The 461,373-nt window shown below is 56.3% G+C and carries 403 protein-coding genes, 8 tRNA genes and 2 pseudogenes (2 of these 413 running past the window's edge); 188 read left to right on the forward strand and 225 right to left on the reverse strand.

What is annotated here, in order from left to right; genetic code table 11:
- On the reverse strand, positions 1-42 hold the 5' portion of the coding sequence (locus tag E4T21_RS10120) for an FmdB family zinc ribbon protein (RefSeq protein WP_149284876.1). Its footprint begins 216 nt before the window's first position; only the first 42 of its 258 coding nucleotides appear in the window; its start codon is at positions 40-42; its stop codon lies off the left edge, out of view.
- A gap of 374 nt (positions 43-416) precedes the next feature.
- Between E4T21_RS10120 and E4T21_RS10125 the strand changes: the two genes are divergently transcribed.
- From E4T21_RS10125 to E4T21_RS10135, 3 genes are all read left to right on the forward strand, one after another.
- The gene (locus E4T21_RS10125; protein ID WP_149284877.1) at positions 417-1,364 is read left to right on the forward strand and encodes a D-2-hydroxyacid dehydrogenase; all 948 of its coding nucleotides are present in this window, start codon (positions 417-419) and stop codon (positions 1,362-1,364) included.
- A 324-nt stretch (positions 1,365-1,688) separates the two neighbouring features.
- On the forward strand, positions 1,689-2,597 hold the full coding sequence (locus E4T21_RS10130; RefSeq protein ID WP_149284878.1) for a ribokinase: 909 nt from the start codon (positions 1,689-1,691) through the stop codon (positions 2,595-2,597).
- 35 nt (positions 2,598-2,632) lie between these two features.
- Entirely contained in the window at positions 2,633-3,574 is a 942-nt protein-coding gene (locus E4T21_RS10135; protein WP_149284879.1) for a nucleoside hydrolase, read from the forward strand.
- Between the two features lie 128 nt (positions 3,575-3,702).
- Here the strand turns inward: E4T21_RS10135 and E4T21_RS10140 are convergent, their stop codons facing one another.
- Together E4T21_RS10140 and E4T21_RS10145 are read right to left on the reverse strand one after the other, a co-directional pair.
- On the reverse strand, positions 3,703-3,981 hold the full coding sequence (locus E4T21_RS10140; RefSeq protein WP_149284880.1) for an acylphosphatase: 279 nt from the start codon (positions 3,979-3,981) through the stop codon (positions 3,703-3,705).
- Complete coding sequence (locus tag E4T21_RS10145; RefSeq protein ID WP_149284881.1) at positions 3,978-4,982, reverse strand: YihY/virulence factor BrkB family protein; 1,005 nt, start codon at positions 4,980-4,982, stop codon at positions 3,978-3,980. The genes E4T21_RS10140 and E4T21_RS10145 overlap by 4 nt, the downstream gene beginning before the upstream one ends.
- A gap of 136 nt (positions 4,983-5,118) precedes the next feature.
- Here E4T21_RS10145 and E4T21_RS10150 point away from each other — a divergent pair, with 136 nt between their 5' ends.
- Entirely contained in the window at positions 5,119-6,222 is a 1,104-nt protein-coding gene (locus E4T21_RS10150; protein WP_149284882.1) for a bifunctional nicotinamide-nucleotide adenylyltransferase/Nudix hydroxylase, read from the forward strand.
- A 98-nt stretch (positions 6,223-6,320) separates the two neighbouring features.
- Here E4T21_RS10150 and E4T21_RS10155 read toward each other — a convergent pair whose 3' ends face one another.
- The 6 genes from E4T21_RS10155 to E4T21_RS10180 all read right to left on the reverse strand — a co-directional run bounded on the left by E4T21_RS10155 (position 6,321) and on the right by E4T21_RS10180 (position 13,515).
- The gene (locus tag E4T21_RS10155; RefSeq protein ID WP_149284883.1) at positions 6,321-7,238 is read right to left on the reverse strand and encodes a LysR substrate-binding domain-containing protein; all 918 of its coding nucleotides are present in this window, start codon (positions 7,236-7,238) and stop codon (positions 6,321-6,323) included.
- Between the two features lie 119 nt (positions 7,239-7,357).
- Positions 7,358-8,776: a cardiolipin synthase gene (gene cls, locus E4T21_RS10160; protein ID WP_149284884.1), complete on the reverse strand. Its 1,419-nt coding sequence runs from the start codon at positions 8,774-8,776 to the stop codon at positions 7,358-7,360.
- Positions 8,777-8,871: 95 nt separating this feature from the next.
- A complete protein-coding gene (locus E4T21_RS10165) occupies positions 8,872-10,377 on the reverse strand; it encodes a fumarate hydratase (protein ID WP_149284885.1) in 1,506 nt (501 codons plus the stop codon).
- 418 nt (positions 10,378-10,795) lie between these two features.
- Positions 10,796-12,826, reverse strand: a complete 2,031-nt coding sequence (gene uvrB / locus E4T21_RS10170; RefSeq protein WP_149287139.1) for an excinuclease ABC subunit UvrB — start codon at positions 12,824-12,826, stop codon at positions 10,796-10,798.
- A 37-nt stretch (positions 12,827-12,863) separates the two neighbouring features.
- Entirely contained in the window at positions 12,864-13,274 is a 411-nt protein-coding gene (locus E4T21_RS10175) for an OsmC family protein (RefSeq protein WP_149284886.1), read from the reverse strand.
- A 43-nt stretch (positions 13,275-13,317) separates the two neighbouring features.
- The gene (locus E4T21_RS10180; protein WP_149284887.1) at positions 13,318-13,515 is read right to left on the reverse strand and encodes a hypothetical protein; all 198 of its coding nucleotides are present in this window, start codon (positions 13,513-13,515) and stop codon (positions 13,318-13,320) included.
- A gap of 264 nt (positions 13,516-13,779) precedes the next feature.
- On the opposite strand from E4T21_RS10180, the gene ygfZ reads away from it, so the two are divergent.
- Positions 13,780-14,856: a CAF17-like 4Fe-4S cluster assembly/insertion protein YgfZ gene (gene ygfZ, locus E4T21_RS10185; RefSeq protein ID WP_149284888.1), complete on the forward strand. Its 1,077-nt coding sequence runs from the start codon at positions 13,780-13,782 to the stop codon at positions 14,854-14,856.
- Here ygfZ and E4T21_RS10190 read toward each other — a convergent pair.
- Positions 14,853-15,629 carry a TatD family hydrolase gene (locus E4T21_RS10190; RefSeq protein WP_149284889.1) on the reverse strand — a complete coding sequence of 259 codons (777 nt, stop codon included), beginning with the start codon at positions 15,627-15,629 and terminating at the stop codon, positions 14,853-14,855. The genes ygfZ and E4T21_RS10190 overlap by 4 nt on opposite strands.
- Positions 15,630-15,770: 141 nt before the next feature.
- Positions 15,771-17,360: a peptide chain release factor 3 gene (locus tag E4T21_RS10195; protein WP_149284890.1), complete on the reverse strand. Its 1,590-nt coding sequence runs from the start codon at positions 17,358-17,360 to the stop codon at positions 15,771-15,773.
- Between the two features lie 257 nt (positions 17,361-17,617).
- Here E4T21_RS10195 and E4T21_RS10200 point away from each other — a divergent pair, with 257 nt between their 5' ends.
- From E4T21_RS10200 to E4T21_RS10220, 5 genes are all read left to right on the forward strand, one after another.
- Complete coding sequence (locus E4T21_RS10200) at positions 17,618-18,022, forward strand: hypothetical protein (protein ID WP_149284891.1); 405 nt, start codon at positions 17,618-17,620, stop codon at positions 18,020-18,022.
- Positions 18,023-18,169 (forward strand): hypothetical protein, encoded by a 147-nt coding sequence (locus E4T21_RS10205; protein ID WP_187775146.1) that lies wholly within the window; start codon positions 18,023-18,025, stop codon positions 18,167-18,169.
- 202 nt (positions 18,170-18,371) lie between these two features.
- Positions 18,372-19,919, forward strand: a complete 1,548-nt coding sequence (locus E4T21_RS10210; protein ID WP_149284892.1) for an alkaline phosphatase D family protein — start codon at positions 18,372-18,374, stop codon at positions 19,917-19,919.
- A gap of 206 nt (positions 19,920-20,125) precedes the next feature.
- Complete coding sequence (locus tag E4T21_RS10215; protein WP_149284893.1) at positions 20,126-21,385, forward strand: ATP-binding protein; 1,260 nt, start codon at positions 20,126-20,128, stop codon at positions 21,383-21,385.
- Between the two features lie 41 nt (positions 21,386-21,426).
- Entirely contained in the window at positions 21,427-21,966 is a 540-nt protein-coding gene (locus tag E4T21_RS10220) for a response regulator transcription factor (protein ID WP_149284894.1), read from the forward strand.
- 74 nt (positions 21,967-22,040) lie between these two features.
- Here E4T21_RS10220 and E4T21_RS10225 read toward each other — a convergent pair whose 3' ends face one another.
- Positions 22,041-22,805, reverse strand: coding sequence for a 3-hydroxybutyrate dehydrogenase (locus tag E4T21_RS10225; RefSeq protein ID WP_149284895.1), 765 nt, complete (start codon positions 22,803-22,805; stop codon positions 22,041-22,043).
- Positions 22,806-22,996: 191 nt separating this feature from the next.
- Here E4T21_RS10225 and E4T21_RS10230 point away from each other — a divergent pair, with 191 nt between their 5' ends.
- The 3 genes from E4T21_RS10230 (at position 22,997) to E4T21_RS10240 (ending at position 25,239) form a co-directional block, all read left to right on the forward strand.
- Complete coding sequence (locus E4T21_RS10230; protein WP_149284896.1) at positions 22,997-23,821, forward strand: inositol monophosphatase family protein; 825 nt, start codon at positions 22,997-22,999, stop codon at positions 23,819-23,821.
- A gap of 134 nt (positions 23,822-23,955) precedes the next feature.
- Positions 23,956-24,225 carry a GrxA family glutaredoxin gene (locus E4T21_RS10235; RefSeq protein ID WP_149284897.1) on the forward strand — a complete coding sequence of 90 codons (270 nt, stop codon included), beginning with the start codon at positions 23,956-23,958 and terminating at the stop codon, positions 24,223-24,225.
- Positions 24,226-24,477: 252 nt separating this feature from the next.
- A complete protein-coding gene (locus tag E4T21_RS10240) occupies positions 24,478-25,239 on the forward strand; it encodes a VOC family protein (RefSeq protein WP_149284898.1) in 762 nt (253 codons plus the stop codon).
- A 287-nt stretch (positions 25,240-25,526) separates the two neighbouring features.
- Here E4T21_RS10240 and E4T21_RS10245 read toward each other — a convergent pair whose 3' ends face one another.
- Both E4T21_RS10245 and E4T21_RS10250 read right to left on the reverse strand, forming a co-directional pair.
- Positions 25,527-26,183: a CoA transferase subunit B gene (locus E4T21_RS10245; RefSeq protein ID WP_149284899.1), complete on the reverse strand. Its 657-nt coding sequence runs from the start codon at positions 26,181-26,183 to the stop codon at positions 25,527-25,529.
- Between the two features lie 57 nt (positions 26,184-26,240).
- Positions 26,241-26,942: a CoA transferase subunit A gene (locus tag E4T21_RS10250; protein ID WP_149284900.1), complete on the reverse strand. Its 702-nt coding sequence runs from the start codon at positions 26,940-26,942 to the stop codon at positions 26,241-26,243.
- 237 nt (positions 26,943-27,179) lie between these two features.
- On the opposite strand from E4T21_RS10250, the gene E4T21_RS10255 reads away from it, so the two are divergent.
- The 6 genes from E4T21_RS10255 to E4T21_RS10280 all read left to right on the forward strand — a co-directional run bounded on the left by E4T21_RS10255 (position 27,180) and on the right by E4T21_RS10280 (position 32,566).
- A complete protein-coding gene (locus tag E4T21_RS10255; protein WP_149284901.1) occupies positions 27,180-28,079 on the forward strand; it encodes a LysR family transcriptional regulator in 900 nt (299 codons plus the stop codon).
- A gap of 145 nt (positions 28,080-28,224) precedes the next feature.
- Positions 28,225-29,100 carry an acyltransferase gene (locus E4T21_RS10260; RefSeq protein ID WP_149284902.1) on the forward strand — a complete coding sequence of 292 codons (876 nt, stop codon included), beginning with the start codon at positions 28,225-28,227 and terminating at the stop codon, positions 29,098-29,100.
- Entirely contained in the window at positions 29,043-29,975 is a 933-nt protein-coding gene (locus E4T21_RS10265) for a LysM peptidoglycan-binding domain-containing protein (RefSeq protein WP_149284903.1), read from the forward strand. Before E4T21_RS10260 ends, E4T21_RS10265 begins: the two co-directional genes overlap by 58 nt.
- A gap of 167 nt (positions 29,976-30,142) precedes the next feature.
- Positions 30,143-31,303 carry a glycosyltransferase family 4 protein gene (locus E4T21_RS10270; protein WP_149284904.1) on the forward strand — a complete coding sequence of 387 codons (1,161 nt, stop codon included), beginning with the start codon at positions 30,143-30,145 and terminating at the stop codon, positions 31,301-31,303.
- The gene (locus tag E4T21_RS10275) at positions 31,275-31,850 is read left to right on the forward strand and encodes a phosphatase PAP2 family protein (RefSeq protein WP_149284905.1); all 576 of its coding nucleotides are present in this window, start codon (positions 31,275-31,277) and stop codon (positions 31,848-31,850) included. Before E4T21_RS10270 ends, E4T21_RS10275 begins: the two co-directional genes overlap by 29 nt.
- Positions 31,851-31,990: 140 nt before the next feature.
- The gene (locus E4T21_RS10280; RefSeq protein WP_149284906.1) at positions 31,991-32,566 is read left to right on the forward strand and encodes an alpha-ketoglutarate-dependent dioxygenase AlkB family protein; all 576 of its coding nucleotides are present in this window, start codon (positions 31,991-31,993) and stop codon (positions 32,564-32,566) included.
- 238 nt (positions 32,567-32,804) lie between these two features.
- Here the strand turns inward: E4T21_RS10280 and gcvT are convergent, their stop codons facing one another.
- Entirely contained in the window at positions 32,805-33,914 is a 1,110-nt protein-coding gene (gene gcvT, locus E4T21_RS10285) for a glycine cleavage system aminomethyltransferase GcvT (RefSeq protein WP_149284907.1), read from the reverse strand.
- A 68-nt stretch (positions 33,915-33,982) separates the two neighbouring features.
- Positions 33,983-35,374, reverse strand: a complete 1,392-nt coding sequence (locus E4T21_RS10290) for an alanine/glycine:cation symporter family protein (RefSeq protein WP_149284908.1) — start codon at positions 35,372-35,374, stop codon at positions 33,983-33,985.
- 540 nt (positions 35,375-35,914) lie between these two features.
- Between E4T21_RS10290 and gcvH the strand changes: the two genes are divergently transcribed.
- On the forward strand, positions 35,915-36,307 hold the full coding sequence (gene gcvH / locus E4T21_RS10295; protein WP_149284909.1) for a glycine cleavage system protein GcvH: 393 nt from the start codon (positions 35,915-35,917) through the stop codon (positions 36,305-36,307).
- Positions 36,308-36,410: 103 nt separating this feature from the next.
- Positions 36,411-39,305 (forward strand): aminomethyl-transferring glycine dehydrogenase, encoded by a 2,895-nt coding sequence (gene gcvP, locus E4T21_RS10300; protein ID WP_149284910.1) that lies wholly within the window; start codon positions 36,411-36,413, stop codon positions 39,303-39,305.
- Between the two features lie 142 nt (positions 39,306-39,447).
- Here gcvP and E4T21_RS10305 read toward each other — a convergent pair whose 3' ends face one another.
- On the reverse strand, positions 39,448-40,356 hold the full coding sequence (locus E4T21_RS10305; protein ID WP_149287140.1) for a LysR family transcriptional regulator: 909 nt from the start codon (positions 40,354-40,356) through the stop codon (positions 39,448-39,450).
- 145 nt (positions 40,357-40,501) lie between these two features.
- On the opposite strand from E4T21_RS10305, the gene E4T21_RS10310 reads away from it, so the two are divergent.
- Together E4T21_RS10310 and ppnN are read left to right on the forward strand one after the other, a co-directional pair.
- Positions 40,502-40,792, forward strand: coding sequence for a YfcL family protein (locus E4T21_RS10310; protein WP_149284911.1), 291 nt, complete (start codon positions 40,502-40,504; stop codon positions 40,790-40,792).
- 14 nt (positions 40,793-40,806) lie between these two features.
- The gene (ppnN, locus tag E4T21_RS10315) at positions 40,807-42,168 is read left to right on the forward strand and encodes a nucleotide 5'-monophosphate nucleosidase PpnN (protein ID WP_149284912.1); all 1,362 of its coding nucleotides are present in this window, start codon (positions 40,807-40,809) and stop codon (positions 42,166-42,168) included.
- A gap of 107 nt (positions 42,169-42,275) precedes the next feature.
- On the opposite strand, the gene E4T21_RS10320 is transcribed toward ppnN, so the two are convergent.
- The 15 genes from E4T21_RS10320 to E4T21_RS10390 form a co-directional block, all read right to left on the reverse strand.
- Positions 42,276-42,659, reverse strand: a complete 384-nt coding sequence (locus E4T21_RS10320; protein ID WP_149284913.1) for a hypothetical protein — start codon at positions 42,657-42,659, stop codon at positions 42,276-42,278.
- The gene (locus E4T21_RS10325) at positions 42,659-43,120 is read right to left on the reverse strand and encodes a flavodoxin (RefSeq protein WP_149284914.1); all 462 of its coding nucleotides are present in this window, start codon (positions 43,118-43,120) and stop codon (positions 42,659-42,661) included. The genes E4T21_RS10320 and E4T21_RS10325 overlap by 1 nt, the downstream gene beginning before the upstream one ends.
- A gap of 463 nt (positions 43,121-43,583) precedes the next feature.
- A complete protein-coding gene (gene ihfA, locus E4T21_RS10330; RefSeq protein ID WP_149287141.1) occupies positions 43,584-43,886 on the reverse strand; it encodes an integration host factor subunit alpha in 303 nt (100 codons plus the stop codon).
- A gap of 68 nt (positions 43,887-43,954) precedes the next feature.
- Positions 43,955-46,336, reverse strand: a complete 2,382-nt coding sequence (pheT, locus tag E4T21_RS10335; protein ID WP_149284915.1) for a phenylalanine--tRNA ligase subunit beta — start codon at positions 46,334-46,336, stop codon at positions 43,955-43,957.
- Between the two features lie 42 nt (positions 46,337-46,378).
- The gene (gene pheS, locus E4T21_RS10340; RefSeq protein WP_149284916.1) at positions 46,379-47,398 is read right to left on the reverse strand and encodes a phenylalanine--tRNA ligase subunit alpha; all 1,020 of its coding nucleotides are present in this window, start codon (positions 47,396-47,398) and stop codon (positions 46,379-46,381) included.
- 129 nt (positions 47,399-47,527) lie between these two features.
- Positions 47,528-47,881, reverse strand: coding sequence for a 50S ribosomal protein L20 (gene rplT, locus E4T21_RS10345; RefSeq protein WP_149284917.1), 354 nt, complete (start codon positions 47,879-47,881; stop codon positions 47,528-47,530).
- A gap of 36 nt (positions 47,882-47,917) precedes the next feature.
- Positions 47,918-48,112 (reverse strand): 50S ribosomal protein L35, encoded by a 195-nt coding sequence (gene rpmI / locus E4T21_RS10350; RefSeq protein ID WP_021817420.1) that lies wholly within the window; start codon positions 48,110-48,112, stop codon positions 47,918-47,920.
- 98 nt (positions 48,113-48,210) lie between these two features.
- Entirely contained in the window at positions 48,211-48,750 is a 540-nt protein-coding gene (gene infC, locus E4T21_RS10355) for a translation initiation factor IF-3 (protein WP_300309536.1), read from the reverse strand.
- A gap of 144 nt (positions 48,751-48,894) precedes the next feature.
- Entirely contained in the window at positions 48,895-50,793 is a 1,899-nt protein-coding gene (gene thrS / locus E4T21_RS10360; RefSeq protein WP_149284919.1) for a threonine--tRNA ligase, read from the reverse strand.
- A gap of 227 nt (positions 50,794-51,020) precedes the next feature.
- Entirely contained in the window at positions 51,021-51,821 is an 801-nt protein-coding gene (locus E4T21_RS10365; RefSeq protein ID WP_149284920.1) for an OmpA family protein, read from the reverse strand.
- Positions 51,822-52,174: 353 nt separating this feature from the next.
- Positions 52,175-52,642 carry a DUF2489 domain-containing protein gene (locus E4T21_RS10370; RefSeq protein WP_149284921.1) on the reverse strand — a complete coding sequence of 156 codons (468 nt, stop codon included), beginning with the start codon at positions 52,640-52,642 and terminating at the stop codon, positions 52,175-52,177.
- 107 nt (positions 52,643-52,749) lie between these two features.
- The gene (gene cyoE, locus E4T21_RS10375; protein ID WP_149284922.1) at positions 52,750-53,661 is read right to left on the reverse strand and encodes a heme o synthase; all 912 of its coding nucleotides are present in this window, start codon (positions 53,659-53,661) and stop codon (positions 52,750-52,752) included.
- Positions 53,654-54,781, reverse strand: coding sequence for a COX15/CtaA family protein (locus tag E4T21_RS10380; RefSeq protein WP_149284923.1), 1,128 nt, complete (start codon positions 54,779-54,781; stop codon positions 53,654-53,656). Before E4T21_RS10380 ends, cyoE begins: the two co-directional genes overlap by 8 nt.
- The gene (locus E4T21_RS10385) at positions 54,771-55,418 is read right to left on the reverse strand and encodes a hypothetical protein (protein WP_187775147.1); all 648 of its coding nucleotides are present in this window, start codon (positions 55,416-55,418) and stop codon (positions 54,771-54,773) included. Before E4T21_RS10385 ends, E4T21_RS10380 begins: the two co-directional genes overlap by 11 nt.
- 2 nt (positions 55,419-55,420) lie before the next feature.
- Entirely contained in the window at positions 55,421-56,185 is a 765-nt protein-coding gene (locus E4T21_RS10390; RefSeq protein WP_240349355.1) for an SURF1 family protein, read from the reverse strand.
- Between E4T21_RS10390 and E4T21_RS10395 the strand changes: the two genes are divergently transcribed.
- The gene (locus E4T21_RS10395) at positions 56,184-56,375 is read left to right on the forward strand and encodes a DUF2909 domain-containing protein (RefSeq protein WP_149284924.1); all 192 of its coding nucleotides are present in this window, start codon (positions 56,184-56,186) and stop codon (positions 56,373-56,375) included. The two genes, E4T21_RS10390 and E4T21_RS10395, sit on opposite strands and share 2 nt — an antisense overlap.
- An 84-nt stretch (positions 56,376-56,459) precedes the next feature.
- Here E4T21_RS10395 and E4T21_RS10400 read toward each other — a convergent pair whose 3' ends face one another.
- From E4T21_RS10400 to E4T21_RS10430, 7 genes are all read right to left on the reverse strand, one after another.
- Entirely contained in the window at positions 56,460-57,323 is an 864-nt protein-coding gene (locus E4T21_RS10400; RefSeq protein WP_149284925.1) for a cytochrome c oxidase subunit 3, read from the reverse strand.
- Positions 57,324-57,461: 138 nt separating this feature from the next.
- On the reverse strand, positions 57,462-58,019 hold the full coding sequence (locus E4T21_RS10405) for a cytochrome c oxidase assembly protein (RefSeq protein WP_149284926.1): 558 nt from the start codon (positions 58,017-58,019) through the stop codon (positions 57,462-57,464).
- A gap of 65 nt (positions 58,020-58,084) precedes the next feature.
- A complete protein-coding gene (gene ctaD / locus E4T21_RS10410; protein WP_205423490.1) occupies positions 58,085-59,722 on the reverse strand; it encodes a cytochrome c oxidase subunit I in 1,638 nt (545 codons plus the stop codon).
- 134 nt (positions 59,723-59,856) lie between these two features.
- Complete coding sequence (gene coxB, locus E4T21_RS10415) at positions 59,857-60,987, reverse strand: cytochrome c oxidase subunit II (RefSeq protein WP_149284927.1); 1,131 nt, start codon at positions 60,985-60,987, stop codon at positions 59,857-59,859.
- A gap of 27 nt (positions 60,988-61,014) precedes the next feature.
- Positions 61,015-61,188 carry a DUF2970 domain-containing protein gene (locus tag E4T21_RS10420; protein ID WP_149284928.1) on the reverse strand — a complete coding sequence of 58 codons (174 nt, stop codon included), beginning with the start codon at positions 61,186-61,188 and terminating at the stop codon, positions 61,015-61,017.
- A gap of 96 nt (positions 61,189-61,284) precedes the next feature.
- Positions 61,285-62,013, reverse strand: a complete 729-nt coding sequence (locus E4T21_RS10425) for an LrgB family protein (protein ID WP_149284929.1) — start codon at positions 62,011-62,013, stop codon at positions 61,285-61,287.
- Positions 62,013-62,390, reverse strand: a complete 378-nt coding sequence (locus E4T21_RS10430; RefSeq protein ID WP_149284930.1) for a CidA/LrgA family protein — start codon at positions 62,388-62,390, stop codon at positions 62,013-62,015. Before E4T21_RS10430 ends, E4T21_RS10425 begins: the two co-directional genes overlap by 1 nt.
- 208 nt (positions 62,391-62,598) lie before the next feature.
- Here E4T21_RS10430 and E4T21_RS10435 point away from each other — a divergent pair.
- Positions 62,599-62,675, forward strand: a tRNA-Pro gene (locus tag E4T21_RS10435).
- 60 nt (positions 62,676-62,735) lie between these two features.
- Here E4T21_RS10435 and E4T21_RS21725 read toward each other — a convergent pair.
- Positions 62,736-62,990: a hypothetical protein gene (locus E4T21_RS21725; protein ID WP_187775148.1), complete on the reverse strand. Its 255-nt coding sequence runs from the start codon at positions 62,988-62,990 to the stop codon at positions 62,736-62,738.
- Between the two features lie 108 nt (positions 62,991-63,098).
- Between E4T21_RS21725 and E4T21_RS10445 the strand changes: the two genes are divergently transcribed.
- Positions 63,099-63,497 carry a hypothetical protein gene (locus tag E4T21_RS10445; protein ID WP_187775149.1) on the forward strand — a complete coding sequence of 133 codons (399 nt, stop codon included), beginning with the start codon at positions 63,099-63,101 and terminating at the stop codon, positions 63,495-63,497.
- Between the two features lie 46 nt (positions 63,498-63,543).
- Positions 63,544-63,717, forward strand: coding sequence for a hypothetical protein (locus E4T21_RS10450; protein ID WP_187775150.1), 174 nt, complete (start codon positions 63,544-63,546; stop codon positions 63,715-63,717).
- A 138-nt stretch (positions 63,718-63,855) separates the two neighbouring features.
- On the opposite strand, the gene E4T21_RS10455 is transcribed toward E4T21_RS10450, so the two are convergent.
- The 3 genes from E4T21_RS10455 to E4T21_RS10465 form a co-directional block, all read right to left on the reverse strand.
- Positions 63,856-64,329 (reverse strand): DUF2569 family protein, encoded by a 474-nt coding sequence (locus E4T21_RS10455; RefSeq protein WP_187775151.1) that lies wholly within the window; start codon positions 64,327-64,329, stop codon positions 63,856-63,858.
- 374 nt (positions 64,330-64,703) lie between these two features.
- Positions 64,704-65,768, reverse strand: coding sequence for an endonuclease/exonuclease/phosphatase family protein (locus E4T21_RS10460; protein WP_149284933.1), 1,065 nt, complete (start codon positions 65,766-65,768; stop codon positions 64,704-64,706).
- Between the two features lie 327 nt (positions 65,769-66,095).
- Positions 66,096-67,346, reverse strand: a complete 1,251-nt coding sequence (locus E4T21_RS10465; protein ID WP_149284934.1) for a M20/M25/M40 family metallo-hydrolase — start codon at positions 67,344-67,346, stop codon at positions 66,096-66,098.
- Positions 67,347-67,653: 307 nt separating this feature from the next.
- On the opposite strand from E4T21_RS10465, the gene E4T21_RS10470 reads away from it, so the two are divergent.
- Together E4T21_RS10470 and E4T21_RS10475 are read left to right on the forward strand one after the other, a co-directional pair.
- Positions 67,654-69,462: a monovalent cation:proton antiporter-2 (CPA2) family protein gene (locus tag E4T21_RS10470; protein ID WP_187775152.1), complete on the forward strand. Its 1,809-nt coding sequence runs from the start codon at positions 67,654-67,656 to the stop codon at positions 69,460-69,462.
- A gap of 256 nt (positions 69,463-69,718) precedes the next feature.
- Positions 69,719-69,970 (forward strand): hypothetical protein, encoded by a 252-nt coding sequence (locus E4T21_RS10475; RefSeq protein ID WP_149284935.1) that lies wholly within the window; start codon positions 69,719-69,721, stop codon positions 69,968-69,970.
- 85 nt (positions 69,971-70,055) lie between these two features.
- On the opposite strand, the gene E4T21_RS10480 is transcribed toward E4T21_RS10475, so the two are convergent.
- Together E4T21_RS10480 and E4T21_RS10485 are read right to left on the reverse strand one after the other, a co-directional pair.
- Positions 70,056-70,538, reverse strand: a complete 483-nt coding sequence (locus E4T21_RS10480) for a DUF302 domain-containing protein (protein ID WP_240349356.1) — start codon at positions 70,536-70,538, stop codon at positions 70,056-70,058.
- Between the two features lie 176 nt (positions 70,539-70,714).
- A complete protein-coding gene (locus E4T21_RS10485) occupies positions 70,715-71,032 on the reverse strand; it encodes a glutaredoxin family protein (protein ID WP_187775153.1) in 318 nt (105 codons plus the stop codon).
- Between the two features lie 468 nt (positions 71,033-71,500).
- Between E4T21_RS10485 and E4T21_RS10490 the strand changes: the two genes are divergently transcribed.
- The 4 genes from E4T21_RS10490 to E4T21_RS10505 all read left to right on the forward strand — a co-directional run bounded on the left by E4T21_RS10490 (position 71,501) and on the right by E4T21_RS10505 (position 77,332).
- A complete protein-coding gene (locus E4T21_RS10490; protein ID WP_149284937.1) occupies positions 71,501-72,265 on the forward strand; it encodes a helix-turn-helix domain-containing protein in 765 nt (254 codons plus the stop codon).
- Positions 72,266-72,459: 194 nt separating this feature from the next.
- Positions 72,460-73,575 (forward strand): efflux RND transporter periplasmic adaptor subunit, encoded by a 1,116-nt coding sequence (locus E4T21_RS10495; RefSeq protein ID WP_149284938.1) that lies wholly within the window; start codon positions 72,460-72,462, stop codon positions 73,573-73,575.
- Positions 73,576-73,582: 7 nt separating this feature from the next.
- Entirely contained in the window at positions 73,583-76,702 is a 3,120-nt protein-coding gene (locus E4T21_RS10500; RefSeq protein WP_149284939.1) for an efflux RND transporter permease subunit, read from the forward strand.
- 3 nt (positions 76,703-76,705) lie between these two features.
- Complete coding sequence (locus tag E4T21_RS10505; RefSeq protein ID WP_149284940.1) at positions 76,706-77,332, forward strand: CerR family C-terminal domain-containing protein; 627 nt, start codon at positions 76,706-76,708, stop codon at positions 77,330-77,332.
- A gap of 68 nt (positions 77,333-77,400) precedes the next feature.
- Here the strand turns inward: E4T21_RS10505 and E4T21_RS10510 are convergent, their stop codons facing one another.
- The 7 genes from E4T21_RS10510 to E4T21_RS10540 form a co-directional block, all read right to left on the reverse strand.
- A complete protein-coding gene (locus E4T21_RS10510) occupies positions 77,401-78,993 on the reverse strand; it encodes a bifunctional aspartate transaminase/aspartate 4-decarboxylase (protein ID WP_149284941.1) in 1,593 nt (530 codons plus the stop codon).
- Between the two features lie 72 nt (positions 78,994-79,065).
- Entirely contained in the window at positions 79,066-80,751 is a 1,686-nt protein-coding gene (gene aspT, locus E4T21_RS10515) for an aspartate-alanine antiporter (RefSeq protein ID WP_149284942.1), read from the reverse strand.
- Between the two features lie 381 nt (positions 80,752-81,132).
- Entirely contained in the window at positions 81,133-81,354 is a 222-nt protein-coding gene (locus E4T21_RS10520) for a hypothetical protein (protein WP_149284943.1), read from the reverse strand.
- An 829-nt stretch (positions 81,355-82,183) separates the two neighbouring features.
- Positions 82,184-82,801 carry a hypothetical protein gene (locus tag E4T21_RS10525; RefSeq protein ID WP_149284944.1) on the reverse strand — a complete coding sequence of 206 codons (618 nt, stop codon included), beginning with the start codon at positions 82,799-82,801 and terminating at the stop codon, positions 82,184-82,186.
- Between the two features lie 324 nt (positions 82,802-83,125).
- The gene (locus tag E4T21_RS10530; protein WP_149284945.1) at positions 83,126-83,935 is read right to left on the reverse strand and encodes a hypothetical protein; all 810 of its coding nucleotides are present in this window, start codon (positions 83,933-83,935) and stop codon (positions 83,126-83,128) included.
- Positions 83,936-84,733: 798 nt separating this feature from the next.
- Positions 84,734-85,483, reverse strand: a complete 750-nt coding sequence (locus tag E4T21_RS10535) for a DUF2955 domain-containing protein (RefSeq protein WP_338036119.1) — start codon at positions 85,481-85,483, stop codon at positions 84,734-84,736.
- A gap of 118 nt (positions 85,484-85,601) precedes the next feature.
- Positions 85,602-86,663 (reverse strand): HlyD family secretion protein, encoded by a 1,062-nt coding sequence (locus E4T21_RS10540; protein WP_149284946.1) that lies wholly within the window; start codon positions 86,661-86,663, stop codon positions 85,602-85,604.
- Positions 86,664-86,863: 200 nt separating this feature from the next.
- On the opposite strand from E4T21_RS10540, the gene E4T21_RS10545 reads away from it, so the two are divergent.
- The gene (locus E4T21_RS10545) at positions 86,864-88,474 is read left to right on the forward strand and encodes an OpgD/OpgG family glucan biosynthesis protein (RefSeq protein WP_149284947.1); all 1,611 of its coding nucleotides are present in this window, start codon (positions 86,864-86,866) and stop codon (positions 88,472-88,474) included.
- A gap of 337 nt (positions 88,475-88,811) precedes the next feature.
- Entirely contained in the window at positions 88,812-89,021 is a 210-nt protein-coding gene (locus tag E4T21_RS10550) for a hypothetical protein (RefSeq protein WP_149284948.1), read from the forward strand.
- A 49-nt stretch (positions 89,022-89,070) separates the two neighbouring features.
- Here the strand turns inward: E4T21_RS10550 and E4T21_RS10555 are convergent, their stop codons facing one another.
- The gene (locus E4T21_RS10555) at positions 89,071-89,685 is read right to left on the reverse strand and encodes a DUF938 domain-containing protein (protein ID WP_149284949.1); all 615 of its coding nucleotides are present in this window, start codon (positions 89,683-89,685) and stop codon (positions 89,071-89,073) included.
- A gap of 70 nt (positions 89,686-89,755) precedes the next feature.
- Here E4T21_RS10555 and hutC point away from each other — a divergent pair, with 70 nt between their 5' ends.
- The 3 genes from hutC to map all read left to right on the forward strand — a co-directional run bounded on the left by hutC (position 89,756) and on the right by map (position 91,738).
- A complete protein-coding gene (gene hutC / locus E4T21_RS10560) occupies positions 89,756-90,469 on the forward strand; it encodes a histidine utilization repressor (RefSeq protein WP_149284950.1) in 714 nt (237 codons plus the stop codon).
- A gap of 278 nt (positions 90,470-90,747) precedes the next feature.
- Positions 90,748-90,957 carry a ParD-like family protein gene (locus E4T21_RS10565; RefSeq protein WP_149284951.1) on the forward strand — a complete coding sequence of 70 codons (210 nt, stop codon included), beginning with the start codon at positions 90,748-90,750 and terminating at the stop codon, positions 90,955-90,957.
- Positions 90,950-91,738 (forward strand): type I methionyl aminopeptidase, encoded by a 789-nt coding sequence (gene map / locus E4T21_RS10570; RefSeq protein WP_149284952.1) that lies wholly within the window; start codon positions 90,950-90,952, stop codon positions 91,736-91,738. Before E4T21_RS10565 ends, map begins: the two co-directional genes overlap by 8 nt.
- Before the next feature lie 138 nt (positions 91,739-91,876).
- On the opposite strand, the gene E4T21_RS10575 is transcribed toward map, so the two are convergent.
- Entirely contained in the window at positions 91,877-93,217 is a 1,341-nt protein-coding gene (locus E4T21_RS10575) for a YjiH family protein (protein ID WP_205423491.1), read from the reverse strand.
- 243 nt (positions 93,218-93,460) lie between these two features.
- Between E4T21_RS10575 and hutI the strand changes: the two genes are divergently transcribed.
- The 5 genes from hutI to E4T21_RS10600 all read left to right on the forward strand — a co-directional run bounded on the left by hutI (position 93,461) and on the right by E4T21_RS10600 (position 100,513).
- Positions 93,461-94,693: an imidazolonepropionase gene (gene hutI / locus E4T21_RS10580; RefSeq protein WP_149284953.1), complete on the forward strand. Its 1,233-nt coding sequence runs from the start codon at positions 93,461-93,463 to the stop codon at positions 94,691-94,693.
- Complete coding sequence (gene hutG / locus E4T21_RS10585; RefSeq protein ID WP_240349357.1) at positions 94,686-95,660, forward strand: formimidoylglutamase; 975 nt, start codon at positions 94,686-94,688, stop codon at positions 95,658-95,660. The genes hutI and hutG overlap by 8 nt, the downstream gene beginning before the upstream one ends.
- A gap of 76 nt (positions 95,661-95,736) precedes the next feature.
- Complete coding sequence (gene hutU / locus E4T21_RS10590; RefSeq protein WP_149284954.1) at positions 95,737-97,446, forward strand: urocanate hydratase; 1,710 nt, start codon at positions 95,737-95,739, stop codon at positions 97,444-97,446.
- Between the two features lie 74 nt (positions 97,447-97,520).
- The gene (hutH, locus tag E4T21_RS10595; protein ID WP_149284955.1) at positions 97,521-99,053 is read left to right on the forward strand and encodes a histidine ammonia-lyase; all 1,533 of its coding nucleotides are present in this window, start codon (positions 97,521-97,523) and stop codon (positions 99,051-99,053) included.
- A gap of 113 nt (positions 99,054-99,166) precedes the next feature.
- Positions 99,167-100,513, forward strand: coding sequence for a Na+/H+ antiporter family protein (locus E4T21_RS10600; protein ID WP_149284956.1), 1,347 nt, complete (start codon positions 99,167-99,169; stop codon positions 100,511-100,513).
- A 58-nt stretch (positions 100,514-100,571) separates the two neighbouring features.
- Here E4T21_RS10600 and E4T21_RS10605 read toward each other — a convergent pair whose 3' ends face one another.
- From E4T21_RS10605 to hrpB, 3 genes are all read right to left on the reverse strand, one after another.
- Positions 100,572-101,069 carry a YchJ family protein gene (locus tag E4T21_RS10605; protein WP_149284957.1) on the reverse strand — a complete coding sequence of 166 codons (498 nt, stop codon included), beginning with the start codon at positions 101,067-101,069 and terminating at the stop codon, positions 100,572-100,574.
- A gap of 21 nt (positions 101,070-101,090) precedes the next feature.
- Entirely contained in the window at positions 101,091-101,999 is a 909-nt protein-coding gene (locus E4T21_RS10610) for a glutaminase (protein ID WP_149284958.1), read from the reverse strand.
- A 92-nt stretch (positions 102,000-102,091) separates the two neighbouring features.
- Positions 102,092-104,665 (reverse strand): ATP-dependent helicase HrpB, encoded by a 2,574-nt coding sequence (hrpB, locus tag E4T21_RS10615; protein WP_240349358.1) that lies wholly within the window; start codon positions 104,663-104,665, stop codon positions 102,092-102,094.
- A 176-nt stretch (positions 104,666-104,841) separates the two neighbouring features.
- On the opposite strand from hrpB, the gene E4T21_RS10620 reads away from it, so the two are divergent.
- Positions 104,842-106,215: an NCS2 family permease gene (locus E4T21_RS10620; protein ID WP_149284960.1), complete on the forward strand. Its 1,374-nt coding sequence runs from the start codon at positions 104,842-104,844 to the stop codon at positions 106,213-106,215.
- A gap of 25 nt (positions 106,216-106,240) precedes the next feature.
- On the opposite strand, the gene E4T21_RS10625 is transcribed toward E4T21_RS10620, so the two are convergent.
- Entirely contained in the window at positions 106,241-106,924 is a 684-nt protein-coding gene (locus E4T21_RS10625) for a TetR/AcrR family transcriptional regulator (RefSeq protein WP_149284961.1), read from the reverse strand.
- Positions 106,925-107,142: 218 nt separating this feature from the next.
- Here E4T21_RS10625 and xdhA point away from each other — a divergent pair, with 218 nt between their 5' ends.
- From xdhA to guaD, 4 genes are all read left to right on the forward strand, one after another.
- Positions 107,143-108,633 (forward strand): xanthine dehydrogenase small subunit, encoded by a 1,491-nt coding sequence (gene xdhA, locus E4T21_RS10630; RefSeq protein ID WP_149284962.1) that lies wholly within the window; start codon positions 107,143-107,145, stop codon positions 108,631-108,633.
- Positions 108,617-111,049: a xanthine dehydrogenase molybdopterin binding subunit gene (gene xdhB, locus E4T21_RS10635; protein ID WP_149284963.1), complete on the forward strand. Its 2,433-nt coding sequence runs from the start codon at positions 108,617-108,619 to the stop codon at positions 111,047-111,049. The genes xdhA and xdhB overlap by 17 nt, the downstream gene beginning before the upstream one ends.
- The gene (gene xdhC, locus E4T21_RS10640) at positions 111,039-111,974 is read left to right on the forward strand and encodes a xanthine dehydrogenase accessory protein XdhC (protein ID WP_149284964.1); all 936 of its coding nucleotides are present in this window, start codon (positions 111,039-111,041) and stop codon (positions 111,972-111,974) included. Before xdhB ends, xdhC begins: the two co-directional genes overlap by 11 nt.
- A gap of 370 nt (positions 111,975-112,344) precedes the next feature.
- Entirely contained in the window at positions 112,345-113,640 is a 1,296-nt protein-coding gene (gene guaD / locus E4T21_RS10645) for a guanine deaminase (protein WP_240349381.1), read from the forward strand.
- Positions 113,641-113,857: 217 nt separating this feature from the next.
- Here the strand turns inward: guaD and E4T21_RS10650 are convergent, their stop codons facing one another.
- The 4 genes from E4T21_RS10650 to E4T21_RS10665 all read right to left on the reverse strand — a co-directional run bounded on the left by E4T21_RS10650 (position 113,858) and on the right by E4T21_RS10665 (position 118,118).
- Positions 113,858-114,598 (reverse strand): carbonic anhydrase, encoded by a 741-nt coding sequence (locus E4T21_RS10650; protein WP_205423492.1) that lies wholly within the window; start codon positions 114,596-114,598, stop codon positions 113,858-113,860.
- A 702-nt stretch (positions 114,599-115,300) separates the two neighbouring features.
- On the reverse strand, positions 115,301-115,813 hold the full coding sequence (locus tag E4T21_RS10655; protein ID WP_187775154.1) for a DUF2059 domain-containing protein: 513 nt from the start codon (positions 115,811-115,813) through the stop codon (positions 115,301-115,303).
- 635 nt (positions 115,814-116,448) lie between these two features.
- Positions 116,449-117,012: a DUF6990 domain-containing protein gene (locus tag E4T21_RS10660; RefSeq protein WP_149284968.1), complete on the reverse strand. Its 564-nt coding sequence runs from the start codon at positions 117,010-117,012 to the stop codon at positions 116,449-116,451.
- Positions 117,009-118,118, reverse strand: a complete 1,110-nt coding sequence (locus E4T21_RS10665; RefSeq protein WP_187775155.1) for a hypothetical protein — start codon at positions 118,116-118,118, stop codon at positions 117,009-117,011. Before E4T21_RS10665 ends, E4T21_RS10660 begins: the two co-directional genes overlap by 4 nt.
- A gap of 21 nt (positions 118,119-118,139) precedes the next feature.
- Between E4T21_RS10665 and E4T21_RS10670 the strand changes: the two genes are divergently transcribed.
- Positions 118,140-118,478, forward strand: coding sequence for a hypothetical protein (locus E4T21_RS10670; RefSeq protein WP_187775156.1), 339 nt, complete (start codon positions 118,140-118,142; stop codon positions 118,476-118,478).
- Positions 118,479-118,948: 470 nt separating this feature from the next.
- Here E4T21_RS10670 and E4T21_RS21665 read toward each other — a convergent pair whose 3' ends face one another.
- From E4T21_RS21665 to E4T21_RS10695, 4 genes are all read right to left on the reverse strand, one after another.
- Positions 118,949-119,152 carry a CPCC family cysteine-rich protein gene (locus E4T21_RS21665; protein WP_149284971.1) on the reverse strand — a complete coding sequence of 68 codons (204 nt, stop codon included), beginning with the start codon at positions 119,150-119,152 and terminating at the stop codon, positions 118,949-118,951.
- An 84-nt stretch (positions 119,153-119,236) separates the two neighbouring features.
- Positions 119,237-119,434 (reverse strand): DUF4926 domain-containing protein, encoded by a 198-nt coding sequence (locus E4T21_RS10685; RefSeq protein WP_149284972.1) that lies wholly within the window; start codon positions 119,432-119,434, stop codon positions 119,237-119,239.
- Entirely contained in the window at positions 119,431-130,944 is an 11,514-nt protein-coding gene (locus tag E4T21_RS10690) for a two-partner secretion domain-containing protein (RefSeq protein ID WP_149284973.1), read from the reverse strand. Before E4T21_RS10690 ends, E4T21_RS10685 begins: the two co-directional genes overlap by 4 nt.
- A 13-nt stretch (positions 130,945-130,957) precedes the next feature.
- Positions 130,958-132,742, reverse strand: a complete 1,785-nt coding sequence (locus E4T21_RS10695; RefSeq protein WP_149284974.1) for a ShlB/FhaC/HecB family hemolysin secretion/activation protein — start codon at positions 132,740-132,742, stop codon at positions 130,958-130,960.
- A 529-nt stretch (positions 132,743-133,271) separates the two neighbouring features.
- On the opposite strand from E4T21_RS10695, the gene trhO reads away from it, so the two are divergent.
- A complete protein-coding gene (gene trhO, locus E4T21_RS10700) occupies positions 133,272-134,279 on the forward strand; it encodes an oxygen-dependent tRNA uridine(34) hydroxylase TrhO (RefSeq protein ID WP_149284975.1) in 1,008 nt (335 codons plus the stop codon).
- Positions 134,280-134,351: 72 nt separating this feature from the next.
- Here the strand turns inward: trhO and E4T21_RS10705 are convergent, their stop codons facing one another.
- From E4T21_RS10705 to E4T21_RS10730, 6 genes are all read right to left on the reverse strand, one after another.
- A complete protein-coding gene (locus tag E4T21_RS10705; RefSeq protein ID WP_149284976.1) occupies positions 134,352-135,347 on the reverse strand; it encodes an adenosine deaminase in 996 nt (331 codons plus the stop codon).
- 70 nt (positions 135,348-135,417) lie between these two features.
- The gene (gene cydC, locus E4T21_RS10710) at positions 135,418-137,157 is read right to left on the reverse strand and encodes a thiol reductant ABC exporter subunit CydC (protein WP_149284977.1); all 1,740 of its coding nucleotides are present in this window, start codon (positions 137,155-137,157) and stop codon (positions 135,418-135,420) included.
- Positions 137,150-138,871, reverse strand: coding sequence for a thiol reductant ABC exporter subunit CydD (gene cydD, locus E4T21_RS10715; protein WP_240349359.1), 1,722 nt, complete (start codon positions 138,869-138,871; stop codon positions 137,150-137,152). The genes cydC and cydD overlap by 8 nt, the downstream gene beginning before the upstream one ends.
- A complete protein-coding gene (cydB, locus tag E4T21_RS10720) occupies positions 138,852-139,850 on the reverse strand; it encodes a cytochrome d ubiquinol oxidase subunit II (protein WP_149284978.1) in 999 nt (332 codons plus the stop codon). The genes cydD and cydB overlap by 20 nt, the downstream gene beginning before the upstream one ends.
- Positions 139,851-139,854: 4 nt before the next feature.
- Complete coding sequence (locus E4T21_RS10725) at positions 139,855-141,261, reverse strand: cytochrome ubiquinol oxidase subunit I (protein WP_149284979.1); 1,407 nt, start codon at positions 141,259-141,261, stop codon at positions 139,855-139,857.
- A gap of 280 nt (positions 141,262-141,541) precedes the next feature.
- Positions 141,542-142,525: a calcium/sodium antiporter gene (locus E4T21_RS10730; protein ID WP_149284980.1), complete on the reverse strand. Its 984-nt coding sequence runs from the start codon at positions 142,523-142,525 to the stop codon at positions 141,542-141,544.
- Between the two features lie 248 nt (positions 142,526-142,773).
- On the opposite strand from E4T21_RS10730, the gene E4T21_RS10735 reads away from it, so the two are divergent.
- From E4T21_RS10735 to E4T21_RS10770, 8 genes are all read left to right on the forward strand, one after another.
- On the forward strand, positions 142,774-144,150 hold the full coding sequence (locus E4T21_RS10735; protein ID WP_420827733.1) for a PqiA/YebS family transporter subunit: 1,377 nt from the start codon (positions 142,774-142,776) through the stop codon (positions 144,148-144,150).
- Positions 144,147-145,829, forward strand: a complete 1,683-nt coding sequence (pqiB, locus tag E4T21_RS10740; protein ID WP_149284981.1) for an intermembrane transport protein PqiB — start codon at positions 144,147-144,149, stop codon at positions 145,827-145,829. Before E4T21_RS10735 ends, pqiB begins: the two co-directional genes overlap by 4 nt.
- Positions 145,826-146,416, forward strand: coding sequence for a PqiC family protein (locus E4T21_RS10745; protein WP_149284982.1), 591 nt, complete (start codon positions 145,826-145,828; stop codon positions 146,414-146,416). Before pqiB ends, E4T21_RS10745 begins: the two co-directional genes overlap by 4 nt.
- Positions 146,417-146,937: 521 nt before the next feature.
- Positions 146,938-148,308, forward strand: a complete 1,371-nt coding sequence (locus tag E4T21_RS10750) for a DEAD/DEAH box helicase (RefSeq protein WP_149284983.1) — start codon at positions 146,938-146,940, stop codon at positions 148,306-148,308.
- 110 nt (positions 148,309-148,418) lie between these two features.
- On the forward strand, positions 148,419-148,919 hold the full coding sequence (locus E4T21_RS10755; protein WP_149284984.1) for a hypothetical protein: 501 nt from the start codon (positions 148,419-148,421) through the stop codon (positions 148,917-148,919).
- Between the two features lie 44 nt (positions 148,920-148,963).
- Positions 148,964-150,169, forward strand: coding sequence for an MFS transporter (locus E4T21_RS10760; protein WP_187774974.1), 1,206 nt, complete (start codon positions 148,964-148,966; stop codon positions 150,167-150,169).
- Positions 150,170-150,417: 248 nt separating this feature from the next.
- Positions 150,418-151,464: an asparaginase gene (locus E4T21_RS10765; protein WP_149284985.1), complete on the forward strand. Its 1,047-nt coding sequence runs from the start codon at positions 150,418-150,420 to the stop codon at positions 151,462-151,464.
- 4 nt (positions 151,465-151,468) lie between these two features.
- Entirely contained in the window at positions 151,469-151,879 is a 411-nt protein-coding gene (locus E4T21_RS10770; RefSeq protein ID WP_149284986.1) for an SRPBCC family protein, read from the forward strand.
- Positions 151,880-151,933: 54 nt separating this feature from the next.
- Here E4T21_RS10770 and E4T21_RS10775 read toward each other — a convergent pair whose 3' ends face one another.
- The gene (locus tag E4T21_RS10775) at positions 151,934-152,170 is read right to left on the reverse strand and encodes a DUF2789 domain-containing protein (protein ID WP_149284987.1); all 237 of its coding nucleotides are present in this window, start codon (positions 152,168-152,170) and stop codon (positions 151,934-151,936) included.
- A gap of 63 nt (positions 152,171-152,233) precedes the next feature.
- On the reverse strand, positions 152,234-153,544 hold the full coding sequence (gene trhP / locus E4T21_RS10780; RefSeq protein WP_149284988.1) for a prephenate-dependent tRNA uridine(34) hydroxylase TrhP: 1,311 nt from the start codon (positions 153,542-153,544) through the stop codon (positions 152,234-152,236).
- Positions 153,545-153,723: 179 nt separating this feature from the next.
- Between trhP and queC the strand changes: the two genes are divergently transcribed.
- The 4 genes from queC to E4T21_RS10800 are packed head-to-tail and all read left to right on the forward strand — an operon-like array spanning position 153,724 to position 156,281.
- On the forward strand, positions 153,724-154,434 hold the full coding sequence (queC, locus tag E4T21_RS10785) for a 7-cyano-7-deazaguanine synthase QueC (protein WP_240349097.1): 711 nt from the start codon (positions 153,724-153,726) through the stop codon (positions 154,432-154,434).
- A 5-nt stretch (positions 154,435-154,439) separates the two neighbouring features.
- Positions 154,440-155,141 carry a 7-carboxy-7-deazaguanine synthase gene (queE, locus tag E4T21_RS10790; protein ID WP_149284990.1) on the forward strand — a complete coding sequence of 234 codons (702 nt, stop codon included), beginning with the start codon at positions 154,440-154,442 and terminating at the stop codon, positions 155,139-155,141.
- Positions 155,141-155,974 (forward strand): 6-carboxytetrahydropterin synthase, encoded by an 834-nt coding sequence (locus E4T21_RS10795; RefSeq protein ID WP_149284991.1) that lies wholly within the window; start codon positions 155,141-155,143, stop codon positions 155,972-155,974. The genes queE and E4T21_RS10795 overlap by 1 nt, the downstream gene beginning before the upstream one ends.
- Before the next feature lie 16 nt (positions 155,975-155,990).
- Positions 155,991-156,281, forward strand: coding sequence for a YkgJ family cysteine cluster protein (locus tag E4T21_RS10800; protein ID WP_149284992.1), 291 nt, complete (start codon positions 155,991-155,993; stop codon positions 156,279-156,281).
- A 59-nt stretch (positions 156,282-156,340) separates the two neighbouring features.
- Here the strand turns inward: E4T21_RS10800 and E4T21_RS10805 are convergent, their stop codons facing one another.
- The 3 genes from E4T21_RS10805 to E4T21_RS10815 form a co-directional block, all read right to left on the reverse strand.
- On the reverse strand, positions 156,341-160,252 hold the full coding sequence (locus E4T21_RS10805; protein WP_149284993.1) for an ATP-binding protein: 3,912 nt from the start codon (positions 160,250-160,252) through the stop codon (positions 156,341-156,343).
- Positions 160,253-160,282: 30 nt separating this feature from the next.
- Positions 160,283-160,915, reverse strand: coding sequence for a MiaE family protein (locus E4T21_RS10810; protein ID WP_149284994.1), 633 nt, complete (start codon positions 160,913-160,915; stop codon positions 160,283-160,285).
- 124 nt (positions 160,916-161,039) lie between these two features.
- Entirely contained in the window at positions 161,040-161,516 is a 477-nt protein-coding gene (locus tag E4T21_RS10815) for a DUF1289 domain-containing protein (protein ID WP_149284995.1), read from the reverse strand.
- 279 nt (positions 161,517-161,795) lie between these two features.
- Between E4T21_RS10815 and acnB the strand changes: the two genes are divergently transcribed.
- Entirely contained in the window at positions 161,796-164,399 is a 2,604-nt protein-coding gene (gene acnB, locus E4T21_RS10820; RefSeq protein WP_149287151.1) for a bifunctional aconitate hydratase 2/2-methylisocitrate dehydratase, read from the forward strand.
- 204 nt (positions 164,400-164,603) lie between these two features.
- On the opposite strand, the gene msrQ is transcribed toward acnB, so the two are convergent.
- Both msrQ and msrP read right to left on the reverse strand, forming a co-directional pair.
- Positions 164,604-165,269 (reverse strand): protein-methionine-sulfoxide reductase heme-binding subunit MsrQ, encoded by a 666-nt coding sequence (gene msrQ / locus E4T21_RS10825; protein ID WP_205423378.1) that lies wholly within the window; start codon positions 165,267-165,269, stop codon positions 164,604-164,606.
- On the reverse strand, positions 165,269-166,204 hold the full coding sequence (gene msrP, locus E4T21_RS10830; RefSeq protein WP_149284996.1) for a protein-methionine-sulfoxide reductase catalytic subunit MsrP: 936 nt from the start codon (positions 166,202-166,204) through the stop codon (positions 165,269-165,271). The genes msrQ and msrP overlap by 1 nt, the downstream gene beginning before the upstream one ends.
- 425 nt (positions 166,205-166,629) lie before the next feature.
- Here msrP and E4T21_RS10835 point away from each other — a divergent pair, with 425 nt between their 5' ends.
- The gene (locus tag E4T21_RS10835; RefSeq protein WP_149284997.1) at positions 166,630-167,244 is read left to right on the forward strand and encodes a porin family protein; all 615 of its coding nucleotides are present in this window, start codon (positions 166,630-166,632) and stop codon (positions 167,242-167,244) included.
- Between the two features lie 104 nt (positions 167,245-167,348).
- On the opposite strand, the gene E4T21_RS10840 is transcribed toward E4T21_RS10835, so the two are convergent.
- Positions 167,349-168,299, reverse strand: coding sequence for an AraC family transcriptional regulator (locus E4T21_RS10840; RefSeq protein WP_240349098.1), 951 nt, complete (start codon positions 168,297-168,299; stop codon positions 167,349-167,351).
- 190 nt (positions 168,300-168,489) lie between these two features.
- On the opposite strand from E4T21_RS10840, the gene E4T21_RS10845 reads away from it, so the two are divergent.
- The 3 genes from E4T21_RS10845 to E4T21_RS10855 all read left to right on the forward strand — a co-directional run bounded on the left by E4T21_RS10845 (position 168,490) and on the right by E4T21_RS10855 (position 172,122).
- Positions 168,490-169,563, forward strand: a complete 1,074-nt coding sequence (locus tag E4T21_RS10845) for an NAD(P)-dependent alcohol dehydrogenase (protein ID WP_149284998.1) — start codon at positions 168,490-168,492, stop codon at positions 169,561-169,563.
- A gap of 135 nt (positions 169,564-169,698) precedes the next feature.
- On the forward strand, positions 169,699-170,184 hold the full coding sequence (gene rraA, locus E4T21_RS10850) for a ribonuclease E activity regulator RraA (RefSeq protein WP_149284999.1): 486 nt from the start codon (positions 169,699-169,701) through the stop codon (positions 170,182-170,184).
- A 63-nt stretch (positions 170,185-170,247) separates the two neighbouring features.
- Complete coding sequence (locus tag E4T21_RS10855) at positions 170,248-172,122, forward strand: glycerophosphodiester phosphodiesterase family protein (RefSeq protein WP_149285000.1); 1,875 nt, start codon at positions 170,248-170,250, stop codon at positions 172,120-172,122.
- 119 nt (positions 172,123-172,241) lie between these two features.
- Here the strand turns inward: E4T21_RS10855 and ggt are convergent, their stop codons facing one another.
- The 6 genes from ggt to ppsA all read right to left on the reverse strand — a co-directional run bounded on the left by ggt (position 172,242) and on the right by ppsA (position 178,894).
- Complete coding sequence (ggt, locus tag E4T21_RS10860; RefSeq protein WP_149285001.1) at positions 172,242-174,080, reverse strand: gamma-glutamyltransferase; 1,839 nt, start codon at positions 174,078-174,080, stop codon at positions 172,242-172,244.
- The gene (locus E4T21_RS10865) at positions 174,080-174,472 is read right to left on the reverse strand and encodes a hypothetical protein (protein WP_149285002.1); all 393 of its coding nucleotides are present in this window, start codon (positions 174,470-174,472) and stop codon (positions 174,080-174,082) included. Before E4T21_RS10865 ends, ggt begins: the two co-directional genes overlap by 1 nt.
- Before the next feature lie 177 nt (positions 174,473-174,649).
- On the reverse strand, positions 174,650-174,901 hold the full coding sequence (locus E4T21_RS10870) for a GlsB/YeaQ/YmgE family stress response membrane protein (RefSeq protein ID WP_149285003.1): 252 nt from the start codon (positions 174,899-174,901) through the stop codon (positions 174,650-174,652).
- A gap of 266 nt (positions 174,902-175,167) precedes the next feature.
- Complete coding sequence (locus tag E4T21_RS10875) at positions 175,168-175,791, reverse strand: anti-virulence regulator CigR family protein (protein ID WP_149285004.1); 624 nt, start codon at positions 175,789-175,791, stop codon at positions 175,168-175,170.
- An 82-nt stretch (positions 175,792-175,873) separates the two neighbouring features.
- A complete protein-coding gene (locus tag E4T21_RS10880; protein ID WP_149285005.1) occupies positions 175,874-176,278 on the reverse strand; it encodes a hypothetical protein in 405 nt (134 codons plus the stop codon).
- Between the two features lie 243 nt (positions 176,279-176,521).
- Entirely contained in the window at positions 176,522-178,894 is a 2,373-nt protein-coding gene (ppsA, locus tag E4T21_RS10885) for a phosphoenolpyruvate synthase (protein WP_149285006.1), read from the reverse strand.
- A gap of 295 nt (positions 178,895-179,189) precedes the next feature.
- Here ppsA and ppsR point away from each other — a divergent pair, with 295 nt between their 5' ends.
- The 5 genes from ppsR to E4T21_RS10910 all read left to right on the forward strand — a co-directional run bounded on the left by ppsR (position 179,190) and on the right by E4T21_RS10910 (position 185,140).
- Complete coding sequence (gene ppsR / locus E4T21_RS10890; protein WP_149285007.1) at positions 179,190-180,023, forward strand: posphoenolpyruvate synthetase regulatory kinase/phosphorylase PpsR; 834 nt, start codon at positions 179,190-179,192, stop codon at positions 180,021-180,023.
- A gap of 142 nt (positions 180,024-180,165) precedes the next feature.
- Positions 180,166-181,467: an imelysin family protein gene (locus tag E4T21_RS10895; protein ID WP_149285008.1), complete on the forward strand. Its 1,302-nt coding sequence runs from the start codon at positions 180,166-180,168 to the stop codon at positions 181,465-181,467.
- Positions 181,467-182,882: a di-heme oxidoreductase family protein gene (locus tag E4T21_RS10900; protein ID WP_205423379.1), complete on the forward strand. Its 1,416-nt coding sequence runs from the start codon at positions 181,467-181,469 to the stop codon at positions 182,880-182,882. Before E4T21_RS10895 ends, E4T21_RS10900 begins: the two co-directional genes overlap by 1 nt.
- 5 nt (positions 182,883-182,887) lie before the next feature.
- On the forward strand, positions 182,888-183,946 hold the full coding sequence (locus E4T21_RS10905; RefSeq protein WP_240349099.1) for an imelysin family protein: 1,059 nt from the start codon (positions 182,888-182,890) through the stop codon (positions 183,944-183,946).
- 15 nt (positions 183,947-183,961) lie between these two features.
- Positions 183,962-185,140 carry a DUF1513 domain-containing protein gene (locus tag E4T21_RS10910; protein WP_240349100.1) on the forward strand — a complete coding sequence of 393 codons (1,179 nt, stop codon included), beginning with the start codon at positions 183,962-183,964 and terminating at the stop codon, positions 185,138-185,140.
- A 25-nt stretch (positions 185,141-185,165) separates the two neighbouring features.
- Here E4T21_RS10910 and E4T21_RS10915 read toward each other — a convergent pair whose 3' ends face one another.
- The 5 genes from E4T21_RS10915 to E4T21_RS10935 all read right to left on the reverse strand — a co-directional run bounded on the left by E4T21_RS10915 (position 185,166) and on the right by E4T21_RS10935 (position 191,106).
- Positions 185,166-186,392, reverse strand: a complete 1,227-nt coding sequence (locus tag E4T21_RS10915; RefSeq protein ID WP_149285009.1) for a CaiB/BaiF CoA transferase family protein — start codon at positions 186,390-186,392, stop codon at positions 185,166-185,168.
- A 38-nt stretch (positions 186,393-186,430) separates the two neighbouring features.
- Positions 186,431-187,612, reverse strand: coding sequence for an acyl-CoA dehydrogenase (locus E4T21_RS10920; RefSeq protein ID WP_149285010.1), 1,182 nt, complete (start codon positions 187,610-187,612; stop codon positions 186,431-186,433).
- 94 nt (positions 187,613-187,706) lie between these two features.
- Positions 187,707-188,606 (reverse strand): 3-hydroxyisobutyrate dehydrogenase, encoded by a 900-nt coding sequence (gene mmsB, locus E4T21_RS10925; protein ID WP_149285011.1) that lies wholly within the window; start codon positions 188,604-188,606, stop codon positions 187,707-187,709.
- A gap of 175 nt (positions 188,607-188,781) precedes the next feature.
- Positions 188,782-189,909, reverse strand: a complete 1,128-nt coding sequence (locus tag E4T21_RS10930) for an enoyl-CoA hydratase/isomerase family protein (RefSeq protein WP_149285012.1) — start codon at positions 189,907-189,909, stop codon at positions 188,782-188,784.
- Positions 189,910-189,939: 30 nt separating this feature from the next.
- On the reverse strand, positions 189,940-191,106 hold the full coding sequence (locus E4T21_RS10935; RefSeq protein ID WP_149285013.1) for an acyl-CoA dehydrogenase family protein: 1,167 nt from the start codon (positions 191,104-191,106) through the stop codon (positions 189,940-189,942).
- A gap of 350 nt (positions 191,107-191,456) precedes the next feature.
- Between E4T21_RS10935 and E4T21_RS10940 the strand changes: the two genes are divergently transcribed.
- Positions 191,457-191,897 carry a MerR family transcriptional regulator gene (locus E4T21_RS10940; RefSeq protein ID WP_149285014.1) on the forward strand — a complete coding sequence of 147 codons (441 nt, stop codon included), beginning with the start codon at positions 191,457-191,459 and terminating at the stop codon, positions 191,895-191,897.
- Between the two features lie 129 nt (positions 191,898-192,026).
- Complete coding sequence (locus tag E4T21_RS10945; protein ID WP_149285015.1) at positions 192,027-193,718, forward strand: AMP-binding protein; 1,692 nt, start codon at positions 192,027-192,029, stop codon at positions 193,716-193,718.
- 506 nt (positions 193,719-194,224) lie between these two features.
- Here the strand turns inward: E4T21_RS10945 and E4T21_RS10950 are convergent.
- A complete protein-coding gene (locus tag E4T21_RS10950) occupies positions 194,225-194,803 on the reverse strand; it encodes a hypoxanthine-guanine phosphoribosyltransferase (RefSeq protein WP_149285016.1) in 579 nt (192 codons plus the stop codon).
- 174 nt (positions 194,804-194,977) lie between these two features.
- Positions 194,978-195,991: a beta-N-acetylhexosaminidase gene (gene nagZ / locus E4T21_RS10955; protein ID WP_149285017.1), complete on the reverse strand. Its 1,014-nt coding sequence runs from the start codon at positions 195,989-195,991 to the stop codon at positions 194,978-194,980.
- Positions 195,992-196,423: 432 nt separating this feature from the next.
- Between nagZ and E4T21_RS10960 the strand changes: the two genes are divergently transcribed.
- From E4T21_RS10960 to E4T21_RS10975, 4 genes are all read left to right on the forward strand, one after another.
- The gene (locus E4T21_RS10960) at positions 196,424-196,948 is read left to right on the forward strand and encodes a prepilin peptidase (protein ID WP_187774975.1); all 525 of its coding nucleotides are present in this window, start codon (positions 196,424-196,426) and stop codon (positions 196,946-196,948) included.
- Between the two features lie 43 nt (positions 196,949-196,991).
- On the forward strand, positions 196,992-197,615 hold the full coding sequence (gene coaE / locus E4T21_RS10965) for a dephospho-CoA kinase (protein ID WP_149285019.1): 624 nt from the start codon (positions 196,992-196,994) through the stop codon (positions 197,613-197,615).
- A 134-nt stretch (positions 197,616-197,749) separates the two neighbouring features.
- Positions 197,750-197,986: a DNA gyrase inhibitor YacG gene (yacG, locus tag E4T21_RS10970; RefSeq protein ID WP_149285020.1), complete on the forward strand. Its 237-nt coding sequence runs from the start codon at positions 197,750-197,752 to the stop codon at positions 197,984-197,986.
- 7 nt (positions 197,987-197,993) lie between these two features.
- Entirely contained in the window at positions 197,994-198,875 is an 882-nt protein-coding gene (locus E4T21_RS10975) for a DNA replication terminus site-binding protein (protein WP_240349101.1), read from the forward strand.
- A gap of 16 nt (positions 198,876-198,891) precedes the next feature.
- Here the strand turns inward: E4T21_RS10975 and E4T21_RS10980 are convergent, their stop codons facing one another.
- The 9 genes from E4T21_RS10980 to E4T21_RS11020 form a co-directional block, all read right to left on the reverse strand.
- The gene (locus E4T21_RS10980) at positions 198,892-199,200 is read right to left on the reverse strand and encodes a hypothetical protein (protein WP_149285022.1); all 309 of its coding nucleotides are present in this window, start codon (positions 199,198-199,200) and stop codon (positions 198,892-198,894) included.
- 252 nt (positions 199,201-199,452) lie between these two features.
- On the reverse strand, positions 199,453-199,830 hold the full coding sequence (locus E4T21_RS10985; RefSeq protein WP_149285023.1) for a histone-like nucleoid-structuring protein, MvaT/MvaU family: 378 nt from the start codon (positions 199,828-199,830) through the stop codon (positions 199,453-199,455).
- Positions 199,831-200,148: 318 nt separating this feature from the next.
- Entirely contained in the window at positions 200,149-201,825 is a 1,677-nt protein-coding gene (rpsA, locus tag E4T21_RS10990) for a 30S ribosomal protein S1 (RefSeq protein ID WP_149285024.1), read from the reverse strand.
- Positions 201,826-202,005: 180 nt separating this feature from the next.
- On the reverse strand, positions 202,006-202,704 hold the full coding sequence (cmk, locus tag E4T21_RS10995) for a (d)CMP kinase (protein WP_149285025.1): 699 nt from the start codon (positions 202,702-202,704) through the stop codon (positions 202,006-202,008).
- Positions 202,697-204,958: a bifunctional prephenate dehydrogenase/3-phosphoshikimate 1-carboxyvinyltransferase gene (locus E4T21_RS11000; protein ID WP_149287157.1), complete on the reverse strand. Its 2,262-nt coding sequence runs from the start codon at positions 204,956-204,958 to the stop codon at positions 202,697-202,699. Before E4T21_RS11000 ends, cmk begins: the two co-directional genes overlap by 8 nt.
- A gap of 65 nt (positions 204,959-205,023) precedes the next feature.
- On the reverse strand, positions 205,024-206,118 hold the full coding sequence (pheA, locus tag E4T21_RS11005; RefSeq protein ID WP_149285026.1) for a prephenate dehydratase: 1,095 nt from the start codon (positions 206,116-206,118) through the stop codon (positions 205,024-205,026).
- Between the two features lie 41 nt (positions 206,119-206,159).
- Positions 206,160-207,263: a 3-phosphoserine/phosphohydroxythreonine transaminase gene (serC, locus tag E4T21_RS11010; protein WP_149285027.1), complete on the reverse strand. Its 1,104-nt coding sequence runs from the start codon at positions 207,261-207,263 to the stop codon at positions 206,160-206,162.
- 156 nt (positions 207,264-207,419) lie between these two features.
- Positions 207,420-210,209: a DNA gyrase subunit A gene (gene gyrA / locus E4T21_RS11015; RefSeq protein WP_149285028.1), complete on the reverse strand. Its 2,790-nt coding sequence runs from the start codon at positions 210,207-210,209 to the stop codon at positions 207,420-207,422.
- Between the two features lie 204 nt (positions 210,210-210,413).
- Positions 210,414-210,833 carry an acyl-CoA thioesterase gene (locus tag E4T21_RS11020; RefSeq protein WP_149285029.1) on the reverse strand — a complete coding sequence of 140 codons (420 nt, stop codon included), beginning with the start codon at positions 210,831-210,833 and terminating at the stop codon, positions 210,414-210,416.
- A 239-nt stretch (positions 210,834-211,072) separates the two neighbouring features.
- Here E4T21_RS11020 and E4T21_RS11025 point away from each other — a divergent pair, with 239 nt between their 5' ends.
- Together E4T21_RS11025 and E4T21_RS11030 are read left to right on the forward strand one after the other, a co-directional pair.
- Positions 211,073-212,026, forward strand: coding sequence for a recombination-associated protein RdgC (locus E4T21_RS11025; protein WP_149285030.1), 954 nt, complete (start codon positions 211,073-211,075; stop codon positions 212,024-212,026).
- Positions 212,023-213,186: a 1-acyl-sn-glycerol-3-phosphate acyltransferase gene (locus E4T21_RS11030; RefSeq protein ID WP_149285031.1), complete on the forward strand. Its 1,164-nt coding sequence runs from the start codon at positions 212,023-212,025 to the stop codon at positions 213,184-213,186. Before E4T21_RS11025 ends, E4T21_RS11030 begins: the two co-directional genes overlap by 4 nt.
- A gap of 109 nt (positions 213,187-213,295) precedes the next feature.
- Here the strand turns inward: E4T21_RS11030 and pyrC are convergent, their stop codons facing one another.
- Positions 213,296-214,336, reverse strand: a complete 1,041-nt coding sequence (gene pyrC, locus E4T21_RS11035) for a dihydroorotase (RefSeq protein ID WP_149285032.1) — start codon at positions 214,334-214,336, stop codon at positions 213,296-213,298.
- 229 nt (positions 214,337-214,565) lie between these two features.
- Between pyrC and E4T21_RS11040 the strand changes: the two genes are divergently transcribed.
- Positions 214,566-215,012 (forward strand): hypothetical protein, encoded by a 447-nt coding sequence (locus E4T21_RS11040; RefSeq protein WP_149285033.1) that lies wholly within the window; start codon positions 214,566-214,568, stop codon positions 215,010-215,012.
- 34 nt (positions 215,013-215,046) lie between these two features.
- On the opposite strand, the gene E4T21_RS11045 is transcribed toward E4T21_RS11040, so the two are convergent.
- Both E4T21_RS11045 and E4T21_RS11050 read right to left on the reverse strand, forming a co-directional pair.
- A complete protein-coding gene (locus E4T21_RS11045; RefSeq protein WP_149285034.1) occupies positions 215,047-216,288 on the reverse strand; it encodes an NAD(P)/FAD-dependent oxidoreductase in 1,242 nt (413 codons plus the stop codon).
- Positions 216,289-216,441: 153 nt separating this feature from the next.
- Entirely contained in the window at positions 216,442-216,900 is a 459-nt protein-coding gene (locus E4T21_RS11050; RefSeq protein WP_240349102.1) for a tellurite resistance TerB family protein, read from the reverse strand.
- Between the two features lie 24 nt (positions 216,901-216,924).
- Here E4T21_RS11050 and E4T21_RS11055 point away from each other — a divergent pair, with 24 nt between their 5' ends.
- Entirely contained in the window at positions 216,925-217,392 is a 468-nt protein-coding gene (locus E4T21_RS11055; RefSeq protein WP_149285035.1) for a DUF3592 domain-containing protein, read from the forward strand.
- A 16-nt stretch (positions 217,393-217,408) separates the two neighbouring features.
- Here the strand turns inward: E4T21_RS11055 and E4T21_RS11060 are convergent, their stop codons facing one another.
- Positions 217,409-218,977 carry a DHA2 family efflux MFS transporter permease subunit gene (locus tag E4T21_RS11060; RefSeq protein ID WP_240349103.1) on the reverse strand — a complete coding sequence of 523 codons (1,569 nt, stop codon included), beginning with the start codon at positions 218,975-218,977 and terminating at the stop codon, positions 217,409-217,411.
- Entirely contained in the window at positions 218,974-220,107 is a 1,134-nt protein-coding gene (locus E4T21_RS11065) for an HlyD family secretion protein (protein ID WP_240349104.1), read from the reverse strand. The genes E4T21_RS11060 and E4T21_RS11065 overlap by 4 nt, the downstream gene beginning before the upstream one ends.
- A gap of 209 nt (positions 220,108-220,316) precedes the next feature.
- Here E4T21_RS11065 and E4T21_RS11070 point away from each other — a divergent pair, with 209 nt between their 5' ends.
- On the forward strand, positions 220,317-220,949 hold the full coding sequence (locus E4T21_RS11070) for a TetR/AcrR family transcriptional regulator (protein WP_149285037.1): 633 nt from the start codon (positions 220,317-220,319) through the stop codon (positions 220,947-220,949).
- A 229-nt stretch (positions 220,950-221,178) separates the two neighbouring features.
- Here the strand turns inward: E4T21_RS11070 and E4T21_RS11075 are convergent, their stop codons facing one another.
- Genes E4T21_RS11075 through E4T21_RS11085 form a run of 3 tightly spaced genes read right to left on the reverse strand, consistent with a single transcriptional unit; the run spans position 221,179 to position 224,168 of the window.
- Positions 221,179-222,483 carry an amidohydrolase gene (locus tag E4T21_RS11075; protein ID WP_149285038.1) on the reverse strand — a complete coding sequence of 435 codons (1,305 nt, stop codon included), beginning with the start codon at positions 222,481-222,483 and terminating at the stop codon, positions 221,179-221,181.
- Positions 222,484-222,511: 28 nt separating this feature from the next.
- The gene (locus E4T21_RS11080; protein ID WP_149285039.1) at positions 222,512-223,963 is read right to left on the reverse strand and encodes a sodium:solute symporter family protein; all 1,452 of its coding nucleotides are present in this window, start codon (positions 223,961-223,963) and stop codon (positions 222,512-222,514) included.
- A complete protein-coding gene (locus tag E4T21_RS11085) occupies positions 223,956-224,168 on the reverse strand; it encodes a DUF3311 domain-containing protein (protein ID WP_149285040.1) in 213 nt (70 codons plus the stop codon). The genes E4T21_RS11080 and E4T21_RS11085 overlap by 8 nt, the downstream gene beginning before the upstream one ends.
- Before the next feature lie 117 nt (positions 224,169-224,285).
- Between E4T21_RS11085 and E4T21_RS11090 the strand changes: the two genes are divergently transcribed.
- The 4 genes from E4T21_RS11090 (at position 224,286) to waaZ (ending at position 228,506) form a co-directional block, all read left to right on the forward strand.
- Positions 224,286-225,215 carry a LysR family transcriptional regulator gene (locus E4T21_RS11090; protein WP_149285041.1) on the forward strand — a complete coding sequence of 310 codons (930 nt, stop codon included), beginning with the start codon at positions 224,286-224,288 and terminating at the stop codon, positions 225,213-225,215.
- 118 nt (positions 225,216-225,333) lie between these two features.
- The gene (locus E4T21_RS11095) at positions 225,334-226,488 is read left to right on the forward strand and encodes a pyridoxal phosphate-dependent aminotransferase (RefSeq protein WP_149285042.1); all 1,155 of its coding nucleotides are present in this window, start codon (positions 225,334-225,336) and stop codon (positions 226,486-226,488) included.
- Between the two features lie 386 nt (positions 226,489-226,874).
- Positions 226,875-227,603: a hypothetical protein gene (locus tag E4T21_RS11100; protein ID WP_187774976.1), complete on the forward strand. Its 729-nt coding sequence runs from the start codon at positions 226,875-226,877 to the stop codon at positions 227,601-227,603.
- Between the two features lie 123 nt (positions 227,604-227,726).
- On the forward strand, positions 227,727-228,506 hold the full coding sequence (gene waaZ / locus E4T21_RS11105; RefSeq protein WP_149285043.1) for a 3-deoxy-D-manno-oct-2-ulosonate III transferase WaaZ: 780 nt from the start codon (positions 227,727-227,729) through the stop codon (positions 228,504-228,506).
- Positions 228,507-228,623: 117 nt separating this feature from the next.
- On the opposite strand, the gene E4T21_RS11110 is transcribed toward waaZ, so the two are convergent.
- A complete protein-coding gene (locus E4T21_RS11110; protein ID WP_149285044.1) occupies positions 228,624-229,961 on the reverse strand; it encodes a UDP-glucose dehydrogenase family protein in 1,338 nt (445 codons plus the stop codon).
- Between the two features lie 203 nt (positions 229,962-230,164).
- Between E4T21_RS11110 and E4T21_RS11115 the strand changes: the two genes are divergently transcribed.
- Positions 230,165-230,452, forward strand: coding sequence for a hypothetical protein (locus E4T21_RS11115; RefSeq protein WP_149285045.1), 288 nt, complete (start codon positions 230,165-230,167; stop codon positions 230,450-230,452).
- A 136-nt stretch (positions 230,453-230,588) separates the two neighbouring features.
- On the forward strand, positions 230,589-231,350 hold the full coding sequence (locus tag E4T21_RS11120) for a FadR/GntR family transcriptional regulator (protein ID WP_240349105.1): 762 nt from the start codon (positions 230,589-230,591) through the stop codon (positions 231,348-231,350).
- 103 nt (positions 231,351-231,453) lie between these two features.
- On the opposite strand, the gene araH is transcribed toward E4T21_RS11120, so the two are convergent.
- The 4 genes from araH to E4T21_RS11140 form a co-directional block, all read right to left on the reverse strand.
- Positions 231,454-232,461 carry an L-arabinose ABC transporter permease AraH gene (gene araH, locus E4T21_RS11125; protein ID WP_149287161.1) on the reverse strand — a complete coding sequence of 336 codons (1,008 nt, stop codon included), beginning with the start codon at positions 232,459-232,461 and terminating at the stop codon, positions 231,454-231,456.
- 92 nt (positions 232,462-232,553) lie between these two features.
- On the reverse strand, positions 232,554-234,080 hold the full coding sequence (araG, locus tag E4T21_RS11130; RefSeq protein WP_149285046.1) for an L-arabinose ABC transporter ATP-binding protein AraG: 1,527 nt from the start codon (positions 234,078-234,080) through the stop codon (positions 232,554-232,556).
- Complete coding sequence (locus tag E4T21_RS11135; RefSeq protein WP_149285047.1) at positions 234,064-235,059, reverse strand: arabinose ABC transporter substrate-binding protein; 996 nt, start codon at positions 235,057-235,059, stop codon at positions 234,064-234,066. Before E4T21_RS11135 ends, araG begins: the two co-directional genes overlap by 17 nt.
- A gap of 342 nt (positions 235,060-235,401) precedes the next feature.
- Positions 235,402-236,505, reverse strand: a complete 1,104-nt coding sequence (locus E4T21_RS11140; protein ID WP_240349106.1) for an aldose epimerase family protein — start codon at positions 236,503-236,505, stop codon at positions 235,402-235,404.
- A 200-nt stretch (positions 236,506-236,705) separates the two neighbouring features.
- On the opposite strand from E4T21_RS11140, the gene E4T21_RS11145 reads away from it, so the two are divergent.
- Entirely contained in the window at positions 236,706-237,671 is a 966-nt protein-coding gene (locus E4T21_RS11145; protein WP_240349107.1) for a LysR substrate-binding domain-containing protein, read from the forward strand.
- Positions 237,672-237,780: 109 nt separating this feature from the next.
- On the opposite strand, the gene E4T21_RS11150 is transcribed toward E4T21_RS11145, so the two are convergent.
- The 3 genes from E4T21_RS11150 to E4T21_RS11160 form a co-directional block, all read right to left on the reverse strand.
- Positions 237,781-238,707 (reverse strand): Gfo/Idh/MocA family protein, encoded by a 927-nt coding sequence (locus E4T21_RS11150; protein ID WP_149285048.1) that lies wholly within the window; start codon positions 238,705-238,707, stop codon positions 237,781-237,783.
- Positions 238,708-238,841: 134 nt separating this feature from the next.
- Positions 238,842-240,644, reverse strand: coding sequence for an IlvD/Edd family dehydratase (locus E4T21_RS11155; RefSeq protein WP_149285049.1), 1,803 nt, complete (start codon positions 240,642-240,644; stop codon positions 238,842-238,844).
- Between the two features lie 23 nt (positions 240,645-240,667).
- Positions 240,668-242,422 carry an IlvD/Edd family dehydratase gene (locus tag E4T21_RS11160; protein ID WP_149285050.1) on the reverse strand — a complete coding sequence of 585 codons (1,755 nt, stop codon included), beginning with the start codon at positions 242,420-242,422 and terminating at the stop codon, positions 240,668-240,670.
- Between the two features lie 205 nt (positions 242,423-242,627).
- Here E4T21_RS11160 and E4T21_RS11165 point away from each other — a divergent pair, with 205 nt between their 5' ends.
- The 5 genes from E4T21_RS11165 to E4T21_RS11185 all read left to right on the forward strand — a co-directional run bounded on the left by E4T21_RS11165 (position 242,628) and on the right by E4T21_RS11185 (position 248,927).
- Complete coding sequence (locus tag E4T21_RS11165) at positions 242,628-243,620, forward strand: TRAP transporter substrate-binding protein (RefSeq protein ID WP_149287164.1); 993 nt, start codon at positions 242,628-242,630, stop codon at positions 243,618-243,620.
- Positions 243,621-243,749: 129 nt separating this feature from the next.
- Positions 243,750-245,150, forward strand: coding sequence for an MFS transporter (locus E4T21_RS11170; RefSeq protein ID WP_149285051.1), 1,401 nt, complete (start codon positions 243,750-243,752; stop codon positions 245,148-245,150).
- Between the two features lie 32 nt (positions 245,151-245,182).
- Positions 245,183-246,154 carry a glycoside hydrolase family 43 protein gene (locus tag E4T21_RS11175; protein ID WP_149285052.1) on the forward strand — a complete coding sequence of 324 codons (972 nt, stop codon included), beginning with the start codon at positions 245,183-245,185 and terminating at the stop codon, positions 246,152-246,154.
- Positions 246,155-246,300: 146 nt separating this feature from the next.
- Complete coding sequence (gene araD1, locus E4T21_RS11180; protein ID WP_149285053.1) at positions 246,301-247,287, forward strand: AraD1 family protein; 987 nt, start codon at positions 246,301-246,303, stop codon at positions 247,285-247,287.
- Positions 247,288-247,349: 62 nt separating this feature from the next.
- Entirely contained in the window at positions 247,350-248,927 is a 1,578-nt protein-coding gene (locus tag E4T21_RS11185; RefSeq protein ID WP_149285054.1) for an aldehyde dehydrogenase (NADP(+)), read from the forward strand.
- Between the two features lie 149 nt (positions 248,928-249,076).
- On the opposite strand, the gene E4T21_RS11190 is transcribed toward E4T21_RS11185, so the two are convergent.
- The gene (locus E4T21_RS11190; protein ID WP_149285055.1) at positions 249,077-250,003 is read right to left on the reverse strand and encodes a LysR substrate-binding domain-containing protein; all 927 of its coding nucleotides are present in this window, start codon (positions 250,001-250,003) and stop codon (positions 249,077-249,079) included.
- 167 nt (positions 250,004-250,170) lie between these two features.
- On the opposite strand from E4T21_RS11190, the gene E4T21_RS11195 reads away from it, so the two are divergent.
- The 11 genes from E4T21_RS11195 to E4T21_RS11245 all read left to right on the forward strand — a co-directional run bounded on the left by E4T21_RS11195 (position 250,171) and on the right by E4T21_RS11245 (position 263,425).
- Positions 250,171-251,481 carry an L-fuconate dehydratase gene (locus E4T21_RS11195; protein ID WP_149285056.1) on the forward strand — a complete coding sequence of 437 codons (1,311 nt, stop codon included), beginning with the start codon at positions 250,171-250,173 and terminating at the stop codon, positions 251,479-251,481.
- Between the two features lie 149 nt (positions 251,482-251,630).
- The gene (locus tag E4T21_RS11200) at positions 251,631-252,716 is read left to right on the forward strand and encodes a TRAP transporter substrate-binding protein (protein WP_240349108.1); all 1,086 of its coding nucleotides are present in this window, start codon (positions 251,631-251,633) and stop codon (positions 252,714-252,716) included.
- 59 nt (positions 252,717-252,775) lie between these two features.
- Positions 252,776-253,330, forward strand: a complete 555-nt coding sequence (locus E4T21_RS11205) for a TRAP transporter small permease (protein WP_149285057.1) — start codon at positions 252,776-252,778, stop codon at positions 253,328-253,330.
- The gene (locus E4T21_RS11210) at positions 253,327-254,583 is read left to right on the forward strand and encodes a TRAP transporter large permease (RefSeq protein ID WP_149285058.1); all 1,257 of its coding nucleotides are present in this window, start codon (positions 253,327-253,329) and stop codon (positions 254,581-254,583) included. Before E4T21_RS11205 ends, E4T21_RS11210 begins: the two co-directional genes overlap by 4 nt.
- A 59-nt stretch (positions 254,584-254,642) precedes the next feature.
- On the forward strand, positions 254,643-256,070 hold the full coding sequence (locus E4T21_RS11215) for an FAD-binding oxidoreductase (protein ID WP_149285059.1): 1,428 nt from the start codon (positions 254,643-254,645) through the stop codon (positions 256,068-256,070).
- A gap of 40 nt (positions 256,071-256,110) precedes the next feature.
- Positions 256,111-257,256, forward strand: coding sequence for a fumarylacetoacetate hydrolase family protein (locus E4T21_RS11220; RefSeq protein ID WP_149285060.1), 1,146 nt, complete (start codon positions 256,111-256,113; stop codon positions 257,254-257,256).
- Positions 257,257-257,687: 431 nt separating this feature from the next.
- A complete protein-coding gene (locus E4T21_RS11225) occupies positions 257,688-258,437 on the forward strand; it encodes an SDR family oxidoreductase (protein ID WP_149285061.1) in 750 nt (249 codons plus the stop codon).
- Between the two features lie 175 nt (positions 258,438-258,612).
- The gene (locus E4T21_RS11230) at positions 258,613-259,476 is read left to right on the forward strand and encodes a fumarylacetoacetate hydrolase family protein (RefSeq protein WP_149285062.1); all 864 of its coding nucleotides are present in this window, start codon (positions 258,613-258,615) and stop codon (positions 259,474-259,476) included.
- Positions 259,473-260,513: a zinc-binding alcohol dehydrogenase family protein gene (locus E4T21_RS11235; RefSeq protein WP_338036096.1), complete on the forward strand. Its 1,041-nt coding sequence runs from the start codon at positions 259,473-259,475 to the stop codon at positions 260,511-260,513. Before E4T21_RS11230 ends, E4T21_RS11235 begins: the two co-directional genes overlap by 4 nt.
- Positions 260,514-260,618: 105 nt before the next feature.
- On the forward strand, positions 260,619-262,307 hold the full coding sequence (locus E4T21_RS11240) for a UxaA family hydrolase (RefSeq protein WP_149285063.1): 1,689 nt from the start codon (positions 260,619-260,621) through the stop codon (positions 262,305-262,307).
- Positions 262,304-263,425 (forward strand): mannitol dehydrogenase family protein, encoded by a 1,122-nt coding sequence (locus E4T21_RS11245; protein ID WP_149285064.1) that lies wholly within the window; start codon positions 262,304-262,306, stop codon positions 263,423-263,425. The genes E4T21_RS11240 and E4T21_RS11245 overlap by 4 nt, the downstream gene beginning before the upstream one ends.
- Before the next feature lie 79 nt (positions 263,426-263,504).
- Here the strand turns inward: E4T21_RS11245 and nanR are convergent, their stop codons facing one another.
- The 5 genes from nanR to E4T21_RS11270 form a co-directional block, all read right to left on the reverse strand.
- Positions 263,505-264,236: a transcriptional regulator NanR gene (nanR, locus tag E4T21_RS11250; RefSeq protein ID WP_149285065.1), complete on the reverse strand. Its 732-nt coding sequence runs from the start codon at positions 264,234-264,236 to the stop codon at positions 263,505-263,507.
- A gap of 116 nt (positions 264,237-264,352) precedes the next feature.
- Complete coding sequence (locus E4T21_RS11255; RefSeq protein WP_149285066.1) at positions 264,353-265,432, reverse strand: Ldh family oxidoreductase; 1,080 nt, start codon at positions 265,430-265,432, stop codon at positions 264,353-264,355.
- Positions 265,433-265,552: 120 nt separating this feature from the next.
- Positions 265,553-266,932, reverse strand: a complete 1,380-nt coding sequence (locus E4T21_RS11260) for a TRAP transporter large permease (RefSeq protein WP_149285067.1) — start codon at positions 266,930-266,932, stop codon at positions 265,553-265,555.
- A 23-nt stretch (positions 266,933-266,955) separates the two neighbouring features.
- On the reverse strand, positions 266,956-267,507 hold the full coding sequence (locus E4T21_RS11265; RefSeq protein ID WP_240349109.1) for a TRAP transporter small permease: 552 nt from the start codon (positions 267,505-267,507) through the stop codon (positions 266,956-266,958).
- A 71-nt stretch (positions 267,508-267,578) separates the two neighbouring features.
- Positions 267,579-268,592, reverse strand: coding sequence for a sialic acid TRAP transporter substrate-binding protein SiaP (locus E4T21_RS11270; RefSeq protein WP_205423381.1), 1,014 nt, complete (start codon positions 268,590-268,592; stop codon positions 267,579-267,581).
- A gap of 293 nt (positions 268,593-268,885) precedes the next feature.
- Between E4T21_RS11270 and E4T21_RS11275 the strand changes: the two genes are divergently transcribed.
- The 7 genes from E4T21_RS11275 to E4T21_RS11305 all read left to right on the forward strand — a co-directional run bounded on the left by E4T21_RS11275 (position 268,886) and on the right by E4T21_RS11305 (position 272,899).
- On the forward strand, positions 268,886-269,062 hold the full coding sequence (locus tag E4T21_RS11275) for a hypothetical protein (protein ID WP_187774977.1): 177 nt from the start codon (positions 268,886-268,888) through the stop codon (positions 269,060-269,062).
- A gap of 343 nt (positions 269,063-269,405) precedes the next feature.
- Positions 269,406-270,050 carry a response regulator gene (locus E4T21_RS11280; RefSeq protein ID WP_149285068.1) on the forward strand — a complete coding sequence of 215 codons (645 nt, stop codon included), beginning with the start codon at positions 269,406-269,408 and terminating at the stop codon, positions 270,048-270,050.
- Between the two features lie 10 nt (positions 270,051-270,060).
- Positions 270,061-271,875, forward strand: a complete 1,815-nt coding sequence (gene uvrC, locus E4T21_RS11285) for an excinuclease ABC subunit UvrC (protein ID WP_149285069.1) — start codon at positions 270,061-270,063, stop codon at positions 271,873-271,875.
- A 103-nt stretch (positions 271,876-271,978) separates the two neighbouring features.
- Positions 271,979-272,527 (forward strand): CDP-diacylglycerol--glycerol-3-phosphate 3-phosphatidyltransferase, encoded by a 549-nt coding sequence (gene pgsA, locus E4T21_RS11290; RefSeq protein ID WP_149285070.1) that lies wholly within the window; start codon positions 271,979-271,981, stop codon positions 272,525-272,527.
- A 61-nt stretch (positions 272,528-272,588) separates the two neighbouring features.
- Positions 272,589-272,663 (forward strand) — tRNA-Gly (locus tag E4T21_RS11295).
- 25 nt (positions 272,664-272,688) lie between these two features.
- A tRNA-Cys gene (locus E4T21_RS11300) sits at positions 272,689-272,762 on the forward strand.
- Positions 272,763-272,812: 50 nt separating this feature from the next.
- Positions 272,813-272,899, forward strand: a tRNA-Leu gene (locus E4T21_RS11305).
- Between the two features lie 270 nt (positions 272,900-273,169).
- On the opposite strand, the gene E4T21_RS11310 is transcribed toward E4T21_RS11305, so the two are convergent.
- Entirely contained in the window at positions 273,170-273,910 is a 741-nt protein-coding gene (locus E4T21_RS11310; protein ID WP_149285071.1) for an aspartate racemase/maleate isomerase family protein, read from the reverse strand.
- Positions 273,911-274,445: 535 nt separating this feature from the next.
- On the opposite strand from E4T21_RS11310, the gene E4T21_RS11315 reads away from it, so the two are divergent.
- Together E4T21_RS11315 and E4T21_RS11320 are read left to right on the forward strand one after the other, a co-directional pair.
- On the forward strand, positions 274,446-274,940 hold the full coding sequence (locus tag E4T21_RS11315; RefSeq protein ID WP_149285072.1) for a hypothetical protein: 495 nt from the start codon (positions 274,446-274,448) through the stop codon (positions 274,938-274,940).
- 1,087 nt (positions 274,941-276,027) lie between these two features.
- The gene (locus tag E4T21_RS11320) at positions 276,028-276,777 is read left to right on the forward strand and encodes a hypothetical protein (protein ID WP_149285073.1); all 750 of its coding nucleotides are present in this window, start codon (positions 276,028-276,030) and stop codon (positions 276,775-276,777) included.
- A gap of 283 nt (positions 276,778-277,060) precedes the next feature.
- On the opposite strand, the gene E4T21_RS11325 is transcribed toward E4T21_RS11320, so the two are convergent.
- Entirely contained in the window at positions 277,061-277,531 is a 471-nt protein-coding gene (locus E4T21_RS11325; protein WP_149285074.1) for an aminoacyl-tRNA deacylase, read from the reverse strand.
- 379 nt (positions 277,532-277,910) lie between these two features.
- Here E4T21_RS11325 and E4T21_RS11330 point away from each other — a divergent pair, with 379 nt between their 5' ends.
- From E4T21_RS11330 to E4T21_RS11340, 3 genes are all read left to right on the forward strand, one after another.
- On the forward strand, positions 277,911-278,912 hold the full coding sequence (locus tag E4T21_RS11330; protein ID WP_149285075.1) for a TerC family protein: 1,002 nt from the start codon (positions 277,911-277,913) through the stop codon (positions 278,910-278,912).
- Between the two features lie 167 nt (positions 278,913-279,079).
- Positions 279,080-279,400: a hypothetical protein gene (locus E4T21_RS11335; protein ID WP_149285076.1), complete on the forward strand. Its 321-nt coding sequence runs from the start codon at positions 279,080-279,082 to the stop codon at positions 279,398-279,400.
- 100 nt (positions 279,401-279,500) lie between these two features.
- The gene (locus E4T21_RS11340) at positions 279,501-280,127 is read left to right on the forward strand and encodes a LysE family translocator (protein ID WP_149285077.1); all 627 of its coding nucleotides are present in this window, start codon (positions 279,501-279,503) and stop codon (positions 280,125-280,127) included.
- 158 nt (positions 280,128-280,285) lie between these two features.
- On the opposite strand, the gene E4T21_RS11345 is transcribed toward E4T21_RS11340, so the two are convergent.
- Both E4T21_RS11345 and E4T21_RS11350 read right to left on the reverse strand, forming a co-directional pair.
- Entirely contained in the window at positions 280,286-281,230 is a 945-nt protein-coding gene (locus E4T21_RS11345; protein WP_149285078.1) for a helix-turn-helix domain-containing protein, read from the reverse strand.
- 666 nt (positions 281,231-281,896) lie between these two features.
- A complete protein-coding gene (locus tag E4T21_RS11350) occupies positions 281,897-282,916 on the reverse strand; it encodes a zinc ABC transporter substrate-binding protein (protein WP_149285079.1) in 1,020 nt (339 codons plus the stop codon).
- A 127-nt stretch (positions 282,917-283,043) separates the two neighbouring features.
- On the opposite strand from E4T21_RS11350, the gene E4T21_RS11355 reads away from it, so the two are divergent.
- The 5 genes from E4T21_RS11355 (at position 283,044) to nadB (ending at position 288,220) form a co-directional block, all read left to right on the forward strand.
- Positions 283,044-283,766 carry an ATP-binding cassette domain-containing protein gene (locus E4T21_RS11355; protein ID WP_149285080.1) on the forward strand — a complete coding sequence of 241 codons (723 nt, stop codon included), beginning with the start codon at positions 283,044-283,046 and terminating at the stop codon, positions 283,764-283,766.
- Complete coding sequence (locus E4T21_RS11360; RefSeq protein WP_149285081.1) at positions 283,763-284,575, forward strand: iron chelate uptake ABC transporter family permease subunit; 813 nt, start codon at positions 283,763-283,765, stop codon at positions 284,573-284,575. The genes E4T21_RS11355 and E4T21_RS11360 overlap by 4 nt, the downstream gene beginning before the upstream one ends.
- 155 nt (positions 284,576-284,730) lie before the next feature.
- Positions 284,731-285,015, forward strand: coding sequence for a hypothetical protein (locus E4T21_RS11365; RefSeq protein WP_187774978.1), 285 nt, complete (start codon positions 284,731-284,733; stop codon positions 285,013-285,015).
- 513 nt (positions 285,016-285,528) lie between these two features.
- Positions 285,529-286,674: an FUSC family protein gene (locus E4T21_RS11370; protein WP_149285083.1), complete on the forward strand. Its 1,146-nt coding sequence runs from the start codon at positions 285,529-285,531 to the stop codon at positions 286,672-286,674.
- Positions 286,655-288,220: an L-aspartate oxidase gene (gene nadB / locus E4T21_RS11375; protein WP_149285084.1), complete on the forward strand. Its 1,566-nt coding sequence runs from the start codon at positions 286,655-286,657 to the stop codon at positions 288,218-288,220. The genes E4T21_RS11370 and nadB overlap by 20 nt, the downstream gene beginning before the upstream one ends.
- A gap of 98 nt (positions 288,221-288,318) precedes the next feature.
- Here nadB and purU read toward each other — a convergent pair whose 3' ends face one another.
- Positions 288,319-289,173, reverse strand: coding sequence for a formyltetrahydrofolate deformylase (gene purU, locus E4T21_RS11380; RefSeq protein WP_149285085.1), 855 nt, complete (start codon positions 289,171-289,173; stop codon positions 288,319-288,321).
- 355 nt (positions 289,174-289,528) lie between these two features.
- On the opposite strand from purU, the gene E4T21_RS11385 reads away from it, so the two are divergent.
- Positions 289,529-291,112 (forward strand): ribonuclease J, encoded by a 1,584-nt coding sequence (locus E4T21_RS11385; protein WP_149285086.1) that lies wholly within the window; start codon positions 289,529-289,531, stop codon positions 291,110-291,112.
- Positions 291,113-291,263: 151 nt separating this feature from the next.
- Here E4T21_RS11385 and E4T21_RS11390 read toward each other — a convergent pair whose 3' ends face one another.
- The 7 genes from E4T21_RS11390 to mobA all read right to left on the reverse strand — a co-directional run bounded on the left by E4T21_RS11390 (position 291,264) and on the right by mobA (position 296,793).
- Positions 291,264-291,548 carry an H-NS family histone-like protein gene (locus E4T21_RS11390; RefSeq protein ID WP_149285087.1) on the reverse strand — a complete coding sequence of 95 codons (285 nt, stop codon included), beginning with the start codon at positions 291,546-291,548 and terminating at the stop codon, positions 291,264-291,266.
- A gap of 238 nt (positions 291,549-291,786) precedes the next feature.
- Complete coding sequence (gene moaA, locus E4T21_RS11395; protein WP_149285088.1) at positions 291,787-292,779, reverse strand: GTP 3',8-cyclase MoaA; 993 nt, start codon at positions 292,777-292,779, stop codon at positions 291,787-291,789.
- A complete protein-coding gene (gene moaE, locus E4T21_RS11400) occupies positions 292,776-293,246 on the reverse strand; it encodes a molybdopterin synthase catalytic subunit MoaE (RefSeq protein WP_149285089.1) in 471 nt (156 codons plus the stop codon). The genes moaA and moaE overlap by 4 nt, the downstream gene beginning before the upstream one ends.
- A 28-nt stretch (positions 293,247-293,274) precedes the next feature.
- Positions 293,275-294,120 carry a cyclic pyranopterin monophosphate synthase MoaC gene (gene moaC, locus E4T21_RS11405; protein WP_149285090.1) on the reverse strand — a complete coding sequence of 282 codons (846 nt, stop codon included), beginning with the start codon at positions 294,118-294,120 and terminating at the stop codon, positions 293,275-293,277.
- A 38-nt stretch (positions 294,121-294,158) separates the two neighbouring features.
- Positions 294,159-295,424, reverse strand: a complete 1,266-nt coding sequence (gene moeA, locus E4T21_RS11410) for a molybdopterin molybdotransferase MoeA (protein WP_149285091.1) — start codon at positions 295,422-295,424, stop codon at positions 294,159-294,161.
- On the reverse strand, positions 295,421-296,155 hold the full coding sequence (gene mobB, locus E4T21_RS11415; protein ID WP_149285092.1) for a molybdopterin-guanine dinucleotide biosynthesis protein B: 735 nt from the start codon (positions 296,153-296,155) through the stop codon (positions 295,421-295,423). Before mobB ends, moeA begins: the two co-directional genes overlap by 4 nt.
- Positions 296,152-296,793: a molybdenum cofactor guanylyltransferase MobA gene (mobA, locus tag E4T21_RS11420; RefSeq protein WP_420827705.1), complete on the reverse strand. Its 642-nt coding sequence runs from the start codon at positions 296,791-296,793 to the stop codon at positions 296,152-296,154. The genes mobB and mobA overlap by 4 nt, the downstream gene beginning before the upstream one ends.
- A gap of 241 nt (positions 296,794-297,034) precedes the next feature.
- On the opposite strand from mobA, the gene E4T21_RS11425 reads away from it, so the two are divergent.
- Positions 297,035-297,619, forward strand: a complete 585-nt coding sequence (locus E4T21_RS11425; protein WP_149285094.1) for a cupin domain-containing protein — start codon at positions 297,035-297,037, stop codon at positions 297,617-297,619.
- Between the two features lie 318 nt (positions 297,620-297,937).
- On the opposite strand, the gene E4T21_RS11430 is transcribed toward E4T21_RS11425, so the two are convergent.
- The 13 genes from E4T21_RS11430 to E4T21_RS11490 form a co-directional block, all read right to left on the reverse strand.
- Positions 297,938-299,152, reverse strand: a complete 1,215-nt coding sequence (locus E4T21_RS11430; RefSeq protein ID WP_149287169.1) for a uracil-xanthine permease family protein — start codon at positions 299,150-299,152, stop codon at positions 297,938-297,940.
- 308 nt (positions 299,153-299,460) lie between these two features.
- On the reverse strand, positions 299,461-301,200 hold the full coding sequence (locus tag E4T21_RS11435; RefSeq protein WP_149285095.1) for an ABC transporter substrate-binding protein: 1,740 nt from the start codon (positions 301,198-301,200) through the stop codon (positions 299,461-299,463).
- Between the two features lie 167 nt (positions 301,201-301,367).
- Positions 301,368-301,640, reverse strand: coding sequence for a DUF2160 domain-containing protein (locus tag E4T21_RS11440; RefSeq protein WP_149285096.1), 273 nt, complete (start codon positions 301,638-301,640; stop codon positions 301,368-301,370).
- A gap of 12 nt (positions 301,641-301,652) precedes the next feature.
- Complete coding sequence (locus E4T21_RS11445; RefSeq protein ID WP_149285097.1) at positions 301,653-302,450, reverse strand: carbohydrate ABC transporter permease; 798 nt, start codon at positions 302,448-302,450, stop codon at positions 301,653-301,655.
- Positions 302,443-303,330, reverse strand: a complete 888-nt coding sequence (locus E4T21_RS11450; RefSeq protein ID WP_149285098.1) for a carbohydrate ABC transporter permease — start codon at positions 303,328-303,330, stop codon at positions 302,443-302,445. Before E4T21_RS11450 ends, E4T21_RS11445 begins: the two co-directional genes overlap by 8 nt.
- Positions 303,327-304,493, reverse strand: a complete 1,167-nt coding sequence (locus E4T21_RS11455; protein ID WP_149285099.1) for an ABC transporter ATP-binding protein — start codon at positions 304,491-304,493, stop codon at positions 303,327-303,329. Before E4T21_RS11455 ends, E4T21_RS11450 begins: the two co-directional genes overlap by 4 nt.
- Complete coding sequence (locus E4T21_RS11460) at positions 304,494-305,606, reverse strand: ABC transporter ATP-binding protein (RefSeq protein ID WP_149285100.1); 1,113 nt, start codon at positions 305,604-305,606, stop codon at positions 304,494-304,496. It abuts the gene before it with no gap.
- Between the two features lie 369 nt (positions 305,607-305,975).
- Positions 305,976-306,605: a uracil phosphoribosyltransferase gene (gene upp, locus E4T21_RS11465; protein WP_149285101.1), complete on the reverse strand. Its 630-nt coding sequence runs from the start codon at positions 306,603-306,605 to the stop codon at positions 305,976-305,978.
- Between the two features lie 178 nt (positions 306,606-306,783).
- Positions 306,784-307,482 (reverse strand): uracil-DNA glycosylase, encoded by a 699-nt coding sequence (ung, locus tag E4T21_RS11470; protein WP_187775177.1) that lies wholly within the window; start codon positions 307,480-307,482, stop codon positions 306,784-306,786.
- A 5-nt stretch (positions 307,483-307,487) separates the two neighbouring features.
- Entirely contained in the window at positions 307,488-307,991 is a 504-nt protein-coding gene (gene gpt / locus E4T21_RS11475; RefSeq protein WP_149285103.1) for a xanthine phosphoribosyltransferase, read from the reverse strand.
- Positions 307,988-308,536 carry an adenine phosphoribosyltransferase gene (locus E4T21_RS11480; protein ID WP_149285104.1) on the reverse strand — a complete coding sequence of 183 codons (549 nt, stop codon included), beginning with the start codon at positions 308,534-308,536 and terminating at the stop codon, positions 307,988-307,990. Before E4T21_RS11480 ends, gpt begins: the two co-directional genes overlap by 4 nt.
- A 105-nt stretch (positions 308,537-308,641) precedes the next feature.
- Positions 308,642-309,973 (reverse strand): NCS2 family permease, encoded by a 1,332-nt coding sequence (locus E4T21_RS11485; protein WP_149285105.1) that lies wholly within the window; start codon positions 309,971-309,973, stop codon positions 308,642-308,644.
- Positions 309,974-310,076: 103 nt separating this feature from the next.
- Positions 310,077-310,706: a riboflavin synthase subunit alpha gene (locus tag E4T21_RS11490; RefSeq protein WP_149285106.1), complete on the reverse strand. Its 630-nt coding sequence runs from the start codon at positions 310,704-310,706 to the stop codon at positions 310,077-310,079.
- Positions 310,707-311,244: 538 nt separating this feature from the next.
- Here E4T21_RS11490 and E4T21_RS11495 point away from each other — a divergent pair.
- The 4 genes from E4T21_RS11495 to E4T21_RS11510 all read left to right on the forward strand — a co-directional run bounded on the left by E4T21_RS11495 (position 311,245) and on the right by E4T21_RS11510 (position 314,511).
- Positions 311,245-312,288, forward strand: a complete 1,044-nt coding sequence (locus E4T21_RS11495; RefSeq protein ID WP_149285107.1) for a methionine ABC transporter ATP-binding protein — start codon at positions 311,245-311,247, stop codon at positions 312,286-312,288.
- A complete protein-coding gene (locus E4T21_RS11500) occupies positions 312,269-312,922 on the forward strand; it encodes a methionine ABC transporter permease (protein ID WP_149285108.1) in 654 nt (217 codons plus the stop codon). Before E4T21_RS11495 ends, E4T21_RS11500 begins: the two co-directional genes overlap by 20 nt.
- 124 nt (positions 312,923-313,046) lie before the next feature.
- Positions 313,047-313,835 carry a MetQ/NlpA family ABC transporter substrate-binding protein gene (locus E4T21_RS11505; protein ID WP_149285109.1) on the forward strand — a complete coding sequence of 263 codons (789 nt, stop codon included), beginning with the start codon at positions 313,047-313,049 and terminating at the stop codon, positions 313,833-313,835.
- A 217-nt stretch (positions 313,836-314,052) separates the two neighbouring features.
- Positions 314,053-314,511, forward strand: a complete 459-nt coding sequence (locus tag E4T21_RS11510; protein ID WP_149285110.1) for a GAF domain-containing protein — start codon at positions 314,053-314,055, stop codon at positions 314,509-314,511.
- Positions 314,512-314,588: 77 nt separating this feature from the next.
- On the opposite strand, the gene E4T21_RS11515 is transcribed toward E4T21_RS11510, so the two are convergent.
- The 3 genes from E4T21_RS11515 to E4T21_RS11525 all read right to left on the reverse strand — a co-directional run bounded on the left by E4T21_RS11515 (position 314,589) and on the right by E4T21_RS11525 (position 314,894).
- Positions 314,589-314,665 (reverse strand) — tRNA-Val (locus tag E4T21_RS11515).
- Between the two features lie 44 nt (positions 314,666-314,709).
- Positions 314,710-314,786: transfer RNA gene (locus E4T21_RS11520), tRNA-Val, on the reverse strand.
- Positions 314,787-314,817: 31 nt separating this feature from the next.
- Positions 314,818-314,894, reverse strand: a tRNA-Val gene (locus E4T21_RS11525).
- 313 nt (positions 314,895-315,207) lie between these two features.
- Between E4T21_RS11525 and E4T21_RS11530 the strand changes: the two genes are divergently transcribed.
- The 3 genes from E4T21_RS11530 to E4T21_RS11540 all read left to right on the forward strand — a co-directional run bounded on the left by E4T21_RS11530 (position 315,208) and on the right by E4T21_RS11540 (position 319,494).
- The gene (locus E4T21_RS11530; protein ID WP_149285111.1) at positions 315,208-315,966 is read left to right on the forward strand and encodes a DeoR/GlpR family transcriptional regulator; all 759 of its coding nucleotides are present in this window, start codon (positions 315,208-315,210) and stop codon (positions 315,964-315,966) included.
- Between the two features lie 293 nt (positions 315,967-316,259).
- Positions 316,260-317,765: a glycerol kinase GlpK gene (glpK, locus tag E4T21_RS11535; protein ID WP_149285112.1), complete on the forward strand. Its 1,506-nt coding sequence runs from the start codon at positions 316,260-316,262 to the stop codon at positions 317,763-317,765.
- Between the two features lie 118 nt (positions 317,766-317,883).
- Positions 317,884-319,494, forward strand: a complete 1,611-nt coding sequence (locus E4T21_RS11540; protein ID WP_240349385.1) for a glycerol-3-phosphate dehydrogenase/oxidase — start codon at positions 317,884-317,886, stop codon at positions 319,492-319,494.
- Positions 319,495-319,714: 220 nt separating this feature from the next.
- Here E4T21_RS11540 and E4T21_RS11545 read toward each other — a convergent pair whose 3' ends face one another.
- Both E4T21_RS11545 and E4T21_RS11550 read right to left on the reverse strand, forming a co-directional pair.
- Complete coding sequence (locus E4T21_RS11545) at positions 319,715-321,217, reverse strand: aldehyde dehydrogenase (RefSeq protein WP_149285114.1); 1,503 nt, start codon at positions 321,215-321,217, stop codon at positions 319,715-319,717.
- 136 nt (positions 321,218-321,353) lie between these two features.
- Positions 321,354-322,760, reverse strand: a complete 1,407-nt coding sequence (locus E4T21_RS11550; protein WP_149285115.1) for an aspartate aminotransferase family protein — start codon at positions 322,758-322,760, stop codon at positions 321,354-321,356.
- Positions 322,761-323,331: 571 nt separating this feature from the next.
- Between E4T21_RS11550 and E4T21_RS11555 the strand changes: the two genes are divergently transcribed.
- Positions 323,332-323,778 carry a GNAT family N-acetyltransferase gene (locus E4T21_RS11555; protein WP_240349386.1) on the forward strand — a complete coding sequence of 149 codons (447 nt, stop codon included), beginning with the start codon at positions 323,332-323,334 and terminating at the stop codon, positions 323,776-323,778.
- A 77-nt stretch (positions 323,779-323,855) separates the two neighbouring features.
- On the opposite strand, the gene E4T21_RS11560 is transcribed toward E4T21_RS11555, so the two are convergent.
- Complete coding sequence (locus E4T21_RS11560; RefSeq protein ID WP_240349110.1) at positions 323,856-324,158, reverse strand: monooxygenase; 303 nt, start codon at positions 324,156-324,158, stop codon at positions 323,856-323,858.
- A 99-nt stretch (positions 324,159-324,257) separates the two neighbouring features.
- Complete coding sequence (locus E4T21_RS11565) at positions 324,258-324,737, reverse strand: GNAT family N-acetyltransferase (RefSeq protein WP_149285118.1); 480 nt, start codon at positions 324,735-324,737, stop codon at positions 324,258-324,260.
- Positions 324,738-324,828: 91 nt separating this feature from the next.
- On the opposite strand from E4T21_RS11565, the gene E4T21_RS11570 reads away from it, so the two are divergent.
- The 4 genes from E4T21_RS11570 (at position 324,829) to E4T21_RS11585 (ending at position 327,011) form a co-directional block, all read left to right on the forward strand.
- Positions 324,829-325,758 (forward strand): LysR family transcriptional regulator, encoded by a 930-nt coding sequence (locus tag E4T21_RS11570; protein WP_149285119.1) that lies wholly within the window; start codon positions 324,829-324,831, stop codon positions 325,756-325,758.
- 129 nt (positions 325,759-325,887) lie between these two features.
- Positions 325,888-326,205, forward strand: coding sequence for an NIPSNAP family protein (locus E4T21_RS11575; protein WP_149285120.1), 318 nt, complete (start codon positions 325,888-325,890; stop codon positions 326,203-326,205).
- Between the two features lie 45 nt (positions 326,206-326,250).
- Positions 326,251-326,637 carry a tautomerase family protein gene (locus E4T21_RS11580; protein WP_149285121.1) on the forward strand — a complete coding sequence of 129 codons (387 nt, stop codon included), beginning with the start codon at positions 326,251-326,253 and terminating at the stop codon, positions 326,635-326,637.
- 47 nt (positions 326,638-326,684) lie between these two features.
- Complete coding sequence (locus E4T21_RS11585; RefSeq protein ID WP_187774981.1) at positions 326,685-327,011, forward strand: carbon-nitrogen hydrolase family protein; 327 nt, start codon at positions 326,685-326,687, stop codon at positions 327,009-327,011.
- Positions 327,012-327,073: 62 nt separating this feature from the next.
- Here E4T21_RS11585 and E4T21_RS11590 read toward each other — a convergent pair whose 3' ends face one another.
- Positions 327,074-328,024, reverse strand: coding sequence for an AraC family transcriptional regulator (locus E4T21_RS11590; protein ID WP_240349111.1), 951 nt, complete (start codon positions 328,022-328,024; stop codon positions 327,074-327,076).
- 176 nt (positions 328,025-328,200) lie between these two features.
- On the opposite strand from E4T21_RS11590, the gene E4T21_RS11595 reads away from it, so the two are divergent.
- The gene (locus E4T21_RS11595) at positions 328,201-329,034 is read left to right on the forward strand and encodes an oxidoreductase (RefSeq protein WP_149285122.1); all 834 of its coding nucleotides are present in this window, start codon (positions 328,201-328,203) and stop codon (positions 329,032-329,034) included.
- 42 nt (positions 329,035-329,076) lie between these two features.
- Here the strand turns inward: E4T21_RS11595 and E4T21_RS11600 are convergent, their stop codons facing one another.
- On the reverse strand, positions 329,077-329,823 hold the full coding sequence (locus tag E4T21_RS11600; RefSeq protein WP_149285123.1) for a sulfite exporter TauE/SafE family protein: 747 nt from the start codon (positions 329,821-329,823) through the stop codon (positions 329,077-329,079).
- A 119-nt stretch (positions 329,824-329,942) separates the two neighbouring features.
- Between E4T21_RS11600 and E4T21_RS11605 the strand changes: the two genes are divergently transcribed.
- Positions 329,943-330,839, forward strand: a complete 897-nt coding sequence (locus E4T21_RS11605; protein ID WP_149285124.1) for a LysR family transcriptional regulator — start codon at positions 329,943-329,945, stop codon at positions 330,837-330,839.
- Between the two features lie 462 nt (positions 330,840-331,301).
- Here the strand turns inward: E4T21_RS11605 and E4T21_RS11610 are convergent, their stop codons facing one another.
- The 8 genes from E4T21_RS11610 to E4T21_RS11645 form a co-directional block, all read right to left on the reverse strand.
- The gene (locus E4T21_RS11610; protein ID WP_149285125.1) at positions 331,302-332,474 is read right to left on the reverse strand and encodes a T6SS immunity protein Tli4 family protein; all 1,173 of its coding nucleotides are present in this window, start codon (positions 332,472-332,474) and stop codon (positions 331,302-331,304) included.
- A complete protein-coding gene (locus tag E4T21_RS11615) occupies positions 332,471-334,036 on the reverse strand; it encodes an esterase/lipase family protein (RefSeq protein ID WP_149285126.1) in 1,566 nt (521 codons plus the stop codon). Before E4T21_RS11615 ends, E4T21_RS11610 begins: the two co-directional genes overlap by 4 nt.
- A 132-nt stretch (positions 334,037-334,168) precedes the next feature.
- On the reverse strand, positions 334,169-335,173 hold the full coding sequence (locus E4T21_RS11620; protein ID WP_149285127.1) for a hypothetical protein: 1,005 nt from the start codon (positions 335,171-335,173) through the stop codon (positions 334,169-334,171).
- Positions 335,174-335,203: 30 nt separating this feature from the next.
- Positions 335,204-336,214 carry a hypothetical protein gene (locus E4T21_RS11625; RefSeq protein ID WP_149285128.1) on the reverse strand — a complete coding sequence of 337 codons (1,011 nt, stop codon included), beginning with the start codon at positions 336,212-336,214 and terminating at the stop codon, positions 335,204-335,206.
- A complete protein-coding gene (locus E4T21_RS11630) occupies positions 336,198-339,227 on the reverse strand; it encodes a toxin VasX (protein ID WP_149285129.1) in 3,030 nt (1,009 codons plus the stop codon). The genes E4T21_RS11625 and E4T21_RS11630 overlap by 17 nt, the downstream gene beginning before the upstream one ends.
- Before the next feature lie 169 nt (positions 339,228-339,396).
- Complete coding sequence (locus tag E4T21_RS11635; protein ID WP_149285130.1) at positions 339,397-342,132, reverse strand: type VI secretion system Vgr family protein; 2,736 nt, start codon at positions 342,130-342,132, stop codon at positions 339,397-339,399.
- 44 nt (positions 342,133-342,176) lie between these two features.
- Positions 342,177-343,271, reverse strand: coding sequence for a hypothetical protein (locus tag E4T21_RS11640; protein WP_149285131.1), 1,095 nt, complete (start codon positions 343,269-343,271; stop codon positions 342,177-342,179).
- Positions 343,272-343,279: 8 nt separating this feature from the next.
- Positions 343,280-343,543 carry a PAAR domain-containing protein gene (locus tag E4T21_RS11645; protein ID WP_187774982.1) on the reverse strand — a complete coding sequence of 88 codons (264 nt, stop codon included), beginning with the start codon at positions 343,541-343,543 and terminating at the stop codon, positions 343,280-343,282.
- Between the two features lie 305 nt (positions 343,544-343,848).
- Here E4T21_RS11645 and E4T21_RS11650 point away from each other — a divergent pair, with 305 nt between their 5' ends.
- Positions 343,849-344,727: an IS1 family transposase gene (locus E4T21_RS11650; RefSeq protein WP_187774983.1), complete on the forward strand. Its 879-nt coding sequence runs from the start codon at positions 343,849-343,851 to the stop codon at positions 344,725-344,727.
- 288 nt (positions 344,728-345,015) lie between these two features.
- Here E4T21_RS11650 and E4T21_RS11655 read toward each other — a convergent pair whose 3' ends face one another.
- From E4T21_RS11655 to E4T21_RS11665, 3 genes are all read right to left on the reverse strand, one after another.
- Positions 345,016-345,465, reverse strand: coding sequence for a thiol-disulfide oxidoreductase DCC family protein (locus E4T21_RS11655; RefSeq protein ID WP_149285133.1), 450 nt, complete (start codon positions 345,463-345,465; stop codon positions 345,016-345,018).
- A 101-nt stretch (positions 345,466-345,566) separates the two neighbouring features.
- Positions 345,567-346,172 carry a hypothetical protein gene (locus E4T21_RS11660; RefSeq protein ID WP_149285134.1) on the reverse strand — a complete coding sequence of 202 codons (606 nt, stop codon included), beginning with the start codon at positions 346,170-346,172 and terminating at the stop codon, positions 345,567-345,569.
- A 402-nt stretch (positions 346,173-346,574) separates the two neighbouring features.
- Positions 346,575-347,108 carry a hypothetical protein gene (locus E4T21_RS11665; protein WP_149285135.1) on the reverse strand — a complete coding sequence of 178 codons (534 nt, stop codon included), beginning with the start codon at positions 347,106-347,108 and terminating at the stop codon, positions 346,575-346,577.
- Between the two features lie 603 nt (positions 347,109-347,711).
- Here E4T21_RS11665 and E4T21_RS11670 point away from each other — a divergent pair.
- Positions 347,712-347,945 carry a putative quinol monooxygenase gene (locus E4T21_RS11670; protein ID WP_338036120.1) on the forward strand — a complete coding sequence of 78 codons (234 nt, stop codon included), beginning with the start codon at positions 347,712-347,714 and terminating at the stop codon, positions 347,943-347,945.
- Between the two features lie 114 nt (positions 347,946-348,059).
- On the opposite strand, the gene zigA is transcribed toward E4T21_RS11670, so the two are convergent.
- Entirely contained in the window at positions 348,060-349,292 is a 1,233-nt protein-coding gene (gene zigA / locus E4T21_RS11675) for a zinc metallochaperone GTPase ZigA (RefSeq protein ID WP_149285136.1), read from the reverse strand.
- A gap of 184 nt (positions 349,293-349,476) precedes the next feature.
- Between zigA and E4T21_RS11680 the strand changes: the two genes are divergently transcribed.
- Complete coding sequence (locus E4T21_RS11680; protein WP_149285137.1) at positions 349,477-350,148, forward strand: DUF1826 domain-containing protein; 672 nt, start codon at positions 349,477-349,479, stop codon at positions 350,146-350,148.
- Between the two features lie 101 nt (positions 350,149-350,249).
- Entirely contained in the window at positions 350,250-350,645 is a 396-nt protein-coding gene (locus tag E4T21_RS11685; protein ID WP_149285138.1) for an SRPBCC family protein, read from the forward strand.
- 103 nt (positions 350,646-350,748) lie between these two features.
- Here the strand turns inward: E4T21_RS11685 and E4T21_RS11690 are convergent, their stop codons facing one another.
- Entirely contained in the window at positions 350,749-351,489 is a 741-nt protein-coding gene (locus tag E4T21_RS11690) for a gamma-glutamyl-gamma-aminobutyrate hydrolase family protein (RefSeq protein ID WP_149285139.1), read from the reverse strand.
- A gap of 298 nt (positions 351,490-351,787) precedes the next feature.
- Between E4T21_RS11690 and E4T21_RS11695 the strand changes: the two genes are divergently transcribed.
- The 3 genes from E4T21_RS11695 (at position 351,788) to E4T21_RS11705 (ending at position 355,488) form a co-directional block, all read left to right on the forward strand.
- Complete coding sequence (locus E4T21_RS11695) at positions 351,788-353,164, forward strand: glutamine synthetase family protein (protein ID WP_149285140.1); 1,377 nt, start codon at positions 351,788-351,790, stop codon at positions 353,162-353,164.
- A gap of 203 nt (positions 353,165-353,367) precedes the next feature.
- Positions 353,368-354,882, forward strand: a complete 1,515-nt coding sequence (locus tag E4T21_RS11700; RefSeq protein ID WP_149285141.1) for a Na+/H+ antiporter NhaC family protein — start codon at positions 353,368-353,370, stop codon at positions 354,880-354,882.
- A gap of 198 nt (positions 354,883-355,080) precedes the next feature.
- The gene (locus E4T21_RS11705; protein ID WP_149285142.1) at positions 355,081-355,488 is read left to right on the forward strand and encodes a VOC family protein; all 408 of its coding nucleotides are present in this window, start codon (positions 355,081-355,083) and stop codon (positions 355,486-355,488) included.
- A 40-nt stretch (positions 355,489-355,528) separates the two neighbouring features.
- Here the strand turns inward: E4T21_RS11705 and E4T21_RS11710 are convergent, their stop codons facing one another.
- The 23 genes from E4T21_RS11710 to hemA all read right to left on the reverse strand — a co-directional run bounded on the left by E4T21_RS11710 (position 355,529) and on the right by hemA (position 384,487).
- Entirely contained in the window at positions 355,529-356,623 is a 1,095-nt protein-coding gene (locus tag E4T21_RS11710) for a penicillin-binding transpeptidase domain-containing protein (protein ID WP_240349387.1), read from the reverse strand.
- Entirely contained in the window at positions 356,530-357,627 is a 1,098-nt protein-coding gene (locus E4T21_RS21450; protein WP_240349112.1) for a transglycosylase domain-containing protein, read from the reverse strand. Before E4T21_RS21450 ends, E4T21_RS11710 begins: the two co-directional genes overlap by 94 nt.
- Positions 357,584-362,632 carry an alpha-2-macroglobulin family protein gene (locus E4T21_RS11715; protein ID WP_149285144.1) on the reverse strand — a complete coding sequence of 1,683 codons (5,049 nt, stop codon included), beginning with the start codon at positions 362,630-362,632 and terminating at the stop codon, positions 357,584-357,586. Before E4T21_RS11715 ends, E4T21_RS21450 begins: the two co-directional genes overlap by 44 nt.
- 53 nt (positions 362,633-362,685) lie before the next feature.
- Positions 362,686-362,889 carry a glycine zipper 2TM domain-containing protein gene (locus tag E4T21_RS11720; protein ID WP_205423383.1) on the reverse strand — a complete coding sequence of 68 codons (204 nt, stop codon included), beginning with the start codon at positions 362,887-362,889 and terminating at the stop codon, positions 362,686-362,688.
- Positions 362,886-363,302 carry a hypothetical protein gene (locus tag E4T21_RS11725; protein WP_149285146.1) on the reverse strand — a complete coding sequence of 139 codons (417 nt, stop codon included), beginning with the start codon at positions 363,300-363,302 and terminating at the stop codon, positions 362,886-362,888. Before E4T21_RS11725 ends, E4T21_RS11720 begins: the two co-directional genes overlap by 4 nt.
- 246 nt (positions 363,303-363,548) lie before the next feature.
- Positions 363,549-364,973 (reverse strand): sigma-54 interaction domain-containing protein, encoded by a 1,425-nt coding sequence (locus E4T21_RS11730; RefSeq protein ID WP_240349113.1) that lies wholly within the window; start codon positions 364,971-364,973, stop codon positions 363,549-363,551.
- 36 nt (positions 364,974-365,009) lie between these two features.
- Entirely contained in the window at positions 365,010-366,602 is a 1,593-nt protein-coding gene (locus tag E4T21_RS11735) for a sodium:solute symporter family protein (RefSeq protein WP_149285147.1), read from the reverse strand.
- A 45-nt stretch (positions 366,603-366,647) separates the two neighbouring features.
- A complete protein-coding gene (locus tag E4T21_RS11740) occupies positions 366,648-366,833 on the reverse strand; it encodes a hypothetical protein (protein WP_149285148.1) in 186 nt (61 codons plus the stop codon).
- 59 nt (positions 366,834-366,892) lie between these two features.
- A complete protein-coding gene (locus E4T21_RS11745; protein WP_149285149.1) occupies positions 366,893-368,155 on the reverse strand; it encodes a peptidase in 1,263 nt (420 codons plus the stop codon).
- A 128-nt stretch (positions 368,156-368,283) separates the two neighbouring features.
- A complete protein-coding gene (locus E4T21_RS11750; RefSeq protein WP_240349114.1) occupies positions 368,284-369,555 on the reverse strand; it encodes a M20 family metallo-hydrolase in 1,272 nt (423 codons plus the stop codon).
- A gap of 378 nt (positions 369,556-369,933) precedes the next feature.
- Positions 369,934-371,268, reverse strand: a complete 1,335-nt coding sequence (locus E4T21_RS11755) for an NAD(P)/FAD-dependent oxidoreductase (protein WP_149285150.1) — start codon at positions 371,266-371,268, stop codon at positions 369,934-369,936.
- Positions 371,269-371,451: 183 nt separating this feature from the next.
- Positions 371,452-372,819, reverse strand: coding sequence for a glutamine synthetase family protein (locus E4T21_RS11760; RefSeq protein WP_149285151.1), 1,368 nt, complete (start codon positions 372,817-372,819; stop codon positions 371,452-371,454).
- Positions 372,820-372,936: 117 nt separating this feature from the next.
- Positions 372,937-374,007 carry an ABC transporter substrate-binding protein gene (locus E4T21_RS11765; protein ID WP_149285152.1) on the reverse strand — a complete coding sequence of 357 codons (1,071 nt, stop codon included), beginning with the start codon at positions 374,005-374,007 and terminating at the stop codon, positions 372,937-372,939.
- A gap of 84 nt (positions 374,008-374,091) precedes the next feature.
- Positions 374,092-374,889, reverse strand: a complete 798-nt coding sequence (locus E4T21_RS11770; protein WP_149285153.1) for an ABC transporter permease — start codon at positions 374,887-374,889, stop codon at positions 374,092-374,094.
- The gene (locus tag E4T21_RS11775) at positions 374,886-375,854 is read right to left on the reverse strand and encodes an ABC transporter permease (RefSeq protein WP_240349115.1); all 969 of its coding nucleotides are present in this window, start codon (positions 375,852-375,854) and stop codon (positions 374,886-374,888) included. The genes E4T21_RS11770 and E4T21_RS11775 overlap by 4 nt, the downstream gene beginning before the upstream one ends.
- Before the next feature lie 8 nt (positions 375,855-375,862).
- Positions 375,863-377,125, reverse strand: a complete 1,263-nt coding sequence (locus tag E4T21_RS11780) for an ABC transporter ATP-binding protein (RefSeq protein ID WP_240349116.1) — start codon at positions 377,123-377,125, stop codon at positions 375,863-375,865.
- Between the two features lie 29 nt (positions 377,126-377,154).
- Entirely contained in the window at positions 377,155-378,447 is a 1,293-nt protein-coding gene (locus E4T21_RS11785) for an NAD(P)/FAD-dependent oxidoreductase (RefSeq protein WP_149285154.1), read from the reverse strand.
- Positions 378,448-378,753: 306 nt separating this feature from the next.
- Positions 378,754-379,671, reverse strand: a complete 918-nt coding sequence (locus E4T21_RS11790) for a LysR family transcriptional regulator (protein WP_149285155.1) — start codon at positions 379,669-379,671, stop codon at positions 378,754-378,756.
- Positions 379,668-380,435, reverse strand: coding sequence for a HesA/MoeB/ThiF family protein (locus tag E4T21_RS11795; RefSeq protein ID WP_240349117.1), 768 nt, complete (start codon positions 380,433-380,435; stop codon positions 379,668-379,670). Before E4T21_RS11795 ends, E4T21_RS11790 begins: the two co-directional genes overlap by 4 nt.
- Positions 380,432-380,932 (reverse strand): Lrp/AsnC ligand binding domain-containing protein, encoded by a 501-nt coding sequence (locus tag E4T21_RS11800; protein WP_149285156.1) that lies wholly within the window; start codon positions 380,930-380,932, stop codon positions 380,432-380,434. The genes E4T21_RS11795 and E4T21_RS11800 overlap by 4 nt, the downstream gene beginning before the upstream one ends.
- Positions 380,933-381,164: 232 nt before the next feature.
- Positions 381,165-382,016, reverse strand: coding sequence for a peptide chain release factor N(5)-glutamine methyltransferase (gene prmC, locus E4T21_RS11805; RefSeq protein WP_149285157.1), 852 nt, complete (start codon positions 382,014-382,016; stop codon positions 381,165-381,167).
- On the reverse strand, positions 382,016-383,107 hold the full coding sequence (gene prfA / locus E4T21_RS11810) for a peptide chain release factor 1 (RefSeq protein WP_149285158.1): 1,092 nt from the start codon (positions 383,105-383,107) through the stop codon (positions 382,016-382,018). The genes prmC and prfA overlap by 1 nt, the downstream gene beginning before the upstream one ends.
- Positions 383,108-383,221: 114 nt before the next feature.
- The gene (gene hemA, locus E4T21_RS11815) at positions 383,222-384,487 is read right to left on the reverse strand and encodes a glutamyl-tRNA reductase (protein ID WP_149285159.1); all 1,266 of its coding nucleotides are present in this window, start codon (positions 384,485-384,487) and stop codon (positions 383,222-383,224) included.
- A 289-nt stretch (positions 384,488-384,776) separates the two neighbouring features.
- On the opposite strand from hemA, the gene E4T21_RS11820 reads away from it, so the two are divergent.
- From E4T21_RS11820 to E4T21_RS11890, 15 genes are all read left to right on the forward strand, one after another.
- Positions 384,777-386,531 carry a tetratricopeptide repeat protein gene (locus E4T21_RS11820; RefSeq protein ID WP_149285160.1) on the forward strand — a complete coding sequence of 585 codons (1,755 nt, stop codon included), beginning with the start codon at positions 384,777-384,779 and terminating at the stop codon, positions 386,529-386,531.
- Positions 386,532-386,641: 110 nt separating this feature from the next.
- A complete protein-coding gene (lolB, locus tag E4T21_RS11825; protein WP_149285161.1) occupies positions 386,642-387,262 on the forward strand; it encodes a lipoprotein insertase outer membrane protein LolB in 621 nt (206 codons plus the stop codon).
- Positions 387,263-387,317: 55 nt separating this feature from the next.
- Positions 387,318-388,199, forward strand: coding sequence for a 4-(cytidine 5'-diphospho)-2-C-methyl-D-erythritol kinase (gene ispE / locus E4T21_RS11830; protein WP_149287178.1), 882 nt, complete (start codon positions 387,318-387,320; stop codon positions 388,197-388,199).
- Positions 388,200-388,274: 75 nt separating this feature from the next.
- Positions 388,275-388,349, forward strand: a tRNA-Gln gene (locus tag E4T21_RS11835).
- A 58-nt stretch (positions 388,350-388,407) separates the two neighbouring features.
- Positions 388,408-389,349 carry a ribose-phosphate pyrophosphokinase gene (locus E4T21_RS11840; protein WP_149285162.1) on the forward strand — a complete coding sequence of 314 codons (942 nt, stop codon included), beginning with the start codon at positions 388,408-388,410 and terminating at the stop codon, positions 389,347-389,349.
- Positions 389,350-389,526: 177 nt separating this feature from the next.
- Positions 389,527-390,192, forward strand: a complete 666-nt coding sequence (locus E4T21_RS11845; RefSeq protein WP_149285163.1) for a 50S ribosomal protein L25/general stress protein Ctc — start codon at positions 389,527-389,529, stop codon at positions 390,190-390,192.
- 216 nt (positions 390,193-390,408) lie between these two features.
- Entirely contained in the window at positions 390,409-390,993 is a 585-nt protein-coding gene (gene pth / locus E4T21_RS11850; RefSeq protein ID WP_149285164.1) for an aminoacyl-tRNA hydrolase, read from the forward strand.
- Between the two features lie 88 nt (positions 390,994-391,081).
- The gene (ychF, locus tag E4T21_RS11855) at positions 391,082-392,173 is read left to right on the forward strand and encodes a redox-regulated ATPase YchF (protein WP_149285165.1); all 1,092 of its coding nucleotides are present in this window, start codon (positions 391,082-391,084) and stop codon (positions 392,171-392,173) included.
- Positions 392,174-392,415: 242 nt separating this feature from the next.
- A complete protein-coding gene (locus tag E4T21_RS11860; protein WP_240349118.1) occupies positions 392,416-393,159 on the forward strand; it encodes a DUF4336 domain-containing protein in 744 nt (247 codons plus the stop codon).
- A gap of 913 nt (positions 393,160-394,072) precedes the next feature.
- Positions 394,073-394,726, forward strand: coding sequence for a cytochrome P460 family protein (locus E4T21_RS11865; protein ID WP_149285166.1), 654 nt, complete (start codon positions 394,073-394,075; stop codon positions 394,724-394,726).
- Positions 394,727-394,874: 148 nt separating this feature from the next.
- Positions 394,875-395,951 carry a DUF4331 family protein gene (locus E4T21_RS11870; RefSeq protein WP_187774984.1) on the forward strand — a complete coding sequence of 359 codons (1,077 nt, stop codon included), beginning with the start codon at positions 394,875-394,877 and terminating at the stop codon, positions 395,949-395,951.
- A 146-nt stretch (positions 395,952-396,097) separates the two neighbouring features.
- On the forward strand, positions 396,098-397,021 hold the full coding sequence (locus E4T21_RS11875) for a DUF4198 domain-containing protein (RefSeq protein ID WP_149285168.1): 924 nt from the start codon (positions 396,098-396,100) through the stop codon (positions 397,019-397,021).
- Positions 397,022-397,147: 126 nt separating this feature from the next.
- Positions 397,148-397,702 carry a HupE/UreJ family protein gene (locus E4T21_RS11880; protein WP_187774985.1) on the forward strand — a complete coding sequence of 185 codons (555 nt, stop codon included), beginning with the start codon at positions 397,148-397,150 and terminating at the stop codon, positions 397,700-397,702.
- 258 nt (positions 397,703-397,960) lie between these two features.
- Complete coding sequence (locus tag E4T21_RS11885) at positions 397,961-399,181, forward strand: helix-turn-helix domain-containing protein (protein WP_149285170.1); 1,221 nt, start codon at positions 397,961-397,963, stop codon at positions 399,179-399,181.
- A gap of 37 nt (positions 399,182-399,218) precedes the next feature.
- Entirely contained in the window at positions 399,219-399,845 is a 627-nt protein-coding gene (locus E4T21_RS11890) for a Vgb family protein (protein WP_149285171.1), read from the forward strand.
- A gap of 193 nt (positions 399,846-400,038) precedes the next feature.
- On the opposite strand, the gene E4T21_RS11895 is transcribed toward E4T21_RS11890, so the two are convergent.
- Positions 400,039-401,037: an NAD-dependent epimerase gene (locus E4T21_RS11895; protein WP_149285172.1), complete on the reverse strand. Its 999-nt coding sequence runs from the start codon at positions 401,035-401,037 to the stop codon at positions 400,039-400,041.
- Positions 401,038-401,309: 272 nt separating this feature from the next.
- Between E4T21_RS11895 and E4T21_RS11900 the strand changes: the two genes are divergently transcribed.
- Positions 401,310-402,407: a glycosyltransferase gene (locus E4T21_RS11900; protein WP_149285173.1), complete on the forward strand. Its 1,098-nt coding sequence runs from the start codon at positions 401,310-401,312 to the stop codon at positions 402,405-402,407.
- A gap of 36 nt (positions 402,408-402,443) precedes the next feature.
- A complete protein-coding gene (locus E4T21_RS11905; RefSeq protein ID WP_149285174.1) occupies positions 402,444-403,151 on the forward strand; it encodes a lipopolysaccharide kinase InaA family protein in 708 nt (235 codons plus the stop codon).
- Between the two features lie 43 nt (positions 403,152-403,194).
- On the opposite strand, the gene E4T21_RS11910 is transcribed toward E4T21_RS11905, so the two are convergent.
- Positions 403,195-404,325 carry a glycosyltransferase gene (locus E4T21_RS11910; RefSeq protein ID WP_149285175.1) on the reverse strand — a complete coding sequence of 377 codons (1,131 nt, stop codon included), beginning with the start codon at positions 404,323-404,325 and terminating at the stop codon, positions 403,195-403,197.
- A gap of 33 nt (positions 404,326-404,358) precedes the next feature.
- Positions 404,359-405,507, reverse strand: a complete 1,149-nt coding sequence (locus E4T21_RS11915) for a glycosyltransferase (RefSeq protein WP_149285176.1) — start codon at positions 405,505-405,507, stop codon at positions 404,359-404,361.
- Between the two features lie 139 nt (positions 405,508-405,646).
- Between E4T21_RS11915 and E4T21_RS11920 the strand changes: the two genes are divergently transcribed.
- From E4T21_RS11920 to E4T21_RS11930, 3 genes are all read left to right on the forward strand, one after another.
- Complete coding sequence (locus tag E4T21_RS11920) at positions 405,647-406,843, forward strand: glycosyltransferase (protein ID WP_187774986.1); 1,197 nt, start codon at positions 405,647-405,649, stop codon at positions 406,841-406,843.
- Entirely contained in the window at positions 406,827-408,119 is a 1,293-nt protein-coding gene (locus tag E4T21_RS11925) for a PIG-L deacetylase family protein (protein WP_149285178.1), read from the forward strand. Before E4T21_RS11920 ends, E4T21_RS11925 begins: the two co-directional genes overlap by 17 nt.
- Positions 408,120-408,324: 205 nt before the next feature.
- Entirely contained in the window at positions 408,325-409,347 is a 1,023-nt protein-coding gene (locus E4T21_RS11930; protein ID WP_149285179.1) for a hypothetical protein, read from the forward strand.
- 53 nt (positions 409,348-409,400) lie between these two features.
- Here E4T21_RS11930 and E4T21_RS11935 read toward each other — a convergent pair whose 3' ends face one another.
- The 17 genes and pseudogenes from E4T21_RS11935 to E4T21_RS21670 form a co-directional block, all read right to left on the reverse strand.
- Positions 409,401-410,732, reverse strand: coding sequence for an O-antigen ligase family protein (locus E4T21_RS11935; RefSeq protein ID WP_240349119.1), 1,332 nt, complete (start codon positions 410,730-410,732; stop codon positions 409,401-409,403).
- Between the two features lie 178 nt (positions 410,733-410,910).
- Positions 410,911-411,924 (reverse strand): UDP-glucose 4-epimerase GalE, encoded by a 1,014-nt coding sequence (galE, locus tag E4T21_RS11940; protein ID WP_149285180.1) that lies wholly within the window; start codon positions 411,922-411,924, stop codon positions 410,911-410,913.
- A 16-nt stretch (positions 411,925-411,940) separates the two neighbouring features.
- Positions 411,941-413,326, reverse strand: coding sequence for an undecaprenyl-phosphate glucose phosphotransferase (locus E4T21_RS11945; RefSeq protein WP_149285181.1), 1,386 nt, complete (start codon positions 413,324-413,326; stop codon positions 411,941-411,943).
- A gap of 3 nt (positions 413,327-413,329) precedes the next feature.
- Entirely contained in the window at positions 413,330-414,331 is a 1,002-nt protein-coding gene (locus E4T21_RS11950) for a glycosyltransferase (protein WP_149285182.1), read from the reverse strand.
- 20 nt (positions 414,332-414,351) lie between these two features.
- On the reverse strand, positions 414,352-415,494 hold the full coding sequence (glf, locus tag E4T21_RS11955; protein WP_149285183.1) for a UDP-galactopyranose mutase: 1,143 nt from the start codon (positions 415,492-415,494) through the stop codon (positions 414,352-414,354).
- Complete coding sequence (locus tag E4T21_RS11960; RefSeq protein ID WP_149285184.1) at positions 415,491-416,396, reverse strand: glycosyltransferase family 2 protein; 906 nt, start codon at positions 416,394-416,396, stop codon at positions 415,491-415,493. The genes glf and E4T21_RS11960 overlap by 4 nt, the downstream gene beginning before the upstream one ends.
- A gap of 8 nt (positions 416,397-416,404) precedes the next feature.
- Positions 416,405-417,943, reverse strand: a complete 1,539-nt coding sequence (locus E4T21_RS11965) for a beta-1,6-N-acetylglucosaminyltransferase (protein WP_149285185.1) — start codon at positions 417,941-417,943, stop codon at positions 416,405-416,407.
- Positions 417,944-417,947: 4 nt separating this feature from the next.
- Positions 417,948-418,970: a glycosyltransferase family 2 protein gene (locus E4T21_RS11970; RefSeq protein WP_187774987.1), complete on the reverse strand. Its 1,023-nt coding sequence runs from the start codon at positions 418,968-418,970 to the stop codon at positions 417,948-417,950.
- 22 nt (positions 418,971-418,992) lie between these two features.
- The gene (locus tag E4T21_RS11975; protein WP_149285187.1) at positions 418,993-419,931 is read right to left on the reverse strand and encodes a hypothetical protein; all 939 of its coding nucleotides are present in this window, start codon (positions 419,929-419,931) and stop codon (positions 418,993-418,995) included.
- Positions 419,928-421,052: a polysaccharide pyruvyl transferase family protein gene (locus tag E4T21_RS11980; protein ID WP_149285188.1), complete on the reverse strand. Its 1,125-nt coding sequence runs from the start codon at positions 421,050-421,052 to the stop codon at positions 419,928-419,930. Before E4T21_RS11980 ends, E4T21_RS11975 begins: the two co-directional genes overlap by 4 nt.
- 118 nt (positions 421,053-421,170) lie before the next feature.
- A complete protein-coding gene (locus E4T21_RS11985) occupies positions 421,171-421,827 on the reverse strand; it encodes an ABC transporter ATP-binding protein (protein ID WP_149285189.1) in 657 nt (218 codons plus the stop codon).
- Entirely contained in the window at positions 421,824-423,323 is a 1,500-nt protein-coding gene (locus E4T21_RS11990) for an ABC transporter permease (protein ID WP_240349120.1), read from the reverse strand. The genes E4T21_RS11985 and E4T21_RS11990 overlap by 4 nt, the downstream gene beginning before the upstream one ends.
- A complete protein-coding gene (gene cysN / locus E4T21_RS11995; protein WP_149285190.1) occupies positions 423,320-425,236 on the reverse strand; it encodes a sulfate adenylyltransferase subunit CysN in 1,917 nt (638 codons plus the stop codon). Before cysN ends, E4T21_RS11990 begins: the two co-directional genes overlap by 4 nt.
- Before the next feature lie 70 nt (positions 425,237-425,306).
- Entirely contained in the window at positions 425,307-425,651 is a 345-nt protein-coding gene (locus tag E4T21_RS12000) for a four helix bundle protein (protein WP_149285191.1), read from the reverse strand.
- Between the two features lie 96 nt (positions 425,652-425,747).
- Complete coding sequence (cysD, locus tag E4T21_RS12005) at positions 425,748-426,662, reverse strand: sulfate adenylyltransferase subunit CysD (protein ID WP_149285192.1); 915 nt, start codon at positions 426,660-426,662, stop codon at positions 425,748-425,750.
- A gap of 121 nt (positions 426,663-426,783) precedes the next feature.
- Positions 426,784-428,550 (reverse strand): SLC13 family permease, encoded by a 1,767-nt coding sequence (locus tag E4T21_RS12010; RefSeq protein ID WP_149285193.1) that lies wholly within the window; start codon positions 428,548-428,550, stop codon positions 426,784-426,786.
- A gap of 999 nt (positions 428,551-429,549) precedes the next feature.
- Positions 429,550-429,612, reverse strand: a pseudogene (locus tag E4T21_RS21670) (type 4a pilus biogenesis protein PilA); the annotation flags it as partial.
- Positions 429,613-430,123: 511 nt separating this feature from the next.
- Here E4T21_RS21670 and E4T21_RS12020 point away from each other — a divergent pair.
- Together E4T21_RS12020 and E4T21_RS12025 are read left to right on the forward strand one after the other, a co-directional pair.
- Positions 430,124-431,290: pseudogene (locus E4T21_RS12020) on the forward strand (GspE/PulE family protein); the annotation flags it as partial.
- Positions 431,291-431,301: 11 nt separating this feature from the next.
- Positions 431,302-432,501 carry a type II secretion system F family protein gene (locus E4T21_RS12025; RefSeq protein WP_149285195.1) on the forward strand — a complete coding sequence of 400 codons (1,200 nt, stop codon included), beginning with the start codon at positions 431,302-431,304 and terminating at the stop codon, positions 432,499-432,501.
- Positions 432,502-432,690: 189 nt separating this feature from the next.
- Here the strand turns inward: E4T21_RS12025 and E4T21_RS12030 are convergent, their stop codons facing one another.
- Together E4T21_RS12030 and E4T21_RS12035 are read right to left on the reverse strand one after the other, a co-directional pair.
- Positions 432,691-433,209 (reverse strand): L,D-transpeptidase, encoded by a 519-nt coding sequence (locus tag E4T21_RS12030; protein WP_149285196.1) that lies wholly within the window; start codon positions 433,207-433,209, stop codon positions 432,691-432,693.
- The gene (locus E4T21_RS12035) at positions 433,209-433,898 is read right to left on the reverse strand and encodes a TetR/AcrR family transcriptional regulator (RefSeq protein ID WP_149285197.1); all 690 of its coding nucleotides are present in this window, start codon (positions 433,896-433,898) and stop codon (positions 433,209-433,211) included. The genes E4T21_RS12030 and E4T21_RS12035 overlap by 1 nt, the downstream gene beginning before the upstream one ends.
- Before the next feature lie 260 nt (positions 433,899-434,158).
- Here E4T21_RS12035 and lexA point away from each other — a divergent pair, with 260 nt between their 5' ends.
- Together lexA and dinB are read left to right on the forward strand one after the other, a co-directional pair.
- Positions 434,159-434,824, forward strand: coding sequence for a transcriptional repressor LexA (gene lexA / locus E4T21_RS12040; RefSeq protein ID WP_149285198.1), 666 nt, complete (start codon positions 434,159-434,161; stop codon positions 434,822-434,824).
- A 26-nt stretch (positions 434,825-434,850) separates the two neighbouring features.
- Positions 434,851-435,909: a DNA polymerase IV gene (dinB, locus tag E4T21_RS12045; protein ID WP_240349121.1), complete on the forward strand. Its 1,059-nt coding sequence runs from the start codon at positions 434,851-434,853 to the stop codon at positions 435,907-435,909.
- Positions 435,910-435,917: 8 nt separating this feature from the next.
- Here the strand turns inward: dinB and E4T21_RS12050 are convergent, their stop codons facing one another.
- A complete protein-coding gene (locus E4T21_RS12050; protein ID WP_149285199.1) occupies positions 435,918-436,352 on the reverse strand; it encodes a YgfX family protein in 435 nt (144 codons plus the stop codon).
- A 28-nt stretch (positions 436,353-436,380) separates the two neighbouring features.
- The gene (locus E4T21_RS12055) at positions 436,381-436,686 is read right to left on the reverse strand and encodes an FAD assembly factor SdhE (protein WP_420827706.1); all 306 of its coding nucleotides are present in this window, start codon (positions 436,684-436,686) and stop codon (positions 436,381-436,383) included.
- A 236-nt stretch (positions 436,687-436,922) separates the two neighbouring features.
- Between E4T21_RS12055 and E4T21_RS12060 the strand changes: the two genes are divergently transcribed.
- From E4T21_RS12060 to lapB, 3 genes are all read left to right on the forward strand, one after another.
- Positions 436,923-437,219 carry an integration host factor subunit beta gene (locus tag E4T21_RS12060; protein WP_149285201.1) on the forward strand — a complete coding sequence of 99 codons (297 nt, stop codon included), beginning with the start codon at positions 436,923-436,925 and terminating at the stop codon, positions 437,217-437,219.
- A gap of 108 nt (positions 437,220-437,327) precedes the next feature.
- Positions 437,328-437,633, forward strand: coding sequence for a lipopolysaccharide assembly protein LapA domain-containing protein (locus E4T21_RS12065; protein WP_149285202.1), 306 nt, complete (start codon positions 437,328-437,330; stop codon positions 437,631-437,633).
- Positions 437,634-438,818: a lipopolysaccharide assembly protein LapB gene (gene lapB, locus E4T21_RS12070; RefSeq protein ID WP_149285203.1), complete on the forward strand. Its 1,185-nt coding sequence runs from the start codon at positions 437,634-437,636 to the stop codon at positions 438,816-438,818.
- A gap of 2 nt (positions 438,819-438,820) precedes the next feature.
- Here the strand turns inward: lapB and pyrF are convergent, their stop codons facing one another.
- Positions 438,821-439,525, reverse strand: a complete 705-nt coding sequence (gene pyrF, locus E4T21_RS12075) for an orotidine-5'-phosphate decarboxylase (RefSeq protein ID WP_149285204.1) — start codon at positions 439,523-439,525, stop codon at positions 438,821-438,823.
- Positions 439,526-439,761: 236 nt separating this feature from the next.
- On the opposite strand from pyrF, the gene E4T21_RS12080 reads away from it, so the two are divergent.
- Complete coding sequence (locus tag E4T21_RS12080; protein WP_149285205.1) at positions 439,762-440,091, forward strand: ComEA family DNA-binding protein; 330 nt, start codon at positions 439,762-439,764, stop codon at positions 440,089-440,091.
- Positions 440,092-440,283: 192 nt separating this feature from the next.
- Here the strand turns inward: E4T21_RS12080 and E4T21_RS12085 are convergent, their stop codons facing one another.
- Entirely contained in the window at positions 440,284-441,045 is a 762-nt protein-coding gene (locus E4T21_RS12085) for an SDR family oxidoreductase (protein ID WP_149285207.1), read from the reverse strand.
- A gap of 366 nt (positions 441,046-441,411) precedes the next feature.
- On the opposite strand from E4T21_RS12085, the gene E4T21_RS12090 reads away from it, so the two are divergent.
- From E4T21_RS12090 to E4T21_RS12105, 4 genes are all read left to right on the forward strand, one after another.
- Positions 441,412-441,972: an FxsA family protein gene (locus E4T21_RS12090; protein ID WP_149285208.1), complete on the forward strand. Its 561-nt coding sequence runs from the start codon at positions 441,412-441,414 to the stop codon at positions 441,970-441,972.
- A 281-nt stretch (positions 441,973-442,253) separates the two neighbouring features.
- Positions 442,254-442,547 carry a co-chaperone GroES gene (locus E4T21_RS12095; RefSeq protein WP_149285210.1) on the forward strand — a complete coding sequence of 98 codons (294 nt, stop codon included), beginning with the start codon at positions 442,254-442,256 and terminating at the stop codon, positions 442,545-442,547.
- A gap of 92 nt (positions 442,548-442,639) precedes the next feature.
- Complete coding sequence (gene groL / locus E4T21_RS12100) at positions 442,640-444,283, forward strand: chaperonin GroEL (RefSeq protein ID WP_149285211.1); 1,644 nt, start codon at positions 442,640-442,642, stop codon at positions 444,281-444,283.
- Between the two features lie 579 nt (positions 444,284-444,862).
- Positions 444,863-445,606 carry an RNA methyltransferase gene (locus E4T21_RS12105; RefSeq protein ID WP_149285213.1) on the forward strand — a complete coding sequence of 248 codons (744 nt, stop codon included), beginning with the start codon at positions 444,863-444,865 and terminating at the stop codon, positions 445,604-445,606.
- A 111-nt stretch (positions 445,607-445,717) separates the two neighbouring features.
- Here the strand turns inward: E4T21_RS12105 and E4T21_RS12110 are convergent, their stop codons facing one another.
- The 4 genes from E4T21_RS12110 to dmeF form a co-directional block, all read right to left on the reverse strand.
- On the reverse strand, positions 445,718-447,073 hold the full coding sequence (locus E4T21_RS12110) for a Na+/H+ antiporter family protein (RefSeq protein WP_149285214.1): 1,356 nt from the start codon (positions 447,071-447,073) through the stop codon (positions 445,718-445,720).
- A 313-nt stretch (positions 447,074-447,386) separates the two neighbouring features.
- The gene (locus E4T21_RS12115; RefSeq protein WP_149285216.1) at positions 447,387-448,421 is read right to left on the reverse strand and encodes a histone deacetylase family protein; all 1,035 of its coding nucleotides are present in this window, start codon (positions 448,419-448,421) and stop codon (positions 447,387-447,389) included.
- A 154-nt stretch (positions 448,422-448,575) separates the two neighbouring features.
- Positions 448,576-448,767, reverse strand: coding sequence for a hypothetical protein (locus E4T21_RS12120; RefSeq protein ID WP_149285217.1), 192 nt, complete (start codon positions 448,765-448,767; stop codon positions 448,576-448,578).
- 114 nt (positions 448,768-448,881) lie between these two features.
- Entirely contained in the window at positions 448,882-449,862 is a 981-nt protein-coding gene (gene dmeF / locus E4T21_RS12125; RefSeq protein ID WP_149285219.1) for a CDF family Co(II)/Ni(II) efflux transporter DmeF, read from the reverse strand.
- 103 nt (positions 449,863-449,965) lie between these two features.
- Here dmeF and E4T21_RS12130 point away from each other — a divergent pair, with 103 nt between their 5' ends.
- The 9 genes from E4T21_RS12130 (at position 449,966) to E4T21_RS12170 (ending at position 459,803) form a co-directional block, all read left to right on the forward strand.
- Complete coding sequence (locus tag E4T21_RS12130; protein ID WP_149285221.1) at positions 449,966-450,664, forward strand: ABC transporter permease; 699 nt, start codon at positions 449,966-449,968, stop codon at positions 450,662-450,664.
- A complete protein-coding gene (locus tag E4T21_RS12135) occupies positions 450,661-451,386 on the forward strand; it encodes an ATP-binding cassette domain-containing protein (protein WP_187774988.1) in 726 nt (241 codons plus the stop codon). Before E4T21_RS12130 ends, E4T21_RS12135 begins: the two co-directional genes overlap by 4 nt.
- Before the next feature lie 81 nt (positions 451,387-451,467).
- Positions 451,468-452,319, forward strand: coding sequence for an ABC transporter substrate-binding protein (locus E4T21_RS12140; RefSeq protein ID WP_149285222.1), 852 nt, complete (start codon positions 451,468-451,470; stop codon positions 452,317-452,319).
- Positions 452,320-452,528: 209 nt separating this feature from the next.
- Positions 452,529-453,698, forward strand: a complete 1,170-nt coding sequence (locus tag E4T21_RS12145; protein WP_149285223.1) for an isovaleryl-CoA dehydrogenase — start codon at positions 452,529-452,531, stop codon at positions 453,696-453,698.
- A gap of 4 nt (positions 453,699-453,702) precedes the next feature.
- A complete protein-coding gene (locus E4T21_RS12150; RefSeq protein ID WP_149285224.1) occupies positions 453,703-455,310 on the forward strand; it encodes a carboxyl transferase domain-containing protein in 1,608 nt (535 codons plus the stop codon).
- A gap of 29 nt (positions 455,311-455,339) precedes the next feature.
- Positions 455,340-456,173 (forward strand): enoyl-CoA hydratase-related protein, encoded by an 834-nt coding sequence (locus tag E4T21_RS12155; RefSeq protein ID WP_149285226.1) that lies wholly within the window; start codon positions 455,340-455,342, stop codon positions 456,171-456,173.
- Between the two features lie 12 nt (positions 456,174-456,185).
- Positions 456,186-458,288 carry an acetyl/propionyl/methylcrotonyl-CoA carboxylase subunit alpha gene (locus tag E4T21_RS12160; protein ID WP_149285228.1) on the forward strand — a complete coding sequence of 701 codons (2,103 nt, stop codon included), beginning with the start codon at positions 456,186-456,188 and terminating at the stop codon, positions 458,286-458,288.
- A 30-nt stretch (positions 458,289-458,318) separates the two neighbouring features.
- On the forward strand, positions 458,319-459,230 hold the full coding sequence (locus E4T21_RS12165; RefSeq protein WP_149285230.1) for a hydroxymethylglutaryl-CoA lyase: 912 nt from the start codon (positions 458,319-458,321) through the stop codon (positions 459,228-459,230).
- Positions 459,231-459,413: 183 nt separating this feature from the next.
- Positions 459,414-459,803: an MliC family protein gene (locus tag E4T21_RS12170; protein WP_149285232.1), complete on the forward strand. Its 390-nt coding sequence runs from the start codon at positions 459,414-459,416 to the stop codon at positions 459,801-459,803.
- A gap of 95 nt (positions 459,804-459,898) precedes the next feature.
- On the opposite strand, the gene E4T21_RS12175 is transcribed toward E4T21_RS12170, so the two are convergent.
- A complete protein-coding gene (locus tag E4T21_RS12175) occupies positions 459,899-460,498 on the reverse strand; it encodes a LysE family translocator (RefSeq protein ID WP_149285234.1) in 600 nt (199 codons plus the stop codon).
- Positions 460,499-460,619: 121 nt separating this feature from the next.
- Between E4T21_RS12175 and E4T21_RS12180 the strand changes: the two genes are divergently transcribed.
- A protein-coding gene (locus E4T21_RS12180) for an aminotransferase-like domain-containing protein (protein ID WP_149285236.1) crosses the window boundary here: on the forward strand, positions 460,620-461,373 show its 5' portion. It continues 659 nt past the right edge of the window; only the first 754 of its 1,413 coding nucleotides appear in the window; its start codon is at positions 460,620-460,622; the stop codon falls past the right edge of the window.

Below are 461,373 nucleotides of genomic sequence, written 5' to 3' on the forward strand. Positions count from 1 at the left end.
ACGATGGCCACAAGCCTTGCACTGATATTCGTAGATGGGCATGGTAATCAATTCTCCAATTGCATCGAAGCCGGTGGCAGCGATGCCATCACACCGGGATTTTCTAGGGCAAGACAATCCAGACCTGAGCCGCTGACCTTATCAAGGTCATGTGTCTACCAAGGCTCTGTTTATCAAGGATTGTACCTGCTGAGGTGCGATATATGGCCAGGTTCCAAGGATTGCAAGACCGCTGCGCTTCCAAGGTTGAATGCCCGGCCACGAATGAAAAGGCCATAGTATAGCCTCTGGAGCACTGCAAGTCCCAGCCCTGCTGCATCATTCCATTACGCTGTATCGAACGATCATCGATAGGCAACAGATAACTCGACTATCACCACAGAACAACTGTCACCACAGAACAACCAGGAGTCACGATGAAAGCCGTCCTGCTCGACGCCGATAGTCTCGGCCCAGATATTGACCTGTCTCCCATTCGCCAGCGAGTCGATACATTGGAGGTCTATCCCACCAGCACCACCCAGCAAGCCAGGGAGCGGCTGGCAGATGCAGATGTCGTGCTGGTCAATAAGGTCGTTCTGGACGCTGAAACCCTGACATCACTGCCTTCATTGCGGCATATCTGCGTACTTGCGACCGGCACCAACAACATCGACATGACGTGTGCCGACAAATTGGGGATTCGTGTCGACAACGTCAATGCCTATGGCACGGCAAGCGTTGCCCAGCATACGCTGATGCTCATGCTGGCCCTGGCCAATCGCCTGCCGCTCTATCAGCGTGACGTAAGCGAAGGGCTATGGGGAAAAAGCCCCTTCTTCTGCCTGATGGATCACACCACCCTCCAACTGGAGGGCAAGCACCTGGTAGTGGTGGGACAAGGAACCCTGGGAGCCAAGGTGGCCCAGTTGGCCGAAGCTTTCGGCATGCGCGTCACTTTCGCTGCGCGCCCGGGCAATGAGAGCAATGACTCGCGCTCAGCCCTACACGAAGTATTACCCACTGCCGATGTGGTCAGTCTGCACTGCCCTTTGACCGAGCAGACACGTCATCTCATCAGCGCCGATGTCCTCCAGCGCTTCAAGGACGGCGCATTGCTGATCAACTGTGCCCGCGGGAGTGTGATTGATGAGCAAGCCGCCCTGGAAGCTCTGCGCCAGGGAAAACTGGGAGGGTTGGCCGTGGATGTACTGCCGCAGGAACCTCCTCGGGATGGTCACGCTTTGATCAGTGCCCTTTCCGAATCCCCTACCCTCAATCTGTTGGTGACGCCGCATAATGCCTGGATTACTCCAGAAGCACGTCAGAATATTGTGCACTTGACTGCACAAAATCTGGATCAAGCCCAAAGAGAGACGGCATGAAGACCGTCCGCTTGAGCATTTTCATCGACGATTTAAGGGAGTCACCGGAATAATGTGATGCTTAGAGAGGGATGGTGACTTTTATTAGAGGACTCATCCCCTATCGCATCCTGATGACAATTTGAATGTGGCAATGTGTCAGGAAATTCTAGCGCAAAAGAAGATAACGGTATAAATCTATTTAACCCGTTGAATTGAGATCAACGCCTTGCACCTGGTGCAGACACCTCCGATACTTTCGCGCTGGAACGATGCATTGAGGAAGCACTGAATTCATCAGTCGAGCTTCCCTGAGCCCTGCCTGGGTAACGGATTGGAATATCTATGTTGTACAACTACGGATCGATCAATATCGATCATGTCTATCGCGTCCCTCACCTGGTACGACCTGGTGAAACCCTGGCCAGTCATGCACACAGCGTCGGGCTTGGCGGTAAAGGTGCCAACCAGTCCTTGGCTCTCGCCCGTGCTGGCGGACAAGTCACACATTGGGGAAACCTCAATGTCCGGGACCGGTGGGCTCGCGATTTGCTTGCCGATGCTGGCGTCAAGGTTGGCCATGTCAATGAAATCGATGGCCCCTCAGGTCATGCCATTATCCAGGTAGATGACCAGGCTGAGAACAGCATCCTCCTGTTCCCTGGCGCCAATCACATCTATGGCAGGAATGACCTGAACAAATTGATCGCCGACACTGCGTCAGGCGACTGGCTACTGTTGCAGAATGAATGCAGTGGGCTGGCAGATGCCATTGAGCTAGCGCATGAAGCTGGTCTCAAGATCGCGTTCAACCCCGCTCCCATGAGCGATGCTGTCCGTGAATTGCCACTTCAATATTGCGACCTGTTGTTCGTCAACAAGGGCGAAGCTGCCTGGTTGGCCGGTGTCGCTGAGGATGTCTCTGCGCAGCAATTACTTGATGCCCTGGACGTTCAGTTGCCTGGCTGTCAGCTGGTACTAACCTTGGGAGGAGAAGGCGCTTGGTACCAACATGATGGACAGCGTCACTTCCAGCCTGCCCTTCCCGTCAAGGCCGTTGATACAACGGCGGCTGGCGACACCTTCATTGGCTATTACCTTGCAGCCATGCAAGAAGAAGCCGATATTCCCGCATGCCTGGCATTGGCTGCCACAGCAGCGGCTCTCGGCGTGCAACGCTCTGGCGCTGCCGACAGCATTCCATTTCGTGCTGAAGTCGATGATGCACTCAATGCAGACCGATTCGATGCTTGAGACGCTTGAATCTTGAGACCTCTGAAGGAGTTTCCGTGACCTATCCGATTATCTTCGACACAGATCCAGGCGTGGATGATGCCCAGGCGATTGCCATCGCCTTGCGTCACCCTGAGATAGAATTGCTCGGAATGACCACCACCTTTGGCAACGTGGACGTGGAAACCGCCACTCACAATGCCCTGTTGCTGGGCGAGCTGGCCGGCAAGCCGGTACCTGTCGCCCAGGGCGCAGCCTGTCCGATGGTCAAGCCTCGTCACCCAGCACCAAAGCATATTCATGGTGATAATGGGCTGGGCAATATCGATTTGCCTCCCGTTGCAGGACAAGCAGATCCACGTAACGCGGCCCAGTTCATCGTCGATACCGTCAACCAGCGCCCGGGAGATGTCAGCCTGGTTGCGGTGGGCCCCTTAGGTAACCTGGCTGCCGCGTTGCAGATCGATCCGAGCATCGTCACCAAGGTCAAACAGGTCGTGATCATGGGCGGTTCTATTCGTGAAGGCGGCAATGTCACCCCGGTAGCAGAAGCCAATATCTTCAACGATGCCCATGCTGCACAAAAAGTGCTGACGGCAGAATGGCCCCTGACGCTGGTAGGCCTGGATGTGACCCATCGCTGCGTGCTGACTCCGCAGCACATGGAACGCATCGAGACGGCCCAGGGCGAGCTCGGGAAAGTGCTGGCCGGTAGCTATGCGTTCTATCGGAATTTCTATCGCCAGGCACTGGGTATTGATGGCTGCTGCCCGCACGATAGCGTTGCCCTGGCATGGCTGGTGCGTCCAGACCTGTTCGAGACACAACGCGGTCATCTCAATGTGGTGACAGAAGGCAGTGCCGAAGGTCAGACCCTGTTTGCACCCAAGGGCCGCGCCTTTATCCAGGATCGCTGGTCACAGACACCGGAGGTGGATGTATGCCTTGGGGTCGACGGACAGGCTGTCAGCAACTGGATCACTGATACGTTGTCGTGATGTAAAGCCGGCCCGGAAAGCACAGATTCGAAAGGATCAAAGTCAAAGCAGGGAATACATGACGCCATGTATTCCCTGCTTCGTGTTTTCTAGGCGGCTACCAAAGAAAGTTAACCCGCATGAGAAAGTTACCCCGTATGGAAATGACGGGGCAGAGGCGTCGGCTGCACCACTTCCGTTTCAACATGCGTCACCTGAGCCCCTTGCGGTCCCTTCCATAACCAGCGCAGAACAGTATCAACCGCCTCGCTATCGCCACAGAGCAGGACCTCGACACGCCCATCGACGAGATTGACGGCGTGACCAGTAAGCCCGACAGCCAATGCCTGGCGTTGGGTAGATGCCCGATAGTAAACACCCTGTACCCTGCCAGCGACCAGAGCTCTTACGCAATACGTCGCACTCATTCCCGCCCTTCCTCTACCGCAACATCGTGCTCTTTTTCCTGCCTTTCCTTGTCATAGCGCTGCCGCTCATCTTCGGAAAGCTGCGCCCTGACACTCTCCTGGTCGAACAATTCCTGCTTGATCAGAACCGCACTGTTGCGAGGAATCAGCGGTTTGTGTCGGGCAACCAAGTGGCACTTGGTAAAGGCGGCACCAAACAGAAGTATCAGTGATGAATAGTAGACCCACAGCAGAACCATCACCACCGAGCCTGCGGCACCGTATGTGGATGCTGTCGCAGTATAGGCAAGGTACATGGCGATGACAGAACGCCCCAGAGAAAACAGCAAGGCTGTCACCACAGCGCCAACAATGACGTCTCTCCAGGACAGCACCACATCAGGCAACACCCTGAATATCGTGGCGAACAAAGCCACTACCACCGCCAGAGAAACAAGAAACTCAGCCCCCTGAGTCAGCAGTCCGACAAAAGGCAACATGTCATGAGCTGCCTTCAAGGCTGCACGAACGAAAATACCCAATCCCAGCGATACCAGCAGGATGAAACCTATGGCCAGTACCACCGTCAGCGACATCAGACGGCTCTTGATCAGGCGCAGGATGCTATTGCTCGTCGGGCGCGGCCGAACTCCCCAGATAGTGTTCAAAGAGAACTGCATCTGTCCGAATACCGTTGTTGCTCCTAGCGCCAGAGCAGCAAACCCCATCAAGGTAGGCATCAGCCCTGATTCCTGAATTCGAGACTGATTGACCGCTTCCTGTATTGCAGAGGCAGCACCATCTCCCATGGCTCCCTGCAGTTGGGCAAAGATCTGCCCCTGCGCCGCTTCTTCACCAAGCACAAATCCTATTACTGTTACGGCAATAATTACCGTAGGTGCCAATGAAAATAGCGTATAAAAGGCCAGAGAGCCGGCGTAACTGAATGCATTACGCTCCAGCCATAGTTGGACGGAATCACGCAACACGCTCCACCAGAACACAACGAAATCCTTTATCATGATGCTCCCCTGTACCTAGATAGTCACAGCATACCCAATTACGAGCCGCTGCGCCGGCAACTTGTTGTCATATCAGCGCATTGCACCAGGGCACTCCCCTCATCATAATGACTCCACTCATTAGTCTGGAGCGTGCATGATCTCATCCTCCGAGTCATCCCAAGCGAACAGCGACTTCGATTGCCTGGTCTTCATCGGACGCTTTCAGCCGCCTCATCTCGGTCACCTGGCAGTCATTCGGGCTGCGCTGAAACGCGCCCGTCAGGTGATCGTTCTGGTCGGTTCAGCCTGGCAGGCACGCTCTCTGCGTAATCCTTGGCGTTTTGACGAACGCCGCAGCATGTTGCGCAGTGCCTTCGATGATGATGAGAATGCTCGGCTCGAGATCGTGCCGTTGCTGGATGCACTGTATAACAATGATGTGTGGGTACATGACGTTCAACGCAAAGTACGAGACCTGGCCCAACCATCGCACGCACGCTTTCCCCGCATCGGACTGATCGGCGCCAGTCGTGGCCAGTCCAGCTATTACCTGTCCCTCTTTCCTCAGTGGGAATCGGTCAGCGTCCCCCTGGTCGAGGCAATTTCCGCAAGTGAAATCCGCCAACGCCTGTTCCGTTCCAAAGGCTCCGCGGTGGAATACCTGAGCACCAATGCGACTCATGACCTCCCCCCGGGAGTCGTCAAGGACATCCGCTCTTTCATGCTTGATCAGCCCTATCAACAGCTCATCGAAGAGCAGCAACTACTGGACCAGTATCGCTCGGCCTGGGCCCAGGCCCCCTACCCCCCCATCTTCGTCACTGTGTGCGCGGTGGTGGTGCAATCGGGGCATGTCCTGCTGGTCAGGCGCACCTCAGCACCAGGCAAAGGACTCTATGCTCTGCCAGGGGGATTCATCAATTCCCAGGAACGCTTGATGGATGCCTGCTTGCGTGAGCTGCGCGAGCGAATTCGCCTGAAGGTGCCCGAACCAGTATTGAAGGGATCACTGCGCGGGCAACGCCTGTTCGATGAGCCCCATCGCAGCTGGCGAGGCCGCACACTGGCGGAGGCCTTTTATTTCGCCCTCCGTCCAGACCAGCAGTTGCCCAAGTTGAAGCCTGTGAAAGGGGGCGATCACGCCCGCTGGGTGCCCTTGGCCGAACTAGAACCGGACAACCTGTTCGAAGACCACTTCTTCATCATCCAGAACTTCCTGGGACTTCCTGCCGATCATGGCACCTGGTCGGGAAGATAAACTTTCAGACAGGCCATCTCTTCAATAGACGACCGCTTTAACAGACTATCGCTTTAACAGACTATCGCTTTAACAGACTATCGCTTCAACAGACAGCCTCAGGCTTCGAGAAAGTCCCTGGGCAACTTCATCATCTGCCGCCAGAGTTTCTCTACGCCAGGCTTGTGTACCAGGGAACAGCGATAAAGGCGGATTTCCAGCGGCACATCCCAAGCTTCGTCTCCCGCACGCACCACGCGCCCTTCATTGAGTTCCTGGCGCATGCAGAAATCCGGTATCCAGGCCATCCCGACTCCCTGCAATACCATGGCCTTGAGCCCCTCGGCCATGGCGGTCTCATAGACAGTGCGCAAGCGCATGCGTAGTGGATCGTTCTTCAGCAGCATCCGCACACTGCGCCCAAGGAAAGCCCCCTGGGTGTAAGCCAGATAGGGAATGGAGTTGCTGTCATTGAGCGCGAAGCGTGGCTCGCCATTGTCATCCGGCACGCTCACCGGAATCATCTTTACCCGCCCAATGGAAAATGAAGGAAATGCTTCTGCATCCAGCTGCATGCTGGCATAGGGGTCATAATAGGCCAGCATCAGGTCACAATTGCCTTCGCGCAGCACATGAATGGCCTCCCCCACGTTCATGGCAATCAGGCGGGTCGGCAACTCCCCCAGACCTTTTTGCAACCGCGAAATCCACGGCGGAAAGAAGCTTAATGCCAGTGAATGGGCTGCCACGATATCCAGGGCTTCATTGGCCATGGACAGGCCACGCAGATGGCCCAGGGACTCATTGAGTTGCTCCACGATATTACGCGCCGTGACCAGGAACAATTGGCCTTGCGGCGTCAGGTCGATGGGCGTGGTTGAACGATCGACCAAGGTAACGCCAATGGCCTGTTCCAGTGATCGAATGCGGCGACTGAAGGCCGGCTGGGTCACGTGTCGCTGCCGTGCCGAGGCGGAAAAACTACGCGTATTGGACAGCGCAACGAAATCTTCCAGCCATTTTGTCTCGAGATTCACCACCGCTCCTGTTTACCAACGCCTTATCTTTGGGCGACCTCAATTTACCGCAAAGCGGCAGCAGTCCCAAACAACAATCAGTATCAGAACTTACAGCAAGGCGACCTGCCCCCCATACGTCATTGAATGGGAGACAGAAGATAGGCACCTCGGGACACTACCTTGCGCCATAACGACCGCGAACGTAGCTCTGCGAGGCTGACTTCGCGGCAGTTGGCAAAGTCAGCCTCCAGCATCGTCTGGACATCCTTGGCGAAATCACGATCTACCACCAATGCCGTGATCTCGAAGTTCAAGCGGAAGGACCGATTATCCAGGTTGACGGTACCGACACTGGCAGCCTCATCATCAATCAGCGTGACCTTCTGGTGCAGGAACCCAGGCTGATAACGATAGATACGCACGCCGGACCTGACCATATCCGGGAGGAAAGCGAAGGCCGACAGGAACACCAGCAAGTGGTCTGGCCGTTCCGGTATCATGATGCGCACGTCCACTCCGCGCATGGCAGCCAGCTTCAAGGCGCTCTGCACGCCCTCATCTGGCACGAAGTACGGACTGGTCACCCAGAAGCGTTTCCGCGCGCTATGAATGAGATGCTGGATCAGCAGACTTGCCGTCTCACGCCCATCTGCCGGGCCTGAGGGGATGATCACAACGCGACGATTGGCCTCCGGCCAGACCTGTGGCGCCCAGCATAGATTGAGCATCTTGCCCGTGGCCCAGTGCCAGTCTTCCCAGAAAGCTTCCTGCAGCCCCAGTACGCTTGGTCCTGCAAGCTTCATGTGGGTGTCGCGCCAAGGCCCATGGCGTGGATTGAGACCAAGATACTCGATGCCTACATTCAGGCCACCAAGCCAACCGAGGCGACCGTCCACGACCAGAATCTTGCGATGATTGCGGAAGTTGAGCTGAAAGCGCCGCTTCACGCCCTTGGATGAGTGAAAAGCACTCACCTCGACACCAGCTGCCCGCAGGTCCTTTAGAAAGCCCTCACGCAACTGATGGCTACCAATCTCGTCGTACAGGAAGTAGATACGCACCTGGCGCTGTGCAGCGGCAATCAACTGATACTTGAGCCGGCGCCCAAGAGAATCGTCTCTCACGATGAAGAACTGGATCAGAATATAGGAACGGGCTTCTTTGATACCGGCAAAAAGGCTATCGAAAGTGGCATCGCCATCGACCAGGAGCTCGCTATGATTGGCACCGGTCAATGGCATCATGGCCAACTGCTCTACGGCCCTTACATCAGCATCATTGGTCTGGATCTTATAGGCGTCGAAACGGTCCCGATAACGCTCCAGCACCTGGCGCAGAACCGTATCACGCTGGCCTCTGGCACTGACATAGCCATAGAAGCGGGGACGACCAAATACCCAATACGCCGGCAAGGCCAGGTAAGGGAACGTCACTAGCGAAATAATCCAGGCAATGGCCCCCTGCGATGTCCGGCTGGACATCAACGCCAATACCGCCGAGAAAGCCCCAGCGGTATGAATGAGAAAGACGGCCAATCCCAGCAGCCAGGTCGTCATCTGTAGCCTCCTTCCTTGTAGCCCCAGAGGATACTCTTAGAAACGATGACCCCGCCAGTTGGCGGGGTCATTTAATGTATCAGCGTAACGGAATATCAAGCCGTCTGGGCAATGATTTCCTTCCACTTGGCGGGGCCCGTCTGATGCACGGAAGTGCCCTGTGAATCCACAGCCACCGTTACCGGCATATCTTCCACTTCAAACTCGTAAATGGCTTCCATGCCCAGATCTTCAAAGCCAACCACACGGGATGCCTTGATTGCCTGAGACACCAGGTAGGCTGAGCCTCCCACTGCCATCAAGTATACCGCTTCATTGTCGCGGATCGCCTCGATCGCAGCCGATCCACGCTCGGCCTTGCCGACCATGCCCAACAGGCCGGTCTGTTCCAGCATGGTGCGGGTAAACTTGTCCATGCGCGTTGCCGTCGTCGGACCAGCGGGACCTACGACTTCATCACCAACAGGATCCACCGGACCGACGTAGTAGATGAAGCGCCCTTTCAGGTCCACCGGCAATGCTTCACCCTTGGCGAGCATGTCTACCATGCGCTTATGCGCCGCATCACGACCGGTCAACAGCTTGCCATTAAGAAGCAGCGTATCACCCGGTGCCCAGGTCTTGACCTCTTCAGGGGTGATCTCATCAAGATTGACGCGCTTGACATTAGCGCCAGCCTCACGCGTGATTTCCGGCCAGTCCTCCAGACGCGGCGGCTTGAGCGCAGCGGGCCCGGAACCATCCAGCGTGAAGTGGGCATGACGCGTCGCTGCGCAGTTGGGGATGATCGCCACCGGCTTGTTGGCCGCATGAGTGGGATAATCCTTGACCTTGATATCAAGCACTGTCGTCAAGCCACCCAGACCCTGGGCACCGATACCACTCTTGTTGACCTTGTCGAACAGTTCCAGGCGCAGTTCCTCGGAACGGTTAGCGGCGCCACGCGCTTGCAGGTCCTGGATATCGATCGGATCAAGCAAGGCTTCCTTGGCTAGCTCCATGGCCTTCTCAGCAGTACCGCCAATACCGATACCCAGCATGCCGGGCGGACACCAGCCTGCCCCCATCTTCGGCAACTGTTCCATTACCCAGTCAACCACTGAGTCGGAAGGATTGAGCATGGCAAACTTGGACTTGGCTTCGCTGCCACCACCCTTGGCCGCGACATGTACCTCGACAGTATCGCCCGGCACCAGCTTGTGGTGGATTACCGCAGGTGTATTGTCCTTGGTGTTCTGACGCTTGCCGTCCGGATCCGCCAGTACGGAAGCTCGCAGGACATTATCCGGGAAATTGTAGGCACGACGTACGCCTTCGTTGATCATGTCGTCGAGGCTCATGTCGGCCTCGAAGCGCACGTTCATGCCAACATGGACGAATACGGTGACGATACCTGTGTCCTGACAGATCGGACGGTGGCCGGTGGCACACATGCGAGAATTGATCAGGATCTGGGCAATGGCATCCTTGGCTGCGGGGTTCTGCTCCCGCTCATAGGCTGCTGCCATGGCATCGATGAAGTCTTTGGGATGATAGTAGGAAATGTACTGCAGGGCATCAGCGACGCTCGTGATGAGGTCGTCCTGGCGAATCACGGTCATGGATGACTCCTTGGGTGGGTCGTTATACCCGCTTCTCTTTACGGCCTGCAACTGACAACACGCCATGGCTTCGGCGATGCAGTGGACGATACCGCATCGCCACAGCCCAGCACTTCGTGCACATGTATTCGAAACAGCCTGGAAAACATGTCTCAAGCACATGGCTCTGCGGACAGCACACCGTGGGCGGGTTTAGGACATGCGCATTGGTAGCGACACATCCCACAAGCGGCCCATAGTGTACCTCAAGGAAACAGATCGCGGCAGCTCCGACACCATCCTGAACGTTCTCAGAAGCCCATTGGGATACTCAGCAACAAGAAGATAACGGTATAAACTGTTCGGCAAGGGCACCGTTTCATTGACAGGCTACTGCTATTCAACGGCGCCAAATACTTCGACAGGCTCAAGAGCCAGGTTATATCGCGCCAAGCGCCAGCTGACGTTCCTGGAGTTCGTGAAGACGGTCCCTCAGGCGTGCAGCTTCTTCGAACTCGAGGTTCTGGGCTGCTTGCAGCATGGCATCCTCCAGGCGACTCATCTCCTTGCGCAGCTCCTCTGGCGACAGGGATGCCGGATCATAGATGCCCTCTGGCTCGGCAACCTTGCGCTCCCCCTTGCGCCCACGGCTCTTGCGACTGCCAGGGGCAGCAGCCGCCTCGAGAATATCCGCCACGGAGCGAGTCACTGTACGCGGCGTGATGCCGTGTTCTTCGTTATGCGCTTTCTGCTTGGCCCGGCGGCGTTCTGTCTCGTCCATGGCCTTGCGCATGGAATCCGTGATGCGATCGCCATATAGAATCGCTTTACCATTGGCATTACGTGCCGCCCGACCGATCGTCTGGATCAGTGAACGTTCCGCACGCAAGAAACCTTCCTTGTCCGCATCGAGAATGGCCACCAGGGAAACTTCAGGAATATCCAGGCCCTCTCTGAGCAGGTTGATTCCCACCAGTACGTCGAACTTGCCCAGGCGCAGGTCACGGATGATTTCCACCCGCTCCACCGTATCGATATCAGAGTGCAGGTAGCGTACCTTGACATCGTGCTCGTCGAGGTACTCGGTAAGGTCCTCGGCCATGCGCTTGGTCAGGGTCGTCACCAACACCCGCTCTCCTACTACGGTGCGCAGGTGGATTTCCGAGAGCAGGTCATCAACTTGAGTCGAGGCCGGGCGCACCTCGATTTCTGGATCCAGCAATCCCGTAGGACGCACGACCTGTTCGACCACCTGACCGGCATGCTCGGCCTCATAGGGCCCCGGTGTGGCAGAAACGAAAATGGTCTGCGGGCAAATCCCTTCCCATTCCTCGAATGTCATCGGACGGTTATCCAGCGCCGAAGGCAGACGGAAGCCGTATTCCACCAGCGTTTCCTTGCGCGAACGGTCACCACGATACATGCCACCGACCTGCGGTACGCTGACATGGGACTCATCGATGAACAACAGAGCATCCGGCGGCAGGTAGTCAAAGAAGGTGGGCGGTGGTTCGCCGGGAGCACGCCCGGACAAGTAGCGTGAGTAATTCTCGACACCGTTGCAGTAACCCAGCTCATTCATCATCTCGATGTCGTAGAGCGTACGTTGCTCAAGGCGCTGGGCTTCCACCAGTCGATCTTCCTTGCGCAGGAACGCGAGCCGCTCCACCAGTTCCTCCTTGATCTGATCCACTGCGCCAAGGATGGTCTCCCGTGGTGTCACATAGTGGCTCTTCGGGTAGATGGTCATGCGAGGCACCCTGCCCTGCACTTCACCGGTCAGTGGATCGAACAGGCTGATCGTGTCGATTTCATCGTCGAACAATTCCACCCTTACCGCTTGATCCTCGGAGTCTGCCGGGAAAATGTCGATGACATCCCCTCTCACCCGATAGGTGCCGCGTTTGAAATCCATATCGTTGCGAGTGTATTGCAACTCGGCCAGACGCCGCAGGAAGCCTCGCTGGTCGATCAGTTCGCCACGAGTGAAGTGCAGACGCATCTTCAGGTACTGGTCCGGATCACCCAGGCCATAAATGGCCGACACCGAGACAACGATCAGTGCATCACGGCGTTCCAGCAATGCCTTGGTCGCAGACAGGCGCATCTGCTCGATATGATCATTGATGGAGGCATCCTTCTCGATGAAGGTATCCGACGACGCCACATAAGCCTCGGGCTGGTAGTAGTCGTAATAGGAAACGAAATACTCCACCGCATTGTCAGGGAAGAATGCCTTGAATTCGCCATAAAGCTGAGCAGCCAATGTCTTGTTATGTGCCATGACAATGGTTGGGCGCTGCAAACGCTCCACCACATTGGCCATGGTGAAGGTCTTGCCTGAGCCGGTAACACCGAGCAGGGTCTGGTGGGCCAGACCTGCCTCCAGCCCATTGACCAGCCCCTCGATAGCTGCCGGTTGGTCACCGGCAGGACGGAACTTGGAAGCGAGGCGAAACGGCTTGCTCATCATGGCTCCATGGAAATTGATCTTGGCAATACGAGTGTCAGGCGTCGACCACTGTGCGAGTGGTGATCTCCACACGGGAAGTCGTCATCAAGCGATGAATCGGGCATTTGTCGCTGATCTCTTCAAGTCTCGCCAACCTCTCTGGATCATCGACCCCATGAAATGTCATGGCCACATCCAGTCGGTAGACCCCTTTACGTTCATCGCGTTCATCACGCGTTACCACCACACTGACAGCATCCAGCGCCCAGCCCTTGCGCTGGGCATACATACGGGCAGTGATCGCCTTGCAGGCCCCCAGAGACACGTCGAAATAATCGTGTGGGTCCGGTGCGCTGCCACCACCGCCAAAGGCCTCGGGCACATCCACCAACAGTTCATCGAAACTGTGGATTTTAGCACTATGGCGCAACTTGCCATCACGCAGACTGCGAATACTGATCGTCATCCTGATGCCCTCTCGGTCGTGGCAACATGCACACAGCGGCTTTCTAGCTCACCTTGATCTTGAGCTTGAGCTGTTCAACAGCCTTGATCAACGCCTCACGACGCGCCCTCCCTTCCACTTCAGCGCCGTATCGACCTACTTCGACACTATCGACGCCATCCAGCATCATCAGAGCCGTGGTGATCCGGTTGATCTGATCAGTGCTTTCAACACCTTCAAATGTCAGTGATTGGTGAGACATCGATATACTCCTTGCATCCAGAACTTCTCCAGCAAACAAACAGCCAGGAATCGCACAGCTTAGCATGACCCGACAACCACAGAGCAGCAGCCCATCACGTCGAGACTTGTCCCATACTTGAAAAAGCCCGCTTGCGACTTCACATTCCTCACAGCAACCGCCTAGCAAAACACCTTTCAGCCCTGTGGGATAACATTCAGAATAGAATCATCCTCCAGGGCGATACACGCCAGGCTGGCAGGCAACCAGATATAGGAAAGGTCAATGACGGATTGGATCAGCGCCAATGGCGGACGGCTCCGCGCTCCCCATGATGTGGAGTTCGATACTGCGGACCCGGCACGTCAAGTACTCGAGAACACTGTCGCCATACCTCTGGTGCATCTGGGTGCCGTGGATGTCATCGGTGCCGATGCCGAACGTTTCCTGCAAGGGCAGACCAGTGCTCAACTGAGTCTCGTCGATGGTCATTTCGCACCCCTGACCGCCTTTTGCAGTCCCAAAGGCCGAGTGATGGCCAACGCTCAACTAATGCGTGTCGCACCGGAACACTACCGCTTGATTTTGCATAGCAGCCTTGTCGAACCGCTGACTCTGCAACTGAGCAAATTCGCAGCTTTCTATAAGGTCAGCCTGGAACCTCAGGAGAATATTGCACTGATCGGCCTGATTGGCCGCGAAGCTACCGCCCTGACGGAAGTCGATTGCGACCTGACACCGCCCAAGTTATGGCACCAGGCAACCTGTGGCGATACCAGTGTGCTGACTTATCCCGGTCCACAAACTCGCTACCTGATCACGCTCCCTACTCAGATGGCAGGTGAGTTCTTCCAGCGCCTGCTTAGCCAATGTGTAGCGGTAGGCAATGCGATATGGAAACTGGCCGATATTCAGGCAGGCCTGCACTTCATCAATGCTGATCAGCAAGATGCGTATCTGCCACAGATGCTCAACTGGGAAGCCTTGGCGGGAATCAGTTTCAAGAAGGGCTGCTATACCGGGCAAGAGGTGGTCGCTCGGGCGCATTTCCGCGGACAGGTGAAGAAACGCCTGTTCCGTGTGCAGATAGAAGGTGATGAATGCCCCGACAATGGTAGCGAGGTAGTCAATGAAAGCGGCAAACGCGTCGGGGAGATCATTGCCAGCCAGGTGGATGCCTATGGCCAGCCTGAAGGATTGGCGGTCCTGTCGACACAGGCCACGGAAGAGCCTCTCAGCCTGAATGGCCACCGAGTGCAACTGCTGAAATTGCCCTATGCGCTGGAACGGCTGGACCCAGAGGACCTGGCCGATTCTGCTGATACAACGACACAAGCGGATTCAAAGACGAAACAGGTTTAAATACCAAATAAGTGACGCGCCGTGGCCGAACTTGTTTTGGCCACGCTCTCCTGGCCCTGCCCACGCAGTTCAGCGACAACCCGGCACACCTCCGCCACCCGTGCAGGTTCGTTACGCTGGCCCTGGTAGCCACACAAGGGCATGTCCGGGCTATCGCTTTCCAGCACAAAGCCGTCATCAGGCAGGCGGGCCACCGCGCGCCTCAACCGCGCTGCCCGCGAATAGGTGACAGCGCCACCCAAGCCCACACGAAACCCCAGATCGATAAAGCGCTTTGCCTGTTCATATGAGCCGGTAAAGGCATGAATCAAGCCCCCGCGAGGCATGGCCAGATCTTTCAGTTGCTTGGCAACGTCATCATTGGCCCGAACACAGTGGATCACTACAGGAAGGTCTCGCTCCCGAGCCAACTTCAGCTGGGCAACGAACAATTGCCATTGGCTTTCCAGGGTCTCTGGAAAACGCGCGTCAATACCGCACTCTCCCAAGGCAACGATAGCGGCATGGCAATCCAGGTAACGAGCCAGCGCCAGCAGATCATTGTCGCCACCTTCAAGGCAATGCTCTTCCAGGAAGACCGGATGAAGACCAAGGCAGACACTCAGGCCCTGCGCGTTTCCCAGCGCCAGCAGCCCGTCCCAGCGAGAGCGTGTTGTCGCCGCGATAACGCAATGCCCCACTCCAGCCTGCCGCGCCCTCTGCAGCACCTCAGACCGGTCCTGGTCAAAGATCGGAAAATCCAGATGGCAATGGGCATCTATCAATTCGAGCATTGGTACCCTCCACTCTGCACAGGCGAGCCAGTGAAGAGACGGGGCGTATCCCGATAACAGGAGTGCCCCGCTTCACAGCTCAACCCCTCACCTGTGCAACAGGCCAAGCCTATGATGCCCAGCTTACGCCCAGCACCTGGTTCAATGCTCGCGAGTTTCGCGGAAACGCACGTCTGGCCAACGTTCCTGAGTCATCTGCAGGTTGACCCGGGTCGGGGCAATGTAAGTCAGGTAGCCACCACCATCGATAGCCAGGTTGGTACTGGCCTTGCGCTTGAACTCATCCAGCATCTTGGCATCATCACAGTAGATCCAGCGCGCAGTGTTGACATTGACACCTTCGTAGATGCAATCGACCTTGTACTCTTCCTTGAGCCGGTGCGCGACCACATCGAACTGCAGCGTACCTACAGCCCCAAGGATCAAGTCATTGTTATCCAGCGGCATGAACACCTGAGTGGCACCTTCCTCCGACAGCTGTTGAAGGCCCTTCTGCAACGCCTTCATCTTCAGTGGGTCCTTCAGGCGCACACGCTTGAACAGTTCAGGTGCAAAGTGCGGAATACCGGTGAAGCGCATGTCTTCACCCTGGGTGAACGTATCGCCGATCTGGATGGTGCCGTGGTTATGCAGACCGATGATGTCGCCCGGCCAGGCTTCTTCCACGTGAGAGCGATCAGCCGCCATGAACGTCAGTGCATCAGCGATCTTGACGTCCTTGCCGATACGCACGTGGCGCATTTTCATGTTCTTTTCGTACTTGCCGGAACATACGCGCAGGAAGGCAATGCGGTCACGGTGATTCGGATCCATATTGGCCTGGATCTTGAACACGAACCCCGTGAAGCGCCCATCCTCGGCTTCGACTTTGCGGGTGTCTGTCTCGCGAGGTTGCGGTGCCGGAGCATATTCGACGAAGCCGTCAAGCATCTCACGCACACCGAAGTTGCCCATGGCCGTACCGAAGTACACCGGTGTCAGTTCACCTCGGCGGAAAGCCTCGAGATCAAACTCGTGGGAAGCACCACGTACCAGCTCGACCTCCATGCGCAACTCTTCAGCCGCCTCTTCCCCTAGTATTTCGTCCACTTGGGGGTTATCCAGCCCTTCGATGCGCAGGTCGTCGGGAATTCGGTGGCCTTGCCCTTGGGTATAGAGATGAATGACATCATTGTAGAGATGGTAGACGCCCTTGAAGTGACGCCCCATGCCAATCGGCCATGTCATCGGTGCACACTGGATATTGAGCACCGTTTCGACCTCGTCCATCACCTCGATGGGATCGCGGATGTCACGGTCCATTTTGTTGACGAACGTCAGAATCGGCGTGGTGCGCAGGCGACAGACTTCCATCAGCTTGATGGTTCGATCCTCGACGCCCTTGGCACCATCGATCACCATCAGCGCTGAGTCCACCGCGGTCAGGGTGCGATAGGTGTCCTCGGAGAAATCTTCGTGTCCAGGAGTATCCAGCAGGTTGACGATGCGCCCGCTATAGGGAAACTGCATCACCGAGGTGGTCACGGAGATTCCCCGCTCCTGCTCCATCTTCATCCAGTCCGACGTGGCATGACGGTCATCACGCTTGCTCTTCACGGAACCGGCCAGCTTGATGGCATTTCCGAATAGCAGCATCTTCTCGGTAATGGTGGTCTTACCGGCATCGGGGTGCGAAATGATGGCAAAGGTTCTGCGAAGCCCCGACTGTTGGGCTTGCTTGGCGTCTGTCATGGAAACCTGGCTCTACTTTGTACTTGCCCTGCAGGTAAACTTCGCAGGTGAAGCTCGAGATACCTGGGCAAGAGGGGATGATAGTTGCGCAGATTGTACCGGCAAGGTTCGTACGGTGCCATGCCCCGCGCCCATGAGAAATAGAGCCTCTTCGCTTCCTGCGCTACACCAGGCCGCACCAAGAGCATATCATTCAGCCCGACCGGGCCTCATGATCACCTCATTTCCACAGGCCTGCTTCTGACTTCGGATATTGCATGACCAACAACAAGGACGAGCACCATCACGATCTGGATGCCCTCAAGAGGGAACTGTCTCAGATGGCCAAGGGAGCCGGTGAGCGCTCCGGATTGCTACACGGTAACGATACAAGTCGGTCTCGAGCCTTCACTCAACAGGAGCTGGAGGAAATCGCCGAACACATGGCAGCTGAGCGACGTGCCAAGTGGGCTGCCGTCTTTGCCAACTGGCTGGATATGGCCGACCGAACAGGCACTACGATAGGCGCGTTGTCCACTGTTGCCCTGTTCTTTGCTGACAAGGACGGTAATGCTCTTGTCGTCGCAACGAGCGCCAACCCTCTATGGGGAGTCGTGATTGGATTTTCGCTGGCATTTGGGGCATCCTACCTGAAAGCCCTACTGACATGGAGGGGCAAGTAAATGACGGTCTACATCGTTCTCGCAACACTGAGCATCATCACTATCGGCCTGGGCGTGGCTGCTGTGTGCCTGACCAGGGGCTATGAGCGTGATGTGCAGGAACTCGTCAAGTATGCGAAAGAGAAGGGACTGGTCCAGGATTCCTGACAACGCTTTCTTTGCAGCAGTTTCCTTGCCATGCTTTCCTCTCCCGTTCCACCCCATATATTTACCCCCGCCATTGTGCGGGGGTTAGCTTGTTCCCGGAAAGTCCATCTGACATCGTTCCGTCATCGAATGATGATCACGCTGTCATCTTTAGCGGAAAGACTAGTGCGTCCTGGATTGTGACCTGCATAAGGAAACCTTCATGCGCACCACCCGCCGCGAGTTTCTCGGCCTGGGCCTCAAGGCCAGCGCCGGTATAGGCCTGATCACTGCTGCCCCAGGCATCATCATGGCTGAAAGCCGTCGCCCCATGATCACTTCCGGAGTGATGAGCGGGGACTTATGGACCGACCGGGCCATGATCTGGTCCCGGGCAGACCGCCCATCCCGAATGATGATCGAAGTTGCCGATAACCCGGAATTCCGCAATGCTCGCCTGCTCCGAGGACCCAATGCACTCCCCGGCAGCGATCTTACCGCCAAGCTCGATATCACGGGCCTCAGCGGTGATGAGCTTCATTATCGCGTACGCTTCGTCGCTCTCGGCGATCACAAGGCCGTCAGTGAGCCCAGCGTAGGACGTCTACGTCTTCCTGGGACCAGCAAACGCAACGTGCGCTTTGTCTGGTCCGGAGACGTCGTTGGTCAAGGCTGGGGCATCGACACTTCCCGGGGTGGCATGAAGATCTTCGAGACCATGCGCCAACAGTCACCGGACTTCTTCATTCACTCAGGAGATTCGATCTACTCCGATGGTCCCCTCGAAGAAAACGTCACCCTGCCCAATGGCGAAACCTGGCACAACATCATCACCGAAGCCAAGAGCAAGGTTGCCGAAACCCTTGATGAATACCGTGGCAATCATGCCTATAACCTGATGGACGAAAACCTGCGCCGCTTCAATGCCGAAGTGCCCATGTTCGCCCAATGGGATGACCACGAAGTCACCAACAACTGGTATCCGGAAGAAATCCTTGCCGACGATCGCTACACCGAGAAGAACGTCTCTCTGCTCGCCGCTCGTGGCCGCCAGGCTTTCCTTGAATACATGCCCATTCGCCAATGGCCCGAATCCCCCGGTCGTATTCATCGAAATTTCAGCTATGGTCCGGACCTTGATGTATTCATGCTCGACATGCGCACATATCGAGGCCATAACACAGCCAACATGCAGAATGCTGATGACCCCAACGCCGCACTGCTTGGCAAGCAACAGATCGACGAACTGATCAGCGCTCTGGAAAAATCCCAGGCCACCTGGAAGATCATTGCCTCTGACATGCCCCTCGGCCTGGTCGTGAGCGACGGCGACAACTTCGAGGCGGTGGCCAACGCCGATGATGGTGCTCCAGCTGGCCGCGAACATGAAATCGCCCGATTGCTCAAGGCAGTGCATGACAAGGGGATCAGCAACCTCGTCTGGTTGACAGCAGACGTACACTACACAGCTGCCCATCATTACTCCCCGGAACGGGCCAGTTTCAAGGACTTCACCCCCTTCTGGGAGTTCGTCACAGGTCCTCTCCACGCAGGGACTTTTGGCCCCAATGAACTGGATGGCACCTTTGGCCCTGAAGTGGTGTTCTCGAAAGCCCCGGAGAATGGACAGGCCAACCTTGCCCCCAGCGAGGGCTACCAGTTCTTTGGCCAGGTCGACCTCGACAGTGAAAGCCGCGAGTTGACCGTCACCCTCAAGGATGTCGCGGGCAATACCCTGCACACCCAGGTGCTCAAGGCTGACCACGCCTGATTCACGTACGGCACATTTCTCGGCTCAAGCGCTACGCAAGCACCCCCGACCTTCGGTAGTCAGACGACTGCCAAGGGTCGGGGGTGTTCTGATAACTGCTGACATGAGCGACAATATGCCTCTCCGATATGCCTCTTTTGACACAGCAATCCAGCGGCGGTGTGAACGGCCATGCGTTATGATGCCCCCACTGCCGAGGAGAGATCATGCAACCCGCCCTGCCGCTTCCGCTTTCCACACCCAACCGCAACCTAGTACGCCTGACCTTTGTCCGAGGCATTACCTGGACGGGATTCCTGATCGCCATCATCGTCGGTATCGAGCTGCTTGACTTCAATCTCGACCTGCCGGCCGTCATCGCCGTCATCGTGGCGATGGGGATCATCAACATTGTCTCCTGGTGGCGCCTGAGCCGCCCCCGGGACGTCAGTCATCATGAATACCTTCTCCACCTGCTGCTGGATGTGATCGGGCTGACGCTGCTGTTCTACTTTACCGGGGGCGCCACCAACCCCTTCATTACCTACTACCTCGTCCCTGTCACCATTGCCGCCGCCACCCTGCCTTGGCTGCATGCCTGGATCCTTGCCCTGACCGCCATGGCGTCCTACAGCGCCTTGATGGAGATCTACCATCCAGTGCCCCAACTTGGTTCCCACTACGCCTCCAACATCAATCTCCATGTGCTTGGCATGTGGCTGAACTTCTTTCTTTCCGCCGGCCTGGTCACCTTCTTCATCTACAAGATGGCGCATGCCTTGCGCAGCAGGGACCAGGCACTGTCACGTACACGGGAAGCCGCCCTTCGCAATGAGCAGGTACTGGCAGTTGCCACACAGGCGGCAGGCACCGCCCATGAGCTGGGCACACCGTTATCGACCATGGCAGTCGTGCTGGCAGAGATGAAGCAGGAACTCGAACCCGATGATCCCTTGCTCGAGGACATCCAGCTCCTGCGCCAGCAGGTCGACACTTGCAAGGAACGTTTGCGCCATCTCGTCGATAGTGCCGATCGGCGGCGCATGGCGGAACCCGAAGTTCATGATGCAGAGGCGTGGCTCAAGGCAGTGATCAGCCGTTGGCTGGTATTACGTCCAGATGTGACCCATCGCTTCGAGGCAACCAAACGACGCGGACAACCCAAGCTCGTGGTCGATGCGACGCTCAACCAGGCATTGACCAACCTGCTCAACAATGCGGCTGACGCCAAGCCCGATCACATCGAAATTCGTCTGGACTGGACCACGGACCTGGTCATCATCGATATTCGCGACCATGGCCCAGGCATTCCCATGGCCATCGCTGACCAGCTCGGCGAAACCTTCGTTTCAACCAAGAGCAAAGGGCTTGGTATTGGTTTGTTCCTGACCCATGCCACCATCAATCGCTTTGGTGGTGGCGTCAGCCTGTACAACCACCCCGATGGGGGCACGCTCACTGAAGTCACCTTGCCCCGCTGTGGCTGAGAGCCTCATACCGGCTCCCTTGGAAAGACAGAGAGGACATCATGCAAGAATCAGCTCAACGGCTTTTGATCATCGATGATGATGATATGTTCTGCCATGTGCTGGAACGTGCCATGCAGCGCCGTGGCCATGAAGTAGAAGTGGCTCACGATGGCACCCAGGCCCTTGAAGCCGCTCGTCGCCATCAACCCACCATTGCCACCCTGGATCTCAAGCTGGAAAACGAGTCAGGGCTGAAACTGCTGCCGGAATTGCTCGAAGTGGTGCCGGATTGCCGCATTGTCGTGCTGACGGGCTACTCGAGTATTGCCACCGCCGTGGAGGCCATCAAGCTCGGTGCCGTCAACTATCTGTGCAAGCCGGTGGATGCCGACGAAGTCCTTGCTGCCCTCAGCAATACTGAAGCCAACCCGGAAACGGAGGTTGCCGACAATCCTCCCTCCATAAACCGCTTGACATGGGAACACATCCAGAAAGTCCTGCAGGAACATGATGGCAATATTTCAGCCACCGCACGGGCCCTGGGCATGCATCGACGTACTCTGCAGCGCAAACTGCAAAAGCGTCCCGTTCGCCGTTAATCAGGAAGGCTTAGAGACATGCTGGCAGACATCGGGAGCACCCGAGTTTGCCAGCATGTAGATCGTCACTATCATTACTGAGCAGTCCAGCCCAGATCGATATTCCAGCTGGCTCCCGTCACGGCACCGGCGGCATCCGACGCCAGATAGCCAACCATCCCGGCAACTTCAGCGGGATCGATCAAACGCTTCACTGCCGCATTCTTGAGCATGATCTGCTCAATGACCTGCTGCTCGGGCATGCCATGCAGCTTGGCCTGGTCCGCTATCTGGTTGTCCACCAGCGGCGTCTTGACATAGGCCGGGCAAATGGCATTGGCCGTGATGCCCTGAGGACCTCCTTCCAGCGCCGCCGTCTTGGTCAGGCCGATCATGCCATGCTTGGCACTGACATAAGCCGCCTTGCCCGGAGACGCGACCTGAGCATGCACGGAAGCAATATTGATGATACGGCCCCAGCCGTTTTCACGCATGGAGGGCCATACCGCCTGAGTCAGCAAAAATGGCGCCGTCAGCATCAGGTCAATGATCTGACGCCATTTGTCCTCCGGGAACTCCTCGATCGGCGCAACATGCTGAATGCCTGCATTGTTGACCAGGATATCGACACGACCGAAACGGCTCATGGCATCCTCGACAGCAGCACGACAGGCATCGGCATTGGTCAGGTCTGCACGATGGAACACAGCCCCAACCGCCTCTGCCACCACCTGGCCGTCCGGATTGAAATCCACGGCCAGCACTTGATGGCCCTGTTCACGTAGATGTGCCACAACGGCGGCTCCGATACCACTGCTGGTACCCGTGACGATGGCAACTCTGGGAGTGGTGGCTGACATGCTTATCTCCTTGGCAATGGGTGATCCTTGGCTATGGATGACTGCCGCGAATGACGGCATGAAGCCCCAGCATAGGCAATGCTGCGCCGCGGCACCAGAGGCCGAAAGGATGATCTTTTTATTGCGGCACAGCATCAAAACCCACAGGATGCTAGCATCTTTTTATCACCATCCTTTTTGCTGGAGTTTCCATGTCCCCTGAGCAATACCTCGACGTTGCACTCGATATCGCCCAAAGCGCAGGCCGCATGATTCTGGAAGCACGCGAATCGAATGCTCTCGAAAAAAGCCTGAAAAATGGCCAGGAACTGGTGACCACCACTGACGTGGCAGTGGATACCATGATCAGTCAGCGTCTTGAGGAGGCCTTTCCTGGCGAAAAGCGACTCAGCGAGGAGCTGTCGCCTGACCGTGACGCTCTTGAGCAGGAAGGCGCCCTGTGGGTCGTTGACCCCATCGATGGCACCGTGAACTTCGCCCACGGACTACGCCATGTCGCGGTCTCCATTGCCTACGCGCGAGATGGCGTCATTCAACTGGGTGTGGTTCATGCCCCCTTTCTCGAAGAAACCTTTACCGCCATCCGTGGCAAGGGAGCCTATCTCAACGGCAACGCACTTGCCGCCAGTTCGGCAAGAGAGCTGGATGCCAGCCTGATTGCCACCGGCTTTCCCTATCGCCGGGACAGCCGCATTCCATTGATGCGCCGCCTGACGGCAGTACTCAGCCATTGCCGCGATGTCCGTCGCAACGGCTCGGCAGCCCTTGACCTGTGTGATGTCGCCTGCGGTCGTATGGATGCCTATTACGAAAGTGTTTCTCCCTGGGACTTTGCAGCAGGACGACTGATCGCCCATGAAGCAGGGGCTCGCACAGGCCACCTGTATCGCTGCCCTGAAGGCATCCCTGAAGAACTCTATGGCGAGAATCTGCTGGTCAGTAGCCCCCACATCTACGATGACCTGCGTGAGCTGCTGCGCCGGGCCGATGCCGGTGAACTCAATGATGATCGATAGTCAGTACCCATCAGAGCATGCCAAGACGAACTATTGGCCTTGGCCCCAGGAATCGGTCAAAATGCTCTGATTCTGAATTCTTCCCTTTTCATGCATTCTTTTATCTATGCATCCTGGCATGCAAGGAGCCCTTAATGTTTGTTGTTATCTTCGGCCGTCCCGGTTGCCCTTTCTGCGTCCGCGCCAAGGATCTTGCCGAAAACCTGCAAGCGGCCGGCAGCATCGAAGGCTACCGCTACGTGGATATCCATGCTGAAGGTATTACCAAGGCCGATATGGAAAAGACCATCGGCAAACCGGTGACCACTGTGCCGCAAATTTTCGTCGGCCAGCAGCATATCGGTGGCTTCACCGAATTCGACCAGTATGTGCGTGACAACGAGCTGACCACCGCTACCGCCTGATCGAACGTTCCTTGTCGCACCATGCAAACGGCCGCCCTTTGGGGCGGCCGTTTTCTATTATGCGCATCAAGCCAGCGTCGGTATGCCGTTGAATGCACCTTGACCAGGGCGCCTATACTTCCTCCATCTATCCCCGACCACTTGCTTTCTCCCGACAAGAAGGCAGTACAAAGCCAGGAATAGAGAAAATCAGGACAAAAGCGCATACAAAGCGAGAAGCGATGCCAGGATGCTACCTAAGGATAACGGGTAATGAGTGAAGAACATCAGGTCGCCCAGCAGTTATGGTTGGACTATGTCCACCTGCACCCCGACATTGGAGCCCTGCGTCTCTGGCCAACCAACTCACCGGTGGAATACTTCACGCTTGTCACTCTCAGCCAATCCCCCTGGAGCATGGCCAGCATGCTGCCTCTGTTTACAGAAAGGGGATATCAGGACAGACACCGCTATGCCATGGCCGACTGCGGCTTGCTGGCGGCATTGCTTGCTCCACACGGCGATGGCCCTTGGCTGATTCTGGTTGAGTTGCAGGCCACCAGCCTTCCTCGCCAGGCGCGAGAGGCTTTGCTGAACCTGGTCCAGCAGGATGGTTCGGATACCATCACCTATCAACCTGGCGCCATGCGCCCCTGGCCCATGCCTGACTGGAATACCTATCAGTTGCTGGCCAGAGCCCATCCTCTTGCGGCCTGGCTATCCATCATCGGGCCACGAGTCCACCACGCGGGTTTCGATTGCCAGCGCTTGAGCCGCTCACTCAATGAGCTCGACATACTGCTGCAGGAACATGGCCTGACCGCCACCAGCCAAGTCGACAGCGTCTTTCCAGTCTCTGCTCTGATCGATCAACGTTTCTATCCTACCTGCTCACAGCTCTTGCCTTTTGCTGCTGGGGATGAACACCGGGTCCCTCTGGGTGGGCTGGCGCTGATCCAGAAGCAGCTCGGTGCAGGGCAGGAACGCAGTGCCGAGATTCTATTGCCGCCTCATGCACTGTGCGAAATCTTCTAGCTCTCCTCCCTCCTTTTATTTTCCCTCTGTCACCATTCATCCACAGTTTCTGTGGATAAGGCTGTGCATCATGCTATTGAAATAGACCGCGACAGGCATCGTCACTGGCTTCGTCTCAAGATGGTCATAAAATCGACAGGCCCGAGGGTGTTTGACCACCCCTGATGCATTACCCCCTGCAGTCAGCAGAACGGCCCGTAAATACGGGCCGTTCTGGTGACAGATGATGGCATGGACACACTCCGTCAGAAGAGCATGACGACTGCCTGGATTGCGCGAAGGGATTCTCAGAAAGCCATTTCCGGGACGTCATCGGGAACAATCAACTTTCCGGCCGTCTTTTCCTTGATTTCCTCGACACTGACACCCGGGGCCCGTTCCTTCAGAATGAAGGCGCCGTTGTCGATCTCAAGATATGCCAGGTCAGTCAGTACACGCTTGATACAGCCAGCACCTGTCAGAGGCAAGGAACACTGCTCCAGAAGCTTGGACTCGCCATCCTTGGAAGCATGAGTCATGGTGACAATGATGTTATCGGCACCTGCTACCAGATCCATGGCACCGCCCATGCCCTTGATCAGCTTCCCAGGGATCATCCAGGAGGCGATATTACCCTCAACATCCACTTCAAAGGCACCCAGCACGGTCAGATCGACATGGCCGCCGCGAATCATGGCAAAGGACTCTGCGGACGAAAAGATCGCCGCGCCAGCACGAGCAGTGACTGTCTGCTTGCCCGCATTGATCATGTCAGGGTCGACTTCATCCTCTGCAGGAAACTGCCCCATGCCAAGCAGGCCATTCTCCGATTGCAGCATGACATCCATGCCTTCGGGTATATAGTTGGCAACCAGGGTCGGGATGCCGATCCCCAAGTTCACATAGAAACCGTCTTCGAGCTCACGCGCCACACGCTGGGCCATTTGTTCACGAGTGAGAGCCATCTTGTTACCTCATTGATTATCCGTTGGAGACATTCGCTGATTCATGGGGTCGACGTTTCAGCTCTCGCGCACAGTGCGCTTCTCGATACGCTTCTCGAAGGTCCCCTGGATGATACGGTCAACATAGATGCCGGGGGTATGAATCTGAGCCGGATCAAGCTCACCTGGCTCGACAATCTCTTCGACCTCCACCACGGTGATACGACCGGCCGTCGCCGCCAGCGGATTAAAGTTCTGCGCAGTCTTGCGATAGATCACATTGCCGAAGTGATCCGCCTTCCAACCCTTCACGATCGCAAAGTCACCCTTGATCGCTTCTTCAAGGATGTAGTGACGGCCATCGAACTCACGCACTTCCTTGCCTTCACCGATAGGAGTGCCGTACCCGGTCGCCGTGTAGAACGCCGGAATGCCAGCCCCTCCAGCACGCATCTTCTCCGCCAGCGTTCCCTGGGGGGTCAACTGAACGTCAATCTCGCCGTCAAGCATCTGGCGTTCGAACAGTGCGTTCTCACCAACATAGGAGGCAATGATGCGACTGATCTGGCGATCCTCCAGCAGGATGCCCAAGCCAAAACCGTCAACACCGCAGTTATTAGAGACAACCGTCAGGTCATTGACCTGGCGACGCTTGATTTCAGCAATCAGGTTCTCCGGGATGCCACACAGGCCAAAACCTCCGGCAAGTACCGTCATGCCACTTTCAATGCCATCCATCGCTTCTTCGTAGGAATATACGCGTTTGTCGAATCCGGCCATGTGGCGCCTCTCATGTATAGTAGGGTGACGTTCGTGTTCCAACGTTCTATCTAGTATGGGTCGTGTGCTATCTAGTATGAATCGTTCACGCGCTAGCTTTATCTAACAAAGACCAGCCCTTTCGTTCATGGCTCCTGCGGAATAGGTCCAGTGTTGCCTGCCTTGATATATTTGTGAAGTTTGTTTTTCTTATCGATTATTCGTATTTTTCTATAAATTTGACCTTGGTCGCATTTCATGACGGTAAAGCAACTCCGAGCCTTCCTGGCAGTAGCCCGTACGCTTAGCTTTACGCAAGCATGCAGTGAATTGCATCTTTCCCAACCAGCACTCAGCCTGGCGATCAAGGGCCTGGAAGAAAGCCTAGGCGGTCGCCTACTGATTCGCACGACTCGACGCGTCAAGCTGACCCCCGAAGGCGACTCCCTGGTTCCCCTGGCCAAGCGCCTGCTAGCTGACTGGGATAATGCAGAGGAAATGCTCCGCCAGCGCTTTACCCTGCAGCTTGGACGCCTATCCCTGGCTGCCATGCCATCCTTTGCCGGCAACCTGTTACCTTCTGCACTCATGGCCTTTCGTCGTCAATATCCACGAATCAACATCACCGTGCATGACGTTATCAACGAGCAGGTCATTGATATGGTGCGACAGCGGAGGGTTGAACTGGGCATTGCCTTCGAACCCGAAGCAACGGACAACCTCGACTTCTCCCCTCTGTTCCATGACCGTTTTGTCGCCGTAGTGCCCCCTGATTCCCCCTTGGTTCAGCACGACAGTCTCGATTGGGACACCTTGATGGGCTGGGATTTTATCGCTCTCCAGCGGCCATCGATGGTACGTCGCCTGTTGGAGCAGCAACTTGGCCCTCGCCAGGGAGCCCTCCGCGTTGCCTTTGAAACTCACCAGTTGGCCAGTGTCGGGCGCATGGTTGCCAGCGGCCTGGGCGTCAGTGCCGTACCTTCTTTGTGTATCAACCAGATGCAGGAAATAGGCGCTGTTTGCCGTCCACTCACAGCTCCGGCAATCGAACGCGCTGTCGGTGTCATTACCTGGAATCGTCAGGAACTCTCCATCGCGGCCCAGGCCATGGTCGCCGTATTGACAGCCACTTTTGCCCCGCCGTCGGCTTCGGGGTGAATAATATGGAGGCCCCCGACAGACTGGGCAGACAACGCAAGATACATTAGCATTGCCCACCCCGAGTATTGCCCGTCTTGTAACAAGAACGCTCAACTAGTGAAACTTTCCTGCTTATCATGTGCATTTCATTGAGGAACCCGGCATGTCTACCATCAAGGGGCTGATCAGCATCCTGCTTCTGATGCTCAATACCTTGTTCTGGGCCGTGCCATTGGTCATTCTGACGCTGGTCAAGCTCGTCGTTCCCGGACGCCCCTTGCAGCGCAAGGTTCTCACTGGCTTGAATGCCATCGCCTTGAACTGGATCGGCTTCAATCTATGGTGGATGAAACACTGGGTGAAACCGGATGTACGTCTTCAGGTGCCTGAAGGGTTATCCCCTGATGACTGGTGGCTGGTGATCTCCAATCACAAGAGCTGGACCGATATCTTCATTCTGATGATGGCGATGCACCGCCGGATTCCCATGCCACGTTTCTTCATTAAACAGCAACTGATCTGGGTCCCCATCGTTGGCCTCGCCTGGTGGGCGCTGGAGTTTCCCTTCATGCGCCGCTATACGCGGGAACAGCTGGCCAAGGCTCCTACGCTTGCGCAACGGGACCGCAAGGCAACCGAGCGCATGTGCGAACGTGCCCGGGATGTGCCCATTGCCATCATCAATTTTGTCGAAGGTACCCGCTTCACCGAAGCCAAGAAAGTCGCCCGCCAGAGCCCTTTCCAGCACCTGCTACGTCCCAAGGCAGGTGGTTGTGCTCAGGTATTGGGGCTGCTTGGTAGCCGTCTCAGCGGTATCATTGACGTGACCATCGATTACCAGTCCCCCGAACCCAATTTCTGGGACTTCCTGTGCGGGCGTGAAAAGGCCATTCGTCTTGATGCGCGCTTGCTGGAAGTCGAAGACTGGATGCTCGATGGCCGCTATCATGACGACTCGACCTACAAGGAACGATTCCACTCATGGCTCAACGCCCTGTGGCAGGAAAAGGATGCCTCTCTAGACTCGCACCGCTGGTAATTGCACTCGTGCTGGCCGGCTGTGCTGGCCAGTCAACAGATGGCGGAAGCCCTTCCTCCGCTATCAGCAGTACCAGCAGCAGCATTGCCGGTCAATGGGTCACCGTACAGCGTGGTGATACCCTGGGCACCATCGCCTCCCGTGCCGGGGTCCCACTGGCTCGCCTGCAACGCTTCAACCCCGGTGTCGATTCACAGCGCATGGCCGTGGGCCAGCGCTTGCTGGTTCCCAGCCAACAGGAGCGAGCACCTTCTGGCGGGCCTTATCGCTACCAGATCCGCAGCGGCGATACTTTCAGCGCCATTGCTCGTCGATTTGGCAGCACAGCACAACGCATTCAGGCCGCCAACCCCGGCGTTTCAGCTACCAACCTGCGCGTTGGCCAACTGGTGCAAGTGCCGCTGTCGGGCAAAGCCGCCAGCACAGCAAGTCGCGCTTCGGCCGCCGCGTCCACATCATCAGCTTCCGCGCGCCTGCCGGATCCTGGCAGTGTGCCATCCAGTGCCCGCAACTGGTCCTGGCCACTGGATGAATATCGTATTGTCCGCCGCTATGGCCCCGACAGTCATGGCACCTTGCAGCCCATGCTGCTGGCGACCGATGCCGGAGCCCAGGCCAAGGCCGCAGCAGCTGGCCAGGTACGCTTTGCCGACAGCATGCGCCAGTTGGGTAACGTGGTCATCGTCCACCATTCAGACAACCTGCAGAGTGTCTACGCCTTATGCGATCGGCTCCTGGTCAAGAATGGCCAGAATGTCCAACCCGGCACTCCGTTATGTGTCGTTGGAAAGCACAGCAGCAGTGGACGTTACGACCTGTTGTTCGACATCCGCCACGGCGGCAAGCCGATCAACCCCACATCTGTGCTGAAATGATCAAAAATTCACTTTCATCGTCATAAATTGACTTTCCTCGTACTGAAAAGGCTGTAACGCGTCATCGCGTCACAGCCTTTTCATCATCATGTCCCCGAACTGTCATTTGATGACTTCAATCTTGTGTCGATAACAGCTCGAATAGCTTAATTGGCACGAGGAATTCCATGCGCATTTGTCTGGTCAGCGAAACCTGGTCTCCTGATATCAACGGTGTCGCCCACACGTTGGGCAATATCAGTCGAGAACTGAGAGCTCGTGGCGTCACGCTGCAACTGGTTCGTCCACGACCAGCCGACCCGCAGGCTCCCAGAGCCGAAGGCATGGAAAACGAGCTACAGGTACGTGGGATGTCCGTGCCGGGCTACAAGGAAGTGCGTATTGGCTGGCCTGCGGCGGGCAAGATCCGTCAGTTATGGAAACAACAGCGACCAGATGCCGTTTATGTCGCAACCGAAGGCCCATTGGGTTGGTCTGCCCTGCGTGCAGCAGAACGCATGTCGATTCCCGTAGTCAGCGGGTGGCACACCAACTTCGACCACTATTGCCAGGATTACGGCGTTCCCTGGATGGCCCCCGTGGTTCGCAGCCGTCTGCGCCATTTCCACAACCGCTGTGCTGCCACCCTGGTGCCCACGCATCAGCAGGCCCAGGAACTGAGCGCCCTCGGTTTCGAGCGAGTCAACGTGATGGCACGCGGTATCGATGGTCAGAACTTCGATCCCACCAAGCGCAATCAAGCACTGCGAGACCATTGGGGAGCCGGCCCTCATCAACCTGTTGCCTTGTATGTGGGACGCCTGGCACCAGAGAAGAACCTGGACCTGTTGCGCGATACGTTTCTCGACATGCTGGAAGCCCGCCCGGACATGCGCCTGGTCATCGTTGGCGATGGCCCGGGACGTGCAGGCCTGGAAAAAGCCCTGCCAGATGCCATCTTCACGGGTTTCATCAGTGCCGAGGAACTGCCCTCACACTACGCCAGTGCCGATATCTTCATCTTCCCTTCACTGTCCGAGACCTGGGGCAACGTCGTGCTGGAAGCCATGGCCAGCGGCCTGGCTGTCGTTGCCTTCCGTCACGCAGCTGGTGCTGAGTTGATCAGTCATGACGAGGATGGACTCCAGCTGGCAGCAAACGACCCTGCCGGTTTTCGTCTCGCTGCTGCCGAACTGTGTCAACAGCAGGCGCGCTATGCACGTCTAGGACGTGCCGCAAGAGAACGTGCCTTGTCTTACCGCTGGCCGGCCATTGCCGAGACCTTCCTCAACACTCACCTTAGCGCACGGGAGTCCCACAATGAGATCTCGAACCCCGCAGGTGTTTGACCGACTCGACATGATCGAATGGCATCTCTGCCAGCGCATGGCTGGATGGAGTATTCATCAACCCTGGCTGATGACGTTGAAGTTGGCCAGCAAGGCAGGAGACTGGCCTCTCTGGGTCGCCTTGATTCTGGCGCAGCCCGCCATTCATGGCCGCGACATCGGCTTGCGTCTGATGCTCGAATATGCCCTGACCGCTCTGGCAGCCATTGCTGTCTACAAGCTGGTCAAGACGCGCTTGTGCCGCGAACGCCCCTTCATCACCTTTGGCGGCAGCATTACCTGCAGCGAACCTGCTCGCGACCGGTACAGCTTTCCCAGCGGCCATACCATGCACGCCGTCATGTTCTGTGCACTGGTAGCCACCCATGCCCCAACCCTGCTGCCGTGGCTCGCTCCCATTGCAATACTGATCGCCATTTCAAGAGTCGGCCTGGGATTGCACTACATCAGTGACGTTCTTGCAGGAGCTCTGCTGGGTTACGGTTTTGCCCAGCTCAACCTGGCGTTGTCGCCCGTACAGGAAGTCATCAGCATCACAGCCCCTTGATGGATTCACTGCATCTCCTTCCGATGCCGTGAAAGATGGTGATGAAATAAAAGAAGGTGGTGAAACAAGCGCCAGCATAATGGCAATGTCTGCTCGTACACACGCTGGTCAGGACATTGACGCGCAAGTATGCTCGGAGGATGCATAGCTCGATCCTGACATCACCTCCTCTGACATATATCGGCAACTTTCTTCCCTCCGAGGAAGCTGACGACTTGCTTGCGACGCTAAGTCACCAGCTCGATTGGCAGCGCCCTAGTCTCAGACTGTACGGCAAGGAACACCCCATTCCGCGCCAGCAGGTATGGATGGGTGATTGCCACTACCGTTATTCTGGACAGATGTTCGCTCCAGAGCCCTGGCACCCTCGCGTGGAACAGATTCGTCAACGGCTGGAACAACAGTTGGCGCCCTATCGTTTCAACAGTGTCCTGCTCAATCGCTACTGCGACGGTAGTGAACGCATGGGCTGGCATAGTGATAACGAACCAGAGCTGGGAAATACCCCCTGCATAGCTTCCATCAGCCTAGGAAGTTGCCGCCCACTTCGCTGGCGCTGGAAAGATCGTTCCGAGCCTTCTTTCAATACCTGGCTGGAACATGGCAGCCTGCTGGTGATGGGGCCAGGGGTTCAAGAACGCCTGGAGCATGCCCTGCTGCCCCGCAAGATCGCTGGACAAAGAATCAACCTGACGTTTCGCTGGATCGAGCGGTAAGCGGTAAGCGGTAAGCGGTAAGCGGTAAGCGGTAAGCGGTAAGCGGTAAGCGGTAAGCGGTAAGCCAGCAGTATCCTGTCATGGCCTGACCCCATGCAATACATGGCACCTCACGAGAAAGCCCCTGCAGTTCGATCACTGCAGGGGCTTTCACTTGGTGCCTGAGCTCATTGCTTAAAGCTTACGGCTTACAGCTCGTAGCTCGTAGCTCGTAGCTCGTAGCTCGTAGCTCACAAATTTAACCCCGATAATATCCCGGTGTGATCACTGGCATCTTCGTGACTAGCATCGGCAGGCGCTTGCCACGCACTTCAGCGTATACGGTGGTACCGATTTCCGCATGGGAGAGATTGACATAGCCCATCGCCACCGGCTTGCCCACCGAAGGACCGAAGCCACCTGATGTCACCTGTCCCAGACGCTCGCCATCGTCACTATAGAGCTCAGCACCTTCACGTACCGGGGCACGACCTTCGCCAAGCAGGCCGACCCGCTTGCGCTGCTGGCTCTTGCTGGCAATCTGCTTCAGTATCACATCGGCACCAGGGAAACCGCCTTCTCGTTCGCCACCATTCCGGCGGGACTTGCCGACAGCCCAGATCAAGCCAGCCTCTGCAGGGGTCGTCGTCGTATCGATGTCATGACCATACAGACACAGACCCGCTTCCAGACGCAACGAATCGCGCGCTCCCAGACCAATGGCCTCGACCTCTTCCTGCGCCAGCAGCAAGCGGGCCAGCGCTTCCGTCTGTTCTGCCGCGACAGAAATCTCGAAGCCATCCTCACCGGTATAGCCACTGCGGCTCACCCATACCGGGATGCCATCAATGTCAAAGCGCCCATGTTGCATGAACACCAGCTTGCATGCCTCGGGACACAGACGCTCCATCACTTCGGCAGTCTTCGGTCCCTGGATGGCCAACAGACCCCGCTCCACGACGTCAATATCGTGATGAGGCAAGCCTACCCGCAAATGCGCCTCATCCTGCTCACGGCAAGCAGCGTTGACCACCATATAGACATGATCACCAGCATTGACGACCATCAGGTCATCGAGAATACCGCCCTGATCATTGGTAAACAGACCATAGCGCTGCATACCCTCCGGCAGGTCTACCAGGTCGGCACATACCAGACGTTCCAGTGCGGCCAGAGGCTCCTCCCCACGAATCAGAACTTGCGCCATGTGCGAGACGTCGAACAGACCACAGGCAGTCCGGGTGTGTTCATGTTCCTTCTTGACCCCCAACGGATACTGCACAGGCATGTCATATCCCGCAAAGGGCACCATCCTGGCACCCAGTTCCTGGTGCAGGGCGTGAAGCGGAGTCGTCTTGAGGTCACTCATGGCGTTTTCACTCATCGATTATGGAGTACTGCCCCACTGGGCAACCTGGATTGCCCTGTGGAGTTTGCTCAGGATTTGTCGTGGTTGAGATCTTCGCCCGGCAGAACGTCCTTGCCGTCGAAGTAGTCCTTGGTCAGCTTGAAGACCACCGGCGACAACAGTGCCAGGGCAATCAGGTTGGGAATGGCCATCATGGCGTTGAAGGTATCGGCCATCAGCCAGATGAATCCCAGTTTGGCAACGGCACCCAGCGGCACGGCCAGCACGAACAGGACGCGATAGATCATGATCGAGCGTGTGCCGAAAAGGTACTGGAAACACTTCTCACCGTAGAAGGACCAGCCCAGAATCGTGGTGAAGGCAAAGACGGCCAGCGCAATGGCAACGATATACTGACCGGCACCAGACAGCGCATTGTCGAACGACAGCGCCGTCAGAGACGCGCCTTCCTCGCCCGTTAGCCACACCGGAGCGGTCAGGATGACCAGAGCGGTAATAGAGCAGACCATGATGGTATCGATGAAAGTACCGAGCATGGCAATCAGGCCCTGACGCACTGGATTCTTGGTCTGGGCTGCCGCGTGGGCGATAGGAGCACTACCCAAGCCTGCTTCGTTAGAAAAGATGCCGCGAGCTACACCGAAACGAATGGCGGCCATGACTGCAGCACCAGCAAAACCCCCAGCAGCGGCATGCGGGTTGAAGGCATAGGTGAAGATGCTAGCGAAAGCAGCACCAATGTGCTCAGCGTTGATGGCCAGAACCACCAGGCCTGCTGCGATATAGGCGATACCCATGATCGGGACCAGCTTACCGGCCACCTTGGCGATACGCTTGATCCCGCCAAGAATTACCGCACCAGAAAGCACCATCAGGACCACACCAGTGAGCCAATGGGGAATGCTGAAGCTCGATGCCAAGGCATCTGCCACAGAGTTGGACTGTACGGTGTTGCCGATGCCAAAGGCCGCGATGGCACCAAAGAAGGCGAACAGGCCGCCCAACCAGGCCCACTTCTGACCCAGGCCATTCTTGATGTAGAACATCGGACCACCGATGTGGTAACCGTTCTCGTCGGTCTCGCGATAGCGCACTGCCAGAACGGCTTCGGAGAACTTGGTCGCCATGCCTACCAGTGCTGTGATCCACATCCAGAACACAGCGCCTGGCCCCCCCAGGGCAATAGCGGTGGCCACACCTGCGATGTTACCGGTACCGATAGTGGCAGACAGAGCCGTCATCAGGGCATTGAACGGAGACACTTCCCCATCTTCTGCCTTCGCCCCAGCCTTCCCATCCCGGCCCGCCCACATCAGCTTGAAGCCCATGCCGAGCTTACGAATCGGCAACAGCTTCAAGCCCAATTGCAGATAGATACCAACCCCGAGCAACAGGATCAGCATCAACGGCCCCCAGACCACACCATTGATGGCGGTGAAGATATTAGTAAGTGTTTCCACGGAAGTCTCCCTTGTATCAGGACTTGTTGTTATGCACTGCCGAAGGAGCCTTGACCTTAACGGACGAAAGTACGGCGGAAGAGGCTCCTGATGGCAATATCGACAATGCGGACCCGCATACCATAGCGGATACTGCCGGGACCGCACAGATTCTCCGGTCCACGCTGTAAATCCGCACGCGCTTCTGCCTCAATTTCAAAACTCACGCCCGTGTTTTCCTATTGGAAACTTCGTGCACCATAGAGCCATCGCAACCACTTGGCAATGCTTCTTTACGCTTCTCTGAACAGCAATATAGTCCAGCGATACGGCCACCAGAAACATGCTTTCCCGGCCTGCCATAAGCCGGTATACCTCTATCTGCCTGGATTCTTTCGCTCGACACTGGACGAAGGCCGCGAGTCGTTCCACTCTTGTCCATTGAAGAAGGACGCCGGCAGCCACTTTCTGCGCTCTTTCTTCATATCCAGACTCGCCAAACGCCGAATTTGGCGTTAGCATGCGCGAAACCGGTAAACCTTTTTCGTATAGGAAATCGTGATGAGCTCAATTCCCGCCAATCTTCGCTACGTTGATAGCCATGAGTGGATCCAGGACAACGGTGACGGCACCGTGACCATTGGCATCACTGATCACGCACAGGAATCTCTCGGCGACGTGGTGTTCGTCGAACTCCCCGAAGTCGGTAGCAGCCTGAACAAAGGCGACGAGTTCGGCGTCATTGAATCCGTCAAGGCTGCGTCTGATCTCTATGCTCCGCTGGACGGAGAGGTCGTCGAAGTCAATGAAGGCCTGGAAGACGCACCGGAAACTGTCAACGATTCTCCCTATGGAGACGGCTGGATTCTCAAGCTTCGTATCGAAGACTCCAGCGCTCTCGACGAGCTGCTCGATGCGGATGCCTATCAGGCTGTTGTCGATGCCGAAGGCTGATTGCCGCCAGCCTTGAAAAACCTTTGCGGGAAAGGGCCGGCCGTCATACCTCTCCGGCCCTTCTCTTGTCGCTCCTCCAACCTTCACGCTACCAGGGTGTTCCATGGCTTTTGATAAACGCCGCTTGGCCGAACTGGCCGATCATGATGCCTTCATTCGACGTCACAATGGACCGCACGCGGCCGATAAGGCCGCCATGCTGTCGGCCTTGGATCTCGGTAACGTGGAAGCGTTGATCGACAAGACTGTTCCTGCAAACATTCGTCTCGGTCGCGAGCTGGATCTTGATCCTCCCAAGGCCGAGGCAGAAGCGCTCGACTATCTTTACCGACTGGCACGCCAGAACCGTGTCGCCAAGAGCTATATCGGCCAGGGTTACTACGACACTCACCTGCCTGCCGTCATCCAGCGCAATGTGCTGGAAAACCCGGGCTGGTACACCGCATATACACCTTATCAGCCGGAAATCTCCCAAGGTCGCCTGGAAGGCTTGCTCAACTTCCAGCAGATGGTCATGGACCTGACGGGTATGGAGCTGGCCAACGCTTCCCTTCTCGACGAGGCCACCGCCGCAGCTGAGGCCATGGCGCTTTGCCAGCGCGCCAACAAGAAGAGCAAGAGTAACGCCTTCTTTGTCGCCGATGATGTCTTCCCGCAGACGCTTGACGTCATACGCACCCGTGCCGATGGTTTCGGTTTCGACGTCATCACCGGTCCGGCCGATACCTTGGCCGATCACGATGTCTTCGGCGCTCTGATTCAGTATCCGGGCAACGATGGCAAGGTCCACGACATTGCCAGATTGCTGGAAACTGCCAAGGCCAAGGGCATCATGACCGCCGTGGCAACCGATCTGATGGCGCTGGTTCTGCTCAAGGAGCCTGGTGCACTGGGAGCCGATATCGTACTCGGTTCTTCCCAGCGCTTCGGCGTGCCCATGGGCTTCGGTGGCCCACATGCCGCCTTCTTTGCTACTACGGACAAGCTCAAGCGTTCCATTCCAGGGCGTATCATCGGGGTTTCCAAGGATGCACGCGGCAATACTGCCCTGCGCATGGCCATGCAGACCCGCGAGCAGCATATCCGCCGCGAGAAGGCCACTTCCAATATCTGTACCGCCCAGGCACTGCTGGCCAACATCGCTGGCTTCTATGCGGTCTACCATGGCGCTGAAGGTCTGCGCACCATCGCCGGTCGTATTCATCGCCTGACCACCATCCTTGCTGAAGGGCTCAAGCAGAAAGGCGTACAACTCGCCAACGACAGCTGGTTCGATACTCTGCGTCTCACTGCTGTCGACGCTGGCAAGATTCACGGTCGGGCCATGACCCTCGAGCTCAATCTGCGTTACTTCGATAACGGTGATGTGGGCGTCAGCCTCGACGAAACCACTACCGCTCATGATCTCGACGCCCTGTTCGATGTGCTGCTGGGTGATGAACATGGGCTGGGAGTACGTGAGCTGGATGACGCAGTACTCGCTACCAAGGCTACCGGTGTTCCTGCAGGAAACGAGCGCGAAAGCGACTTCCTCGACCACCCGACCTTCAAGCGCTACCGCAGCGAAACGGAAATGCTGCGCTATCTCAAGCGCCTGGAAAACAAGGACCTGTCGCTGGCCAATGCCATGATCCCACTGGGTTCATGCACCATGAAGCTCAACGCGACGACTGAAATGATGCCGATCACCTGGCCGGAATTCGCGCGTATTCACCCCTTCGCGCCTTCCGATCAAGTTGCCGGATACCGTCAGATGATCGGCGAGCTGGCCGCGTTTCTGGTGGAAATCACTGGCTATGATCACATCTCCATGCAGCCAAACTCCGGTGCCCAGGGAGAATACGCCGGCCTGATGGCCATCCGTCGCTACCAGGCTGCCCAGGGACAAGGACACCGCAATGTGTGCCTGATTCCAAGCTCCGCCCATGGTACCAACCCGGCATCTGCCGCCATGTGCAGCATGAAAGTCGTCGTGGTTGAATGTGACGAAGCGGGCAACATCGATCTGACAGACCTGCGCAACAAGGCTGAGCAGCATGCCAACGACCTTTCCGCCATCATGCTGACCTACCCTTCCACCCATGGAGTCTTCGAGGAAGGGGTGCGCGAGGCTTGCGAGATCGTTCACTCCCACGGCGGCCAGGTGTATGTCGATGGCGCCAATATGAACGCTCAGGTCGGTATCGCCCGTCCTGGCGACTTTGGCGGTGATGTTTCCCACCTCAACCTGCACAAGACGTTCTGCATCCCGCATGGCGGCGGCGGTCCGGGCATGGGGCCGATTGGTGTCAAGGCCCACCTGGCGCCTTATGTCTCCAATCACGTGGTGACGCCGTTGGAAGGTGTTGAACCAGATTCCGGTGCGGTATCTGCTGCTGCCTTTGGCTCCGCCCTGATCCTGCCGATCTCCTGGGCGTACATCAAGATGATGGGCGCTCGCGGCCTGCGCGAAGCCACTGAACTGGCTATTCTGGGCGCCAATTACATTGCCAAGCGCCTGGAGCCTCATTACCCCGTGCTTTACAAGGGCTCCAACGGCACCGTGGCCCACGAATGCATCATCGATATCCGCCCGCTCAAGGCCGAGTCTGGCATCAGTGAAGAAGATATCGCCAAGCGCCTGATGGATTACGGCTTCCACGCGCCGACCATGTCCTTTCCCGTGCCGGGAACACTGATGATCGAGCCGACCGAATCTGAGTCGCTTTATGAGCTGGATCGTTTCTGTGATGCCATGATTGCCATCCGCAAGGAAGTAGCCAAAGTACAGAGCGGCGAGTGGCCTATTGAAGACAATCCTCTGGTCCATGCCCCTCATACCATGGCCGACCTGATGGATAGTGACTGGAACCGTGCCTATTCCCGGGAAACAGGGGCGTTCCCGTCAGAAGCAGTCAAGGCGGCCAAGTACTGGCCAGCAGTCAATCGCGTCGACAATGTACTGGGCGATCGTCAGTTGATCTGCACTTGCCCCAGCATTGACGAATACCGCGACTGATTGAACCTGCCTGCAGCGATGCGGCTAGCACGTTGAAACACGACACCCCGCCATGGCGGGGTGTCGTCGTCTTGCAGGCATCAACTTTAATGGCAACCTGACCGTGATGATATCCTGATCTTGGTATCTCCTGGTCTTGGTATCAACCCTCACTGACAGAATGGCCAAATCGCTCGAGGTATCGCTGTTCACAGAATGTCTCGAACAAACAGTGGTAACGGCTGGGTACGGTAACGCCACGGCGACTGATCAGATAGAACGTTTCCTCCACTGGCTGAGTCAGTGCGATTTCACGCACCTGACGCTGCCATGGCGACGTTTCCAGCACCATGCGCGATACCACGCTGAACCCTAACCCCCGTGCAACGGCATCCAGTACCAGGCCAACTTCATTGCTGAACCCTTGCTGTGGGAACAAGTTCATGCTGCGAAACTCTGCTGGAAAATTGGCACGTAACAAGATGCTCGCCTTGTCCAGACCATCGGAATAGTTGATGAACCCCAGACTGGCAAGATCCTGCAGTGTCGTCCCTGCGAAGTCAGCCGGCACAACCAGGCTGAGTGGCTCTTCATGCCAGGATGCACAATCGAGATCTGTGTGGCGCACGGCTTCGGAAACGATACCGATATCATGACGCCCGGCAAGGACGTCACTGATGATCTCGTGGTGAAATGCGAAATGGTAGGACACCGTCAGTCCGGGATTGAGCTGCTGCTGGCCAAGAATGAAGGGATACAACATAAGGCCGACACTTCCCGGTGAGGCGATACGGCATTCGCCGCTGTAGAGGCTGTCATCATCCAGGGAGTGACGGAACTGCTCGTGTTCGGCAAATAACCTGAGCGCATAGTCATAAGCCCTGCGCCCGGCCTCGGTCAGACCGATGCGCCGCCCATGACGTTCCAGCAGAGGCTTGCCCAGATATTGCTCGAGTTTACGCACATGTTGACTGACTCCAGGTTGGGTCATTTCGAGACGTTGCGCCGTCCGGGTAAAGCTTCCGGTCTCTACGAGAGTAATGAAGGTTCTGAAGTACTGGGCATTGAACATAGACAGGTCCAGGGCATCGAGCGTTCTTATCTTACCACTTTCCAGATGACTCCCCACCACAGCGCTGCTCACAAGGGTTCCACGTGATAGCATGGTGCCAGTAAAAAGCCTCTTCCATTGCTCACTCAGACAAGAGTCCACAACCATGCACGACCCCATCGCCGCCCGCGCCAACGCCATTCATGACGCCTTGATCGCCATGGAGAGAGAGGCCAGCGCCGAAGACCTGTTCCCGCTGGGTTATCTGATTCCGCAGATCCCCCTGGTGGTGGACCAACTCGACTACAGCCCCGAAGAGGTCGAGGGTGAAGAGTTCGATAGTGTTTTCCATGAATGGTTGAATAACACCTTTGCCCAGGACGGCATGAGCGATGCTGACCAAGCCGCTGTACGCCAGCTCTTCAACCAGGCCTGTGAACAGGCCAATCGAATCTGACAAGGAAGCTTCAGATGCCAGAGACCATTTCTGCCACGATTTCTCCCGAAGGCAGTCTCGAAATTCTCTCTCAACATGAGGTCAACCGGCTTCGCGACACCTCGCAAACCGGTCTCCATGAGCTGCTCAGACGATGTGCTCTGGCAGTGCTCAACAGTGGCAGCCCTATTGATGACGGCCTGGCACTTCTCGAGACATATCCGGACTTCGATATCGAGGTCCTGCAGCAGGACCGTGGCGTTCGTCTCAAGCTGGTCAATGCTCCGACTGACGCCTTTGTCGATGGCCGCATGATTCGCGGCATTCGCGAGCACCTGTCCTCGGTGCTGCGGGATATCGTCTACGTCTACAACGAAATCCAGACTCAAGCACGCTTCGACCTATCCACTGCAGAAGGCACCACCAACGCGGTTTTCCATATATTGCGCAAGGCAGGCACCTTGAAACCGGGGCTGGACCCCAGCCTTGTCGTGTGCTGGGGCGGTCACTCAATCTCGCGGGAGGAATACGAATACACCAAGGATGTGGGATACCATCTTGGCCTTCGCGATCTGGACATCTGCACGGGATGCGGGCCTGGCGCCATGAAAGGTCCCATGAAAGGGGCTAATGTCGCCCATGCCAAGCAGCGTCGTTACCCTGCCCGTTATCTGGGGGTTTCCGAACCAGGCATCATTGCGGCGGAGGCTCCCAACCCTATCGTCAATGAACTTGTGGTGATGCCGGATATCGAAAAGCGCCTCGAGGCTTTCGTGCGCTTGGGACATGGCATTATCGTCTTCCCTGGCGGCGTGGGGACAGCTGAAGAGATTCTCTATCTGCTCGGTATCCTGCTGCACCCAGACAATACCGACATGGCGCTTCCCGTCGTATTCTCCGGCCCTGCCAGCGCCAAGGAATACTTCCAGCGCATTGATGAATTCCTCGTCTATACCTTGGGCGAGTCGGTGCGCGACCTGTACACCATCGTAGTCGATGACCCGGTTCGCGTTGCTCGACTGATGCATGAGAAGATCGCAGAGGTCACTGAATACCGCCGTGCACGACAGGATGCCTTCCACTTCAACTGGCGCCTTACCATCGACCGCAACTTCCAGGAGCCTTTCGTCCCGACCCATGCCAATATGGCGAGCCTGGCTCTCAATCGCGACCTTCCCAAGCACGAGCTGGCAGCGAACCTGCGCCGCGCGTTTTCGGGTATCGTTGCCGGTAATGTCAAGGAACAGGGTATTCGGGCCATCGAAGCTCACGGCCCCTTCTGCCTGAGCGCCGAGCCTGATCTGATGGCCAGGCTGGATGACCTGCTAAGCTCCTTCGTGGCACAAGGACGAATGAAGCTGGCTGGCGAATACACGCCTTGCTATACACTGGGCTAGGATGCATCGAGCTCAAGGCTAAAATGAAGAACCCCTGCCAGATCTGGTAGGGGTTCTTCATATTCGACGCGCTCCGCCGGCGCTCGGCTGAGTACCACTCTGGACCATTACCGCCGTTTTCTGAGCAACAATGCAACAGCATGCAACAACAGCCCCGCCGTAGCCCCCTGGGACAAGGTCATCACACTAAGAACCGCACCTCCCGCAATCACCTTGTAGAGCATGACACCAGCGAGACCAACCACCATGCAACCTACAAGAGTCAGCAGCAGAGGTTTGAGGTGGGACCGCCCTTCTCCATCCAGCAACTTCCACTGCAACAGGCTCACCAATGCCAGAACGGCGATAACCACCCAGCCCAGAGTTTCCTGATTGGCGTGGCCTTCCTTGATATAACGCGGCAAGGTCAATGCCATCACCATCATCAGCCCCAGCATGATGCTGAGACGCACAGGACTGCCAATAGGCCGAGCGCTTTTATCCTTTGACATCACGCCACCTTCAGATTCTGGCTGGCAATCCAGGATTCGACCCAAGGCAAGGCAGCATCATCGGCCATGAAGGTTTCCATGGCATCGATTTCCAGGCGTTCGCCCAGACGCATGGCCCCTTGCTCCTGAAGCAATTCATCCAGGCGCCGCCCGGCACCACAGAATGTGTCGCCATAGGAGCTATCGCCCAGAGCAATCAGGCCATAACGCAGATTGGGCAACCCCGGACTCTTCTCCTGGAGCTCACGTACAAAAGGCACGATATTGCCCGGAAAATCTCCGCTGCCCGTGGTTGAAGTACAGAACAATGCCAGATCAGTATCTTCAACAATATCGACAAGTGTCGGTTGCTCAAGTACGGCGACTTCATAACCGGCATCTTCAAACAACGGCTTGACCTGCTCGGCAACATCAAGTGCACCGCCATACATGGTGCCAACAAGGATCTTGAGTGTAGGCATGCAATGCCCTTAATGACTGAGGGAACCTCTCATAAACTGCCTGCACAGGCCAATCACTGCGTGATGCGATGCATACGCCAGCCCGACCTCCCCTCACATAACCTATGCTCGGTTGACTCATGTTTCACGGTTCCTCGTTCCTTTCGAGGCCACCCTTTCAGGTGTTATCCGTTTCATTTCGAGTCTACGTTCGGGCCTTGTGCTTGCCCCTCTCGACGACTTATTGAGAAGTTCCTGAGATTGAACTTTAGTATTTCGCTCGGATTCTATCACGCAAGCGAGAACTCGCGTATTCGTGAGGAGATACACGTAATCCGGCATATACAAACGACATATACAAACGACAACGATAGAACGCACATGAACAATGGCACTGCCTCCATCATTGAAGAAGGAGACAGTACCCATCGATCACATGCATTCAGTCACACAAGGCCAATCGCCCCCGGAGACCTCCTGAAGATCACTCTTCCTCGTCGTCAGGATGCCCCACTTGACTCTTGAGTTTCTGCCCCGGTCGGAAAGTCACCACCCGCCGCGCGGAAATCGGAATCTCTTCGCCAGTCTTGGGGTTGCGTCCAGGACGCTCGCGCTTGTCTCGCAAGTCGAAGTTGCCGAAACCGGACAGCTTGACCTGTTCATTTTCGCGCAGGCAGGCACGGATTTCCTCGAAGAAAGCTTCCACCATGGACTTCGCTTCCCGCTTGGACAAACCGAGCTCCAAGTGCAGGCGCTCGGCCAGTTCTGCCTTGGTCAACGCTCCCATGTTTTCATCCTCATGGTGATGGTCGCGCCAACCGTCCGCTTTCCTGGCGGCATTCCGGCCCGCAGTGCTCAAGCACGCAGCTCCGCATTCAGTCGTTGCTGAGCTGTCGTTACGATGGCATCGACCAACTGATTGATTTCCTCGTCATTTAGCGTGCGCGAAGGATGTTGCCAGGTCAAGCCCAAAGCGACACTCTTATGCCCTTCGGTTACACCTTTACCCTGATATACATCGAAAAGGCCAACTTCAGTGAGCCATTCACCGGCTTCACCTCGCACGACATCACGCAGCGCTTCGATCGGCAGCGTTTCATCAATCACGAATGCCAGGTCTCGACGTACCTCAGGGAAACGTGACAATGGCTTAAAGGCCGGGATATGTCCTTGGCTCAGCGCATCCAGGCGCACCTCGAAGAGCATAGCGTCGGCCTTGAGACCCAGGGCCGCCTTGACCGCTGGGTGCAAGGTCCCGATCCATCCAGCTTCCTCGCCACAATGCAGAATACGTGCGCACTGGCCCGGATGCAGCGCCGGGTGTGAGCCAGGTTCAAAGCGCCAGGATTCCATATCTCCCGCCACTTCCAGCAGGCTTTCCAGATCGCCCTTGAGGTCAAAGAAGTCGACCTTGTCACGCCCCCCGCTCCAACCTTCGGGATAACGAGCACCACATACCAGAGCACCGAACATCGGCAACTGCTCGAGACTATCCAGCTCTCCCCGGAACACCAAGCCACTTTCAAACAGGCGAACGCGGGTCTGCTGGCGATTGAGGTTGTGCTCCAGTGCGCGCACCAGGCCCGGGAACAGACTGGCTCGCATCACCGACAGATCAGCCGAAATCGGGTTGGCCAATACCGGGGAGACGGCATCAGGCAGCAATGTACGCTGCAGCTCAGGAGCAACGAAACTGTAGGTGATCGCTTCCTGATACCCTCGGGCCACCATATGGCGACGCAAGCGAGACAACGGGCTTCTGCTTTCACCGTCGGCCTTGAGTGCCATGCGCATGGCAGGACGACGCACCGGCAGCTTGTTGTAGCCGTGAATACGCGCCACTTCCTCGATCAGGTCTTCTTCAATGGAAATGTCGAATCGCCAGCTCGGCACCTTGACCGTCCAGCCGTCCTCGATCGATTCCACTGCCATACCCAGACGCTCAAGGATTTCGGCGACCTCAGCGGCATCAAGCTGCTTGCTCAAGGCACTTGCCAGGCGCCCTGCGCGCAAGGTTACCTCGCGCGGTGCGGGCAAATGGACGTCACTGACCGCCTCATTGAGCGGCCCAGGCTGACCACCACAAATCGACAGCAGGAGTTCCGTGGCACGCTCTATGGCGGCATGCGTCAGCTCAGGGTCAACCCCTCTTTCGAATCGATGAGAGGCATCGGTGTGCAGACCATAGTTACGCGCCTGGCCAGCTACTGCCAATGGAGTGAAATAGGCCCCTTCCAGGAAGATATCGCGAGTCTCCGCGGAAACACCGGAATGCTCACCCCCCATGATGCCGGCCAAGGCCAAGGGGCCATTCTCATCGGCGATCACCAGGGTTGTCGGCTTCAGCTTGACGGTCTGGCCATCCAGCAGTACCAGCTCCTCTCCCTGGCGCGCCAGACGCACGATGACAGCACCATGCAAGTTGCTGCGGTCAAAGGCATGCAATGGCTGCCCCAGCTCGAGCATCACGTAGTTGGTGACGTCTACGACAGGATCGATACTACGCACTCCGCTACGACGCAGGCGCTCCACCATCCAGGTCGGCGTCTCAGCCGCAACATTGACGTTCTTGATCAGGCGCCCGATATAGCGCGGGCAGCGCTCGAAGTCCTCGACGCGCACCTCGAAGAGTTCGTCGTGAACAGCTGGTACTTCAACCGCCTTGGGGGGCGTCAAGGGCAAACGGTTGAGCACCCCGACTTCACGCGCCATCCCCTTGACGCTGAGGCAATCACCACGGTTCGGTGTCAGGTCCACCTCAATGGTGTGGTCATCCAGGTCCAGGTATTCGCGAATATCCGTACCCACCGGAGCATCATCTGGCAACACCAGGATGCCCTCAGACTTACCTTCTTCCAGCCCGATTTCCGAGGCAGAGCAGATCATGCCACGGGATTCGACACCGCGCAGCTTGGCCTTCTTGATCTTGAAATCACCTGGTAATACAGCACCTACCTGGGCAAAGGGAATTCGCTGGCCAACAGCCACATTGGGCGCTCCGCAAACCACCTGAACGCGCTCGCCACTGCCATCTTCAACCTGGCATACATTGAGCTTGTCTGCGTCCGGATGCTGGGACTTCTCGACCACTTCGGCAACCACGATCCCGGTGAATGCCTGGGCCACAGGCTCAACCGCATCGACTTCAAGACCAGCCATGGTGATCTGGTCAGCGATACCCTGGGTAGACAGCTGCGGAGAAACCCATTCACGCAGCCACTGTTCGGAAACTTTCATCTCGACTCCTTAATCCTGTTCTCGTACTCAGCGTTCGGCGTATCAGTGGAACTGACGCAGGAATCGCAGATCGTTGTCGAAGAACAGGCGCAGGTCGTTCACGCCGTATCGCAGCATGGCCAGACGCTCAGCCCCCATACCGAAGGCAAAGCCTGTGTATTTCTCGGCATCGATACCGCCATGGCGGAACACTTCCGGGTGGACCATGCCACACCCCATGACCTCGAGCCAGCCCGTGTGAGAACACACCCGGCAGCCATCACCAGAGCACATCACACATTCAATATCGACCTCAGCCGATGGCTCGGTGAACGGGAAGTAAGACGGACGGAAACGCACCGACAGATCATCGCGCTCAAAGAAGGCATGCAGGAAATCCTCAATGGTCCCCTTGAGATCAGCAAAGCTGATGCCCTCGTCAATGAGCAGCCCTTCCACCTGGTGGAACATGGGGGTATGGGTCAGATCCGAGTCACTGCGATAGACCCGCCCCGGGCAGACGATGCGGATCGGAGGTTCGCCATCTTTCATCGTACGCACCTGTACCGGCGAGGTATGCGTACGCAACAGACGAGTGGCATCGAAATAAAAGGTATCAGCCATCCCCCGTGCTGGGTGATGGGAAGGAATATTGAGTGCCTCGAAGTTATGGTAATCATCTTCGAGTTCCGGCCCTACAGCCACATCATAGCCAATGCGAGCGAAGAGCGATTCGATACGCTCCAGAGTACGAGTCACCGGGTGCAGGCCGCCGGTGGGCTGGCCTCGACCAGGCAAGGTGACGTCGACACGCTCTTCCGCCAGCCGGGCATCCAGTTCAGCCTTGGCCAATGCAGTGCGGCGACCTTCAAGCTCCGTGGCGAGCTCCTGCTTGGCCTGATTGATGCGCTCACCTGCAGCAGGGCGCTCCGCCGGAGGAAGCTTGCCAAGCCCCTTGAGCAGAGCAGTCAGCTCACCTTTCTTGCCCAGATAGCGCACTCGGATCTCGTCGAGCGCGGCCATGCCGTCGGCGGCCTGGATGGCCTCGCGAGCTTGTTGAACCAGTTCGGGAAGGTGGTCCATCCGTAGAGCTCCGATATCGTTGTCTTGCAATGGAAACAAAAAAACAGGGGAAGAGCGGCTGCTCTTCCCCTGGGCGATCATGGATGGATATCCCCGATGGCGGGAATATCATCCGCTAATCGGTCGCGCTTACTGGGCAGCCTTGGCCTTTTCCACGATAGCAGCAAAAGCCGCTTTCTCGTGAACAGCCAGGTCGGCCAGGACCTTACGGTCGATTTCGATACCCGCCTTCTTCAAGCCACCGACGAAACGGCTGTAGGACATACCGTTCAGACGGGCACCTGCGTTGATCCGCTGGATCCACAGGGCACGGAACTGGCGCTTGCGCTGGCGGCGGTCACGATAGGCATACTGACCGGCTTTGATGACGGCCTGCTTGGCGACGCGGAATACGCGTGAACGGGCACCGTAGTAACCCTTGGCCTGCTTCAAGATCTTCTTGTGACGACGACGGGCGACGACACCACGCTTGACACGAGTCATAGCACTCTCCTGACGTTAAATGAGTTTCACCAAGGATTAGATGTACGGCAACATGCGACGCACGAGAGCCTTGTCGGCATCGTGAATCTGCTGCATGCCACGCAGCTGACGCTTACGCTTGGTGGACTTCTTGGTCAGAATATGGCTACGGAAGGACTGCTTGTGCTTGAAGCCGTTGGCAGTCTTCTTGAAGCGCTTGGCAGCACCGCTATTACTTTTGATCTTCGGCATGAGGATGAACTCCGCTCGAGTTTTTTAGAAAATCCGGGGCCAATCGGCGATAGCGCCATAAGCAGCGCTATCGTCGATCCGTTTGACGGGCCGTCGGATCACTTCTTCTTGGGGGCAATGATCATGATCATCTGGCGCCCTTCCATCTTGGGGAAGGACTCCACGGTCCCGATGTCCTCGAGATCCGCGGCGATACGTTCCATCAGCTTGCGGCCGAGGTCCTGATGCGCCATTTCACGCCCACGGAAACGCAGGGTGACCTTGCCCTTGTCGCCACCTTCGAGGAAGCGAATCAGGTTTTTCAACTTGACCTGATAGTCTCCCTCGTCAGTGCCAGGACGGAATTTGACTTCCTTGACCTGGATTTGCTTCTGCTTCTTCTTTTGAGCCGCTTTCTGTTTCTTCTGCTCAAAGACGAACTTGCCGTAATCCATGATCTTGCAAACGATTGGATCGGCATTGGAAATCTGGACGAGATCCAACCCCTCGGCTTCGGCTCGCTCAAGGGCCTCGCTAGTATCAACGATGCCCAACTGTTCGCCGTCGGCCGCGATCAGGCGAACCTGATCCTCGGTGATGCGCTCGTTCATTGGCGGACGCTTGTCCTGAGGGCGTCCTCTGGGGTTGCTGCGCTTGATGGTTCCGTCTCCACTTTAGCCTTGGAAGATGTCGCACCGAAGAGCGATCGCATGATCACTCCTCGTCAGGAAATTACTGAACTCAATATACACTGAACTCGATATACACTGAACTCAATGTACGACAGATGTACAGTAAATCCCCTAGTACCGCTCGGCCTTGACTCTCTCGATGAAGGCATCCACGCTCATGGTGCCCAGATTTTCGCCGCTGCGCGTACGCACAGCCACCGAGTCGGCCTCGACTTCCTTATCTCCCACAACCAGGAGATAGGGGACCTTCTGCAAAGTATGCTCGCGGATTTTAAAGCCGATCTTCTCGTTCCTCAAGTCCGACTTGACGCGCAGGCCGATTTTTTGCAGTCGCGCCGTCAAATTCTCCGCATAGGACTTCTGTGCATCGGTGATGATCATGACGACAGCCTGCTCCGGCGACAGCCACAGCGGCATGGCCCCGGCATAGTGCTCGATCAGGATGCCGATGAAGCGCTCCATGGAACCGACGATGGCACGGTGCAGCATAACCGGAGGCTTACGCTCACCTTCTTCCGTCACATATTGAGCGCCAAGCCTGCTTGGCATCATGAAATCGACCTGCATGGTGCCTACTTGCCATTCACGCCCCAGACAGTCCTTCATATGGTATTCGATCTTGGGACCATAGAAAGCACCCTCGCCCGGTAGCTCCTGCCATTCGACATCACAGGCCTGCAGGGCGCTACGCAGAGCATTCTCGGCACGATCCCAGACATCATCTTCACCAATTCGCTTGTCTGGGCGCAAGGCAATCTTGATGGCGATATCTTCAAAACCAAAGTCGCTATAGACCTTAAGGGCCTGACGATGGAAGTTGGTGACTTCCGACTCGACTTGCTCCTCGGTACAAAAGACATGACCGTCGTCTTGGGTGAAGGCTCGTACACGCATGATGCCATGCAATGCGCCGGAAGGCTCATTGCGGTGACAGCCACCGAACTCACCAAAGCGCACCGGCAGTTCACGGTAGCTACGCAACCCTGAATTGAAGACCTGCACATGCCCTGGGCAGTTCATCGGTTTAAGGGCATATTCACGCTTTTCCGACTCAGTAAAGAACATGCCATCGGCATAGTTGTCCCAATGGCCGGACTTCTTCCACAAGGAGACATCCATGATTTGCGGACAGCGAATTTCCTGATAGCCACCGTCCTTATAAACGCCACGCATGTACTGCTCAACCACTTGCCATAACGTCCAGCCATTGGGGTGCCAAAACACCATGCCCGGCGCCTCTTCCTGCATATGGAACAGGTCTAGACGACGCGCCAGCTTGCGGTGATCACGCTTTTCGGCTTCTTCTATGCGCTTGATATAAGCCTTGAGCTGCTTCTTGTCACCCCAGGCAGTACCGTAAATACGGGTCAGCATGGCGTTGTCGGAATTACCACGCCAATAGGCACCCGCCAGCTTGGTCAACTTGAATGCCTTGAGATGACGGGTGTTGGGCACATGAGGCCCGCGACACATGTCGGTATATTCCTGGTGATGATAGAGACGAATCGTCTCTCCTGCAGGAATCTCGCGTACGATTTCCTGCTTGTAGGGTTCATCACGCTCGACAAACGTCTTCATGGCCTTGTCAGCATCCACGTACTCGCGAACGACGTCGTATTCCTCATCGATCAGCTGCTTCATGCGGCTTTCGATCTTTTCGAGGTCATCCGGCGTGATTGACTCGCCAAAGTCGATGTCATAATAGAAGCCATCATCGATAACCGGTCCGATGGCCATCTTGGCATTGGGATAGAGCTGCTTGACGGCATGACCGATCAAGTGAGCACAGGAATGTCGAATAATTTCCTGTCCTTCTTCGTCACGCGCCGTAATGATCGCCACCTCAGCGTCGTGATCGATCATGTCCGCGGCGTCTACCAATACGCCGTCGATCTTGCCGGCTACACAAGCCTTGGCAAGTCCTGGACCGATGCTTTCGGCCAGAGCCATAACGCTGACGGGTTCATCGAAAGTTCTCTGACTGCCATCAGGCAGTGTCACGATGGGCATGAAAATATCCTTTCTCGCACAGTGGTGATCCATACCAAGGATCACATGTCGCAGATTGAGTCGCGGGGGAAACAGCGCACTAGGGTAGCAGAACAGCCCCCACCGACGCCACGCTCAGCGATGGCGATATGCTCCATGCAGAGCAGGCAAAAAAACGAGGCGCCCGGAGGCGCCTCGTTGTCGTCACTATCCCGTCCTAGGACAGGATAATCATGCTCAGCAGAGGATTAACGCTGCTCGCCCAGCATGACGCGACGGTTTTCAGCACGACCCTGGTCGGTGTCGTTGGAAGCGACCGGGTTCTCTTCGCCGTAGCCAGCAGCACTCATGCGCTGCGGGTTAACACCCTGGCTAGCCAGGAAGTTGGCAACGGAGATAGCACGAGCTTCAGACAGCTTCTGGTTGTAAGAAGCAGCACCGGTAGAGTCGGTGTAACCTTCGATACGCACGTTGACGTTCGGGTTGTTGCGCAGCACTTCAGCCACATGCATCAGGTTCTGCTCGGCGGCAGGAGTCAGCTTGGCAGAGTCGAATTCGAAGTTGACACCACGCAGGGCGACATCATCTTCACAACCCAGAGAGTTGACCTTGACGCCAGCCGGAGTACCCGGGCACTGGTCCTGGAAGTCCGGCACGCCGTCACCGTCGGAATCCAGCGGGCAGCCTACCGCGTCAACGGCAACGCCAGCCGGGGTACCCGGACACTCGTCGATGTCATCAGTGACGCCATCGCCATCGGAGTCGAGCGGAGCAGCCGCCGGTTCTTCAGCGTTCGGCTCGGCACACAGCAGCGCGCCAGCAATAGTACCCAGAGTAGCACCAACAGCAGCACCCTTATCTTCGTCGCTGTCGCTGGCAGTACCGTAACCAATGCCACCGCCGATCAGACCACCGGCAACACCACACACCAGCGGATGGTTGTACCAGGCTTTCTGATCGTAGGAAGACTGGGCACCAGAAGTGGCACAGCCAGACAGGCCGACAACCAGAGCAGAGCCGAGCAACAAGCCAGTCGTTGATTTTTTCATGTAAGACTCCTTCTTTTTGACACTCTGTGCTGAATAACCGAAATCCGACTATTTCAGCGATCCAAAATTGTGCCGAATGGGAAACAGGATAGGTTCGCTGTTTCCTCGCTGGCAAGATAAAGTACGAAATGTCCCGTCCAGCCAGTCTGAATGACGCAAACATTTCACTACTTACCACCACCGAGCCCGCCATGACATATCCCTTGGGGGCCCAATCCCTTGCACTACGCAATGATGACGTATCACCTCTACACAATCAAACCCATATAAGCGAGAAAACGCATCTTGTCGGTAATGAATTGTGCAAACAGCTCTAATACATCATAAGCGAGTCGAACAGTGTTCGCGATAAGTTAGTTTAGACTCTCGGGGTAATTTGCGCGAAAGTCGAGTACCGACTGTGCAGCTTTGAGAACTTCATCCCGGCTTGAGTCCTCAACAGCGATTCGCTGCTTGTCTTCCTCAAAGCGCGCTTTCGGGGTTAAATCCTTGCGCGCCTGATGTGTATGAAGATGACGGGTCTGTTCATACACTTCTGCAAAGATGCGGAATTCCTGGCGATAAGGTAGTGATGGATCAAGCAGCTCCAGCAATACCTTGCAGCGCCAGGCCCCTTCGGTGATATCTACTTGCCCCTGAAGCAAAGCAGCAGCAACAAGCTCCAGGTTTTCCAGGCCATTTGCCCGTGCCATGCGTTCCTCCTCATGACGAAACGCCTCCCTCCTCTTCACTTCCTTCTGCAGCACCAGGGCATACCAGGCCAATGCCAGAATGATCACAACACCCAAAATCAGCAGGCTGAGGGCCAGAGTCGTCGACATGATGCTCCTCGCAATAGGCAAAAAGCGGCATTTTACACACCCACCCTGGCCTTCGGTAGGAACTGGACCGAACTCATTCTCATATAAGCATGAAACAACCTCGATATTCAGTTGATCGAACCGGACAAGGACAGGTAGTGATCCAGTAGAAGCAGGCCAAAGATAGCGAGGAGATAACGAATGGAAAACCAGAAGGCCAGCAATGGAGCCTTGTCATCCTTGCCCCGCCATACCCGCAGGTTCCAGGTCATGAAACGTATATTGAGGAGACAGGCACCAACAAGGTAGGGCCACCCTGCCATACCAATGGAAAAAGGCATCAAGGTTGCTGCCACTGTCAGCCAGCCATACAGCCATACCTGCAGCCGAGTGAATTCATCACCATGAGTCACAGGCAGCATGGGTACACCAGCGGCGGCATATTCATCACGCTTATGGATAGCCAGGGCCCAGAAGTGTGGTGGTGTCCAGGCAAAGATGATCAGCATCAACAATAGAGGCTCTGCTGCCAAGTGCCCGGTGACACTGGTCCAGCCAAGCAAGGGAGGCGCTGCTCCGGCAACGCCTCCAATGACGATGTTCTGAGGTGTGGCGCGCTTCAGGAAAATGGTGTAGACCAGCGCATATCCCATCAGCGATGCCAATGTCAGCCAGGCCGTCAATCCATTTACCAGAAGAGCCAGCAGCAGCACTCCTGCAACGGAAAGCAGCAGCGCCCAGAGCAATGCCAGCGAAGGCGGGAGACGGCCAGCCGCCAGCGGCCTTCCAGAGGTACGCAGCATAGCGGCATCGAGGCGTCGGTCGACGACATGATTGATTGCCGCTGCGCCCGCAGCCGCCAAGCCTATACCAGACAAGCCGAACACAACGGTATGCAGGGAAGGCAATGGCGCTGCGAGCAGCATTCCGACGAGAGCGCAGACCAGCATCACCGCTACCACACGCCATTTGCACAGCGCTATCAGGTCACGCCACAGTGCCTGTGAAGTTGCATCTCCTACCGCCCATGTATCACGCATATAACCAATCCTCCGGCCTGGCCAGGGACTGCCTGGGCGGCGCCACTTCAGTATAACGCCGCTTCCAGCACACCAAGACGAAGGAAAAGACCAGTAGTATCGCGCCTGCCGTATGCATCAGCGCCAAGCCCGGCGGTAGCCACAACACTACATTCGCCGCCCCCAGTCCTGCCTGCAACACGAGCGCCGCACCAAGACTTGCCAACCAAGGTCGTATCTCTGATTCCCGCCAATGACGCACGATGAGCACCATCAGCAGCACTGCCAATGCTGCAGCCCCCAGCCGATGGGCGAAATGAATGGTCGTGCGTGCCTCGGTATGCAGTTGGCCATACAGATAGTTCGGCCCTACGTTCTGGGTAAGATGAAAACCCTCGCCCCAGTCTGTTTCCGGCCACCACTGTGCGTTGCAGGTAGGCACGCCATAACATGCAATGCCCGCGTAGTTACTGGAAGTCCAGCCCCCCAGCGCCAACTGGAGCACCAGAACCGCTCCTGCCAGCTTCCACAGCAAGCCGATGCGGCGACGCGCCAAACGCCGCTGGCCACGACTCACCCCACGAAGGCGCAGATACAGCCACAGGAAGGCCGTCATCACAGCCAGGCCACCGAGCAAATGCAAAGTCACTACCTGGGGCCAAAGTTTCAGGGTAACGGTAAAGGCTCCGAATGCCCCCTGCACCATCATCAGCAGCAGCATCCCCACGATCAAACGCCATGGAAAACCACGCAGGTGACGCAGGCGCCAGCTCAACAGGACCAGGGCCACGACCAGTATCCCGAGTGTCATGGCAAGATAACGATGAATCATCTCCATCCATGCTTTGGAGGCTTCGAAGGCAACATCGGGACTATGTAGATTCGCCACATCTTGCCCTGGTACAACGAGCGCGCCATAACATCCGGGCCAATCCGGGCATCCCAGCCCTGCATCCAACAATCGTGTCCAGGCACCCGCCAAGATCACGATGGCAGCGAACAGTACCCCACACAGGCTCATCATCCTGAGCAGGCTCAAGCGGGACAGACTGGCTTTGCTATAGCTGCTCACCAATCCAATACGGTGCGAACGCCCAATATGATGACGAGAAGCATGTGCAGATCCGCCATTAGCTTTCATGGCCTACCTCCTCTGCATCCCGAGTCATACCGTTCTGCTCCACAGCCATACCACTCTGTTCCACGGCCATATCATCGGAATCATCATCACCAACCACTACGATCGGTTCACGCTCGTCCCTGACTTCGGCCCGCTCAGGCTCAGGATTCATCTTGAACAGCTTTTCAATATCATCGAGCACAAGCGCTGTCTCGATGCCGGCACCATATTGAAGCACGACCCTTCCTGCAGGATCGCTGATCCATGCAGTGCCTGGAGATGCCCAGGATGGAACGGCTCCCTGCCAATGAGTGGCGCTCTCGCCAGGAAGCACTGGGGCCTTTCCACCGATTCTCACCCGACTGAGACGATCGGCATCCTTGCCCAAGGCTCGGTGTAGACGCCACCACCGGTCAGCCTCCTGGTCACATGACTCAGAGCAGGCATACACCAGGACCCAATCCCGAACACCTTGCTTGGTGGCAGTATCGACAGGCCAGGTAGCCAATGCGGGCAAATCAGGGTCAAGGCGACCATGGGCAGTGCGTTCATCCGGGATGCCGACTCTCCAGGTCACCATTGCCCAGGCCACCAGCATAGGCAGCGCAAAAATGGCGAATAGTGCAATGAGCTTCGTCCTTGGGCCGATCCGAGTCATTCTCATGTCTCCGTCGTCTGCGATACTGCCTTGCACCCTTCTTTGCGGATGCGTCCACGCTTATCCATAAGCAAGCGCCGTGCACCAATGACCAACGCTACCAGGGCCACCAAGGTCAATCCCCACCACTGAAAAGCATAGGCAAGATGACGCTCAGGGGGCAGCACGCTTGCGACCCACCAGTAGGGTAGATTTCCCTTGCCTTTCTCCTGATGCACCCAACCCGCCCAGGAAAAAGGTTCTGCCCAGGCATCAGGCTCAATACGCTGCAGGCGCTTGCCTTCCATCACATCCCCGAACACGGGAGCCTGATGGCCCGCGGCCTGCCAGCGACCTTCAATGACCACTTCACTGCCTGGCGTGGAGACTGTCGGGTCCGTTCGAGAGACACCTGTTTCCAGGAAACCGCGATCGACAAGCCAGCGCTGACCGATCTCGTCTATAAAGGGAGTCAGAACAGCAACACCGAGATGACCGTCATGGGTCACATTGTCCAGGAACAAGGTCCGCTCGGCCTCGAACCGGCCTCGCAGAAGCAGCTTTGTACCATCGACCGGCTTCGCCTTGGGTGCCTCTATTCGGGGAGCTTCGGCCAATGCTTCCAGATATGCCTGCTTGTCGGCTGCCCGTTCCCACTGCCATATTCCTAGGTACACGCCCAGAACAGCGAGCGAGGCGCATAACACGCACCACAACACCAGACGCCTGCCTGGCACTTGCTTGCCTGTCTCTGGAGAACTTTTCGAATCGGAACGGAACCCCATCATGCTGATCAAGCTCCTGATTGCCGTCGTATTCATTGCCATGCTGGCCAGTCTTGCCGCAGGCGTTGGTTTTCTGCTCAAGGACGGCAGCAAATCACACCGCCTGCTGACATCCCTGAAGATTCGCGTCGCCCTGGCCAGCGTGCTGCTCATCCTTCTTTTTTATGGCTTCTATCTTGGCGAACTCGGTTGATATCTCCTATTTCTCTTAAGCCACAAGATGGCGTTATAGGGTGTAGTTACGGACATGGTTACGAGACTCGCTTACAAGGCATAGCTACAGGACATAGACGAAGAGGAAGAGCCCAATCCACACAGCATCGACAAAGTGCCAATACCAGGCAGCCGCCTCGAAACCAAAATGGTGTTCGGCACTGAAATGCCCGCGCAGCACTCGCATCAACATGGCGAAGAGGATGATGGTGCCAATGATCACATGCAGGCCATGGAAGCCTGTCAGCATGAAAAATGTCGAACCGTAGATACCCGCCTGAAGCGTCAGACCAAGATGGTGATAAGCTTCGTAATATTCGTACCCTTGCACGCTGACAAAAGTGGTCCCCAACAGCACGGTGATCAGCAACCAAAGCCTGGTTCTGGCGCGCGCCCCTTTCTTGAGTCCATCATGAGCGATGGTCAGGGTAATGCTGGAACTCACCAACAACACCGTATTGAGCAACGGCAGCTTCCAAGGGTCCAGAACATGTTCCGGCCCCTTGATGGAAGTATCGGGCGGGTTCAGCAGCGGCCAACTGGCAGTGAAGTCCGGCCACAGCAATGCTGCGACCCCCTTGGCTCCATCCCCATCCAGCCACGGCAGGGCCAGGTTTCGTACATAGAACAGCGCGCCAAAGAAAGCGGCAAAGAACATGACTTCGGAAAAGATGAACCAGCCCATGCCCCAACGATAGGAGCGATCCATCTGCGCATCGTTGCGTCCCGCCATGGATTCGCGGATCACGTCCCGAAACCAGAAGCCCATGACAGTCAGAATGGCCACCAGGCCAATCAGCATCACTGGAGTTCCCACCGGGCCATGCACCAGCCAGGTCCCGGTACCGGCCATCATGACGCCCAATGCCAGAGAGCCAAAGATCGGCCACTTACTGCTCGTCGGCACGTAGTAGCTGCCACCACTCATGGTTTACCTCCCGACATGCTGATCAGACTGCTGTATTTCCCAGTGCTTGGATTGCTAGTGCTTGGATTACTAGCTCTTTGATCCCAGGTTCCTTGACACTCAGTTTCTTCTTACCGTGCTGCCACAGGCGTGCCATGGCTAACCGGAGGAAGGTACCTCCATTTCCTGAGGATAGAGCGTGTACACCAAGGTCACCGTGCGAATATCTTCGGGCAACTGCTTATCCAGCTGAAACACCAGAGGAGCATCCATTTTCTCTCCCGGCCCCAGGCGCTGATTCTGGAAGCAGAAACAGGCCAGCTTGCGCAGATGCAGTGCGGCTTCCGACGGTGTCACGCTGGGCACTGCTCTGGCGACATCCACTTCCTTGCCAAGATTGGTGAAGGAGAAATGCACTTCCGTACTTTGTCCCGGGTGCACCCTCACCTGACGCGTCTGTGTTTCCAGACGCCAAGGCAGGCCAGCACTGGAACGGGTAACGAACTGCATGGTCACGGTGCGCGAACTGTCGACATCTCCGCTCACCAGGGCCTGCGCCTTGGCCGAAGTCTTGCCATTCAATCCGGTGACCTGACAGAAAACGTCGTACAGGGGAACCAGGGCAAAGGCGAAAGCGAACATGCCCGCCAGCACGACCAAGGTCTTGATGACCGTGCGATTGACGTTTCGCTGGGTATCCGGGCTCGGGGTTGCCATCGCGCTTTCCTCATTTCTCTTGGTCTTTTCCTTTTAATGCTTCAGTGCCTGTCTCCTTGACGCTCTCAATGGTCGGCCTCAGCCGGGCGATACTGAGGTGGCGTTTCAAAGGTATGCAACGGCGCGGGGCTCGGTACCGTCCACTCCAGGTCTTCGGCACCATCCCAGGCCTTGGCGGGAGCCTTTTCCCCTCCACGCACACACATGAACACGATCACCACAAACAACAGTTGTGACAGGCCGAACATGAAGGCGCCGATGCTGGACACCATGTTGAAGTCTGCAAACTGCAGGGAATAGTCGGGAATTCTGCGCGGCATGCCGGCCAGCCCAGAGAAGTGCATGGGAAAGAACGTCAGGTTCACCCCGATGACCGACAGCCAGAAGTGCCATTGGGATAGGCGCAGGTGGGGGTAATGCCCCGTCCACTTGGGTAACCAGTAGTACACGGCGGCCATGATCGAGAAAATTGCCCCTGGCACCAGCACATAGTGGAAGTGGGCCACGACGAAGTAAGTATCGTGATATTGGAAATCCGCTGGAGATATCGCCAGCATCAAGCCGGAAAAGCCACCGATGGTGAACAGGATGACAAAAGCAATGGCAAACAGCATTGCCGGTTCATAACTGATCGAGCCACGAAACAGCGTGGCCACCCAGTTGAACACTTTCACCCCTGTAGGCACTGCGATAAGCATCGTGCTGTACATGAAGAACAGCTCCGCCACCAACGGCAGCCCTACCACGAACATGTGATGGGCCCAGACCAGGAACGACAGGATGGCAATCGAGGCAGTGGCATACACCATGGAGGCGTACCCGAACAGTGGCTTGCGCGCGAAGGTGGGAATGATCACTGACACGATGCCGAAAGCCGGCAGGATCATGATGTACACCTCGGGATGACCGAAGAACCAGAACAGGTGCTGGAACATGACCGGATCACCACCGCCCCCCGCATTGAAGAAGCTGGTGCCGAAATTGATATCCATCAGCATCATGGTCACCACGCCAGCCAATACCGGCATCACCGCGATCAGCAAGAAGGCGGTGATCAACCAGGTCCAGACAAACAGCGTCATGTCCATCATGCGCATGCCGGGCGCACGCAGGTTGAGAATGGTCGCGATGATGTTGATCGCCCCAAGAATCGAGCTGATACCAGCGATATGCAACGACAGGATGAAAAAGGTCGTGGAAGGCGGGGCATAGGTCGTTGATAACGGTGCATAGAAGGTCCAGCCAAAGTTCGGCGCGCCACCCGGCATGAACAATGTACTGAGAAGCAATGTGAAAGCGACGGGCAACAGCCAGAAACTGAAGTTATTGAGCCGGGGCAGCGCCATGTCCGGCGCTCCAATCTGCAATGGCACCATCCAGTTGGCCAGGCCGACGAAAGCCGGCATCACTGCACCAAACACCATGATCAGACCATGCATGGTGGTCATCTGGTTGAAGAATTCCGGCTGTACCAGCTGCAATCCGGGCTGAAACAACTCCGCCCGAATGACCAGGGCGAAGACACCTCCAATGAGAAACATCAGCAACGAGAACAGTAGGTACAGCGTGCCAATTTCCTTGTGGTTGGTTGTCAGTACCCAGCGCAGCAGTCCTTTGGGTGAATGATGATGGTGGGTATCGGCACCGCCTGCCGCATCGGCAGTACCTTGTTGCACAGGATGCTTGGGAGGTAGTAACGCCATGGCGAAGATTCCCCTGTTGGCTACCCAATCATTGATAAGATGACCTTTTTACTGGGCCTAATCCCCTGACTTTCGAAGCCCAGATCCCTATGTACTGTTTTCTGTCCCGACTGTTTTCTGTCCGATTCCTGGCGTTACTCAGCCAGTTGTTCAGCAATTTCTGAAGGCTGTACGACATCCCCGGTTTCATTACCCCAGGCGTTGCGTTCATAGGTAATGACTGCCGCAAGCTCGACCGGGCTCAATGTGGTACGGAATCCGGGCATTGGCGTACCCGCTACGCCATTCAGAACGGTATCGAGATGATGCTCACGATCATCGAGCAGTGCCTGATTACCCGCCAACGCGGGGAATGTTGGCGGCAAGCCGGCACCATTGGGTTGGTGACAGGCAGCACAGATCGAGCCGTAGACCTGCTCGCCGCGCTCCATCAGCTCATCCAGCTTCCATTCACGATCGGCTCCTGCCGCTTCTTCGCTGGCAGCGGACTTGCGTTCGGCCAGCCAGGCATCAAACTCTTCCTCCTCCATCGCCTGCACCACCACTGGCATGAAACCATGGTCCTTGCCGCATAGTTCAGCGCACTGGCCACGATAGATGCCTGGCTCATTGATCCTGACCCAGTTTTCGTTGACGAACCCGGGAATGGCATCCTGTTTTACCGCCAACTCGGGGACCCACCATGAATGGATGACGTCATCGGATGTCATCAGCAGGCGGACTTTCTTGCCCACCGGCAATACCAGAGGTTGGTCGACCTCCAGCAGGTAGTTCTCTCCCCTTTCCTGCTCTCCGGAAATCTGTTCCCGAGGGGTAGCAAGACTGGAAATGAAATCCACATCCTCTCCCAGGTAGGAATACTGCCAACGCCATTGCTGACCGGTAATCATCACATCCAGATCAGCCTCGGAGGCGTCATACATTTTCTTGAGGGTGGCCGTGGCCGGCACCGCCATGCCGATCAGAATCAGCAATGGAATCGCGGTCCAGATAACCTCGACCGTAGTGTGTTCATGAAACTTGGCCGCCTGGGCCCCCTTGGAGCGGCGATAGCGAAACAATGAATAGAACATGGCGCCAAACACCACCACGCCTATCACGACACAGATCCAGAAGATGGTCATGTGCAAGGAGTGCACTTCTCGGCTGAGATCCGTCACACCTACTGGCATGTTCCAGTCCGCCGCGTGGAGCTTGCCGCCTAGGCTCAGCTCTCCACTCAATAACAGCGTTCCTGCAGTCATCCATACGTGCCACTTGCGCATCGATGCCTCCTGGAGCGTGCAGGGGCCCTACTTCGCCGCCTGCATAGCGATGAAGATCAAAACGACCACAAAGAGAATGCCCATAAGGATGCCCACCAGTACGAAACTGATGGGCTTACCAGAGGTGAAATCCTGTCGACGCCGAGACTCGCGTTGAACGCCAAAAAAAGCCGCGAGAACCGATTTGACAGTGTTCCACATGACCACCTCCGTTAGATCCCTTATGCCTGACCATAGTCCAGCCCGGCACAATGCGCTCGAAACATTAGACGAATGTCAGAGAGATCCAGCAAATGTTCAGAAGCCGAACAAGGTGATGATCAAGGGCAGAATGAAGGCAGTTATCAAGCCGGTAAGCCCCATGGCCAGGCCTGAGAATGCTCCTGCCATGGCGCCCAGTTTGGCAAAGGAATGAGCCGTCCCGAAGCCATGGGCAGCAAGGCCCATGGTAAACCCCTGGACCACCGGATCACGCACTCCCAACAGGCGAAAGATCATCGGCCCCAAGGCACATCCGATTGAACCGGTGATCAGAACCAGACCCGCGGCGAGAGATGGAATGCCGCCGATCTTTTCAGCGATACCCATGGCGATTGGCGATGTCACTGAACGCGGCGCAAGCGACATGACAGTCTCATGCCCTGCCCCCAGCAGCAACGCCAGTCCCAATGTCGAAGCCACCGCGGTGGTAATGCCTGCCAGGCACGCCACCACCAAGGGCCACAATAGTTGGCGTACGCGTTCCCGGTGATCATACAGCGGAATGGCCAAGGCCACTGTGGCAGGCCCCAACAGGAAGTGGATGAACTGTGCACCTTCAAAATAGGTGCCGTAGTCAATGCCGGACACCAGCAGAAAGGTGATGATCAACGCAATACTCAAGGTCACCGTGTGCAACAGTGGCGTCCCACCCAGCCACTTGTTGATGCGTGCAGCCAGGGCAAAGGCCAGCAACGTGACCAGCAAGGACAGCAGCGGATTTCCCGAAAGATAGACCCATAACTCATCAAGACCGGCGACGTGCATCACTGTCCCCCTTCGCGAGAGGTATCTTTGCCTGTCGCCCGAGACGCCAGGCGGGTCATCACCCAAGCCGTGACAGCCAAGGTCAGCGCCGTCGACAACACCAGAGTCGCCACGATGGGAAACCAGTCATCGGCAATCAACTGTCCGTGCACCATCAACCCCACCCCTGCAGGAACAAACAACAACGTCAGATATCGCAACAACCCTTCTCCAGCAATACGCAGGCTCGATGGAACCTTGCCGCGGATCATCAGCCCCGCCAACAGAATCACCATGCCAATGACAGGACCCGGAATCGGCAAGCTCAGCCCCCGCGCCAGCAACTCTCCCAGAAACTGGCAGGCCAGCAACATACTCATGCCTAGAATCAGCGGCACTTATCCACCCTCCTGATGCTCGAATATCAACCGCCTATCATAACCCGTCAGCCCTATCTATCCCCGTACCATCGTGAGACATGCAAGCGCTCAATTAGCTGGTTAATTTCCAACCAATTGAAATAAAAGCGCAAAAGGGGCTTTTCATTTGGAAATGAACGCGCTAGTATACGCCTCGTTCTCGGGGGCCAAGACCTCGAAAGCGAGTCGGAGCGTGGCGCAGCTTGGTAGCGCGTTGCAATGGGGTTGCAAAGGTCGCAGGTTCGAATCCTGTCGCTCCGACCACTAGAATCAGTAAGTTAGATGTTTTGAAGGTGAGAAAAAACTCTCACTAGTCCAGACTTTTCAAACATCTAGCATGACAAAGCCGACCTCCTTGGTCGGCTTTTCTTTGTCCCTGAAAAAATCTGAGGCAATATCGCCCCACTCTACTATGTCGACATGCTCGAGCATGGCATCAGTAAAGCAGACCTGCAGAAGACTGTCGGACACCCAGTAGCGACGGTTCCCCTGGTATTCATTGACAGCATTCATATAGGCGGATTCAAAGAATTCCTTGTAGCTACTGAAACCACCATAGAGTGAGAGCCCAGCACTCATATGGAATGATCACTTCCCTACCGAAGTTTCTCAACAAACCTGATAAGTGTAAGTTCTCAAGACTCTGATAAAATACCTGCCTCATAGCTAATCATCAGAGTCATATCGATGGGAAAAACTACACAGGGAATCAAACGCTCAACACTCATTCGCATTGCCCCTATTGCAGCAGCCATATGCTTATGGTCTCCATTTTCTCAGGCAACATGTTCTGAGGATAGGGAATCCGCCAAGATGATCATGGAAATGCGCCAGTCTGAACTATCCAAGCAGGAAGTTCAGGATCGAGTGGGAACTGCTTATTTTGCCTCTATGCCATCAGCTTCAGACATGGATGGACATCAAAAGTATTTGCAGATCCGGCGGGGAGCCTTGTGGTGGCTAATGATCACTGAGGCATACCTTTTGCCAACGAAAGAAAGCGAAGATGAAAAGAGAAGCCTTATCGAGGACTTCGCCGATGAATATGAACAACAGTGTATCGATAGCCAAGGCTTCGAGGATTGAGGTAAGGCTGGCATTTCCTGCTGTCAGTCTCTGACAAATATGCAGCATGACTGAAACCACAAAGGCATTTCATCGTTACGAAGAGGTCTTCTCTCACGCAGGCAAGCAGGTCTTCTACAGTGACCGGCATGACGTCTACGCGATCTTTGGTCTCTCTACAGGCATGAAGGACGTGAAGACGATAGATGAGGCAATCAAGCTGGTATACGAAGCCTGCTGACAGGCAATCTGATTGTCGAGTATTTAACACCACTTTCAGGCTTGATGAGAAAATTCTCCGAGTTAAGACTAGAAAATCGTTAATAATTCAATAACAGCGCCCAATGACCAGAACGACCAACGAGCGCTGGGATTCACGTCAGTGCTTCTTCCAGTAAGTGTTGGCTACACGCTTTGATTTCAGGAAGTAGATCGTCCACACCGTTGTCCAGAAGGTAGTGGCAAGAAGTCCTGGAATGAGATAGTTAAAGACTTGGGCATCGGGAATCGACCTCTGCATTACAGCACCTGCAGCGATTAGCAACACCGGCCCAGCAATCCACAATATCTTGATTGCATCGTTTCTAAGAGACATCTGCTCACCTTTGGAGAGTATGTAGGCTAGCCAGAACATCATGACCACGGACCCGATTCCTCCAACATACATAGCGAGCCTGTATGTTTCCCATCCGGCAAGGTCTGGAACGCCAGGCGTATTCTCAAGCTCATAGACAGCCGCAAAGACTCTGGCCAATCCGATGATGCATACAACAACTATGAAGAACCTCAGCCACCCTCCCACACCTTTTGGTGCCGTTGGATAAGGCATTGAAGAGTGAGACAGTGTAAGCACCGCGCACCAATTCGCCGGGAGTGAATTGGAACATCCTTCGGATGGCCCGAAGGGTAGCCGCCAGGGATGGCGGCGATACCAGTGATTCGCACGCGCAGGCATTTATGCAGTGTTTCCCAAGCGCAATATTGAAGGCACATACAACACCTTACTCATTCGGTAAGGTGTTGTATCCTTCACTGCATGATATTCGGCCGTCCCTTTTTGCATGAGCCAGCCCAGGAATATGGGCTAGCTCAGACCAGCTCAAGAGTGGTCGAGACTTCCATTGGATTCCTCGATCGACACACGACATGTTCGGGGCTCAGCGTGCTCGTCGAGAGTCTCCGGATCCCGTTCGCCAGAATCTGAAATCTGCGCTCTCCTCTTCTGGTTCAATCTTCCTGCTCCCTTTCCTTGCCTTCTCGAATGGTGGAGTGGGCTTCACGATGCTCATCACCATTTGCCTCGGGCGTCTCATGTTCGTCAGCGCGAGAAGGACGATAGCAAAGCGTGGTGAGAATCGGAAAATGGTCTGAACCAAATCCCGGCAAGCGCCGCATGTCGCGCAGCGTGAAATGTTCACTCGAGAAGACATGGTCGAGCGGCCAGCGCAGTAGCGGGTAATGGGCATGAAAGGTACTGAACATACCGCGGCCACGACGCGGATCAAGCATGCCGCTGACACGACAGAAGAGCCGAGTCGTACGCGACCATGCCACATCATTCAGGTCCCCAGCCACCAAGGCCGGAAAAGAGCCATCATGGATGCGCTTGCCGATCAACAGAAGTTCAGCATCCCGCCACAGGGACTCCTTGCTCTCATTGGGTGCCGGTGGACGCGGATGCACAGCGAATAACTGAATATCTTCCCCGCAACGTAACGTCACCCCAGTCGAGATGGAAGGAATATCATCCTGTATCAGCCGCTCGACCTGTGGCGATACCAGTGGCAATCGGGAATAGAGATGCATGCCGTAGAGATTGTCCTGAGGAATACGAACGACATGTGGCCACTGTTTGCACAGGGCGGCATCAAGTTGTTGCCCCCACCAATCATCGGACTCAAGCGTCAACACGATATCCGGTTCATGCTGCTTGACGAGTGCGATCAACCCTTCGGCATTGCGATTGGGTGTCAGTACGTTGGCAACCAATAATCTAATGCAGCGTTCGTCCTGGCCGGATTCTGCACGTTGGACCTGAACAGGCCAGAGGCGTGTCCAGGGCAGGATATAGCATGCCTGGATGACCAGAGTGACAAGACTGCTCGACACAGCCAGCCAACGCCAAGGAGACTCGGAGAGAGAAGCAAGCAACAGCGTCAGCAGGGCCAGCATGGAAATCTGCATGCGCGGAAACTCGCAACAGCGTATCCACCACCAGTGAAACGGCAATCGAGCCAGAATAGTGATCCCCAGAAGCAGGATGGCAAGCGTCGTAACAGCAATGGACAGCACGGCACGTCCTCCATGTTGATGCCAATGAGCGTCCAAAGCCACCGGAGGTTATACGGGAAAGCCGAGGTCGCCGTATTAAACCTTATCATCTTGTCCAGGGAGAACGTTGAATATAAATACCAGTGACTCTATTCCAACGGGAGATTCACTATCGTCTGACGCGAACACCCTGCATGTCGATGGTCAGTGCTGAAACGTAGAGGCTGAAAGTTTGGTCTACAGAAAGAACAACGGGAGAGAAAGAACAGCGGAAGAGAAAGAATAACGAAAGGCGGGCCTTGATGTTGCCATCAAGGCCCGCCTTCATCACCCACCTGACTGGCCGGCTCAGTCTTCGGTTTCGGCGTCCGACAACTCCATGATCATGCGTGTTGTCAGATAGAGTCGAGGCACCACACTATCGAGCTGCACGTATTCTTCATCGCTGTGGTAGCCCCCGCCAACCAGACCAAGGGATTCCAGCACCGCAGGCGTGGGTGAATCGGCATGGTAGGCGTAGGCAGCATCGGTACCACCGCCGATTTCGGCAGCCAGCAGCTCCCGATCAAGCTCCTGATAGATCTTCTGGGCCTGCTCGGCAAGGGCTTGAGTCTGAGGGTTGCCAGGCAGAGGGGGCCGCCCTTTGTCGAGACGGAATTCCACCTCGGTATCATCGATCAGTTGATTCGCGGTGATATCGCGGGCCTCGTTCAGAACGCGCTCATATTCGCTGCTGTCGACATAGCGCATATCCCCTTCTGCCTGGGCATGCTCGGGAATCACATTGCGTTTGCTGCCGCCTTCGACAATTGTCCAGTTGAGGGTTGTCTCCTTGTCCGGGTCACCGAGATCGCCCAACTGGAGCAGTTGATGGGAAAGCTCCATGATGGCATTGCGCCCCTGCTCTGGCGCGCCTCCGGCATGAGAGGCCCGGCCTTTTACCTCTAGGAAGGCATAGTTGATGCCTTTGGTGACGACAGTCACTGCATCCGTTGCCCCTTCGCTGAAAGTCGGCTCGAACACCAGCACCGCATCTTGATCCGCGGACAATTGCTGAATCAGGTCACGAGAACCCAGAGACCCTTTCTCCTCATCAGGATTGAGGACCACAGTCAGCTGACCATAGTCATCGAAACCAAGCGTCTTCAGCACCTCCAGGCTGTGCAGAATCACTGCGACACCACCTTTGGCGTCTCCGACTCCCGGACCATAGGCGCGACCTTCCTCAATGCGGAAGGGGCGGTCCTTGGCAGTGCCTTCGCCGAAGACAGTGTCGTAGTGGATCATCAACATGATGTTGCGATCACCATTGCCTTGAAGGCGGCCAACCAGAGTATTACCACCAAAGTTCTCGGCAGGATGAGCCTCCACTTCGGCACCGAGGGCTTCGAGACGCTCAGTAAGCAGTGCCTCGATCTCGCTCAAGCCAGCAACGTATCCCGTGCCGGAGTCAATATTGACCAGGGTTTCTAATGTGTCCAGCAACGGCTGTCGCTGCTGCTCGACGGCATCGTACACATCCTGTTGTGGCGCGGCATGTACAGTGGCAACAGTAAACATTCCACATGCCAATCCCATGGCTAGCATCGAGCGCTTCATTAGTAACTCCTGTTTTGTGTTTATCAGAATACCGAAGATAAGCAGAGGCCTGAGGAAACGCAATCAGGTTCACAATATGCGTGTTAATGGGGCAGCTCGCACGTTGGGTTCTGCTGGGGCATGGAACAAGGAAGGACTCATGCAGATCCGTAGACAAGTGCTGTCATACATCTTCCCTACAAAAACGGGAACATACCGGAATACTCCAGGCGCCTCGTCGGCTATCATCGGGATAAAAGAGGTGTGAGCAGGGTCTTCTTCCCGGCCCTCGTCGAGCATCCGCCCGCCCCTTGCAATGGAGTGCCTTGTGGCCATTGATCTGCTCTATAACAGCCTGATATTTCTTGCCGCCGCTGTTCTCATCGTTCCTTTGGCCAAGCGCCTTGGTCTCGGCGAGGTTCTGGGTTACTTGCTTGCCGGGGTGGCCATTGGACCCTCTGTGCTGGGTCTGATCCCCGATGCAGAAGCCGTGCTGCAATTCGCTGAAGTCGGCATCGTCTTTCTGTTGTTTGTCATTGGCCTGGAGCTCAAGCCATCCCGCCTGAAGCTGATGCGCCGACCAGTGTTCGGTTTTGGCGGCCTGCAGATGGCCATCACCAGTGTTGTCCTGGCAGCATTGGCGATGCTGCTGGGGCTCTCCCTGCCCGCCGCACTGGTCGTCGGCTTCAGCCTGGGCCTGTGCTCCACCCCACTGGTTCTCCAATTGCTCAGCGAGCAAGGAGAACTGACGACCCGTCATGGCCGCCTCAGCTTCGCCCTGCTGCTGTTCCAGGACATGGCAGCGATCCCTGTTCTCGCCATCATTCCCATGCTGGCTGCTGGCCCAGGAGCCACGGGAGGCTGGGAAAGCATGCTCAAGGATACCTTGATTGGCATAGGTGCCTTTGCCGCCTTGATTATCGGTGGACGCTACCTGTTGCGTCCGATGTTTCGCTTCGCAGCCTCTACCCGTAGCCGCCAGGTCTTTGCCGGCACGTCCCTGCTGGTGGTGATTGGCGCAGCCTTGCTGATGGAACTGGCTGGTCTCTCCATGGCACTCGGAGCCTTCATTGCCGGCGTCCTGCTGGCCGATTCCGAATATCGGCACAGTATTGAAGCCGATATCGAGCCCTTCCGCGGCTTGCTGCTGGGACTTTTCTTCATGGCGGTGGGCATGACGGCCCAGATCGGACTGCTTGCCGAACAACCTGCCCTGGTACTCGGTCTCACGGCAGCATTGCTGGCGCTCAAATGGCTGAGCGTGGCGAGTGCCAGCCGTGTCTATGGCACCAGCTGGCGTGACGCATTAAACCTCGGAGTCCTGCTGTCTCAAGGAGGTGAATTCGCTTTCGTACTTCTCACCGCAGCCGGTGCTGCCGCCTTGTTGGCTCCCGATCTGGTCAGCCTGCTAGTACTGGTAGTCTCACTTTCCATGGCGGCTACGCCCATACTCTTCCAACTACACACCCGGTTGATACGCCCTCGGCTCATGCCGACCACAGAAAAGAACCCAGACTACGACCGTCCCTCTGATACCTCACCCAAGGTCATCATCGCCGGTTTCGGGCGCTTTGGTCAGATCGTCGGCCGCACCCTGCAGGGCATGAAGATTCCCTACACCATCCTCGACATCAACGCCAAACATGTTGAATTCGTGCGCCGCTACGGCAATGAAATCTACTTCGGCGATGCCTCCCGTCTCGATCTGCTGGAGGCTGCCGGGGCTGACAAGGCCAAGGTTCTGGTCATCGCAATAGCCGATCCAGACGTCTCGCTGCAGATCGTCGAGCGCGTGCAGCGCCGCTTCCCCAAGCTGCGTCTGTTTGCCCGTGCACGCAATCGTCAACACGCCCAGCGCCTGATGCACGCCGGAGTACACGACATCATTCGCGACCTGCTCCCGGCCAGCCTGGAATTAACGCAGGAAGTGCTCGTCGCTATCGGCATTCCTCGAGACAAGGCCCAGCACACCGTGGATGTCTTCCGTCACCATGATGAAACGACTTTGAAGCGGCAGATGGAAGTTTCCAGTGACGAGACCAAGCAAATCCGCACCATGCAGGAGACGGCCAAGGAACTCGAAGAGTTGTTCGAAGCCGACGAGAAGGTAGTAACCGGGACATCACTGCATCGCTGATGAAAGAAAGCCGCCAGGGCCTTCCTCTGGCGGCTTTGTCATAAACATGCGCCCAGTTTCAATGCATTTCGACCAGCTGGAGTCGTGCATCAGCCATGCCGTCATGGACGACAGCAGCGTTGCGTTCAGGCTAGCTCTGATCATCAGGCAGCAAAAAGTACCAGGGAAACTACACTGACATAAGCTTGGACAAGCGTCATGCTGCCCGTTGGGCGGCACGCTTCCATTTCCCACCCCGTTGTTGGGAGGAGTCGACATGATCAGGAAATTGCTCGCCACTCTGGTACTGATGCTGCTTGCCACTTCGGCATGGGCCAACATGTGTCCATCGCTGATGAGCGAGATTGATGACGCTCTGCAGGATGAGGCCACGGTTTCCCAGCTCGATGAGAGTACCCTCGAAGAAGTGAAGGAACTGCGCGCGCAAGGTGAAGAAGCCCATGATGCAGGCAACCACGATGAATCCGTGGCCCAGCTGCAGCAAGCCAAGGAGCTTCTCGGCATCTAGCGCGCCATCTAACATGCCCCACCCTCGAGACATCATTTCTTGAATAGCAATGACCGCCGCTCGACAGGTTCGTGAGCGGCGGTTTTCATTCTCCGCCTGCCGCCTCCCTGGCCAATCCGGTCAATGCTTCAGACATCTTGTCGATCGGCAGCTCACAGGCTTCCAATTCATGGCGTTCGACAAGATAATGTGGATCATTCCATTCAATGACCACCCCCTCCTCAGACTGCCTCACCACCATCTTCTGGGGCAAATCAAGCGCCACACTACCCTCGCATTGCATCAACGCTGTACCCACTTCGGGATTACCGAAGATAAAGGTACGCGTAGGGGGCAGCTCCAGCCCCACCTTTTCGGCGTTGGCATGATGATCGACCACCGCCATCAGCCCCATCCCTCGTTGCTCTATGCCTTCACGCAGACGCATGTCGACATCATCCAAAGCACTCTGCGTCACGAGCTGGTCGATCCCCTTGCTATCGACCTCTGCCGTTTCCGTAGCCATCGCTACCGTTCCACCGAGAAGTACAGACACAACTCCTGTCATCAAACGACTTGCGATCATCATCCTCGCCCTCTTTGGATATGGATTGCACGGCTGCAGCATGGATGATGAGCAAGTTCGCCTCAAGCCGCTTCAAGCAGACTGAAGCCTAATCGCTGAGCTGTCTTCACGACACCGGTCGCGCCACATAAGCCGTACCATAATGCCGAATGTCTGCTGGAGGCCATTGGTGCCCTGCTTCACCTGTGCATACCGTCATTCGGACCAAATTGCCGGTCCAGGTATTGAATGATGTCCCGGGACTCATAAAGCCAGGTGCTATGCCCATCTTCTTCGATACGCAGGCATGGCACCGTCTTGCGGCCACCGCCTTCCACCAGCTCATCATAAGCCTGGCGATCAAGGCGGATATCCTTGAGAGGAACATCGATATTCAACCTGGCCATAGCGCGACGCACCCTCACACAATAAGGGCACCCCTGGAAGTGATATAAGGCGAACTTCTGCAGCGCTTGATCGACCACCTTCTGCTGCTCTGGAGTGCGATGAACACTCATATCCTTTTCAGACGGGAACCACTGCCTGATGCGCTGCAACCATCGCTGCATCATTGCTCCTCCAATATCCCAATGCACATGACAAGATAATTCGCCGACAATCCAGACAATCCAGACAATGCCGCACTGACCGCCAAGAGTCGTGTCCATGGTAGCCCGGCAGCATCACCGAGTCCCGCTGCAGCATTCAGCAAGCCGTCTTGCCGCAGGTCAATTCTAGCGATAATGAGTGCCCGGAATCCTTAGAGGGCGGCTACTGTTAAATTGCGGTAGAGATTATCTTTCTTCGGAAATCGGCAAGACTTCGCAGCCTACAGCCCCGGTACCGGAACGCGGTCATCCCATGCATCGGCATCTCATTCACGAACGCTGGGACGTGGATGCACCTGCCCGCTACACAGCAAAGCCTTAGCTCCCATAGGCGCTGCTGTATTCCGAGGCTACTTTTCTATATGAAGGTACTGAGTCATGACTCTGTTCTCCTTGCCATATGACTATCCTCGCTGCGTGATGAACTGCCGAACCTGCGGCCGCCGCTCTCTCTGCCTGCCGATGGCCCTGGATGAACATGAGATCGCTCAATTCGATAGCATCGTCCAACGCCGTATCACCATGTCAAAAGATGGTGTGCTGGTTCACCAGAAAGAAAGCTTCTCCTGTGTTTTTGCAGTACGCTCAGGAAGCTTCAAGCAAGTCATCAAGCAGGGCGAACGTGACAGTCAGGCTCAGCTCAGTCACTTTTACCTGCCTGGCGAATTGATGGGGCTGGATGGCATGGGCGAAGGCTACTACCCCGGCACGATCATCGCTCTCGAATCGTCAATTGCCTGCGAAATTTCCTACGCTGCTCTGGAGGCACTCAGTGAACATCTGCCGTCATTGTGTACCCAGCTCTACCAGCGACTGAGCACAGAATTACGCGACAATCGACAGACGGTATTCCTGTTGCCCAACATGAAACCCGATCAACGCGTGGCCTTGTTCCTTACCCATCTGTTGCAACGCTTCCAGCGTCAAGGCAGCTCTCCTTATCATTTGCACCTGTCGATGACACGCATCGATATTGGCAACTACCTGGGCATGACCGCAGAGACCGTAAGCCACATCCTCAGCCGCTTTCAACGCCTCAAGGTCCTCAGCGTTTCAGGCCGAGTGATATATATCCAGGATCAGAAGGCCCTGCTTCAACTGGCCGAGCGACCTGACAGACGCCAGGACGTGGAAGCGCAATAAACTCTCCGCACCGCTCACGCTCATGACGGTCCCCTCGTTGGCTCCCCATTCGCCAAGACGTCATCGCATCAGGCACACGTCTGATATAGGCACCAACTTGTCGTTGCGAATTAGTCGTTGCGATTTAATCAAATGATTAATACGCTTCTTTTCAGCACAAAATGCTTCTTGCCGACTCCCACGAGGATATCTTCATGCCCGTCGTTGACCGTTCTTCGGCCTGGATATTGATGACTGGCCTCTTGCTGCTGTTGAGTGGATGCTCGCCAGACACTTCACCACAGCAGGAAACGCCGACGGTTGTGGCCAGCTACCAGATCCAGGCAGGTAATGGTGATAGCACCACTCACCTCTCTGGTCGCATCAAAGCGGCCGAGAACACGACACTAGGTTTCGATATTCCAGGCGAAATCGCACAACTGAGCGTGAAGGCCGGTGACAAGTTTGCAGCGGGCGATGTCCTCGCTACCCTCGACGATGAACGCTACCAATTGGTGGTTCAGCAACGTCGGGCAGAGCTCCGCGAAGCTGCTGCCGTGCTGACCGAGAAACGCCAGGATTACCAACGCCAATCGCAACTGGCCCAGAAGGGTTATGTCAGCGAGACGGGACTCGATGCCGCCAGGGCAGCTCTGGATAGCGCCGAGTCACGCCATGCCGCAAGCATTGCTGCCAGTCACCTGGCACAACGTGACCTGAAGCGGACCTCGCTGATTGCACCTTTCGATGGTTCGGTCACTCAACGCCAGGCAGAGCCCTCTGAACAGGTCAGTGCAGGTCAACCCATCCTCGAGGCCATTTCTAACCGCGAAGGGTTCGAGGTCGAGGCCAGCGTACCGGAAGCATTGGTCAAGACCCTGGTGATCGGTTCCCATCATCGGGTCAGCCTTCCGGCCCTGGGAGGGGCCTCAAGCTCTGCAACACTGACACACTTGGGTACTCAACCCCTCTCATCCAACGATTATCCGCTGCTGTTGAAGCTGGAATCACCTATCGAAGACCTCCGCTCAGGCATGACCGCACGCATCGAAATCCTGCTCAATGCGCCAGCCGGAGAAGATGCCCAGGGCGTTCCCATTCCACTTACTGCACTGGCTTACGCCAGTGATCGCAGCGCCTATGTCCTGCGCATTGACGAGCATGGCCGCCTGGAGCGAGTGGCTGTGGAGGTCGTCGACATCAACGACGCACGTGCCAAAGTGCGCGGCGAGTTGACCCCGGGCCAACACATCGTCGCCCGAGGTACTGAGTTCGTCCGTCCCGGCCAGGCTGTAAGCCTGCTGGGAGAGGGCCCGGAACGCTACAACTGAGGCCACCATGAACCTGAGCCAACTCGCCTATCAGCGTCGCCCCGTTGTCTATCTGGCCACTATCGTCGCCATGCTCTATGGCGTGATCAGTTACTTCACCATGCCAACCAGCGAAGATCCTGCCATCACCATCCGTGAAGCACTGGTGACAACTGAATTTCCAGGCTTACCGGCAGAGCAGGTGGAAGAGAACATCACCAAGCCCCTGGAAGAAAGCATTCGTACCATCGGCGAAGTCGAACGCATCAAGTCCACGTCCATGCGTGGCCGTTCGATTCTGCATGTAGAGATTCAGGACCGTTACTTCGATCTCGATCAAATCTGGGATGAACTGCGCAAGAAGGTCGAGGAGGCCCAGGCCAAGCTACCCGAAGGCACTCGTTCGCCAGTCATCAACGATGATTTTGGCGATGTCGCGGTGGTCACCGCGGCACTGAGCGCCAACGACTTTCCACAAAGCGAACAAAAGCAGATTGCCGAACATATTCGTAGTGCGCTTTACGGCATTCCCGGCACCAAGAAGGTCGAGCTGCTAGGCATTCAAGAACAACGCATATTCATCAATATCGCCGAAGCGCAAATGGCCAGGCTCGGACTATCCCCCACCGATCTTGCGACCCAACTCCAGAAACGCAACATCTACCCTCCCGGTGGGGTGCTGGACGCAGGAGAGCAACGCCTGGCGCTGGAAGTCAGTGGCGAATTCAATAACCTCGACGAACTCGCCAATGCCGAGATCCGCCTATCCAGTGGCGAAACCCTGCGCTTGCGCGATCTGGGAGAAATCCATCGCGGCTATCAGGATCCCGCCAGCCGCACCGCCTACTTCAATGGCAAACCCTCCATTGTCATCGCCATCTCCATGCTCGAAGGAGAAAGCGCTCTCGATTATGGAAGCGCAGTCGCAGATCGCCTGGAGCAACTTCGCGCCAACCTGCCAGCGGGCTACCAGCTCGACATCATGACGTTCCAGCCCGAACAGGTGGCCAATGCCATCTACGGCGTTACTTCGAGCGTCATTCAAACGCTGATTGTCGTATTGGCCGTCGTCATCCTGTTCCTGGGAGTACGCACTGGTCTGATCGTCGGTTCTATCATCCCTGCCGTCATGCTGGTCACCCTGGCCATCATGGGCTTGAGCGAGATGACCCTGCAGCGTGCAAGCCTGGCCACTCTGGTCATTGCCCTGGGCCTGCTGGTGGACAACGCCATTGTCATCGCCGAGGACTTCAAGACCCGCCTGGAAGCCGGCGTGCACCGCGATCAGGCGCTCAAGGAGTCCGGCGGCGAGCTGGCCGTGCCGTTGCTGTCCTCGACCTTGACCACCATTCTGGTGTTTCTGCCATTGATGTTGGCGGAACATGTGGCCGGGGAATATACCCGCTCGATCTCGATCGTCATCGCCATTACCCTGCTGAGCTCCTGGCTCCTGTCACTGACGGTGACTCCTGCGCTATGCCATCGTTTTCTCAAGGCTCCCTCGGCATCAGACGAGCCAGCAGCACAGCAGATCACCATCAACAACCTTTCTGATCGCTTGTTCCGCTGGATGTCGGTGCGCTACGCCAGCCTGCTCGGTCATCTGTTGCACCACCGACTATGGTTCCTCATCATCACTGCCCTGGCCTTGGTTGCAGGCATTGCCATGATGCAGCTCGTGCCGCAGAAGTTCTTCCCTGACTCGGATCGCAATCAGGTTCTCGTGACGATCGACTTCCCTTCGGATAGCGCCGAAAATGCCACCGATCGACGCATGAGCCTATTGAGCAAGGAACTGCTCAAGGCGCCAGCCCTACAGGATGACATTACCAGTATTGCCGCCTATTCAGGCTTTGGCGGGCCACGTTTCGTACTGTCGCTGTCCCCCATCGATCCAGCTCCCAACAAAGGCTTCATGGTCCTTAACGTGGCCGACCCTGAGCGGGTCGATGCAGTGATTCAAGCTGCTCGTCACTATTTCGCCGTCCGACAACCCGATACTTCTGCACAGGTCACTCGCATGTTTCTGGGCCCTTCGGACAGCACCTTGCTGCAAGTCCAGGTCAAGGGGCCAGACCGCGAGGTACTGTTTGAATCTGCTCAGAAGGTCGAGACCATTCTTGCTGACGTGGAAGGCAGCCGGGACATCCGCAACAGTTGGGAAGCACGTATCCCGGCCCTGAATATCGAGGTCAATCAGGCCTGGGCACGCAATGCCGGCATCACCTCGGAAGATATCGCTCAATCCTTGCAGGGAGCGATCGATGGCTACCATCTCAGCCACTACCGCGAGGGCGATGACATCATTCCCGTGATGATGCGTTATGCCGAAGAGCAGCGCACTAGCCTCACGCAGCTCAAGTCGCTGACCATCTACCCGCTGGATCCACCAGGTGATGGCGTGCCACTGAGTCAGGTCGCCGAAGTACACCTCGACAATGGCTATTACCGAATCGATCGAGAGGATCTGGTACGCAGCATCACCATCGAGGGGCGTAACCAGTTTCTGACCGCCGAAGACATGGTGCCACGGGTTACTCCGGCATTGCGCAAGCTGGAGGCCAGCCTTCCTTCAGGGCACTGGATCGAGTTCGATGGTGTGGTCAAGGAGTCAGCAGAAGGCCAGGCTGCGCTGCAGGCCAATCTGCCGTTATGTCTTGGGGTGATCTTCATTCTGCTGGTGGCTCAGTTCAATTCGTTCAAGCGCCCCCTGCTGATCGTGGCCACCATTCCCCTCGTGATCGTCGGTGTCGCCCTGGGCCTGCTGGCCACGCGTGCCAACTTCGGCTTCATGGTGCTGCTGGGGTTGTATAGCCTGGCCGGTATCATCATCAACAATGCTATCGTGCTGATCGATCGCATCGATATCGAGCGGCGCCTGGCAGCACCGGGCACTCCGGCACATGAAGCGGTGATCAAAGCTTCGGCACGACGCCTGCGCCCTATCCTGATGTCCGCCATCACCACCATATTGGGCTTTCTTCCGTTGATCATCGGCCACGACCCATTGTTCTATGGCATGGCCGCCGCCATGGCCTTCGGCCTGGGTGCTGGCACCATCATGAGCCTTGGCGTAGTGCCCGTGCTGTATACCTGGTTCTTTTCCATCGATACCCGGCGGTCTGCCTACACCACGGAGACTGAGTGAGTCATGAGCACCGAGGACAACTCTCGCACACGCCTGATCCAGGCTGGCATTCGCCTGTTCGGTGAGCATGGCTACAAGGCGACGACCACGCGCATGCTCGCCGATGAGGCCCAGGCCAACATTGGCTCCATCGCCTATCACTTCGAGAACAAGAATGGTCTCTATCTGGCCGCTGCCCATTATATTGCTGGCGCCATACGCGAACGCCTGGGTCTCTCCCAGCCTCCTGCACTCCCCACCGATCGCGAGGAAGCGCGCAAGATTCTCGAAACCATTGTACGCCGCATGGCCTATACCTTCGCCTCGGACGTGGAGTGTCGCCAATGGCTGTTGATGGTCATGCGCGAACAGGTCCACCCCAGTGAAGCCTTCGATATTCTGCAGCAACAGGGGTTTGGTGTTGTTCAGGCGATCCTGTCCTCACTGATTGCCACACTCACAGAACGCAAGGCTGATGACCCGCTCGTCACCATCGAGGTTCACACGTTGATTGGCCAGATGGTGTTCTTCCTGATCGGCCGCGAGCCTTTGCTCAGGCGTCTTGGGCTTGAGGCCCTTGATACCGGTACTCTGAAGATGATTGAAGATGCCGTTGCCTCGCATCTGCGGCTGTATGATTTGCCGGCCTGACCGCCGGACTGCCAGCACCGCGCTTACCCAGGCACCGCCCGAAGGCGGTGTCCAGTTGGCAACAGTATTCAAGACTGCGAACGCTTGAACTCTTCAAAGAACTCATCCGCCATGCTGCGCAGCGCACGTCCGATGGCGGCATATTCGTATTCATTGAGATTGGCAAGCGAGGCACGCCCGGAGAGCGTTTCCGTCCCAAAGCCCTTGCCTGGCAGCAATACGACGCCAGTTTCATCGGCAATCCTGAACAGCATGTCACCGGCAGATGCTCGCTCCTCGATCCAGGCAGCGAAAGCATCCCCATACAGGCGCTGAGATATGGCGCCGAGGTCCAGCAATGTGTAGTAGTCAACGGCATTGTCGTCATGCAAGGGGTCCAGGCCCAGTTCACGATAGAGTGCCGCTTCGCGTTGTCGAATAAGCTGCTTGAGCGTCTGCTTGTAGCTGTCCTTCTCATCCATCAGGGCGAAGAGTGAAAACAGTACCATCTGCACTTGCTGCGGCGTCGACAGGCCCGCTGTATGGTTCAGTGCGACAGCTCGGCTATCCGCCACCAGACGATCGATGAATTTCAGCTCACGGACATCCGGAAGCAATGAACCATAGCGCTCATCGAGTGACTGCTTGGTGGCCTCTGGCAAACGCTCCAGCGCGGCATCGATGGCATTGTCATGATGAGTGGCGATGACGCCAAGTCGCCAGCCAGTGGCACCAAAATACTTGGAGAATGAGTAGACCAGAATGGTGTTTCGTGGACACACCGAGAACAGCGAACGGAAATCATCGGCGAAGGTCCCATAGACGTCATCAGTCAGCACCATCAAGTCTGAACGATCATTGGCAATGATCGATGCGATCCGCTCGAGGCTGCGGTCGTCCATCTTGACTGACGGCGGGTTGCTGGGATTGACGCAGAAGAAGATCTTGATCTCCGGATCCTTGAGCTTGTCGAGTTCCGCATCTGGGTATTGCCAACCCTGGGCAGGGTCGGCATGGATGACGACCTCTTCAAGTCCATATTCCTCCAGTTGCGGGATCTCGATGTAAGGCGTGAATACGGGCATGCCGATCGCCACCTTGTCACCACGCTGAACCTGGCCGTTCTGCTTCAACGTATTGAAGATATAGGCCATGGCAGCCGTGCCACCTTCAACAGCGAAGAGGTCCGTCGTCTCGGTGGAAACACTGCCTCCCACCATTTCCTTGATGATGTAGTGACGCACGATAGCTTCACTGGCTTTCAACATGCGTGGTGGCACGGGGTAATTGCTTCCCAGAATGCCTTCGACCATCTCGTGCAGGAAGTCGGCGGCCGACAATCCCATCTGGTCACGCACATAGCTCAGTGCCCGTCCGAGAAACGCCACACCTTCCTGATCGCGGTGCTCCGCCACGAAGCGTTCAAAACGCCCTTCTATTCCCTCGACCTTGGCAAGCCCACCCACTCCCGCACTCATATATGAATACGAAAGCTCAGCTTCGGCTGTAGCGAACAACCCCAGACGGAAAAAGGCGCGACGCGGTAAGGTCGCCAGAAAATTGGGATTGCCACGCCCTGCGTTGAGCATCGTGCGGTTAGCCTTGCCAGAGGCAAGCTTGATCAGCTCATCCTTCAGCTCAAAGGGACTCAACTTTGCAAAACGACTGTAATCAGTAGCCATGTTTACCTCCCTGTTTAATGATCACCAAGCTCAACGACCATCAAGCTTGATGATTCAGTGGAAACTTGACGATCAGGTGAAAGCCACCACAAGTGGGCCTAACAACGTGAGAAATACATTTGCCAATGCATAGGTAATCGCAAAGGGAGCGGTAGGTACGGAATTGCCGGCTTTGTCCAGCACTTCACCAAAGGCAGGATTGGCACTACGTGAGCCGGATAACGCGCCGGCAAATATGGCGGTGTTGTCATAGCGCAGCACATACCAGCCAAACAGCATGGTGATCACGAGGGGCAATACCGTCACGACAACACCAAAGAAGAACAATGAGATGCCTTGATCCATGATGGTCGTGACAGCCTGCTGGCCAGTCTGCAGGCCAATCACCACGACAAATCCCGCAAGACCAAGGTCGCGCAATAGCGTTGAGGCACCCGTTGGCATGTTGCCCAGGGTCTGTTTACGACTGCGATACCAACCGAACAACAGTCCTGCCAGCAGAGCACCACCACCACTTCCCAGCGTCAGGGGAATGGAGCCGGCACGTACAACCAAAAGACCAATCAGCAACCCCACGGCAAGGCCCAGGCCATGGAACACGAAGTCTGTCTTGTCACTGGGCACCAGGATGGGACCCGCTGTCGTGGCCACTCGCTGCACATCCTTGGGCGTGCCATAGAGGGTGACCACATCGCCTGGCTGAATGACCGTATCGGAGCTCAGGGCCAGAGGTGCTCCGGCACGTCGCAGACTCACGATATAGACACCGTGACGTAACGATGCTGCCGTCTTGGCCAGAATCTCGCCTGCTGGACGCTTGAGGAATTCAGGATTAGTTATCGCAATGTCCTGGCTGACCATGACGACATCCATATCCTCGGCATTCTGCAATTCTCTGCCCAGGTCCTCCCCTATTCCCACTACGCCCGCTCGTCGCCCCACCAACAATACGACATCACCCTCCACCAGCTCGACGCTGGGCTCGACACCAACGATGGCACCATCGCGTCGAATGCGCTCTACCGTCACCACTGCGCCGGATGCACTTGATTCGATCGCCTCGACACTACGCCCACCTTGGCTGACCTGGTAGATGCGCCCTATCAGCTCCGGAGTGGCAGGTTGCTCACCAACGCCATAGACATGCAATCCAGCCAACTGCTCAGCCTCAGCTTTTTGTGCATCTTCGCGAATACCACGCCGCGTAAGCCACGGCAGAACATTGACACAGAGAATGATCGCCCCGAAGGAGCCAAAGATGTAGGTCACGGCATAGCCAATGGCGACATTGCCCTGCAGGCGCTGCACTTCATCTGCGGCCAGACCAAGTTTTTCTATTGCAGAACCCGCGGTGCCGATGATCGCAGACTGGGTTAGCCCGCCTGCGGCAAGCCCAGCCGCCAGCCCCTTGTCGAGATCGAACACACGGGCAATGACAACCACCGTCAACAATGCGCTGACCGCCATGACCGCGGCCATGAGAATCTCTCGAATGGACTGACGCCCAAGTGAGCGAAAGAACTGCGGACCGCTCTCGAAACCTACGGCATAGATGAACAGTGCAAACAGGACAGCCTTGATGCCGGAATCAATCTGTACGCCCAACTGGCTGATCAACACCGCGACTAGCAACGAGCCCGCGACACCACCCAACTGAAAGGAGCCAAAACGAAACTTTCCTATCCAGTAACCCACTGCCAGAGAAAGAAATAGTGCAATTTCGGGTGATTGGTTCAATATTCCCTGAATAAAATCCATGACATCCTCGTCCATTTTTCGACCTTGCGAAAACAACCCGACGAGTAAACATTAGCTGACCTGAATTTTTATGCATAATCATGCACAAGTTTGTTTTGGAAAATGCAGCAACTGTCTTGAAAGACCGTTCTGTCTTGTCAGAACAATGGACATTTCTTGACCGGATAACACTTTCTGCTGAAAGAACAAAAAGTTGAAGATCACAACTTGAAGATGACAAATAGAAAACCGCCACCTGACGTGCTGTCCAAGTGGCGGTTTCATATCAACAAGATCTGTTGTAGAACACTTTCCAGAATTTATCCAGATCATGGGCAACCTCATAAAAGGTTACTCTGGAACGTTCCCCTGTTACCTGGTCATATGCTGAAGTCGTTTCAGCTAGCTTATCGACTCTGCTTCGTCGAATATGGCAATAGCCTCATCCAGGCTGGTCGCTATGGCATTCCATGGTAGCGATGATCCCGCGATGTGGCAGTGGTAAAGCACCGCGCCATCGTCGGTTTCGATTCGATGAATATCGTTACCTTGATCGTCCTGCCACCAATCTGCATGGACATGCTGCCAATGGTGTACTGACCGATCTAGCTTGATAGTGGTCATGGCGGCAAGCCCTCCTCGCGTGGCCCTGGGAATATCGTCTCAGGATGCTTTCCAGATCTGCAAGAACAGCGCTTTCAATCCATGCCACCGAGAATCTCTGCCACGACTACGCGGAGGATGGACTGTCTCAACGGCTTCCTGCACTTCAAGCGCATGAGAAAGGCTGTCTATATCTACCTCATCGTGGGTCAGATCATCTTGAATCAGAACCACCCTGGGTAGACGCCAGGCACTCCCAGTGCGTTTGACGACACAAGCTTTGGGATAATGTCGCCGCTCAGAAGATTCGCAAGTCACTAGCAATATCTGGCTCATCCTGCATCCCTCCGAAACCACACCTGTGGGTTCATGGGTAAGTAGCTCTCGTTTGCTTATGACTGAGTTCCTGGTTCACTGAGTTTTTGGCTTACTATGTTTCTTGTCACCATGGTTTCTGACTCAATAAGTTCCAGCTCACAGCCAGGGCGGCCCCCTCATCATACAGCCCTCTCTTCTGCCAGCATCTTACTCCTGACACCTTGCTCTTATCCCTACTGCTACATCCTGCTGCCAACAGGTACCGCCTTATCTTCAGAGTAGTACAAGAACACCGTTCGCAAACAATGTTCATTAATTCTCTGGTCAACGTATGGTCTACGCAACCTCACTGTTGTCAGTATGCTCACACAAACATTTAGTCATCCAGACCGGCAGGTCATAGCGCTTCAGCCAAACAAGGAGGCGCAACTCCAGAATCCGTCATGGTGCTCAGGTCAAGAGCCAAAAAAACAGCCATTCGAAGATTCCTCCGAACGGCCGTCAACGTAAATCGGGATTTATTTACAGAAAATCATGCCGGACGCATTCTCAGCTGACCAATGCGATAAATATCATGCAAATAGCCGTCGAGACGTGAAATAACGTACGTCATCAAGATAAGCATATAAATCAATGACATGATCAAAGCATTGTTGTTCAGCCATGTAAGGGACGGAACAGAAACTTCATAACCGATGGTATAAACGCTCCAGCCCCCCAGAAATAATACGAGGATGCTGAACGCGACCACCAGTGCGAGCATCAAACCACGAGTATCCTTGACAGGAGGTTTCGTCACCCATGAGAACACATGACGGATCTTCACTTCACCATTTGTGACAATATGGCGCTTTCTTCGAATCAGGGTTTCCACACTGACGGTCTGAGGGTCGCGAGACAATGCTGCAAGCACGATACGATAATCAAGGTTACTGCCGAAGATTCTTTTCGCTGCTGACAGGAAACCAGCTTCAGCACCTGTATCTGCATACTGCCTTGCTTTCAAGGATAGTTCCTTGAACTCTTGCTTTTCATAGTCGGTTCGCTTCTCTTCATCCGACATATTCTGGCGACAGTAAACATCATAGAACTGATAAAGCGATATACATACGCCTACGTAAATCAGTAGCATTATCAGAATATCTTGCATGCCAACATCCCCCTTGAATGTTGCCCCACTCGGCGATAACAGTTTTTATGGGGACTATATTCCTGCGGATATTGATCTGGATCAACATCCAATGAGGACAGTGCGGCTATTGACCGCATATGGGGCAACATGCCTCGTCAGTTGCTCCTTCCCCCAGTTGATGGCCTTCCCGCACAGCAGCATAGAAACAAGAGACACCGGCAAAACACCGAGAACCGTGGTCTTGCCGGCAATACCATTGGGTCATGGTAGTTGACGCTTGTTGCATGAACACCTCCAGTGCTGGTGCATGAGTATTGTTCCTGCAGGGCGTCAAGGTACTCGTCAAAAATGGAACGAATAGGCGAGCATTGGACCGTAATAGCTGGCTTCATCCAGTTCATCACTATCGCTGTCGAGCTTCCAGTTCATGTAGCGATAGCCTCCGCTGACGGTATGCTGACCGAAGCGATAGGCAATGGCACCATAAGCCTGCCAGGTCAGATCAGAGCCACCTCCACCGATATCGAAGTTGAAGGGAATTGACCAATTCTGATCAATGTTATGTTCACCACGCAGGCCAACCACCACATCGGTCTGCTTCTCATTTAATTCATTGCGATAGGAAAGGCCCGCGTCATCTACATCGAATTTCAACGTGCCCTCGAAGCTGGAATAACGAAACCCTCCAGTACCATACAACTGCAAATGAGGACTGTTGATCAAACGATACCCGACATATCCGGTTGCAATGGTCGTGAAACTATTGAAGTCCACATCAGAGGAGACACGGGTACCGCTACCAGGAAGCGGAATATCGGGTGTGTCATTACCACCGATATCGGCATAGACCACGTCAAGGCCATACAGCCATTCGTCACGACGATGTTCTAGATTGGCCTCGAAAGCGTAGTCGAAGTTCTCAAGGACAGTTTCGCTATCAACGTCTACTTCGCTGCCGTTGTTGAATCCCCATGTTACATTAGTGATCCATAGATAGATGCTGGCAGTGGTCCTGGGCTCCTCTGCTGTTGATGCTACTCCGGTGCTTTGCTGGGCAATGACAGATGAGCTGCAAAGCAATGTCCCTCCCAGCAGGGCCCGATGGAGAAGAGTGCGGCAGAGGCGACTTGTTGCACGATCTCTGATGATCATTGTCTCGAATCCTTGTCTACAGGTAGCAATCACTCATGGATGACGGTTCCAGTACAGTATGGCCGTTCCAGCCCGCTGGGCTCTGGCTCGCCCAACCGTCCGGGAATATCGACGGTCAATCCATCGCCTAACCAAGGTATAGCACGCACAAAGCCCTTAGGTATGTGCTGACGCGCTATCGCCAAAATCAGCTATTTCCTATGACATTGTCTGGTATTGGCAATATGGAGGAGGCCCGTATAGTTTGTCTGTTTTGCGACATAGTTGACGGTGCCTCATATCCCTTTATAGGTAGTAGATTTTGCTGGCAGCAGAAATGTCGGAACTCGCTGTCGGGCTTACTTTTTCCGCCACTTTACTCAAACCTGTGGTCCTGAAACAGCCGACACGACAATGACGTTGTTTCTCGTCGTACCGAGACTACCCAGATACCTCACCAGGGGGTGATGAGATACTTAGCAAGATTAGATGCAACCCCCTCTTTTTATGTCGACCAGACATATTGAGGCATTTTGCAGGTAGTAGATATTATCCGTTGTCGGAGAATCGAAGAGAGAGGCCATAAGAGCCAGGGCGCCCAATGACCTCCATATGCAAGGACTCGATTTATTAATGGCGGTTCAGCTTAGCTCTGCTCGACCATCTTAGCTCTGCTCGACCATCTCACCCATCGCTGGACACCGCAGGAAACCAATTGAGCATATGGTGCACCACTGCCATCACCACCAGGGTGGAAAGCAGCGCAATACTCATGGAACTAAACCGATAAAGTGCAGCAACTGCTGGCCATCATCGTCGTCATGCCGCCGAAGCGAAATTACATCCCAGCAGGGTACCGATAGCGCGCAGGGTACCGATAGCGCGCTTACGTGCCGATGTCCTGGCTCCGGTATAGCCCAGGGCAAACAGGATAAGAATGGTCGCCATCTGGGCCGATAGTGAGTCGCGCAGGTCAAGGGACTGGAAGACCACGAAAGAAACGGTCGCGGTGACCGAGCCAATCAAGGCCTGATGACGAATCAATGCCTTGGACTTGATTGCCGGTTGAGGCGGTGTACGCGGAGCGACATCCGGAAACACGGCGTGCATGACAAAGGCAATCGCAACAGCGAGAAAACTGGCCAAGGTGTTGTTGGTCAGCAGGTCAAACATATCCAGATCGGGATAACTGGCGAAATGGAACATGATGCTGAGCGTCAGGACCCCATTGGCGCCAAACAGAAACAACGGCCCCTTCGCCATCAGCGAAAAGCGAAAGGTGAAGATGGCAAATACCACAGCGGTCATCACAATGGGCATATGCTGCATCAGCCCGACCACCAGAGATACCTCTATCACATTGAGGCAGGCATTGGTCAGAAACTGGCGCACGACACTCAGGTTCAGTATCGGAATCATGCCGAGCAGGAACATCGGGAAAACGGTATAAAAGACACCATAGTTCCAGCCCATCAACTGGCTGACCAGATATCCCAATACCCCTCCGAAAGTGATCCTCAAGCACTGGCGCAGGTCATTCGGTGCCAGGTGATGAGCGCGCGTCTTCACCGGCGTAGCATTGGCACCATTGCCCTTATTGGCAGATCCACCCTTGGCAGACCTGCTCTTAATAAACCTGCTTTTTAGAGACATGCTTTTAATAGACGTGCTTTTAATAGACATGCTTTTAATAGACATAGTGCAACCAGGACATCAGCCGTGCCTGGAACCTGCCGAACGGGTGCGCCAAGGGGTGGTCCCCCGGTAACAGCTGCACGGTTGCTCTGGCACCACTGGGGGGCAAGATGTCAGATGCATCGTTCAGCTCCAGATGTATACGGACACGCTGTGCATCACGCACCCAGCGATCCGTGGTAGGGATATCCGCCAAAGTGCCATCGGCAGCCAACTGGCCATCGTAGACACCGGCATCTCTCGCCACCACATGGGCCTTGTATATCCGCCCCGGCAGTCCATCGAAGATAACCTGAGCCTCGTCTCCCGCCTTGACCTTGCGCAGACTCTTTTCACGGAAATCCGCCACAAGATCGAGGCTGTCAGTCACCAGCGCCAATACTGGCTGACCTCTTGTGACGAAGGAGCCCACTTCCAGTTGGAGGTTGCCGAGGGTACCGGAATGCTCTGCTTTAACTTCGGTATGGACCAGATCCAGCTTTGCCCTGGCCACTGCATTGGCTGCCTGGCGCAAGCGCAGGTTGGCATCGCCTTCGGCGCCTAGTTCAATCTCGATACGGTGAATATTGGCTCGAGCCGCCTTGAGATTGGCCTGGGCTTCCAGATCGCTGGCCACCAGCGAGTCCAGTTGCTGACGGGAAATACTGCCCTGGGTGATCAGGCGTTCAGCACGGTTGCGCTGCGCGCGTTGTTCCGTCGCACGTGCCTGGGACGATTCGAGCTCAGCCCGGGCAGATGCCAGACTCGCAGCTAGCTGATCATTCTCCTGGCGGGCATTTTCCAGGTCCAGCTGGGCCTGCTCCAGTGCCAGACGAAAGGGTTCTGGGTCGATACGAAACAGTAAGTCTCCTGCTTCAATATGTTCATTATTGCTGACGGCCACTTCCTGTATCGGTCCGCTGACTTCCGGGGCCACTCTGATCACTGGGCGCATCACTCGTGCTTCAGGAGTCATCGGCATATAAGTATCGGCTACCACGAAGTAGGCGAACAACGCACAAAAAATGCCAATAGCTACACGCACCAGTAGCGTGAAACGCTGGTCGGGAGTCATACACAAGGATCCTTGCCGAGAACCGGACATTCCTGTCTCGCGGTTCATTCATTACATGATGTATTGCATGAAAAGCGCGCTAGCTTACCATTCATTTAGCATGCTAACAATAAATGATCTCGATTTAATGGAACCTCTATCCATCTTCGTAGTCGCACCACAGGACGTTCAAAGCCTTAACCAAACCAAGGATGTTGGCAATGCACCGACGCGACTTTATGAAGGCCGCCCTCAGCGCTACTGCCGCCGTGAGCGGAACCATGCTGCCGCTCTCACCTCTTCTTGCTGCCACTGACACTCACGTCGCCACGACAGGAAAACCGGAAAAGTTCGATTATGCGTGGCTCAAGGGACTCGCTCGTCACCTTTCCGGACAGCCACACCATAGTCGTGAAGGCCAGTTGCCTCCTCAGCTCAAGGACCTCAGCTGGGAGGAATACCTGGAAATCAGTTTTCGCCCGGACCACGCGCTATGGAGCGATAGTAACGCCCCGTTCCATGTGCAGATGTTCCATCTGGGAGAGAAGTTCACTACTCCGGTCAGGATTTACCAGGTCCACGATGGTGTTGCCCAGGAAATCGCCTACGACCCCGCCATGTTCGACCTTGGCGACTCTGGTGTAGATGCCGAGGTACTTTCAGAACGCCTTGGGTTCACAGGCTTCCGTCTTCATCACAAGGACGACTGGCAGCGTGACTTTGCTTCCTTCATTGGCGCCAGCTATTTCCGGGCCGTCAGCCAGACCATGCAATACGGTCTGTCTGCTCGAGGACTGGCCATCGATACAGCGGAACCTTCAGGCGAGGAATTCCCCACCTTCTCTCGTTTCTGGCTGGAGCAACCCGACGGCAAGGAAGAAGTCATCATCCATGCCCTGCTTGAATCACCAAGCACGACGGGGGCCTATCGCTTCATCCTCACCAAGGATATGGAAGGCGTAATGATGGACGTTGACGCCACGCTGTATCCGCGCAAGGCCATCGAACGACTGGGTATCGCCCCCATCACCAGCATGTATCAGGTCGGGGAAAACGACCGCCGCCAGGACTTTGACTGGCGCCCTGAAATTCACGACTCCGACGGCCTGGCCCTGCATACCGGAGACGATGAATGGATATGGCGTCCACTGACCAATCCGCCCATGCTGCGTTACAACAGCTATCAAGCCCAGAACCTCAAAGGCTTTGGCATGGTCCAGCGTGATCGCAACTTCGATCACTACCAGGACGATGGCATTTTCTATGAACGCCGCCCCAGCCTGTGGATCGAACCGCGTGGGGAATGGGGTGCCGGTAGCGTGGATCTGGTCGAGATTCCTACCGAGACCGAGACGTTCGACAATATCGTCGCCTATTGGCGCCCCGCCGAGCCCGCGCAACCGGGCGAGGAACTTCGCTACGCCTACCGCCTGAACTGGTACGACCTTCCTCCACAGCAATCTCCTCTATCGCGCTGTGTGGCCACTCGCACAGGCCTGGGCGGCGTCGTTGGTCAACCACGTGAATATTTCAGTTGGCGCTTCAGCATTGATTTCCGTGGCGGCCCTTTCCCCTTCGAGGAAGGCTCTGAACGTCAGGTAGAACCTGTGATCGAAGCCAGCCGCGGCAAGGTCGAGATCACTTCAGCCAGGCCGCTGGAAGCGATTCAAGGCTATCGGGCCATGTTCGATATCGTGCCACCGGACGACAGCACCGACCCTATCGATCTGCGTCTGTATCTGCGCGATGAGAATGGCGAGGCACTTTCCGAAACCTGGATGTATCAGTGGACACCTCCGCCCGCCGATCAGCGGGAGCTGCACAATGAGTGAGATGCTGCCATAGCGTCCATGCCAATTGACCATGCCAACTTCGCTCCGGCATGATCGTCGCAGGAACATGGTCCGACCGATGTTCTCCAAGGCGTGCATAGCGCGTCCGAAAGAAACTTCGTGTCGGACCGTGTTCGCATTGGTGCTATCACGACAGTCAGACAATATATTGTTCTCTACACATATTGTTCTCTATTTGCCTGAGCGGGTTGGTACTCGTGCTGGTGGCTTTTGTGCCACTTTGGCGGAGTCTGTCGGATAACCCACGTATTTCATGAACGTATTGATAAAAGCTGAGGCTTCAGCGCCTCTGCATGCTTGCGACAAGGAAAAGCCCATGCCGATGATTCAACGCGCGCTTTTGGCCACCACCATGTTCTCTGCCATGATCGTCATCGCCGGGCTGAGCGGATGCACGACCTACACCTGGGATGATGGGCACAAGGAAACCGTGTGGGGCCAGCCCACACGTGACGAAACCATGACGAAAGACGAGGTCGAGTCTGAAGCACCCACTTATCGAGTCCCCGGAGAAACGCCCGAATAACCTTGGCGTCAATGACGCCTCATCACAGATGTGAGCTGCTTCTAGATACTCACATCCGCCGAAACACCACTGCCAGATTATTGGCCGGCAACTGATCAACCAGCTCCAGCACCATCCCCCGAGCCTCAGCCTCGGCGATCACTGCCTCAAGGTCACGCACTCCCCAACGTGGGTCACGGGCCTTGAGATCGGCATCGAAGGTAGCATTGCTTGGTGCAGTATGCTGGCCTTGGCGGCGGTAAGGGCCATACAGGAACAACACTCCCCCGGGAGTGAGATGTCTGGCTGCCTTTACCATCAACGCCTCGGTGACTTCCCAGGGAGAAATATGGATCAGATTGATCGCCACCAGAGCATCGAAATGTTCATCCGGCCAGTTCTCCAGTGCGTCGCGCCGCAGCGGCGCCAGCAGGTTGGCGCTCCCGGTAAAGGCTCGCCAGGCGTCGATGGAGGCCAGTGCAGTCGGTGAAATGTCGCTTGGTTGCCAGCGCCACCCAGGATGCCGCTGGGTCATGTACACTCCGTGCTCTCCGCTGCCGCTGGCCAGCTCCAGAATGTGCGCCTGATCGCCCAGTACCCGGGCCAGGACTTGCTGGATAGGTTCTCGATTGCGTACGGCCGCGGGAGCGGAAAGACGAAGGTGGTCATTATTCTCGTGAGTCATGGTGCATGTCTTTGATATGAGCTGGGTTACACTAGGGAAGTGATTAATCGATTCGACGACAGGATGTTATATGGCTCGTACGCCGCCTCGCTATCTCGAGATTCAGCAATATATTCTCTCCAGGATCCAGCATGGCGACTGGCCAACCGGTCATCGCATCCCCGCCGAAGAACGCCTTGCCGAAGACTTCAATGTCAGCCGCATGACAGCCAACAAGGCTATCCGTGAACTCGTCCAGCGCGGCTATCTGACGCGTCAACCAGGCGCCGGCACCTTCGTCACCGAACGCAAGGCAGAGTCCTCCCTGGTGGAAGTCCACAATATCGCCGAAGAAGTTCGCGGACGCGGCCATCACTACACTAACCGAGTCCTGCAGCTTGAAGCTATCGATGCCAGCGAAGACGTGGCCCTGCAGCTGGGAATGCGTCACGGTAGCAAGGTGTTCCACTCTCTGATCGTGCACCTCGAGAACGAAACCCCCATTCAACTCGAAGAACGCTACGTCAATCCCCGTCATGTGCCAGGCTACCTGGATATCGACTTCACCACCATCACGCCTCATCAGGTCTTGATCGAAGCCTGGCCGATCACTGATATCGAGCACATCGTCGAGGCGGTGCTGGTCGATACCGCCACCGCACAGGAACTGTCCATCCCGACATCCGCCCCCTGCCTGAGGATGACGCGCCGGACCTGGTCTCACGATCAACTGATCAGCTATGCCCTGCTGACGCATCCTGGCGAGCGCTACAAGTTGCGTTCCGCATGGCGTGATACTCATTAAACTCCAGGTGATTAAACTCCAGGTGATTAAACGCCAGGCAAGGCGAAGCAAACGCTAGACGAATCATGCATTAGGCAAATAGCGGCTGCCCTGGCGCTTCCGCGGCCGCATTACAGGTTCATTCCTGAAGCGACAACAAGAGGCCAGGTCATCCGGGCACCTCTCTCCAAGTCTTTCTCATTTTGCTCTGTATCCTGCGCCGACCCTTCAAATCATTCTCTTGCTAACTAAATATGAAATATATACGATACGTATATATTTCATATATCGAGACAACGATGGGTATCGTAAAAATCAGTAACGAGCTGCACGATGAAGTTCGCAAGGCCAGCTCGGTCATGGTCCGCTCGATCAACGCACAGGCGGAATACTGGATCAGGGTCGGCATGCTCGCCGAGGCACATCCAAGCATGACATTCGCGGAAATCATGCGTGAGCAGATGGCGGCCGAAGCGGTCGACAAGACAGGGAAGCTATCTTGTGAGTGAGATCGTACTGAAAACCCCGGAGGAGCTTGCACTTTTACGCGAGTCGGGCCGCCTGCTTGCCTCTGTGTTTTCCTATCTCGATACGCAGATCAAGGAAGGCTGTTCGACGCTGCAGATTGACCAGCTTGCTGACCACTTCATCACAGAAACCTTGAAGGCACGCCCTGCCAGCAAGGGTCAGTATGGTTTTCCATTCTCCCTCAATACATCGATCAACCAAGTCGTGTGTCACGGCATCCCATCCGAGACCGTACGCTTGAAGTCTGGCGACATCGTCAATGTCGATATCACCTTGGAAAAGAATGGATTCATCGCTGACTCCAGCAAGATGTACATGATTGGAGACGTCTCTCCCTTCGCCAGGCGCCTGGTCGACAAGACCTATGAGGCCATGTGGGCCGGCATACGCATGGTAAAGCCTGGGGCCACGCTGGGAGATATTGGGTACGCCATTCAGCGACACTCGGAGAAAAACGGTTACTCTGTCGTTCGTGATTACTGCGGGCATGGCATCGGCAGGGAAATGCATGAAGAGCCACAGGTATTGCACTATGGCACTCCGCATAAAGGCGTTGTACTGAGGGAAGGCATGGTCTTCACCATCGAGCCAATGATCAATCAAGGCAAGGCCAAGGTGAAGATAAAACGTGATGGCTGGACCGTCGTCACTGCCGATAAAAAACTGTCTGCTCAATGGGAGCATACTGTCGCCGTGACAGCAGATGGGGTCGAGGTATTGACGCTCCGCGACGAAGAAGACGCCAATGCAGGCTTGATTTAATAGCACTGCTCCCTATTCCGCGCACCATGCTCTGAAAAACACAGATGTTTCATGCAACATGCATATGCTTCATTCAAGATAAAGCCGGCTTCGGGGGAACTCCCGAAGCCGGCTTTTCATATGGCACGCAGCCCCTGGCTATTGCACCAGCATCGCCGTTGGAATGGCCAGCGCAAGACTGAACAAAACGCGCAGGAACCAGATGACGACCATGCGGGCGATGGAAATTGGAATACTGGTCGCCAGGATGCAAGGAATCGAGGCCGAGAAGAACAGAATCGAGGAAACCGATACAACCCCGGCCGCGAAGCGTGCGACAAAGTCGATGCTGCTGCCCTCTCCACCAAGCAACAGTGCAGGCAGGAACATCTCGGCCAATCCCGCAGCACTGGCCTGGGCCAGCTCCTGAGCATGCTCGATGCCATATAGCGCCGTCAGCGGATAAAACAGCCACCCGAGCCAATCGAACAGTGGGGTATATTTGGCCAGCAGCAACCCAGCCAATCCTACCGACATGATCGATGGCAGAATGGCAATGGCCATCAGCAGACCTTCGCGCAGGTTGTTCCATACACCACGCGCCAGGTTGGGCGCCCCAGCGGCCACTTCCAGCCCAGTCTGCCAGGCCAGCCTCAAGCGCTTGCCCTGCTCGGCTTCTGGTTCTGCATCGTCAAGTGTACGGTCCATGGATGACAGCGGCCACAGGCGGGCAGTGATGGCGGTAACCACAAAGGTGATCGCCAGTGTCAGCCAGAAATACTGATTCCACACTTCCATCAGCCCCAGCGTCTTGGCCACGATAATCATGAAAGGTGCCGATACGGTAGAGAAGCCTGTCGCAATGATGGCGGCTTCCTTAGCCGAATATTGTCCAGCCTGGTAGGTACGGTTGGTAATCAGCAACCCGATCGAATAGCTGCCGACAAAAGATGCCACAGCATCAATGGCACTTCTCCCGGGGGTCTTCCAGATCGGTCGCATGATGGGCTGGACCAGAATCCCCACCAGTTCCAGCAACCCATAGCCAATCAACAGCGCCAGAAAGATTGCCCCGATCGGCACAATCAATCCCACCGGGATCACCAGCTTGTCGAATAGGAACGGCAGCATGTCCGGCTGCTGCAACACCTCTGGTCCTGCTCCGGTATACGCCATCACACCTGCCACTACGCCCATCACCTTGAGCAGACTGAACACCATATCCGTTGGAGTGCGCCGCCAGCGACCCGTGATCAAGGGGTAAAGCGCCCCCGCCACGATCAATGCCAATGCATAGAGACCGCTATAGGGCCCGAGCAGATGCCTGGCAGCAGAAACAAGGTGATCCAGCGGGATCGTCGAGCGCCCAGCAATCGTGACGGGAATGAAGAAAATGAAGATGCCGACCAGGCTTGGAATCAGCAATTTCAATGTCATCACAGCAGGCGCCTTGCGGTCAGGCGCCCGAGTATCGGTCTTAGCCCCGGGAGAAGCGGCCATGGGTGTTACCTCAGAATGAAGGAATGCCCTATTTGTATATACCATTCTGAGCAGCAGGTCTCTTTTCACACCGCCAAAAGCATGTAGACCTTAGTAGAACAAAATCCATAAAAAACACCTCAACTTACTGTTATAAAGTTATTTTATTGCCAGATTCATCACCATGTCCCTAGCCGATTTAGTGCTTGACGAAGATGTCATTCGGGGACGAATATATGTATATACATTAACAAGGAGCCTGTCATGTCCTCCTCCACCGCTCCCGTTCGTCGCCTATGGCGCGATGTGATCCTGTTCGATGGACTCAAGACGCACCCCGCACCCATGACAGTGGTCGTGGAAGGGGAACGCGTCACCGCACTGTTCCCCTCGGGAAACGACCATGACAAGAACCTCGACGTTCAGGCCATCGAGGAAGCTGTCGAAATGGGGCGAGGCGGTGTCATGACCCCCGGGCTGATCGACTGCCATACCCACCTGGTGTATGGCGGCCAACGGGCCAACGAGTTCGAAAGTCGACTGGAAGGAGTGTCCTATGCCGACATCTCCCGTCGCGGAGGCGGTATCCTTTCCACGGTTCGTGCCACTCGGGAAGCCAGCGAAGAGCATCTGTTCGAGACTGCCGCAGCTCGCCTGCAGGCCATGATCGACGACGGTGTCACCAGTGTGGAAATCAAGTCCGGCTATGGCCTCAGCGTCGAACACGAGCTGAAAATGCTGCGGGTTGCCAGGCGTCTCGATGAGCAATTCAAGGTTCGCGTCTTCACGACGCTGCTGGCGGCCCACGCCTTGCCGCCGGAGTATGCTGACCGCGCGGACGACTACATTGACCTGGTTTGTAACGAGATCCTGCCTGCTGCCTGCAAGGAAGGCCTGGTGGATGCCGTGGACGTGTTCTGTGAACACATCGCCTTCAGCCTCGAGCAATGCGAGCGCGTATTCCTCGCCGCCCACGATCTTGGCCTGCCGGTCAAGAGCCATGCCGAGCAACTATCCCTCTCCGGTGCCTCGCAACTGACAGCACGCTATCGCGGACTGTCTGCCGACCATATCGAATATCTTGACCAGAGCGGCATCGAGGCCATGGCGGCCGCAGGCACCGTTGGTGTTCTGCTTCCCGGAGCTTTTCACACGTTACGTGAAACCCAGTTTCCGCCCATTGCGGAGATGCGTAGCGCAGGCGTGCCCATGGCAGTGGCCTCTGATGCCAACCCAGGCACCTCTCCCATCGTCTTTCCGACCTTGATGCTCAACCTTGCCTGCACCTTGTTTCGCCTGACACCTCAGGAGGCTCTCGCGGGAATGACCTACAACGCAGCTCTGGCATTAGGTCGCACCGATATCGGTCGCCTGCATCCTGGTGCCGTCGCGGATCTGTGCATATGGGATGTCGATAGCCCGGCTGAACTGGCCTATGCGATACAGCCTGGACGCCTGCGCCAGCGCGTGCTGAAAGGAGAACTGACCCATGGCTGACAGCGCTATTGATATGACAACCAGCGACATGACAGTGTGGCGTGGCCGAGTGGATCCGGAGCCTGACAGCGACCGTTGGCATCAGCGTGTCCAGGCATATGGCACGGATAGCGAAAAAGGCGTGGTTATCACGGGTTTTGCCTGCGATGCCGGTGTGGCACGCAACCAAGGACGCAGCGGAGCTGCCGAGGGTCCAACGGCCATTCGTCGAGCACTGGCGCCTCTGGCCTGGCACCGTGACGCACCTGCCTACGACGGTGGTGACGTGCATTGCCAGGACGATGACATGGAGCGAGCCCAGGCCACCATGGGCCAGCATCTTGCTCGCATTCTCGATGCAGGTCACCTGCCCATCGTTCTGGGAGGCGGTCATGAGATGGCCTTTGCCAGCTGGTCGGGACTTTCCCACCATCTGGCAGAGCGCGAGCGACGCCCGATCGTCGCCATCATCAATCTGGACGCCCATTTCGACCTGCGCGACCCAAGCCATGTCCGTTCATCCGGGACACCCTTTACCCAGATTGCCGAAGACTGTGCGCAGCGCCGCTGGCCTTTCCGCTATGCCTGCCTTGGCGTCAGCCAGGCCGCCAATACCCGGGCTCTGTTCCAGCGTGCTGAACGACTCAAGGTGTTGGTGCGTCAGGACCATGAATTCCGTGACGAGCACATCCATGCCATCAAACGCGACGTACAGCGCCTGGTGACCAGTTGTGACCACGTCTACCTGAGCATCGACATGGATGTCTTTCCAGCCAGCGATGCTCCTGGTGTCAGTGCTCCCGCTGCTCGCGGTGTTGCCCTGTCCCACCTCGAGCCGATCCTCGAATGCCTGCGTACCAGCGGCAAGCTGCGCCTGATTGATATTGCCGAGGTCAATCCCTCTCACGATATCGATCAGCGCACCGCACGTCTGGCTGCACGCCTGATCCACCAGCTCACCCGGCCTAGCCTAGGCAACCCAGCTTAAGCCAATCCAGCTTCAGCTAATCCAACTTCAGCCAATCCAACTTCAGCCAATCCCATTTCTGAATGGAGCCACGACAATGAATCAGATCACCGAACCTACTACCGGCTCAACCATCACTGAGCGCTGCGATACCACTCGTCATATCGAAGCACCGACCGGGACAGAGCTGTCCTGCAAGAGCTGGCTGACCGAAGCGCCACTACGCATGCTGATGAACAACCTGCACCCGGATGTGGCCGAACGCCCTGAAGAGCTGGTGGTGTATGGTGGCATTGGCCGTGCTGCACGCGACTGGAAATGCTTCGACAAGATCGTGGAAGTGCTCAAGCGCCTCGAAGACGACCAGACGCTGTTGATTCAGTCCGGCAAGCCGGTAGGCGTCATCCCCACGCACAAGGATGCTCCCCGAGTACTGATCGCCAACTCCAACCTGGTCCCGGCCTGGGCCAACTGGGAACACTTCAACGAGCTGGATCGCAAGGGCCTGATGATGTACGGCCAGATGACCGCGGGGTCCTGGATCTACATTGGCTCCCAAGGCATTGTCCAGGGCACCTACGAAACCTTCGTCGAAGCCGGCCGCCAGCACTATGACGGCAACCTGAAAGGCCGCTGGATCCTGACTGCCGGCCTTGGTGGCATGGGCGGCGCCCAGCCCCTGGCTGCCAGCCTGGCCGGTGCCTGCTCGCTGAACATCGAATGCCAGCAATCACGCCTGGACTTCCGCCTGCGCACTCGTTACCTCGACGAACAGGCCGACGATCTGGACGACGCTCTGGCACGCATCGAGCGCTACACGCGTGAAGGCAAGGCGATTTCCATCGGACTTTGCGCCAATGCCGCCGATGTATTGCCAGAACTGGTCAAGCGCGGCGTACGCCCGGATATGGTCACTGATCAGACCAGCGCCCACGACCCGCTGCATGGCTACTTGCCGGCCGGCTGGAACTGGGATGAATATGTTGTCCGCGGCAAGAGCGAACCTGAAGCGGTGGTCAAGGCAGCCAAGCAGTCCATGGCCGTGCATGTGAAAGCCATGCTCGACTTCCAGCAGATGGGTGTGCCCACCTTCGACTACGGCAACAATATCCGTCAGATGGCCATGGAAGAAGGCGTTGCCAATGCCTTCGATTTCCCCGGGTTCGTGCCCGCCTACATTCGTCCGCTGTTCTGCCAGGGCATTGGCCCGTTCCGCTGGGCAGCATTGTCTGGTGACCCGGAAGATATCTACAAGACCGACGCCAAGGTCAAGGAACTGATCCCGGACGACAAGCACCTGCACAACTGGCTCGACATGGCTCGCGAACGCATCAGCTTCCAGGGGCTGCCGGCACGCATCTGCTGGGTCGGTCTGAAGGATCGCGCACGCCTCGGGCAGGCCTTCAATGAAATGGTCAAGAGTGGCGAACTCAAGGCCCCCGTCGTGATCGGACGCGACCACCTGGACTCCGGTTCCGTCGCCAGCCCCAACCGTGAAACCGAAGCCATGCTGGATGGCAGCGATGCCGTCTCCGACTGGCCGCTGCTCAATGCCCTGGCCAATACAGCCGGCGGTGCCACTTGGGTTTCCCTGCACCATGGCGGCGGTGTCGGTATGGGCTTCTCCCAGCATGCTGGTGTGGTCATTGTCGCCGATGGCAGCGACGACGCTCACGCACGGCTCGGCCGCGTGCTGCGCAATGACCCGGCCAGCGGCGTCATGCGTCATGCCGATGCCGGTTACGACATCGCCAAGCGCTGTGCACGTGAAAACGACCTCGACCTGCCGATGCTCGACAGCGAATAACGATATATAACGACAGATATACCGACAGGCATAACGACAGACATAACAACAGCATCCCTAACAGGATTCCCCTGATGACTCACATCGAAATTCAACCTGGCACGATGACCCTGGCGCAAGCGCGCCAGGTCTACCAAAGTGCTGCACAGGTGAGCTTGCCAGACAGCGCCAATGCCGCGATTCAGCGTGCCGTGGACTGCGTCAATCGGGTGGTGGCAGAGAACCGCACCGTTTACGGCATCAATACCGGTTTCGGCCTGCTGGCCCAGACCCGCATCGCCAACGAGGAGCTGGAAGACCTGCAGCGTTCGCTGGTGCTATCTCACTCCACGGGTGTCGGTGAGCCCATGGACGATGCCCTGGTACGCCTGATCATGGTGCTCAAGGTCAACAGCCTGGCCCGGGGCTTCTCCGGCATTCGCCGCGAGGTGCTCGATGCGCTGATGGCGCTGATCAATGCCGAAGTCTATCCACATATCCCGCTCAAGGGATCGGTGGGCGCCTCCGGCGATCTGGCTCCCCTGGCCCATATGAGCGTGGTACTGCTGGGCGAAGGCAAGGCCAGGTTCCGTGGTGAGTGGCTGCCCGCCAGTGAAGCCCTGAAAGTGGCTGGGCTCGAACCCATGCGTCTGGCACCCAAGGAAGGTCTGGCGCTGCTCAATGGCACTCAGGTTTCTACCGCTTATGCCCTCAAGGGGCTGTTCGACGCTGAAGACCTGTTTGCCGGAGCCAGCGTGTGCGGGTCACTGACCGTCGAGGCCACGCTGGGCTCTCGTTCACCCTTCGATGCTCGTATCCACGAGGCACGCGGCCAGCGCGGCCAGATCGATGCCGCGGCGACCTACCGTCATCTGCTTGGGGCAAGCAGCGAGGTCAGCGACTCCCATGCCAATTGCGATAAGGTGCAGGATCCCTATTCGCTGCGTTGCCAGCCCCAGGTCATGGGGGCGGTACTGACCCAGCTGCGCCAGGCTGCAGAAGTACTGGCCATCGAGCTCAACGCCGTCTCCGACAATCCGCTGGTGTTCGCCGAGGACGATGACATCATTTCCGGCGGCAACTTCCATGCAGAACCTGTCGCCATGGCGGCAGACAACCTTGCCCTGGCCATCGCCGAGATTGGTTCGCTTTCCGAGCGACGCATTTCACTGATGATGGACAAGCACATGTCGCAACTGCCGCCGTTCCTGGTCGAAAAAGGCGGCGTCAATTCCGGCTTCATGATTGCCCAGGTCACGGCAGCCGCCCTGGCCAGCGAGAACAAGGCGCTCGCTCACCCGCATAGTGTCGACAGCCTGCCAACTTCGGCCAACCAGGAAGACCATGTTTCCATGGCACCGGCCGCAGGCAGGCGCCTCTGGGAAATGGCTACCAATGTACGCGGCATCCTGGCCATTGAATGGCTTGCCGCCTGCCAGGGGCTCGACATGCGCAACGGCCTGAAGACCAGCGATAAACTGGAACAGGCTCGCAGCATCCTGCGCGAGAAAGTCACTCATTACGATGAAGACCGCTTCTTTGCACCGGACATTGATGCAGCAAGCACCCTGCTCTCCTCACGCATTCTGAATCCGTTCATGCCCGGCGGCACCTTGCCGAGCCACTGATGGCACCACAACGGAAGTCATGAAGAAAAGACGGCCTCGTCATCCTCACGGCGGGGCTGTTCTGCACATGCGGTAACACAATAAAGCCAATAAACCAGAAGGATCCCTTCCTGATGAATGCCATCGTACTTGCCATTCTCGTGATGGTGGGGCTCAGCCTCATGCGTGTTTCGGTCGTCTTCGCCCTGATTGCTGCGTCCATCGTGGGCGGCCTCTACGCAGGTCTTCCCGCCAACGAAATCGTCAGCGCCTTCAATGACGGACTGGGCGGTGGAGCTCCCGTCGCCCTGGCCTATGCCACACTGGGTGCCTTCGCCGTGATGCTGTCCCGCTCCGGTATCACTCAACGCCTTTCCATGAAAGTCATCGCCAGCTTCGAGGGAGGCCAACAGACGCAATCCCACGCCAGAATGGTGACCTGGGGGCTGTTCGGCACCCTGATCCTGGCCGGTTTTGCGGCCGAAACCATCATCCCGGTACACATTGCCTTCATCCCGATCCTGGTGCCGCCACTGCTGCTGGTCATGAATCATCTACAGCTGGATCGCCGTGCCGTGGCCTGCGCCATCACGTTCAGTATTACCGTGATGTACATGTCCATGCCCATCGGTTTTGGCACCATCTTCCTCAACGATATCCTGATGGGAAACATCAACGCCTCTGGAGCCGATGTTGGCCTGGAGGTGACTCGCGGCATGCTGCCCAAGGCCATGATCCTGCCGGCAGTCGGCATGCTGCTGGGGCTGCTGCTGGCTGTTTTCGTCAGCTACCGGCGCAAGCGCCAGTACCAGGACCTGCCCATTGATGGCTTCCAGAAGAGCGAGCACAACGCTGCCGGCCTCAAGGGCTGGCAACTGGGCATGATCGTCCTGGCGCTGGTGCTTGCACTGGTGGTTCAGCTGTGGAGCGGCTCGATGATCTTTGGCGGGCTGGCCGGGTTTGCCCTGCTCTCTTTCAGCGGCATCATCAACTGGAATGAACAGGACAGCGTCTTCACCCAAGGCATGCGATTGATGGCCATGGTCGGCTTCATCATGATTGCCGCTGCCGGATTCGCGGGGGTAATGAAGGCAACGGGAGAGATTCCCGCGCTTGTCGAAGGCTCCGTCGCGCTGATCGGTGACAACAAGTCTCTCGCGGCACTGGTCATGCTGCTGGTCGGCCTGTTCATTACCATGGGCATTGGTTCGTCTTTCTCGACCATTCCCATCATTGCCGCCATCTATGTACCGATGTGCCACACCTTCGGCTTCTCGCCAATGGCCACGGTAGCACTGATCGGCACCGCCGCCGCCCTGGGCGATGCTGGGTCGCCGGCTTCAGACTCGACGCTTGGCCCCACTGCCGGCCTGAATGCCGACAACCAGCACGATCATATCTGGGATACCGTGGTTCCCACTTTCCTGCACTTCAACCTGCCGTTGATCGCTGCCGGATGGCTGGCTGCCACGATTCTGTAAGCACCACAACTCCGAGGCCTGTCTGAAAGACCCTTTTCAGACAGGCCTCGAAAAAAACTCAGCGCCCACAGCAGGACTTGAACTTCTTGCCACTGCCACACGGGCAAACATCATTACGCCCCGGCTTGAGCCTGGTCACCTTCGGTTCACCATCCATATAGACCCAACGTCCTTCCAGGCGTACAAAGCGCGAGCGCTCTTCAAGCACGCCCCAACGCCGCCGCCCGGGTGGCCCTTCCTGGAAAGTGGCGCGGAAATGCACCCAGCCTTCATTGCCGATATTCCCTTCGCCATTCCCTTCGCCAGAGTTTTCTCCGTGGTCCAGAATTTCCAGACGCACCCAACGCGTGGTGTCCTGCTCCAGATCGAGTGACGCGGGACAGGTATCAGGATGCCAGGAGTGGATCAGGTAATCATGCAGCCCCAAGGCAAAGGCACTGAAGCGGGAGCGCATCAGTGCCTGCGGACTTTGCGCCAGCTGCCCCTGGTGAATACTCCCACAGCACTCGGCGAGTGACTCACCGCTGCCGCACGGGCAAGGCATTACAGGTGTCATCAATCGCTCCTTAGGCCACGTTCAAGCAAAGACCGACCAGCCAGTCGCCTTGGAAAGACTCTCGAGCGCCTTGGTACCCTGCTTGGAGTTACCATACTGGTCGAGGCCCGGTGACCACACGGCAATAGAGGCGACATTGGGTACCACCGCCATGATGCCCCCGCCGACACCACTCTTGCCGGGAAAACCGACGCGATAGGCGAACTCACCAGAGCCATCGTAGTGACCACAGGTCATCATCAAGGCATTGATAGACCGCACCCTTTCGATACCGATCATGCGATGCCCACGGAAACCGCCACACAAGAAGCGTGCCGCGCGGGCCAGTTGAACGGTAGTCATCTCGATAGCGCAATGGTGAAAGTACGTCCCCAGCGCACGGTCGCAGTCATTATGGAGATTGCCGCAGGAACGCAAGAAGTGGGCCAGGGCATAATTGCGATCGCCAGTGCGCTGTTCAGAGCGCGCCACGTATTCATTGATGTGGACATCACTATCGTCTGCTGCTTCACGCAGGAAACTGAGGATTTCCCCAAGCGTCTCGCGCGGTGCACGCTGGCCCAGCACAGCGTCAGTGGTCACGATGGCACCGGCGTTGATAAAGGGGTTGCGGGGAATGCCTTGCTCTCTTTCCAGCTGAACGATGGAATTGAAGGCCCGCCCCGAGGGTTCTCGCCCGACACGCTCCCACAATCGACCGCCCAACCGCCCAAGGGCCAACGCCAACGTGAATACCTTGGAGACGCTCTGGATCGAGAACGGTACCTGCACATCGCCCGCGTGGTATTCCTGGCCATCCACCGTACACACGCTGATGGCAAACTGAGCAGGGTCGATGCTGGCCAGTTCAGGAATATAACTGGCGACCTGTCCCCAGTCGTTACGTTGCCTGGCATCACGATCAAGGGTTTCCAACAGGGCTTGCAGCATGGCCTGGGTCCGTGGCGAAGGTAATGGAAAAGAAGTGAAAAAGGATCGCGATGGTCGCCTTCACACACGCTACTGTCAACCACCCAGGCTATTTAGCTCCCACGGTTCAATGCCCGTTTAGTATGTCGTGTTGCCGATGCCGTAAAAGGATCCTCCGGCCAGGGATGTTTGGGATAACGGCCGCGCATTTCCTTGCGTACCTGCGGATAGACATTGCGCCAGAAGCTTTCGAGATCCATGGTCACAGCCAGCGGACGTTGTGCCGGCGACAACAGCTCCAGTCGCACAGGCACCCTGCCCTCGACAATTCGCGGTGTCTGGCGACAACCAAACAAGGTTTGCAGCTTGGCCGCCAATACCGGCACTACCTTGCTTCCCTCTACATCATCTGACACGTCACCATCCATGACATAGCGAAGCGCTGCACTATCACCACTGGGCAGAGGTAAACGAGTGGGAGCCAGCTCGTCCAGGCGTCCAGCCAATGGCCAGGGCAGACGCTCCTTGAGCAACTTTTCCCAAGGTAGCGCCAGCATCTGGGACAAACGGGACATTCCTGCCAGATGCGGCCCTAGCCACTCCCCAAGCTCCGCCAGCAGAGCAGCATCAGAAAGGTCTGGCCAGGCTGGATCATGTTCACTGCGCAGCAAGGCAACCCTTGCCCGCAACGTCTCGGCGCTCTCATCCAGCGGCAGCTGTCCACGCTGACGCACGACATTCAACAACGCATCACGACATGCCTCTGCGCTCGGAGGACCGCCCAGAGGGCGGCGCTCGAGTATGACTGAGCCTACCCCTCGTACGCGCTCACCTACGAGACGTTCCTCATCGTCCGACCACTCGAGCCGCTCCTGCCACTGCCGGGTTTCAGGAAAGTGTGCTTCGAGATCTTCCCGCGCCAAACGTACCCCGCGATACAGTCGGGCGGCCTTTGAATCCCCATCGGTATCCAGCGCGATAAGCAGTGCTTCGTGCCCCAGCGCCTGGTCTGCAGGCATCGTGACCAGGCCACCACCGACCAGACGAAAACGTCCTGGCTCGATGCATTGCGCCACACGATCAGGAAAGGCCAGCAGCAGTAGTGCTCCCAATGCGGTTTCCCTGGCTTGATTCAGCGAGACACCGCCCAGGCTGGCCAGGCGCCGGGCTTCCCTTGACCATTGGGGTGAGGACTTCGGCTGGGCCAGCAACTGAGCGAAGCCCGCCTCCAGATCCCGGCTGGCACCGTTATCGCGATACTCCAGCCATGCCGCCAGGGCACACGCTGTCGCCAGTTTCTGGGGAGATTGCTGACTGGCGATCTCCAGCATCGCCGCCAGACGCGGATGGGTCGGCCAGCGGGCTGCCTGACGACCCAACACCGTCAGCCCCGCTTCACCATCAAGCAGGCCAAGGCGCTGCAAGAGCGCTCGCCCAGCAAGAAGGGCCGACCTTGCCGGAGCCGTTACCCAACTCAGTGCCTGGGAGTCCTTGACGCCCCAGCGCGCCAGCTCGAAGGCCAGATCTGCCAAGTCTGCCTGCTGGATTTCGGGCTCACCATGAGGCACCAAAGGCTGCTCCTCGGCCCAGAGCCGATAGCAGACACCTGGCCCTTGACGCCCCGCTCGACCACGTCTCTGGTCGGCACTGGCACGGTTGACTCTGCGTGTCTCCAGGCGACTGAAACCGGTTCGGGCCTGATAGACCGGCACCCGTTCCAGTCCTGCATCAATGACGCAGCGCACTCCATCGACGGTAACACTGGACTCACAGATAGCCGTGGAAATCACCACACGACGACGTCCATCTGCCAATGGCTGAAGTGCCTTGCGCTGGGCCTCAAGGGGCATTCGTCCATGCAGCGGCATCACTGACAAATGTGGCTGCGTCTCGGCCAGCTCCCGGCGCAGTCGCTCGATTTCTGCCACCCCCGGGAGAATGACCAGGACATCGCCGTTTGCCTGCTCTTCGGTGGTCTGCTTTTCTGCTGTCTGGCCTTCTGTTGCTCGATCAGCCGTGACACGAGCAAGCGCCTCACTGACCACCTGGGCCTGATGGCGCCAGGGTTCCACCCGTGACGCTGGCGGACGGTAATGCGTGACCACCGGATACTGTCGGCCGGGGCATTCCACGACCGCGATATCGTCTCCCATTACCCCTTGCAAGGCAGCCACATCGAGGGTTGCCGACATCACCAGCAAGCGCAGATCTTCACGCAGCCCTTGCTGCACATCCAGCGTCAGCGCCAGCCCCAGGTCAGCCTCCAGACTACGCTCATGAAATTCATCGAAGATGACACCGCTGACCCCTTCAAGCATGGGGTCGTCTTGCAGCATGCGAGCCAGCACCCCTTGGGTCACGACCTCGATACGGGTCTTCGCCCCAACCCGGCTTTCTCCACGCATGCGGTAGCCAACCGTCTCGCCCACCGCCTCGCCAAGTTGAGCCGCCATGTAACCCGCCGCCAGGCGTGCGGCGACTCGCCGGGGCTCCAGCAGCAATAGACGGCCGTTGCCCCCATCACCTTGGCACCAGGTGGTATCGAGCAGCGCCAATGGCACCCGCGTAGTCTTGCCCGCTCCCGGCTCGGCTACCAGCAAGGCGCGGTTACGAACATGCAGTGCCTCGATCAATTGCGGAAGCTTGTCATCAATGGGAAGAGCGGGACTTTCGTATACAACACTCACAACTTTTGTTGCCTTCATGATGGATTTTTGTCTACGCTTGAGCATAGTTGACCGATAGGTCAGTTTTTCCACATCCATGACCACGACATGCCAATGGCGACTACCCTAACCGACTGACTCATGCCAACAACGGCACCATTGAAATAAATTCCCAATAAATACAAGAGAATACTGCCATGACACAAAGCTCCACATCTTATGCGGAAGAGACTTCCGCAGCGGACGCCTCGCGCACGTCCCACCACTGGCTGGATCGTTATTTCAATGTCAGCCGACGCGGATCTTCTCTAAGAACCGAACTGCTGGCCGGCGTCGCCACCTTCCTGGCCGGGATGTATATCATCGTGGTCAATCCCGCCATTCTATCCGATGCAGGCATACCTTTTTCCGCTGCGCTCTCCGCCACAGTGGTCATCAGCTTCTTCAGCAGCCTGGCCATGGGGCTATATGCCCGCAACCCGATACTGGTCGCGCCGGGAATGGGCATGAATGCCCTGTTTACCTATACCCTGGTACTCGGTGCCGGATTGTCCTGGGAGGTGGCCCTGGGCTGTGTATTCTGGTCGGGCGTGCTGTTCGCGGTACTGGCATTGTTCAACGTGCGCGAGGCCATCATCGATGCCATTCCAGCCTCACTGCGTTATGCCATCACTTGCGGCATCGGCCTGTTCATCACCTTCATCGGCTTGAAGAACGCCGGCTTCATCGTTGCCAACCCCGCCACTCTGGTCACACTGGGCAACATCGACATCAGTCTTGGTACTTTCTTCATTGGCTTGATCGTCACCGCAGTGCTGGTGATTCGTGGTTTCAATGGTGCCCTGATCCTGGGCATTGCGGTGACCACATTGCTCGCAGCTCCCATGGGACGCCTGTGGGGAGACGAAGTCGTGGTCGCCTGGCAGGGCCTGGCCTCCTGGCCGGACTTCTCTGCCGTCATGAAGGTCGACATCATCGGCGCCCTGAAGGTGGCTTACCTGCCCTTCATCTTCGTCATGCTGTTCACCAACTTCTTCGATTCGCTGTCCTGCTTCATGGCCCTGGCAGAATCAGCTGATCTCAAGGATGCCAATGGCAACCCACGCAACCTCAAGCGCTCCATGACCGTGGATGCCTTCGCCTCCATGATCGCAGCACCATTAGGCACCAGCGCTGCCCAGACCTTCATCGAATCGGGTGCTGGTGTGGCCCAAGGCGGCCGGACCGGCCTCACTGCCGTGACCATTGCCTTCCTGTTCCTGCCGTTCCTGTTCCTGTCGCCCTTGCTGTCCCTGGTACCCAGTATCGCAACGGCCCCTGCCCTGGTACTGGTCGGACTGTTCATGATGGCGCCGATTGCCAAGATCGACTGGAACCGTTTCGAAGATGCCTTTCCAGCATTCCTGGCCATCATTCTGATGCCGCTGACCTATTCCATCACCCTGGGTATCGCCTTCGGCTTCATGAGCTTCGTGCTGATCAAGGTGGCAACCGGCAAGCTCTCGGACATCAAGCCCGCCATGTGGGTCTCGGCAGTGCTGGCACTGGTGATGCTGGTGACCGCGCAATAAGGCAGATACGAGGCGGCTGCCAACGTTACAAGCGAAGCCCAGCCGTCTCGACGCCGCACCCTTTGAGCACGACCTGGGTGAGAAAGGCCGTGATGCGCTCGATATCATCATCTTTCAGTGCATCACGCCCGGTGATGCCCAGCACCTGGGCCTCGAAATCCGCGTAATGCTGGGTTGCCGACCAGATAAGAAATATCAGCGACACGGGGTCGACAGGGTCCATCAGCCCCCGCTCGGCCCAGCCTCGAAAGACCTTGGCGCGACTTTCGACCCATTCGCGTAACTCACCACGCAGGAAATCCTGAAGGAAAGGCGCCCCCTGAAGAATCTCGGAAGCAAAAAGCCGCGATGCCTGGGGGTAGAGTCGCGACATTTCCATCTTGGAACGGATGAAGGCACTGAGCACCTGGGCGGGGTCATCATCTTCACTGATGTCATCCAGCATGGTATTCCAGCGTTCCATCACACCTTCAAGCAAGCGCACATAGAGAGCCTTCTTGCTGCCCATGTAGTAAAGCACGTTGGACTTGGGCAATCCGGCTTCTTCCGCGATCGCCTGCAGGCTGGCACCACGATAGCCATGCCGAGCGAACACCCGCTCGGCAGCTTCGAGTATCTCGCGCTCATTACGCTGACGAATGGCACCGCCCGCTTCCTGCCCATTATCCCGCGCTACCGTGGTGGAACCGACCTGTGACGCTTTCGCCATGGCACTCACTCGTTATCCATTTATCTAAGAAGAAAGAGAAGGAAGAAAGAGAAGAGTGCCTGATACACCCGCCTGCTGACAATTCGCCACAGGTTGCAGAAGCAGGCTGAGATGGAAACAGCAGAAAAAATTTCCAACTTGCACTTGAAGAATCTGACCGAATGGTCAACTATTGAATCAGAGATACCATAATGACAACTATCTGTCAGGACCCTGCCATGATTGAGTTCTACCTCAATGGACAACCGCAGCGCCTTGCGGCGGATGCCCACCTCAGTGTCTTGGAGCTGCTGCGAGAGCAGCTCGGCATGACCGGCACCAAAGAAGGCTGTGCCTCCGGCGACTGCGGCGCCTGTACCGTTGCTATCGGTGAGCCGGACAGTACCGGCGAGCTCCGCTACCGCAGTGCCAATGCCTGCATCATGCCGGCCCACCAACTGCAGGGCCGCCATCTGGTCACCGTGGAAGGACTGGCCGAAGGCGAGCATCTGCACCCTGCTCAGGTCGCCATGGTCGATTGCCATGGCAGCCAGTGCGGTTTCTGTACGCCTGGTATCGTGATGTCGCTGTTTACCTTGCACGAAGAACAGCGCACACGCCCTGCGCCCCTGACACCTGAGCGCCTGGAAGCCGCCCTGGGTGGCAATTTGTGTCGCTGCACGGGATACCGGCCGATCCGAGATGCCGCACTGAGCATGAACGACATCGAAGGCCACCTTCCTGCATGGCTGGCAGATCCATCTCTGGCAGAACGATTGGCCGTGAACGTCGGCGATGATGCTCACATCGACCAAGCGAACAGCCGTTTCCACCAGCCCACTCAGCTGGCTGAACTAGTAGAACTGCGCAGCGCACATCCCCAGGCTCGCCTGGTCGCTGGCGGAACTGACCTGTGGCTCGAAGCAACCCAGCGACTGCTCGACTTTCCTTCCATCATCGATGTCACCCGAGTCAAGGAACTATGTGCCATCGAGACAGGGGTAGACATGGCGGGTCGTTCTGGCTGGTGGGTCGGCGCAGCCATGACCTACGCTGACCTCGAACCGTTGCTGGAACGCGAATACCCCACCTTCGCCCATCTGTTGCATCGCCTTGGCTCTGCTCAAGTACGCAACCGAGGTACCCTGGGCGGCAATGTGGCCAACGCTTCGCCTATCGGCGATACCCCACCCGTACTGCTGGCACTGGATGCTCAGTTGCGACTGGCAGGTCCCAACGGCACTCGCGAGATACCCGCGGAAGCCTTCTTCCTCGATTACAAGAAGACCGAACTGGCGGCAGACGAAGTGTTGGCGGCGATTTTCCTTCCAGCCCCTGTGCAAGGACACGAGCTCAAGGTGTGGAAACTCTCCAAACGCCGCGAAGATGACATTTCCGCCGTACTTGGCGCCTTTGCATGGAAAATCGAGGATGGCTGCCTGAGTGATGTGCGCCTGGCTTTTGGTGGCATGGCCGGCATCCCGGCTCGCGCCAAGGGCGCCGAAGCAGTTTTACTGGGCCAGCCCCCGTCAGCGGCAATCTTTCAAGCAGCACGACAGGCTCTGGCCAAGGATTTTTCGCCAATGAGCGATGTGCGTGGCAGTGCCGACTATCGCACCCATTCTGCTCAGGCTTTGCTTGAGCGCCTGCGACTGGTGATGGCCAACCCTACCGACTCATCTTCCACTTCTGCCGTTCAGGAGGTGATGCTCCATGCGTACGCTCATTGATCTTCCCCCGGAAACCACACCGTCGCGCGAGCAACACGCCAAACAGCAGCCAGCGCAGCAGAAGCAAGACAATAGCGGCGGCTTCTCTGGTAAACCTGAACGCCATGAAAGTGCCATCAAGCATGTCACCGGGCGTGCTGCCTACATCGATGACCTGGCCACGCCAGCCAATGCCCTGCATCTTGCCCTGGGCTTGTCGCCGGTTGCCCATGGCCGCATCACACGGCTGGACCTTGATGCCGTACGCAGCGCGCCAGGGGTCGTCGATGTGATCACTGTCGCCGATGTGCCAGGACACACGGATATTGGCCCCGTCTTCCCTGGCGATCCGATCATGACGGATGGAGAAGTTCTGTACGCCGGCCAGGTCATGTTTGCCGTGGCCGCGCACAGCTATCGCGCTGCGCGTCAGGCTGCGCTCAAGGCTGTTATCGAGATCGATGAACAGCCTGCCAGCCTCGACCCGGTAGCCGCTGCCGAAGCTGGCGACTTTGTGCGCCCGACGCATCAGCAGGTCAGCGGCGATTGGGAGAAGGCCCTGGCCGAGGCCCCCATCACCATCTCTGGAGAGCAGTTCGTCGGCGGCCAGGAACACTTCTATCTCGAAGGTCAGGCCTGTGTGGTGCATCCCAGTGAAGATGAGGGGGTAATGGTTCACACCTCCAACCAGCACCCCAGTGAAACCCAGAAACTGGTGGCCGAAGTGCTTGGTGTGCCACTGCATGCGGTCACCGTAGAAACCCGACGCATGGGAGGCGGTTTTGGCGGCAAGGAAACCCAGGCATCGCCCTGGGCGTGCATTGCCGCGATCATTGCACGACGCACGGGCCGCAGCTGCCGCCTGAGGCTGCCGCGCAGTGAAGACATGCGCGTCACCGGAAAACGCCACCCCTTCCATAACCGCTACTGTCTCGCTATCGACAACAGCGGTGTGATCCAGGGTGGCGATATCACCGTGATCGGCGATTGCGGCTATTCACCGGACCTTTCTGATGCCATCGTCGACCGTGCCATGTTCCATTCGGACAATGCCTATTCTCTGGGTGATGCGCGTGTTACGGGTCATCGTGCGCGTACCCATACAGCGTCCAACACAGCTTACCGCGGCTTCGGCGGCCCTCAGGGCATGATGGTGATAGAAGCGGCCATGGAAGATATCGCCCGCCGGGTCGGTGAAGACCCGCTTACGGTGCGCAAGCGTAACCTGTATCGCCAAGGGCGCAGCGTGACGCACTATGGGCAGAGCGTCGATCAGATCGCCCTGCTGCATGAGCTGATCGACAGGCTCGAGTCCTCCAGCGAATACTGGCAACGCCGCCAGACCATCCGCGAATTCAATGCTTCAAGTCCGGTGATTCGCAAGGGACTGGCCCTGACACCAGTGAAGTTCGGGATTTCCTTTACCGCTCAGCACCTCAACCAGGCCGGAGCCCTGCTCCACGTCTATACCGATGGCAGCGTGATGATCAATCACGGCGGCACCGAAATGGGCCAGGGCCTGCACACCAAGATCTGCCAAGTCGTGGCGCGTGAGCTGGGGCTGGATCTTGCCACGGTACGTATTACCGCGACACGTACCGACAAGGTGCCCAACACCTCACCCACGGCCGCATCCAGCGGTGCCGACCTTAACGGACAGGCCGCTCGGGATGCTGCACTCAAGCTCAAGACCCGGCTGTTTGACTTCGCCGCAGAACATTATCATCTCGACCGCGAAGCCATGCGCCTGGAAAACGGCTACCTGATCGCCGGCATCGGAGAAAGCCAGCGTCATATCAGTTGGGGCGAGCTGGTCCAGACCGCCTACCTGTCGCGCATTTCCCTGTCGGAGAAAGGCTTCTACGCGACACCCTTGATCCATTACGACCGCGCCACTGGTAGCGGCCGCCCGTTCTACTACTTTGCTTTCGGAGCAGCGGTATCCGAGGTGTCCGTGGATACCCTGACCGGCGAGTATCAGGTGGACCGTGTCGATATCCTTCACGATGTCGGAGATTCACTCAACCCTGCCATCGACCTCGGCCAGGTGGAAGGTGGCTTTATCCAGGGCATGGGCTGGTTGACCAGTGAAGAACTCAAGTGGAACGAGCGCGGTCAATTGATTTCCCATGGCCCTGCCACCTACAAGATTCCCACCTATGGTGACCTTCCACCGACCTTCAACGTCCAATTGCTGGAAGGCCATCCCAATTCCATGGCCAGCATCTATCGTTCCAAGGCGGTGGGAGAACCCCCCTTCATGCTGGGCATCTCCGTGTGGGCCGCCCTGCGCGATGCACTCTCCAGCCTGACCGGTTACAGCCAGGCGGTGCGCCTGGATACGCCCGCCACTCCCGAACGCGTCATGGCGGCCGCAGATAACGCCCGCCGCCTGATGCTGGAAGCGGCCAATGGAGGAAGGGGCAATGGCCACTGAACGTTGGTACGAAGCCCTGGCCCGGCTGCAACGCCAGGGCCTGCCCCATGTGCTCGCCACCCAGGTGACCAGCCTGGGCTCCACACCTCGTGAGCCGGGAGCGCGCATGGTCATTACCGAAGATGCCGTCTACGACACCCTCGGCGGCGGTACCTTTGAATGGCAGGTCATCGCTGCGGCTCGCAAGAATCTCAGCGAAGGACATACCGGCATGCAGCTGGAAGCCTTCTCTCTGGGTGGTCGCAGCGGCCAATGCTGCGGCGGCTTCGTCAACGTCATCCTCGAGACATATCCCGGTGTCGAGGTACATGTCGCGGTCTTTGGTGCGGGGCATGTAGGCCGTGCACTGGCCGAACTGGCAGCGCCACTGGAGTGGCGCATGGATTGGTTCGACAGCCGCGACAGCGCCTTTGATGACTTGGAAACGGCCCCTCCACGTCAATATCGTCATCACCTCAACTCCCCCGAACAGGCCGTCGCCAATCTGCTCGCAGGTAGCCATGCTCTGGTGCTGACTCATGACCATGCTGAGGATTTCGCCTTGATCGATGCCCTGCTGAAACGCAGCGACATAGGCTCGATAGGCCTGATTGGCTCGAAAAGCAAATGGGCAAGCTTCCGCCGACGCTTGCTCGCTGCAGGCCATGGTGATGCAGATGTTGCTCGTGTGCGCTGTCCGATTGGCGACTCCGGTGGCGACAAGCGCCCCTATGCTGTCGCCCTGTCCGCCCTGGCAGAACTGCTCCCTATCAGTGCCACCCAGGCCGGCAGTAACAAACTGAGCAGTGACAGAGTGGGTAATGACAAAGTGGGCAGTGACAGTGCAGGTGGCGACAACGATGGAAGAGACGTCCGCGGAGAGGCCCGCAAAGAACGGCAACAGCGTGGTATTCCCAGCGACAAGGTGCGCAGTCTGTTTGATTGAGACTGCCTACTGATGCTTCATACAAGGAAATATTGAATAAATCAGCCGAGCGAGATGAAGAACAAGGCGCACGGAGCGCAACAACTGGAGCCTATGGGTATAGGTGAAGATTGACGGGACGGCCACCCGCCGGGCAGGCGCTCCAGCACCGCGCACCAATTCGCCGGGAGCGAATTGGAACTTCCTTCGGATGGCCCGGAGGGTAGCCGACAGGGATGGCGGCGAAAGCCCAGTGATTCGCACGCGCAGGCATTTATGCGATGTTTCCACAGGATTCAAGAGCCCTATCATGATCAACCCAGACCCAAGCCTGAACCAAGCGCACTCCCCCACCCAGGACGAATCCCTGGATACTGGCCGCGACTGGCTGATGCGAGCCCGCATCCTCAGTTTCGACAGCGACCCTGGCGACGCCGACTCGCCGCGGGAAGGCAGCGTGGTCTACCACCAGGATGGCGCCCTGTGGTGGGCCAACGGGCGTATTCAGGCCGTGGGAGACTATACGGAACTGGCACCGCGCCTGCCTGCCGATATCAGCATCATCGACCAACGCGACAAACTGGTCATGCCGGGTTTCATCGACAGCCATGTGCATTACGTTCAGCTCGAGATCATGGCCTCCTATGGCCGCCAGTTGCTGGACTGGCTCAACGAATACACCTTCCCGGAAGAATGCCGTTTCGCTCAGTTCGCCCATGCCGAGAAAATGGCCGATGTCTTCCTCGACGAGCTGATGCGAGTAGGCACCACCACTGCCCAGGTGTTCTGTTCCAGTCACCCCAATTCCGTGGATGCCTTCTTTACCGCTGCCCAACGGCGTGGCCTGTGCATGCTGGCGGGCAAAGTGCTGATGGATCGCCATGCCCCGGACAGCCTGACCGATGACACCATTGGCGGTATTCGTGATAGCGAACGCCTGATCAGCGACTGGCATGGCACAGATCGTCTTGGATACAGCGTGACACCACGCTTTGCCCCCACATCGACCCGGGCCCAGCTCGATGCTGCTGGCGGCCTGCTGCGCAACGACCCGAGCCTGTGGCTGCAGACGCACCTGTCGGAAAACCTCGGCGAGCTGGACTGGGTAGCCGAGCTGTTCCCGGACAGTCGCGATTATCTCGAGGTCTATGAGCAATCTGGCCTGGTCGGGCCTCGCAGCACTTTCGCCCATGGCATTCACCTGGACGACGGCATGCGCCAACGCCTGGCTGAACGCGGTGCCAACATCGCCTTCTGTCCCAGTTCCAACCTGTTCCTCGGCAGCGGGCTATTCGACCGACGTGCAGCCCGAGACACCGGCCTCAACCTGACCCTGGCCAGCGATATTGGCGCCGGTACCGACCTATCCGGACTGGCTACGCTCAAGGCCGGTTATCAGGTCGGCCAATTACGCGGCCAGCCACTCACCGCCTGGGCCGGTTTCCATGCCTTGACGCTGGGCAATGCACAGTCTCTGTCACTGGATGATCGTATCGGCCGCCTCGCCCACGGCATGGAAGCAGACTTCGTCGTCATCGACTTGTTCGCTTCCCCCTTGTTGGCCCGCCGCATGTCCCGCTGCCAGACCCTGGCCGAAGAACTATTCACCCTGATGATGCTCGGCGACGACCGAGCCATCTACGAAACCTGGGCCGGCGGGCGACTGCAGCATCGTCGCAGTGCTTAGGCGATAAAGGAAAAGGAAAAGGAAAAGGAAAAGGAAAAGGAAAAGAAGGAATTCAAAGACAATTTGAAGAGAATTTAAAGAGAGTTCATAGAAGATTTTAGGGGAGATATTTCGCGGCCTTCATGGCCGCTTTTTTTGTTCCGGGAAAGTTCGCCAACAACGAATCACTTCTTCAGGCTTTGTCAGCAGGGCTTGCCTGCTGACAAAGTGACCCGCCTTACTGCAGTACGTAGCGCCGACCTAGATCTTGTGTCGGACGCGCATCGTTGCTGTAGAGTTTGGCGAACGCTTCGATGTTCTTATCAGAGACCTTCATTGGAGTCTTGATGATGGCCCAATCGACAATTTCTGAACATGGTGGCGTAGTCAGCGAGCCGCGGTAGGTGTAGAAGGAGAGATCCTCCGGCAACAGGTCGCGAGGACTCTCCTTACCCAGATGTGCTTCTCCTATAGTACCGGTGGCGCTACTCAGGCTGTCGTTGAACACCATGTTTTCACCACCGCCCTCCAGAAGAACGGCTATGACCGCAAGAGAACCATCACTGGCCTGATGTACAAAGTGGGCCTCGGCTGGAAAGTGCTTGCCGTTGATCGTGTGCTCGGACGGATGATGGAAATGAAATTGCTTGAGGGTATATTGCTTGCCATTGATCGTCGCACTGCCAAGGTCAGCGCCATTATCCTGAATTCCGTGACCAGTGTTGGCGACAGAAAGGTCCACGCTTTCGTTCCAGTTGATCTCAAGCGGAAGCAGTTCTGCATCTACGACTGAAGACGGCTGGATATCAATCGGTGACTGCTGGTCACCGGCACAGGATGCGAAATTTTCATGCAGGCTCGCCCAGTGTTCCGGCCCGGTATCTCCTTCATAACTCCACTTGACTTCACTGGCCAGCGCAGCAGTACCAAATGCCACAGAAAGTGCAGCGACAATTGCCAACTTCTTGAAATGCGACATCATACATTCCTTTTAATAAACACTCATGATCAGATAACCGAGCGTGGACAGCACAACCGCAACGACAATATCAACAGGCGCTAATCCATGAAGACGCATTATAAAAAATAGCTGCTCCGCCACCTTGACTCAGCTCAGCCACTCAGTTGTCAGCACCTGACTGTCATGAAGCGTGATGATTGCCATGACCTATCACAACAAGGAAAACGTTGGCTTCGCAATTCCCCCGCATGATCCCGCACAGAATTGCGACCATGCCCAGCACTATTAAGTGGAATTTATTCAGGAAATAATGAAGCACTTTCAGTACGTAATCGCTAAATTTATGCAGAAAAATACCATCTAAAATACATCTAAAAAATGCATCTTTAAAAAGATAAAACCCAACTATACATCTCAACTGACTGGTATGTTTAATACAGAATTACTGGCTGGTGGTTTTCGTCACAGGGAGGGTAATCAGCACGAAAAGTCAACAAAAACTCATTGAAGAAAAGACAGGTAGCCACTGTCCACGCTTGACCTGCATTGGATAGGAAACAGGAAAGAATCAGCACGATTTGATCAACTATTAGCCTTGCCATTACAACAGCCTCCCCGCTGCCAATGCAACGAAGGAGGTTTCGGCAAATCTGCAGAAGGGAATGACGTGCTTTTTATGAAAAAAGCACTATTTTAATGAAGACTCTCACCAATATATATTTATTTGTTATTTCTCGTTTCTCCCGAGATATTCTGGAGATTGTTGGTATATATCGTCATTTCTTCTTCAAATCGTTCTACTGACTTCTCTGTCATATATCTTGTAAATTCCGGCATAGCTTTCTTGGTAGCTTCTACATCTTTCTTACCGATAGGAGACTGATAGTATTCCAATACTTTATCTAGATCTTCAACAGACATATTTTTTCCATAAAACATACTCCAAGCATCCACTAACTCTTGACTTTCAAAAATGTTATCAAGACTCGACATGAACCTTTGGGTTTCCTCTTCATAACGCTTCATATATTCATTATCAGGATTTTCACTCTTTATTTTTTCTATAACACTGCGCCCAATACTTTCAAAAGATTGACGCTGGGCATCAGCCTGCTGTTCAAACATTTCTTTTAATCCAGTAGCTTCAACAAGCTGCTCCATGATTTCTTCACGATCTTGAGCCATTACACCTGTTGAAGCAACCAAAGCAGTAATCGCGATAATTTTTTTCATTTTCATTTCCTTTTTATTTATAACTCACACTTTATGCATTACATCAATTAGACATAGAAAGATTTTTCTTATAAATAGCGATTCTCACATGCGCCAATACCAGACATACAATAAGCATCATTGATATTTAGCCAACCCAGTCAATTTTATCAACCATTAACCTTGCTGATTTAGCCTACTTCTACGAGATCAATGCAGCGAAGATGGTTTCAGCACAGATCAGATGATAATTGCGAGATTTTTATAAAAAATAGTTAGCTAGATAACATAGATACAATAAAAATGGAGCAATGAGAAAACTGAGACAAACTCACCACATTGCAATGGATTAGTATCTGAAACGGCAGGATCAACGGCTGGTGGTTTCCGCCATAAACCAGCGCCAGAGGTATTCAAGAAGTGAAGGAAAAGACAGGTCGTCACTGTCCACGGTTGGTATGCATGCAGGATATGAGACAGGAATGAAATTGCATAATTTGATCAAGGTTCAACCATACACATAGACAAACCTCCAGCGCTGCCCATGCAGCGAAGGAGGTTTCAGCAAAGCTTCAACAGAAAATAAGACGGTTTTTATCAAAAAATCGTTAGCCCGCTAGCGTGGACACTGTGGACGGGACACACCAGTATAATAGTCAAACACCTGAAGCATACTCTTCGCCAAGAGACACAGCTCGGTCAATGTAGTCCTTGGTGATGTAAGGCACGAATCCAAGCCGATCTCCCGCTTCGAAACTGGACTGATAGGATTTCAGCTTTTCTACATTACCAAGCAGCGCCAAAGCAGCAAGGTGCCAAATAGGCTTGGCACCAGGCACATTAGTTGGCATAGCAGCATGCTCTTGCAATGCCCTGTCCAAATCTTGTTCCTGCGCCCAAGCAATCGCCTCCTCCGATCCCTGCCGGACGTGTTCGTCAAGGATTTCTGGGGCTTGAATGCGCAAGCCCTTCCACGACGTAAGAAGTGGAGTAGTTTCTCTGCGGCTGGAATCAACCACTGCACAAGCATTAGAGAAAGCATCCGTTGACGTTGAACGCATTACCCATAGCTGCTGATCGTTCGTCAATCTTTTCATCCCGTAAATGATGTCTGCAGTTCGATCTGGTAATCCATAGGATGCCAGCCTGTCTCCCACCTCATCTCTCGATATAGACCATCCTAGCAATTTCAAAATGTTTGTAATTTCAACAATATTCATTGGCCTGCCCCTGGAAACTCTTGTACTTCAATAGGAATACCATTTGGATAGCCCTGCTCTCGCAATGGAACACCAGGTTGCAAACCAAACCTATCAGCAATCCTACCTCGTGGTATGGCATCCCCATTTTCGATCTGCGGAAAAATTTCAGTCTGCCGGATACTTAGGTCAGCATTTCCGGTCTTGATCTCGACAATCCCCTTCTTTCCATCAGGTGTTTCGTAAATGATATCAGGTCGACAACGCCCCGGACCGCAAGAACTGCCAAAAGACGCTTCACCGTCTGCAACCCGATAGCCTTGACTCTCCAACTGGTTGATCACATCGGTACGCATCGCATTGTGATGCTCATAATGATCACGAATGGTTAGGTTTGGCCCTGCACTTGAAGTGTCAGGTATTCCTTTTCCATCAGCGTGGCTCTTGCCACCTTTCTTCAAACCTCCAGCACCGATCACTACACTGGCAGCGAATTCCCCACCACCTAACAGGTAACGGTCTCTCTTATCGGTGCTACCGTCAAGCTCGTAGCCTTCAATGCCTTCAGCTACGTAACGCCCGACGATGGCGGGTATTTCCGCAATGATACCGCCAACCTGAGTCTCCGCCACGGCAGCATTGGCCAGATAGATAAGCACTCCCTTTGGCCCCTGTGCAGCGACTAAGGCATATTCCACCGCGCTGGCCAACTCGGGGTTCTCTTCCAGATAGGCATTAATTTCGGATGCCCCTTCCAGTACCACTTGTGCAGGGGTCGGTGGTTTCTTAACCCCAGTCACAACCTCATCAGGCAGCTCTACCGCCGGAATGACAACAACCGGCTGTCCGTCAGCATTGAAGCTGGCACGGGGTTGTTTTTCTGGGGTATACGCTGTCCCTGCATCAACCCCACCGTCGGCAATACGTTTCGCATTAGCCAGAACGCTCTGCTGGAATTCAGGATCCGAGAGCGTCGCCTTCGCTTCCTCAGCGCTATAGCCTTCGCGGATCAGGCGATCAAACATGATCTCCGCCACTTCCTCACCGCCGATTGCTACCGCTCCTCCCGGTGCGGAGTGGGTCAGTGCAGTGACCTCGCGCCCCAACTGCACATAGTTGTCCTTCATCTGCTGTGGCAGTTCAGCGTATTGCTCAGGCAGGTCCTTGGCCTGCTGGCCCCAGCGATTGGCGGTGTCTACCGGGTTCGACACATCCTCAACCGAGCTTTCCGTCACGTACAGGTCGGTCTGGCTCGATTCATCCTTGGTGACGACCTGGGCGCGGTCGATATCGCGGTTGATGTCGGCAAGTTCGGTATTGCGCGGGGAATCGGGACTACCGACTTCTATATCGCCCTGGCCGAGGGTGCCGCGGTTGATCTGCTCGCGGTCGAGGCTGCTGTAACTGCCTTCGATGTCCCAAGTGGTGCGGTCGTCCAGGCTGTCGCCGGTTTCGTTGTCGCGTGGCAGGCTGGTAATGATGAGTGAATTTCGCTGCTGGTATAACCATGCCAGACCGCATCAGCACCTTGGCGGCTGTACCCCAGCAGAAGTGTGGGAAGACAGAGGAAAATCCACCCATGCACCGCAGTGGATCAGTATCTGGAATGGCAAGATCAACGGCTGGTGGTTTCCGCCATAGGGCAGGCTGAATAGCACGAAAAACCATCAGCGAAGAGAAAGAACAGACAGGTCGTCACTGTCCACGGTTGGTATGCATTCAGGATATGAGACAGAAAAGAAATTGCATAATTTGATCAAGGTTCAACCATACACATAGACAAACCTCCAGCGCTGCCCATGCAGCGAAGGAGGTTTCAGCAAAGCTTCAACAGAAAATAAGACGGTTTTTATCAAAAAATCGTTAGCCCGCTAGCGTGGACACTGTGGACGGGGCAGCTATTTTCTGGACTGCTCTGCCACCGATTAAGGCGAAATATTCGTGATCTCTAACATTCTCAGTGCAGACGGGACACCACCTTTTTCTCTAACCACTCTTGGCGAGCTTGATTCAAGCTCTGTTGATTCGCGCCACCAGCATAATCAGGATTAGCTGACTGAACGGGGTCATCTTCCCAATTGCAGACCGAGCATATTTCATACTCACCCAGTTCTGAAATAGTGAATGATCTGCAGCACGGACACTCAAAAAGTTCGCTCATAGTTGGTTCCAGCTTTCCGCCGTTGATGGCTTCCCGGATGGCCAGGCCTGCCTGACACAGCTGGATAGAGCGGACGGGATACACCTATTTTTCGGCCAACTCTAGCTCATCTCCAGCAATTACCGCCAAGGCCCTAGTTGTCCCGCAGGGTTCCGAAAACTCTACCTCGTAATTCCCATCGCCGTAGTCTTCAATGATGTATCCAATGTCGCCCAGGTTGATCTGTTCTTTGGCGTTCATCGAACCGACATAACGAACACGGCTGTAGATTGAAAGTTTCACTGACGACTCCTTGTAAAACCAGAGAATGGTGTATTGAGCTTCAGCGAGCCGTCGGGTTGAACCATCCAACCCGACTGAAGATAGCTGGTTTGGCCACTAGCCGCACCTTTGCCTGGCAACGCGATTTCGATGTTAATGCGCTGCCCATATTGGTCGGCCTTACCCAAGGTAAATTCGCCGCTCGCATATTTCTGCGCAGCTTGGACCTGCCAAATTCGCGATAGATTCGCAGAATCATCTGCTGTGTATCCTAGCGACTCGAACACCACATTCTTCCCGTGGTCTGCATCGGGCTTGAAGATATAGTCAGAGAACTTCCGCGTATCAACGACAGCACTCTCTTCATTGGCTGCCGTATTTGAAACATCCCCTTCACTATACACCGGCCCACCGATCAGGTCCGTCCCTTCTGGCTGATACCCACCTGGCGAGGTCGTATCCCCTGCCGGATTTTCCGCCGGGTTCTCAAACCGTCCCGGTCGATCGATGTCATAACCTGCGGGATATTCGGTGTTCGGGGTTTGGGTGTCTGTATCGGCGGGATAGCCGGGGATGCCGGGCAGTTGATTGGCATTGGCCGGGGTTTCGGTGCGGTTGTTTTCCTTGTTCCAGGCGTCGATCAGTAGGGTTGCCGCAACGAGCGCACCAATCGGGGTCTTGGCGCCTTCCCCAACCGCCAGCGCTGCGCAAGCTGGCCTGCGGGAGCAGACCTGTGCAGCGAAACGTATAAAGCCTTGGTAGTTATTCTCGGCTTCGTTATATGCCGCTCCCGCCCCTTGGGCTCCACCGATGACACCACCGGCTCCCGCTGCCGCCAGTGCAGCAATCGCCGTTTGCACATCCTGCGGCAAGCCACTGTCTTTCAAGGCGTTGGCCACTGCAGGAGCCACCTGGGTGGAGGCCACGGCCCCTGCCGCCCCTTCTACACCGCCGGTGGCGCCGCCAATCAGCAGGTGGCCGACGGCACGACAGGCACCGTTGGCAGACCAACATTGGGCGCTTTCGCTATCGCCGCGCTCCAGGGCATCCAGCCACTGGCCGTTGGCCTGTTCGCCCCAGGCTTCGCTGGCTTCATGCCCGAACTGGCCGGTAATGGCCACCTGGGCATCCAGTTCCTTCTCCAACTCGTGCGGGTCGACGATGGGCTCGATGCCGCCGGCGTCGTCGCCCGTACGAATATCCTTGTGGCCGGCGATACCGCTGACCCCAGCCCGGGTGATGCCGCTGTCGCTGCCGCTTTCCTCGGCCACACCAATCTGGCTGCCGGTGAACTCGGGGTTATTATTGGTCTCACCGAAACCGGCACTGATCCCGATGCCCTGGCCGTCATACTCGGCCTGATTGATGATGTCCTTCGTGGTGATGCTGGCCGTATCCAGCCGGTTACGGCCTTCCTCGACCGCCTTGTCGGTGCTGGCAATGGCCCCGCCGATCAAGTCGGTGTTGCCTTGCACGTCGATCTGGAAGCCACCATCCCCGGTGAAGATGCCGCTTTGCTCGGTGACGGAGGCGTATTCGGCATCCACTTGCTGACCACTGAAACTCAGGCTGCCGCCGCTGACCGGGCCAATGGTGATGCTGCCTCCGGCCTGGAAACTGCTCGACTCGTAGTCGCTGGTGTCCTGGCGACTGGCAATGGTCAGGTCGCCGCCGACATCTCCTTGCACCTGCGGCGCTTCGATACGCGCGCCTTCGAGGCGAGTATCACCACCGCTGATGAAACGCACACCTTCGCCGCCCTTGACCAGACTGTTGGTGTGCACGAGGTCATCGCCTTCACCCTCGCCACGGCCAACGCTGGCCGCCACGGTGATACCGGTCTGCTGCCCAATGCTGATGCCAATGCTGCCACTGTGGTTGCGGCTGTCCTGTTCCAGGGTCGAGGTGTTTTCGGCGGACTCGATCAGCAGGTCGCCTTCGGCGGCAAGGTTGGCCTGCCCACCGGCGTTGATTTCGCTGCCACGAATGTGCAGGTCACTGTCAGCGCCTTCGCCACTGGCAATCAGGGTGACATCCCCGCCGGCCAGTACCTGGCTGCCACGGGCGGTGCGCGTGTCGGTTTCGGTGACGTTCTTGCTGCTGCTGCCACCGATGCTGATGTACAGCGAGCCGGCATTGCTGACATCACCACTGGCCAGGGCCTGCCCGGCAGCCGCCAGGTCATCGGCATTGTTGTAGAGATGCAGCGCGCTACCGGCAGCGGCCAGCCCCTGCATGCGCTCGGAATCGGTGTTGCGCGACGCCTCGCGCATGTTGTCCACGGTATTGATGGCGGTGACCACCGCGCCGCTGACACCCAGCGACAGCCCACCTTGCTTCATGCGCTCTTCGCTGCGTGTGCTCAGGCTGTCATGGCTTTCGACGATAGCGATACTCGATGCGGTAATGTTGATATCACCGCCAGGAGCCAGCACATCACTGCCGATCTGTTGATAGTCGCCACCGGCCAGGATGTTGACATCGCCATCGATGGCCCCGACCGTGCTGCCGCTGTGGTAAATGCCACGCTGTTCCTGGTCGAGACTCTGCGACTGGCTGCCTAGGGTGATGCTGGCCCCGCTGCTGAACACGCCGCTCTTGCTCGTCTTCTCGTAGTGGTCCTCGTTGGCGTAATGCTCGGAAGGCGTAATGCCAATATCACCACCCGCGCTGAGCGTGGTGCCATGGTCGCTGATCACTTCACTGCCGATCACGTCCAGATCACGCCCTGCATCAAGGAATACGGTGTCACCGCCAAACTGGCTGGCAATACCTTCGCTCTCTTCACGTCGGGTACGCCGCTTGGTCGTCTTGCTCGACAGGAAGCCGCTGTGTTTCTTGTTATATTCCTCCTTGTAACTTTGGCTGGCCTCTCCGGCGCCGATGCGAATATCGTTGCCGGCACGGGCGACCAGGGCGCCGCCAGCATCGGCCTGGGCGGCCCGAGCGATGACATCACGCCCGGCGTCCATGATCAGGGTGCCCTCGGCGCTGATCCGGCTGCCCACCTCGCTATCACGCTGTTCGGTGATGTAGTTGCGCGAGTCGCGTTCGACATGGGAGTAACGGCTGAGATCGAGGGTGCCCAACTGAAGATCGCGCCCGGCGTCGATGCCGACACTGCCCGTCGATATCACCTCGCTTCCTTTCAGGGTCACGTCACGCCCGGCCTCGGCCTTGAGCACGCCGTCTTTACCGCTGACATACAGCCCGGCAAGGCGGTCGATCATGGTGTGCGAGAAGTCCGACGCGCCGACTTGGTTTACCCCGCTGGAGGTGGTGCTTTCGATGTTGATGTCACGCCCGGCGGACACCTCCAGCAGGCGCTCGGCGTCGATGACGCCACCGATGTTATCGATATCAGTGCGTGCATGGGCGACCACGCTGTCACCGGTGATACGGCCATTGAGGTTGCGCAGGTTGTCGGTATTCAGTTCGACCGCGGTGCGCCCGGCGATGGTGCCGCTGTTGACCAGGTCGTCGCGGGTGGTGAAGTTCACGCTGTCCCCGGCCAGCAGGGTGCCATCGCCGTTCAGGTCGCCTTCGCGCACGCGCACATACACCTGGGGCACCAGCACCTTTTCCGTGCTGCCGTCGGCCAGGGTCACCTCGCGTTCCACCAGCCACACGATATCGCTGGTCAGTTGCGCCATCTGCGCAGCAGTTAGCCCGATGCCGGGGCGCAGTTGGTGTTCCGCGGCAAAGGTCAGCCCGGCATTCATCAGGGCACGGAACTGGTCTTCGTCGCTGCGCTGGCCATCCAGATAGCGCAGCCCGGTCAGGCGCATGATCTGCTCGGCGATCAGGCGCTGTTCGTACAGGCCATCGCCCATGCGTTTGTGGCTGGTGGTCGGGTCCTGCTGCACGGCCTTGAGCATGTAGTCGGAACTCAGCCATTCACGCCGGTCGGTAAAGCGTGGGTCGGTCTCGATCAGCACGTCGGCATTGGTCGCCGGGGCGAGCTGGAACAGCGAACTGGTGGGTACGCTCAGTTCCGGCGACACGGTGCGCACCACTTCAGGGGTATCCGGGTTGGCCTCGGCCAGCGCTTGCCCGGCGGCACTATCAGGCCCGGCAATATCCGAGCCATTCGCATCGGGTGGTGCAACATCATTGCTATCGGGGAGTGCCAGGTCTGCGCCTTCGATGTTGCGACCACCGGTTTGCGTCTTGGTGGCCACGGCCACCACTTCGACGATCTGGCCGCTCTGTCCGCCATCGCTTGCGGTGATATCCTTCAGCTCCCCACCTTGTGGGCCGGCTTGTGGGCCACGGGCCTCGTCGTCCACGCTGCCAGTGTGGCGGTCTTCCAGCCCATGGTCGCCGCCGCTGCCGTTCTGGTGGCTTTCCATGCGCGCCACGCTGAGGTCGATGGTGGTGGTTTCATCAGCAGGCACCCAGGGGCCCAGCAACTCCCAGTCGCGGGAACGACAGTAGTTGCCACTGCAGCGCTTGCCATCGGTGAACCACCGCTCTCCACCGTCTTCGTAATGCACCCGACGGGTGCCTTCGGCATCGCGGTTTTCGATACGCAGGAAGTCCGCCGTAAGCGCGCCACCGGCGATGATCTGGCTCTTGTCGTTGAGCAGTGTGCCACCTTGCAGCGTCATATCACCGCCGGAAAGAATCTTTCCTGGCGTGCTATCCAGCGTCTGGGTTTCATAGACGCTGCGCTCGCCTTCGAACTGGGTCCAGTCCTGAATATGCTGGTGCCACTCGGCGATGCGCTCGGCGGTACCGAAGGTGGTGTTATAGGCGGCAATTTCCTCATCCAGCGCGGCGTAGCGCTGCTGTGAATCAGCTTCCCAACTGGCGTGCTCGCTTTGCCATTGAGCGTGGGCGGCCTGATAGGCTTCCTGCGTGGTGAAGGCATCCGGGCGCGGTTCCTTGGGTTCTGGCGCGGGAGGCATCACACCAAAATAGGTCCAGGCTGGATTATTGATAGGATAATCGGCATCCGCCACACGCGGCGTTGGCGACCAGCCCAGTACGGCATCTTCCTTGGGCGGCGGCGTGCCATTCCAGGCAATGTACGTCGCCCCACCGGGCTTGTCAGTGAACCCAGAAACTGGGTCATTACGCTTCACATACTGGCCGCCTGCCTTGTCGTACCAGTCGAACAGCGAGACGTCATATTCAATACCCGGAGCGGGATAACGCTTCCCCCCAACGATGGTGATATAACCCGTCGGCCCTTCGACCTGCACTTCCTCGGTGGTGAAGTGGGGATTGAGGTTGTTCAGCTCACGAGCGTGAATCGTGAGCCCACCCAAGGATTCGATAGTGGCACCGATGTTGTCGACTTGATCGGCGATGCCGGTGGCATGGCGCTGGTCATCCAGGTGCCCAGCAATATTGAGGGCATCGGCGCCGCTACCGGCGCTGAAGATCAGGCTGTCCTTGCCACGATTGACCAGGGTGCCGACGCCAATGTCGAGCCGTTCACGAGCAGCGATGGTGGCGGAGGCCGTCTCGCCATCGAGGGTTTCTTTACGGTTGGTGAGGGTATCCGCCTGAATGGCGAGATGGTCACCGTAGATGCGCCCGCTGCCGATATTGTCGAGGGTGGTGGCGTTGATATAGGTGGTGTCGCCATCGATCAGGCCGCGGTTGGTCAGGCTGCCATCAGCAATCACCTCGGTATTGCCAGCACTGATGACACCACCGAGGCGGTTATCCACCTCCGCGCCATGCACGCGCAGGTCATCCGCCTGCATGACGCCGTGGTTGGTCAGCTTGCCCTGGGTATCGAACACCACCTTGCCGTTGGCGGTGATTTCGGCGTCCTTGGCGTTGGTGAAGTCATCGCGAAGCGTGACGGTCAGGTCGCCCTGAGACAGCACACGGCCATCGCCACTGAGCGTATCGGCGGTCAGCGTCTGATTACCCGACGAGAACAACGTGCCAGCGGTGTTGGTGATGGCATCCCGCGTGATATCCAGCGACCCTTGGGAAGCAATCATGCCTTCGCTGTTATCAAGAGATCCGTTACCACCGCCTCTCGTTATGCTGATCTTGCTGTCGGCAGCGATCAGGCCCTTGGCATTGTCAATCTGGCTGGCATGAAGCTCGACCGTATCGCCTTGCAGGCCGAGTACGCTATTCGGATCATCGGAAAGCGTTTCGCTGTTATTCAGGGTATTGGCATTGACATACAAGGTACTGCCGGCAGAGATCAACCCTTCGGTGTTATCAAGTTGGCCGCCGGTCACTGTATCGAGGCTGGCACTGAAACGGTTGATGGCAGGGCCTTCGAGAATGACAGAGAGACCCTCGCCCGCTAGCAGTTGGCCACCCTGATTGCCCACTCCGCGGGCATTCAGGGTGACTTTGGCCGCACTGCCTATCACGCCCTGCTTGTTGCTCAATTTTCCAACATGGGCGATCAGGGCTTGCTTAGCAGAAACCAGGCCCGCGGCATTATCCAGGTCACCTGTCGTCAGGTTCATGCCGCCGCCACTGATCAGGCCGCCTTTTTTTCCTGAGTTGGTGTTGGTCAGGGTATGACCGGCGGTCTCCACCACCATGTTGCCTTGCGACTGGATCAGGCCGCTATCGTTGTTCAGTGCCCCGCTATGGATCGTCACTAGGCCGGTTTCGGGGCCTTGGGATGCGCCATTGCCTGCTGGGGCTTCGCCCTCTTTATCAGAAATCGTGGCAATGGTGCCGCCGGCGCTGTTGTCAAGGGTCTGCTTTCGGGTGTTGATGTCGATCTCGGCGCCCAGGATCGAGCCGCCGATATTGCTGAGCCCAGTGCTGATGATGTCGGCGCGTCCCTGCGCCTGGATCACACCACTGTCATTACTTAGTTTGTCACCACCGGTCAGGCTGACATCTCCCTGCCGAGAAACCAGCACCCCGTTCTCATTGTCGATCTGTTGGCCGATGGCAGCGGTCAACGCCCCATCCGACTGAATCGCACCGCTCTGGTTATCCAGCGACAGGGCATCCAGGGTGATGCTGTCCGCGCCGAGAATCACGCCGCCACCGGTATTACTCAGCGTGGAGGCATGGGCGATCAGGGCTTGCTGCGCTGAGATCACACCACCATCGTTGAGCACATCGCCGTACACGGTTTCGCCATTCTCGCGGTTGATCGTCAATGCCCCACGACTGATCAGACCGCTTTTCTCTCCTGAGTGCGTATTGGTCAGGGTCTGGCCGGCCGTATCCACCACCATGTCGCCCTGAGACTGAATGAGGCCGGTATCGTTATTGAGTTCACCACTATGGATCGTGACGCTACCATCACCGGAAAGCGCTTTCCCCGTGTTGTCGTTGAGCGTGGCAATGATGCCATTCGCGCTGTTATCGAGGGTGTGCTTACGGGTGTTGATGTCGATTTCCGCACCAAGAATGGAGCCGCCGATATTACTGAGGCCTGCGCTGATGATGTCGGCGCGTCCCTGGGCTTGAATCGCTCCGCCATCGTTGAACAGTTTGCCGTCACTGGTCAGGTGGGTATCGCCTTCGCGGGACACCAGCACGCCACGCTGGTTCTCGATTTGCTGGTCGACGTTGGCGGTCAGGGCCCCATCCGCCTGTACCGTGCCATCCTGGTTGGCCAATGACGTGGCGTTCAGGGTGACGCTATCTGCACCGACGATCACGCCACCCTCGGTATTAATCAGCTTGGCGGCATGGAGGTTGAGGGCTTGTTGGGCGGCGATCCATCCGCCAGTGTTGTTGACATCGCCAGACACGCCTTCGCCATTATTGATCAAGTTCGAGTCCGGATTGATCGTCAGCGCCCCACCACTGATCAGGCCACGTTGCGCGTCATCTTCGCCCTGAGCCTGAGTGTCAGTATTGGTCAGGGTATGACCCGCGGTATCCACAACCATATCGCCCTGCGACTGAATCAGGCCGCTATCGTTATTCAGCTCACCGCTGTGGATGATCAAGCTGCCATTGCCTGAGGGCGCTTTACCCGCTTCACTGGGGAGCGTGGCAATCACGCCGTTCTGGCGGTTATCGAGAAGTTGCTGACGGGTATTAATGTCGATGTGTGTGCCGAGAATGGTGCCGCCGACATTGCCGAGGCCACGGCTTGTACTATCGACCTTGCCCTGGGCTTGAATGATGCCCTTGTCATTGGTCAGCTTGCCACCACTGGTCAGGTCCACATCACTTGTGGCAGAAGCCAACAGCCCAGCGCTGTTGTCGAGGGTCTTGTCGACACTGACCGCCAGCTGTTGTTCGGCCTGAACGGTGCCACCCTTGTTACTCAGTGAAGTGGCGGTCAAGGTGACATCCGCGGCGGCACCGATCACCCCTTCATCGTTGTTCAACTTACCCGCCGTCAGGGTCAGGCTGTCAGCACTGATCAGGCCACGTGGGGTATCATCATCGCCCTGGGTATGGGTATTGATCAGTGCCTTGCCAGCAGTATCAATGGACAGGTCGGCCAACGACTGAATCAGTCCGCTGTCGTTGTTCAACTCGCCACTATGAATGATCAGATAGCCATCTTCAGTTCCCTGATCGTTTGCACGGCCTTTTATCGTGGCAATGGTGCCGCCGGCACTGTTGTCGAGCGTCTGCTTGCGGGTGTTGATATCAAGTGCGGTGCCGAGGATGGCGCCACTGGCGTTATTCAGCCCGCGGCTCTTGATCACCACATCGCCGCCCGATTGCAGGGTACCGCCGTGGTTATCGAGCTGCCCACGAGTCGTCAGCGTGAGCGTGTCACCGCCGAGCGCGACAAGACGACCTCCAGCGGTGATCAGCCTCTGGCCATCGATCGTGATGCGTTGAGCCTGGGTGGTGCCATTGCTCAGATCGAGAATGCCGCCGTAAAGATCCAGGTGGCCGTTGCTGACGATGGTGCCGCCGTTGCCGCTCAACTGGGCGGTGTCGATGGTCAGCGTGCCATCCCCGGCATGTTCGACGCTTCCAGACACATTGCGGAAGGTCGCGGCCTGTATCGACTGGTCACCGCCACTGGTGATGGTGCCTTGGGAGTTGTCGAGCGTTTCGGCGACATCGAAGTGGGCATCGCCAAACACGTTGAACGTGCCGCCCTGATGGTTAACTGCCTGATTATTGACAGACAGCGCCTCGAGCCACAGGTCGCCATTGGTGGCAATGCGGCCAGCGCGGTTATCGATGTGTCCGGTGGTTGTCAGTGTGAGCTGCCCATTGCCTAGCGCGGTAAGACTGCCGCCGGCAGTGATCAGCGCTTGGCCATCCACCGTGATGCGTTGGGCCTGGGTGGTGCCATCACTCAGATCGAAGCTGCCATCGTACAGGCCCAGGTAGCCATTGCTGGTGATGGTGCCGCCATTGCCATTCAGGCGCTGAGTGTGGACGGTCAATTGGCCGTCACCGGCATGCAGAATCTGCCCACCGGCATTACCCAGGGTCGCGGCACGAATGTCCAGATCGCCATTGCTGGCCAGGGTGCCGCCGGCACCGTTATTCAGGGCATGGCGTACCGTCAGGGTGCTGGGCTGATCGCCGCCCAGGACAATGTGGCCACCGCGGCTATCGAAGCTGTCAGCGTCAAGTGTCAGTTGCTCGGCATTCAAGGTGGCGCCGCGATGATCCACCTCCGCTGCCGTCAACTGCATGGCGCCAGCGGTTGTAATAGTGCCATCGCGACCGTACAGATCAGCGCTGCTCAGCATGAGCCCAGCGCTGCCGGCATGCTCGATGGTACCGCCTTCGTTGTATAGCGTACCGGTCTTCAGGGTCAGTTGGCTGGCGTTGCTCGTCAGGGTGCCTTGGGTGTTGTCGAAAACACCGTGGCCATTATCAACAGCACCGTAAAGATTCAGGGTGGTTGCGGACGTATCGCTCAGCGCTAGAGTACCGCCTCGGTTATAGACATCCTGGGCGGTGAAGGTCAGGGGCCCGGATATCTGCCAGACACCTGCATTGTTGTTGACTTGATTGACCTGAATATCAGCAGGGCCATCGATGATCAGCTCCCCGCCCTGGTTATTCAGGTTGCCGCCCTTCAGGGTCAGCTCGCCGAGACCAATATGACCGCCTGCGTTATTGAGCCCCGTGCTGCTGACCAGATCCATATGCGCGGCACTGATGGTGCCCGCGTCATTGTTGAGCGTGCTGGCAATATTCAGGCGACCATCGGCCAGTACCTCCGGCATATAGTCTGAGCCGTCGCCCGCCGAGCCACCCCCGTTATTGGCACCCCCACCATTGCCGCTGGAACCTCCCCCTGAGGTGCCGCTATCCGTTCCGCTATTGTTACCACCGCCTGAATCAGGCTCGGGCAGGCCGATACGTCCACCCTGGCGATTGGAGAGCGACCCAGCGTTCAGGGCCAGAGCTTGCGATCCGGTCTGTTCGATTTCGCCATACAGGTTGCTCAGAGAATCGGCCTGGAAGTCGAGGCGCGGGGCGCTGAGCGTGCCGTGGCTATTGTCGATGTCACGCGGGGTGGTGAGGGTCAGCTCGCGAGCGGCTGTCACATCACCACTATTGCGGATACCGCCTTTGGCGGAGAGCCAAGTATTTGACGTTGATGACTGTAACAGACCGGTGTTTTCCACCCGGCCATTGGCTGTGACGCGCAGTTCTCCCGCCCGGGCACCAATCTGACCGGCATTGTGGACCCCGACCCCGGCTTCCGTTGCCACAAGGCGGATTTCATTGGCGTACATTCCCCCTAGATGGGCCACGTCGATGGCCACTTGCGGGGCCGTGCCCTGGCCCTGAATCGCGGTGACGTCCTTGAGGTCGGCACTGATGCGATTGGCCCCGGCGATCACGGTCAGGTCGTTGGCCTGCAGGCTTGCTTGAGCCTGCACTTCAACGGCGCGAGCTAGAAGAGCCGTGTAGTCACTGTCGCGGGTATCCAACCCGCCACCGGCAATCTCGATCTTGCCGCCGCCGACGTGGTAGCCGTTGATCATGCCATCGCGATACAGCGGGTTGCCCGTCGTCAGGGTGACATTGCTGGCGTTGATGAACTTGCCGCCGTTGATCTGCAAGCCCGCCGGGTTGGCGATGATCACGTCGGCCCGGCTGCCGGCCACTTCAATCGGCCCGCGCAGGCGGCTGGGGTCGCGAGAGTTGACTTCATTGAGGATGACCCGCGCCTCCCCTTTGGCCAGGTTGGGGTTGGCCTGCACCCAACCGCCGATCTGAGTCTGGGTGTTGTTGCGCGAGTTGTTGAGAATGGCGCCTTTGCCGTCAACATCGAACTGGCGGTAAGTGTTGTGTGACAGCCCCTTGCGGTTGGGGGTCTGGATATTGACTTGGGGCGTGCCGTTGGCCGTGTTGACGACATGAGGGCGCTGATTCGAAGGGGCGTTACGATCCGGCAGGATCTGTGCTTGTGCAATATCTGCTCCGACCAGGCCCATACTGGCCAGCAACACCGCCATACGTAGTGGCCGAAGTGCAGAAACGTTATTACCGAGCGGAAGCGACAGGTCTGATGCTCCTGTCAGGGTCGCACCTTCTCCTCGGCTCCCTTTGCCCCTGCGCGATGCCTGCTCGGAGGTCACCACCCAACGGCCTTTCACGCGGCTGAAGATCAAGCGATAGCATTGCCGGTTCATGGGCCAGTTCCTCCTACAGGGTCACGTACAGGCTCAGGGCGAGGTCGTAGTCGTCGGTCTGAAAGCCATCTGGCTTCAGCAACGGTGCGGCAATCGAAGCGTCATACTGAAAGCGGCTGTTACCCAGGCTGCCGCGCACGCCCAGCGCGGTGCCTGCCAGGCGCTTGCCCAGCAGCCATTTGGTCGAGGGGCCATCGACCTGCCCGTAGTCGAGCCCGACGTAGAGGGACTGGCCACTACGCCCCACATCCGCCTCGAGTTCGTTGCGTACCAGCCAGCCACGCTCCGCGGTCAGGGTGTTATCGGTGAAGCCGCGCACGCTATAGCGACTACCGATGGAGAACTGCTCCAGGGGTGTCAGTGGTGTCAGGTTGTGCTGGAGGCGCAACTGGCCGAGGTAGCGTAGCGACTGCTCTCCCAGCAGGAACGGCACACTGAGATCCGTCGTGGAGGTGATCAGCTCGAAATGCGAGGTGCCTTTGATATCAGCATCTGCCCCGAAGTCCGTCTCCACTTCTTCAGGAGCGGGCAAGGAACCAAACGCCCCTGTGCCGCGCTGATAGTTCAGCTGGATATTCAAAAGGCTGTTGCCGATGAACTCGCGGTGGTCGATCCCGGCTTCCCAGCCGCCTACCACCCGGCGCTGCACCTCGATCTCACCGTCTTCGAAAAAATTGCGTGACTGACGCTGAAAGGCGCCCGCCGATACAGTGGTCTTGCGCGAGGCATCCCGGTAGACCGTCCGCGATAGCGTGGCACTGAGATCACGGCTGGTACCGCTGTATTCGTTTGTCTCAGAAGGCCCAGCGATGCTCTGGTGGTAGGCGTAATCACTGGCATCGAGCCTCAAGCGCCAGTAGCCCCAGGGAATGGAATAGTGCGCGAGCCGGCTCTTGTTGCCACGCGGGCCAGGATAGCCACCACCGGCATCCTTGCTCAGCGAGATATACGCCAGATCGTTGAGTCCCAGCGGGTTGTCATAGGACAGCGTGACACCGGCGAGGTAACGACCGGTGGCATCGGTGCCACTGTTATCCAGCGACGCGCTGGCACGCAGTGGTCGCTTCTGTTGGTAGGCGATGACCAAGTCGCTTTCGCCAGGCTCTCCACCCGGCGCAATCTGAATGTCCACATCCACGGATGGCAGATGCTGGAAGTTTTCCAGCGCCTGCTCGATATCTCTCAGATTGAGGATGTCACCCGGGCGTGCCGGCAGTGCATTGCGCCAGCTCGCCCATTTGGGGTTGGGGTCTGCCCAACGCACATGGGCAATGCGACCGGGCACCAGGGTCAATATCAGGGTGCCATCATTGAGATCCTGCGGTTCTACCAGTACCCGGCTGGTGACAAAGCCTCGATCGATCAGGGCATTCTGGGTGCGCTTGAGCACCAGGTTGATGCCTTGGGTGCCCAGACAGCGCCCCAGCGGAGAATCTTCCTCGCTATCACCTAGCGCCGCATCCCGCAGCCAGCCAAAGCGTTCGATGGCCTCGCCCTGCACGTGCAGTTCACGGATGACGAAACACGGGGATTCTTGATCCGGGAAGCGTTCCAAGGCTTCAAGTGGCACATTCAGACGGACATCAGGCCGTTCTTCGAGACGCTCTCGCAGGGCTTCCTCACGCTGCTGCTGACGCAGCACTTCGTCGTTCTGTCGCAGGCGCAACAATTCATCATTCAAGCGCTCCTGTGCTGATACGCCTGGGCTGCTCAACAGCCCCGTGAGCAAAGATCCCAGCAAGAACCCGGCGAGCTTCCAGCGGCATGGCGATGGCTTGAAAGTGATTATTAGTGACATGTTCCCTGTCCTTTTTTGTTATGCCCTGCTCCCTGGGCCCTGCTTTTTCATTGGCGGCATGCATTGGCTGCCGTCCAGTGACCCAACCGGTGTGTATCTCTATGTCGCCAAAATGAAACAATATGTAATTAATGGCGTGCCCAACGCTCGACGGCAATAGACAATCTATGAAAAGCGTCTTCCATGCAGATTCGTGCACAAAAGCTGGCGAGTAGATTGATAAGCAGTGAGTGAGAAAGTAACGAGAGATAAGAAAGTAACGAGAGATAAAAGCGGTACTGGTGGAACATGAAAAGATGGCGGTTCTGGAAAGGTGCTTCTTTCTGGAAAGGTGCTTCTTTCTGGAAAGGTGCTTCTAGAAAAGGTGCTTCTGGGAAGAGGAAAACGGTTCCAGGAAGAGAGTCAGAAGGAGAAACGACCAGGCATGCAGAAATTCACACATTTTTGACGTACAATTCGCGCCCTATTCTTTCAACCTGATCTTTCAACCTGCTCCGGATTTACGCTCCGGCCCGCATAAGGAATGACCATGACGGCAACATCCGAGGCACAGCCCGTGGTGGTATGTGCCCTGTACAAGTTCGTGACCCTCGACGATTTCGAGAGCCTGCGTGAACCTTTGCTCGCTACCATGCTGCAGCACCAGGTGCGTGGCACTCTGCTGCTGGCCCGTGAAGGCATCAACGGCACTGTCGCTGCCAACCGTGAATCCATCGATGCATTGCTCGACTGGTTGCGTTCCGACCCGCGCCTGGCGGAGCTGGACACCAAGGAGTCCCTGACTCAGCACCCTCCGTTCATGCGCACCAAGGTCAAGCTCAAGCGTGAGATCGTGACCATGGGGGTGGAGGGGATCGACCCGCGCCAGACCGTGGGCACTTATGTGGATCCCGAGAACTGGAATGCCCTGATTTCCGACCCGGATGTGTTGCTGATTGATACACGCAACGACTACGAGGTCGAAGTCGGCACCTTCAAGGGTGCAGTCAACCCTAATACGACCACCTTCCGGGAGTTTCCTGACTACGTCAGGCAGACACTGGATTCATCACGTCACAAGAAAGTGGCCATGTTCTGTACTGGTGGCATCCGCTGCGAAAAATCCACCGCCTATCTCAAGGAACAGGGCTTCGAAGAGGTCTACCACCTGAAAGGCGGCATCCTGAACTATCTGGAAAAAGTGCCTCAGGAAGAGACCATGTGGCAGGGCGAGTGTTTTGTCTTTGATGATCGTGTCACGGTGAACCACAGCCTTCAGCCCGGCAGCTATGACCAGTGCCATGCCTGCCGCATGCCTATTACCGAAGAAGACAAGCACAGCGGTAAATATCAGAAAGGCGTATGCTGCCCGCGCTGCCACGACACACTGAGCGACGAGCAGAAAGCACGTTTTGCCGAGCGTGAACGCCAGATTCGCCTGGCACGCGAGCGTGGTGAAGAGCATCTGGGTATTGATGCTGTCGAAGACATGGAACAACGCCGTCAAACCAAGCGCCAGCAACGCGAAGCCGCTCGCAAGGCTGCCGAGAAGGCCTGACGCGAGCCACGAGCCACGAGCCACGAGCCACGAGCCACGAGCGCAATGCTCGGTTCGTGGCTCGCTTGTCAATCAAGCATTGGTAAGCCGTTCACGCAACATGGCGCGTCGGTCTTCATCCATGAAGGCGGCATCAATGGCATTGCCCGCCAGCCAGCGTAAGGTATCCTCGGACCAGCCAAAGGCTCGCTGGCACTCCGCATAATTGTCACGCAACCCACCGCCAAAATAGGCCGGGTCATCAGAATTCAGAGTGACGACCAGACCGGCATCTACCAGTTGCGGCAAGGTGTGATCCTCCAGCCGTTCAACGACCTTCAGGCGCACATTGGACAGCGGGCATACCGTCAGCACCGTGCCTCCATCGGACAAGCGTTCGAGCAATTCCACATCTTCCACAGCACGCACACCGTGATCGATACGGCATACATCCAGCTCGTCCAAGGCTTCACGAATATAGCCAGGCGGGCCTTCTTCTCCTGCATGGGCGACCCGTGCCAGGCCAAGTGCCTTGGCGTGCAAAAAGACATCGCGAAACTTGCTCGGTGGATTACCCAGCTCTGCGCTGTCGAGGCCCACGGCGCTGAAATGCTCGTGCCAATGGCGGCTGCTTTCGAGCACTTCCATGGCTTCTGCTGCGGGTCTATCGCGTAGAAAAGCCAGAATCATCGCGCTGGAAAGGTCCAGCTCGGCAAGTGCCCGTTGCCGCGCTCGTACAAGACCTTCCATCAGTGTGTCGAATGACACACCGCGCACAAGGTGCGCCTGGGGGTCTACATGCATCTCGACATGCACGACACCCTCCTTGGCAGCGCGCTGGAAATACGCCATGGCCAGGTCCTCGAAGTCCTGGGCCGTCAGCAGAACACTCATTCCCTGGTAGTAAAGATCGAGAAAGGACTGCAGGTCGGTAAAGTCGTAGGCCGCACGTGCGGCCTCGATATCTGCGTAAGGAAGCGTCACACCATTACGCTGGGCCAACTGGAACATCAGTTCCGGTTCCAGCGTGCCTTCGATATGCAAATGCAACTCGGCTTTGGGCAGGCGGGTAAGGAAATCATCGGACATGGTCACTCCTTGGGGACACAAGGCAAAGGGGCACAGCGGTTTCCTTGACCGCTCGATAAGACATTATCCCTTATAGAGTGACGGATTCGGCTGGCGTGCGCCACGTTGACGCATGCCGAGGAGCCAACCCAATGCTGCGCGTCACCTTGCTCATGCCGGGCTTCGGTGTCGCGGGGTCATGCTCATGCACCAGATAAACCACCGTGCGTTGCTTAAGCCATGGCTCGAGCCTCTCGGCGACTCGCTCGGCAGTGGCGGCATCAAGCCCCGCAAAGGGCTCATCGAGCAACACCAGCCCCGGTTGAGTCAGAGATAGCCGGGCCAAGGCAATGCGTCGCGCCTGTCCTCCAGATACCTGGCGGCCTCCCTCGCCCACTCGGGTCTCTAGCCCTGCTGGCAAGGACTGCGCCCAATCCTTCAAGTCCACGGCTTCAAGAGCCGCCCATAAGCAGGCGTCATCCGCCTCTGGTGTAGCCAGTCGCAGGTTCTCCGCCAGGCTGGCATCGAATAGGTCCGTCTTCTGGGTCAAGCACCCTACACCTGCCGCCAGTGCATCAGGCAGCAACATGCCGACAGGATGACCGTCTATCGATAACTGCCCCTGCTGCATGTTCAATTGCCCGCTCACCAGCGCCAACAGAGTGGACTTTCCTGCACCAGAAGGGCCACACAGTGCCACGCTTTCCCCTGCTGCCACATGCAAGTTCACATCATGCAGGGCATCAAACAAGGCCCCGGAATAACGAAAACTCAATGCCTGGCCACTCAATGACAACGGACCAGGAGGCAACACCGCATCGCCTTCTGCCACTATCGCAGCAGCATCAATGACATTCAGACGCTCAGCAGCAGCAAGCGTGGCGCCAAGCTGAGTGAACGCGCCGGGCAGCGCGGCCAGCCCTTCACTCAGCGCCATTGCGGCCAAGGGCAACATCACCATCACCGGAGCGCTCAGGCCGTCGTTGGCAAATGCCGCTGCGCCCGCCATCAGCAACAGCAGCCAGACACCTCCGATCAACGCCGTGACCAGCGCATTGCCTATAGCGGTGACCAGTGCCAGACGCCATTGATCTTTGAACAGCCGAGTCTCGATTTCGTCCAACTGAGCACGACGCCGATCCAGCGCACCGTAGGCCTCCAGCTCAGCAAAGCCTCGCAGAGACTCCATGACGCCCGAGCGTAATTGCTCCAGCGTTTCGACCCGTCGCCGACTGGCCAACATCCCCAGCCGAGCCTGACCAAAGGTTAGCCAGCACCAGGCCAGCACCAGAAATCCCCCCAGCCACAGCACCACACCAGGCAACCAGATCGCCACCAGTGCAAGCAGCGCAGCACCCAGCAGCAATGCCACCAGCGGGGGCGCCAGTAAGCGTAGATACAGAGCATCCAGAGTGTCGATATCAGCCGTCAGGCGATTGAGCCAGTCACTTGCGCGGCGCCCTGCCAACCGTGAGGCATCCATCCGCGCGAGACCGGCGAACATGCGCACCCGCAAGTCAGCCAGCAAGCGCAGAATCGTGTCGTGGTTGTACAGTCGCTCCAGATAGCGGGAAACTGTGCGGGACACGGCAAACAGTCGTATCCCGCCCCCCGGGGTATACACATCCAGCGTCGCTGCAGCACCAGCAGCCAAGGCGACACCCGTCAGGGCAGAAGCCGTGATGAACCAGCCGGACACGGCCAGCAGGCCAAGTGCTGACAGTGCCGTTGCCAGCATCAATAGCGCCCCCACCACCAGGCGCCCACGATGCTGGTCATGCAGACGTAACCAAGGGCCAAGCGTAGCGAATATCCCTCTGCGCTCAGCCATGGCACACCTCCTTGCCTTGCGCGAGAACCACATGATGCTGCCCCATGGCCATCAACGCCGGATGGTGGGTCGCAATGACCAGAGAGCGACCTTCCGCCACCAGGGCTTCAAATCCTTGCACCAGCGCCCGCTCGGTCTCTGCGTCGACACTTGCTGTCGGCTCGTCCAGCAACACCAGCGGCGCATCACTCAGGAAGATACGTGCCAATGCCAAGCGTTGTGCCTGACCGCCGGATAAGCCATACCCACCTTCGCCCAACGAGGTTTGCAGCCCTTGAGGCAAGGCATCCAGCACCTCGGTAAGCCCTGCTCGCATCAATGCCTGGTGCAATTGTTCATCACTCGCCTGGGGCGCTATCAGGCGCAAGTTGTCAGCGATGCTGCCCTGGAGCAACAGAGGGCGCTGGTCCATCCATGCAGACATCAATCCGGGAATCGCCCGGCGTTCACCTTCACCAGCACCGACAAAGCCGGCCAGCAGTTGCAGCAGGCTGGACTTTCCAGAACCGGAAGGTCCGCTCAACACCCATACCTGACCACGTTCGACGCTCATGTTGACTGGCCCCAGTACCCGCCCTCTCCCCGCATGATCCAGCGTCGCACCTTGCAGGCGTACCAGCGCCCCCATCTCTTGCAAGGTCGGTTCAGTCACAGAGTTCAGGCGCTGCGCGTCGACCGGCTCCTGCAATAGCTCATGAAGCCCTTCTGCCGCAGCCAGGGCCGATGCACGGTCATGATAGAACTGTGACAGAGTACGTAACGGCTGAAAGAACTCAGGGGCCAGCAACAGAATCATCAAGCCACTGAACAAGGTCAATTGCGAGGCAGGTCCGAAGGGGATGTCACCCAGCAGACCGAAACCGATGTAGATGGCCACCACCGCAATGGCCACGGAAGAAAAGAATTCGAGCACTGCCGAAGAAAGGAAAGCCAGTCGCAGTGTCCGCAGGCTGCGTCGGCGATAGTCATGAGCGACCGCAGACACTTCCTCGGTGGCTCGTGCAGTCGCCCCGAACAGGCGTAGCGTCGTGATCCCCCTCACGCGATCGATGAAGTGACCCGACAACCGCGCCACCGCTACGAACTGTTCCCGATTGAGTGACTCTGCTCCCATACCGACCAGCGCCATGAACAAGGGAATCAGGGGCGCGGTAAGTGCCAGCAGCACAGCCGCGAGCCAGTCCTGCCAGGCCACCAGGGCGAGGATCACCACTGGCACAAGGAGCACCAGGCGCGTCTGAACCCAAAAGCGAGCCACATAACCATCCAGGGCCTCGACCTGCTCGACCCACTGGTGGGCCAGGCCCGCACTATGGTGATTAGCCACCCGCACCGGCCCCAGGCGTGCCCAGTGATCGAATACCTCAGCACGCACCTGGCGACGCAGATTCTGACTGGCCTTCTGTGCCAGCAGTTCCTGGGCCGTGGTCAATCCACTACGCAAGGCCAGCAGCACTACAATGGCAACCGCCGAAGGCCACTGTGCCGCAAGAGCATCCCCTTGGACGACACTGGCGACGACTCGAGCGAGCAGTATCAGTTGGGCAATGACAGCGAAACCACCGAGACAACCGCAGAGCACCGCCAGATACAACCACAGGCGCTGCTCAGCGGCATGCTGCATCAGCCAACGGCGGGCTGGTGAGCCACGCCGTCGACGGGATGCGGAGGCATCTTCTTGAGGGTGAGATGGTTCAGTGGTAACCGTGGCCACGCACCTTTCCTCTGAACACCCAATAGGACCAGGCGGTGTACCCCAGTACGACCGGGATGACAAACAGTACGCCAAGCAGCAGGAACAACTGCGATTCCGGTGCAGAGGCAGCATCCCAGATGGTGATGTCCGGCGGTACCAGGTAAGGCCATTTGCTTGCCACCAGCCCCAGGTAGCTGAACAGGAACAGGCCCAGCGTAGCAACGAAGGGTTGTCCTTCATTGCGCCGTCCCACCGCGCGCCAGATCCAGGCAGCACACAGAAGCCCCAGCACAGGGAAGATCCAGAACAGGGACAGATGCCCGAACCAGCGTTCACGCACGTACTCGTCCACAAAAGGCGTATAGAGGCTGATCACGGCAAAGCCGACCAGCACCAGCACCAGCAGTTTAGGCGTGATGCGATAGGCCCAGTCCTGCACCTCTCCCTCGCTCTTCATGATGGTCCATGTCGCCCCGAGCAGCGCATAGCCCGCCACCAGAGACAATCCAGTGATCACCGTGAAAGGCGACAGCCAGTCGAACGCTCCTCCCACATAGACATTGTTTTCCACGGTAAAGCCCTGGATATAGGCCCCTACCACTACCCCCTGGCAGAAAGTGGCGAGCATCGATCCTCCACAGAAGGCGATGTTCCACCAGTGACGGTTACGCCGGGACTTGAAGCGAAACTCGAAGGCAATGCCGCGGAAGATCAAGCCCGCCAGCATCAGGAAGACCCCCAGATACAGCGCCGGCAACAGGATGGTGTAAACCAGGGGAAAAGCTGCCAGCAGCCCCGCCCCGCCCAGGATCAGCCAGGTTTCGTTGCCATCCCAGACAGGAGCCACCGAGTTCATCATCACATCCCTGGCCTCTTCATTGGGGGCAAAGGGATACAGGATGCCGACCCCCAGGTCGAAACCGTCCATGAGGATATACATCATGACGCCAAAACCGATGATCAGCGCCCAGATCATAGTGAGGTTGATCAGTTCCATGAGATCAGCTCCCGATAACGCGGCCGGAATCGGCTTCAAGCGAAGTATGTGCGGCAGACAACGGACGCATGGGTTGCTCCACCTCGTGATGAGGTTCTTCTGCCAGCATGCCCTGGCGCACAACGCGGGTCAGGTAATAGGCTCCCGTGAGGAATACCACCGCGTACACTGCGGCATATCCGATCAGCGTGGCCAGCACCATCCAGCCTGTCAGAGAGGGAGTGACTGCCTCGGCCTGGGTCATGATGCCGTATACCAGCCACGGAGAGCGCCCTGCTTCAGTCACGAACCAGCCGCCCAGCACGGCAATGAAGGGGGAGATGGTCATCAGCCTGAGTGTCTGCAGGAAAGGCTTGGAGTGATACACGCGCCCACCTCGACGCAGCCACAGACCAACAAAAGACACCAGGATCATCAACATGCCCATGGCAACCATGGCGCGGAAGGACCAGAACACAAATGCAACGGGGGGCTGCTCTTCTGGCGGCACTTCCTTGAGCCCAGGTACCACGCCATTGACGTCATGCGTCAGGATCAGGCTTGCCAGGCTGGGAATACCGATTTCAAAACGGTTCTCCTGGGCTTCCTTGTCTGGCCAGGCAAACAGCAGCAGCGGCACATTGGACTGCGTCTCCCAATTGGCCTCCATGGCCGCCACCTTGGTCGGCTGGTGCTCAAGAGTATTGAGACCGTGGGCATCACCGACGACAGCCTGCACAGGAGTCAACACCAACAACAGCCACAGGCACATGGAAAGCGCCTTGCGATTGGCTTCCACGTCGCGTCCAATCAGCAGATACCAGGCACTGACGCCCGCCACCACAAAGCCGCCAGTGAGGAACGAAGCCAACGCCATATGGACGAAGCGATAAGGAAACGATGCTGTGAACATCGCTTCAGACCAATCCGTGACATGGAAACGGCCATTGACCAATTCCACCCCCGCCGGTGTCTGCATCCAGCTATTGGTAGAGAGAATCCAGAATGCTGAAATGAACGTACCCACAGCCACCATGATGGCAGCGAATAAGTGAACGCCTTCAGGCACCTTGCCCCGCCCAAACAGCAGCACACCGAGAAAGCCTGCTTCAAGGAAGAAAGCCGTCACGACTTCATAACTGAGCATCGGCCCCAGGAAGTTGGAACCTGCCAGACTGAAGTTGCTCCAGTTGGTACCGAACTGGAAAGCCATGACGATACCGGAGACCACGCCCATGCCGAAGACCACGGCAAACACCTTGACCCAGAAAGCCGCCAGACGCTCCCAGGCATGGTTACCGGTTTTGTAGAACAGGCCATGAAGCAAGGCCACATAGGATGCCAGACCGATGGTGAACACCGGAAAGATGGCATGGAAGGATACGACAAAGGCGAACTGTATGCGTGACAAGATCACGGGGTCCAGTTCCATGGCACGTTCCTCGCAACAGAAAAGAATCAAGCAGGAGGAGAATAGGCTGATGCAATCCTTGCCAGATTCTCCCCCGCAATGCGCGAGCCCGAATCATCCTGCTCGAGATGTGCCTGGTGGCGCCACAGTGATTTCGTACCACTGAATCAAGGCGTTCCCTCGCAAACTGTGCAAGTTCGATTCGAACTCGCACTAAGCATAGAGCCTACTCCTACTTCTGTCGCATGAGGGAAATTGTCGCGCGGCACCATGCCACAGCGGCACTTGGCCGCAAGATGCCCTAGGACAAAACCAGGGATACCATGTAAGTGGTATAGGCGATGTACATGGCCAGAAAGACCATTCCATCGACTCGTGTGATACGTCCTGCTCTGCTCGGCCAACCTAACGCAAACACAGCCATCAGCACCGTCATGACTGTCATGACGCTCCAATCCCTCAGTAGAACTTCTGTTCCTACCTCGACCGGCGCGATGACGGCAGCCAAGCCGACCACGCCCAAAGTATTGAACAGGTTGGAACCCACCACATTGCCAACCACCAGGTCATGTTCATTGCGGCGCAACGCGCTGAGAGAGGAAGCCAGTTCCGGCAGAGATGTTCCTACCGCGACCACGGTCAAACCAATGATCAAGTCTGAAACCCCGAGTCCCTGGGCAATTTCCACCGCTCCCCAGACCAGCAGGCGAGAGCTGGCGATCAGCAGGACCAGACCAATGAGCGTCCACATGACGGATACTTTCAGTGACATGGGATGGGATTCAATCTCGGTCATGGTATCCGTCGCCAGAGAATCCACTTCTCCAGCAGCCGTAGAACGCCGACTGTTGAAGATACTGAAACCAATGAAGCCCAGCAGCGCCGCCAGCAGCACGGCACCTTCCAGGCGACCGATCATTCCTCCCAACATCATCAACGCAGACACCAGCATGGCCACACCGAGCACCGGCAGCTCACGGCGAATCACCGAAGTGCTCACAGCCAGAGGTGAAACGATCGCCACCAGGCCAAGAATCAGACCGATATTGGCAATATTCGAGCCATAGGCATTACCCAGCGCCAGCCCTGGATTGCCTTGGGCCGCTGCCAGTGCAGATACCGTCAATTCAGGTGCCGAAGTGCCAAAACCGATGACCAGCATGCCAATCAGCAATGGCGATAGTCCCAACCTGGCAGATGTTGATGCCGCACCATCCACAAAGCGATCAGCACTCCAGATAAGTACAACCAGTCCCGCAATGACCGCCACGGCCGCCAGTAACATGTCCATTCCTCGATAGAAATTGAGGCTGCATGGTTGTCTATGGTGTCGCTCACGTCAACGTGTCAAACTCTTATTCAATGGAACAGACAATAGACTGCGGTCATGCGCGATGGACCGATTTTCGACTATTGTCCAAGCTGCTTACAACTCAGCATGGCATGCAACGTTGCCTGGTGACGTCGCATGATAGAGCACAGTTGTTCGCCAAGCATTTTGGATTCTGTCTTCTTGGGAGGAGACCCACCCCAGTGCCCAGCCCTATCCACGGCCCTCTCGTCAGACTTCGCAATACCCCGATTTCTGAACACCCGGCACCGGAACATCATCCGACATCACGGAGGCGCTTGCGCGCTTGCCATGAATGCGACTGGGTGATGGCCTTGCCACCACTGCAACCCGGTCAGCAAGCATGCTGCATACGTTGTGGTGGGGTTCTGGCCAAGCGTAATTCGCTTCCTGTCCAGCGTTGCCTGGCACTGGCCGTCAGCGCGTCCATCGCCTTGATAGCCGCTATTTCCTTTCCCTTTATTCGCTTCAGCGTGCGAGGCATCGGTAATCAGATCGAGGTCACCCAGACAGCCACGGAGATGCTCGCCCAACACCAGCCCATCGTGGCACTCATGGTGCTGATGGCCGTATTTGTACTACCGGCGCTATACCTGATGGCCGCCATATGGGTGCAAATCAGCTTGCTGCTGCCTCATCGCCTACCCTGGAGCCGCACCATTGCCCGTATGCTGGGACATATCACGCCGTGGATGATGGCTGATGTGTTCATCGTGGGTACCATGGTCAGTCTGATCAAGATTGCTGGCCTGGCTGAAGTTTCACTGGGTGTCTCGTTCTGGGCCTTCATTGCTTATGCCCTGCTGTTGCTGGCCACCACCCTGTCCCTCGATTCCGATTGGCTATGGTTTTCCCTTTCCGGTGGTGAGCCGTCAGCACCGGAAGGTATCCATACGGGTGCTACAGCTGCATCCCAGAATCTCGCGGGTTGTCATACCTGCGGCTTGATCGGACGTCTTGATGAACATGGTCATGGCTCCTGCGAGCGATGTGGCGAGAAGCTTCACGCCCGCAAGCCACGCAGCCTGCAATACAGCTGGGCATTGTTGCTGACCGCTGCAGTGCTCTATATTCCGGCCAATCTCTACCCCATCATGTACACCACCAGCCTGGGCAGCTCCGACCCCAACACCATCATTGGAGGGGTCATCTATCTGGCCAGTCATGGTTCATGGCCTGTGGCTATCGTGATATTCGTTGCCAGTGTTCTGGTACCCATCGGCAAGATGCTGGCCCTGGCCTGGCTATGCCTGGTAGCCCCCAGAGCACCAGGCATGCGCTCCAGCACGCGCACACGCCTTTATCGGCTGACAGAGTTCATTGGGCGCTGGTCCATGGTCGACGTCTTCGTGGTAGCCATTCTCACTGCACTGATTCGTGCAGGCGCCCTGATGTCGGTTTCCCCCGGCCCCGCGGCCCTGGCCTTCGCTTGCGTCGTCATACTCACCATGGTCGCTGCCATGTGCTTTGATCCACGACTGCTGTGGGATGAAGTATCATCTGCCAAGATAAAGGGCTCTGACGCCAGCATTTACGACAATCAGGGAAGAACGCCATGACCGACGGCGATACACGCACACCAGGATCCGAACAGGACGATCCCCATCGGGCTACACCGACACGTCAGTCTCGCTTGTCCCCCGTATGGATAGTGCCACTGGTCGCGCTATTCATCGGCGCCTGGCTGGTCTATGACAATTACTCCAGCCGTGGACCGCTGATTAGCCTTCATATGCCCACAGCGGAAGGTATCGAGGCAGGCAAGACACTGATCAAGACACGCAACGTAGAAGTCGGCCAGGTCGAAACCGTACGCTTGAGTGAAGACCTTTCCGGTGTCGAGATCACCGCTCGCATGACACCGGAAGCCGACCCCATGCTGGTCGAGGACAGCTATTTCTGGGTCGTCAAGCCGCGCATCGGGCGTGGTGGAATCAGCGGCCTGGGTACAGTGCTTTCCGGCGCCTATATCCAGCTTGAGCCAGGTGAGAGCGATGTCTCGGACAACAGCTTCGATGTCCATGACCAGCCACCTGTAGCATCGCCTGGCGCAGAGGGCATTCGTCTCACCCTGGTCAGCCAGACAGGCAGCTCGCTCAAGGTCGCTGATCCAGTGGTTTACCAGGGAATCAATGTCGGTCAGGTCGAAGAGGCCAAGTTCGATGTCAAGAGCCAGACGATGCAGCACCGGATTTTCATCGAAAGTCCCTATGACCAACTGGTCACTGAGAACACCCGCTTCTGGACCGCCAGTGGTCTCGACGTCAGCCTCGGGGCTGACGGCATCCAGGTCAAGGTAGGCTCTCTCGAGTCCTTGATTGGCGGTGGCCTCACCTTCGGCGTTCCCGAGGACATCCCTGCCGGAGCCCCTGTCGAAGCAGATACGACGTTCCAGCTGTATACCGACGAAGAGGAAGCTCGCCAGGGCTCCTTCAACCGACACCTCGACTATGTGCTGCTGGTCGAAGACACTGTGCGAGGCCTGAGCAAGGGTGCACCGGTGGAATTCCGCGGCGTACGCATTGGTACTGTAGCTGCCGTGCCGTGGAATTTCTCATCGATTCGCGATGAGCAGCGTGACACTCTGGCCATTCCAGTATTGATCCGTATCGAGCCCCAGCGCCTTGGCCTGGAGATGGATATTGATGAATGGAAGACCCGCTACGAGCGCTTGTTCAATGCTGGCCTGAGAGCCACGCTCAAGAGCGGCAGCCTGATCACTGGCGCGCTGTTCGTGGAACTGAAGTTCGACCCTGCTCTGCGCGGCCAGTACACAGCGGAAACCTTCGCCGGTCGTCCTGTCTTTCCGACTTCTCGCTCTGGTCTGGCTCAAATCCAGTCCCAGGTCACTGCGTTGCTCGACAAGCTCAACAAACTTGATGTGGAATCCGTCCTCAGCGGCCTGGATCGCAACCTGCAGGTGTCAGAGGCCACCCTCAATCAAGCCAAGGAACTGGTGAGCCATATGAATCAGTTGCTCGGTAGTCCGGAAACTCAGAATCTGCTGGGCAACCTCAACTCGACGTTGCAAGAGCTCAAGCGCACCATCGGAGGGATATCTCCTAACTCCGATGCGTATCAGGACCTGACCAGAACGCTTGATGAAGTCGAGACACTGATGCGTGACCTGCAGCCTGCTGCACGCAAGATCAGTGATAAACCCAGTTCACTGATTTTCGACAGCCTCGATACCGAAGACCCCATTCCCCGAGCCCCGAACACCAGGAGCAGCCAATGAGGCCGATATGGAAACTCAGCCTTCCCCTGCTGGCACTATGGCTGGGAGGCTGCGCTAGCAGCGCTCCGACCACCAACCGTTACCTGCTGCCGGCAGATGCTGGCAGCACGGACGCCAGAGTGCCGACGGCATCCACCACCACGTTGCTGATCTCGTCTCCACGCATGGCAGACTTCCTCAGCAACGATGGCATCGTGCTGCAGTTGGATGACCTCACACTCAATGAAGCCAACAGCAATCTATGGGCTGCCCCGCTCAGCCAGCAGCTTGAGCGAGGCATGCGCGACCGCCTTGCACAGCGACTTCCTGGCCAAAAGGTGCTGCTGGCCCGTGGCAACTCTCCACAGGACGCCCTGACACTGGAAATTTCTGTTGATCGCTTCCAGGGACACTATGCCGGTTACGCGATTGCATCGGGCCAATGGCTATTGCGCGACGATCAGGGCACTGTTGTCAGCTATGCACCCTTCAATGCTCAGGTCGATCTTGGCAATGACGGTTACCCGGCTTTGGTGCGCGCACTAGGGCGCAGTTGGGACCAGGTGGCTGACGATATCGCCGCTGGCGTTCGTAGCACGAACTCCTGAAGTGAATTACCAAGCGAGGCGGCTGACAAAAGTCACGAGCGATGGTCAAGCAAGGCAAAATCCGCCGACAAATCGTCAGGGTTGACGATTTGGGCAGCTCTGCTGCTCACAGAGCGAGCGGCAGGGACGCCGCGAGACAAGAAGCGCAGTTTACAAGGCGTAAATGAGCATTTTGAGACGGATTTTATCGCCGCATGGCCGAGCCCAGTAGTTTGTCAGCAGACTCAAGCTGCGCAGCAGCATGATTTCTGTCATCATGGCCGCTGCTTGTAAGGGAACTGCTTCACACAGTGTGTTGTATTTTCTCAAGAAAGCACTACATAGGTTGATGATGCGATGAATGACACGCTGCACTGAGCGGTTCTCGCATCAATGCCCTGGTGCAGTGTTTTCCCAGAAAACACTCTTTATTCCCTTGTTACTGTTTGGCGGTCATCCGATTTTTTCCCCACGCCTCGCGCAAGGACTGTACTGACGTCGTCTTGATGATGTCCTGCGAGTGCGTGCGAGCTGGAGCTTGCATGAGTTTTTCCGACCTCGGCCTGCGTGCCGAACTGCTTCGAGCCATCGAAGCGCTGGGTTACGATACCCCTACTCCGATTCAACGTCAGGCCATCCCCGCCGTCATCCAGGGAGGCGATCTTCTCGCCAGCGCCCAAACCGGTACAGGCAAGACGGCTGGCTTTACCCTTCCCATGCTTCAGCGCCTGGCCGACGGGCCACGTCCGCAACCCCGTCAGGTCCGGTCTCTGGTGCTTACCCCAACCCGCGAGCTGGCGGCTCAGGTTGGTGAAAGCGTCAGCGCCTATGGACGTTTCCTGAAACTGACCAGCCACGTGATCTTTGGTGGCGTTGGCCAGCAACCGCAGATCGATGCCCTGCGCCCGGGTCTGGATATTCTCATTGCTACACCGGGTCGTCTGCTCGACTTGCATCAGCAGGGCCATGTGGATCTATCCAAAGTAGAGATCCTGGTCCTGGACGAAGCCGACCGCATGCTTGACATGGGCTTCATCCATGACATTCGCCGCGTACTGAAACTATTGCCCCAGGCACGTCAGAACCTGCTGTTCTCGGCGACGTTCTCCAATGAGATCCAGGCACTGGCCGATCGCTTGCTGAACAACCCGCAGCTGATCGAAGTGGCTCGCCGCAACACCACGGCGGAAACCGTCGATCAAGCGATCTACCGAGTCGACCGTGAGCGCAAGCGTGAACTATTGTCCCACCTGATCACGACACAGCAGTGGTACCAGGTACTGGTATTCACCCGCACCAAGCATGGTGCCAACCGTCTGGCAGAACACCTTGGCAAGCAGGACATTTCGGCCATGGCCATCCATGGCAACAAAAGCCAATCTGCCCGTACTCGCGCCCTGGGAGCCTTCAAGTCAGGCGAGCTGCAGGTGCTGGTGGCAACCGATATCGCCGCCCGTGGCCTGGATATCGACGAACTGCCCCACGTCGTCAACTTCGAGCTGCCTAACGTTGCCGAAGACTATGTGCATCGCATTGGCCGCACCGGACGTGCCGGCAATGAAGGCCAGGCGGTGTCGCTGGTCTGTGTGGATGAGCATGGCCTGTTGCGCAACATCGAGCGCCTGATCAAGCGAGACCTGGAAAAACGCATTGAACCGGGTTTTGAGCCAGACCCCAATGCCAAACCGGAACCCATCGAAAATGGCCGCAACCGCGGGAATGGCGGTCAAAGACGAAGCCGTGACAATACCAATGGGCAGAAACGCACTAGGAGCGACCAGGAGCGTCGAAGTGCCCAGGGCCGTAATGGCGGCCAACGTAATAACGGGAACACGTCCCGCACGACCGAGGGCACCGACCAGCCGACAGCACGTCGTCGGCGCAGTCGCTCCAGTCAGCGTCGTCAGGCTTAACGAACCCACTCTTCTGGACCGCCCTGTTTGACAGCACAGGCCGATACACAGGCCAGTGAAAAGTATCGGTGAAAACAGCGCGGTCCTTGCCGAATTCCGAGGATGACAGGATGGCCTCCAAAGAACTGATCAATGAATATCTCCAGTGGCGAGCTTTCCGGCGCCAGTCTCAACTGGACAGCGAGTTTCGTGCAGCACGCAAGAAGCTCGACGATGCCCGGATCTCTGCGACCCGCATGACCGAAGCCTACCGCAGCATGGCAGACAAGGGCGCAGAGCAGGGAGCCTGCTATCGCACCCTCTATCAGCGCGACCACGATGGCGTCACCGTCACTTGCGAAGGCTGGCTGTTTGTTCGCCGGGTCCTGGCTGAAGGAGGGACCACACGGGTTCGCGCCACACTGCTGGAAACCTTTCGCCTGGAGAATGGGCAACAGGAGCCCGGCAAGACAGCTGCGGAAAAAGTCACACTGGAAATCTACGACCAGTTGTTGACCAGTCAGAACATGGCCCTGGTCGTGCGTGTTGACCGTACCGATGGCGACCGTCAGACCAACTTCCTGACATTCGCCGATCAAGTCCGTGGTGATCTGCGCCCACATCTGGCGTAGCTCGTACTTTTCGACCCTGTCCGATACCTGCTCTGGGGCCTGAGATGACAGCCAAGACCATTCCGTGGCGATTTTTGTTTCTGATGGTACTGGTTGGGCTGAACCTGCGCCCGGCCTTGTCATCCCTGGCCCCGGTGCTCAACCGGGTTCAGCAGGATACTGCGCTGACCCCGTTGTCCATCGGTGCACTGACAACACTGCCAGTACTATGTCTTGGCCTGTTTGCTCCGGCAGCACCACGCCTGTCGCGCCAGTTTGGTCCGGAGCGTGCTCTGGCGCTGTCCCTGGTCGTCATTGCCGCTGGCTTGCTGCTGCGCTGGCTTGCCAGCCCCTGGGCGCTGTTTACAGGTACTTTCCTGGTCGGTGCTGGCATCGGTGTGGGTGGCGCCCTGTTACCGGCACTGGTCAAACGCGAACTGCCTCGTGGTGCTGACCTCATGACAGGGGTATATACCATGGCCCTGTGCCTTGGTGGTGCCCTCGGTGCAGGCCTGTCCATTCCTCTCAGCGACTGGCTGGGGGGCTGGCCTCCCGGGCTTGCTGCCTGGTCGTTACTGGCCATCGTGGCACTTGTGGCCTGGGAACTGGGCATGCCTCGCACCCCCGCTACCCCACATGCGCCAGGTCAGACAGGAACTGGCGCCACCAGAGGCATTCTGCGCCAGCCGCTCACCTGGCAGATCATGGTATTCATGGGAGCTCAGTCTTCCCTGGCCTACATCGTCTTTGGCTGGCTACCCACCCTGCTCGTCAAGCGAGGTTATGACGAAGCCGAGGCCGGCTGGCTGATGGGCATGTCGGTGTTGGTTCAGTTGATCTCGGCACTGGCCGCTCCCTGGCTTGCACGCCTGGGCCGAGACCAGCGCCCAGCACTGCTGCTGGGGCTCAGCTTCTCGACGATTGGCTTGTGCCTGTTACTGTTGGCAGGCCCATTCTGGAAACTGCCTGGCGTGGTGATGCTTGGCCTTGGCCAGGGTGGCAGTTTCAGCCTCGCACTGGCTCTGATCGTGCTGCGTAGTGCGGATTCGCGCTTGGCTGGCCGCCTTTCTGGCCTTGCCCAGGGAGGCGGCTACGCTCTTGCCTCCTTGGGACCCTTTAGTGTCGGCATCATGCTCCAGCTCGATGTCGGCATCCCCTGGATTACTGCAGCACTGGTGGGCATCGCCACACTGGCCGCTGCATGCAGCTGGTTTGCCGGACGCAACCGTCAACTCGCCTTCGACGAGGAAGGTCGTCTCATTACCCGCTGATCCACTCATTTCCGAGGCTCATGTTTCCGAAACTCACGTTTTCGAGATTCATGTTTTCGACATTCATGTGCTCGATCCCATATTCTCGAACGTGACGTTTACGAGCCGAGTATGGGATTCTCATGAGTCCTGATGGCACCTGCATACTGCTTGCCGTACATGCTGCATCGACTTGCCCGTCATGCGAGAACCCGTATCATGACGGGCGACCTTGATGACAGCCGGCCACGAACCGAGGAACCAAGCCCATGACTGTGATTTCCAATGCCCCTCTACTGGTGCTCTACACCGGAGGCACTCTCGGCATGGTGGAAACCGATCAGGGCCTGGCCCCCGGAAAAGATGTCGAAGGCCGGGTACGTCAGGTGCTGGATGACCTGCCACCAGAACGCCGTGCAGCACTGCCCGAGTTTGTCTGGCATGAAGTGGACCGCCCCATCGATTCCAGCAGCGCCAGTCCCGAAGACTGGGCAAACCTGGCAGCAGATATCGCCAGCCGCTACAACGACTATGCAGGAGTCGTCGTACTTCACGGCACCGACACTCTGGCCTGGACAGCGTCGAGCCTGGCCTTCCAGCTTCAGGGCATCGATCGCCCCGTCATTGTCACCGGCGCCATGCTTCCCATGGAAACCCCGGGAAGCGACGCTCCGCGCAATATCGAAACGGCCCTGCGCTTTGCTGCCATGCCCCAGCTGCAGGAAGTAGCACTTTGCTTCAATGATCTGCTGCTGCGTGGCTGTCGGGCCCGCAAGTGGCAAACCCGTGATGCCAATGCCTTCGTCAGCCCCAACTTGTCCGCGTTGGGTGAGCGACGTGGCGACGATTGGCTGCTGTTCGAAAGCCATGGCCTGGAGGCAACTCAACGTGGTGCTCCGCGCTTTGAGCTGGCCGATTACAGCCACATGGGCGACAAGGTCATCCGGCTATCCCTGTGGCCAGGCATTCAAGCCTGGCAATTGGCCGCATGGCTCGGCGACAAGCGCGTCGAAGGAGCACTGATCGAAGTCTGGGGTGGCGGCAACATACCCGAAGATCTGGAATTGGCTGCAGTGATGGCGGAAGCCACCGCTCAAGGCAAGATGATCGTCGCCATCAGCCAATGCCCCCATGGCACCATCGAAATCGGCCATTACGCGGCAGGCCAGTTGCTCAGCGAGGCCGGAGTGACCTCCGGTGACGACATGACTCCCGAAGCAGCTTACACCAAGCTTGTTCACCTTCTGGCCCAGCCGCTTCCGACAGAAGAGCGCCTGCGACGCTTTCGCACTCCCCTAGTAGGCGAGAGGGGGTGATTCCATGAGGAGCATCACACACAGTGCCATCCTTCCGGCGCCACCCGACAAGGTCTTCGCACTGCTTGAGCGCGTCGAGGATTTTACCGAGTATTCCGATCTGATCACGGCCATCGAGCCTTTGGGTGAGGAACGCTACCACTGGCATGTCCATGCAGTGGGTATGGATTGGACCTTTGCCGTCCAGGTCACGGAAAAGATCGCGCCTACCAAGCTGGCCTGGGAGTCAACAGAAGGTATACACAACCAGGGGCATTACGACCTGGAAGCCGTCGATGAAGGTACCCGGGTCACCCTGACACTGGAGTACCAGATTCGCAATCGCCTGTTGGCTAAGGCAGTGGATCGCGCTGCGCGCCCGCTGGTGGCCAAGGTCAGCAAACAGATTCTGGATCGTGTAGAAGCCCGTCTATAGCAGACTGATATTTCTTTCAACAAGCACCGGCAGGCCCGGTCATGCACGCTATCTCTATGGCTTGCGTAACGATGCATCCAACTGGTCTACCAGCTCGGCCCAGTCCGCATCATCCTCCTTTGCCTCACGCAGAAAATCAGCCTGGCCTTCATTCCAGCAAGGCGCATCCGCAAGCTCCATGTCATCCGGCAATGGAGCATTGTTATCGATGAAGCGCTTGATGGCCGCAGCATCGGAAGCAAGCCCCAGCTGTTCGAAGAGTTCACTAAATGCATGATCCGGGTGTTCCATGGGAAGCTCCTGAATGAGTAGGCCACGGAACTAACCATAGACGATGCTCTCCAAATCGACGATTCAACGTACCTCGATGGCTATCTCAGCGCCTGGGGCTGGCTCCAGGTCACGCATCAACAGGGCAAACGACAGTTGGCCTTCGTCACTCACCAAACCTGGGACAGCCAGCCGAACACGGTGTCCGGAGCCCGGCGCTACTGTTATCTTGCCTCGCGAGGCATTTTCCAATGCCTGCAAGGTGAAGCGCAGATTACCCGAAGGCAGCATCAGCTCCATGCGATCCCCGACGGAAAAACGGTTCTTGACCTCGACCTCCAGCATGCCAGCGCTCGGATCATGACCAATGACCTCACCAACAAACTGCTGATGCACGCCAATCGAATGGCCACGTTCATAATTCTGATATTCATCATGTACATGGCGACGATAGAAGCCCTCTGTATAACCCCGGTTGGCCAGATTCTCAAGCTCATCCATCAGCGTCATGTCGAATGGCCGGCCAGCCACTGCATCGTCAATGGCCCGACGATAGACCTGGGCAGTACGTGCGACATAGTAATGTGACTTGGTACGTCCTTCGATCTTGAGCGAACGGACCCCCATCTCGGCAAGTCTGGCAACATGCTGGACGGCACGTAGATCCCTTGAATTCATGATGTAGGTGCCATGCTCATCCTCGAATACCGGCATCTTCTCACCTGGCCGGGTGGATTCTTCGACCAATGCAAACAGGTCGCCACTGCTATCCTCACCGGCAGGCAAGGTTCGATACTGCCAACGGCATGCATTGGTGCAGGTGCCTTGATTGGGGTCCCGGCGGTTCAAGTATCCGGACAACAGGCAACGGCCAGAATAGGCAATGCACAGGGCACCATGAACGAAGGTTTCGATTTCAAGGTCTGGACATGCACTGCGAATCTCAGCAATTTCATCCAGCGATAACTCCCGAGACAGAATGATGCGGCTGATCCCCTGCCGCTGCCAGAACCTGGCGGCCTGATAGTTGACCACATTGGCTTGCACCGACAGGTGGATCACCTGGTCCGGCCAGCGCTCTCGGACCAGCATGATCAGACCAGGATCCGACATGATCAGCGCGTCCGGGCCCGCCTCGATCACCTGCGCCATGTCATCCAGGTAAGTCTTGAGCTTGCTATTGTGGGGAGCGATATTTGAAGCAACATAGAATTGCTTGCCCCGCTCATGGGCATAGGCAATGCCTTCGTGCAGATGGGCAAGATGGAAATCGTTGTTGCGTACCCGCAGGGAATAGCGAGGTTGACCGGCATAGACCGCATCTGCCCCATAGGCGAAGGCATAGGTCATGTTCTTGAAGGTACCTGCCGGCGACAGCAGTTCAGGAGCTTGCATGGAGATTACCAGACATCATCAGGGCAACCGGGGAGGTTGCCATGTCGATCTCCTGGCATCATTGATCAGGATCAACTGTATAAGAGATGAATGTCTGGTCAGAGCACGGGGAATTGGTTACCCTTGCGGCGCCGGACCGGATCCCGGCTAGTCCAAATTCTCCGATCATGAGTTTGAAAATGACCCAATCTTCCTCTGCCTCTGTAGTGATCTACTCCGGTGGCATGGACTCCTTTACCGTCCTTCATCGTGCCTTGCGGGAAAATCGCCAAGTTCACGCACTTTCTTTCAACTACGGCCAGCGCCATGTACGTGAGCTGGAAGTTGCACGACAAGTGTGCACGGAACTCGGCATTCCTCACCAGGTCGTCGATATCACCGCCATCCATGGCCTGATCGATAATTCGGCGCTTACCGACGCCAGCCGCGAGATGCCGGATGGCGACTATGCCGAGGACAACCTCACCTCTACAGTAGTCCCCAATCGCAACATGGTGCTGCTTTCCCTGGCTATCGCCAAGGCTGTCAACATTGGCGCCTCGCGAGTCGACTATGGCGCCCATGGTGGTGACCATGTGCTCTATCCAGACTGCCGTCCGCAGTTTGTCGAAGCCATGAATGCCGTCGCCGCCATTGCCAACTTCTCGCCGGTGGAAATCCACGCGCCTTATCTCAAGCGCAGCAAGAGCGAGATTCTTGCCGATGGCCTGGCCATGGGTCTCGATTATGCCAAGACATGGACCTGCTACGAAGGTGGGCAACATGCCTGTGGCCGCTGTGGCAGCTGCCGTGAGCGCCTGGCAGCCTTCGCCGCCAATGGTGCCAGCGACCCATTGACCTATTCCTGTCAGCCCGACCTTCATCACCCTCACGACAATCACGAGGGGTAACGGTCATGTACAGCGTCAAGGAAGCCTTTTATACCCTGCAGGGTGAAGGTGCTCAGAGCGGTCGCGCCAGCGTCTTCTGTCGTTTCAGCGGCTGCAACCTGTGGTCCGGCCGCGAACAGGACCGTGCCAAGGCCCAGTGCCAGTTCTGTGATACCGACTTTGTCGGCACGGATGGTCAGAACGGCGGCAAGTTTGCAGATGCTGGAGACTTGGCAGATCACCTGCTGTCTCTGTGGCAACCAGTGGAGAAAACCTCTCCTGCCGCTCCCTATGTTGTCTTTACCGGGGGCGAACCACTGCTGCAGCTCGATGAAGCACTCATCGACGCCATGCACCAGCGCGGCTTCGACGTCGGGGTAGAAACCAATGGCACCCTGCCTGCCCCTCCTGGCATCGATTGGCTCTGCGTTAGCCCCAAGGGAAGCGCCACCATTGTCCAGACGCATGGCAACGAATTGAAGCTGGTGTTCCCCCAGGCAGATGCACCACCACAGCGCTTCGAGAACATGGCCTTCGAGCACTTTTTGCTGCAGCCCATGGACAAGAGCCATCAGCCTGTAGAAAAGAGCCATCAGCCTGACACCGCTTCCATGATAATCGGCAGTGGCTCCGAGCTCTCGCCCATGGCAGCCTGCGTGGCTCATTGCCTGGCCTATCCACAGTGGCGCCTGTCACTGCAAACACACAAAATTCTGGGGATTGACTGATGGCATTGTTCGTATACCACCTGACCCACGTGGACAGCTCTGTCTGGTGCCCCGAACGCGGCCTGATAGGTGCCAGCTGGAACGTACATGTCGAACTCGACGGACAACTTGGCGAAGACGGCATGCTGTTCGATTTCGGCGAAGTCAAACCGTGGATCAAGTCTCGACTCGATGATGGCATTGATCACACCTTGATCGTGCCAACAGAAGCGCCAGGTATCTCGATCAGTGACTGCCCTGAAGGTATTTGTATCCGCACCACAGAACCTTATGACATGGAAGTGCGTGGTCCCAGACAGGCTTTCACCTTGTTTCCATGGAAACGGATCACTCCCGAGGCACTGGCCATTCATTTGAGTACCGAGATGATGCGACGCCCTCCCGCTCGGGTAGACAGCATTACGCTCACGCTCGAGGAAGAGCGCATCGATGGCGCCGCATACACCTATACCCATGGGCTCAAGCGCCACGCCGGCAACTGCCAGCGAATTGCTCACGGTCATCGCTCACGCCTGCACGTCATCCAGCAAGGGCAGCGTCAGGCCGCACTGGAAACCAGGTATGCCGACTGGCTGTCCGACAGCTACCTGGTCGCTGCTGAGGACATTGTTGCCGAAGGCGACCGTGGCGACTGGTTGCGTACCGCCTATCAGTCCGCTCAGGGCCAGTTCAGTCTGACCCTTCCGACAGATCGGTGCCGTATTCTGCCAACCTCGACGACGGTGGAAAACATCGCTGCCTGGCTGGCAGGCGAAGTCGCCCAGGATACTGGTACACCAACCAGAATCCGGGCTTTCGAAGGCGTGCACAAGGGCGCAACGGCGGAAGTTTGAGAGGTTCAGTGAGAGCATGGTCAGTAAACTGATCGCCCGACAATCTGCAGCCTCTCAGGAAGGCTGTCGACCCGGCTGTGGTGCCTGCTGCATCGCACCCTCGATCAGTTCGCCCATCCCTGGCATGCCCGAGGGAAAACCCGCAGGAATGCGCTGCGTACAACTCGACACGAACAATCTATGCCGCCTGTTCGGTGACCCCAGCCGGCCACAGGTGTGCCTGAGTTTCGATTTCGATGCCGAGCTATGCGGCAGTTCCAGCGCCGATGCCATGCACAATATCAGCGAGCTGGAACGCCTGACCTGAAGGTAACGCTTTCCAGCTCGCCTCCCTACCCTGTCGCGGGCAAGATGCAGGAGGGGTTATCAGAACCCCGAGGCCTGAGTGACACGCTTGTCCAGTAACGTTCGCCACCGCACCAGCACCGGGGCATCACTCAACGACACCTGAGCCAGCAGTTCGCGAAACTGTTCGCGCACTTTTATATCACCGGGCTTGATCAGAGTGAGCCATTGCTCCAGGGCACTGAGTTGCTGATGCAGATTGCCATCACGCTCCGCCTGTTGCGCTGCAAGCTCGATCAGGCTACGGACGACATCGGTGCCACGCCCAAGACGCTGACGCACTCGGGCCAACTGGATGGCAATCTCCGGAACGAACAAAGAGTGGCGCTCACGAGCCATCAACAGGCATTGATCGAGATAATCTTCGGCCTGGTCCAGCTCATCCAACGCTAGACACGCATCCACATACCACAGGTCAGGGCGTTTATAGAGATCTCGACCACTCAGCTCGGCCCATTCCTCATGGCAGGCCTCGATCTGTATCAACCCCTCCTTGTCCCCGGATAACGCCTGCTGCCATCCCACCACTGCCCGAGATGCCAGTTGCCACAGGTGCAGGTCAGCCGAGCACGTCAGTTGACGGGCACGTTGAGCCCGGTGGGCGGCCTCATGAACATGACCAAGCTGGCGATACAACGACGACGCATACATCAGCGCCATGGCCAGGCTACCTGGATGATTGATCTGCTCGGCCAGCCGAATGGCCGACTCCACTTGGTGCTCAGCACGCTGGTAGTCGCCACGCGAGCACAACGCCCAGCCCTGAAAGCAGGCTGCTGCCACCTGTGGGTGATCGGCAAAGGGCAGCCACTCGATCATCATGGTGTTGTTGAGCGGATCCAGCTCTTCCAGGTGATCATAGGCCTCGCGAATGCGTCCTGCCCAATACTCGCAACTGGCGCCAGCATAATCCGCCAAACGGCGATAACGTGGATCGTCCATGCGCGCCGCAAGGTCAGCGAGCCGCGAAGCCAGCAGGAAAGCATCAGCATGAGCATTGCGCTCACTGCAACCGATCCATAACCCCCATTGAACGAGGAAGGCCTGTTCCAGGTCATCCTCGTCATCGGGATTCTGTTCGAGTCGGGAAAGCAGCTCTCGGGCCTTGATAAAGCTGTCGTGAGCGATGATCGACCCTCTCCCCTCCAGCGCATATGCGGCCTGCCCACGAACCGTGAGTAAACTGATCTCGCGCTCCACCGGCTCATCAGCCAGGCGCAGGCTGGCCAGTCCTTCGTCGGCCATTTTCAGGGCCGTACGGTTGGCACTGACCTTGAGCGCTTCCCGGGCTGCCAGTTCAAAGTAGCGTGCTCCCCGGGCATAATGCCCGCTGCGGCGCAGATGCAAGGCAAACTCACCAGGGTGACGGCTAATCCATACGGGATGATGTTCTTCAATCAGATGCACGACCTGACGATGGGTGTCGACCCGAACATCCCGCGGGCAGGAAAGATAGGCGGCTTCGTGCAGCAATTGGTGAGTGAATTGATATTCACGGATGTTGCCTTCGCCTTCGGCAGGCTCAATGATTTCGAGGCGACGCATTTCCTCCAGCGCACGACCCAAGCGATCCGGCTCCCAGCCCGTGCACTCCTTCAGGAAATCGAAGCGGAAATAACGTCCCAGTACAGCGGCGATATGAGCTACTTCACGATCACCATCAAGCTGGTCGATACGACTGCTTAGTAGGCCGAGCAGGCCTCGCGGCAGCTCCTCGAACTGGACACTACGCCCTTCGCGACGGTCCATGTCCAGGCGGCGACAGATCTCCTGCAAGTACAACGGCACACCATCGCAGCGTTCAATGATCTGACTACGCAGACGTGGAGAGAAATGCAGCCCATAGCGCCTGGCCAGTTGCGACAGCAAGCGTGATGACTGCATGGCATCCAGACGACCAAGCGTGATCTGCTGATCCCAGTGCAAGCGGACTGGCAGGGTCTCTCGACCGTGCTGGCTGGCCACCAGAAGAAAGGGACAATTGATCGGCAGGCGCGCCTGTAGGCCAGCGAGCACCTTGAAGGAAGGCTCGTCGACCCATTGCAGGTCATCGATCATCAGCACCAGCGGGCGCTCTTCAGTGAGACGGTGAATCAGCCCGTAGAGCATGGCTACCACCAGCTCCACCGCTTCGCTGCTCTGGGCCAGCAAGGTCACTTCCCGAGGCTCCCTGATCCCCATGGCCTCCGCCAGCCACTCCCAGGATGCCTCCGGCAGCGCCTCTCCGTGAACCTCCTCTACCAGCTTCGTCAGTGAATCAGCATCGATTCCACCATCGAGGTGCCAGCGTATCAGTTGGCGTGCAACGCCGTAGGCCTCCTGCCCCGACAAGCGCGTATTGGGTTGCCAGCATACTGCGGCCTCGCCGATTTGCTCTGAATGACGAAAACCTACCAGCAGAGCTGACTTGCCAAGCCCGGAAGGCCCTCGCACCAATACACTCTGGCGCAGTCCGAGTCCCGCTCGAGCAAGCGCATCGTGCAAGGTCCGAACAGCGCTCTCGCGTCCCACCAGGCTTGGAGGTATGGCATCACGCCCGCCGAGATTATCGCCCAGCACCAGCGCTCGCAGCATCACCCGGCCATCGCGAGCTACCAGGCGCGAGGACAGCCGCGGCTGCAAATCCAGCGCAGGGGGCATATGCTGGCTGGCCTCCTGAGAGATCACCAGCTCACTGCCATCGGCAGCACTCATCAGTGCCAGAGCCCCCTGGCTCACCTGCCCCAGTGGATCGACCAAATGCCGCGCCGGAAGATAAACCACCTGCCCACTATTGAGACCGGCAGCCAGCTCAATGGCCGGCACATCCCCTTCCCCGCTCCAGTGCCGTCGTGACTCCTCGGCGATCTGGCCTCGACAATGCTCGTAGAGCGCCACCAGCTCAGCCAACTGGTGGGCAGGGCCATGGGTACCAAAGCACGCCAGCCCCATGCCGCCCGTGGCACCAGGCAGCCAGAAGCCTCCCAATTGATGACACTGTTTTTCCAGCCAACGCATCAGCTCGATCTGCAGGGCCAGGCAGGCACGACTTTCAGCACGACTGGAAAGGTCCCCGGACAGGCGCAGGCGAATCGCCATCACCGACAACTGCCGGTGGTCCACTTCCTCCTCGCTGAGGGGAGCGCTGTCCATGGCCAGCGTGCGGGAAAAGGCACCTTTGGGAGACATGGTCTGTGGATCTGGCTGGCCATCGGACCAATGACTGGCCAGTTGCAGAAAGCTCGGCTCAGGTTGCTGTCCGGACAGTGCCAGCAACTGCAGGTAATCATTGTATTGTGCATGGGCAGCTGCGACCTGCCCCTTTTCTGCCAGTTGGCGAACCAAACGCTCGTGGAAGGGACCATAACCAGAAAAGCGACTGACCAGCTCCTGCAGCAAGGAATCTGGAATCGATGCATCCTGGGCCAGGACATCTTCGGCAAAGCGAATGACCTTCTGACGCCATTCATTGCGAGCCTGGACAAGCATGCGCTGAAAATCAGGACAGGAAGGCAGTTGCAGCTCTTCAACCAACTCACCACGATAGCAGCGCAGTAGCTTGCCCAGGATTGCCACATCTCGCTCAGCTTCGAGCAGCCCCTGCAAATCATCGATATCAAAGCCCCAATGAGATGGCAGGTGAAAGGCAATGGTCTGCCGGGATACCGTCAGGACCTGGTCTGCGGAATCCCCAAGTGACTGGCGCAAGCAGTGCAAGGCATGACGCAGATTGGTACGGCCTGAGGACAACCCCTGGTCCGGCCACAGCAATTCTGCCAAGGTTGCTCGATTGACGGGCTGATGATGCAACAGCAGATACACCAGCAGTGCCTTGACCTTGTCATAACTGAACTGGATGAGGACATCATCTCCCAATGTCAGAGAAAAGTGCCCAAAAAGTGCCAGGTAATCCTGGTCTTTTATCTGGGAAGCTTCTTGTCCGGCGTCCCGCATGATGTTCCCCTGCATGGCGTCGCCCCGACTTCAGGCCGGTACGCCGCTGTGAAAACGAAAGACATCATCCGGGGTAGAAATCAGCTCGGCCTCGCGTGCACGAAATATCTCGACGCGCGGCTCAACCGGCGCATCGGACACTTGTTTCGCGAGCGTGATGTAATCCTCGAAGTGACGTCCCTCAGACTTAACCAGACCACGGTAGAACTTGGCAAGCTCGGCGTCCAGGTGGGGTATCAGCTGTGCGAAGCGCTCGCAACTACGTGCTTCGATCAGAGCTCCCACGATAAGAAGGTCGACGAGGCGCCCCGGCTCATCGCCACGAACTAGTTTCCTCAGTCCTTCAGCATAGCGGGAAGCACTAATATGGCGATATGTAATGCCCCTGGAAAGCATGATTTTCACCACTTGTTCGAAATGCAGCAGTTCTTCTCTGGCCAATTGGGACATCTTGGTCAGCAGATCCGGCTGGTCCACATAGCGATACATCAGACTCATCGCCGTGGAAGCTGCCTTTTTCTCGCACTGGGCATGGTCGATCAGCAACAGCTCTTCATTGTCGAGAGCCCAGTCGATCCAGCGCTGTGGTGTTTGGCAGGGAAGAAAGTCGATCAGCTCCTGAGGAATCAAGGAGTCATGAGCAACAGCAAGAGAAACGGTCATGAAATGTTAGTCCTGATATACCGTGAATAAGGCTTTTCCCGGACACCCCTGGTCGCGCGCCTTCTCTAAGGGCAATGTCCACAGGTCCTGTCCACAAGGTCTTGTCGCCGAAGGCCATAATGCCCTAGGACCTAGGCCGGCCGGAACACTCACTCAATGAGTGGCTCGACTCGATATCCCGACACCGGCGTGCCTCTCCGGCATCGAGCAATACTTGGTTGATCGCCGCATAAAGCGCCTGAGGATCAGCTGGGCTGCCGGCAACGGGGCGAATGCCGTAACGGCCGACATCCTTGATCTGTTGACGACCCACTCGCAGCAGTTCCACCACTCGTGATAACGCGGGTTGCTCCTGCCGAAAGCGAATCCGGTGCCTGAGCAACTGCTGCTCCAACTGCCCAGCATCCATCACCTCCACGAAACGAGAAGCAGCATCGCTACGCATCTGATCCAGTTCGCGCATGCGCTGTTCGCGTTGCTCAGTGGAAAAGCTGAGCCAGCGCAATATTTCATCATCGTGGCGTTGGCAGCCCCGGCAGACGTTATCTCCCACCGTGGTGGAACATAATCCAACACAAGGCGATACGATGCGTTGCGACATCAACCTCTCCCTACCATAGAATGTCGTTATGGTAGCGCCTGTATCAGCACATGGCACCCTCATTATTTACATGGCGAAAAAGCCGCAACACTTAGTCGCGTCTTGCCGCATTGACCTATCACAACCTATTGTTCGGCCCCCGGAATGACGGGCTCTCTTAACATTGTCTACAATCTAGTTTAGAATTCCGCCACCGTTGACACCGTTGTTCCATCACGTCGTCCCAAGACCGACACCTCGGTCGAGATCGTGACCACCACAACCAATGAGGGCCCCCACGTGCTTGAAGCCTATCGCCAACATGTCGAAGAGCGTGCCCAGGAAGGCGTACCACCCAAGCCCCTGAATGCTGAACAGGCCGCCGCCCTGATCGAACTGCTCAAGGCACCGCCCGCCGGCGAAGAAGAATTCATTCTTGATCTGCTGACCAACCGCATACCTCCCGGTGTGGACGAAGCCGCTTATGTCAAAGCCGGTTTCCTTACTGCTATCGTCAAGGGTGAAGCGACTTCACCGCTGATAGACAAGGTCCACGCGGTCAAGCTGCTGGGTACCATGCAAGGCGGCTACAATATCGCCACTCTGGTCGAACTGCTGGATGACGAAAGCCTGGCCACTGAAGCCGGTGAGCAGCTCAAGCACACCCTGCTGATGTTCGATGCTTTCCATGATGTCGCTGAACGCGCCAAGGCTGGCAACGCAGTGGCCAAGGACGTGATGCAGTCCTGGGCCGATGCCGAGTGGTTCTTGTCCAAGCCGGCACTCGCCGACAAGATCACCCTGACCGTGTTCAAGGTCCCTGGTGAAACCAACACCGATGACCTGTCCCCGGCTCCCGACGCCTGGTCGCGCCCCGACATCCCCTTGCATGCCAATGCCATGCTCAAGAACGAGCGCGAAGGCATTGAGCCTGAAGTGCCCGGCACCAAGGGCCCGATGTCCCAGATTGAAGCGGTCAAGGCCAAGGGCTTTCCTGTTGCCTACGTCGGCGACGTGGTAGGTACCGGCTCTTCTCGCAAGTCCGCCACCAACTCCGTACTGTGGTTCTTCGGCGACGATATTCCCAATGTCCCGAACAAGCGCGCCGGTGGCTTCTGCTTCGGCGGCAAGATTGCTCCGATCTTCTTCAACACCATGGAAGATGCCGGTGCCCTGCCCGTCGAAATGGACGTCTCGAAGATGGAGATGGGCGATGTCATCGACGTATATCCGTACGAAGGCAAGGTCTGCAAGCATGGCACCGATGAGGTCATCAGCACTTTCGAGCTGAAGACCCAGGTCATTCTCGACGAAGTTCGTGCTGGCGGTCGTATTCCGCTGATCATCGGCCGTGGTCTGACCACCAAGGCCCGTGAAGCTCTGGGTCTGGAAGCTTCAGACATCTTCCGTCTGCCCGAACAGCCCAAGGACACTGGCAAGGGCTTCACCCTGGCTCAGAAGATGGTGGGCAAGGCTTGTGGCATGGAAGGCGTGCGCCCTGGCATGTACTGCGAACCGAAAATGACCACTGTGGGCTCCCAGGACACCACAGGCCCGATGACGCGCGACGAGCTCAAGGATCTCGCCTGCCTTGGCTTCCAGGCCGACCTGGTGATGCAGTCCTTCTGCCACACTGCGGCTTATCCGAAGCCGGTGGATGTGGAAACTCACCACACCCTGCCCGACTTCATCATGAACCGTGGCGGTGTCTCCCTGCGTCCGGGCGACGGTATCATCCACTCTTGGCTGAACCGCATGCTGCTGCCGGATACCGTGGGTACAGGCGGTGACTCCCACACCCGTTTCCCGATGGGCATCTCCTTCCCGGCAGGCTCGGGCCTGGTCGCCTTTGCTGCTGCCACCGGCGTCATGCCGCTGGATATGCCGGAGTCCATCCTGGTTCGCTTCAAGGGCAAGCGTCAGCCTGGCGTCACCCTGCGTGACCTGGTCCACGCGATTCCCTACTATGCCATTCAGCAGGGCCTGCTGACCGTCGAGAAGTCCGGCAAGAAGAACGCTTTCTCAGGCCGTGTCCTCGAAATCGAAGGTCTTGAAGACCTCACTGTCGAGCAGGCCTTCGAGCTGTCCGACGCTTCTGCCGAACGCTCCGCAGCTGGCTGCACCATCACGCTGTCTGAAGAGTCAGTAACCGAGTACCTGAAGTCCAACATCACCCTGCTCAAGTGGATGATTGCCAACGGCTACGGTGACAAGCGCACCATTGAGCGCCGCATCCAGGGCATGGAGGAGTGGCTGGCCAACCCGAGCCTGATGCGTGCCGATGCTGACGCCGAGTACGCTGCCGTGATCGAAATCGATCTGGCTGACGTCGACCAGCCGGTACTGTGTGCTCCGAACGATCCGGACGATGCCCGCCTGCTGTCTGAAGTTGCTGGCGAAAAGATCGATGAAGTTTTCATCGGCTCGTGCATGACCAACATTGGCCATTTCCGTGCAGCCGGCAAGCTGCTCGAGAAACAGCCCGCTGGTAGCTTGCAGACCCGCTTGTGGCTCGCTCCGCCAACCAAGATGGATCAGCACCAGTTGACCGAAGAAGGCTATTACGGCATCTACGGACGCGCCGGTGCTCGCATGGAAATGCCCGGTTGTTCCCTGTGCATGGGTAACCAGGCGCGCGTGGCTTCCAAGAGCACGGTGGTTTCCACTTCGACGCGCAACTTCCCCAATCGCCTCGGCGATGGCGCCAACGTCTACCTGGCCTCCGCAGAACTGGCGGCAGTGGCTGCGGTGGAAGGCAAGCTGCCCAGTGTTGACGAATACAAGCGTTACATGGGAGAGTTCGATGCCATGGCGGGGGAAATCTACCGCTACATGAACTTCCACGAGATCGAGGAATACCAGAAGTTGGCCTCGACCGTGATCCCGGTGGTCCAGGAAGCCTGATGCCCCAAAAGGCCTAAGACTCCAACCACCTTGCTTCGACTCCGATGCTCGCAACATCGAAAGGTCCGTCCACGGACAGACCCGAGCCGATGAACGAAGCGCCCTACGGGGCGCTTTTTTTAATTCTGACAGTTCAGTTCTAAAGGTTTGGTTCTGAAAGGTTTGATTTGAGAAGAGAGCGGGGAAGAATGCTGAAGAGGAAGTTCAGCGACGCGCAGCCGCAGCTCCGTGCCCTACTGACGTCGAACTGGTCATGTATCGCTGCCATGGGACTCGTGCCACAAGCAGCAGCACAATAATTGCCATGTACACTAGTGGCTCAGCTTCCCAGGTACGCACCAACCACACATAGTGCAGGGCGCCCAGCAAGACCGCGACATAGGTCAGACGATGCAGCTTGAGCCAACGCTTGCCGCCAAGCCATCGGACAGCCTTGTCATTCGAGGTCAGCGCCAGGGGAATCATCAGGATGAGCGCCGCCATGCCGATGGTGATATAGGGACGCTTGAAGATATCTTCCACCGCCTGACTCCATAGCAATCCCATATCCAGCACCAACCAGGCCGCCAGGTGCGCCACGATGTAGTAAAAACCCATCAGGGCAATGGCGCGCCGGAAGCGGGCCAGGATGATACCCGTCCAGAGTCTCAAGGGAGTTATCGCCAATACGACCACCAGCAACTGCAGGCCGGTTTCACCGAGACGATGCTCAATTTCCTTGACCGGATCAGCGCCAAGACCACCGCTGAAGGTCAACCATGTCAGCCATAGAAAGGGTAACAGGCACAGTAGATAACCTGTGCCTGCAGGAACCCGGCGTAGCGCCTTGTTGATTCGACGCGCCATGCCATCAGGCAACAGTCTAGCCATCAGTAGAGTTTCCTCAGATCCATGCCGGAATAGAGATGGGCCACCTGGTCGGCATAGCCATTGAACATCTTAGTTGGCTGACGACCGCCGAACAGACCAGCCCCAATGCGACGTTCTGAAGCCTGACTCCAGCGCGGATGGTCTACCTCGGGATTGACGTTGGCATAAAAGCCATATTCGCTGCTCTGGAGTTGGTTCCAGGTCGCATATGGCATTTCTTCGGTCAAGGTGATCTTGACGATGCTCTTGATCGACTTGAAACCATATTTCCAGGGCACGACCAGACGCAGCGGAGCGCCGTTCTGATTGGGTAATGGATCCCCATACAGTCCGGTGGCCAGAATGGTCAGAGGATGCATGGCCTCATCCAGACGCAAGCCTTCACGATAGGGCCAGTTCAGTGCATTGCCACGCTGCCCGGGCATCTCTTCAGGTCGTAAGAGCGTTTCGAAGGCAACATATTTCGCGCCAGGGCGCACACCAACCCGGTTGAGCAGGTCTGCCAGCGGGAAACCAATCCAGGGAATGACCATGGACCAGGCTTCCACGCAGCGCAGGCGATAGATACGCTCCTCGAGAGAAACATTCTTGAGGATGTCCTCCAGCCCATATTGACCGGGCTTCTCCACCAGTCCGCCAATCTCCACCGACCACGGGTCCGTGGTCAGGGTATGGGCATTGCGTGCGGGATCTTCCTTACCAGTGCCGAACTCGTAGAAATTGTTGTAGTGAGTGATGTCTTCCAGATCGTTAGGCTTGTCACTCGTGGACAGGGGAGACTCTCGATAGTCCAGCATGCCAGCCATTGCTGGACCGGCAAAGGCAATGCCTGCCGCAGTGGCTACAGCAGACCTCAGCAACTGACGGCGGCTCAGATAAACATTGTGTGGCGTGACATCATGCCACTTCAGGTCGGGGGTGCGCTTGATAATCATCCTGTTCCTTTTCACCTTTCGTCATCCGTCGGTAACACCATGACACCGATTGATAGAGGCACAGACCATGCTTCCCTCAAGTCAACTGAGAGTTGGTCACCCTCCTATACCACTTCCTTACATGCCCTTGGTACTGATCCGCTCATATCAGCAAAAGACCGGATATCGAATTGCTGAGACACCCCGTCCCTTCATTGGTTCGTCTCGACTTACCGACAGTTACGTCTCCAACACCCAACAGCAACGTACCGTACGTCACCAAACGTCTCTTTAGTGTTACAGGGCGCCATATTAAGGTGGTTCACGAAGGCAGGATGCCGAAGCGGCGTAGTACGCCCCATTAGGAAACACTGTTTTATAACTAATGGAAATCACTACTCCTGAAACACCAAGCCTGACACACCAAGAAACAAGGAGATCTCCCCATGACTCAGCAACGTTACGTTCAGACCCTGTATCGTCTTGGAATCGCCGGCCTGGCTGCAGGCACCCTGGCTGCGGCCCCTACTGCCTTTGCCGCTGATGATGAATCTGGCCCTTATATCGGTGCAGGTGTCGGTTTCAGCTCACAGCAAAATGATGATGACGACATCGATGAATTTATCGATGCCGGCACGAGTGACTTCGATGTCGACGATGAAGACAATGTCTGGAAGGTCTATGGCGGCTACAACTTCAACCGCTATCTCGGTGTTGAAGCTTTCTATACCGATCTCGGCACCGTGAAGATAAAGGAACACGGCCGGGCCAATGCCAATCTGGACTCCACCGCCTATGGTGCCAATGTTGTCGGTAAGCTGCCGATCACCGACTGGTTCAGCCCATACGCCAAGGTTGGTGCCGCACATTGGGAGACGGATGTTCACGGCAACCTTGGCAATGACCGTACCGTCAACAAGGACGGCACCGGCATGGTCTATGGCGTAGGTGCCGAATTCCAGCTCGCACCGGTCATTCTGCGCACAGAATACGAGCGTTATGATCTGGACAAGCGTTTCACCGTGGATGCCTTCACGGCCTCCGTGGGTATGCGTTTCTGATGTCCCTCTCCCCCTGACGACCTCTCGAGGGCGGCTTCATGCCGCTCTCGCTTTATCCAGGCCCACGATCCACTCCATATTCCGAGCGCCCCCAGGCCATTCAGTCACCCCTGTGATGGGCTGACACCAAAATAGCGCTTGTACTCACGGCTGAACTGAGAAGTGCTGCGATAGCCAACTTCAAGTGCCGCACGAGCAACATTGAAGCGCTCCTGACTCAACAGCATCCGGGCCCTGAGCAGACGCAATCGTTTGAGATACTGCACCGGAGACATTTGTGTGGTCTGCCTGAAGTGATGATGGAAGTGCGAGGCGCTCATGTTGACTCGATTGGCGAGTGTTTCGACAGTCAGTGGCGCAGCAAAGTGGCGATGCAGATAGGACAGGGATTCAGCGATACGTGCATAGTGCCCATGGCTCTGTACCAATTGACGTAGCGACTGGCCTTGAGGTCCAGTCAGTGCAGCAAACAGGACTTCCCTGACCCTTCCGCTACCCAGCGCATCACAAGCAACCTTGTCATGCAGGCAGCTCGCCAAGCGTTGTACCGCTTCAGCCATGGAGGCATCGATGGCAACCGCCGCCATCGGTTCTGGACGATACAAGTCCATACCACTCTGCTCCGAATGGTTTATCTCGGGCACATGTTGAACCAGTTCACTCAATGTGAGGGGATCCACGGCAATGTTGATCCCAAGCAAGGGCGCTTCCGGGCTCGTCAGTGTCTCGCACTCAAACGGCAGCGGCATCGCCTGTACCAGATAATTTCCGGGGCCATAGTGAATGACTCGCTCCCCCAGATAACCGATCTTGTCGCCCTGCGCGATGACAAAGAGTCCTGGTTCATAAATCAAGGGGGTTCGCGGATGGCCACACTCAGAGGCAATCAGCCTGACCCCCTCGATGGGTGTATCGGAAAACCCTTCTTTTTCGATCAGTGGCTTCAGGGTTGCAGCCAACCCCTCAGCCCAACGGCCTGTCATGTCGCCAGTACCAGCCACAGAGTTATCAGCCACAAGCTCGAGTGACGATGGCATTGAAAGATGATTGAGCATGCTGCTTTCCCTTCTCAGGCTAATCAGGCTGTCATCATGTTCAGCGTATTGTGCATGATTTTTGCGAGGAATAGGCATCACGCAACAAACCACCATAGGATCCGGCATCCATATCAGAGAAACGGGCATGGCCGCACAGGGAAAGATCACCCACAATAGCGAGCACTGTTCACCCCACCGGGAGTCCCTCATGACACAGAGCACCTCTGTGCCCGCCAAGGGTTATGCTGCACACTCATCCACGACACCTCTGCAGCCGTGGAACTTCACAAGACGCACGCCGCGCCCAGACGATGTCTCGATCGAGATCCTCTACTGTGGTGTCTGCCACAGTGACCTGCACTTTGCCCGCGATGACTGGGGCATGGCCTCTTATCCGGTAATACCGGGCCATGAGATTGTCGGCCGTGTCACGGCGGTAGGTAATGACGTCACTCAGTACAAGGTCGGCGACCTGGTCGGTGTCGGCTGCATGGTGGACTCATGCCGCCACTGCCAAGCCTGCAATGATGGCCTGGAGCAGTTCTGCCTGGAAGGTTTCACCATGACCTACGGCAGCCCGGACAAGCACGATGGCACCCTGACCCAGGGCGGTTATTCCGACAAGGTCGTGGTCAGCGAGCGCTTCGTGGTACGCATGCCCGACGGCATAGACCTCAAGTCCGCCGCACCGCTCCTTTGCGCAGGCATCACCACTTATTCCCCCCTCAAGCACTATGGCGTCAAGGCTGGTCACAAGGTTGGCGTCATCGGCATGGGAGGACTTGGACATATCGGGGTCAAGCTGGCCAAGGCCATGGGAGCAGAGGTGACGATCTTCACTCGCTCTGCTTCCAAGGTTGCTGAAGCCAAGAGCCAGGGAGCCGATCATGTTGTCGTATCTACCGATGAAGCACAGATGGCTTCCGTCACGGGGCAGTTTGACTTCATGCTTGATACCGTTCCGGTAAAGCACGACATCAATCCTTATCTCAATGCCCTGAAATACGATGGCACGCATATTCTGGTAGGTCTGCTGGAGCCACTCGAACCTGCCGTCGAGGGTATCAACCTCGTCTTCAAACGCCGCGTACTGGCAGGCTCGTTGATCGGGGGAATGCCGGAAACCCAGGAGGTCCTCGATTTCTGTGCCGAGCACGGCATCAGCTGTGATGTCGAGATGATCAATATCGACCAGATCAACGAAGCCTGGCAACGCATGGAAGAAGGTGATGTGAAGTACCGCTTTGTCATTGACATGGCAACGCTGAAAGACACTGACTGAACCACAGGAGTCTCGCGAACCACGTGCACCATGTTGCGCGTGGTTCATTTATCGAGATCTCACTGAGCTTTACCCCAGCACAGCAGCAGCAGATACTGAATGGACCACATTTCATTCTGGCAAGGAGCTGCTGTGATGCCCCCCATCGTTACTCCAGACATCTGTGACGCCTACCCTGACGTCGAGGTGCTTGAGCCTATCTTCGCCAATTTTGGTGCTATTGAGGCATTCTGCGGTCAGGCAAGAACCGTAAAGTGCTTCGAAGACAATTCTCTGGTCAAGCAGGCTGTGGCGGAGCCTGGCGATGGCGCCGTGCTGGTGGTTGATGCCGGTGGGTCCACGCGCTGTGCCATGCTTGGCGATATTCTGGCCGAACAGGCTGCCACCAATGGCTGGGCAGGTGTGGTGATGTACGGCTGCGTACGCGATGTCGATGCTCTCGCACAGACAGCGCTTGGCATCCAGGCATTGGGCGCTCATCCGCGCAGGAGCGAGAAACGCGGCGAAGGCACCCGCGACATCCCGGTGGTCATTGCCGGTGTCACCATCGCGCCTGGCCAGTGGTTGTACGCCGATAACAACGGCATTCTGGTCGCCCAAGAACGCCTCAGCCTCGCCTGACCGACCTCCAGGCACCACAATAGAAATTGTGGTGCCTTCGGCTCGATTCATCGGCATGCTGTCATGACTTCACTGGCCAAGGCTGTATTCATCAGTCTACGTGATCATCTCAGGCCACTGCTGGCCTACCACCTGCTGTTCACTGTGCTGGCCTCTGCCCTGCTGCTTCCGGCCATGGGCTGGGCGCTGTCATCCTGGCTGCGTAACGTGGGACGTCCTCTGGTGACCACCGTGGACGCCATCAACCTGCTGCTCACCCCGGCAGGGTTGGCCTGGATCTATGCCAGCGTGGTCGCCGTACTGACGCTGCTGTACCTGCAACAAGCAGGGATGATGCTCATGGCCTTCGACCGCCGAGGTTCACATGCGCATCAGGCGATGGTTGCCTTCTGGCAGACATTGCATCGCCTGCCTGCCTTGCTCTCGCTGGCCATGATCCAGGTGGCGTGTCATCTGGCCATGATCGTCGTTGTCTTGCTATGCCTGGACTGGCTGTATCAAGGCATGCTCGGGCATCTGGACGCCTACTATGTACGCCGAGTCAGGCCCATGGAGTTCTGGCTCTTCATCGCCTCCTGCCTGCCGGTCATCGGCACCTGGGCAGCACTGGCCGGTCGTCAACTGCTGCACTGGTGGCTGGCTCTTCCCTGTCTGATTCTGGAAAAGCTCAGTGCCCCGGCTGCGCTGAAACGCAGCCATGCCCTCACCCATGACAATCTGTCCGGCATGGCTGCGGCAGTCATCTCGATGCTGGCCATCATCCTGGGGTTGCCCTGGGCAATATCCTTCGCCTTCGGCAGCATGCTGTCTCCACTGTTGGCGCAGTTGCCGGACAACCATAGCCTAGTCGTCAGCGTGATGCTGATAGTGGTGACGCTCGTCACTCTGATCACCCTTGCGGTAGCCTTCGCCGCCATCGCCCTCAATGCCTTGCTGGCAACCTGCCTTTACCTTGATCGGGCTCATAGCCTGCCTCACCTGCAACCACCGCCTCGGAGTGCCCATCCAGGGCGTTTAGCCTGGGCCGTGGAGGCAGCGGCTGTCATCTTTGCTCTTTCCCAGGCCTGGCTGATGCTGGAAAGCCATGAGATCAATGATGACGTCAGCGTCATCGCCCATCGCGGCAGCTCCTGGACAGCTCCGGAAAACAGCCTGTCTGCAGTGCGTCTGGCCACTGACGAAGGTGCTGATCAGGTAGAAGTCGATGTACGCCTGAGTGCTGACGGTGTGGCCGTACTCAGTCATGATTCCAGTCTACGTCGCCTGACGGGTGATGAACGGCGTATCGCCGACCTCGATTGGCAGACTCTGGCAAAGATGGATATCGGTTCCAGCTTCAACCATACCTTCATGGGAGAAGCGTTGGCACGCCTGGATCAAGCCCTGGCTGAAGTGAGAGGCAAGGCAGGGTTGATCATCGAGCTCAAACCCAGCGGTGGCAATGAACGCCAGTTGATCGATGCCGTAATGAAGACACTGCATGCCGAGCGTGATTGGCGGATACGCTGTCGTAACCGAGGAGAGGACTTCCTGGCCCGACATATCTGTGGCAACCCTGCTATCTTCGAAGATGTCTGGCTCGCCACGCTTTCCTACCATCAGCTCATCCAGATCAACCACCAGGCTCCAGAGGCCCGAACCCTGCTTCTGGCCGAATGGGCCCTGCCAGGCGGGCTACCCCGCCACCGCTTCCAGGCACTAGGCCTGAATCATGCGCGCATCGACACTGACGAGATCGAACGCGCCCACTTTGCCGGCAACAAGCTATATGCCTGGACAGTCAATGATCAAAGCCGCATGGCCCGGCTGATCGACATGGGTGTCGATGGTATCATCACCGATCGTCCAGACCTGCTCCACAGCCTGCTCGTAGAACGACAGAGGATGGGCGATGGGGAGCTATTGATGTTGAAATTGCGCCACTGGTTGTCCCGTTGACCAGGCCAACAATCTGATGCGTCGACATCTTGCTTGTCGAAACCTTCCATCGAAAAAGCGCCATCCCGTGACAAGAGATGGCGCTTTTCCATTCAACACGAACGCTCTCGCCGACGATATCAGTCCCCCATCACGATACCCTCACGACGAGGATCGGCACCACCCTGGATACCTTCCTCCGTGACCCGCAATGCCTGCAGACCACTCACCAGCTCCTGGGTCTCGACGTCATGCCCCAAACCCTCGAGGTCATTGATGGTGGATTGCGGGAAGCGCCCTTCCTCCAGATACACTTTATCTCCAAGAGTCACCGCATGCGGCAGATTCAAGGCCTCCTGTGGCGACAGCCCCCAATGCAGCATGGCGTCCATGGCCTCGCCAGTGTAGTGGATAATGGCGGCTCCACCGGGAGAGCCCAGACTAGCGACCAGGTCACCGCTGGCGTTATCAAACACCAGAGTTGGACTCATGCTTGAGCGGGGTCGCTTGCCAGGCTCCACACGATTGGCAATGGGGTTGCCTTGCTCATCCTGCGCGGTGAAGGAAAAGTCCGTCATCTCATTGTTGAGCAGATAGCCTCCCGCCAGTTCACTGCCGCCATTGGCCATGATGCGCGACCCAAAGGCCTGCTCGATGGTCGTTGTCATGGCGATGGCCTGACCATCTGCATCGATGATGCTGATATGGCTGGTACCATGTTCTGGCTGATTCGGCTGGGATGCCCAGGCCGTCTGCACTTCTCCAGGATTACCTGGTTTGGCTCCTCCACTGCCCATGCTCTGTTCCGAGACAAGAGCGGCACGACTGGCCAGGTAATCTGGCGCCAGCATGGTATTCCAGTCGCCACCAGGAGCCTCGACGAAATCCGGATCACCGATGTATCGACCACGATCGGCAAAGGCCAGACGAGACGCTTCCAGGAAAGGATGCAGCCAATCCACAGTAGGCACCCCATCATGCACCGGCACTTCGACTTCAGGCAGTGCAGCCATGATGCCCAGCGTCTGCATCATAGTCAGGTGGCCAGAGGAAGGTGGAGGAAAACCGCACACTTTGTACTCGCGCCATGGCGTGCACAACGCATCTCGCTCTACTGCCTCGTAGGAAGACAGGTCATCCAGGGTCATGCTACCGGGGGATTCATGCCCTTGAACCCTGGCAACCAGGTCTTCGGCGATGTCTCCCTGGTAAAAAGCGGCACTGCCTTCTTCACTGATGCGTGTCAGTATCTCGGCCAGAGCGGGGTTCTTCAGGACAGTGCCCGCTGCCAGCGGGTTACCGGCATCATCGAAATAGTAATGCCGGGCAATGGCATCTTCGGCCAACGATGGAGTCGATACCAGGCTCTGATATAACCGGGGGCTAACCGGGAAACCTTCGGTTGCCAGCGTGATCGCAGGTTCAAACAGATCCTTCCAGGCGAGCTTGCCATAAGCCTGATGGGCAGCCTCCAGCATCTTGATGGTACCCGGCACTCCCACTGCGCGACCACTTTCCACTGCCGCCGTGAAATCCAGCGGATTACCTTCCTGATCGAGGAACAGGTCTTCCCCGGCGCCCATGGGCGCCTTTTCACGACCATCGTAGGCATGCACCTGGTCGCCATCGAACAGCATCAGGAAAGCACCGCCCCCGATGCCACTGGATTGAGGTTCCACCAGGGTAAGCACCATTTGCACTGCAATGGCAGCATCGATCGCCGAACCACCCGCCTTCAGCACCTGATAACCGGCATCAGTCGCCAATGGGTTCGCCGCAGCCACGGCAAAGGTCGATGTTGTCCACCCCGGCTTTTCTTCATAACCAGAGCCAGACTCAGGGGCTACAGCCGGAGCGCTGTAGTGGAACCCATCCTGGGCCACAGCCACACCGCTCAGCCAGAGCGTCATGCCCGCACAAGTACTGAATGCAATGGCTCGTGCGAGCCGTTGGCGCGAAAAGATATTGTCAGGGGTCATCACAGTTCCTTTTGTTCGTATCGTGAAACCCGCCATAGAGCGAGAAAGGACAGCGCTGCCAGCACCAGCAATATGACAGCAGCCCATCCCACTACTGTCACCAGTTGATGATAACCCGCCGGCACATCCTCAGAGCGGGCTTGCATGCCTATCTGTGCCAGCTTGATAACTCCGAAGAGAAACAGGGCAAATAGCCCCAGTGGTAATGTCGAACGACATTTGGCCAGAAAACGAGTCAACAGATTGGGCGGTGCAAGTGGGGCTTTCTCAACCTTGATCGGCTTGGCCTTGTCGGAAGACTTGGCTGATCCCCGCACAGGCTTGGCCGTTGAAGAAGTGCGCTTTGCAGCCGACGCCCTTGGCTTGGGCGTGACCTTTTTTGGTGGTGACACTCGAGATTTTGCCGTCCTGGGAGTGTGAGCCGGCGTCAGCCGCTGAATGCACCAGCGACCTAATGCCCATGCGGCCCACCCCAGACAAACGACAATGGACAGCATGACGCTGCCCATTACCAGCAAATATGCCATTTATACCAACAATGCTGAACAGGATAGCAGCACGAGAAGCTGTTACCCCTTGACTTTGCGATAGATGAAAAGCAACACCAAAGCGCCAATCACCGCCGTAATGATGCTACCAATGCTGATTTCGCTGACGGGACCACCAATACCAACGAGAGAGCCCAGAAAGCCACCCACGAACGCACCGGCAATACCAATCAATGTCGTGACAATAAAGCCACCAGGGTCCTTACCCGGCATGATCCATTTCGCCAGTATGCCGGCAATTAGCCCCAATATGATCCACGAAAAAATTCCCATAACACCCTCCTGAGTTTTTAACATCCTGTTGAACCCATACCACTGCCAGTCATCCATATGACAGGTTGAAATGGTAGATCTTGGGCATGTCGCTTTTATGTCGCTGCCGGGACCTCCATTGAAGCGGCTGAGACAGACATTGGCAACATCAATGAGCATAGATGCACAAAACAACGCCCTCAAGTGCACTTGAACACTTGAGGGCGTTATCTTGACGCTGACCTGAAGCAGTCAGAAACAGGCCAAATGGATACACATGACCAGAATCAGTCGAAGATATCCCAGATAATATGCTCTACCACGTCATTGGCAGCATTGATCAGTACCGCTGCCGTACCGATCTGGAGCCACTCATATCCATCGTAACGAGGCAACACGTCATAGAAACGGTTATCAAAACGCTGCTTGGCAATTCCTGGAGGCAGCGGCTTGCCACGCTGAAGGTTCTGGCGAATGCCAGGTGGAAGTGCCTGATAGTTGCCAGCATGCCAGTCGCTGTGATCATGGAAGATACTGCGAATATGACTATCATCGAAATCGAAGTCACGGTCATGGCTGTAGTTTCGATCATGGCTATAGTCACGATCATGATCGAAATCACGATGATCGCGATCGAAGTCTGAATCAGGCCGGTTGCTGTCATGGCGATAGGATGAGTCAACACTATGCCCCTTGTCCTGAAACTTTTCTGGACCATGATTACCCTGGCCACCACCATGACCTTGTTGCTGGACCTTGTCAGGGCCATGGCCCTGATTATTACCATGGCCCTGACCATTATTACCGGCAACAGCCGTGGCACTGAACGTCGCCAGTGCAAGTACCAGAAGCGCCGGCTTCCAGACACCTGAAACCCTGTTGTTCAGCGGCATATCATTGTCTCGGCACATGGTATTTTCCTCTCGCTACAGGGCTTGCATATAGGCCCCGGATAATCGGTGCCCACTGCTTCTTCTGCTAATGTCGAGGACATCAGTTGAGCAGTTGGCGAGCGACCTCATTGATCACCTGATTGGCAATATTATCTATTTCACGACTATTGTAGCCCAGCCCTTCACGGTCAAAATCATCATAGCGATCCCGGTCGTAACGTTCATGATACTCGTACCTATCATCACCACGACGTTCTTCGAGATACTCTTCGCGGGCCTCCTGGTACTCTTCGCGAGCTTCCAGATAGTCTTCTCGGGCTTCCCAATAGTCATCATCACGATCTTCGTCATGGTGATCGTAGTAACGGTCGTATCTAGACTCATCCTTCCAGGAATCTGCCCACACCATGCCAGTGGGAAATATCAGCATAGTAGCCAGCACAGTTGCCAGGATTCTGCTGTGATGCTTCTTGCCCTGGCACGTGGCAACTTGCAGCTTATTCATTACAAGGTCCTCCATGGGCTTGCTAAATAGCACCAGTTTACCCATTGGATGCAATTAAGCAGCCTGTCTGCACCAGACTCCCTGACATTTGCACCACTGTAGTCGATCAGCGACAGTTGCGTATCAGGCAGCCAAAAACATCTAGCCAGTCAAAAACATCTAGTCCGTCAAAAACATCAACGCCGCAGCGTTGCTGCGGCGTTGGGCTTGAAGAGTAATGGTGTAGCAGAGAAACCCTCAGGCTCAGGACAGGCTCTCGCCTGCCAGCATGAACCAGGTTTCCAATACGGCGTCCGGATTCAGAGAGACCGAGTCGATTCCCTGCTCCATCAGCCATTTGGCCAGCTCAGGGTGATCTGACGGCCCTTGGCCACAGATACCCACGTACTTGCCCTTGGCCTTGCAGGCCTGGATGGCCATGGCCAGCAGTTTCTTGACAGCTGGATTACGCTCGTCAAACAGGTGGGCAACAATGCCTGAATCACGATCAAGTCCCAGAGTCAGCTGAGTCAGGTCGTTGGAGCCGATAGAGAAACCATCGAAATACTCGAGGAACTCATCCGCCAGCAGAGCGTTGGCCGGCAACTCGCACATCATGATGACCTTGAGGCCATTCTCGCCACGCTTGAGACCATTGGCAGCCAGCAGCTCGACAACTTCCCGGGCCTCATCGGTAGTACGAACGAAGGGTACCATCAGTTCGACATTGTCCAGACCCATTTCGTCACGCACACGCTTCATGGCCTGACATTCGAGCTCGAAGCAAGGCCGGAAGCTCTCGGAGATGTAGCGGGAGGCACCGCGGAAGCCCAGCATAGGGTTCTCTTCGCCCGGCTCATAGAGCTTGCCGCCAATCAAGTTCTCGTACTCGTTGGACTTGAAGTCCGACATACGCACGATGACACGCTGCGGATAGAAGGCAGCTGCCAATGTGGAAATACCCTCGACCAGCTTGTCGACATAAAAGCTGACTGGGTCGGCATAACCAGCTACGCGAAGATCAATGGTCTGCTGCAGTTCAGCAGGCAAGGTCGCATAGTCGAGCAGCGCCTTGGGGTGAACGCCGATCATCCGGTTGATGATGAACTCCAGGCGCGCCAGACCAACGCCGGAATTAGGCAGCGATGCAAAACTGAAGGCCCGATCGGGGTTACCCACGTTCATCATGATCTTGAACGGAATGTCAGGCATCGCATTGACACTGGTCACATTGCGATCGAACGCCAGCAGGCCGTCGTAGACATGGCCTGTATCGCCTTCAGCACAGGAAACCGTGACATCACGACCATCGGAGAGAACGTCAGTCGCATCACCACATCCCACGACAGCGGGAATACCCAGCTCCCGGGCGATGATGGCAGCGTGGCAGGTACGTCCACCACGATTGGTGACGATGGCGGAAGCCCGCTTCATGATCGGCTCCCAGTCCGGATCGGTCATGTCGGTGACCAGCACATCCCCAGCCTGCACTTTATCCATCTCGTCGGGGGACATGATCACCTTGACCGTCCCTTGGCCGATACGCTGGCCGATGGCACGACCATTGACCAAAGTGCGACCCTTTTCCTTGAGCTGGAAACGCTCCAGAGAGCCACCTTCCTGCTGGGAAACCACGGTCTCAGGGCGAGCCTGAACGATGTACAGCTCGTTATCATCGCCGTCCAGCGCCCACTCGATATCCATCGGGCGACCATAGTGCTGCTCGATGATGACGGCCTGGCGCGCCAATGCCATGACCTGCTCATCATTGATCGAGAACACACCTCGATCAGCGAGAGGAACATCCACCGTGGCAACGGATTTTCCCGCACTGGCGTCCTCGGTATAGATCATCTTGATCAGCTTGGAACCAAGGTTGCGGCGCAGAACTGCTGGGCGTCCTGCAGCCAGCGTCGGCTTATGCACGTAAAACTCATCGGGGTTGACCGCCCCCTGAACCACTGTCTCACCCAGTCCCCAGGAAGCAGTGACGAAAACAGCCTCGCGGAAACCTGATTCAGTATCCAGGGTGAACATGACGCCACTGGCGCCCGTCTCGGAACGCACCATCTTCTGTACACCGGCGGACAGCGCTACGTTCTCATGCGCGTAACCGCGGTGGACACGGTAGGAAATGGCACGATCATTGAACAGGGAAGCAAACACCTCGTGCACGGCACGCTTGATGTTGTCGTAGCCTTCAATGTTGAGGAAGGTCTCCTGCTGACCCGCAAAGGAAGCATCCGGAAGGTCTTCTGCGGTAGCAGAGCTGCGCACAGCGACCTTGAGGTTCGGGTGCTTGCTGAGCATGAGCTCATAGGCTTCACCCAGCGCAGACTCGAAAGCCGGGGGGAGTGGCGTATCGATGATCCATTGACGGATCTTGGCACCTGCTTCTGCCAGAGCGGCGACATCGTCGACATCCAGGCGAGCCAGTTCAGCATTGATACGATCGTTGAGCCCTTCATGAGCAAGAAACTCACGATAGGCATCAGCCGTAGTGGCAAAACCACCGGGGACTGTCACACCTGCGCCTGACAGATGGGAGATCATTTCACCCAGTGATGCATTCTTGCCGCCTACGCGCTCGACGTCATTCATACCCAACTGATCGAACCACAGAATGTACTTTTCCACCTTAGCCCCCTTTCTTGGCTATTCAGTGCCTCGGATCCATCCCGTTCAGGTTCATCTCGAGGCATCATGAATTGGATGCAGGCGACTCTAACAGCGCTGTCCACCAAGCGCTATCAGTATAGGGGCGTAGTCACTGGAGGATTTTTACAACACTCGGGGCATTTATCGGGATTTATGTAGTTTCACGTATTTTGCCTGACATGCCGTCACTTGCCGCAGCCGGCTCTGGCGGTGACAATGCGGGCATATGGCCTGTCTGGGCAGGCCACTACAAAAATGAGCAAAGAGCACCCTCATGACACGTACTGCTTTCTTCATTTCCGATGGTACTGGCATCACTGCCGAAAGCCTCGGCCGTAGTCTGCTGGCTCAGTTCGAGAATGTTGAGATTCGCAAACTGACCAAACCCTACATCGACACCATTGAAAAAGCGCACTCTCTGGTCGGCATCATTGAGGCCACAGCCGTGCGTGATGGTGTCCAACCCATCATCATCGATACCATCGTCGACCAGAAGATTCGTGAAGTGATTCGGGCTGCACCAGGCTTCAAGGTCGATATCTTCTCGACCTTCCTCGAGCCCCTGGAGAGAGAGCTGGAAACTCACTCCTCTTACAGTGTCGGACGCACCCATGCCATTGCCAGTGATGCCGCCTACATGGATCGCATCCACTCAGTGCATTTCGCTCTCGACAACGATGACGGGGCCCGAACCCATCAGTACGACCAGGCCGATGTCATCCTTGTTGGTGTATCCCGCTGCGGCAAGACACCGACATCGTTGTACCTGGCCTTGCAGTTCGGTATTCGAGCCGCCAACTACCCCCTGACCGAAGATGACCAGGATGAAGATGGCACCCTGAAACTGCCTCCCGTATTGGCCAAACATCGCCACAAGCTGTTCGGACTGACCATCGACCCACGCCGCTTGGCTGCCATCCGCCATGAACGCCGCCCCAACAGCCGTTACAGCTCCATGGACCAGTGCATGCAGGAAGTTTCGCAGGCTGAAGCGTTATATCGTCAGCTGCATATTCCGTTCATCGATACGACACGCTTCTCGGTGGAAGAAATCTCCACCCGGATGATCGCAGAGACAGGCATCAATCGCCGAGTCTCGCCTCGCTGAAACCATTGATGATCCGCCGGGCCAATTTGGAATCCGCAACAATTGTGCTGATCTGGGACAAGGGTAGGTAGTCTACTCTTTGCAATGAGATTGTCTCTCGTTACTATTTTCATCTCGGCTTATCAATAACAAGGATTCCATCATGGCCCAGCATTTCGCTCCTCGCCCGTTATCCGCACTTGTCGCAACCTGCATACTTTCCATCCCCTTCACCACCACTGCCATGGCCAATGCCACGGAAGGTGGGGATGTCACACCGCAGCAGGTGGTCTCTCACTATGCTGATCTGGCACACAACACCTACACCGATGCGCTGAAGAGTGCCAAGCAGCTCAATCAAGCCGTCGATACCCTGCTGGCCTCCCCCACGCCTGAGGCACTGGCCTCAGCCCGTCAAGCCTGGCGCCAGGCTCGAGTGAGCTATCAGCAAAGCGAGGTGTTCCGCTTCGGCAACCCAGTGGTGGACGACTGGGAAGGCCAGCTCAATGCCTGGCCTCTGGATGAAGGCCTGATCGACTACGTCGCCGAAGACCGCTACGAACACGAATTGGGCAATGCCGGCGCTACCGCCAATATCATTGCCTCGGAAAGCATTACCGTGGGCGGCGAGGATCTGGATGTTTCCGAGCTTACGCCAGAGCTGCTGGCCAGTCTGAATGAAGTCGGAGGCTCCGAGGCCAACGTTGCCACGGGGTATCACGCCATCGAATTTCTACTCTGGGGGCAGGATCTCCACGGCTATGACCCTGGTGCAGGAGAACGCGAAGCCACGGACTTTGCGCAAGACGATACCTGCACCAATGACCACTGCGATCGCCGCCGTACTTATCTCGACGCCGCCACCGACCTGCTGGTCTCTGACCTGGAATGGATGGTGGATCAGTGGGCCCCAGGTAATGACGTCAACTATCGCAGTGAATTGCTTGCCGCTCCGCCCCAGGAAGGCCTGCGGCGCATCCTGTTCGGCATGGGGTCGCTATCACTGGGAGAACTGGCAGGAGAGCGCATGAAGGTTGCTCTGGAAGCCAACTCCTACGAGGACGAACACGACTGTTTCAGCGACAACACCCACAACTCTCACTATTACAATGGCCAGGGCATCCAGAATGTCTACACCGGCCATTTCGAGCGCATGGACGGTACCACTTTTGACGGCCCCTCCATGGAGGACTTGCTCAAGCAGAGCGATCCTGAACTGTCCGCGACGTTGAGCCAGGAAATCGATGCATCAATGAGCGCACTGGGTGAGCTGAAGTCCCGGGCAGAGTCCAATGACGACCCCATGACATTCGACATGATGATCGCCCCGGGCAATGAGGAAGGTGCCACCTTGGTCAACAATGCCATCCTGGCACTGGTGACCCAGACAGGCAGCATTGAGAAAGCCGCCATCGACCTTGGGGTCGACAACCTGCAGTCCGATGATGCAGGACACAGCTTCTGATGATCCGAATCACTACCTCACAGCTGGCAACACTGGGTGTGTTGCCGCTGTGCATGACATTCACGCTGGCCTCTCCTGTGTTGAGCGCTTCCATTCAGGACACCCCCATGAGTGGAGGCGAAGGTTCGGTCGAACAATTCGACCATAACGCCTATTCACTACCACTGAAAAACCTGCCCATGACCGGACGCCTGGACTTCAGTGTCGGCAACAGTTTCTTTCGCAACCCTTGGGTGGTAGCACCGTCCAGCACTGATGCACGCGATGGGCTAGGCCCGTTGATCAACACCAACAGCTGCCAGGGATGCCATATCAAGGATGGGCGAGGTCATCCACCGGCACCTGGCCAGCGCCCGGTCTCACTCTTCCTGCGCTTGTCGATGCCAGCCACCAACGAGGATAGCGAAGTCGTGCGCATGACCGGTGTGGTGCCAGTGCCCCACTATGGACGCCAGTTGCAAACGGCGGCGATTCCCGGAGCCAGGCCTGAAGCAGATATGGTACTCAGCTATTCCGACAGAAAAGTGACGCTGTCCGATGGCACCGAAGTATCACTTCAGGTGCCGGACTATCGCATCGAAAAGCCCGCTTATGGCCCCCTGCCGGAAGACATGTTGACCTCCCCTCGGGTCGCCCCGCCGATGATTGGCCTGGGTCTGCTCGAAGTGGTGCCGGAAGAACAGCTCCTGGAGTATGCGGATCCCGATGATAGTGACGGAGATGGTATTTCCGGCCGCCCCAATCATGTCTGGGATGCACGCAAGGAAAGCACGGTACTCGGTCGTTTCGGCTGGAAAGCCGGGGAACCCACCATCGAGCAGCAGAGCCTGCATGCCTTTGCCGGCGACATGGGGCTGACCTCCAGCCTGGCGCCTGCCACGGACTGCATGCCAGAGCAAGATTGCAATGAGTTTGCCAGCGGCGGAACCCCGGAAGTGTCCGACAAGGTCGCCAATTTCGTGACCTTCTATGCTCAGAGCCTGGCTGTCCCTCAGCGGCGCGGCATGGATGATCCTGCTGTACAGGCCGGTGCCAGGCTCTTCAACGACATTGGCTGCAGCAGTTGTCACCGCCCCAGCCTGACCACGGCCGATAAGACGCCCCGCCCGGAAATGGCCAACCAGACGTTGTGGCCCTACAGCGACCTGCTGCTGCATGACATGGGTGAGGCACTAGCGGATGGCCGCCCCGAGTATGAAGCCGATGGCCAAGAATGGCGCACACCCCCACTCTGGGGAGTCGGCCTGGCACAAAGTATCAACGAGCGTGCCGGATTTCTGCATGACGGCCGTGCGCGAACCCTGGAAGAGGCCATTCTATGGCACGCTGGCGAAGCTGAAGACAGCACCCTGGCCTATCGTGATCTTTCCGCGGAACAGCGCTCCCAGCTGAACGAGTTCCTGAATTCACTGTGATTTACATGAACGGCGTGGTTTCCATGAACGGCATGATTTCCCTGAACTGCCCTAGGGCCGTCGGCATCGCTTGTCTGTCGCTACTCTCGGTATCTTCCCAGGCTGCCGATACATCCGTGACTCCACGCCAGCAGTGGTATCAGGATATTGGTGCACTCTACACCAGGCTGGCCGAGGCCACCGACCAATTGCAGGAAGACGCCACCGCCTTGTGCTCTGCACCAGAAGCAAACAGCGAAAGCCAATTGCGTTCGGACTGGCTCTCTGCCTATCGCGCCTGGCAAGCCGTACGCTTTGTCGACTTCGGCCCCATCGAAGTCAATAGCCGTGCCTGGCAGCTGCAGTTCTGGCCAGACAAGAAGAACCTGGTTGGCAGCCGGATCAAGGCCCGACTGCATCAGGACACGCAGGTCTCCCAGTCTGACATCGATGGAGCGGGTGTCGCAGAGCAAGGGTTTCCTGCATTGGAAGCCCTGCTGTATGACGAGGGAATGGCTGATTTGACACTCTCTGCGGAGCAACCCTGTGCCCTGCTCCAGGCTATCTCGACTCACCTGAACGAGACGAGCACGGCTTTGGTGACAGATTGGGAGGCTTTCGGGGATTACTACCAGTCTACCGACAGCATGACGCAAGCCACGCTTCACGCTGCCATGCAGACGCTGGAAACCATTGAAGACAAGCGCCTTGGCGGTCCCATCGGGATGATGGGCAGCCCCGCCAACGCCTATCGCGCAGAAGCCTGGCGCAGCGATGCTTCGATCAGCCTGATCGAGGCCAGCCTGCAGGGCCTGAAGGAAGGGTTTCTACCAGGCCTGATAGCGAGCCTCGACAATATTGATCGCAGCGATCTTGCACAAGCCTTCGACAGCCAGCTCGACAAGACGATCAAGCAGGCACAGGAACTTGATGGCGGCATCGCCAGCGGGCTGGAAGACGCCGATGCCCAGGCGGGCTTGACCACGCTCTATATGAAGGTCGCTCAGTTACGCCAACTGCTCAACGAACAGATCGCCAGTGCCCTTGGGGTAGTGCGCGGGTTCAACTCCAGCGATGGCGATTGATTGAGGAGCGGTATCGTGGCATTGGACAGACAGCGCCGGAAGCTATTGAAGCTGGGTCTTGTCAAACTGGGTCTTGCAAAACGGAGTCTTTTTAAACTAGGCCTTGGCAGCCTGGGGGCTGGCTTCGCCCTGGGTGGGACGAACCTGGCAACGGCACAACGGGTTTTAGACAATCAGGAAAACCGGCGCCAATGGTTCTTCAGCGCTGTCGATGATCCCGAGGGGAACCACCACCTGGCCGGTATCCACCGCGACGGCAGCGAATACTTTCTACTGCCGGCCCCCGAGCGCTGCCACGGTGGCTGCCTGCACCCTCACCAGCCTCAGGCAGTACTCTTCGCACGCCGCCCTGGCCGCCACTTCCACGTTGTTGATGCACGCCACCATCGCGAACTGCAAAGCATCGATGCAGGCCCGGGATACCACTTCTATGGCCATGGCGTTTTCGACCCATCTGGACGCTGGCTCTACGTGACCGCCAACCGTCTTGAGGATGCCATGGGCCTGGTAAGGGTCTACGACGCCAATGCGGGCTATGCTCATCACCATGACATTGAGCTGGATGGTATCGGCCCCCATGAACTCAAGCTGATGCCAGATGGTGATACCCTGATTGTGGCCCTCGGGGGGATAAGGACACATCCAGATAGTGGCCGTATCAAGTTGAACCTCGAAGACATGGACCCGGCCTTGCTGTTGGTGAACCGTCACAGCGGCGAAATTCAAGCCCGCCACAGGCCATCCCATCATCAGCTCAGCGTTCGCCACCTCGATGTGGCAGCAAATGGCAGCGTAATCGTCGGCTATCAGTTTGAAGGCCCGGTCTGGGAAACACACCACCCACTGGTCGCTCACCTTGACCCTCAAGGCAAGTTTCACGAATTCGATCTCGGCGAGCTGCAGCCGAAGCTGGCCCAGTACACTGCCAGCGTAGCCGTCAGCCAGTCGCAGAGCGGCTCCTCCAGCAGCACCTTGATCACTGCTCCCCGAGGGGGGCGTATCATCATGCTCGACCAGCAAAGTGGAGATATCATCGCGGCACCCGAACTGGCGGATGCCGCAGGCGCCCGCTGTGATGGCCAGGGGGGATATATTGTCACTACCGGAAATGGCGGGTTCTACCAGGTTTCTGCACAAGGTGGACTCACGCAACTGGCGAAACTGCCATTGCGCTGGGATAACCACCTCACCTAAGGGCTTTGGCCGATGTCATGGCTCATCAGCGCACAATACCCTCGGCCCGCAAGCGTGCAATGTTCTCTGCCGATAGCCCCATTTCCGTCAGCACTCTGTCACTATGCTCCCCCAGAGCCGGTGGTGGCTGATCACCCGTGGCACTTTCCCCATCGAAGCGAAGAGGATTGGCCACCTGGGGAACGCCGTCTATGTTCCTGGCCATGCCTCGATGACATACCTGAGGATCAGCAAAGACCTCGGGGAGCTTATGAATGGGACCTGCGGGAATCCCCAACGCTTCGAACTTTGCCAGCCACGCATCACGCTCATCTCGCATAAGCGCGTTCTGGACCTCGGCCACCAATTCGTCTCGGTGAGCTACCCGCCCTTCATTGGTCGACCAGGGGCCATCGGCCCACTCTGGATGACCAAGCAACCCTGCCAGACGAGAGAACTGTCCATCATTACCGACGGTCAGCACCAGGTGCCCGTCAGCACAGGCAAACGCCTGGTACGGCACGATATTGGGGTGGGCATTGCCGTAACGGGCAGGCGCTTTCCCACTGACCAGGGTATTGAGTGCCTGGTTGGCCAATGTCGCCACCTGTACATCGAGCAGTGCCAGATCGATGTGAGTGCCCTGCCCGGTTTCGCGACGGCGATGAAGCGCTGCCAGTACGCCAATGGTCGCGTACAGTCCTGTCATCACATCGGTAATCGCCACGCCAGTCTTCATCGGCATGCCATCGGCTTCGCCAGTGAGACTCATCAGGCCTCCCATGGCCTGGATCATGAAGTCATAACCCGCTCGGTGGGCATAGGGGCCGGACTGACCAAAACCCGTGATTGAACATACGATCAGCTCCGGATTCAGCGCTCTCAAGCTCTCGGCATCAAGGCCGTATCGCTTGAGCCCGCCCACCTTGAAGTTCTCCAGCACGATATCCGCCTGCTTGGCCAGATCACGTATCAAGGACTGCCCTTCGCTGGACGCCATGTCCACCGCCAACGACTGCTTGCCGCGGTTGGCACACAGAAAATAGGCCGCTTCTCGCAGCGTTTCGCCCTGGGCATCGCGGCCAGCAGCAAAGTGCCAGGGAGGCCCCCAACTGCGGGTATCATCTCCCCGGATCGGATGCTCGATCTTGATCACTCGTGCCCCCAGGTCGGCCAGGAGTTGACCGGCCCATGGGCCGGCCAGCACGCGAGACATATCCAGCACCATCACCCCGGACAAAGGCTTGCTAGCCGCCATGCTGTCGCTTGTCATTCTGTTGTTGTCTCCGTGGTTCGGTCAGATAAGGAGCATCAGCCGGTAAAGGCCTGAATACCCGTCTGAGCACGACCAAGAATCAATGCATGAACGTCGTGAGTACCTTCGTATGTATTGACCGCCTCGAGATTCATGACATGACGAATGACATGGTATTCATCGCTGATGCCATTGCCGCCGTGCATGTCCCGGGCAACCCGGGCAATATCCAGCGCCTTGCCGCAGTTGTTGCGCTTGATCAGTGAAATGGCCTCGGGAACCAGTTGCCCTTCGTCGATCATCCGCCCTACCCGCAGCGATGCCTGCAGACCAAGTGCGATTTCGGTCTGCATGTCAGCGAGTTTCTTTTGTATCAACTGGTTGGCTGCCAGTGGGCGACCAAATTGCTTACGCTCCATGGTGTAGCTGCGAGCGGCATGCCAACAGGCTTCCGCCGCACCCATGCTGCCCCAGCTAATGCCATAACGTGCACGATTGAGACAGGAAAAAGGTCCTTTGAGCCCTTGTACACCAGGCAGACGCTGATCATCTGACACTTCCACATCCTGCATGGCAATCTGCCCAGTGATGGAAGCACGCAGACTGAATTTGCCTTCGATCTTGGGAGCAGACAGGCCTGGCATGCCCTTTTCAAGGACGAAACCACGAATCACGCCTTCATCATCCTTTGCCCAGACCACGAAGACATCGGCAATGGGGGAATTGGTGATCCAGGTCTTGGTGCCATTGAGGCGCCATCCAGCATCTGTGCGAGTCGCCCGCGTGACCATGCCGCCTGGATCCGAGCCGTGGTCCGGTTCTGTCAGACCAAAGCAGCCGACCCACTCACCACTGGCCAGACGAGGCAGGTACTTGTCGCGCTGGGACTCGCTACCAAAAGCATGGATGGGATACATGACCAAGCTGGACTGTACACTCATGGCGCTGCGATAGCCGGAATCGACACGCTCCACTTCACGAGCAATCAGGCCATAGCTGACATAGTTCATGCCAGCACACCCATAGCCATCGATGGTGACACCCAGCAATCCCAGCTCGCCCATCTCGTTCATGATCTCACGATCAAAACGCTCGTGACGGTTGGCTTCAAGCACTCTAGGTAACAGCTTTTCCTGGCAATAATCATGAGCTGTCTGGTGAACCATGCGCTCTTCTTCGCTGAGCTGGTCCACCAGACGGAACGGGTCTTCCCAAGTGACAGGGGTAATCTGACTCACGGCAGCCTCTCTCAAAATATCTACATTTTTATAAAATGTAGGCGAATTATGATGAGTTGCCAACCCCCCTCCACGACTTTCTTCGAGATATTTTCTACTCGTCTTTCGCGCGATAGAGCTTCTGGATACTGGAGAAATCCAACCCTCCAGATCCCTGGGCGCTGTGCAGGGCAAACAGATTGCGCGCTTCGGAACCCATGGGCACTGGCGCCTTGGAAGCCAAGGCCAGCTCCCATGCCAGACCAAGATCCTTGGCCATCAGATCCGTCAGGAAGCCACCTTGATATTCCCGCGATGCAGCAGACCCTTCCATCACCCCCGGCCAAGGGTTATAGACATTCAATGCCCAGTTGCCACCACTACTCTGTTTCATGATTTCCGAAAGTACCGCAGGGTCAAGCCCATTGCGCACCCCCAGCGCCAGTGCCTCGGCCGTACCACTCATCAGAATCCCGAGCAGCATGTTGTTGCATATCTTGGCAATCTGCCCACTCCCTGCCGCCCCAGCATGAAACAGGTTCTTTCCCATGACTTCGAGTACAGGGCGCGCCTGCTCAAAGCCCGCACTGTCGCCACCAACAATGAACGTCAAGGTGCCAGCTTCCGCTCCCCCGATACCACCAGAAACGGGCGCATCCAGAAACGTGAAACCACGCTCGGCTGCCGCGCTTCCCACTGCCTGCGCATCCTGAGGAGAAATCGTTGATGCGTCGATGATCAAAGGGCGGGAAGCCAGGTCATCAAGCAAACCAGGTGCCTCACCGCGGCCCAGATACAAGCCTCGCACATGCTGGCCCGCAGGCAGCATGGAAATCACTACATCCGCACCCCCGGCAGCCTCCAGTGCACTGGAGGCACGCTCAGCACCTTCGGACTCGAGTGCCGCCATCGCACTGTCGACAAGATCGAAAACACGCACACTGTGGCCGGCCTTGACGAGATTCTTCGCCATCGGCATACCCATGTTGCCCAACCCGATAAAAGCAATGTTCATGGCGTGACTCCTGTTGTTATGTGCAAAAAATGTCTGTGCAAGAAATGGTTGTGCAGGGAAAAATTGCCGCTAAAAAAGATTTCAGCACATCTCTGCCAGCTCGCCTTGTTGCTATACCCGCTCTTTTTGTTGGTATAGAAGCGGCATGATTGAAATGGAAATGCCATGGTCGGGATCAGAGATCGTCCAGTGGTCCAGGCTGCTGATGCCAGGGAGGACTGAACATGGCCTCAAGGTCTGCGTCCGAAATGCTGGATACATCCTGATGACGCCAGCGTGGGGACTGATCCTTGTCGATCAACAGGGCTCTGACCCCCTCGGCGAAATCACCAAGCACATTGCATTGTATGGATGCCACCAGTTCATCGCGGAAAGCATCGGCCAGAGAACCATGGCGGTGGCGTTCCAGCATTTCCCAGGCCAACCGAGCCGAAAGTGGGCAGCCTGCCGCCAGCCTCTTGCGGTTGGCAGCCAGCCAAGCGTCTTCATTGGCATCTTCCAGAATGGCCGCTATCGCATCCTCCACCCGGGCCTTGCGCGTCAGAGATTGCAGATGATCAAGCAACGGACGCACCTGGGCCGACGGCGCCTGATCCCGCCTCTCAAGCTCAGCGACATTGCGCATGATGACGGCTTCGGCACTATTCTCACTCCCTTCCACCATATGGCTGTCGCAAATGCCTGCAAGCAGCTCATCCTTGCGCTCTCTCGGGATGAAATGATCGGCCAGGCCCAAGTCAAGGGCATCCCTGGCGTTCAGGTTGGCCCCAGTCAGGCCCAGATAGGCACCGATGCCTGGCAGCATGCGATTGAGAAACCAACTGGCACCAATATCCGGATATAGGCCAATGGTGATTTCCGGCATGGCGACACGAGTCGTTTCCGTGACCAGACGATGATTGGCTCCGGCAGTGAGGCCTAGGCCTCCTCCCATCACGATGCCATCGGCCCAGACCAGCACAGGCTTCGGGTAAGTATGCAGGAGGTAGTCGAGACGATATTCGTGGGTGAAATATTCCTGGGCATGACGGCCTCGTACACCGCCTTCGTCCTCTTCCTGCTTGAGCGCCTTGACCAGGGAGACTACATCTCCCCCCGCACAAAAGGCCTTGTCTCCTGCACCATCCAACCATACGGCATGGATGGCTGGATCCTCTGCCCACTGCCGCAACCTGGTATCGAGCAGTTGAATCATTTCAAGGCTCAATGCATTGAGGCTTCGCGATGCATTCAGGGTAGCCAGGCCAATACGTCCGCCATCCGCCGTAGCGCGTTCCTCGAAGACGACTACAGGTTCCGTCATCACATTCTCCTTGTTCATTGACATGCCCAGTTACTGCAGCGACTCGATCACTCCATCCTGCAGCAGACGACGAGCCACAATCAGGCGCATGATTTCGTTGGTGCCTTCCAGTATTTGATGTACTCGCGTATCACGAACCAGCCTTTCCAGAGGATATTCGCAAATGTAGCCATAGCCCCCATGCAGTTGCAGCGCCTCATTGCACACCCGGAATCCCACATCAGTAGCGAAGCGCTTGGCCATCGCACAATGTGCGGTCGCCTCAGGGTCCTTGTTGTCCAGGCGCCAGGCAGCCTGACGCACCATCAGACGAGCCGCCATCAATTCAGTGGCCATGTCAGCGAGCTTGAACTGCAACGCCTGAAACGCCGATAGCTCCTTGCCAAACTGCTTGCGCTCTCCCATATAGTTGCGTGCCAGGGTCAGGGCCTGCTGGGCTGCGCCCAGGGAACAACTGGCGATATTGAGTCGGCCGCCATCTAGCCCCTTCATGGCAAACTTGAAGCCTTCGCCTTCCTCACCTAGTCGATATTCCGCAGGGACACGCACTCCATCAAAACTGATCAGTCGGGTGGGCTGGCTTTTCCAGCCCATCTTCTCTTCTTTCTTGCCGTAGCTGATGCCCTCAGCATCGGCGGGGACGACAAAGGCAGACACGCCGCTGGCACCGCTATCCGCTGCACCGGTGCGTGCCATCACCACCAGCACCTCCGTGGAACCGGCTCCCGATATGAACATCTTGGCGCCGTGCAACACATAATCGTCACCATCACGTTCCGCCCTGGTACGAAGGTTGGCCGCATCTGATCCCGCGCCCGGCTCCGTCAGGCAGTATGAGCCCAGCAGTTGTCCGCTGACCATCGCTTCTGAATATCTCTCCTTGACGCTATCGCTTCCCCAACTGGCGATCATCCAGGTGACCATATTGTGAATGGTCAGATAGGCCGTGGTAGCAATGCAGCCCTGAGAGAGCTGCTCAAAAATGAGCGAGGCATCAAGCCGGGACAGACCAAGGCCACCTTGTTCTTCAGGGGTATAGATGCCGAGGAAGCCGGCCTCCCCTGCACGGCGAATGACATCAAGAGGGAAATGAGACTCCTTGTCCCAGTCGGCAGCATGATCAGCAAGCTCGACCCGGGCGAAGTCCGCGGCTGCGGCAACAAGCGCCTTCTGGTCATCACTCAGAGTAAAATCCATGGTTCAACCTCTTTGATGAATAGTGACAGCACTGATAGAAGCCTCATGGACACCAGCTTCAGGCAAAGATGATGCGCTTTCAGTGTGATACGCCCAACCTAGCACTTGCTTGGTTTATGCCATATCACTCCATGGTCGTACTTATGACATCAGTAGCTCTTGCACACTCTGCCACCAGCGGCTGTGATGGCCTGATACATCATTTTTCACTCATGCTCCCTTCACTCACATGGTTATGCTAAAGCGACTTTACGTTTACGTAAACGTCGTCTAGTGTTTTCACTGACAAGTCCTTCCCGGAAGCCAAAGGTCCGGTTCCGGGAAGGCCACCGACTCAAGGACACTTCACCATGAACGATGCTCTCGACCGCGACCGCCTGCAGGGCAATCAGCGCACCTACACGATTGGTGAGTTGGCCAAGATGTTCGAGGTAACACCGCGCACCATCCGCTTTTATGAACAGGAAGGCCTGGTGTCGCCGCTGCGCCAGGGGCAGAAACGCATTTATAGAGACAAGGACCGTGTGCGCCTGAAACTCACACTGCGAGGAAAGCGCCTGGGCTTTTCATTGGCCGAAATACGCGAAGTGGTGCTGATGTATGACGCCATGCCGGGTGGGGATGCCCGCCAGCTCAAACGCCTGCTTGAGATCATTGCCGAAAAACGCTCGGAGCTGGACCGTCAGCTCGAGGACATTCGCCTGATGCGGCTAGAAATGGACCACGTTGTCCAACGTGCCCAAGAAGCTCTGAATCAACTCGGACAACAGGAAAAACAAGAACAGTTATAGGTCATCCCTGTGGAGGGACCTGCCAAAGTCCATGTCAGTGGCTGAAGAGCCGGCAACACGCTCGACGACACGATTGAGAATAACAACAACCTCCCTTACATGATCAGCAACAACAGGACGAGAACCAAGATGACACGCCAGACCCCCTCGCTCAGTTACGTCAGCGGCACCAGCGATCTTCCACTCAAGGGCCAGACCATTGGCGACTGCTTCGATGATACGGTTGCGCGCTTTCCGGATCGAGATGCCTTGATCAGTCGTCACCAGGGGCTCAGGTATACCTGGCGCGAATTGCAAAGCAGCGTCAATCAGGCTGCCCGGGGGCTGCTGGCCATGGGGGTACGGAAAGGCGATCGCGTAGGTATCTGGTCTCCCAATTGCGCCGAATGGACCATCACCCAGTTCGCCACTGCCAAGATCGGCGCCATATTGGTCAACATCAACCCCAGCTATCGCTCTCACGAGCTGGAATATGCGCTCAACCAGTCAGGCACATCCACGCTCATCCTGCAGGGGGCTTTCAAGACTTCCGACTATGTCGCCATTCTTGCCGAGCTGGCCCCGGAACTGAATGAAATACAAGATGCGGCACCATTGAAACTGGCCCGACTGCCCGAGCTCAAACGGGTCATCTGTCTCGATACTACCCGTGCACTTCCTGGCATGAACGTATGGGACAAGATGCTGGAACGAGGCCACGAGGTCAGTGCAGAGGAACTGGCCAGCCTGCAGGACACGCTCCAGTTCGATGATCCCATCAACATTCAATACACCTCTGGCACTACCGGTGCCCCAAAGGGCGCGACGCTGTCACACCACAACATTCTCAACAACGGGCTGTTCGTGGGCAGGACCATGAATCTGAGCGAACAGGACCGTATGGTCATTCCCGTTCCTCTCTACCACTGCTTTGGCATGGTCATGGGTAATCTCGGTTGCGTCACCCATGGCACCTGCATGATCTATCCCGGCGATGGCTTCGACCCTGAAGCCACCTTGCTAAGCGTCTGCGAGGAAAAGGCCACCGCTCTATACGGCGTCCCTACCATGTTCATAGCCGAGCTCGAGCACCCCAGTTTCGACACATTCGACCTGTCCACGTTGAGGACCGGCATCATGGCGGGCTCCATTTGCCCTATCGAAGTGATGCGCAAGGTCATTGAGCGTATGCACATGAAGGACGTCACCATCTGCTATGGCATGACCGAAACCAGTCCTGTGAGCCTTCAGACCACCACTGAGGCTGCACTCGAAAAACGCGTGACGACAGTGGGCACCATCCACCCTCACCTTGAAGTGAAGCTGATCAGCCCGGAAACAGGCGCCGTTGTTCCCCGAGGACAGACAGGAGAATTATGCACCCGAGGCTATAGCGTCATGGTCGGCTATTGGAACAACAGAGAGGCAACGGACAAGGCCATTGACGGCTCAGGCTGGATGCATACCGGGGACCTGGCCACCATGGATGATGAAGGTTATGTCTCTATCGTCGGCCGTATCAAGGACATGATCATTCGTGGTGGCGAGAATATCTATCCCCGGGAAATCGAGGACTTCCTTTATACCCACGAGGCAATCTCCGATGTTCAGGTCATCGGCGTACCGGACCAGAAGTACGGCGAAGAAGTGATGGCCTGGGTCAAGCTGGTAGAAGGGAGCTATCTGACCGAAGACGAACTCAAGGACTTCTGCCAAGGCAGGATTGCCCACTACAAGATCCCGCGTTATATAAAATTCGTCGAGGCCTTCCCGATGACGGTGACGGGAAAAATCCAGAAATTCAAGATGCGCCAGCAGGCCAGCCAAGAGTTGGGGTTATAGCAATGCACATGCGGTAAGCGGTAAGCGGTAAGCGGTAAGCGGTAAGCGGTAAGCGGTAAGCGGTAAGCGGTAAGCGGTAAGCGGTAAGCGGTAAGCGGTAAGCGGTAAGCGGTAAGCGGTAAGCGGTAAGCGGTAAGCGGTAAGCGGTAAGCGGTAAGCGGTAAGCGGTAAGCGGTAAGCGGTAAGCGGTAAGCGGTAAGCGGTAAGCGGTAAGCGGTAAGCGGTAAGCGGTAAGCGGTAAGCCAGCAGTATCCTGTCGTGGCCTGGCTCCATGCAACACATGACATCTCACGAGAAAGCCCCTGCAGCTTGAATGCAGAGGCTTTCACTTATCGCTTCAAGCTTATGGCTTACGGCTCGTGGCTTAAAGCTTAAAGCTTATGGCTTAAAGCTTATGGCTTATGGCTTATGGCTTATGGCTTATGGCTTATGGCTTATGGCTTATGGCTTATGGCTTATGGCTTATGGCTTATGGCTTATGGCTTACAGCTCTTGCAGAGCGTGAATCACATCCCCTTCGGAGCGAAGATCCCTGGGGCATTCCGCCAATACCCCTTGTAATCCATACCGAAGCCGAAGACATAACGATCCGCGACTTCGAGGCTGCAATAATCCGCCTTGAGCCCAGGCACGGCCTTGCGATCATGGCTCTTGTCCACCAGCACCGCAGTGGACACGCTCTTCGCGCCTGCCTCGCGGCAGTATTCGAGAATCGCAGCCAAAGTGGCACCTTCATCCAGAATGTCATCGACAATCACGACGTGGCGACCTGCCATGGGAATTTCTGGAGATACGCGCCAGAACAACTCCCCACCACGAGTCTTGCCTCGATAGCGGGTGGCATGCAGATAATCGACTTCCAACGGGAAGCCCAGACGCGGCAGCAAGTGGCCTGTCGTGATCAAGCCGCCATTCATGACGCAATAGAACACAGGCAGCTTATCGCCTAGATCGCGCGTAATCTCATCCGCCATGCGATCAAGGGCACGCTCAACTTCGTCGTGACTGATCAAGCAATCAGCGTTATCCATGACATCTCGCATGTCATCGAGGGAGGCACTGTGCACGGGATCAAGTTTCGGCATAAAGGAGCTCATTCATCAATCAATCATCATCAGAAACAGGGAAACTCTCTGACTCCTCTCGCACTCGATACCTAAATGGCCATTTCCACCAAAGGTATGCACACTTGGCAGACCAGCAGCTAATGTCACCAGCCAATATATAAAGCACGGATGAGTGGTGGATTTCCCTGCAGATCAGGAAGCGTTCATCGCTTCCAGTCGCGCATGGACACGTCTCCAACGGCCAAGCGCGGTCAGGGCATCCAGATCAGGACGTGCCCGGCCATAGCGAAGGCGGGAAGCTCGTTTCGAGGTCATGCCTTCACAGGCAGCCAGCACTTCACGGGCAGCAGGTCGATCATTGCAGATCAGCACTATGTCGCAGCCAGCATCCAGGGCTGCCTGAGCCCGCTCGGCCGGCCCGCCAGCCACATGGGCCCCCGCCATGGTCAGATCATCAGAAAATATCACGCCCTTGAATCCCAGACTTTCTCGCAGCATACCCAGCCAGGAAGGCGAGAATCCTGCCGGACGCGAGTCAAAGGCGGGATACACGACATGTGCCGGCATCACGGCATCTAGACGCGAAGCCAGTTTCGTGAATGGCACCAGGTCACTGGAACGCAATGCATCAAGATCACGCTCATCCACGGCCATATCGTGATGAGTATCCGTAGCAACACCGCCATGTCCTGGGAAATGCTTGCCAACGCCTACCATGCCTGCTTCGTGCAGGCCGTCCAGAAAAGCACCAGCCAGCGTCGCTACTGTCTCGGGACAATCAGCAAAGCTGCGATTACCAATCACTGACGACAGTCCTACGTCAACATCCAGTACCGGGGCAAAGCTCAGGTCAAGACCGCAGGCCGCCATTTCCATTCCCAACAACCAGCCTGCATCCTGGCACAGCCGCAAGGCCACTTCAGGTGCTGCGCGATATTCCTGCCCAAGGCGAGCCATCGGGGGAATACGAGTCACGCCATCCTTGAGGCGCTGTACCCGCCCTCCCTCCTGGTCGATGCCCAGCAACAGGCCAGGCCTTGCTTCACGAATCGAACTACACAGCTCTCTGACCTGGGCCGCTTCAAGAGTATTGCGTGCAAACAGAATCACGCCGCCCACCGCCGGATGCTGGAGCATATCGCACTCTTCAGCCGTCAGTTCCGGGCCATCAAGATCGAGCATCACTGGTCCGAGCGTCTGAGTCATGTCGCCTACCTGATCGGAAAAAAGGGGATGAGTTTAGACCAAAGTCAGTGCTCGTGACACCCTACCACTCAATAATGGTCCTATCACGCCAAGGACGCCCACAGTGATAGCACTCCATCTACAGCAACTTAACGCTGAAAGCTTTGGTCTGGAAAACGTCAGACTCAAAAGCTTCGACCTGGAAAATTTCAGCTTGAACAGCCTCAAGCTAGAACACATGAATTTTGCAAACATGGCTTTTGAAGACACGGCCTTAGAAACATGGAGATAGATAACCTGGCACTTATCGCCCTGTGCGGTCTGCCATGCGGAGCCGTGGTCGCGCTTGGTGCTCAATCCTGGATTGGCAAACACACTCCCTGCCACACACCCTATTACCGAGTATGGCCATTGAGCATGGTAGGAGCCTGCGGTCTGGCAACAGTCACTGTCATGACCCAAGGAGCTTCCCTGGAAGCCGCATGGATATACGCAGCGGAACTCATGTTATTGGCACTGGCGATTATTGATTTTTATACCTTGCTGCTGCCGAACCTTCTGACATTACCATTACTGGGAGCCGGTCTCGCCTTTCAGTGCACTTTCCATCCAGAAGCACTCCTCTCTGCTATCATCGCGGTCCTCGCGGGCTATGGAGTAACATGGTGTTTCGCAGCATCGTATCGTTGGCTCAATGGTCATGACGGGCTGGGGATGGGAGACGTCAAGCTGTTTGCTGCATTAGGCGCCTGGGCAGGCTGGCAAAGCCTTCCTCTCCTCATGACAATGGCTACTATTGGCGGTATATGCTGTGCCCTTCTGGTTCAACTCATGGTACCGCAGTCACGGGGCAAACCTTTTCCCTTTGGCCCCTGGCTCGCATTGGCCGGATGGCTGGAACTGCTTGCAGGCAATGAGATAATGACCCGCTATCAGGCCGTTATAGTTGAAATGTTTGCGTTTCTTCACAACGCTTAATCCAGAGCGCCTCAATAGCAGGCCCCGCAGTGGAACAGCACGCATGATCATAGGAATGACAGGCGGAATCGCCTCGGGGAAATCGACAGTTGCCAGAGCCTTCGGCCAACTGGGCATTGGCTGGGTGGATGCCGACGATGTTGCTCGAGAAGTCGTCAAGCCAGGAACACCTGCGCTGGCAGACATCGTCGCACGCTATGGCTCGAACATCCTCAACAGTGACGGCAGCCTCGACAGGGCCGCTCTACGCGCTATCGTTTTCGCAGATCCAGAACAGCGCCGCTGGCTGGAAAGCGTGACACATCCACGTATTCGTGCACGCATAGTGTCACACTTGCGCGAACTACAACTTCAAGGCAGCCCCTATGTGCTGCTGGTATCACCACTTCTGTTTGAGTCCGGACAATCGGCACTGGTCGATCGAACCCTCGTTATTGATATTCCTGAAAGACTCCAGATCTCTCGCACTACCGCCCGGGACAATGTCGATGAGGCACAGGCCAAGGCCATTCTTGCTGCCCAGATGTCGCGTCAGGAGCGCTTGTCCCGAGCCGATGATGTCATTGTCAATGATGGCGACCTTGCAAGTCTTGAGGCACAAGTCAGGATGCTCGACCAACGCTATCGCCAATTGGCCAGCGACAACGTTTTGCCCAATCGCCGGTGATGGGTCATCCTAATAGGCAAGCCCTCCAGTATTGGCAATGCAAGCACCGATCGTCTGGTACTGAACACCCGGTGTCGAGCAAGCAAACTGGGCACACCTCCATATCAGCAACCTGGCAAAGGAAAAAACCTCTGATGAGTCATGAGAGCGGAAAGCGCCCCTTGGAAGTCGCCTGCCCGCAATGCAAGAAACGCGTCGCCTGGAGCCAGGACAATCCCTACCGCCCCTTCTGCAGCAAACGCTGTCGCTTACTAGACCTTGGAGCCTGGGCAGATGGCACACACCGCATTGCCGGAGAACCAGCGATGGATGAAACCAGCATAGATGAATGGGTAGCGCAAGCAGAGCGGGACCAACATCTCAATGACTGAAGACGCCATGAGCGCTCATATTGCCACACCGGCGTATCGCCTCCTGGCGGAGTTGGAACGCCACTTCGATCATATCGTTGAAGGTGTGGAGGAAATGGTCGACGCATGGCAAGCCTCGGGGCTGCCTGCCTGGTCTTTTGATCAGCCACAGGGCGTCGATGCCAAATGGCTCAAGCATGTCTTGAGTGACGTCTGGTATGAAGATGGCCAGGATGGTCGTGCGACCCGCAGCCATATCGGCCTGGTCGCAGTAAATGAAGCCACCTTGAAGAAGGCCTGCGCAGTCAATACAGCCAAGGCAGATTTTGCCAAGGTACTAGCTGATATTCGCAAGGAAGCACCGACTCTTGTTCCCGAAATCAAGGCGGTGATTCCCTTTCGCCACCCCGAACTTCACACTCACCTCAAGGGTACCGGCTTGGCACGCCTGCATCTCAAGCAGTGCTGGCGTGCACTGCCTATCGCCGAAGCTCCCGTGGCGAAAGTCCGTCTAGCCTGGTACAGCAGTGGCCGCTCCATTACACGCCTGAGTGTGGCAGAAGCTGAACGTCGCTTGATGGCACTGGACAATGCAGCCGACCACATTCGCATTCAATTGAAACGCTTGGCAGGCATTCCGTCACAAGAGCCCTTGGCGCAAGTACAGCGCCAGGCGCCACTCATGCGGGCCAATCTGTTTTTTGCCGAGCCCTTGGCCAATGGCAAGACCCGGCGTGCGCTCAATGTGGCGCTACCTCTGCTCGTCCCCTGTCCTTCGGGAAAACTGCCTGACCACAATATCCCTCCTTCATCCCCTCCAGTGGAACGAAAAAGGGCTCGGCGCAGCGATGAGCGCCTGGAAGACGAAATGTTTCTACCAAGCCTGCGAGTCTATCGCTATCGTCAGTGACATCCCCTGAGATGTATCAGGCAACACGTCCCTGACTTTTCAATGTCTCAAGCAAACGCGCAACGTCTTTAGGCTGCAGCGAATATTCTTGCATCAGAGTGCGCAAACGCTCCTCGAAGCGGCGATTGGCCTCTTCTTCCACACGCTGCGTTTCTTCTGCTTCCAGGTCTGCCAGCGAACGCACGGGGGGACCGGTCGGAATCTTGGCAGCTTGAGAAGGGTTATCTAGACCACGCAGCGCTTCCGCAAAGGCATCGTCCAGTTCACGGAACCGACGCAGTTTTTCACGCTCATCCATAGGCTTCTGAAAGCTCTGTGATTTCATTTGTTACTTGCCGTTAACGACATGTCGTCAATTGGGAACATATTAATGTCCAAAAGAGCATGCCTGAAAAAATAGCCGAAGTGCCGTATCAGCATTACAAGCCATATGCAGCCTGATTATTTATACGCTAGAAATGCCCTAGAGAGGCACGTCGCTCGCAGATGATACGAGTTGTGCAGGGATCTGACAGGGGCAAATCAAAATGGCCGCGGGGCGCGGCCATTTTACCACTTCCTGGAGACCAGGTGCGAATTACTCTTCTACACGCACCAGCCAGGACTCTACGGTATCAGCACCGTGCTCTTCCTTCCAGGCTTTCAGGGTCTTGTGGTTACCACCACGGGTTTCCACGACCTCACCGCTGTTCGGGTTCTTGTAGATTTTCAGCTTGCGCTTACGACGGCCATCAGAGGCAGGCGCGGCTTTGCCAGATGTAGAACGGGACGATGGATCAAGCAGCGCAATGACATCAGCAGTGCTTTTGCCAAATTCACTCATCAAAGACTCAAGCTTATCCTTGAACTCAAGCTCGGCCTTCAGGCGATCATCATTCTGCAGTTTCTCGAGGCGCGTTCTGAGCTGCTCGAGCTGCTGCTCCATCTGCATGTAATCATTCAGAAGTGACGACATATTACTCAACCTTAGAATTTATTCAGGAATGCACAAGTATTATTGCCTCTAACGTTAATATTGGCAACCTCATACATCCAGACAATCTCAACCAACAATAACCATTGTTAGTTTTTCGGCAACTGTATGACTATGCGGAGAAGTATTTGTTCCTTGAAGCGTTCAGATATGTGCCAGGACTATATGACATGAACAAATTGATAACATACAAAAACGCCGCTCCAAGAGGAGCGGCGTTTTAATCTTCAGGCAGAACTACGAATCGAAGAATGCTATTTACATTTCCAACCCATACCTTCTACCTCAGAGAGCCAAGACTTAGTCCTGACCCATCTGCTGCTTGATCAGGTCACCGATGGTGGTCGGACCACCAACTTCGACTTCCTGCTCACGCAGTTTGCTCATGCTGCGGCGAGTATCGTCCTGATCCTTGGCCTTGACAGACAAGGTGATCTGGCGATTCTTGCGATCGACGCCAACAATGCGAGCTTCAACGCTATCGCCTTCGTTCAGCACGTTACGGGCATCTTCAACGCGATCAGCGCTGATTTCAGAAGCCTTCAGCACTGCGATGACGTCAGTCGCCAGCTCAACGTGAGCTTCCTTGGCATCAACTTCGACAACACGGCCAGTCACGATGGCGCCTTTGTCATTTACAGCCAGGAACTCAGCGACCGGGTCGCTGTCGAGCTGTTTGATACCCAGGGAGATGCGCTCACGCTCCGGATCGATGGACAGAATGACGGCCTCAGCTTCGTCGCCCTTCTTGAAGGAACGCACAGCCTCTTCGCCAGTCTCGGTCCAGGAGATGTCGGACAGATGAACCAGACCATCGATGCCACCGTCCAGGCCGATGAAGATACCAAAGTCGGTAATGGACTTGATGGTACCAGCAACGCGATCGCCCTTGTTGAACTGGCCGTTGAAGGTTTCCCACGGGTTAGCGGTGCACTGCTTGATACCCAGGGAGATACGACGACGCTCTTCGTCGATATCCAGAACCATGACGTCCACATCGTCGCCAACCTGGACAACCTTGGACGGATGGATGTTCTTGTTGGTCCAGTCCATTTCAGAGACGTGAACCAGACCCTCGACACCCTCTTCCAGCTCGGCAAAGCAGCCGTAGTCGGTGAGGTTGGTGACACGAGCGTGCACCTTGGTGCCTTCCGGGTAACGATCCTTGATGTTGACCCACGGATCTTCGCCCAGCTGCTTCAGACCCAGAGAAACGCGGTTGCGCTCACGGTCGAACTTCAGCACCTTGACGTTGATCTCATCGCCAACGGCAACGATCTCGCTCGGATGCTTGATACGCTTCCAGGCCATGTCGGTGATGTGCAGCAGGCCATCGACACCGCCCAGATCAACGAAGGCACCGTAGTCAGTCAGGTTCTTGACGATACCGGTGATCTGCTGACCTTCCTGCAGAGTTGCCAGCAGCGCTTCACGCTCGGCACTGTTCTCGGCTTCGAGAACCGCACGACGGGAAACTACGACGTTGTTGCGCTTCGGATCAAGCTTGATGACCTTGAAGTCCAGCTCTTTGTTCTCCAGGTGCGCAGTATCGCGAACCGGACGAACGTCGACCAGGGAACCCGGCAGGAAGGCACGGATGGAGTCGACATCAACAGTGAAGCCGCCCTTGACCTTGCCGTTGATCACGCCCTTGACGATCTCTTCTTTCTCGAAGGCAGCTTCCAGCACCTTCCACGCTTCGGCACGCTTGGCCTTCTCGCGAGACAGGCGGGTTTCACCAAAGCCGTCTTCCACAGCTTCGAGCGCAACATGCACTTCGTCGCCGACGGCAATAGTCAGCTCACCACTGTCGTCACGGAATTGCGCAGCAGGGATCTGACCTTCGGACTTCAGGCCGGCATTGACGGTAACCCAGTCACCTTCAATATCGACAACAGTAGCCGCGACGATGGCGCCCGGCTCCATGTTGATGTCCTGGAGAGATTGTTCAAACAGTTCAGCAAAGCTTTCGCTCATGATGTTCCTACGAGATCAACGTTGAGTGCGGCAGGGCCGCTTCTCCGCACCACCAGCGAGTGCGGGCCATTTTCCGATAACCCCCGGGGACGTTGACGCTGGTTGGACCTGACCGAGCTTTCCGACTATCCAAGGACTCGGGCACGCCGTGACATCTGACCGGGGACTCCGCAAGGGTTGTCAGGTGCTCGAGACCAGCCCTTTTTGGGCCAGCAATTCCTCAAGCTGATCAACCACTTCCGGTATGCTCAGGCTAGTGGTATCCAGCTCGATGGCATCATCAGCTGCTACCAATGGAGCCACGCTGCGTTGTGTATCACGCGCATCGCGGGCCTGAATCTCTCTTAAAAGACTCGATAGACTAGCATCCACGCCGGCTTCTCGCAACTGGAGATAGCGGCGACGGGCCCTTTCCTCGGCACTGGCTGTCAGGAAGATTTTCAGCGTAGCATCGGTGAACACAACAGTCCCCATATCACGCCCATCCGCCACCAGCCCTGGAGAGAGGCGGAAGTCGCGCTGGCGTTGCAGCAGCGCTGTACGCACTGCCGGCAGAGCAGCAACTCGAGAAGCGCAGTCACCCACCTTTTCCGTGCGAATTTCCTGGCCGACCTCATCCCCTTCAAGCAATACCGCGGTCACTGCTCCTGCCACCCGAAATTCCACATCCAGCCCAGTAGCGAGCTGTGCCAGCATCGCCTCATCGTCCAGGGCAACGTTCTTGCGCAGCGCAGCGAGTGCAGTAAGGCGATATAGACAGCCGCTATCCAGCAGATGCCAGCCAAGACGCTCGGCGATCAAGCGGCTGATGGTGCCCTTGCCGGCCCCGCCCGGGCCATCAATGGTCAGCACTGGAATGGAGGATCGGGAATCAGTCATAGCGGACCTCTTCGAGGCTCAACCCTACTTTCTGGGTTAATTCGACAAAGGTCGGGAACGACGTCGCCACGTTGGCACAGTCATCGATCTCTATCGGAGCGCTGGCCCGCAGACCGGCAATCGTAAAGGCCATGGCAATGCGATGATCTTCATGACTGTCGACACGGCCGCCGCCATAGTTGGCACCCTCGCCTCCCTTGCCGACAATATCGATGCCATCATCATAAAGCGTATTATCGATACCAATGATCGTCATGCCATCAGCCATCGACTGCAGGCGGTCGGACTCCTTGACACGCAACTCTTCAGCTCCGCGCAAACGGGTAGTTCCCTGTGCATTGGCAGCCGCAATAAATAGTGCCGGAAACTCATCAATCGCCAGGGGCACCTGGTCCTGCGGAATATCGATACCTTTAAGCGGCGCATAGCGGATATGTAGATCTGCCACTGGCTCCCCACCGACTTCACGCAGGTTCTCCAATTGCAGATCGGCCCCCATGGCCTTGAGAATATTGATCACGCCAATACGCGTTGGGTTGATCCCCACATGCTCGAGCAGAAGATCGGATCCCGGAGTAATGGCCGCAGCAACCAGGAAAAAGGTCGCCGAAGAAATATCGGAAGGCACATCGATAGGCGCCGCAACCAATTTACCGCCACCCCGCAACCAGCACGTGTCGCCTTCCCGCTCGACGGGATAGCCGAAACCATTCAGCATGCGCTCGGTATGATCACGGGTAGGAGCAGGCTCACGGACCCGGGTTTCTCCATCCGCATACATGCCGGCCAGCAACAGGCAAGACTTCACCTGGGCACTGGCCATGGGCATATCGTATGTAATGCCATTGAGGCGCTGCTCTCCTTTGATCTTGAGCGGAGGACGCCCGCCTTCACTGGTCTCGATGACAGCTCCCATCAGACGCAGAGGATCAGCCACACGCCCCATCGGGCGACGAGTGAGGGAAGTATCTCCCGTCAGTTCAGTGTCGAATTCCTGCCCCGCCAGAAGTCCGGCAAACAACCGCATCGCCGTACCAGCATTGCCTACGTAAAGTGGGCCCGCTGGCTTCTTCAGCCCGCGCATGCCAACGCCATGAATCGTCACTCGCCCCTGGTGCGGGCCTTCAATGGCCACACCCATCTCACGAAAGGCCTGCAGTGTGGCCAGACTGTCTTCGCCCTCAAGGAAACCGGAAACTTCCGTCACCCCTTCACTAAGAGCACCGAGCATGATCGAGCGATGGGAAATGGACTTGTCTCCCGGTACACGAATACGGCCGGTCACACTACCGCCAGGAGCGACCCGGTAACGCAGCTTGGCTGTTTCTTGCATTTGGTATTCCGCCTGATAACTGGTCTGATTGAGCAAGGATTCGAAATAGTGCCGTGCATGGCGAGCCCGGTCGAAAGTAGCGAGCATGCCATCGCTGTCGCCCTGTATCACGGCCTCGCGTAATACTGCCAGGCCGTTCTCGAAGTCATCTAGAGCATCAAGTACCGCATCACGATTGGCCTGAAAGATATCGCGCCACATGACCGGGTCGCTGCCAGCAATTCGGGTAAAGTCGCGAAACCCTCCTGCGGCATAGCGGAAGATTTCCAGACGTTCGTCCTGGCGCGCCAGAGTATCCACCAGAGAAAAGGCCAGCAGATGCGGCAGATGACTGGTGCGGGCCAGAACCTGGTCGTGGCGTTCCACTCCCATGTACAGCACCTCGGCACCGGTCATGCGCCACATGGTCTCGACCAGCCTTTGTGCCTTTTCGTCCGTATCCTGTTCCGGAGTCAGAATGACCTTGTGATCACGGTACAAATCAGGATTGGATGCTGCCACACCACTTTTCTCGGAGCCGGCAATGGGATGGCCCAGCACTAGACGCTCCGGCAACTCACCGAATGCCTCAATGGCGGCTTCACGAATGGTCGCCTTGGTACTGCCCACATCAGTGATGACCACATCCGGCGCCATACGCGACAGATAACCCGCCAACGCTTTCATCACTGAAGACATGGCCAACACCGGCACTGCCAGCACCACGAGCGTGGCGGCGTCCAGCACATCCCCCATGCACGTGGAGCCATTGTCGATCAGCCCCATGTCCATGCCACGACGAATTTCACCAGCATCGGGATCGCAAGCAAGGATGACGCAATCATCACCCTGCTGCCCCACTTTCGCCTGCCGCAGAGCGGCAGCGAGAGAGCCACCGATCAGGCCCAGGCCAACGATCACAATACGCGACGATTGCGGCAGCCGAGATGTCGGTGGCAACTGGAGAGACGAAGATTCCTGTACCGCCTGTTGACGCTTCCCCACCCTCACAGCACCCCTTGCGGGTATGAGCCAAGCACTTTTACTTCAGAAGCGCGCAAGCGCACTTCTTCAAGCACTGCCGACACCCGCGGCTCGTCGATGTGGCCGGCAAAGTCGATGAAGAACACATAGTTCCACACCCCTGTGCGGGACGGGCGGGTTTCGAGACGCGTCAAGTCGATCTGGTGACGATGGAACGGCTCGAGCAGGTCATGTAGCGCCCCTGGCTGGTTACGCATGGCCACCACAAGGGAAGTCTTGTCGGTACCGGACATGGGGACTTCCTGGTTGCCAATGATCAGGAAACGAGTGGAATTGTCCGGACGATCCTCGATCTTCTCGGCAATGTGACTCAGCCCATAGAGCTTGGCGGCCATGTCTCCCGCGATAGCAGCACTATGCCACTCGGACTTGACCAGGCGTGCGGCTTCGGCATTGGATGATACAGGCACGCGCTCCGCATGCGGAAAGTGAGCATCTAGCCATTTGCGGCACTGGGCAAAGGACTGCGGGTGAGAATAGATACGCGACACCTTGTCCTTCAGCGTATTATCGGCCACCAGCAGGTGATGATGGATGCGCAGCACCACCTCGCCACAGATGTGCAAGGAAGAATCCATGAACGAATCCAGGGTATGGTTGATCACCCCCTCCGTGGAATTCTCGACCGGCACCACACCATAATTCACCGCCCCAGCTTCCACCTCGCGGAACACTTCATCGATGGCAGCCATTGGTTGAGTCAAGGCACTTTCACCAAAGTGCTTGAGCGCCGCCTGCTGAGTAAAGGTCCCTTCCGGGCCCAGGTACGCGACCTTGATCGGCTGCTCCAGCGCCAGACAGGCTGACATGATCTCTCGGAACAGGCGTGCCATCTCTTCACTGTCCAAAGGACCCTTGTTCAGCTCCATCACTCGACGCAACACCTGCGCCTCACGTTCAGGACGATAGAACACGGCCTTGGGGTCACTGGCGGTCTTGGTTTCTGCCACTTCACGCGCGCACTCTGCACGCTCGCTGATCAAGCGCAGTATTTCACCATCAATATCATCGATGCGCTCACGCAACGCGGATAGATCCTGCTTGCTGGAATCACTCATCTTTGCCTCTCGCTTCCTTCCTGATTCAACTGCGCCTTGACTCAACCGCGCCGCTGCTCAAAGTCATTCATGAAGGTGACCAGGGCATCCACTGCTTCCTCCGGCACTGCGTTATAGAGACTAGCGCGCATACCGCCAACACTGCGATGCCCCTTGAGGTTCAACAGCCCTGCCTCATCCGCTTCACGCAGGAAATCCGCATCGAGACGATCATCCGCCAGGACGAAAGGCACGTTCATCCGCGAGCGGTTACGCTCCGCGACTGGATTACTAAACAGTTTACTTGCATCAATAGTGGCATAAAGCTTGGCCGCTTTACGCGCATTGATTGCTGCCATGGCCTCCAGACCACCGATATCCTGCCGGAGCCATTCGAATACCAACCCGGCCAGATACCAGCTATAAGTGGCAGGCGTGTTAATCATGGAACCAGCCTCGGCCAACTCGCGATAGCTGAACAGTGTCGGCATGTCACTTCGCGCACGATCGAGAAGATCATCACGCACAATCACCAGGACAAGCCCTGCCGGTCCAATATTCTTCTGAGCGCCGGCATATATCACCCCATAACGGGAGACATCCAATGGTCCAGATAGAATATCGGATGACATGTCTGCTACCAGCGGTATTTCCACACCATCCGGGCGCACGGCGCAAGGCGTATAATCGAAGGCCAGGCCACCAATAGTTTCATTGGTGGTGATATGCAGGAAAGCCGCATCCTCAGAGAGCTGGATAGCTTCTTCTCGAGGTATTTCAGTATTCCCAGAATCGACACTGGATGCAGCAACATGCGCAGCACCAAACAAGTGCCGAGCTTCCTTGATCGCTTTCTTGCCCCAGATACCAGTCTCGAAGTAATTACCCGTGCCACCGTTACCCAGCAGGTTATAAGGTACAGCAGCAAATTGCTGGGTCGCCCCACCCTGGGTGAACAATATGCGGTAATTATCCGGTACCGCCAGCAAACTGCGCAGATCGGCTTCAGCTTTTTCGGCAATCGCCACATATTCGCTGGAGCGATGGCTCATCTCCATCACCGAGAGGCCGTGGCCCTGGTAGTCCAGCATTTCCTGCTGTGCACGTTCGAGAACAACAGTAGGCAAGGCAGCAGGGCCCGCGCAGAAATTGAAGTGACGTGTCATTTGTGTCCAGTATCCGTCTTTTGCCTTGGCCTTCAGCCATCATGTCCTGCATGGCGCGAAGGCATCCAGCACTTCAAGCAAGAAGCCTGCGACACTAGATGGGTCGCAGGCAGGGGTCTCAGCCTATGTCCTTCTTACGAGGACTAGAACCGTTCATTATTGGCCATCGTCATCATCGGCCGGGTCAGCATTGCCGCCCTCTGAGTCGCTAGCTGGGGCATCATTAGCTGGGGTACTATCTCCGGAAGCAGCGCCTTCGGAAGCGGCATCCGTGGCAGCATCGACATCAACGCCGTCATCATTCTCCAGCTCCTCCCCGACACTATCGTCTTCATCCAGCTCCTCGATACGCACGGTCTTGACCAGAGATTCCTCTTCACTCAGACGAATCAAGGTAACACCCTGAGTATTACGGGAGCTGATGGAAACTTCCTCGACACGGGTCCGTACCAGCGTGCCGCGATCGGTGATCAACATCATCTCGTCGCTCGAGTAGACCTGCATCGCAGCAACCATGGCACCATTGCGCTCGCTGGTCTGCATGGCGATCACACCCTGGCCACCACGACCGCGTAGAGGAAACTCCTCGAGGCGAGAGCGCTTGCCATAGCCATTCTCACTAGCAGTAAGGATGTATATCTGGCCATCCTTGGCGACAGCAGCGGCATTCGTGGCTTCGCCATCCACTTCGCCATCTTCCTCTTCGGCATCCACTTCAAGGCTCTTGGGAATGATCAGACTAATCACTTCCGCGTCATCGAGCAGACGCATGCCGCGTACGCCACGGGCAGTACGCCCCATGGCCCTGACCTGAGTCTCCTCGAAACGAATTGCCTTGCCATTGGACGACAGCAGCATGGCATGGTCACTGCCAGAAGTGATGGCGGCACCGATCAGGCGATCACCTTCTTCCAGATCGATGGCAATCAGCCCCACGCTACGTGGACGAGAGAACTGCTCAAGACTGGTACGCTTCACCGTTCCGCGAGCAGTGGCGAAGAAGATATAGCAATCCGGATCGTAGTCATGCACCGGCATGATGGCATTGATCGCTTCGCCTTCTTCCAGCGGCAGAAGGTTGACCAGCGGCTTGCCGCGAGAACCACGGCTGGCCGCAGGCATTTCGTAAACCTTGAGCCAGTAGACCTTGCCCCTGTTGGAGAACAGCAGCACGGTATCGTGAGTCGAGGCAACCAGCAGGTGCTCGATGACGTCTTCGTCCTTCATTGACGTCGCCGACTTTCCACGCCCGCCACGACGCTGAGCCTGATAGTCGGACAGCGGCTGTGTCTTGGCATAACCGCTGCGTGACACGGTCACCACCATGTCTTCCTCGGCGATCAGGTCCTCGATGGACAAGTCCAGTCGGCTAGCCTGAATTTCCGTGCGACGCTCGTCACCGAATTGGTCACGAACCGCCTCCAGCTCTTCGCGAATGACTTCGAGCAGGCGCTCTGAAGAGGCCAGGATCGCCATCAGTTCCGCGATGCGCTCGAGAATGGAAAGGTATTCATCCAGCAGTTTCTCGGTCTCGAGCCCTGTCAGGCGGTGCAGACGCAGCTCCAGGATGGCCTGGGCCTGAGCCGGTGACAGGCGGTACTCGTTGCCACTGTCGAGCAGGCCGAAGCCTTCTTCCAGATCTTCCGGCTTGCACGACGTAGCCCCGGCACGCTCAAGCATTCCGGTAACCTGCCCAGGCTGCCAGGAGCGCGTCAGAAGACGCTCCTTGGCTTCGGCAGCACTCTGTGAGGCCTTGATCAGCTCGATGACTTCATCGATGTTGGAGATGGCAACGGCAAGGCCTTCAAGAATATGACCACGCTCGCGGGCCTTCTTGAGTTCGAAGAGCGTACGCCGGGTCACCACTTCGCGCCGGTGGCGAATGAACGCCTCAAGCACCTGCTTGAGGTTCATTATCTTCGGCTCGCCATCTTCCAGGGCGACCATATTAATGCCGAAGACGCTCTGCAGCTGGGTCTGGGCGAACAGGTTGTTGACCACGACATCGCCACTTTCGCCGCGCTTGACCTCGATCACCACACGCAGGCCGTCCTTGTCGGACTCATCGCGCAGCTCGGCGATGCCTTCGATCTTCTTGTCCTTGACCAGCTCGGCAATCTTCTCGATCAGGCGCGCCTTGTTCACCTGATACGGCAATTCAGTGACGATGATGTGGTCGCGGCCGGTCTTGTCGTCATGCTCGATGGTATGGCAGGCACGCACATAGATACGGCCACGCCCGGTGCGATAGGCCTCGAGGATGCCTGCCCGGCCATTGATGATGCCCCCGGTGGGGAAATCCGGTCCCGGGATATATTCCATCAGGTCATCGATGGTGAGGCTGTAATCGTCGATCAGCGCCAAGCAGCCATTGATGACTTCCACCATGTTGTGCGGCGGGATGTTGGTCGCCATGCCCACGGCGATACCCGACGAACCATTGACCAGCAGGTTGGGAACCTTGGTCGGCAGCACATCCGGGATACGCTCGGTACCGTCATAGTTGTCGACCCAGTCGACAGTATCCTTCTCCAGATCCGCCAGCAGCTCATGGGCCAGCTTGGCCATGCGCACTTCGGTATAACGCATGGCAGCTGCACTATCGCCATCGATGGAACCGAAGTTGCCCTGGCCATCCACCAGCACATGGCGCATGGAAAAGTGCTGAGCCATACGCACGATGGTGTCATAGACCGCGCTATCCCCGTGGGGATGGTACTTACCGATCACGTCGCCCACCACACGGGCCGACTTCTTGTACGGCTTGTTCCAGTCATTGCCCAGTTCGTGCATCGCGAACAGCACACGCCGATGAACCGGCTTCAAGCCATCGCGCACATCAGGCAGTGCACGGCCGATGATCACGCTCATCGCGTAATCGAGATACGACTGTTTCAGTTCGTCCTCGATATTGACTGGCAGAATCTCTCTGGCGATGTCACCCATGGGTCGTCAAATCCTTTGGTACAGCTGATATAGGTACAGCAGCAGGCAGTGCGTCACTGATGTCACGATGAACTCCCGACAAACTTCTCCAATGAACCATTCCAATGAACCATTCTATTGAACATCAGGGAGCGTGACAGAGCGCACAAATACAGCGCACTAGCATATCACTTAAGGGCCTACCCGCGCAGCGTTTAACACACGTCAGGAAACCAGCAAGGGTTCCAGCGCCTCACGCAGCTCGCCTTCTATGCTCGCCGCCTTGTTGTTGGCCACATCGAGCAGCACAAAGGTCAATACTGCCCGGGCCACCATGGCTCCATCATGCTTGCGAGTGATCTGCTGAGACATCCGCGCACTACGTGAGCCTAGGTCCGCAAGATGCGTGCGAACTTCAAGGTCATCACCGGCAACCGCTGCCGTACGGTAATCGATGTTGAGATTGACCACGACGAAAGCCACATCACCACGCGATAGAACGCCCATCAGGCCCGCATGACGATCAAAGTAATCCCAGCGCCCTTCTTCGAGGAATTCGAGATAGCGCGCGTGATTGACATGACCATAGCCATCGAGATGGAAGCCTCTCACGCGAAGCTCAATGCTTGTGGTGTTCATGAACATTCCCTTGTACAGAAAAGCAACCGAACCGCAGCAACGACTCGGAACACTACGCAGAGAACTGCGCAGAAACAGAAATAGCTATGCAGAAACGATATAACGAGATCAAATCTAACATAACAGCCTCAAAGGCCCATCAGCGATAGATGCGTTGCTTCGGACGTATTCCCTGAATGTCCAACTAGCACCCGAAGCAGCCATTAGACATAATGTGCGTCCTTTTTGACCCTGGGATTTGCTTCATGTGGTTCAAGCACTTGCACCTTTACCGCCTGCATGACGGACCGTCCATCGACGCTGGACAGCTGGAAACCGTCCTGTCTGAACAAGCTTTTCGCCCACTGGGAAGTGCCGAAGCACGCCGTATCGGTTGGACAACTCCGGCAGGTCGCGCAGGCGTACAGTATCTGCACGAACTGCAAGGACAACGTCTGATGACGGCTCTGCGTCAGGAGCGCATCTTGCCGGCATCGGTGGTAAAAGAAGAAGTCGAAGAACGCACCGAAGCCATCGAGACCCAGGAAGGCCGCAAGCTCCGTCGTCAGGAGAAACAGGACATCAAGGAGCAGGTCTACGAGGAATTGCTGCCCCGCGCCTTCGTGCGCAGCCAGAAGACAGACCTCTGGTGGGATACCCGGCGCGGGTTGATCGCCGTCAATACTTCAAGCCGCAAACGTGCAGAAGAGCTCCTCGACTTGTTGCGCGAAACCCTCGGCAGCCTCAAGGTGACTCCCCTGGCGGCTCAGACCCTGCCTATCCGCGCCATGACTACCTGGCTGACTGACCCGGGATCTCGCCCTTCGGACATGGTGATGGGAGACCAGGTCGAGCTCAAGGCCAAGGGTGATGATGGCGTGCTGCGGGCCAAGCAAGTGGACCTCGACAGCGATGACATCCAGCGTCTGTTGGAGCATGACCGCCAGGCCAGCAAACTGGCCCTGGGGCTCGAAGGCCGCCTGCGCTTCGTGCTCCACGACGACCTGGCCGTGAAATCACTGTCTTTCGACGATGCGTTGGTCGAAGAAGCCAACCAGAGCGAGGATGGAGACGATGCTCTAGTCCGTCTGGAAACGGATTTCCTGCTGATGACCCAGGCTCTGGGTGATGCAGTGGATCGTCTGCTCGACTGGCTTGGCGGTGAAGCCCAGAGCCCCTCTTCCGTTGTTTCCCCTGATCTTGCGACCACCACCTCATGACTGCAACTTCTGACGCAACCTTGGATCCCTGGCACGATATTCGGCCCTACCAGGACCATGAGGTGGCAGCCACTCTGGCCCGCCTCAGCGAAGATCCAGAATTGCTTGATGCACTGACCCGCTATCGGCTGCCAAGACTTACCCGGCTCATGCCGAGGCTGTCGCGCACCCTGGCCAGCTGGGTGATCAAGCGTGAAGTCAAGGGAGTCGACACCATCCGCGACTTCCAGAATCGTATTGCCAGCTACATGCAGCGCATGCTGCGCGACTCTGCCGACGATTTTCGTGTCGATGGCGTAGAAAACCTGGACCCCGAGACAGGCTACCTGTTCATTGGCAATCACCGCGACATTTCTCTGGATCCTGCCTTCGTCAACTACGCGCTCTACCTGGCCGGACGTGACACGGTGCGCATCGCCATTGGTGACAATCTGCTCAAGAAGCCCTATGTCACTGATCTGATGCGCCTCAACAAGAGCTTCATCGTGCCACGCAGTGTGCGAGGAAAACGGGCAATGCTGGCCGCCTATCAACAGCTGTCCGGATATATTCGCCACTCCATATGCAGCGACAACCACTCCATCTGGATGGCTCAGCGCGAAGGACGCGCCAAGGACGGCATCGATCGCACCGACCCAGCCATCATCAAGATGATGACCATGGCACATCGCATGCACAATCGTGATGCTGGCCTCGGAGCCGCCATAGAAGAACTGCGTCTGGTGCCGGTATCGATCAGCTATGAGTACGATCCCTGCGATGTGCAGAAAGCCCGTGAGCTGAAGGCCACCAGCGAAGAAGGCGGTTACAAGAAAAGCGAGTTCGAGGATATAAGCTCCATTGTCGCCGGAATTACCGGCTACAAGGGGCGTGTCCATCTACGCTTTGGCACACCGCTTGATGCAAGCTTTGACACGCCAGAAGCCGCTGCTGCCGAGATCGACCGCCAGGTGCTCGGTGATTACCACCTATTCCCCAGCCACTATCTGGCGCTTGAGACCCTGGGGGAACACCCGGAGCTGCTCGACATGAAGGAAGTCACGGAAGCCGACCGCACCCGCTTCAATGAGCGCCTGGCAGCAGTTCCCGAGGCGTTGCATCACTGGTGGCTGCGTCAGTACGCCAACCCGGTGATCAACTGCGCATCAGCCGCTCGGTAAATCACTCTCCAGCCTCGCCGTGACGGCGGCACAGCGAGGCTGGTAGCATTTCAGAAAAGCAACATTTCAGAAAGATTCCAGGGAATCTCTGAGCACGCCATCGAGCAGATCAGGCATCACGCATACGCCAGGAAAGCTTCTCCCCAGCACACAACGGAACCAGGGTATTCCCTTCTCCGAACGGCAGTTCCGCAGGCACTTGCCACTCGACCTTTTCCAGTGTGATGGTATCGGCATTGCGCGGCAGACCGTAGAAATCCGGCCCATGATGGCTGGCAAACCCTTCCAGCTTATCCAATGCGCCCGCCTGTTCGAAGGCCGTGGCATACAGTTCGATGGCCGCAAACGCCGTATAGGCACCAGCACAGCCACAACTGCTCTCTTTGTCATTACGAGCATGAGGTGCACTATCGGTACCCAGGAAGAAACTTGGGTTACCAGAAACAGCGGCCTCAACCAGTGCCTCCCGATGACGCTCGCGCTTGAGAATCGGCAGACAGTAGTAATGTGGACGGATGCCTCCGACCAACATGTGATTGCGGTTATAGAGCAAATGATGGGCAGTGATGGTTGCGCCTATATTGCCTGGCGCTTCGCTGACGAAACGCGCCGCGTCCGCTGTAGTGATATGCTCGAACACCACTTTCAGCGAAGGGTGACGTGACAGCAGAGGTTTCATGACTTTCTCGATGAACACCGCTTCACGATCGAAGATATCGATATCGGCGTCAGTGACTTCACCATGAACCAGCAGCGGCATACCAAGCCGAGCCATGGCAGCGATAGCGGCGTCGCAGTGGCGGAGATCGGTGACGCCTGAGTCGGAGTTGGTCGTGGCGCCCGCAGGATACAGCTTGACTGCCTGAACCTTGCCACTGGCCCATGCTGTCTCGATATCCTCGACGGTCGTCCGATCCGTCAGATACAACGTCATCAGTGGCTCGAAATGCGTGCCTTGCGGCAATGCAGCCAGAATCCTCTCACGATAGGACAACGCCTGCTCAAGATTCGTCACCGGGGGCTTGAGGTTCGGCATTACGATGGCGCGGCCCATCTGGCGGGCCGTATCGGCGGCCACCGCCTGAAGAGCAAAGCCATCCCGCAGGTGGAGGTGCCAGTCATCGGGCCGGGTCAAGGAAATCGCAGTCACGAGCAGTCCTGTTGTCTGGGTTGCAGCCCACGGAGGGCCTTGGGGAGAGACACTGCAGAAATGCTGCCAACAGCATTAAATCAGCAGCACTCGGCATGCATGAAGAGATTCATGCCATCGCAGTATACCGTATGCCCCAATACAAAATGATCCGTTGGACAGGATAGTGATCCCTCCAAGACTATTTTCGCGTATTATCGGGGCGCTTATCGTTTCATGCGGGGAATTCATGCCTAAGGTACGTCATTATGCCGATCTCGTCGCCAGCCTGGCCGGATTGATGTGGCTCGCGTTGTACTGGTCGATCAGCATCTCATTGTATATCGACAGCCCGGAGCCAGCGATGGCGACATTGCTGGGACTTGCCAGCATGATCTTCATCAGTTTCGTTCACCGCCCTATTCGCGTATTACTTAGCCGCTATCACGTGCGCAAGCGTCGTACAGAAATGTGGATGCATATTCTTGCCCTGCCTCTGACCCTGGCATTCTTGTTTGCCATTGCCATCGATCACTTGATTACACCGATGAGCGGGGCACAGAAAATGCTGCTGTTCAACGTGCTGGCGACTGCCAGCTGGTTGGTTTTCGTCGTCACCCTGTTGATGAAACTCGCCATTCGTGCCATTGCTGAGCGCCGCAGCAATGGCACGCCAGACAAGCCCACCGAGTCATGAATAGTGGGCTAGTCACGCACAAGACATCATCGATTTAGAAGCGATCCACCCGATATGGCGCCATATCGATATCTGTCGCTTCACCTTCGATCATCTGCGTAAGCAGCTTGCCGGTAGCAGGCCCCAGAGTGAAGCCCTGGTGGCCATGCCCACAAGCAAGCCATAACCCCTTCTGTGCCGGTACTGGACCAATCACTGGCTTCATGTCTGGTGTACACGGACGAGCCCCCTTCCACGGCTGCGGCTCCAGCCGCTCCCCCAACGGAAACAAACTGCGAGCCTTGCGCTCGGCGGCAGCCAGTTGTTCAGGGTGAGGCGGAGCATCCAGGTGTTCCAGTTCAGCTCCCGTGGTCAAGCGAATGCCATCACGCATGGGCGCCAGAAGATAGCCGACTTCCGCATCCATGACCCAATGCCCCAGCCGCTTGTCCTCAGGATGGCGATAGTGCATGTGATAGCCACGCTTGACGAACAGTGGAATGGAAAGCCCCAGGTCCTTCATCCAGTCCTGGCTCCAGGGGCCCAGAGCCATTATCAGAGTGTCAGCATGAAGATCTCCGGAGGAAGTCTTGATACACCAACCCTCAGCTTCCTTTTGCACATGCTGCACGTCAGCCCGCAGAATCTGACCGCCTGCATCTTCATAGGCCTTGGCGTAGGCTGCCACCAGGTCACCGGGACTGGCCACGGTCCAGGGGTCCTGCCAATGAATACCTCCTGCCAGATCACGCGACAGGTGCGGCTCTTCACGTGCCAGGTCGGACGCCGACAATGACTGGAAACGCACACCAAATCGCTCGGCATTTTCCTGAGCCGTCTGCAAGCGCTCAGCCAGAGCCTCCTCGGTACGGTAAACCTCGAACCACCCTTCTCTGCGCACCAGGTGGTCGGCACCGGCAGCCTCAATCATCGGGCCATGGGCCTTCAGGCACTCACCAATAATCGCGGCATATTCCGGCACAATGCGGTCATATCGGGAAGGTGCCGAGTTTTGCCAGTACTTGAATAGCGGCCCGGCATTGGCCAACATCGCCGAAGTGCGGTAACGAATATCCACCTGGCGGTTGGGCATGACTCGCATCAGCTTGGAGAGGTCCCGAGGAAAGGGATAAGGCCTCACGGCTTCACGCTGGATGATACCGGCATTGCCATAGGATGTTTCACGTCCAGGTTCGCGGCGATCGACCAGGGTCACCTTGTGGTTTCGCTGCCTGAGGTGCCAGGCCACAGAAACTCCGACCATCCCAGCGCCCACTACCACGACTTGACGCGACATCTCGCCCCTCCCAGATGAGATGACTGCAGCAGCAGTCATACAATAGAAAATATGAAGGTCATCAACCTGATAATCAGTTCATTATCCTATACCCAATCGAGACTGGCTGAATAGATCCATCAGTGGTAGTCATGGCGCCCCATGCGATGGCTGTCATGGCCCGACACGGTGTTGCTCCAGGATTCGGGTGCGTACGAAGTCCGAGTGGCTGACATGCAACAGCTCGGCCAGGGACCGAATGCGATGTTCCTCCAGCGCATCCTTTTCACCGTCGGCATAGGCCAATGCCCACATCTGCTGAACCAGGGCCACTCGGTCGTCATAACTGCAACGATCGCGCAACTCACGCACAAAACGGTGATGATCCACGGCACTTTCCGCTTCCTGGCGTGCCAGCGTCATCAGCTCATCCAGAGCACTATCATCGAAGTCAAAACGTTCACGCAGTTGCTTGCGCATCAAGGCGATCTCGGCATCATCCAATTGATAGTCGGCACGCACCACCTCGCAAAGCAGCACAGCGGTTGCCAATGCTACATCTGGTGCTTGTCTCTGCACATCTGTCTGGGTGACATCATTGATCCAGCGCTGCAGGGAAGCCATCATCGACATCTCAGTTTCCTCAAGGGTTTTATCATGCCTCACCCTCTGTTGATCGTTTCCATCGCCGCTCTGGCCGGTGCCATCCTCGCTGCAGCAGGTGCCTGGAAAGTCCGGAACCTGAGCGACTGGCCCACACATGAGGCTACCGTCACCCACAGCGAGGTACGTTTGGCCCAGGCCCAGCAACACCAGCGTGAAAGGGATCAACAGACGAAGCGCTACCTGGCTTATGTTGCGCTATCCGCCACGGTGGAAGGCGTCACTGTCACATCCGACAACTCAGGCTTTGATGGCGTTCCCTCTTTCACCAGCCACGAAGCTGCCGAATCCTATCTTTCCGCTTATCCCGTCGGGGAAACCATCACAGTACGGGTTTCACCGAGAGATCCGCATGTCATGCATCTTGGTGGCAGCCACATCCCCTGGGGACGCCTGGGACTGGCTGCCTTCCTGGCTTTTGTCAGCTTTGCGTCTCTTGGTGTGTATGTCGTCAAATCCTAGCTCTTGTCGCTCTTGCTCAGGCTTCGATCTTCTTGACCAGCAGCACCATCGGTGCGCAGACCAGATAGAGCAGACCCAGCCACAGAAAGATATCATTGAAGGATAACACCATGGCTTCCCGGGCAACGGTCTGGGACAGCATGACCAAGGCGCTCTGTTGCGGATCAGCCACATGTCCCGTCAACATGGACTCGTAGCCGCTCAGTCGTTCCAGCACCACTTCCCGCCCCTGGTTGATGGCCGGGAGCAACTGGTTCCAATGATAATCCTGGCGCCAGTCCCGAATGGTATCCATCAATGCCAAGCCCAGGGCGCCGCCAAGATTGCGCATCACATTGAACAGACCGCTGGCATTGCCCACTTCTTCCCGTGGCAAGGTTCCCAGCGCAATGCGTGACGCCGGAATCAAGCAGAAAATCAGCCCCACGCCACGAATCATCTGAGGCAGAAAAAATTCATCGAAACCCGACTGGGAGGTCAATTGAGCATTCAGTGCCGAACCAATACCGACTAGAACAAAGCCAATGAACATCAACAGGCGCAGGTCGACGACATTGGTCAGGCGCCCGGCAACAGGGGCGGTAAAGAACATGGTCACGCCCGTAACGAACATCACCTGACCAATCTGCAAGCTTGAGAAGCCTCGCACATAGCCGAAGAACTGCGGCATCAGGTAGACCAACCCGTACAAGGCGATGCCGAGCACAAACCCCTGCAAAGCCCCCAGAGAGAAGTTGCGATCAGTAAAGACACGCAAATCCACGATAGGATGATCATGCCTCAGGGTGCGCCAGAAAAAGCCTACAGCAGATACCGCGCACAGCAGGGCCAGCCCCAAAATCAAGTCATCATCAAACCAGTCATCGCCCGGCCCTTCTTCCAGCACATATTCCAGGGTACCGAGAAACACCGCCATCAGGGCCAGCCCCAAGATATCCAGACGCCTGGCAACACGTAGATCTCCCTTGTCGATATCAAGGAAGTTCCATACTGCCCAGGTCACGAAGATGCCTGGCACGACATTGGCCAGGAAAAGCCAATGCCAGCTCAGCATCTCGGTGATGTAGCCGCCCACCGTAGGGCCGATGGATGGCGCCATGGTCACCACCATGCCTATCACCGCCTGCACAGCCCCCATGGAGCGACGCGGAAAGATGGAAAAGCTGATGGCATGCGTAATGGGGATCATGGCCCCGCCCATGAATCCCTGAATAGCCCTCAAAATGACCAGCTGTTCAAGCGAGGTGGCCATCGCACACCCCAGGCTGGCCAGAGTGAAACCTGTACTCGAAATGACAAATGCCGTACGCGTCGAGAATATCCGAGTCAGCATTCCCGACAGCGGAATCATGACGATTTCCGCAATCAGGTAGGATGTCTGCACCCATGAAATCTCTTCGGCACTGGCGGCAACCCCGGCCTGAATTTCATTGAGTGAGCTGGCCACGATCTGAATATCCAGGATGGCCATGAACATCCCGAATACCGCGGCAATAAAGCCAATACGTTGCCGCAAGGGAGGAAATGTCTGTTCCTCCATGTTGCCCTGTGGCGGCATGACGCCTTCCTGGCTCACCTCGCTCATTGCTCAGTGCCTACCTTCATGTCCACGGATGCTGTGTGTCTGGGGGATGCATCAGTGTCTCCAGCGATACCGGCATGCGCCGCCAGAGGGTCCCCAGAAAGATCATGCGTATCGACTTCTGGCTCGACAGAAAGACCGGCACGCAAGGCTCCCAAGGCTTCCTCAGGACCTGTCAGACGAATCTTGACCGGGACACGCTGCACAATCTTGTTGAAATTGCCCGTGGCATTATCCTGCGGCAACAGGCTGAATTGCGCTCCCGTTGCGGGTGCAATGCTGTCGACCCTCCCTTCGTATTCAACATCGGGATAGGCGTCCACATGCACCTTGACCAATTGACCGATACGCATACGCTCAGTCTGGGTTTCCTTGTAATTGGCTATCACATATGCAGATTCCACCGGCACCAGATGCATCAGTGTGAGCGATGGCTGAGCCACGTCGCCTTCCTTCACATCAATGGCCCCGACCACACCTGCGCGTGGCGCAACAAGCTGTGTCTTGCTGAGGTGGTGACGGGCAATCTCCTCTGCCGCCTGAGCGGACACCAGGTTGGCATTTGCTGCGTCCACATCCGCTTGCGCCACATCAAGCTGTCGTTGGGCACTGACCAGTGCCGCCTGACTGGCCGCCAGATTAGCCTGCGAAACACGCAAAGTGGCTTCATCATCCTGGCGCTGCTGCTGTGAGGCATACTGACGTGATTCCAGGGAACGAGAACGCTCCAGATGGAACTGCGCCTGGGCGACTTGGGCTTCACCTGCCGTCACTTCAGCCCGAGCCTGTACAATCGTCGCCTGATGACTGTCGATCTGCCGCTCAGCCTGTACTACCTTAGCCTCCTGCGCCCTGCGTTCGGCTATTGCCTTAGCCAGTTCGTTACGTGCACTGCTGTCATCGAGCTGTACCAATAACTCACCGGCCTTGACCTGCTGGTTATCGACCACAGGCACTGACATGACACGCGCGGAGATTTCCGAGCGCACCGTTACACTGTCGGTATGCACATAGGCATTGTCGGTCTCTTCGACAAAGCGACCATGGCGCCACCAGTCAACGCCTTCCCATACGCCAGCCGCAATGGCAATGACAACCACACCGCCCAGCACCATGGCTTTCTTGCTTGCCATCATTTCATCCTCATGAGGAGTACCGGGAGAGTCTCCACGGGGGTACTCATACATTCTTCACGGAGCACTTGGAGAGTATTCATCCAAGAAAGTGTAATGTATGCTACACTACCGTGAATTACACATCCATTCTCTCTCGTCACATCGGCCGCACTGGCGCCATGAAGCCATGCAGGGTCATTGACAGCGATATCATCACGAGCCAGACCATGAGCGACCTCCATTCAACAGCCAATTCCTTGACCCCAAGAGGCCAAGCGCGCCGCCAACGGCTGCTCTGTGCTGCTCGCGATGTTTTTCTGGAGAAAGGTTACGCTGGTGCCAGTGTCAGTGACATCGTTGCCCGGTCCGGAGGGTCCCTCAGCACGCTCTACAAACAGTTCGGTAACAAGGAAGGCTTGTTCATTGCCGCTCTGGAAGCTCATGCATCCAATGTCTGGACTCGCCTGGAGGAATCTCACCAGAAGCCGCCTGAAGAGGTCCTGTTCGAGCTTGCCCAAGGGTTGATCGACCTGGTCATCAGCGTCCCCCAGATACGCTTGATTCGCGGCATCAACGCCGAGGCCGAACGTACCCCAGAGCTGGGGCAAATGTTTCTGGAACGTGGCCCGGACCGAACCCGTCGGGAACTGGCCGAGTATCTCAGGACCCAACACGCAGCCGGAGTCCTGCAAGTGGACAACCCCAAGGAAGCTGCGGGCATGTTCACTGGCATGGTCGCAGGCGAGTGGCTGATCGATGGCCTTGCTGGCCGCTTTCCCGAGTTGACCGACGAACTCCGTGACCAACGTGCTCGCAGTTGTACTACCATCTTCCTTGCCGGGTTACGGCGCAGGGATTGAAACGTCCCAGCTCAATCCTCCCTGCTCATCGCCTCAATGCATCACCTCAGTTGCATCAAACCAGGGCATCAAATACACCCCTGCCCCAGGAAGTCCATCCAGGCATGAACGCAAAGGGCTCCGAATGAATCGGAGCCCTTTATTTTCAAGACCGGTTGTTTTCAAGACCAGTTGTTTTCAAGACCGGTCGTGTTCATACCAGGCCATTTCTACCGACCAGAGTGAACGATTAGCGAGATAACCAGGCCAGCGCGCCCGCTGCCAGCGCCTTGACCCCAGTACGCATGGTGACCGGATTGCCTGGAAAATAATAAGGGGAATGCGGCATCTCCAGCTGGCTCATCTTTTCACTCACGCTGGTGCCAGGTGTCTGTGCCCAGCGCTCAGCCGGCGTTGCGCCCACGAACCAATAGACACAAGGAATATCATCTCCACCAAAGCCCCCTGCCGCCGCATCGCCATAGTAGGGAAAATCTTCACTCCCCCCCAGGCGGAACATGTCATACAGCGCTTCCTCTCCCAGCAACTCTGCATGCCTGGCCCGGACACGGGCTGTACTGGCAGGATCGTTGTACAGGGAGATGGTTTCCGACAGCACCTTGAACTCCGGCGGCCTGGGAGAACGTCCAGCTTCACACTCGGCGTTCACGATACGCTTGATCGCTTCGACCACCTTGGCATGAATATCATCATCAAAGGTGCGGATGTTGATCTCCATCTCTGCCGAGTGCGGGATAATGTTGCCCTGGGTACCTGCTTGCAGCTTGCCGACCGTCACCACGACGGTTTCTGTCGGCGGCATTTCCCGCGATACGATGGTCTGCAGGCGGGTAACGATATGAGCCGCGATGACAACAGGATCCACTGTCTGGGCAGGCATGGAGCCATGCCCCCCCGCACCGTGCACGGTCACCGCCAGGGTCGAGGCTGCAGCCATGGCACTGCCTTCAATATGCCCTACCGTACCGGCCAGTGCCGGCATGTTGTGCTGCCCCAGCACAACATCCGGTCGCCCGAAGCGCTCATACAAGCCATCCGCCAACATTGCCTGGGCACCACCAAAAATCTCTTCTGCAGGCTGGGCAATGAATATCGCGGTCCCCTGCCAGTGCTCACGCAGTGACATCATGACTCCTGCCGCCCCGACCAGGCAGCTCGAATGCAGATCGTGGCCGCAGGCATGCATGACAGGAACCTGGCGGCCATCCTCCGTTTCTTCCTTTCTGGTGCTGGCGTATTCGAGACCTGTTTCTTCCTTGATCGGCAAGGCGTCCAGGTCACTACGCATCATCACGCAAGGGCCGTCACCATTCTTTATTACCGCGACGACACCCGTCCCCCCCACGCCACGGGTAACCTCCAATCCTAATGCTTCCATGGCATCAGCCACCTGGGTGCTGGTCCGGTGCTCATGAAACGGCAACTCCGGATGAGCATGGAGGTCCTGATACAAAGCAGCAACCCTTTCATGCTGCGCTTCACTTGCCTTGTCGAGCAGCGTCTTCAGCGAGTCTTCGGCAATGGTCTGAGACATGAAGATTTCTCCTTTATCGTGGTCCCGATCAAGCGGCCTTGGCCTGAGACGAGTGTCTGTCGAAAATGCTTTGGCACAGCAGCAGTACTGCAACGTTGATCAACAGTCCCCAGAAACCGGCATGCCAGCCAAATGGAGGTGTCGGCAGGACGAACTGGAACAGCAGGAATACCAGGCTGCCAGCGATGGCACCCAGATAGGTCGCCCGTCGTGTCATAGTCGGGAAGAACAGAGCTCCCAGCACCATGGGCATCAGTTGCACGATCATGCCGTAGGCCCCCAGCAACAACGTCACCAATGAGGTGGGGTTGGCCAGCGCACAGACATATGCGATCAGGGAAACGAGCAACACACAGAGCTTGGTCGTTTTCACGGAGGTTGCATCGCTGGCATTGCGCATCACTGTCTGTCCCAACACATCACGAGCCAGCACAACGGCAGTGGTGTGCGCAAGATTGGCCCCCGTGGACATGGCAGCAGCCAATGCACCCGACAGCATCAGCCCAATCAACCATGCCGGGAAGTCGGATACGTTGATGACCATTTCCAGCAATACGCGGTCGGGGCTCGCCAACGGTTCCTCGGCGAATGTCAGGATGCCTGCAAAGCCAATGAACAGCAGCGGTACCAGTAGATAGGCATAAAGTGGGTAGAACACACTGACCTTGCGCAGGCTCCTGCCACTGTCAGCGGAATAGAACTTCATGAACAGATGGGGCCACATGGCACCACCAAAGGCACTGACCAGTATCGCTGTACTGAAGCCTCCCCAGCCCATGCCATTGGCACCTGGCATGGTCAGGTATTCCGGTGCCTTGGCGGCGATCTGCTCGAACATCGGTTGCACGCCACCGTAGACATGGGATGGAATCGCCAACCCCAGGCCCCAGGCCACGACGATCATCATCACGCCCTGTACCAGGTTGGTCCAGCCAATGCCATTGAGGCCGCTGGTAAATACATAGATGGCCACAACGACGAAAGCCAGCAATGCCCCCAACCAGAATGGCACCAGAGAATTTGTCGCAGCCTGGAACAGCAGTCCTGCACCGGCAATCTGCACGGTCAGGTAAGGCACCATGGCCAGAACACCGATGACGCCTGCCAGGATGCCCAGAGGTCGACTGCGATAATGATCCGCAATCAAGTCACCCTGGGTCAGATAGCCACGCTCACGACCAATGCGTGCCACCTTGGGTCCCAGGGCCCAGATGGTAATCGGCACCAATCCCAGGTAAGCCAGAATGTAAAACGATGGCGCTCCCTTGCTGTATGCCCAACCTGGAGCACCAAGGAAGGAGAAGGCAGAGAAGATCTCGGCACCGAGAATGAAGAACAGAATCAGCACGCCGACATGACGACCGCTTGCGACGTAGTTTTCCAGATTGGAAGGCCCTTTGCTCTTGGCTCGCACACCAACCCATAGCACAACAGCCAGATATGCCAGGGTGATGCCCGTCACCAGGATGGAATCAGTCATTCTGCTGGCCTCCGTGCCGAATCACATAAGCGATCCACATGCCAGCAAACAGCACCAGCATCCACAACACATACCAGAAGAAGAAGAACGGCAGACCGAGTACATAGGGTTCGATGCGATTGGCGATTAATGCACCAGGCCAGATCATGGCCAATACACATACAAGAAAATGCAGCGCCACACCGAAGTGATACGTCTTGCTCATAGGCTAACCCATTATGTTGTTGGAGTTGGGAGAAGGGTCTTATCACTATGGTGGCGTTCAACACATAGCAAAAATATTTATAATAGATACCATCGATAACATTTTGGTATGGCCACCATGGAATTTCGCCAATTGCGTTACTTCCTCGCTATCGTGGAAGCGGGTTCGGTATCTGCGGCCAGCCGCAGGATACATGTGGCACAGCCTGCGCTGACCCGACAGATCAAGCTACTTGAGGAGGACCTGAATACCCGGCTGTTTGAACGTCATGCCCGCGGCATGGTACTGACCATGGCTGGACGCGCACTGGTCGAAGAAGCCAAGGAGTTACTCACCAAGCGCGATGAGCTACGCGGGCGCCTGGCATCCCTGGGAAGTGGCACCGTTGGCCGGTTGAGCATCGGCATCACGCCTACGTATCTTTGGCAATCCTGGGCAACGACACTGCTACGTAACTTTCGCCGTGACTATCCGGGCATTGCGCTGGAGATATTTCCTCTTCTCTCCGGCCCCCAGCTCGAACGCCTGCGTGATAACAGCCTGGAAGCAGGACTGATGTACTTGCATCATGATGACGAAGCAGGCATCAGCAGCATGGAAGTACATCGAGACACCTTGATACTGGCAATGCCCATGGATTCCGAGTGGGTCTCCAACCCTCCTGACAGCCTTTCTCAGCTCAGTAATGCCGACTTCATATGGGGCTTCCGCTGGGCCTCACCTTCCTATTACGACCGCATGATAGAACACTTCCATCACCTGGGGTTTCAGCCCAAGGTGGTGCAGTATGGTGCTGACAACTCGGCTATTCTCAGCATGGTATCTGCCGGTCTAGGGCTTGCCATCGTACCCGACTCGGCCAGTGCCAACCCAGTCCCAGGGATATGCTTCCTGCGCCTTCCGGAACTGGATGCCTGCGATATGCCTCTGCGCTTTGCCTGGAGCAAGGACAACGATTCACCAATACTGGCCAACATGGTTCACCTTGTGCAGGAGCATGTCGACTTCTTGCGCCAACGGCAGGCCCAGCCTGGCGCTGGTTGCTGACCTGCTACCGGTCTATTTACTGGCCCGTCTACTGCTCTCGGCATGCTGCCAGGAGCGACTCCGAACAAGCACCGCCTGCCTGCAAAATGCTACCTTGGCAGCAACCACAGGAGACATCATGTCAAAAGACGCCAAGCCGACAAGGGCTATACAAGGACAAACACAGCCACGCTTCGCAGATCATCTCTATCACCCTGGCCCTGACAATCCTTTCCCAGGTATCTGGGCTCTGCAACGGCACCTTGGCCATGCCATCCCCCATCGCCTGGGATCCAACGAGGGCCTGGACATGCCCCACCAGGCGCTTCGTCAGCACTTCGGCGATGCCATGGTCGAACATGCCTACTGCTATGGCGATGCCGAGGCCTTTGGCGTGCGCCAGCGACTCGTTCGTCACTACGGCTTCGATCTGGACAACCTGCTGGTCGATGCCGGTTGCGATAGCCTCCTGGCGCTGGCTTTGCGTGCAACCGCGCCGGCCGGCACCACAGTGGTCAGTTCCGCCGGCACCTACCCTACCTTTGGCTATTTCGCCAAGGGCCAAGGCTGTCGCCTGGTCGAAGTGGATTATCAGGAAAGCGACTCACAGCTGGCCCCCGACCTCGATGCCCTGGCCCAGGCAGCTCATCAGCATCAGGCACGCCTCGTCTATCTGGCCAATCCAGATAATCCCACGGGTCACTTGCATACCCTGGACCGTATTGAATGCTTGCGCCGAGAGCTTCCAAGGGACTGTTGGCTGTTGCTGGATGAGGCCTACCATGACTTCCGCGATGACGCAGATCACCCGGACTTTCGCCAAGCACTTTCCGGAGTGATTCGCTGTCGAACATTATCCAAGGCACATGGCCTGGCCGGCTTGCGTGTCGGTTTTGCCATCGCCCAGCCCGATGTCATCGCCATGCTGCAAAAAGTTCGCATTCACTATGCAGTATCTGCGCTCAGCCTGGCTGCCGCCGAAGTGATACTCGACCACCCGGAAGAATCCCGTCGCCATATCCGGGATGTCATGAGCCGCCGTGAAAAGCTGGCAGCACACTTTCGCAGGCTCGGTGGAGACGTCCTTGACAGTGCCACCAACTTTATTGGCATCCGCCTGGCAAATGCGGACCTTGCCGCCCAGGTACATGCTGACTTGCTGGCAGAAGGCAAGCTGGTAGCACGTGCCGCCCATCCAGCGCTTGGGCATGTACTGCGCGTCACTGCGCTTGAGGATGCACTGGTACCTGGCAGGCTGGCGCGACTGGAGAAAGCTATTCAAAAGAATAACTAATACATATTTATTACTTTCACCATATGCAGATAATTACTTTGTATTATCAACACCATTCTTTTTAACCATAAGACTACACCCCTGCTATGTGCGCCCCCTTAAAATCGTAAGCGCTAAAGCAAGGAGCTCTTTCTTGGCACAGTGCCTTCTGTTATATCTGTTCTAGCACCAACCAGAAGATGCAAAAAATATGCAAGGCCATGAAAGTTTGACCTCAATCATTTAAACCATCAAGGCTTCAGCCAATCATCCCGTGCAATGAAGTCCTTTACCTCTTATCAGGAATATGTCGCGCTGCTGATATTCGATGCATTGCTGATGCTCGATGAAAGGGGCTATGTAAAGGCTATGGCACGAGATAAATGAACAGGGTTGAACTGAAGAACATGACAAATACCTATCTGGCTCAAGACCAGAGCATGACAACGGCTCCACGGGCAACGCGCGTATGCGTACTGCGCACAGGAGGCGATTACTCCCCTGAACATGTTCAGTGGCTAGCTCAACAGATCCCTGGCCTGGTATGCCTGTCTGATGCGACCGTGGAAGGCGTCCCGACCATCGAGATCCCCACTCGCTGGCCGGGCTGGTGGGCCAAGATGCACCTGTTTGACCCGACACTGATTGCAGGAGACCTGCTGTACTTCGACCTGGACACGGTTGTCGTTGGCTCACTTGAGGGCCTGGATGCTGGCGTCACCACCCTGCTGTCCGACTTCCACAATCCAGCGCTACTCAACAGCAGCTTGATGTATATCACAGCAGCCGACAAGGAAAAGGTCTGGAAAGCCTGGAACACATCCCCCTCGAAACATATGGATCGTTGCCGTACTCGTGAGTGCTGGGGCGACCAAGGGTTTCTTGGCTCGCTGCTTGAACCACAGCGCTGGCAGGACCTTTTTCCCGGCCGCATTGTCAGCTACAAGAAAGACTGCCGTGATCAACAGTTGCCCGAAGGCGCCGACATTGTCTGTTTCCATGGAGAGCCCCGCCCCTGGGCAATCGAAGCTCCCTGGGTTCCCCCATTCCATGGCACGCAAGACAACAGTGCAACCCGCTATAAACCCAGGCGCCGCACGACACTGCTAGAACGGCTGAAACGGCTCCTGGCATAACGCAATCATCTCCTGAGACAGCAGCTATCCCATACAGACCATCCATACATCAATGTCTTGATGGAAATTAAAAGTAGTCGATAAGACAGGGAAAGTATCAGGAGAGCAGGGAAAACATCGCAGATGAGTCATTCAACATTCGGGTTACAGCAATCTATCAGTCATTTGTCTGAAGCGAGAAGAACCGACAGTGTCATTATATTCCTGTCTGGTCCTTCGTCTTCGGACACACCACTCTCCTCGCTCAGTGAGTATGACACGATTTGCGTCAATGGCTCTGCTGAGTATCTCATTGTCAGAGGGGTGAAGCCTTTTATCTACCTGGTGACAGACCACAACTATTTCAAGAGAAATTCACAAGCATTCTTCAGGCAGGCCTCCCAGTGCCATCATACGGTCATCTCCAAGGAGCTGTTTGATGTTGCCATCCAGACTCACAGGGATGCAATCAGACAACTTTCCCCTACCGTCATTCATAGAGCCTGCAAGAGCAAGAAAGGTGGAATAAAGAATTTCATTCGCCTGAAATTCAAATACTGGAACAGACGCGAAATCACCTACACAGCACCTTTGAGAAAAAGCGGCATCATCTACGGTTATAGCCGTGACATTCGGTTCGGCTACTTCCATGCGCGTACGGTGGCCTACGCCGCCACTCAATTGGCGGAAAGCTTATCTTACAGCAGAGTGTACTTCTCAGGTTTCGACATGACGGGAGCTTCCGGGCGCTTTTATGACAGCAAGGGAGCTCCCCAGGAAAAGACTACCCTCGATGAAGACTACGACACCATCCTCAATGCTCTGAGGTGCATGAAAGAAAATTCAAGAATAGAAACCTACAACTTGTCGAGGAACACAAGGATTCCCTACCACCTCATTCCGTTTGCAGAATCAGTTGAATGACCATCGTCGCCCTGTCTTCCATCTCGCAACAGTTCCTCTTTCAGATGTAGAGCAGGCCTGGAATATTTCCAGGCCTGCTCTACTCCCAAACACTGCTCGTCAAGGGACTCTTAGCTGCTATACCACCAAGGAATCTCCCCGGCCGACGGCATAATACATGAGCCCCGCCTCGCGAACTGCCTCGGTATCATAGAGGTTACGTCCATCCACGATCACCGGCATGGCCAGTTGCTCCTTGAGCCAGTGGAAATCGACGGAACGGAACTCTTTCCACTCGGTACAGATCACCAAGGCATCCGCACCCTTCACGGCCTGCACACGGTCTCCAGCCAGTACCAGGTCGTCACGTTCGCCATAGATCCGACGACACTCGCGCATCGCTTCCGGGTCATAGGCCTGTACCTTGGCTCCCGCCTGCCACAAGGCTTCCATCAGGGTACGGCTCGGCGCATCACGCATATCATCGGTGTTGGGCTTGAATGACAATCCCCAGACGGCAATGGTGCGCCCTTTCAGATTGCCATCGAAGGCATTCGACAACTTGGTGAACAGCGTCTGCTTCTGGCGGTTGTTGACCGCTTCTACCGCACCCAGTAGCTCGGCGTCATAGTCGATGTCACGCGCCGTACGTTCCAGCGCCTGCACATCCTTGGGAAAGCAGGAGCCGCCGTAACCGCACCCCGGATAGATGAAGTGGTAACCAATGCGCGGATCACTGCCGATGCCTCGACGCACCTGCTCCACATCAGCCCCCAGGCGCTCGGCCAGGTTGGCGATCTCGTTCATGAAGCTGATCTTGGTGGCCAGCATGGCATTGGCCGCATACTTGGTCAGCTCGGCCGCCCGCACATCCATGAACATCAGCTTTTCCTGAAGGCGAATGTAAGGCGCATAGCACTCACGCATCAGGCGCTTGACCCGCTCGGAGTCGGTCCCCACGATGATCCGGGCTCCGTGGGTGAAGTCTTCGATAGCGGCCCCTTCCTTGAGAAACTCAGGGTTGGAACACACTTCGACCTTCAGATCGACACCACGGCTGTCCAGGCGTTCCTGCACCGTCGCCAGCACCTTGTCCGCCGTCCCCACCGGCACAGTGGACTTGTCGACCACGACCTTGTCTTCCTGCATGTACTCGCCGATGGTCTCCGCAACCGCCAACACATACTTGAGGTCCGCACTGCCGTCCTCATCCGGCGGCGTGCCCACCGCGATGAACTGCAGCTCACCAAAGCCCACCGCCACTTCGGGATCCGTGGTGAAGCGCAACCGCCCCGTCGCCACATTGGCCTTGACCATGGACTCCAGTCCCGGCTCATAGATCGGGATCTCTCCCTCCTTGAGGCGAGCAATCTTGTCGGTATCCACATCCATGCACATGACATCGTGGCCAACGTCGGCCAGACAGGTGCCGGTCACCAGCCCCACATAACCTGTGCCAAAAATGGTGATTTTCATGCCCTGTCTCCCAAATCCTTTCATCCCGAACAATGATGATGATGCCCAAGATGATATCACCGATAAGCCGAAGTCTCGCGACAAGCCGACTGCACAAAGAAACGCTTGTTGGGCGGCTGCCAACATCCCCAGATATTAGACGTTGGTCTAATCCAGGGTAAGCGATATACTACAAACATCCCGTTGACCAGAGGGCCCATGACATGGGTGCCATCGCCCAACATATCGACACCGATCCTCGTATCGACCTGGCACGATTCGCCAATGCCCTCTATCGCCTTGGCGGCGTACTGGAGATGCTAACCGATATGCACTTTGGCCTGGATGCCAATACGGTGGGTGCCATGACACAGGATAGCCAGGGCAGCGCTCGTCTGCGGCGCTTGCTGAACAGCGGTACGGTTGCCTATAGCCCCAAGGGTCGCTTGATCCTCAGTCAGGAAGGTCGCGAGCTCGCTTTCGACATGTTCGGCGTCGGTGCCTGCGACTGAATTTCCTCTCACCATCCCGAACCCCGGCCTGCCATTTATCGAGGCCCGTTGCGGTGCAAAGCCTAACTCTGTGATGTGATTGTGAAAATGTTGAACATTCGCTAGCATCTTCGGGGTTGTCCTGCGGAGTCTTAGCGTGCCCCATCACCCTGTCAGCGTGTCAAAACGTCCCAGTATCGCCGAATATCTGGCTGAAGCCATTTTTTCGGGTCGCTATCAACCCAGTGACTTCGTCCCCAAGGAAGTGGATCTGGCCACACAGTTCTCCATCAATCGTTCCGCCGTACGCAGCGATCTGCGTCAGTTGGTGGATGCAGGTATCATTGAACGCATTTCCGGACATGGTTCCAAAGTGCGTGCCTTCGAGTCATGGAATATCCTGGATCCTCAGGTGACCGAGTGGATGACCCGGTATGCTGCACCCAATCCCGACATTCAACGAGAGATCCTCGCTTTCCGGCTTGATGTCGAGCCCTATGTCGCCATGACGGCAGCACGTCGTGCCACAGCACGGGACCTGGTCGCCATCGAAGAAGCCTTTGATGGCATGGCGCGGGAGATGCAGAACCAACTTGGCAACAAGCGTCTTCACAGCGACTACGATATCGCTTTCCACGTGGCGATCTTCAAGGCCACCCGCAATATCGTCTGGTCACAACTGTCACATATCCTGCGTCCAGCCATCTCGCTATTGATCGAAAGCTCCAATGAAAGCGCCACTGATCCCGAGGCCAGCCTTGAGCGTCATCGACAACTGATGGAGGCCATTCGGGCCAGGGCTCCGGAAGAAGCCTTTCGTGCGGCTCAGGCGGTACTGGCGGGTACTGCCGATGCCTTGGGCATACGCCCAGGCGATGCCATTCTGGGCAGTGCCTGGGCGCCTCCTCCTGCTCTGTAAGCCTGGGCCTGTAAAAGCGCATCTTTAAAATGGCAAGAATGGAGCACGATGCCTGAACGTAGCAGCGCATGTTGGCCAACTGCAGCGGCCAACTACTCTTCGCTCATGCACGCGTTCTACGGGTCTGCTTCCAGCGATCAAACATGACGGCCAGCAGCAGGATAGCCCCGCGCACCAGGTACTGGTAGAAGGTCGGTACATTGAGCAGGCCCATGGCATTCTGCACGCAGCCCATGATCAACACCCCGACCAGCACACCGGTGATGGAAGCGATGCCGCCGGACAGAGCGACGCCGCCAAGCACGCAGGCTGAAATGACGGCAAGTTCCAGACCCAATGCGGTATTGGGATCGCCCAACCCCATGCGGGATGTCAGCAACACCCCTGCAATACCAGCCACCACTCCCTGCAATCCAAATACGATGATCTTCAGGCGTCGAACATTGACGCCCGCCAGTGCAGCCGCTTCGGCGTTACCTCCTGTCGCAAGCACATTACGACCAAAAGCCGTCATGTTGAGTACGACACCAAAGATGATGAAACAGGCAATCATGGCCCAGACGGGCAATGTCAGGCCAAACAGTGAGGCACTGCCCAGGTCGAAGAAAGCCGGTACCGTAATCATCACGGCATCACCACCAGAGGTGATATAAGCCAACCCGCGCACAAACTCCATGGCAGCCAGAGTGGCAATCAGTGAATTGATGCCAAAGCGCGCCACGACGAAGCCATTGAAGGCCCCTACCGCTCCACCTGCGGCGATACCGCCCGCAACCCCGATCACGACACTGCCCGATGTGCTGGTGAGTATTGCAGCGACGACCCCGGTAAAGGCGACAATAGAGGCCACCGACAAATCAACCTCTCCCAGCGCCAGCACCAGCATCATGGTCGTCGCAATGGTGCCGATCAGCGTCACCGACAGAAACAGTCCCACCATATTGCGCCCGGTCAGGAAGTCCGGAATGAACACTGACAGGCCAATAAACAGCACGATGAAGATTGCAATCAATCCAGAAGTATCGATCAGTGTTCGTAATGGTTTGGTCAAGCCCTCACGGCCTGCAGCGTGCTCGTTCGGCGTGCTTGCACGCTCTTCTTCATTCTCCATCACGTGATGCGTCGTCATAACTTGTCACTCTTTTTTATTGTCACTCGGTTGGTCATGTGGCGCTGCGGTCTTGTGACGTTACTGCACGAAGCTCATGCAGGAAGCGCCAGGCCCAGCAAGCGCTCAGGGCTGGCTTCCGCGCGGGGCACGATCTCCATCAACTGACCATCGCGCATCACGCCAACTCGATCGCATATGGCACTGACCTCAGCCAGGTCACTGGAGATCACCACCACGCTCTTGCCCTGATCGGCCAAGTCATACAACAACGAGTAGATATCCCTGCGTGCACCGACATCGATTCCCCGGGTCGGCTCATCCATCACGAACAGCTCGATGTCCTCGGCAAGCCAACGGGCCAGGATTACCTTCTGCTGATTTCCTCCGGACAGTGTCGAGATACGCGTCCTTGGCCCGGGTGTCTTGATACTCAAGCGCTGTATGTAATCCAGGGTATTTTCCGTCTCCCGGCGTGGGTGACGCAGCCATCCCAGGCGCTTGAAAAAACGGCGACAGCTGATATTGAGGTTGTCGGAGACGCTGGCGCTCGGAAAGATGCCCTGGGATTTGCGGTCCTCTGGGCATAAGGCGATACCTGCCTGGATAGCCTGTCCGGGGGAGGAAAAACGACAGGCCTCTCCCTGGAAACTCACGACACCTGACGTTGGTGTTTCTACGCCACACACCAGGCGCATCAGCTCAGAACGGCCTGCTCCCACCAGGCCAAACAGCCCAAACAGCTCACCGCGATGAACATCGAAACTCACTGGGGCAGATAGACCGGGGCCCTCGAGCCCCGCGATATTCAGCAATACTTCCCCCACCTCTCGGGAGCGATAGCCGTACACATCATCGATATCGCGGCCGACCATCTCGCTGACCAGGGTGTCATGATCGAGCCCATCCATATGCTCATGAGTACGAATATGGCGACCATCACGAAATACCGTGACCGCATCGCACATCTCGAACACCTCTTCCATGCGGTGCGTCACATAGAGCACTACGCGCCCTTCATCCCGCAGGCGCTTGACGATACGCTTGAGCTGGCGAGTCTCTTGAACCGACAGGCTGCTGGTCGGTTCATCGAACGCGATGACCTTGGCATCCCGTAACAGCGCTCGCCCTATCTCGATCATCTGCTGCTGACCGATCGACAACTCTCTCACTTTGGTTGCAGGGCGTACGCCCAACTCGCCAAGCTCTTCAAGAATTTCCTGGGCCCGACGATACATGCGCCGACGATCAAGAAATCCACGCCTTTCAGGCAACTGGCCAAGCAACAGGTTTTCTGCCACGGAAAGATTGGGCGACAACGTCAATTCCTGATAGATGATGGCAATGCCCTTTGCCAACGCCTCCCGGGCATTGGCAAAGACATGTCGCTGCCCATCCAGCACGACCGCTCCTGCATTGACACGGTTGACACCACTCAGCACCTTGAGCAATGTCGACTTGCCTGCGCCGTTCTCCCCCATCAGGGCATGCACTTCTCCAGCCTTGGCCGAGAAGCTCACCCCATCCAGGGCACGCACACCAGGGAACTCCACCGTGACGCCATCGACCTGCAGGTAAGGGATATCGCTCGCCTCATCAGAGGATTCACAGACCGAGTTCATCGCGCACCTGCTCCCAATTGCTCCGTGTCATCAGGGTGCCTTGCGTTTCCACATTGGCAGAAGGTTCTACATCTTCCGTTACCCAGCGATAGAGACTATCGGCCGTCTCGCGACCATGAGAGGTGGAACTGACGGCCACCGTGGCATAAAAGCCAGTAGGACGTTCCCGGGAAAACTCGGCAAACGCCGCCCCTGACCCGTTGATGCCCACGCCAATGACATCATCCGCCGCCAGGCCATACTGTTCCGTGGCCCGAACGCCCCCCAGCACACTTTCCTCATTCAAGGCGTAGATGACCCAGTGCTCGAAATCCCCATTCTTGGAGATCACCGGAGAGGCAGCGGAAAAGGCACTGGAAGTATCGGTATTCTGTTGAGGAGCATCGAAGATATTGGCTTCAACAAAGCCTCTTTCCAGCAAGGCATCGCTAGCCCCGTCAGTACGTTCCTTGGCTGTCGGCAGCTCATAGTTGGTGATGCGCAGAGCCGCAACCTCAGCAGGGTCCCAGCCACGAGCTTCCATTTCATCAGCAATCGCATTGCCTACCTGCTGGCCGATCTTGTAGCCCGACATCCCTAGATGTGGAACCCCCTCCAATGGCGCGCCATCACCACCGACGAAGCGGTCGTCCACCGTAATGACCTTCATGCCATACTGATTGGCCCGGTGCATGATCGACTGCCCCAGGCGTACGTCCGGTGGACAGATGACAAACCCCTGGGCGCCCTGTGAGTTCAGGTTATCGATGGCACTGAGTACCTGTTGGCCATCTTCTCCTGCCAGACGTACCACCTTGAACCCTTTCTCTGCCCCGAGTGCAGTAGCCGCCTTCTGCTCATTGATGAACCATGCCTGCTCAGGCTTCTTGACGATGAAGCCAAGGATCACTTCATCATCCGCCGCCAACACATGGGCTGAAGTGGACAGCAGTACTGCAGAACCTAACATGGCAGATGCCAATAACGACCGTGGTTTCATCTCGTTCTCCTTCCTGGCATGAACGTTGTTGTGATAATTGTTGTGATGATTGTTGTTGTGCTGATTGTTGTGATGGCTTCAATCAAGCTGTTGTATCAGCTGGTGCATCAGTCGTTACCTGCCTGCCATAGGTAGGCAGGTAACGATGAGATAACTCACGCAGCCTAGGCCGCCTTTCAATAACCATCTAATGGCATAATTCTTCGTTATCGATACCCAAATGCATATCACTAACCTGCAAAGGACCACGCCACCCGGAGGTGGCGTGACGGCGGGCATGAATTGGCCAGACTAAAGTGGCAATACCGATAGCCGGAAGCTGAAACGTTCTGCTTGTTGCTGCTACTGCGGCACCGAAGAAAACACGTACCGAGTATGGCTAAGATAGGTCTCTTCAGGTGTCAGCAAGGTCGAAGGAAAGTCCGGCTGATTGGGCGAATCGGGATAATGCTGGGTTTCCAGGGCGAAGCCTGAGCGCTGCTGATAAGGCACGCCAGACTTTCCCGTCAGGCTGCCATCAAGGAAATTTCCCGAATAGAACTGTATGCCTGGCTCCGACGTATACACCTCCATGACTCTGCCACTGCGCGGAGCCTCTACCCGGGCAGCCAGTACCAGCTCCTCTGCAGCGGCCTCACCACGGTCGATCACGAAATTGTGATCATAGCCCTTGCCCCTCAGCAACTGCTGATCATCCTCATCAATACGGCTGCCGATTGCTACAGGGGTGCGAAAATCCAATGGTGAGTTGTCCAGTGAGCGGACATCTCCAAGAGGAATCAAGGCATCATCCACCGGCGTGAAACCACTGGCATTGATCATCAAGCGGTGTGCCAGTATGTCGCCACTCCCTTCTCCATCGAGATTGAAATAACTGTGCTGGGTGAGATTGACGGGGGTTGTCGCCGTGGTGGATGCCTCATAACGAATATCCAATGCATTATCATCGGTCAGGGTATAACGCACCTGTGCCCGCAGTGTCCCGGGATACCCCTGATCCCCATCGGGACTTTCAAGCGTCAGCAGCAGCCCGACAGCATGCTCCTCTTCGAATGCTTGTGCCTGCCATAACCGACGATCAAAACCTTGTGTGCCGCCATGCAGATGATTGTCACCATCATTGGCAGGCAGCCGATATGTCTTGCCATCAATACTGAAGCTCGCTCCCGCAATGCGGTTGCCATAACGGCCAATGAGAGCACCAAAATATGGATTGGCCCGCTGGTATGCTGGAGCCAGGTAGTCTTCCAGATGATCAAAGCCCAGCACGATGTCATCCAGATTTCCCTCATCATCGGGAACCTTGAGAGACACGATGGTGCCACCATATGGCGTGACAGCCATTTCCATGCCGTTGGCGTTGACCAGACGATAGAGTGAAACCTCGCGACCATCGTCGAGTTGTCCAAATGGAACAGAACTCACGGAAGGAGGGGATTTCTGCATTGACGCGTCCTCATCCTTGGTTATCGCCATCGTAGACGATATAGAGCCGGCAATAGCTAGCGCACAGACCATCACCGAACAGATCCTTGGCGGCATGTCGCAATTCTCCTGTGGGATATCCCCTTACCCTGGACACCCCGAGCCTTAACCGCTAATACTGCTCAAAGCCAATTTTGATACTCATTCGGTTATCACTGAACATGTCCCGCCATATGCCTCCACATCATCTCGCTCCAGACTGGTTCATCAATGTCCGACTAAAGTTACGTCATCTGGAACTGTTTACGGCCCTCGACGATCATCGCAACCTCCATCGGGCTGCTGCCAGCCTGGCCATCAGTCAGCCTGCCGCTTCAAAGCTGTTGGGCGACATCGAGGATCGGCTCGGACTCAAGCTGTTCGAGCGACACCCTCGCGGTCTGGAGCCCAACTGGTATGGGGAAGTCGTGATACGCCATGCCCGAGACATGCTGGCATCGCTGAAACAGACGGGAGATGAACTCAACGCCATACAGGCAGGCAATGCCGGCACAGTGGCGGTAGGTACCGTCATGGATCCTGCCGTCACCCTGCTGTCTCAGGCTCTTGAGGCTACCCGCAAAAGCTTGCCGGGCCTGCATATCAGCGTCGACGTGGATGTCAGCCAAGCGCTGATCCCCCGGCTGCAGGAGGGCCAGTTGGATATGGCGCTATGCCGTATTCCACTTGGCTTCGATACTCGTCCCTTCATCTTCGAGGAAATCGGCGAAGAAGCTACGTGCTTCGTGTGTCGCCATGACCACCCCCTGGCCATCACCGCCACCCCCTCCCTCACAGAGATGATGCAATATCCCTGGGCACTACAGCCCCCGGGCGCATTGATGCGCCAGCGCTTCGATCATCTGCTGATGTACCATGACCTGATCCCTCCCAGACAGATCGTCGACACTTCGGACATCCTGGTATCACTAGCGCTGGTGTCCTCCACCGATACACTGGCAATGACCACTCGCGAGGTCGCAGAGCTGTTGTGCGATCCTCAACGCTTCTGTCTGCTGCCGACCCAGGAAGCCCTGAATGTCCAACCTTATGGCCTGGTGACGCTGCGCGAAAAGCGTTTATCGCCAGGGGCCGCAGCGCTGACTACCAAGTTGCGCAGCATTATCCGTCAACAGCAGACCCCGTAGCGAAAAAGCCATGGAAAGTCGCGAAAAGTGTCCGACTACCGCCTTATTCGACAAACGCCTCGACACTGTTCAAGAAAAGCTCCAACGCCAGTCAATAAAAGCTTCAACGCTAGTCAATAAAAGCTTCAACAGCCCTGCGATGCCCCAGCATCAAGGCATCTGCCACATGGCGCAATGGCGTGATGTCCATGTCGCTTTCACCACGCTCGAGCAGGCTATGAAAATGCCTGTAGACGCCTTGGTACTCTCGCTCTGGTTCATCTACCACGCTTTGCCCATCAATCAATAGCCGGGCGCCACCGCGCTCCAGCTCCAGTACACCCGACGTCGTTTCGATGCGCATCTCCCAATGTGGTGGATCTTCATGGCGAAAGTCGAAATCCGCTTTCACCTCGGTACCTTCAGCGGTACGAAAATCGAGACGTGCGGCAATGGGCGTCTGGCTGTTGGCCGGAACATCCAGTTCAGCAGCCTTGAGGAAAAAAGGCTGTCCCAGAATCTCGGTCAAAATGGACAAGGCATTGATACCGGGATCGAAGACGCCCATGCCGCCCGCCTGCCATAACCAGGCCTGCCCGGGATGCCATACCCTGACATCCTCATGCCAACGAATGCTGACCGCACGTACGGTTCGATCCGCAAGCCACTCGCGGGCAGAAGCAATTCCCGGTGCAAAACGTGAATGCCAGGCAGCAAACAGCACCGCTCCTTGTGCCTCGGCATAGGCCTTGAGATCTTCAGTCTCGGCCAGGGTCGCTCCTGGCGGCTTTTCCAGTAACACGGCCTTGCCACGGCTCAACGCCAGTCGCGCCAGCTCATGGCGCAAGTTGGCTGGTGTGCAGATGGCCACCGCATCGATCTCTGGCCGAGCATCGAGCATCGCTTCCAGGCTGACATAACTGGCAACGCCTTCCAGGCTGGCATGGGGATCAGCCACCGCTTCCAGCACCAAGCCGGGTATGGCTTCAATAGCACCAAGGTGCTGGTCACGCACAATCTTGCCAGCGCCAACCAGCCCCAGACGAAATTTGGTCATGGCAAGGTCTCCTTGAATGCCATATGAATAGCGTCGCAATACTAAGGACGCAATGGCCCGGCAGTCTAACGGCCGCAACCATGCCTGTCAGCGCCCCTCTCGGCATGACTGCCTTATCAGATCGTGTCACGCTATCAATGGTTATCCCGTGGAGGACTCACCCTGGCTACATCGCGATATTGGTCCGCACCAGCCAGTGTCATGCCACGATCCAGCGGCTCAATCAGCGTGCGCTGAATCTCCTGCCACGGCGTCTGGTGTCGGGGATAGGCATATCCTCCCTGCCTCTCCAATTGCTCCCGGCGTGAGGCCAGTACCTCATCATCAACCAATAGCCGTACTTCTCCCTTGCCCAGATCCACTCGCAGACGGTCTCCACTCTCGACCAGGGCCAAAGGGCCACCCGTGGCCGCTTCAGGGGAAGCATTCAAGATCGACGGCGAACCGGAAGTGCCTGACTGACGCCCATCCCCCAGACACGGCAAGGATTCGATACCTTGTTCGATCAGCGCCGCCGGGGGCTGCATATTGACCACTTCAGCTCCGCCGGGATGCCCGACCGGCCCGGCACCACGCATGATCAGAATAGTGCTGGCATCAACTCCCAGCTCAGGGTCCTCGATACGGGCGTGGTAATCTTCCGCGCCATCGAAAACGACCACTGGCCCTTCAAAGGCATTCGGGTCATCGGGGTTTTCGAGAAAGCGGCGGCGGAAATCCGGCGATATCACACTGGTCTTCATCAACGCCGAATCAAACAGATTACCCTTGAGATTGAGGAAGCCCGCATGCGCCACCAGCGGGTTGTCAAAGCGCCGGATGACCTCTTCATCACTGGTTTCCCGGCCGGCAACATTTTCCGCCAGACTGCGGCCATTGGCAGTGATCACGCCGCCATGCAGAAGTCCCTGGCCAAGCAACTCGCAGGCCACGGCAGGAACGCCTCCGGCACGATGGAACTCTTCCCCAAGATAAGCGCCAGCCGGCATGACATTGGCCAGCAGCGGGATCTCATGACCGGTGCGCTGCCAGTCATCATTGTCCAGCGACACACCGGCATGCCGGGCAATGGCATTGACATGGACCGGCGCATTGGATGAGCCACCCAATGCCGAACACACCACGATGGCATTCTCGAAGGCTTCCCGGGTCAGAATGTCCAGCGGCCGCAAGTCCTCCCAGACCATATCGACAATGCGCTCCCCGGTGTCGTAGGCCAGCATGGCCCGCTCCTTGTAAGGCGCAGGAATCATCGCCGAGCCTGGCAGGCTCATGCCCAGTATCTCCGCCATGGCATTCATGGTCGAGGCCGTGCCCATGGTATTGCAATGCCCTACCGAAGGCGCTGACTGCGTGGCCCTGGCCAGGAACTCGCCATAATCGATATCCCCTGCCGCAAGGCGCTTGCGCAACTCCCAGATGATAGTCCCGGACCCGACTCGCTCATTGCCACGCCAGCCATTGAGCATGGGGCCACCTGACAGCACGATGGCCGGAATATTGACCGTGGCAGCCGCCATCACGCAGGCCGGAGTGGTCTTGTCGCAGCCAGTGGTCAGCACGACACCATCCAGAGGATAACCGTGCAGCACTTCCACCAGGCCCAGATACGCCAGATTGCGATCCAGTGCAGCCGTCGGCCGGCGCACGTTCTCGTGAATCGGGTGCAGCGGAAATTCGAACGGCACACCACCGGCAGCGCGAATCCCGTCCTTCACCCGCTTGGCCAGCTCCAGATGATGGCGATTGCACGGTGTCAGGTCTGAACCGGACTGAGCGATGCCGATGATAGGCCGCCCCGAAGTCAGTTCCTCCAGAGTAATGCCCTGGTTCAAGTAGCGCTCGATGCACAGTGCGGTGGTTCCGGGGTGGTCGGGGTTGTCGAACCACCAGCGTGAACGCAGGTTATCTGGCGTCATGCGTGGCCTGCTAGCCATGATATCGACTCCTGTGTCACGTTTCAGTGGGAATGGCGCGGCACTTCAGCGCCACGGCATCCCACCAGAAAATCAAAATCGCAGCCTTCATCGGCTTGCAGTACATGCTCGATATACAACTGGCGGTATCCTCCGCTGGCGGCAATCTGACGCGACATGGCAGTGGCATCGCTCTCGGCCAAGCGTTGTGCCAACGCTTCCTCGCTGACCTCCAGGTGCAAACGCCCCGCATAGGCATCCAGCTCGATCCAGTCGCCATTGCGTACCGCAGCCAATGGGCCTCCCGCAGCGGCTTCAGGGGCGACATGCAATACCACCGTGCCATAGGCCGTACCACTCATGCGTGCATCGGAGATTCGCACCATGTCCGTCACGCCCTTGGCCAGCAGTTTCGCCGGTAATCCCATATTGCCGACTTCCGCCATGCCGTGATAACCACGTGGACCACAGTGCTTCATGACCAGGATGCTGCTCTCGTCCACTTCCAGGTCAGGATCATTGATGCGCGCCTTGTAGTCATCAAAGTTCTCGAACACCACCGCCCGACCACGATGCTGCATCAACTCCGGGCTTGCGGCCGATGGCTTGAGTACCGCGCCCTTGGGCGCCAGGTTGCCGCGCAATACACAGATTCCACCATCGTCAACCAAGGGCTTGTCCAGCGGACGAACCACCTCTTCATCATAGAGAGGTGCATCCTTGACGTTGTCCCACAGCGATTGGCCATTCACCGTCAGCGCTTCCTTGTGCGGCAGCAGATCGGCTTCGCCAAGACGTCGCAGCACGGCAGGCAGGCCGCCGGCATAGTAGAACTCTTCCATGAGGAAGCGCCCGGACGGCTGCAGGTCAACCAATGTCGGCGTACCTCGCCCCACACGCGTCCAGTCATCCAGCTCAAGCTCTACACCCATTCGCCCTGCAATGGCCTTGAGGTGGATCACGGCATTGGTGGAACCACCAATCGCTGCGTTGGTACGTATGGCGTTCTCGAAAGCGTCCTTGGTCAGCACCTTCGACAACCTCAGGTCCTCGCGAACCATATCGACAATGCGGTTGCCCGACAGGTGGGCCAGCACATAACGCCGCGAGTCTACCGCGGGAATCGCCGCATTATGTGGTAGCGAAACCCCCAGAGACTCGGCCATGCACGCCATGGTGGACGCGGTACCCATGGTGTTGCAGGTACCAGCCGAGCGGGACATGCCTGCTTCGGCCGCCATGAAGTCATGCATGGATATCTTGCCCGCCTTGACCTCTTCCGACAGTTGCCACACGACGGTGCCGGAGCCGATATCCCGCCCCTGGTGCTTGCCGTTGAGCATGGGTCCGCCGGTTACCACGATGGCGGGAATATCACAGCTGGCCGCGCCCATCAGCAGCGCAGGCGTCGTCTTGTCACACCCCGTCAGCAGCACGACACCATCAATCGGGTTGCCACGTATCGCTTCTTCCACGTCCATGCTTGCCAGATTGCGCGTGAACATCGCCGTAGGGCGCAAGTTGGACTCGCCATTGGAGAACACCGGGAATTCCACCGGATACCCTCCTGCCTCGAAGATGCCTTTCTTGACATGCTCGGCCAGCTTGCGGAAGTGGGCATTGCAGGGCGTCAGCTCAGACCAGGTGTTGCAGATACCAATGATCGGCCGGCCGTCGAACTCATGATCAGGTATGCCCTGATTCTTCATCCAACTGCGGTACATGAAGCCATTCTTGTCGGCACTACCGAACCACTGGCTGCTGCGAAGTGGACGCTTGGGCGAGGAAGGCTTGCTCATGAAAGTCGCTCCTGAGATGTGATTACCGGAAACGTTACGTTGCTGAGCCACTTAAGTACATACATACAAAAGTATATGTTGAACATACGCTCATCATGAGCAACATTTCATGGCACGTCATTCTCAAACAACCCCACAACAACAACCAAGCCTGCAAGGGAGACACGCCATGTCACGCCTTATCCGACACCCAGGCCCTGTCCTGATGTTCTGCGCTTCCGCCTTATTCGCCAGCGTGAACGCTCAGGCTGCCGAATACGACTGGAAGTTTCAGGCGTCAGAAACTGCCGGGGAACCGAGTTTCAAGATCAAGCAGGAATGGGCCCAGCGCATTGAAACCATGAGTGGAGGCCGTATCAGTATCGAGGTCTTGCCGATCAACAGCGTAGTAGGCCCTACTGAAACACTGCAGGCCGTCAGTGCCGGCATTCTCCAGGGACACATGACCGACCCCAGCTACTTCTCGGGTCAGGATCCCGCCTTTGGCATGCTGGGCAACCTGGTAGGTGCCTGGAACAATCCCTACGATTTCCTGGAATTCATGAAAGATGGGGGTGGAGAAGACCTCTATAACGAGCTGGTGGCGCCTTATGGCACTCATCTGATCGCTGCCGCCACCTTTCCGCTCGAATCCATTCCCTCCACTGTCGCCATCGAAAGCCTGGAAGACTTCAAAGGCCTCAAGATACGAGCGCCTCAGGGCATGGTGTACAACATCTTCGAACGTATCGGGGCGACTCCCGTCAACCTTCCGGGCTCCGAGGTCTATACCGGGCTTGAGAAGGGCGTGATCGATGCGGCGGATTCCACGGTACTGTCCAACAACGATGCCATGGGCCTGCATGCTTTCGCGCCCTACCCGCTGTATCCCGGCTTCCACTCCATGCCGATGATCGCCATTTCGCTCAACAAGGAGATATGGGACGGGCTGCCCGAAGACCTTCAGGATCTTCTGAAGACCTCTTTCGATGCCATGTCCTATGACCTGATCGCCCGACTCAAGGCTCAGGATCTGGAAGCCCTGGCCAAGCTGAAAGAGGATCCGGATGTGCACCCGATCGACCTTTCCGCTGAAGACCGCCTGGCCTTCCGCCAAGCGGCAGAGCAGGAATGGAAGGAATGGGCCGATGACAATGACATGACCCAGAAAATCTACACTGCCGCCACCGACTTCCTGCGCTTGCGAGGGCAGCTTTAACGCCATGCGGTTTTATTGAACATCTACTGGGTTATCCGCAAAGGACCATCCGCAAAGGACTATCCGCAACGAGGACCGGCCGGCTTCGACATTGGAGAAGCCGGTTTCTGCCCATAGCAAGGAGCTCCCATGGCAACGCCACGCATGACATATCTGGAGAAGATAGGGTTCGGCAGTGGCGATATGGCGATCAATGTCGTCATATCCTCCATGTTTCTGATCATCTCCTATTTCTATACGGATATTTTTGGCCTCAAGCCAAGCCACATGGGCATTCTGTTCCTGGTAGCCCGGCTGGTAGATGCGGTCACAGACCCTTTGATGGGCATGATCACCGATCGCATCAACACTCCTAAAGGCCGTTATCGTCCCTATTTCCTGATTTTTGCCGTGCCATTTGGCATTTCTGTTCTGCTGCTCTTCACTACCCCTGACTGGGACTACAATGCCAAGCTGGTCTGGGCCTATGCGACCTATCTACTTGTCACGCTGCTCTTTACTGCTGTCACCATTCCATACATCTCCTTGATCGGTGCGCTTACCGACAACCCGAAGGACAAACTCTCAGCCAATGGCTACCGTCTGTTCTTTGCCAAGATTGCCGCCTTTCTGGTCACCATCATTGTCCCGGAACTGGCCGCCTCCTTTGGCGCGGACCACCTGAGGCTCGGTTATCAAGTCGCCATGGGGCTGATGGGGGCGCTGGCAGCACTGCTATTGCTGTTCTGCTATGCCACGACCAGAGAACGGGTACACCACCGAATCGACAAGAAACCCTTCAAGCAACAATTGGCCATTCTGCGCAAGAATGACCAATGGCTGCTGCTGTGTGGCGTCTGTTTTACCGGCACCATGGGCTATGTCATGCGCAGCAGTGTCGCGGCCTACTATGCAAAATATTATCTGGGGGCTTCCCCCTCCATGCTCTCCGCCTTTCTCAGCACTGGTGTAATCGCCGCCATCCTGGCCATGGTCGCATCCACCTGGATCACCAAATTCTATTGCAAGATCAAGCTGTTCCGTTGGACCCAAGTTCTAGTAGGAGTGCTCAGTGCCTTGATGTTCGTGCTGGTCAACCCCGGTGACATTGTCCTGGCTTTCATTTTCTACTTTCTGATTTCTTTTGTTGTCGACTTGCATGCACCGGTGTTCTGGTCGGCGATTGCCGAGTCCGTCGACTATGGCGAAGCCAAGACAGGACAACGTGTCTCTGGGCTGGCCTTTGGCGGAATTTCCTTCTTCCAGAAAGCCGGCATGGGGGTCTCAGGCTTCCTGGTGGGCATGCTGCTGGGCTTCTTCGATTATCAGCCCAACATCGACCAGAGTAGTTTCACCCTTACAGGTATCGCCCTGATGCTGTGCATTCTTCCTGGAGTCTTTCACACCCTGATGGGACTGCTGATGTTCCCCTATCGCATCACGGACGATTACTACCAGAGTCTGATCGCAGGGAAATCCGCGTTGAATGAAAGCCAGTGGACAGACGACAGTCTCGGCAAGCCAACCTCTCCACACAACACTTCGACCTGAACAACTCGATCGCCTTGTCAAGGAAGTGAAACATGCCTCACCCTCCTCAACCTCTGATAGAACAACGTGCCGATCCCTGGATCATCAAGCATCAGGGCCGATACTACTTCATCGCCTCAGTCCCGACGTACGACCGGCTGGAAATCCGCACCGCGGATAGCATTACCGAGCTGGCATCCGCCCCGGCGATCACTGTCTGGTCAAAGCCCGCTCAAGGGCCTCTCAGTGAACTGATCTGGGCTCCCGAGCTGCATCACCATGACGGAGAGTGGTTCATCTATTTTGCCGCCGCTCCATCGCGGGATATTGTCAATGGACTCTTTCAGCACCGCATGTACTGCATCTCGACCAAGGCAGATGATCCGTGCAAGGGTCCCTGGAGTGAGCCCCGTCGCATAGAAACGCCACTGGACAGCTTCAGTCTCGATGCGACCACCTTCCGCCATGCTGACCAGTTGTACTACCTCTGGGCCCAGAAAGACCCGAAGGTTCCAGGCAACTCCAACCTGTACCTCTCTGCCATGGCATCACCAGACAGGCTGAGTGGCGAACCGGTATGTCTCAGCATGCCGGAATACGAATGGGAAAAACGAGGCTTCCTGGTCAACGAGGGACCCGCCGTCATCACCCACGGCCAGCGCATCTTCATTACCTACTCTGCCAGCGCCACAGATGAAAACTACTGCATGGGACTGTTATGGGCGGATATCGGCAGCAACCTTCTCGATCCTCGCAGCTGGCAAAAGTCTGCGACGCCTGTCCTGCAAAGCGATATGCCCCATCATGTTTTCGGTCCAGGACACAACAGCTTTACCGTGGATGAATCAGGCTCCACGGACCTGCTGGTCTACCACGCTCGCACTTATACCCAAATCCTGGGAGACCCATTGTGGGATCCCAATCGACACACCTACGTCAAGCCTATTCGTTGGGATGACAGAGGGTTTCCTGATTTCGGCCATGCAGGAAGCGACACCCTGTTGCCACGTCAGACACCACAGTGAAAGTGCCAATGAGGTTTGAAACCGAGATTTGGTACTGCCACAGAAATCTTTCTCCCACAGCGTACTTGTATGAGCATCATACCAAAGATATGTTGAACATATTCCCGAGTCGTTCAACATCAACTCGATGATCAAGGAATCCTTCCATGCGATTGATCCAATGCCTGTATCAGGAAAAGCCGCGTGCGGCCCTGGTCGAAGATGACAACGTACGGCTCACCGACAGCGACACCTATGGTCTTGCGCAAAGAGCGCTGGAACGCGGTCTTTCACTGGCTGAAACAGTAGCAGCCAGCCTGGGTGACCAATACTTGAGCTATGACGAACTGATCGAATCACGTCTGCTGCTGCCACCCCTGACCCATCCGGACCCGGCTCACTGTCTGGTAACCGGCACAGGGCTGACCCACCTGGGCAGCGCGGATACTCGCTCGGCCATGCATGCCAAGACGCAGACCGACGAATCTCAGATGACCGATTCCATGCGCATGTTCAAGCTAGGTGTCGAAGGCGGCAAGCCCGCCGCAGGCCGCATCGGCGCCCAGCCGGAATGGTTCTACAAGGGCGATGGCAGCTGTGTGGTTGCTCCCGAGGCGCCCCTGCCCTCACCCTCTTTCGCCCAGGATGCCGGAGAAGAACCCGAGCTGGCCGGGCTCTATATCATTGACCACCAAGGGCAACCCCGGCGGCTCGGTTTCGCCATCGGCAATGAGTTTTCCGACCACGTGACGGAGCGCTTCAATTATCTCTGGCTCGCCCACTCCAAACTGCGCGCCTGCAGCTTTGGTCCTGAACTGCTGATTGGTGAACTACCTGCTCACCTGGAAGGTACCAGTCGCATCACTCGCCATGGCGAGACGCTCTGGAACAAGACCTTTCTCACTGGCGAAGACAATATGGCCCATAGCCTGGCCAACCTTGAGCACCACCATTTCAAGTATCCCGGTTTTCGTCGTCCAGGAGATGTTCACGTGCACTTTTTCGGCACAGCCACGTTGAGTTTTGCCGATGACATCAAGGTCCAGCCTGGCGATCGTTTCGAGATTGAGCTTGCAGCGTTCGGTCGGCCACTGCGCAACCCGCTTGCAGCTTCTGATCAAGACGAGGGCTTGCTCAGCATTAGCGCACTATAGTTTTTCGTTACCTATTCCTTGGCCACTTTTGCTTGGCCACTTTCATTTCGACAGGAGACAGCATGAACCTTGAAGGCAAGCAGTTGATCGGTGCCCAGGCCGTCTTGGCACAGGGCCAGCCCATCCACGGCATCAACCCGGCCACTGGTGAGACGTTGGAGCCGGGCTACCCCGGTGGCGGCCAGGCCGAGGTCGAGCGTGCCTGCGAACTGGCCTGGCAGGCCTTCGATGCCTATCGCGAAACCGGACCCGAGCAGCGCGCCTCTTTTCTGGAAACCATTGCCGATGAAATCGAGGCCATTGGCGATGACCTGATCGTGCGTGCCATGGCCGAGTCCGGCCTGCCGCGCGCGCGCCTGGAAGGCGAACGTGGCCGGACCTGTGGCCAGTTGCGCCTGTTTGCCCAGGTGGTGCGTGCTGGCGAATGGCTGGATGTGCGTATCGACCCGGCACTGCCTGAGCGTCAGCCACTGCCGCGTGTCGACCTGCGCCAGCGTCATATCGCTCTGGGGCCGGTGGTCGTGTTCGGGGCCAGCAACTTTCCGCTGGCCTTCTCGGTGGCCGGTGGCGATACCGCCTCGGCACTGGCGGCCGGCTGCCCGGTGGTGGTCAAGGCCCACTCCGCGCACCCCGGCACCTCCGAATTGGTCGGTCGGGCCATTCAAGCCGCGGTGGCCAAGCGCGACCTGCCCGAAGGCGTGTTCTCGCTGCTGTATGGATCTGGTCGTGAAGTGGGCCAGGCCCTGGTCGCCGATCCGCGCATCAAGGCGGTGGGCTTCACCGGCTCCCGCGCCGGCGGCACCGCGCTGATGAAGACCGCCCAGTCTCGCCCGGAGCCGATTCCGGTCTACGCCGAGATGAGTTCCATCAACCCGGTGCTGCTGATGCCGGAAGCGCTCAAGGCGCGTGGCGCAGAACTGGGCCAAGGCTTCGTTGCCTCCCTGACCATGGGGGCGGGGCAGTTCTGCACCAACCCCGGCCTGGTCATCGCCATCAAGGGGCCGGACCTGGATGCCTTCCTCGATGCCGCCGCCGAAGCCGTGCGTGGCGCTGCCGCCCAGACCATGCTGACACCGGGCATTCACGATGCCTACCAGAGCGGTGTGGCAGGACTGGCAGCCAGCGACAAGGCCAATGAGGTGGCACGCGGCCAGCAAGGCTCGGGTCCTAATCAGTGCCAGGCTGGCCTGTTCGTCGCCGAGGCTCAGGACTTCCTGGCCGACGAGGCGCTGCAAGCCGAGGTGTTTGGTTCGACCTCGCTGGTTGTGGCATGCGCCAACCTCGATGACATGCAGCAGGTCGCCGAGCACCTGGAAGGTCAGCTCACCGCTACCCTGCAGATGGACGATGGCGACATCGATGCCGCGCGCCGCCTGCTGCCGACCCTGGAACGGCGTGCCGGGCGAGTGATGGTCAATGGCTGGCCCACTGGCGTGGAAGTGTGTCATGCCATGGTGCATGGCGGTCCGTATCCGGCGACTTCCGATGCCCGCACCACCTCTGTGGGCAGCGCGGCCATCTATCGCTTCCTGCGCCCGGTGTGCTACCAGAACCTGCCCCAGGCGTTGTTGCCCGAGGCTTTGCGTGATGGCAACCCGCAAGGTGTCAGCCGTCTGGTCGATGGCAAGCGCGAAGGCTGATCATAGTTGGCGAAACTAGATCTGGAAAACTGGGCCTGGAAAACCGGGCCCAGGACGCCGGACCTTGGAAACCGGACCTTGGAAACCGGACCTTGAAAACTGAGCATGTGATGATGGACATACCAGCGAATATCGCAGGTATGTCTTCTTTAGAAGCTCTGAGACATCAGAATATCGATGAACTCTTCAACGATGTCTGACAGGGGCTCCCCCTTTCGCGTCATCACACCATAGTAACCAAGAGGTTTACCGATCTTTAATGGTAGAGAGACAAATGTTCCCTGGGAGAAGGAGGTTTCCATGACGGAACAAGGCTGTACGGACAGTGCATCAGATGAAGCGACCAGCTGCAGAGAAGATTGCGTCGATGTTGTCTCGATGACATTTCTGGGAGATGGCACCTGCGCCTCGGCCAATGCTTCCTCGAAAAGTCCTCGCATCGGGCTAGTCATAGGATGAAGGACCCATGGCCATTTCACCACTTCCTGCAGGGAAACATTGGCATGGCATAACGGATGATTCTGGCGCACGACAACAGCAACAGGCTCTTCTCCAAGAGGGCGAAAGTCAAACAAGTGGCGCTGCCCATATTCCGTAAATCGCCCTATCACTACATCAAGAAGCTTGTATTCCAGATCCACCAGAAGACGATCACTGGAGTTTTCGAACAGACTGACAGCCAGGCGTGGACGATGCACCTTCAATGCCGTAATCGCCTTGGGCAATATGACCGGCGCAGCCCCTGGCACTGAGCCCAGAGCCAAGGCACCTTGCCCACCTTCCTGCATGGAAGCCAGTTCTTCCACCAGGCGGTCGGTGTCATTGAGCAGGCGCCGCGCATAACGCAACACACACAGTCCGGCTTCCGTAGGCTCCATGCCTCCCGGGTCCCGTGTAAACAGCAGCATGCCGAGAAAGGCCTCGATGTCCTTGAGCATCTTGCTGCCTGCGGGCTGGCTGATATTCAACTGTCTGGAGGCAGTATGCATATTTCGACTTTCGTCCAAGGCAACCAAAAAAGCCAGATGTTTCAGGCGCATCCAGCTCTTCACATGCAGTCCAATATCACCTGCCATTCTCGCCTCCAGAAATACGTCATACCTAGCGATAACCTGGCGTTATCAGCATGACAAAAAATACCATTGGCCGACATTTCAAGCGAGGAAATAAACTTTCAACTCGCTCCATCACCATCAATGAAATCGCCAAAAAACTCGCTGAACACCAGGAAAAACATACCAACATGACCATCATCACAAGAGTCGAAGCACGCGACATCCGCTTTCCCACATCCCGCGAACTAGATGGCTCGGATGCCATGAACGAGGCTCCCGACTATTCCGCCGCCTATGTCATTCTGCATACCGACCAGAACGATGGAATCACTGGACATGGCCTGACATTCACCATCGGCCGTGGCAACGATATCTGCGTTGCCGCCATCAATGCCATGGCGTCACGCCTGGAAGGCCGCAACCTTGAAGACATCACCGCCAACATGGGCGCTTTCTGGCGCGACCTGACCAGCGGTGACAGCCAATTACGCTGGCTTGGCCCGGAAAAGGGCGTGATGCACCTGGCTTCGGCAGCCATGGTCAATGCCCTGTGGGATCTGTGGGCCAAGCGTGAAGGCAAGCCGGTCTGGAAGCTGCTTGTCGACATGACGCCAGAACAGTTGGTCAACTGCCTGGACTTCCGCTTTGTCAGCGACGTACTGACCCCTCAGGAAGCCATCGCCATGCTCAAGCGCAAGGCTGACGGCAAGGCCGAACGTGAGGCGCAGATGCGTGACCAGGGCTATCCCGCCTACACGACTTCGGCGGGCTGGCTCGGCTATCCGGAAGACAAGGTACGCCGACTGTGCCGCGAAGCACTGGCGGAAGGCTGGGAACATTTCAAGCAGAAGGTCGGTGGCAATCTCGACGAAGACCGTCGCCGCGCAGCCATCATCCGTGAGGAAATCGGCGAACACCGCACCTTGATGATGGATGCCAACCAGGTCTGGGATGTGGATGAAACCATTGCCAACATGCGCAGCCTGGCGGAATTCAACCCATATTGGATCGAAGAGCCGACCAGCCCCGATGACATCCTTGGTCACGCGGAAATCCGCCATCGGCTGGCTGATTCGGGCATCGGCGTCGCGACCGGCGAACACTGCCATAACCGCGTGATGTTCAAGCAACTCCTTCAGGCCGGCGCCATCGACTTCTGCCAGCTCGACTCCTGCCGCCTGGGCGGCCTCAATGAGGTCATCATGGTGGTCCTGCTTTCCGCCAAGTTCGACGTTCCGATCTGTCCTCACGGCGGTGGCGTGGGGCTCTGCGAATACACCCAGCACATTTCGATGTTCGACTACATCGCTGTCTCCGGCTCTCTTGAGGGTCGTCTGCTGGAGTACGTCGACCACCTGCATGAACACTTCATTGACCCGGTGCGTACCCGCAGGGGCCATTACCTGATCCCGGAAGCACCAGGCTACAGCATCACCATGAAGCCAGAGACGCTGGAAACATTTGCCTATCCAGCTGGTGCCGCCTGGAAAGAAGGCTAATGGTTTCTGAAAGCAGGGGTTTCTGAAAGCAGCCGCTTCTGAAAGCGTTTCCGTTCTGCCGGTAACGGTGCATCTCGACAGTCAGTTCTCACCGGCACCAAGGCTGCGGTTCTCCGCAGCCAACACGCCATCTCCAGAGGGGAGTACTCATGAACACAATCACAAATACCCTGATGCATGCTCACTACCTCGCCAAACGCACTCTCACCGGTATTCTAGCCACCCTTGCCATCTCCAGCGCCAGCCTGTCACTGGCCGCCACAGACATGCCACCACTCCCCGAAGTGGACGGAACAGTGGTGGAAGGCGACGGCAATGACTACACCCTGAAATTCAGCATCGGCACCACGCAGTCCGGTGCCCAGTACCGTGGACTGGAGTACTTCAAGGATATCGTCGAGAAGCGCAGCGACGGTCACATCAAGGTGCAACTTTTCCATAGCGCGCAACTGGGTGACGACCTGCAGGCCGTAAGTGCACTCCAGGCAGGCACTCTGGAGATGACCGCACCGTCCACTTCTCCGCTGGTCAACATGTTCCCTCAATTCGCGGTCTTCGACCTGCCCTTCCTGTTTCCGTCACCGGAAGTCGCCGACAAGGTCCTGGACGGTGAAATTGGCAAGCGCATGCTAGAAGAGGCCAGCACCAACGGGCTGGTTGCCATCGGCTGGGCGGAAAATGGCTATCGCCAGCTGACCGACAGCAAGGCGGCCGTGTCTACCCCAGAGGACCTCAAGGGGCTCAAGATCCGTACTATGCAGAACCCCATCCATCTGGATATCTGGCGCACCTTGGGCGCCAATCCCACTCCCATGTCATTTGCTGAGCTATTTACCGCACTGGAACAAGGCGTTGTCGATGGCCAGGAAAACCCCTGGATCACCATTCAGTCATCCAGATTCAATGAAGTACAGCCTTACGCCACAGAAACCAATCATGTCTACACCCCCTTCGTCACTCTGGTGTCCGAACGCTTCTGGAACAAGCTACCGGAAAGCTACCAAGGTCTGCTGGTGGAAGCCGCCGGAGAGATGGGGCGTTATGAGCGCGAAGTCAGTCGCACGCTCAATGACGCCATCAAGCAGCAATTGAAAGATGAGGGCATGCAGATCACCGAGCTCTCCGCTGAGCAGGTCGCCACTTTCCAGGACACGTTGGCACCGGTCTACGATGACTGGCGCGACAAGATCGGCGGTGAACTGATCGACGATATCCAAGCCATCAGCCAGCCATGAAGCCGGGACGCACCGCCAACTGGCGGTGCGTGTTTCACTGTCCACTTTTGGAGGAGAGCATGTCCACCGACGACTCTCAACTCTCGACGCCAGCGACGTCACAGCCTCCTTCTCATGACACCCTTCAAGTTCAGGGCTGGGTGAGATGGCTCATTGTATCTCTGCGCATCGTTACCGGCCTGCTGGTACTTGGCGTCGTGTTCTGCGTCTCAGCCAATGTCTTTGGCCGTTTCGTTCTCAATACTTCCTATGCCTGGGCCGAGGAAATGTCTCGCGTGCTGTTCATCTGGCTGGTTCTGCTGGGAGCAGGACTGGGCAGCCTGGAAAAGGAACACGTGGCCGTCACCTACTTCAGGAACCTCGCAACGCCCAGGCTGCGCAAGGCCCTGGCCCTGCTGGTCATTGCCCTTATCTATCTCGTTTGCCTGTGCATCCTTGCTGGCTTCAAGGAACTTACAGCGGGATTCACCAGCGCAACTCCCATGTTGGGCATTTCCAAGACCTGGCTCTATAGCGCCATGCCAGTGATGGCTGTGCTGACGCTGCTTGCCAATACCCTGGCCCTCGTCGCGCTCTTCCGCAGAAATCCCTCACGCAGGAGGAGCACCCCATGATCCTGTGGAGCATATTGATCGGCCTGGCCATCTGTATTGTCATCGGCATGCCGATCTCCTTCGGCCTCGGTGCCATCAGCCTGTTCATCTTCTTCTATTCGGACTACTCACTGTCGACCATCGTTTCCCAGGCCGTCAATGGACTGGACTCTTTCCCTCTATTGGCCATTCCGCTGTTCATTCTGGTTGGCGAGGTGATGAGCGCGGGAGGCATCGCGGCTCGCCTGGTCCGCCTGGCCAGCGCAATGGTGGGGTTTGTCGCCGGAGGACTCGGTCAAGTGGCCGTCATGACGTCGATGTTCTTCGGTGGCATCAGTGGCTCAGCCGTAGCGGATGCTTCCGCTGTCGGCAGCATGATGATCGAACCCATGAAACGGCACCGCTACTCTGGCCCCCTGGCGACAGCCATCGTGGTCGCCGCGTCGGTGGTAGGCATCATCATTCCTCCATCGATTCCCATGATCCTGTTTGGTGTGGTCACCAACACCTCGATTTCACAGCTCTTTCTCGCTGGTATTCTGCCGGGCATCCTGATAACCGTTGCCCTGGCGGCTACCACCTATGTGCAATCGCGCAAGAATGGCCCCGGACAACCCTTTGCTCTACCAGAACTCATCACCGCCTTGAAGGATGCCTTCCTGGCCCTACTGCTCCCGGTGATCATCGTTGGCGGTATTCTCAGCGGTGTCTTCACTCCGACGGAAAGTGCCGCGATTGCCTTGATCTATGCTTTTTGCGTGTCCACCTTCGTCTATCGCAGCCTGACACTGAAACGCTTCTTCGAGCTGTGCATTACCACTGGGCGCCTGACCGGCGTGGTCATGCTGTTGCTTGCGTTCGCCAGCGTTCTGGCCTGGCTGCTGACGGCCAACATGATTCCCCAGCAACTGGTGGTCAGTCTGTCAGCGATCACCGATAACAGGCTGTTGCTCCTGCTGTTACTGTCAGCCTTCCTGCTGGTAGTGGGCTTCTTCATGGACCTGACGCCAGCCATGGTCATTCTGGCCCCATTGATGACTCCGGTCGTGGTCAAGCTGGGCATCGACCCTGTCTACTTCGGCGTTCTGATGTCCTTCATTCTCGGCATCGGGCTGATCACGCCACCTGTCGGTACCGTGCTGTACGTCGGCTGCGGCGTGGGCAAGGTCGGCATGGAACAGCTGGTCAAGAGCCTGCTGCCCTTCTACTGCACCTTGCTGGTTCTGCTGGCCCTGTTTATCGCGTTCCCCGGACTGGTGCTGTGGTTCAAGTAGCCAGGGATGTTTCATGACTCAAGAACTGCATGACTCATATAGTGAAAGGAGGCTCACACATGTCCGGTCACGATGAACTCGTCGCTGATCTGCAGAGGATGCTAGGGACCTCGGGGGTGCTCTGGCAGCCTGGCGACATGGAACGCTATCGCGTCGATTGGGCAGGAAGCCAAGGAGCGCTGCCGTTGGCCGTCGCTCGCCCCGCCAGTGTCGAAGAGGTCGCCGAAGTGGTCGGCTACTGTCATCGCCATGATATTCCGGCTGTTCCTCAGGGCGGTGGCAGTGGTCTGGTGGAAGGCGCCCTGCCGGATAGCGTTCAGCCAGAGCTGGTCATCAGCCTGGAGCGACTCAATCGTATCCGGGAGATCGATCCCATCGGCTACACCATCAGTGTTGATGCGGGCTGCATCCTGCAGAATGTCAAGGATGCCGCCGCCGCCGAAGGATGCTTCTTTCCGCTCTCCCTTGGCGCCCAGGGCAGTTGTCAGATTGGCGGTAATGTCTCGACCAATGCGGGCGGACTCAATGTGCTGCGCTACGGCATGATGCGCCAGCAGGTGCTTGGCCTGGAAGTGGTCCTGGCCGATGGGCGCATCTGGCATGGCATGAAGGCGCTGCACAAGAACAATACCGGCTATGACCTCAAGCAACTGTTCATTGGTGCAGAAGGCACCCTTGGCATTGTGACAGGCGCGGTACTCAAGCTGTCGCCCGCTCCCGAGGTGACACGCAGCGCCATGCTCGCATGTCCTGGTGTCAGCGCAGTGATGCGCCTGTATACCCTGGCCCGACGCTGCTGCTGCGACCTGCTGTCGGCTTTCGAGCTGATCCCGCGTGCCTGCATCGACCTGGCATTGGAAGCGGACGCGAACCTGCCGGACCCGATGGACACCCGACACCCTGTCTATGTACTGCTGGAAGTATCGGCAAGCGGGCCGGCCAATCTGGACGACATGCTCGAAGCGCTGTTTGAACGCGGGCTCGAACAAGGCCTGCTGCTCGACGGCGTGCTCGCGTCCAGTGATACCCAAGCTTCCCAGCTATGGCGCATTCGCGAAGCGATGCTGGAAGGTCAACAACGTCGTGGCGATCACCTGCGCAGCGATATTTCCGTGCCCATTTCACAGCTCAGTGAGTTCCACGACCAGGCCGAGGCCATGGTTCGCAAGTTCGCGCCAGAAGCCAGTGTCATCGCCTATGGTCACGTTGGCGATGGCAACCTTCACTTCAATGTACTGCCGCCTCCCGACCTGCCTGGCGATGAAGTTGCCATGCTGCTGCATACCCTGGAGGAACAACTGTTCGACATTGTCGATACCTTCGACGGCAGCATCAGCGCGGAACATGGCATCGGTCGGCTGAAACAGGCACGCTTTCTCGAAAGCCTGTCGGCACCGGAGCTGGACATCATGCGAGGTATCAAGCGCTTGCTCGATCCTCGCGGTCAACTTGGTGCAGGGCGCATCCTGCCCCGTACGCCCCTTTAGCCTCTTATTTCAAATACTTATTTCGACAGGAGCATCGACAATGACAACAGGCATTCTTCCCACCGACCACTTGCATGCACGGCTGGCAGGACGTATATGGCGTGATGATGCACGAGGCCCGGTCTTGGTCTGCGTGCGTGATGGCCAGGTCATCGACATTTCCACTCACTGCAATGTCATGGCCGACCTGCTCGAACGAGACGATGCCCTGGACCTGATCGCCAATGCTGACGGTGAAGTGCTGTGTGATATCGATACACTCTTGACCAACTCGCAACAGGTCCCGCCCCGAGCCCCCTATCTGCTTGCCCCGTGCGATGTGCAAGCCATCAAGGCCTGCGGCGTGACCTTTGCGGTCAGCCTGCTGGAAAGGGTGATCGAGGAACAAGCGGGCGGAGACGCCAGCCGAGCAAGCGAGCTACGCGAAGAACTCAAGCATGTGATAGGCACTGACCTGTCGCGCATCACACCTGGCAGCGACGCCGCCATCACACTCAAGACGGAGCTCCAGGCTCGCGGTGCCTGGTCGCAATACATGGAAGTGGGTATCGGCGCCGATGCAGAAGTCTTCACCAAGGCACAGCCTTTCTCATCCGTAGGCTTTGGCGCCAGCGTCGGCCTGCATCCTGCCTCCCGCTGGAACAACCCGGAGCCGGAAATCGTTCTCGCCGTTGATGCCCAGGGTCAAGCCAGGGGCGCCACGCTGGGCAATGATGTCAACCTGCGCGATATCGAAGGCCGCAGTGCCTTGTTACTGGGCAAGGCCAAGGACAACAACGCGTCCTGTGCCATCGGTCCTTTCATTCGTCTGTTCGATGACCACTTCACGCTCGATGATGTGCGCAATGCCCAGGTCAGCCTGCGCATTGAAGGCCAGGACGATGGCTTCGTGCTGGAAGACTCAAGTGACATGCGTGAAATCAGTCGCGACCCACTGGACCTGGTCCAGCAGACCACTGGCACCCATCATCAGTACCCCGATGGCTTCATGCTGTTTCTTGGCACCATGTTCTCTCCAATCAAGGACCGTGACGGCACCGGGGAAGGTTTCACCCACCACTTGGGCGACCGTGTCACCATTGCCACGCCCAAGCTCGGTGCCCTGATCAACCACGTAGGACGCAGCGATCAGCTCCCTCCCTGGACCTATGGCATTCGTGCCTTCCTCGCTCATCAGCGCCGCTAGGGCTTCCCCTACCTCCTCTTTCCGCCATCACCTCGTTGAACGAGGCCATGTACTTTCCTCTGACAGCAGGCCCAGGGCCTGCTGTCAGAGCTTTTTTTGAGACACGACAAGACGTGATATGCCTCTGCACAGGCGATGACTCATATACCACCAAAGTCGAGCCAGAAGTGTGATTGGCAAGCCACCGGGTCTGGGCCATACTCGATATACAAGTCATGCTGTCATACAACCAGACACAGGCTCTGGCAGTACAGCGCCATCAGTACACAAGCATTAGCTGATGCATACATCAGCATCAGGCATCAGATAGCCGACAAGAAAATCATAAGTAGAAAAGACAGGCATAAGTGAAGACATCATCAGTAAAGAAAACATCAGTAGAGAGAATGCAAACAGCGCACACATAACCAGACAATCATAGCGAGGTTGCCATGCGTCTCCCCTACAAGAGGGCCTTGATCACTGCTGCCGGACAAGGCATTGGCCGAGCCACTGCACTGCGCTTTGCTGCCGAAGGTGCCAAGGTCATCGCCACGGATGTAGCCGAGGACAAGCTCGCATCGCTCGACGGCATCACCAATATCGAGTGCCATGCCCTGGATGTGACCGACCGACAGGCGATCATGGCTCTGGAGCAACGCCTGCCAGCCATTGATGTACTGTTCAACTGCGCAGGCTACGTCCATAGCGGCACCCTGCTGGAATGCGACCAGGAAGCCTTCGAACGCTCCATGGCCATCAATGTCACGGCCATGTTCCATACCATATCCACTTTCCTGCCAGGTATGCTCGAAGCCGGACGTGGCAGCATCATCAACATGGCATCGGTGGCTTCTAGTCTGAAAGGAGTCCCCAATCGCTTTGCATATGGCACCAGCAAGGCCGCCGTCATTGGTCTAACTCGCTCCGTGGCTGCCGACTACGTGACCCGAGGCATTCGCTGCAACGCCATCTGCCCGGGCACCGTGGAATCCCCTTCCCTGGCTGAACGTATCCAGGCCCAGGCCAGGGAAAGTGGCAGCAGCGCGGAGGCCGTACGCGCCGCCTTCCTTGCCCGTCAGCCCATGGAACGACTGGGTACCCCCGAAGAAATTGCCGCCTTGGCGACCTATCTCGCTTCAGATGAGTCTGCCTACACCACAGGTACCACCCAGGTGATCGATGGCGGCTGGTTGGCCTGAATCATCGATGCTGTTGTGCAGAGCGCATGTCTGTCGGACCTGCACAGAGTTTTCGTACAAGCGCTTTTGACACAACAATTTTTGATACAACAATTTTCGGCACAAGAACTTACGACATAAGCACTTACGACATAAAAGCTTTCAACATAAAAGCTTTCGAATTAGAGGACCGCTCATGAAACTGCTTCGTTTCGGCACTCCAGGCCAGGAATCCCCCGCCATTCTGGACAGCTCCGGCACAATCCGTGACCTGTCCGGCGTCATTGATGACATTGCCGGCCCCCAGCTATCACAAGATGCTCTGGCGCGCCTGGCTGAGCTGGATCATTCCCGGTTGCCATCAGTGGATCCTGATACCCGATTGGGCCCTTGCGTCGGCCGGGTTGGGAAGTTCATCTGCATCGGTCTCAACTATGCCGATCATGCGGCTGAAAGCGGTGTGGAGGTTCCTCCGGAACCGGTGATATTCAACAAGTGGACCAGCGCCATCTGCGGCCCCAATGACAATGTCATCATTCCTCGCGGGTCCACCAAGACCGACTGGGAGGTGGAGCTTGGCATCGTCATCGGCAAGGCCGGACGCTACATCGATGAAAGCGACGCGCTGGAGCATGTTGCCGGCTACTGCGTGGTCAATGATGTCTCCGAACGGGAATACCAGCTGGAGCGCAGTGGTACATGGGACAAGGGCAAGGGCTGCGACACCTTTGGCCCTCTCGGCCCCTGGCTGGTCACAGCGGACGAAATCCGCGATCCACATGACTTGTCCATGTGGCTGGAAGTGGACGGCAAACGCTATCAGGATGGCTCCACGCGTACCATGGTCTACCAGGTGCCTTTTCTGATCAGCTATCTGAGCCGTTTCATGAGCCTGCAGCCCGGTGATGTGATTTCCACCGGTACTCCACCTGGTGTCGGCATGGGGCAGAATCCGCCCGTGTATCTGCGCCCCGGCCAGACCATGCACCTGGGCATCGATGGACTCGGGGAACAGACCCAGAAGGTCGTTGCGGGCGATGCTGTGGGGAATGATGCATGAGCACTGCTCGTTCCATGCAGGTCGCATGCTGTCTTGAGCCTGGAACCTTGGCCATGGAGCAGCGCCCTCGCCCAACCCCCGCTAGCGGCGAAGCCCTGTTGCGCATTCGCCGCATTGGTGTCTGCGGCACGGATATCCATGCCTTTGGTGGCAACCAGCCTTACTTCTCCTACCCTCGTGTCCTTGGCCACGAACTGGCAGGAGAGATCGCGGCCGTCGCTGATGATGTAGACGCGTCGCTGGTGGGGAAAAATGCCTACGTGATCCCCTACCTGCACTGCGGTGAATGCCGAGCCTGCCAACGCGGCCACACCAACTGTTGCCAGCATATGCAGGTCATTGGTGTGCATCGTGATGGCGGCATGGCGGAATGGCTGAGTATCCCCGTTGCCCATCTGATCACCTCGCAGCACCTTACCGCTGACGAACTGGCGCTGATCGAGTGCCAGGCCATTGGCGCCCATGCCGTGCGTCGCAGCGGCCTGCTTGAGGAGGATCTTGCCGTTGTCGTGGGTACTGGCCCTATCGGTATCGGCGTGGCACAGATTGCTCGCGCCAGTGGTGCTCGGGTAGTGGTGGTCGATACCAATAGCGAGCGTCTCGACTTCTGCCGCGACACCCTGGGTTTTACGCATTGCCTTCAAGTTGGCAAGGACGACCTGGAAACGCGGATCAGCGAACTCAACGACGGCGCTTTGGCCGATGTGGTGTTCGATGCCACGGGCAACCCTCAGGCCATGGAGGCGGGTTTTGCCTTGGCCGGGCACGCTGGACGCTATGTGCTGGTCAGTATCGTGAAAGCGGATATTCGCTTTCATGACCCGGACTTCCATGGCCGCGAATTGACCCTGCTGGCTAGCCGCAATGCCACTCGCCAGGACTTCGAGCACGTCACCGAGTTGCTCGAACAAGGCAACATTCAGGTTTCTTCGATGATCACCCACCAGGGCCACTTCGGCGAGTTGCCGGAACTGATGCCCAAGTGGTGCCAGCCAGGAAGTGGAGTGATCAAGGCCATGGTTCATCTCGACGATTGATGATCAAGCAATCCCTGCGGACTGTCCGCGGCATGGCATTTCTTTACGACCTAACTTTTTACAACCTGGCTTTTTACGACCCAGCCTTTGTTGGAGACACCCTTCATGGCCACCCGTTCTCATTCCTCATCAACAGCAACGACGACCACCGACAAGATCGCCAGTGATGGTATCCCACAGGCTACGCTGCGCGTACACCCTAGGGATAATGTCCGGGTCGCACTCAAGGACCTGCCGGCGGGCAGCACCATCGAGGACAACAATCATGTCCTGCAACTTGTCGAGGCGGTGCGCCACAAGCACAAATTTGCTCTGGTCGATCTGGAAGAAGGCGACACGGTGATCATGTATGGCGTGACCGTCGGTCGCGCTTCACGCCCGATTCGGGCTGGAGAAATGATTCGCACGGACAATCTGGAACATTCCACCGACAGCAGTGCCACGGTACAGCGCCAGCAAGACTGGCAAGCACCTGATGTCAGTGCCTTCCAGGGACTCACCTTTGATGGCTACCACCGCCCCGATGGACAGGTCGGAACTGCCAATATCTGGCTGGTCGTGCCGCTGGTGTTCTGTGAAAACCGCAATATCGAAGTGCTGCGTCAATGCGTTGCCGACGCCTTGGGCGATGACCCCTATCGGGACTATAAGCGTATGGCTCGGGCCATGCTCAATGGCAACTCACCGCATGATGAGGGCAGCGCAGACAGCTCCGATCAGGCCCCACCTTTCCCTAATGTGGATGGCGTTCGCTTTCTCACTCATACCCTGGGTTGCGGCGGCACCGATGATGATGCCCAGGCCTTGTGCCAACTGCTGGCAGGCTACATCACCCACCCTAACGTGGCAGGAGCCACGGTACTCAGCCTCGGTTGTCAGAAAGCTCAGATTGCCATGCTCAAGCAGGCCGTGGCCAAGCGCGACCCTCAGGGCCTGCGCCCGGTCCATTATCTGGAGCAGCAGGCAACGGCCAGTGAGGATGCTCTGATCCGCGAAGCATTGAATACCATCTTCGATGGACTCAAGGAAGCCAATCGCCTGACACGTACCCCCGCCCCACTTTCCAAGCTGCGCATCGGTGTGGAGTGCGGCGGGTCGGATGGCTTCTCTGGTCTCTCCGCCAACCCGGTAGTCGGCGCGACCATTGATCGGCTGGTGGCTATGGGCGGCAGCGGTATTCTCAGTGAATTTCCTGAGCTATGCGGCGTAGAGCACGAACTGCTGGCCCGCTGTACCGACGACAGCATTGCCAAACGCTTTACGGAGTTGATGGAAGCCTATCAGCGACATGCCGCATCCGTCGGTGCTGCTTTCTCCATGAATCCTTCACCGGGCAATATTCGCGATGGCCTGATTACTGATGCGATGAAATCCGCCGGTGCCGCGAAGAAAGGTGGCGACAGCCCGGTCGTCGATGTTCTCGACTACACCGAACCCGCGACACGTTCCGGCCTGAGCCTGCTGTGTACACCGGGCAACGATGTCGAGTCCACTACGGCTCTGGTCGGCTCTGGCGCCAACCTGGTGATCTTCACCACGGGCCTTGGCACCCCGACAGGCAATCCCATCGCACCAGTGGTCAAGGTGGCCAGCAATTCTGAACTGGCTCAGCGCATGGCGGACATCATTGACTTCGATACTGGTGCCATCATCCGTGGTGAGGCTACGATCGACGAGCTCGCCGATGAACTGCTGAGGCTCTGTATTGAAAGCGCTTCCGGTCGTTACGCCACCCGGGCAGTGAGTCTGGCCCAGTACGACTTCATCCCTTGGAAACGCGGGGTTTCGCTATGAGTGGCGGCCCGTGCCTGACGCCACCAAGCCTGATGCAGTTCGGTATTGGCCGCTTCCTTCTGGCACACGTGGACCTGTTCATCGAGCAAGCCAATCGCCTGAGTGATACGCCGGTCGGCATCGTCGCGATACAGAGTTCCCAGCGTCCCGATGGAGGCAAGAAAGCCTATTGCCTGATCCACGAGCAGAGTTACCCAGTGCAGCTCCGAGGACTACGCGACGGTCAGCGCATTGATGAGCGGCATGAAGTCAAAAGCCTCCGCAGTGTCCTGGTGGCCCATCAGGCCTGGGCAGAAATCGAGCGACGCTTTCGTGATGACATTACCCACGTAGTCTCCAACACCAGTGAGCGTGGTTATGAGGTACCTAAAGACGACAGCCCCTTGCTGGACTGCCCGGTGTCTTTTCCCGCCAAGCTGACCCGCCTGCTGAAACTGCGTTTCGATGCAGGACGCTCTGGTGTCACCTTATTGCCTTGTGAACTGCTCAGTGACAATGGCCTGCAATTGAAACGCATCGTGCTGAGTCTGGCGCAGCGATATTTCGCCGATGCCACGTTCGCAACATGGCTGCAGGAACAATGTGTATGGGCGGTCACGCTGGTCGATCGTATCGTGTCAACGGCTCTCGAGCCCATCGGTGCGGTGGCAGAACCCTATGGGCTCTGGGCCATCCAGGAAACGCCGGGGCTTCAGCTGCCATTCACCCATCCAGATGTGCAGCTGGTCGCGGATATACGGCCATATGAACGACGCAAGCTGCATCTGCTCAACCTGGCCCACACTTGGCTGGTGGCCCGCTGGCAGCAACTCGGCCTGGAACATGATGTGTCGCTGGTCCGACATGCCATGGACGAACCTCACCTTGGCGGCGTTGTGGAAACGATGCTACGTGAGGAAGTCGTGCCAGTGCTCGACCGGGAAATGCCTGGCATGCAACTGCACGCTTATGTGACCAGCATACTGGAGCGATTCCGCAACCCCTGGCTGGATCATCACCTGAGCGACATTGCCCAGAATCACGCAGAAAAGTGCCAGCGCCGCATCGCCCCAGTGATCGACATGGCCCGATCCCAAGGACGCACGCTACCCCTGCTGGAACAGGCCATGATGACGTAGCCACCTGAAAGCAGCCCTTCATGGTCGGGCTACACTGTCATGAAGGGCCGTCATGAAGGGCTGCCAGCATGAAAGCCTGTCAGGATGACTCGGACTTCAGCCGATCCTTGAGCTGACGATAAGTGGCATAGTGATGATCAAGGTGGCGACGCATGGCATCTTCTGCCGCCGCAGCGTCGCGCGATGCAATGGCCTCCACGATCTCGACGTGCGCTCGGTAGGCTGCATCATTCTGTCCAGGTTGCTGGGCAACCTGAGCCCTGCGGTCATCGAGCCATTCCGCCAGCGCTTGATGAATGGCGTCATAGATGGGGTTGTGGCCAATAGCGGCCAGAGCAGCATGAAAATCGACATCCGCGCGCTTGAACGCTGCCTCGTCTCCTCTATCCAGAATCTCGCGCTGGTGCTGCAGAGCCTGGCGCAATACTTCGATTTCGTCGTCACTGGCATGGATAGCAGCATGCCGCGCCAGTGCTATTTCAAACATGGCTCTGGCTTCCTGGAAATGCTGCTGACCTTCGGGCTGGCTGAGCAGCTTGCGTGTCACACCAGACAAGCGTGCCATCACCGCTTCGGCAGTTGGCCGGATGACCCGCGCCCGTGTACCGCTGTTGATCGCAACCAGACCCAACTGCTGGAGATAGAATAGTGCTTCACGCACCGCCGGGCGGCCAACACCGAACTGTTCCATGAGCTCGCGCTCGGACGGCAGCTGATCATTCTCGCTCAAGCGCCCTTCTATAATTTCAGCCTCAAGCTGTTCCGCCACCTGTTCTGAAAGCGTCTTGCGCTCCACCCGATATTTGCTCATCGATACAGGACTCCTAGGAAATTCGGCCCCGGAACCAATCATTTGCCGGGCTATTGGCGCTATGTTACTGCAACCCGGACATGTTGTGCTTGCTCAGACACCAACGGTCCAAGCACTCAAGGATGTTCGTTCAGCCTTTCCAGTCCCAACTGCAAGGCGATATCGCGGTAGGCGTCGCGCTGGGCCCAGTCCAACGGGATACCCTGCTGACTGCGCCGCTTTCGTTGCTCCCATTCTCTATCTCCCGGCGCCATCACTTGTCTGCCTTGCACGGGCTCCATACCGCGCAGATCCGAAAGGTATTCCTGCATTCGTGCCTGAAAATACGCCCTCTCTGTAAATCCTTCCGGATTCATTACCAGGAAGAAATGCCCAACCCCTCTTGGCGTGGTCATGTCTGGCCCTGCCATAGGTAACAAGCGAAAGCCATTCAACATGTTGGCCAGCATCGAGCTAAGAACTTCGACCATGCTGGCCAACCCTGCACCCTTGAAGCCAAATCCCGCCCCACCCAACGGCAACAACGCTTCTGCCTGGGAAGCATCCGTCGTCGTTTCTCCCGTCGTGGTAGCGGCGATATCCGGCGGCAGGTCTCGGTCAATGGCCGCATATTGCTGGACACGATTCCAGGGAATGGCACTGGTGGCCATATCCAGCAATAAAGGATTATCTCCCTCGACCGGTGCTGCGAAGGCGATGGGGTTGGTGCCGTGAAAGGGTCGCTTGCTGCCATGCAGCAGCACGAATGGGTCGGAATTGCACATTGCCATTCCAATCATGCCTTGCTCGGCCGCTGCCAGGGCATAACACCCAGCAGCTCCAAAATGCGAGGAATGGCTGACGGCCACAGCACCGATGCCAACCTCTCGCGCCATGTCACAGGCATGCTGGATGGCGCGATACCCCGCCAGGTGACCAAAGGCATTGTCGGCATTCAGCACGGCGGTCCCGGGCAGACGCCGGTTGAGCCTCAACTGGGGAGCCCCGTTGATGCGCCCTCCTGACAGGGCCTTGAGATAGTGCGGCAACAGGCGCACCCCGTGGCTGTCAGTCCCCATCAATGACGCAGTGATCAAGGCCCGAGAAACAGCCTGTCGGGAAGGTTCATCAGCTCCGCGGATTTCCAGTGCCTGCTCAATGAAACAGCGCAGCTCCTCTGCATCGACATGACAGGCAAATGCTTGTTCCTCAGCCATCGTGAAGCATCCTTTCGTGAGCAACGTCCGTGAATGGCGCTACTGATTCATACATGTAACGACTGTCCATACATGGAGCTATTGGTAGCGCCTGGGTCAATATGGTTTCAGCGATGAAACTCAGCGGTAGAAAAGCGTCGGCAGCCACAGCGAGACCTGCGGCACGAAGGTCACCAGCAGTAGCGCAGCCACCAGCGGCACGAGGAAAGGCAAGGTACCTCGCATGCATTTCTCGAAGGAAATATTCGAGACCCGAGAAAGTACATAGAGCACCATGCCCACTGGAGGTGTCAGCAGTCCGATCATCAGGTTAAGCACCATGATTACCCCGAAATGCACCGGGTCGACACCCGCCCCCACGGCAACCGGTAGCAGCACAGGTACCAGAATGGTGATAGCGGCAATCGTTTCCATGAAACAGCCGACAACTATCAGGACCAGATTGGCTATCAGCAATACAGCAACAGGATTGTCCTGGAAGGGCCCCAGCAGTTCCATGACATGGGCGGTGACGTTATTGCTGGTCAGAATCCAGGCGAAGATCGATGCCCCGGCCACAATGAGCAGGATCACTGCCGTTGTCTCGATCGTTTCCATGCTGACCTTGAGCAACCGGCGCCAGGTCAAAGTGCGATAGACCACACCTCCCAGCAGCAAGGCGTATACGACCGCTGCGATTGCCGCCTCGGTAGGTGTGAAGGCACCACTGACGATACCCCCGACGATAATGACCGGAGTAAGCAATGACAGGAAGGCTCGTGAAAAGCTGCGCCCCAGTACGCTTACCGAGAAACGCGCATCACGCTGATAGCCGCGGCGACGGGACATCCAGACAATCATGATCATCAGGGCTACTCCCATCAACAGCCCCGGGATCAGCCCGGCAGCAAACAGCCGCCCCACTGATACCGATGCCATGACGCCATAGATGACCATGGGCAGGCTAGGCGGAATGATGGGACCGATAGTCGAGGACGCCGCAGTGATGCCAACGGAAAACTCATCATCGTAACCAGCATCGCGCATGGCCTTGATCTCGATGGTTCCGAGCCCTCCTGCATCGGCCACCGCAGCACCAGACATGCCGGAAAACACGATACTGGCACCGACATTGACATGTCCCAGGCCACCTCGCATCCAGCCCATCAAGGCCTTGGCGAAATCAAAAATACGTGCGGTGATGCCACCATTGTTCATCAAGTTGCCGGCAAGGATGAAAAACGGAATGGCCAGCAGAGGGAAACTGTCGATGCCATTGACCATGCGGTGAACGACCACCACATCGGGGACTCGCCCGGTCAACAGCACATAGATCAGGCATGAACCTGCCAGACTGACAGCAATGGGAACGCCGCATACCAAGAGTGTGAACAGTACGGCAAACAGCATCATCAGGTACTGGCCAGTCAGTGCCAGGGCCACACAACCCAACGCGGCCAGAACAACGATGACAGGAGCGACACGAGACCCTCGACGCGCCGATATCATGGCTTCATACATAGCTGCAACTCCATGGACGCGGATCAGGCGTCTTCACCTTCATTGGGCATCAGTTCACTGCGGCCACTGCGCCAATGGCGGAATGCCGCTTGAATGGCACGAATCAGCATAAGGACGAAGCCAGCCATCACCACGTAATAGAGGAGGCTCTTGGGGACATCCACCGAGACCATCATGGCGTGAGTGCGCTGAGCCAGCTTCCAGGAAATCCACACCATCGCAGAGAGGAAGGCAATATTGACCAGGTCCACCAGCCTCGACATCACCTGGGCAGTACCTCGAGTGAGATAGCGGTAGAAGAACTCCACCGCAATATGGCCACCTTTGCGTGCCGCCATGGCTCCCCCCAGGAATCCCACCGCCACCAGCAGATAACGGGCAATCTCCTCGGTCCAGGCAATCGAATCCCCCAGGACATAGCGGCTGAAGAACTGCAGAAATACGACTCCGGCCAATACCCAGAATGCCACCAGAGTAATGAAGTCCTCTGGCGCGTAGTCACCACGCTGGATAGTGTCATCCTCTTCCGGAATGTCGAACTCCGGGGTTTTCTCCATCACATCGTTGTCTTTCATCGCCCCCTCCCGGATCGGCCGGTGCTCTGTGGCGAACATCGGCCGATCAGACATGACAACCCTGCGTCAGGTTACTGGCCGAGGGCCTGCAAACGGTCATAGGTTTCCTGGTCCCAGGTAGCATCAGGACCGTTATGCGCCGGCAACACTGCCTCCCGGAAAGGGCCAGTATCCACTTCGTTGACCTTGACACCCTTCTCTTCGAACCAGGACACCAATTCCTGCTCTTGCTGTCGAATATCGTCGGTAATACGTTCACCCGCCTCTTCATAGACATCACGGAAGACGTCCTTGTCTTCATCAGACAGGCTGCTCCATAGCGAACCACTGGCAATGGTGATCAGGGAGTCGATGGTATGACCTGTCAGATTGATATCGCTCTGAACCTCATAGAAGGCCTTGGCCTTGATGGTCGGAAGAGGGTTTTCCTGGGCATCCACCACTCCCTGCTGCAAGGCCAGATACACTTCAGAGAAAGCCAGTGGCGTGGGGTTGGCTCCTACAGCCTTGGGAAACATCATGTACAAGGGAGCATTGGGTACGCGGATCTTTAGCCCTTTCATGTCTTCCGGGGTCAGGATCGGCTTGTTGGATGTCACATGGCGTGCGCCGTAGTAATTCATGGCCAGGGGAACATTACCGGTGGCATCTTCATAGCCCTGGGCAATTTCCTTGAACAGGTCACTATGAGCATAGGCCTTCCAGTGCTCGAAATCGCGGAACATGTACGGTGCCCCTGCGATACCGACGGGACCGTATGACCGTCCAGCGAACTGGCTGCCGGTAAAGATCAGATCCACCGTGCCAAGGCTCAGACCTTCATTGATATCAGCTTCCTTGCCCAGGGACGATGCCGGGTGCACTTCGATGGAATAGCGACCATCCGTACGCTTCTCGATTTCGTCCGCAGCCCACAGTGCCCACTGATGATAGGGCTCCGAAGTTTCGTAGACATGAGCGAAAGTCAGGGTTTCTGCCTCGGCCATCGCCGTGACACCAGCAGTGGCAATAGCGGCAACCAGCATGCGAGGGGCAAGGCGCATGGCTAAACGGCGTGTCCGGGAAAATGGCTTGGAGCAGCTCATATTTGTTGTTCTCCACATTGGGGTACGTTCAGTAGGTCGAGATACGACCCTCGCTAGATACAGTACTTAACCCAGTTCAGCTCTTTACTTTTTGGTCGACTGTATACGTGTCATACCATCATGCTGAATCTAGTCGTCAGGCAGGGCCCTCGCAAGGCAAGTGCATGACGACTTTGGTCTAGCAAAGAGGTAGTGAATAGCGCCGGAGGATGCCGTTTATACACGCCCTACCAGTGACCTGCATCAACCTCTGGTTTCGGTGCTGAATAGCCTGTGCGGGTAGGAAAAAACGAATGGATAAGGTCGGACTTTCCGACAAGAACGGACTTGAAAACATGCAAAGAAAAGCCGCTCGATGCCATGATGCGGCGAGCGGCTTTTCCTGGATCCAATACTCACGAAAACTGGCGAGGCCTAGCGGGATCGAACTGCTGACTTCAACACTGCCAGTGCTGCGTTCTCCCAGCTGAGCCAAGGCCCCTGTCAGCCATCAACAGGCTCCCCAGATGACCACCTGCTAATAATAATCAACTATTAAAAGCAATCATTCACCCATTAAAAGCAATCAACTTTTCGCCAACAATGTTTACAACACAGAAACAATGATTAACGTCTGATAACGTAATTATTTAACAGGAAATGATCATATGTATATCTTTTCCCAAACGTCAACCCGATATGCTGAAAACGCCCTGCTTCTACTGTCAGCCAATTCCACTTAGGCATATTCTATGACAGTCTATTCCCCTTGCTTGGTTTATACACCGACCATGGACTCATGAATCTCATCATCTTCGCTTAGGAGCAGCATTCTTGATCAAGGTTCTCATCGCCGACGATCACCACCTGGTTCGCACCAGCATTGTGCACTTGCTCAATGCAGAAAAGGATATCGAAGTCATCGGCGAGGCCGCCGATGGCGAAGAAGCGATAGCCCAGACTCGCCAGCTGGCGCCTGATGTGGTCATGATGGATATTCGCATGCCCGGCATTGGTGGGCTCGAAGCGACACGCAAGATCCGTCGCCTGTCCTTGGACACACGCATACTGGTGGTCACTGCGTTCATCGAGGAAGCCTTCGCTCAGCGGCTTCTTGAAGCCGGAGCCCACGGATTCATCGGCAAAGGTTCACATCACGAGGAAATGGTCGAGGCAATTCGCAGCGTCTTTGCTGGCCAGCGCTTCGTCAGCCCGGAAATCGCCCAACGTCTGGTGATCTCTCGCATCGAACATGAGGAAAACCCTTTCGACCAGCTTTCCCAACGCGAGCTGCAGGTTGCCATGATGATCGTCAACGCCCACCGAGTACCGGATATTGCCGATCGCATGTTCTTGAGCCCCAAGACCGTCAACACCTATCGTTATCGCATCTTCGAAAAGCTTGGCGTCAATTCCGATGTTGCCCTGACCCATCTCGGACTACGTCATGGGCTGGTGGAAGGCTTCCGGGAGGAGTAATCTTCCCGCCATGACCTTCGATGCTCGCCGCTTTCTTGAAACCGTCAGCGAATCGCCTGGCGTATACCGCATGTTCGATGAACAGGGGAACACCCTGTACATCGGCAAGGCTCGTCGCCTGAAAGCCAGATTGGCCAGCTATTTCCGCGGTGCCCTCAACACCAAGACCCAAGCCCTGGTGAACCGTATCCATGACATTCAAGTCACGGTCACCTATAGCGAAACCGAGGCCTTGCTTCTTGAACAGACACTGATCAAGGAGCTGCGCCCGCCCTATAACATCCTGCTGCGCGACGATAAGTCCTACCCTTATGTGTTCGCCAGTGACCGCCATCCATTTCCTGCCCTAGAACACAAGCGGGCACGTACGCGACGTGATGATGGGCGCTATTTCGGACCTTATCCAAGCAGTGGCGCTGTCCGCGAAACGCTATCCCTGATGCAGAAGGTGTTTCGCATTCGCAACTGTGAAGACAGTGTCTTCGCCCATCGCACACGCCCTTGCCTGCAACACCAGATCCAACGCTGTAGTGCACCCTGTGTCGGACTGATCAGCGAAGAGGACTATCGCCGTGACCTGGAGCATGCCATTCAATGCCTTGAAGGCCGCAGCGAATCTGTCAGCCAGGAACTGAGCCGCGAAATGGAGGCTGCCAGCCAGGCCCTGAACTTCGAGGAAGCTGCTCGCCTGCGCGACCAATTGCAGGATCTTCGCCGCTTGCAACAGCGTCAGGTGGTGGATACCGACGGCGGAGATGCCGATGTCTTCGCCCTGGCCTTGCAGCCGGGAGCACTTTGCATATCGGTCCTGTCCATTCGACAGGGACGCCTGTTGGGAGCCCGCCATTACAGCCCCAACAATGGTCTTGATCTGGGCGAAGCCGAACTTCTCGGCGAGTTCATCAGTCAGTATTACCTGGGCCAGGCCAGGGAAATTCCCAGCGAGGTGCTGACCAGTCACGCGATACCCGATGCCGAGCTGATCGCCCATGCACTTGGCGAGCATGCCGGAAGACGTGTACGCGTGACCGAGAAAGTGCGTGGTCATCGTGCGCAATGGCGGGAACTGGCACGTACCAATGCACAGCAACAACTGGCTGCACAACTCGCCAACCAGACCCAACTGGCCAAACGCTTCAAGTCTCTGCGTGATGCACTCGATCTGGAAGACACGCCGCAACGGCTGGAATGCTTCGATATCAGCCACAGCCACGGCGAAGCCACCGTTGCCTCCTGCGTGGTCTTCGATCAGGACGGCCCACGCAAGAGCGATTACCGGCGCTTCAATATCTCGGGCATAGAAGGCGGTGACGATTATGCCGCCATGCAGCAGGCACTGACCCGACGCTTCAAGCGACTCAAGGAAGGCGAAGGCCCGATTCCAGATATCCTGATCGTCGATGGCGGCAAAGGACAGCTCAACATGGCCAGAGATGTACTTCAGGAATTGGGTATCATCGATGTCATGCTGCTCGGTGTTGCCAAGGGCACCACACGCAAGGCTGGACTCGAAACCCTGTTCATCGAGACACCAGACCACAGCCTGGAGTTACCCCCGACATCGCCGGGCCTGCATCTCATCCAGCACATTCGTGATGAATCACACCGATTTGCCATCACGGGCCACCGTGCGAGACGCGACAAGGCACGGCGCACCTCTACCCTGCAGGACATCCCGGGGATCGGACCGAAACGCCGACGAGAGCTGCTGCGTTTCTTTGGTGGACTGCAGGGCATTCGTCAGGCAACCGTGAACGAACTTTCCCGAGTACCAGGGATCAGCACCACCATGGCCGAAACGATTCATCGCGCACTGCATGGATGACAATGGCAATCATGGATAGAATAGGCTTTTTTGCGGGGCCCTGACGCCGCGCGAGCCACAATCTGAACAATTAGCACCTTCCAAGCAAGGACAGCGGTTACCCATGAACATCCCCAATCTGTTGACCCTGGCACGCATCGTTTTCATTCCCTTGCTGGTAGTGCTGTTCTACCTGCCTTTCAAGTGGAGCATGCTGGTGGCCGCTGCACTCTTCGCTCTGGCCTCAGTGACAGACTGGCTGGACGGCTATCTGGCGCGGCGTTGGGACCAGTCCACCCCTTTTGGCGCCTTCCTCGACCCCGTTGCCGACAAGCTGATGGTAGCGGTAGCCCTGGCCTTATTGATCGAGCGTTATGACGCCATGTGGCTGACCCTTCCTGCGCTGGTGATCATTGGTCGCGAAATTGTCATTTCCGCACTGCGCGAGTGGATGGCAGAAATGGGCAAGCGCAGCAGCGTGGCAGTGTCCTGGATCGGCAAGATCAAGACGACGCTACAGATGGTTGCCTTGCTGCTCCTGCTCGCTTCTCATCCTGGTACCCTCATCGCAGACCTGGGAGTCGCCACTCTTTATGCAGCCGCTATTCTGACCCTCTGGTCCATGGCCCAGTACTTGCGCGCTGCATGGCCGCATCTCAGTCGTTCCATGTAAGCCAATGGCAAAAAGCGTTTGACAGTCACGGGCTTATCCGTATAATGCGTCCTCGAGTCAAGCGGGAATAGCTCAGTGGTAGAGCACAACCTTGCCAAGGTTGGGGTCGCGAGTTCGAATCTCGTTTCCCGCTCCATCTTCGAAAGATGATGACTCAATGAGGCTGGATGGCAGAGTGGTCATGCAGCGGACTGCAACTCCGTGTACGCCGGTTCGATTCCGACTCCAGCCTCCATTTTTCCTTTCTGATGTGCCCACATTGGATAGACCGCTCGAACCTTTCCTGCCCGGATGGCGAAATTGGTAGACGCAAGAGACTTAAAATCTCTCGGTGGTAACACCGTGCCGGTTCGAGCCCGGCTCCGGGCACCAGTGCTTTCAATGCCTTACGGCGAATCCTGATTCTTCTTGTGATTTCTGTCCACGCAAGCACGTGGTAGCTGCCTGCTATTTCACCAGCTATCTATATTTCACCACCTATCTATATTCCACAGCTATCTAACGCTGTATTAGCATATCGACTTGTGACAACAAGCGATGAATGACTAGGCATCACTCCCCTGGCCATCTCAGACACTCTTCCAAGGTGGGGCGCTAAAGGTTGTGTCGGACATGCCCCAGCCCATTCACTGCCTGCTGACATTATTGGCACCAGTTTGCCAACTGCCTCAGATAGCGCACCGGCACCTCGGCACCATCGAGCAGCCCAAGCCCTGCCCAAAGGCTTACCTGGTTGGCCGTGAGCACCGAGCGGCCTGCCTGGCCTGCCATCGCATCCAGTCGAGATAACGTATTCACCGCGGTATCGGGCACTAACAGTGTATTGGTGCTACCCGGATGCTCTCGACCGAACGCCTCTACCGCAGCGACAATATCAAGCTGATTCGAATCTGCCGCATAAGGGCAGTCCAGCGCCTTGCAGTGCACCACCGTCACACCACCTTCCCCCAGGAATCGCACCAGCCGTTCGGTTACTTCCTCTGGATATGGGCTGAGCAGGTCCACCTTGCTCTCACCAAGAGCAACAAGTGCCTGCTGGAAGGCTAGCGCAGTGCTGGTGACCGGCACACCCAGGGCTGCTTCAAGCCCTGCCGCCTGGTCACGTGCCCAGTCGAATCCGCCAATGAAGCTCCCACTGGTACACGCCCATACAAGCGCCCGAGCTCCGTATCCACGTACTAGCCCCTCTCCCACTGGCGCTAACCGTGCCACCGCCCCCAAGGCAGTCAGGGCCGCGGGCTCGTGATGGCCATCACTTTTGACCTTGCCCACCGCGATCCGTGGCAACGCCCCATCGCCAGGCACAGCTTCACCGCTCAGCGCATACCATTCGTAATCATCCGGCCCATCGTCGGGCAGCAGGATGCCAAGGGTCTTTATCATCGCCATTCTCCACAGATCCGATAACAGAGGATGTCAGGTTAGGTTTTACTATGCTTTCAAATGAGAGACGTCGACGCATCGCTTCCATTCAGGGAGAGCTTCAAGAGAGAGCGGCAAGAGAGAGCGGCAAGAGAGAGCATCCAGGAGAGGATCGTGGATGAAGACCTGGCCATGATGACGTGTAAAGAACTGCTGAGCGAGATCAAGAAGCTGCGACAAGCGATCCGTGCTCACCGAGACTGCAGTAGAATTTAGGATTCTGTCAAATATTGGACAAAGCAGTGGGGACATGCGGCAAGCCTCTTGCACAATAGTGCGCTGCGCCAGAAAAGATGCATAAGTAGAAATCAGTTCAGATTAATCATATTAGCCCTCATATTTAATATGCTAACTATTTTTTCATAATTGGAAAGCTTAGACAGATAGCCAAAAGATTAATACCTCTAAATCAATTCGGAGGGTATTATATATAATATATAAATGTTTTTCTAAGTATCAGTGTAAAAATAAGATTCATACGCAGAGGAAAATAAAAGTGACAGATGTGACTGACATTCGCAGGGCTTATAAGGACTACAAATTTCGACGCGACAAACACTGGAGTGATTTAGGCAGGGTTGCTTTCAATTTCAAGAATGCATTTTCTGAATATATTGGCGTAGATAACCTGACATATGTTGATAGCGATGGCAAAAAAATTGAATATGTCCAGATCGGGCACGGGCGAGATGGCAAGTTTATCGCTGCTTCAAACCCTTACGACAATATTTTCCATAATGAGGGATTAGATCTAGAGTTCATCGTCAGGATCGTCATAGACGAGGATGAGATTGTTTATCCCAAGACTCCCATTTACTTCAGTTTTACAATTAGCAAGGAAGAGTTAGGGTATAATTTGACTTATAATCCGCCCAGCGAAGGAAGAGACTTTGATATCAAGACTGGAGATAGATCAAGTTTCTCTTCCGTATGTGAATCTCTTGCATCTGACCTTGTGACAATGTTTGAAGGAACACTTTTCCCCGACTGACCCATGACTCATGTGACACCTGACTGCAGCCAGTCTATCGAGCAGACTACTTCATATCTAGCAGACAGTCTTTCGTCGGCCCTGCCGCCCAGAAAAGTCTGGCGCAGCTGCAGAAGCTGCTACCAATCAATGCCTCGGCATTCCGCCGAGGCTTTATCACTCCCGCCTCGTGGGCTATCTTAGCTTTGTCAACAAGACAATAGACAAACACCACTTAAAATCATTCATTTACCATCCCCTGGTCTTGCCTCATTCCCTGGATCAGGCTCATCTTTTCCTATCAGCAGGAAAGTAATGTTAGCTGATAAGGGATCGGTGCCGGTGCCGAGGACCGGAACAGATGGAGCAATAAATTTAGCTAATATTTTATAGCTTAAAAAACTTCATAAAACAGAAGTTATTTAGTATTACAAGAAATACTTTTCAGTGCCGTGCCCCACCCTGGAAAAAACATTGCACTACCCTTTCTCTCGATCTCAGTCAGTATTTCATTGTAACTAGACTTGAGAAAATCAATCGCCACCTAATTTTTTCCAGACTATTGATTTGGCCATTCATGGGGAGAACAATGGGCTTTAGACTGGATACCAGTCCCTTCTCACCATATCTCCTACATCCTACAAAGCCAATTTCCTATAAACCATATCGTCAATCTCTTACACCCATGTTTATTACTTTAAGTTAGGGTGCTTCTTCGGGCACATCAAGATCAAAAGCACAACCAGACAATAACAAAACATTCAAAAATGCAACCAAACTCAATACAAGGTTACAATAAATCATGATGGGAAAATGCATTATACATTATGGCATGCACAAGACAGGATCGTCTTCAATCCAGAAAACTCTCCAGAGAAACCTGCAGGACAGTCAATTCTACTATTTAAATATCAATAGTAGTGGCAATCATAGCAAGCCAATACGGAACGCTTTTTATAATACGGATAAAAACATCATTGCTGATCATAATAGCTCGAATCAGCTAGAGACCATGCGACATGGAAAGCGTTTACGCTCTATAATTGAAAATGAGCTAGAAAAGGCAGGAAATCGAGTCACGATAATCTCAGGAGAGTCGATTTCTATAATGTCCCAGGAGTCACTAATTTATTTTAGGGACACTCTATCCAAGTATTTTTACGATATACAACTGGTTGGGTATATTCGGCCACCAGCTTCTTTCATTGAAAGCGCTTTCCAACAAGTAGTGAAGGGTGGGGCATCAGATTTCAACTTAAATCGACTATATCCACGTTACCGAAGAAATTTCTCTAGAATAGAAAATGTCTTCGGACAAAAAAATGTTAGCTATTGGAACTTTGATACAAAAAGTTTTCCTTCAGGATGTGTAGTAACTGATTTCTGCTCACGCTTAGGTATAAAAATCAACCAAAACAGCATCGTAAAAGTTAATGAAAGCTTGTCACTCCCAGCCATAAAATTACTATATACATTTCGCAAATTCTCTTCTGAAATCAATGCAAAAAATCTTTCTATAGCAGAGGATCACGTCCTTATAAATGCACTTTCTGATCTAAAAGGCCCTAAGATAAAATTCCATTCAAGCCTATTAAGGCCTGTTCTTAGAGATAATCGAAGCTCAGCCAAATGGATGGAAAATCGTCTTGGCTATAGTCTTGAACGTCCTATTGACAACACAAGTCTTTCCATAAAATCCGAGGAGAGCCTTCTAAGAATAGGAAAGATTCCTAAAAGGTGGCTATCCGAGAAGCTTGACGCTGAATATCATAAAAAATGGAAACAAGAATTAACCCCAAAAGAGATTGCAGAATGGATGAAGTTATATCGAGAGAAGCTGCTATTAGAGAGACGCTGAACTATTGCTTCAAAAATATGATCAGCATGTAGCGATAAACCGTTAACCAGTCGATTTTACAAGAGCTTATCTCGCAAGAACGAAGGCATTGCCAGGAACAGGCCAAGCGGCAGACCTGCGTCGCGCGTCTCCATCGGGTCCTCGCGAATATCAAGATCATCTGACTGAACGAGAATAAGTGTGCCCGCTTGATACACGTGTGCAGTACTGCTGCAAGCGGATACCACCAGAGCTAAAAAGTGCCGGCTGGCACATCATCGTCCAGCCGGCACGTTCAATGCACTTAGCGGGGCATGCTGAAAGGGCCGTGATGGCTACCCGCCATCAGGCGATCGAAGTCATTGCCACTCATGTGTACCAGGGTCTCGTGGTCGCCAGCCTCGAAGTAGATGTCTGGCTGATGACGTAGTTGGTCGTCCAGGTAGACCTCTAGGCCATATGCCTGACCCACGACGATAGCCGCTCCGGGATCACAGTCATCGAACTCCCGACATACCTCATTCTCGGTAGCGAGCTCTAGCTTCTCGTGAAATAGCCGCGACAGCTCATTCAGGTCCGCGTCACAGGTGCTGGGCACCACAGCAACACGATAACCGGTATCACTGTGGAGCATGATAGCCTTTGCCAGCTGGCTGCCGCTGACATGTGATACCTCAGCGATGCGGCTGGTCGATACCGCGCGTGGGTGGGACACCTCTTCATAGTCGATATCGCAAGCGCGGAGGTATTCCCGAATCGTCATCGGCATAGCCATGACGTTGCCTCCCTCGGCCGCAGGGGCCAAACGATCGGATGCCGTGCCTCCTGGCGTGGCGGGTTAGTTTCCATATCCCCAAGCATAGCGTGCCTGCACGGTGCTCGGGGATATGATTCACATTCAGGGTGCTCAAGACGCAAGACTCTTGCCGCATTCCGTGCGCCACCTCTGCCGCTTCAGTCACATCTCGACATTTCATATTGCGCTGCCTGAGGCAAGCATGCAGAATGCGCGGAAGAAAGGGAGTATTCTCTGGGAGCTCTCTCCCAGTGCTGTCGTCGTCAACACGGACCCAATGGTCCCGGTGGCAGCAACATCGGTCTAACCGATGGAGAAGAGACTTTCGGTAACCACACCGTTTACCGGAGGATTCTCTATGGCCGTTCCTGCATGGCTGTGGCTGGCGACAACTGCTGGCATCATTGCACTGTTTCTCTTCGACTTCGCTTTCCATGCGCGCAAACCCCATGAACCGACCTTCAAGGAATCGGTAGGCTGGTCCATTTTCTTCATCAGCCTGGCGATGATCTTTGGCGCAGGTATCTGGGTCTTCTGGGGACCTCAGCATGGCGCCGAGTACTTTGCAGGCTTCGTCACCGAGAAAAGCCTCTCGGTCGATAACCTGTTCGTCTTCGTGATCATCATGGCCCGTTTTGCAGTACCGAGGATCTATCAACAGAAGGTTCTGCTACTAGGTATCGCCATTGCACTGATCATGCGCGCGCTGTTTATCGCCTTGGGGGCTGCCGCCATCGCGCGCTTCAGCTGGGTCTTCTACCTGTTCGGCGCTTTCCTGATCTATACCGCCGTGCACCTTGCAAGAGCACACTTCAGCGAAACAAAGGATGACGATGAGGGCCAACAACCCAGTTGGATCGAACGCTATGCACGACGCGTGATTCCGGCCACCAGCGAATATCATGGTAACCGCCTGTTCGCTCGCATAGACGGCAAGAAGCTGGCAACGCCACTGTTCTTCGTTGTTGTCGCCCTTGGCTTCACCGATCTGCTCTTTGCCCTGGATTCCATTCCCGCCATCTATGGCTTGACCAAAGAGCCTTACATCGTCTTCACCACCAACGCCTTTGCCCTGCTTGGCCTGTTACAACTGTACTTCCTGTTGGGCGGGCTACTGGATCGTCTTGTTTACCTGGGGGTGGGGCTTTCCTTGATCCTCGGTTTCATCGGTACGAAGCTCGTGCTCGAAGCCCTGCACACCAATAACATTCCCTTCATCAATGGTGGGCAGCCTATCCATTGGGGACCTGAAATCCCCATCTGGTTGTCCCTGACGATCATCATCGGAACACTGGTCATCACGACTGCCGCCAGTCTGCTCAAGACCCATGTCATCGACAGCAAGACAGATCGCCCCTGATGCCTTGCCTCACAGCGGACAGAAGCCGAGCCTTGGATCGGCAAAACAGCAGCGCATTGCGCTGCTGTTTTGCTTCAGCAAGCGACTTTCCAAGGTGAGTTCTATCATGAACACGAGTCGGCGCTCACATCATGGTATAAGGTGCCTTTCAGACAAGGAGCAGTAACGTGGGTAAACTCTTATCTCTTATCGTAATCGCCGGGCTCGCCTACAGCGGACTGTATTTCTACTACGGCATGAGCATTCACCAGCTGATCGAAGAACAGGTCGACGACCTTGGGCTTGGCGCGCTGGAGATCAAAGGTGTCGACTACAGCTTGCAAGCCCCCCTGAGCACCCATGCCAATGTCTCGGCCGATGTCATTTACCATGGTGCCGAAGCCACTCTCGATATCCGTGTCCAGGGTCATCCTGTATTCTCCGACGAGGTGCAACTCGAACTGGGAGGTCTTCAAGCGTTGCGACTGACCATCGGTACTGACAAGTAACCTATTCTGATGCAGGTCATCATGACCGACTTTACGATAAAAACAGGCAATGCAGCTCGCATTGCCTGGGACTCGCCCCATTAATCGGAGGCCCCTGGCCATGGTAAGCGTCGAAAGTCTGCTCGGTGTGGCATTGATCTCTCTAGGGATGGTCCTGACGCCTGGCCCCAACATGGTGTATCTGACATCACGGACCCTATCGCAAGGTCGACTTGCAGGACTGATCTCATTGACAGGAGTCGCTCTCGGCTTCCTCTGCTACATGTTTGCCTCTGCACTCGGCCTTGCCACATTATTTGAGGCAGTACCGATCGCTTATGATGTCATACGAATCGCAGGGGCAATCTATCTGGGATATATGGCCTGGAACATGATACGCCCCAACGGACACTCCCTGTTCGAGGCAAGAAAGCTTGCTCCCCACTCATCACAGCGTCTATTTGCGATGGGTTTGGTGACCAACCTGCTGAATCCGAAGATCGCCTTGATGTACTCGGCATTGATTCCACAGTTCATCGACGTCACCGCAGGCTCGACACTGACACAGTTCATCCAGCTTGGTCTTGTTCAGATTGCCATAGCGGTCACTATCAACGGCATGATCGTCCTGGCAGCATCCTCCGTCAGCGAGTTCCTTGCCAGGCGACCATCGGCTATACGCGCCCAACGCCTGCTCTCAGGTTCAGTTCTCAGCTTTTTTTCCCTCGATCTCCTGCTACGGAGATAGGACACCAGGCCCTTGAGTGCGGTCAGTGAAGGCCGGTGGGCGCGACACACCTCATGCTACGAAAAAGCCGCCCAATGGAAATGATATCCAAGCACTGGGCGGCTATTTCAGTTAATCCTGCCAGTATATATCGTGGAGCCCTGAGCTAGATCAGTAGATTATAAGCCGGGCTTCATGAACAAATGCTTGGTAGAGCGATATGACACACTTCGACCAGTTGAACCTTTTACCTCAGCCCCTGCGGGTCGAAAGATTGGCCCTTTCTTCTGGCCAGATGCGGTTTCTTTTTGACCATGCATGTCAATCAAGTTGATGCGACGACCAATCTGAGCCGTCGTTACCTGCCCGAAGGAGAAAGTCGCAAGACGCATGGCAGCGCCGCCTTCTTCGATCAGACAATTCATGGCATTTAGATCCTGGATATGAATATCACGACCAGAGACCGTTACCATCTTTTGCTGCTGAAAGCGCTTAAGCACACGACTGACTGTCGCTACGGCCATATCCAGATAACTGCCTACTTCGCTACGAGCCATAGGCAAGCGGAATCGATATGGAGAGTAGCCAAGACACCTGAAGCGTCTCGATAGATCCAGGAAGAAGCTGGCCAGACGCTGATCGGCATCCTTCTGCGTATACATGCAGTGCATGCGATGGTCACCAGCCAGTTCGTCACTCATGGCATGGTAGAGCTGCGAGCGCAACGCTGGGAAATATGTGATGAGGTCATCCAGCCGATTGAAAGGAAGCTCACAGACGGAAGAGGTTTCAAGTGCAATGACCATCCCTGGGTAATCTTCCCTGCCTATTCCATCCAGCCCCACCAACTCACTGGGAAGGTAGAAATGGCTGATCTTGCCGCAGCTATGGCTATCGCTGATCACCTGTTTGAGGCTCCCCGAACGCACAACGTAGATACTAGAGAAGGCGCTGTTCTGGCGAATCAATACATCCCCTTTCTTCAGGGTAATGCGGTTTCGGATGATGCCATCGAATTGAGCGATGTCCTGCTCGCCCAAGCCCAGTGGCAGACAGACAGAGCGAAGACTGCACGTCTGGCAGTGCGCCTGGTAACCTGCGTTCAAATATGGAGATGTGGGCATGACCGGGTCCTCACATAGGAGCTCATTCTCAGGAGCTCTTAGTTATTCTAGTACGAGGGGAGCCATGCCGTGGCCCAGCTCCACGAAGGGAGTCAGGGCAAGTCATGGTAACGCACTATAGCACTGGCATATTAGGGCTTCTCTCATACTGAAGGAGGACCTTGATCAACAGGGTGCGTATAAAAAAGGCTGCCCAGTGGCAGCCTGTAATACATGTCAGGTGAGCCGTTAGAGTGAGGCCTTGCTGCTGGCCCTATCCAGATCCTTGCACAACAGATTGAAGACATTCATCTACCTGTTTTTTCCTACATGTCAAATCGGTGATTTCCTACATCCCTGCTACCTGCATGTGTTTATCATGGCTGCGTGATGCGACGTATCGACCCAGGATGGGTATTCACGCCAGGATGGCTGTCGCGTCACGTTCGGGTGTTGTCGTGGGCCAAGGATGGCGCACCTCCCCATAACACCCTGCCCGCCCCATGTATTCTTGCTCTAAGTATTCTTGCTCTAAGTATTCTTGCTCTAAGTATTCTTGCTCTAAGTATTCCTGCTCTAAGTATTCCTGCTCTAAGTATTCCTGTTCGATGTTTCCCTGCCCTGCACACATACTCAAGACGCAACGCCCATGCATGCATTTCTGTATCTGCAACGCTCCTTGTTGCTTCAATGTGTCTCTCGACAGCTGGCTATCTCGTCAGCCAACTGACGCAGCAGCGTCGGATAGAAGTGACTATCAAGAGGTATACCTGTTCCCAACGGATCAATGACACTGGAAGTCTCGACTCCTGTCCCTCCGAACACGCTCTCGACAAGCTTGGGATTGAACTGCGGTTCGCTGAATACGCAGTCGACGTTCAGCTCGTCGACGCGCTTACGTAGCTCGTCTATCCGCGCCGGACTGGGTTGCGAGGCATCTCCCAGCGAAATCGCGCCGGCTGCCGAGATACCAAAGCGGTTCTCGAAATATTGATAGGCGTCATGGAAGACAATGAAGCGAGGTTCAGGCCGATTGGCAAATCGCTCCTCCAACTCCTCTGTCAGTGTGCTTAACTCGGCTTTCCCCAGGTTCGCATTCTCCCGGTAGGTAGCGGCATTTTCCGGGTCCGCTTCAGACAGTGAGTCAGCAATCGCATCAAGCCACACCTGGGCGTTCACTGGATCAAGCCAGCCATGAGGATCGTGACCATGATGGTCGTGCCCATGAGCCGCCTCGTGGTCGTGGTCGTGGTCGTGGTCGTGGTCGTGGTCGTGGTCGTGGTCGTGGTCGTGGTCGTGGTCGTGGTCGTGGTCGGCATGACCATGATCGCCGTGATCATGAGCCTCAAACGTGGCTCCCTGACGAAACTCCAGCTTCTGTGTACCCGGTACGTCCATCAGCTCCACTTTGTCGGCATCTCCGGCCAGATTTTCCAGAGAATGCGCCAGCCAAGGCGTCAGGTCTTTACCAATCCAGAAGACAACATCAGCACGGTCAAGAGCCGCCGCCTCTGATGGTCGCATGGAGTATCCATGCGGCGAAGCCCCGGGCTGTACCAGCAGATCGGGCGTCCCCAACTCTCCCATGACGGTATCGACAAGGGAGTAGACTGGCGGGATGTCCACTGCCACGGATGGCACCTCGGCAGCAGAAACGACAGGTACTACCAATAGTCCCATCGCTGCATGGCGGGCACGTAATGTCATGATTGCTCCTGATCGGTTATGAGTGAATTGAAGCCATTATGGTTATGTTATAACATCTCTGTTCATGTCAAGCACAAGATGCCTTGTACTCAGCATCGATTCCCTACTGACTTCTCCGGACAGCGTCATGACATTGCTGAAGATTGAACACCTGGACATCTTGCTCCGTGGTCAACACATCCTGGAAGACATCCAACTGACGCTCGAACGAGGTGAAATCGTTACCATCGTTGGCCCAAATGGGTCAGGCAAGACCACGCTGCTGAAGAGCATCATTGGCTCTCTGCAACCGACCCGAGGCCATATCATCAAAGCCTCGGGACTGACCATTGGCTACGTTCCCCAGCATCTACATCTCGATGCCACGCTCCCAATGACCGTATCTCGCTTCATGAGGCTGCCCTTCCAGCGGAGCCGCTCACAGATTGAGCTGGCACTCGAGCAGGCTGGAGTCGCAGGGCTTGGCCAGCACCAGATGAATGAGCTTTCGGGAGGGCAACTACAACGCATTCTGCTGGCACGCGCCTTGCTGGAATCGCCCGACCTGTTGATCCTCGACGAAGCAACCCAAGGACTCGACCAACCAGGTATCGCCGCTTTCTATCGCCAGCTCGAAGCCGTTCGCTGCGAGCTTGGTTGTGGCGTACTGATGGTCAGCCATGAGCTGCACGTCGTGATGCGGACTTCAGATCGAGTCATCTGCCTGAATCGCGCCATCTGCTGTGAAGGAACTCCCGAGCGGGTATCCAGCTCGCCAGCGTACCTGGCCATGTTTGGCCATGACACTCATGACGCTCTCGCCCTGTATCGACACCATCACTCCCCAAGCCCAATGGAATTTCCCTCGTGATACTCGATGACTTTCTGGTTCGCGCCTTCCTGGCCGGAATCGGCGTTGCGCTTGCGGCAGCGCCACTGGGTTGCTTCGTGGTATGGCGACGCATGGCTTACTTCGGCGATGCCACTGCCCATGCCGCCATTCTCGGTGTCGCCCTGTCACTGGTGCTTTCAACCTCAATCTTTGCTGGCGTGCTGGTCATTGCCCTGACCATGGCCACACTCGTCTCTATCCTGAGCAACAAGGGCTACGCCATGGATACCTTGCTTGGTGTCATGGCTCATTCCGCTCTCGCCTTCGGCCTGGTGGCAGTGTCCTTTGTATCGGGAGTTCGCATCGACCTGATGGCCTACCTCTTTGGCGACATCCTTGCTGTTGGACTGAGCGATCTCGCTATCATCTGGGGAGGTGCCATCCTGGTCCTGGGATTGATCAGTTGGCGTTGGTCGAATCTCCTTGTCGCAACACTCAATAGCGATCTCGCCCATGCCTGTGGTGTTGATCCTCGACGTGAACAGCTCATATTGACGCTGTCACTCGCCATGGTCGTTGCCGTGGCATTGAAAGTCGTCGGGGTATTGCTGATCGTCGCCCTGCTGATCATTCCCGCTGCGGCTGCTCGTCCGTTCAGTCGCACACCAGAAGCCATGGCTCTGCTCGCCGCAGCCATAGGAGCAGTCTCCACTACAGGTGGATTGCAAGCAGCTTATTGGCTCGACACCCCTACTGGCCCAACGATTGTCAGCCTGGCCGCTATCCTGTTTGCAGTTGCCAGCCTTGTCGGCCATGGCCGACATCGCCAGTCAGGCAACTCTCCGTAGACAGGTCTGGCCTCCTTGTCCGGGCAATGCTCCAATTATTCGATTTTTACGAACAAAACAGGGAAAAATAGTCTCTTTTATTCATATATTTGATTTATTAGAATGCTTACTACTAGGAGAGAAAGATTATTTCCTTCCCTGATAGGAGTATCATCATGAAAATCAAATTGATCATTCCCGCGCTCTTGATCGCCACACTCCCTGCCATTGCCCAAGCTGGCCAGGCAACAGCCCGTTCCATGCAATTGAGTGAGCCACTGTCCACAGAGCAGTCACAGGCCACAGCGCCTCTGGACAGCACCAGCAACCTGGTGGAACAAGGCAGCAGCGCCGCCATGTCTGCCGCTCGCGCCAAACTTGACGCCACACAGCAGACTCACGAAAGCAACGTCGCTGCAACGGCCAATCAACTGCAATTTGCTCGCGAAGCGACCAGTTGAGAAGAGCCATCGGCTGGAATAGAGCCGTCAGCCATCGGCTGAAAAACCATCAGCCGAACAAGGCGCCCCTGGTTCACGCCCCCGAATGGGGGCTTTTTTGTTTTTGTCGATACAAGGCACAGACAGAAGAAACAAATTGACGATAAGCAAAGCACCCCAAAGAGCCAAGAGACAGGCTGGCGAATCCCCTGCCGCCGACATAGAATGGTCGCGCGTTGATCGGGCGGAGGTGTGCCCTTGGCGCTTTCATGCCTTTGGTTCGAGATTCCAGTTCGTTGATTCCAACTCATTGATCCAGTGTAGCCGTCTCATCGGCAGCTCTTGCTGCATCATATTGAATCGCCGCCTCACGGTGGCAACAACGTGCCGGTCCATTCCTGCCAGGCAAACCTAGCGCTAAAACTCCAGCACTGGACGACCCAGGTCTGGACAATCCGATCCTGGACAACCTGGTCTAAACGACCAGGTTCTAAACAAACTAGTTCTAAACAACTTAGGAGCCCGTGCCCTGCCATGCTGCTCGGCCGCCTGCGAGACCCTTTTATCAATCATCGCCATCGACGCCTGTTTCATGTCCTGCGGGTTTCTTTGGCACTCGCAATAACCTTTGCCATCATCCAGGTTCTTCCTTTCGAGCACAGCGGCTGGGCACTCGTCAGCACCGCCATGGTAATGGGCAACCTACCCCATATCGGCGGCGTGCTGGACAAGGGGCGCCAGCGCCTGGCCGGCACTATCCTGGGAGCCACTCTTGGCCTGGCATTGATCATGCTGCACCTCCCCCCATGGGGTATCTACCTCGGTGCATTGCTGGGCATTGCCGCTTGCACCTGGGTCGTGTTCCCTGGGCGTCAGGCCTATAGTGGGCTGATGTTCTCCGTCAGCTTGCTGCTGGTGATCGGGGATGGCAACCAGGCTTTCAGCGTTGCACTCTGGCGAGCTACCGATGTCCTGCTTGGTACATTGGTCGGCATTGCCGCCACTGTGTTGTTCCTGCCGCAAAAAGCCACAGATCTGATGCGCTTCATGCTGGCCGACTGTCTGGATGGCATGGCTCAGCTGTATCATGCCCATACCTCAGCAACTTCAGCCCCCGATCTTGATACTCGAAATCTGCTCAAGTCCACCAGCCGTCTTCTGGTCAAGCAACGTGGGCTGAGCGATGCCATTCATCGCGAAGGACGCCTGAATCGCACAGACGTGGATGAATTGATCTCCTATCAGCGACGCATGTTATCCACCATCGAGTTGCTGCTGGAAACCCACTGGACGACACGAGAAGGCCACAGCTGCATCAATGCCATGAAGGGGCTTCGCGAACAGCAGCATACCCTGGCCCGAGGTCTTGGCACGCTGGCACTGAAGGTGCGCACCGGCCAGTCCATTGACTTCAGCATCACGCCTTTTGTCCTGCAACCCTTTGCCGAACTGGCCATGAGTGCCCGCGGTAAAGATGAGAGAGTGCTGTTCAGTCCCAGCGGCTATCTATGGCTCAACCGCGAGCTGGCACGCTTGGCCATAGCGACTGCCGAGCGCCTGGGACGCCTGGAGCGGCTGCCCAGTAAACGCCTGCACAATCGTGCTCAACGACGCGGTTTGCTGCGGACAACGCCCTATGACAATAAGGAAGGAAACCAAGATGGCAACTCCCCCCATTGACGTCCTGATTATCGGTGGTGGTGTCGCCGGCCTGTCCATGGCCCTGGAAATCGCCGATCAACGCCCCGTCATGCTGCTCCGCCCGGGAGACCAGTCTCTCGGTGCCAGCCGTTGGGCCCAAGGGGGAATTGCTGCGGTACTGTCTCCTCAGGACGATGTCGAGGCCCACATCCAGGACACCCTGGTAGCAGGTGATGGATTATGCGACCCCGACGCAGTGCGTTTCACTGTGGAAAATGGTCCTGATGCCATCAACTGGCTGCTGGAACTGGGCGTTCCCTTTACTCCGGATCCTGACCCGGACGCTGGATATCCCTATCACTTGACTCGGGAGGGCGGACACAATACCCGTCGTATCATCCACGCGGATGATGCCACTGGCCGCGCCGTCATAGACACACTGCTCGAACGTGCCAAGGCACACCCCGGTATCACCCTGCGTGATGACCTCACAGCCGTGGAACTGATCACGGATCAGGATGGTGCTTGCCGTGGCGCGTACTGCCTCGATACTGACAACCAGTTGGTGGAACTGCTGGCACAGGATACGGTGCTTGCCACAGGAGGGGCCAGCGGTCTGTTTCGCCATACCACCAGCCCCAGCCCGGCCAGTGGTGAAGGCATGGCCATGGCTTACGCCATCGGCGCAGAATTGAAGAACCTTGAGTTCCAGCAATTCCACCCAACCTGCCTGTACGACCCGGACGGTCCTCCCTTCCTGATCAGTGAGGCCGTGCGAGGAGAAGGCGGCCTGCTGCTCAATGTACATGGCGAACGTTTCATGCCGGCCATTGATGAACGCGCTGAACTGGCTCCCCGAGACGTGGTTGCCCGCGCCATCGATGCCGAGATGCAGCGCACTCATTCTGACCATGTGCTGCTGGATGTACGCCATCTGGGACAGGACGCTGTCCTGCACCATTTCCCGACCATACATGCCCACTGCATGAACCGTGGCCTGGACATCGCCCAGCAGCCTATTCCCGTCGTACCGGCAGCCCATTACAGCTGTGGCGGCATTGCCACAGACCATCATGGCGCTACCGCAGTTCCTGGCCTGTATGCCATTGGCGAAGTCGCTTATACAGGCCTTCATGGCGCCAATCGCATGGCCAGCAACTCATTGCTGGAGTGCCTGGTCTACGCCCGCTCGGCGGCCCATCACTTGCGCGAACAGCCTTCACAGGCAAGTCATGCCCCTATTATTGCTCCCCGCTGGGGCAGCCAGCCGGTCGACGAACAGCGCATCCGGCACTGGCGCGACACCATGCGCAATGAAATGAGTGCCTGGGTTGCCATCGTGCGCAGTGATGAAGGACTGTTCAAAGCCGATCAGGCACTTGCTCAGCTAGAAGCGGAAATGGATGCCATCCTGCCAAGTGCTGCAGCAGATGCAGAGCTCCTGAGCTACCAACACGCCCTGCGACTGGCGCGCTTGACCGTGGCCAGTGCGCGGGCACGTCGGGAGTCCCGGGGCTTGCACTTCAATCCTGACTGTCCGGTGCATGCAGACCCCGACCCCCGGCCCTCTGTACAGCGTCGCTGAAACCGGCGGGCACATGCCCACCAGCACTATAAAAAGGCACTATAAAAAAGCGGCGGGGCAACAATGCCCCGCCGCTGTTCACATCCAGCATCAACGATTCATGCAAAGACAACCGTCTTGTTGCCATGAATCAGCACTCTGTCCTCCAGATGCCAGCGCAGCCCTCGTGCCAGTACTGTCTTCTCTACATCGCGACCGAAGCGCACCAGATCCGAAGGTGTATGGCAGTGGCTGACACGGTGAATGTCCTGCTCGATGATCGGCCCCGCGTCCAGCTCTTCCGTCACATAGTGGCAGGTTGCACCAATCAGCTTCACGCCTCGGTCATGGGCCTGATGGTACGGCTTGGCCCCTGCAAAGGACGGCAGAAAGCTATGGTGGATATTGATTACCCTGCCTGCATAACGTTGACACAGGTTAGGCGGCAGAATCTGCATGTAGCGCGCCAGCACGATACTGTCGGCATTTAACTCTTCGACCAGTTGCTCGACACGGGCAAAAGCCTCAGGCTTGTTGTCTGCCGCGACTGGCACGTGGTGATAAGGAATACCATGCCATTCGACCATACCGCGCATGTCATCATGGTTGGAGATCACCGCGGCAATATCGCAATCCAGCTCACCCGCCGTCCAGCGATACAGCAGATCTACCAGGCAGTGTGATTCCCGGGACACCATCAGCACCACGCGTCGCTTGTCGCGGGTATCACGCAATGCCCATTGCATGTCGAATTCCCTCGCGACTGGAGCAAACGCATCACGCAATTCTTCCAGGGACATGCCGATGGAATCAGCCAGGATTTCATAGCGCATGAAGAAGCGCCCTGCCTCCAGGTCAGAATGCTGGCTGGCTTCAGTGATTGAGCCCCCGTGACCGGCGATGAAGTTCGATACGCGGGCAACGATGCCTAAACGATCGGGACAGGACACCACCAGGCGGTAAAAATGGGACATCACGACATTCTCACAAATCAGGACAAAAATTCTGGGCAAATAGCCAGGGAGTTGCGCATTGTAGCGGACTACATCGCTCTCGGCACGTGGGATGCTTTCGTGTTGGCGGGCCTGCATTACGGATAGGTGCACTGGCCCACGACATCCTCAGGCGTTGTCTGCCAGACACAACAATCATCACAACATAAGCATAAGGGAGTGATGTCCGGCATTGAGTCAGCATCAAGCCTTCCCGTATAGTGAAGGTCATTCCGACCAGTCAGTTGCTCCAATGCCAACACCACTCGTTCAGATCCGCCCTCGCCGCCGCCCTCCCGTGCAATTCCTGCCATTAGGAGGCTGTGGTGAAATCGGCATGAATCTGAGTCTTTACGGCTACCAGGACACATGGATCGCTGTCGATTGCGGCATGATGATTCGCCAGGATCTCCCAGGCAGTCCTCTTCAGATACCCGACCTGGCAACACCGAACGAGCTTGGTATCCAGCCTCAGGCCATCGTCATCACTCATGGTCATGAGGACCATATTGGCGCTGTCGCTTGGCTATGGCCACAATGGCGCTGCCCCGTACTGGCAACACCGCTTGTTGCTGCCATGTTGCGCGATAAATTCGCTGAACGAGGCCTGACAGACCAGGCTATCGAGGTCATCGACCCAGGTGATGCTCGCGACATTGGCAACCTGTCGCTGCGGTATCTACCGCTTCCCCACTCGATTCCGGAAAGCTGCGCCCTGCTGATCCAGGCAGGAGATTATCGGATATTGCACACCGGTGACTGGAAACTGGATCCTGATCCCGTCATCGGGAGCCCCATCGATACCGAGCTGTTCAAGGCAGTATCTCCATTGCACCTGGTCGTCGCTGATTCCACCAATGCCCATCTTCCTGGACATTCCCGCAGCGAAGGCGAAGTCGCCCGCGCCCTGCAGAGTGCCATTGCCGAATGTACCGGACGTGTGGTCGTCAGCTGTTTCGCCAGCAACCTGGCACGCGTACTCTCCATTGGGCGCGCTGCGGCCCGCTGTGGGCGCCGCGTCAGCTTGCTCGGACGCTCCATGGAACGCCTGGTGGGACATGCACGCCGATTGGGATACCTGGATGATTTTCCCCCGCTGGTACCGGTGTCAGACCTGGGCTATCTCCCTGCAGAAGAAGTACTGGTCATTGCGACCGGCAGCCAGGGAGAACCACGTGCAGCCCTGGCCCGACTTTCTCAAGGACGGCATCCTCATTTCGAACTGACCGCAGGTGACAGCGTCATCTTCTCGGCCAAGGCCATTCCTGGTAATGAACACCTGATTGAACGCCTCAAGCGTGCACTGGGGCGTTACCAGGTCGCCATCATGGATGAGTTCAGCCATCCCCAGCTGCATGCATCGGGCCACCCAGCACAAGAAGAACTGGAGCAGCTCTACGCTTGGCTGAAACCCCAGCATCTGCTGCCTGTACACGGCGAACAACCCCATCAGCAAGCACATATGGCGTTGGCTGAACGTCTCGGGATCAAGTCCCCCTTACGGCCCATCAACGGCGACTTGATCCGTTTTGATCACAACGGCCTTCAACGGGTGTCACAGCATTCCCAGTCAGCGCGCATCGTCACTCAAAACCAGCTGTCGCCTGTCCGCAAGCCCAGCCAGGCCCGCCATGGAGCCCTTAGCCTGGCCATCACCCTGATTGCCAGCGATACGGGCTGGACTCGCATAGGGCGCCTGATGATCGACAGCAGCCAATGCAGTGCCATGGACGAGGACAGTTTCAGCGACTGGCTGGATGAACAACTGTGCAGCATATCCTGCGATACCCTTCTGACTTTGCGCCAGGTGTTATATCCACGCCTGCAGCAATGGCTGCATACACACCTTCACCGCTTGCCCGAAGTACACTTGCAACTGATGGCCACCGAAGCCGAAACACTTGCCGATAGCTTGTCCTGAATAGACAAGCCAAACATGCCAGCATGGTTTTGATGCTAAAAAATATGCCGACTTCAGGCATGAAGCCCGGGCCGGCATATTTTGGCGGAAGGACGACAGGCAATCGAGCCTTGTCCTCACGCTAGTAACGCTTACTCGATGCTAGTAATGATTACTTGGGATTCTTCGGCGGACGACCACGCTTACGCTTGGGCTGCTCGGCAACCAGATCCTCAAGTGACAGACCCGCTTCACTGATCTGCTCACGAATCTCAGCCAGCTTGCGCGCCTTTTGCACTTCTTCTTCCTGGCGTACACGGTCTTCATCTTTCTTCGATTCGATAACTTCTTCGATAACTTCAAGAAGTTTCTGCAGCTGTTCCATGCTCAGCTGACGAGCAGCAGCGCGAGCAACATTCTTGTTCCGAGCAATGCGCTCGAGAGATTCGCTGGACATATATTCCTCCATGCCTTGAAAAATAAAGGCTGACACCTTTAAGCACCTGTGAAAAGTATATGCTCTACCCAAGTCTTGGCAAGAAATTCTAGTAATTTTGTCCACACAAGACATATAAAAAAGGTGCCGCGCTGGCACCCTCTTTAATTGCAAAGTAGCAGTCTCTCCAACGTACTACCATGTCTTCAACGGTCATCAACTACGTTATTTGCTGCACACTCTCGCCCGGGCAACCGCACTATCCTCCAGTCATATTCATGAAGCGCACGACCTGAATATCGCCATCAGTAGTGAAATGGTGTTTTTCCGGTTTAAGGTGCATTGCCTCAATGATGGACTGCTTGAGGCGCTCCTTGTCTCCTGGATAACGGCGCAACACTGCCCTCAAGTCCACCGAGTGTTCATTCCCCAGGCATAACAACAGACGCCCTTCCACAGTGACCCTGACACGGTTACAGCTGGAACAGAAGTTATGGCTATGAGGAGAGATGAACCCTACTCTGATATCGCTATCGACCATGCGGTAGTAGCGTGATGGGCCTGGGGTGGTTTCCGCCGTGGGAGTCAGTACATGACGCTTCTCGATCAACGCCATGACATCGTCGCTTGAACAATAAGTCTCGGCACGAGAATGATCTGACACATCACCCAGAGGCATTTCCTCTATAAAACTGATATCGAGACCTTGCTGACGGGAGAATTCCACTAGATCCAACACTTCATCATCATTGCGTCCCTTGAGAACCACGGCATTGAGCTTGATGCGCTCGAAGCCGGCATCCTGGGCTGCATGAATACCATCAATCACCTTGCTCAAGTCCCCCGTACGAGTCAGGCGACGGAAGCGCTCGGGATCAAGGGAGTCCAGGCTCACATTGAGACGCTTGAGGCCTCCTTGACGCAACGATTCGGCATGACGACGCAATCCCGCCCCATTGGTGGTCATGGCAAAGTCCTTCAAGCCCGGTAATGCTCCAATGGTCGACACCAGATTATCAATGTTGCGTCTCACCAGGGGTTCACCACCGGTCAAGCGAATCTTTTCTACACCAAGTTCAGTGAAGGCCTCGGCAACCAGGGAAATTTCTTCCAGCGTCAACACCTGGGCACGGGGCAGAAACGTCATCTCCTCGCTCATGCAATAGACACAGCGGAAGTCACAGCGGTCGGTCACCGAAAGGCGGACATAAGACACCCTACGGCCAAAGTCATCGATCAACGTTTGTGTCATGGTGACTCTCTCTCCCAGCGCTGAGCGTCGTGATGATCCTGCTCGCGCTCCGATACCCAGTAATCTCCACTGGCAGTATGTTCCTTCTTCCACAGCGGAGCACGGGTCTTGAGATAATCCATCAGAAATTCGCAGGCTTCGAATGCCGCCCGGCGATGTGCACTGGCAACCACTACCAATACGATAGGATCTCCAGGGGCCAGGCGTCCAACTCGATGAATGATGCTCACTGCATCGATCGGCCAGCGTTCCCGGGCTTCATCGATAATCTGTGCCAGAGCCACCTCTGTCATGCCGGGATAATGCTCCAGAGTCAGCGCCGTTACTTCAGGCCGCTCATTGAAATCCCGTACCAACCCTGTAAAAGAGACCACCGCCCCTATATCACTACGCCCCGCAAGCAATAACTGCTGCTCAGCCCCCGGATCAAAAGCTTCCTCCTGAACACGGACCTGACTTCGAAGCATGGATTTATTGTTGTTCGCCAGCATTGGCTTATCCCCCTGTCACAGGCGGGAAAAAAGCCACTTCGTCACCTTCCGTGATAGCCGAAGAATCCCCCGCCATGACATGATTCACTGCGCACAACACCTGTGCATCATTTAGATACTGAAAACGCTTATCCATTCTGCCGAGCTGTGCCTTCAGTCCGGCCACGTCCGCACTGGGCAGGCTGGCGAAAGTGACAGATGTTTCCTCGACACCAAGTCGTTCGCGCAGCTCAGCCAGGCAGCGCACATGCACGACAGCACTGGTCGTCTTCACAACACTCTCGGTCGTATTCGATCTATTCTCTGGCATTGGCGCTTCCGCTGCTGTCACTCCCCCCTGATCAGTCACTTGATTCTGATCCGCCGAGTGACCCAGCGCGATATTGCGGCAATAGTCACCCGACTTGCCCCCGGTCTTGGTCTCCAGGTGCACCGCTCCTATTTCCATATCCTTGTCGACTGCCTTGCACATGTCATACAGCGTCAAGCAGGCCACCGATACAGCCGTCAGGGCTTCCATCTCGACGCCCGTGCGTCCATTCAGGCGGCACAATGCGCGGACCCTTACACAGCCAGACTCACGATCGATATCAAAATCGACCGTCACCTTGCTCAAGGACAGGGCATGACACAGGGGAATCAGTTCATGAGTGCGTTTAGCGGCCTGAATGCCAGCAATACGAGCTGTCGCCAGCACATCTCCCTTTGGCAGACGTCCCTCCACCAACAAGTCCAGGGTTGCAGGCGCCATGAAAACTGCTCCACTCGCCGTGGCCTCTCGACGCGTTTCAGCCTTGTCGCCCACATCAACCATATGGGCCTCGCCACGTTCATTCAGATGAGTCAGCATGTCACGGCTCTCACTAATAAATTCAAGAAAAATGAGATTCAAGGAAAACGAAACAGTGGGTGGATAGTGACAATTTCACCAGGGTTGGCACTCTCCATGTCATCACCCACCTCAACCAGGCAGTCGGCTACCACCATCGATGACAGGATGCCGGATCCTTGTGCCCCAGTAGGTATGACATGCAAGCGTCCATCTTCATCGCAGCTCAGCCTGCCACGACAGAAATCGGTGCGGCCAAGGCGGCTGTTGAAGCGGCCATCCGCTACCGCCCGTTGGCGTAGTGGGGCCTGGGAGACGCCCTGCATCACTCTCAACAGGGGGGCGACAAAGCACAGGAAAGTCACCATACAGGCCACCGGATTGCCCGGCAGGCCGAGAAACGGCACTTGCTGCTCCCCCAGGGTACCACACGCCATGGGACGCCCTGGGCGCAAGGCAATACGCCATAGTGTCAGACGGCCCATGGACTCCACTGCCGCCTTGGTATAGTCAGCCTGCCCAACCGATACCCCACCACTGGAAATCACGAGATCCGCGACCTCGGCAGCCTGGACCAGCCGTGCGACAAGGGCATTGTAATCATCTCGGACAATGCCGAGATCCATGACCTCGACACCATGCTCCTGCAGCAAGCCAATCAATGAATAACGATTGGCATCATAGATAGCTGCTGCGTCTCGGCCATCACCTGGTGCAGTGACCTCATCGCCGGTAGAAAACACCGCGACTCTCGGACGACGCCACACAGTGACATTCGCTTGTCCCACTGAAGCAAGAAACCCCAATGCCGCAGCATCAATACGCGAGCCTGCCTCCAGAGCCACTTGCCCTCTGGCGATATCCTCTCCCGCCATGCGCACATGCTGGCCACCTTTCACCCGATCTGCCGCATCAATATTCACTCGGTCACCATTGATGGTGACCTGTTCTTGCATGATGACAGTATTGGCGCCTTCAGGCAGCGGCGCTCCCGTGGTGATGGAGATACATTCTCCCGGCCCCAGGCGCCCTTGCCACGGTTGACCAGCCAAGGCCTGGCCCACCAATCGCCATTCAGCAAGAGATTCTCCTGCGCCTTCCTCGGCACAGGGCCAGTTCAGAGCGATGCCGTCCATCGCAGCATTGGTATGGCCAGGAACATCGAAAGCGGCTATCACCGCTTCCGCCAGCACACGTCCATGGGCATGCGCCAGGACAACCTTCTCCGACGCCAACGGCGCGGATACCAATGTGAGCAATGATGCCCGTGCCTCACTGACACTGAGCATCCTTTCGCCGAGCTCAAAACAGGACAACGTGGTCATGAAGGTTCCTCTTGGCCGGCTGAGGGCTCTTTTGGAACAGCTGAAGGCTCTTCTTGGCCGGCTGAGGACTCTCTTTGACCAGCTGAAGGCTCTCTTTGGCCGGCTAAAGGCTCTCTTTGGCCGGCTGAGGGCTCTTCTTGACCAGCGATACGGCATTGGCTCGCCAACGTGGAGCATGTATCAGGCCAGGCAATGACCCAATGACGAATCCAGGCCGCAATGGCGTCGTGATCATTGAGATCCAGTTCCGCCACACCATCCGGCTCGGTAATAGTGGCATCACTGGCAATCGCCCTGACCCATGAATCCTGCGAGGCAAGCAGGGGCTGGCCAAGAGCAGGACGATAAAGCTCAAGCTTGGGCAACGGCCAGTCCTTGAATCCTTCCACCAGAATCAGGTCAGGCGCAGTGGGCATGACCATGCGGATCAACATGGCCAGGTCGGCTTCCTCGGCCTCTGGCGTTTCCATCATCAAGGCATAACGTCGTGAAGAAGCGACCAGCATTGGCATGGCGCCAGCCTGACGCAGGCGATGGCTGTCCTTGCCTGGCTGATCGACATCGAAGCGGTGATGAGCATGCTTGATCACGGCAACACGCAACCCCGATGCCCTGAGCCTTGGCAGCAAGCTTTCCAGCAACGTGGTCTTTCCCGTACCACTCCATGCTGCAATGCCCAGAATGGCGACCTCAGGACAAAATTCCAGCTCATGGGATTGCACTGCAGTCATGGCTGAGCTCCTGTGACAGCGGCCTCCAGTGCCAAGCGCTCCTCTTCCGTATTCAGGTTGGCAAAGGCAGCAGGACAGTCGGACATATCGACCTGGCACCAGGCATGCTGTTCATACCAGCGCAGAATCTTGCGATCGCCCTGCTCCAGCGCCCGACGCAGGTCGTGACGTAACTCACGCCGAATGATAGCTACCACGGGATGCATTCTTTCACCGTCGAAGGCGTATGCGATATCGACTTTCTCACCATCCGTCACTTTCTGTGCAAGCCCGGCAACCATGCGAGGCACCAGGCCTTTCGGCAATGCCGGGCTGTCACAGGGAACGAACACGACCCACTCGGTGGTTGCTGCACACAAGCCACTGTAGATCCCCATCAGCGGCCCTTGATAACTTTCCTGGCCATTTTCCAGCATCCGGTCTGACACCACGCGATCCGACAGTTGTGCGTAGCGTTCGAGATGCCGGTTGGCATTGATCAATACTTCCGACACATGAGGCCTTAAACAGCCCACAGCATGGGTGACCAACGGAGCGCCAGCGAAGTCCACCAGCCCCTTGTCAATGCCTCCCATGCGCCGGCCCTGCCCTCCAGCCAGGACCACGCCGGTCAAAGCGTGCAGCGCGATTTCTGCCACTGTCATTACCTCAAAACAAGTTGCCTGCTACCTCACACCCAAGTTACCCGTTACATCAAACTGAAGTTACCTCAAACCGAAGTGTGCTGTTTCATAACTGTCATCATGCCTTACAGGGACGCCACCCGCCATGCCGGTGGTGTCGCACTAGGCCACAAGGGAGTATCATTTGTGCACCATATTGCACAACGCTACAGAAATTATCTGAATACAGTACGGCTAGGCCGTGGTGGACAATCCTATGGAAGACGGCTTTAATGTCGGCGCTCGTCTGCGCCAACTCCGCCAGGAACGACAGCTTTCTCAACGCGAACTCGCCAAGCGGGCGGGAGTCACCAATAGCACCATCTCTCTGATCGAGCTGAATAACGTCAGCCCATCCGTCAGTTCTCTGAAAAAGATTCTTGACGCTCTGCCTATCTCCATCAGCGCTTTCTTCGCTGGTGACGAGCCTAATCATCCCAGCCCTTTCTATCGTGCTGCAGAGCTCACCGACATCGGCGACGGTCAACTGATCTGGAAACTCGTCGCCGCGCGGCGGCCAGATCGCCGCATGTCCATCTTGCATGAGCGCTACCCTCCAGGTTCCGATACCGGCGAAGACATGCTCGAACACGATGGAGAAGAAGGCGGTGTCGTTGTCACAGGCCAGATCGAAATCACCGTCAATGGAGAAGTTTCTCTGCTGGGGCCGGGAGACGCCTATTATTTCGACTCGCGCCTGCCTCATCGGTTTCGCAATATCGGTGACGAAGAGTGCATCCTGATCAGCGCCAACACGCCACCAACGTTCTCGGATGGAGGACAGGAATTGCATCACGCTTGATCTGTGTCATCAAGCAACCGAAGGGGCTGCTGACAAAGGTCACGAGCGATGGTCAGGCAAGGCAAAATCCGCCGAAAAAGCGCAGTTTACAAGGTGTAAATGAGCATTTTGAGACGGTTTGACTCGCTTCGCTCGCCCTTCGGGCCAGCCTTTGGCTGTTGACTCCGCTTCGCTCCGGCTCACGCCGCATGGCCGAGCGCAGTAGTTTGTCAGCAGTCTCCAGCAAAACGCCCTCGACTCCTTGGTGAGTGCGAGGGCGTTTTCATATGACTGGGGCCCTGCGACTCGTTCAGGCCACAGGATGCATCGATACGAACGTCAGGACTGCTCCGCCTTCGGCAGCACCAGGTTCAGAACGATACCGACCAGAGCCGCCAGGCTGACGCCCTGCAGAGTGAACTGCCCGCCACCGAATTGCATGCCACCGATGCCGAATACCAGCACAAGAGACACAATCACCAAGTTGCGCGGAGCCGTCAGCGGCTTGCCCGCACGTACCAGGGTATTCATGCCAACCACCGCAATGGAGCCAAACAGCAGGGTCATGATGCCTCCCATCACTGGACCAGGAATGGTCTGCAGAATCGCACCCAACTTGCCGACAAAGGCCAGGATAATGGCCGTGAACGCCGCCGCTATCATGATGCGTGGATCAAAGGCTCTGGTCAGGGTAACGGCGCCCGTCACTTCCGAATAGGTCGTGTTGGGAGGACCACCGAACAGTCCGGCGGTCATGGTGGCCAGTCCATCTCCCAGCAAGGTGCGGTGCAGGCCAGGCTTTTCCAGGTAGTTCTTTCCCGTCACTGAGCCAATCGCCACCATGTCACCAATGTGTTCCACGGCTGGAGCAATGGCTACAGGAATCATGAACAGAATGGCAGCCCAGTGAAAACTGGGAGCCGTGAAAGACGGCATGGATAGCCAGGAGGCCTCACGCACCGGGGTAAAATCGACGACTCCCATCATCAGAGCCAGCACATATCCCGTCACAATCCCGCCGAGGATAGGCACCAGGCGCAACAGTCCACGACCGAAGACCGCCAGGATCAACGTGACCAGCAGGCTGGACATGGAAAGCACCATGGCTTGACCATAGCCAATGCCATCACTGGTTTCCCCGCTGGCCATGCTCACGGCTACCGGCGCCAGCGCGAGGCCGATCACCATGATCACCGGACCTACCACGACCGGGGGCAGCAGACGATGCAGCCAGGCCGTGCCCTTGAGACGCACAGCTTGTGAGATAGCCACATAGACCAGGCCAGCCGCGATCATGCCCCCAAGGGTCGCCGATACTCCGAAACTGGCTACCGATCCCTGGATCGGAGCAATAAAGGCGAAGGATGAAGCAAGAAAGACCGGTACCGACATGCGCGTAGTGGCATGGAATACCAAGGTACCGATGCCCGCAGTGAACAAGGCCACATTCGGGTCCAGCCCTGTCAGCAGCGGCACCAGCACCAGGGCCCCGAAAGCCACGAACAGCATCTGGGCTCCAGTGATCATGGTGCGAGGCAGTGAAGTCATCACCATGCGCTCTTCTGAGTTCGAGGGAGACAAGGAAGGGTCGGTCATCAGGGGCTCCGGGTAGGCATCGGCTGAAAATGGTCGCCATGTTACCAATTTCGTCCGTTGACTTATTACTGATCGCATCATTTCAAGCTCACGCGGCCTCAAGCCTTCGACCTCAAACCTTCAAAGTCACGCGATCGCAAACAAAGCCCCCCGATGATAAAAACTCATCAGGGGGCATTGCCTTCTCTTGCTCTTTTACGCCTCCTACTCTTTCTATTCTTCTCCCACGTTTTTCAACCACTCTCGGCTTCGCTCTCGCACCGGCTTCACTCCTTGGTGCCAGCCGACATCCACTCTTCCATCATCTCATCGTAAGGTACCGTTGTGCCCTGCGGCATTTCATCACCCAGCTTGGCTTTTGGAGCACCTGGCCTGGACAACCACTCCTCTGGATCCACTTCGTCATTGAGCACGGGTTCATAGGTGCTGAAGATCTTGGCACGAGCCAGGCGCGCCATGATGTTGTCCAGATCGCCAGCCAGATTGTCCAGCGCCTCCTGAGCGCTGATATCACCGCTCACTGCCGGAGCCAGGTTCTCCCACCACAGCGGTGCCATGCGTGGATAATCCGGCACATTGGTCCCCGTGGGCGTCCACTTCGACTCGTTGGGACTGCGATAGAACTCGACAAAACCACCCAGCTTCGGTGCCATTTCGGTCATCTGGTCTGAGAAGATGTCGGAGCGCCGAATCGGCGTCAGACCGGCCATCAGTTTCTCGAGAGAGACGGTCTTGGACACCGTGAACTGGGCAAATAGCCAAGCCGCACTGCGGCGGTCCTCTGGTGTGGAGTCAAAGAAGGTCCAGGCCCCCACATCCTGATAGCCTACCTTCATGCCGTCTTCCCAGTACGGCCCTACCGGTGACGGTGCCATCCGCCACTTGGGATTACCCTCATCATCCGTCACCGCGACATCCGGGCTGACCATATCCGCGGTAAAGGCGGTGTACCAGAAGATCTGCTGGGCGATATTGCCCTGCGCCGGTACCGGACCTGCCTCACCAAAGGTCATGCCTTGTGCTTCAGGAGGCGCAAAGTCGCGCAACCACTCGACCATCTTGGTCACCGCGAATACAGAGGCCGGAGAGTTGGTAGCGCCACCTCGGCTGACACTGGCCCCAACCGGATGGCTCTCTTCATCGACACGAATCCCCCAGTCGTCCACCGGGTTACCGAAAGGCACACCAGGGCTGCCCATCCCCGCCATGGATAGCCAGGAGTCATGGAAGCGCCAGCCCAGGGAGGGGTCGCGGCGGCCATAATCCATATGCCCATAGACCTTGTGGCCATCGATCTCGCCAACATGCTTGGAGAAGAACTCGGCGATGTCCTGGTAGGCCGTCCAGTTGGTCGGTACACCCAGGTCGTAACCGTAGATATCATGGAACTGTTTCTGTAGATCTTCTCGCTGGAACCAGTCGTAGCGGAACCAGTAGAGATTGGCAAACTGCTGGTCCGGTAGCTGATAGATATTGCCATCCGGCCCAGTGGTGTACTGGATGCCAATGAAATCCTCCAGGTCCAGCGTCGGCAGCGTCAGGTCCTTCCATTCATTTTCCATGGCCTCGGTGAGATTGATGGTCGTGCCATAGCGAATATGCGTACCGATGGAGTCCGAATCATTGACATAGGCATCGTAGATATTGCGTCCGGACTGCATCTGCGTCTGCATGTTCTGGACCACATCACCTTCACCGATGATGTTATGAGTGACTTCGATTCCGGTGAGTTCATTGAACGCCGGCACCAGCACATCCCGCTCCCATGTATGGGTTGTCAGTCCCTCCGCCACGGTATTTATCTGCATGCCACGGAATGGTTCAGCCGCCTTGGCAAACCATTCCAGCTCGGCAATCTTTTCTTCCCGGGTCAATGTGGAGTTCTGGAACACTTCATCGGCCAAGCGCTCAATGAGGGCCTGTTTATCCTCCTGCGCCTCCACGGAGGTGGACGCCAGCATGACCGCAGCAGTCATCCAGACGCTTCGCTTCAATGTCGCTTTCATGATCACCTCTCTCTCGTTGTTATGTTAGATCGTTATGTTGGTTCGTTATGTTGGTTCGTTATGTTGGTTCGCTATATTGGTTCTCTATATTGGATCCTTATGCTCGATCGTCATGCTTCGTCGTTTACCGCGTTGTCATGCTCCGTCGTCATGTTGAATCACCATGCTCATCCCCAGCGCAGCAGGATCAGCATCCACACCACCGACACCCCCAACGCCAGCCAAAGGCTCACAGAAGTAAAGCCCACCACAGCAAGATGGATATAGGCTGCCGACAGCATGCCGATGAAAAACCGATCGCCGCGAGTGGTGGCAATCGGTAGAAAACCTCGCCGCTCCACTGTCGGAGATGCCAGCTCCCAAAGTGTCATGCCGACCAGCATCAAAGCGACAATGGCAAAGAAGATTGCAGTGGGAACGGTCCACACCATCCAGGACATGTGCAGCCCTCCTCAGGTACGCCCCAGGGCAAAGCCCTTGGCGATATGACGTCGAACGAAGAACACCACCACGATGCCCGGTACGATGGTCAGTACTCCGGCAGCCGCCAACGTGCCCCAGTCAATGCCCGATGCCGTGGAAGTGCGCGTCATCACCGACGCAATGGGCTGTGCCTGCGTCGAAGTCAAGGTGCGGGCGAGCAGCAGTTCCACCCAGGAGAACATGAACAGGAAGAACAGCGTCACGCCGATGCCGGAGCGGATCAGCGGCATGAAGACGCGCAGGAAAAAGCGTGGAAAGCTGTAGCCATCAATGAAGGCCGTTTCGTCGATTTCCTTGGGCACACTGCTCATGAACCCCTCGAGAATCCATACCGCCAGGGGGATGTTGAACAGGCAATGAGCCAATGCCACGGCGATATGCGTGTCGAACAACCCGATGGTGTAATACAGCTGGAAATACGGCAGCAGGAATACCGCAGGTGGCGCCATCATATTGGTCAGCAGCCAGAAGAACAGGTGCTTGTCGCCAATGAACTGGTAGCGGCTGAAGGCGTAGGCCGCAGGCAATGCCACCGACATGCTGATGGCCATGTTCATCAACACATAGATAATGGAATTGACATAGCCCATGTACCAACTGGAAGAGGTGAATATCTTGATGTAATTGGCGAAGGTAAGATTCTCTGGCCACAGCGTCAGAGCCCCGAGAATTTCCCGATTGGTCTGCAGCGACATGTTGACCAGCCAATAGATCGGCAACAGCACAAACAGCACATAGGCACCCAGCAGCACGGCTCGTTTAAGCATCGGGGCTCTCCCCACGGCGGTCTTTCTGCAGGTTCATGATGGCGGTGTAGAACACCCAGCACACCAGCAGAATGATGAGGAAATAGATCAGCGAGAATGCTGCAGATGGCCCCACATCGAACTGTGCCGTCGCCATGATGGCCAGGGATTGACTGAGGAAAGTGGTCGAACTGCCCGGGCCTCCCCCGGTCAGTACAAAGGGCTCCGCATAGATCATGAAAGAATGCATGAAACGCAGCAGTACCCCGATGACCAGCACATTGGTCAGCTTGGGTAACTGGATATAGCGGAATACCGCCCAGCGTGAAGCACGATCGATACGTGCCGCCTGGTAATAGGCTTCGGGAATCGCTTGCAGACCGCTGTAGCAGAGCAGTGCAATCAATGACGTCCAGTGCCACACATCCATCAGGATGATGGTGGCCCAGGCATCGATGGAGCTTGCCGTGATGTTGTAGGGATAGCCCAGTTGCCTCAGACTCCAGCCCATCAGACCGATGTCGCCGCGGGTGAAGATCTGCCAGATGCTGCCCACCACATTCCACGGAATCAGCAATGGCAGGGTCACCAGTATCAGGACCAGGGAGGCCTGCCATCCTCGTTTGGGCATCAGCAGCGCAACTCCGATCCCCAGCGGCACTTCGATGGCCAGAATGGTCAGCGAGAAAGCAAACTGACGAGCCAGGGCAGCCTGCAATCCTGGGTTATTGAGTGTATCGACGAACCATTCGACACCCACGAAATATCGGGTATGTGGATCAAGAACGTCCTGGACCGAGTAGTTGACCACCGTCATCAGCGGCACAATGGCGGAGAAGGCCACCAGCGCCAACATCGGCAATACCAGCCACCAGGCCCGATTGTTGCGCACCTTGTTCATGCCTTCTCCTCCCCATCCTGCCCGTTCCCTTCTCCATGGGGCCCATCCTCTTTGCCATGAATCCCACCTGTCTCTACACGGTACTCATCCACATACAGGCCCAGATGTTCCGGCGGAAAGCGTATGTATGCCCTTTGCGCCGGTAATGTGCGCCCTTCCTCTACTCGCGCCTTGAGCACGACCTGACCAAGTCTCACGCTAAGAATGGAGAAGGTGCCAAGGTCCTGACACTGATCCACACTCACTTCGGTGAAACCCTCACAGGGTTCCGTGGACACTTCCACGAACTCAGGGCGAATCCCCAGTTTCACCGTTGCAGTACCTGCCAATGCCTTCTCGATCGCCACTTGTACGGACTCATCCACGTCAAGAGGGCTGCCTTGGCACACCACCCGCCCATCGGCCATATCCACTTCGAGAAAATTCATTCCCGGGCTGCCGATGAAGTAGCCGACGAAGGTATGGGCTGGGCGCTCGAACAACTCGCGTGGCGTACCAAATTGCACGATCTGGCCTTCGTACATCACGGCAATCTTGTCGGCGAAGGTCGAGGCTTCCAGTTGATCATGGGTGACATAGATCATGGTCACCGCGAAACGCTGATGGATTTCCTTGAGCTTGCGGCGCAGCTTGAACTTGAGCTGTGGATCAATCACCGTCAGAGGTTCATCGAACAGAATGGCCGCCACATCGCTGCGCACCAGCCCCCGTCCCATGGAGACCTTCTGCTTCTCATCAGCAGTGAGATTGCGGGCCTTGCGTTTCAGGTGACTGGTCAGTTCCAGCGCATCCGCCACTTCGTGCACCCGCTCCCGGATCTGTGCCTCAGGCACGCCTGTATTGCGTAGCGGAAACGCCAGATTGTCGAACACCGTCATGGTGTCGTAGACCACGGGAAACTGGAAAACCTGGGCAATGTTGCGCTCTTGAGGCGGTAACTCGTTGACTCTCTTGTCATCGAAAAGCACATCGCCCTGGGACGGTGCCAGCAACCCTGACATGATATTGAGCAGCGTCGACTTGCCACAGCCGGAGGGACCGAGCAGCGCATAGGCACCACCCTGCTCCCATACATGATCCATGCTCCGAATGGCATAGTCCTCGCCCTTGTTCGGGGACGACTGATAACTGTGTGCCAGTCCGGAAAGCGTGATATCGACCATTCAGTTGACCTCCCCATCAACATTATCAGCACGCTGAGGGGCCCCAGGTATGTACAGCGTGGTGCCGTCATCCGCGAAGGCATAAAGCCGGTGAATGGGGAAATAGAGCCTGACTTTCTGATTGACATCAAAAGCATGCACACCCAACAGATGCGCTACCATCGCCCCCTTGGTGTGATGCACATGGAGAAACGTTTCCGAGCCGCTGATCTCGGCCAGGTCGACAACGACATCCAACGCCAGATCATCATTGGCCTGAGGAGACAGCGATAAATGAGCCGGGCGCACGCCAAAGCGGAAGTGCCCCTCCCCCAACCCTCGCAGCCCCCGGTCCAGAGCAAAGTGCATGTCATCGCCAAAGGTGACTTCATTGGCATGGATATGCCCACCAATCACGTTCATTGGTGGTTCGGAGAACATTTCTGCCGAGGTGAGCGTATTCGGCCGCCGAAACACATCCGCTGTCGGGCCGTACTGCATCAGCCGTCCTTCATGAAGCACGGCGGTATGACCGCCCAAAGCCAGGGCTTCGCTAGGCTCCGTGGTGGCATACACGACAATGCAATCCCGGGCAGCGAATAACGCCCCCAGTTCCTCACGAAATTCCTCGCGCAACTTGTAATCCAGATTGACCAGGGGTTCGTCGAACAGCACCAGGCTGGCATCCTTGACAAGCGCACGAGCCATGGCCGTGCGCTGCTGCTGCCCCCCGGACAGCTCCAGCGGCTTGCGCGACAACAGATGGTCGATATGCAGCAGACTGGCCACCTCCTGCACCCGCGCATCGATCTCCTTGCGCGGCACCTTGGCAAGCTTCAGTGGCGAGGCAATATTGTCGTGGACCGTCTGGTGGGGATAGTTGATGAATTGCTGGTAGACCATCGCCACATTGCGTTGGCGAACGCCCAACCCCGTGACATCTTCTCCGTCCATCAACACGCGACCACTTGTTACCTGATCGAGGCCTGCCATCACCCGCATCAGGGATGTCTTGCCGGCCAGAGTGCGGCCAAGCAACACATTGAAGGACCCTGGCTCCAGGGTCATCGACACCTCATCAAGATGCACTTCATTGGCCACCACTCGGGTGACCCCTTCCAAGGTCAATGACATAGGCGATCTCGTCCGTCATTCGTTCCCGCTTCGAGGGTCCAGATAAACGTTAGTAGAGATTCGCTTTAGCCTCACGGATGTTTACAAACGAAAGTCTTTCAACGCCTGTGGCCATTGCAGCCAATCAGCGACAATCGATTGATTCTTATTCTATTTGCAGGAGGTTCAAACTTTTGTCTAAACGACCAAAATCGAGTGTCCGCACGACCTTTTCGCATAAAAAAAGATGGATGTTCGCTTACGAACATCCATCTTTCACATTCAAGCCCGCCACGGACCAAGCCGTGCGGAAAAGTCAGCCTTGGTTTGCAGTCTTCGCTGCGCTCCAGCTCGCAGCATCACCGAGCGCAGACACTTTTCCTACAAAGCCTAGCGAGTACCAAAGATCTTGTCTCCCGCATCCCCCAACCCCGGAACAATATAGCCATTCTCATCGAGGCGCTCATCCACGGCTGCCGTATAGATCTCGACGTCCGGATAGGCTTCCTGCACTTTCTGGATACCTTCCGGTGCCGCCACCAGCACGATGACTTTCATCTGCGGGCAGCCACGCTCGCGCAGCATGTCCAGGGTCGCGACCATGGAACCGCCAGTGGCCAGCATCGGGTCGATGACGATGGCCATGCGCTCTTCAAGATCATTGGCAAACTTGGAGAAGTATGGCACAGGCAGCAGGGTTTCTTCGTCGCGATACAGGCCCACCACACTGACACGGGCACTGGGAATCAGGTCGGTGACCCCTTCCAGCATTCCCAGGCCAGCACGCAGAATCGGCACTACCGTGACCTTCTTGCCCTTGAGCTGCTTGGCCTGAATGGTATCGCCGCTCCACCCTTCGATATCGGTGGTTTCCAGTTCCAGATCCTGGGTAGCTTCATAGGTGAGCAGCTTGGCGACTTCACCGGCCAGCTCACGGAAACTCTTGGTACTGAGCCCTGCTTGACGCATCAGCCCCAGCTTGTGCTGGACGAGAGGATGATTGATGGCATGGACGCTCATGAGCAGACCTCTTTTTAGGTTGCGGCAGATTTTCGAATGCGACGTTCATGGGTCGCAACAATGGGTACGACGAGGTTTGTCGCGGTCATGTTCACGCGACATCGGCCGCGTGAACAATGCGACGGCTTCGGGTCGCAATAAAAAACCGGGCGCATTCTACCTGCATCTTGCTGTCCGGTTAAGCGTCAACGCAATCTGGCGTCGCCGGCAACTGCCAATCCACAGGAGTACGACCATTCGCCTGCAGAAAGGCGTTGGCCTGGGAAAAATGGTGGTTGCCAAAGAAACCGCGATGAGCCGACAAGGGAGATGGGTGCGGCGATTCCAGCACCAGGTGCCGATGGCTATCGATCAGGGCCTTCTTCTGCCGTGCATGGCTACCCCACAGCAGGAACACCGAGGGCGAAGCATGAGCACTGACTGCCTGAATGGCCCGATCGGTAAACGTTTCCCACCCCCTGCCACGATGCGACGCCGCGATACCCTGCTCCACCGTCAGTGACGTGTTGAGCAGCAATACCCCCTGACGCGCCCAGGATTCCAGATGACCATGGTTGACCGGCGTGACACCAAGGTCCTCCTGCAACTCCTTGTAGATGTTGATCAATGAGGGTGGCGTTTTCACACCAGGGCGTACCGAGAAGCATAGACCATGGGCCTGGCCCGGCCCGTGATAAGGGTCCTGACCAAGGATCACCACCTTGACCTGATCCAGAGGCGTCAACTCGAAGGCTCGGAACCAGTCCGCAGAATGCGGATAGATGACCTTCCGGTTCGCCTTTTCCGCCGCCAGGAATTCACGCAGCGCCCCCATGTAGGGCTGCTCGAACTCGCCACCAAGCCACTGCTGCCAACTTTCAGGGAGCACCTGCGCCATCATGTTCACTCCCCGGCAGCAGAGTTTTGCAGATCGGATCGGCGTTGATCCACCAGCGGTTCTACATAGGCCACGCCCATGTCCCACGGAAACTGAATCCAGCAATCCTGGGCCACCTCGGTGAGGTACTGGTCTACCAGCGGGCACCCCTCGGGCTTGGCATAGATGGTCACGAATTGGGCCTTGGGCAGCATTTCGCGCACCGCCCTGGCGGTCTTGCCCGTATCGACCAGATCATCGACCAGCAACCAACCCTCGCCATCATGATCGACGCCCTTGAGCACATGCAGGCTATCCTGATCCATGTGGTCGTAACTCTTGATACAGACAGTATCAATCAGGCGGATATTCAGTTCGCGGGCAATCAGGGCTGCCGGGATCAAGCCGCCACGGGTGATCGCGACGATCCCCTTGAAGTCCTTCTCCATCAGCCGATGGCATAGCTCGCGCACATCGCGATGCAGCTGGTCCCAGGAAACGGTGAAATGCTTGTGGTAACGACCGCTCATGCTTCGTCCTCAGTAAAACTGCATACTGCGAAGACACTGTAGCCAGCATCACGCACTTTCTGGCTACCGCCCAGGTCCGGCAAATCAACGATAGCAGCGGTCTCGACCACCTGGCCGTGACTGCGCTTGATCAGTTCGGCCGCTGCCAGCATGGTGCCTCCGGTGGCGATGAGATCATCCATGATCAGGATGCGGTCGCCATCACGAAAGGCGTCGGCATGCATTTCCACCTCGGCCTGACCATATTCCAGCGTGTAGGTCTGGCTGATCGTCTGGAAAGGCAACTTGCCTTTCTTGCGCACCGGTACAAAGCTGCAGCCCAGCTCGTAGGCCACAGGTGCACCAATGATAAAGCCACGGGCATCGATAGCGGCGATGGCATCCAGCTGCATCTCCTGATAACGGTGCACAAAGCTGTCAATCAGCTTGCGGAAAGCCGCACTGTTCTGCAGCAATGGCGTGATGTCACGGAAATTGACACCTTCCTGGGGCCAATCGGGAACAGTGCGAATGACAGACTTGATATAGTCGCCGTAAATGCTCATGGCTGTCTCAGTCATAGGATTCGTCAATACAGGTTGGTCAATGAAGCGTCAGTCGAGAAAACGGTAGCCAGGACCATACGGCGCAGGCTACCGAGCGAAAAGCCATCAATCGATGAAAATCAGCTTGAAGGCAAACAATATACCAAGGATCACCACAGCGGAGTTGAGGTCACGGAAACGGCCGGATAACGCCTTGATCGCCACATAACTCACGAACCCCAGGGCAATGCCCTCCGCGATGGAGAACGTCAGCGGCATGGCCAGGGCAGCAATCATCACCGGGGCCGCTTCCGTCGCATCGTCCCAGTCCACATGGGCCAGGCTGCCGGTCATCAACGCGGCCACATACAGCAAGGCTCCTGCTGTGGCATAGGGAGGAATGGAGCCCGCCAGAGGAGAAAAGAACAACCCGCACAGGAACAGCACCGCTACCACCACAGCAGTCAGGCCGGTACGCCCACCGGCAGCGATACCCGCGGTGCTTTCCACATAGCTGGTCGTGGTCGAGGTGCCCAGGGCGGCCCCCGCCATGGTCGCCGTGGAGTCGGCCATCAGGGCACGTCCCAGGCGCGGCAGCTTGCCATCCTTGTCGAGCAGGCCACCGCGATGAGCCACGCCGACCAGGGTGCCGGAAGTGTCGAACAGGTCAACGAACAGGAAGGCAAACACCACACTGATCATGCCGACGTCTAAAGCACCACTGATATCCAGTTGCAGGATTGTCGGTGCGATGGAGGGCGGCATGGAGACCACACCGGCGAACTCGTTGTGTCCCAGCAGCATGGCCAGGATCGTGACGCCGAGGATGCCGATCATCACGGCTCCTGTCACACGCAGGTGAGCCAGTGCCGTGATCAGGAAAAAGCCTCCCAGGGCATACAACGGTGCAGGCTGGGACAAGTCCCCCACACTCACCAGAGTGGCAGGGTTATCAACAACAATGCCGGCATTCTTCAAGGCAATCATGCCAAGGAACAGACCGATCCCTGCGGCAATACCCAAGCGCAAGGTCATGGGAATGGCATTGATGATCCATTCCCGAATACGAAAGATGCTCAGCAGGAAAAAGGTCACACCCGATAGAAAGACACCGCCCAGGGCCACCTGCCAGGTATGTCCCATACCAAGGACCACGCCATAGGTGAAGAAGGCGTTAAGCCCCATTCCCGGCGCCAGAGCGACGGGATAGTTGGCCCACAGCCCCATCACCAGGCAGCCTATCGCAGCAGCCAGACAGGTGGCGACGAACACAGCTCCATAGTCCATGCCCGCTTCGGACAGGATGCTGGGGTTGACGAAAATGATGTACGCCATGGTCAGGAAGGTGGTAATACCGGCGATGATTTCCGTCTTGACGTCAGTGTTGTGCTCACCGAGCTTGAAGTATCGGTCAAGCGCGCCCCGTGGGCGACTCAGGCTGTTGTCGGGTGTGGACATGCGCAATATCCTGCAGAGGGTCATGATGTGTCGGCTCTGGGCAGCTCATTGCCCAGAGCCTGAATAAACATTACAAGTTTATAGCGTAGCGCTATTTATTGATTCAGCGATTGGCCAGCACTCGTTCTACGGTTTCCACGATGGCTTGGGTCTGGGGGTCTATCTCGATATTCACTCGATCTCCCGGACAACGCTCGGCCAATGTTGTACGCGCGAGCGTTTCTGGGATCAGATCAACACAGAAGTCGGTCCTGCTCTGCTCCTTGCTTGTCGCATTGCGCACGGCGCCAATGGTCAAGCTTGCTCCATCGACACCGATATAGCCCTTGGCAAATACGAACCGATCCAATCCTTCGGGCAAGCGGAACCACAGCCGGCGATTGTTGGGAGCTTCATCGATCTCGACCAGCTCGGCCATGCCCATCACATGCCCAGACATCGCATGGCCACCGATCTCATCGCCAAAGCGCGCAGCCCGTTCCAGGTTGACTCGATCGCCCACCTTGACGGCTCCTAGATTGGTCACTCTCAAGGTCTCGCGCATCAGGTCGAAGCTGACACGCTCCCCTTCAATGGACGTTACCGTAAGACAAGCACCGTTGTGCGCCACGGATGCACCGATTTCCAGGCCTTCACGCAGCTCGTCGGACATGGCCACGACATGGGTACGAAAAGCTTCGGCCTCCTGGATGGCCACTACCTCAGCAGTGCCCTGAATTATTCCGGTAAACATCTCGGCTCCTGACGTCGATCTATGTAATGAAGCTGTCAACCCGGCACGGTATAAACGCCTGATCACATGCAGCCAGCATGCATGAGCGCAAGATGAGCATGGCAAACGGGTGACTGAACGGGTTGCTGAAAGAGCCGCATAGTCTAGGCGGCAACAGGCTGTTGGTCCATGCCATCTCGTATTCCGCTCTGATTCACAGCTTGGCACAATGGCGAACGTCGGTGGATGAAAGCAGCGTGCGACAGCGCGAGAATGGAAAAATCAAACACTTGTTCCGAAATTGATTGACAGCCTCGCCTGCGCCCCCTATTCTTGCGCGCTACATTTTCAGGCGCCGATTTGTACCCGGATTGCGGGCGCCCGTGTGGAGAAGCTCACAAGGCATCTCCCCATGAAGTGCAGCTAAAAGGGTGTGTCCAGCGTTGATGGCCACCCGTCAGGGTGGCCTTTTTTTGCCTACCCTACTTTCTCTTCCTGCTCTTCTTCTTGCTCTGTTGCCCGCCTCCGCCGTCCCATCGTCGCCACTGCGGTAGCCAACATGATACGACTGCATAACGTTTCCAAGACCTTCGGCGCCGGCCCTCGAGCGGTCACGGCACTGAAGAGCATTGATCTCCACGTTCCCAAAGGCCAGATTCATGGCGTCATCGGCCTTTCCGGTGCCGGCAAGTCGACCCTGATTCGCTGCGTCAATCTGCTCGAGCGCCCCACGACAGGCAGTGTGTTCGTCGATGACAAGGAACTGACCGCTCTGTCAGAAGAGGCTCTGCGCGAAGCGCGTCACCGCATCGGCATGATCTTTCAGCACTTCAATCTGCTGACATCACGCACCGTGTTCGACAACGTAGCGCTGCCGCTGGAATTCATGAAGCTGTCCAAGAATGAGATTGCCAGCCGCGTCACACCGTTGCTCGATCTCGTTGGCCTGAGCGACAAGGCCAATCAGTACCCATCGCAGCTGTCCGGTGGACAGAAGCAGCGCGTTGCCATTGCCCGCGCCCTCGCCAGCCGCCCTCAGGTGCTGCTGTGCGACGAGGCCACCTCGGCCCTGGACCCACACACCACCACCTCTATCCTTGAGCTGCTGCAGGACATCAATCAGAAGCTTGGTTTGACCATCCTGTTGATCACGCATGAGATGGAAGTGGTCAAGACCATCTGCCATCGCGTCAGCCTGATTTCCGACGGCGAACTGGTCGAAGAAGCCGAAGTCGGCGATTTCTTCACCGCGCCACGCACTCAACTGGGTCGCCACTTCCTCAACGACTTCCTTGAGCTGGAACCTCCTCGGGGCTTGATCGAACGCCTGCAGGGCAGTCCAAGCGACAACAGCCACCCCGTCGTACGCCTGGGCTTCTCGGGAGATGCGGTATCCACCCCGCTGATCTCTCGCCTGGCACGCGAATGCGGCGTGGATGTCAGCATCCTGCAGGCCAAGGTCGAATCGATCCAGGATCGCACCCTGGGCCTGATGATCGCAGAGCTGATGGGCGACGAAGCCGATACCCAACGCGCCATTGCCTATCTGGAATCCCATGACCTGACCGTGGAGGTGCTCGGCCATGTCCAGCGCACTGCTTAATCTGATTCTTTCAGCCACCGCCGAGACCCTCTACATGGTCTTTGTGTCTGGCGTGCTTTCTGCCCTGGCCGGCATTCCCCTCGGCGTACTGCTGTATGTGACACGCCCCGGGCAGATTCTGCCCAATGCAACTTTGAATTCAGTGCTCGGAATCATCACCAATGTTGGCCGCTCGATCCCCTTCATCATTCTGATGGTGGCGTTGATCCCCTTCATTCGCATACTGGTCGGTACTTCCATCGGTACCAATGCTGCCGCCGTGCCTTTGACCATTGCCGCCATCCCATTCGTTGCCCGCCTGGTAGAGGGATCTCTCAATGAGGTATCTCCCGGCCTGATCGAAGCCGCTCAATCCATGGGCGCAACTCCTTGGCAGATCATTACCAAAGTACTGCTGCCAGAAGCTCGCGGCGGCATCTTCACTACCCTGACCATCACAGTGGTCACACTGGTGAGCTATTCCGCCATGGCCGGCGCGGTAGGCGGCGGCGGGCTCGGCGACCTGGGCATCCGCTACGGCTATATGCGCTATGATTCCACCGTCATGCTGATCACCGTCGCCATTCTGGTGGTCATGGTTCAGGGCTTCCAGAGCCTGGGCGACTACCTGGTGCGCAAGAGCGACCATAAGTGAATCTCGATGTATTTCAGGCTTCGCTAATAGCTAAAAAGAATTACACCACTGCCTCTTATTCCAGTAACATCATCTGGAACCACGCATTCAGCACGTACGAACCACTGATAAGGAAGACTTCGACATGCGCAAGACTCTGATTGGTGCCCTAGCGATCTCCACTCTGTCTCTCGCCGTTGCTCAGGCCAATGCCGCCGAAATCAAGATCGGCACCGTAGCGGGCCCAGAAACTGACGTCATGCAGGTCGCCGCCGATATCGCCAAGCAAAAGTTCGACCTGGATGTGGAAATCGTCGAGTTCACCGACTACGTCACGCCCAATGCCGCCCTGGCCGACGGCAGCCTGGACGCCAATGCCTACCAGCACGAGCCGTACATGAACGCAATGGTGCGCGACCGTGGCTATGACTTCGCCATTGCTGGCCGCACCTTCGTCTACCCGATTGGTGCTTATTCCGAAAAGTACGACAACATCGATGATCTGCCGGATGGCGCTACCATCGCCCTGCCTAACGATCCGTCCAACGAAGGCCGCTCGCTGATCCTGATGCACAACCTGGGCCTGATTCAGTTGGATGATCCGGAGAACCTGGAAGCCACACCGCTGAACGTGAGCGAGAACGAGCACGACTACAAGTTCCGCGAGATCGAAGCCGCGCAGCTGCCCCGCGTGCTGCCTGACGTCGACATGGCCTTCATCAACAACACCTTCGCCCAGCCGGCAGGCCTGAGCCTCGATGACGCGCTGATCAAGGAAGGCCCCGAGTCTCCCTACGTCAATATCATCGCCGTGCGTGCAGGCGACGAAGACCGCGAGGAGATCAAGCAACTGGTCGAGGCTTATCAGTCCGACGAAGTTGCCGCCAAGGCTGATGAGCTGTTCAAGGGCTCAGCCGTTCCTGGCTGGGAATAATCCCGCCTCACGGCAGGATTCACGTCCAGTTTCACGCCAGAGAGGCCAGCCCAGCGCTGGCCTTCTCCTTTTGGCTTGAAAGAAAGTACTGTTGGTTTGAAAGAAAGTACTTTTGCTTCGTTAGAAAGTACTGATGGTTTATTAGAAAGCACTGATGGTTTCAAAGAACGCACTTTTGGGCTCGTTAGAACGCCCTTTTGTCTTGTAAGGAAGCACCATGCCCGACTATTCCCTGCTCGCCCGCCAACTGAAGGCCCTGCTGGATACCCGCGACTGGCTGACCAATAGCGCGCAGACCAGCGCCTTTCTGATGCAGGAAATCCCTGACTTGAACTGGGCAGGCTTCTATCTGCAACGCAGCTCCGAGCAACTGACACTTGGCCCCTTCCAGGGCAAGCCTGCCTGCAACCCGATCCCTTTCAGCAAGGGAGTATGCGGTGCAGCAGCACGCACCCGGCAAACGCAGCGTATTGATGATGTGCATGCCGTAGCCGACCATATCGCCTGTGACAGCGCATCCGAATCAGAACTGGTGGTGCCCATTCTCGACACCAACGGCGCATTGTGGGGCGTCCTGGATCTGGACAGCCCAAGGAAAGCGCGCTTCAGCGAGGCCGATCAGGCAGGCATCGAGGCCCTGGTCGAGATTTTCTGCCAGGCCTCCGATCTCGATTGAGCGGCCTGCTTCAGACAAGTAAATTCAGGCAAGCAACACGAAAAAGCCCAGCGTGGATACGCTGGGCTTTTGCAATCTGGTAGGACCAGGCGGATTCGAACCGCCGACCTCTACCATGTCAAGGTAGCGCTCTAACCAACTGAGCTATGGTCCTAGGGTATTCTTTCCTCAAGAGCTCTGACGACAGCATATGCAAACTGGTAGGACCAGGCGGATTCGAACCGCCGACCTCCACCATGTCAAGGTGGCGCTCTAACCAACTGAGCTATGGTCCTGCTGCCAGACAGATGTTGCAAGAGACTCAAGTGGTAGGACCAGGCGGATTCGAACCGCCGACCTCTACCATGTCAAGGTAGCGCTCTAACCAACTGAGCTATGGTCCTATCTTTAGCAATCTCAAATTTGACTGCTGCGTACTCGTTTCTACGTACTTGAGTGTCTATCGAAGAGGGCCAATGAAAGACGCCTCCCTCGGCAACGGATGCGTATTCTACCCATCCCACCCGCAAATGCAAGCCTTTGATGTCTCCGAATGATTTTGGAATTTGCCCCGTCGCCAGAGCCGCCATGTTCGATTACGATCATGACAAGCCTGCAGCAATCATTTCTCCAAGTCAGGATTCTGCCAGAGTCGGGATTTCTTCAGAATCAGGGTCAAACAAAGTCAGGGTTCCGCCAAAGTCAGTGGAGTGTCACATGAACCAACAACAACGTCAGGATGCCATCATTGAGCTGGTCAGTCGCCAAGGATATGCTAGCATCGAGCAACTGACTGAACATTTCGCGGTCACCCCTCAGACCATCCGCCGCGACCTCAATGCGCTGGCCAGCGAAGGCAGGATTCGCCGAGTGCATGGTGGCGCAGGTCTCGAGTCGAGTACGGTGAACACCGCCTATGCCACGCGCAAGACCCTGAACCTCGATGCCAAGCGGCGCATTGCGACCCATGTCGCTCAACATGTGCCTCATCATTCATCGTTGTTCATCAATATCGGCACCAGCAATGAACTCGTGGCAGAAGCCCTGCTCGAGCACCAGGGCCTGGAGGTCATCACCAACAACCTCAATGTGGCCGCCATTCTGCATCACAAGGACGACTTCAATGTCATCGTCGCCGGTGGCCAGGTGCGTTCACGCGATGGGGGCATCATTGGCGAAGCCACCATCGACTTCATCAACCAGTTCAAGGTCGACATTGGCCTGATCGGCATCAGCGGCATCGATGAAGATGGCTCCCTGCTCGAATTCGATTACCAGGAAGTACGCGTCGCCCAGGCCATCATCCACAACTCCCGCCAGGTATTCCTGGTGGCCGACCATTCAAAATTTCACCGCAACCCCGTGGTTCGCCAAGGAAATGTATCCCAGCTGGACGCCCTGTTCACCGACAGGGAACCCCCATCTTCCATCAGACGTCTGTTGCTCGATAATGACGTAGCTCTGCATATTGCCTGATCGCCCACTGCAATCTGTCAATCCGCAGCTACCTGCCAATCCACAGCTACCTGCCAGCAATGTTCAACGTCATTGGACTCATGAGTGTCTATAAGTTCACCGACAAGCACGACTTGCCGGGGCAAGCCGCATGCGACTAAAGCACGACATAACACGCTTTCGCCGTAGTTGCTCGCAAGACATCCTGTGACTAGCCTTATTTTCTAATTCGAACATTTCGCTCTTCTTTGAGGCAAAAAAGAACAAATACAGCCGGTAGATAGCGAAATATCGAAAACAAAAGGACGCGCCACATGAGTGACAAGTACATCCTCTCCTTTGACCAAGGCACCACCAGCTGCCGTGCCATCCTGTTCGACAGCGATGCGCAGATTGTCGGTATCGCGCAAAAGGAATTTACCCAGCACTTTCCCCAGCCAGGCTATGTAGAACATGACGCCATGGAAATATGGGGTAGCCAGATGGGGGTGGCACGAGAGGTTCTCGAGACGCACGGCATCAAACCCTCGGAAGTGGCCGCCATCGGCATCACCAATCAGCGCGAGACCACCGTGATCTGGGATCGCCAAAGTGGCAAGCCCATTCACCATGCCATTGTCTGGCAGGATCGCCGTACCGCGCCGCTATGTGACGAGCTCAAGGATCAAGGGCTGGAAGACCATATCCGCGCCACCACGGGGCTTATCGTCGATGCGTACTTTTCGGCCACCAAGATCCGCTGGATTCTGGATCATGTCGAAGGCGCACAGCAGCGCGCCGAACGTGGCGAGCTGCTGTTCGGCACCATGGATTCCTGGCTGGTATGGAACCTGACTCGCGGCCAGCGCCACGTCACCGACGTGACCAACGCCTCTCGCACCATGCTGTTTGATATCCACCAGTTGGATTGGGATCAGCGCCTGCTTGATGCCTTGAACATTCCGCGCTGCATGTTGCCGGAAGTGCGTCCTTCCAGCGAAATCTATGGCACCACCGGAGCAGAGATGTTTGGAGGCGCCCAGATACCGATCGCGGGGATCGCTGGCGATCAGCAAGCCGCGCTGTTCGGCCAGGCCTGCTTCGAGAAAGGCATGGTCAAGAATACCTACGGCACTGGCTGCTTCCTGCTGATGAACACAGGTGATCAGCCAGTGCCTTCCCGTTCCGGCCTGCTTACCACCATCGCCTGGGGACTCGATGGCAAGATCACCTACGCCCTGGAAGGCTCCATTTTCATTGCCGGAGCGGCCATCCAATGGCTGCGCGATGAATTGAAACTGATCGATTCCGCCGAGGATTCCGAGTACTACGCCGGCAAGGTGAAGGACTCCGGCGGCGTCTACGTCGTCCCCGCCTTTGCCGGACTTGGCGCGCCCTACTGGGACATGTACGCACGTGGCGCCATCTTTGGCCTGACCCGCGGTTCCAGCAAGGAACACATCACGCGCGCGACGCTGGACGCCCTGGCCTACCAGACCCGCGACATCATCGATGCCATGCAGGCAGATTCCGGTATCACCCTGAAGTCCCTGCGTGTTGACGGTGGCGCCGTCGCCAATAACGTCATGATGCAGTTCCAGGCCGACATGCTTGGTGTCGAGGTCGATCGTCCCATCATCACGGAAAGCACAGCACTGGGTGCAGCTTACCTGGCTGGCATCGCCGTGGGCATGTGGACCCAGGCAGAACTCGCCACCAAGGGGGAAATCGAGCGCACCTTCAGCCCGGTGATGAGCAGCAAGGACCGCGAGCAGCGTTACAAGGGCTGGAAGAAAGCCGTACGACGCACCATGAACTGGGAACGCGAAGACGCAGAATAATACTGGCCTGCCATGTCCTGCGCAGCGCATGCCCCTAGACAGGAGTCCTGTTGTGCAACGATGCGAAAACGAGTCACTGACCAGTCCGCAGCATACCAGCACAGCACATGTCAGTACGCTGCGCGACACTCATCTCCAGCACTTGGCGAATGATCGCTTCGATGTATTGATCGTTGGCGCAGGCATCAACGGCGCCTGTGCGGCAGCGGCCCTGGCAAGCAAAGGCGTCAGCGTTGCATTGATCGACCGCAGCGACTTTGCCAGTGCTACCAGCCAGCAGTCGTCCAACCTGGCATGGGGTGGCATCAAGTACATGGAAAGCTTCGACTTTTCCCTGGTGCGAAAGCTGTGCAAGAGCCGCAACCACCTGGTCAGGAGTTTTCCCTCCTCGGTCAAGGAGATTCGTTTTCTGACGACGGTGAGCAAGGGGTTTCGCCACCACCCCGGCATGCTCTGGGCCGGGTCCTGGCTCTACTGGCTGATGGGCAACGGCCAGACACGCATGCCACGCTTCTTGCGCATCAGCGACATCCACAAGCGCGCCTCCATTGTCGATACTCGTGAAGCGCATGGTGGCGTCGAGTATTCCGACGCCTACCTGTACGACAACGATGCTCGCTTCGTCTTCCAGTTCGTGCAGCGTGCCATGCATGCCAACGCACGCGTCGCCAATTATGTGGAATCGCTGGGTGCCGAGCATCACGACAATGGCTGGAAAGTCCGCGTGCGCGATGTCATCCATGACAGGCCCTTCGAGATCCAGGCCAGGGTGTTGATCAATGCGGCGGGGCCCTGGGTCGATGAGCACAACCGACTGTCAGGCGAAACGACGGAACATCACCACGCCTTTTCCAAGGGCATCCACCTTATCGTTCCCAAACTTACCGACGACTCCCACGTACTCGCCTTCTTCGCCGACGATGGACGCCTGTTCTTTGTCATCCCGATGGGCAATCGTACCTGCATTGGCACAACCGACACCCGGGTCGAACATCCGCATGTCGATATTGATGCCGATGACATCAACTTCGTGCTCGATAACATCAACAAGCGCCTGGCATTGGCACGCCCCTTGAATCGGGATGACATCATTGCAACGCGCTGTGGCGTGCGCCCCCTGGCAGTTTCGAAGAGCAATGGAAAAGAGCGCGACTTCCTGCAGCTTTCGCGCAAGCACGCCATCGACACCAACAGGCAGCATGCTCATATCAGCATTTTTGGCGGCAAGCTCACGGACTGTATCAATGTCGGTGAAGAGATTCTTGCAGAAGTCCAGAAACTGGGCATTGATGTGCCGTACCCGGAGTCCCGCTGGTATGGAGAGCCGGACGAACAGGAAAAGCAGGAATTCCTGCGTCATGCCATGGAGATCGGGCTGGACGACCTCACCCCGATAGATGCCAGCGAGCCCCTGAGCCAACGCCTGTGGCGGCGCTACGCCAATGATGCCCATGGCCTGCTGGAAAGCATTGTCCGCGACCCGCGCCAGGCCGAGCCGCTGATAGAAGGCAGCGAATACCTGCGCTGCGAGCTTCAGTTGGCCCGAGAGCAGGAGATGGTCACGCGCCTGGAGGACCTGCTGCGCAGAAGAGACAGGATCTCGCTGGTGGTGAGCCAGGAGCAGCTACGCCACTCCCCCGGACTTCACGAAGCCTGCGAGATCCTGTTCGGCGATCAGGCTGAAGCGCGTTATGCCGAATACTTTGGCACCAGCGCCGTAGTCACCTAGGGTCTGCCTCAAGTACCCTGGGCTTGTCTTAAAGACCAAGATTTAAAAGACCAAGATGGGTCTCAGAGACTGAGGCTGGCCTCAAGCACCCTGGGCTTGTCTTAAAAGTCGACGAGCGATAGTCAGACAAGGCAAAAATTGGTGAGAAGGCGCAGTTTACTAGGGATAAATGAGCACTTTGAACCAATTTTTAACGCCGTATGACTGAGCGCAGACACTTTTAGGCAGAGCCCAGAGAAATCCACACACTCTTCAGTTCAGAATACTCCTCCAGAGAATGGTGGGATTTATCACGCCCGTTGCCAGACTGCTTGACCCCGCCAAAAGGCACGGTCTGATCACCACCGGCCCAGTTGTTGACGAACACCTGGCCGGATTCGAGGCGACGAGTGACGCGCATGATGCGGTCGATATCCTGACTCCACAGACCAGCCGCAAGGCCGTAATCACTGTCGTTGGCCAGGGCGATCGCCTCTTCTTCGCGATCGAAGCCGAACACCGACAACACCGGGCCGAAGATCTCTTCGCGGCCGATGGCCATCTTGTCGGTCACGCCATCGAACACTGTCGGGCAGATGAACAGGCCAGGGCCTTCCAGCGACTTGCCACCAGTACGCAGTTGCGCCCCTTCTTCAACGCCCTTGCGGATGTAGTCGAGGATACGCTCGTACTGCGAGCGGTCGACGATGGCTCCCATGAAGCTGTTCGGATCCAGCGGATCGCCGGGCTGCATATTTTCGGCTGCGGCCAGCACCTTGTCGACGAAGGTCTCTCGCACGCTGTTTTCCACCAGCAGGCGAGAACCTGCGATACACACTTCCCCCTGGTTGTGGAAGATCGCCTCGGCTGCATGCTGGGCCACCTTGTCCAGGTTCTTGCAGTCGGCAAAGACGATATTCGGGCTCTTGCCGCCACACTCGAGATAGACACGCTTGAGATTGGACTGACCGGCATACTGCATCAGCTGCTTGCCAACCCCGGTGGAACCGGTAAAGGCCAGGCAATTGACATCCATGGACAGGGCCAGTGCCTTGCCGACGGTATGACCGAAACCTGGCAATACCTGGAATACCCCAGAAGGGATTCCGGCTTCCTTGGCCAATTGGGCTAAACGCAACGCCGACAGCGGCGACTTCTCGGACGGCTTGAGAATGACACTGTTACCTGCCGCCAGTGCCGGCGCGATCTTCCACGCCGTCATCATCAGCGGAAAGTTCCACGGCACGATGGAGGCCACCACACCCAGCGGTTCACGTAGCACCAGCGCCAAGGCTTCCTCGCCGGTGGGCGCCACTTCGCCGTAGACCTTGTCGATGGATTCCGCCTGATGGCGAATGGTACCGATCGCTCCCGCCATATCCCCCAGCGAGCTGCCAATCGGCTTGCCCATGTCCAGGGTATCGAGCAGCGCCAGCTCATCACGATGTTGCTGCATCAGATCCGCCAGCTTGAGCAGGACCTTCTTGCGCGCGCCCGGCGCCATGCGCGACCACTCACCACTGTTGAAGGCACGACGCGCCACCGCCACGGCCTTGTCCGCATCCGCAGCATCGCAACTGGCGACCTTGGCCAGCACTTCCCCCGTCGCCGGGTTGGTGGTCTCGAAGGTGTCGCCGCTCACCGCGTCGACGAATGCATCATCGATGAAAGCGCGAGTTTCCAGGTTCGCTTTCACGCTTTCCGCCATGGTTTGCCATTCGGCGTATGTCTTGGGATGGCTCATGCCATCACCTCCTGTGGTCCAGTGTCTTTTTCAGCAGTGTCTTCTTCAGAGAGAGAAACGCAGCCTCAATATCTGCGTCTCCCTCGATCTCGATCGGACTCATCATTCTTGAGCCGACTCATAGCTCTTGAACTGATTAGGCTTGAGCCAAACTGTCCTGGGTAGCAAATGCCACGCCCTGCGCCTGCAGACGGCGTGCGGTTTCGTCCAGCGCTGCTGTGGCAAGCCCTACCAGTTCATCAATCTGCGCCTTGGTGATGACCAAGGGGGGTGAGATGACCATGGTGTCGCCCACCGAGCGCATGACCAACCCCGTATCGAAGCAGATGTCACGACACAGGTTACCGACACCCAGCGTCTTGTCGAAACGCTTGCCCGCTGCCTTGTCGGCCACGATTTCCAGTGCGCCGATCAATCCCAGCGAGCGTGCCTCCCCCACCAACGGATGCTGTTCGAGCTCTTTCCAGCGTTGCGCCAGATAAGGACCAACTTCATCGCGCACATGCTCAACGACGCCTTCCGCTTCCATCAGTTGCAAGTTCTTCAGCGCCACTGCAGCACAGGTGGGATGCCCGGAATAGGTAAAACCATGGAAGAATTCGCCGCCATCTTCAATCAGCGTTTGTGCCACACGGTCACCGACCAGAACACCACCAATCGGCAGGTATCCTGAAGACAGCCCTTTGGCCACCGGCATCAGGTCGGGCTCCAGGCCGTAATGCTCACTGCCGAACCACTCCCCGAGACGGCCAAAGCCACAGATCACCTCATCGGCCACCAGCAGAATGTCGTACTTGGCCAGCATCTTCTTGACTGCAGGCCAGTAGCTTTGCGGCGGAATGATGGCACCTCCCGCGCCCTGCACGGGCTCCGCGATGAAGGCCGCCACCTTGTCTTCGCCCAGTTCGAGAATACGTTCCTCTATAGCGTCGGCACAGGCCTGCCCGAATGCATCCGGGCTCATGTCCCGGCCTTCAGTGAACCAGTAAGGCTGACGCACGTGGGTAATCGCCGGCACTGCAGGACCGCCCTGGCCATGCATGGCGGCCATGCCGCCCAGGCTCATGCCCGCCAGGGTGGAACCGTGGTAGGCATTCTCGCGAGCAATGATCCACTGCTTTTCGGGCTTGCCCTTGAGCGCCCAGTAATGCCGCACCATACGCACTACCGTGTCATTGGCTTCGGAGCCGGACCCGGTGAAGAACACCCGATTCATATGCTTGGGAGCCAGCCGACATAGTGTTTCGGCCAGCTCCACCGCCGGCGGATGTGTCGTCTTGAAGAAGTTGTTGTAGTACGGCAATTGCTGCAGCTGAGCCGTCGCAGCATCGACCAGTTCCTGACGCCCGTACCCCAGGTTCACGCACCACAGGCCCGCCATGGCATCGAGCATCCGATTGCCTTCAGCATCCTGTATATAGATGCCATCCGCCTCGGTAATGATCCGGCTGCCTTCTTCACCAAGGGCCTTGTAGTCCGTAAACGGATGCAGGTGATGCGCGGTATCCAGCGCCTTGAGTCGTTCACTGCTGAGCCTTGCCATGACACCATCCTCCAGGAAAGCATGTCGAATCGAGTGTTATTTTTTATTCAACATATAGATCCCGTTGCGCGATTCCAACCTTTTTTCTAAATCCTTGCACACTATCCACATAACACATTGATTTTAATAACTACAACCATCGTATAAGATAGTCATTATTAAAAAATATCGACAAAATATCTCGATAACTCGCTCAATAATGGCCAACTTTCATTGACGCCTCTGTCGCTATTCAGACCCCAACCCAACGCCACATGAACAAGAGCTGCCATTTGCCTTGCAGGGCCTAGGGTCCCGCTTGCCACACGTCCCGGCCATACCCCCAGATGGGTATTTTTCGGCCATGTGGCACCGGCACACATGCAGCCCCCTCCCCCTGGTCAAGATGTTTTACACCATGGGCCGATAGACAACGACGCCCCTTGATCCTTTTCCCATGGAGGCGCTTAGGAAAATTCATTAGTCTGGATGCTAGGAGACTATCCACTTCCTGACGACAACCATCCCCCTCTGGTCAGTACGTGGACATAGCGAGATGAATTGCATTGGGGGGGGAGATTCAGTGAGTTCGATGAATCCTAGAATAGTGCCAGCCTGCACACGTGATTATGATTTCGCATTCTCCGTGAAGAAGGATGCTTTAGGCCCTCATATCGAACGTCAGTGGGGGTGGGACGAAGAGTACCAACTCCGCATACATGAGCAGCGATGGCGCGAGAAGCCATGGTTCTTGATTTATCTAGGTGAGCAAAAAGTTGGAACAGTCTCCCTTCAGGAGGCGCCGAGCACGCTCAGGTTTGGAGAGTTCTACATATCTAGCAAGTGGAGGGGCAAAGGGATTGGCACAAGAGTCATCACAGATGTAGTGAGTCGCTGCGATATCGAAAATAGAACCTGCAAACTGGAATACCTGAAATGGAATCCAGTGGGTTCTCTATATAAGCGTCATGGCTTCGAAGTGGTGGATGAAAACGACATTCACTACTTCATGCTTCGCTGCCCTTCCAGCACTCCGTGAGTACCAGATCCAGGAACTGGATACCTGCACTCATAGCAACAAGGTGCAAGCCGAGTACACCACAACCCGCGCTTGCTCTATTCGTCGCCAAGGATCTGGTGAGACTGGTTGTCTACCACCACCGGGCTTTCGAAATAAGTGACGGTTGGTTCAGTGCCATATTTCTCTCGAACGAATTGCCGCCATGACTCCGTGTACATGGCCTCAGCCTCTGGTCTCGATTTCCAGAAATAGATGCCTCCGACCGTCCTTCCATCATCAGAAACTATATAGGTCTTGCGCAGCAGGCCCTGGACATCACGATATTCAGGTGCAGTACTCAGAAAGATGTTACGTGCTTCCTGACGGGTAATGAGGGTCGGCAGCGTAAAGGTCGTCATGACAGTAATCATCGACACATTCCGTTATCAATTGGCTTAATTTGAGTTCCTGCTATCGACAGGAATGCTGGAACCAGAAGAAGCGCACCAACCAGCATCTCAGCCTTCAGCAAACTTCTTCAGCACTTCCCCCTCCATGCGATAACGAATCCATTCATCCTGAGGCACCGCCCCGATCGACTGGTAGAACTCAATCGCCGGTGTATTCCAGTCCAGTACACTCCATTCCAGTCGACCACAACCTTTGGCACAGGCTTCACGAGCCAGGTGCTTGAGTAGCAATTTCCCTGCACCAATACCTCGATGCTCGGGGCTGACATAGAGGTCTTCGAGATAAAGGCCATTGCGTCCAAGCCAAGTCGAATAGCTGAAGAAGTACACGGCAAAGCCAATAGGCTGCTCATCACGCAGGCACAGCAGCGCCTGAGCTGTTGCCTGTTTACCAAATAGCGTGTTCTCGATGTCTTCAAGGTTGGCTTTCACTTCGTGGCGAGCCTTTTCGTAATCGGCCAACTCCGTGATGAATGCCAGTATCTGGGACGCGTCGCTAGGCTTGGCCGGTCGAATATGCAAATTCATGTGGCACCTTCATCTTGAATGTGTGATGACTCATCATGAACGAAAGCCTATTCTGCATGAACTGCATCTTTATCAGCCTCATGTGAATATCATGCATCCCATTCTGCGTCGTCTCGATCTCAACCTTCTGCTTACCTTTGACGCTCTGTATCGCCATCGCACAGTGGCCAATGCTGCCAACGAACTGGCCATCAGCCCGTCTGCCTTCAGTCATGCTCTCGGACGACTACGTGCAGCGCTCAACGATGAACTGTTCATCCGCCAAGGTAACCGCATGCACCCAACCCAACGGGCCGACCTGCTGGCGACTACCGTCGCTGAAAGCCTGAAGCTGTTGTCCGATCAGTTGGGGCAATGGCAGCCCTTCGACCCAACCACCAGCCAGCGTATGTTCGTGTTCTCGGCAACCGATTACACCGCATTCGAGCTGCTACCCCGGCTCATCAATCGGTTGCACAACGTGGCTCCGAAGCTACGTCTACGGATGACCTACTCCAGCCGCAAGGTATCCATCGAAGACCTCGCATCAGGACACATCGACTTTGCGCTGGGCTACGGTGAGGATCGAGACACGCTTCCTGCGGGTATAGATAGTGAAGATTGGCTGACGGATGATTACATTGTCATCGCCAGCAGGAACCATCCAAGAATCGAGGACACACTGGATCTTTCCTCCTACCTGAGCGAGCGCCATGCCGTCATCACGCCCTGGGGAGAAACCAGCGGCGTGGTGGATCTGGTACTACAGGCTCAGGGCTTGCAGAGAGATGTCGCCCTGCAGCTTCCCACGGTGTTGGTGGCCCCCTTTGTCATCGCCGAGAGCGAGCTGCTGATGACGATTCCACGCCGAGCTGCTGAAACCCTGCAAGCAGCAACACCCATCGCAATTTACCCAGTACCGTTCACTATTCCGCCCTACACTCTCAAGCTCTACAGCCATAGCAAATACGCCCGCAGTGATGCCCACATCTGGATGTCTCGACAGCTGAAAGCCCTATTTGCTGAACGAGCCCCATCTTGAGTACCTGAGACCAGGAATTAATGGCTTCTGGCTGGCCTGGTTTCGTCAAGTTAGGGTAAGGATCGCGCAATCACTCAATAGCCATTATGTGCTCATGGCTATAAAGAAGATCATGAAAAGGGATTACCCATGATAACTTGCCATATCAGATACATCATTGACCCGAAGAAGGCAGCTGAATTTGAGGAATACGCCAGGATGTGGATTCCTCTGGTAGAAAAATTCGGTGGTACACATCATGGCTATTTCCTTCCCTCGGAAGGAGCAAACAACGTTGCGTTGGCCTTGTTCTCCTTCGATTCCCTCGCAGCATATGAAATATACCGAAAGCATTCACAGCTGGATGAAGGGTGCCAAAAGGCGTTCAGGTTTGCCGAGGAAACCGACTGCGTCATCAGTACCGAGCGCAGTTTCTTGCGTCCGGTTCTGGGAGAGTCGTCAGAATAGTTCCACACAGTAGTCAAAGCAGTATCAACGTATACAGGAGGTATCGTGATCGTCATCTATGGAATCAAGGAACACCTGAACCCCATCAAGGCCCAGCTTTCCGACACCATTCACCAATGCATGCAGTCGGTGCTGGGCATGCCGGAAGACAAGAGAGCCCATCGCTTCATTCCTCTCGATGCAGAGGACTTCTACTTTCCCGGCGGCCGTACGCCCGCCTATACCGTCATCGAGATCAACATGATGCAGGGCCGCTCTCCGGATACCCAGAAAGCCCTGATCAAGGCATTGTTCAGCAAGATCGAGTCAGAAGTCGGCATTGCACCTATCGACGTGGAAGTGACCATCAAGGAACAGCCCGCTCACTGCTGGGGATTTCGCGGCATGACTGGCGACGAAGCTCGAGACCTCGCCTACTCAGTCAATGTGTAATAGCTCACCCTTCTGTGACGAGGAGCTTTTCTATCTCGTACACAGCAGTGGTCTTACGATATCAACGGCTGTTCACCTTCGAACAATGCGCGCAGATTGTCGATCTGCCGGAGGACTTTCCCGACAAGGACCGGCTCTATCCGAACGCGGAGGAATGGATGAATGTTGGCGATAGCGTCGTGATCGCCCCAGGTGGAGAGATCATCGCCGGCCCGATGCGCAAGGAGATCGACCTGCTCGAGGCGGACATCGATATAGCACGTGTCACCAGCTCCCGCCGCGTCTTTGACGTGGCCGGACACTATAGCCGCCCCGACGTCTTCACGCTGGAGGTTGATGCCCGGCCGCAACGCTGCATCACGTTCAAACGTTGAGTGGCCTGCCTCATTTCCAAGCGTGGGTATCGACACGCCAATGTATTGCTTTTGTCAGCCGATTAATGAGATGACACATAAACCGATGGCGACTCCGGCGGGGGTAGCTCGAATGTTGAACGCATCCAAGCGACTTCGGCTGTCGGTGTACGGCCGAACAGGCGTCTGAACTCGCGGCTGAACTGAGAGGAGCTTTCATAGCCGACATCACTTGCCGCGACAGCAGCAGTTCTGGCTTGGCGAAACATGAGGAGTCGCGCCTGATGCAGCCGGACAGCTTTCACGTATTGCATGGGTGAAGTCTGTGTCACCGCTTTGAAATGTACATGGAAGGTCGGGACACTCATACGTGCCTCGCGCGCCAGTGATTCGACGTCCAGTGGCGTTGCATAGGCTTCGTGAATACGGCGTATTGCACGACTGATACGCCCGAAAGGTGTGGTTGTCCCAAGTGCAGCCCGCATCGCCCCGCCTTGCTCACCTCGAAGTACGCGGAAATAGATTTCGCGAATCATTGAACGGCCCAGGATTTTCCCATCCTCCGGTGACTCCATGATCTCGAGAAAGCGCGATACCGTGTCAGCCAATGCCGGCTCCATGGGTGACGCCATCAAGCCGCATGGTGTTGATGCTCCGCTTATGCCTTCTTCCTCGAGTTCAAGCAGCAACTCAGTGGCCAGAGGAATATCCAGATGAAGATAAATGGCCAGCAAGGGCTGCTCGATACTAGCCTCGGTTTCCATGGTGAAAGGCACGGGAACCGATACAGCCAAATAGTGCTGGGCGTCGTAGACGTACGTCTGGTTGCCCCAATATCCGCGCTTACGCCCTTGGCAAACGATGACGATGCCCGGGTCATATAGGACAGGCGTCCGGCGTAACGGGCGGTTGGAGCGCAGGAAACGTACGTCCGGCAGGGCAGTCAGGTTATAGCCTTCTTGTGGTGCCATCTTGGCGAGCAAGTCAACGATGTGTTGCTCTCGATGCGCTAGTTTCATGTCCCGGTCGTTCATCGATCTCTCAATCAGGCGACTGTGCATCGATAGTCTGTACGAGTTCATGTCTGAATCGTAGGTGCACTATAGGAATAGGCAAGCAATTCAGACGATCTCGCGTACAAACTCAAGACCCTACTCTCTAGCATGAACGCACTTCTTCTACACCAGTCACACCAGTGGAGAGCGTCATCATGAGTCAGTCCAGGACTATCCTTATCACCGGCGTCAGCAGTGGATTCGGCCAAGCCTTAGCGACCGAAGCGCTCGCAGCAGGACACCGGGTCATCGGTACGGTGCGTCGTGAAGAAGCCGTCAAAGCGTTCGAGGCCCACGAGTCGAAACGAGCACATGCCCGTCTGCTCGACCTGACCGATAGTCCATCGATAACCCCTGTCGTGAAGGAAATCATCGATGAGTTTGGGCGAATCGACGTGCTGGTCAACAATGCCGGGTATGGCCATGAAGGCATACTGGAAGAATCTCCCACCGAGGAGATGCGTCGGCAGTTCGAGGTCAATGTGTTCGGTGCGGTCGAGATGATCAAGGCTGTATTGCCTTCGTTCCGCGAACGTCGCTCCGGCCATATCATCAACATTACGTCGATGGGTGGCTACATTACGATGCCAGGTATTGCGTACTACTGCGGTAGCAAGTTCGCACTGGAAGGTATATCTGATGCGTTGAGCAAGGAGTTGGCACCATTCAATATTCATGTCACCGCCGTGGCGCCCGGCTCGTTTCGAACCGATTGGGCTGGCCGGTCGATGTGCCGCTCCCCGCGCAGTATCGCCGATTACGACACTCTGTTCGATCCGGTCAGACAAGCAAGAAAAGACAAGAGCGGACACCAGTTGGGCAACCCAGTGAAAGCGGCTCAGGCCATGCTAGAGATCATGGAAAACGCAACGCCACCGACTCACCTGCTGCTCGGTAGTGACGCTCTCGAGCTGGTTCGAGGTCAACTTATCAATAAGTCGCGGGAGATCGATACCTGGGAGACATTGACGGTATCGACAGACGGTTAAATGCTTTCAAATGCAAGGTGACCCCCGATAGGCTCGCGCCACTCACAAAAGCGGCCGAGAGGCCAACTCAAGCCCCAGCGCGATCAAGAAGAACAGGAAGCACTGACGAAACCGCTTGGGGCTGATCCGCATGCGCACATATTGGCCAGCCCACATGCCAATCAGTGCAGGTACGATGGCCATCGCCGATGTGCCTAATTGCGAGACCTGGAAAGCCCCATGGGCGAACAGCCCTGCTGCCAGCGCTATCGTGGACGTGGTGAAAGACAAGCCCAGAGCCTGCACCAGCTCTTCCCTGCTCATGTTCAGCGAGCCCAGGTACGGGACGGCAGGCATCACGAAGACACCTGTGGCGCCGGTCACGACACCGGTGATCAACCCAACAAGCGGCGACAGCCGCCTTTCCAGGGCCGCGGGAACAGAAAAGGCTGGGGCGATAAGCGCATACCCGGCATAGGCCATCAGCGCGACGCCGAGCCAACACCCGGACCAGACCGGATCTACCCGCACCAGTAACGCAGCACCACCGACAGTGCCCAGGATGATGCCCAGCATCATTGGCCAGAATCGGCGTATCAGCTGCGCGACCGATGGGCCGTAAAACAGCTGCCAGACATTGGTCACGAAAGACGGGATGACGAGAATGGCGGCAGCACTGGCCGGTGGCATCACCGTACCAAGCAAGCCCATGGCAACTGTCGGCAGCCCCATTCCGGTAACGCCTTTCACCACACCAGCAGCCAGAAAGGTGCCGACAAGGAACAAAAGGTACGAGATGGCATCGTGCATGGCAGGCTCTCACTGAGGAACGGCTGAGAGCCAAATTGAAACTTGAGGCGGCACCTCGCACAATGCGGAATCATCAGCCCACCCTTCGGATAATCCGAAGGCTTGTGCGAGGACTTCCCATGCGGCTCGATCTGGCAGACCTACATCTGTTCCTGTGCATCGTGGATAGCGGCAGCATCACCGCAGGCGCAGCGCGTGCCAACCTGGCCTTGGCGTCGGCCAGCGAGCGGATGCGCAATATGGAAAGTGTTGCCGGCGTAGCGTTGCTGGAAAGGCGCTCACGGGGAAGTGTCACGACCGAGGCTGGAGAGGCATTGGCACACCACGCACGCTTGATACTCCGCCAGCAGGACATTCTGAAAGGTGAGCTACAGGACTTCGCTGTTGGTGCTCGAGGAACCATCCACCTCTACACCAACACCGCAGCACTGACGGAATTTCTCCCCAGCCGGCTTGCTCCCTGGTTGGCGGACCGGCCTCGCTTGCGCATTGAGCTCAAGGAACGTACCAGTGCCGATATCGTCCGCGCCATTGCTTCCGGGTTGGCAGAAGCCGGTATTGTGTCCGACGCCATCAGCGCAGAAGGCCTGCAGCTGCACCCTGTCGCGAAGGATCATTTGGTATTGATCGTGCCTCAGAAGCATCCCCTAGCCCATCGCAACAAGATCCAACTCGCGGAGGTGCTTGATCAACCCTTCGTAGGCCTGTCCCAGGGTAGCGCCCTGCAAGACCATATCGACGACCAGGCGCGCGTAGCTGGAAGCCTTCTCGACTACCGAATTCGCATGAGAGCCTACGAAGGCGTGTGTGAGATGGTCACCCACGGGATAGGCATCGGGATTTTGCCCCAGAACATCGCCAGGCGTTACAAACGACGGTACGCCTATCGAACCCTGTTGCTGACCGATGACTGGGCACGTCGGCAACTATGCCTGTGTTTCAAGAACTGGAAAGAATTGTCAGCGCCCATGCAAAGCTTGCTTATCCATTTGGGAGCTGACACCGGTACGTTCTGAGAGCTCTCCAAGGCCAAGCCCCGCCACAGTGGGTCTTGAACTTATGCGCCATCGTTGCCGAGAAGCGTCGTCGTCCAGCTGCCAATGCTTGATGGAACGGGTCAGGCTCGTTCTTATAGGATTGATCCTTGCCCCAATGCGGGCTTAATACACAACAACAGGTACGGGCTGCTCACCTTATCGCCACCAACACCATATTTTCCAGATAACCGCGATCAACAACACGCAGAAAATTATCGCCGCGATCACTCCGGTACCCGCCAATAAATTACCAAGGCCAGCTATTGGCTCAGAACAACCAAGTCCACCAAAACCAAAAGCACAGTAATTCGATATGTAGTAGTTTGTGACAGCAGCGACAAGTGCTGATATCACAGTGGCAATCAACAGCAACGCGAATGAATTCATGACGATACATTTATGTGATTGCATGTAGATATCAGCACAAAAGTACACATATTTTCAGAATGCTCCTGGCCGAGGATGGAAGGTCCTTGTCACTGCATCCCACAACCCTATTGCCTCAGCATCTGTGAGTGAAGGCTTTTCGAGATTCTCCCTATCCTTTTCATCCACCACCATCGAATAGGCCCCATTTTTCAGAACAATCACAACCTGAGGGGCAAGCCGATTTCCCTCCAGACTATTGGCCTCCAGAGAAAAATCGGTATAACGAATATCATTGCGGCTGGCCGTATTGGTCATTGCCACAAGTAATTCTTCGGCTTGGTCGATGCCCTCCAGCGCCACCTTTCCGTGTCGCAACAAAGCACCATTATCATCCTGGCTCAAGGAATCTTTGGCTTCGGACAGAGAATCGAGCAGGGTCGTGTCCTGATGTAACCAAGAGTCCGTCGTGATGTTGAAATACACATCCTTTCTTTCCCTGTCGATATAGCGCATGGTCACGTTCTCAATCCGAAAGGGTGCCTCATGCCCTGGAATAGTGCCCTCAGCACCTCCTGCGAGAAAACCATTCTCGAAACACAGGCCAGGCTTTTCGGGAATATCACCACTGGCCAGTGGACTTAAATTGTCCAGCAGGTAACGAATCTCCTGCATCCTTCCGGACTTATTGTCAGTCAGATGAGTACGCCACTCAGTGTACTTATCGTCACTTAGATCAGTGGCTTTGACTGAAACCTTGAACATCGTGTTGTCAATCAATCGATACCCCTCAAGCACCCGCCCTGAATCAGACGTTCCCGTATCCTCGTTGCGATCAAAGATAACGAGGTCTTCCTCCCGTATTATATTTTTCAGAAACGGGGCATCTTCAGGATCAACACGTTCCATATTCTCTAGTTCACGTTGCCTTCTGGTAATCAAGCGCTCATACATCTGACGACTCATGGGCTGTGCGCTGATCTTTGCATCGTTGACGCTCAGGGAGCTATAGGCCAACTCCATACGCTTGGGCATCTCTACCATGAAGCGGCCAATACATACTTGCGCTAGGCTGTCGGTATATTCCTGTACGGTTCGCTGTTCATCTTCAGTCATAGCGGGCACTCCCTTATCACAGGCTGCTAGCATGGCGATAGCGACTATCAATAGACATTGCCCCGTGCTCTTGAGCATGGTCCAACTTTCTAGTTGTTTAATGTCACGACGTTTGTGGAAGAGCTGATTCATGAATTAATCCCGCTGGCGACTTCCAGAATGGAGCCCAAGGTAAACCAAAGGGCTTCTTCCTCCTGGTAGGCAGCACCATGTTCAGTCGGAATCATCATAGAACGCTGCGCCTGGTCAACTCCGACCCGTCCAGAACGTTCAGGAACCGTTGCATCACCGGGTTCATCGTAATCGCTGATCGTATAAAGTGTGAATCTAGGACGCCCACTACTATCCAGGTCTTTGGCGACCCTCTCCGTGCCGTACCAGCCGGTACGTCCAAGCATGTTCATCGGTGAGTTGATGAATGGGCTACCCGTCCAGGTAACGTTTCCATAACTCGCGAATTCCTCACTGGCGGAATAGAACATGTAGGTCGAGTCATGATATTGACCGATCATTTGTGCATGAAATTTTCCCACTTTTTGCAAAATAATCTTTGCGTAGGAATTCCACTCCTCCTGCATACTATAGTTCTTCTCGGCACTATCGGTTATACGGGAGATATCGGGATCGGCTAACTCTGTTTCCAACATCGACCACCATTGGTCCCGTACCAGATAGATCTCGGAATAGGGGTCACTTCCGGTTGGCAACGATACTTGCTGCTGCCCTTCACGAAAGATCTTCAGCCAACCTGAACCATACTCCGGCGACGGTACCAATTGCAGTGGACCAGGAGCACCGGACAAAACTGCCGTCATTTCCCTTGCTGTAGCACCTAGCACTGTCGCTGTGGCTCCCCCTCCTTCGGTTCCACATTTCATTCGCCGATAAAACACGGCGGCACCAGCCGTCGGCATTACGCCATGCACAATGCCCGCTATCTTGCTACTGGCTCCATGGACTTCTGAATAGTAACGCGACACGAGTCCACCCATGGAGTGAGTTACCAGGATCACGCGATCACAACGGTGTCCGGCATTCTGGTACCCCATCATGATTTCGTCGACACGTTTCCCGAGGTCCCGTTCGGCAGATTCCTTGTTAGAGCGTAACCAGTTATATCCGCAGGCATGCACAGGAAAGTGGAAACGTTGTAGAGCCTCCCCACACTTTTCCGCCAGCGCGCCGACATCGCCCACTGATGACTGTCCAGCCTGTTGGAGCTGCTGCTTTATACGATCTCTGACTCTCCACCTCTGGAGAATGGAGTGATCATTGAGATTTCTCTCTAACCAGACCAGGAACTCGCCATAATACATCTTAGCGACTTCTCCCCAGCCCCGTTCCCGTAACATCGTCTCGTTATCGATGATGCCACCACCACTGGTATACCAGATGCGAGAAATGCCATCAGGTATTCCCCCTCCGGGATAAACTGTCGTTTGCTCAGGATTCAGTATGGTCTTTCTTGCTCTGGCGCCTCGTACCAACCAGCCTTTGAGTGACCACCCTCCATCCACAAGCCACGTTTGCTCTGTTTCCGTATTAATGAGATTGCTGCCCATCACCCCCGGCACAAAGATGACGGGCACTACCCCTTCATACACAGGCACTTCTGTTACGTGATTCTCGCTTTCCGGCCGCATATGACTACGTGCCGACCCAAAGATATCGTAGATATTGTATGTATCGCTCATGCCTCACCTTCCGTTACGAACAGGTTCATTCCCTTGATGCGCTCGCACTACTGAATACTGCAAGCATCCTAACCAGGGTTTCTCGCTCACATTTCAGACCTTATGAAGCAAAAAAAGGTGAGGCCTGATTAATCATCCAATTCGCTGACCATTGGCATTCACCAGCTCAATGCCATCCAGACCACGTGGGCGATAGAAGATGTCCTTGCGTGGCTTGACCGGAGTGGTATCAATTCCCGACAAATCAGCCCCAGGAGTGCAAAGCTGCTCTATTTTTTCCGGCCACTTAAACTTTCCTGCCTGGCTGCGTACTAGCCTGTCAATCAGAGGACCACCTGCGAATAGCCAGACCAGCTTCCGAATAGGACGTGCTATCCAATGCAATACAGCACCATGTTCTGGATGACTCTGCTGCGTCTGGCTGGGTGGGTGGATCTCAGTTTTATCAACCTTACTCAGATCCGGCTGCACGGCACCAAGCCCCTTTTCCATATAACGACGATAGAATTCTAGGCGCAGTAGACTTCCATTAAATCCAACATCTCTCCAGTCCAGAGTGCCATGGACATAGAAAGGTAGCTTCGTATTTCTTTCTTCACGCCTTTCCTCGACTCCATCATTCCTGATCAAATGATTTGGTTTCGGAAAGCACAATCTTAGGTCGCCACCGTGTACACCATGATTAAAAAACGGCTTGGCACTTCGCCACGGAATGGAGTAAGCACCACCTATCGTTGCAACATGCACCATTTGTGCCTGTCGATTGAATCTCATTCCTCCCGTTCTTGCGCCACCAACTTCTAATAATAAGAAAAGCCATGCCATAGCAGGAATGACAAGCATTCCGAAACTTACACTTCCCCAACCAGATGAAAACAGGTTATACAGTATAATAGCTAGTACAAAATTATGGGCTAAGAAAGCCACATCAACTATATATCGAAATCCAGATGATTTATCAGTACGATGTTCAATAAAAATATCATTATAGTATTTATCATCCCCAAGATCATCTTTAAAGCAGGTGTCTTCCGCATACATAGACATATCGATAGTCGGAAGCTCACTATATTCACTATCCTGACGCAAGCTATCAAGCTGCGCTTCAAAGTCAGTAAGGTGGTTAGGCACAGTCATGGACAGCACCTATTCCATTTGTCTGGATAATCACCCAATCCGCTGACCTCTAGCATTTACCAGTTCAATACCATCCAAACCACATGGACGATAAAATATGTCCTTGCGTGGCTTGACTGGGGTGGTATCAATTCCCGACAGGTCTGCTCCAGGAGAACACAGGCGCTCTATTTCTTCCGGCCACTTGAATTTCTGAGCTTGCTTACGAAGAAAACTGTCAATCAGAGGGCCACCTGCAAGTATGCTACCTAATTTGGCAATTGGCGTCAGTATCCAGTGAAGCAGCACGCCATGTTCTGGTTGACTCTGCTGGACCTCACTTGGAGGTCGTATGGCACTTGTTTCCACTTTTTCAGGGTTGGGCTGAACTGCCTCAAAACCTTCTTCCATAAAGCGTCGATAGAATTCTAAACGCAGTAAGCTGCCATCAATGCCAGTATCACGCCAGTCCATAGCCCCGTAGATGGTTAAAGGTTTTTTGTCATCCTTATACCTAAAGTTCTCTTTTGTTCCATCATGTTTAATCATGACATTCGGCCATGGGAAGAATAGCCTCAGATCGCCACCATGTACGCCATGATTGAAAAATGGCTTAACAGACTTCCAAGGTACCGATATAGCGCCACCGACTTGGCCTATATGTACCATCTGTGCTTGTCTATTGAAACGAACACCGCCTGTTCTTGCTCCAAACCACTCCGCTAAAAATAGTACCCAAGCAAAGGCTGGGCATATCATGAGGAATAGCACTTCACCAAAGCTAAAATCCTTCCCTGTAAACAATCCCCATAACAACGTCAAGAGAGAGACATTATGAAAGAAAAATAAAATTACCATTAAGAATCGAAACCGGGAAGGATTATCGATACGATGATCAATAAAGATAGGATTATAGTACCTAACCTCACTCAAATCGTCATGAAATACAACATCTTCCGACCACATGGAAACATCCAGTCCCGGAAGTTCACTAAACTCATTATGTTGGCGATATTCGTCTAACTGTGCCTCAAAATCAGCACGATCACTTGGCTCGGTCATTGTCATCATCTTCGCCATTGATAAGGTAATAATCAGGGCTGGCTTCATAATTTGGGTAGTACTTGACTCTGGTATTGCCGATCAACGTCATCGTATCAAATGTCAAGATACCGTAACCCTCATGGGCTTCTACGTCATCTCTACCGTCAAGGCTATTCTCGACTCCCACCCAATCAAATTCTTGGTACTGATCGATTTCATACCAACTCACCTGGGGCTTCCAGCCAGGAAACAAAACACTCACAGTACGCGCATCTGACGGAGGTGGTGTTGGTGCTCCCATGCTAGCAGAGGCACCTGAAGCCAATATCTTCAGCCAGGCACGATCAGAAGACACAGTGGGTTTTTGCCACAATCGATCGAAGTCTCTGAGTTCTTGGGTGTCATCTTCTCCATAAGGTGTCAGAGCTTCCCCTCCCATCAAGCCGAGAAGTTGGGATGCACGCTGACCATTGCCCCAGATACTGCAGGCAATCCAGTCTGTATAGCGTTGTTCCTCTACAATGCCATCATGCCAGTTCTTCAGAACCACATAGAGAGTCTGCACCCCCAGCAAGACCCAACCTACAGGACCTGCTCCCAAAGACGCCACTCTAGCAACGCCTGCAGCAGCACCACCGACGCCACGAGAAATAGCCACTTCTGCTACCCCCATCGTACCGGAACTAAGGATTGCTCGTTGTCCACCCACTCGAGCAATAGTTTCGAGGTATCCTAATACTCGAGTTTTTCCGATGAGGTGCAATGTCCCTAATCCTCCAGCACCGGCTTGTAATGTCGCCCCAGAAATTCTGATAGTTTGAGCAGCCCCTGTTTCACTTTCTGCTTGCTTGGAATCAGAATAGGCCTGGACAAAAGCAGCCAGCGCTGTTAGCCCAATGGCGAAATTATTCCACTTGGCAGAAAGTCCCTCAAAGGCTTTGCCAGCCGTGGAAGAGCGTGCAGCAAGTCGGGCTGCATCCCGAGAGCGGTCATGGAATGCGGAGCGAATAGCGGAGCCACTGGCACCGGCCAGCAAAGCAGCCGCCCCGAAATTCAGGCTGTTGGTTAAGGTAATGGCATCCTCTTCATGCAGCTTGGTCAAGGCACTGTTCATAGTCAGTACCGAGGAAAGTAGTCCTCCAACACCCAAGCCGACTTTCACCCGGTGCCAGAAACGCAGCTGGCTGCCTACCTCATCATATTTCAACTGATAGGCGGTATAGGCTTCGGCCAACTCGTTACCGGCACGAATCACGGTGCTGTTTCGGAACCCTTTGGCAATGGTGCCGTTGTTTTCCTTGAGCACCCAACTGCCTAGTTTATCCGTGGGGACACGGCCCTGCTGGATCAGAGTACCTTCGGAGGCTTCAAAAGCCGCTCGATAAGGGCTTAGCAGGAATTGAGAAGGATTCCTCAACTTTCCGGCAGCCACTAGCGCCATGGTCACTTGCGAGATCTGGTTGGAGGATCCATCAGGAGGTAGCGTAGTCACCAACTGCTGCAGCCGTCGTAAAGTCGCCGTCGTGGCTTCGTTCGCACTATGCATCCCAACTGGAGGGAAAACTCCTTTGGTCAGGTCGATCTCGGCACTGTGCGAATTGGAGATATCGGGCATAGCCGACAGGTCATCGGTGAAGCGCTGAGCGGCCAGTTGGCGGTCCTGCTCAATATATTCAAGAATCATCGGGTGTCCCATCAACACTCGATACAGAATGGACCCTTGAACGGGGCTTTCGCCCCCCAATTGACCGGCAAGATACTGCTCACCCGGCTCGCTGTACGCCAATCCCAATAGTGTGTTGGCCACGACCAGGCGCAGATCCAGGAAATTCAGTGTGTCCTCGTCATCGTGCAGATCGATGGTAAGCTGATAACGCTCTTGTAATCCCTGCCAGGCAGTCCATAGTGCATCCGCTGCCTGCGTAATATCGCGATCAAAACCTTCGAGCTTCCCAGGATGAGCTGCGTGAAAGGCGTCAGCTTCTGCCTGTTTATAGGACGCCAAGCGTTCAGCTCGTGCCGTACTGGCATGTCGTTCGCTATATTCAGTGGGATCAACGTAGTAATTGGCTCTTACATTGATATCGTTGGCCCGGTCTCTCGCTTCACGAGCGGCCTCGGAGTACTTCTGTTCTCCCAGGGCAAGTATCATGTCCCGAACACGCAGCTTTCTGCTCGCTTCGCTGGCATATTCGCCTCGCTCCTCTAGGAAGCCGCCCAGCTGGTTATTCAGTTCACTCAGCACACCAACAGCATCGTGCATGACCGGCGCCAAGGGCTTACCCTGCCCCTTGCCTTGATTGAGCTGACGAGAAATATTTTCGAGAGTCGCGACGGCTTGATTACCATCCGGTACATCATGCAGGCTCTCACTCCAGCGCATATCCAGGCCCCGATTTTCGTAGAGGACACTGGCCATTTCCGGCACGGCAAGATGATTGTCGAGAGTGCCCTTCACCAGGGCCACGTCCTGCTGGCCTTCGGCCGCCTCAGCCGGCATCACCTTGGTGATGATCTTGCCGCTAAGCGCATCCAGCTGCCCGGACAGCTGCTCTAGCGTGCCATCGGTCAAGCGAGTATCCGTCACCATCAGGTAAACGGTATCGGCAACCTCGGTTTTCGGTGCAGGGAGGTAAGGAATGGCAGCTTCCGGGTCAGCATCCCCTTCAGGCAGGAAAGCAAAACGCGCATCGTAGGTTACCTGATAAGGAAGCGTCTTGAACTCTCCTTCCTCGCGATACATCAGATAAACGATGCTGCTGGGACGTAAAAGACGTAGCCCCCAAGCCTTATCCCGAGGCGGTTCAGGATATCCGGAGGCAAGACTGTCGCTCACGGTATCGAGAGAACACCCCTTCTGACTGACGCCATAGCGAAGAGGATAAAGGGGGATACAGTCAGCCGGATCCGGGATGATCACATGGACATCATCATCACGGTCCTGCGGTGTGCAAGTCCATTGCGCGCAAATATCGTCATCCCAATTCGTGCTGCTCGGAGCGATACGCGTTGTTTGATCCTGGTTTTCCATTGATGCTCGTCTCTGTGCCATCCCATTACACGACGTGACTCTCGAAAGGCATTTGCCTGTGAGCCCTGCCAGTCTCGTCAGTCAGGCGGCTATAGCCGTTATCGTTAGCCGTCACGCGATAATGCCTCTCGAAGACAGAGCTCGCTTTGGACGAGCTCGTCTCGCATGTTCAAGAGGCGCTATTGCGCTTGAAGAGGATTTCCATCCCTTCAATAAACTCGCTTTTCTCCATGCTGGTGCGACCATCGGCATCAGTGACGCCTGATGAGATCACATCCTCACCTCGACGAATCTCGTAGGGCATATTGGCCACCGGCGTCCCATCCGGCTTGACCGCCCGGAAGGTTTCGTTGAATCGGGACTCCGGGAACTGATTGAAGGTGTGGGACATGCTGGCCGGGCCACTGATGGATTTCTTAGCGCCCTTGATATCCACCGTCTTCGGCGCATGGATCTGAATATCCCCACCGGCCAGACGGATATAGGCATCGCCACTGGTCAGCAGGATCTCCTTCTTGCCAGCAAGGATGATCGCATTTTCCGTCGAAGAGAGGCGCATGGCCTGCTTCGAGAGCAGTTCCATTTCATCCTGCTGCGCCTGAATGTCGACGCGACCACCCGCCGCGATCAGCTTCATACCGGCACGATGGACGAACAGGGAGATCTTGTCGGCCACACTGGCCAACAATCCCTTGCCGGAACCAATGCTGATATCCTCACCAGTAGATAACGTTAGGTGTTCGCCGCTGTGAAGATGAGTACTCTTCGGCGTCGCAGTGGCAATGCCATCAGGTGAAGACACCAGAACCAGGGCATCATTAAGCCCTGGCACTTTCCCCTTACCACCGCTGTTAATGGCATGTTGAGTATCACCACCGCCGTCCTCGAAACGACGCTCGCTCCCCGATGCCGAGACAGCATCGCCATAGGTCACATTGCCATTGCGGTTGAAAGTCCCTAGCCCATCCACACCCGTCAGCGCTTCAGCAGTATGTTGCGATGCGACTTCCGACAAGGTACGGCTCAATTCGTGGCCAGAACGCAGTTGATTCCAGGCTTCCTGAGCATCCAACTGAGCACCTGCGGCACCGGGTTGTCCCCAGGTGGAAAGGTACAAACCATCGCGAGCACGAATGGCGCCATAGGCATCGGTGCGCAGCTCAAACCCATTCCCGCGCAAGGCACCACGTTGGTTGCCCTGCTGATCGATCAGATAGCCCAGGTTGAGCTGTGTCTCCGCTTCAGTACTGGCCAGTTGGGTACGCACCTGGCCGGTGGAATCATCCATCACCAGTTGGTTGTAACCTCTCCCCCCAACTTCCTTACTCTTTAGGCCACTCATCAACCCAGTGGAATGCCACTGGGGCTGGTGACTGCCGTAGAGCTGGCCCAGTACCACTGGCCGGTCCAAGTGATTGTCCATGAAGCCAATCAGGACCTCCTCTCCAGCACGCGGGATGTAAACAGCCCCCCAATCCGGGCCACTGCTCTGCTGCATGACACGAAGCCAGCAAGAGCTGAGCGTTTCATCGCTGCTGAGCCGGTCCCAATTGAAACGCACGTGAATGCGGTTCAACTTGTCGGTATAAACCTCTGAACCAGAAGGCGTGACCACGACTCCGGTCTGCAGGCCCACCTCGGGGCGCTTGTGCTCTTCCGGGCTGCGGTAGGGAATATCGTGGCGCTGGCATTCGAGACGACTGAGATAGAAGCCATAAGTGAGAGAAGGGCTTTCCTGCTCTCTGTCGTCACGACTCCTGGCATCATCGACACTTTCACGGAATTCACGTACCAAAACCCCCAGGCTTCCAGGGCTATCCCGGCGCTGTGTGGCAATCGGCAGGTTACTCTCGGCGAACATCTCGATACCGATGACCGTGAATTGGCGCTGTTCCTCGCTTTTGCCCTCGACCAAGGGATGATCACGCAGTTCGAACCACTCACCGGCGGTCAACCGACGAGCACCGCTGATGGCTTGGATACGCTGCCCAGCCGACTCCTGTTGCTCCATTCTCACACGGAGCAGGCGGTTGCCGTACTGGGGAGAGTTCCAGGCGTACTGCCCTTTATAGGCATATCGCTCCAGCGCCTCCAGCGATGTGCTGCCCTGTACGGCGTTTTCACTATCCACTAAGGGATGTTGGTGGGAACGATAGTCCCGGCTGGCATAGTGGGTACGGCTACTGTGGAGCGCATGTTGCTGACGCCACTGCAGGATGCTGTCTTCTTTCTGGGTAGAGGCCTGGGTGTGGAAGCGAATGCTTTGGCGTGACGAAGCCGGCAATGTGGCCATGTCGTCAGTGAAAACGACGGTATGCTGATCCGCTTCATGCACGGTATACCAGTAGATTCCCTCCTGCTCACACCATCGCTGAACGAAATTTTCATCCGTCTCATTGATTTGCGAGATGTAAGTGTGCGCGGGATATTCCTGGCGTAGGTCAAACCGATAGCGCCCATGCGCTTCAGGATAGGTGGTGAAGATATCCGTCAGGACATCCACAATACTGGTGTCCATCCAGATCCGACAGTCTTCGCGATAGCCCAGAAGAGCGAACCAGGGGACGAAGACGATTTGCCAATCATGCAAGCCGCCATCAGCCCCCAGATACGTCAGTGACTGCACCAGTCCATGGCGATAGGTCTCACTACCATCTTCCAGGCGAATAGCCAAGCTGACCGGATGGCCAATCAGGTCATGCTCGTCGATGTTGGCGTCATAGCTGATAAGATCGACGGTCCAAGCTGGCACTCGCCCCAACCGCTCATGCCCGTAAAAGCGATGCGCGAGCAGACGGTCTTGCCCGAGAGGGCTGGAAAAGCGCAGCAGTCGCTCGTCCTGGGTGGTACCAACAACATATTTATTGAAGGCATCAATCAGTGAGTTGCCAGGGACGTCATTCATGTCAGCTCTCCATGCCGGCAGCAGTACAACAATCGACGCTGTCGTTATCCATGATTAGAAAGTTGGGGTACATCTTCGTGGTGTAGCCACATGGCCAAGGTTCGCTCCTCATCGTGACTGTCGAGCAGCAGGATATCGCCCTGACGCTGACGTGCCAGTTGAGTCGCCAGTACGACCTGAACGGCAGCGCTAGCATGCGGCACTGAACCGCCTATTCCTTGAACGGACCATAGATCGGTATCCAGAAATAGATGAGAGAACCGCTGTTGAAGTACGCCAATTAGCGGATCAAGCCGGAAGCCAGAACGATGACCATCCCAGACAACCGCCTGCACGGTCTCTGCATCCACCCTCAAGGTGTCTATCGCAGCCTCAAGCAGGTGAGTCGAACCTCGAGGTGTTTTTTGGCGAGGTTCATGAGAAGCCCGGGACGGCGGCATGAGCTTGAGTACCAGATTCGCAGTCTCGGTGGAATTCATGGGAGTCGCTCCATCGACGGGTGCCCGTTTCAGCCACATGCAGGCCACCGCTTCACCCGGTGTCGTCCCAGCAGCGCCCTGGGGTACACACAATGGCTGCACGGAAATGAATTGCAGGCACTCCGTCTTGCCAGACTCGCGCGCCAGTTCTTCTGCCATCCATTCATCAAAAGGCAGCGACGTCAGCTCGATACCGTGAGTGGGTTGCTTATCAACTGGCCAGAGCATCAGAACATCATCCAGCCACTCGTCATCGGCGATTTCGGGAGGGGCCTGCAGGATGATCCTCGATTCCTGCCATTGTGAGTCCTGGGATGAGATCAAGAGGGCATCAAAAGACCATTCGAGCAACTGGCATGCTCGAACTCTTGCACTGAGTGCCGCCTCTCCACCAGTCTCCACTCGGGAAATACCCAGATAGTTGCCGTGCTTGTCCCGAATTCGCCGATCATGCACGAAGTCACAGACATGGGGGGGAGTATCGGCGGCCATGATCGTGGCAAGGTCACCACTGCCACACAGCAACCAGGAATCCTCGACGATCAGGAAGTCGGTATTGAACGCAGTGCTTTTAGGTGCGGGAGCTTCCGGCTTTTTATCTTGGCGAAATTCCGGAAGCTGCAGCATGTCATAGATCGAAGGACCAGAGTAAGAGTGCATGATGCCACCTATACGATCCCTGTGTCGGAGACTGAGGCAATTAACGTTGCACCACAGGAGCATTTATCGCCATGGCGAGCAATCGGCTTGCCATCCACGATCGTTGTTTCATCGCCGCTGATGATGACGGCGGGAGAATGGCCATCCTTGGGGCAACTGACCTTGTCACCCACACGAGCCACCTGTTTGCCGTTCACGAATGTGCTGTCAGCCCCTTCCAGCACCGTTCCTCCATGTGAGGTACGGTCTCCCACCAAAATGATTGGTTTCATGATCATCATCCCTTGATCAAGTTGATATCAATCAGGCAATCCGCGACATTGAGGGTCTGACGTACTCCTGAGAGAACATCAATCTAGTGCAAGCGCTACTATGCCAAACTTGGCGTGAACATTCACTAATTGTCACTATCTGTGCACAATCTAGACAGAGTGACAACAGTAAGTCCTTGTCAGTGGTTTACTTTATCCCTCCTGACTAGCGAGTCCGGTGAGAGAGCATCTGGAAGATGACTGCACACGTGAAACAAACTCAGCAGAGCGAATCCACTGACGTCCGCTCTCGGCGTATGAACTCCATGAATGGAGTCGAATTCATCTTGGCCCGGCCTTCCCTTGAGTTATTTCCGTTCGATCTGGCTCCTGCGGCCCAGCGGTTCGTCGACTATCTGGAAGCACTACCCTACAGCAGGCCTGTCAGGTGTACTTTGTGTGGCAGTCGCTCGATCTTCTTGTACCACCCTGCCGGTACGAATGGCACCGTCCGAGATGGCTTCAAGTGCCATTCTTGCCGCCGCCAGTTCAATATTCTGACAGGAACACCATTACGCTTGATGCGACACCATGACAAATGGGCGGACTGGATGCGTTTTCGCTTCAGCGGCTTGTCTCAGGAACAAATCGCTTCGCTGGTGAGTATCAGCAACAAGGCGTCCCTGAACTGGGACAAGGTGTTTCTTCAAGTGATGGCTGACCAGGAACCTTCCCTGCATCAATGGTGGAGCACCCACCAGTCACTGACATCCATCACACTCAGCCCCCATGTAGAAGAAGAACTCGAAGCGTGCCAACAAGCCTTTCACGAGCTGTGCTATGCCTCGGAGAGGAAATGCCTGAAATGCGGCGCTTCCCCTCGATATGTGAAAGAGGTCCATCATAGTAGACGCCCACGGGATTATGTCTGCACAGATTGTGGAACCACTTACAGCAACTTGACCGGCACCCCTTTCATTCACCTACAACGAATGGAAACGTGGCCGCGCTATCTCGACTTACTGGTTAAGGGGTACCACGACACCGAACTGGAACATCACTTCGATTTCAGCAAGGCACGCACCGGACTCTGGCGGCAAGCTTTCATGCAGTATCTGAAGCAGGACTGGCCTCTTCTGGCACACTGGGCATTGTGGATGTGGGCAAGGCGACGAGTGACGGGCTCACCTACTGGAATTTCATGATTCCAAAATGGTAGCAACATAAATCATCAGGTCTGTATCTCTTGCACATTACCATTCTGGTTTTGCGATAGCTGAATACACAATAATGTGAATGGCTGACTGGCCTACCTGCTTTCTACATCGCTGTTGGAAGCCGCTGATTTTTTCAGATTCGATAGGCATGCCCATCATCAAGGCGCGGGGCAGATCCATATACGAGGTGATCATAGATTTTTTTGTATAGACCGGTGCCAGATATGCGGATCTTGACATGATGCAGAACTGCTCAGTCACTATGCAGAGCAGTGACTAGCCATCTTCAGGTATTTCATCAATAAAGCGCTTTCGCTGCTCTGGCGTTGGCACCATGCAGACATCGCGGCGGCCAAACAGACAATATCGGTGGCGAGCAAGCCAACCATAGCCCGCATCCCGCCAAGGACGAGGAATCATCCGAATGGCTCGCAGCCATCGCCATGGTCGAGATAAGCGATGAAGAATGGCGATGACCGCCTCACTTTTCTCGAGCAATTGACCATGATCAAAGAACAGAAATGTCGAAGGATCATCAGGATCAATCCCGAAACGCGAGGCAAGATGCCGGCCATAAGGTGACTGGATCGAGGTGAAGTAGATGGCACCGTAGCGATCAATCCGCAGCAACAGCCGCACCTGAAAGGAACAAAAGTTGCACAGACCATCGAAAACCATCAAACCATCAGGCACACCATCAGAGTTGTTCACAGTCCTACTTCGCATGACTCGCCTCCCCTATTGTCATCGAGGACCTGCTGCGACTAGCTTCAACTGCCGCCACCGCTTTGGCCTTTTCTGCAGATATGTTGATATCACGAAGTACGTCATACATCGCCCCGCGTTTCGAGGAAATCTGAAATGTCAGCGTCGAGATCTTCTACAACAAGGTCATTAAGCAAGCGTATCCACAATCCCTCAGCAAAATCATTACTAGGATTATACATCCAGCTCATTGACTCCTTTTCTACAACCTCGCTAAGCTCTCCTTCCACAATCACTTTTTTAAGTTTTGGAAAAAATGTTTTCTGTACAAATGTTCGACAGTATTCGATCCATGTATCTCTAGCGCTATTACCACTTTGCAAATTGCTCATGATGGCAACATATTGTTGCTTCAGCCTTGAAGCATCTAGACTCGCAAGCCTAGCGCCTTTTGAAACCACAAATCTAAATATCAGCTGATCAAGTATTTCTTTCCGTCCCTCTCTGGACGAGTCCGTATAATTCTTTCCAATATAGTCATCTATTTCAGACAATTCCTTCTTGCCAACTTCAGCACGGAGAGCAGAACGTATCTTTTCTCGAAGTGTTGTGAATTCGGACATTTCTGCAAAAGAGGCGCTTTTCTTAGCAGAAATGAAAGCACGAAGTCCTAGCAAAATAGCAAATACAAGCAAGCCAGATAATATCAAGACATGGTTACCGCTCACACATAAACTCCTTTACTGTTAGAACCTTGGCTACTGGAGGATACAATGCAAAGCTCTAGAGAGGATTAAGTCTCAGCATCCAAAAATGTTACCACCATATAGCCCCAAGATGGCTGAAAATTCAGCAGTACCACCGCATAGGATGTCAACGTTGATAGAAATACATGGATGGCTCGTCTTACTCCTGTTCCTAGGCAGTACCGCCGTCTCGCTACTGATTCTTGTCATTTTGGGCGTAGCACGTCTCTTTCTTGGGTACAAATCAATGAGTGAAGCGGATAGCTTGGATCATCAATACATGCCTACCGGATTGAACTGAGCTCTCACTGGTTGTGCTTGCACATTTGCGTTCTCGTCATTGATCACGTTCATCTCCTATTCCTGATGACAGTGGCATGTGCGTTAGCCATTCTCATGCGAGACTTCTGAAATATATCTTATTATGAACTCAGGCCGATAACTTAATCCCAAAAGATGCACAACTGGAATCATAAACGAGAGTCCACTAAAATAAAATAATTCCAAGAACCTCGTGACACCAGAGCCATGGTGAATCACAACATTATCTCTAAACCAATTAAATTCATTTGACAATATGAAAAATGCAACAAAGATCAGTAGAGTTCCATTTGCAATAACACAAATGCGTATGTTACGCCGCCACCATTTTAGAGTATTTTTATTACCAATCATGTAGGACACAAAAAGTTTAGCCATCAGAACTAACATTAAAACATAAAGCACACTTATTGAAAATGAGCTGACCATCATCATTAGCGCATACACATGAAACCCTTCATGCAGCATGATTAGCGGAGAAAGAGGTAGTGCTATCAATGAAGGCAGCCCCATAAAAATAAAAAAAACAGTATATGGGAACAAGGAGGGTAGTACGAAAGCAGCAAGCTCAATAGCCATAACGATACGACTCAACATCTTCCCTCCTTAATGCATACATAATGATGAGTGCCCCAGGGAGCTGGATACTAGCTTCTGCCATCTACGGAGTTGATATCACCCTCTCGTGGAGTCGGCGTGATAGTCCAATTGGCCGCGTAGCTCCCAGTACAGTCTCGTCTACTCAGCACCAAACGTTCATTGAAAGCCAACAAATCCATGAGCTATCCCTTTCTTCCGTTATCCATGCATTGGGCATGATACACCGCAGGATACACACCGGTTCAACTGTCCGGGTTAAGCGAGCACAGCGGTTCAAAGTGGAGAAAGCCGAGGAAGCTGACACGACTAGAGCAGGGCCCTTCTCCAGGCAGAGGTGAACACACCAGGAAAATCCTTCGGCCCTTTTCCTCATTAGGAGTTGGTGTGATGGATGCTCACTATCGTGGTAAGACACGCCTCCAAAACCAGTTGACTGCCCCAGCCAAATACCTGGCAGAGTTATCCAAGCCCCATTTGTCCTGCACTATACCGGCTATTAATCTGTTGCCTACTCGCCGTTTACCGTTACGCGCACAGGGATTTCCGATGCCAAAAGTAATTCTCAAAGGATTCATCATTATCCCGAACAGGGACCTGGAAATGGTCAAGCAGGAGCTCCCCGTTCATATCGAACTCACACGAAGTGAGCCGGGATGTTTAGTCTTCGTGGTAACGCCGGACAAAAGCCACCCAAATCGTTTTGCGGTATATGAAGAATTTGCCGACAGAGAGGCGTTCGATACGCACCAGGCCAGAGTCAAGAACTCGCGATGGGGCCGAGTAACATCAAATGCAGAGAGGCACTACGAAATCATTGAGTCAACACATGTCTAGCGACGCGCAACCTTCCTTATGAACAGGGCTGGGGGCACTCTACAAACCACCGAACCCAATCTGTACATGGGTTCAGTGGCCTATTCTCTTCCCTTCACTTACCACTAACCAACCCTACTCCCAAGCCGGAAACGGATCTGGCAGTGTCTGCCAGTGTTCCTTGCCGGCGAGCATCTGCTCTTCGCTGAGCAGGCAGTCGTCGAGTGCCTGTCGGATTTTGCTTTCGTCGAGATTCTGGCCAATGAAAACCAGTTCCTGGCGCATATCGCCGAAGGGCTCTTGCCATTTGTGCATGATGGCGTCGCGATAGTCGGGATCTTGCGGCCAGCTTGATTCAGGCACGGCTTTCCAGAACATGCCGGCAAAGCCGTAATGGGCGATGCCGCCGGCCTGGCTCCATTGGCCGGCAAACTGTGGGCGAGTCGCTAGCCAGAAGAAGCCCTTGGAGCGCAGCAACTTGCCGCCATACCAGTCGCCATGCAGCAGTTCGAAGAACTTCTGCGGCTGGAATGGGCGCCGGGCGTGGTAGGCAAAGCTTGAGATACCGTATTCCTCGGTTTCCGGCACGTGCTCACCACGCATTTCCTTCAGCCAGCCCGGGGCCTGCTGGGCACGGGCAAAGCTGAAGCGTTCGGTGCCCAGTACCTTGTCCAGCGGTACCTGGCCATGGCGGATGGGAATCATCTCGGCATCGGGATTGAGCGAACGCAGCACGGCCATCAGCTCATCCAGTTGCGGTGCATCGAGCAGATCCGTCTTGCTGATCAGCAACACATCGCAGAACTCGACCTGGTCGACCAGCAAATCGGCAACGTTGCGTTCATCCTGCTCGTCGACGACTTCCCCAGCCTCGGCAAGCGTCTGGGCCTCGCGATACTGGCGCAGAAAGTGAACACCATCGACCACCGTCACCAGGGTATCCAACCGTGCGACCTGGGAAAGGCTCTGTCCGTCCTCATCAGCAAAGGTGAACGTTTCAGCTACCGGCAGCGGCTCGGAAATCCCGGTCGCTTCGATGACCAGGTAATCGAAGCGCCCTTCTTCCGCCAGTCGGCTCACTTCGACCAGCAGATCCTCACGCAGGGTGCAGCAGATGCAGCCATTGCTCATCTCCACCAGGCGTTCCTCGGTGCGCTGCAGGGCGATCTCTCCCCTCGCCTCCGCTTGTCCGTCTGGTGTACCGCGCACCAGGGCAGCATCGATATTGACTTCACTCATGTCATTGACGATCACGGCCACCCGGCGGCCTTCACGGTTGGCCAGAATATGGTTGAGCAGCGTCGTTTTTCCTGCGCCCAGAAAACCGGACAATACCGTTACCGGCAATGCCTCCTGTGTGCGAGCCATCACATCTTCTCCTCCGCCTTATGTCCTGATTCCTGATGTCCTCAGGTGCACGCCGCCTCGGCTTGGCTCGTTGCCCGGTACTTGCCAGATACAACCGACGACCAGACCGCTGGAACGACTGTGCTTTCAACGGCCAAAAAGATACGTTATAACATTTCTATAAATCAACCCATGGAGACGATGAATGTCAGTTCCCGCGCTCTCACAGCCCAACGCTGGTGATACAACCGCATGGCACGCTGAACATTGGGCCATCGGCAATGACATTGAAGTGCTGCCACGTATCTTCGAGGATCACACCAATATCGCCATCATGCGCCGGGAGCTTGATGCGCCACTGCTGGCCAGCGTCGCGGCGCAATGCCATGTCGATCGCGCCTGGCAATGGTCCTGGCTGGGCAGCCCCGATGCGGAAATGCAAGCCGACTTGCTGCGCCGCCTGCCCGCTCCAGCAGAAGCACGGCCACTGGTCGATGATATCCAGACGCTTGCGGAGGCCATGGCCTATCTGTTCGAAGCGGACATGATCGGCATTCGCCTGCGCTTGCTGGATAGCGCCATGTGCCCACGCTTTCATTGCGACAACCTGCCGGTGCGCCTGGTCACGACCTACCATGGCCCCGGCAGCGAATGGCTCCCCGAAGCCGCACTCAATCGCGCGGGGCTGGGCATTCCAAGTGCCGACAAGCCGGAGATCGTCGCCGATGCCGCAGGCATCCAGCATCTTCAGGTTGGTGACCTGGGTCTGCTCAAGGGCAGCGGCTGGGTGGGCAATGAGCCACGTGGCCTGGTACATCGCAGCCCAGCACTCGATAGTGGCCAGAAACGGCTATTGATGACCATCGATCCTGCGTGAATGTCATTACGGGGATGTAAACGACGCTTGAAATCGGGCTTGTCAATAGCACCTACAATGACAGAGCCACTTTTCTCAGCCCGTAACCGATGTGAGCCCCCATGAAACAAGTGCAGCATGTCAGCCAGTTCATCGCCTGCTCGCCAGCCGATGTGTATGCCTTTGCTTCCAACCCCGCCAATCTGCCCCAGTGGGCCGCTGGTCTGGCACGTTCCGAGGTCAAGCAAGATGGCGACACCTGGATCGTGGAGGCGCCCTTCGGCCGCGTCAGAATCCGCTTCGCCGATGACAACGCATTCGGCGTCATGGATCACGATGTTGCCTTGGAAGACGGCACCACGTTCCACAATCCCATGCGGGTCATTCCCAACGATGACGGCAGCGAAGTCACCTTCACCCTGTTCCGTCAGGATGACATGAGCGATGAGAAGTTCGCCGAAGACAGGCAGGCAATCGAAGAGGATTTCAGGACACTGAAGGTCTTGCTGGAAGGCTAGCAAGACGGTCGGGACAACAGAGATAGTAGGGGCTGATGCCACCTGCTTCCCTGCTGCCGGGGTATAGAGCCAGGATGTAGAGCTGGGGTGTGGAACCAGACTATCAGGCTTTACCACACGCCTCGGCAAAGCCCTTGAAGATGGCGTCGTACAGCGGGTGCTGTTTCGGCAGCCACTCGGGGTGCCACTGCACCGCCAGGGTGAAACTGGGTGCATTAGCGACGGAGAACGCTTCGACCAGCCCATCCGGCGCTACCGCTTCGATACGCAATCCTTCGCCTAACCGATCTACCCCTTGCTGATGCAGGGAATTGACCCGCGCCTGGCTTTCTCCGTAAAGCTCAGCCAGGCGTCCGCCCGCCTGAATCTCGAGATCATGCACGGGAGCATACTGCTCTTCCTTGGTGCCTTCTGGCTCGCGGTGATCGAGCATACCGGGCACCTTCTGCACGGCCTGGTGCAGCGTACCGCCAAAGGCCACGTTCAGCTCCTGGAAGCCACGGCAGATGCCCAGCAAGGGCAATGAACGTTCCAGCGCCAGCGGCACCCAGGTCATGGCTGCTTCATCGCGATGCACATCATCACGGGTGTTTTCCGGTACTCGCTCGGCGCCATAACGGCTCGGCAGCACATTGGTATAGCTGCCGGTCAGCACCAGCCCATCCAGCCGGTCAAGCAAGGCACCAGCCGCCTGCGGGTCCACATCCGACCACACTGGCAGAATGACAGGTTCCAGGCCGTACTCACGCAGGGCGCTGAGATATTTGTCGGTGACCATATGGGCGGGGTGACCTTCCACCTCACGACGGCAAGCGATGACGCCGACCAGAGGACGAGTTTGCATGATGCCTCCTTGGATAATGCACATCAGAATGGAGAAAACACGGAATAGGGGCGAATATGCCGACGATGATATCGCGTTATGGTTTTCTCAACATACCTTGGTTGTGTTTTCTTGCCAACCTGCCCTCTCGTCAGGCGTGAAAAACTCGCCAAACAACGCTTTTAATGACTGATAAACATAGAAAAAACATAAAAAGCGACAGATGATTCAACTTTCGTCATAGTGTAAATAATTTGACAACAAAAGCCGGAAAACGAAACACTAGTGACAACCTAATAAAATCATCACAGGTGACACCATGTCCTCCTTACCCGTCGACGAGGCTCGTGACTTCCTGGCACGCCATCCTGATATCGACAGTATCGACCTGCTGGTCAGCGACCTCAATGGCGTTCTGCGCGGCAAACGTATCCCTCGTGAAAACCTTGAAAAGGCCTACGTCAACGGTATCAACCTGCCCGGGTCCGTGTTCGCCCTGGACATTACCGGCAACACCATAGAAGAAACCGGGCTTGGTCTGGATTGTGGCGACCGTGACCAGGTCTGCCGCCCGATTCCTGGCACGCTGATGCAGACGCCCTGGTTGCGCAATGGCCGCCAGGCCCAGCTGATGATGAGCATGCGCGATGAACAGGACGGCCCTTTCTTCGCCGACCCGCGCAATGTCCTGGCGCGTCAGGTACGGCGTCTTGCCGACATGGGGCTCACCGCCATGGTCGCCCTTGAACTCGAATTCTATCTGGTCGACCGCCAGCGTGATGAACGCGGCCTGCCCCTGCCGCCGCGCTCTCCGGCTACTGGCGAACGTGCCACCGAAAGCCAGCTTTATTCCATCTCCGAACTGGACGAATACGCCGATTTCCTGGAAGAGATCCAGGCCTGCGCTGCCATTCAGCAACTGCCGCTGGATACTGCGCTCAAGGAGTGCGCGCCAGGTCAGTTCGAGATCAACCTGCTGCATGGCGATGACGTGCTCAAGGCCTGTGACAGCGCGACCATGCTCAAGCGCTTGATCAAGGGCGTCGCCCTGCGCCATGGCTTCGAAGCCACCTTCATGGCCAAGCCTTATGGCGCTGAAGCCGGCAATGGCATGCACGTGCACATGAGCCTGCTGGATGGCGAGGGGAACAATGTGTTTGCCGCGGCCGACGAGAATCCGCTGGGCACGGCCACCCTGCGGCACGCCATCGGCGGCCTGAAAGCGCTGATGGCAGATTCCATGGCCCTGTTCGCGCCCAACATGAACTCCTTCCGCCGCTTCCAGCCCGGCCTTTATGTGCCCATGACACCGACCTGGGGCTATGACAACCGCTCGGTAGCACTGCGCATTCCGTCGGGTCTCAATGCGGCCCGCCGCGTAGAGCACCGTGTTGCAGGAGCCGATGCCAACCCTTACCTGTTGCTTGCCACGCTGCTGGCTTCAGTGGAATACGGCATTCGCCAGCAACTGGCCCCAGGTGAGCCGGTCACCGGCAACGCCTACACCCAGTTCGACGCCACCCTGACCAATAGCTGGTCCCAGGCCCTGAATCTGCTTGAAACCAGCGAGCCCTTGGGTGAAGCCCTTGGGAAGGATTTCCTCAAGGTCTTCCTGGCCAATCGACGAGCCGAGCGCAGCCAGGCCATGCGTGAAGTCAGCCGGTTGGAGTATGACTGGTATTTGCGCCACGTCTAAGCCCGGAAAAGTGCCTGCGCTTGTTCATGCGGCGTTGGCATCGATCTCAAAGTGCTCATTTACACCTCGTAAACTCCGCTTTTCGATCGATGCCGCCTTGCCTGATCGTCGCTCGGCGACTTTTCGCATCACGTCTAAGGAAACACGACATCGTTGATTATTCAGCATTTCCTTGATCAACACGAATGAATGCGGGACATATCATGACAAACACAACATCCCCGAATGCCACGTCCACGCCTCATCCTTTCGCGCCCTCTCTCCCGGAGCGGCGCGGTACGGGGCGCACCATGGCACTGGTCTTCTCCCTGGCCGCCATTGTTGTTGGCTTGACGCTGTATCACGATGCCGGCACTGAATTTGGCTGGATCAGCCTGGTGCCGTCGCTGATCGTGCTGGTGGTGGCAATTGCCACTCATCGCACCTTGGAAGCCTTGGCCATCGGCTCCCTGGCAGGTTTGATTCTGCTCCAGCCCAGCGACTACATCGGTGAACTGGCCGATATTTCCATGACGGTGATGATGGATGAGACCATCGCCTGGCTGATTCTGGTGTGTGGCCTCATGGGCGGATTCATCGCCATGCTGGAAAAGTCCGGCTGCACCTTGAGCTTCAGCCACTTCATGGCACGCCTGGTGAAAACGCGTCGTCAGTCGCTGCTCAGCACCGCGGTTCTCGGTGTATTGATCTTCATCGATGACTACCTCAACGCCCTGGCCACCTCGGCCGCCATGAAACGTCTCACCGACCGTTTCGGCGTATCCCGGGAAAAGCTGGCCTACATCGTCGACTCCACCGCCGCTCCAATCTGCGTGCTGGTGCCCCTTTCCACCTGGGCGGTGTATTTCGCCGAGCTGCTGGAAACCAACGGCGCAACGGATGGCTCCGGCATGGCGCTGTACATCCAGTCGATTCCGTTCATGCTTTATGGCTGGGTCGCCATGGGCCTGGTCTTCCTGGTTGCCATGGGCATGATGCCGGACCTGGGCCCGATGAAAGCCGCCGAAGCCCGTGCTCGCGCTGGCCAGCCGATTCCCGATGGAGCACCGGATGCCGGCATGGCTGATGCCGATGATCAGACCCGACACACCAGCCCCTGGATTGGCGTGCTCAACTTCGTCGCCCCCATGGCCGTACTGATCGGTGCCAGTGCCTACTTCGAGATCGATCTGCTCAAGGGTGTCATCACGGCAACACTGTTCACCATCGTGTTGTACCTGATTCAGCGCCTGGCCACCTTTGCCACGCTGATGGACGCCATCATGGACGGTTTCCGCACCATGATGCTGCCGCTGGCCATTGTCGCCGTGGGGTTCGTCCTGCGTGAGGTCAACGACCAGCTCGGCATGACCCAATTCATGATCGATGCCCTGGCTCCCTACATCACGCCTGCCCTGCTGCCGGCGATCATTTTCGTCAGCATGGCCGTCGTGGTCTTTGCTACCGGCTCTTCCTGGGGCGTGTTCGTGATCTCGATTCCGATCGTGGTGCCAATGGCCATCCACATGGGTGCTCCCATGCCTTTGGTCGTTGGCGCACTGCTGTCTGCCTCGAGCTTCGGTAGCCACGCCTGCTTCTTTTCCGATTCTTCAGTGCTGTCATCTCAGGGCAGTGGCGTGCTTCCCATGCAGCATGCCCTGACCCAGTTGCCCTACACCTTGATCGGTGCTTTGGTGACGACGCTGGGCTTTGTTGGCCTCGGTTACTGGCTGGTCTGAAGCACACAACTCTGGCCTGTACACCTAGGATTCACACACCATAGCGCCGCCTTTCCAGCGTCTCTCGTATTATCCCTTGCATCTCCCTTTTCTCCCTCTGCACATCGTGCAGAGGGATTTTTTTATCTCCAGCATCGGCGCAATCCGCGCACAGGAACCATACTGGGGATTTCCCCCTTGCGTATGTGGAGTCACCGTATGTCCCGCATGATCTTCGTCAACCTGCCAGTCACCGATCTTGATGCTTCGAAAGCGTTCTATAGCGAACTGGGCTTCGAGAACAATCCGCAATTCACCGATGACACTGCGGCCTGCATGGTGTGCAGCGACGCCATTTACGTCATGTTGCTGACCCACGATAAATGGCGCAGCTTCACCGATCGCCCCATCCCGCCTGCCACCTCCAGCGAAGTGATGCTGGCCCTGACCTGTGACGATCGCGATGCCGTCGATGCCATGATCGAGACTGCCGCACGTCTTGGAGGCACGGCAGACATCAATGCCATTCAGGATCTCGGCTTCATGTACAACCGCAGCCTGACAGATCCCGATGGCCATATCTGGGAAGCTGTCTGGATGGACCCCACTGCCATGGGCGGAGAGTGAACGAGAAGGAAGGAAAGCAAGCAGGCCTTCAAGAGCATGATCAAGGCATCAGGCGCACGGTGGCGTTGGCCGAGTGCCCTGCCGCATCTAGCACCGTAATGCGGTGAAAGCCGCCACCCATGGTGTCGAAGGCGGCTTCTCGACGCAGCGGATCTGCGTCCATTGGCCGGTTGTTGATCAGCCAGCGAAAAGGTGGCGTTCCGCCCTGAAGGTGCACGAACAAAGGCATGCTGCTGTCTGCGACACCAAAGACTTCCGCGCCATCGCGGGGGGCGAGAATGCGTATGGGCGGCGTCATTTCACCGCCTGTGCCCGCAGCAAATGTCCTCAATGCCTTCGGCAGATCCCCGCTGGAGGCAATCAGGGCATCCTTCGGCGGCGTCCGCCGTGGCGGAACCACACCGACGATATCAAAACCGGCAAACAGCAATGGCGCAGCACTATACGCTCCCAGTGCCCCCGGCATGCTGCCGTTGTCGGGCCGCCCGACCAGCACGGCGATGACATGCTGGCCATCAAAACCGATGGCCCAGGCGTCACGATAGCCGTAGGAAGTTCCGGTCTTGAAGGCCACCTTGTCACTGGCTCCCAGGCCACCGCGAGGTGTCTGGCGCAGGATATCCGCCAGGTACCAGCTAGCCCGGGCACTGATCACCCGTTGCGGAACAGCGTCCGAATCAGGCAATACCGTCAAGGGCACGACCTGACCGTCGTTGGCAATCATCGCATACACCATCGCCATGTCCTGCAGCGTTACCCCCAGGCCACCCAGGCCAATGGCCAGCCCCGCCGTATTGCCGCCCGGTAATATGGGCTGGGCACCACTACGTCGCATGCTGCCCAACAACCGAGCCGGACTGATGGCATCCAGCACCGCCACGGCAGGCAGGTTCAATGACTCCTGCAAGGCGCGGCGTACGCTCACCGGTCCCCGAAAACGACCATCGAAGTTGGAGGGGGACCAGCCATCAAAGTCCTGCGGGGCATCGTTGATCAGTGTCTCGGGATGTATCAGCCCCTCATCGAAGCCCAGGGCGTAGATCAAGGGCTTGAGTGTCGAACCGGGAGAACGCTTGGCCACGGCCATGTCGACAAAGCCCACGTGCTGTTCATCGAAAGGGTCGGGGGCGCCGATACGCGCTCGTACTTCACCGGTGTGATAATCGACCACGACCATCGCCACACCGACATCCGCCACCTGTTGCCCAAGCCAGCGACGCAGCGCCAGCTCCAGGCGCCTTTGAAGTCCAGCATCCAGTGTGCCGACCGGATGCCTGGCCAGGCCACTGAGGCCAGGTGCCAGGATAGATGAGGCATGGGCACCAGTTGCTCTGGTATCGGTTCGGCATTGGCCTCCACCACCACTTCTGCCGACAGCAAACCATCCGACAGGCTGCGCTCCAGGACTCTTTCCCGGGCGGCGCGAGCCTGCTCCGGATGCCGATGAGGCTGACGCGCCACGGGAGATTGGGGAATCGCGACCAGCAAGGCGGCTTCGGCGGCCGACAAGAATCCGGGCCCTTTGCCGAAATAGCCACGGCTGGCGGTGGCCACGCCTTCGAGATTACCGCCCATCGGCGCCAGGTTGAGATAGAGCTCGAGAATGGCGTCCTTGTCCAGCTTGCGCTCCAGGGCCAGGGCGGCTCGGATCTGGGCGAGCTTGGCGTCCATGGTTCGCGTTGGTTGACGCTGGAGCAGTCTCACGACCTGCATGGTCAATGTCGAGCCCCCGGAAACGATATCTCTATGCCACAAGGCCTGCCCGGTTGCCCGAACCAGCGCCAGCCAGTCTACCCCATGATGGGAATAGAAACGTTTGTCCTCATAGGCCAGCAACATGGCCAGGTAAGTAGGATCGACTTCGCTCAGGTGGGTCTGCTGACGCCAATAGCCATCCGCTGACAGAAACAGGCTCAACGGCTGGCCATGACGATCCCGCACCACGGGAGAATACTCCCAGGCTGCCAGCGGATCTGGTGCCGTCTCGACCCAGCGCTCGAAGGCCATCCATAGCCCGGCCAGAACGACCAGCAAGGCAAGCGACACCAGCGCGAGACATCGGCCGCTGATACGCTTGAGGCCCTTGCGACGGTACCTAGCGATCACCCTCGGCACCCTCAGTGCTATCTTCAGGGCCATCCTCAGGGCCATCTTCCGCAGTACCGGCCCCTTCCCCTTCAGTACCGACATTCCCAGTTCCGGTACCCTCCGATCGTTCAGAGTGGCTGCCGCTGATCACGACGCGCCCATCAGCGGTATTGGCATGGAAGCGTGGTACATACATGTCCTGAACATGTGCAGCGGGATGATGGAAGCTGCCAGGCTGGATGGCACGCACCACATAGGCCAATTGGAAAGGCTTGCGCTCGTCCAGCGTCACGGCAGCAAAAAAGCGCTCACTGCCGAATTCTGCATAGGTTGGATCCATCCCGCCGGGGAACCACTCCAGCGCTCGGGTATCTCCCGATGCCAGGACACTGGGATTATCAATCTGGAAGCCCGCCGGTAGCGGATCCTCGATGGCCAACTGGCCCTGTGACATGCCCAGTGGCGTGACCTTCAATACCACGACCAGCTTGTCATTGAGGGTGACATCCGCCACATCCACCGGTTCCCCTTCGAAGCTGTAATAGTGACGGCTTATCTCGACACCTGAACTCTGCCGCTCCACCTTGCCGGTGGGCACGCCATTCAGGGTCACGGCTACCGGCGTCACCTTGTCGAGCGGGTTGTGTGGTGGCGATGCCAGATATTGCGCCAGGCTCATCTGCTCTGTGTATGCGGGTGTTGCCTCTCCTTCCAGCAGCGTTGCCGCAAGACGCAATGCACTGGCGCGTTCCTGGGTGTTACCATCGCCCGCCGATGACATGGCGGTATCCACACTGTCCATGTCCACACCCGCCACATCATCCACATCAAAACCGGATGCCAGGGCCAACCGATGGGCTATCATCAGGTCTCGTCCGCGGCTGGCATAGATATCACCGCTACGGGAATAGGCATGATAATCATGGCCCAGCGAGAGCTCGTCGAAGGCCGCTCGGAACAGCTGGTTCGCACGCTGCGGATCACCCACGGCATGGAGCGCGGCACCAAGATAAGCGGCATCGAGTCCACCGTGGCCACGGGCAACATCCGCGCGGGAATAAGCATCGGCAAAGTAACGCACATCACTGGCACGAACCTCCCCGGCCTGGGACAGAACATAAAGGGCGTAAGCCGCGGCACTGAGACTTTCACGCGAGCCGCTGGCACCATTGACCTTGTTCTGCAGATTGCGCAGGGCACTGGAAAGAACACGCTCCGGCACATCCGCCCCTGCCTCGCGGACACGCAACAGAAACTCCGTGGTGTAGGCGTCGAGCCAGAAATCCTGACTGCCCGGTGCCCACAGGCCAAAGGCGCCGCTGGCAGCCTGACGCGACAGCACGCGCTCCACGCCCTGCGCCAGTCTGTCGTCGGCCAGTTCCTGGCTTTCGCTGCTCAACCAACGGCGTGCCGACAGCAGTGGCTCGATCGACGAAACGATCTGTTCGGTACAGCTGCGGGGCTCCGTTTCCAGTGCATGAGCAAGCCCGGCCAGATTGAAGTGGGCCAAGGGTCCAAAGCTGATGCTGAGTGTTGCATCGGCGGCCATTCCCGACGTCAGACTATCCGGCAGCTGCAGGACATCCCCCTTGCCAAGCTGTCCGACATGGCGCCGCTGGATCGGCAGGTCATTGCGCTTTACCGCAATTGGCAATTGCTGGGCAAGCTGCTGTCCTGCCGGTGTGGTTACCTGAATACCCAGCTCGCCTTGCTGACCGCTGTCGGTCCCGGACTCGCTGGCCTGAATGTCAAACTCCAGGGTGGTTCTCTCCTGCTCATCCAGCTCGACTTCCGCCGTGTTGGTCCCGGCAAGCGCCACTGGTCCCTTGGTGGCGATCTCGACGCCGACCTTGCCCACAGGGCCTTCGGCATGGGCCAGCTCCAGCCTCAGTCGTGTGTTGTCCCCCGGGGCCAGGAAGCTCGGCGCATGCCCCGTGGCCACAATGGGATCACGTACGATCAGGTCTTCGCTGTGACTGCCCAAGGCACTTTGCGACCAAGCCTGTGCCATGGCACGCACCGTGCCATTGAAGGCCGGCAGCGGCAGATCGATATCCGCCTCGCCATTGTCGTCCAGCGTCACCAGGCCAGAAAACAGTGTCACGTATTCCTCGCGTTTCGGCCCAGGCGCCTGCGCAGGAGCATTGCTATCGCCCCCTTCACGCAGCGTCGCCAGCGCACCGGGAATGTCATCGATCAAGCGGCCATAGAGATCACGCATGTCGAAGGCGAAACGACGCTGGCCGAAGAAATGCTGCTCAGGCTGTGGCGCCTTGTATCCGGTCAGATTGAGAATGCCGAGATCCACCATCGCTACCGTGGCATAGATTGTCTCGCCCGCCGGGGCAGAATCCACGCTCAACCGCAATGTGCCATTCTGGCGAGGGCGCAAAGGCGCCTGTGGCTGCAAGGACAGATCCAGGGTGCGCTGGGCAGTATCGACACTGACCCAGTTGACACCAATGGCGCGGCGAGGGTTGCGCCCATCGGACTCGCTCGAGGGCGTCACCAGGGAAGTGACCAGGTAAGCTCCCGTGCCCCATTTCTTACTGACCTTAAGGGCCAGTTCATTGGTACCTTGCACCACCTCGAAACGCCGCCGTTCAACCAGCTGCCCGTTGAATACGCGCACGAAGGCAATCCCTGGTGTCCGGGCATCGAAGCGCAGCTTCACCTCATCGCCATGGCGATAGTTGGCCTGATCGACACCGGTATCCAGCCGTTCAGGCGTGTCAGGCGTCCCTGCTCCGCCGTAATAGCCAGCCCAGAAGGTGTGGCGGGTAAGCACTGGAGCATCATCGCCAGTGGTGCGCAACTCCAGTTCATATTCCCCCCATGTCACCGGAGCGGACAGAGTTGTCTTGGCATCGGCCGCTACCTCCAGGGAACCCGTGGCCGCTCTTGTGCGGCGCTCGACCGGGGAATATCCCCATTCGCCGTTGACGCGGTACCACTGGTAGTCGTGCTCGATTCTCGACAGCGTCCATTCCACCGGCCCCAGTTTCATGCGCTGTCGGTCGTTATCCAGGGCAATGACGTCAAAGTGAGCATCACTATTCTCGGCAGCCATACGCTCGAAGAGAGGCTTGAGGCCAATCACGGGACTCTCCAGCGCCATGGGCAAGGTCAGGCGACGTTCTACCGGCCTGCCCGATCCTTCACGCAAGCGCATCGCCAGGGCCAGCTCTTCAGGTTGTCCAACACTTGCCGAAGGGGGTAGCGGCAGACTGACCATGGCCTTGCCCGCTTCATCGGTGGTCAAGCCTCCTGGCAATACTGCGGAAGTCGCCTGATCTTCTGTCGCCGGCATACCGAAATGGAAGCCGGGATATTGCGCCAGTCCTGTCGCCGGCCGACGCACGACTGTGCCGGAAATCGGCAGATTGGCACCTACAGCGCCGTATAGATAGTGGGCCGCCACAGCAACCCGTGGCGGCACCTTGCTGGCGACCAGTGCCTCATCGCTTTTCAGGGTGAAATCGATTCTCTCGGGCACAAAATCTTCGACCAGAAAGCCGACCTCGCCCAGCATGTCCGCTTGTGGATCCACATGGAAACGCAACTTCCACAGACCACGCATGGCATCGGTTGGAAGCGGAAGAGACAACACCCGGCCGCCGGCGCCCTGATCCTCCAGAGTATGGCGTGACGCTTCCTTGCCGTCGGGGCGCTGGACGATCACGGTCAGCGGCAGCTTTTCCATGGCACGACTTTCCAGGTCCCGCATCAAGGCAGTGATATACACACTGTCACCGGGTCGGTAGATGCCTCGCTCGGTTGTGGCAAAGAGATTGACGGTATCCGGCGCTGGTGTGCCCGCCACGCCACGGTCACTCAGATCAAAGCCTGCCTCACGCAGGTTGACGAAGTTGAAATCCGTACCATCGGTACTACTTGCCGTCAGTAGCGCCGGACGGCCTCGCTGAGGCAGGTGGAAAATACGCAGTTCGACCTTGTCCACGTTGACCGCGGTGATCGGGATGGACTTGGCCTGAGAAAACGGCAGCACATAGCCACGCCCACTGAAACGCACACTCGGCGGGCGATCCGGCATGAGGATATCGAATGTCTCGGTGCGCGCCGTCCTCTCGCCAGACGCTGCTGGCAGGCCCTTGCGCAAGGTGATGTGATAGTCGCGACCATGCTCCAGCCCGGCAATGCACAGGCGCTGGCCTTCGGCGGTCACATCCACCGTGACGCCTTTGACCCGCACATAATCGCCATAGAGAAAGCCATCCTCACGCAGTGGCTCGGAGTATTCGGCGCAAAAACGCGGCGAAACGCTATCGGCTTCCGCCTGACTTTCGAGAACCCGGGGACCATAGGTGATCTGTGCCTGATGCAGGCGTTGTTCGTCACCGCTGAATTTCGCCAGCAGACGATGAGCGGCCAGAATGGCCGGCCCTCGCTCGGGCGACTTCTCCAGCTCGGTGGTAATGGCTTCGAGCGCTGTCACCTTGTCTTCACTATTCACGGCACGCACCCAGGCATTGGCCAGGAAGGCCATCTCGTCATAGGCCCAGGAGCGCAAAAAGTCAGGACGTGAAGAGCCGCCATCCGCGGCAAAGTGCTGCAACGACAACCAGGCATCGACATCATTTCCCAGAATGGCCTGGCGCAGATCTGGCCGCGATGAAAGACGCACATGGCGTTCCAGATGACGATAGAGCCGGCCCGCCCTTTGCCATTCGTCGTCTCGGATGAAGGCCACTTCACGCTGCTGACGAGCATTGTCCAGCAACTCGGACGGCGTCTCTTCCAGCGTCCCGGACAGGGCGCCCTTGAAAGCAGGTGTTTCCGTGACATCCGACTTCAGAAAACAGGCACCGGCACGGAGGTTGAAAGTGAACGCCTGACAGTCCTCATCTTCCCGGCAGGCATTGGCGCAGTAGCCCAGATCCGTCTCAAAGATCGAACGAATGTCATGGCCAGCGAAGTCGATATCGCGTTGGTATTCAATGCGCCGTTCCGGTAGCGGCCCCTGCTCCGACTGCTGAGCCAGGCCCGGAGCCGTGGTAACAAGCCAGCACAGAACCACCAGAAGATATCGCTTCATGTCGGGGCCTTCCCTGTCGAACCAGCAACATAGCCATGCTACGGGGGATCATCTCAATGTCCGCCAGTCCACCACCGATCACGCCAGGCCGCGTATGACCTTCTGCCGCCGCCACCACCAATCTGCAGACCGATCACCCCGCCGATTACAGCACCGGCAGCAGTACCGAGAATGGCATAAGGGTCCTGGACGAGCCTTCGAGGGGTCGCCAGAACCTGCCTGCAGACTTCACGTGGCGCCTGCACACGGTTGGTCACTGGGTGATCTGCCGTGATGTCGGATTAGCAGTATTCTGGAGAATACAGTCGGCTGTGATACTGGCGCCTGAGCCCCGGCTGACGGCCCCTGGCTGGCCACCACGAGCTTCCTCGACAGCATCAGCCTTGGCCACTTGCTCGGCTGCCGCGTCCTGTTCTTCCCGGGTTCTGCCCGTCAGTTGCGTTTCCTGCGCCGCCTGTAGGTCCATTGATGCAGCCACCACTTGCTTGGCGGCAGCAATGGCGTCTTCGTCCACTACCGACTGGGCATCCACTTTTCCCGCTATCTGTTCCGACAACTGTGCCTGCGCTTGCTGAAGCTCTTGCACCTGCTGTGTCTGCCAGGCACCGAATGCCAAGCCTCCCAAGCCGAATACGGCCAGAGAAGAGCCAATGACGATTGATTTGTTCATAACCGGTTCTCCCCTCTCCGCCAGACAACGCAACACCCATCTAAACGCCATGCCAACACGATGTTGCCTGGTCTTGCGGAAAGTCATTTATCCAATGGCGGGATGTTATCGTTATCGAACAGTGTTCGCACACATTCAGGACGAATTTGCGCGATATTTACCAAGCTGTCTCCAGGTGCCGACAAGACTGTCGCCTTATAGCAGGGACCCCAAGGACGGATAGAGAAGGATTCGGAACAATTCACGTCACTGGCACTCGACTGCGTAACGCTTCAGCCTACGCATCAACCAGGACTGGGTGACACCCAGGCGCATAGCGGCCTTGCGGGTACTGCCACTTTCATCAAGTGCTTCACGAATGGCGCGGTACTCGATGTCTGCCAGACGTTCAGGCAATGGTGCACTGGGATCCGTCTCGGCCAGCAGTGGGGAGGCAGCATCGTCTCCCAAATCGAGTGTCAGGTCCCGGGCACTGATACCAGGCGTGGGGCAAATCACACTCATGCGTTCAAGGAGGTTTTCCAGTTCACGCACATTCCCTGGCCAGTCGTAGCGCATCAACGCACGCAGAGCATCATGCTCAAGGTGCATCGGACGGTTCTGTCTGGCAGCAATGGTGGCCAGCACATGGCGAGCCAACGGCAGAATATCCTCACGGCGCTCGCGTAGCGGAGGCACGCGAATCGGCACAATGTTCAAACGGTAATAAAGGTCGGCGCGGAACAGGCCTTCGGCAACACGCTGCTCAAGATCAGCATTGGTAGCCGCGACCAAGCGGATATCTGCCTTGCAGGGCTTGCCACCCAAGGGATGGTAGAGCCGCTCCTGAAGCAGCTGCAACAGCTTCGGCTGCAACGTCAGGGGCAGGTCACCGATCTCATCAAGAAACAGAGTGCCACCTTCCGCAAGCGCAACATACCCGACCCGACCATTGCGGTTGGCACCGGTAAAGGCACCACGCTCATGCCCGAACAGTTCGGCCTCCAGCAAGGCCTCGGGAATAGCGGCACAATTGACATGTATCAGCGGGCGTTCCGAACGCGCACTGTACTGATGCAGGCGGTTGACCAGGTAGCTCTTGCCGACTCCCGTCTCACCACTGAGCAATACCGTGGTATCACTGGCCGCGGCCCGCTCGATGAGTTCCAGACAGCGGCGATAGATGGGGCTACTGCTGAGTGGAGTTTCCCCGGTCCGCGCCACCTGTTCCTGGCGAATATGCTTGAGCTGATGCATCACATAATCAAGCAGCGCCTGGGTGGTATCTGGAGAACGCGAAGTCAATATGTCCTGGTCCAGATTGTGAGTCTGTACCAGGACGGCATCGGGTTCTCCGCCATTGATCGAGAACAGTCGGCCATTCACCAGATAGTCCTTGCCACGGTAGCGATGGACAACACTCACCGGGCGCCGTTCGTCGATGACGAAACGCGTCACTGAAGGCGAAAAGACGCCTTCCGCCTCCAGTTGATAGACGTCACTGGCAAGCAGATGCTCCTCACTGCAGTCGAGCTGCGCGAGGCTGGCACGATTGACCCACAACGGATGTCCACTCAGGTCGGAAATGAAGATGCCATCCTCAAGAGCATTGAGGATGGCCAATAGTTGGTCATGCATGGGAAAACCGGGATCGCGCATCGCGGCACCAGCCGTTGTGTGGACAGGCCACATCTTCGACTGCTGCCACGATGCTGTAAAGGAAGACGCTCAGGTTCCGAGCTGGACAAACAGGAAGCCCCAGAGCCCCAGCGCGATCAAGACGAAGAGCACCATGACCAGCCATACCTGACGGTACTGCCGAATCAATTGCCTTGCGCCATCTTCACGTGCCAGGAAACTGCTGATGGTGCTGTCCGACAGACGCCGCTCACGCAACGTATCGAAAGTCTGCAGCTCATAGGCAGAAGGCTTTGTGGCAAGCACCACGCCAATCAGAGTCATCGTGCCTAGAACAAAGGCAATCATCAGGTTATCGATGTTTGCCGGCAATGTGATCAAGTTGTGGCGCTGGAGCTCGCCCACCAATATAAAGGTGATCGACCCTACCAGCATGCAAGCCAGAGCAGCGCTGGCGTTCATGCGTCGCCACTTGAGTGCGGCAACGATCGTCGGCAACCAGGCGACGGCAAAGATGGCGCCAGCATAGATCGAGATCCAGTAGATCCCTGCCGGGCGTGAGATCGCCACGGCACACACGATCAGTGCCACGATCGCCTGGGAAATCCGGCCCAGTACTACACCGCGGCGTTCACTGACCTGCCTGTCGAACAACTTTTCGTATAGATCCCTCGCCAGGGCAAAGCCTGTCAGGACAAATAGCGTAGAGGCAGTGGACATGATCGAAGCCATCAGTCCCGCCAAACCTATACCGGCAAGTGTCGGGTTCGTGTACTCCATGAAACCCACGATCATCGCACGATCAGCTGGCTCTATACCCGGTTGCAGCACCTGCATCGCCGCTGCGGCGAGGAATACCAGCAACTGCATGGCGGGAGCGAAGAACACGCCAATCACCGCCACTTTGAGGATCACGAAGTCGTTCTTCGCCGGAAACACCCGTGATACCAGCGCCGGAGTGCAAGCAAAGAACAGAATCCACACCAGGAATTGAGAGATGGACCACCCCAGGGAGCGCTCCTCAGCACCGCCGAGGGTCCAGAACCCGGGGAGTTTCTCGCTCAGGCCCTTCATTGCCTCGAAACCGGCATCATCGATCAGCATCGGGGCAATCAGGAAGGCAATGGCCAGCATGGTGAAAAACATCATGGTGTCGGTGTAGACCACGCCATACATGCCCGACAGACTGCAGAACACCATCAGGGCCAGGGTGAAAGCCACAATGATCACCGGGAAAGGTACATCGATGATTTCGGCCAGCACGATGCCTGCACCGATCAACTGGATGATGCCGTAGCCCAGCAGGCCTACCACCATCAGGATCAATGCCACCACACTGACCCACTTGTTGTTGAACCGGTAATCGAAGAAATCCATCATCGTGCGGCATTCCATGGCCTTGAGCTTTCGGCCAATGAAAACCACAGCGATCAAAGTGCCGATCCAGGCTCCGCAGGACCCAAGCGCACCGATGACCAGAGGCCCCTCGCTGTAGGAAATACCGGCAATGCCCATCAATGTCACGGCACTGAGGAAGGTCGCGGCCAGGGTGCCAACAATAAGCAGCGTCGACCCCTGCTCCCCCATGACATAGAAGTCATCCTTGTTCTTGATCAATCGTGTAAGCGATGCCGCCACTACGACATAGGCGGCCAATACGGCAATAAATATCCAGAGCGTCATGTGCTTTCCCCCGCATTCATTGATAGAAGGTTGTTGTCAGCGGTATCAGGTATGGGTTTCCGAGGGCGCGGGAGTCGCCCCCATTTCCTGCTTGTCCTGCTCAGCTTGCTGCAGGCGCCGGATAGTCGGGCGGTACTCACGCACCAGAATCACGCCGACAGTGGCCACCGACAGCACGGTAACGAGAAAGGCATTGCCGAACAGCAGAAGCACATGTGGGTTGAAGTCCATGGTCTACCTCTTGTCATTGGTTGTTGTCTGTTCAGGGCGGGGGTCTGCGGTCGCAGAACTCATTCAACCGCTTGGCACCACTGAATCATTGTCAGCGCCATGATCTCGGCGACGGCAAAGACATCGTCCAGGCGGATGTGCTCATTGGGGAAGTGGGCGAGACGAGTGATGCCGGGACCAAAAACCAGGGCCGGGATGCCGTACTGGGTCATCAGCCCGCCATCCGTTCCCCAGGGGGACGCCTGCACCTGAGGCTCCTTGCCATGCACATCGCGGAAGGCCGTGGTCAGCATCTCGACCAGCGGATTATCAAGACCGATACCACCGGGCTGCCAGCAGGCCCCAAACCATTCAATCTCCACCGGGTGCTCAAGGAACCAGCTATCGACATCAGCCAGAGCTGCCATGGCCTGGGTGAGCTCAGCCTCGGCCTGCGCCACTGTTTCCCCGGGACCAATGCCGATTCGACCTTCAAGAGTAATCTCGTCAGGCACGCTGGACGGCCAATCGCCCCCCTGGATACGACCAATATTGATCGGTAGAGGAATGGGCACGCCTTCATACAAGGGGTCATCCAACGCCGCATTGCGCTCGACTTCCAGGCGCTGAATGGCCTGAATCACGCTGACAGATTTTTCCAGGGCACTAACCCCTTCATAGCGTGTTCCGCCATGCGCCTTGATACCGGCAACACGCAGGCGAAACCATCGAGAGCCCTGCTGGCGTGGAAAGATCTTCTGCTCGGTAGGTTCGGGAATCAGTGCTGCATCGGCTCGATAACCGCGCTCAAGACAGGCCAGGGTACCGGCGCCGCCAGCCTCTTCCTCGATGACACTCTGCAGAATCACATCGCCCTTCAGACGTATGCCCAGTTCCTTGAGTGTCGCCACAGCGATGTATGACGCCAGATTGCCGCCCTTCATGTCGGTAACACCGCGGCCATAGAGGCAACCATCAATAACCTCGCCCGAATAGGGGGCCAATTGCCACTGGTCATGGTCGCCTTCCGGCACGACATCGACATGTCCATTGAGGATCAGTGAACGACCCCCGCCTTCCCCTCGCCAGATTCCCACTATATTGGGACTGCCGGTGAAGTCTTCTCGGTGACTGTTGAATAACGGGTTGTCGCGCAATGACTCGACATCGATCTCCCACATATCCGTATCCAGGCCAAGCGAGCGATACAGTTCGTGAATCTTGTTCTGATGAACCGCCTCCTGACCGGAGAGAGTGACATCGCGCACCCAGGCCTGCAGCAGGCGGGTATATTCATCACGCCGGACCTGAATAGCGTTGTGAATGCTGTTGTGTAGATTCATGGCTCCTCACTATGCCTTGATGGCCTTTTGCCCGAGTGGTCTGTTGTTGGTGAAGCGAAAACCGATGGACGTATGATGTCGATGACTTGAGCCCTGATTCGATTTCGACTCACTGAGTCGATTTCGACTCAATCGCGATTGGCTCTCTGTAACACCGCGTCACACAGGAGTTGAGTGCCCAGGGCACAATGCTGCGGCTCGGCATACTCAGCTTCGTTGTGACTGATGCCATCGCGGCAGGGAATGAAGATCATTACTGTAGGGGTCACATGGGATAGATTCACCGCATCGTGTCCAGCACCACTCATCATGATGGGAATGGAGTAGCCTCGTTGTTCTGCAGCATCCTGCACCGCGCTGACCAAGGTGCTGTCGAAGTGAGTTACCGGGGAGTGCCAGACCGGTTCGACATCGACCTCCACACCTTCCAGGGCAGCCGACGACCTGGCCAGGGCGATGAGCTGTTCGTGCAGGTATTCAAGCTGTCCATCGTCGATATGACGAATATCCACCGACAACCGCACCACCTCTGGCACCGCATTGCGGGAGGGGTCAGCCACCTCAATATCACCTACTGTCAGGCGGGCCGCCTGGCTGCTGTCGGCAAGAATGGTCTGGCGCAGCTTGTGGATGAAAGCTGTCGCCGCCATCAGCGGGTCGTGGCGGTAGTTCATTGGTGTCGGTCCAGCATGGGCGGATTGCCCACGGAAGATCAGGTCATACCAGCGAATCCCCTGTACGCCATTGACCACCGCCATCGGCTGCCCTTGCTCCTCGAGCACTGGTCCCTGCTCGATGTGCAGCTCAAAGTAGGCGTCGAGATTCGGCTCCCCCTGTGCCAACGTCCCTGCCTGACCGCTTTCAGCAAGTGCACTGCCCAGGCTGATTCCCTGTTTATCGGCAGCGGCAAGGAACTGTTCAAGCGGTAGACGCCCTGTCCAGGCCCCACTCCCTCCCATGGCCGGAGAGAAGCGACTACCTTCCTCATTGGTCCATACCACGAGTTCCAGGGCGCGTCGGGTACGAATCTGGCGTTCATGCAGGGTGCGCAGGACTTCCAGCCCTGCCAGCACACCGAGAACGCCATCGAAGCGCCCTCCCAGGGGTTGAGTATCCAGGTGGCTCCCCATGGCCACAGGGTCCAACCCAGGTTCCTCACCATCACGGCGAATGAACAGGTTGCCCGCAGCATCACTCCGCCACCGACACCCCAGCGCCTCGGCCCAATCCAGCAGCAGCCGACGTCCGGCCACATCTTCTGCCGTCAATGCCAGGCGTCGACTGCCACCATTCGGTGACGGCCCGATTCGCGCCATGTCCAGCAGCGACGCCCATAAGCGATCGGCATTGATCTCGGGGTGTTCTTGGCCGTCATGGGTGGTGAAGGGAATATTGCTCACGTAACGCCGTCCTCTGTGTCAGGTGGATGACCTAAAAAGGCATATTTCATTCCACCAGCAGAGTAACTATTTAAAATCAATGCATTAAACAACATCCTTTGTCAGCACTGATGGTACCTTCACCATCATTGAGTCGATTTCGACTCATCACTAGCAACCCCATTTCATGAACAGGCATGGAAACCCGGCGCCGAATAGCTATGGACTCAGCGATGAACTATCCATTGGCTCCAAGAAACAATGGACTCCAACAACAAAATGGCCCCACCCTGCCAGGAGACACGGAATGTATCCCGACAGGATGGAGCCATCTTAGAAGCGGTTTTCTGTTCGGACTGGAGACTGTCCGCAGGCTGACGAGCTCAGTCGCCTTTCAGCTCAGATGCCCAGCTTGTCACGCGTTTCATAGTACCAGGCCCCAATTGCCGATAGCGGCACCCGCAACATACGGCCACCAGGGAACGGCAGGTGTGGTAATCCAGCAAAGGCATCGAAACGTTCGTCACGCCCGGTCATGACTTCGGCAATCAAGCGACCCGCCAGATGGGTGCAGGTGACGCCGTGGCCGGAATAGCCTTGCACGTAGTAGACGTTGTCATTGATCACGCCAAACTGAGGTAAGCGGTTCAGGGTCATCAGGAAGGTGCCACTCCAGGCGTAGTCCACCTTGACCGAGGACAGTTCCGGGAAGGTCTTGAGCATCTTGGGGCGAATCACTGCCTCGATATCGGCAGGATCTTCGCCGCCGTAATTGACGCCACCGCCATAGATCAGGCGGTTGTCGCGCGTCAGGCGGTAGTAGTCCAGCAGATAATTGCAGTCTTCGACAGCAATGTTGTTGGGCAACAAGCGCTTGGCCAGTTCTTCTTCCAGAGGTTCGGTGGTGATGATCTGGGTGCCGCATGGCATCGACTTGGCTTCCAGCTCGGGCATCACGCCACTCATGTAGGCGTTACCGGCCATCACCACACGTTCAGCCTTGACCACGCCTTGAGCGGTTCTGATCGTCACGGGTTGACCATGTTCCAGCTTGATCACCGGACTCTGCTCATAGATCACGCCACCCAGCGATTCGAAGGCAGCCGCTTCACCAAGCACCAGGTTGAGCGGGTGCATATGGCCACCGGAGTGGTCGATCAACACGCCACTATAACGGTCACTCCCCACTTCGCGCTTGTAGGCATCGCCTTCCAGCAATTCCAGTTGGCGATTGCCGTAACGCTCCCACAACGCCTTGTGCTCCTTGAGTCCTTGCAACTGCTTGCTGTTGCAGGCAGCGAACAGGTTGCCTTCTCGCAGATCGCACTGGATAGCGTATTTGGCAATCCGCTCACGGATGATGCTGTTACCTTCGAAGGCCATGTCACCCAAAGCACGAGCTGCGGTTTCGCCATACTTTTGCTCGATGACATCCATGTCACGGCTGTAGCTGTTGACGATCTGGCCGCCGTTGCGTCCGGAGGCCCCATAGCCCACCCTGGCCGCCTCGAGGACCACCACCTTCACCCCTTTCTCCGCCAGATGCAGCGCCGAGGAAATGCCACTGAACCCGGCTCCTACGACGCACACATCACAACTCACTTCGCCACTCAGGGCAGGTCGCTCAGGAGACGAATTGGCCGAAGCGGCATACCAGGAAGCTGCGTGTTGCGTGGCTGGAGCAACACCGTGAGAGGTTGATGCGGTGCGGTTCACCGTTGAGGTCGCAGACATGGCAGACTCCAAGAATGGTTATTTTATTTGACACTTTGAGCCATTCTAAGGCTCATCGGCGATAAATCCAACGTTTTAGGCATCAAATAATCACCATCAAAGAACAATCCGCCATGCACAAAAACGGGCGATGGTCGTGAACCATCGCCCGATACAAGCGAAATAGCCAATGCGGTCCCGGACTTATACCCGAAGCAGCAGGTGCTCCCTCTCCCAGGAACTGATGATCTGGAAGTATTCCCGGTGCTCGGCACGCTTCACCGCCAGATAACTGTTGAGGAAACGCTCGCCAAGAATATCGGCCAGTGCCGAGCATTCTCCCAGCAAGTCCAGCGCCGGGCCAATATCATCAGGCAGCTTGTTGCCACCTGACCAGGCCGACCCGACCATGGGCGGGCGTGGTTCGAGCTGACCAATCATCCCCAGGTAGCCGCATGCCAAGGACGCGGCCATCACCAGATAAGGATTCGCATCGGCGCCTGCCAGACGGTTCTCGACACGCGTTGCCTCAGGGCCTGAGACGGGTACGCGCAGGCCTACTGTGCGGTTGTCCATGCCCCATTCCACATTGATCGGGGCCGAGCCGCTGCTCTCGGTACGCATCAAGCGGCGATAGGAATTGACGTTAGGTGCCAGCAACGGCATGGCCGATGGCAGGTAACGCTGAAGACCGCCAATGAAATAGTGGAACAGGCGGCTGGGTTGGCCGTCTTCAGCAACGAAGACATTATGGCCATCCTGGGCATCCACCAGGCTTTGATGGATATGCATGGAACTGCCGGGCTGGTTGGCCATCGGCTTGGCCATGAAGGTGGCATACATGCCATGACGCAATGCCGTTTCCCGCAACACACGCTTGAACAGCACCACCTGGTCGGCCAACGCCAACGGATCACCATGCTGGAAGTTGACTTCCATCTGCCCTGCCCCTTCTTCATGGATAAGGGTATCCAGGTCCAGGTTCATGGCATCGCAGTAGTCGTACATCTCTTCGAACAATGGGTCGAACTCGTTGACCGCATCGATGGAAAAGGACTGGCGGCTGCTTTCCTGACGACCACTACGGCCAATCGGAGGCTCGAGCGGATAGTCGGAATCCGTATTGGTCTTGACCAGGTAGAACTCAGCTTCCGGCGCCACGATGGGACGCCAGCCTCGGGCATGGTAGAGATCCAGTACCCGCTTCAACACATAGCGCGGTGACAGCTCTACCGGCTCACCGGTAAGGTAATAGCAGTCATGAATGATCTGGGCAGTGGGATCATCCGCCCAAGGTACCAGGAACACGGCATTGGGATCGGCCACCAGCTCCATGTCCCGCTCGGCGGGGTTCCAGAAGCGGATGTCCTCATCATCGGGGTATCCCCCGGTAACAGTCTGGATGAAGATGGAATCCGGCAAGCGTGGTCGACCACCATTGAGGTACTTTCCGGCAGGAATGATCTTGCCCTTGAGAATACCGGTGAGGTCCGTCACGAGGCATTCCACCTCGGTAATACCGTGCTGCTTGAACCAGTCGTTGAGTTCTGGTGTTTCCTGGCGGTTACTCATATGAGTTTTCCGAGTGTTGTTTATCGTTGGATGAACCCCGGCATATCCGGGGTTCATCGAGGCAACCGGCAGTGCTACGATGACAGATCATCATGCTTGCCAGCCGCCTCGGTATCCTTACCGCGCTTTCACCTCAGACCACAGTTGCTGGAACATCTGCAACTGCTGCCCTTCCAGGCTGGGGGTAAAACGCAAGCGCTCCATTTCCTCATCCGTGGGCATGCTGGGCGGCTGGGTCAGCACCTCGTCAAGATACGGCTGAGCCGCTTTGTTAGGGCTAGCGTAGTAGTTGAAGTTGGACAACTGAGCACCAACTTCAGCATCCAGAATGAAGTTGATGAACTTGTGGGCCAGATCGGGATTAGGCGCTTTGGACGGAATCATCATCGAGTCCACCCACATCTCGGCGCCTTCTTTGGGAACCACGAACTTGAGGTTCTTGAACGCTTCCGGATCCTCGTCGGCAAACAGCAGATAGTCGCCATTGAAGGTCATGCCTACATGAGCCACTCCACGAGACAACTGCTGCAAGGCCGGTGTGCCATCGGTGAAACCTGAGAAGTTGTCACGATGCTTGGTCTCGATGATCAGCTTGGCGGCTTCCTTCCAGTCTTCAGGATCGGAGCAGTCATAGCCCTTGCCCAGGTAGGCACAAGCCGCCCCCGTGGCAACCTGGCCATCGCCAATCAGGGCAAAGGGATAGTCGCTATTGACTTCAGGGTCGAACATGAGCGACCAGCTTGGCTCGGCATCGGGGAATGTCTCGGTATTGTAGATCAGCCCGGTCGTTCCCCATTGATAAGGTGCCGTGTACTCGGCACCCGGATCGTAGCTCGGGTCCTTGAACTGATCCATGACATTGTCGAAGTTGGGTATCTTGGAATGGTCCAGCTTCTGCACCAATCCTGACTCGATCAAACGCGGCACAAAATAGTTGGACGGCACGATGATGTCGTATTGGGACACACCGCCTGAATTGAGCTTGGCGAACATTTCCGGCAAGCCATTGAAGTAGTTCTGCACCACTTCGACGTCGTACTTCTGCTCGAAGGCCTCGATGATCTCGGGGTCCATGTACTCTGTCCAGTTGAACAGGTACAACTTGCCTTCTTCGGCCTGGGCCGCCCCGGCCAACATCAGGCCTCCAAGAGTGACCGCCAGGGCGGCACGCGTCTTGCGATGGATCATGATCAAGCACCCCTTCTTATTGGTATGGATAAGCGCATGGTGAGTTCATCTAGCTGGTTCATGTGGTGATGATGAAAGCCTGGCTCAAGCAGCCCGGCGGCGACTCAACAGCAAGCTCATGATGGCAGCCAGAGCCACGGCCCCTATCATCAAGGTAGCAATCGCATTGATCTCCGGTGAGATGCCCTTCTTGATCGCACTCCAGATATAAATCGGCAACGTTGCACTTTCCGGCCCTGAAGTGAAGAAGCTGATGACAAAGTCATCCACCGACAGAGTAAAGGACAGGAAAAAGGCCGATATCAGCGCTGGCTTGATGGTCGGCAACATGAAATGCATGACCCGTTTGAATGGCGTGGCATAGAGATCCTTGGCGGCCTCGAACAGGGTCGGATCCAACCCGACGAAACGGGAATAGACGATCAACGCCACGAACGGAATCTCAAAGGTCACATGGGCAATGATCATGGTACCAAGACCAGGCTTGAGAAAGCCGGTGAGCTGGTGGATCTGGACAAAGAAAGCCATCTCGGAAATACCGAAGACGATATCCGGCAGCACAATGGGCAGATAGATCAGGATGATCAGCCAGCCCAGTTTACGATGGCGATGACGATACATGCCGTAGCCAATCAAGCAGCCAATGACCAGAGCAATCACCGAAGACACGATAGCCAGCACCAGGGTATTGCCAATGGCATTGATGATTTCCTGATTGGCGAGAAGCTTGGTGTACCAGCGTAATGAAAAGCCGGTGAAGTGTGCTGCACTGTTGGCGGCATTGAACGAGAACAACATCACCACGGCCAGGGGCAGATACATGAAGGCCATGGTCAGCCACCAGAACCCCTTGAGGCCCCGCTTGAAACTGCGCTTGTTCATATCACGACCTCCTCACCACCGCCCAGTCGTTTACCAATGCGCCGCATGGCGAACAGGCCGATAAAGGTAGCAATCAGCATCAGGATGGCGCCGGCAGCGCCAAGCGGCCAGTTGGAGCCTCCCGAGAACTGTGTCGCCACCAGGTTGCCCAGCATCATTCCTTTGCCGCCCCCAAGCAGCTCGGGAATGACATACATGCCGAAGGCCGGGATCGCGACCAGCACCACCCCCGCCAAAAGCCCAGGCAGGGTCTGAGGGAAGACGGCATGCCAGAAAGCCTTCAACGGTGAGGCATAAAGGTCTTGAGCAGCCTCTACCTGGGCGGTATCGAGCTTTTCAAAAGCCGCATACAGCGGCAACACCATGAAAGGCAGGAAGTTGTAGACCAGGCCCAGTGTCACGGCGAAATTGGAGGGATACAGCCCCATGTTGGGTGAAATCAGCCCAAGCGTACTGGCCAAATCGGAAAGCGGCGTATTTGGAGCGAGCAGGTTCATCCAGCCGAAGGTACGAATCACCTGATTGGTCCAGGAAGGCACCACCACGGCCAACAGCATGATCGGGCGCCACTTCTCGCGACAGGTAGTGATGTAATAGGCAATCGGATAGGCCACGATGACGACCAGCACCGTGGACAGGAATGTCTGCCATAGGGAGCGCAGCAAGGTGTAGAGGTTACCTGGGCTCCAGCCGAGAAAGCCGAAACCGCTCAACTGCTTGAACGAATCCACGGACAGCGGCATCTGCGGCAGGCCATACGGGCCATTGCTCATGAAGGCTACCGCCATCAGATAGACGCTAGGTAGTACCAGAAAGACGATGATCCAGGCCGCGCCAGGACTTACCGTAAACAGCAGATGGCGTGCTTCCATCACCATGGCACGGCTACGGGTACTGACCGCTGCGCCACCAGCATTGGCCACGGCACGCTGTCGAGTGGGAATGCGCGTATCGCTTGTCGACATGACTTACCTCACTCGCTCAGAGTCACAAGGTCTTCAGCAGCGACAACGACCGTCACTTCATCGCCCACCTCAGGTAGGTGACGACCACGATTGTTGACTGTCGCCTGCAACACGACCGAACCAATTTCGATGCGGAATTCGGCATGGCTGCCACGATAGAGCCGCTCGGTGATCCGACCCGGCAGATGATTGACGCCCTCTGCTCGCCCAGGCTTGAGGTCCAGCGTCTCCGGGCGAATCAGCACCAGTTCTCCCTGGGCAGCGTGTTGATTGCCCTCTTCGATTTCCAGCTCTTCGACTTCCAGCTCCCCGATTTCAGTCGTCAACCGGCCACCTTGTCGAGCCATGATCCGGTACAGGTTGTCGTGTCCCATGAAACGGGCAACAAACGCATTGGCTGGACGCTCATAGACATCACGCGGGGCGCCGACCTGCTGGATATTGCCGCCATTGAGCACGGCAATACGATCGGACATGACCATGGCCTCGTCCTGATCGTGGGTAACGAAGACAAAGGTCATGCCCAGACGTTTCTGCACTCTCAGCAGCTCTACCTGCAGTTGGCTGCGCAGGCCAGCATCCAGAGCCGACAGCGGCTCGTCCAGCAGCAGGACATCTGGTTCACAGACCAATGCCCTGGCCAGGGCAATACGTTGCTTCTGGCCCCCGGAAAGCTGATCGATGCGGCGATCGATCAGGTCGCCCAGGTGAATAAAGTGGGCAATTTCCGCCACTTTCTCCTCACGCTGTGCCTGAGGCACACCCCGCATCTTGAGACCGAAAGCCAGGTTCTCGCGTACCGAGAGATGGGGAAACAAGGCATAGGATTGGAAGACCGTGTTGACACTACGATGATGCGGAGGAACTTCCGTCACATCCTTGCCACCGATGGTCAGGCGGCCATCGTCCGCCTCTTCGAGACCGGCAAGAATACGCAGCATCGTGGTCTTGCCGCAGCCCGAAGGCCCCAGCAAGGTGAAGAACTCACCCGCCTCTATGTCCAGATCGACACCATTCAGGGCAACGGTGTCCTTGCCAAAGCGCTTGTGCAGTCCTTGCATCTGGATCGACGATGCTTGTCGTCGAGAAACATTCTCTCTGGACGCTTCATGGACAGCGTCTTGGGCCTTGCTGCCGGTCTCATCACCAAGGGAAGCGCTCCCACCTTCGCTGTGGAGACTGTTTTCACCCCCGCTGTGGGCATTCTTCATACCCCCGCTGTGGGCACCTTTCATACCCCCGCTGTGGGCACTCGTCGTCATCTCGGTCATGGAATCGTCCTCGTATGTCGGGCGGCCATTCACAGGCGGTCGCGCAGCTTGTAGAAATTAGTGGCAAGTACCAGTAACGGAGTGCGCAACCAGCGCCCACCGGGAAAGTGCCGATGTGGCATGGCGGCGAAGATATCGAACCGCTCGCTTTGTCCGGCAATGGTTTCGGACAGCAACTTGCCGGCCAGTCCGGCCATCGCCATGCCATGACCGGAGTAGCCCTGGGCGTAATAGAGGTTGTTGTCCAGACGGCCGAAATCCGGTGCACGGTTTAACGTGATGGCGATGTCGCCGCCCCAGCGATACTCGATGGCGATATTGTCGAGCACCGGGAACAGGTGACGGATCTTGTTATCAATGCGCGAATCCAGGCCTTTTGGTGGGTTTCCGTCATAACTCACTTCCCCGCCATAGATCAGGCGGCGATCAGCCGACAGGCGGTAGTAATCGAGAACGAAGTTGGCATCCGACAGGGCATCATTCTTCGGCAGCACCAGGGCAGCCTGTTCCGGTGTCATGGGAGCCGTTGCAATCATGTAGTTGGCACAGCGCATGATGCGCCCACTAAGCTGTGGCACCAGTCCGTTGCCATAAGCATTGGTGGCAACGATGACCTGATCGGCCGTCACTCGACCCTGGCGAGTCACCACGGAGGCAGGACGCCCCTGCCTGATGTCGACGACAGGACTTTCGCTATGAATGACCACACCAGCCTGTTGAGCCGCGCGGGCCAATCCCAGTGTGTAGTTGAGGGGGTGCAGGTGCCCTGCCTCGCTCTCCCACAGCGCAGCCGGATAGGCGTCCGTGACCACATGCTCACGCAAGGCGTCCCCTTCACGCCATTCCAGAGCCTGGTAGTCATAATCACGCGCCATGCGCTGTTGGTATTCGCGCAACTCCTTGACATGGCGAGGCTTGACCGCAGCATGCAGATAGCCCCAGGAAAGATCGCAAGGAATCTGATGGCGTTCGACCAGTTCTGCGGTGAGGCGTACCGCCTCCCGGCTCATTTCCCAGATATCCTTGGCGGCCGAATGGCCCAGCGCCTGTTCAACCGTGGCGATATCCGTTCCCAGGCCAGGCAGGATCTGGCCACCACTGCGGCCAGAAGCACCGTGACCCACGTCGTAGGCCTCAAGGATAACGACACGATAGCCTCGTTCGGCCAGGTGCAATGCGGCAGAACAGCCCGTGATGCCGGCACCGATCACACAGACATCGGCTCGAACATCACCTTTCAGAGGAGTACAGGGGGCCAGGTCGACCGCAACGGAATCACGGTACCAGGAGGCAGGAGTCGCGAACGACGATACAGCAGTCATAAAGAGTCCGTCTTGATTGCGCTTATTGTTGTCTATCGAAACTCGTTGTGATGATGCCGACTCAAGGTCAGCGCCACCTCTGTCAGTGTGACATCAGCACAAGGGGAAATGTCAAGTATTCGATAACAACAAATCATTCACCCAAAGGTCAGTCATTCCATAACTAACCGCACTAACCCTACAGCCACGGGTCTTTCAGGCATTACACTCACCGCACCAGCCTTATAGCGCTTCGACCATATTGATGAACACTTGTGCCATGTTCTTATGACATGCTGGCACGCACCTGTTGCATGGATACCTGCGCTATCGGGAGGGCTCTTTCGTCAATACCTGCAAAAAGGCTTCCAGCACCCGGTGAGGGCTACGATCGCGGCGAGTGATGGCAACAAATGGCGTCGAATAGCCTGCCTTTCCAGCACAGAGCAGGCGCAGACGCCCTTCTGCCACCCAGGCAGCCGCTTGATGATCTGGCAAGTATCCCAGGTAGGCTCCGGTCAGAATCAGAAACGCGGCCCCTTCCCTGTCGGAGGCCGTCGCGGTGCCTGTCAGCCAGGCAAGCGCTTCACGTCCAGACTCTGGAAGTGGATACGACGGCACTACCGCATCCCATTGCGCCAGCTCGGCTGGCTCAGGTTCTGCAGCATGGAACAGAGGATGCTCACAGCCGCAATAGAGACTCGAATGCTCACCATAGAGCGCCAGCGTCTCCACACTGGTAGGCAGATTGACTTCCGGCACCACTCCGACATGCAGGCGCCCATCGAGCACGGCCCTGGCGATCTCCCCTGGTGGATCCATGTGGATATTGATGCGCACTCCGGGTCCTTCTGCCTTGAGCCGAGCCAGGGAATGGGTAATACGCATTTCCGGATAGCTGACCAGAGTGTCAGTGATGCCAATGTTGAGCTCGCCGCGTAAATTGTGATGCAGGGCATTGACCTCGGTACGGAAGGCTTCGAGGCCAGCCAGCAACCGGCGAGCCCCTTGCAGCACTTCGTGCCCTTCTTCGGTCAGGGCAAAGCCGCCTCGCCCTCTCTTGCACAGCTTGAGTCCCAGACGTTTTTCCAGGTCGCCCATATGTAGACTGATCGCAGAGCGGCTGATACCAAGCTCCCCTTCCGCAGCGGAAAATCCGCCACACTCCGCTACGGTCTTGAACACTCGCAGCAAGCGGATATCAAAATCGGTGACCGGAGACGGAGATGGACGCTGGGGCTTCATAATGGACGGCTGTTGCACACTGGGCAGGCGGGATCCTTGGCCAGGCGAAAGTGACGCCATTCACCGCTCAAGCCATCGAAAGTGGATAGTCCGCCATGGGGGGAGCCTGACCTGGCAAGCAGCTTGATGGCTTCAAGCGCCTGGAAGCTGCCGATCATGCCGACCAGCGGTGCGATGACACCACTCTCGGCACAGGACAATGCCTCATCGCCCTGGTCATTCGGGGGATACAGGCAGGCATAGCAAGGGCTTTGTGCGTCACGTGGATCGAATACCGCGACCTGCCCGGAAAAGCGGATTGCTGCGCCAGATACCAGGGGTACTCCCGCCTCCATGCAAGCGGCATTGATGGCATAGCGGCTGGAAAAGCGATCGGTGCAATCCAGTACCACATCGGCCTGTCGAGCTGCCTCGAGCAGTTCTGCGTCATTGAGAAAACGCTTCACCACATGAATTCGACAATCGGAGTTCAATGCCTGTGCTGATGCGGCCGCTGATGCGGCCTTGTTGACGCCCAGATCCGCTTCATGATGGGCGATCTGGCGCTGGAGGTTGGAGATTTCCACTTCATCCGCATCAGCAATGGTCAGTTGTCCGACACCTGCTGCGGCCAGATACAGCACTACCGGTGAGCCCAGGCCACCAGCCCCGATAATCAATGCATGACCATCGAGCAAGCGCTGCTGCCCTTCGATATCCACCTGGGGCAACATGATCTGGCGGCTGTAACGCAGCAATTGCCGATCATTCATAGGCTGACTCATTTACCCTCGAACTCCTCGATGTCGGGAACATGCAGGGTAAAGTCCTCCTTGACCTCTTCCATCACCACATAACTCTTGGACTCCTTGACGCCCGGCAATGTCAGGACGACATCTCCCAGCAACTGACGATAAGCCGACATCTCAGGAATACGACACTTCAGGATGTAATCGAACTGGCCGGATACCAAGTGGCATTCCTGTATCTGCGGCAGCTTGGAGACCGCCCGGCGAAACTCATCGAATACCGCCGGCGACTGCGTCTCGAGACTGATCTCGACGAACACCAGCAAGTTGGCCTTGAGCTTGCGCGGATCCAGAATGGCCTTGTAGCCACGAATCACGCCCGCACGCTCCAGACGCTTGACGCGCTCCAGACAGGGAGTGGTGGAAAGTCCTACTTGGGTGGCAAGATCAACATAGGAGATACGAGCATTGTCCTGCAGGCAACGCAGAATCTTGAGATCAATACGATCGAGTGAGCGACTTTTGCTTTTCATTGTGGTTATGACTCGATAATCAGGGATGTGAAGCAGGCCTATGGTAACAACCTCTTGACGACGGTCTTGTCACCATAACGACTCAGAGATATCGACCAAAATACCCTGCAAGCAGGCATTTTTTCCATATTCTCGCACGTTAAAACCAATCTCGACGAAGGTTTTTACTGTATCCCTCTGTACCCTTCTGATCCATCCACATCCATCAACGCTGGGTATTCCAGGCTTTCGATCAGGGCAGGCTGGGCGCCTGATACCGTCCAACCGTCACTCTTTCATTCCCCGCCAGATCCAGCAGGCTTTTGACATCCGCATAATCACTGGCTTCCAGCAGTTCACGTACGACAGGACCCTGCTGATAGCCATGCTCCACCAGCAGCCATCCATTCGGCACCAGATGACACTGCGCACCTTGCGCAATACGTCGCAGGTCAGCAAGCCCTCCGTCGGCAGCGACCAATGCAGAAGACGGTTCGAAGCGCACATCACCCTGACCGAGATGAGGGTCCGCTACATCAATATAGGGGGGGTTGGAGACAATCAGCTCGAAATTTTCGGTATCGCTCAGTGCGGCAAACCAGTCACTAACGCGAAACACTGCCTGCAGTCCATGACGCTTGGCATTGCGGGTTGCCAACGCCACGGCTTCGGGTGAAAGGTCCAGCCCTTCAACGCGCCAGCCTGGGCGCTCACTGGCAAACGCCAAAGCGATGGCGCCGGTGCCGGTGCCGAGGTCCAGCAAGGCTCCTGTCGCCGTCTCTGCACGAGCCAGAGCGGCCTCCACAAGTGTTTCCGTATCCGGGCGTGGAATCAGAGTGGCACGGGAGGTCTCCAGCGCCAGTCCCCAGAACTCCCGCTCACCGGTCAGGTAGGCAACAGGCTGGCCTTCGGCACGGGCCCCCACCAAGGCCTCGAAACGCGCCCTGGCCAACACATCCATCGTGCGATCACCCCATGTGTAGAGCCAGGTTCGATCGACCTCCAGCACATGGGTCGCAATGACTTCCGCATCAAGCCGTGGCGTCTCCGAGCCTGCCTGCTGCAGGCGCGCTGCCGCCCGGGCCAACAGCACATCGATGCGCATCAGACCTCCTGCTGCAACGCTGCCAGCTGTTCGGCCTGGAACTCATGGATCAACGGTTCGATGACTTCATCCAGGCCATCGCCGGTGATGACTTCAGAAAGCTTGTACAGCGTCAGGTTGATGCGGTGATCTGTTACCCGGCCCTGAGGGAAGTTGTAGGTACGGATACGCTCGCTGCGATCACCTGAGCCAACCAGAGAGCGGCGCGCATCGGCCTGCTCCTGACGCTGACTGTCCTGGGCCGCCTGCTTGAGGCGAGCCGCCAGCAACGACATTGCCTTGGCCCGGTTCTTGTGCTGGCTGCGCTCTTCCTGGCATTCCACCACGACTCCGGTAGGCAGGTGGGTAATACGAATCGCCGAATCGGTCGTGTTGACGTGCTGGCCTCCAGCCCCACTGGAACGGAAGGTATCCACACGCAGGTCGGAAGGATTGATATCCACGTCTGTGACTTCATCTGCTTCCGGCATCACCGCCACCGTACAGGCAGAGGTATGGATACGGCCCTGGGACTCAGTCGCCGGTACTCGCTGGACACGATGAGCTCCGGACTCGAACTTGAGTCGGGCATAAGCCCCATCGCCCTTGACCCGAGAAATGATCTCTTTGTAGCCGCCTTGCTCACCGTGACTGGCACTGACCACCTCGACCTTCCAGCCCTGATTTTCAGCATAACGGGAATACATGCGGAACAGATCACCGGCAAACAGCGCAGCCTCGTCGCCTCCCGTTCCTGCACGTACCTCAAGGAAGACATTACGCCCATCATCAGGATCCTTGGGAACCAGCAGGCGCTTGAGCTCGCTATCCAGGGCTTCCAGACGCTCCTTGCCCTCTTCACGTTCCAGCTGGGCTAGTTCACGCATTTCTACATCCGCGTCCTCTGCCATCAGCTCCGCCGTCGCGATGTCTTCCTCGACGTTCCGATACTGGCGCCATGTCTCGACCAGCGATTCGAGCTCGGAATACTCGCGTGAATAATCACGAAACCGTGCCTGCTCAGAAATGACATCAGGATCTGACAGCAGTGCAGCAAGTTCTTCGAAACGCTCGACGAAGGCATCAAGACGCTGACGCAGGGAAGCTTTCATCGGTATATCCTTGAATTCTGGTTAGAAAGGCGACGCAACACAGGTTTGTGGCAAAGCAGGTTCGTGGCAAAGCAGGTTCGTGGCAAAGCAGCTTACTTAAGGAGATGAGTTTCCCTAATGTTCGCGCTCATCGTCGCCAAGCAATAGCTCAGCGGCTGCATCAAGCAGCTCCTGACGCTCTTGCGCAGCAGCGCTACGCAAGGACAGGGTGGGCTGATGGAGCAGACGATTGGTCAACTGGTGAGCCAGACGCTGAATGACTTTCTCTGGTGCCTCGCCATTGGCCAGGCGCGCCAGAGCCTGCTGTTCGGCCTCGTTGCGTAGAACATCGCCCTTGGCCCGCACTTCCCGAATGACATCGCCGGCACTGCGGATACGGCGCTCTTGAAACCAGTGAGCGACGCCACTTTCGATCAATGCCTCGGCCTGGTTGGCTGCGACCTGGCGATGACGTCGGTTCTCTTCGATGACCTCTTGCAGGTCATCGACGGTATACAGAAATACATCACCCAATTCGCTGACCTCAGGCTCGATATCCCGCGGCACGGCGATATCGACCATGAACACCGGGCGATGGCGACGACGCTTGAGCGCGCGCTCGACCATCCCCTTGCCGAGGATGGGCAGAGGTGCCGCTGTAGAAGAAATGACAATATCGGCCTCTTCCAGCGCCACCGGAATGCCATCCAGAGAAATGGCCTGACCGTTGAACTCTTCCGCCAGCTGGCTGGCTCGTTCCTTGGTGCGGTTGGCGACAGTGATGGTCTTGACGCCTGCCTCATGGAGATGGCGGGCAACCAGCTCGATCGTTTCCCCGGCTCCGATCAACAAGGCACGGGCCTTGGAGAAATCATCGAAGATGCGGCTAGCCAGGCTGACCGCTGCATAAGCCACCGAGACAGGATTCTTGCCAATGCTCGTCTCGGTACGTACCTGCTTGGCCACAGCAAAGGTATGCTGGAACAGGCGCTCCAGCTCACCGCCGAGTCCTTTGGCCGTGCGAGCAGCCTGATAGGCATCCTTGATCTGACCCAGAATCTGAGGCTCACCGAGGACCATGGAGTCCAGTCCCACCGCTACACGCATCAGGTGTCGTGCGGCTTCTCCGTCGACATAGTGATAGGCGCAAGAAAGCAGTTCTTCCGGCGGCAAGGCATGAAAGCGCCCCAGCCAATCCAGAACGTCGCGCTCACCGGCTTCATCAGTGACACAATACAATTCGGTGCGATTGCAGGTAGACAGCACGGCTGCCTCTCGCACTCTGGGCAAGGCACGGAGCTCTTTCAGCGCAATATCGAGCTGCGAAGGACCAAAGGCCACTTTCTCGCGCACCTCGACGGCAGCGGTACGATGGTTGATGCCAAGGGCAAGCAGGGTCATGCGTTAGACGTCTTCACCAGATAATGGCTGGGATGGTACCTTTTCTTGAGCAGGCTCCACTCCGCAAAGGCGACATATTCTAGCATATGAATTGCTGAACACCTGAGCCTTGATGCTCTTTACGTCATCATGCGACATCTCTGTATATCGCTTTCAACTTTGCTGCACCCGCTCAAGCCGCTATGCTGACGGCTGTTTCCAATGTAATGCCGATCACAGAATGCCATAGCGTCTCGATCGCTACATTCTACATCACGCTGATCGCTCCGACTGACATGATGAGGCCTGCATGCCCAGTAACACGCGCATTCGACAGCTGACGGGCCCCCTGACTTCCCTGACGCTCGCTGCCTTGCTCTGCGGCTGCCAGGGCCTATCCATTTCCTCCGCTGATGCTCAACCCAAGGATCCAATGGTGAACGCGCCGCCTATCACCAGAGGACTGGATGCCGAAGGCCTTTCTCTCCTGTTGACGGCAGAAATGGCCGGGCAGCGTGGTGACTTCCGACGAGCGACAGAAGGCTATCTAAAAGCTGCAGAGCGCTACCATTCTCCGGCATTGGTAAAACGTGCCACATTCGCCGCCCGCTTCACCGATGATCCCGAATTGCTTGAGCGGGCAGCACGCCGCTGGCAAACCCTTGCCCCTGAAACCACTGCAGCGGCAGAACTGTTGGGTTCCCTGGCATCGATTCGCGGTGACTGGAGCGAGGCCCTGCAGCAGAAGATCATTGCAATTGATGCGCGCGAACGCAGCGATATCACTCGCTTTGTTGATACCGCTCTCGCCTCTGGAGCGGACCCAAGCGCCATGGACAGCATTCTGCGCGAAGCGCTGGTATCACCTCCCGCCAGCAAGCCTGTACGGCTCGATCTCGAACTGGCGCTATCTCTGACCGAAACAGCCCAGGGCCAGTTGAAGAACGCCCAACAGCGCCTGGCGCGCCTGGGCAAGACCGCTGACGACATGCCCCAGCGCTGGCTGGCCACCTCGCGCCTGAACCTAGAACAAGACAACCCACAGGCAGCACGTCAGGCAGCGAAGCGTGGTCTCGACCTGGCGCCGCAAGACGCCCTCTTTCTCTTGCTGCTGGCCCAGGCCGATATCCGCATGGGTAACCTCGCAGCCGCTGAGAAAAGTACCGATGCCCTGCTCGCCGAGCGGGGTGATACACCCGAGCTCAGGATAGGCCTGGCCCGTCTTTATTTCAGTGAGGGACACACCGCACCGGTCAAACATCTGCTGCTACCTCTGGTCGGCGACCCCGATGCTCCCAGCGCGACCTATCTGTTGCTGGCCTCCATCGCGGAAGAAGAAGGTGATATCGACAACGCCCTCCTCTATTACCGTCAAGTACCCGAAGGCCCGAACTACCTGCTTTCCCGTCAGGCAGCTTCGCTCATGCTGACCGCCGACGGGCGCTTGCAGGACGCCCGAGACTTCCTGCGCTCGGAACGCCAGCACCATGATGAATCCTATACCGGACTGGTGATTATCGAGGCTCAACTGCTCGACGACGAGGGACTTGGCGAAGATGCTGACACGCTGCTTGAGCGTGAGCTGGCACGCACCCCCGAGGACAGCGACCTGCGCTACTTCTATGCCATGCGAGCCTGGCAGAATGGCGACATGGATACTTCGGAGAGCGAACTTCGCCGACTGGTCGAGCAAGAACCGGACAATGCCACTGCCCTCAACGCACTCGGTTATACCCTTGCCGATTCAGGCTCGCCAGATGAGCTTGATGAAGCAGAAGCCTTGATCCAGAGAGCCTACAAGCTGGATCCTCAGAGCGCCGCCATCCAGGATAGCCTCGGCTGGGTTGCCTATCGTCGAGGCGACCTGACCACCGCTCTACGTTGGATCGAGCAGGCCTGGAACACCCTTCCTGACCAGGAAGTGGCTGCCCACCTGATTGAAGTCTTGTGGGACCTGGGACAACACGAACGCGCCCAAGAAATTCTCGGCGTGGCACGCGAGCAGTTCCCGAACCATCCTTATATAGATGAATTGCTGGAACGACGCCCCGAGATCACCCCTTGAGCGACCATCGCTCCTGATATATAGCTGCTTTATGTGTAATAGCTGCCCTGTATGTAAATAGTTGCTCTGCATATAAATAGCTGCTCGGCCTGACTGACAAGGATTGTGACATGATCAAGACGCTACGACTTTCTGCTGCTGCCCTGTGTATCTCCGTGCTAGCAGGCTGTGCCGCACCAGCTGCGACCAACAAGGCTGCCACTGAGCGCACTGCCGGCCTGTGGGAACAGCAAATGGCAGAGGTCAAGGCTTTCGACTCCTGGACCTTGACCGGAAAGGTGGGTTTGCGAACGCCCGAAGAAACCAATAGCGCCAACCTCGACTGGCTACAGACACCTTATTATTACCGTCTGCTCGTCACGGGTCCGCTTGGTGCCGGTCGCAGCACCCTGGAAGGTCGCGAGGGTCGTTTCTCATTGACCAACAGCGAAGGCCGCTTCGAGGCCGAAACGCCGGAAGCCCTGATGGAACAGCGACTCGGCTGGTCATTGCCGGTATCCCAGCTGACGACATGGGTTCGTGGCCTGCCCGTGGAAGGACAGCCTCATACTTCCACCGAGGATAACCTTGGCTTCCCCGCCACGCTGTCCCAGGATGGATGGAAGATCGATTACCGTGGCTGGATGAATGTGGATGGCGTCTGGCTGCCTAACCGCATGGTCATGACCTACGGTGACATTCGAGCCACTCTGGTGGTCAATCAATGGCAAGCAGGCGAAGGCAGCGAATAAGTCCATGTCCACGCCTGTACATGCCACTGCGCCAGGAAAGGATGAGTCGGCCTCTATGTTGTCCAGCCACCAGTCCGATGTAGATGGCTTCACCCTGCCAGCTCCAGCGAAGCTGAACAGGATGCTGCATATCATCGGACGCCGCGACGACGGCTATCATGAGCTGCAAACCCTGTTCCAGTTCCTTGACCATGGTGACAGCCTGCATTTCTACCTGCGTAACGATGACAGCATCGTGCTGCACGGAGACCTGGAGGGCGTCAAGCCACAAGACAACCTTGTCTATCGTGCTGCCGCCCTGCTTCAGAGAGTCTCTGGCTCGCGCCAGGGCGTGACGATCCGTATGGACAAGCGACTTCCCGTGGGAGGCGGCCTCGGCGGAGGCAGCAGCGATGCCGCTTCTACCCTGGCAGGACTCAATGCCCTGTGGCATCTGGGGCTTTCCAATGAGAAGCTGGCCGAGCTGGGGCTGACCCTGGGTGCCGATGTTCCCGTGTTCGTCCGCGGATATGCAGCCTGGGCTGAAGGCATTGGTGAACACCTGACCCCAGTGGAACTGGACTCCTCCTGGTTCGTGGTTGTTCACCCTGGAGTATCCGTCTCGACACCTGAAGTATTCAATGCTCCAGAATTGACACGAGACAGCCCCCCTATTACCATGGCGCGCGCACTCAAGGGGGGAGCGTCGAACTGGCGCAATGATTGCGAGCCAACTGTCAGGCAGCGTTACCCTGAAGTGGCCCATGCTCTGGAGTGGCTGAAAGCCCGGGCGCCGTCCATGTTGACGGGCACCGGTGCTTGTGTCTTTGCCACTCTAGGCAGCGAGTCTGGAGCCCGACGCTTGATGAGCGAGCTCGAAGCAGCCCATCCCGGCTGGCATGCTTTCATCGCGCAGGGTCTTAATCGTTCTCCTCTCTTGGACGCCCTGAATGCCTAGTACCGTCTATATATGCATTGTCTATCATAGAGGCTTGCTTCATATGGATGGAAACTAGCGGAACGGCGTCATTGCTGGGGTATCGCCAAGTGGTAAGGCACCGGTTTTTGGTATCGGCATTCGGAGGTTCGAATCCTCCTACCCCAGCCAACTTTCTTCTGGGCCCTTTAGCCCACTCCGAAGATCAACACAGCAAAGGTGGCTGCGCGTGTCAAAATTGATGGTTTTCGCCGGGAATGCCAACCCCGAACTCGCCCGAAAGGTCGCCGAGAGCCTGGATAGCAGACTGGGCAACGCTACGGTCGGTCAATTCAGCGACGGCGAAATCGCGGTAGAGATCAACGAGAACGTGCGCGGCAAGGACGTCTTCGTCCTGCAGTCCACCTGTGCACCGACCAATGATAACCTGCTGGAATTGATCCTGATGGTTGATGCTCTGCGTCGCGCTTCTGCGACCCGCATCACCGCCGTGGTTCCCTACTTCGGCTACGCTCGTCAGGACCGTCGTGTGCGCTCTGCTCGCGTACCGATTTCCGCCAAGATCGTTGCCGACATGATGGTCAAGGCAGGTGTCGATCGCGTCATGACCATGGACCTGCATGCGGATCAGATCCAGGGCTTCTTCGATGTGCCGGTAGACAACGTCTATGGCTCACCGATCCTGCTTGATGACATCGAGCGTCAGAATTACGACGATCTGGTCGTGGTATCACCAGACGTTGGCGGCGTGGTTCGTGCCCGGGCCATTGCCAAGCAACTCAACGTGGATCTCGCCATCATCGACAAGCGTCGCCCCCAGGCCAACCAGGCCCAGGTGATGCATATCATCGGCGATATCCAGGACCGCACCTGCGTGGTGGTAGACGACATGATCGATACTGCCGGCACCCTGTGCAAGGCTGGCGAAGCGCTCAAGGAGCACGGCGCCAAGCGTGTGGTGGCCTACGCCACTCACCCGATTCTGTCGGGTCCGGCGGTGGACAACATCACCAACTCCGTACTGGATGAAGTGGTCGTCACCGATACCATTCCGCTGTCTGACGAAGCCCGTCGCAGTGGTCGTATCCGCCAGCTCAGCGTATCTGGCCTGATTGCTGAAGCGATCCGTCGTGTCAGCAACGAAGAATCCGTCAGCGCGATGTTCCACTGATCCCTTGGCGGGGAATCCCCCGCGGGAACGGGAAAAGAACAACATCGTGCCGGTAAGCACCCCAGGTTCACCCGGGGTTATATGGAACCACCAGACGTCTGGTCGCGGGCTCTGGTGACTTCCTGACTTGAAAGCATCGGCATTTCGCCGTGCTTTTGTTAGCCAAGAGGCAATTTCATGTCTGATTACAACATCACAGCCAGCGTTCGTAACGACCTGGGGAAAGGTGCGAGCCGCCGCCTGCGTCGTGCGAACCAGCAAGTCCCGGCCATCATCTACGGTGGTACCGAGGCTCCCCAGTCCATCGCTGTGGACAAGTCCGCTTTCTACAAAGCTCTGGAAGACGAGGCGTTCTTCTCCTCCGTCATCACCCTGAGCGTGGAAGGCAAGACTCAGCAAGTCGTTCTTCGTGACCTGCAGCGTCACCCCTACAAGCCGCTGGTGACCCACGCTGACTTCCTGCGCGTCGACGCCACTCACGAAATCACCATGCGCGTCCCGCTGCACATCGTGGGCCAGGATGATTCCAAGGCGATCAAGGAACAGGACGGCGAACTCCATCAGTTGGCCTCAGAAATCGAAGTCAGCTGCCTGCCGAAGGACCTGCCCGATTACCTCGAAGCTGATATCTCCGGCCTGGAGTTGGGTGCTGCCCTGCACCTGTCAGACATCAAGGTACCGGCTGGCGTGACCATCGTTGAGCTGACTCATGGTGAAGACCATGACCAGGCCATCGCTAACGTCACCAAGGCCAAGGTCGCTGGCGAAGCTGAAGACGGCGAAGCTGGTGAAGCTGGCGAAGCCAGTAGCGAAGAAGACAAAGGTGAAGAAAGCGCCGAGTAATCGCGCCGACTTTATCCTGGAGGGGCCACCACGGTGGCCCCTTTGCTTTGGCGTGATACTTCTAGCCAACCATGCTTTCTTGAGCCAACAGAGCCCTTTCCCCAGCATCTCCAAGGGCCTGTTCGAAGAGCGGGCGGGCCATCGAGCCCAGGCGCTATCGAACAGCCCCCAGGGTTCTGGGCAAAGTGCTCATTTTCACTGATGGGAGTTGTTGCGATGACCAGGATCAAGGCGCTGATCGGCTTGGCCAACCCAGGAGAAGAATACGCAGCGACCCGACACAATGCGGGAGCCTGGTTGGCCGAGGAAGTCGCTCGCCAGGCCGGCACCAGCCTGCGCCCGGAGAAGAAGTTTCTTGGTCTGTATGCCAAGGCTGTCATCGACGGACAGGACCTGCATCTGCTCATCCCCACTACGTACATGAACCGCTCCGGCGGTGCCGTGGCAGCCTTGGCCAATTTCTACAAGATTGCCCCGGATGAAATGCTCATCGCCCATGACGAGCTCGACCTGTCACCGGGCACCGCTCGCTACAAGCAGGGAGGCGGCCATGGCGGGCATAATGGCCTGCGCGACATCATCAGTGCCTTGGGCAATGACAAGTCCTTCCATCGAGCGCGCATCGGTATCGGTCACCCCGGCAATGCAGCAATGGTCGTCAACTACGTGCTGGGCCGCCCCGGCAAAAGCGAGCGTGATGCCATCGATCAGGCAATAACAGAATGCCTTGCCACTCTGCCCCAGGCACTGGCAGGCGACTGGGCCAAGGCCATGAATCGTCTTCACAGCTTCTCGGTGTGAATTCTTCACTCGTTCAAACCGCTTCTCGGTGTGGCTGGTGACGGGTAAAATCACGCCCCAGACTTTATTTTTTATTCAGGACACTTCCATGGGATTCAATTGCGGCATCGTGGGTCTGCCCAACGTCGGCAAATCCACCCTGTTCAACGCCCTGACCAAGTCCGGCATCGACGCCGAGAACTTCCCTTTCTGCACCATCGAGCCCAACGTCGGTATCGTGCCCATGCCTGATCCGCGTCTCGACAAGCTGGCAGAAATCGTCAAACCGGAACGGGTGCTGCCCACCACCATGGAGTTCGTCGATATCGCTGGGCTCGTTGCGGGTGCTTCCAAGGGAGAAGGCCTCGGCAATCAGTTCCTGGCCAACATTCGCGAGACCCAGGCCATCGCCCACGTGGTGCGCTGCTTCGATAACGATAACGTTATCCATGTCGCCAACCAGGTCGATCCCCGCGCAGATATCGAGACCATCAACCTGGAACTGGCCCTGGCGGACCTCGACACCGTGGACCGCGCCATCCAGCGCCTGGTCCGAGTGGTCAAGGGCGGTGACAAGGAAGCCATTGCCACCAAGGCGATTCTCGACCGTATCCAGCCGCACCTCGCTGAAGGTCAGCCCCTGCGCAGCTTTGATCTCAGCGAGGACGAGATCAAGCAGATCAAGAGCTTTGGCTTCTTGACCCTGAAGCCGACCATGTACATTGCCAACGTCAATGAGGATGGCTTCGACAACAACCCGTACCTCGACATCGTGCGCGAGATCGCCGAGGCGGAAGGCGCTGTAGTAGTACCGGTATGCAACCAGCTTGAGGCCGAGATCGCTGAACTCGACGATGACGAGCGCTCGATGTTCCTCGACGAAATGGGCATGGAAGAGCCTGGCCTTGATCGTGTCATCCGTGCCGGCTATGCCCTGCTTGGCCTGCAGACCTACTTCACTGCTGGGGTGAAGGAAGTTCGTGCCTGGACCGTCAAGGTAGGAGCCACCGCCCCCGAAGGCGCCGGCGTCATCCACACCGATTTCCAGAAAGGCTTCATCCGCGCAGAAGTCATCGCCTATGACGACTTCATTGCCTACAACGGTGAGCAAGGTGCCAAGGATGCCGGCAAGTGGCGCCTGGAAGGCAAGGAGTACATCGTCAAGGACGGCGACGTCATTCACTTCCGCTTCAATGTCTAAGCGCGAAGCCTGAGCCAAAGCAGCACCCTTGAAGCCCTTGATGAAAAGTCATCAAGGGCTTTTTACTTTGCACGCTTGGGCGTTTTTACGATTGAACTTTTACGACCAGGCTTTCACGATTGAGCTTTCGCGACCAAGACCAACACGCCCTGAGAAGGTTTCAGCCAGCTTCACTGGAAAGATCAGCCAAAGCGAGCAAGGGTAAGACAGAGAGAAGGAAGCCTGCGATCAAGGATGCTCCGATGAACACACCACGACATGATGGTCATGATATGCCCCCCACGGCCCTTTATTCCCCAGCTCCTGAACTGTGGATCGCCGACGGAGGCACCGTTTCCTTCTATAGCTTGCCCTTTCCCACCCGCATGGTTGTGATACGACTGAGTGATAACCGACTATGGCTGCATAGTCCTATTGCACTCAGTGAGCCTCTTCGGCAGCAGATCGATGAACTGGGAGATGTCACTTGGCTGATTGCTCCCAATCACCTTCATCATCTCTTTCTCGATCAGTGGTTGGAAGCCTATCCTCACGCCCGCTGCTTCGGTACCGAACAGGTGATTCGCAAACGCCATGATCTTCATTTCGACGGCTCACTCGGCAATGAGCCAGACCTGGAGTGGAAACAGGATATCGGTCAGTTGCTGTTCACCGGCTCTCCACTAATGACAGAGGCCATTTTCTTCCACCATGCGTCACATTCACTCATTGTCACAGACTTGATCGAAAACTTCCCACCACAAAGCCTGACTCCGCTGAAACGCTTTCTGGCCAAGAAAGCTGGCGTCGTTGCACCCAATGGCAGCATGCCGCTGGATTGGCGACTCAGCTTCATGTTTCACAAGGCTGAAGCCCACAAACACCTGCAGCGCATTCTGGACTGGCAGCCTGAACGCCTGATCATGGCGCATGGCGAGATGGTTACCTCTCAGGCACGAATGTTCTTACAGCGCGCGTTTAGATGGCTCAACCAAGGCGAACACTGAAGTACCACAAGCATACATTGCCTGGTTTCCAGACCACCTTACTGCGGGTGTAAAAGAGGCTCTATACCTGGAGCATCAAAATGGAGCGCAGCCCCGAAGCTGAAAGCCACATCCGCGCGGAAGTGAGCCGTCTGTGACAGCTCCACTACCTACAATAGTGAGCTATAACAGTGAGCTACAATAGTGAGCAAGGCGACAAGGATGCTGGCAAATAGCACCTAGAAGACAAAGGAAACCACATCGGCAAGGACAGCGACAATATCCATCTACCATTCAGCGTTAAAGCCAGAAAGCCTGCCATTGGCTTGACAAGGTCAGCTCAAAACAACCTCTTTTGTGCAGTACCAAGCCCCGAACAATGAAATGAAGCGCCCTCTATTTGTTGGTCAGCCAGAGGTTTTCGCATTCTTACTGTATAAGAAATTATGCCAAAAAAACTCACTATCCCAATTTCACATACCTTCCTGAAGTGAGTTGATTCAAGCCTGAGCTTAACGTAATGAGATAGCAAAACTATCCGTCATGACGTTACCTTCATGATGCTGAGTATTATCTGAATTTTACCCTCACGGATATATAGGAAAAGTACCACAGCTCGATCAGAAACCTCCTACATCCCACAAAGAGATTTTCCATTGATACCAATCAAAATATTTGTCAAAGTGCCTGAACAAAAATCAAATAAATATAAAAATCATAACAATATTATTTTATAGAACCACCGAATTTATAGAGCTAGAGAACTCATAGAACTATCGAATTCATAGAACTATCGAATTTATAGAACTAGCGCATTAAACAAGAATGCAAAATTTTTTATAACATAATTTATTAATTTTCGACACAAATTAACAACCATCAAAAATATATACTTGAAAGATTTTTTCCAATATCTTTCACCGAGGACCGGGAAATGATGAATAACACTAAAAATACCAACAATGGAATTGTCACTCTTCTAGCTGGAATTGGCTTGGTCGCAGTTGCCAGTACAGCATTGGCAACAGACAAGGCGAACAGCGCAGGTGTAGAGGAACGTGCAAAAGCTCAGTTCGTGGATGATATGACAGCTAAATTGCCAGAAGGATATCGTGGCTGGGTCCATGTTGGCACTTTCTTCAAGGAGCCTGGCTCCAAGAGCATTCTGGATGGCAGCACTATCGAGGGCGCTTCCTTCGCCCATACTTATGTCGAGCCATCTGCCTTGGCTGCATACAAGGAATCTGGAAAATGGCCTGACGGCACTCAATTTGTCAAAGAGTTTGCTGTTTCTAGCCTTGATGACGGAAGCTGCGATAAAAAAACAGGCCTCTGCTCCACTGAACATGGCGTAGGCATCTTTGAAAACTATTACCTCGGACTCGCCTATATGGTGAAAGATGCTGAGCGCTTCCCTGATGCTGCAGGAAACTGGGGGTATTTTGGCTTCGGCCCCGCTGAAGAAAAGGGAGGAGCTTATCCTGAGACTGCTGAGCTACGCTCCGTCGAAAATTGTGCCGGTTGCCATATTGCCCATGTGGCAGACAAGGATTATGTCTTCAGCGACCTGCATATAGGACTTCAGTAAAGAAGTTGTAATGGCTGGTATGAATATCAGCTTAAAACTCAGCACAGCCTTCCCGATGAAATAGCTGGACACGTCACCACATGCCCAAGATATGCGGTGGCGCCCTACCCCGTACGGCTTTCGTACACAACTGGAGAAGTCGAAGTCAATGAAACTCAAGACAATGAAAAAAACCATGGCATTCACTGCCGCCATCGTAGGTAGTATTGCACTGGGTGGCACCCAGGCATTGGCCAGTCACCATTTTGAGACCACTCTCGTACAACAGAAGCCAGCACTTAATCAGCTGGATAATTACGTTTTTGCTTCGGAACGTCCTGACCATACCGTCTTCATCATGAACGTCAGCTCGACGCCGAAGGAAGGCGATGATGGTATTTTCGCCTCTGAGGCGCTGTACAACATCCACGTATCCAGTGATGACAAGTTCGAGACAGGGCATACTTTCAGCCTTCAGTTTGACGGCGACAAGTACACTCTATACTCATCAGATACCCCGAATGGCCCTGTAGGTGAAGTGGGTTCCAAGGTTGGCGAAGGTGTCGTAGGTGAAAAGGCTGAACTGTCCGATGGTATTCAAGTGTGGGCCGGTGTTGCAAAAGACCCCTTCTACGGCAACTCACCCAGCCTGCACCTGCTGCGCGCCCAGCTGAACAGTGGTCAGCCCTATGATCCCGCAATCTGGTCACAGTCCGGGGGCAAGAGCATCTTCGTTGGCCGTAAATCTGCCGCCATTGTGCTGGATGTTCCTAACTCCATGTTGAGCTCTACAGTGCGCACCTTCATGACTACAGATGTCAAGCAGGATGACGACACCTGGCAGCAGATCCAGTATTCTGCCAACCCGTTGTTCTCGCACATCATGCTGTTTGAAAATGAGGCACTGAAAGAAGCCTATAACCATACCCGTCCGGACATGCAGGATGACATCAAGCCGATCGCTGCGGCTCGTATCTCCCGTGCAGCGACACTGGCCAAATCTCAAGATGACCCCATCAAATATGGCAATGAGGTTGCCGACCAGCTGGTGCCGGATGTGCTTACCTACAAGACTGGTACCAAGGCAACTTATTCCGCCACTGAGCGTAATGGTCGCCCGCTGGATGATGATGCCATGAGCGTTGTATTGACAATGCTGCTCGGCACGGAGACGGACCAGAAGATTCCCAATCCAAAGCTTTATACAGCGACTTTTCCCTACGTCATTCCTACTACGCTGGATTGATATTTCAGCTATTCCAAGAAGCGCCTGAAATTGAGGAACACGGCTCTTCTTGGAAGCAGGTTTATATGACGCCACACCATAGCGGTGGACATTCTTGCCCACCGCTATTTGTTTGATGTTTCACCTTTCTTTCAAGGGGTGAAGTCTTGTACTCGTCACTGATTCCCCATATGTCACTACGCGCCTTGTTACGCTATCCGGGTCGCCTGTTTGCACGCTCGTCTCGGCCAAGACAACTTGCAGGTAGCTTGATCCTCATACTGTTTACGCCAATAGTGCAGGCCCATGAGTTCTGGCTGGTACCTCATGACGGGGTTACCACAACAAGCGAGAAAGTTGCCTTCGAACTACGTATTGGCCCCACCTGGCCTGGAGTTCAAACGCCACGACAAGCCGACTTGATTCGCTGGTTCAAGGCTCAGGATGCATTGGGAACCAGAGATATTCCTGGCCGGGAAGGATCGCTTGTCATAGGCCACCTGAACGCCCGTGAACCCGGAGCCACCGTCGTGGCCATGCGTACCCGAGGTGTATCGATTGACCTGCCTGCCTCGGAATTCAACCAGTACCTGCAGGAAGAAGGTCTGACTAATATCCTGGATCTTCGTCGTAAATTCGGCCTGATGGAAGCTCCAAGCCGTGAAAGCTTCTCACGCTGTGCCAAGAGCATCGTCTTCGTCGATGGGCAAAGCCAAGGCTTTGATCATAAAATGGATCTGCCTCTGGAGCTCATTCCGCGCAGCGATCCCTTGAACCTCCATACTGGAAGCCCTCTCAAGCTCCAACTGCTGTTCAACGACGAGCCCCTTCCCGGCACGCTGGTCAAAGCACAACTCAAGGCTGACCCAGTTATCGAGCTGACAGCTATCTCTGACAGCCAGGGTTACGTCAACTTCACACTGCCAGACTCTGGGCTGTGGTTGTTCAACGCCGTACATATGGAGCCGAGTGCCGAGTTAGAGACTGACTGGGAAAGCCTGTGGGCCTCTTTGACAATGGAGCTCTCGCTTTCTTCTGTCCAGAACTCCCCCTCCAAGGACTCAGTACCCCAGGACAACAGCACTCATTAAGCCTTCTCTCCAAACCAATGTCGTCTGATCAAACAGATACACCCCTTATCGAACAGTTGTAAAAAGGCAACCAAGATGCTTTCTCGAAGTTCGCGTCACCGGCCTGTGTGGCAATGGCCGCTTTTCATGTTCCTCATCACTCTTTTCGGCGTGCTGACCAGTACAGCAGCTGAAGCCCACACTGGAGGCTCACAAGGCTGGCTGCATCCGCTCACGGGAATGGATCATCTATTGGCGATGATCGCCGTTGGTGCCTGGAGCAGCCAGATGGGAGGCCGGGCGATCTGGATCGTCCCCAGCGCCTTTGTCGCCTGTATGCTATTAGGCGGCTTGCTGGGTTTCGAACTGATAGAACTACCGGGAGTTGAAATCGGCATATCGCTGTCAGTCATCTTGCTTGGCCTGGCCATCGGCTTGGAAAGAACCTTTCCGGTTGCCATCGCGGCCCTTGGCGTAGGGATCTTCGGCATTTTCCATGGTTATGCGCATGGTTATGAAATGCCGGTCATGGACAACAAACTGGCTTATACATCCGGCTTCCTGGCCACTACCGCCAGCTTGCATGTATTTGGGGCCATTAGTGCCCTACTGCTACTCAAGTTGGCGCACGGACGTATTGTGCTACGTATCCTGGGTTTTGTTTGCGCGCTTCTCGGTATCTACTTGATGTTCCAACTGTAGATCTGCATCGAGTGGGCTAAGTCATTGAATCACTACAGCCCACTCGAGCCTTGCCTCGGCCTTTGCCACCATCGGTTTCTTCCGGCTTTCCTTTTCATCCAGTCCCCTTCTTCGCCCTATCAGGCCTGCTTCCTGGACGACTCTCATCTCCTCTTCATGTCAGTTCTTCATATCGTCTATTCATAGCAGCGACTAACTAGTGGCAGCCAAAGACATATACTGGATTCATCAGTGTGTTTCATGTCAGACGAGACCCGGATGGATTCAACCATTACCTCTGCATCGCAGGCGCTTGCCGCCGGCAATCCTCTTGATGCCATGAACCTGGTCGCCTTGCGTGACGATGCGCCAGCACTTGCCTTGCGTGGAATTGCGATGGCCCAGATTGGTGATCTGGTGCGAGCCAAGTCACTCCTGCGCGATGCCGTGCGAGCCTTTGGCCCTCAAGACAGGGTGGCACAAGCCAGGTGCATCGTGGCAGAAACAGAAATCGCTCTCGCCACACGAGACCTGGGCTGGTCAGCCAAACGGCTCGATGCTGCACGGAAAACACTGGAAACCCATCATGATCATGCCAATGCCGCGCTTGCACGGCATATCGAACTGAGGCGTCAACTCCTGCTCGGGAAGCTCGATCATGTTGAACAGACACTCTCCGAGATCGATACCACGCCTTATCCACCTGCACTGAAGGCCTCTCATGAACTGGTTATTGCCAGCACCAGGATTCGCCGCCTGCAGACACAGTCTGCCCGTCAGGCGCTTGTTCGCGCAGCCAGGTACGCTCGCCAGTCTGGTATTCCTGGCCTGATGGCCGAGATCGAAGATGCTGCTCTTGTTCTGAATACGCCAGCGGCACGCCTGATCACCTCCGGCAGAGAGCGGCTGGTGCTACTCGAAGAGGTTGAAGCTCTGCTGGCCTCCAGGTCTCTCGTCATCGATGCCTGCCGTTATGACGTGCGCCTTGGAGACACTACCATTTCACTTGCCCGACGCCCGCTGCTGTTCACTCTCATTCGAATCCTGAGTGAAGCCTGGCCCAACGATATTTCTCGAGACATGTTGATCGAGCAGGCCTTCCGAACAAAGTACGCCGATGATACTCATCGCGTGCGCCTACGCGTCGAAATTGGGCGCCTGCGCAAGCTGTTGAAAGAGCTGCTGGACATAGAGGCCACACCACGGGGTTTTGTGCTGCTGCCAGGTCAGGCACAAGAGGTCGCCGTTCTGGCCAGGCCTATCGAGGAAAGGCATGGCTCATTGCTCGCCCTGCTGGCGGATGGCCAAGCCTGGTCAAGCTCGGCCTTGGCAGCAGCGCTTGGCGCCAGCCAACGCACCGTACAGAGAACGCTCGACACTCTGGTAACAACGGGAAAAGTGCAATCCTTCGGACATGGCCGGACACGTCGCTGGTTGCTGCCCTCCATCCCGACATTCACGACAACCTTGTTACTCCCGACTCCGCTTCCTGGCGACTAGCCTACAGACATCGTCCATCGCCAAAGAGGATTACCTCATGAAACGATCAGTTGCCAACATCATCCGCGAATACGGCCCTTTCCCGAATGTGGAGGCCATACACGGCGTCACCTACGATGGTCAGCGCATCTGGTTCGGGGTCGGACAGCAGTTGAATGCACTGGACCCGGGGAATGGGCAACCCGTGCGATCTCTCAATGTCGTCGCCGACGCCGGTACTGCCTTTGATGGCCAGTACCTGTACCAGATCAGCGGAGATCACATCCAGAAAGTCGACCCACATGATGGCAATATCATCGCGACCATCCCGACACCCAGTGCCGAGAACTCCGGCCTTGCATGGGGAGAAGGCTCACTCTGGGTTGGCCAGTATCGGAATCGCAAGATCCATCAGATCGATCCTGAGACGGGTGAAGTGCTGCGTACCCTGGAATCCAATCGCTGTGTCACTGGCGTGACCTGGAATGGCACAGAGCTGTGGCATGGCACCTGGGAAAATGACGAAAGCGAGCTTCGCCATGTCAACCCGGATACAGGGGAAGTCCTGGAAACCATTGAGATGCCAAGTGGTACCGGAGTGTCGGGGCTGGAGTCCGACGGCAACGGCCAGTTCTTTTGTGGTGGAGGTGGGAGCGGGAAATTGAGAACTGTCCGCCGCTCCTGAATGAGTGGGTAGAAGTCCTCACCAAGCAAAGAGCCATCTCCAAAGCAAAGAGCCCTCGCAGTCTGCTGGCAGTCTGCGAGGGCTCTTTGTATTTCTCAGTTCGCTTATCTTCTCAGGCGCTTGCTGCTCAGGTTTCTTACTTCTCAGGCTTCTTACTTCCCAGGTTTCTTCCGAGGTCGCTTCCCAAGTTGTATCACACGGAATAGAAGGCACGATACCAGTCGACGAAGTGTTGCACGCCGTCTTCTACCGTCACTTCGGGACGATAGCCAGTGGCCTCGAACAGCGCTTCGGTATCCGCCCAGGTGCGCGGAACATCGCCAGCCTGCATCGGCTTGAAATTACAGATGGCCTCGCGGCCCGTCGCTTTCTCGATGGCACGGATGAAGTCCATCAATGACACTGGGCTGCCATGACCAATATTGAACAATGCATAAGGCGCGGTGCGAGTGTCGGTGGTGACTTCGTCTGTGCCACGCGGCTTGGGCACCACATCCAGCACTCTGACAACGCCCTCGACGATATCATCGATATAGGTGAAATCCCGCGACATGTCGCCATGGTTATACACATCCAGCGGCTTGCCTCCGAACACTGCCCTGGTGAACTTGAACAGTGCCATGTCCGGCCTGCCCCAAGGACCATATACGGTAAAGAAACGCAGTCCCGTAGTCGGCAAGTCATAAAGGTGCGAATAGGTATGCGCCATCAGCTCGTTGGCTTTCTTGGTCGCCGCATACAGGCTGATGGGATGATCGACATTGTCGTCGGTGGAGAAAGGTATTTTCTCGTTGGCCCCATAGACAGAGCTCGAAGACGCGTAGACCAGGTGTTCCACCTTTGAATGGCGACAGCCTTCCAGCACATTCATATGGCCAACAAGGTTCGCATCCACATAGGCGTTGGGGTTCTCCAGCGAATAGCGCACCCCAGCCTGAGCTGCCAGATGAATGACCCGGTCAAAGGATTCTCGCTCGAAAAGCGCCGCCATGGCATCACGATCCGCCAGGTCCATGCGTTCGAAGCGGACATCCGGGCAATCTGCCAGGTTCTCCAGCCGCGCCTGCTTGAGAGACACATCGTAGTAGTCGTTCAGGTTGTCGATGCCTACGATCTCATGCCCCTGCCCAGACAGGCGGCGTGCCACAGCATGGCCAATAAAACCCGCCATACCGGTGATCAACAGTTTCATACAAAATCCTTGCAGGACATGGCCCTTGCCAACGATGGTCTATTGTAGCGCGCCAGCTTCATCAACTCTAAGCGCATCACCACGATCAATGCGTTATCACGGTCAATGCATTTCCCCATTGCCCGCTTTTGGCTTGATTGCCAGTTCAAAAGCCATTAACCGAATAGCGGTTTGGTGCTCAATTTCCTACCCTACTCTTTCCTTCCCTGCCCACAGCCTAGCTATGATAGGCTTGCGCGGTCACATTAATACCCTATAGCAAGGAGCTGCTCGTGAACCATCAGCGTATCGCCTTCGTCATCGAAGACCTGTACGGCGGCGGCGCCCAGAAGTCGCTCCTCTACACGGCTGATCAGCTCCGCCAGCGCGGCCATGCCGTCAAGGTATTCACGCTACGTGACCGGGTCGAACATCGCCTGCCGGAAGGCCTGGAAATCGAGAATCTCGCGGTAGTGACCCCCTTCACCAAGGCCACTTCCACAGTGCTGACCGAAAAGTGGCAAGCGCGCAAGATCAAGAAGGCGCTGGATGCCTGGAAGCCTGAAGTGGTGATTTCCTGCTCCTGCGACAAGATCACCCGTCACCTGGACCTGCCCAACCTGTATTTCTGGATCAAGTCTGATGTGTCGGCCAAGTTCAGCGATCCTGCCCAACGGGAAAAGGCCTTTGCCAAGGTGAGGCGCTTCTATACCGGCCGCAAGGTGATTGCCGTATCCCAGGGGGTCAAGGAAAACCTCGAGAAGGTGGTCGGCCTCAAGGCCGAAACCATCATCCCTATTTACAACCCCTACGAAAGAGAGCCTTTTGAGGCCATGGCAGCAGAGCCACTGATCCTGCCAGATGGGGTTGAGGAAGGCCGCTACTTCCTGAGTGTCGCAGCACTGGAACCACGCAAGCGCCAGGACCGCCTGCTGCGTGCCTACCGTCGTGCAGTGGATGAGCACGGCCTCTCCTTTCCTTTACTGATCATGGGCAAGGGCAAGGCAGAGAACGAGGCCAAGGTGGCCAGTCTGGTAAAGGAGCTCAAGCTGGAAGACCGTGTGCACTTGCTGGGTTATCACCATAACCCATATCCCTATATCCGCGCGGCCACTGCCATGGTGTTGACCTCCGAAGCCGAAGGCCTGCCACGTGTATTGATTGAGGCACTGCTGCTGCATACCCCGGTGATCAGCGTGGACTGCCCCAGTGGTCCCAAGGAAATTCTCACCCAGGAATTGGAAGACTTCCTGCTCGAACCGGATGACGAGTCCGGGCTAGCTGCAGCACTGGCGCGCATGGAGGCTAATCCCGTCACCATTGAACCTCGCCACTACCAGCAGTTCCTGCGTGAGAACGTTCTACCGCATTTCGAGGCTTTGAATTTATAAGCATCGTATTTCGGGACATTGCAGTAGAGGCGAACCATGAAGTTGCTTGATATCCCTTTCAACGACCGTCGCCGGCGTTATCTGGTGTTCCATCCCAGGAATCTGCCGGAGCGCCTGGCCCTGGCCAGCACCACCACGACGCAAGCCTTCGAAGCAGTAGGCTCAAGCCGTTTCTACACGTCCCAGGACGGCAAGATTCTGGCCAAGGTCGTGCCGGACAAGTTCTCCAAACGCCAACATCCCTTGCAGTGGCTGACCCGCGACTATCTTGAGAAGCGCTGGTTCGCTCAGTCAGATGCACGCAAGGAGTACCTGAGCATGCGCATCCTGCACCGCACGGGTCTCAGGACGCCTCGCTTCCACGGCTGGGGCTTGAGCCTCAATCCCGTCAACCGCAATGCATCGTTATTGCTGATGGAGCGTATTGAACACGCCCAGATGGGAGGGGACCGGTTCAAGGAAATGGACGAGCCCTGCCGCGAGCGACTACTGGATCGGGTCGCCGATGAGGTCCTGATGTTGGCCAGAGCCGGCTACCTGCATCGAGATCTTCACCTCAACAATCTTCTGGTGACACCAGATAACGAGCTGATCTGGGTCGATGCCCATCTGCGCAAGATGCCCAACGGCTCATCCAGGCAATGGCCCGCCTTGCTTGCCACTCTGTCGCCAACCAAGCTCTACGGCGAACCGTATCGCCAAAGAGTGGAAACACGGCTTAAAAAGCAATGGAGCCGCATATAGCGGCTCCATTGAGGCAACATGTCAACGCTTGCGTGCGTGATGATCAGGTATCATCGGGTTTTACTAGCTCCATATAACGTTCCACTACTCTCTCTATACGTAGATGATCGCAGACGTTCTCAGGAATGATGGGGGGCTGCTCCGCCACCTTGCGGATGGCACTGGCAAATGCCGCCGTATCATTCAACGGCACCAGATATTCAGGAAAGTCCTGCAGAATTTCCGCGGGTCCGCAGGGGCAGTCGACACTCACCACAGGCGTTCCCAATGCCAGTGCTTCAGGCAATACCAGCGGGAACCCTTCATAATCCGAACTCAGCAACTGTGCTGTCGCCCGCCGCATATAGGCGTATGGATTATCGCGATGTCCCAGAAACTGTACTTGGCCCGTCAGCCCTCTTTCCTTGGCCATGGCCTCCACCTCGGCCTGTCCGTTACCACCACCGACGAGAAGCAGCGGCAGGGAAACGCCACTGGTTTGGTAGGCATCGAACAGCCGATCAAAACGCTTCTGACGTACATCCATCCGCCCGACATACAGCAGATATTCCGCCGGAACATCATTGACAGGTGCCTGCCCCAGCTCCCTGATGCGATCAATATCCAGAGGGTTGTGTATTGCGACTCCCGGTTGGGGGCGAATACCGAAGTAGAAACACAGGCGCTCCAGCATACCGCGCGAAACAGTCACGACCTTCCGCCCGTCATATAGCGACTTGACCTTGCGCTGCTTCAACCAGCGCCCCACGCCTCGCTTGTTGCCAAGAAATCCCGTAACAGGATCCGCATGCAGGCAGTACCATGCATCACCGGCCAGCCGAGTGCGCGACACGACCTGATGTGCGTGATGCAGGTGCGCCAGCACCAGGTCGAAACGCATGCCCTGCTCTTCCAACCACTGGTCCAGGCGCCGGGCATGCAGCGCGTAACGCTGCCAGCGTTCATGAGTACCTTCAGCCTTGAAAGGCAGTTGCACCACATCGACATCTGCCGTGAAGGTATAGCGCTGGCGATCACTCAGAATCACCAGCGTCACGGCCACTTCTGCCCGCTGCATCCCCAGGATAAGGTCCCTGACGACGACAGGTGCTCCACCAGTATCCAGGTGATCAACGACAAACAGCACATTCGCGGCAACATTTCGCGCAGATGAAGTAGCAACACGGGACGGCATGGATATCCCTTCTCCAGATCGAATCTCAGAGCGCTATGATGCCAGAAAGGCAGCGGCAACGCGCTCAGGACGGAAATCCTCCAGCCATTCGTCACGAATCGGCGGTTTTTCACCTGTTGATGCGCATTGCATCGCCTCCGCCAAGGCCGCTTCGTCGCGGGGCACAATACAGGATTCCAGCTCACCCTTGAGCACCTGACGCACTCCCCCGGGACAGTCAACTGACAGCACCGGCGTGCCACAGGTTAATGCTTCAAACAGCACAATCCCCATTCCCTCGAAGCGCGAACTCAACACGAACAGTCGTGCATGTCGCATCCAGGGATAAGGATTCGGCTGATTGCCCGCAAAAATGACGCGGGAAGCAATGCCAAGTTCCAAGGCCTGCGCCTGTAGTGCATCCCTCTCCTGGCCATCCCCCACCAGAACCAAGGGCAATGTCAGCCCGCTGCGGGCATAGGCATCAAGCAAAAATGCCTGGTCCTTGGCCGGCACTAACCTGGCAACATTGACGATATAAGGTTGCTGAGGAAGATCAGGAGGTACTTCCTGCATCTGACGTCGGATGACATCCATGGGGCATGGGTTGGGAATCACTTCCAGCCCACTGGGCTCAAAGTGCCAAAGTGCCATGGCATCTCTGGCACTCTGGGCTACGCCTTCAGATACTGCTACCAGATGGCGCCGGTGATAAAGCAAGCGGGCAAAAAGCTGGCGACGACGCGACGAATGGTGAAGGTGGAAGATGTTCTCCAATACATAGCGCGCCCGAGAATCACGAAAGGTCCATGTCAGTTCAAACGTTCCCGTCCCCCGAAATACAATGCAGTCCACCCGACCGTGCTCACGCTCGAAGCGCTTGAGCCAACGGCGAAAGACCACTCCCCCCATGATACCGGTCCCCAGAAACAGGGCTCTGCCCAATAATGGGTTGAGTACCAGGCGAGCAGCCAGTTCCAGCAGATAGCCTACCCCTGTCATGCGCGCTCGTTTCATCAGCGGCAGAAAGTGGACATGCACATCCTCCCGATTCGGCTCCAGTGCCTGGCCTTCCTGGCGGAAGCAGACAAGATGACTGTCATGGCCGGATGCAGCAAACGCATCCGCCAGGTTGACAGCAACGCGCTGCATTCCGCCCATGGTCAAAGCACGCACAACAACCAGTGTTCTCAAACTTTCCATTCTCCTTTCCTACGCTGCAACATATGCCCCTGCCAGGCAGCGTCACGTCCCTCACCTCTTGGTATACTTCTACCTAGGTATAAGCACAGGGCACAACTCGCATGGCATGCATGATAAAGCACAGCCCGAGAACAGGGCTATGACAGACCATAAACGCTTCCTGCTGGTCTTGCGCCGCATGGGCACCGGCGGCATTGAACAAGCAACTCGCACACTTGCCTGCGCATTGGCCAAGGCTGGCCACGATGTTCATCTTCTCGTGATGAAGGGTGGTATGTGCCAGGAAGAAATGCCCGCTCAAGTCACCGTCCATTGCCTCGATGTCGATCGCATCAGCCGACGTGGCTGGGGCTTGGTCATGCATGTGGCCGAGCGCCTGGTGCTCAGCCCTCTTGTCAAAGGATCTGGATTCATCTGGCGAAGCAAACGCTGCAGCAAGGCCTTTGCCCATTTTGTCCATGCATTGGAGCAACAGTATGGACATCTGGACCTGATACTCATCCGTGGTCAGGGGGCCTTTGAGAGCCTCGGGAAATTCAACGATCTGCGCGCCTGGCGCGTAGTGGAATCCGTCACCGGCCGCTTCCCGCCCAACCGCAGGGGACGCTGGCTGACACGAGCGCTATATCAGGACAAGCAAGTCTTGTGTGTCTCCCAGGGTGTGCAGCATGCACTCCTTGAATACCTTCATGGCCAGAATGTTACCTTGAGCAGAAGCGAGGTGCTCTACAATGCAGTGCCCGTGGAGCACATCCAGCAGCAGGCCCTGCAACCCGCCACTCCCTCCTTCGAGCAACCTTATCTCGTGCATGTTGGTCGGCTGGTACCCGTCAAGAACCAGCGCCGCCTGCTGCATGCTTACCAGATAGCTGTCGAGCATGGTCTGGAGCATGATCTCTTGATCATCGGTGATGGTTCAGAGCGCGCCGAACTAGAGATGTTGAGCGAAGCACTCGGGCTGAACCACAAGGTGCACTTTCTGGGTAGCCAAGCCAATCCCTACCCGTGGGTAAAGCAGGCTGATGCCTTCGTACTGAGCTCCAATTTCGAAGGCCTGGGCCTTGTCCTGATCGAGGCACTTGCCTTGGGAACCCCTTGTGTCGCCTGTGACGTTCCCGGCGGCATTCGAGAAATATTGATTGGGGAACAGCATCGCCTGTTGGCCGCTCCCGATGAGCAAGCGCTGGCAGAAAAGATGCTAGAGGCTGTCTCGCACCCGCTACCGGTACAGGAAGCCTGGGTTGCACCATTCACCGAAGCCATCATCATCCGGCAATTATTGGAACTCACTTCCCTTGCCATGGACATGGAGACACCGCATGCCCACCCGGCGTGATCATTCCCTGCCCCTCGCCCCCGATCTTACACTTCCCGCCAGGCTTGATGGCCAAGGCCTTCTGCATGTCGACGCCGTGCAGGGTGAAGGCTTCTCCATTGGTGCGACCACCTGGCTTCTGGAAGTGACATACCACGCCGGGGGACGCTGGAAGTTGCCTGGCGTAACCACAGTAGAAAACGGCCAGATTCGCTTCACGCAATACTTTGAGTGCAATGAAAGTGGCAAGCGCTTGCTCAACCTGAGCGGCATTCAATCCTTCGATGGCATCGAACTACGCAAGGCGCACTGCACACTCGACCAGGGGATGCGCCTGCTGGGCTTCAAGCGCCCACCGCTGGAGGATGGGCCATTGATGATCATCGCGCCTCATCCAGACGATGCTGAACTGGCAGCCTTCGGCCTGTATCAGCATTACGCAAAGAACACCTGGGTTGTGACCCTGACCGCAGGCGAAACCCTCAAGCGCCTGGACAAACAGTACCTTCCCCAACTGGATGACGACCTGGCCAGCGCCTGTCGTCGCAAAGGGCATATCCGCGCCTGGAACAGCGCCACGACTCCTCTACTGGCAGGGGTACCTGTAGAGCAGCTCGTCATGCTGGGGTATTTCAATGACACCCTGAGTGCCATGCTGGCCGAGCCGGACAAGGAGATTCCCTCACATGGAGCTTCCGGCATATCCGTCAGTGATTTCCGGCGCTGGAATCACACGTCCCTTGCCAGTGATCAGTCCCCCACCATCAACTGCGGCAAGAGCTTGTTAGCCGACCTGACCGCCTTGCTCGATGACATTCGCCCGACCACTCTCGTCGTCACTCATCCGGATATCGATCCGCACAAGGATCACCAGGCCGCGGCCAGCTGGCTGGCACAGGCCATGGTCCAGAGCCAGCATCAGCCACAACGTGTATTGCTGTATGCCAACCATCTGAAAGGCGTTCGAGGATTTCCGCGCGGCCCTGTCTTTGCCGCTGCCGGCATATGGCCGATTGCTGCCGATAGGCAAGGCCCACTCTCCTCACGGATATTCAGTGAACCACTTGATACTGAAACCATCCGCGAAAAAGCCGTTGCCATGGATAGCATGCATGACCTCCGCGCACGCACTCATCTCGACAAGGCTATCAAGCAATGGTTGGCATGGCGCCTGAGCGGCCTGCCAAAATCCGCCCGGGCAAGCTTCGGTGAGCACGATTACTTCAGGACCCACTTGAAGGCTCAGGAGAATTTTACAGAGGTAACAGCGGAACAGTTTATGGCACACCTCAACTAGCCCATAAATCATGCCTGTCGCTAGGTAGAGTTACCCCTCCCTGGACACAACTTTACCTAGCCCTTCCGTAAGTCACGCTTAATCCATATCGTTATCCAAGTTACCCTAGGCACAGACATCTCATTGATATTATTAATATTTTTATCTATCTGTTAGTCCCTGTTAAATCAAGTTTCATTTCTCAAAAAATGGAAAGCGTACACTCATGGAAGATATACAGACTTTTTTCAACTCAGTTGGCCAAGGATATGGCGCCGGAAGAGTAATTATTGATGATGTATTTTGTCAGTATAATATCCACGACTTGTCAAAGCCCCTCGTATATACATTTTCCAACATGGGGCAAGTCACAACATTAGAGAATGCAACAGATAAAGACTATTCTGCCTGGGGATATAGCTTTATCAACAAACAAGGGTTGAATGTCATTGCTTTCTCATGCCTGGAAAAGCCCAGCTGGTTTCGCAGTGACATTTTCCATGACTTTATCGTCCAGCTTTCAGCGCTGACAGGCAATTACGTAGAACGCCTGGGTTATGGAGGTAGCATGGGGGGCTATGCTGTAGCAGCATTCGCCAACCAGCTGCAGATGGACAGGATTCTTGTCATGAATCCAATATCAACCTTGAATGAAGAACTTGCCCCATTCGAGACACGCTTCAAGCCCCACAGAAGAAGATATAACTGGAGCAACTCATTTCATGATGGGGCAACCGCATCCGTTCCTGGATACATCATATATGACCCATTGTTTGAGCTAGATAAGAAGCATGCCACAAGATTCGATACATTGTGCCACTTGAAGCTTCCTGGAGTGGGCCATGGAATTCCTCGTCACTTACATAATATAGGAAGTCTCAAATGGATAGTACAAAGATTTATCCGGGGCGCTATCAATGAGCATAAATTCTATACTCGGGCAAGGAAGCGTAGAAACTATCCAGGATACTACAACTGGATGCTGTCAAAACAAAATATACATCTTACCAATAAAAGGCGGCATATCATCATGCTGCACAAGAAAGCTAATAGAATCATCTCTGGAATTTCAAGAGAAATTCCTCATGAGGAGATAAAAAGAATCATTCATGCAGCAGAAAGAATCTCTCATGAGATGCCAGAAGAGTCTTTAAACCTATTCAGCATAGTCAACAAGATAAAACCAAATGATCCTTTGGTAAAAAGAAGAATCGCGCAAGTCAAAGCCAAATCAATACCTTCACGATAATCATCCTGGCCGCCTCTCAAGAGGCGGCCAGGTCCTGGGACCAGCCGCGCGTCCTATGCTTGGCGAATACTCCGCCAGTAATGTGTTACCAGGCCACCTACGATGATGTTGTGAACAAAAACTCCCGTCCAGAAGGAATCATAGGATTCGAACTGGTTCAGTACTATCCAGTAGACAAAGAAAGCTGCACCGAATAGTGCCATGTCCGTTGGCATGACTCCTGCCCGCCAGGCTCTCCAGGTAGCCCAACCAATCCAGGCGGCCAAGGTAGCGATGACCAGCACGCCAATCAGACCGTAGGCGACCCAGATTTCAAGAAAATAATTGTGCAGATGGCCATAATTCTGCTTGACGAAATCCGGCAACCAGGGGGTATGTTCAATCACCAGGCCGCGCCCTTCCCCACCCCAGCCGACAAGTGGGCGTTCAGCAATCCATTCCGTTGCTGCAATCCAGGTATGAATACGAATGCCGATGCTGCTGTAAGGTACGTCCTGAATCTCGCCAGCTGCCAACTGGGCAATGACATCTGCCTCCTTGGCAACTCGCTCCACGAGCAGGTCCTGTGCCAACCATATACCCGCAAGTGCAAGAATTCCGACGACCAGCAGACTCAAGCTCAACGCCTTGATAGCGACCTTGCCTGACTGCTGGCGGGCCAGGTACACCAGCCATAGCATCAGCACAAAACCAAGAGATAGAACCAACCCCAGCCAGACAGCACGTGTCTGGCCGATGAGCACCCCGCACAATGCAATGACAACCAACAGCCCCCAGCCAGCACGGCTCAGCCAGCTCCATACGGATCGATAGCGCAACCAGCGGGGAGCAAATACCACGAGGCCGAGCAACACCACACCAAACAACATCGCCCCGTGCTGCTCATTACGCACCCCGAAGCCAGCTCGCTGCCCATGAAAACCTGCCCACCATTCCTGCAAGGCACCATCATGGGTAAAGGTGGAAAGCACGAAACCTACTACGGCCAACCCCCATACCCATAATGTCAGGCGTGTACTACCCGCCAGCCACCAGGCAACGGCAACAAAGATGAATAGCTTGGCCAAACGGTCTATCTGCGGGTTATCCGCCACCCATTCAGGATGATGTAAATAGCCAAGCCCCCATGACAGACACTGCACCAGGATCGCCGCCAACAGCAGCCACAATGCCCCCGAACCCCGTATGCCCTTGCCATACCAGAGCAGCGTGCCAAGCCCCAGTAGAGCCGTCAGCGATTCAGCCTTTCCCCCCACATCCCGCATCAGGAACTGCAGTGCAACAAAAAGCACCAGCGACAACATTCCCAAGCCCCGCAACCACAAGGGGGGATAGCTGAATGGCAAAGTATCAGGGAAGACAGTGTGCTTGAACGACGTCTGCATGAAAGGCTACCGACCTGAAGTTGTCAGAAACAAAGAAGGACCCATGAGGTGCAGCTGAGCAGCCGCACACAAAAATAGCCCGGTGAAGGGCATCTATGCCTCTCCAAACCGAGCTATCAACATGGCGCAATGCACCAGGAATGTAAATGCTTGTTGGCCAAGCAGTTCCGGAAAAGCGCTAGCCCTCGAAGCCATCAGGATTCTGCGATTGCCAACGCCAGGTATCAGCAATCATCTCATCCAGGCTGAACTCTGCTGTCCAGCCAAGTTCCTGCTGCGCTTTGGTCGCATCAGCCCAGAATGCAGGTAGGTCTCCGTCACGACGAGGAGCAAACCGATAAGGAATGGCCACGTCAGTGACACGCTGGAAGCTCTCGACCATCTCCAACACGGAAAAGCCAGTACCTGTGCCCAGGTTGTAGATATGCACGCCTGGTTGCTCAAGCTTGTCCAGAGACTTCAGGTGGCCCTTGGCCAGATCCACTACGTGCAGGTAATCGCGTACACAGGTGCCATCTTCGGTAGGGTAATCATCACCGAAGATGGACAACTCCTTCAGGCGCCCTACTGCTACCTGAGCGATAAATGGCATCAGGTTGTTAGGGATGCCTCGCGGATCCTCGCCAATCTGTCCGGAAGGATGTGCACCAATCGGGTTGAAATAGCGCAGCAAGGCAACCGACCAGCGATCATCGGCAACGCATAGATCTTCCAGCACTTTTTCGACCATAGCCTTGGAGGTGCCATAGGGGTTGGAAGTCGACCCGCGAGACATGCTCTCAAGATACGGCACCGGCGCTTCTGCCCCATATACCGTCGCCGAAGAACTGAACACCAGGCGAAAAACACCCGCCGACGCCATGGCCTGGCACAACGTCAGGGTGCCATAGACATTATTCTCGTAGTATTCCAATGGCTTGCCGACACTTTCGCCGACGGCCTTCAAGCCGGCGAAATGAATGACCGACGCAATCTCATGGTTCGCAAACACCTTGTCCAGGCAGCTACGATCTCGAATATCGCCTTCAACAAAATCGACCTTCTTACCCGTGATCGTTTCGACTCGCTCCAGGGACTTGGCACTACCGTTGCAGAGATTGTCCAGCACCACCACATCATGACCTGACTCAAGCAGCTCGACCACCGTGTGGGAGCCAATATATCCGGCACCGCCGGTTACCAGTACTTTCATGATCAACACCTAAAATTCAACGGGCATGCGGGTGAAAGAAACCATGCCACAACGTCATCACGATGATCTTCAGATCCAGCCATAACGACCAGTTCTCGATATACCAAAGATCGCATTCAATACGTTTGGAAAGATCCGTATCACCTCTCCATCCCTGCACTTGTGCCCAGCCCGTAATGCCGGCATTCATCATATGCTTCTGCATATAGCCGGGAATCTTTTCCTTGAACTCATCGACAAAAACCGTGCGCTCGGGGCGTGGGCCGACAATCGACATTTCCCCTTTCAAGACATTGATGAGCTGTGGAAGTTCATCCAGGCTCGAGCGTCTCAGCCAACCGCCAATCAAGGTTGTCTGCTTGTTGGACGCCTGTCCCCATTCCACACCCTTTGCCTCCACATTCGTAGGCATCGTGCGGAACTTGAGCATCTTGAACGATTTACCATTCCAGCCCATGCGTTCCTGGCGATAAAACACCGGGCCTCGGGATGTCAGCTTTACGGCAAGGGCCACCAGCAACATGATGGGGGACAATGCCAACAAAATCAGTGCCGAAAGCACTCTGTCCTCTACCGCCTTCAGCCAGCGGGAAGTCCCGCTCATCGGGCTGCAGCTCATATCCAATAGATAAAGCCCGGCGACGCTGGAAAGGTCATGATTCAAGAGCCGCAGCCCCTGAACGTCCGGCATGTAGCGGATATCCTTGGTGCAATGCTTCAGTGTTTCCAGCACCTTTTCAACGACTGACCCCCTGGAAATCGGCAAGCATATCCAGACTTCATCTGCGTCAGGCTGCCCGTCTTTTTCCGTATCAAACGCCTGACAATCAGCAATATCCAGGGCATCACAGCCCGAGGCATCCATCAGGCGGGCACCTATGATATCGAAGCCAGTGGAAGGCTGCTCTTTCACCTTTTGAACCGCGAAGGCACAAGACTCCAGATCACCAATCATCATGACCGTCTTGCGATTGTGCCCTTGGCTTCGAATACGGTTAAGAACAGGGTAGGCAACCGCTCGGATGCCAACGCTGATGGCAAAGGCATTTGTTAGCCATATTCCCAGCCATGCTCGGGAAAAGCGGACACCAGTCTTGGTGAAATACAGGTAGGTAAAGATGGCAGCCCCAAGAATAGCGAAACAACGCGCTATACGGACCACCAGCTCGACACGCACGGCGCCACGCCATGATCGATAGACACCACTGTTGCGAAAGATGATCATGCCCAGTAAAGCCCCGGACAACATCATCCAGTGGTAACGCTCAATCATGTTATCCAGCGTACCGAAGCGCATGAAATAGGCCAGATATCCACCTGCAATCAGTGCCACCACATCCGTGACACGGGCCGCCATATGTGAATAAGGGATAAACCCTGAAATTGTTTTGATACGCGCCATGGATCAGGAAAACCGGCTGATGATTTCATCGTGTGGACGGGAAAAATTGCGCTTTACAGCATCCCGTATCGCGAGACCACAAAGAGACAGATATCGTCGCTTGTCGTCATAGTGTCTGGCAGCGAGCAACCAGCTACCTATCTTGACGGGAACCACCAGAGGGAACCACCAGCCAGCGGCGATACGATACATCTCCAGGCCATTGCGATAAGTGTAGTAGGCTTTCCAGAGTGGTTGATACGTGACGACCTTACCAGAAAAGGTTGAGCAGTCATGTACGAAGCGAACTCCTGGAAGGAACTGGTGCCGGCAACCATGCTTCCTGAGACTTAACGTGTAGATGATGTCATCTCCATAGATGAACAGCTCTCCTCGAGGAAGGCCGACTCGACGCACAGCGTCTGCCCGCACAAAACACCCCACAAAAGAAGAAGAGTCGATCTCTACAGAAGACTGGTTCGTATAGCTCTCATCCGGTAGATGAAAACCTTGTCGAGCACGTCCTGCCAGCACTCCAAAGATCGTGCGGCACAACAGCTTGGCATGCCAGAAGGGATTCCAGCTAGGCCGATTCATCTCGCAGATGCTTCCATCGGGGTAATATACCGCCGCTGCCGCACTATCAACACCACTGAGATCCTGCTGGAGAAATGTCGCAAAAGCCCCCTCTTCAGGACGTGCGTCATCATCGAAACACACGAGCCAATCCGGTGAGAAGGCATCCAATGCCTCGCGGAAGCCAAGCTCGAAACCACCCGCTCCCCCAAGATTGTGCTCAGGGGTAAGCACGCGTATGCGAGGATCCTGCAGGCCAGCCAGCCATTCACGACTGCCATCGGTGGAACCATTATCCACCACGACAACTCCGATCACAGGCTCGGCCAATACCGAAGCGACACCCTTCTTGAGCTGTTCGAAACGGTTGAAGGAAACAATGACGGCCGCCAGGCCAAGATGAGCAACTGGCTGCTCAGGCTGTTGATGGGTATTCAGATGATTAGTCATTAAAACTCATTCGCGATGGCCTATGCTTCCACAAAGAAAGCCGGAGCCGGCTTCTTCTCTTCCACACACTTGAGAAAGCCTCGAGCGGTATCCAGCGCTTCGCGGATGGTGACATCCATATCCAGGTAGCGATAGGTACCCAGGCGCCCTACGAAAGTGACCTTATCCGTCTGCCTGGCCTTTTCGACATAGTCAGCCAACAAGGCCTTTTCCTTGACCAGACGAATGGGATAGTAAGGAATGTCTTCTTCACCACATTCGCGACTGTATTCACGGTAGCAGACACTACCATCATGCTCTTCCCAGGGCGAGAAATGCTTATGCTCAGTGATACGCGTATAGGGAACCTCTTCTTCCCCGTAGTTCATCACCGCGCAGCCTTGATAATCGCCCTGATAGGTAAAACGTTCGAAGTCCAGGGTGCGATAACCGAGGCGGCCAAGCTCGTAGTCGAAGAAGCCATCCAGCGGGCCAGAGAAGAACACATGGTCATATTCATCGAGCATGGAACGCTCGAAACGAGTACTTAGCTTCACGGTGATATTGGGGTGGTCAAGAATACCTTCCACCAACTTGGTGTAACCGTGCTCCGGCATGCCTTGGAAACGATGGAAAAAGTAGTTGTCGTTATAGTTGAAGCGAACCGGAAGGCGCTTGAGGATGCTGGCCGGTAGCTCACTTGGGTGGCAACCCCACTGCTTCTGGGTGTAGCCCTTGAAGAAAGCCTCGTATAGCTCTTTTCCCACGAAGCGCATGGCTTGCTCTTCGAAGGTCTGCGGATCCTCGATGGAGGTATCAGCCTGCTGCTCGATAAAGGCACGCGCCTCGTCCGGGCGCATGGTCTTGCCGAAGAACTGATTGATCGTGTGCAAGTTGATCGGCAGAGAGAACACCTGCCCCATGGATGTAGTCTTGACCCGGTTCACATAGGATTTGAATGTAGTGAAGCGGTTGACATACTCCCATACCTCCTGGTCGTCGGTATGAAAAATATGTGGCCCATAGACATGGGTCATAACATTCGTTTCAGTATCTCGTTCAGTGTGACAATTACCAGCGACATGGTCACGGACATCGATGATGGTGACACGATGACCTGCCCCGGCAAGCTCACGTCCAATGACAGCACACGAGAACCCAGCCCCTACTAGACAGAAGTTCATTTTCCACCTCGCCATTTAGCCATCAAAGCACGCGGGTGCAGTTTCCTAAGCCGGGGATACAGGTAGCTGAGCTTCTCACCCAAGCGATTCGAATGGATGCCAGGTTCAGCTGCTGCAAGCAGATGCCCCAAGGACAAGGACCCTTCCTTGATAGCATCCCGAATATGGCGGTTGATGATAAGAGAACGATAATGCTGATGAAGCAGCCCCTTCGATATTGAATTATCGGAGCTGTCACCGCGAGTCGCTGTTCTCACATGATAATAGGCTGTCGTGTCAGGAACATAGGCAATATCAAAGTGCCGTACAAAGCGCAGATTGAACTCCCAGTCCCCTACTACCGGCAACGACTCATCGTAGCCTTGCAGAAGATCCAATGCCTTGCTGGAGTAGACAAAGGCGATGGGCATGAAAGGGTTGTTCTGAGCGACACGAGGAATGGTAAACGAGGTCACTTCCGGCAAGAAGCGAGAAGTCTTCTTCGATACAATCTGCTCACCTTCAACAGATTCCTGCACCTTTATCGTCGACGCCACAACACCTTGTACGCTGGTATCCCGCAGTTCCTCAAGACGCCCAACACACACCTCAAGAAAATCCGATGCCCAGCTATCATCGTCATCATGGATGACATAGTAGTCCGCTGGATGATCCTTCAGGCCAACATTGCTGGCTGCCTCCATCCCGAGGGAGGTGCCATTATGAATGACGGAAATCCTGGACCGATGCTCATCGGCAAACCCCGCTACCAGTTGGTCAACTGGTAAGGGATCTCCACCATCATTGACGATAGTGCAATGCCAGTTGGAATAAGTCTGAGAACAGATACTTTCCAGCGCCCTGGCAAGAAACAGAGGGCGATCCTTGGTACGGGTGACAATTTGAATTTTAGGAGACATCATTAGAGGCGTCACCTCGTACGAGCCTGAACAAGCTCTTTGATGCGCTGGTGATCAGCCGCATCGACAATGTGATATTCACAATGTCGGTCTTCCATCATAGATTGCATCCCACTCTTGTATTCATATTCTTTATGATGCAACTGGCTAAAATTAAAAAGCTTATGAAGATCGTGATCACGTTCGCTTAGTGGCGTCCGATCATCCAGCAAGATAACTGTGACATTATGATTCCACTTCAATATCCCAAGGTGCTGAAATGCCTCTTCACCAATGGTAAAGACAACTCGCTCATCATTCGCATGTTGAGAAATGATATCAGCCAAGAAAAAATGCCAACCATGATGAGCAAGAGCAGGATTATTCCTGCTATATCCTAAAACCAGATCCTTTCCTTCTCCGAAATCTATCTCACTCTTTCTTAGCAAATCACCATATATGGCAGTACCGGGAATTTCTGCTAGAGAAGACAGTGTCTCTTTCTTGATATTTTTATCAAGAGAGCAAAGGATAACAGTAGGAGTAGGGATAGCCTTTCCAAGAACATAAGGATTATCCGTCCATTCTGACAGGCTGCGCCATGAATTGGCTTGAGACTCCATACTGAGCTCAAGTGATGACACAAACTGAGTCTTGAACCCTTCATAATGTTCTTCTACATATGCCGAGTAATCATCTTCACTCATTGCCCCAATTTTAGCCAAGGAGCCTTTCAAAGAAATAGCTCTATGAGAGATTTTCCTTGCAAAAAACTGGGTCTCTCCCAGAAGTTCGGGCAAAGAGTCATCATAATACACTCTAGGAACACCACGACTGTTAAACTGATAACGAGTCAAAGGAGCCATACTCACTTCATCTTTAGGAACCAGATTGGCTACCAGTGTCTGAAAGAATAGTTCATCAGGAATCCAAGTCTTCTTATAAAACTCAACGAGTTCCTTGTGAGAATCAACCAGAGACAGAATAGCAGATATGGTCTCTGATCTCAGGCACCACCACTGAGACCCCATATGAGCGATATGGTTTAGAGGAAGCTTACGAGATACTCCTAGAGTCTTCTGCACTTTATTCGAAGCGCGAAAGAAGAACTCTTGATATCTCCAGTTGAAGAAGTGGAAATAGTTCCAGCGCTCCTGCTGAATACCGTCCGTTACCCAGCGATTAGCCTCAGCATCAACAATTTCGATATGATCCTTACCACTAGTACTCAGATACTTCTGAAGTAGGGCAACGGGTTTTACTGGCATGCACGAGCCAGATATCAGCATGAAATAGTCGCTGTTAAACCCCTTTTCTCTTGCAAGATATAAGCAGTTGAGCGTGGCTTGGACGATGGACCACTCCCCCCAGACCACCTTTACCCTCTCAGCAAAGTAGAGATTTCCGGAAAGTCCCTCCAGTGCCCAATTTTTGGATTCAGACTCCAGGTCATGAGAAGCATTGGCATCATAATGAACAAATACATCAGATCCCGAGGACAACAGAGAAAAAAGTAAATCACGAAGCTGGTCAGGATGCTCATGAGCCAATAATACAAAGGATACTTTCATTGGCTTACCACTCTCCCTTATTGATCATTCCCAACTTCGCCAAGGTACGCCAGTCCTCGTATTTCTCCGAGACTGTAGAATCGAAAAGCTCTTGACGCTCCTTAATGACTTTATCGTACTGCTTATATTCTGCTGAATCATTAAAGTGTTGTTTTGCCTCAAGCTCAACATCTACTTTATTACGAAGCTGACTAATAAACTTGAAATGAAGAACAGCGCCACTGGTTTTTCTTGGATCCAAGCACTCGTTCAGCCTGCGCGGCAAAGCCATGTGCATGGATTCCACATATGCAAAATGACGCTGCCATTTCACCAGTGTCACTTTATTCAGCGCTGGGGCACCCTCTGGCTTCTCCTTGGCAAAAACTCGCCGCCTCACCCCGCCCTGCATCCAGATATTATGCAGTGAGGCAGAAATTTTCTTTACATATCCTGCCTTGTCAAAATAAGCGCATGTTTCAACAGGATTCGTACCTTCCTCATAATGACACTCTTCGACTGGCTTATCACCATACATGTCAACCATCATGGTGAAGAAAGATTCTTGTCGAACAGAAGACAAATACTCAGTCAGTTCTTTAAGGTTACGAGTATCCATATGAGGATATACGATAAACTCATCTGGATCACAGGTCATGCACCAGTGGCCAGTGCCGTATTTGCGAAGAAGATAGTTGGCCCAATGCATACCAAAGTTGGAGTCTTTGTAACTCCCTTCAGTATAAAAGGTAGTGATATCATCATGCCCAGAGACGACTTGATCGAAATGATCGGTAGATGCATTATCAACAAGGATGAAGTGATCGACGCCAAGATTGCGATAATATTCAATAAAAAATGGAAGTCGATGCGCTTCATTTTTCATAACAGAAAAAAGTACTATATCGCTTTTCGAAATTTTTGAAAGGTTGTCCTGCTTTACACTAAGTTGTTTAGAAAACTTGAATGCATTGACATGGAGCTTCGACAAAAAAGAGGCTATCTTTGCTTTGTCCATCCACCACTGAATCATACCGTAAATTCTCACCTGGACCTCCATGTCAAACAAATTAATTTTCTCGACAAACGCTTTTAAGCAACATTGGAATATATTTCTTATAAGCTAAGTCATCGGAAATAAATACAGGGCTTCTATTCGTCAGTATGCCATCACCGAACAATTCATCTCGCTCGAAATATTTTTTTGCCACATATTCATTAGAGGCATTATAGTAGGACAAAATACTTTCTACTTGCTCGTCAGAGAAAACTATCTTTTTTCCATTATCTTCTGGTATGTCCAGGGTGTTTATAGCTCTAATTACTTTGTGTCTTTCTGCTGGTTTAAGATCATAAACATCCAATCTTCTTATAATATCCAGCTTTACTGATGATAGTGATGCATTTTGATCCTTATATGAATTCAGCCATCTACTATCAATACCGACAACCTGCATAAAGTCTTTTACAGTGTCTTTAACACCGTAAGAGTCTACCACATTCAATTTTAAGTTATTTTTCCCAAAGATTTTCTCGAGACGTTCAAGCAGAGATTTATAGTTCATCCAATAGAAATCTCTGGAAAAGTCAGTTAGAAAAGCTTCAGGAGTACATGATGAAAACTTCTTATCCCAAGGCCATTTTATATGCTGATTATACCAAGATTCGAGCCATAAATCCTGTCTTTTCAGATATAACACAACAGATACAGAATACTCTTTTTTTAGTCTCTCAAAGAAGTCTGAATTCCTTACCAGACAAAAGTCTTCAGCTGACAAGATAACTGTATGGGTTAATTCGTTTTTTTGACTATCAATCTCTGCCAACACATCCTCAGAAGATAACTTCCCACTATTTAACATCCAAGGTATTCTTACATGGTCACTCATGCCCTTAATTCTGGGGTACAAGAAACCATGGCTTTTGAGAATATTAAAGCTATTATTTAAGCATGCTTGGATAGAAGTACTACCTGTTCGATGTATACCAAAGTGGATATAAAGTTTCATAACTTACATATTCCATCAAGAAAGTTTTTTGCAATCCGCTTTTTCTTCATCACATGCACTTCATCTAAGTCAATTGCAAGTTCCGAGCGACGACAGCCAGACGGATTAAATTGACTGAAATCCCCTTTTAAAAACTTAGAACCACAAGCAACCACTGAGCCGTGTTTCACATTATAATATTGGCTATCGCTGTAATATAGCCCGGCAGCACCAACTCTAGAAGAAATCAAATGAGGATGGAATCGGCTAGTTATCAAGAAGTCATTTTCTGAGAAACCTTGGTTCCCATAAACAGAGTCTTCTACAGAAACTTTATTAACATTCGTTAAATTAGAACACACCAAATCAAAAACAGACCTATCTTGCCAAGGAAAGCACTCCCAAAAAACCACTTCATCAAATTTTTCTTTAAACTTTGAGACTTCTTTCCAGTAGCTTGATGTAAACTTATCAACATTATGCTTTGAAAATGAAAGAACTAGACGGCGTTTTTCTGAAGCAGATATGAATGACTCTCTACTCTGCAAATAAACGTCATCATAGCCAAATACGGCATTAGCCTTTCCATTAGTAATAAGGTTAGCAAAGTCAAAGCTTTCTTTGTCTCTCAGTTCTATTCCATAAAAAGCCTGGAAGACTTCACTAGCCATCGTAAGTATATTATTCGGAGGGGAAGATATAGGATGTAGGCCTAATCCTGTTCCTATTAGCCTAGCACCTGTTTCCTTATGTAATGCATAACAAAACCCCAAGACAAATCCATTTAACTCTGCGTTTTTATTTATATAACCACCACCATGAAGATGGACTACTTTTAGTCCATTTAAAAAATTAAAATTTTTCTCTCCATATATTTTTATTCCATTTCTATCAAAAAAATTAACTCCCCTTTTTACTTGATTCCAAAATCCAAGGGATGTTTTATTTTTTGCAACATTTTTTATAAAATCACTGTATTCAACTTTTTCTCTATCACCATGAAGTCGTATAGTGTTATTTTTTATATTACTTTCAACCCTCAAGGTGTTTTTTTGTTCCCCAAGTAGATCAAGCCATAACTTTAAAATTATCTCGTCACCATAATTTGGTGCTCCACTTCCACCAACGATCAAATAGCTCACGTTCCCCTCTCCTTACCGAGAAATTTTCAACAAAACTTTCCACGTATTCTTTGATCAAGCACACATTGAGTGAAACATAGACCACTCTCCGAACTTATATTCCTATCTTGAAATTTTACTAAAGTGAAATTTTTCTTTCGCATAGACGATCAACCTGGGCTTCAGAATGAGAAACGAGCAGTACAGTTTGATCGGAATGGATCTTTTTAAACATTTCTGTCTCTGCTTTTTTTCTAAACTGCTTATCTCCGACACTAAGAACTTCATCCAAGAGCAGAACATCAGGAGTCATATACATAGCAACAGAGAAACCGAGCCTAGCTCTCATACCAGACGAATATGTTTTTACTGGTTCATAAATGAACTCTTTCAACTCTGAAAATTCGATAATGTCACTCATACGTGCTTCTACTTGCTGACGAGTATATCCCATGAGCATGCCGCTTAATATGGCATTATCAACTCCAGGTAGCTCAGCATCAAAACCAGCTTGAAGAGTCAACAAAGATGCAGTGACACCATGGTTGATCAACTCGCCTTCATCCGGTTGGATAATACCAGCAACCACCTTTAACAAGGTGGACTTGCCTGCACCATTACGACCAACAATACCGAGGGTTTCTCCCCGGTGGATATCAAAGCTGACATTTTCCAGGGCTTGAAAATATTCGGGCTTGCGAAAAAGCCCACCACGGCGCTTGTAGCGTATCCCGACATCTTTCAGTGAGATGATGATTTCACCATGGCTGGGTATCTGCTGCTGGCTTGTCGTCATTCGATTACCACCCGGGGGAAAATAGGCTCAAGGCGCCGATATAGCATCAGCACAATCACCAGGCCAATCATGCAACCCAGGAACACCCAGCCCAGACCGCTCCAGTCCGGCCACTGATTTTCCACCAGTACCAGGCGATACTGATGCAGAATATTAGCCATGGGGTTGGAAAAGAACAGTGTATGCCATTCAGGTGGAATGCGGTCCACGGTATAGAAGATACCGCTGGTAAACAGCAGGAACTGGATGCCTGTCGGAATCAGGTTGGAAATATCCCGCACAAAAGGTACCAGCATAGCCAGGAAGCAACTGACAACGACCATCAGCAATAGCTGTACCGCAATAACCGGTACAATGGCCAGCCAGTGCACTGTTGGTGGCAAACCATAGAAGATCAGGAACAGGCCCAACATCAAAAACACCAACGCCTGCTTACCGGTATTCTGCACGATGCCCACCAAGGGGAAGAACAGCGGCGAGATACGCACCTTATGCATCAGGCCCTTTCCGCCAACAATCGACCCAGAGGTCTGCTGGACTGTCTTGGCAAACCATTGAAACGGAACAAGACCTGTCAGCAAGTAAGCAATAAAACCAGGGCCGCCTCGCTCCATCAACAGGCCAAAGACGATATAGAACACCGCCATGTACAACAGCGGGTCGAGAATCCACCAGAAGTAACGCAGGTGGTTCTGGCTTGCTTCGCTCTTCAGGTTAAGGCGGGCCTTGGTCCATACCAGGTCGACAAACGTCTTCCAATTACGCCGCTGTGGCGGACTGATTGTGTGGGCTGACTCACCCTCACTTTCATCCTGCAGACTGACCAGCCAGGCATTGCCATATTCCTGGGCCAGCTTCAACTGTCGGGACAGGGGCTCATTACCCAACGCTGCCGCCGCATCAGCGGCACGCACATAACCCGCGGCATGCTTGGGAAACTTTTCACGCACCTGCTGCCAGCGCTCCAGCGCCACCTGCCAGTCCTTTTGCTGCATGGCCAACTCAGCATATTGAGCTGCCAGTTTTTCATTATCTGGAAAGTCTGCTTGCCCACTCAGGCTTTCATGCTCCGCGCGCTCAAAGTCACCTGATGCTTCATAAGTACTAATAATACTCCAGCGCACATCGGGATCGTTCGGAAAAGAACTCCGAGCACGCTCGATTAGTTCAATCGCTTTGCCAAATTCACCTTTAACAAGGTTAAGTTTAGCATATTGACGTAGTGTGTTTGAGTTTTGAGGAAAGCGTTCAACTGCTTCAAATATTAATACCTCAGATATGTCATACTCACCAAGAGTACGATGAGCAATACTGCCCTGTATCCAGCCTGTCGTCTTTTCTGGATAGAACTCCCTGACCAAAGCCCAGCGCTGAGAAGCCAACCGCCACTCTCTATTTCGAGTTGCTTGCCAGGCCCATTCTTGCAGGTCCTTACTATCGGGAAGGCCGGCTTGCGCCGGCCCCTGGTTTCCCTGCGTCATATCTTGCTCGCTCACAGGCAGATCTTCACCAGTTGGTTGACCAGTTCCTGCTGGGTGTATTCGGTGGTCTTGAGCACCACCTCCGGAGCCTTGGGCACTTCATAGGGGCTGTTGATGCCGGTGAAGTCACCGATCTTGCCCTCACGGGCCTTCTGGTACAGCCCCTTGGGATCGCGCTGCTCGCACACGTCCAGCGGGGTGGCCACATAAGCCTCGACAAAGCCACCCTCGGCAAACAGTTCCCGAGCGGCATCACGGTCGCTGCGGAACGGTGAGATGAAGGCGGTGATCACGATCACCCCAGCCTCGGCGAACAGGCGTGCCACTTCGCCTACGCGACGAATGTTCTCGGCGCGGTCGGCTTCGCTCATACCGAGGTCCTTGCACAGCCCATGGCGGATGTTGTCGCCATCCAGCAGCATGGTGTGATAGCCGCGGCGGTTGAGCTCGACTTCCAGGGCGTTGGCCAGGGTCGACTTGCCGGAACCGGACAGGCCTGTGAACCACACGCACTTGCCCTGGTGGCCATTGATCTGCTCGCGCATGGCCTGGGTCACGCTGGTACGGTTCCACACCACGTTGGCCTTGCTGTCGTGCTCGCGGAACTCGTAGGGCAGCTCGCTGTTCAGCGGCTGGTGGATCATCCCGGCGCCGACGGTGATGTTGGTCAAGCGGTCGATGATGATGAAGCTGCCGGTGCCCGGGCTGCTGCGATAGTCATCGACCGGCACCGGGGCAGTCAGCTCGACCTGGCAACGGGCAATGGCGTTGAGGTCGAGATGGTCGGCATGGCGGTGCTCGAGGGTGTTGACGTCGACCTGGAAGTCGATCGCCGACACCTTGCCTGCCAGGTCACGGGTGGCCAGCTTGATGTCATACAGCTTGCCCGTTTCCAGGGCCGTCTCGTGCATCCACACGATATCCGCCTCGAAGGCAGTGGCCAGCGGTACTTCGTCCTGCTCGGCGACGATCCAGTCACCGCGAGAGATATCGATCTCGTCGGCCAGGGTCACAGTGATGGCCTGGCCCGGATAGGCGGCGGACAGGTCGCCATCGAAGGTGACGATGCGCTCGACCGTGGAGGTCTTGCCGGACGGCAGGGCACGGATGGTCTGGCCCGGCGTCAGCACGCCCGCGGCCAGGGTGCCGCAGTAGCCACGGAAGTCCAGGTTGGGGCGGTTGACGTACTGCACCGGCAGGCGCAGGTCGCGCAGGTTCTGGTCGTGAGTGATCTCGACGCTCTCGAGCAGTTCCAGCAGGGTCGGCCCTTCGTACCAGGCCATGCCCTCGCTGCGGTTGACCACGTTGTCACCCTTCAACGCCGACATCGGCACGAAGCGGATATCCGGGGCATTGAGCTTGGCGGCGATTTCCTGGTATTCCTCGACGATCTCGTCGTAACGCTGCTGGGAGCCTTCGACCAGATCCATCTTGTTGACCGCGACCACCAGGTGCTGGATGCCCAGCAGATCACAGATGAAGCTGTGACGACGGGTCTGGGTCTGCACGCCATGACGGGCATCGATCAGGATCACCGCCAGGCTGGCGGTGGAAGCCCCGGTGGCCATGTTGCGCGTGTACTGCTCATGCCCGGGGGTATCGGCAATGATGAACTTGCGCCTGTCGGTGGAGAAGAAGCGATAGGCCACGTCGATGGTGATGCCCTGCTCACGCTCGGACTGCAGGCCATCCACCAGCAGGGCCAGGTCGACTTCGTCACCGGTGGTGCCGCTGGTCTTGGAGGCCTGGGTGATGGCCGCCAGTTGATCCTCGTAGATCATCTTGGAATCGTGCAGCAGGCGCCCGATCAGGGTCGACTTGCCGTCGTCCACGCTGCCGCAGGTGATGAAGCGCAGCAGGTCCTTGTTCTCGTGATCCTTGAGGTACTGCTCGATATCGTCGGCAATCAGTTCGGATTGATGTGACATTACCAACATCCTTAGCTGTAAGCTGGAAGCGATAAGCTGTAAGTCACAGCTTCACCTTCCAGCTCAATGTTCATTCGTTGTCCAGCGCGTTGATCAGCCCATTAAGCATTGACGATAGCTCTCGGGTTTCCTGCAACCACTGCTGGCCTTGTTGACGGGAGATATAACCGATATCCATGCCGATATAGACTTGGGTCCGTAACTCCGCACACGAGCCTCTGGCGATGACCAGAAAATGTCGTTTGTCCTTGCTGGAATCGCGACTCATGCCTTCGGCAATATTACTGGGGATAGAGAGCCCAGAGCGGGTAGCTTGGTCTCGAAAACCAAAGTCTCGCAGGCCAGAAAGCGCCTTATAAAGTTCCGCCGACAAACGGGCAGACCGCTTCCAGACCAATAGCTTCTCGAAATTCAACCCGCTCCTCCTGAGCCTCTGTCACATCTCCCGCTGGGTCTATTCCTTATAGCTTACAGCTTATAACTTATCGCTCTCTAACGCGCTTCTAGCGCGTTAGAAATAACCTTCGCGCTTTTTCTTTTCCATCGATCCGGCCTGGTCGTGGTCGATGGCGCGGCCGCTGCGCTCACTGGTGCGGGTGAGCAGCATCTCCTGGATGATCTCGGGCAGCGTGGCGGCTTCAGACTCCACCGCGCCAGTCAGCGGGTAGCAGCCTAGGGTACGGAAGCGTACTGACACTTCCTTCGGCTGTTCGCCTTCTTCCAGCGGCAGACGCTCGTCGTCGACCATGATCAGCATGCCGTCGCGCTCGACCACCGGACGCTTGGCGGAGTAGTACAGCGGGACAATGGGAATGGATTCCAGATAGATGTACTGCCAGATGTCCAGCTCGGTCCAGTTGGACAGCGGGAACACGCGGATGGACTCGCCTTTGTTGACCTTGGCGTTGTAGATGTTCCACAGCTCCGGACGCTGACTCTTGGGCTCCCAGCGATGGTGCTTGTCACGGAAGGAGAACACACGCTCCTTGGCGCGGCTGGCTTCCTCATCGCGGCGGGCACCACCGAAGGCAGCATCGAAGCCGTACTTGTCCAGGGCCTGCTTGAGGGCCTGGGTCTTCATGATGTCCGTGTACTTGGCACTGCCGTGATCGAAGGGGTTGATGTTGGCCTCGACCCCTTCCTGGTTGATGTGCTCGATCAGCTCCATGCCGGCCTCGTCGGCCATACGGTCACGGAAGGCGATCATTTCCTTGAACTTCCAGGTGGTGTTGACGTGCATCAACGGGAACGGCGGGGTCCCCGGATAGAAGGCCTTGCGGGCCAGATGCAGCATGACCGAGGAGTCCTTGCCGATGGAGTACATCATCACCGGGTTGCGGAACTCGGCCGCCACTTCACGAATGATGTGAATGGACTCGGCTTCGAGCTGCTTGAGGTGCGTTTGACGCTCTGGAGTAATTTCCATACTGAAATTCCAAGATAACGAGTTAGTTCCGGTCAAGTCGTGCAATGCCAAGGCTTGTACCAGCGCCTGGTCAGTGCTCATCACGTTGACCACACACGATACTGAAGAGTTGAGTATTGCCTTAAAATGGCCAGACAAGAGGAATGATCGTCACCGCCACTGCACCAACTACCAGACTGAGGGGGGTTCCGAGGCGCAGATAGTCGGTGAAACGATAACCACCGGGACCCAGTACCATCAGGTTGGTCTGATAGCCCAGTGGCGTCATGAAGCTGGCAGAAGCCGCAACCATGATAGCGATGGTGAATGGCATGTAATCAACGCCGAGCCCTTCCGCCACAGCTCCCGCAATGGGAAACATCAACACGGCAGCAGCATTATTGGTGATCAGCTCAGTGAACATCACCGTCATCAGATACACCAAGGCAAGTGCCATCCATGGGGAAAGGCCGTTGATCAACATGATGGTATCGGCAATCAGCACTGCTGCCCCTGTCTTGGTCATGGCAGCCCCCAAGGCAAAGGAAGCCGCTATGACGACCAATACAGAAAGGTCGATGTAACGGCGAGCCTTGCTGGCTGTTACACAGCGCGATACCAGCATCATCCCCGCAGCAAGCAAGGCGGCTTCGAGAATACTCAGCAAGCCTGTTGCACTCGCCACCACCATGCCGCCGAGGATACCAAGCGCCCAGGGTGCCTTGACGAAGTTCGGCGGTGTCGAATCGTTCAACGCGCTGACCAGCAGAAAGTCCTTGCGGTAGCGGTATTGATCGACAAAGTCCTGACCGGTTTCCAGCAGCAGAGTGTCGCCGACTCCGATCTTGATATCACCGACCTTGCCGGGAATACGTCGCCCCTGACGCGAGATCGATAGAATCACCGCTTGGTAGCGTGAGCGGAATCGTGACCCACGTACGGTTTGATTGAGCCCGGTAAAGTCCGGTCCAATCACAGCCTCCACCAGACAACGATGGTGGTGAGCGATATCCAGCTTGTGTACATCGCCACCGGCAGGTTTGAGGCCATTGATGTGGCGAAGCTCCCTTGCACATTCCGGAGCACCGATGAAGACGAGAATATCGCCAGCCTGTAGCTCCGTATCAGGCGGCACCGCTGTCAGCAGTCGCGAATGACGTTCGATATCCGTCAGATACCCATGAACCAGGCTTCGCAGCCCCGCATCGGCGATGGTTTTCCCCACCAGAGGGCCATCAGGATCAACCAGCACTTCCACCGAATACTCGCGCGCCTGCTCAAGCTGCTCGAGCACACCTTGTCGGTCAGGTAATAGACGACCCGCGAAGAAATACAGAAAGGCGCCACCTACGATGACGAGAGGAATACCCACCCAGGCCAGCTCGAACATGCCTAGATGAACCCCTCTCTCACTCTGTAGAAGGCCATCTACCACCAGGTTGGTGCTGGTGCCGATCAGTGTGCAGGTACCGCCAAGAATGGCGGCATAGCTGAGAGGAAGCAGCAATTTCGAAGGGGGATGCCTGAGGCGCGCGGCCCAATCCTGAATTGCGGGTATGAACATTGCCACCACGGTGGTGTTGTTCATGAAGGCACTCAGGCTGGATGTAGGGATCAGCACCCGCAGCAATGCCATGCCCAGCGTCTTTGGCTGGCCGAGTACACGCATGGCCAGCCATTGAACGGCACCGGTTTCCTTGAGGCCGGCAGCCACGACATAGAGACTGGCAATGGTCATCACGCCAGGGTTGGAGAACCCCCCCAAGGCTTCGCCCGGGGTCAGAATACCGATGATGACCAGGATGGCCAGGGCCCCCATGACGATGACATCGGCAGCGATACGGGTAAATGCCAAGCCGCCAAGTACCGCACCGACCGTGAATAATGAAAATAACGCTTGCCAAGTCATGCGGTGCTGTTACCGACAATTGACATGCGGCCTCCTTGCCATACATTCAGGGGAACAATTGACCAAGCTTCCAATGCCTGGTTGGCAGCCGTCAAGACACGCTACCGCCCATGGATTCACCGGGCTCATCCAATCCCTAGGTTCATAAATTGTCGTGTGCAAATCGTGCTACGCACTTAAATGCGCGATGCGGCGCCATTTTACGTTAGCCATTTGGGTTACTCTACGCAGAAACACCTGTTCTGGCCGATTCCGACCCACGAGTCCTAAGTATTCTTGACGAATGAAGCATACATCAAAAGAGATATGCAACAGAACGATGCCGACTGCATAGTGCCTTATAAATCAAACGGTTGAATGACACTAAAAGATAAGAAATGTAAATACGTGTTTACAAAACTTCCCCTTTTTGCAAGGGCAAAACGCCTTTCGCCTGAAAAAGCATATTATATGAAGCGTATGTTCGAACCAGGTTAGAAATGTCCACATCGTCTCTTGATAGAGTGCCATCTCTTCGGACGATGCTTTTTACGGACGACGTTTCCTTGAACCGCACTTTAACTAGCGCTGCTCACTTATACTTTGCAGCCTAATAAAAAACGCCTGCACACGGAGATGCGTACAGGCGAATAATGCTTAACGAAAGGATAGCTACCCAGAAGCCCCCATGGGCTTGGACATTTCAAGAGCAGACTTACACGAGCGAGATGCTGGCTGGGGCAAGCTGCATAGCGACCGGGGTCATAGGCTGGAAGTACTGGGGATAGGAATGGATGCACTCACACCGGAATAATCTTTAGGCTCCGCCGTCAGCGCTCCCTGCTCGGATTGAGTAGGAGCGGAATAAGCCACGCTATCACCATTGCAGGCACTCCAGGCATAATCACCTGCCAACTCCCCGGCCGTAACCCCCGAATCCCCCAGCATTCCACCAAGTGCGAGAGAGGTTCTGGCTGCGGCCAGTTCCTGCTGACAAGCATTGACTGCGGCTTTTTCGCGATATTTCTGATACTGCGGAATAGCAATAGCGGCAAGAACGCCAATAATGGCCACGACAATCATCAACTCGATCAGAGTAAAACCCGCTTCTCCCAAAACCTTTGAGTCCTGCCATTCGGTATCGACAGGCTGATCCAGCTTCGTGTTGATGTTTCGCTCAGTCATATCCTGCTCTGTATCGCCTGATAAAGATGAGGTCTGTTGTTGATACATCTTCCTTCTCCTTGGCAACGCCCCCTTCCATTGGGTTGATACGGTTTCTGTCGGGGCTCCCTTCCTAGCTTAAAGGGCATTGTCGAATGGCACTTCGCTGATTCGCCATACCTCAAAACCTCCTTGATATAGATCGGTTTTTTAACGAATCGGCATAGTGCGCTGGAGTTAGACTGAATGGAAAACATGATAATGCAGACGCAGAAAATGCGAAGGACCACCCATGTCAGCGACAGCCCCTCGCCCTCTTCACTCGACATTACCCACACCAGAGCAGAGTATCAGCGAAGCTCTGACTCGCCTTGAATATGATCGCAGCATGCCTGATGCGATAGCATCGGAAACCTCTCTAGCAAACCAGGCTGACGATGCACCAGTAGTACATTTCATCAATACCCTACTGCGCGAGGCTATCAGGCGCGGAGCCTCGGATATCCATTTCGAGCCCTACGAAGACTGCTTCCGTGTACGTTTCCGCATCGACGGCATTCTTCACCTGGTGGTAGAACCACCCGCCAATCTGAAAGCACGCATTGCAGCCCGCCTCAAGGTCATGGCCCGACTGGATATTTCGGAGCGCCGCCTGCCCCAGGATGGGGCAATCAAGGTTGCCGTAGAAAATCATCAGGAAATGGACTTCCGCGTTAGTTCCTTGCCCACAGTAAATGGCGAAAAACTGGTCCTACGCCTGCTCGATGTCTCTTCGGTTCAAATTGGCATTGATAAGCTGGGCTTCACCAGTGATCAAAAGCTTCTATTCGAAAAAGCACTTTCCAGCCCCCAGGGCATGGTACTGGTCACAGGACCTACTGGCAGTGGCAAGACGGTTACCCTGTACAGCGGCATCCATATGCTCAATCAAGTCGAACGCAATATCTGCACCGCCGAGGATCCCGTTGAAATAAAGCTGCCTGGCATCAACCAAGTCCATGTTCAGCCGCGTATCGGACTGGATTTTGCTAGTGCACTTCGCGCCTTCCTGCGTCAGGATCCAGATGTCGTGATGCTTGGAGAAGTACGCGATACCGAAACGGCGGAAATTGCAATAAAAGCAGCCCAAACCGGACACCTGGTCCTGTCTACCCTGCATACCAACTCCGCCGCAGATACGCTGTCACGCCTGGCCAACATGGGCATTGCTTCCTTCAACATCGCCAGCGCTGTCAGCTTGATCATTGCTCAGCGCCTGGCCCGTCGCCTGTGTAATCACTGCAAGCAAAGAACGCCCCTTCCCCAGCAGACCTTGCATGACCATGGCCTGACAGACACCGACTTGGACAGCACAAATCTCTATCAACCGATTGGCTGCTCTCGTTGTACCGGTGGATATCGTGGACGCGTAGGCCTGTTCGAGGTTGTTCCCATCAGCGATGCCATGCGCCAACTGATTCTGCAACGCGGCAACGCCGACGATTTTCACCACCAGGCACGCAAGGAAGGATATCCCGACCTTCATCACAACGGCTTGCAGTTGGCCATGGCGGGTGTGACCAGCCTGCTGGAAGTCAGCCGCGTAACTGGGCGCTGATCGTGAAGAAAATGGACAGATGGCAGTGGGAAGGACGTGGGCCAGATGGTCGATACTTGAGTGGAGAAATCGAGGCATCTTCCAAGGCTTCCGTGCTCAGAATGCTACGCACTCGACGCATCAAGGCCCTTTCAATACGCCGTACCGATGGCAAGCACTGGCGTCTTGGCCGGGGGAGCATCACCGCTCAGGAATTGACACTCTTCACACGCCAGTTGGAAACACTACTGAAATCCCGCGTTCCCATTCTCCAGGCTCTAGAGGTCGTTGCTCACAGCCTGGTCAAGCCGAGCATGCGCGCCATGCTGCAAAAGCTGATTGCTGATGTAAGCCATGGCGCGAGCCTTTCCGAGGCTCTGACACGCCATCCTCGCCAGTTTGATGCCCTTTATATCAGCATGATCGAAGCCGGCGAGCTTGCCGGAACCCTGGACAGCATGCTCGACCGCCTTGCCACGTATCAGGAAAAACACGAAGCCCTCAAGCAGAAAGTCAAGAAAGCCATGTGGTACCCATTAAGCGTCATTGCCATAGGCCTGATTGTCACGCTCATCCTGTTGGTCGTAGTCATCCCCAAGTTCGAAGACATGTTCAACGGATTCGGGGCCGCGCTTCCTCCTCTGACGCAGATGACACTGCGCCTGTCAGACCTGACTCAGCAGAATGGTGGGCTGGCACTGGGGACTCTGGTCGCATCATCATGGCTCATGCGCATGGTTATGCAGCGCTCAACTACAACACATTCCCTCATGAGCCGCATGGCCTTGCGCATCCCGATACTCGGCAAGATTCTGGAACACTCTGCCATAGCACGCTTCAACCGCACTCTCGCCACCACCTATGGCTCAGGAGTTCCCCTCCTGGATGGCCTGGCCATTGCTGCCGGATCAACGGGCAACCCTCTTCTGCATGCGGCTATTCAAGACATGCGTGACGAGCTTGCCAGCGGACACTCGCTCCACGTTGCCATGCACCACAGCGGGCAGTTTCCAGCCCTTGCCATACAGATGATCAAAATCGGGGAAGAAGCCGGCGCTCTGGAGGCAATGCTCTCGCAGGTTGCCACTTACTACGAAGGTGAAGTCGAAAGGAGGGTCGATACCCTGACATCCTTGCTCGAACCCATGGTCATCCTGGTATTGGGCATCGTGACAGGAGGATTGGTAATGTCGATGTATCTGCCCATCTTTGAGCTGGGAAGCGTTCTTTAAAGAAACACTGAATAAATTGCTGCGCTCGATATTCTGGTTTCAGGTGGTGCTCAAGATCCTCATTTACTCCCTTGTAAACTGCGGTCTTTCCGCTCCGGAGGCAACCAGCCCCTCATCGCTCGCGATATTTATACAGCGCTTCCTTAAGGAAGCATTTCTCCTTCGGACTTAGCCATTACTTCACCAGGATTAGTCATGGATCCATACCGGAGTGCCGGGAGGTGCTTCATCAAACAAGCGAATCAGGGTTTCATCACGCATCCTGATGCAGCCATGGGAGTCAGCCTCTCCCATGGGTTTATCCGGTGGAGCACCGTGAATATAGATGTAACGGCGCTGCGAATCGGCATGACCACCGCGGTTGTAACCCCGCTCCAGCCCTGACAGCCAGAGAATTCGTGTCAGTATCCAGTCTCGATCGGGATAGGCCTCGCCAAGCGCATCATCATAGACCTCGCCAGTAGGACGCCTGCCACGAAAGACAGCTCCTACTGGCTGCTCTGCCCCAATGGCCGCACGAATCACATGCCACCCCAATGGTGTCTGGCCGCTATCTTCTCGCTGGCCAGTACCATTGGCTGCAGTGGAGACCAGACAATGCCAAGCCTGGGTATCACCATGCCATACCGTCATGGTCTGGGTATTGGTGTCCACCTCCACCCAGACACCATTCTCTGGCGGTAACTCTGCAAGCTGTGGAGTGACCATCAACCCGCTCCCGTAAGTACAGTCACCGTCTTGTCGGTATCCTGTCCATCCAAATCAGGCAAAGGCGCCTGCATTGCAGCTACCACAACAGGGCGCATACGCTTGACCAGATTACGCACCGAAACATGTTCACCATAGTCCTTTTCGGAAATGTCCCGCAGTGCGTCAAGTCCAGAGAAAGTAAAGATCACTGTGCCAAGCACAAAGTGCAGGCGCCAGAACCGCTCTGCATCAGGCAATTCCGGGGTGGCTTGACGCACGAGTTCCACGAAACGCGTGAATACTGTGCCATATTGCTCCTGAATATATCGCCTCAGATGCCCTTGGGCCTGGCTGTATGCAAGCCCGAGAAGTCGCATGAACACTTTCAGACTATGCCGCTCTGCCGGGACTTCCAGGACAGTGCGCGCCATGGTTTCCAGCAGCACTTCGAGTGGAATGACCTCTTCACCGTAGGTGGCTTCCAACTCATCGATAGCATTATGAAAGCGCTCGGAAAAAGGATCGAGATAGCGGGCAAAGACAGCCTGAATCAAGGCTTTCTTGGAGCCAAAGTGGTAGTTCACGGCAGCCAGGTTGACCTTGGCCTTGCCAGTAATGTTGCGCAGTGACGTTTCCGCGAAGCCTCGTTCAGCAAAGAGGACCTCTGCAGTATCCAAGATACGGGTCACGGTATCAGTCTGGGCCATGTGGGGCTCCGTGGTCAGGACACGAGATAGCGTTTCCACAGTTGGAAACAATTGTTTTAATTATGCGCTGAGTGTAAGCGAGCCCCCGCATCGTCTCAATGCCTCAGTCATCAATTGCGTTTGAAACAGTACCGATCGAGCAAACAGCAGGAACCTTTTTACTGGACAAGCATCCATACTGTATACTTAACCAACCCCTTGCTTCATTGTCATCCCAAACAGCTTCATTGCCATCTGAACAAACGCCTGTGGGAGGCCGAATGACACGACCCCTGACTCCTCGCCAGCAGAATGTCTACGACTTCATCGTCAAGACCATGAACGAGCTTGGCTATCCTCCCACCCGTGCTGAAATTTCCAGAGCACTGGGATTCCGCTCACCCAATGCAGCAGAAGAGCATTTGCGCGCTCTGGAGCGTAAAGGTGCCATTCGTGTCATTCGTGGCACTTCCCGAGGTATACGTCTACCCGCTCAGGAGGCCGAAACCACCCCATCACAACTGACCCAACCAGAGCCTCCTTCTTCTCAAGGCCTGCCGATCATTGGTGAAGTTGCCGCTGGCAGCCCTATCCTGGCAGCAGAGCATATCGACCGCTATTGCCCTCTTCCTCCAGAGTACTTTACGCCCAGGGCCGATTATCTGTTGCGTGTGCGCGGCCTGTCGATGAAGGATGTCGGCATTCTTGAGGGAGACTTGCTGGCAGTCCATCGAACGGATCGCATCCGCAATGGCCAGATCGTGGTTGCCCGCCTGGAAGATGATGTCACCGTCAAACGCTTTCATCGTGACGGCCATCACGTCACGCTGCAGGCAGAGAATGAAGACTTCGCCCCGATTGAACTGGACTTGCGCAGGGATCATCTGGAAATTGAGGGCATCGGGGTCGGCGTGATTCGAGGGGGCAACGGCCAGGCTCTGGGTTGAACACTTTGCTATAGCCGGTACTTGTCATGACGTCTTCGGTGCGCAAGATTCTGCATGCTGATTGCGATTGCTTTTATGCAGCAGTGGAAATGCTCGATAACCCACAATGGCACGACATTCCCCTTGCCGTTGGCATTTCAGCGGAACGCCGGGGGGTCATTACCACCTGTAACTATCCTGCGCGCAAGTTTGGCGTTCATTCCGCCATGCCAACTGCCCGGGCCTTGCGGCTATGCCCCGACTTGTTACTGGTGCCACCAGATTTCGACAAGTACCGCAAAGTCTCCCGGCAGATACAGGCGATCTTCCATGAACTGACACCGCTGGTAGAGCCTCTCTCATTGGACGAGGCCTACCTGGATGTCAGCGATGTCAAGGGCTTTCAGGGCAGTGCGACATGGATGGCTCAGTGGCTGAAAAAAGAATGCCTGTCGCGGACAGGCATTGTCGTTTCGGTAGGCGCTGCTCCATCGAAGTTTCTGGCCAAGGTGGCCAGCGATTGGGAAAAACCCGACGGACTGACCGTCATTTCTCCCGAGCAGGTTGATGGCTTCATCAAGGCTCTACCGGTAAAGAAGTTGCACGGTGTTGGACCTGCCACCAGTGCCAGACTGGCAACAATGGGAATTGAAACCTGCAACGACCTTCGTGCTCTACCCATCGAACAGCTTCTCCAGGAATTCGGCAAGTTCGGCAAGCGCCTGTTCGAGCTGTCACGAGGTATCGACGAACGCCCCGTGCAAGTGGCACATGAACGCAAGTCCATTAGTGTCGAAACTACATTTGATCACGACCTGCCGACATTGGATCACGTCCACGCCGCTCTTGCCCCGTTGCACGAAAAACTTGAAACACGCATCACCCGACACGGCCAGCACGGCCTCTCCAGCCTGTTCGTCAAGGTTCGTTTCAATAACTTCTCTACCACCACCATGGATGCGCGAGGTCTGGAGCCAAGCCTGGACAACTATCATCAACTGGCCGATCAGGCCTGGGCGCGAGGAAAGCGTCCGGTGCGCCTGCTAGGCATTGGTGTAAGGCTGCTTCCAGAAGAAGCACGGCAACAGCTATCGCTGCCACTATAGTCCTGCACTCACTCTTCCACCCGCCCCTCGGCTATACCAAGCGGCACTCCCAGCAACAATCGCCTCAACGCATGATGCTGCTCTGCTGGCATCGAGTCCGGCCAGATCCATAATGTGCGCTGTTGCCAATGCAATCCAATCAGCCGACCGCCAACAGCCACATGGCGAAGAGAAATGGCATGCCAATCTCCCCGCCCTCTGGGACGCCATTGCCACTGTACGGGTCTAGAGCCTGCCTGCATCTTGCCTGAAGGTTCATCTGCCCTGCTGCGGCCGTCGCCCCCTAGAACGTCATTGTTCGGATCTCCATCGGCCAGACAACGCAACTCCCCTATCGCGGCTTGCCGATAGGAAGAGATGAGCAGCCCCGCACCAACGGCCGCAGCAACGGCGCCCAGCAGCAAAGGCGTCATGGCACCAATCAACAGCGTGACAGCCGTCACCAGGGCACCATGAGCAAGGTGCTGGTGGTCAGAGGCCTCGATTGTGACCGTTAGAACTGTTCTCGGCATAATCGACGATCATCTGCACAATACGCCGCTTCACTGGTTCTTCAGGCCACTCTCGACGCATGAGCCATACAAAGAGGTCCTGATCCTCTTCAGTGATCAGTGCACGATAAGCCGCCTTGTCGTCTTCAGAAAGATCGTCATAGCGGTGCTCCAGAAATGGCAGCAGCAGCAAATCCAGCTCCCACATACCGCGGCGGGAGTGCCAATGCAGCCGCTTTCGCTCAGCCTCGGCGCTCGAAGCCACAGGTGAAGATTGTTGCTCCACGGGATACCTCATCGAAAATCTTAGAGTATGGCGCCAGTATACCTGATGCATGTCACCACGTATTGGCCGAGGATACTTTGCAGCCATCAACAGAGTGTTTATGTGCTATATGATCATCGTATGATGAATCCTTTCCTAGTACGTTGTTTTATCTAGACTTGAAAAGTATGCTATTTAAAAAAACAACGACGCTGGGACAGCGCTCGTCAACCAGGCGGGACTCACGGAGAAGACCGATGACCAAGTCCGAACTGATAGAGCAGATCGCTATGCGACAACCGGAGTTGTCGATCAAAGACGTCGAGGCAGCCGTACGCCTCATTCTGGATGACATTACCGAGACTCTCGCCCAGGGCGGGCGCGTTGAAATTCGTGGCTTCGGCAGTTTTTCTCTGCATTACCGGGAGCCTCGGGTCGGCCGCAACCCCAAGACCGGAGAATCGGTCGCATTGGATGGTAAATTCGTGCCACACTTCAAGCCTGGCAAAGAGCTTCGCGAGCAGGTAGACGCCAGCCGAGCACTGGGCTACTGATGCATTAAGGCATTGGTGCCCGGTTGGCCCGACCCGGGTTAGCGTAGCTTATCTATTTCATATTTTTTCGCGCTCATCTTGCGTTTTTACTGATTGGGGAACTCGTACATGCGTTGGCTCAAAGGCTTGGTCATGGCCATTATTCTGCTGCTGGTACTGCTCGTCGGCATCCTCTTTGCGACAAACAATCAGCAGGCAGTGCCGCTCAACCTGATCTGGACCGAGCTCCCCGAAGCATCCTTGTCTTTCTGGTTGCTGGCGTCTCTGGCTGTCGGTGTACTGCTTGGCATGCTTGCCATGAGTGGCGTCTACCTTCGTCTGCGCGCACTGCTTACCCGAGCTCAACGCCACAATCAACAACAGCGCAAGGAACTTGATCGACTCCGCATCCAGGAGATGAAGGAACTCCCCTGAATGCCCGATCTTCTGCTGCTAGGCCTGCTGATTATTGCCCTGGCCATCGGCTGGGGCCTAGGTCGACGCGAGCGCCAACGAAAGGAGGGGACAACCTCCTCTCCTACGTTATCCAGAGATTATTTTGTTGGCTTGAACTACCTGCTCAATGACCAGCAGGATCGAGCCATCGAAACGTTCATCTCCGCCCTGGAAGTCAATAGCGATACCATCGAGACCCATGTAACCCTGGGCAACCTGTTCCGCTCCCGGGGTGAAGCTGATCGCGCAGTCAAGATCCATCAGAACCTTCTGGCCCGCCCTTTTCTCGACAATCAGCAGAGCGCCCGTGTACAGCTGGAGCTATCCCGGGATTTCCTGCATCTTGGTCTACTCGATCGAGCCGAGCGCATTCTCCATGGGCTGATTCGTGAAGAACCTTCCAGCGAAACTCAGCATCATGCAAAACGCTTGCTCGCAGACCTGTTCGAGCGCGAAGGCGAATGGCAGCAGGCGCTGGATGTCGCCGTACCCCACCTGACTCGCCAGCATGAAGACCTGCGCCGGGCTGCCGCCCACTGGTTATGTGAACTGGCCGAACATGAACGCCGTTCTGCTGGCCATGGCTTGGCACGCAAGCATCTCAAGCAAGCGCTGTCCATAGATGACCGCTGCGTACGTGCCAACCTGATCAAGGCTGAACTGCAGCATGATACCGGCCAGTATCGTCAAGCCATCAAGTATCTTGATCTCATTCCACAGCAGGACCTGGGCTTCATCCCCACCCTGCTTGAACCATTGGAACGCAATTACCTTTTGCTCGACGATGCAGAAGGTCTCATCGCCCATCTCTATCGGCTGCTCGACCAGGCGCCCTATACTAGCGTCATCATTCTGCTGGCTCAGACACTGCGCCGTCAGCGTGGCAATGATGATGAAGCCATCTCTCTGGTGACGGCCCAACTAAACCGGGAGCCCAGCCTGGGCGGGGTGGATTACCTGATAGGGCTTTATCAAGATTCCAGCAACGATGGCCATGACGAGCGCATCGAGTTACTGCGTCAGCACACTCATACCCTGATCAAGGCTTTGCCTCGCCACCGTTGCGGCCGTTGTGGGTTTACCGGTGACCACTTGCACTGGCAGTGTCCCCGCTGCCGTACCTGGGGTGCAACCAAGCCGATCACCGGTATCGAGGGAGAATAGGCTTACGCCGTCCCCAACAGCTCCTGTTCGATAGCAGCAAGCGCGATCATCGGGTCCTCTGCCTGAGTCACCGGGCGACCGACAACCAAATGGGTACTCCCTGCCTGCATTGCCTCCAGTGGCGTCATGATGCGCCGCTGGTCTCCTGCCTGAGCGAAGCTCGGACGAATACCCGGCGTCACCTTGAGGAAGTCTGCCCCGCAAGCTGTCTTGAGCATGGCAGTTTCCCTCGCCGAGCACACGACGCCATCAAGGCCACAGTTCTGGGCCAGACGTGCCAGACGCTTGACCTGCGCATCCAGTTCGCCCTCCACCCCAGTGCCATTCAGTTCATCCTGCGTCATGCTGGTGAGTACAGTGACAGCAATCAGAAGCGTCTTGAGGCCATGTTGCTCAAGACGCTCTCGCGCAGCAGCCATCATTCGCTCGCCACCACAGGCATGCACATTGACCATCCAGACTCCCTGCTCCGCCGCGGCCTGAACAGCCCCAGCCACAGTATTGGGAATATCGTGGAACTTGAGATCCAGAAACACCTCGAAGCCACGCCCATGCAACGCATCCAGCACATCTGGACCACTGCGCGTGAACAGTTCCTTGCCCACCTTCAGGCGGCAACGCGCAGGATCCAGGCGATCCGCCATGCACAGGGCAGCATCCAGGGAAGGATAATCGAGAGCGATAATCAGGGGAGATGTAGTCGTCATGGACGGCTCCAGGAGATGTTCGAATCGACGCAGTATATCAGCCATGACGTCAGCTGCAGCCCCCGCGGGCGACATGCAGGAGCCTTTGATCGCTTACCGAGGTTTAAGCGATTCGCGATACATGGTCATGAACACAAGACGGTAGGTTAAAAGCGAGTGCCGTGAAGGTGCTTTGATCAACCCGTTACCTTTCTTTTGAGCTCCCTCTACTCGGGGATACCAAGGAGTTGGAATCCATGACCAAATTCTCAGCAAGTCCCATCCATGCATGTCGTTCAGGCAAATATTGGTTGGCCACCCTGACAGCAGCGCTATGGTTGGCCTGTAGCCTTCCTGCACTGGCCGCGGATGAATTGAAGATTGAGCCTATCAATATCAATGAAGCCAGCGCCGAGTTGCTGGCAGAACTGCCGGGGATTGGACCGAGCAAGGCCGACGCCATCATTGCTGAACGTGAAGCCAATGGTCCGTACGCCGACCTGGAAGACCTGACCCGCGTCAAGGGCATCGGCCAGAACACCGTGGCACGGCTAGCGGATGAAATCCGCTTCAGCAACGCCAACTAACCTGCCACACCTTTTCGCTGTACCTTCCCGTTACTCCACTTTCTACTATTTGCCTTAACAACATCTGCCTTAACAACATCTGTCTTAACAACACAGCTGTTAACAACACCTCCCTCACGACACCTTTCCTCGGTGTCGTGAGGAGCTTTCATATGCTGCCTGCCATGTCATGTGCAAGTACAACAGGCCCCATTACAAACGCAGGCCGCCATCGACTTCTATCACCCGTGCCGTGAAATAGTCATTTGTAAAAATGAACGCCACTGACTCGGCAATCTCCTGGGGATCTCCCAGACGCTTGAGAGGAACACCGCGTGTCAGCTTGTCGAGCATGTCCTCACGCATCGACGCCGTCATCTCCGTCTCGATGAACCCTGGCGCCACCGCAGCGACGCGAATGCCATGACGCGCCAATTCCTTACCCCAGGTAACCGTCAATGCCGCTACCCCAGCCTTGGCAGCGGCGTAATTGCTCTGCCCCATGTTCCCCGCACGAGAAATGCTGGAAATATTGACGATGACACCCTGGCGACCATCTTCGACCATGGCAGCGGCAGCAGCACGGCCACATAGAAAGACACCGGTCAGATTGACATCGATCACTGCCTGCCACTCATCAAGGCCAAGTGTGCGCTCCACCTTGCCGTCCTTCGCCTTTACCAACAGACCATCACGCAGAATTCCTGCATTGTTGACCAGGCCATCCAGGGGGCCCATGGAACTTCGTATATCCGCAAAAGCCTGGGAGACAGAAGCTTCATCGGCGACATTGGCAATAAAGGCCTGGGCAGTGACGCCTTCTTCATATAATGAAGAAACTGCCTTATCGAGCTGATCGCCATCCGTATCGATCAAAGCCAGACGAGCACCTTGGCTTCCCAAACGTCGAGCCATGGCAAATCCCAGACCACGAGCACCACCGGTAATCGCGATGAGCGCATCATCAAGCTTCATGGGCAACCCTCCCGCTGCAATAGCATTCCCTGAACATGACTTTCCATGTCCATGATTTTCTATGAATACGGCATATCCATAAGCATGGCGTTTCTCCGAACATGCTCTTCTATAGATATGCCCTCAGACGCACCTTCTCGATAGTGCACTGCACCATACGGCATGACAAGCAAGTCACTGTTGTGGTGGAAAGATCAGTGGTGGAAAGATCAGTAGTGGATACAGCAGAATATGACTGGTTAAGAATAGTTTGGTAACACCCAAGGAAGGAATAGGTCGAAACTAGGGAAAGCTCTTGAGATCATCCTTGAGAAAGCTGTCCGACACCCCAATGTAAGAGACCTCAGGATCCAAAGCGGAGCAATCATGCCCTTTCTTATTGCATTCACTATCTTCGCCTTGCTGGACTTCACCGTACTGTTTTCCGTGGGCAGCCAGATCGGCCTGCTGCCCACTATCGGTCTGGTATTGGCCACTGGCTTTATCGGCCTGCACCTGATTCGCAAGGAAGGCGTCGCCACCTTTGCTCGCGCCCAGGAGCGCATGTCACGGGGTGAAATACCTTCTTCAGAACTACTGACCGGCGCGGCACTGATCTTTGGTGGCGCCTTGTTGATGGCACCGGGCTTCCTCTCAGATGCCTTGGGATTCATATGCCTGATTCCCAATGCCCGTCGCCTCCTGGGCAAGCTACTGGCCAAAATCGGCATTCGCACCCAGGGGTTTCATGTAGGAGGCAGCTTTAATGGCCATACGGGCACGTCATCCAATTGGGACGATACAGTGAACCAGCGGAACCACACCGCTGATAGCGAATACACAGAGCAGCAGGATGCTCAACACCAGCACTCGCAACAAAGCTCTGACAGGACATCCGATGAACCACTGGAAGGTGAGTTTATTGGCAAGAACGAGCGCCGCTACTGACTCGCTGCAAGTGCTGGAACAGGAGTGATCAGCGTCATCGACAACGACAAAGTGAAAAATTTTTTGTCGTCCCCCTTGAAAGCCTCTTGAGCAGCCCCACTTACCTGTCAGTACCAAGATTTGGCGAAACCCCACAGGGATTTTGCCTTTAACCAGGAGGGCTTCGAGCCCTTTCCTCTCGACGAGACCGGCCCTCGCGTCCGGCTCCGACGAGAGTTGACAACGAAACCACCGTGGGCGGATTGCCCCGGTCAAGCAAAACCATCAGGAGAACGTGAGCAATGAACATCCGTCCCTTGCACGATCGCGTCATCATCCGTCGCGTTGAAGAAGAACAGAAGACCGCAGGCGGCATCGTGCTTCCGGGCAGCGCCCAGGAAAAGCCGACTCGTGGTGAGGTTCTCGCCGTCGGTAACGGCCGGATTCTCGACAGCGGCGATGTTCGTCCCCTGGACGTCAAAGTCGGTGACACCGTGATCTTCAAGGATGGCTTCGGCGTCGAGAAGCAAAAGGTCGATGGCGAAGAAGTCCTGATCATGAGCGAGTCCGACATTCTGGCAGTCGTAGAAGGCTAAGGCTTCAGGGGCAACGCTTTCCAAACCAGCCCCGCAAGCAAGCCCTTCACAACGTTCACTGTTGACGCATAGATTCAAAGGAATTTACGAAAATGGCAGCGAAACAAGTCAAGTTCTCTGATGATGCCCGCAAGCGCATGGCTCGCGGTGTCGACGTCCTGGCCAATGCCGTCAAGGCGACCCTGGGCCCGAAAGGCCGCAACGTGGTACTGGAAAAATCCTTCGGCGCTCCGACCGTGACCAAGGACGGCGTCAGCGTCGCCAAGGAAATCGAGCTCAAGGACCGGTTCGAGAACATGGGCGCTCAGATGGTCAAGGAAGTGGCTTCCAAGACCTCTGACGTTGCTGGCGACGGTACCACCACAGCCACCGTGCTGGCTCAGGCGATTGTCAATGAAGGCCTGAAGGGCGTGACCGCCGGCATGAACCCGATGGACCTGAAGCGCGGTATCGACCAGGCCGTCATCGCCGCCGTCAAGGAAATCCAGGCGCTGTCCGTGCCCTGCACCGACTCCAAGGCTATTGCCCAGGTAGGCACTATCTCTGCCAACGGCGACACCCGTATCGGTGAGATCATCGCCGAAGCTATGGAGAAAGTCGGCAAGGAAGGCGTCATCACCGTTGACGAAGGCCGTGGCTTCGAAGACGAGCTGGATGTCGTTGAAGGCATGCAGTTCGACCGTGGCTACCTGTCTCCGTACTTCGTGACCAACCAGGACACCATGGCGGTGGAACTGGAAGATCCGTTCATCCTGCTGGTCGACAAGAAGATCTCCAACATCCGCGAGCTGCTGCCGACTCTGGAAGCCGTGGCCAAGGCAGGCAAGCCGCTGGTGATCATCGCTGAAGACATCGAAGGCGAAGCTCTGGCAACGCTGGTGGTCAACACCATGCGCGGTATCGTCAAGGTTGCTGCTGCCAAGGCTCCTGGCTTTGGCGATCGTCGCAAGGCCATGCTGCAGGACATCGCTATCCTGACCAACGGCACCGTGATCTCCGAGGAAGTGGGTCTGAACCTCGAGCAGGCGACCCTGGATCACCTGGGCACCGCCAAGCGCGTGACCATGTCCAAGGAAAACACCACCATCATCGATGGTGCAGGTAACGACGGCGATATCGAAGCTCGCGTCAATCAGATCCGCGCCCAGATCGAGGAAACTTCCTCCGACTACGACCGCGAGAAGCTGCAGGAGCGCGTTGCCAAGCTGGCCGGCGGTGTTGCCGTCATCCGCGTCGGCGCTGCTACTGAAGTCGAGATGAAGGAGAAGAAGGCTCGCGTCGAAGACGCCCTGCACTCCACTCGTGCTGCTGTTGAAGAAGGCGTTGTGCCTGGCGGCGGTACCGCACTGGTTCGCGTCCTCAGCAAGATTGCCGATCTCAAGGGCGAGAACGAAGACCAGACTCACGGTATTGCCATCGCCCTGCGCGCCATGGAAGCTCCGCTGCGTCAGATCGTCACCAATGCTGGTCAGGAAGGCTCTGTCATCGCCAATGCCGTCAAGGCCGGCGAAGGCAACTATGGCTACAACGCCCAGACTGGCGAGTATGGCGACCTGTTCGAAATGGGTGTTCTGGACCCGGCCAAGGTCACGCGTACTGCCCTGCAGTCCGCTGGCTCCGTGGCTGGTCTGATGATCACCACCGAAGCCATGATCGCTGACGATCCTGAAGAGAAAGATGCCGCCCCTGACATGGGCGGCATGGGCGGAATGGGTGGCATGGGCGGCATGATGTAATCATCCCCCCAGCTCCAAGCTGCAAGGCCCCGCCGGGATCTTCCCGGCGGGGCTTTTGTTTGTGGGTGATTAAGCTTCGAGCTTCGAGCTTCGAGCTTCGAGCTTCGAGCTTCGAGCAGACCAGGGTCCAGCTACGAGACTCGAGCAGCGAGTGGCGGGCTACCCAGTGCCAACCTGATGGATCCAGCTTCGAGACACGAGCAACGAGTGGCGAGCTGCACAGTGCCAACCTGATGGATCCAGCTTCGAGACACGAGCAACGAGTGGCGAGCTGCACAGTGCCAACCTGATGGATCCAGCTTCGAGACACGAGCAACGAGTGGCGAGCTGCACAGTGCCAACCTGATGGATCCAGCTTCGAGACACGAGCAACGAGTAGCGAGCTGCACAGTGCCAACCTGATGGATCCAGCTTCGAGACACGAGCAACGAGTAGCGAGCTGCACAGTGCCAACCTGATGATTACGCGCCTTGTCTCAGGGTTCGTAGCTCGTAGCTCGTGGCTCGTGGCTCGTGGCTCGTAGCTCGCGGCTGGTAAGGTTACAATGCTGACCTTGATTCTCCCGGCGACTGTATCCGCATGCTTTCCAATATTCGCGTTGTTCTGGTCCAGACTTTCCATCCCGGCAACATCGGTTCCGCGGCACGTGCAATGAAAACCATGGGACTCCGTGACCTGGTCCTGGTATCGCCCAAGGACTTTCCCCATGCCGAGGCAACTCGCTTGGCGGCAGGTGCCACAGACCTGCTCGACAATGTCCGGGTAGTCGATACGCTGGAGCAAGCCATTCAGGACTGTGTACGCGTGGTGGGTGCCAGCGCACGCTTGCGCAGCCTCCCTCTGCCCCACTACGACGAGCCGGATGATATGGCGGCGGATTTAGTGGAGGACGCCCAGACAGATCCTGTCGCACTCGTCTTTGGCCGGGAACGCTATGGCCTGACCAACGAAGAGATCCAGTGCTGCAGCCACCAGGTAAGCATTCCCACCAACCCGGACTACGGCATTCTCAATCTGGCTCAGGCGGTCCAGGTACTCGCTTACGAGGTACGTCGGGCCTGGCGACGCCATCCACAAGGTGATGCACGCGTGCCACGCCCCACAGACGACCGCATGCCCAGCCGCGCACAAATGACCCACTTCCACGAGCACCTGAGCCGAGTCATGTGTCAAAGCGGTTTCCTTACCCAACCCCACGCCAGAACCGAAGCACACCTGCAGGCTCTGTTTGCTCGTGCGGAACCATCGCGCAAGGAGCTTTCTCTACTGCGCGGATTGCTGGCATCGCTGGAAACGCATCTTGAAGATGGGCAGCAAGGCTGACTAAGGCTTCATCAATGCATTCGCCCGTGAGCTGGGTTTCAATGATCCTCCAGCAGCACGGGCGAATGGCATCCCACCTCGTGTCAGGTGGCTTGTTGTTCGGCAGCGAGATTACAGCATCATGGCAGCCATCCAGCCAAAGCCGATCAGCGGAATATTGTAGTGAATGAAGGTGGGCACCACACTATCCCAGACATGGTCATGCTGACGATCCACATTGAGCCCGGAAGTTGGCCCTAGAGTGGAGTCAGACGCCGGGGAGCCCGCATCACCCAACGCTGCCGCTGTACCCACCAAGGCCACCGTGGCCAATGGCGAAAATCCAAACTGCACCGCCAGTGGCACAAAAATCGCAGCGATAATGGGAATGGTCGAGAATGACGAGCCAATTCCAAGGGTAATGAACAGGCCAACCAGCAACATCAGCAATGCAGCCAGCCCCCTGTTGTCACCAATGATCTCGACACTGGTGCTGACCAAGGTTTCGATCTGCCCGGTGGCATTCATCACTGAGGCAAAACCGGACGCCGAAATCATGATGAAACCGATCAGGGCCATCATGCGCATGCCATTGGTGAAAAGGTCATCAGCTTCGCGCCATTTGAAGATACCGCCCATCGACAGTAACGAAAAACCCACCAGGCCACCAAGAATCATGGAGCCGGTGTACAACTGAATCCCCAGGGCAGCCACGATAGCCACCACAGACATCACCAGTCCCAACGCATGAGGCTCGGGTGAGGCCTCATCATGATGATGCCCATGCGGGTTGCCATTCCCCACCTCAATCGCCTCATAGGTCCTGGGCTTGCGGTAGCTGATGAACACCGCCACCAGCAGCCCCAGGAACATGCCCGCTACAGGAATGCCCATCGCCACAGGCACCATATGCCGATCGATATTCAGGCCTAGTGCTTCACCTGCCTGGTTGATATTGGCCAGGAGAATATCGTTGAGGAAGATGGCGCCAAAGCCCACCGGAAGCAGCATATAAGGCGCTGTCAGGCCGAAGGTCAGCGCACAGGCGACCGCTCGGCGGTCCATGCGCAACTGGTTCATCACCTTGAGCAATGGCGGAATCAGAATGGGGATGAAGGCAATATGCACAGGAATCAGGTTCTGGGAAGAAATTGCCACCAACAGCACACAGGCCAGCAACAGGTATTTAACTGTCGCTTGGCGAGATGCGGAGGCTTCCTGCCCAAGCAAGGCGATCAGCTTGCGGGCCAGCATGTCCGGAAGGCCAGAACGAGAGATCGCCACTGCAAATGCCCCAAGCGTTGCATAGGCCAGTGCCACCTTGGCACCACCGCCTACCCCATCATTGAATGCTGCCAGGGTGTCCTCGATGGAAAGGCCTCCTGCCAGGCCTCCAACCAAGGCACCCACTACCAGCGCCAGCACGACTGAAACGCGTGCCAGTGATAGCCCGACCATCACCAGCACCGCGAGTATGACTGCGTTCATATATGCACTTGCGTCCGAGTTTGGAAAGGGAGAGGAAAACGGCAGAGATCTTACCAGAAAAGCACCTGCCAGGCGGATGCCACATTCTTGTCACAATAACGTGATGGCATTGTCATCATATTGAGCGAAGATGATCTCGTGTCTTCAGGAGGCACTGGGCAAAGGATACTGCCCCACGAGCGTCACGGATGCGATGGCGCAGGAAGCGCCAAGGGAGATTGGGCTTCGGGAGGGAGCCCCAGGGAGGAAACCTGCCAACTTCACGCCACGGCTTTTGCCGTGGCGTTTTTATTTGGGTGTCCGCAAGGAAGGGTCAGGCAGAACGAAACCCATTCAAGAATGCAGCCAGATTCTTGCCGAGGCTCGCTGTCGGGTGTCCACCTTCCTGCACAAGCAACGTAGGAATGCCCAATTCACCAATCTGGCGGCCAATGGTCTCGAAGTCCTCGGTTTCCAGACTCATGCCCGCCTGTGGATCATCCTTGTGAGTATCCAACCCCAGCGCCACCACCAACGCATCGGGGCTGAAGCTGGCCATGGAATCGATCAGCTTGTCGAGCCCCGCCTGGAAGGCCTCAAGACCGCTGCCAACGGCCAACGGCACATTGAGATTGGCTCTGTTGCCGGGCCCGATACCTGTCTCTTCTTCAGTCCCCCAATAGTAGGGATAGAAATCAGAAGGATTGACGTGCAGCGATCCGGTCCACACATCCCCACGATCGTAGAAGATTTCCTGGGTACCATTGCCGTGATGCAGATCGATATCCAGGATCGCAACCTGAGAGACCTTCTCACGCAGCACCGTTGCCGCCAACGCCGCATTGTTGATGAAGCAGAAACCACCCGTGCGCTCTGGACCGGCATGGTGACCTGGCGGACGGCACAGGGCATAAGCCGAGCCTTCTCCCTCATTGAGGCTTTCTGCAGCAGCCTGGGCAGTCGCAGCACTGGCAAGAATGCCCTGAAAGCTATCGGCATTCATTGCGCATGCATAATCATTGAGATGCCAGCCAGCCTGGCCGACAGGATGCCTTGGATAATGCTTCCCTGCACCGCAGGGGTGAATGCTGGGCGTGACGAAATCGGCAGCGCCGGAAAGCGCGCGCCAGCGAGCATGGATGGTTTCGAGAAAATCCAGATAGCGTTCCGTATGGATTTGCTTCAGGCGCTCCCTGAGCTTGGGACTATCAACTTCTGCGGGCGTGCTCAGGGAAAGGCCCAGTTCCTGAATCCCTTCCGCCAGCAGTTCTGCCCGACGTGGTCCCTCAGGGGAAGCAACAAGAGCGCCTCGACGCAGGTACTGCGTCGGCGCATGGCGTTCCTGGTCGGGATGATAGAAAAGTTTCATCAATATCTGTCTCCGGTCATGACGGTCCCTCAATCGCTACTTACAGTGTCAGCAACAGAGAGACGTACATCAAATAGTGCCGGAAAACAGGCCAGGAACACCACCACAAACTACTGCGTTGGCTCAACGAAGATTAATCAGCTCCGCAGAAGTGTCAGTGATAATAGCCACAACGACCCTTCTTGGCCTGCCCTGGCGGACAGAAATTGCCGCCACGCGAATGGCCATCATAATGGTCATCACCGAAGATGATCAGCGGCTCAGGATCTATACGTGCAGGGTGGTAGCTACAGCCAGCCAGCGCTAGTAGCGAGGCCACCAAAGCGATCAAAGGCATACTGCGCATGATCATTCCTCATTATCTAAAAGAGGTAGAATACCAGCCTGGTATCATTTTCCCCATGTCGATCATTACCGACACGTGACGTCTCCATCAACAGACACCCAAGTCCTGCCGCATTTACCAGGATTCGCGATGTCCGTCATGCTCCAGGTTCTGCTCCACTTCAATGGTGATATGTACCAATTGAGGAAAGCGTTGCTGGATCTTTTCGCGATAGACATGAGGAGCCTGTGGCATATCCGATACCAACGCAATGATGCCCGCATGCAACCCTGGAGCAATGGTCCAGAGATGCAGGTCACTGATGCGATCCCCCCCTCCCTTTTCGATGACCTTGCGAATCTCAGCATCGAACTCACTCACCTGTCGATCCAGCAATACGCCACTGGTATCTCGCAGCAAACCAATGGCCCAGCGAATGATCAGGACTGCACCAAGTATCCCCATGGCGGGGTCCATCCAGTTCCATTCCAGGTATTTAGCCGCCAACAAGGCAAATATCGCCAGGAAGGATGTCAGAGCATCCGCCAGCACATGCAAGTAGGCAGACCGCTGATTATGATCGTGGTGATCATGTCCCGCATGGGAGTGATCATGATGATGGGTGTGATGATGGAAATGCCCCTGCCCATGATGGCGGTCACCCACGCTCAGTATCCAGGCGGAAATACCATTGACCAGCAAGCCGATGACAGCCACCAGGATCGCACTGTTGAATACGATCTCGACCGGGTTGAACAGGCGTAAGACACTCTCGACAGCCATGACCAGGGCAAAGCCGAATAACAGCAAGGCCCCTGTATACCCGCCCAATGCATTGACCTTGCCGGTACCGAAGCTGAACCGTCGGTCGCGGGCATGACGACGGGCATAGATATATGCGAAGGCGGAAATGCTCAACGCTGTAGCGTGCGACCCCATGTGCAGGCCATCAGCCAATAGCGCCATGGACCCATAACTCACGCCGGCAACGATCTCGACGACCATGGTCACCAGCGTCAGCACCACCACGATCAACGTCCGGCGCTCTCCCGCTCTCACCTGATCTTGATCGAAGACATGCTCATGTTTCCAGTCATCTACCTTGTGGGTATTCATGCCGATTCCTCTACCTCGCCCATAGCGCTACCTTGTACTTCTTTTGAGTGCGTTTTCATCTCTCTCATTGCACTTTTTCGCGCCTCTCAGCATATTGAATGACATGAGTGATTCCGCCTTCATCACCGCCTTGCAGCTGATCGCCAACTTCGATCCGGAGCTGCTTGCCATTGTCAGCCTATCCCTGCGCGTATCCTTGAGCGCAGTGACCATTGCCGCCTTCATTGGCCTGCCGCTGGGCGCAGCCCTGGCGCTTTATCACTTTCCAGGTCGCGCAATCCTCATTGTGGTGTTCAATGCCCTGATGGGCCTGCCTCCCGTCGTCGCCGGCCTGAGTGTTTACCTGCTGTTTTCCCGTGCAGGTCCTCTTGGCGAGTTCGGCCTGCTGTTCACGCCCACGGCCATGGTCGTTGCACAAGTCATTCTGATACTACCGATTCTGGTCTCTCTGACGCGTCAGCGCATTGAGGAATTGCATGGCGAGTATGCCGAACAACTCAGTTCCATGAGCGTTTCCAGGGCCCGACGCATCCCCACCTTACTCTGGGATGCTCGCCTGGCCTTGATCACCGTCATCCTCGCCGGCCTTGGCCGTGCAAGTGCCGAAGTCGGCGCGGTCATGATCGTCGGTGGCAACATCGACGGAGTGACTCGCGTCATGACCACCGCCATCGTGCTCGAGACGAGCAAGGGAAATCTGGCCCTGGCACTTGGCCTGGGCTTGGTCTTGATGCTGCTCGTGGCGTTGTTGAACGGCATGGCCTACTTGATCGGTGAAGGCACAAAAAGGAGCCTTGGATGACCAGCCTGTCTCTTGCCCATCCAACGTGTATGTCACGCCTGCACTTCCATGACGTGACATGCCAGGCGGCAGGCCAGGTGCTGCTGGGCCCTCTGTCCCTGCAGTTGGAGGGCAACCACCGAACCTTGGTGATGGGACCCAATGGAGCAGGCAAGAGCCTGTTGATGCGCTTGGCTCATGGCCTAGTCAAGCCATCTACAGGCCACCTGCACTGGTGTGGGCATGTGCCCCGACAGGCCATGGTATTTCAACATCCCGTTCTACTGCGTCGCTCTGCTCGGGCTAATCTTGAATACGCGCTGGCGGTGCAAGGATGCCCTCGCAACAGGCGCCGTCAGCGTGCCATGGAGGCTCTTGAACACTTTGGCCTGGCAAGCGTCACCAGACGACCTGCCAGAGTGCTTTCCGGAGGAGAGCAACAGCGCCTGGCCCTGGCTCGTGCCTGGCTGCTGGAGCCCGAAGTCCTCTTTCTCGACGAACCCACCTCGGCGCTTGACCCAGCCGCTATTCGTGCGATCGAAGACGCCATCAATACCTTTCATCATGCCGGCGTACGCATTGTCATGAGTAGCCACGACCTGCACCAGGCACGCCGCCTGGCTGATGACGTCATCTTCCTCCACCATGGCAAATTACTGGAACACTCTCCTGCCGACACATTCTTCAACAACCCTGAAACCAAACAGGCCAGAGCTTTCATCCAAGGGGAACTGATGGACTAGGCTCAGTGACGAGCATAATTTTCATTTAGCGAGCAAGACGCTGCATTGTCTTGAACTCCAACCCAAAGGAAGCGCCATAACATGACGAAAACCGTAACAAATACATGGCTATCTGCACTGCTCGGCACGTCCCTGGTTGCAACACTCATCACGCCTGCACTCGCAGAAGAACCCGCATCGGCAGAAGCACCTTTCATTACCCTGGCCTCCACCACGTCCACGGAAAACTCAGGGTTGTTCGATGACATCCTGCCCCAATTCAAGGAGGCCAGTGGTATTGATGTCCATGTCGTGGCAGTGGGTACCGGCCAGGCTTTCGAAATGGCTCGCCGCGGAGATGCAGACAGTTTGCTGGTTCACGACAAGACCGCAGAAGAGTCGTTCGTTGCAGAAGGTTACGCCACGCAACGTGATGACGTGATGTACAACGACTTCGTGCTGATTGGTCCCAAGGATGATCCTGCGGACGTCCACAGTGCGCAAAGCGCCACGGATGCCCTGGCACGCATTGCCGATAGCGAAGCACCTTTTGCTTCACGCGGCGACGACAGCGGAACCAACCGCGCCGAATTGCGGCTATGGGAAGCAGCAGGTATCCAACCACATGGCGAATGGTATCGAGAACTCGGCAGCGGCATGGGCGCCACACTCAACACTGCCGCTGCCATGGATGCCTACACCTTGTCTGATCGTGCCACCTGGGTATCCTTCGATAACCGCCAGAACCTGGAGCTGCTCTACGCCGGAGACGAGGCCCTGTTCAACCAGTATGGCAGCCTGTTGATGTCTCCCGACAAGTATCCTCACCTCAAGCATGACCTGGCCGCCCAATGGCACCAATGGCTGCTATCGGATGAAGGCCAACAAGCGATTGCCGACTTCAGGGTAAAAGGCGAGCAGCTGTTCTTTCCGAATGCCGCAACGAACAAATGAGATCTCTGGTGGCCAGCTTTCTGCTGGCCATTTTTCAGCCCTGGCTCCGTTTGCCAACGGACTCAGAGCAAGCGTTTCCATACGTCATTTTTCGCGATGCAGCAGACCATCATCCGACTTTAGTACAAGCAAGCAAAGTTGCACTTTACGTTAACGTCAACCTTTTCTAGGCTGTGTTCACTACTCCTTACCGTCATATGGTGTCTGCCATGCACAGCCCCTACACCCCCATGGACTTTGGCCTGGACGAGACCCTGGTCATGCTGCGCGATCAAGTCAATGCCTTCGCCCGAGGCGAGATTGCGCCACGCGCTGCCGAGATCGATGCCAACAACGAGTTCCCCAATGATCTATGGCAGAAATTTGGCGACATGGGACTACTGGGCATCACGGTCCCTGAAGAAGATGGAGGCAGCGGCATGGGCTATCTGGCCCATTGCATCGCCATGGAAGAAATCTCACGTGCCAGCGCTTCGGTTGCCCTGTCCTACGGCGCTCACTCCAACCTTTGCGTCAACCAGATCAAACTCAATGCCAGCCCCGAACAGAAAGCCAAGTACCTACCGAAACTGATCAGTGGCGAGCATGTGGGCGCCCTGGCCATGTCGGAGCCTGGCGCCGGTTCTGACGTCGTTTCCATGAAACTGCGTGCGCGCAAGGATGGCGACCGCTACATCCTCAACGGCAACAAGATGTGGATTACCAATGGTCCTGATGCCGATGTACTGGTCGTATATGCCAAGACCGACCCGGAAGCGGGCTCCAAGGGCATTACGGCCTTCATCATCGAAAAAGGCTTCAAGGGGTTCTCCACCGCTCAGAAGCTCGACAAGCTGGGCATGCGTGGCTCCAATACCTGTGAACTGGTCTTCGAAGACTGCGAAGTTCCGACTGAAAATGTTCTTGGTGAAGTGAACAGAGGCGTGCGCGTGCTGATGAGTGGCCTCGACTTCGAGCGCACCGTATTGGCAGCAGGCCCCATCGGTATCATGCAGGCTGCCATGGATGTGGTCGTGCCCTATATCCACGAACGCAAGCAGTTCAACCAATCTATTGGTGAGTTCCAACTGGTCCAGGGCAAGCTGGCTGATATGTACACCACACTGAATGCTTGCCGCGCCTATCTCTACACCGTTGCCGCTGCCTGCGACCGAGGCCAGAGTTCGCGCAAGGATGCCGCCGGCGTCATTCTCTACTGCGCGGAAAAAGCGACCCAGGTTGCCCTTGATGCCATCCAGTTACTTGGCGGCAATGGCTATATCAATGAATTCCCCACAGGCCGCCTGTTGCGCGATGCCAAGCTCTACGAGATCGGCGCAGGAACCAGCGAGATCCGCCGCATGCTGATCGGTCGTGAACTGTTCAACGAATCACGGTGATCCTATGGCGATTCTGGATACTCGTATCAATACGCGCTCCCAGGACTTTCAGACCAAGGACGCCACCATGCGTGCCGAAGTCGATAAGCTCCTGTCCTTGACCGATGCCATCCGCCAGGGCGGCGGAGAAAAGGCCCGACAGCGCCATGAATCACGCGGCAAGCTGTTCGTGCGTGATCGTATCGATCACTTGATCGATGAAGGTTCGCCATTCCTCGAATTCTCTGCCCTGGCCGCCCGCGACATGTACGACACCGATGTGCCTGCTGCCGGCATCATCACGGGCATCGGTCGTGTCAGTGGCGTGGAGTGCATGATTGTTGCCAACGATGCCACGGTCAAGGGCGGCACCTACTTCCCCATGACCGTGAAAAAGCACTTGCGTGCCCAGGAGATTGCCCGCAAGCATCGCCTGCCCTGCGTTTACCTGGTGGACTCCGGGGGTGCTTTCCTGCCACGCCAGGACGAAGTGTTTCCCGACCGTGATCATTTCGGCCGTATCTTCTATAACCAGGCAACGCTGTCGGCAGAGGGAATACCGCAGATTGCCGTCGTCATGGGCTCGTGCACTGCAGGCGGTGCTTATGTGCCAGCCATGGCCGACGAGTCAATCATCGTCAGACAGCAAGGCACCATCTTCCTCGGTGGGCCGCCTCTGGTAAAAGCGGCCACCGGCGAGAATATCAGCGCTGAAGATCTTGGTGGAGCGGACGTACACACTCGCATCAGCGGCGTAGCCGATCACCTGGCCGATAACGATGCTCATGCCCTGCAGCTGGCCCGCCGCTGTGTCGCACGCCTCAACTGGCAAAAGCGCGGATCTTTGAAGATGGCGGAACCTCGTCCTCCCAGGTTCGCCCCCGAAGAGCTCTACGGCATCGTCGGCACCGATCTGAAAAAGCCCTTTGATGTACGCGAAGTCATCGCTCGTATCGTCGACGACTCTGAATTCGATGAGTTCAAGCGCTACTACGGCGACACTCTGGTCACCGGATTTGCCCATATTCACGGCTATCCTGTAGGCATCATCGCCAACAACGGCGTGCTGTTCTCGGAAAGCGCCGTCAAAGGGGCTCACTTCATCGAACTCTGCGCCCAGCGCAGAATTCCCTTGGTATTCCTGCAGAACATCACCGGCTTCATGGTCGGTTCCAAGTACGAACACGAAGGCATTGCCAAGCATGGCGCCAAACTGGTTACTGCAGTGGCCTGCGCCAAGGTCCCCAAGTACACCGTGCTGATTGGCGGCAGTTTTGGTGCAGGCAACTATGGTATGTGCGGGCGTGCCTACGACCCTCACCTGCTGTTCATGTGGCCCAACGCTCGCATCTCGGTCATGGGAGGCGAACAAGCCGCAGGGGTGCTGGCCCAGGTCAAGCGTGAACAGATCGAACGGTCCGGTGAGAGCTGGTCTGCAGAGCAGGAGGAAGCCTTCAAGCAACCGACTCGCGACCAGTATGAACACCAAGGACACCCGACCTATGCCAGCGCACGCCTATGGGATGACGGTGTCATCGATCCGGCCCAGACTCGGGATGTCCTTGGCTTGTCCCTGGCCGCCGCCATGAATGCCGACATCGAAGAGACCCGCTTCGGCGTGTTCCGCATGTAGCGCCCAACGTTATTCGACAGAGGTCCAAGATGCCTGACAGCTCCCTTTCACAACTGCGTATCGATGAACGTGGTGTGGCCTACCTGACCTTGGCCCGTCCCAAGGTTCATAACGCTTTTGATGATGTGCTGATCGAGGAACTGAACCAGCATCTGGTCAGCCTCGCTGAAGCAGCACTACGTAGCGAAGTTCGCGTCGTGGTGTTGGGCTCCACTGGCAAGAGCTTTTCTGCTGGAGCCGACCTGAACTGGATGAAGCGCATGGTCGACTATGATGTTGAAGACAATCTGGCCGACTCACGCAAGCTGTCTGCCCTGATGCACGGCCTTGATACGCTCCCCTGCCCGACCATTGCACGAGTCCAGGGAGCCGCCTTTGGCGGAGCTGTCGGCCTTGCCGCCTGCTGCGATATCGTCATCGCTGCCGACTGTGCGAAATTCTGCCTCTCCGAAGTCCGTATCGGCCTGTCACCGGCCGTCATCAGCCCTTATGTACAGCGTGCCATTGGCTCTCGCCAGATGCGACGGTATGCACTGACAGCAGAAGTCATCAATGCTGAGACGGCCCAGAAGCTGGGCTTGGCCCATCAGGTCGTAGCACTGGATGAGCTCGACACTGCCGTGGATGGCATGCTCGACACCCTTCTCGCCACATCACCCCAGGCCAGCCGTGCCACCAAGGACCTGCTCTCGGTAGTGGCCAGAGCTCCGGACAGCGATGAGACTCGCGAACACACCTGCCGCGTCATCAGTCAATTGCGCGTCAGTGACGAGGGCCAAAAAGGGCTGGCCAGTTTTTTCGACAAGCGTCGCCCCTCTTGGACCATCGATATTTCTCCATCACAAAAACGTCCGCAACAATAAGGAGCGCCGCTCATGAGACCTTCCTCCACCAACGGCGCCAGTGACCACATCAAGAGCCGGCGTTTCGATACGCTGCTGATTGCCAACCGCGGTGAAATTGCCTGTCGTGTGATGCGAACCGCCCGACGACTGGGCCTGCGAACCGTGGCGGTATATTCCGATGCCGATGCCAATGCCCTTCACGTACGTGAAGCGGACGAAGCTATCCGGCTTGGGCCTGCCGCTGCCCGCGAAAGCTACCTGGATGTGAACAAGGTCATCGATGCCGCCCGCCGCAGTGGTGCCGAAGCCATCCATCCGGGCTACGGCTTCCTTTCCGAAAACGGTGGTTTCGTACACGCATGCGACGATGCCGACATTGTCTTCGTCGGGCCTCCCGCTTCTGCGATTGCTGCCATGGGAGATAAATCCGCAGCCAAGACACGCATGACCCAAGCCGGGGTGCCGTTGGTCCCGGGATATCATGGAGACAATCAGGAGGATGCCCTGCTCAAGGCCGAGGCCGACAGGATGGGCTATCCCGTATTGCTCAAGGCCAGCGCGGGTGGCGGTGGAAAAGGCATGCGCGTCGTCGAGACCTCTGCTGCCTTCCAGGCCGCTCTAGAAGGCTGTCGCCGGGAGTCGCTTGCCGCCTTTGGTGACGATCGCATGTTGATCGAGAAATATCTGACACAGCCACGTCACGTGGAAGTTCAGGTGTTCTGTGACACCCAGGGCAATGGTGTCTATCTGTTCGAGCGTGATTGCAGCGTGCAACGCCGTCACCAGAAAGTACTCGAAGAAGCTCCTGCCCCGGGCATGAGCGAGGATCTGCGCCGTGACATGGGCGAGGCTGCGGTACGCGCGGCCCGAGAGATAGGCTATGTCGGCGCAGGTACAGTGGAATTTCTTCTCGATGCAGACCAGCAGTTCTATTTCATGGAGATGAATACTCGTCTCCAGGTGGAGCACCCTGTCACCGAAATGATCACGGGACAGGACCTGGTCGAGTGGCAACTACGCATTGCCATGGGAGAACCACTGCCACTCAGCCAGGAGGAACTGGCCATCAAGGGCCACAGTTTTGAAGCCCGTCTCTATGCAGAAGATCCTGACAATGATTTCCTGCCGGCCACGGGACAGCTACGCCGCTTCAGACTGGATCTCGAGGGGGCTTCCCTGTTGCCTGAACAGGTACGCCTGGATAGTGGTGTGGAAAGCGGTGATAGCGTTTCCATGCACTACGACCCGATGCTGGCAAAGCTGATCGTCCATGGCCCTGACCGCAGCGCCGCCCTGGCTACGCTCAACCGCGCCCTGGCCGCACTGGATGTACAAGGCGTCGTGACCAACCGAGGCTTCTTGATGCGCTTGGCCAGCCATCCAGCCTTTCATGCAGCCGAGCTGGATACTCGTTTTATCGAGCGCCATGAAGACAGCCTGTTCGCCGCCCATGGCCTGTCCCGCGATAGCCTGGCGTCCGCCGCCCTGATCGCGTTGCATCAGTTGGCTCGAGAGTGCGAAAGCACCTCTCCCTGGGACCGTCACGATGGTTTCCGGATCAATGGTCCTCGTCGCATTCGCATCTTCCTTTGCGACCCCAAGGAAGGCATGACCAAGAACCCGGCATCCCGCGCCTTGGTTGAAGGCAGCTACCACCCCAGCGATAGCGCATGGCAGCTCAAGGTGACGCCTGCCGACCAGGAGATGTCGACCCACTCGGCCTGCCTGACCACGCTGTCTGGAGATGCTGTCGCGATCACTCTGGATGGACACCGTCATCGCATGTTGGCTCGCCGCGATGGTAATGAGATCGTGCTGACCACCCCGCTCTCACCCGGGATGCAGGGCGAAGTCCGCCTGTTCTGGCGCCGTATCGACACGATTGACCACGGCCAGCATGAAGAGGAATCGACACTGACGGCCCCCATGCACGGTACCGTGGTCGCGCTGCTGGTAGAACCCGGCAAATCCGTGGCCAAGGGTGATGCCTTGATGGTAATGGAAGCCATGAAGATGGAGCACACCCTGACTGCCCCAGTCGATGGAAGTGTGGAAAGCTTCCACTTCCAGGCTGGTGATACAGTAGGTCAGGGTGATGTACTGCTCGACTTCTCTGCTGCCGAAACAGATTGATGATTCAACAATATTGAAAAGGAGCCCCTCATGGCCCTACCCGCTTCTGTGCGCCTGGTCGAAGTCGGTCCTCGCGACGGTTTACAGAATGAACCTGAGCCGATTTCCACCGAGATCAAGCTGGAGCTGATCGAGCGCCTGGCCGATGCCGGCCATACCCATATTGAAGCGGCCAGTTTTGTATCACCCAAATGGGTACCACAGATGGCCGACCACAGCCAGGTCATGCGAGCCTTGATGCATGAAGGCAAGGGTCGCCCAGACATCAACTATTCCGCGCTGACCCCAAACCTGAAAGGCCTGGAAGAAGCCCTCGCCTCAGGGGTTCAGGAAGTCGCGGTATTCGGCGCCGCATCCGAATCGTTCTCGCAGAAGAATATCAACTGCTCCATCGCCGAGTCTCTGGAGCGCTTCGCACCGGTTGTCGAACGTGCACGTGCCGAAGGCGTACGAGTGCGCGGCTATGTCTCCTGCGTGCTCGGCTGTCCCTACGAAGGAGAAATCTCTCCTGCCATGGTCGCCCAGGTGACCAGAGCCTTGGATGACATGGGCTGTTATGAAGTCTCGCTGGGCGACACCATCGGTACCGGAACCCCGCTCAAGGCCAAGCGCATGCTCGAAGCCGTGGCCAGGGAGGTCCCCATGGAGCGCCTGGCCGCACACTTCCACGATACCTATGGCCAGGCATTGGCCAACCTGATGGCAGTGCTCGAAGAAGGAGTGGCTGTCGTGGACAGTTCTGTGGCAGGCCTTGGGGGCTGCCCCTACGCCAAGGGTGCTGCAGGTAATGTGGCTACCGAAGATGTGGTCTATCTGCTCAAGGGTCTGGGCATTCAGTGCAGTGTGGACCTGGAACGCATCGCAGCAGTAGGTGACTGGATGACGCGCACCATCAATCGCCCCAATCGCTCCAAGGCAGGAGTCGCCCTTTCCAGCCGCTGACCGGCAACTCATGCGCTTTTGTTGATAGCCCCCATCTCAGGGAAGCCTGGAATGCGACAGCGTTTCCCTGAGGCAGATAATCAAGCAGAATTCGGAACTTCCATCGAATCGGTTAGAATGTCGCGGCCACCCAAGGTGGTTGCCTGAATTTTGTCTTGGCGCTTTCTCAAGGAGAGACACTGCATGAAAATCGCTTGGCTTGCTGCCACTGCCCTGACCATTACCCTCGCAGGCTGCGCTGGGGGCCAATCCGATGCTCGTCAAGAGACAAAGTCCGCCGCAAAGCCCCAGACGACACTGGCCCAAACCAACACCTTCAATGCAAGAACTGCCATCTACACCTGTGACAGCGGCAGTGTCTTCACCATGGAATTCACGGCCCCGGAAACAGCGACGATGCATCTCAACGGTCATGGGCAAAGCATCGAGCTTGCGCCGCAAAATGGCGCTTCAGGTATGGCAATGGACTATGTTTCTGCCGATGGTCGCTATCAGTTCAATGGCAAGGGGATGACCGCTATTGTCACCATGCCCAAGATGGCTCCGGCCAGGTGTTTCACTTCCAATTACTGAACCCTTAGCACTAAATATTTCGCAGCCGGCGCAACATCGCACCGGCTGCTTTATGGGAGTTTCTAGCCATAGTTCACAACGGCCTCCCTACTGGCCTAGCCCAGGATCATCACCACACAGGCTGCCGTCATGGCGCCCATGGTGCCATTGAACCAGCGCCAGCTGGTGGCTGACTTGAGCACTCTGCCAATTGCCGTACCAAATCCCGCCCACAGTGCAATACAGGGCAAGCCCACCAATTCCGCCACTCCTGCCAGCAACAGCGCATTCAGCCACGGGTTACCGGATTCTGGTAAAAACCCTGCCATCAGCGCAATTCCCATCACCCAAGCCTTGGGATTTGCGAACTGAAAAGCGGCTGCCTGCCAGAAGTCCAAAGGGCGAGCACCTTCCGTTCTGAATTGAGGCGGTGGGGCTGTGGCGATCTTCCAGGCCAGATACAGCAAATACACACTGCCTACTACCTTGAGCACGCTCTGCACCGCGGGATAACGCTCGAACACGACGCCCAGCCCCAAGGCAATGCTGGCGAACAAGACAAAGCAGCCAGCCAGAATGCCAAACAAGTGCGGCAACGTACGCATGAAACCGTAATTCGCCCCGGATGCCGTGAGCATGACATTGTTGGGTCCCGGAGTGATGGTCATGGAGACCATGAACAGCGCGGCGGGAACCAGGAATGCCCAGTCTTCCATAACGGTCTCCTCAACCTTTTCTAGAATTAAACCCCTACAATTTACATATCTACGCCTATCAATAGCGCTGAATATTGAGCATAATGAGTACAATTTTTACGTCAAAGGTTTTATTGTCACCATGACAATCTGGGTCCCGGAATTTGGTGCTTCAGCGCCTGATGCCAAGGCCATTCCTCGCTATCGCCAGATTGCAGAGTCCATCGGCAAGGCCATCGAAGCAGGCGAATTGAGCCCCGGAGACAGACTGCCTCCTCAACGCCAGTTGGCTGATCGGCTGAATGTCACCGTCGGCACCGTCACCCGCGCCTATAACGAGGCCCATCATCTTGGCTGGGTCCAGTCTCGGGTCGGCAGCGGTACCTATGTCCGCGACCAGGATTCGTCCACTGCCTCAGCCTTTGGCATGCAGCCACGCGAATGCAGCGATGGCGTCATCGACATGAGCCTGAGTTTCGCCCCTCCCCACCCCTGGCGCCAGCAATGCCTTGGCGAAGTATTGGCTTCCATCGCCAGCGACCCTGCTACCGTTGCGGAAGTCGGCGAATATCAAGCGGACATTGGCACGCCCCATCACCGCCAGGCACTCGCAGCCTGGCTCAACAACCTGTCATTTCCGGTGTTTGGCTCATTGATCGTGACCCAGGGGGGTCAGCATGGCATCGATCTCTGCCTGAGAATCCTCACACGCCCTGGCGACCTGGTGGCTGCCGATGCCTTGACCTATCCCGGCTTCAACAGCGCGGCACGTCACGCACATCTCAAGACACTGGGAATTCCGCTGGATGAATACGGTATGGACATAGCGGCTCTGGAACGCTTGTGCCAACGCCAGGTACCCAGCCTGGTCTATGTCACCCCGGATCAGAACAACC

This window comes from Halomonas binhaiensis, assembly GCF_008329985.2.
GTDB lineage: Bacteria > Pseudomonadota > Gammaproteobacteria > Pseudomonadales > Halomonadaceae > Halomonas > Halomonas binhaiensis.

What these genes read in the sequence shown, in the direction of transcription:
- E4T21_RS10125 (WP_149284877.1), top strand. Translation starts at nt 417, where the DNA reads ATGAAAGCCGTCCTGCTCGACGCCGATAGTCTCGGCCCAGATATTGAC.
- E4T21_RS10130 (WP_149284878.1), top strand. Translation starts at nt 1,689, where the DNA reads ATGTTGTACAACTACGGATCGATCAATATCGATCATGTCTATCGCGTC.
- E4T21_RS10140 (WP_149284880.1), bottom strand. Translation starts at nt 3,981, where the DNA reads ATGAGTGCGACGTATTGCGTAAGAGCTCTGGTCGCTGGCAGGGTACAG.
- E4T21_RS10145 (WP_149284881.1), bottom strand. Translation starts at nt 4,982, where the DNA reads ATGATAAAGGATTTCGTTGTGTTCTGGTGGAGCGTGTTGCGTGATTCC.
- E4T21_RS10150 (WP_149284882.1), top strand. Translation starts at nt 5,119, where the DNA reads ATGATCTCATCCTCCGAGTCATCCCAAGCGAACAGCGACTTCGATTGC.
- cls (WP_149284884.1), bottom strand. Translation starts at nt 8,776, where the DNA reads ATGACGACCTGGCTGCTGGGATTGGCCGTCTTTCTCATTCATACCGCT.
- E4T21_RS10165 (WP_149284885.1), bottom strand. Translation starts at nt 10,377, where the DNA reads ATGACCGTGATTCGCCAGGACGACCTCATCACGAGCGTCGCTGATGCC.
- uvrB (WP_149287139.1), bottom strand. Translation starts at nt 12,826, where the DNA reads ATGAGCAAGCCGTTTCGCCTCGCTTCCAAGTTCCGTCCTGCCGGTGAC.
- E4T21_RS10175 (WP_149284886.1), bottom strand. Translation starts at nt 13,274, where the DNA reads ATGACGATCAGTATTCGCAGTCTGCGTGATGGCAAGTTGCGCCATAGT.
- E4T21_RS10180 (WP_149284887.1), bottom strand. Translation starts at nt 13,515, where the DNA reads ATGTCTCACCAATCACTGACATTTGAAGGTGTTGAAAGCACTGATCAG.
- ygfZ (WP_149284888.1), top strand. Translation starts at nt 13,780, where the DNA reads ATGACGGATTGGATCAGCGCCAATGGCGGACGGCTCCGCGCTCCCCAT.
- E4T21_RS10190 (WP_149284889.1), bottom strand. Translation starts at nt 15,629, where the DNA reads ATGCTCGAATTGATAGATGCCCATTGCCATCTGGATTTTCCGATCTTT.
- E4T21_RS10195 (WP_149284890.1), bottom strand. Translation starts at nt 17,360, where the DNA reads ATGACAGACGCCAAGCAAGCCCAACAGTCGGGGCTTCGCAGAACCTTT.
- E4T21_RS10200 (WP_149284891.1), top strand. Translation starts at nt 17,618, where the DNA reads ATGACCAACAACAAGGACGAGCACCATCACGATCTGGATGCCCTCAAG.
- E4T21_RS10205 (WP_187775146.1), top strand. Translation starts at nt 18,023, where the DNA reads ATGACGGTCTACATCGTTCTCGCAACACTGAGCATCATCACTATCGGC.
- E4T21_RS10210 (WP_149284892.1), top strand. Translation starts at nt 18,372, where the DNA reads ATGCGCACCACCCGCCGCGAGTTTCTCGGCCTGGGCCTCAAGGCCAGC.
- E4T21_RS10215 (WP_149284893.1), top strand. Translation starts at nt 20,126, where the DNA reads ATGCAACCCGCCCTGCCGCTTCCGCTTTCCACACCCAACCGCAACCTA.
- E4T21_RS10220 (WP_149284894.1), top strand. Translation starts at nt 21,427, where the DNA reads ATGCAAGAATCAGCTCAACGGCTTTTGATCATCGATGATGATGATATG.
- E4T21_RS10225 (WP_149284895.1), bottom strand. Translation starts at nt 22,805, where the DNA reads ATGTCAGCCACCACTCCCAGAGTTGCCATCGTCACGGGTACCAGCAGT.
- E4T21_RS10230 (WP_149284896.1), top strand. Translation starts at nt 22,997, where the DNA reads ATGTCCCCTGAGCAATACCTCGACGTTGCACTCGATATCGCCCAAAGC.
- E4T21_RS10235 (WP_149284897.1), top strand. Translation starts at nt 23,956, where the DNA reads ATGTTTGTTGTTATCTTCGGCCGTCCCGGTTGCCCTTTCTGCGTCCGC.
- E4T21_RS10240 (WP_149284898.1), top strand. Translation starts at nt 24,478, where the DNA reads ATGAGTGAAGAACATCAGGTCGCCCAGCAGTTATGGTTGGACTATGTC.
- E4T21_RS10245 (WP_149284899.1), bottom strand. Translation starts at nt 26,183, where the DNA reads ATGGCTCTCACTCGTGAACAAATGGCCCAGCGTGTGGCGCGTGAGCTC.
- E4T21_RS10250 (WP_149284900.1), bottom strand. Translation starts at nt 26,942, where the DNA reads ATGGCCGGATTCGACAAACGCGTATATTCCTACGAAGAAGCGATGGAT.
- E4T21_RS10255 (WP_149284901.1), top strand. Translation starts at nt 27,180, where the DNA reads ATGACGGTAAAGCAACTCCGAGCCTTCCTGGCAGTAGCCCGTACGCTT.
- E4T21_RS10260 (WP_149284902.1), top strand. Translation starts at nt 28,225, where the DNA reads ATGTCTACCATCAAGGGGCTGATCAGCATCCTGCTTCTGATGCTCAAT.
- E4T21_RS10265 (WP_149284903.1), top strand. Translation starts at nt 29,043, where the DNA reads ATGGCTCAACGCCCTGTGGCAGGAAAAGGATGCCTCTCTAGACTCGCA.
- E4T21_RS10270 (WP_149284904.1), top strand. Translation starts at nt 30,143, where the DNA reads ATGCGCATTTGTCTGGTCAGCGAAACCTGGTCTCCTGATATCAACGGT.
- E4T21_RS10275 (WP_149284905.1), top strand. Translation starts at nt 31,275, where the DNA reads ATGAGATCTCGAACCCCGCAGGTGTTTGACCGACTCGACATGATCGAA.
- E4T21_RS10280 (WP_149284906.1), top strand. Translation starts at nt 31,991, where the DNA reads ATGCATAGCTCGATCCTGACATCACCTCCTCTGACATATATCGGCAAC.
- gcvT (WP_149284907.1), bottom strand. Translation starts at nt 33,914, where the DNA reads ATGAGTGACCTCAAGACGACTCCGCTTCACGCCCTGCACCAGGAACTG.
- gcvH (WP_149284909.1), top strand. Translation starts at nt 35,915, where the DNA reads ATGAGCTCAATTCCCGCCAATCTTCGCTACGTTGATAGCCATGAGTGG.
- gcvP (WP_149284910.1), top strand. Translation starts at nt 36,411, where the DNA reads ATGGCTTTTGATAAACGCCGCTTGGCCGAACTGGCCGATCATGATGCC.
- E4T21_RS10305 (WP_149287140.1), bottom strand. Translation starts at nt 40,356, where the DNA reads ATGTTCAATGCCCAGTACTTCAGAACCTTCATTACTCTCGTAGAGACC.
- E4T21_RS10310 (WP_149284911.1), top strand. Translation starts at nt 40,502, where the DNA reads ATGCACGACCCCATCGCCGCCCGCGCCAACGCCATTCATGACGCCTTG.
- ppnN (WP_149284912.1), top strand. Translation starts at nt 40,807, where the DNA reads ATGCCAGAGACCATTTCTGCCACGATTTCTCCCGAAGGCAGTCTCGAA.
- E4T21_RS10320 (WP_149284913.1), bottom strand. Translation starts at nt 42,659, where the DNA reads ATGTCAAAGGATAAAAGCGCTCGGCCTATTGGCAGTCCTGTGCGTCTC.
- E4T21_RS10325 (WP_149284914.1), bottom strand. Translation starts at nt 43,120, where the DNA reads ATGCCTACACTCAAGATCCTTGTTGGCACCATGTATGGCGGTGCACTT.
- ihfA (WP_149287141.1), bottom strand. Translation starts at nt 43,886, where the DNA reads ATGGGAGCGTTGACCAAGGCAGAACTGGCCGAGCGCCTGCACTTGGAG.
- pheT (WP_149284915.1), bottom strand. Translation starts at nt 46,336, where the DNA reads ATGAAAGTTTCCGAACAGTGGCTGCGTGAATGGGTTTCTCCGCAGCTG.
- pheS (WP_149284916.1), bottom strand. Translation starts at nt 47,398, where the DNA reads ATGGACCACCTTCCCGAACTGGTTCAACAAGCTCGCGAGGCCATCCAG.
- rplT (WP_149284917.1), bottom strand. Translation starts at nt 47,881, where the DNA reads ATGACTCGTGTCAAGCGTGGTGTCGTCGCCCGTCGTCGTCACAAGAAG.
- rpmI (WP_021817420.1), bottom strand. Translation starts at nt 48,112, where the DNA reads ATGCCGAAGATCAAAAGTAATAGCGGTGCTGCCAAGCGCTTCAAGAAG.
- thrS (WP_149284919.1), bottom strand. Translation starts at nt 50,793, where the DNA reads ATGCCCATCGTGACACTGCCTGATGGCAGTCAGAGAACTTTCGATGAA.
- E4T21_RS10365 (WP_149284920.1), bottom strand. Translation starts at nt 51,821, where the DNA reads ATGAAAAAATCAACGACTGGCTTGTTGCTCGGCTCTGCTCTGGTTGTC.
- E4T21_RS10370 (WP_149284921.1), bottom strand. Translation starts at nt 52,642, where the DNA reads ATGTCGACGACTCTGGCCCTCAGCCTGCTGATTTTGGGTGTTGTGATC.
- cyoE (WP_149284922.1), bottom strand. Translation starts at nt 53,661, where the DNA reads ATGCGTGATACATGGGCGGTAGGAGATGCAACTTCACAGGCACTGTGG.
- E4T21_RS10380 (WP_149284923.1), bottom strand. Translation starts at nt 54,781, where the DNA reads ATGAAAGCTAATGGCGGATCTGCACATGCTTCTCGTCATCATATTGGG.
- E4T21_RS10385 (WP_187775147.1), bottom strand. Translation starts at nt 55,418, where the DNA reads ATGACTCGGATCGGCCCAAGGACGAAGCTCATTGCACTATTCGCCATT.
- E4T21_RS10395 (WP_149284924.1), top strand. Translation starts at nt 56,184, where the DNA reads ATGCTGATCAAGCTCCTGATTGCCGTCGTATTCATTGCCATGCTGGCC.
- E4T21_RS10390 (WP_240349355.1), bottom strand. Translation starts at nt 56,185, where the DNA reads ATGATGGGGTTCCGTTCCGATTCGAAAAGTTCTCCAGAGACAGGCAAG.
- E4T21_RS10400 (WP_149284925.1), bottom strand. Translation starts at nt 57,323, where the DNA reads ATGAGTGGTGGCAGCTACTACGTGCCGACGAGCAGTAAGTGGCCGATC.
- E4T21_RS10405 (WP_149284926.1), bottom strand. Translation starts at nt 58,019, where the DNA reads ATGGCAACCCCGAGCCCGGATACCCAGCGAAACGTCAATCGCACGGTC.
- ctaD (WP_205423490.1), bottom strand. Translation starts at nt 59,722, where the DNA reads ATGGCGTTACTACCTCCCAAGCATCCTGTGCAACAAGGTACTGCCGAT.
- coxB (WP_149284927.1), bottom strand. Translation starts at nt 60,987, where the DNA reads ATGCGCAAGTGGCACGTATGGATGACTGCAGGAACGCTGTTATTGAGT.
- E4T21_RS10420 (WP_149284928.1), bottom strand. Translation starts at nt 61,188, where the DNA reads ATGTGGAACACTGTCAAATCGGTTCTCGCGGCTTTTTTTGGCGTTCAA.
- E4T21_RS10425 (WP_149284929.1), bottom strand. Translation starts at nt 62,013, where the DNA reads ATGCACGTCGCCGGTCTTGATGAGTTATGGGTCTATCTTTCGGGAAAT.
- E4T21_RS21725 (WP_187775148.1), bottom strand. Translation starts at nt 62,990, where the DNA reads ATGAGTGCTGGGCTCTCACTCTATGGTGGTTTCAGTAGCTACAAGGAA.
- E4T21_RS10445 (WP_187775149.1), top strand. Translation starts at nt 63,099, where the DNA reads ATGGGAAAAACTACACAGGGAATCAAACGCTCAACACTCATTCGCATT.
- E4T21_RS10450 (WP_187775150.1), top strand. Translation starts at nt 63,544, where the DNA reads ATGACTGAAACCACAAAGGCATTTCATCGTTACGAAGAGGTCTTCTCT.
- E4T21_RS10465 (WP_149284934.1), bottom strand. Translation starts at nt 67,346, where the DNA reads ATGAAGCGCTCGATGCTAGCCATGGGATTGGCATGTGGAATGTTTACT.
- E4T21_RS10475 (WP_149284935.1), top strand. Translation starts at nt 69,719, where the DNA reads ATGATCAGGAAATTGCTCGCCACTCTGGTACTGATGCTGCTTGCCACT.
- E4T21_RS10480 (WP_240349356.1), bottom strand. Translation starts at nt 70,538, where the DNA reads ATGATGATCGCAAGTCGTTTGATGACAGGAGTTGTGTCTGTACTTCTC.
- E4T21_RS10485 (WP_187775153.1), bottom strand. Translation starts at nt 71,032, where the DNA reads ATGAGTGTTCATCGCACTCCAGAGCAGCAGAAGGTGGTCGATCAAGCG.
- E4T21_RS10490 (WP_149284937.1), top strand. Translation starts at nt 71,501, where the DNA reads ATGACTCTGTTCTCCTTGCCATATGACTATCCTCGCTGCGTGATGAAC.
- E4T21_RS10495 (WP_149284938.1), top strand. Translation starts at nt 72,460, where the DNA reads ATGCCCGTCGTTGACCGTTCTTCGGCCTGGATATTGATGACTGGCCTC.
- E4T21_RS10500 (WP_149284939.1), top strand. Translation starts at nt 73,583, where the DNA reads ATGAACCTGAGCCAACTCGCCTATCAGCGTCGCCCCGTTGTCTATCTG.
- E4T21_RS10505 (WP_149284940.1), top strand. Translation starts at nt 76,706, where the DNA reads ATGAGCACCGAGGACAACTCTCGCACACGCCTGATCCAGGCTGGCATT.
- E4T21_RS10510 (WP_149284941.1), bottom strand. Translation starts at nt 78,993, where the DNA reads ATGGCTACTGATTACAGTCGTTTTGCAAAGTTGAGTCCCTTTGAGCTG.
- aspT (WP_149284942.1), bottom strand. Translation starts at nt 80,751, where the DNA reads ATGGATTTTATTCAGGGAATATTGAACCAATCACCCGAAATTGCACTA.
- E4T21_RS10520 (WP_149284943.1), bottom strand. Translation starts at nt 81,354, where the DNA reads ATGACCACTATCAAGCTAGATCGGTCAGTACACCATTGGCAGCATGTC.
- E4T21_RS10525 (WP_149284944.1), bottom strand. Translation starts at nt 82,801, where the DNA reads ATGCAAGATATTCTGATAATGCTACTGATTTACGTAGGCGTATGTATA.
- E4T21_RS10530 (WP_149284945.1), bottom strand. Translation starts at nt 83,935, where the DNA reads ATGATCATCAGAGATCGTGCAACAAGTCGCCTCTGCCGCACTCTTCTC.
- E4T21_RS10540 (WP_149284946.1), bottom strand. Translation starts at nt 86,663, where the DNA reads ATGACTCCCGACCAGCGTTTCACGCTACTGGTGCGTGTAGCTATTGGC.
- E4T21_RS10545 (WP_149284947.1), top strand. Translation starts at nt 86,864, where the DNA reads ATGCACCGACGCGACTTTATGAAGGCCGCCCTCAGCGCTACTGCCGCC.
- E4T21_RS10550 (WP_149284948.1), top strand. Translation starts at nt 88,812, where the DNA reads ATGCCGATGATTCAACGCGCGCTTTTGGCCACCACCATGTTCTCTGCC.
- E4T21_RS10555 (WP_149284949.1), bottom strand. Translation starts at nt 89,685, where the DNA reads ATGACTCACGAGAATAATGACCACCTTCGTCTTTCCGCTCCCGCGGCC.
- hutC (WP_149284950.1), top strand. Translation starts at nt 89,756, where the DNA reads ATGGCTCGTACGCCGCCTCGCTATCTCGAGATTCAGCAATATATTCTC.
- E4T21_RS10565 (WP_149284951.1), top strand. Translation starts at nt 90,748, where the DNA reads ATGGGTATCGTAAAAATCAGTAACGAGCTGCACGATGAAGTTCGCAAG.
- E4T21_RS10575 (WP_205423491.1), bottom strand. Translation starts at nt 93,217, where the DNA reads ATGGCCGCTTCTCCCGGGGCTAAGACCGATACTCGGGCGCCTGACCGC.
- hutI (WP_149284953.1), top strand. Translation starts at nt 93,461, where the DNA reads ATGTCCTCCTCCACCGCTCCCGTTCGTCGCCTATGGCGCGATGTGATC.
- hutG (WP_240349357.1), top strand. Translation starts at nt 94,686, where the DNA reads ATGGCTGACAGCGCTATTGATATGACAACCAGCGACATGACAGTGTGG.
- hutU (WP_149284954.1), top strand. Translation starts at nt 95,737, where the DNA reads ATGAATCAGATCACCGAACCTACTACCGGCTCAACCATCACTGAGCGC.
- hutH (WP_149284955.1), top strand. Translation starts at nt 97,521, where the DNA reads ATGACTCACATCGAAATTCAACCTGGCACGATGACCCTGGCGCAAGCG.
- E4T21_RS10600 (WP_149284956.1), top strand. Translation starts at nt 99,167, where the DNA reads ATGAATGCCATCGTACTTGCCATTCTCGTGATGGTGGGGCTCAGCCTC.
- E4T21_RS10605 (WP_149284957.1), bottom strand. Translation starts at nt 101,069, where the DNA reads ATGACACCTGTAATGCCTTGCCCGTGCGGCAGCGGTGAGTCACTCGCC.
- E4T21_RS10610 (WP_149284958.1), bottom strand. Translation starts at nt 101,999, where the DNA reads ATGCTGCAAGCCCTGTTGGAAACCCTTGATCGTGATGCCAGGCAACGT.
- E4T21_RS10620 (WP_149284960.1), top strand. Translation starts at nt 104,842, where the DNA reads ATGACACAAAGCTCCACATCTTATGCGGAAGAGACTTCCGCAGCGGAC.
- E4T21_RS10625 (WP_149284961.1), bottom strand. Translation starts at nt 106,924, where the DNA reads ATGGCGAAAGCGTCACAGGTCGGTTCCACCACGGTAGCGCGGGATAAT.
- xdhA (WP_149284962.1), top strand. Translation starts at nt 107,143, where the DNA reads ATGATTGAGTTCTACCTCAATGGACAACCGCAGCGCCTTGCGGCGGAT.
- xdhB (WP_149284963.1), top strand. Translation starts at nt 108,617, where the DNA reads ATGCGTACGCTCATTGATCTTCCCCCGGAAACCACACCGTCGCGCGAG.
- xdhC (WP_149284964.1), top strand. Translation starts at nt 111,039, where the DNA reads ATGGCCACTGAACGTTGGTACGAAGCCCTGGCCCGGCTGCAACGCCAG.
- guaD (WP_240349381.1), top strand. Translation starts at nt 112,345, where the DNA reads ATGCGAGCCCGCATCCTCAGTTTCGACAGCGACCCTGGCGACGCCGAC.
- E4T21_RS10650 (WP_205423492.1), bottom strand. Translation starts at nt 114,598, where the DNA reads ATGTCGCATTTCAAGAAGTTGGCAATTGTCGCTGCACTTTCTGTGGCA.
- E4T21_RS10655 (WP_187775154.1), bottom strand. Translation starts at nt 115,813, where the DNA reads ATGAAAAAAATTATCGCGATTACTGCTTTGGTTGCTTCAACAGGTGTA.
- E4T21_RS10660 (WP_149284968.1), bottom strand. Translation starts at nt 117,012, where the DNA reads ATGAATATTGTTGAAATTACAAACATTTTGAAATTGCTAGGATGGTCT.
- E4T21_RS10665 (WP_187775155.1), bottom strand. Translation starts at nt 118,118, where the DNA reads ATGAAGGACAACTATGTGCAGTTGGGGCGCGAGGTCACTGCACTGACC.
- E4T21_RS21665 (WP_149284971.1), bottom strand. Translation starts at nt 119,152, where the DNA reads ATGAGCGAACTTTTTGAGTGTCCGTGCTGCAGATCATTCACTATTTCA.
- E4T21_RS10690 (WP_149284973.1), bottom strand. Translation starts at nt 130,944, where the DNA reads ATGAACCGGCAATGCTATCGCTTGATCTTCAGCCGCGTGAAAGGCCGT.
- E4T21_RS10695 (WP_149284974.1), bottom strand. Translation starts at nt 132,742, where the DNA reads ATGTCACTAATAATCACTTTCAAGCCATCGCCATGCCGCTGGAAGCTC.
- trhO (WP_149284975.1), top strand. Translation starts at nt 133,272, where the DNA reads ATGACGGCAACATCCGAGGCACAGCCCGTGGTGGTATGTGCCCTGTAC.
- E4T21_RS10705 (WP_149284976.1), bottom strand. Translation starts at nt 135,347, where the DNA reads ATGTCCGATGATTTCCTTACCCGCCTGCCCAAAGCCGAGTTGCATTTG.
- cydC (WP_149284977.1), bottom strand. Translation starts at nt 137,157, where the DNA reads ATGGCTGAGCGCAGAGGGATATTCGCTACGCTTGGCCCTTGGTTACGT.
- cydB (WP_149284978.1), bottom strand. Translation starts at nt 139,850, where the DNA reads ATGGAACTGATCAACCTCACTATGATCTGGGCGCTGATCATCGGTTTT.
- E4T21_RS10725 (WP_149284979.1), bottom strand. Translation starts at nt 141,261, where the DNA reads ATGGAACTGGACCCCGTGATCTTGTCACGCATACAGTTCGCCTTTGTC.
- E4T21_RS10730 (WP_149284980.1), bottom strand. Translation starts at nt 142,525, where the DNA reads ATGTTACTGGCGGCCGTGGCGGTCATTGCGGGACTGGTTGTACTTATC.
- pqiB (WP_149284981.1), top strand. Translation starts at nt 144,147, where the DNA reads ATGACCGACGGCGATACACGCACACCAGGATCCGAACAGGACGATCCC.
- E4T21_RS10745 (WP_149284982.1), top strand. Translation starts at nt 145,826, where the DNA reads ATGAGGCCGATATGGAAACTCAGCCTTCCCCTGCTGGCACTATGGCTG.
- E4T21_RS10750 (WP_149284983.1), top strand. Translation starts at nt 146,938, where the DNA reads ATGAGTTTTTCCGACCTCGGCCTGCGTGCCGAACTGCTTCGAGCCATC.
- E4T21_RS10755 (WP_149284984.1), top strand. Translation starts at nt 148,419, where the DNA reads ATGGCCTCCAAAGAACTGATCAATGAATATCTCCAGTGGCGAGCTTTC.
- E4T21_RS10760 (WP_187774974.1), top strand. Translation starts at nt 148,964, where the DNA reads ATGACAGCCAAGACCATTCCGTGGCGATTTTTGTTTCTGATGGTACTG.
- E4T21_RS10765 (WP_149284985.1), top strand. Translation starts at nt 150,418, where the DNA reads ATGACTGTGATTTCCAATGCCCCTCTACTGGTGCTCTACACCGGAGGC.
- E4T21_RS10770 (WP_149284986.1), top strand. Translation starts at nt 151,469, where the DNA reads ATGAGGAGCATCACACACAGTGCCATCCTTCCGGCGCCACCCGACAAG.
- E4T21_RS10775 (WP_149284987.1), bottom strand. Translation starts at nt 152,170, where the DNA reads ATGGAACACCCGGATCATGCATTTAGTGAACTCTTCGAACAGCTGGGG.
- trhP (WP_149284988.1), bottom strand. Translation starts at nt 153,544, where the DNA reads ATGCAAGCTCCTGAACTGCTGTCGCCGGCAGGTACCTTCAAGAACATG.
- queC (WP_240349097.1), top strand. Translation starts at nt 153,724, where the DNA reads ATGACCCAATCTTCCTCTGCCTCTGTAGTGATCTACTCCGGTGGCATG.
- queE (WP_149284990.1), top strand. Translation starts at nt 154,440, where the DNA reads ATGTACAGCGTCAAGGAAGCCTTTTATACCCTGCAGGGTGAAGGTGCT.
- E4T21_RS10795 (WP_149284991.1), top strand. Translation starts at nt 155,141, where the DNA reads ATGGCATTGTTCGTATACCACCTGACCCACGTGGACAGCTCTGTCTGG.
- E4T21_RS10800 (WP_149284992.1), top strand. Translation starts at nt 155,991, where the DNA reads ATGGTCAGTAAACTGATCGCCCGACAATCTGCAGCCTCTCAGGAAGGC.
- E4T21_RS10805 (WP_149284993.1), bottom strand. Translation starts at nt 160,252, where the DNA reads ATGCGGGACGCCGGACAAGAAGCTTCCCAGATAAAAGACCAGGATTAC.
- E4T21_RS10810 (WP_149284994.1), bottom strand. Translation starts at nt 160,915, where the DNA reads ATGACCGTTTCTCTTGCTGTTGCTCATGACTCCTTGATTCCTCAGGAG.
- E4T21_RS10815 (WP_149284995.1), bottom strand. Translation starts at nt 161,516, where the DNA reads ATGTCGCAACGCATCGTATCGCCTTGTGTTGGATTATGTTCCACCACG.
- msrQ (WP_205423378.1), bottom strand. Translation starts at nt 165,269, where the DNA reads ATGGCTAGACTGTTGCCTGATGGCATGGCGCGTCGAATCAACAAGGCG.
- msrP (WP_149284996.1), bottom strand. Translation starts at nt 166,204, where the DNA reads ATGATTATCAAGCGCACCCCCGACCTGAAGTGGCATGATGTCACGCCA.
- E4T21_RS10835 (WP_149284997.1), top strand. Translation starts at nt 166,630, where the DNA reads ATGACTCAGCAACGTTACGTTCAGACCCTGTATCGTCTTGGAATCGCC.
- E4T21_RS10840 (WP_240349098.1), bottom strand. Translation starts at nt 168,299, where the DNA reads ATGCTCAATCATCTTTCAATGCCATCGTCACTCGAGCTTGTGGCTGAT.
- E4T21_RS10845 (WP_149284998.1), top strand. Translation starts at nt 168,490, where the DNA reads ATGACACAGAGCACCTCTGTGCCCGCCAAGGGTTATGCTGCACACTCA.
- rraA (WP_149284999.1), top strand. Translation starts at nt 169,699, where the DNA reads ATGCCCCCCATCGTTACTCCAGACATCTGTGACGCCTACCCTGACGTC.
- E4T21_RS10855 (WP_149285000.1), top strand. Translation starts at nt 170,248, where the DNA reads ATGACTTCACTGGCCAAGGCTGTATTCATCAGTCTACGTGATCATCTC.
- ggt (WP_149285001.1), bottom strand. Translation starts at nt 174,080, where the DNA reads ATGACCCCTGACAATATCTTTTCGCGCCAACGGCTCGCACGAGCCATT.
- E4T21_RS10870 (WP_149285003.1), bottom strand. Translation starts at nt 174,901, where the DNA reads ATGGGAATTTTTTCGTGGATCATATTGGGGCTAATTGCCGGCATACTG.
- E4T21_RS10875 (WP_149285004.1), bottom strand. Translation starts at nt 175,791, where the DNA reads ATGTGCCGAGACAATGATATGCCGCTGAACAACAGGGTTTCAGGTGTC.
- E4T21_RS10880 (WP_149285005.1), bottom strand. Translation starts at nt 176,278, where the DNA reads ATGAATAAGCTGCAAGTTGCCACGTGCCAGGGCAAGAAGCATCACAGC.
- ppsR (WP_149285007.1), top strand. Translation starts at nt 179,190, where the DNA reads ATGACACGTACTGCTTTCTTCATTTCCGATGGTACTGGCATCACTGCC.
- E4T21_RS10895 (WP_149285008.1), top strand. Translation starts at nt 180,166, where the DNA reads ATGGCCCAGCATTTCGCTCCTCGCCCGTTATCCGCACTTGTCGCAACC.
- E4T21_RS10900 (WP_205423379.1), top strand. Translation starts at nt 181,467, where the DNA reads ATGATCCGAATCACTACCTCACAGCTGGCAACACTGGGTGTGTTGCCG.
- E4T21_RS10905 (WP_240349099.1), top strand. Translation starts at nt 182,888, where the DNA reads ATGAACGGCGTGGTTTCCATGAACGGCATGATTTCCCTGAACTGCCCT.
- E4T21_RS10915 (WP_149285009.1), bottom strand. Translation starts at nt 186,392, where the DNA reads ATGACAAGCGACAGCATGGCGGCTAGCAAGCCTTTGTCCGGGGTGATG.
- mmsB (WP_149285011.1), bottom strand. Translation starts at nt 188,606, where the DNA reads ATGAACATTGCTTTTATCGGGTTGGGCAACATGGGTATGCCGATGGCG.
- E4T21_RS10930 (WP_149285012.1), bottom strand. Translation starts at nt 189,909, where the DNA reads ATGACGGAACCTGTAGTCGTCTTCGAGGAACGCGCTACGGCGGATGGC.
- E4T21_RS10935 (WP_149285013.1), bottom strand. Translation starts at nt 191,106, where the DNA reads ATGGATTTTACTCTGAGTGATGACCAGAAGGCGCTTGTTGCCGCAGCC.
- E4T21_RS10940 (WP_149285014.1), top strand. Translation starts at nt 191,457, where the DNA reads ATGAACGATGCTCTCGACCGCGACCGCCTGCAGGGCAATCAGCGCACC.
- E4T21_RS10945 (WP_149285015.1), top strand. Translation starts at nt 192,027, where the DNA reads ATGACACGCCAGACCCCCTCGCTCAGTTACGTCAGCGGCACCAGCGAT.
- E4T21_RS10950 (WP_149285016.1), bottom strand. Translation starts at nt 194,803, where the DNA reads ATGCCGAAACTTGATCCCGTGCACAGTGCCTCCCTCGATGACATGCGA.
- nagZ (WP_149285017.1), bottom strand. Translation starts at nt 195,991, where the DNA reads ATGACTCAGACGCTCGGACCAGTGATGCTCGATCTTGATGGCCCGGAA.
- E4T21_RS10960 (WP_187774975.1), top strand. Translation starts at nt 196,424, where the DNA reads ATGACCCAAGGAGCTTCCCTGGAAGCCGCATGGATATACGCAGCGGAA.
- coaE (WP_149285019.1), top strand. Translation starts at nt 196,992, where the DNA reads ATGATCATAGGAATGACAGGCGGAATCGCCTCGGGGAAATCGACAGTT.
- yacG (WP_149285020.1), top strand. Translation starts at nt 197,750, where the DNA reads ATGAGTCATGAGAGCGGAAAGCGCCCCTTGGAAGTCGCCTGCCCGCAA.
- E4T21_RS10975 (WP_240349101.1), top strand. Translation starts at nt 197,994, where the DNA reads ATGAGCGCTCATATTGCCACACCGGCGTATCGCCTCCTGGCGGAGTTG.
- E4T21_RS10980 (WP_149285022.1), bottom strand. Translation starts at nt 199,200, where the DNA reads ATGAAATCACAGAGCTTTCAGAAGCCTATGGATGAGCGTGAAAAACTG.
- E4T21_RS10985 (WP_149285023.1), bottom strand. Translation starts at nt 199,830, where the DNA reads ATGTCGTCACTTCTGAATGATTACATGCAGATGGAGCAGCAGCTCGAG.
- rpsA (WP_149285024.1), bottom strand. Translation starts at nt 201,825, where the DNA reads ATGAGCGAAAGCTTTGCTGAACTGTTTGAACAATCTCTCCAGGACATC.
- cmk (WP_149285025.1), bottom strand. Translation starts at nt 202,704, where the DNA reads ATGACTGATTCCCGATCCTCCATTCCAGTGCTGACCATTGATGGCCCG.
- pheA (WP_149285026.1), bottom strand. Translation starts at nt 206,118, where the DNA reads ATGAGTGATTCCAGCAAGCAGGATCTATCCGCGTTGCGTGAGCGCATC.
- serC (WP_149285027.1), bottom strand. Translation starts at nt 207,263, where the DNA reads ATGACACGTCACTTCAATTTCTGCGCGGGCCCTGCTGCCTTGCCTACT.
- gyrA (WP_149285028.1), bottom strand. Translation starts at nt 210,209, where the DNA reads ATGGGTGACATCGCCAGAGAGATTCTGCCAGTCAATATCGAGGACGAA.
- E4T21_RS11020 (WP_149285029.1), bottom strand. Translation starts at nt 210,833, where the DNA reads ATGTTCATGAACACCACAAGCATTGAGCTTCGCGTGAGAGGCTTCCAT.
- E4T21_RS11025 (WP_149285030.1), top strand. Translation starts at nt 211,073, where the DNA reads ATGTGGTTCAAGCACTTGCACCTTTACCGCCTGCATGACGGACCGTCC.
- E4T21_RS11030 (WP_149285031.1), top strand. Translation starts at nt 212,023, where the DNA reads ATGACTGCAACTTCTGACGCAACCTTGGATCCCTGGCACGATATTCGG.
- E4T21_RS11040 (WP_149285033.1), top strand. Translation starts at nt 214,566, where the DNA reads ATGCCTAAGGTACGTCATTATGCCGATCTCGTCGCCAGCCTGGCCGGA.
- E4T21_RS11045 (WP_149285034.1), bottom strand. Translation starts at nt 216,288, where the DNA reads ATGTCGCGTCAAGTCGTGGTAGTGGGCGCTGGGATGGTCGGAGTTTCT.
- E4T21_RS11050 (WP_240349102.1), bottom strand. Translation starts at nt 216,900, where the DNA reads ATGTCGATGATGGCTTCCCTGCAGCGCTGGATCAATGATGTCACCCAG.
- E4T21_RS11055 (WP_149285035.1), top strand. Translation starts at nt 216,925, where the DNA reads ATGCCTCACCCTCTGTTGATCGTTTCCATCGCCGCTCTGGCCGGTGCC.
- E4T21_RS11060 (WP_240349103.1), bottom strand. Translation starts at nt 218,977, where the DNA reads ATGAGCGAGGTGAGCCAGGAAGGCGTCATGCCGCCACAGGGCAACATG.
- E4T21_RS11065 (WP_240349104.1), bottom strand. Translation starts at nt 220,107, where the DNA reads ATGGCAAGCAAGAAAGCCATGGTGCTGGGCGGTGTGGTTGTCATTGCC.
- E4T21_RS11070 (WP_149285037.1), top strand. Translation starts at nt 220,317, where the DNA reads ATGAGCGACCTCCATTCAACAGCCAATTCCTTGACCCCAAGAGGCCAA.
- E4T21_RS11075 (WP_149285038.1), bottom strand. Translation starts at nt 222,483, where the DNA reads ATGTCTCAGACCATTGCCGAAGACTCGCTGAAGACGCTGCTCGACAAG.
- E4T21_RS11080 (WP_149285039.1), bottom strand. Translation starts at nt 223,963, where the DNA reads ATGACTGATTCCATCCTGGTGACGGGCATCACCCTGGCATATCTGGCT.
- E4T21_RS11085 (WP_149285040.1), bottom strand. Translation starts at nt 224,168, where the DNA reads ATGAGCAAGACGTATCACTTCGGTGTGGCGCTGCATTTTCTTGTATGT.
- E4T21_RS11090 (WP_149285041.1), top strand. Translation starts at nt 224,286, where the DNA reads ATGGAATTTCGCCAATTGCGTTACTTCCTCGCTATCGTGGAAGCGGGT.
- E4T21_RS11095 (WP_149285042.1), top strand. Translation starts at nt 225,334, where the DNA reads ATGTCAAAAGACGCCAAGCCGACAAGGGCTATACAAGGACAAACACAG.
- E4T21_RS11100 (WP_187774976.1), top strand. Translation starts at nt 226,875, where the DNA reads ATGACAAATACCTATCTGGCTCAAGACCAGAGCATGACAACGGCTCCA.
- waaZ (WP_149285043.1), top strand. Translation starts at nt 227,727, where the DNA reads ATGAGTCATTCAACATTCGGGTTACAGCAATCTATCAGTCATTTGTCT.
- E4T21_RS11110 (WP_149285044.1), bottom strand. Translation starts at nt 229,961, where the DNA reads ATGAAAATCACCATTTTTGGCACAGGTTATGTGGGGCTGGTGACCGGC.
- E4T21_RS11115 (WP_149285045.1), top strand. Translation starts at nt 230,165, where the DNA reads ATGGGTGCCATCGCCCAACATATCGACACCGATCCTCGTATCGACCTG.
- araH (WP_149287161.1), bottom strand. Translation starts at nt 232,461, where the DNA reads ATGGAGAATGAAGAAGAGCGTGCAAGCACGCCGAACGAGCACGCTGCA.
- araG (WP_149285046.1), bottom strand. Translation starts at nt 234,080, where the DNA reads ATGAACTCGGTCTGTGAATCCTCTGATGAGGCGAGCGATATCCCTTAC.
- E4T21_RS11135 (WP_149285047.1), bottom strand. Translation starts at nt 235,059, where the DNA reads ATGAAACCACGGTCGTTATTGGCATCTGCCATGTTAGGTTCTGCAGTA.
- E4T21_RS11140 (WP_240349106.1), bottom strand. Translation starts at nt 236,505, where the DNA reads ATGCAGAAATCCCCTCCTTCCGTGAGTTCTGTTCCATTTGGACAACTC.
- E4T21_RS11145 (WP_240349107.1), top strand. Translation starts at nt 236,706, where the DNA reads ATGTCCCGCCATATGCCTCCACATCATCTCGCTCCAGACTGGTTCATC.
- E4T21_RS11150 (WP_149285048.1), bottom strand. Translation starts at nt 238,707, where the DNA reads ATGACCAAATTTCGTCTGGGGCTGGTTGGCGCTGGCAAGATTGTGCGT.
- E4T21_RS11155 (WP_149285049.1), bottom strand. Translation starts at nt 240,644, where the DNA reads ATGGCTAGCAGGCCACGCATGACGCCAGATAACCTGCGTTCACGCTGG.
- E4T21_RS11160 (WP_149285050.1), bottom strand. Translation starts at nt 242,422, where the DNA reads ATGAGCAAGCCTTCCTCGCCCAAGCGTCCACTTCGCAGCAGCCAGTGG.
- E4T21_RS11165 (WP_149287164.1), top strand. Translation starts at nt 242,628, where the DNA reads ATGTTCTGCGCTTCCGCCTTATTCGCCAGCGTGAACGCTCAGGCTGCC.
- E4T21_RS11170 (WP_149285051.1), top strand. Translation starts at nt 243,750, where the DNA reads ATGGCAACGCCACGCATGACATATCTGGAGAAGATAGGGTTCGGCAGT.
- E4T21_RS11175 (WP_149285052.1), top strand. Translation starts at nt 245,183, where the DNA reads ATGCCTCACCCTCCTCAACCTCTGATAGAACAACGTGCCGATCCCTGG.
- araD1 (WP_149285053.1), top strand. Translation starts at nt 246,301, where the DNA reads ATGCGATTGATCCAATGCCTGTATCAGGAAAAGCCGCGTGCGGCCCTG.
- E4T21_RS11185 (WP_149285054.1), top strand. Translation starts at nt 247,350, where the DNA reads ATGAACCTTGAAGGCAAGCAGTTGATCGGTGCCCAGGCCGTCTTGGCA.
- E4T21_RS11190 (WP_149285055.1), bottom strand. Translation starts at nt 250,003, where the DNA reads ATGGCAGGTGATATTGGACTGCATGTGAAGAGCTGGATGCGCCTGAAA.
- E4T21_RS11195 (WP_149285056.1), top strand. Translation starts at nt 250,171, where the DNA reads ATGACCATCATCACAAGAGTCGAAGCACGCGACATCCGCTTTCCCACA.
- E4T21_RS11200 (WP_240349108.1), top strand. Translation starts at nt 251,631, where the DNA reads ATGAACACAATCACAAATACCCTGATGCATGCTCACTACCTCGCCAAA.
- E4T21_RS11205 (WP_149285057.1), top strand. Translation starts at nt 252,776, where the DNA reads ATGTCCACCGACGACTCTCAACTCTCGACGCCAGCGACGTCACAGCCT.
- E4T21_RS11210 (WP_149285058.1), top strand. Translation starts at nt 253,327, where the DNA reads ATGATCCTGTGGAGCATATTGATCGGCCTGGCCATCTGTATTGTCATC.
- E4T21_RS11215 (WP_149285059.1), top strand. Translation starts at nt 254,643, where the DNA reads ATGTCCGGTCACGATGAACTCGTCGCTGATCTGCAGAGGATGCTAGGG.
- E4T21_RS11220 (WP_149285060.1), top strand. Translation starts at nt 256,111, where the DNA reads ATGACAACAGGCATTCTTCCCACCGACCACTTGCATGCACGGCTGGCA.
- E4T21_RS11225 (WP_149285061.1), top strand. Translation starts at nt 257,688, where the DNA reads ATGCGTCTCCCCTACAAGAGGGCCTTGATCACTGCTGCCGGACAAGGC.
- E4T21_RS11230 (WP_149285062.1), top strand. Translation starts at nt 258,613, where the DNA reads ATGAAACTGCTTCGTTTCGGCACTCCAGGCCAGGAATCCCCCGCCATT.
- E4T21_RS11235 (WP_338036096.1), top strand. Translation starts at nt 259,473, where the DNA reads ATGAGCACTGCTCGTTCCATGCAGGTCGCATGCTGTCTTGAGCCTGGA.
- E4T21_RS11240 (WP_149285063.1), top strand. Translation starts at nt 260,619, where the DNA reads ATGGCCACCCGTTCTCATTCCTCATCAACAGCAACGACGACCACCGAC.
- E4T21_RS11245 (WP_149285064.1), top strand. Translation starts at nt 262,304, where the DNA reads ATGAGTGGCGGCCCGTGCCTGACGCCACCAAGCCTGATGCAGTTCGGT.
- nanR (WP_149285065.1), bottom strand. Translation starts at nt 264,236, where the DNA reads ATGAGCAAATATCGGGTGGAGCGCAAGACGCTTTCAGAACAGGTGGCG.
- E4T21_RS11255 (WP_149285066.1), bottom strand. Translation starts at nt 265,432, where the DNA reads ATGGCTGAGGAACAAGCATTTGCCTGTCATGTCGATGCAGAGGAGCTG.
- E4T21_RS11260 (WP_149285067.1), bottom strand. Translation starts at nt 266,932, where the DNA reads ATGTATGAAGCCATGATATCGGCGCGTCGAGGGTCTCGTGTCGCTCCT.
- E4T21_RS11265 (WP_240349109.1), bottom strand. Translation starts at nt 267,507, where the DNA reads ATGAAAGACAACGATGTGATGGAGAAAACCCCGGAGTTCGACATTCCG.
- E4T21_RS11270 (WP_205423381.1), bottom strand. Translation starts at nt 268,592, where the DNA reads ATGAGCTGCTCCAAGCCATTTTCCCGGACACGCCGTTTAGCCATGCGC.
- E4T21_RS11275 (WP_187774977.1), top strand. Translation starts at nt 268,886, where the DNA reads ATGGATAAGGTCGGACTTTCCGACAAGAACGGACTTGAAAACATGCAA.
- uvrC (WP_149285069.1), top strand. Translation starts at nt 270,061, where the DNA reads ATGACCTTCGATGCTCGCCGCTTTCTTGAAACCGTCAGCGAATCGCCT.
- pgsA (WP_149285070.1), top strand. Translation starts at nt 271,979, where the DNA reads ATGAACATCCCCAATCTGTTGACCCTGGCACGCATCGTTTTCATTCCC.
- E4T21_RS11310 (WP_149285071.1), bottom strand. Translation starts at nt 273,910, where the DNA reads ATGATAAAGACCCTTGGCATCCTGCTGCCCGACGATGGGCCGGATGAT.
- E4T21_RS11320 (WP_149285073.1), top strand. Translation starts at nt 276,028, where the DNA reads ATGTCCCAGGAGTCACTAATTTATTTTAGGGACACTCTATCCAAGTAT.
- E4T21_RS11325 (WP_149285074.1), bottom strand. Translation starts at nt 277,531, where the DNA reads ATGGCTATGCCGATGACGATTCGGGAATACCTCCGCGCTTGCGATATC.
- E4T21_RS11330 (WP_149285075.1), top strand. Translation starts at nt 277,911, where the DNA reads ATGGCCGTTCCTGCATGGCTGTGGCTGGCGACAACTGCTGGCATCATT.
- E4T21_RS11340 (WP_149285077.1), top strand. Translation starts at nt 279,501, where the DNA reads ATGGTAAGCGTCGAAAGTCTGCTCGGTGTGGCATTGATCTCTCTAGGG.
- E4T21_RS11345 (WP_149285078.1), bottom strand. Translation starts at nt 281,230, where the DNA reads ATGCCCACATCTCCATATTTGAACGCAGGTTACCAGGCGCACTGCCAG.
- E4T21_RS11350 (WP_149285079.1), bottom strand. Translation starts at nt 282,916, where the DNA reads ATGACATTACGTGCCCGCCATGCAGCGATGGGACTATTGGTAGTACCT.
- E4T21_RS11355 (WP_149285080.1), top strand. Translation starts at nt 283,044, where the DNA reads ATGACATTGCTGAAGATTGAACACCTGGACATCTTGCTCCGTGGTCAA.
- E4T21_RS11365 (WP_187774978.1), top strand. Translation starts at nt 284,731, where the DNA reads ATGAAAATCAAATTGATCATTCCCGCGCTCTTGATCGCCACACTCCCT.
- E4T21_RS11370 (WP_149285083.1), top strand. Translation starts at nt 285,529, where the DNA reads ATGCTGCTCGGCCGCCTGCGAGACCCTTTTATCAATCATCGCCATCGA.
- nadB (WP_149285084.1), top strand. Translation starts at nt 286,655, where the DNA reads ATGGCAACTCCCCCCATTGACGTCCTGATTATCGGTGGTGGTGTCGCC.
- purU (WP_149285085.1), bottom strand. Translation starts at nt 289,173, where the DNA reads ATGTCCCATTTTTACCGCCTGGTGGTGTCCTGTCCCGATCGTTTAGGC.
- E4T21_RS11385 (WP_149285086.1), top strand. Translation starts at nt 289,529, where the DNA reads ATGAATCTGAGTCTTTACGGCTACCAGGACACATGGATCGCTGTCGAT.
- E4T21_RS11390 (WP_149285087.1), bottom strand. Translation starts at nt 291,548, where the DNA reads ATGTCCAGCGAATCTCTCGAGCGCATTGCTCGGAACAAGAATGTTGCT.
- moaA (WP_149285088.1), bottom strand. Translation starts at nt 292,779, where the DNA reads ATGACACAAACGTTGATCGATGACTTTGGCCGTAGGGTGTCTTATGTC.
- moaE (WP_149285089.1), bottom strand. Translation starts at nt 293,246, where the DNA reads ATGCTTCGAAGTCAGGTCCGTGTTCAGGAGGAAGCTTTTGATCCGGGG.
- moaC (WP_149285090.1), bottom strand. Translation starts at nt 294,120, where the DNA reads ATGCTGACTCATCTGAATGAACGTGGCGAGGCCCATATGGTTGATGTG.
- moeA (WP_149285091.1), bottom strand. Translation starts at nt 295,424, where the DNA reads ATGACCACGTTGTCCTGTTTTGAGCTCGGCGAAAGGATGCTCAGTGTC.
- mobB (WP_149285092.1), bottom strand. Translation starts at nt 296,155, where the DNA reads ATGACTGCAGTGCAATCCCATGAGCTGGAATTTTGTCCTGAGGTCGCC.
- E4T21_RS11425 (WP_149285094.1), top strand. Translation starts at nt 297,035, where the DNA reads ATGGAAGACGGCTTTAATGTCGGCGCTCGTCTGCGCCAACTCCGCCAG.
- E4T21_RS11430 (WP_149287169.1), bottom strand. Translation starts at nt 299,152, where the DNA reads ATGGTGATGACTTCACTGCCTCGCACCATGATCACTGGAGCCCAGATG.
- E4T21_RS11435 (WP_149285095.1), bottom strand. Translation starts at nt 301,200, where the DNA reads ATGAAAGCGACATTGAAGCGAAGCGTCTGGATGACTGCTGCGGTCATG.
- E4T21_RS11440 (WP_149285096.1), bottom strand. Translation starts at nt 301,640, where the DNA reads ATGTCCTGGATGGTGTGGACCGTTCCCACTGCAATCTTCTTTGCCATT.
- E4T21_RS11445 (WP_149285097.1), bottom strand. Translation starts at nt 302,450, where the DNA reads ATGCTTAAACGAGCCGTGCTGCTGGGTGCCTATGTGCTGTTTGTGCTG.
- E4T21_RS11450 (WP_149285098.1), bottom strand. Translation starts at nt 303,330, where the DNA reads ATGAACAAGGTGCGCAACAATCGGGCCTGGTGGCTGGTATTGCCGATG.
- E4T21_RS11455 (WP_149285099.1), bottom strand. Translation starts at nt 304,493, where the DNA reads ATGGTCGATATCACGCTTTCCGGACTGGCACACAGTTATCAGTCGTCC.
- E4T21_RS11460 (WP_149285100.1), bottom strand. Translation starts at nt 305,606, where the DNA reads ATGTCATTGACCTTGGAAGGGGTCACCCGAGTGGTGGCCAATGAAGTG.
- upp (WP_149285101.1), bottom strand. Translation starts at nt 306,605, where the DNA reads ATGAGCGTCCATGCCATCAATCATCCTCTCGTCCAGCACAAGCTGGGG.
- ung (WP_187775177.1), bottom strand. Translation starts at nt 307,482, where the DNA reads ATGGCGCAGGTGCTCCCTGAAAGTTGGCAGCAGTGGCTTGGTGGCGAG.
- gpt (WP_149285103.1), bottom strand. Translation starts at nt 307,991, where the DNA reads ATGAGCGGTCGTTACCACAAGCATTTCACCGTTTCCTGGGACCAGCTG.
- E4T21_RS11480 (WP_149285104.1), bottom strand. Translation starts at nt 308,536, where the DNA reads ATGAGCATTTACGGCGACTATATCAAGTCTGTCATTCGCACTGTTCCC.
- E4T21_RS11485 (WP_149285105.1), bottom strand. Translation starts at nt 309,973, where the DNA reads ATGTCCACACCCGACAACAGCCTGAGTCGCCCACGGGGCGCGCTTGAC.
- E4T21_RS11490 (WP_149285106.1), bottom strand. Translation starts at nt 310,706, where the DNA reads ATGTTTACCGGAATAATTCAGGGCACTGCTGAGGTAGTGGCCATCCAG.
- E4T21_RS11495 (WP_149285107.1), top strand. Translation starts at nt 311,245, where the DNA reads ATGATACGACTGCATAACGTTTCCAAGACCTTCGGCGCCGGCCCTCGA.
- E4T21_RS11500 (WP_149285108.1), top strand. Translation starts at nt 312,269, where the DNA reads ATGTCCAGCGCACTGCTTAATCTGATTCTTTCAGCCACCGCCGAGACC.
- E4T21_RS11505 (WP_149285109.1), top strand. Translation starts at nt 313,047, where the DNA reads ATGCGCAAGACTCTGATTGGTGCCCTAGCGATCTCCACTCTGTCTCTC.
- E4T21_RS11510 (WP_149285110.1), top strand. Translation starts at nt 314,053, where the DNA reads ATGCCCGACTATTCCCTGCTCGCCCGCCAACTGAAGGCCCTGCTGGAT.
- E4T21_RS11530 (WP_149285111.1), top strand. Translation starts at nt 315,208, where the DNA reads ATGAACCAACAACAACGTCAGGATGCCATCATTGAGCTGGTCAGTCGC.
- glpK (WP_149285112.1), top strand. Translation starts at nt 316,260, where the DNA reads ATGAGTGACAAGTACATCCTCTCCTTTGACCAAGGCACCACCAGCTGC.
- E4T21_RS11545 (WP_149285114.1), bottom strand. Translation starts at nt 321,217, where the DNA reads ATGAGCCATCCCAAGACATACGCCGAATGGCAAACCATGGCGGAAAGC.
- E4T21_RS11550 (WP_149285115.1), bottom strand. Translation starts at nt 322,760, where the DNA reads ATGGCAAGGCTCAGCAGTGAACGACTCAAGGCGCTGGATACCGCGCAT.
- E4T21_RS11555 (WP_240349386.1), top strand. Translation starts at nt 323,332, where the DNA reads ATGAATCCTAGAATAGTGCCAGCCTGCACACGTGATTATGATTTCGCA.
- E4T21_RS11560 (WP_240349110.1), bottom strand. Translation starts at nt 324,158, where the DNA reads ATGACGACCTTTACGCTGCCGACCCTCATTACCCGTCAGGAAGCACGT.
- E4T21_RS11565 (WP_149285118.1), bottom strand. Translation starts at nt 324,737, where the DNA reads ATGAATTTGCATATTCGACCGGCCAAGCCTAGCGACGCGTCCCAGATA.
- E4T21_RS11570 (WP_149285119.1), top strand. Translation starts at nt 324,829, where the DNA reads ATGCATCCCATTCTGCGTCGTCTCGATCTCAACCTTCTGCTTACCTTT.
- E4T21_RS11575 (WP_149285120.1), top strand. Translation starts at nt 325,888, where the DNA reads ATGATAACTTGCCATATCAGATACATCATTGACCCGAAGAAGGCAGCT.
- E4T21_RS11590 (WP_240349111.1), bottom strand. Translation starts at nt 328,024, where the DNA reads ATGAACGACCGGGACATGAAACTAGCGCATCGAGAGCAACACATCGTT.
- E4T21_RS11595 (WP_149285122.1), top strand. Translation starts at nt 328,201, where the DNA reads ATGAGTCAGTCCAGGACTATCCTTATCACCGGCGTCAGCAGTGGATTC.
- E4T21_RS11600 (WP_149285123.1), bottom strand. Translation starts at nt 329,823, where the DNA reads ATGCACGATGCCATCTCGTACCTTTTGTTCCTTGTCGGCACCTTTCTG.
- E4T21_RS11605 (WP_149285124.1), top strand. Translation starts at nt 329,943, where the DNA reads ATGCGGCTCGATCTGGCAGACCTACATCTGTTCCTGTGCATCGTGGAT.
- E4T21_RS11610 (WP_149285125.1), bottom strand. Translation starts at nt 332,474, where the DNA reads ATGAATCAGCTCTTCCACAAACGTCGTGACATTAAACAACTAGAAAGT.
- E4T21_RS11615 (WP_149285126.1), bottom strand. Translation starts at nt 334,036, where the DNA reads ATGAGCGATACATACAATATCTACGATATCTTTGGGTCGGCACGTAGT.
- E4T21_RS11620 (WP_149285127.1), bottom strand. Translation starts at nt 335,173, where the DNA reads ATGACTGTGCCTAACCACCTTACTGACTTTGAAGCGCAGCTTGATAGC.
- E4T21_RS11625 (WP_149285128.1), bottom strand. Translation starts at nt 336,214, where the DNA reads ATGACCGAGCCAAGTGATCGTGCTGATTTTGAGGCACAGTTAGACGAA.
- E4T21_RS11630 (WP_149285129.1), bottom strand. Translation starts at nt 339,227, where the DNA reads ATGGAAAACCAGGATCAAACAACGCGTATCGCTCCGAGCAGCACGAAT.
- E4T21_RS11635 (WP_149285130.1), bottom strand. Translation starts at nt 342,132, where the DNA reads ATGAATGACGTCCCTGGCAACTCACTGATTGATGCCTTCAATAAATAT.
- E4T21_RS11640 (WP_149285131.1), bottom strand. Translation starts at nt 343,271, where the DNA reads ATGCACTCTTACTCTGGTCCTTCGATCTATGACATGCTGCAGCTTCCG.
- E4T21_RS11645 (WP_187774982.1), bottom strand. Translation starts at nt 343,543, where the DNA reads ATGAAACCAATCATTTTGGTGGGAGACCGTACCTCACATGGAGGAACG.
- E4T21_RS11650 (WP_187774983.1), top strand. Translation starts at nt 343,849, where the DNA reads ATGAATGGAGTCGAATTCATCTTGGCCCGGCCTTCCCTTGAGTTATTT.
- E4T21_RS11655 (WP_149285133.1), bottom strand. Translation starts at nt 345,465, where the DNA reads ATGCGAAGTAGGACTGTGAACAACTCTGATGGTGTGCCTGATGGTTTG.
- E4T21_RS11665 (WP_149285135.1), bottom strand. Translation starts at nt 347,108, where the DNA reads ATGTTGAGTCGTATCGTTATGGCTATTGAGCTTGCTGCTTTCGTACTA.
- E4T21_RS11670 (WP_338036120.1), top strand. Translation starts at nt 347,712, where the DNA reads ATGGTCAAGCAGGAGCTCCCCGTTCATATCGAACTCACACGAAGTGAG.
- zigA (WP_149285136.1), bottom strand. Translation starts at nt 349,292, where the DNA reads ATGGCTCGCACACAGGAGGCATTGCCGGTAACGGTATTGTCCGGTTTT.
- E4T21_RS11680 (WP_149285137.1), top strand. Translation starts at nt 349,477, where the DNA reads ATGTCAGTTCCCGCGCTCTCACAGCCCAACGCTGGTGATACAACCGCA.
- E4T21_RS11685 (WP_149285138.1), top strand. Translation starts at nt 350,250, where the DNA reads ATGAAACAAGTGCAGCATGTCAGCCAGTTCATCGCCTGCTCGCCAGCC.
- E4T21_RS11690 (WP_149285139.1), bottom strand. Translation starts at nt 351,489, where the DNA reads ATGCAAACTCGTCCTCTGGTCGGCGTCATCGCTTGCCGTCGTGAGGTG.
- E4T21_RS11695 (WP_149285140.1), top strand. Translation starts at nt 351,788, where the DNA reads ATGTCCTCCTTACCCGTCGACGAGGCTCGTGACTTCCTGGCACGCCAT.
- E4T21_RS11700 (WP_149285141.1), top strand. Translation starts at nt 353,368, where the DNA reads ATGACAAACACAACATCCCCGAATGCCACGTCCACGCCTCATCCTTTC.
- E4T21_RS11705 (WP_149285142.1), top strand. Translation starts at nt 355,081, where the DNA reads ATGTCCCGCATGATCTTCGTCAACCTGCCAGTCACCGATCTTGATGCT.
- E4T21_RS21450 (WP_240349112.1), bottom strand. Translation starts at nt 357,627, where the DNA reads ATGGCCCTGAAGATAGCACTGAGGGTGCCGAGGGTGATCGCTAGGTAC.
- E4T21_RS11715 (WP_149285144.1), bottom strand. Translation starts at nt 362,632, where the DNA reads ATGAAGCGATATCTTCTGGTGGTTCTGTGCTGGCTTGTTACCACGGCT.
- E4T21_RS11725 (WP_149285146.1), bottom strand. Translation starts at nt 363,302, where the DNA reads ATGAACAAATCAATCGTCATTGGCTCTTCTCTGGCCGTATTCGGCTTG.
- E4T21_RS11730 (WP_240349113.1), bottom strand. Translation starts at nt 364,973, where the DNA reads ATGTGGCCTGTCCACACAACGGCTGGTGCCGCGATGCGCGATCCCGGT.
- E4T21_RS11735 (WP_149285147.1), bottom strand. Translation starts at nt 366,602, where the DNA reads ATGACGCTCTGGATATTTATTGCCGTATTGGCCGCCTATGTCGTAGTG.
- E4T21_RS11740 (WP_149285148.1), bottom strand. Translation starts at nt 366,833, where the DNA reads ATGGACTTCAACCCACATGTGCTTCTGCTGTTCGGCAATGCCTTTCTC.
- E4T21_RS11745 (WP_149285149.1), bottom strand. Translation starts at nt 368,155, where the DNA reads ATGAATCTACACAACAGCATTCACAACGCTATTCAGGTCCGGCGTGAT.
- E4T21_RS11755 (WP_149285150.1), bottom strand. Translation starts at nt 371,268, where the DNA reads ATGTCTGCGACCTCAACGGTGAACCGCACCGCATCAACCTCTCACGGT.
- E4T21_RS11760 (WP_149285151.1), bottom strand. Translation starts at nt 372,819, where the DNA reads ATGAGTAACCGCCAGGAAACACCAGAACTCAACGACTGGTTCAAGCAG.
- E4T21_RS11765 (WP_149285152.1), bottom strand. Translation starts at nt 374,007, where the DNA reads ATGATCCATCGCAAGACGCGTGCCGCCCTGGCGGTCACTCTTGGAGGC.
- E4T21_RS11770 (WP_149285153.1), bottom strand. Translation starts at nt 374,889, where the DNA reads ATGAACAAGCGCAGTTTCAAGCGGGGCCTCAAGGGGTTCTGGTGGCTG.
- E4T21_RS11775 (WP_240349115.1), bottom strand. Translation starts at nt 375,854, where the DNA reads ATGTCGACAAGCGATACGCGCATTCCCACTCGACAGCGTGCCGTGGCC.
- E4T21_RS11780 (WP_240349116.1), bottom strand. Translation starts at nt 377,125, where the DNA reads ATGACCGAGATGACGACGAGTGCCCACAGCGGGGGTATGAAAGGTGCC.
- E4T21_RS11785 (WP_149285154.1), bottom strand. Translation starts at nt 378,447, where the DNA reads ATGACTGCTGTATCGTCGTTCGCGACTCCTGCCTCCTGGTACCGTGAT.
- E4T21_RS11790 (WP_149285155.1), bottom strand. Translation starts at nt 379,671, where the DNA reads ATGAAGCCCCAGCGTCCATCTCCGTCTCCGGTCACCGATTTTGATATC.
- E4T21_RS11795 (WP_240349117.1), bottom strand. Translation starts at nt 380,435, where the DNA reads ATGAGTCAGCCTATGAATGATCGGCAATTGCTGCGTTACAGCCGCCAG.
- E4T21_RS11800 (WP_149285156.1), bottom strand. Translation starts at nt 380,932, where the DNA reads ATGAAAAGCAAAAGTCGCTCACTCGATCGTATTGATCTCAAGATTCTG.
- prmC (WP_149285157.1), bottom strand. Translation starts at nt 382,016, where the DNA reads ATGCGCATCGATGTGCTGTTGGCCCGGGCGGCAGCGCGCCTGCAGCAG.
- prfA (WP_149285158.1), bottom strand. Translation starts at nt 383,107, where the DNA reads ATGAAAGCTTCCCTGCGTCAGCGTCTTGATGCCTTCGTCGAGCGTTTC.
- hemA (WP_149285159.1), bottom strand. Translation starts at nt 384,487, where the DNA reads ATGACCCTGCTTGCCCTTGGCATCAACCATCGTACCGCTGCCGTCGAG.
- E4T21_RS11820 (WP_149285160.1), top strand. Translation starts at nt 384,777, where the DNA reads ATGCCCAGTAACACGCGCATTCGACAGCTGACGGGCCCCCTGACTTCC.
- lolB (WP_149285161.1), top strand. Translation starts at nt 386,642, where the DNA reads ATGATCAAGACGCTACGACTTTCTGCTGCTGCCCTGTGTATCTCCGTG.
- ispE (WP_149287178.1), top strand. Translation starts at nt 387,318, where the DNA reads ATGTTGTCCAGCCACCAGTCCGATGTAGATGGCTTCACCCTGCCAGCT.
- E4T21_RS11845 (WP_149285163.1), top strand. Translation starts at nt 389,527, where the DNA reads ATGTCTGATTACAACATCACAGCCAGCGTTCGTAACGACCTGGGGAAA.
- pth (WP_149285164.1), top strand. Translation starts at nt 390,409, where the DNA reads ATGACCAGGATCAAGGCGCTGATCGGCTTGGCCAACCCAGGAGAAGAA.
- ychF (WP_149285165.1), top strand. Translation starts at nt 391,082, where the DNA reads ATGGGATTCAATTGCGGCATCGTGGGTCTGCCCAACGTCGGCAAATCC.
- E4T21_RS11860 (WP_240349118.1), top strand. Translation starts at nt 392,416, where the DNA reads ATGAACACACCACGACATGATGGTCATGATATGCCCCCCACGGCCCTT.
- E4T21_RS11865 (WP_149285166.1), top strand. Translation starts at nt 394,073, where the DNA reads ATGATGAATAACACTAAAAATACCAACAATGGAATTGTCACTCTTCTA.
- E4T21_RS11870 (WP_187774984.1), top strand. Translation starts at nt 394,875, where the DNA reads ATGAAACTCAAGACAATGAAAAAAACCATGGCATTCACTGCCGCCATC.
- E4T21_RS11880 (WP_187774985.1), top strand. Translation starts at nt 397,148, where the DNA reads ATGTTCCTCATCACTCTTTTCGGCGTGCTGACCAGTACAGCAGCTGAA.
- E4T21_RS11885 (WP_149285170.1), top strand. Translation starts at nt 397,961, where the DNA reads ATGGATTCAACCATTACCTCTGCATCGCAGGCGCTTGCCGCCGGCAAT.
- E4T21_RS11890 (WP_149285171.1), top strand. Translation starts at nt 399,219, where the DNA reads ATGAAACGATCAGTTGCCAACATCATCCGCGAATACGGCCCTTTCCCG.
- E4T21_RS11895 (WP_149285172.1), bottom strand. Translation starts at nt 401,037, where the DNA reads ATGAAACTGTTGATCACCGGTATGGCGGGTTTTATTGGCCATGCTGTG.
- E4T21_RS11905 (WP_149285174.1), top strand. Translation starts at nt 402,444, where the DNA reads ATGAAGTTGCTTGATATCCCTTTCAACGACCGTCGCCGGCGTTATCTG.
- E4T21_RS11910 (WP_149285175.1), bottom strand. Translation starts at nt 404,325, where the DNA reads ATGCCGTCCCGTGTTGCTACTTCATCTGCGCGAAATGTTGCCGCGAAT.
- E4T21_RS11915 (WP_149285176.1), bottom strand. Translation starts at nt 405,507, where the DNA reads ATGGAAAGTTTGAGAACACTGGTTGTTGTGCGTGCTTTGACCATGGGC.
- E4T21_RS11920 (WP_187774986.1), top strand. Translation starts at nt 405,647, where the DNA reads ATGACAGACCATAAACGCTTCCTGCTGGTCTTGCGCCGCATGGGCACC.
- E4T21_RS11925 (WP_149285178.1), top strand. Translation starts at nt 406,827, where the DNA reads ATGCCCACCCGGCGTGATCATTCCCTGCCCCTCGCCCCCGATCTTACA.
- E4T21_RS11930 (WP_149285179.1), top strand. Translation starts at nt 408,325, where the DNA reads ATGGAAGATATACAGACTTTTTTCAACTCAGTTGGCCAAGGATATGGC.
- E4T21_RS11935 (WP_240349119.1), bottom strand. Translation starts at nt 410,732, where the DNA reads ATGCAGACGTCGTTCAAGCACACTGTCTTCCCTGATACTTTGCCATTC.
- galE (WP_149285180.1), bottom strand. Translation starts at nt 411,924, where the DNA reads ATGAAAGTACTGGTAACCGGCGGTGCCGGATATATTGGCTCCCACACG.
- E4T21_RS11945 (WP_149285181.1), bottom strand. Translation starts at nt 413,326, where the DNA reads ATGGCGCGTATCAAAACAATTTCAGGGTTTATCCCTTATTCACATATG.
- E4T21_RS11950 (WP_149285182.1), bottom strand. Translation starts at nt 414,331, where the DNA reads ATGACTAATCATCTGAATACCCATCAACAGCCTGAGCAGCCAGTTGCT.
- glf (WP_149285183.1), bottom strand. Translation starts at nt 415,494, where the DNA reads ATGAACTTCTGTCTAGTAGGGGCTGGGTTCTCGTGTGCTGTCATTGGA.
- E4T21_RS11960 (WP_149285184.1), bottom strand. Translation starts at nt 416,396, where the DNA reads ATGATGTCTCCTAAAATTCAAATTGTCACCCGTACCAAGGATCGCCCT.
- E4T21_RS11965 (WP_149285185.1), bottom strand. Translation starts at nt 417,943, where the DNA reads ATGAAAGTATCCTTTGTATTATTGGCTCATGAGCATCCTGACCAGCTT.
- E4T21_RS11975 (WP_149285187.1), bottom strand. Translation starts at nt 419,931, where the DNA reads ATGAAACTTTATATCCACTTTGGTATACATCGAACAGGTAGTACTTCT.
- E4T21_RS11985 (WP_149285189.1), bottom strand. Translation starts at nt 421,827, where the DNA reads ATGACGACAAGCCAGCAGCAGATACCCAGCCATGGTGAAATCATCATC.
- cysN (WP_149285190.1), bottom strand. Translation starts at nt 425,236, where the DNA reads ATGTCACATCAATCCGAACTGATTGCCGACGATATCGAGCAGTACCTC.
- cysD (WP_149285192.1), bottom strand. Translation starts at nt 426,662, where the DNA reads ATGGAAATTACTCCAGAGCGTCAAACGCACCTCAAGCAGCTCGAAGCC.
- E4T21_RS12010 (WP_149285193.1), bottom strand. Translation starts at nt 428,550, where the DNA reads ATGACTTGGCAAGCGTTATTTTCATTATTCACGGTCGGTGCGGTACTT.
- E4T21_RS12025 (WP_149285195.1), top strand. Translation starts at nt 431,302, where the DNA reads ATGGACAGATGGCAGTGGGAAGGACGTGGGCCAGATGGTCGATACTTG.
- E4T21_RS12030 (WP_149285196.1), bottom strand. Translation starts at nt 433,209, where the DNA reads ATGGTCACTCCACAGCTTGCAGAGTTACCGCCAGAGAATGGTGTCTGG.
- E4T21_RS12035 (WP_149285197.1), bottom strand. Translation starts at nt 433,898, where the DNA reads ATGGCCCAGACTGATACCGTGACCCGTATCTTGGATACTGCAGAGGTC.
- lexA (WP_149285198.1), top strand. Translation starts at nt 434,159, where the DNA reads ATGACACGACCCCTGACTCCTCGCCAGCAGAATGTCTACGACTTCATC.
- dinB (WP_240349121.1), top strand. Translation starts at nt 434,851, where the DNA reads ATGACGTCTTCGGTGCGCAAGATTCTGCATGCTGATTGCGATTGCTTT.
- E4T21_RS12060 (WP_149285201.1), top strand. Translation starts at nt 436,923, where the DNA reads ATGACCAAGTCCGAACTGATAGAGCAGATCGCTATGCGACAACCGGAG.
- E4T21_RS12065 (WP_149285202.1), top strand. Translation starts at nt 437,328, where the DNA reads ATGCGTTGGCTCAAAGGCTTGGTCATGGCCATTATTCTGCTGCTGGTA.
- lapB (WP_149285203.1), top strand. Translation starts at nt 437,634, where the DNA reads ATGCCCGATCTTCTGCTGCTAGGCCTGCTGATTATTGCCCTGGCCATC.
- pyrF (WP_149285204.1), bottom strand. Translation starts at nt 439,525, where the DNA reads ATGACGACTACATCTCCCCTGATTATCGCTCTCGATTATCCTTCCCTG.
- E4T21_RS12080 (WP_149285205.1), top strand. Translation starts at nt 439,762, where the DNA reads ATGACCAAATTCTCAGCAAGTCCCATCCATGCATGTCGTTCAGGCAAA.
- E4T21_RS12085 (WP_149285207.1), bottom strand. Translation starts at nt 441,045, where the DNA reads ATGAAGCTTGATGATGCGCTCATCGCGATTACCGGTGGTGCTCGTGGT.
- E4T21_RS12090 (WP_149285208.1), top strand. Translation starts at nt 441,412, where the DNA reads ATGCCCTTTCTTATTGCATTCACTATCTTCGCCTTGCTGGACTTCACC.
- E4T21_RS12095 (WP_149285210.1), top strand. Translation starts at nt 442,254, where the DNA reads ATGAACATCCGTCCCTTGCACGATCGCGTCATCATCCGTCGCGTTGAA.
- groL (WP_149285211.1), top strand. Translation starts at nt 442,640, where the DNA reads ATGGCAGCGAAACAAGTCAAGTTCTCTGATGATGCCCGCAAGCGCATG.
- E4T21_RS12105 (WP_149285213.1), top strand. Translation starts at nt 444,863, where the DNA reads ATGCTTTCCAATATTCGCGTTGTTCTGGTCCAGACTTTCCATCCCGGC.
- E4T21_RS12110 (WP_149285214.1), bottom strand. Translation starts at nt 447,073, where the DNA reads ATGAACGCAGTCATACTCGCGGTGCTGGTGATGGTCGGGCTATCACTG.
- E4T21_RS12115 (WP_149285216.1), bottom strand. Translation starts at nt 448,421, where the DNA reads ATGAAACTTTTCTATCATCCCGACCAGGAACGCCATGCGCCGACGCAG.
- E4T21_RS12120 (WP_149285217.1), bottom strand. Translation starts at nt 448,767, where the DNA reads ATGCGCAGTATGCCTTTGATCGCTTTGGTGGCCTCGCTACTAGCGCTG.
- dmeF (WP_149285219.1), bottom strand. Translation starts at nt 449,862, where the DNA reads ATGAATACCCACAAGGTAGATGACTGGAAACATGAGCATGTCTTCGAT.
- E4T21_RS12130 (WP_149285221.1), top strand. Translation starts at nt 449,966, where the DNA reads ATGAGTGATTCCGCCTTCATCACCGCCTTGCAGCTGATCGCCAACTTC.
- E4T21_RS12135 (WP_187774988.1), top strand. Translation starts at nt 450,661, where the DNA reads ATGACCAGCCTGTCTCTTGCCCATCCAACGTGTATGTCACGCCTGCAC.
- E4T21_RS12140 (WP_149285222.1), top strand. Translation starts at nt 451,468, where the DNA reads ATGACGAAAACCGTAACAAATACATGGCTATCTGCACTGCTCGGCACG.
- E4T21_RS12145 (WP_149285223.1), top strand. Translation starts at nt 452,529, where the DNA reads ATGCACAGCCCCTACACCCCCATGGACTTTGGCCTGGACGAGACCCTG.
- E4T21_RS12150 (WP_149285224.1), top strand. Translation starts at nt 453,703, where the DNA reads ATGGCGATTCTGGATACTCGTATCAATACGCGCTCCCAGGACTTTCAG.
- E4T21_RS12155 (WP_149285226.1), top strand. Translation starts at nt 455,340, where the DNA reads ATGCCTGACAGCTCCCTTTCACAACTGCGTATCGATGAACGTGGTGTG.
- E4T21_RS12160 (WP_149285228.1), top strand. Translation starts at nt 456,186, where the DNA reads ATGAGACCTTCCTCCACCAACGGCGCCAGTGACCACATCAAGAGCCGG.
- E4T21_RS12165 (WP_149285230.1), top strand. Translation starts at nt 458,319, where the DNA reads ATGGCCCTACCCGCTTCTGTGCGCCTGGTCGAAGTCGGTCCTCGCGAC.
- E4T21_RS12170 (WP_149285232.1), top strand. Translation starts at nt 459,414, where the DNA reads ATGAAAATCGCTTGGCTTGCTGCCACTGCCCTGACCATTACCCTCGCA.
- E4T21_RS12175 (WP_149285234.1), bottom strand. Translation starts at nt 460,498, where the DNA reads ATGGAAGACTGGGCATTCCTGGTTCCCGCCGCGCTGTTCATGGTCTCC.